General features: G+C 69.9%; 442 protein-coding genes, 2 tRNA genes and 2 pseudogenes (1 of these 446 only partly in view). 248 read left to right on the top strand and 198 right to left on the bottom strand.

Annotated elements, in window-relative coordinates:
* From ASE14_RS16665 to ASE14_RS16655, 3 genes are all read left to right on the top strand, one after another.
* Nucleotides 1-1,589, top strand: the 3' portion of a protein-coding gene (locus tag ASE14_RS16665) for a PucR family transcriptional regulator (RefSeq protein WP_235511451.1). 82 nt of this gene lie to the left of the window's left edge; only the last 1,589 of its 1,671 coding nucleotides appear in the window; its start codon lies beyond the left edge, outside the window; it ends in the stop codon at nucleotides 1,587-1,589.
* Between the two features lie 183 nt (nucleotides 1,590-1,772).
* Nucleotides 1,773-2,234, top strand: coding sequence for a VOC family protein (locus ASE14_RS16660; protein WP_056657816.1), 462 nt, complete (start codon nucleotides 1,773-1,775; stop codon nucleotides 2,232-2,234).
* A gap of 10 nt (nucleotides 2,235-2,244) precedes the next feature.
* Nucleotides 2,245-2,955, top strand: a complete 711-nt coding sequence (locus ASE14_RS16655; protein WP_056657546.1) for a helix-turn-helix domain-containing protein — start codon at nucleotides 2,245-2,247, stop codon at nucleotides 2,953-2,955.
* Between the two features lie 2 nt (nucleotides 2,956-2,957).
* Here ASE14_RS16655 and ASE14_RS16650 read toward each other — a convergent pair whose 3' ends face one another.
* Entirely contained in the window at nucleotides 2,958-5,450 is a 2,493-nt protein-coding gene (locus tag ASE14_RS16650; protein ID WP_056657543.1) for a glycoside hydrolase family 3 C-terminal domain-containing protein, read from the bottom strand.
* A complete protein-coding gene (locus ASE14_RS16645; RefSeq protein WP_157373062.1) occupies nucleotides 5,450-6,817 on the bottom strand; it encodes an MFS transporter in 1,368 nt (455 codons plus the stop codon). Before ASE14_RS16645 ends, ASE14_RS16650 begins: the two co-directional genes overlap by 1 nt.
* Nucleotides 6,818-6,914: 97 nt before the next feature.
* Here ASE14_RS16645 and ASE14_RS16640 point away from each other — a divergent pair, with 97 nt between their 5' ends.
* Entirely contained in the window at nucleotides 6,915-7,526 is a 612-nt protein-coding gene (locus tag ASE14_RS16640) for a TetR/AcrR family transcriptional regulator (protein WP_056657536.1), read from the top strand.
* 137 nt (nucleotides 7,527-7,663) lie between these two features.
* Here the strand turns inward: ASE14_RS16640 and ASE14_RS16635 are convergent, their stop codons facing one another.
* The 6 genes from ASE14_RS16635 to ASE14_RS16610 all read right to left on the bottom strand — a co-directional run bounded on the left by ASE14_RS16635 (nucleotide 7,664) and on the right by ASE14_RS16610 (nucleotide 13,550).
* Complete coding sequence (locus tag ASE14_RS16635; RefSeq protein ID WP_056657534.1) at nucleotides 7,664-9,040, bottom strand: NAD-dependent succinate-semialdehyde dehydrogenase; 1,377 nt, start codon at nucleotides 9,038-9,040, stop codon at nucleotides 7,664-7,666.
* A 24-nt stretch (nucleotides 9,041-9,064) separates the two neighbouring features.
* A complete protein-coding gene (locus tag ASE14_RS16630) occupies nucleotides 9,065-9,424 on the bottom strand; it encodes a cupin domain-containing protein (RefSeq protein ID WP_056657530.1) in 360 nt (119 codons plus the stop codon).
* Complete coding sequence (locus tag ASE14_RS16625) at nucleotides 9,421-10,869, bottom strand: FAD-binding oxidoreductase (RefSeq protein ID WP_056657813.1); 1,449 nt, start codon at nucleotides 10,867-10,869, stop codon at nucleotides 9,421-9,423. The genes ASE14_RS16630 and ASE14_RS16625 overlap by 4 nt, the downstream gene beginning before the upstream one ends.
* Before the next feature lie 246 nt (nucleotides 10,870-11,115).
* Complete coding sequence (locus ASE14_RS16620) at nucleotides 11,116-11,439, bottom strand: hypothetical protein (protein WP_056657527.1); 324 nt, start codon at nucleotides 11,437-11,439, stop codon at nucleotides 11,116-11,118.
* Between the two features lie 176 nt (nucleotides 11,440-11,615).
* Nucleotides 11,616-11,912: a hypothetical protein gene (locus ASE14_RS16615; RefSeq protein ID WP_157373061.1), complete on the bottom strand. Its 297-nt coding sequence runs from the start codon at nucleotides 11,910-11,912 to the stop codon at nucleotides 11,616-11,618.
* A 135-nt stretch (nucleotides 11,913-12,047) separates the two neighbouring features.
* Nucleotides 12,048-13,550 (bottom strand): helix-turn-helix transcriptional regulator, encoded by a 1,503-nt coding sequence (locus ASE14_RS16610; protein ID WP_056657522.1) that lies wholly within the window; start codon nucleotides 13,548-13,550, stop codon nucleotides 12,048-12,050.
* A 258-nt stretch (nucleotides 13,551-13,808) separates the two neighbouring features.
* Between ASE14_RS16610 and ASE14_RS16605 the strand changes: the two genes are divergently transcribed.
* The 3 genes from ASE14_RS16605 to ASE14_RS16595 all read left to right on the top strand — a co-directional run bounded on the left by ASE14_RS16605 (nucleotide 13,809) and on the right by ASE14_RS16595 (nucleotide 16,137).
* A complete protein-coding gene (locus tag ASE14_RS16605) occupies nucleotides 13,809-14,081 on the top strand; it encodes a hypothetical protein (protein ID WP_157373060.1) in 273 nt (90 codons plus the stop codon).
* Entirely contained in the window at nucleotides 14,078-15,640 is a 1,563-nt protein-coding gene (locus tag ASE14_RS16600; protein ID WP_056657517.1) for a hypothetical protein, read from the top strand. The genes ASE14_RS16605 and ASE14_RS16600 overlap by 4 nt, the downstream gene beginning before the upstream one ends.
* Nucleotides 15,641-15,768: 128 nt before the next feature.
* The gene (locus ASE14_RS16595; RefSeq protein ID WP_157373059.1) at nucleotides 15,769-16,137 is read left to right on the top strand and encodes a hypothetical protein; all 369 of its coding nucleotides are present in this window, start codon (nucleotides 15,769-15,771) and stop codon (nucleotides 16,135-16,137) included.
* Between the two features lie 111 nt (nucleotides 16,138-16,248).
* Here the strand turns inward: ASE14_RS16595 and ASE14_RS16590 are convergent, their stop codons facing one another.
* Together ASE14_RS16590 and ASE14_RS16585 are read right to left on the bottom strand one after the other, a co-directional pair.
* Complete coding sequence (locus ASE14_RS16590) at nucleotides 16,249-16,797, bottom strand: cysteine hydrolase family protein (RefSeq protein WP_056657511.1); 549 nt, start codon at nucleotides 16,795-16,797, stop codon at nucleotides 16,249-16,251.
* Nucleotides 16,798-16,801: 4 nt separating this feature from the next.
* The gene (locus tag ASE14_RS16585) at nucleotides 16,802-17,194 is read right to left on the bottom strand and encodes a helix-turn-helix domain-containing protein (RefSeq protein ID WP_056657810.1); all 393 of its coding nucleotides are present in this window, start codon (nucleotides 17,192-17,194) and stop codon (nucleotides 16,802-16,804) included.
* A gap of 68 nt (nucleotides 17,195-17,262) precedes the next feature.
* On the opposite strand from ASE14_RS16585, the gene ASE14_RS16580 reads away from it, so the two are divergent.
* Together ASE14_RS16580 and ASE14_RS16575 are read left to right on the top strand one after the other, a co-directional pair.
* Complete coding sequence (locus ASE14_RS16580; protein WP_056657508.1) at nucleotides 17,263-18,123, top strand: NAD-dependent epimerase/dehydratase family protein; 861 nt, start codon at nucleotides 17,263-17,265, stop codon at nucleotides 18,121-18,123.
* 112 nt (nucleotides 18,124-18,235) lie between these two features.
* Nucleotides 18,236-18,709: a hypothetical protein gene (locus ASE14_RS16575; protein WP_056657505.1), complete on the top strand. Its 474-nt coding sequence runs from the start codon at nucleotides 18,236-18,238 to the stop codon at nucleotides 18,707-18,709.
* An 81-nt stretch (nucleotides 18,710-18,790) separates the two neighbouring features.
* Here the strand turns inward: ASE14_RS16575 and ASE14_RS16570 are convergent, their stop codons facing one another.
* From ASE14_RS16570 to ASE14_RS16535, 8 genes are all read right to left on the bottom strand, one after another.
* Nucleotides 18,791-19,666, bottom strand: a complete 876-nt coding sequence (locus ASE14_RS16570) for an ABC transporter permease (RefSeq protein ID WP_056657502.1) — start codon at nucleotides 19,664-19,666, stop codon at nucleotides 18,791-18,793.
* Nucleotides 19,663-20,589 (bottom strand): ABC transporter permease, encoded by a 927-nt coding sequence (locus ASE14_RS16565; protein WP_056657499.1) that lies wholly within the window; start codon nucleotides 20,587-20,589, stop codon nucleotides 19,663-19,665. The genes ASE14_RS16570 and ASE14_RS16565 overlap by 4 nt, the downstream gene beginning before the upstream one ends.
* Nucleotides 20,582-21,757, bottom strand: a complete 1,176-nt coding sequence (locus ASE14_RS16560) for a spermidine/putrescine ABC transporter substrate-binding protein (RefSeq protein ID WP_056657496.1) — start codon at nucleotides 21,755-21,757, stop codon at nucleotides 20,582-20,584. The genes ASE14_RS16565 and ASE14_RS16560 overlap by 8 nt, the downstream gene beginning before the upstream one ends.
* A 17-nt stretch (nucleotides 21,758-21,774) precedes the next feature.
* Nucleotides 21,775-22,947 (bottom strand): ABC transporter ATP-binding protein, encoded by a 1,173-nt coding sequence (locus tag ASE14_RS16555; protein ID WP_056657493.1) that lies wholly within the window; start codon nucleotides 22,945-22,947, stop codon nucleotides 21,775-21,777.
* A 155-nt stretch (nucleotides 22,948-23,102) separates the two neighbouring features.
* Complete coding sequence (locus ASE14_RS16550; RefSeq protein WP_056657489.1) at nucleotides 23,103-24,290, bottom strand: ABC transporter permease; 1,188 nt, start codon at nucleotides 24,288-24,290, stop codon at nucleotides 23,103-23,105.
* Nucleotides 24,287-25,000, bottom strand: a complete 714-nt coding sequence (locus ASE14_RS16545) for an ABC transporter ATP-binding protein (protein ID WP_056657486.1) — start codon at nucleotides 24,998-25,000, stop codon at nucleotides 24,287-24,289. The genes ASE14_RS16550 and ASE14_RS16545 overlap by 4 nt, the downstream gene beginning before the upstream one ends.
* Before the next feature lie 17 nt (nucleotides 25,001-25,017).
* Complete coding sequence (locus tag ASE14_RS16540) at nucleotides 25,018-26,130, bottom strand: efflux RND transporter periplasmic adaptor subunit (RefSeq protein WP_056657483.1); 1,113 nt, start codon at nucleotides 26,128-26,130, stop codon at nucleotides 25,018-25,020.
* Entirely contained in the window at nucleotides 26,127-26,666 is a 540-nt protein-coding gene (locus tag ASE14_RS16535) for a hypothetical protein (RefSeq protein WP_056657480.1), read from the bottom strand. The genes ASE14_RS16540 and ASE14_RS16535 overlap by 4 nt, the downstream gene beginning before the upstream one ends.
* Before the next feature lie 152 nt (nucleotides 26,667-26,818).
* Between ASE14_RS16535 and ASE14_RS16530 the strand changes: the two genes are divergently transcribed.
* From ASE14_RS16530 to ASE14_RS16510, 5 genes are all read left to right on the top strand, one after another.
* Nucleotides 26,819-27,487: a response regulator transcription factor gene (locus ASE14_RS16530; RefSeq protein ID WP_056657478.1), complete on the top strand. Its 669-nt coding sequence runs from the start codon at nucleotides 26,819-26,821 to the stop codon at nucleotides 27,485-27,487.
* A complete protein-coding gene (locus tag ASE14_RS16525) occupies nucleotides 27,480-28,748 on the top strand; it encodes a HAMP domain-containing sensor histidine kinase (protein WP_056657476.1) in 1,269 nt (422 codons plus the stop codon). Before ASE14_RS16530 ends, ASE14_RS16525 begins: the two co-directional genes overlap by 8 nt.
* Nucleotides 28,749-29,207: 459 nt before the next feature.
* Nucleotides 29,208-30,530, top strand: a complete 1,323-nt coding sequence (gene aceA / locus ASE14_RS16520) for an isocitrate lyase (RefSeq protein ID WP_056657473.1) — start codon at nucleotides 29,208-29,210, stop codon at nucleotides 30,528-30,530.
* Nucleotides 30,531-30,568: 38 nt separating this feature from the next.
* Nucleotides 30,569-32,263, top strand: coding sequence for a malate synthase A (aceB, locus tag ASE14_RS16515; protein ID WP_235511450.1), 1,695 nt, complete (start codon nucleotides 30,569-30,571; stop codon nucleotides 32,261-32,263).
* Nucleotides 32,264-32,386: 123 nt separating this feature from the next.
* Nucleotides 32,387-32,983: an N-acetyltransferase gene (locus tag ASE14_RS16510; RefSeq protein ID WP_235511449.1), complete on the top strand. Its 597-nt coding sequence runs from the start codon at nucleotides 32,387-32,389 to the stop codon at nucleotides 32,981-32,983.
* Between the two features lie 48 nt (nucleotides 32,984-33,031).
* On the opposite strand, the gene ASE14_RS16505 is transcribed toward ASE14_RS16510, so the two are convergent.
* A complete protein-coding gene (locus tag ASE14_RS16505; protein WP_235511448.1) occupies nucleotides 33,032-34,426 on the bottom strand; it encodes an MFS transporter in 1,395 nt (464 codons plus the stop codon).
* A 56-nt stretch (nucleotides 34,427-34,482) separates the two neighbouring features.
* Here ASE14_RS16505 and ASE14_RS16500 point away from each other — a divergent pair, with 56 nt between their 5' ends.
* Complete coding sequence (locus ASE14_RS16500; protein WP_056657469.1) at nucleotides 34,483-35,442, top strand: DUF5937 family protein; 960 nt, start codon at nucleotides 34,483-34,485, stop codon at nucleotides 35,440-35,442.
* A 45-nt stretch (nucleotides 35,443-35,487) separates the two neighbouring features.
* Here the strand turns inward: ASE14_RS16500 and ASE14_RS16495 are convergent, their stop codons facing one another.
* The gene (locus ASE14_RS16495; RefSeq protein WP_056657799.1) at nucleotides 35,488-36,450 is read right to left on the bottom strand and encodes an NADP-dependent oxidoreductase; all 963 of its coding nucleotides are present in this window, start codon (nucleotides 36,448-36,450) and stop codon (nucleotides 35,488-35,490) included.
* Between the two features lie 101 nt (nucleotides 36,451-36,551).
* Here ASE14_RS16495 and ASE14_RS16490 point away from each other — a divergent pair, with 101 nt between their 5' ends.
* A complete protein-coding gene (locus ASE14_RS16490; RefSeq protein ID WP_056657466.1) occupies nucleotides 36,552-37,238 on the top strand; it encodes a Pr6Pr family membrane protein in 687 nt (228 codons plus the stop codon).
* Between the two features lie 28 nt (nucleotides 37,239-37,266).
* On the opposite strand, the gene ASE14_RS16485 is transcribed toward ASE14_RS16490, so the two are convergent.
* The 3 genes from ASE14_RS16485 to ASE14_RS16475 all read right to left on the bottom strand — a co-directional run bounded on the left by ASE14_RS16485 (nucleotide 37,267) and on the right by ASE14_RS16475 (nucleotide 40,043).
* Nucleotides 37,267-38,067: an alpha/beta fold hydrolase gene (locus ASE14_RS16485; RefSeq protein WP_056657463.1), complete on the bottom strand. Its 801-nt coding sequence runs from the start codon at nucleotides 38,065-38,067 to the stop codon at nucleotides 37,267-37,269.
* A 73-nt stretch (nucleotides 38,068-38,140) separates the two neighbouring features.
* On the bottom strand, nucleotides 38,141-38,695 hold the full coding sequence (locus ASE14_RS16480) for a YqaJ viral recombinase family protein (protein ID WP_056657794.1): 555 nt from the start codon (nucleotides 38,693-38,695) through the stop codon (nucleotides 38,141-38,143).
* 160 nt (nucleotides 38,696-38,855) lie between these two features.
* Complete coding sequence (locus ASE14_RS16475; protein ID WP_157373057.1) at nucleotides 38,856-40,043, bottom strand: ROK family transcriptional regulator; 1,188 nt, start codon at nucleotides 40,041-40,043, stop codon at nucleotides 38,856-38,858.
* Between the two features lie 107 nt (nucleotides 40,044-40,150).
* Here ASE14_RS16475 and ASE14_RS16470 point away from each other — a divergent pair, with 107 nt between their 5' ends.
* From ASE14_RS16470 to ASE14_RS16435, 8 genes are all read left to right on the top strand, one after another.
* Nucleotides 40,151-41,266: a Gfo/Idh/MocA family protein gene (locus ASE14_RS16470; RefSeq protein ID WP_235511447.1), complete on the top strand. Its 1,116-nt coding sequence runs from the start codon at nucleotides 40,151-40,153 to the stop codon at nucleotides 41,264-41,266.
* On the top strand, nucleotides 41,263-42,897 hold the full coding sequence (locus ASE14_RS16465; protein WP_082600979.1) for a sugar ABC transporter ATP-binding protein: 1,635 nt from the start codon (nucleotides 41,263-41,265) through the stop codon (nucleotides 42,895-42,897). The genes ASE14_RS16470 and ASE14_RS16465 overlap by 4 nt, the downstream gene beginning before the upstream one ends.
* Complete coding sequence (locus ASE14_RS16460; protein WP_056657460.1) at nucleotides 42,894-43,976, top strand: ABC transporter permease; 1,083 nt, start codon at nucleotides 42,894-42,896, stop codon at nucleotides 43,974-43,976. The genes ASE14_RS16465 and ASE14_RS16460 overlap by 4 nt, the downstream gene beginning before the upstream one ends.
* Nucleotides 43,973-45,139 (top strand): ABC transporter permease, encoded by a 1,167-nt coding sequence (locus ASE14_RS16455; protein WP_082600978.1) that lies wholly within the window; start codon nucleotides 43,973-43,975, stop codon nucleotides 45,137-45,139. Before ASE14_RS16460 ends, ASE14_RS16455 begins: the two co-directional genes overlap by 4 nt.
* Nucleotides 45,139-46,344, top strand: a complete 1,206-nt coding sequence (locus ASE14_RS16450) for a substrate-binding domain-containing protein (protein WP_056657457.1) — start codon at nucleotides 45,139-45,141, stop codon at nucleotides 46,342-46,344. Before ASE14_RS16455 ends, ASE14_RS16450 begins: the two co-directional genes overlap by 1 nt.
* Before the next feature lie 95 nt (nucleotides 46,345-46,439).
* Entirely contained in the window at nucleotides 46,440-47,309 is an 870-nt protein-coding gene (locus ASE14_RS16445) for a sugar phosphate isomerase/epimerase (protein ID WP_056657455.1), read from the top strand.
* Complete coding sequence (locus tag ASE14_RS16440) at nucleotides 47,306-48,379, top strand: sugar phosphate isomerase/epimerase (RefSeq protein WP_082600977.1); 1,074 nt, start codon at nucleotides 47,306-47,308, stop codon at nucleotides 48,377-48,379. The genes ASE14_RS16445 and ASE14_RS16440 overlap by 4 nt, the downstream gene beginning before the upstream one ends.
* 22 nt (nucleotides 48,380-48,401) lie before the next feature.
* The gene (locus ASE14_RS16435; protein ID WP_200953369.1) at nucleotides 48,402-48,845 is read left to right on the top strand and encodes a DUF1294 domain-containing protein; all 444 of its coding nucleotides are present in this window, start codon (nucleotides 48,402-48,404) and stop codon (nucleotides 48,843-48,845) included.
* On the opposite strand, the gene ASE14_RS16430 is transcribed toward ASE14_RS16435, so the two are convergent.
* Nucleotides 48,824-49,546 (bottom strand): amidase domain-containing protein, encoded by a 723-nt coding sequence (locus ASE14_RS16430; RefSeq protein WP_056657453.1) that lies wholly within the window; start codon nucleotides 49,544-49,546, stop codon nucleotides 48,824-48,826. The two genes, ASE14_RS16435 and ASE14_RS16430, sit on opposite strands and share 22 nt — an antisense overlap.
* Before the next feature lie 47 nt (nucleotides 49,547-49,593).
* The gene (locus tag ASE14_RS16425) at nucleotides 49,594-50,292 is read right to left on the bottom strand and encodes an amidase domain-containing protein (RefSeq protein WP_056657451.1); all 699 of its coding nucleotides are present in this window, start codon (nucleotides 50,290-50,292) and stop codon (nucleotides 49,594-49,596) included.
* Between the two features lie 103 nt (nucleotides 50,293-50,395).
* On the opposite strand from ASE14_RS16425, the gene ASE14_RS16420 reads away from it, so the two are divergent.
* Together ASE14_RS16420 and ASE14_RS16415 are read left to right on the top strand one after the other, a co-directional pair.
* Entirely contained in the window at nucleotides 50,396-51,145 is a 750-nt protein-coding gene (locus tag ASE14_RS16420) for a response regulator transcription factor (protein ID WP_056657448.1), read from the top strand.
* On the top strand, nucleotides 51,142-52,770 hold the full coding sequence (locus tag ASE14_RS16415) for a cell wall metabolism sensor histidine kinase WalK (protein ID WP_082600976.1): 1,629 nt from the start codon (nucleotides 51,142-51,144) through the stop codon (nucleotides 52,768-52,770). The genes ASE14_RS16420 and ASE14_RS16415 overlap by 4 nt, the downstream gene beginning before the upstream one ends.
* Nucleotides 52,771-52,873: 103 nt before the next feature.
* Here the strand turns inward: ASE14_RS16415 and ASE14_RS16410 are convergent, their stop codons facing one another.
* The 3 genes from ASE14_RS16410 to ASE14_RS16400 form a co-directional block, all read right to left on the bottom strand.
* Nucleotides 52,874-53,317: a MarR family winged helix-turn-helix transcriptional regulator gene (locus tag ASE14_RS16410; RefSeq protein ID WP_162257760.1), complete on the bottom strand. Its 444-nt coding sequence runs from the start codon at nucleotides 53,315-53,317 to the stop codon at nucleotides 52,874-52,876.
* Between the two features lie 10 nt (nucleotides 53,318-53,327).
* Nucleotides 53,328-54,995, bottom strand: a complete 1,668-nt coding sequence (locus ASE14_RS16405; RefSeq protein WP_056657777.1) for an MDR family MFS transporter — start codon at nucleotides 54,993-54,995, stop codon at nucleotides 53,328-53,330.
* 172 nt (nucleotides 54,996-55,167) lie between these two features.
* Nucleotides 55,168-55,557 carry a RidA family protein gene (locus tag ASE14_RS16400; protein ID WP_056657443.1) on the bottom strand — a complete coding sequence of 130 codons (390 nt, stop codon included), beginning with the start codon at nucleotides 55,555-55,557 and terminating at the stop codon, nucleotides 55,168-55,170.
* 312 nt (nucleotides 55,558-55,869) lie between these two features.
* Between ASE14_RS16400 and rplJ the strand changes: the two genes are divergently transcribed.
* Nucleotides 55,870-56,355 (top strand): 50S ribosomal protein L10, encoded by a 486-nt coding sequence (gene rplJ, locus ASE14_RS16395; protein WP_056657440.1) that lies wholly within the window; start codon nucleotides 55,870-55,872, stop codon nucleotides 56,353-56,355.
* Nucleotides 56,356-56,404: 49 nt separating this feature from the next.
* Entirely contained in the window at nucleotides 56,405-56,782 is a 378-nt protein-coding gene (rplL, locus tag ASE14_RS16390) for a 50S ribosomal protein L7/L12 (RefSeq protein WP_056657438.1), read from the top strand.
* A gap of 125 nt (nucleotides 56,783-56,907) precedes the next feature.
* On the opposite strand, the gene ASE14_RS16385 is transcribed toward rplL, so the two are convergent.
* Nucleotides 56,908-57,354: a DUF805 domain-containing protein gene (locus tag ASE14_RS16385; protein ID WP_056657435.1), complete on the bottom strand. Its 447-nt coding sequence runs from the start codon at nucleotides 57,352-57,354 to the stop codon at nucleotides 56,908-56,910.
* Nucleotides 57,355-57,541: 187 nt separating this feature from the next.
* Between ASE14_RS16385 and ASE14_RS16380 the strand changes: the two genes are divergently transcribed.
* Both ASE14_RS16380 and ASE14_RS16375 read left to right on the top strand, forming a co-directional pair.
* The gene (locus tag ASE14_RS16380) at nucleotides 57,542-58,000 is read left to right on the top strand and encodes a MarR family winged helix-turn-helix transcriptional regulator (protein ID WP_056657432.1); all 459 of its coding nucleotides are present in this window, start codon (nucleotides 57,542-57,544) and stop codon (nucleotides 57,998-58,000) included.
* Nucleotides 57,997-59,244 carry an MFS transporter gene (locus tag ASE14_RS16375; protein ID WP_056657429.1) on the top strand — a complete coding sequence of 416 codons (1,248 nt, stop codon included), beginning with the start codon at nucleotides 57,997-57,999 and terminating at the stop codon, nucleotides 59,242-59,244. Before ASE14_RS16380 ends, ASE14_RS16375 begins: the two co-directional genes overlap by 4 nt.
* 34 nt (nucleotides 59,245-59,278) lie before the next feature.
* On the opposite strand, the gene ASE14_RS16370 is transcribed toward ASE14_RS16375, so the two are convergent.
* Nucleotides 59,279-60,304, bottom strand: coding sequence for a LacI family DNA-binding transcriptional regulator (locus ASE14_RS16370; protein WP_056657426.1), 1,026 nt, complete (start codon nucleotides 60,302-60,304; stop codon nucleotides 59,279-59,281).
* Between the two features lie 268 nt (nucleotides 60,305-60,572).
* Between ASE14_RS16370 and ASE14_RS16365 the strand changes: the two genes are divergently transcribed.
* The 3 genes from ASE14_RS16365 (at nucleotide 60,573) to ASE14_RS16355 (ending at nucleotide 64,017) form a co-directional block, all read left to right on the top strand.
* A complete protein-coding gene (locus ASE14_RS16365) occupies nucleotides 60,573-61,931 on the top strand; it encodes an ABC transporter substrate-binding protein (RefSeq protein WP_056657424.1) in 1,359 nt (452 codons plus the stop codon).
* Nucleotides 61,932-62,056: 125 nt separating this feature from the next.
* Nucleotides 62,057-63,025 carry a carbohydrate ABC transporter permease gene (locus ASE14_RS16360; RefSeq protein ID WP_056657422.1) on the top strand — a complete coding sequence of 323 codons (969 nt, stop codon included), beginning with the start codon at nucleotides 62,057-62,059 and terminating at the stop codon, nucleotides 63,023-63,025.
* The gene (locus tag ASE14_RS16355) at nucleotides 63,022-64,017 is read left to right on the top strand and encodes a carbohydrate ABC transporter permease (RefSeq protein ID WP_056657419.1); all 996 of its coding nucleotides are present in this window, start codon (nucleotides 63,022-63,024) and stop codon (nucleotides 64,015-64,017) included. The genes ASE14_RS16360 and ASE14_RS16355 overlap by 4 nt, the downstream gene beginning before the upstream one ends.
* Before the next feature lie 87 nt (nucleotides 64,018-64,104).
* Here ASE14_RS16355 and ASE14_RS16350 read toward each other — a convergent pair whose 3' ends face one another.
* Nucleotides 64,105-65,832: a hypothetical protein gene (locus ASE14_RS16350; RefSeq protein ID WP_157373053.1), complete on the bottom strand. Its 1,728-nt coding sequence runs from the start codon at nucleotides 65,830-65,832 to the stop codon at nucleotides 64,105-64,107.
* A 205-nt stretch (nucleotides 65,833-66,037) separates the two neighbouring features.
* On the opposite strand from ASE14_RS16350, the gene ASE14_RS16345 reads away from it, so the two are divergent.
* From ASE14_RS16345 to ASE14_RS16335, 3 genes are all read left to right on the top strand, one after another.
* The gene (locus ASE14_RS16345; protein ID WP_082601001.1) at nucleotides 66,038-67,981 is read left to right on the top strand and encodes an ABC transporter ATP-binding protein; all 1,944 of its coding nucleotides are present in this window, start codon (nucleotides 66,038-66,040) and stop codon (nucleotides 67,979-67,981) included.
* A gap of 112 nt (nucleotides 67,982-68,093) precedes the next feature.
* Complete coding sequence (locus ASE14_RS16340; protein WP_082600974.1) at nucleotides 68,094-70,334, top strand: adenylate/guanylate cyclase domain-containing protein; 2,241 nt, start codon at nucleotides 68,094-68,096, stop codon at nucleotides 70,332-70,334.
* 3 nt (nucleotides 70,335-70,337) lie between these two features.
* A complete protein-coding gene (locus ASE14_RS16335) occupies nucleotides 70,338-71,765 on the top strand; it encodes a mechanosensitive ion channel domain-containing protein (protein ID WP_056657410.1) in 1,428 nt (475 codons plus the stop codon).
* A gap of 42 nt (nucleotides 71,766-71,807) precedes the next feature.
* Here the strand turns inward: ASE14_RS16335 and ASE14_RS16330 are convergent, their stop codons facing one another.
* Entirely contained in the window at nucleotides 71,808-72,533 is a 726-nt protein-coding gene (locus tag ASE14_RS16330) for a DUF305 domain-containing protein (RefSeq protein WP_056657407.1), read from the bottom strand.
* Complete coding sequence (locus ASE14_RS16325; RefSeq protein ID WP_157373052.1) at nucleotides 72,530-73,213, bottom strand: DUF3105 domain-containing protein; 684 nt, start codon at nucleotides 73,211-73,213, stop codon at nucleotides 72,530-72,532. The genes ASE14_RS16330 and ASE14_RS16325 overlap by 4 nt, the downstream gene beginning before the upstream one ends.
* A gap of 241 nt (nucleotides 73,214-73,454) precedes the next feature.
* Between ASE14_RS16325 and ASE14_RS16320 the strand changes: the two genes are divergently transcribed.
* From ASE14_RS16320 to ASE14_RS16310, 3 genes are all read left to right on the top strand, one after another.
* On the top strand, nucleotides 73,455-74,822 hold the full coding sequence (locus tag ASE14_RS16320) for a cystathionine beta-synthase (RefSeq protein WP_056657772.1): 1,368 nt from the start codon (nucleotides 73,455-73,457) through the stop codon (nucleotides 74,820-74,822).
* 48 nt (nucleotides 74,823-74,870) lie between these two features.
* Nucleotides 74,871-76,055 carry a cystathionine gamma-synthase gene (locus tag ASE14_RS16315; protein ID WP_056657401.1) on the top strand — a complete coding sequence of 395 codons (1,185 nt, stop codon included), beginning with the start codon at nucleotides 74,871-74,873 and terminating at the stop codon, nucleotides 76,053-76,055.
* Nucleotides 76,056-76,179: 124 nt separating this feature from the next.
* Nucleotides 76,180-76,971 (top strand): slipin family protein, encoded by a 792-nt coding sequence (locus tag ASE14_RS16310; protein WP_056657398.1) that lies wholly within the window; start codon nucleotides 76,180-76,182, stop codon nucleotides 76,969-76,971.
* A gap of 7 nt (nucleotides 76,972-76,978) precedes the next feature.
* Here the strand turns inward: ASE14_RS16310 and ASE14_RS16305 are convergent, their stop codons facing one another.
* From ASE14_RS16305 to ASE14_RS16295, 3 genes are read right to left on the bottom strand one after another with little or no spacing between them, the layout of a single operon-like run.
* The gene (locus tag ASE14_RS16305; RefSeq protein ID WP_056657395.1) at nucleotides 76,979-77,629 is read right to left on the bottom strand and encodes a response regulator transcription factor; all 651 of its coding nucleotides are present in this window, start codon (nucleotides 77,627-77,629) and stop codon (nucleotides 76,979-76,981) included.
* Nucleotides 77,626-78,798: a sensor histidine kinase gene (locus tag ASE14_RS16300; RefSeq protein ID WP_056657392.1), complete on the bottom strand. Its 1,173-nt coding sequence runs from the start codon at nucleotides 78,796-78,798 to the stop codon at nucleotides 77,626-77,628. The genes ASE14_RS16305 and ASE14_RS16300 overlap by 4 nt, the downstream gene beginning before the upstream one ends.
* 15 nt (nucleotides 78,799-78,813) lie before the next feature.
* On the bottom strand, nucleotides 78,814-79,758 hold the full coding sequence (locus ASE14_RS16295) for a hypothetical protein (protein WP_157373050.1): 945 nt from the start codon (nucleotides 79,756-79,758) through the stop codon (nucleotides 78,814-78,816).
* A 149-nt stretch (nucleotides 79,759-79,907) separates the two neighbouring features.
* On the opposite strand from ASE14_RS16295, the gene ASE14_RS16290 reads away from it, so the two are divergent.
* The 8 genes from ASE14_RS16290 to ASE14_RS16255 all read left to right on the top strand — a co-directional run bounded on the left by ASE14_RS16290 (nucleotide 79,908) and on the right by ASE14_RS16255 (nucleotide 90,172).
* Complete coding sequence (locus ASE14_RS16290; RefSeq protein ID WP_056657769.1) at nucleotides 79,908-81,299, top strand: APC family permease; 1,392 nt, start codon at nucleotides 79,908-79,910, stop codon at nucleotides 81,297-81,299.
* Entirely contained in the window at nucleotides 81,296-82,222 is a 927-nt protein-coding gene (locus ASE14_RS16285; RefSeq protein ID WP_056657387.1) for a cyclase family protein, read from the top strand. Before ASE14_RS16290 ends, ASE14_RS16285 begins: the two co-directional genes overlap by 4 nt.
* 60 nt (nucleotides 82,223-82,282) lie before the next feature.
* Nucleotides 82,283-83,113, top strand: coding sequence for an aldo/keto reductase (locus ASE14_RS16280; protein ID WP_056657385.1), 831 nt, complete (start codon nucleotides 82,283-82,285; stop codon nucleotides 83,111-83,113).
* 161 nt (nucleotides 83,114-83,274) lie between these two features.
* A complete protein-coding gene (locus ASE14_RS16275; RefSeq protein WP_235511446.1) occupies nucleotides 83,275-84,738 on the top strand; it encodes an MFS transporter in 1,464 nt (487 codons plus the stop codon).
* Nucleotides 84,739-84,867: 129 nt separating this feature from the next.
* Nucleotides 84,868-85,923 (top strand): LacI family DNA-binding transcriptional regulator, encoded by a 1,056-nt coding sequence (locus tag ASE14_RS16270; RefSeq protein WP_157373049.1) that lies wholly within the window; start codon nucleotides 84,868-84,870, stop codon nucleotides 85,921-85,923.
* Nucleotides 85,924-86,079: 156 nt separating this feature from the next.
* Nucleotides 86,080-87,621, top strand: coding sequence for a multiple monosaccharide ABC transporter ATP-binding protein (gene mmsA, locus ASE14_RS16265; protein WP_056657379.1), 1,542 nt, complete (start codon nucleotides 86,080-86,082; stop codon nucleotides 87,619-87,621).
* Complete coding sequence (mmsB, locus tag ASE14_RS16260) at nucleotides 87,618-88,973, top strand: multiple monosaccharide ABC transporter permease (RefSeq protein WP_056657376.1); 1,356 nt, start codon at nucleotides 87,618-87,620, stop codon at nucleotides 88,971-88,973. Before mmsA ends, mmsB begins: the two co-directional genes overlap by 4 nt.
* 86 nt (nucleotides 88,974-89,059) lie before the next feature.
* Nucleotides 89,060-90,172, top strand: coding sequence for a sugar-binding protein (locus ASE14_RS16255; protein ID WP_056657373.1), 1,113 nt, complete (start codon nucleotides 89,060-89,062; stop codon nucleotides 90,170-90,172).
* A 102-nt stretch (nucleotides 90,173-90,274) separates the two neighbouring features.
* Here ASE14_RS16255 and ASE14_RS16250 read toward each other — a convergent pair whose 3' ends face one another.
* Nucleotides 90,275-90,658, bottom strand: a complete 384-nt coding sequence (locus tag ASE14_RS16250) for a glyoxalase superfamily protein (protein WP_056657370.1) — start codon at nucleotides 90,656-90,658, stop codon at nucleotides 90,275-90,277.
* Between the two features lie 136 nt (nucleotides 90,659-90,794).
* On the opposite strand from ASE14_RS16250, the gene ASE14_RS16245 reads away from it, so the two are divergent.
* Nucleotides 90,795-91,379, top strand: a complete 585-nt coding sequence (locus tag ASE14_RS16245; RefSeq protein ID WP_056657366.1) for an HhH-GPD-type base excision DNA repair protein — start codon at nucleotides 90,795-90,797, stop codon at nucleotides 91,377-91,379.
* Between the two features lie 116 nt (nucleotides 91,380-91,495).
* Here the strand turns inward: ASE14_RS16245 and ASE14_RS16240 are convergent, their stop codons facing one another.
* A complete protein-coding gene (locus ASE14_RS16240) occupies nucleotides 91,496-92,296 on the bottom strand; it encodes an alpha/beta fold hydrolase (RefSeq protein ID WP_056657362.1) in 801 nt (266 codons plus the stop codon).
* A 408-nt stretch (nucleotides 92,297-92,704) separates the two neighbouring features.
* Between ASE14_RS16240 and nrdH the strand changes: the two genes are divergently transcribed.
* From nrdH to ASE14_RS16210, 8 genes are all read left to right on the top strand, one after another.
* Entirely contained in the window at nucleotides 92,705-92,938 is a 234-nt protein-coding gene (gene nrdH, locus ASE14_RS16235; protein WP_026481845.1) for a glutaredoxin-like protein NrdH, read from the top strand.
* Nucleotides 92,939-92,998: 60 nt separating this feature from the next.
* A complete protein-coding gene (gene nrdI / locus ASE14_RS16230) occupies nucleotides 92,999-93,415 on the top strand; it encodes a class Ib ribonucleoside-diphosphate reductase assembly flavoprotein NrdI (RefSeq protein ID WP_056657358.1) in 417 nt (138 codons plus the stop codon).
* Between the two features lie 32 nt (nucleotides 93,416-93,447).
* Nucleotides 93,448-95,553, top strand: a complete 2,106-nt coding sequence (gene nrdE, locus ASE14_RS16225; protein WP_056657355.1) for a class 1b ribonucleoside-diphosphate reductase subunit alpha — start codon at nucleotides 93,448-93,450, stop codon at nucleotides 95,551-95,553.
* Between the two features lie 91 nt (nucleotides 95,554-95,644).
* Entirely contained in the window at nucleotides 95,645-96,667 is a 1,023-nt protein-coding gene (gene nrdF / locus ASE14_RS16220) for a class 1b ribonucleoside-diphosphate reductase subunit beta (protein ID WP_056657353.1), read from the top strand.
* 449 nt (nucleotides 96,668-97,116) lie between these two features.
* A complete protein-coding gene (locus ASE14_RS20830; protein ID WP_162257748.1) occupies nucleotides 97,117-97,275 on the top strand; it encodes a hypothetical protein in 159 nt (52 codons plus the stop codon).
* Nucleotides 97,276-97,317: 42 nt separating this feature from the next.
* A complete protein-coding gene (locus tag ASE14_RS20695) occupies nucleotides 97,318-97,491 on the top strand; it encodes a hypothetical protein (RefSeq protein ID WP_157373048.1) in 174 nt (57 codons plus the stop codon).
* A 324-nt stretch (nucleotides 97,492-97,815) separates the two neighbouring features.
* Complete coding sequence (locus ASE14_RS16215; protein ID WP_235511445.1) at nucleotides 97,816-98,919, top strand: hypothetical protein; 1,104 nt, start codon at nucleotides 97,816-97,818, stop codon at nucleotides 98,917-98,919.
* Between the two features lie 62 nt (nucleotides 98,920-98,981).
* Nucleotides 98,982-100,214, top strand: coding sequence for a glycosyltransferase (locus ASE14_RS16210; protein ID WP_056657347.1), 1,233 nt, complete (start codon nucleotides 98,982-98,984; stop codon nucleotides 100,212-100,214).
* A 27-nt stretch (nucleotides 100,215-100,241) separates the two neighbouring features.
* Here the strand turns inward: ASE14_RS16210 and ASE14_RS16205 are convergent, their stop codons facing one another.
* Complete coding sequence (locus ASE14_RS16205; protein ID WP_056657344.1) at nucleotides 100,242-100,607, bottom strand: hypothetical protein; 366 nt, start codon at nucleotides 100,605-100,607, stop codon at nucleotides 100,242-100,244.
* A 70-nt stretch (nucleotides 100,608-100,677) separates the two neighbouring features.
* Nucleotides 100,678-101,085 carry a VOC family protein gene (locus tag ASE14_RS16200; protein ID WP_056657342.1) on the bottom strand — a complete coding sequence of 136 codons (408 nt, stop codon included), beginning with the start codon at nucleotides 101,083-101,085 and terminating at the stop codon, nucleotides 100,678-100,680.
* A gap of 160 nt (nucleotides 101,086-101,245) precedes the next feature.
* Here ASE14_RS16200 and ASE14_RS16195 point away from each other — a divergent pair, with 160 nt between their 5' ends.
* Entirely contained in the window at nucleotides 101,246-102,376 is a 1,131-nt protein-coding gene (locus ASE14_RS16195; protein ID WP_235511444.1) for a peptidoglycan-binding protein, read from the top strand.
* On the opposite strand, the gene ASE14_RS16190 is transcribed toward ASE14_RS16195, so the two are convergent.
* The gene (locus ASE14_RS16190; protein ID WP_200953368.1) at nucleotides 102,324-102,686 is read right to left on the bottom strand and encodes a hypothetical protein; all 363 of its coding nucleotides are present in this window, start codon (nucleotides 102,684-102,686) and stop codon (nucleotides 102,324-102,326) included. The genes ASE14_RS16195 and ASE14_RS16190 overlap by 53 nt on opposite strands.
* A 101-nt stretch (nucleotides 102,687-102,787) precedes the next feature.
* On the opposite strand from ASE14_RS16190, the gene ASE14_RS16185 reads away from it, so the two are divergent.
* The 3 genes from ASE14_RS16185 (at nucleotide 102,788) to ASE14_RS16175 (ending at nucleotide 104,437) form a co-directional block, all read left to right on the top strand.
* Nucleotides 102,788-102,991 carry a hypothetical protein gene (locus ASE14_RS16185; RefSeq protein ID WP_056657334.1) on the top strand — a complete coding sequence of 68 codons (204 nt, stop codon included), beginning with the start codon at nucleotides 102,788-102,790 and terminating at the stop codon, nucleotides 102,989-102,991.
* Nucleotides 102,992-103,081: 90 nt separating this feature from the next.
* Nucleotides 103,082-103,825 (top strand): SUMF1/EgtB/PvdO family nonheme iron enzyme, encoded by a 744-nt coding sequence (locus ASE14_RS16180; protein ID WP_200953367.1) that lies wholly within the window; start codon nucleotides 103,082-103,084, stop codon nucleotides 103,823-103,825.
* A 129-nt stretch (nucleotides 103,826-103,954) separates the two neighbouring features.
* Nucleotides 103,955-104,437 (top strand): hypothetical protein, encoded by a 483-nt coding sequence (locus tag ASE14_RS16175; RefSeq protein ID WP_056657332.1) that lies wholly within the window; start codon nucleotides 103,955-103,957, stop codon nucleotides 104,435-104,437.
* A 32-nt stretch (nucleotides 104,438-104,469) separates the two neighbouring features.
* Here the strand turns inward: ASE14_RS16175 and ASE14_RS16170 are convergent, their stop codons facing one another.
* From ASE14_RS16170 to ASE14_RS16150, 5 genes are all read right to left on the bottom strand, one after another.
* Nucleotides 104,470-104,811, bottom strand: a complete 342-nt coding sequence (locus ASE14_RS16170) for a RidA family protein (protein WP_056657329.1) — start codon at nucleotides 104,809-104,811, stop codon at nucleotides 104,470-104,472.
* Nucleotides 104,812-104,845: 34 nt separating this feature from the next.
* Nucleotides 104,846-105,250 carry a pyridoxamine 5'-phosphate oxidase family protein gene (locus ASE14_RS16165; protein ID WP_082600998.1) on the bottom strand — a complete coding sequence of 135 codons (405 nt, stop codon included), beginning with the start codon at nucleotides 105,248-105,250 and terminating at the stop codon, nucleotides 104,846-104,848.
* Between the two features lie 8 nt (nucleotides 105,251-105,258).
* Entirely contained in the window at nucleotides 105,259-106,455 is a 1,197-nt protein-coding gene (locus tag ASE14_RS16160; RefSeq protein ID WP_157373047.1) for a hypothetical protein, read from the bottom strand.
* 99 nt (nucleotides 106,456-106,554) lie between these two features.
* Nucleotides 106,555-108,315: an L-aspartate oxidase gene (locus ASE14_RS16155; RefSeq protein ID WP_056657322.1), complete on the bottom strand. Its 1,761-nt coding sequence runs from the start codon at nucleotides 108,313-108,315 to the stop codon at nucleotides 106,555-106,557.
* A gap of 79 nt (nucleotides 108,316-108,394) precedes the next feature.
* A complete protein-coding gene (locus ASE14_RS16150; protein WP_082600972.1) occupies nucleotides 108,395-108,841 on the bottom strand; it encodes a helix-turn-helix domain-containing protein in 447 nt (148 codons plus the stop codon).
* Between the two features lie 161 nt (nucleotides 108,842-109,002).
* Between ASE14_RS16150 and ASE14_RS16145 the strand changes: the two genes are divergently transcribed.
* From ASE14_RS16145 to ASE14_RS16115, 7 genes are all read left to right on the top strand, one after another.
* Nucleotides 109,003-109,974, top strand: a complete 972-nt coding sequence (locus tag ASE14_RS16145) for a LysR family transcriptional regulator (RefSeq protein WP_056657320.1) — start codon at nucleotides 109,003-109,005, stop codon at nucleotides 109,972-109,974.
* A gap of 26 nt (nucleotides 109,975-110,000) precedes the next feature.
* Nucleotides 110,001-110,258: a hypothetical protein gene (locus ASE14_RS16140; RefSeq protein WP_056657317.1), complete on the top strand. Its 258-nt coding sequence runs from the start codon at nucleotides 110,001-110,003 to the stop codon at nucleotides 110,256-110,258.
* The gene (locus tag ASE14_RS16135; RefSeq protein WP_056657314.1) at nucleotides 110,258-111,493 is read left to right on the top strand and encodes a cupin domain-containing protein; all 1,236 of its coding nucleotides are present in this window, start codon (nucleotides 110,258-110,260) and stop codon (nucleotides 111,491-111,493) included. Before ASE14_RS16140 ends, ASE14_RS16135 begins: the two co-directional genes overlap by 1 nt.
* On the top strand, nucleotides 111,490-112,389 hold the full coding sequence (locus tag ASE14_RS16130; protein WP_235511443.1) for a sucrase ferredoxin: 900 nt from the start codon (nucleotides 111,490-111,492) through the stop codon (nucleotides 112,387-112,389). Before ASE14_RS16135 ends, ASE14_RS16130 begins: the two co-directional genes overlap by 4 nt.
* A 124-nt stretch (nucleotides 112,390-112,513) precedes the next feature.
* On the top strand, nucleotides 112,514-113,140 hold the full coding sequence (locus ASE14_RS16125) for a hypothetical protein (protein WP_157373046.1): 627 nt from the start codon (nucleotides 112,514-112,516) through the stop codon (nucleotides 113,138-113,140).
* On the top strand, nucleotides 113,137-113,913 hold the full coding sequence (locus ASE14_RS16120) for a PspA/IM30 family protein (RefSeq protein ID WP_056657308.1): 777 nt from the start codon (nucleotides 113,137-113,139) through the stop codon (nucleotides 113,911-113,913). The genes ASE14_RS16125 and ASE14_RS16120 overlap by 4 nt, the downstream gene beginning before the upstream one ends.
* 169 nt (nucleotides 113,914-114,082) lie before the next feature.
* A complete protein-coding gene (locus tag ASE14_RS16115; protein WP_056657305.1) occupies nucleotides 114,083-114,976 on the top strand; it encodes a lytic transglycosylase domain-containing protein in 894 nt (297 codons plus the stop codon).
* Between the two features lie 85 nt (nucleotides 114,977-115,061).
* On the opposite strand, the gene ASE14_RS16110 is transcribed toward ASE14_RS16115, so the two are convergent.
* On the bottom strand, nucleotides 115,062-116,855 hold the full coding sequence (locus tag ASE14_RS16110) for an acyl-CoA dehydrogenase (RefSeq protein ID WP_056657303.1): 1,794 nt from the start codon (nucleotides 116,853-116,855) through the stop codon (nucleotides 115,062-115,064).
* A gap of 168 nt (nucleotides 116,856-117,023) precedes the next feature.
* Between ASE14_RS16110 and ASE14_RS16105 the strand changes: the two genes are divergently transcribed.
* The 4 genes from ASE14_RS16105 to ASE14_RS16090 are packed head-to-tail and all read left to right on the top strand — an operon-like array spanning nucleotide 117,024 to nucleotide 120,976.
* Nucleotides 117,024-117,800 carry an electron transfer flavoprotein subunit beta/FixA family protein gene (locus ASE14_RS16105; RefSeq protein WP_056657300.1) on the top strand — a complete coding sequence of 259 codons (777 nt, stop codon included), beginning with the start codon at nucleotides 117,024-117,026 and terminating at the stop codon, nucleotides 117,798-117,800.
* A gap of 10 nt (nucleotides 117,801-117,810) precedes the next feature.
* Complete coding sequence (locus tag ASE14_RS16100) at nucleotides 117,811-118,797, top strand: electron transfer flavoprotein subunit alpha/FixB family protein (protein WP_056657296.1); 987 nt, start codon at nucleotides 117,811-117,813, stop codon at nucleotides 118,795-118,797.
* A 6-nt stretch (nucleotides 118,798-118,803) separates the two neighbouring features.
* Complete coding sequence (locus ASE14_RS16095; RefSeq protein ID WP_056657295.1) at nucleotides 118,804-120,390, top strand: cytochrome b/b6 domain-containing protein; 1,587 nt, start codon at nucleotides 118,804-118,806, stop codon at nucleotides 120,388-120,390.
* A gap of 1 nt (nucleotide 120,391) precedes the next feature.
* A complete protein-coding gene (locus ASE14_RS16090) occupies nucleotides 120,392-120,976 on the top strand; it encodes a TetR/AcrR family transcriptional regulator (RefSeq protein WP_056657294.1) in 585 nt (194 codons plus the stop codon).
* Between the two features lie 39 nt (nucleotides 120,977-121,015).
* On the opposite strand, the gene ASE14_RS16085 is transcribed toward ASE14_RS16090, so the two are convergent.
* Nucleotides 121,016-122,161 (bottom strand): acyl-CoA dehydrogenase family protein, encoded by a 1,146-nt coding sequence (locus ASE14_RS16085; RefSeq protein WP_056657293.1) that lies wholly within the window; start codon nucleotides 122,159-122,161, stop codon nucleotides 121,016-121,018.
* 165 nt (nucleotides 122,162-122,326) lie between these two features.
* Between ASE14_RS16085 and ASE14_RS16080 the strand changes: the two genes are divergently transcribed.
* Nucleotides 122,327-122,830 carry a bifunctional nuclease family protein gene (locus tag ASE14_RS16080; RefSeq protein ID WP_056657290.1) on the top strand — a complete coding sequence of 168 codons (504 nt, stop codon included), beginning with the start codon at nucleotides 122,327-122,329 and terminating at the stop codon, nucleotides 122,828-122,830.
* 42 nt (nucleotides 122,831-122,872) lie between these two features.
* Nucleotides 122,873-123,742, top strand: coding sequence for an SRPBCC family protein (locus tag ASE14_RS16075; RefSeq protein ID WP_056657284.1), 870 nt, complete (start codon nucleotides 122,873-122,875; stop codon nucleotides 123,740-123,742).
* Nucleotides 123,743-123,784: 42 nt separating this feature from the next.
* On the opposite strand, the gene ASE14_RS16070 is transcribed toward ASE14_RS16075, so the two are convergent.
* Genes ASE14_RS16070 through ASE14_RS16060 form a run of 3 tightly spaced genes read right to left on the bottom strand, consistent with a single transcriptional unit; the run spans nucleotide 123,785 to nucleotide 126,355 of the window.
* On the bottom strand, nucleotides 123,785-124,501 hold the full coding sequence (locus ASE14_RS16070; protein WP_056657755.1) for a response regulator transcription factor: 717 nt from the start codon (nucleotides 124,499-124,501) through the stop codon (nucleotides 123,785-123,787).
* Nucleotides 124,498-125,640 (bottom strand): sensor histidine kinase, encoded by a 1,143-nt coding sequence (locus ASE14_RS16065; RefSeq protein ID WP_056657752.1) that lies wholly within the window; start codon nucleotides 125,638-125,640, stop codon nucleotides 124,498-124,500. The genes ASE14_RS16070 and ASE14_RS16065 overlap by 4 nt, the downstream gene beginning before the upstream one ends.
* 4 nt (nucleotides 125,641-125,644) lie before the next feature.
* On the bottom strand, nucleotides 125,645-126,355 hold the full coding sequence (locus tag ASE14_RS16060) for a DUF2306 domain-containing protein (RefSeq protein WP_056657279.1): 711 nt from the start codon (nucleotides 126,353-126,355) through the stop codon (nucleotides 125,645-125,647).
* Nucleotides 126,356-126,546: 191 nt separating this feature from the next.
* Here ASE14_RS16060 and ASE14_RS16055 point away from each other — a divergent pair.
* From ASE14_RS16055 to ASE14_RS16035, 5 genes and pseudogenes are all read left to right on the top strand, one after another.
* Nucleotides 126,547-128,250 (top strand): annotated as a pseudogene (locus ASE14_RS16055) (amidase); the annotation flags it as partial.
* 374 nt (nucleotides 128,251-128,624) lie between these two features.
* Nucleotides 128,625-129,227 (top strand): TetR/AcrR family transcriptional regulator, encoded by a 603-nt coding sequence (locus ASE14_RS16050; RefSeq protein WP_056657746.1) that lies wholly within the window; start codon nucleotides 128,625-128,627, stop codon nucleotides 129,225-129,227.
* 87 nt (nucleotides 129,228-129,314) lie between these two features.
* Complete coding sequence (locus ASE14_RS16045; RefSeq protein WP_056657276.1) at nucleotides 129,315-130,331, top strand: agmatine/peptidylarginine deiminase; 1,017 nt, start codon at nucleotides 129,315-129,317, stop codon at nucleotides 130,329-130,331.
* Complete coding sequence (locus ASE14_RS16040; protein WP_056657275.1) at nucleotides 130,295-131,539, top strand: CdaR family transcriptional regulator; 1,245 nt, start codon at nucleotides 130,295-130,297, stop codon at nucleotides 131,537-131,539. The genes ASE14_RS16045 and ASE14_RS16040 overlap by 37 nt, the downstream gene beginning before the upstream one ends.
* Before the next feature lie 75 nt (nucleotides 131,540-131,614).
* Nucleotides 131,615-132,415 carry an alpha/beta fold hydrolase gene (locus tag ASE14_RS16035; RefSeq protein ID WP_056657272.1) on the top strand — a complete coding sequence of 267 codons (801 nt, stop codon included), beginning with the start codon at nucleotides 131,615-131,617 and terminating at the stop codon, nucleotides 132,413-132,415.
* A 9-nt stretch (nucleotides 132,416-132,424) separates the two neighbouring features.
* Here ASE14_RS16035 and ASE14_RS16030 read toward each other — a convergent pair whose 3' ends face one another.
* Nucleotides 132,425-133,105, bottom strand: coding sequence for a YdeI family protein (locus ASE14_RS16030; protein WP_056657269.1), 681 nt, complete (start codon nucleotides 133,103-133,105; stop codon nucleotides 132,425-132,427).
* An 88-nt stretch (nucleotides 133,106-133,193) separates the two neighbouring features.
* On the opposite strand from ASE14_RS16030, the gene ASE14_RS16025 reads away from it, so the two are divergent.
* Both ASE14_RS16025 and ASE14_RS16020 read left to right on the top strand, forming a co-directional pair.
* Nucleotides 133,194-134,573: an FAD-binding oxidoreductase gene (locus ASE14_RS16025; RefSeq protein ID WP_056657266.1), complete on the top strand. Its 1,380-nt coding sequence runs from the start codon at nucleotides 133,194-133,196 to the stop codon at nucleotides 134,571-134,573.
* The gene (locus tag ASE14_RS16020; RefSeq protein WP_082600969.1) at nucleotides 134,570-135,907 is read left to right on the top strand and encodes a class I SAM-dependent methyltransferase; all 1,338 of its coding nucleotides are present in this window, start codon (nucleotides 134,570-134,572) and stop codon (nucleotides 135,905-135,907) included. The genes ASE14_RS16025 and ASE14_RS16020 overlap by 4 nt, the downstream gene beginning before the upstream one ends.
* Nucleotides 135,908-135,926: 19 nt before the next feature.
* Here the strand turns inward: ASE14_RS16020 and ASE14_RS16015 are convergent, their stop codons facing one another.
* The 3 genes from ASE14_RS16015 to ASE14_RS16005 are packed head-to-tail and all read right to left on the bottom strand — an operon-like array spanning nucleotide 135,927 to nucleotide 137,902.
* The gene (locus ASE14_RS16015) at nucleotides 135,927-136,538 is read right to left on the bottom strand and encodes a GyrI-like domain-containing protein (protein ID WP_056657742.1); all 612 of its coding nucleotides are present in this window, start codon (nucleotides 136,536-136,538) and stop codon (nucleotides 135,927-135,929) included.
* An 11-nt stretch (nucleotides 136,539-136,549) separates the two neighbouring features.
* Nucleotides 136,550-137,068, bottom strand: coding sequence for a PadR family transcriptional regulator (locus ASE14_RS16010; protein WP_056657263.1), 519 nt, complete (start codon nucleotides 137,066-137,068; stop codon nucleotides 136,550-136,552).
* Nucleotides 137,069-137,122: 54 nt separating this feature from the next.
* The gene (locus ASE14_RS16005; protein ID WP_056657260.1) at nucleotides 137,123-137,902 is read right to left on the bottom strand and encodes an SDR family oxidoreductase; all 780 of its coding nucleotides are present in this window, start codon (nucleotides 137,900-137,902) and stop codon (nucleotides 137,123-137,125) included.
* Between the two features lie 78 nt (nucleotides 137,903-137,980).
* Here ASE14_RS16005 and ASE14_RS16000 point away from each other — a divergent pair, with 78 nt between their 5' ends.
* The gene (locus ASE14_RS16000; RefSeq protein ID WP_056657257.1) at nucleotides 137,981-138,862 is read left to right on the top strand and encodes a sigma-70 family RNA polymerase sigma factor; all 882 of its coding nucleotides are present in this window, start codon (nucleotides 137,981-137,983) and stop codon (nucleotides 138,860-138,862) included.
* A gap of 9 nt (nucleotides 138,863-138,871) precedes the next feature.
* Here ASE14_RS16000 and ASE14_RS15995 read toward each other — a convergent pair whose 3' ends face one another.
* The 7 genes from ASE14_RS15995 to ASE14_RS15965 are packed head-to-tail and all read right to left on the bottom strand — an operon-like array spanning nucleotide 138,872 to nucleotide 144,655.
* Entirely contained in the window at nucleotides 138,872-139,789 is a 918-nt protein-coding gene (locus ASE14_RS15995) for a sugar kinase (RefSeq protein WP_056657255.1), read from the bottom strand.
* Nucleotides 139,786-140,445 carry a bifunctional 4-hydroxy-2-oxoglutarate aldolase/2-dehydro-3-deoxy-phosphogluconate aldolase gene (locus ASE14_RS15990; RefSeq protein ID WP_082600968.1) on the bottom strand — a complete coding sequence of 220 codons (660 nt, stop codon included), beginning with the start codon at nucleotides 140,443-140,445 and terminating at the stop codon, nucleotides 139,786-139,788. The genes ASE14_RS15995 and ASE14_RS15990 overlap by 4 nt, the downstream gene beginning before the upstream one ends.
* Nucleotides 140,432-141,184, bottom strand: a complete 753-nt coding sequence (locus ASE14_RS15985; RefSeq protein WP_056657253.1) for an SDR family NAD(P)-dependent oxidoreductase — start codon at nucleotides 141,182-141,184, stop codon at nucleotides 140,432-140,434. The genes ASE14_RS15990 and ASE14_RS15985 overlap by 14 nt, the downstream gene beginning before the upstream one ends.
* 13 nt (nucleotides 141,185-141,197) lie before the next feature.
* Nucleotides 141,198-142,055 carry a fumarylacetoacetate hydrolase family protein gene (locus ASE14_RS15980; protein ID WP_056657250.1) on the bottom strand — a complete coding sequence of 286 codons (858 nt, stop codon included), beginning with the start codon at nucleotides 142,053-142,055 and terminating at the stop codon, nucleotides 141,198-141,200.
* Nucleotides 142,056-142,063: 8 nt separating this feature from the next.
* The gene (locus ASE14_RS15975; RefSeq protein WP_056657249.1) at nucleotides 142,064-143,014 is read right to left on the bottom strand and encodes a DUF4432 family protein; all 951 of its coding nucleotides are present in this window, start codon (nucleotides 143,012-143,014) and stop codon (nucleotides 142,064-142,066) included.
* Between the two features lies 1 nt (nucleotide 143,015).
* Nucleotides 143,016-143,879, bottom strand: coding sequence for an SMP-30/gluconolactonase/LRE family protein (locus ASE14_RS15970; protein WP_056657248.1), 864 nt, complete (start codon nucleotides 143,877-143,879; stop codon nucleotides 143,016-143,018).
* Nucleotides 143,880-143,887: 8 nt separating this feature from the next.
* Nucleotides 143,888-144,655: a GntR family transcriptional regulator gene (locus tag ASE14_RS15965; RefSeq protein ID WP_056657245.1), complete on the bottom strand. Its 768-nt coding sequence runs from the start codon at nucleotides 144,653-144,655 to the stop codon at nucleotides 143,888-143,890.
* Nucleotides 144,656-144,743: 88 nt separating this feature from the next.
* On the opposite strand from ASE14_RS15965, the gene ASE14_RS15960 reads away from it, so the two are divergent.
* From ASE14_RS15960 to ASE14_RS15925, 8 genes are all read left to right on the top strand, one after another.
* Nucleotides 144,744-145,742, top strand: a complete 999-nt coding sequence (locus tag ASE14_RS15960; RefSeq protein ID WP_082600966.1) for a substrate-binding domain-containing protein — start codon at nucleotides 144,744-144,746, stop codon at nucleotides 145,740-145,742.
* Nucleotides 145,743-145,829: 87 nt separating this feature from the next.
* Nucleotides 145,830-147,335, top strand: a complete 1,506-nt coding sequence (locus tag ASE14_RS15955; protein WP_162257759.1) for a sugar ABC transporter ATP-binding protein — start codon at nucleotides 145,830-145,832, stop codon at nucleotides 147,333-147,335.
* Nucleotides 147,328-148,323 (top strand): ABC transporter permease, encoded by a 996-nt coding sequence (locus ASE14_RS15950; protein ID WP_056657239.1) that lies wholly within the window; start codon nucleotides 147,328-147,330, stop codon nucleotides 148,321-148,323. Before ASE14_RS15955 ends, ASE14_RS15950 begins: the two co-directional genes overlap by 8 nt.
* Nucleotides 148,324-148,342: 19 nt before the next feature.
* On the top strand, nucleotides 148,343-149,008 hold the full coding sequence (locus ASE14_RS15945) for an RraA family protein (protein WP_056657236.1): 666 nt from the start codon (nucleotides 148,343-148,345) through the stop codon (nucleotides 149,006-149,008).
* On the top strand, nucleotides 149,008-149,832 hold the full coding sequence (locus ASE14_RS15940; RefSeq protein WP_056657234.1) for an SDR family NAD(P)-dependent oxidoreductase: 825 nt from the start codon (nucleotides 149,008-149,010) through the stop codon (nucleotides 149,830-149,832). The genes ASE14_RS15945 and ASE14_RS15940 overlap by 1 nt, the downstream gene beginning before the upstream one ends.
* 29 nt (nucleotides 149,833-149,861) lie before the next feature.
* A complete protein-coding gene (locus ASE14_RS15935; protein WP_056657232.1) occupies nucleotides 149,862-150,917 on the top strand; it encodes a mannonate dehydratase in 1,056 nt (351 codons plus the stop codon).
* 10 nt (nucleotides 150,918-150,927) lie between these two features.
* Nucleotides 150,928-151,956 carry a phosphotransferase family protein gene (locus ASE14_RS15930; protein ID WP_056657230.1) on the top strand — a complete coding sequence of 343 codons (1,029 nt, stop codon included), beginning with the start codon at nucleotides 150,928-150,930 and terminating at the stop codon, nucleotides 151,954-151,956.
* Entirely contained in the window at nucleotides 151,949-153,229 is a 1,281-nt protein-coding gene (locus ASE14_RS15925) for an enolase C-terminal domain-like protein (RefSeq protein WP_056657226.1), read from the top strand. Before ASE14_RS15930 ends, ASE14_RS15925 begins: the two co-directional genes overlap by 8 nt.
* Before the next feature lie 132 nt (nucleotides 153,230-153,361).
* Here ASE14_RS15925 and sufU read toward each other — a convergent pair whose 3' ends face one another.
* Nucleotides 153,362-153,829 carry a Fe-S cluster assembly sulfur transfer protein SufU gene (gene sufU / locus ASE14_RS15920; protein ID WP_056657223.1) on the bottom strand — a complete coding sequence of 156 codons (468 nt, stop codon included), beginning with the start codon at nucleotides 153,827-153,829 and terminating at the stop codon, nucleotides 153,362-153,364.
* The gene (locus ASE14_RS15915; protein WP_056657221.1) at nucleotides 153,826-155,121 is read right to left on the bottom strand and encodes a SufS family cysteine desulfurase; all 1,296 of its coding nucleotides are present in this window, start codon (nucleotides 155,119-155,121) and stop codon (nucleotides 153,826-153,828) included. Before ASE14_RS15915 ends, sufU begins: the two co-directional genes overlap by 4 nt.
* A 157-nt stretch (nucleotides 155,122-155,278) precedes the next feature.
* Between ASE14_RS15915 and ASE14_RS15910 the strand changes: the two genes are divergently transcribed.
* The 4 genes from ASE14_RS15910 to ASE14_RS15895 all read left to right on the top strand — a co-directional run bounded on the left by ASE14_RS15910 (nucleotide 155,279) and on the right by ASE14_RS15895 (nucleotide 159,206).
* Nucleotides 155,279-155,782: a MarR family winged helix-turn-helix transcriptional regulator gene (locus ASE14_RS15910; RefSeq protein ID WP_235511442.1), complete on the top strand. Its 504-nt coding sequence runs from the start codon at nucleotides 155,279-155,281 to the stop codon at nucleotides 155,780-155,782.
* Between the two features lie 56 nt (nucleotides 155,783-155,838).
* A complete protein-coding gene (locus ASE14_RS15905) occupies nucleotides 155,839-156,327 on the top strand; it encodes a GNAT family N-acetyltransferase (protein WP_056657214.1) in 489 nt (162 codons plus the stop codon).
* 111 nt (nucleotides 156,328-156,438) lie between these two features.
* Nucleotides 156,439-158,124, top strand: coding sequence for a 3-ketosteroid-delta-1-dehydrogenase (locus tag ASE14_RS15900; protein ID WP_082600963.1), 1,686 nt, complete (start codon nucleotides 156,439-156,441; stop codon nucleotides 158,122-158,124).
* A 53-nt stretch (nucleotides 158,125-158,177) separates the two neighbouring features.
* Nucleotides 158,178-159,206 carry a CPBP family intramembrane glutamic endopeptidase gene (locus ASE14_RS15895; protein ID WP_235511441.1) on the top strand — a complete coding sequence of 343 codons (1,029 nt, stop codon included), beginning with the start codon at nucleotides 158,178-158,180 and terminating at the stop codon, nucleotides 159,204-159,206.
* Between the two features lie 3 nt (nucleotides 159,207-159,209).
* Here ASE14_RS15895 and ASE14_RS15890 read toward each other — a convergent pair whose 3' ends face one another.
* Genes ASE14_RS15890 through ASE14_RS15880 form a run of 3 tightly spaced genes read right to left on the bottom strand, consistent with a single transcriptional unit; the run spans nucleotide 159,210 to nucleotide 162,155 of the window.
* Complete coding sequence (locus ASE14_RS15890; protein ID WP_056657210.1) at nucleotides 159,210-160,136, bottom strand: hypothetical protein; 927 nt, start codon at nucleotides 160,134-160,136, stop codon at nucleotides 159,210-159,212.
* Between the two features lie 56 nt (nucleotides 160,137-160,192).
* Nucleotides 160,193-161,551, bottom strand: coding sequence for an FAD-binding oxidoreductase (locus tag ASE14_RS15885; RefSeq protein WP_056657209.1), 1,359 nt, complete (start codon nucleotides 161,549-161,551; stop codon nucleotides 160,193-160,195).
* Nucleotides 161,552-161,597: 46 nt separating this feature from the next.
* Nucleotides 161,598-162,155, bottom strand: a complete 558-nt coding sequence (locus ASE14_RS15880) for a TetR/AcrR family transcriptional regulator (RefSeq protein WP_056657207.1) — start codon at nucleotides 162,153-162,155, stop codon at nucleotides 161,598-161,600.
* 155 nt (nucleotides 162,156-162,310) lie between these two features.
* On the opposite strand from ASE14_RS15880, the gene ASE14_RS15875 reads away from it, so the two are divergent.
* Nucleotides 162,311-164,941, top strand: coding sequence for an MMPL family transporter (locus ASE14_RS15875; protein WP_056657204.1), 2,631 nt, complete (start codon nucleotides 162,311-162,313; stop codon nucleotides 164,939-164,941).
* Here the strand turns inward: ASE14_RS15875 and ASE14_RS15870 are convergent.
* From ASE14_RS15870 to ASE14_RS21275, 3 genes are read right to left on the bottom strand one after another with little or no spacing between them, the layout of a single operon-like run.
* On the bottom strand, nucleotides 164,919-165,494 hold the full coding sequence (locus ASE14_RS15870) for a GNAT family N-acetyltransferase (RefSeq protein ID WP_056657201.1): 576 nt from the start codon (nucleotides 165,492-165,494) through the stop codon (nucleotides 164,919-164,921). The two genes, ASE14_RS15875 and ASE14_RS15870, sit on opposite strands and share 23 nt — an antisense overlap.
* Nucleotides 165,495-165,544: 50 nt before the next feature.
* The gene (locus ASE14_RS21280; protein WP_369816506.1) at nucleotides 165,545-165,820 is read right to left on the bottom strand and encodes a helix-turn-helix domain-containing protein; all 276 of its coding nucleotides are present in this window, start codon (nucleotides 165,818-165,820) and stop codon (nucleotides 165,545-165,547) included.
* On the bottom strand, nucleotides 165,810-166,487 hold the full coding sequence (locus ASE14_RS21275) for a hypothetical protein (RefSeq protein ID WP_056657195.1): 678 nt from the start codon (nucleotides 166,485-166,487) through the stop codon (nucleotides 165,810-165,812). Before ASE14_RS21275 ends, ASE14_RS21280 begins: the two co-directional genes overlap by 11 nt.
* A gap of 173 nt (nucleotides 166,488-166,660) precedes the next feature.
* Between ASE14_RS21275 and ASE14_RS15855 the strand changes: the two genes are divergently transcribed.
* From ASE14_RS15855 to ASE14_RS15845, 3 genes are read left to right on the top strand one after another with little or no spacing between them, the layout of a single operon-like run.
* Nucleotides 166,661-167,011, top strand: a complete 351-nt coding sequence (locus ASE14_RS15855) for a helix-turn-helix transcriptional regulator (RefSeq protein ID WP_056657192.1) — start codon at nucleotides 166,661-166,663, stop codon at nucleotides 167,009-167,011.
* A complete protein-coding gene (locus tag ASE14_RS15850; RefSeq protein ID WP_056657189.1) occupies nucleotides 167,008-167,442 on the top strand; it encodes an SRPBCC domain-containing protein in 435 nt (144 codons plus the stop codon). Before ASE14_RS15855 ends, ASE14_RS15850 begins: the two co-directional genes overlap by 4 nt.
* Nucleotides 167,439-168,236 (top strand): SDR family NAD(P)-dependent oxidoreductase, encoded by a 798-nt coding sequence (locus ASE14_RS15845; RefSeq protein ID WP_235511440.1) that lies wholly within the window; start codon nucleotides 167,439-167,441, stop codon nucleotides 168,234-168,236. Before ASE14_RS15850 ends, ASE14_RS15845 begins: the two co-directional genes overlap by 4 nt.
* A gap of 14 nt (nucleotides 168,237-168,250) precedes the next feature.
* On the opposite strand, the gene ASE14_RS15840 is transcribed toward ASE14_RS15845, so the two are convergent.
* Together ASE14_RS15840 and ASE14_RS15835 are read right to left on the bottom strand one after the other, a co-directional pair.
* Nucleotides 168,251-169,108: a CPBP family intramembrane glutamic endopeptidase gene (locus ASE14_RS15840; RefSeq protein WP_056657186.1), complete on the bottom strand. Its 858-nt coding sequence runs from the start codon at nucleotides 169,106-169,108 to the stop codon at nucleotides 168,251-168,253.
* Nucleotides 169,109-169,139: 31 nt separating this feature from the next.
* Nucleotides 169,140-169,964, bottom strand: a complete 825-nt coding sequence (locus ASE14_RS15835) for an NmrA family NAD(P)-binding protein (protein WP_056657183.1) — start codon at nucleotides 169,962-169,964, stop codon at nucleotides 169,140-169,142.
* Nucleotides 169,965-170,101: 137 nt separating this feature from the next.
* On the opposite strand from ASE14_RS15835, the gene ASE14_RS15830 reads away from it, so the two are divergent.
* Nucleotides 170,102-171,133 carry an AraC family transcriptional regulator gene (locus tag ASE14_RS15830; protein WP_056657181.1) on the top strand — a complete coding sequence of 344 codons (1,032 nt, stop codon included), beginning with the start codon at nucleotides 170,102-170,104 and terminating at the stop codon, nucleotides 171,131-171,133.
* A 12-nt stretch (nucleotides 171,134-171,145) separates the two neighbouring features.
* Here ASE14_RS15830 and ASE14_RS15825 read toward each other — a convergent pair whose 3' ends face one another.
* On the bottom strand, nucleotides 171,146-171,847 hold the full coding sequence (locus ASE14_RS15825; protein ID WP_056657177.1) for a TetR/AcrR family transcriptional regulator: 702 nt from the start codon (nucleotides 171,845-171,847) through the stop codon (nucleotides 171,146-171,148).
* A 261-nt stretch (nucleotides 171,848-172,108) separates the two neighbouring features.
* Here ASE14_RS15825 and ASE14_RS15820 point away from each other — a divergent pair, with 261 nt between their 5' ends.
* From ASE14_RS15820 to ASE14_RS15795, 6 genes are read left to right on the top strand one after another with little or no spacing between them, the layout of a single operon-like run.
* The gene (locus ASE14_RS15820) at nucleotides 172,109-173,695 is read left to right on the top strand and encodes an amidohydrolase (RefSeq protein WP_369816505.1); all 1,587 of its coding nucleotides are present in this window, start codon (nucleotides 172,109-172,111) and stop codon (nucleotides 173,693-173,695) included.
* Nucleotides 173,696-173,710: 15 nt separating this feature from the next.
* Nucleotides 173,711-175,369 carry an ABC transporter substrate-binding protein gene (locus ASE14_RS15815; RefSeq protein WP_056657164.1) on the top strand — a complete coding sequence of 553 codons (1,659 nt, stop codon included), beginning with the start codon at nucleotides 173,711-173,713 and terminating at the stop codon, nucleotides 175,367-175,369.
* Between the two features lie 48 nt (nucleotides 175,370-175,417).
* Nucleotides 175,418-176,374, top strand: coding sequence for an ABC transporter permease (locus ASE14_RS15810; RefSeq protein ID WP_056657161.1), 957 nt, complete (start codon nucleotides 175,418-175,420; stop codon nucleotides 176,372-176,374).
* A complete protein-coding gene (locus ASE14_RS15805) occupies nucleotides 176,371-177,231 on the top strand; it encodes an ABC transporter permease (RefSeq protein ID WP_056657157.1) in 861 nt (286 codons plus the stop codon). Before ASE14_RS15810 ends, ASE14_RS15805 begins: the two co-directional genes overlap by 4 nt.
* Nucleotides 177,228-178,940: an ABC transporter ATP-binding protein gene (locus ASE14_RS15800; protein WP_056657154.1), complete on the top strand. Its 1,713-nt coding sequence runs from the start codon at nucleotides 177,228-177,230 to the stop codon at nucleotides 178,938-178,940. Before ASE14_RS15805 ends, ASE14_RS15800 begins: the two co-directional genes overlap by 4 nt.
* A 43-nt stretch (nucleotides 178,941-178,983) precedes the next feature.
* Nucleotides 178,984-180,249 (top strand): flavin-dependent oxidoreductase, encoded by a 1,266-nt coding sequence (locus tag ASE14_RS15795; protein WP_056657151.1) that lies wholly within the window; start codon nucleotides 178,984-178,986, stop codon nucleotides 180,247-180,249.
* 66 nt (nucleotides 180,250-180,315) lie between these two features.
* Here the strand turns inward: ASE14_RS15795 and ASE14_RS15790 are convergent, their stop codons facing one another.
* From ASE14_RS15790 to uxaC, 6 genes are all read right to left on the bottom strand, one after another.
* Nucleotides 180,316-180,957, bottom strand: coding sequence for a GntR family transcriptional regulator (locus ASE14_RS15790; protein ID WP_056657149.1), 642 nt, complete (start codon nucleotides 180,955-180,957; stop codon nucleotides 180,316-180,318).
* A 65-nt stretch (nucleotides 180,958-181,022) separates the two neighbouring features.
* Nucleotides 181,023-181,901, bottom strand: coding sequence for a cytochrome c biogenesis CcdA family protein (locus ASE14_RS15785; protein WP_369816504.1), 879 nt, complete (start codon nucleotides 181,899-181,901; stop codon nucleotides 181,023-181,025).
* Nucleotides 181,898-182,665, bottom strand: coding sequence for a thioredoxin domain-containing protein (locus ASE14_RS15780; protein WP_056657146.1), 768 nt, complete (start codon nucleotides 182,663-182,665; stop codon nucleotides 181,898-181,900). The genes ASE14_RS15785 and ASE14_RS15780 overlap by 4 nt, the downstream gene beginning before the upstream one ends.
* A 40-nt stretch (nucleotides 182,666-182,705) precedes the next feature.
* Complete coding sequence (manD, locus tag ASE14_RS15775) at nucleotides 182,706-183,953, bottom strand: D-mannonate dehydratase ManD (protein WP_056657143.1); 1,248 nt, start codon at nucleotides 183,951-183,953, stop codon at nucleotides 182,706-182,708.
* Nucleotides 183,950-185,152, bottom strand: a complete 1,203-nt coding sequence (locus tag ASE14_RS15770; RefSeq protein ID WP_162257758.1) for a mannitol dehydrogenase family protein — start codon at nucleotides 185,150-185,152, stop codon at nucleotides 183,950-183,952. The genes manD and ASE14_RS15770 overlap by 4 nt, the downstream gene beginning before the upstream one ends.
* Before the next feature lie 38 nt (nucleotides 185,153-185,190).
* Nucleotides 185,191-186,603 (bottom strand): glucuronate isomerase, encoded by a 1,413-nt coding sequence (gene uxaC, locus ASE14_RS15765; protein WP_235511439.1) that lies wholly within the window; start codon nucleotides 186,601-186,603, stop codon nucleotides 185,191-185,193.
* Nucleotides 186,604-186,730: 127 nt separating this feature from the next.
* On the opposite strand from uxaC, the gene ASE14_RS15760 reads away from it, so the two are divergent.
* The 14 genes from ASE14_RS15760 (at nucleotide 186,731) to ASE14_RS15695 (ending at nucleotide 204,446) form a co-directional block, all read left to right on the top strand.
* Nucleotides 186,731-187,726, top strand: coding sequence for a LacI family DNA-binding transcriptional regulator (locus ASE14_RS15760; protein WP_056657137.1), 996 nt, complete (start codon nucleotides 186,731-186,733; stop codon nucleotides 187,724-187,726).
* Between the two features lie 84 nt (nucleotides 187,727-187,810).
* On the top strand, nucleotides 187,811-189,034 hold the full coding sequence (locus ASE14_RS15755; protein ID WP_056657134.1) for an enolase C-terminal domain-like protein: 1,224 nt from the start codon (nucleotides 187,811-187,813) through the stop codon (nucleotides 189,032-189,034).
* On the top strand, nucleotides 189,034-190,125 hold the full coding sequence (locus tag ASE14_RS15750; RefSeq protein ID WP_056657131.1) for a hypothetical protein: 1,092 nt from the start codon (nucleotides 189,034-189,036) through the stop codon (nucleotides 190,123-190,125). The genes ASE14_RS15755 and ASE14_RS15750 overlap by 1 nt, the downstream gene beginning before the upstream one ends.
* Entirely contained in the window at nucleotides 190,122-191,087 is a 966-nt protein-coding gene (locus ASE14_RS15745; RefSeq protein ID WP_235511438.1) for a 5-dehydro-4-deoxyglucarate dehydratase, read from the top strand. Before ASE14_RS15750 ends, ASE14_RS15745 begins: the two co-directional genes overlap by 4 nt.
* Nucleotides 191,084-192,523 (top strand): aldehyde dehydrogenase (NADP(+)), encoded by a 1,440-nt coding sequence (locus ASE14_RS15740; protein ID WP_056657128.1) that lies wholly within the window; start codon nucleotides 191,084-191,086, stop codon nucleotides 192,521-192,523. Before ASE14_RS15745 ends, ASE14_RS15740 begins: the two co-directional genes overlap by 4 nt.
* A gap of 34 nt (nucleotides 192,524-192,557) precedes the next feature.
* Entirely contained in the window at nucleotides 192,558-193,403 is an 846-nt protein-coding gene (locus ASE14_RS15735; RefSeq protein WP_056657125.1) for an NAD(P)-dependent oxidoreductase, read from the top strand.
* Nucleotides 193,404-193,511: 108 nt separating this feature from the next.
* Nucleotides 193,512-194,771 (top strand): ABC transporter substrate-binding protein, encoded by a 1,260-nt coding sequence (locus ASE14_RS15730; protein ID WP_056657122.1) that lies wholly within the window; start codon nucleotides 193,512-193,514, stop codon nucleotides 194,769-194,771.
* An 86-nt stretch (nucleotides 194,772-194,857) separates the two neighbouring features.
* Complete coding sequence (locus ASE14_RS15725) at nucleotides 194,858-195,757, top strand: carbohydrate ABC transporter permease (protein ID WP_056657119.1); 900 nt, start codon at nucleotides 194,858-194,860, stop codon at nucleotides 195,755-195,757.
* Entirely contained in the window at nucleotides 195,757-196,716 is a 960-nt protein-coding gene (locus tag ASE14_RS15720; RefSeq protein ID WP_235511437.1) for a carbohydrate ABC transporter permease, read from the top strand. The genes ASE14_RS15725 and ASE14_RS15720 overlap by 1 nt, the downstream gene beginning before the upstream one ends.
* A 3-nt stretch (nucleotides 196,717-196,719) precedes the next feature.
* A complete protein-coding gene (locus tag ASE14_RS15715; RefSeq protein ID WP_056657116.1) occupies nucleotides 196,720-198,663 on the top strand; it encodes a hypothetical protein in 1,944 nt (647 codons plus the stop codon).
* Nucleotides 198,656-199,444, top strand: coding sequence for a dimethylmenaquinone methyltransferase (locus ASE14_RS15710; RefSeq protein WP_056657113.1), 789 nt, complete (start codon nucleotides 198,656-198,658; stop codon nucleotides 199,442-199,444). Before ASE14_RS15715 ends, ASE14_RS15710 begins: the two co-directional genes overlap by 8 nt.
* Nucleotides 199,414-200,349, top strand: coding sequence for an aldo/keto reductase (locus ASE14_RS15705; protein ID WP_056657110.1), 936 nt, complete (start codon nucleotides 199,414-199,416; stop codon nucleotides 200,347-200,349). Before ASE14_RS15710 ends, ASE14_RS15705 begins: the two co-directional genes overlap by 31 nt.
* Nucleotides 200,346-201,221 carry an amidohydrolase gene (locus ASE14_RS15700; protein WP_056657107.1) on the top strand — a complete coding sequence of 292 codons (876 nt, stop codon included), beginning with the start codon at nucleotides 200,346-200,348 and terminating at the stop codon, nucleotides 201,219-201,221. Before ASE14_RS15705 ends, ASE14_RS15700 begins: the two co-directional genes overlap by 4 nt.
* Before the next feature lie 69 nt (nucleotides 201,222-201,290).
* Nucleotides 201,291-204,446: a right-handed parallel beta-helix repeat-containing protein gene (locus ASE14_RS15695; protein ID WP_082600960.1), complete on the top strand. Its 3,156-nt coding sequence runs from the start codon at nucleotides 201,291-201,293 to the stop codon at nucleotides 204,444-204,446.
* A 78-nt stretch (nucleotides 204,447-204,524) separates the two neighbouring features.
* Here the strand turns inward: ASE14_RS15695 and ASE14_RS15690 are convergent, their stop codons facing one another.
* Nucleotides 204,525-205,217: a GntR family transcriptional regulator gene (locus ASE14_RS15690; RefSeq protein WP_082600993.1), complete on the bottom strand. Its 693-nt coding sequence runs from the start codon at nucleotides 205,215-205,217 to the stop codon at nucleotides 204,525-204,527.
* Between the two features lie 200 nt (nucleotides 205,218-205,417).
* Here ASE14_RS15690 and ASE14_RS15685 point away from each other — a divergent pair, with 200 nt between their 5' ends.
* Complete coding sequence (locus ASE14_RS15685; RefSeq protein WP_157373045.1) at nucleotides 205,418-206,368, top strand: aldose epimerase; 951 nt, start codon at nucleotides 205,418-205,420, stop codon at nucleotides 206,366-206,368.
* Here the strand turns inward: ASE14_RS15685 and ASE14_RS15680 are convergent.
* Nucleotides 206,347-207,264, bottom strand: a complete 918-nt coding sequence (locus tag ASE14_RS15680; RefSeq protein WP_235511436.1) for an AraC family transcriptional regulator — start codon at nucleotides 207,262-207,264, stop codon at nucleotides 206,347-206,349. The two genes, ASE14_RS15685 and ASE14_RS15680, sit on opposite strands and share 22 nt — an antisense overlap.
* A gap of 35 nt (nucleotides 207,265-207,299) precedes the next feature.
* Here ASE14_RS15680 and ASE14_RS15675 point away from each other — a divergent pair, with 35 nt between their 5' ends.
* Entirely contained in the window at nucleotides 207,300-210,389 is a 3,090-nt protein-coding gene (locus ASE14_RS15675; RefSeq protein WP_162257757.1) for a DUF5107 domain-containing protein, read from the top strand.
* A 19-nt stretch (nucleotides 210,390-210,408) separates the two neighbouring features.
* Here the strand turns inward: ASE14_RS15675 and ASE14_RS15670 are convergent, their stop codons facing one another.
* Complete coding sequence (locus ASE14_RS15670; protein WP_056657095.1) at nucleotides 210,409-211,302, bottom strand: LysR family transcriptional regulator; 894 nt, start codon at nucleotides 211,300-211,302, stop codon at nucleotides 210,409-210,411.
* 95 nt (nucleotides 211,303-211,397) lie between these two features.
* Here ASE14_RS15670 and ASE14_RS15665 point away from each other — a divergent pair, with 95 nt between their 5' ends.
* The gene (locus tag ASE14_RS15665; RefSeq protein ID WP_056657092.1) at nucleotides 211,398-212,735 is read left to right on the top strand and encodes an MFS transporter; all 1,338 of its coding nucleotides are present in this window, start codon (nucleotides 211,398-211,400) and stop codon (nucleotides 212,733-212,735) included.
* A gap of 30 nt (nucleotides 212,736-212,765) precedes the next feature.
* Nucleotides 212,766-214,355, top strand: coding sequence for an amidohydrolase (locus tag ASE14_RS15660; RefSeq protein WP_162257756.1), 1,590 nt, complete (start codon nucleotides 212,766-212,768; stop codon nucleotides 214,353-214,355).
* A gap of 58 nt (nucleotides 214,356-214,413) precedes the next feature.
* Here ASE14_RS15660 and ectB read toward each other — a convergent pair whose 3' ends face one another.
* Entirely contained in the window at nucleotides 214,414-215,688 is a 1,275-nt protein-coding gene (gene ectB, locus ASE14_RS15655) for a diaminobutyrate--2-oxoglutarate transaminase (protein WP_056657086.1), read from the bottom strand.
* 534 nt (nucleotides 215,689-216,222) lie between these two features.
* Nucleotides 216,223-216,732 (bottom strand): hypothetical protein, encoded by a 510-nt coding sequence (locus ASE14_RS15650; protein ID WP_056657083.1) that lies wholly within the window; start codon nucleotides 216,730-216,732, stop codon nucleotides 216,223-216,225.
* 108 nt (nucleotides 216,733-216,840) lie between these two features.
* Between ASE14_RS15650 and ASE14_RS15645 the strand changes: the two genes are divergently transcribed.
* Nucleotides 216,841-217,290 carry a nitroreductase family deazaflavin-dependent oxidoreductase gene (locus ASE14_RS15645; protein WP_082600959.1) on the top strand — a complete coding sequence of 150 codons (450 nt, stop codon included), beginning with the start codon at nucleotides 216,841-216,843 and terminating at the stop codon, nucleotides 217,288-217,290.
* Nucleotides 217,291-217,314: 24 nt separating this feature from the next.
* Here the strand turns inward: ASE14_RS15645 and ASE14_RS15640 are convergent, their stop codons facing one another.
* The 5 genes from ASE14_RS15640 to ASE14_RS15620 all read right to left on the bottom strand — a co-directional run bounded on the left by ASE14_RS15640 (nucleotide 217,315) and on the right by ASE14_RS15620 (nucleotide 221,532).
* Nucleotides 217,315-217,782, bottom strand: coding sequence for a VOC family protein (locus tag ASE14_RS15640; RefSeq protein ID WP_056657077.1), 468 nt, complete (start codon nucleotides 217,780-217,782; stop codon nucleotides 217,315-217,317).
* 95 nt (nucleotides 217,783-217,877) lie between these two features.
* The gene (locus tag ASE14_RS15635) at nucleotides 217,878-218,135 is read right to left on the bottom strand and encodes a hypothetical protein (RefSeq protein WP_056657074.1); all 258 of its coding nucleotides are present in this window, start codon (nucleotides 218,133-218,135) and stop codon (nucleotides 217,878-217,880) included.
* Between the two features lie 38 nt (nucleotides 218,136-218,173).
* Nucleotides 218,174-218,872 (bottom strand): response regulator transcription factor, encoded by a 699-nt coding sequence (locus ASE14_RS15630; RefSeq protein ID WP_056657071.1) that lies wholly within the window; start codon nucleotides 218,870-218,872, stop codon nucleotides 218,174-218,176.
* Nucleotides 218,860-220,980, bottom strand: a complete 2,121-nt coding sequence (locus tag ASE14_RS15625; protein ID WP_157373044.1) for a sensor histidine kinase — start codon at nucleotides 220,978-220,980, stop codon at nucleotides 218,860-218,862. Before ASE14_RS15625 ends, ASE14_RS15630 begins: the two co-directional genes overlap by 13 nt.
* Before the next feature lie 99 nt (nucleotides 220,981-221,079).
* Nucleotides 221,080-221,532: an Lrp/AsnC family transcriptional regulator gene (locus ASE14_RS15620; RefSeq protein WP_056657065.1), complete on the bottom strand. Its 453-nt coding sequence runs from the start codon at nucleotides 221,530-221,532 to the stop codon at nucleotides 221,080-221,082.
* A 101-nt stretch (nucleotides 221,533-221,633) separates the two neighbouring features.
* Here ASE14_RS15620 and ASE14_RS15615 point away from each other — a divergent pair, with 101 nt between their 5' ends.
* Nucleotides 221,634-222,299: a LysE family translocator gene (locus ASE14_RS15615; protein WP_235511435.1), complete on the top strand. Its 666-nt coding sequence runs from the start codon at nucleotides 221,634-221,636 to the stop codon at nucleotides 222,297-222,299.
* 33 nt (nucleotides 222,300-222,332) lie between these two features.
* Here ASE14_RS15615 and ASE14_RS15610 read toward each other — a convergent pair whose 3' ends face one another.
* Entirely contained in the window at nucleotides 222,333-223,367 is a 1,035-nt protein-coding gene (locus tag ASE14_RS15610; protein ID WP_056657062.1) for an NADPH:quinone reductase, read from the bottom strand.
* A 143-nt stretch (nucleotides 223,368-223,510) separates the two neighbouring features.
* On the opposite strand from ASE14_RS15610, the gene ASE14_RS15605 reads away from it, so the two are divergent.
* The 3 genes from ASE14_RS15605 (at nucleotide 223,511) to ASE14_RS15595 (ending at nucleotide 226,761) form a co-directional block, all read left to right on the top strand.
* Nucleotides 223,511-224,104: a carboxymuconolactone decarboxylase family protein gene (locus ASE14_RS15605; protein ID WP_056657058.1), complete on the top strand. Its 594-nt coding sequence runs from the start codon at nucleotides 223,511-223,513 to the stop codon at nucleotides 224,102-224,104.
* Nucleotides 224,101-225,027 carry an RNA polymerase sigma-70 factor gene (locus tag ASE14_RS15600; protein ID WP_056657054.1) on the top strand — a complete coding sequence of 309 codons (927 nt, stop codon included), beginning with the start codon at nucleotides 224,101-224,103 and terminating at the stop codon, nucleotides 225,025-225,027. Before ASE14_RS15605 ends, ASE14_RS15600 begins: the two co-directional genes overlap by 4 nt.
* Before the next feature lie 141 nt (nucleotides 225,028-225,168).
* The gene (locus ASE14_RS15595; RefSeq protein ID WP_056657051.1) at nucleotides 225,169-226,761 is read left to right on the top strand and encodes an ABC-F family ATP-binding cassette domain-containing protein; all 1,593 of its coding nucleotides are present in this window, start codon (nucleotides 225,169-225,171) and stop codon (nucleotides 226,759-226,761) included.
* Between the two features lie 21 nt (nucleotides 226,762-226,782).
* Here ASE14_RS15595 and ASE14_RS15590 read toward each other — a convergent pair whose 3' ends face one another.
* Nucleotides 226,783-227,472 carry a TetR/AcrR family transcriptional regulator gene (locus ASE14_RS15590; RefSeq protein ID WP_056657048.1) on the bottom strand — a complete coding sequence of 230 codons (690 nt, stop codon included), beginning with the start codon at nucleotides 227,470-227,472 and terminating at the stop codon, nucleotides 226,783-226,785.
* A gap of 102 nt (nucleotides 227,473-227,574) precedes the next feature.
* On the opposite strand from ASE14_RS15590, the gene ASE14_RS15585 reads away from it, so the two are divergent.
* On the top strand, nucleotides 227,575-228,606 hold the full coding sequence (locus ASE14_RS15585; protein WP_056657046.1) for an NAD(P)-dependent alcohol dehydrogenase: 1,032 nt from the start codon (nucleotides 227,575-227,577) through the stop codon (nucleotides 228,604-228,606).
* 44 nt (nucleotides 228,607-228,650) lie between these two features.
* On the opposite strand, the gene ASE14_RS15580 is transcribed toward ASE14_RS15585, so the two are convergent.
* The 3 genes from ASE14_RS15580 to ASE14_RS15570 are packed head-to-tail and all read right to left on the bottom strand — an operon-like array spanning nucleotide 228,651 to nucleotide 233,580.
* Nucleotides 228,651-231,518 carry an FAD-binding and (Fe-S)-binding domain-containing protein gene (locus ASE14_RS15580; RefSeq protein WP_056657043.1) on the bottom strand — a complete coding sequence of 956 codons (2,868 nt, stop codon included), beginning with the start codon at nucleotides 231,516-231,518 and terminating at the stop codon, nucleotides 228,651-228,653.
* Nucleotides 231,515-232,678 carry an MFS transporter gene (locus ASE14_RS15575; RefSeq protein ID WP_056657040.1) on the bottom strand — a complete coding sequence of 388 codons (1,164 nt, stop codon included), beginning with the start codon at nucleotides 232,676-232,678 and terminating at the stop codon, nucleotides 231,515-231,517. The genes ASE14_RS15580 and ASE14_RS15575 overlap by 4 nt, the downstream gene beginning before the upstream one ends.
* The gene (locus ASE14_RS15570) at nucleotides 232,675-233,580 is read right to left on the bottom strand and encodes a MurR/RpiR family transcriptional regulator (protein ID WP_056657037.1); all 906 of its coding nucleotides are present in this window, start codon (nucleotides 233,578-233,580) and stop codon (nucleotides 232,675-232,677) included. Before ASE14_RS15570 ends, ASE14_RS15575 begins: the two co-directional genes overlap by 4 nt.
* Nucleotides 233,581-233,770: 190 nt before the next feature.
* Here ASE14_RS15570 and ASE14_RS15565 point away from each other — a divergent pair, with 190 nt between their 5' ends.
* The 8 genes from ASE14_RS15565 to ASE14_RS15530 all read left to right on the top strand — a co-directional run bounded on the left by ASE14_RS15565 (nucleotide 233,771) and on the right by ASE14_RS15530 (nucleotide 242,597).
* Nucleotides 233,771-235,321 carry an ABC transporter substrate-binding protein gene (locus ASE14_RS15565; protein ID WP_056657034.1) on the top strand — a complete coding sequence of 517 codons (1,551 nt, stop codon included), beginning with the start codon at nucleotides 233,771-233,773 and terminating at the stop codon, nucleotides 235,319-235,321.
* Between the two features lie 64 nt (nucleotides 235,322-235,385).
* Entirely contained in the window at nucleotides 235,386-236,357 is a 972-nt protein-coding gene (locus ASE14_RS15560) for an ABC transporter permease (RefSeq protein WP_056657714.1), read from the top strand.
* On the top strand, nucleotides 236,354-237,241 hold the full coding sequence (locus ASE14_RS15555) for an ABC transporter permease (RefSeq protein ID WP_082600957.1): 888 nt from the start codon (nucleotides 236,354-236,356) through the stop codon (nucleotides 237,239-237,241). Before ASE14_RS15560 ends, ASE14_RS15555 begins: the two co-directional genes overlap by 4 nt.
* Nucleotides 237,238-238,149 (top strand): N-acetylmuramic acid 6-phosphate etherase, encoded by a 912-nt coding sequence (murQ, locus tag ASE14_RS15550; protein ID WP_056657030.1) that lies wholly within the window; start codon nucleotides 237,238-237,240, stop codon nucleotides 238,147-238,149. Before ASE14_RS15555 ends, murQ begins: the two co-directional genes overlap by 4 nt.
* Nucleotides 238,146-239,315, top strand: coding sequence for an anhydro-N-acetylmuramic acid kinase (locus tag ASE14_RS15545; RefSeq protein ID WP_235511434.1), 1,170 nt, complete (start codon nucleotides 238,146-238,148; stop codon nucleotides 239,313-239,315). The genes murQ and ASE14_RS15545 overlap by 4 nt, the downstream gene beginning before the upstream one ends.
* A 9-nt stretch (nucleotides 239,316-239,324) precedes the next feature.
* The gene (locus ASE14_RS15540) at nucleotides 239,325-239,822 is read left to right on the top strand and encodes a GNAT family N-acetyltransferase (RefSeq protein ID WP_162257754.1); all 498 of its coding nucleotides are present in this window, start codon (nucleotides 239,325-239,327) and stop codon (nucleotides 239,820-239,822) included.
* A 37-nt stretch (nucleotides 239,823-239,859) separates the two neighbouring features.
* The gene (locus tag ASE14_RS15535; RefSeq protein ID WP_056657025.1) at nucleotides 239,860-240,957 is read left to right on the top strand and encodes a serine hydrolase; all 1,098 of its coding nucleotides are present in this window, start codon (nucleotides 239,860-239,862) and stop codon (nucleotides 240,955-240,957) included.
* 8 nt (nucleotides 240,958-240,965) lie between these two features.
* The gene (locus tag ASE14_RS15530; protein ID WP_056657706.1) at nucleotides 240,966-242,597 is read left to right on the top strand and encodes an ABC transporter ATP-binding protein; all 1,632 of its coding nucleotides are present in this window, start codon (nucleotides 240,966-240,968) and stop codon (nucleotides 242,595-242,597) included.
* A 36-nt stretch (nucleotides 242,598-242,633) separates the two neighbouring features.
* Here ASE14_RS15530 and ASE14_RS21025 read toward each other — a convergent pair whose 3' ends face one another.
* Entirely contained in the window at nucleotides 242,634-242,894 is a 261-nt protein-coding gene (locus ASE14_RS21025; RefSeq protein WP_200953366.1) for an HNH endonuclease signature motif containing protein, read from the bottom strand.
* Nucleotides 242,827-243,990 carry a DUF222 domain-containing protein gene (locus ASE14_RS21020; RefSeq protein WP_056657019.1) on the bottom strand — a complete coding sequence of 388 codons (1,164 nt, stop codon included), beginning with the start codon at nucleotides 243,988-243,990 and terminating at the stop codon, nucleotides 242,827-242,829. Before ASE14_RS21020 ends, ASE14_RS21025 begins: the two co-directional genes overlap by 68 nt.
* A gap of 273 nt (nucleotides 243,991-244,263) precedes the next feature.
* Here ASE14_RS21020 and ASE14_RS20685 point away from each other — a divergent pair, with 273 nt between their 5' ends.
* Nucleotides 244,264-244,758, top strand: a complete 495-nt coding sequence (locus ASE14_RS20685; RefSeq protein ID WP_157373043.1) for a DUF1877 family protein — start codon at nucleotides 244,264-244,266, stop codon at nucleotides 244,756-244,758.
* Nucleotides 244,759-244,849: 91 nt separating this feature from the next.
* Here the strand turns inward: ASE14_RS20685 and ASE14_RS15510 are convergent, their stop codons facing one another.
* Complete coding sequence (locus ASE14_RS15510) at nucleotides 244,850-245,461, bottom strand: hypothetical protein (protein WP_056657013.1); 612 nt, start codon at nucleotides 245,459-245,461, stop codon at nucleotides 244,850-244,852.
* A 103-nt stretch (nucleotides 245,462-245,564) separates the two neighbouring features.
* Here ASE14_RS15510 and ASE14_RS15505 point away from each other — a divergent pair, with 103 nt between their 5' ends.
* Both ASE14_RS15505 and ASE14_RS20170 read left to right on the top strand, forming a co-directional pair.
* Nucleotides 245,565-246,935, top strand: coding sequence for an FAD-binding oxidoreductase (locus ASE14_RS15505; RefSeq protein WP_056657010.1), 1,371 nt, complete (start codon nucleotides 245,565-245,567; stop codon nucleotides 246,933-246,935).
* A gap of 1 nt (nucleotide 246,936) precedes the next feature.
* Entirely contained in the window at nucleotides 246,937-247,071 is a 135-nt protein-coding gene (locus ASE14_RS20170) for a cupin domain-containing protein (RefSeq protein ID WP_082600954.1), read from the top strand.
* On the opposite strand, the gene ASE14_RS15500 is transcribed toward ASE14_RS20170, so the two are convergent.
* The 4 genes from ASE14_RS15500 to ASE14_RS15485 form a co-directional block, all read right to left on the bottom strand.
* Nucleotides 247,047-248,381, bottom strand: a complete 1,335-nt coding sequence (locus ASE14_RS15500) for a glycosyltransferase (RefSeq protein WP_082600953.1) — start codon at nucleotides 248,379-248,381, stop codon at nucleotides 247,047-247,049. The genes ASE14_RS20170 and ASE14_RS15500 overlap by 25 nt on opposite strands.
* 159 nt (nucleotides 248,382-248,540) lie before the next feature.
* A complete protein-coding gene (locus ASE14_RS15495; protein ID WP_157373042.1) occupies nucleotides 248,541-249,047 on the bottom strand; it encodes a hypothetical protein in 507 nt (168 codons plus the stop codon).
* A 121-nt stretch (nucleotides 249,048-249,168) separates the two neighbouring features.
* Entirely contained in the window at nucleotides 249,169-250,704 is a 1,536-nt protein-coding gene (locus ASE14_RS15490; protein ID WP_056657004.1) for a multicopper oxidase family protein, read from the bottom strand.
* Entirely contained in the window at nucleotides 250,688-251,179 is a 492-nt protein-coding gene (locus tag ASE14_RS15485; RefSeq protein ID WP_056657001.1) for a hypothetical protein, read from the bottom strand. Before ASE14_RS15485 ends, ASE14_RS15490 begins: the two co-directional genes overlap by 17 nt.
* Nucleotides 251,180-251,378: 199 nt before the next feature.
* Between ASE14_RS15485 and ASE14_RS15480 the strand changes: the two genes are divergently transcribed.
* From ASE14_RS15480 to ASE14_RS15460, 5 genes are all read left to right on the top strand, one after another.
* Nucleotides 251,379-253,475, top strand: a complete 2,097-nt coding sequence (locus ASE14_RS15480; RefSeq protein ID WP_162257753.1) for a sensor histidine kinase — start codon at nucleotides 251,379-251,381, stop codon at nucleotides 253,473-253,475.
* Nucleotides 253,468-254,160: a response regulator transcription factor gene (locus ASE14_RS15475; protein ID WP_235511433.1), complete on the top strand. Its 693-nt coding sequence runs from the start codon at nucleotides 253,468-253,470 to the stop codon at nucleotides 254,158-254,160. Before ASE14_RS15480 ends, ASE14_RS15475 begins: the two co-directional genes overlap by 8 nt.
* Nucleotides 254,157-254,615: a nitroreductase/quinone reductase family protein gene (locus tag ASE14_RS15470; RefSeq protein WP_082600951.1), complete on the top strand. Its 459-nt coding sequence runs from the start codon at nucleotides 254,157-254,159 to the stop codon at nucleotides 254,613-254,615. The genes ASE14_RS15475 and ASE14_RS15470 overlap by 4 nt, the downstream gene beginning before the upstream one ends.
* Nucleotides 254,616-254,702: 87 nt before the next feature.
* Nucleotides 254,703-255,185, top strand: a complete 483-nt coding sequence (locus ASE14_RS15465; protein WP_056656989.1) for a hypothetical protein — start codon at nucleotides 254,703-254,705, stop codon at nucleotides 255,183-255,185.
* Nucleotides 255,186-255,424: 239 nt separating this feature from the next.
* On the top strand, nucleotides 255,425-255,862 hold the full coding sequence (locus tag ASE14_RS15460; protein WP_056656986.1) for a hypothetical protein: 438 nt from the start codon (nucleotides 255,425-255,427) through the stop codon (nucleotides 255,860-255,862).
* A 124-nt stretch (nucleotides 255,863-255,986) separates the two neighbouring features.
* Here ASE14_RS15460 and ASE14_RS15455 read toward each other — a convergent pair whose 3' ends face one another.
* Nucleotides 255,987-256,754 (bottom strand): helix-turn-helix domain-containing protein, encoded by a 768-nt coding sequence (locus ASE14_RS15455; protein ID WP_056656983.1) that lies wholly within the window; start codon nucleotides 256,752-256,754, stop codon nucleotides 255,987-255,989.
* A gap of 240 nt (nucleotides 256,755-256,994) precedes the next feature.
* Between ASE14_RS15455 and ASE14_RS15450 the strand changes: the two genes are divergently transcribed.
* On the top strand, nucleotides 256,995-257,666 hold the full coding sequence (locus ASE14_RS15450; RefSeq protein ID WP_235511432.1) for a DUF4097 family beta strand repeat-containing protein: 672 nt from the start codon (nucleotides 256,995-256,997) through the stop codon (nucleotides 257,664-257,666).
* A 90-nt stretch (nucleotides 257,667-257,756) separates the two neighbouring features.
* Here the strand turns inward: ASE14_RS15450 and ASE14_RS15445 are convergent, their stop codons facing one another.
* Both ASE14_RS15445 and ASE14_RS15440 read right to left on the bottom strand, forming a co-directional pair.
* The gene (locus ASE14_RS15445) at nucleotides 257,757-258,389 is read right to left on the bottom strand and encodes a TetR/AcrR family transcriptional regulator (protein WP_056656981.1); all 633 of its coding nucleotides are present in this window, start codon (nucleotides 258,387-258,389) and stop codon (nucleotides 257,757-257,759) included.
* The gene (locus ASE14_RS15440) at nucleotides 258,386-260,164 is read right to left on the bottom strand and encodes a glycoside hydrolase family 3 protein (RefSeq protein ID WP_056656978.1); all 1,779 of its coding nucleotides are present in this window, start codon (nucleotides 260,162-260,164) and stop codon (nucleotides 258,386-258,388) included. The genes ASE14_RS15445 and ASE14_RS15440 overlap by 4 nt, the downstream gene beginning before the upstream one ends.
* A gap of 187 nt (nucleotides 260,165-260,351) precedes the next feature.
* On the opposite strand from ASE14_RS15440, the gene ASE14_RS15435 reads away from it, so the two are divergent.
* Nucleotides 260,352-261,671, top strand: coding sequence for an MFS transporter (locus ASE14_RS15435; protein WP_082600949.1), 1,320 nt, complete (start codon nucleotides 260,352-260,354; stop codon nucleotides 261,669-261,671).
* Entirely contained in the window at nucleotides 261,668-262,408 is a 741-nt protein-coding gene (locus ASE14_RS15430) for a tyrosine-protein phosphatase (protein ID WP_056656972.1), read from the top strand. The genes ASE14_RS15435 and ASE14_RS15430 overlap by 4 nt, the downstream gene beginning before the upstream one ends.
* Before the next feature lie 26 nt (nucleotides 262,409-262,434).
* Here ASE14_RS15430 and ASE14_RS15425 read toward each other — a convergent pair whose 3' ends face one another.
* On the bottom strand, nucleotides 262,435-262,857 hold the full coding sequence (locus ASE14_RS15425; RefSeq protein WP_056656969.1) for a thioesterase family protein: 423 nt from the start codon (nucleotides 262,855-262,857) through the stop codon (nucleotides 262,435-262,437).
* A 65-nt stretch (nucleotides 262,858-262,922) separates the two neighbouring features.
* On the opposite strand from ASE14_RS15425, the gene ASE14_RS15420 reads away from it, so the two are divergent.
* The 4 genes from ASE14_RS15420 to ASE14_RS15405 all read left to right on the top strand — a co-directional run bounded on the left by ASE14_RS15420 (nucleotide 262,923) and on the right by ASE14_RS15405 (nucleotide 267,346).
* A complete protein-coding gene (locus tag ASE14_RS15420) occupies nucleotides 262,923-264,035 on the top strand; it encodes a winged helix DNA-binding domain-containing protein (RefSeq protein WP_157373041.1) in 1,113 nt (370 codons plus the stop codon).
* A 223-nt stretch (nucleotides 264,036-264,258) separates the two neighbouring features.
* Nucleotides 264,259-265,404: a Cmx/CmrA family chloramphenicol efflux MFS transporter gene (locus ASE14_RS15415; RefSeq protein WP_056656964.1), complete on the top strand. Its 1,146-nt coding sequence runs from the start codon at nucleotides 264,259-264,261 to the stop codon at nucleotides 265,402-265,404.
* Between the two features lie 46 nt (nucleotides 265,405-265,450).
* Nucleotides 265,451-265,984, top strand: a complete 534-nt coding sequence (locus ASE14_RS15410) for a dihydrofolate reductase family protein (RefSeq protein ID WP_082600948.1) — start codon at nucleotides 265,451-265,453, stop codon at nucleotides 265,982-265,984.
* 165 nt (nucleotides 265,985-266,149) lie between these two features.
* Nucleotides 266,150-267,346, top strand: a complete 1,197-nt coding sequence (locus tag ASE14_RS15405; protein ID WP_082600947.1) for an ROK family transcriptional regulator — start codon at nucleotides 266,150-266,152, stop codon at nucleotides 267,344-267,346.
* Nucleotides 267,347-267,373: 27 nt separating this feature from the next.
* Here the strand turns inward: ASE14_RS15405 and ASE14_RS21355 are convergent, their stop codons facing one another.
* Nucleotides 267,374-267,505, bottom strand: coding sequence for a hypothetical protein (locus ASE14_RS21355; RefSeq protein ID WP_255356102.1), 132 nt, complete (start codon nucleotides 267,503-267,505; stop codon nucleotides 267,374-267,376).
* 54 nt (nucleotides 267,506-267,559) lie between these two features.
* Between ASE14_RS21355 and ASE14_RS15400 the strand changes: the two genes are divergently transcribed.
* Nucleotides 267,560-267,910: a metallopeptidase family protein gene (locus ASE14_RS15400; RefSeq protein ID WP_056656958.1), complete on the top strand. Its 351-nt coding sequence runs from the start codon at nucleotides 267,560-267,562 to the stop codon at nucleotides 267,908-267,910.
* 16 nt (nucleotides 267,911-267,926) lie between these two features.
* On the opposite strand, the gene ASE14_RS15395 is transcribed toward ASE14_RS15400, so the two are convergent.
* Nucleotides 267,927-268,499 (bottom strand): dienelactone hydrolase family protein, encoded by a 573-nt coding sequence (locus ASE14_RS15395; protein WP_056656955.1) that lies wholly within the window; start codon nucleotides 268,497-268,499, stop codon nucleotides 267,927-267,929.
* Between the two features lie 168 nt (nucleotides 268,500-268,667).
* On the opposite strand from ASE14_RS15395, the gene ASE14_RS15390 reads away from it, so the two are divergent.
* A complete protein-coding gene (locus tag ASE14_RS15390; RefSeq protein WP_056656952.1) occupies nucleotides 268,668-270,179 on the top strand; it encodes a cytochrome b N-terminal domain-containing protein in 1,512 nt (503 codons plus the stop codon).
* Nucleotides 270,180-270,239: 60 nt separating this feature from the next.
* Nucleotides 270,240-271,400: a N(5)-(carboxyethyl)ornithine synthase gene (locus ASE14_RS15385; protein WP_056657693.1), complete on the top strand. Its 1,161-nt coding sequence runs from the start codon at nucleotides 270,240-270,242 to the stop codon at nucleotides 271,398-271,400.
* A 35-nt stretch (nucleotides 271,401-271,435) separates the two neighbouring features.
* Here ASE14_RS15385 and ASE14_RS15380 read toward each other — a convergent pair whose 3' ends face one another.
* Nucleotides 271,436-271,831, bottom strand: a complete 396-nt coding sequence (locus ASE14_RS15380; protein ID WP_056656949.1) for a hypothetical protein — start codon at nucleotides 271,829-271,831, stop codon at nucleotides 271,436-271,438.
* A 410-nt stretch (nucleotides 271,832-272,241) separates the two neighbouring features.
* Between ASE14_RS15380 and ASE14_RS15375 the strand changes: the two genes are divergently transcribed.
* From ASE14_RS15375 to ASE14_RS15365, 3 genes are all read left to right on the top strand, one after another.
* Nucleotides 272,242-273,036 (top strand): DUF4239 domain-containing protein, encoded by a 795-nt coding sequence (locus tag ASE14_RS15375; protein ID WP_056656946.1) that lies wholly within the window; start codon nucleotides 272,242-272,244, stop codon nucleotides 273,034-273,036.
* 158 nt (nucleotides 273,037-273,194) lie between these two features.
* Nucleotides 273,195-274,487, top strand: coding sequence for a triacylglycerol lipase (locus ASE14_RS15370; RefSeq protein ID WP_162257752.1), 1,293 nt, complete (start codon nucleotides 273,195-273,197; stop codon nucleotides 274,485-274,487).
* Nucleotides 274,488-274,541: 54 nt separating this feature from the next.
* Nucleotides 274,542-275,354: a GDSL-type esterase/lipase family protein gene (locus ASE14_RS15365; protein WP_056656941.1), complete on the top strand. Its 813-nt coding sequence runs from the start codon at nucleotides 274,542-274,544 to the stop codon at nucleotides 275,352-275,354.
* A gap of 22 nt (nucleotides 275,355-275,376) precedes the next feature.
* Here the strand turns inward: ASE14_RS15365 and ASE14_RS15360 are convergent, their stop codons facing one another.
* Nucleotides 275,377-275,967 (bottom strand): hypothetical protein, encoded by a 591-nt coding sequence (locus tag ASE14_RS15360; RefSeq protein ID WP_056656938.1) that lies wholly within the window; start codon nucleotides 275,965-275,967, stop codon nucleotides 275,377-275,379.
* 279 nt (nucleotides 275,968-276,246) lie between these two features.
* Here ASE14_RS15360 and ASE14_RS20680 point away from each other — a divergent pair, with 279 nt between their 5' ends.
* Nucleotides 276,247-276,903, top strand: a complete 657-nt coding sequence (locus ASE14_RS20680; RefSeq protein ID WP_157373039.1) for a hypothetical protein — start codon at nucleotides 276,247-276,249, stop codon at nucleotides 276,901-276,903.
* Nucleotides 276,904-277,003: 100 nt separating this feature from the next.
* On the opposite strand, the gene ASE14_RS20675 is transcribed toward ASE14_RS20680, so the two are convergent.
* The 4 genes from ASE14_RS20675 to ASE14_RS15335 all read right to left on the bottom strand — a co-directional run bounded on the left by ASE14_RS20675 (nucleotide 277,004) and on the right by ASE14_RS15335 (nucleotide 280,897).
* Nucleotides 277,004-277,465, bottom strand: a complete 462-nt coding sequence (locus ASE14_RS20675; protein ID WP_157373038.1) for a hypothetical protein — start codon at nucleotides 277,463-277,465, stop codon at nucleotides 277,004-277,006.
* 14 nt (nucleotides 277,466-277,479) lie between these two features.
* Nucleotides 277,480-278,256 (bottom strand): Ltp family lipoprotein, encoded by a 777-nt coding sequence (locus ASE14_RS15345; RefSeq protein ID WP_056656929.1) that lies wholly within the window; start codon nucleotides 278,254-278,256, stop codon nucleotides 277,480-277,482.
* A 225-nt stretch (nucleotides 278,257-278,481) separates the two neighbouring features.
* Entirely contained in the window at nucleotides 278,482-279,687 is a 1,206-nt protein-coding gene (locus tag ASE14_RS15340) for a serine hydrolase (protein ID WP_056656926.1), read from the bottom strand.
* 13 nt (nucleotides 279,688-279,700) lie between these two features.
* Nucleotides 279,701-280,897 carry a serine hydrolase gene (locus ASE14_RS15335; protein ID WP_056656924.1) on the bottom strand — a complete coding sequence of 399 codons (1,197 nt, stop codon included), beginning with the start codon at nucleotides 280,895-280,897 and terminating at the stop codon, nucleotides 279,701-279,703.
* 305 nt (nucleotides 280,898-281,202) lie between these two features.
* Here ASE14_RS15335 and ASE14_RS15330 point away from each other — a divergent pair, with 305 nt between their 5' ends.
* The 7 genes from ASE14_RS15330 (at nucleotide 281,203) to ASE14_RS15300 (ending at nucleotide 285,599) form a co-directional block, all read left to right on the top strand.
* Nucleotides 281,203-281,472, top strand: a complete 270-nt coding sequence (locus tag ASE14_RS15330; RefSeq protein ID WP_235511431.1) for a hypothetical protein — start codon at nucleotides 281,203-281,205, stop codon at nucleotides 281,470-281,472.
* Nucleotides 281,472-283,061, top strand: a complete 1,590-nt coding sequence (locus tag ASE14_RS15325; protein ID WP_056656918.1) for a putative T7SS-secreted protein — start codon at nucleotides 281,472-281,474, stop codon at nucleotides 283,059-283,061. The genes ASE14_RS15330 and ASE14_RS15325 overlap by 1 nt, the downstream gene beginning before the upstream one ends.
* A gap of 13 nt (nucleotides 283,062-283,074) precedes the next feature.
* Nucleotides 283,075-283,527 carry a hypothetical protein gene (locus tag ASE14_RS15320; protein WP_235511430.1) on the top strand — a complete coding sequence of 151 codons (453 nt, stop codon included), beginning with the start codon at nucleotides 283,075-283,077 and terminating at the stop codon, nucleotides 283,525-283,527.
* On the top strand, nucleotides 283,524-284,174 hold the full coding sequence (locus tag ASE14_RS15315; RefSeq protein ID WP_082600946.1) for a hypothetical protein: 651 nt from the start codon (nucleotides 283,524-283,526) through the stop codon (nucleotides 284,172-284,174). Before ASE14_RS15320 ends, ASE14_RS15315 begins: the two co-directional genes overlap by 4 nt.
* Before the next feature lie 53 nt (nucleotides 284,175-284,227).
* The gene (locus tag ASE14_RS15310) at nucleotides 284,228-284,680 is read left to right on the top strand and encodes a hypothetical protein (protein ID WP_056656912.1); all 453 of its coding nucleotides are present in this window, start codon (nucleotides 284,228-284,230) and stop codon (nucleotides 284,678-284,680) included.
* A gap of 140 nt (nucleotides 284,681-284,820) precedes the next feature.
* A complete protein-coding gene (locus tag ASE14_RS15305) occupies nucleotides 284,821-285,270 on the top strand; it encodes a hypothetical protein (RefSeq protein WP_157373037.1) in 450 nt (149 codons plus the stop codon).
* 38 nt (nucleotides 285,271-285,308) lie between these two features.
* Nucleotides 285,309-285,599 (top strand): hypothetical protein, encoded by a 291-nt coding sequence (locus ASE14_RS15300; RefSeq protein WP_157373036.1) that lies wholly within the window; start codon nucleotides 285,309-285,311, stop codon nucleotides 285,597-285,599.
* Between the two features lie 68 nt (nucleotides 285,600-285,667).
* Here ASE14_RS15300 and ASE14_RS21270 read toward each other — a convergent pair whose 3' ends face one another.
* Nucleotides 285,668-286,168 (bottom strand): hypothetical protein, encoded by a 501-nt coding sequence (locus ASE14_RS21270; RefSeq protein WP_235511429.1) that lies wholly within the window; start codon nucleotides 286,166-286,168, stop codon nucleotides 285,668-285,670.
* A gap of 126 nt (nucleotides 286,169-286,294) precedes the next feature.
* Nucleotides 286,295-286,483, bottom strand: a pseudogene (locus tag ASE14_RS21455) (MerR family DNA-binding transcriptional regulator); the annotation flags it as partial.
* A gap of 182 nt (nucleotides 286,484-286,665) precedes the next feature.
* Here ASE14_RS21455 and ASE14_RS15290 point away from each other — a divergent pair.
* The 5 genes from ASE14_RS15290 to ASE14_RS15270 all read left to right on the top strand — a co-directional run bounded on the left by ASE14_RS15290 (nucleotide 286,666) and on the right by ASE14_RS15270 (nucleotide 290,006).
* Nucleotides 286,666-287,277, top strand: coding sequence for a carboxymuconolactone decarboxylase family protein (locus ASE14_RS15290; protein WP_056657687.1), 612 nt, complete (start codon nucleotides 286,666-286,668; stop codon nucleotides 287,275-287,277).
* Nucleotides 287,267-288,142 (top strand): RNA polymerase sigma-70 factor, encoded by an 876-nt coding sequence (locus ASE14_RS15285; RefSeq protein ID WP_056656901.1) that lies wholly within the window; start codon nucleotides 287,267-287,269, stop codon nucleotides 288,140-288,142. Before ASE14_RS15290 ends, ASE14_RS15285 begins: the two co-directional genes overlap by 11 nt.
* Nucleotides 288,143-288,359: 217 nt before the next feature.
* Nucleotides 288,360-288,704, top strand: coding sequence for a hypothetical protein (locus ASE14_RS15280; protein ID WP_056656898.1), 345 nt, complete (start codon nucleotides 288,360-288,362; stop codon nucleotides 288,702-288,704).
* Nucleotides 288,705-289,095: 391 nt separating this feature from the next.
* Complete coding sequence (locus ASE14_RS15275) at nucleotides 289,096-289,437, top strand: hypothetical protein (RefSeq protein WP_157373035.1); 342 nt, start codon at nucleotides 289,096-289,098, stop codon at nucleotides 289,435-289,437.
* Complete coding sequence (locus ASE14_RS15270; protein WP_056656892.1) at nucleotides 289,434-290,006, top strand: DUF6036 family nucleotidyltransferase; 573 nt, start codon at nucleotides 289,434-289,436, stop codon at nucleotides 290,004-290,006. Before ASE14_RS15275 ends, ASE14_RS15270 begins: the two co-directional genes overlap by 4 nt.
* 49 nt (nucleotides 290,007-290,055) lie before the next feature.
* On the opposite strand, the gene ASE14_RS20670 is transcribed toward ASE14_RS15270, so the two are convergent.
* The gene (locus ASE14_RS20670; protein WP_157373034.1) at nucleotides 290,056-290,310 is read right to left on the bottom strand and encodes a hypothetical protein; all 255 of its coding nucleotides are present in this window, start codon (nucleotides 290,308-290,310) and stop codon (nucleotides 290,056-290,058) included.
* A 139-nt stretch (nucleotides 290,311-290,449) separates the two neighbouring features.
* Between ASE14_RS20670 and ASE14_RS15260 the strand changes: the two genes are divergently transcribed.
* Nucleotides 290,450-291,037: a VOC family protein gene (locus ASE14_RS15260; protein ID WP_162257751.1), complete on the top strand. Its 588-nt coding sequence runs from the start codon at nucleotides 290,450-290,452 to the stop codon at nucleotides 291,035-291,037.
* A 76-nt stretch (nucleotides 291,038-291,113) separates the two neighbouring features.
* On the opposite strand, the gene ASE14_RS15255 is transcribed toward ASE14_RS15260, so the two are convergent.
* The 3 genes from ASE14_RS15255 to ASE14_RS20665 form a co-directional block, all read right to left on the bottom strand.
* Nucleotides 291,114-291,476: a cupin domain-containing protein gene (locus ASE14_RS15255; RefSeq protein ID WP_056656884.1), complete on the bottom strand. Its 363-nt coding sequence runs from the start codon at nucleotides 291,474-291,476 to the stop codon at nucleotides 291,114-291,116.
* Nucleotides 291,477-291,690: 214 nt separating this feature from the next.
* Complete coding sequence (locus ASE14_RS15250) at nucleotides 291,691-292,035, bottom strand: type II toxin-antitoxin system HicB family antitoxin (RefSeq protein ID WP_056656881.1); 345 nt, start codon at nucleotides 292,033-292,035, stop codon at nucleotides 291,691-291,693.
* Nucleotides 292,032-292,184, bottom strand: coding sequence for a hypothetical protein (locus ASE14_RS20665; protein ID WP_157373033.1), 153 nt, complete (start codon nucleotides 292,182-292,184; stop codon nucleotides 292,032-292,034). Before ASE14_RS20665 ends, ASE14_RS15250 begins: the two co-directional genes overlap by 4 nt.
* Nucleotides 292,185-292,317: 133 nt before the next feature.
* Between ASE14_RS20665 and ASE14_RS15245 the strand changes: the two genes are divergently transcribed.
* Nucleotides 292,318-292,608, top strand: a complete 291-nt coding sequence (locus tag ASE14_RS15245) for a hypothetical protein (protein WP_157373032.1) — start codon at nucleotides 292,318-292,320, stop codon at nucleotides 292,606-292,608.
* A 43-nt stretch (nucleotides 292,609-292,651) separates the two neighbouring features.
* Here the strand turns inward: ASE14_RS15245 and ASE14_RS15240 are convergent, their stop codons facing one another.
* Complete coding sequence (locus ASE14_RS15240) at nucleotides 292,652-293,038, bottom strand: DUF4440 domain-containing protein (RefSeq protein WP_056656875.1); 387 nt, start codon at nucleotides 293,036-293,038, stop codon at nucleotides 292,652-292,654.
* A 60-nt stretch (nucleotides 293,039-293,098) separates the two neighbouring features.
* Nucleotides 293,099-293,497, bottom strand: coding sequence for a DUF4190 domain-containing protein (locus tag ASE14_RS15235; RefSeq protein ID WP_056656872.1), 399 nt, complete (start codon nucleotides 293,495-293,497; stop codon nucleotides 293,099-293,101).
* Nucleotides 293,498-293,769: 272 nt separating this feature from the next.
* On the opposite strand from ASE14_RS15235, the gene ASE14_RS15230 reads away from it, so the two are divergent.
* Complete coding sequence (locus ASE14_RS15230; RefSeq protein ID WP_056656869.1) at nucleotides 293,770-294,528, top strand: HAD-IIB family hydrolase; 759 nt, start codon at nucleotides 293,770-293,772, stop codon at nucleotides 294,526-294,528.
* Between the two features lie 80 nt (nucleotides 294,529-294,608).
* Here the strand turns inward: ASE14_RS15230 and ASE14_RS20160 are convergent.
* The 5 genes from ASE14_RS20160 to ASE14_RS15205 form a co-directional block, all read right to left on the bottom strand.
* Nucleotides 294,609-295,524, bottom strand: a protein-coding gene (locus tag ASE14_RS20160; RefSeq protein ID WP_200953365.1) for an IS5 family transposase whose coding sequence is annotated in 2 segments (ribosomal slippage) — nucleotides 294,609-295,172 and nucleotides 295,174-295,524 — 915 coding nt in all. Because the reading frame shifts where the segments join, the coding sequence is not laid out codon by codon here.
* A 92-nt stretch (nucleotides 295,525-295,616) separates the two neighbouring features.
* Nucleotides 295,617-296,513 (bottom strand): SDR family oxidoreductase, encoded by an 897-nt coding sequence (locus ASE14_RS15215; RefSeq protein WP_056656860.1) that lies wholly within the window; start codon nucleotides 296,511-296,513, stop codon nucleotides 295,617-295,619.
* A 9-nt stretch (nucleotides 296,514-296,522) separates the two neighbouring features.
* Nucleotides 296,523-296,783: a hypothetical protein gene (locus ASE14_RS20660; RefSeq protein ID WP_157373031.1), complete on the bottom strand. Its 261-nt coding sequence runs from the start codon at nucleotides 296,781-296,783 to the stop codon at nucleotides 296,523-296,525.
* A 105-nt stretch (nucleotides 296,784-296,888) separates the two neighbouring features.
* The gene (locus ASE14_RS15210) at nucleotides 296,889-297,134 is read right to left on the bottom strand and encodes a hypothetical protein (protein ID WP_157373030.1); all 246 of its coding nucleotides are present in this window, start codon (nucleotides 297,132-297,134) and stop codon (nucleotides 296,889-296,891) included.
* A 112-nt stretch (nucleotides 297,135-297,246) separates the two neighbouring features.
* On the bottom strand, nucleotides 297,247-297,708 hold the full coding sequence (locus ASE14_RS15205) for an SDR family oxidoreductase (protein WP_235511428.1): 462 nt from the start codon (nucleotides 297,706-297,708) through the stop codon (nucleotides 297,247-297,249).
* A gap of 119 nt (nucleotides 297,709-297,827) precedes the next feature.
* Here ASE14_RS15205 and ASE14_RS15200 point away from each other — a divergent pair, with 119 nt between their 5' ends.
* The 3 genes from ASE14_RS15200 to ASE14_RS15180 all read left to right on the top strand — a co-directional run bounded on the left by ASE14_RS15200 (nucleotide 297,828) and on the right by ASE14_RS15180 (nucleotide 304,801).
* Nucleotides 297,828-299,015 (top strand): hypothetical protein, encoded by a 1,188-nt coding sequence (locus ASE14_RS15200; RefSeq protein ID WP_157373029.1) that lies wholly within the window; start codon nucleotides 297,828-297,830, stop codon nucleotides 299,013-299,015.
* Nucleotides 299,016-299,320: 305 nt separating this feature from the next.
* On the top strand, nucleotides 299,321-302,068 hold the full coding sequence (locus ASE14_RS20655) for a TrlF family AAA-like ATPase (protein WP_157373028.1): 2,748 nt from the start codon (nucleotides 299,321-299,323) through the stop codon (nucleotides 302,066-302,068).
* Nucleotides 302,069-302,194: 126 nt separating this feature from the next.
* Nucleotides 302,195-304,801 (top strand): ATP-dependent Clp protease ATP-binding subunit, encoded by a 2,607-nt coding sequence (locus tag ASE14_RS15180; protein ID WP_056657686.1) that lies wholly within the window; start codon nucleotides 302,195-302,197, stop codon nucleotides 304,799-304,801.
* Between the two features lie 113 nt (nucleotides 304,802-304,914).
* On the opposite strand, the gene ASE14_RS15175 is transcribed toward ASE14_RS15180, so the two are convergent.
* The 3 genes from ASE14_RS15175 to ASE14_RS15165 are packed head-to-tail and all read right to left on the bottom strand — an operon-like array spanning nucleotide 304,915 to nucleotide 307,234.
* Nucleotides 304,915-305,517: a TetR/AcrR family transcriptional regulator gene (locus ASE14_RS15175; protein ID WP_056656843.1), complete on the bottom strand. Its 603-nt coding sequence runs from the start codon at nucleotides 305,515-305,517 to the stop codon at nucleotides 304,915-304,917.
* A gap of 30 nt (nucleotides 305,518-305,547) precedes the next feature.
* Complete coding sequence (locus tag ASE14_RS15170; RefSeq protein WP_056656840.1) at nucleotides 305,548-306,336, bottom strand: hypothetical protein; 789 nt, start codon at nucleotides 306,334-306,336, stop codon at nucleotides 305,548-305,550.
* 31 nt (nucleotides 306,337-306,367) lie between these two features.
* Nucleotides 306,368-307,234, bottom strand: a complete 867-nt coding sequence (locus ASE14_RS15165) for an alpha/beta fold hydrolase (RefSeq protein ID WP_056656837.1) — start codon at nucleotides 307,232-307,234, stop codon at nucleotides 306,368-306,370.
* 127 nt (nucleotides 307,235-307,361) lie between these two features.
* On the opposite strand from ASE14_RS15165, the gene ASE14_RS15160 reads away from it, so the two are divergent.
* Nucleotides 307,362-308,699, top strand: a complete 1,338-nt coding sequence (locus ASE14_RS15160) for a hypothetical protein (protein WP_056656834.1) — start codon at nucleotides 307,362-307,364, stop codon at nucleotides 308,697-308,699.
* A gap of 22 nt (nucleotides 308,700-308,721) precedes the next feature.
* Here the strand turns inward: ASE14_RS15160 and ASE14_RS15155 are convergent, their stop codons facing one another.
* Nucleotides 308,722-309,246, bottom strand: coding sequence for a hypothetical protein (locus tag ASE14_RS15155; RefSeq protein ID WP_056656831.1), 525 nt, complete (start codon nucleotides 309,244-309,246; stop codon nucleotides 308,722-308,724).
* 227 nt (nucleotides 309,247-309,473) lie between these two features.
* Between ASE14_RS15155 and ASE14_RS15150 the strand changes: the two genes are divergently transcribed.
* Complete coding sequence (locus ASE14_RS15150) at nucleotides 309,474-310,145, top strand: hypothetical protein (protein WP_235511427.1); 672 nt, start codon at nucleotides 309,474-309,476, stop codon at nucleotides 310,143-310,145.
* A 4-nt stretch (nucleotides 310,146-310,149) separates the two neighbouring features.
* On the opposite strand, the gene ASE14_RS15145 is transcribed toward ASE14_RS15150, so the two are convergent.
* On the bottom strand, nucleotides 310,150-310,545 hold the full coding sequence (locus ASE14_RS15145) for a DUF4440 domain-containing protein (protein ID WP_056656828.1): 396 nt from the start codon (nucleotides 310,543-310,545) through the stop codon (nucleotides 310,150-310,152).
* 153 nt (nucleotides 310,546-310,698) lie between these two features.
* Here ASE14_RS15145 and ASE14_RS15140 point away from each other — a divergent pair, with 153 nt between their 5' ends.
* The 3 genes from ASE14_RS15140 to ASE14_RS15130 all read left to right on the top strand — a co-directional run bounded on the left by ASE14_RS15140 (nucleotide 310,699) and on the right by ASE14_RS15130 (nucleotide 314,029).
* On the top strand, nucleotides 310,699-311,331 hold the full coding sequence (locus tag ASE14_RS15140) for a VOC family protein (RefSeq protein ID WP_056656825.1): 633 nt from the start codon (nucleotides 310,699-310,701) through the stop codon (nucleotides 311,329-311,331).
* An 86-nt stretch (nucleotides 311,332-311,417) separates the two neighbouring features.
* Nucleotides 311,418-312,989, top strand: a complete 1,572-nt coding sequence (locus ASE14_RS15135; protein WP_056656822.1) for an FGGY-family carbohydrate kinase — start codon at nucleotides 311,418-311,420, stop codon at nucleotides 312,987-312,989.
* A 29-nt stretch (nucleotides 312,990-313,018) separates the two neighbouring features.
* On the top strand, nucleotides 313,019-314,029 hold the full coding sequence (locus ASE14_RS15130) for an NAD(P)-dependent oxidoreductase (protein ID WP_056656819.1): 1,011 nt from the start codon (nucleotides 313,019-313,021) through the stop codon (nucleotides 314,027-314,029).
* 50 nt (nucleotides 314,030-314,079) lie between these two features.
* Here ASE14_RS15130 and ASE14_RS15125 read toward each other — a convergent pair whose 3' ends face one another.
* On the bottom strand, nucleotides 314,080-314,991 hold the full coding sequence (locus ASE14_RS15125; protein WP_056656816.1) for a sugar-binding transcriptional regulator: 912 nt from the start codon (nucleotides 314,989-314,991) through the stop codon (nucleotides 314,080-314,082).
* Nucleotides 314,992-315,140: 149 nt separating this feature from the next.
* Between ASE14_RS15125 and ASE14_RS15120 the strand changes: the two genes are divergently transcribed.
* The 3 genes from ASE14_RS15120 to ASE14_RS15110 all read left to right on the top strand — a co-directional run bounded on the left by ASE14_RS15120 (nucleotide 315,141) and on the right by ASE14_RS15110 (nucleotide 317,758).
* Entirely contained in the window at nucleotides 315,141-316,439 is a 1,299-nt protein-coding gene (locus tag ASE14_RS15120; protein ID WP_056656813.1) for an MFS transporter, read from the top strand.
* Nucleotides 316,440-316,459: 20 nt separating this feature from the next.
* Nucleotides 316,460-317,092, top strand: coding sequence for a class II aldolase/adducin family protein (locus tag ASE14_RS15115; RefSeq protein ID WP_056657680.1), 633 nt, complete (start codon nucleotides 316,460-316,462; stop codon nucleotides 317,090-317,092).
* Nucleotides 317,093-317,176: 84 nt separating this feature from the next.
* Nucleotides 317,177-317,758, top strand: a complete 582-nt coding sequence (locus tag ASE14_RS15110; protein WP_056657677.1) for a zeta toxin family protein — start codon at nucleotides 317,177-317,179, stop codon at nucleotides 317,756-317,758.
* Between the two features lie 33 nt (nucleotides 317,759-317,791).
* Here the strand turns inward: ASE14_RS15110 and ASE14_RS15105 are convergent, their stop codons facing one another.
* Nucleotides 317,792-318,412, bottom strand: coding sequence for a TetR/AcrR family transcriptional regulator (locus tag ASE14_RS15105; RefSeq protein WP_056656810.1), 621 nt, complete (start codon nucleotides 318,410-318,412; stop codon nucleotides 317,792-317,794).
* A 53-nt stretch (nucleotides 318,413-318,465) separates the two neighbouring features.
* Between ASE14_RS15105 and ASE14_RS15100 the strand changes: the two genes are divergently transcribed.
* Both ASE14_RS15100 and ASE14_RS15095 read left to right on the top strand, forming a co-directional pair.
* Complete coding sequence (locus tag ASE14_RS15100) at nucleotides 318,466-319,860, top strand: amidase (protein WP_056656807.1); 1,395 nt, start codon at nucleotides 318,466-318,468, stop codon at nucleotides 319,858-319,860.
* 79 nt (nucleotides 319,861-319,939) lie between these two features.
* A complete protein-coding gene (locus ASE14_RS15095) occupies nucleotides 319,940-321,397 on the top strand; it encodes an APC family permease (RefSeq protein ID WP_056656804.1) in 1,458 nt (485 codons plus the stop codon).
* A gap of 33 nt (nucleotides 321,398-321,430) precedes the next feature.
* On the opposite strand, the gene ASE14_RS15090 is transcribed toward ASE14_RS15095, so the two are convergent.
* Complete coding sequence (locus tag ASE14_RS15090; protein ID WP_056656801.1) at nucleotides 321,431-321,847, bottom strand: hypothetical protein; 417 nt, start codon at nucleotides 321,845-321,847, stop codon at nucleotides 321,431-321,433.
* Nucleotides 321,848-321,949: 102 nt separating this feature from the next.
* Here ASE14_RS15090 and ASE14_RS15085 point away from each other — a divergent pair, with 102 nt between their 5' ends.
* A complete protein-coding gene (locus ASE14_RS15085; RefSeq protein ID WP_235511426.1) occupies nucleotides 321,950-322,672 on the top strand; it encodes a CoA pyrophosphatase in 723 nt (240 codons plus the stop codon).
* Between the two features lie 12 nt (nucleotides 322,673-322,684).
* On the opposite strand, the gene ASE14_RS15080 is transcribed toward ASE14_RS15085, so the two are convergent.
* Both ASE14_RS15080 and ASE14_RS15075 read right to left on the bottom strand, forming a co-directional pair.
* The gene (locus ASE14_RS15080; RefSeq protein ID WP_056657673.1) at nucleotides 322,685-322,975 is read right to left on the bottom strand and encodes a DUF4287 domain-containing protein; all 291 of its coding nucleotides are present in this window, start codon (nucleotides 322,973-322,975) and stop codon (nucleotides 322,685-322,687) included.
* Between the two features lie 97 nt (nucleotides 322,976-323,072).
* Nucleotides 323,073-323,432 (bottom strand): hypothetical protein, encoded by a 360-nt coding sequence (locus ASE14_RS15075; protein WP_157373027.1) that lies wholly within the window; start codon nucleotides 323,430-323,432, stop codon nucleotides 323,073-323,075.
* Nucleotides 323,433-323,509: 77 nt separating this feature from the next.
* Between ASE14_RS15075 and ASE14_RS15070 the strand changes: the two genes are divergently transcribed.
* On the top strand, nucleotides 323,510-324,385 hold the full coding sequence (locus ASE14_RS15070) for an LLM class flavin-dependent oxidoreductase (RefSeq protein WP_056656795.1): 876 nt from the start codon (nucleotides 323,510-323,512) through the stop codon (nucleotides 324,383-324,385).
* 64 nt (nucleotides 324,386-324,449) lie between these two features.
* A complete protein-coding gene (locus ASE14_RS15065; protein WP_056656792.1) occupies nucleotides 324,450-324,830 on the top strand; it encodes a PLD nuclease N-terminal domain-containing protein in 381 nt (126 codons plus the stop codon).
* A gap of 36 nt (nucleotides 324,831-324,866) precedes the next feature.
* Here the strand turns inward: ASE14_RS15065 and ASE14_RS15060 are convergent, their stop codons facing one another.
* Entirely contained in the window at nucleotides 324,867-325,667 is an 801-nt protein-coding gene (locus ASE14_RS15060; RefSeq protein WP_056656789.1) for an alpha/beta fold hydrolase, read from the bottom strand.
* A 100-nt stretch (nucleotides 325,668-325,767) separates the two neighbouring features.
* Here ASE14_RS15060 and ASE14_RS15055 point away from each other — a divergent pair, with 100 nt between their 5' ends.
* From ASE14_RS15055 to ASE14_RS15045, 3 genes are all read left to right on the top strand, one after another.
* Nucleotides 325,768-326,406 carry a TetR/AcrR family transcriptional regulator gene (locus ASE14_RS15055; RefSeq protein WP_056656786.1) on the top strand — a complete coding sequence of 213 codons (639 nt, stop codon included), beginning with the start codon at nucleotides 325,768-325,770 and terminating at the stop codon, nucleotides 326,404-326,406.
* Nucleotides 326,407-326,472: 66 nt separating this feature from the next.
* Nucleotides 326,473-327,996 (top strand): ATP-dependent DNA ligase, encoded by a 1,524-nt coding sequence (locus tag ASE14_RS15050; protein WP_056656783.1) that lies wholly within the window; start codon nucleotides 326,473-326,475, stop codon nucleotides 327,994-327,996.
* Between the two features lie 46 nt (nucleotides 327,997-328,042).
* Nucleotides 328,043-328,456 carry a hypothetical protein gene (locus tag ASE14_RS15045; protein ID WP_157373026.1) on the top strand — a complete coding sequence of 138 codons (414 nt, stop codon included), beginning with the start codon at nucleotides 328,043-328,045 and terminating at the stop codon, nucleotides 328,454-328,456.
* On the opposite strand, the gene ASE14_RS15040 is transcribed toward ASE14_RS15045, so the two are convergent.
* From ASE14_RS15040 to ASE14_RS15030, 3 genes are all read right to left on the bottom strand, one after another.
* On the bottom strand, nucleotides 328,437-328,766 hold the full coding sequence (locus ASE14_RS15040) for a hypothetical protein (RefSeq protein ID WP_056656777.1): 330 nt from the start codon (nucleotides 328,764-328,766) through the stop codon (nucleotides 328,437-328,439). The two genes, ASE14_RS15045 and ASE14_RS15040, sit on opposite strands and share 20 nt — an antisense overlap.
* Complete coding sequence (locus ASE14_RS15035) at nucleotides 328,763-329,386, bottom strand: dihydrofolate reductase family protein (protein WP_056656775.1); 624 nt, start codon at nucleotides 329,384-329,386, stop codon at nucleotides 328,763-328,765. Before ASE14_RS15035 ends, ASE14_RS15040 begins: the two co-directional genes overlap by 4 nt.
* A 67-nt stretch (nucleotides 329,387-329,453) precedes the next feature.
* On the bottom strand, nucleotides 329,454-330,404 hold the full coding sequence (locus tag ASE14_RS15030) for an NAD(P)/FAD-dependent oxidoreductase (protein ID WP_056656772.1): 951 nt from the start codon (nucleotides 330,402-330,404) through the stop codon (nucleotides 329,454-329,456).
* A gap of 65 nt (nucleotides 330,405-330,469) precedes the next feature.
* Here ASE14_RS15030 and ASE14_RS15025 point away from each other — a divergent pair, with 65 nt between their 5' ends.
* Both ASE14_RS15025 and ASE14_RS15020 read left to right on the top strand, forming a co-directional pair.
* Complete coding sequence (locus ASE14_RS15025; protein ID WP_056656768.1) at nucleotides 330,470-331,045, top strand: helix-turn-helix domain-containing protein; 576 nt, start codon at nucleotides 330,470-330,472, stop codon at nucleotides 331,043-331,045.
* Between the two features lie 90 nt (nucleotides 331,046-331,135).
* On the top strand, nucleotides 331,136-332,008 hold the full coding sequence (locus ASE14_RS15020; RefSeq protein WP_056656765.1) for an intradiol ring-cleavage dioxygenase: 873 nt from the start codon (nucleotides 331,136-331,138) through the stop codon (nucleotides 332,006-332,008).
* On the opposite strand, the gene ASE14_RS15015 is transcribed toward ASE14_RS15020, so the two are convergent.
* A complete protein-coding gene (locus ASE14_RS15015) occupies nucleotides 331,992-332,510 on the bottom strand; it encodes a gluconokinase (protein ID WP_056656762.1) in 519 nt (172 codons plus the stop codon). The two genes, ASE14_RS15020 and ASE14_RS15015, sit on opposite strands and share 17 nt — an antisense overlap.
* 462 nt (nucleotides 332,511-332,972) lie before the next feature.
* Between ASE14_RS15015 and ASE14_RS20650 the strand changes: the two genes are divergently transcribed.
* The 8 genes from ASE14_RS20650 to ASE14_RS14985 all read left to right on the top strand — a co-directional run bounded on the left by ASE14_RS20650 (nucleotide 332,973) and on the right by ASE14_RS14985 (nucleotide 344,593).
* A complete protein-coding gene (locus ASE14_RS20650) occupies nucleotides 332,973-333,254 on the top strand; it encodes a hypothetical protein (protein ID WP_157373025.1) in 282 nt (93 codons plus the stop codon).
* A 633-nt stretch (nucleotides 333,255-333,887) separates the two neighbouring features.
* The gene (locus tag ASE14_RS20155; RefSeq protein WP_162257750.1) at nucleotides 333,888-336,821 is read left to right on the top strand and encodes a LamG-like jellyroll fold domain-containing protein; all 2,934 of its coding nucleotides are present in this window, start codon (nucleotides 333,888-333,890) and stop codon (nucleotides 336,819-336,821) included.
* A 556-nt stretch (nucleotides 336,822-337,377) separates the two neighbouring features.
* Nucleotides 337,378-337,719 (top strand): Lsr2 family protein, encoded by a 342-nt coding sequence (locus ASE14_RS20150; protein WP_235511425.1) that lies wholly within the window; start codon nucleotides 337,378-337,380, stop codon nucleotides 337,717-337,719.
* A gap of 393 nt (nucleotides 337,720-338,112) precedes the next feature.
* Nucleotides 338,113-339,246: an ROK family protein gene (locus tag ASE14_RS15005; RefSeq protein WP_056656756.1), complete on the top strand. Its 1,134-nt coding sequence runs from the start codon at nucleotides 338,113-338,115 to the stop codon at nucleotides 339,244-339,246.
* A gap of 198 nt (nucleotides 339,247-339,444) precedes the next feature.
* Nucleotides 339,445-340,758 (top strand): ABC transporter substrate-binding protein, encoded by a 1,314-nt coding sequence (locus tag ASE14_RS15000; protein ID WP_056656754.1) that lies wholly within the window; start codon nucleotides 339,445-339,447, stop codon nucleotides 340,756-340,758.
* Between the two features lie 3 nt (nucleotides 340,759-340,761).
* Nucleotides 340,762-341,643 (top strand): carbohydrate ABC transporter permease, encoded by an 882-nt coding sequence (locus ASE14_RS14995; protein WP_056656751.1) that lies wholly within the window; start codon nucleotides 340,762-340,764, stop codon nucleotides 341,641-341,643.
* Complete coding sequence (locus ASE14_RS14990; RefSeq protein ID WP_056656748.1) at nucleotides 341,640-342,464, top strand: carbohydrate ABC transporter permease; 825 nt, start codon at nucleotides 341,640-341,642, stop codon at nucleotides 342,462-342,464. Before ASE14_RS14995 ends, ASE14_RS14990 begins: the two co-directional genes overlap by 4 nt.
* 47 nt (nucleotides 342,465-342,511) lie before the next feature.
* Complete coding sequence (locus tag ASE14_RS14985) at nucleotides 342,512-344,593, top strand: DUF5054 domain-containing protein (protein ID WP_056656745.1); 2,082 nt, start codon at nucleotides 342,512-342,514, stop codon at nucleotides 344,591-344,593.
* A gap of 119 nt (nucleotides 344,594-344,712) precedes the next feature.
* Here the strand turns inward: ASE14_RS14985 and ASE14_RS14980 are convergent, their stop codons facing one another.
* The 7 genes from ASE14_RS14980 to ASE14_RS14950 all read right to left on the bottom strand — a co-directional run bounded on the left by ASE14_RS14980 (nucleotide 344,713) and on the right by ASE14_RS14950 (nucleotide 352,268).
* Nucleotides 344,713-344,952, bottom strand: a complete 240-nt coding sequence (locus ASE14_RS14980) for a hypothetical protein (RefSeq protein WP_056656742.1) — start codon at nucleotides 344,950-344,952, stop codon at nucleotides 344,713-344,715.
* Between the two features lie 35 nt (nucleotides 344,953-344,987).
* Nucleotides 344,988-345,854, bottom strand: a complete 867-nt coding sequence (locus ASE14_RS14975; RefSeq protein ID WP_056656739.1) for a class I SAM-dependent methyltransferase — start codon at nucleotides 345,852-345,854, stop codon at nucleotides 344,988-344,990.
* A gap of 129 nt (nucleotides 345,855-345,983) precedes the next feature.
* Nucleotides 345,984-347,063, bottom strand: coding sequence for an ABC transporter ATP-binding protein (locus tag ASE14_RS14970; protein WP_056656736.1), 1,080 nt, complete (start codon nucleotides 347,061-347,063; stop codon nucleotides 345,984-345,986).
* Nucleotides 347,060-347,878 (bottom strand): ABC transporter permease, encoded by an 819-nt coding sequence (locus ASE14_RS14965; protein WP_056657670.1) that lies wholly within the window; start codon nucleotides 347,876-347,878, stop codon nucleotides 347,060-347,062. The genes ASE14_RS14970 and ASE14_RS14965 overlap by 4 nt, the downstream gene beginning before the upstream one ends.
* A complete protein-coding gene (locus ASE14_RS14960; protein WP_056657668.1) occupies nucleotides 347,875-348,795 on the bottom strand; it encodes an ABC transporter permease subunit in 921 nt (306 codons plus the stop codon). Before ASE14_RS14960 ends, ASE14_RS14965 begins: the two co-directional genes overlap by 4 nt.
* Complete coding sequence (locus ASE14_RS14955) at nucleotides 348,795-349,919, bottom strand: ABC transporter substrate-binding protein (RefSeq protein ID WP_082600937.1); 1,125 nt, start codon at nucleotides 349,917-349,919, stop codon at nucleotides 348,795-348,797. Before ASE14_RS14955 ends, ASE14_RS14960 begins: the two co-directional genes overlap by 1 nt.
* Nucleotides 349,920-350,132: 213 nt before the next feature.
* A complete protein-coding gene (locus ASE14_RS14950) occupies nucleotides 350,133-352,268 on the bottom strand; it encodes a discoidin domain-containing protein (RefSeq protein WP_200953364.1) in 2,136 nt (711 codons plus the stop codon).
* Between the two features lie 228 nt (nucleotides 352,269-352,496).
* On the opposite strand from ASE14_RS14950, the gene ASE14_RS14945 reads away from it, so the two are divergent.
* Nucleotides 352,497-353,693 carry a hypothetical protein gene (locus ASE14_RS14945; protein WP_056656733.1) on the top strand — a complete coding sequence of 399 codons (1,197 nt, stop codon included), beginning with the start codon at nucleotides 352,497-352,499 and terminating at the stop codon, nucleotides 353,691-353,693.
* A 28-nt stretch (nucleotides 353,694-353,721) separates the two neighbouring features.
* On the opposite strand, the gene ASE14_RS14940 is transcribed toward ASE14_RS14945, so the two are convergent.
* The gene (locus ASE14_RS14940) at nucleotides 353,722-354,681 is read right to left on the bottom strand and encodes a YafY family protein (RefSeq protein WP_056657659.1); all 960 of its coding nucleotides are present in this window, start codon (nucleotides 354,679-354,681) and stop codon (nucleotides 353,722-353,724) included.
* A 62-nt stretch (nucleotides 354,682-354,743) separates the two neighbouring features.
* On the opposite strand from ASE14_RS14940, the gene ASE14_RS14935 reads away from it, so the two are divergent.
* Nucleotides 354,744-355,892 carry an epoxide hydrolase family protein gene (locus ASE14_RS14935; protein WP_056657656.1) on the top strand — a complete coding sequence of 383 codons (1,149 nt, stop codon included), beginning with the start codon at nucleotides 354,744-354,746 and terminating at the stop codon, nucleotides 355,890-355,892.
* A 72-nt stretch (nucleotides 355,893-355,964) separates the two neighbouring features.
* Here ASE14_RS14935 and yiaA read toward each other — a convergent pair whose 3' ends face one another.
* Complete coding sequence (gene yiaA, locus ASE14_RS14930) at nucleotides 355,965-356,444, bottom strand: inner membrane protein YiaA (protein ID WP_056656730.1); 480 nt, start codon at nucleotides 356,442-356,444, stop codon at nucleotides 355,965-355,967.
* A gap of 162 nt (nucleotides 356,445-356,606) precedes the next feature.
* Nucleotides 356,607-357,377 (bottom strand): EI24 domain-containing protein, encoded by a 771-nt coding sequence (locus tag ASE14_RS14925; protein WP_056656727.1) that lies wholly within the window; start codon nucleotides 357,375-357,377, stop codon nucleotides 356,607-356,609.
* A gap of 95 nt (nucleotides 357,378-357,472) precedes the next feature.
* On the opposite strand from ASE14_RS14925, the gene ASE14_RS14920 reads away from it, so the two are divergent.
* Complete coding sequence (locus ASE14_RS14920; RefSeq protein WP_056656724.1) at nucleotides 357,473-358,075, top strand: class I SAM-dependent methyltransferase; 603 nt, start codon at nucleotides 357,473-357,475, stop codon at nucleotides 358,073-358,075.
* 60 nt (nucleotides 358,076-358,135) lie between these two features.
* A complete protein-coding gene (locus ASE14_RS14915; RefSeq protein WP_056656721.1) occupies nucleotides 358,136-358,321 on the top strand; it encodes a hypothetical protein in 186 nt (61 codons plus the stop codon).
* A gap of 15 nt (nucleotides 358,322-358,336) precedes the next feature.
* Here the strand turns inward: ASE14_RS14915 and ASE14_RS14910 are convergent, their stop codons facing one another.
* On the bottom strand, nucleotides 358,337-359,167 hold the full coding sequence (locus ASE14_RS14910; protein ID WP_056656718.1) for an alpha/beta hydrolase: 831 nt from the start codon (nucleotides 359,165-359,167) through the stop codon (nucleotides 358,337-358,339).
* Nucleotides 359,168-359,293: 126 nt separating this feature from the next.
* Here ASE14_RS14910 and ASE14_RS14905 point away from each other — a divergent pair, with 126 nt between their 5' ends.
* Together ASE14_RS14905 and ASE14_RS14900 are read left to right on the top strand one after the other, a co-directional pair.
* A complete protein-coding gene (locus ASE14_RS14905) occupies nucleotides 359,294-359,875 on the top strand; it encodes a TetR/AcrR family transcriptional regulator (RefSeq protein ID WP_056656715.1) in 582 nt (193 codons plus the stop codon).
* 7 nt (nucleotides 359,876-359,882) lie between these two features.
* A complete protein-coding gene (locus ASE14_RS14900; RefSeq protein WP_056656712.1) occupies nucleotides 359,883-360,716 on the top strand; it encodes an alpha/beta fold hydrolase in 834 nt (277 codons plus the stop codon).
* Nucleotides 360,717-360,747: 31 nt separating this feature from the next.
* Here ASE14_RS14900 and ASE14_RS14895 read toward each other — a convergent pair whose 3' ends face one another.
* The 4 genes from ASE14_RS14895 to ASE14_RS14880 all read right to left on the bottom strand — a co-directional run bounded on the left by ASE14_RS14895 (nucleotide 360,748) and on the right by ASE14_RS14880 (nucleotide 364,439).
* Nucleotides 360,748-361,650, bottom strand: coding sequence for a hypothetical protein (locus ASE14_RS14895; RefSeq protein ID WP_056656709.1), 903 nt, complete (start codon nucleotides 361,648-361,650; stop codon nucleotides 360,748-360,750).
* A gap of 3 nt (nucleotides 361,651-361,653) precedes the next feature.
* Nucleotides 361,654-362,151 carry an Lrp/AsnC family transcriptional regulator gene (locus ASE14_RS14890; protein WP_056656706.1) on the bottom strand — a complete coding sequence of 166 codons (498 nt, stop codon included), beginning with the start codon at nucleotides 362,149-362,151 and terminating at the stop codon, nucleotides 361,654-361,656.
* 78 nt (nucleotides 362,152-362,229) lie between these two features.
* Nucleotides 362,230-363,666, bottom strand: a complete 1,437-nt coding sequence (locus ASE14_RS14885; protein WP_056656703.1) for an NAD(P)/FAD-dependent oxidoreductase — start codon at nucleotides 363,664-363,666, stop codon at nucleotides 362,230-362,232.
* A 284-nt stretch (nucleotides 363,667-363,950) separates the two neighbouring features.
* The gene (locus ASE14_RS14880; RefSeq protein ID WP_056656700.1) at nucleotides 363,951-364,439 is read right to left on the bottom strand and encodes an NUDIX domain-containing protein; all 489 of its coding nucleotides are present in this window, start codon (nucleotides 364,437-364,439) and stop codon (nucleotides 363,951-363,953) included.
* 74 nt (nucleotides 364,440-364,513) lie between these two features.
* On the opposite strand from ASE14_RS14880, the gene ASE14_RS14875 reads away from it, so the two are divergent.
* On the top strand, nucleotides 364,514-365,152 hold the full coding sequence (locus tag ASE14_RS14875; protein WP_056656697.1) for an NAD(P)H-binding protein: 639 nt from the start codon (nucleotides 364,514-364,516) through the stop codon (nucleotides 365,150-365,152).
* Between the two features lie 38 nt (nucleotides 365,153-365,190).
* On the opposite strand, the gene ASE14_RS14870 is transcribed toward ASE14_RS14875, so the two are convergent.
* Complete coding sequence (locus ASE14_RS14870) at nucleotides 365,191-365,376, bottom strand: hypothetical protein (protein ID WP_056656694.1); 186 nt, start codon at nucleotides 365,374-365,376, stop codon at nucleotides 365,191-365,193.
* Between the two features lie 74 nt (nucleotides 365,377-365,450).
* On the opposite strand from ASE14_RS14870, the gene ASE14_RS14865 reads away from it, so the two are divergent.
* Nucleotides 365,451-365,993 carry a helix-turn-helix domain-containing protein gene (locus ASE14_RS14865; RefSeq protein ID WP_056656691.1) on the top strand — a complete coding sequence of 181 codons (543 nt, stop codon included), beginning with the start codon at nucleotides 365,451-365,453 and terminating at the stop codon, nucleotides 365,991-365,993.
* On the opposite strand, the gene ASE14_RS14860 is transcribed toward ASE14_RS14865, so the two are convergent.
* The 3 genes from ASE14_RS14860 to ASE14_RS14850 form a co-directional block, all read right to left on the bottom strand.
* Nucleotides 365,975-366,604, bottom strand: a complete 630-nt coding sequence (locus ASE14_RS14860; protein WP_056656689.1) for a ClpP family protease — start codon at nucleotides 366,602-366,604, stop codon at nucleotides 365,975-365,977. The genes ASE14_RS14865 and ASE14_RS14860 overlap by 19 nt on opposite strands.
* Nucleotides 366,601-367,242, bottom strand: a complete 642-nt coding sequence (locus tag ASE14_RS14855; protein ID WP_056656686.1) for a ClpP family protease — start codon at nucleotides 367,240-367,242, stop codon at nucleotides 366,601-366,603. The genes ASE14_RS14860 and ASE14_RS14855 overlap by 4 nt, the downstream gene beginning before the upstream one ends.
* 73 nt (nucleotides 367,243-367,315) lie before the next feature.
* Nucleotides 367,316-367,972, bottom strand: coding sequence for a hypothetical protein (locus ASE14_RS14850; RefSeq protein ID WP_082600935.1), 657 nt, complete (start codon nucleotides 367,970-367,972; stop codon nucleotides 367,316-367,318).
* A 114-nt stretch (nucleotides 367,973-368,086) separates the two neighbouring features.
* Here ASE14_RS14850 and ASE14_RS14845 point away from each other — a divergent pair, with 114 nt between their 5' ends.
* Complete coding sequence (locus tag ASE14_RS14845; RefSeq protein ID WP_056657652.1) at nucleotides 368,087-369,031, top strand: cytochrome b/b6 domain-containing protein; 945 nt, start codon at nucleotides 368,087-368,089, stop codon at nucleotides 369,029-369,031.
* 156 nt (nucleotides 369,032-369,187) lie between these two features.
* Nucleotides 369,188-369,490 (top strand): DUF1540 domain-containing protein, encoded by a 303-nt coding sequence (locus tag ASE14_RS14840; protein WP_056656681.1) that lies wholly within the window; start codon nucleotides 369,188-369,190, stop codon nucleotides 369,488-369,490.
* A gap of 13 nt (nucleotides 369,491-369,503) precedes the next feature.
* On the opposite strand, the gene ASE14_RS14835 is transcribed toward ASE14_RS14840, so the two are convergent.
* Nucleotides 369,504-370,025: a MarR family winged helix-turn-helix transcriptional regulator gene (locus tag ASE14_RS14835; protein WP_056656678.1), complete on the bottom strand. Its 522-nt coding sequence runs from the start codon at nucleotides 370,023-370,025 to the stop codon at nucleotides 369,504-369,506.
* Between the two features lie 101 nt (nucleotides 370,026-370,126).
* Here ASE14_RS14835 and ASE14_RS14830 point away from each other — a divergent pair, with 101 nt between their 5' ends.
* Nucleotides 370,127-370,699 (top strand): NADPH-dependent F420 reductase, encoded by a 573-nt coding sequence (locus ASE14_RS14830; RefSeq protein ID WP_056656675.1) that lies wholly within the window; start codon nucleotides 370,127-370,129, stop codon nucleotides 370,697-370,699.
* Between the two features lie 69 nt (nucleotides 370,700-370,768).
* On the opposite strand, the gene ASE14_RS14825 is transcribed toward ASE14_RS14830, so the two are convergent.
* On the bottom strand, nucleotides 370,769-371,620 hold the full coding sequence (locus ASE14_RS14825) for an MBL fold metallo-hydrolase (RefSeq protein WP_056656672.1): 852 nt from the start codon (nucleotides 371,618-371,620) through the stop codon (nucleotides 370,769-370,771).
* Between the two features lie 57 nt (nucleotides 371,621-371,677).
* Here ASE14_RS14825 and ASE14_RS14820 point away from each other — a divergent pair, with 57 nt between their 5' ends.
* The 3 genes from ASE14_RS14820 (at nucleotide 371,678) to ASE14_RS14810 (ending at nucleotide 375,418) form a co-directional block, all read left to right on the top strand.
* Nucleotides 371,678-372,418: an NUDIX domain-containing protein gene (locus ASE14_RS14820; protein ID WP_056656669.1), complete on the top strand. Its 741-nt coding sequence runs from the start codon at nucleotides 371,678-371,680 to the stop codon at nucleotides 372,416-372,418.
* A gap of 4 nt (nucleotides 372,419-372,422) precedes the next feature.
* Nucleotides 372,423-373,859 (top strand): NAD(P)/FAD-dependent oxidoreductase, encoded by a 1,437-nt coding sequence (locus ASE14_RS14815; RefSeq protein ID WP_056656666.1) that lies wholly within the window; start codon nucleotides 372,423-372,425, stop codon nucleotides 373,857-373,859.
* A gap of 119 nt (nucleotides 373,860-373,978) precedes the next feature.
* Entirely contained in the window at nucleotides 373,979-375,418 is a 1,440-nt protein-coding gene (locus ASE14_RS14810) for a lipase maturation factor family protein (protein ID WP_056656663.1), read from the top strand.
* 27 nt (nucleotides 375,419-375,445) lie between these two features.
* Here ASE14_RS14810 and ASE14_RS14805 read toward each other — a convergent pair whose 3' ends face one another.
* Nucleotides 375,446-376,924, bottom strand: a complete 1,479-nt coding sequence (locus ASE14_RS14805) for an MDR family MFS transporter (protein ID WP_056656660.1) — start codon at nucleotides 376,922-376,924, stop codon at nucleotides 375,446-375,448.
* Nucleotides 376,925-377,031: 107 nt separating this feature from the next.
* Here ASE14_RS14805 and ASE14_RS14800 point away from each other — a divergent pair, with 107 nt between their 5' ends.
* Nucleotides 377,032-378,162, top strand: a complete 1,131-nt coding sequence (locus ASE14_RS14800; protein WP_200953363.1) for an AI-2E family transporter — start codon at nucleotides 377,032-377,034, stop codon at nucleotides 378,160-378,162.
* 50 nt (nucleotides 378,163-378,212) lie between these two features.
* Nucleotides 378,213-378,620 (top strand): RidA family protein, encoded by a 408-nt coding sequence (locus tag ASE14_RS14795; protein WP_056656657.1) that lies wholly within the window; start codon nucleotides 378,213-378,215, stop codon nucleotides 378,618-378,620.
* A 39-nt stretch (nucleotides 378,621-378,659) separates the two neighbouring features.
* Here ASE14_RS14795 and ASE14_RS14790 read toward each other — a convergent pair whose 3' ends face one another.
* A complete protein-coding gene (locus ASE14_RS14790) occupies nucleotides 378,660-379,991 on the bottom strand; it encodes a GNAT family N-acetyltransferase (RefSeq protein WP_056656654.1) in 1,332 nt (443 codons plus the stop codon).
* 142 nt (nucleotides 379,992-380,133) lie between these two features.
* On the opposite strand from ASE14_RS14790, the gene ASE14_RS14785 reads away from it, so the two are divergent.
* Nucleotides 380,134-380,841: a ThuA domain-containing protein gene (locus tag ASE14_RS14785; RefSeq protein ID WP_056656651.1), complete on the top strand. Its 708-nt coding sequence runs from the start codon at nucleotides 380,134-380,136 to the stop codon at nucleotides 380,839-380,841.
* On the top strand, nucleotides 380,838-381,953 hold the full coding sequence (locus ASE14_RS14780; protein WP_056657648.1) for a glycerate kinase: 1,116 nt from the start codon (nucleotides 380,838-380,840) through the stop codon (nucleotides 381,951-381,953). Before ASE14_RS14785 ends, ASE14_RS14780 begins: the two co-directional genes overlap by 4 nt.
* A gap of 17 nt (nucleotides 381,954-381,970) precedes the next feature.
* Here ASE14_RS14780 and ASE14_RS14775 read toward each other — a convergent pair whose 3' ends face one another.
* From ASE14_RS14775 to ASE14_RS14760, 4 genes are all read right to left on the bottom strand, one after another.
* Nucleotides 381,971-382,270 carry a hypothetical protein gene (locus tag ASE14_RS14775; RefSeq protein ID WP_200953362.1) on the bottom strand — a complete coding sequence of 100 codons (300 nt, stop codon included), beginning with the start codon at nucleotides 382,268-382,270 and terminating at the stop codon, nucleotides 381,971-381,973.
* 112 nt (nucleotides 382,271-382,382) lie between these two features.
* Nucleotides 382,383-382,673: a WXG100 family type VII secretion target gene (locus ASE14_RS14770; protein WP_056656648.1), complete on the bottom strand. Its 291-nt coding sequence runs from the start codon at nucleotides 382,671-382,673 to the stop codon at nucleotides 382,383-382,385.
* Nucleotides 382,674-382,815: 142 nt separating this feature from the next.
* Entirely contained in the window at nucleotides 382,816-384,645 is a 1,830-nt protein-coding gene (locus ASE14_RS14765; protein ID WP_056656645.1) for a HAMP domain-containing sensor histidine kinase, read from the bottom strand.
* Between the two features lie 31 nt (nucleotides 384,646-384,676).
* Entirely contained in the window at nucleotides 384,677-385,369 is a 693-nt protein-coding gene (locus ASE14_RS14760) for a response regulator transcription factor (RefSeq protein ID WP_022894322.1), read from the bottom strand.
* Nucleotides 385,370-385,489: 120 nt separating this feature from the next.
* Here ASE14_RS14760 and folP point away from each other — a divergent pair, with 120 nt between their 5' ends.
* Nucleotides 385,490-386,362: a dihydropteroate synthase gene (gene folP, locus ASE14_RS14755; RefSeq protein ID WP_056656642.1), complete on the top strand. Its 873-nt coding sequence runs from the start codon at nucleotides 385,490-385,492 to the stop codon at nucleotides 386,360-386,362.
* Entirely contained in the window at nucleotides 386,359-387,078 is a 720-nt protein-coding gene (locus ASE14_RS14750) for a pyrimidine reductase family protein (protein ID WP_056656639.1), read from the top strand. Before folP ends, ASE14_RS14750 begins: the two co-directional genes overlap by 4 nt.
* Before the next feature lie 110 nt (nucleotides 387,079-387,188).
* Here ASE14_RS14750 and ASE14_RS14745 read toward each other — a convergent pair whose 3' ends face one another.
* From ASE14_RS14745 to ASE14_RS14735, 3 genes are all read right to left on the bottom strand, one after another.
* The gene (locus ASE14_RS14745) at nucleotides 387,189-388,832 is read right to left on the bottom strand and encodes a DNA repair helicase XPB (RefSeq protein WP_056657644.1); all 1,644 of its coding nucleotides are present in this window, start codon (nucleotides 388,830-388,832) and stop codon (nucleotides 387,189-387,191) included.
* A gap of 143 nt (nucleotides 388,833-388,975) precedes the next feature.
* On the bottom strand, nucleotides 388,976-390,838 hold the full coding sequence (locus ASE14_RS14740) for a helicase-associated domain-containing protein (RefSeq protein ID WP_056656636.1): 1,863 nt from the start codon (nucleotides 390,836-390,838) through the stop codon (nucleotides 388,976-388,978).
* 9 nt (nucleotides 390,839-390,847) lie between these two features.
* The gene (locus tag ASE14_RS14735; protein ID WP_056656633.1) at nucleotides 390,848-391,120 is read right to left on the bottom strand and encodes a hypothetical protein; all 273 of its coding nucleotides are present in this window, start codon (nucleotides 391,118-391,120) and stop codon (nucleotides 390,848-390,850) included.
* A 109-nt stretch (nucleotides 391,121-391,229) separates the two neighbouring features.
* Here ASE14_RS14735 and ASE14_RS14730 point away from each other — a divergent pair, with 109 nt between their 5' ends.
* Together ASE14_RS14730 and ASE14_RS14725 are read left to right on the top strand one after the other, a co-directional pair.
* On the top strand, nucleotides 391,230-391,610 hold the full coding sequence (locus tag ASE14_RS14730; RefSeq protein WP_056656630.1) for a cold-shock protein: 381 nt from the start codon (nucleotides 391,230-391,232) through the stop codon (nucleotides 391,608-391,610).
* On the top strand, nucleotides 391,603-392,259 hold the full coding sequence (locus tag ASE14_RS14725; RefSeq protein WP_056656627.1) for a DUF3027 domain-containing protein: 657 nt from the start codon (nucleotides 391,603-391,605) through the stop codon (nucleotides 392,257-392,259). Before ASE14_RS14730 ends, ASE14_RS14725 begins: the two co-directional genes overlap by 8 nt.
* Here the strand turns inward: ASE14_RS14725 and ASE14_RS14720 are convergent.
* Nucleotides 392,232-392,498 carry a DUF2530 domain-containing protein gene (locus ASE14_RS14720; protein ID WP_056656623.1) on the bottom strand — a complete coding sequence of 89 codons (267 nt, stop codon included), beginning with the start codon at nucleotides 392,496-392,498 and terminating at the stop codon, nucleotides 392,232-392,234. The two genes, ASE14_RS14725 and ASE14_RS14720, sit on opposite strands and share 28 nt — an antisense overlap.
* 5 nt (nucleotides 392,499-392,503) lie before the next feature.
* Nucleotides 392,504-393,619 (bottom strand): phosphoserine transaminase, encoded by a 1,116-nt coding sequence (gene serC, locus ASE14_RS14715; protein WP_056656620.1) that lies wholly within the window; start codon nucleotides 393,617-393,619, stop codon nucleotides 392,504-392,506.
* A gap of 70 nt (nucleotides 393,620-393,689) precedes the next feature.
* On the opposite strand from serC, the gene ASE14_RS14710 reads away from it, so the two are divergent.
* From ASE14_RS14710 to ASE14_RS14685, 6 genes are all read left to right on the top strand, one after another.
* Nucleotides 393,690-394,382, top strand: a complete 693-nt coding sequence (locus ASE14_RS14710) for a metal-dependent transcriptional regulator (protein WP_056656617.1) — start codon at nucleotides 393,690-393,692, stop codon at nucleotides 394,380-394,382.
* Nucleotides 394,383-394,603: 221 nt separating this feature from the next.
* Nucleotides 394,604-395,452: a C40 family peptidase gene (locus ASE14_RS14705; RefSeq protein ID WP_235511424.1), complete on the top strand. Its 849-nt coding sequence runs from the start codon at nucleotides 394,604-394,606 to the stop codon at nucleotides 395,450-395,452.
* Between the two features lie 363 nt (nucleotides 395,453-395,815).
* Nucleotides 395,816-396,313 (top strand): HNH endonuclease, encoded by a 498-nt coding sequence (locus tag ASE14_RS14700; RefSeq protein ID WP_056656611.1) that lies wholly within the window; start codon nucleotides 395,816-395,818, stop codon nucleotides 396,311-396,313.
* The gene (locus ASE14_RS14695; protein WP_056656608.1) at nucleotides 396,310-396,720 is read left to right on the top strand and encodes a hypothetical protein; all 411 of its coding nucleotides are present in this window, start codon (nucleotides 396,310-396,312) and stop codon (nucleotides 396,718-396,720) included. The genes ASE14_RS14700 and ASE14_RS14695 overlap by 4 nt, the downstream gene beginning before the upstream one ends.
* A gap of 135 nt (nucleotides 396,721-396,855) precedes the next feature.
* A complete protein-coding gene (locus ASE14_RS14690; RefSeq protein ID WP_200953361.1) occupies nucleotides 396,856-397,995 on the top strand; it encodes a hypothetical protein in 1,140 nt (379 codons plus the stop codon).
* A 100-nt stretch (nucleotides 397,996-398,095) separates the two neighbouring features.
* Nucleotides 398,096-399,046 (top strand): CHAP domain-containing protein, encoded by a 951-nt coding sequence (locus tag ASE14_RS14685; protein WP_056656605.1) that lies wholly within the window; start codon nucleotides 398,096-398,098, stop codon nucleotides 399,044-399,046.
* A gap of 42 nt (nucleotides 399,047-399,088) precedes the next feature.
* Here the strand turns inward: ASE14_RS14685 and ASE14_RS20645 are convergent, their stop codons facing one another.
* Nucleotides 399,089-400,129, bottom strand: coding sequence for a beta-propeller fold lactonase family protein (locus ASE14_RS20645; protein WP_056656602.1), 1,041 nt, complete (start codon nucleotides 400,127-400,129; stop codon nucleotides 399,089-399,091).
* 129 nt (nucleotides 400,130-400,258) lie between these two features.
* On the opposite strand from ASE14_RS20645, the gene ASE14_RS20640 reads away from it, so the two are divergent.
* Nucleotides 400,259-400,855, top strand: a complete 597-nt coding sequence (locus tag ASE14_RS20640) for a helix-turn-helix domain-containing protein (protein WP_056656599.1) — start codon at nucleotides 400,259-400,261, stop codon at nucleotides 400,853-400,855.
* Nucleotides 400,856-400,867: 12 nt separating this feature from the next.
* Nucleotides 400,868-400,942 (top strand) — tRNA-Arg (locus ASE14_RS14670).
* A gap of 32 nt (nucleotides 400,943-400,974) precedes the next feature.
* Here ASE14_RS14670 and ASE14_RS14665 read toward each other — a convergent pair.
* From ASE14_RS14665 to ASE14_RS14650, 4 genes are all read right to left on the bottom strand, one after another.
* Nucleotides 400,975-404,412 (bottom strand): DEAD/DEAH box helicase, encoded by a 3,438-nt coding sequence (locus ASE14_RS14665; RefSeq protein ID WP_056656596.1) that lies wholly within the window; start codon nucleotides 404,410-404,412, stop codon nucleotides 400,975-400,977.
* A gap of 79 nt (nucleotides 404,413-404,491) precedes the next feature.
* Nucleotides 404,492-405,187, bottom strand: coding sequence for a TMEM175 family protein (locus ASE14_RS14660; protein ID WP_056656594.1), 696 nt, complete (start codon nucleotides 405,185-405,187; stop codon nucleotides 404,492-404,494).
* 20 nt (nucleotides 405,188-405,207) lie between these two features.
* Nucleotides 405,208-406,254 (bottom strand): ATP-dependent DNA ligase, encoded by a 1,047-nt coding sequence (locus tag ASE14_RS14655; protein ID WP_056656591.1) that lies wholly within the window; start codon nucleotides 406,252-406,254, stop codon nucleotides 405,208-405,210.
* 50 nt (nucleotides 406,255-406,304) lie between these two features.
* The gene (locus tag ASE14_RS14650) at nucleotides 406,305-406,820 is read right to left on the bottom strand and encodes an Lrp/AsnC family transcriptional regulator (protein ID WP_056656588.1); all 516 of its coding nucleotides are present in this window, start codon (nucleotides 406,818-406,820) and stop codon (nucleotides 406,305-406,307) included.
* 145 nt (nucleotides 406,821-406,965) lie between these two features.
* On the opposite strand from ASE14_RS14650, the gene ald reads away from it, so the two are divergent.
* Nucleotides 406,966-408,063 (top strand): alanine dehydrogenase, encoded by a 1,098-nt coding sequence (ald, locus tag ASE14_RS14645; protein ID WP_056656585.1) that lies wholly within the window; start codon nucleotides 406,966-406,968, stop codon nucleotides 408,061-408,063.
* A 41-nt stretch (nucleotides 408,064-408,104) separates the two neighbouring features.
* Here ald and ASE14_RS14640 read toward each other — a convergent pair whose 3' ends face one another.
* Genes ASE14_RS14640 through ASE14_RS14630 form a run of 3 tightly spaced genes read right to left on the bottom strand, consistent with a single transcriptional unit; the run spans nucleotide 408,105 to nucleotide 410,466 of the window.
* Nucleotides 408,105-408,398 (bottom strand): metal-sensitive transcriptional regulator, encoded by a 294-nt coding sequence (locus ASE14_RS14640; RefSeq protein ID WP_056656582.1) that lies wholly within the window; start codon nucleotides 408,396-408,398, stop codon nucleotides 408,105-408,107.
* Complete coding sequence (locus ASE14_RS14635; protein WP_056656579.1) at nucleotides 408,395-408,703, bottom strand: rhodanese-like domain-containing protein; 309 nt, start codon at nucleotides 408,701-408,703, stop codon at nucleotides 408,395-408,397. Before ASE14_RS14635 ends, ASE14_RS14640 begins: the two co-directional genes overlap by 4 nt.
* Nucleotides 408,704-408,753: 50 nt before the next feature.
* The gene (locus ASE14_RS14630) at nucleotides 408,754-410,466 is read right to left on the bottom strand and encodes an FAD-dependent oxidoreductase (RefSeq protein WP_255356095.1); all 1,713 of its coding nucleotides are present in this window, start codon (nucleotides 410,464-410,466) and stop codon (nucleotides 408,754-408,756) included.
* Between the two features lie 96 nt (nucleotides 410,467-410,562).
* Here ASE14_RS14630 and ASE14_RS14625 point away from each other — a divergent pair, with 96 nt between their 5' ends.
* Together ASE14_RS14625 and ASE14_RS14620 are read left to right on the top strand one after the other, a co-directional pair.
* Nucleotides 410,563-414,336, top strand: a complete 3,774-nt coding sequence (locus ASE14_RS14625; RefSeq protein ID WP_056656576.1) for an ATP-binding protein — start codon at nucleotides 410,563-410,565, stop codon at nucleotides 414,334-414,336.
* On the top strand, nucleotides 414,333-414,545 hold the full coding sequence (locus ASE14_RS14620) for a hypothetical protein (RefSeq protein ID WP_056656573.1): 213 nt from the start codon (nucleotides 414,333-414,335) through the stop codon (nucleotides 414,543-414,545). The genes ASE14_RS14625 and ASE14_RS14620 overlap by 4 nt, the downstream gene beginning before the upstream one ends.
* Here ASE14_RS14620 and mscL read toward each other — a convergent pair whose 3' ends face one another.
* From mscL to ASE14_RS14605, 3 genes are all read right to left on the bottom strand, one after another.
* Complete coding sequence (mscL, locus tag ASE14_RS14615; protein WP_056656570.1) at nucleotides 414,546-414,962, bottom strand: large conductance mechanosensitive channel protein MscL; 417 nt, start codon at nucleotides 414,960-414,962, stop codon at nucleotides 414,546-414,548. It abuts the gene before it with no gap.
* A gap of 68 nt (nucleotides 414,963-415,030) precedes the next feature.
* Complete coding sequence (locus tag ASE14_RS14610; protein ID WP_056656567.1) at nucleotides 415,031-415,366, bottom strand: FmdB family zinc ribbon protein; 336 nt, start codon at nucleotides 415,364-415,366, stop codon at nucleotides 415,031-415,033.
* 43 nt (nucleotides 415,367-415,409) lie between these two features.
* Nucleotides 415,410-415,988 carry a 5-formyltetrahydrofolate cyclo-ligase gene (locus ASE14_RS14605; RefSeq protein ID WP_056656565.1) on the bottom strand — a complete coding sequence of 193 codons (579 nt, stop codon included), beginning with the start codon at nucleotides 415,986-415,988 and terminating at the stop codon, nucleotides 415,410-415,412.
* Nucleotides 415,989-416,051: 63 nt separating this feature from the next.
* Between ASE14_RS14605 and galU the strand changes: the two genes are divergently transcribed.
* The 6 genes from galU (at nucleotide 416,052) to ASE14_RS14575 (ending at nucleotide 421,679) form a co-directional block, all read left to right on the top strand.
* Nucleotides 416,052-416,951, top strand: a complete 900-nt coding sequence (gene galU / locus ASE14_RS14600) for a UTP--glucose-1-phosphate uridylyltransferase GalU (RefSeq protein ID WP_056656562.1) — start codon at nucleotides 416,052-416,054, stop codon at nucleotides 416,949-416,951.
* 2 nt (nucleotides 416,952-416,953) lie between these two features.
* Nucleotides 416,954-417,616 (top strand): GNAT family N-acetyltransferase, encoded by a 663-nt coding sequence (locus tag ASE14_RS14595; RefSeq protein WP_056656559.1) that lies wholly within the window; start codon nucleotides 416,954-416,956, stop codon nucleotides 417,614-417,616.
* 52 nt (nucleotides 417,617-417,668) lie between these two features.
* Entirely contained in the window at nucleotides 417,669-418,718 is a 1,050-nt protein-coding gene (locus tag ASE14_RS14590; RefSeq protein ID WP_056656556.1) for a hypothetical protein, read from the top strand.
* A gap of 54 nt (nucleotides 418,719-418,772) precedes the next feature.
* Nucleotides 418,773-418,845: transfer RNA gene (locus ASE14_RS14585), tRNA-Ala, on the top strand.
* Between the two features lie 163 nt (nucleotides 418,846-419,008).
* The gene (locus tag ASE14_RS14580) at nucleotides 419,009-420,160 is read left to right on the top strand and encodes a hypothetical protein (protein ID WP_157373023.1); all 1,152 of its coding nucleotides are present in this window, start codon (nucleotides 419,009-419,011) and stop codon (nucleotides 420,158-420,160) included.
* Nucleotides 420,161-420,185: 25 nt separating this feature from the next.
* Nucleotides 420,186-421,679, top strand: coding sequence for an MFS transporter (locus ASE14_RS14575; RefSeq protein WP_082600929.1), 1,494 nt, complete (start codon nucleotides 420,186-420,188; stop codon nucleotides 421,677-421,679).
* A gap of 32 nt (nucleotides 421,680-421,711) precedes the next feature.
* On the opposite strand, the gene ASE14_RS14570 is transcribed toward ASE14_RS14575, so the two are convergent.
* Genes ASE14_RS14570 through ASE14_RS14555 form a run of 4 tightly spaced genes read right to left on the bottom strand, consistent with a single transcriptional unit; the run spans nucleotide 421,712 to nucleotide 425,987 of the window.
* Complete coding sequence (locus ASE14_RS14570) at nucleotides 421,712-422,407, bottom strand: DNA alkylation repair protein (protein WP_056656550.1); 696 nt, start codon at nucleotides 422,405-422,407, stop codon at nucleotides 421,712-421,714.
* Between the two features lie 21 nt (nucleotides 422,408-422,428).
* Nucleotides 422,429-423,874, bottom strand: coding sequence for an MFS transporter (locus tag ASE14_RS14565; protein WP_056656547.1), 1,446 nt, complete (start codon nucleotides 423,872-423,874; stop codon nucleotides 422,429-422,431).
* 51 nt (nucleotides 423,875-423,925) lie between these two features.
* A complete protein-coding gene (locus ASE14_RS14560; protein WP_056656544.1) occupies nucleotides 423,926-425,266 on the bottom strand; it encodes a M20/M25/M40 family metallo-hydrolase in 1,341 nt (446 codons plus the stop codon).
* 40 nt (nucleotides 425,267-425,306) lie between these two features.
* Complete coding sequence (locus ASE14_RS14555; RefSeq protein WP_056656541.1) at nucleotides 425,307-425,987, bottom strand: NADPH-dependent F420 reductase; 681 nt, start codon at nucleotides 425,985-425,987, stop codon at nucleotides 425,307-425,309.
* Nucleotides 425,988-426,137: 150 nt separating this feature from the next.
* Between ASE14_RS14555 and ASE14_RS14550 the strand changes: the two genes are divergently transcribed.
* Nucleotides 426,138-427,268, top strand: a complete 1,131-nt coding sequence (locus ASE14_RS14550; protein ID WP_082600928.1) for an LLM class flavin-dependent oxidoreductase — start codon at nucleotides 426,138-426,140, stop codon at nucleotides 427,266-427,268.
* A 15-nt stretch (nucleotides 427,269-427,283) separates the two neighbouring features.
* Here the strand turns inward: ASE14_RS14550 and ASE14_RS14545 are convergent, their stop codons facing one another.
* The 8 genes from ASE14_RS14545 to ASE14_RS14515 form a co-directional block, all read right to left on the bottom strand.
* Nucleotides 427,284-428,489, bottom strand: coding sequence for a cation:proton antiporter (locus ASE14_RS14545; protein WP_056656537.1), 1,206 nt, complete (start codon nucleotides 428,487-428,489; stop codon nucleotides 427,284-427,286).
* Nucleotides 428,490-428,496: 7 nt separating this feature from the next.
* On the bottom strand, nucleotides 428,497-428,991 hold the full coding sequence (locus ASE14_RS14540; protein WP_056656534.1) for a cation:proton antiporter regulatory subunit: 495 nt from the start codon (nucleotides 428,989-428,991) through the stop codon (nucleotides 428,497-428,499).
* A gap of 45 nt (nucleotides 428,992-429,036) precedes the next feature.
* A complete protein-coding gene (locus ASE14_RS14535) occupies nucleotides 429,037-429,915 on the bottom strand; it encodes a hypothetical protein (protein ID WP_056656531.1) in 879 nt (292 codons plus the stop codon).
* A gap of 8 nt (nucleotides 429,916-429,923) precedes the next feature.
* Nucleotides 429,924-430,100 carry a hypothetical protein gene (locus ASE14_RS20635; protein WP_157373022.1) on the bottom strand — a complete coding sequence of 59 codons (177 nt, stop codon included), beginning with the start codon at nucleotides 430,098-430,100 and terminating at the stop codon, nucleotides 429,924-429,926.
* A gap of 74 nt (nucleotides 430,101-430,174) precedes the next feature.
* Entirely contained in the window at nucleotides 430,175-431,335 is a 1,161-nt protein-coding gene (locus tag ASE14_RS14530; protein ID WP_056656528.1) for an acyl-CoA dehydrogenase family protein, read from the bottom strand.
* Nucleotides 431,336-431,344: 9 nt separating this feature from the next.
* On the bottom strand, nucleotides 431,345-432,304 hold the full coding sequence (locus ASE14_RS14525; RefSeq protein WP_082600926.1) for a DUF4349 domain-containing protein: 960 nt from the start codon (nucleotides 432,302-432,304) through the stop codon (nucleotides 431,345-431,347).
* Nucleotides 432,305-432,390: 86 nt separating this feature from the next.
* Nucleotides 432,391-432,813: an aldo/keto reductase gene (locus ASE14_RS14520; RefSeq protein ID WP_369816501.1), complete on the bottom strand. Its 423-nt coding sequence runs from the start codon at nucleotides 432,811-432,813 to the stop codon at nucleotides 432,391-432,393.
* Between the two features lie 116 nt (nucleotides 432,814-432,929).
* The gene (locus tag ASE14_RS14515) at nucleotides 432,930-434,138 is read right to left on the bottom strand and encodes an MFS transporter (protein ID WP_056656522.1); all 1,209 of its coding nucleotides are present in this window, start codon (nucleotides 434,136-434,138) and stop codon (nucleotides 432,930-432,932) included.
* A 137-nt stretch (nucleotides 434,139-434,275) separates the two neighbouring features.
* On the opposite strand from ASE14_RS14515, the gene ASE14_RS14510 reads away from it, so the two are divergent.
* Genes ASE14_RS14510 through ASE14_RS14500 form a run of 3 tightly spaced genes read left to right on the top strand, consistent with a single transcriptional unit; the run spans nucleotide 434,276 to nucleotide 436,952 of the window.
* Nucleotides 434,276-435,169: an ABC transporter substrate-binding protein gene (locus ASE14_RS14510; protein WP_056656519.1), complete on the top strand. Its 894-nt coding sequence runs from the start codon at nucleotides 434,276-434,278 to the stop codon at nucleotides 435,167-435,169.
* 41 nt (nucleotides 435,170-435,210) lie between these two features.
* A complete protein-coding gene (locus ASE14_RS14505; RefSeq protein WP_235511423.1) occupies nucleotides 435,211-436,140 on the top strand; it encodes an amino acid ABC transporter permease in 930 nt (309 codons plus the stop codon).
* A 59-nt stretch (nucleotides 436,141-436,199) separates the two neighbouring features.
* Nucleotides 436,200-436,952 carry an amino acid ABC transporter ATP-binding protein gene (locus ASE14_RS14500; RefSeq protein ID WP_157373066.1) on the top strand — a complete coding sequence of 251 codons (753 nt, stop codon included), beginning with the start codon at nucleotides 436,200-436,202 and terminating at the stop codon, nucleotides 436,950-436,952.
* Nucleotides 436,953-436,973: 21 nt separating this feature from the next.
* Here the strand turns inward: ASE14_RS14500 and hrpA are convergent, their stop codons facing one another.
* A complete protein-coding gene (hrpA, locus tag ASE14_RS14495; RefSeq protein ID WP_056656509.1) occupies nucleotides 436,974-440,957 on the bottom strand; it encodes an ATP-dependent RNA helicase HrpA in 3,984 nt (1,327 codons plus the stop codon).
* Between the two features lie 48 nt (nucleotides 440,958-441,005).
* Here hrpA and ASE14_RS14490 point away from each other — a divergent pair, with 48 nt between their 5' ends.
* The 3 genes from ASE14_RS14490 to ASE14_RS14480 are packed head-to-tail and all read left to right on the top strand — an operon-like array spanning nucleotide 441,006 to nucleotide 443,526.
* Entirely contained in the window at nucleotides 441,006-441,818 is an 813-nt protein-coding gene (locus ASE14_RS14490; protein ID WP_056656506.1) for a CPBP family intramembrane glutamic endopeptidase, read from the top strand.
* Between the two features lie 46 nt (nucleotides 441,819-441,864).
* The gene (locus ASE14_RS14485; protein WP_056656503.1) at nucleotides 441,865-442,641 is read left to right on the top strand and encodes a DUF1684 domain-containing protein; all 777 of its coding nucleotides are present in this window, start codon (nucleotides 441,865-441,867) and stop codon (nucleotides 442,639-442,641) included.
* A 54-nt stretch (nucleotides 442,642-442,695) separates the two neighbouring features.
* Nucleotides 442,696-443,526: an aldo/keto reductase gene (locus ASE14_RS14480; RefSeq protein ID WP_056656500.1), complete on the top strand. Its 831-nt coding sequence runs from the start codon at nucleotides 442,696-442,698 to the stop codon at nucleotides 443,524-443,526.
* An 89-nt stretch (nucleotides 443,527-443,615) separates the two neighbouring features.
* On the opposite strand, the gene ASE14_RS14475 is transcribed toward ASE14_RS14480, so the two are convergent.
* Nucleotides 443,616-443,840 carry a hypothetical protein gene (locus ASE14_RS14475; protein WP_056656495.1) on the bottom strand — a complete coding sequence of 75 codons (225 nt, stop codon included), beginning with the start codon at nucleotides 443,838-443,840 and terminating at the stop codon, nucleotides 443,616-443,618.
* Nucleotides 443,841-444,012 lie beyond the last annotated feature (172 nt).

Raw genomic sequence — 444,012 nt, 5'->3', positions numbered from 1 at the left:
GCGAGATCCTCGCGATCCCCGCGGTCGCGCACGGCATCCCCGAGGTGCTCTCCGGCGGTGATGCGCTCGATGCGCACGTGCGCTGGGCCCACGTCTCCGACAGCGCCGGCGTCGCCCGGCTGCTGAACGGCGGCGAGCTGCTGCTGTCGACCGGTTCCGGGTGGCCGACCGAGCCCGCCGAGCTCGCGGCGTTCATCGGCGGACTCGTCGACGTGGGCATCGCCGGCCTCGTGCTCGAGCTCGGCGTGCACTACCGCTACGTGCCAGCCGTCGTCGAGTCGGCGGCGCGCGAGCGCGGGCTCGCGCTCGTGGCCCTGCACCGCGAGGTGAAGTTCGTGGCGCTCACCGAAGCGGTGCACAGTCGCATCATCTCGGAGCAGACGGCGGCGCTGCGCGCCCGCGACGAGGTGCGCGAGCGCTTCACCGCGCTCGCGCTGCGCGGGTCGCCGCCCGACTTCATCGTGCAGCAGCTCGCCCAGACGCTCGGCGCGGCGGTCGTGCTCGAGAACCTCGCCCACGAGGTCGTGGCCGCGGACGTGCCGCTCGCGGCCGAGGTGGACCTCTTCACCCGGTGGGAGACGCGGTCGCGGCTGGCGCACCGACGCCACGACGAGCAGCGCGCCCAGGGCAACGGCGCTTCCTCCGACGACTGGCTCATCGTGCCGGTCGAGGCGCGAGGCATCCGCTGGGGCCACCTCATCGCCCTGCCGGGTCCGGCGCATCCGGCCGGCAGCACGAGCGTGCTCGAGCAGGGCGCGATCGCGCTCGCGCTCGGCCGCCTCGCCGACGGCGCCGCCGACGAGTGGGTGCGCATCGGTCGTCAGCGCCTCGTGGACGGCCTGCTGGACGGCCGGTTCGCCGGCCTGCCCGCGGCGTCGGCGCGCATCGAGGCCGCCGGCCTGCCGCTCGAGGGCGCGCGACTCTTCGGCGTCGTGGTGACCGGCGGCGCGGTCACGGCGGCGGCAGCGGATGCCGCGGCTCGCGAGCTCGGCGGACGGGCGCTGGCCGGGGTGGCGCCCGAGAGCGCCGCCGCAGCCACGGCCACGATCGTCCTGCTCTCGCTGCCGGCCACGCGCGCCCTCGACGACGCATCGGCCAGGGCCTTCGCGATCGCGCTCGCCGCAGGCGACGCGGTGATGCTCGACCGGCTCGTGCTGTCCATCGGCTCCGAGGCGAGCGATCTCGACGCCCTGCTCGGTTCGGTGCAGGAGGCGATCGACCTGGCTCGCGGCCCGGCGCCGCGTTCGGCTCGCGGCCCGGTGCTGCGACGATCCGACGACCGTCCGCTCATGCGACTCGTGACGGCGCTCCGCGACGACCACCGGCTGCTCGAGCACGGGGAACGCATGCTCGAGCCGCTCATCGACTACGACCTCGCGCGCAAGGGCGACCTGCTCGACGTGCTCGGCGCGGTGCTCGCGCATCCGGGCAACCGCACGGCCGCGGCATCCGCTTCGCACCTGTCCCGTTCGGTGTTCTACCAGCGGCTCGCACTCATCGGCGACCTGCTCGGGGTCGACCTCGACGACGGCGAGACGCTGACGGCGCTGCATCTCGCGCTGCTCGTGCGGCGCAGCGTCGTGCGCTGAGCGCCGAGCGCTGAGCGCTGAGCGCTGAGCGCCGAGCGTTGAGCGCTGAGCGCCGAGCGTTGAGCGCCGTGCCCCTGATCCGAGCAGCGGATTCTGTTCTACTTGCTATTGACAAGTGCACTTGCAAAGAGCAAGCTGGATGTGAATCATCCGGTAGACACTGACGATCCCATGGAGGCGATCATGACCACGACCAGCATTTTCGTGAACCTGCCCACGACCGACCTCGAACGCTCCAAGAGCTTCTACGAGGCGCTCGGGTTCCGCATCAACCCCCTCTTCACCGATGACAACGCCGCGTGCGTCGTGCTCGACGAGAACATCTACTTCATGGTGCTCACGCGCGACTACCTCGCCACCTTCACCGACAAGCAGATCATCGACCCCAAGACGCATGCGCAGACGAGCATCTCGTTCACCCGCGACTCGCGCGACGAGGTCGACGCGGTGCTCGTCAAGGGGCTCGCCGCCGGCGGCAGCGAGCCGCGCGAGGCGCAGGACTACGGCTTCATGTACTCGCGCGACCTCGAAGACCCCGACGGCAACATCCTGGGGTTCCTCTTCATGGAGCCGGCCGCTGCAGAGCAGGGTCCCGACGCCTACATGGCCGGGCAGGGCGCTGCTGCGCCGTCGGCCACGGCCTGACGCACACAACATGGCGACACGCGGGGCGCGCGGCTTCGGCCAGTACGGGGGAGTGGCCCGCGCTCTCGAGCGGGTCGGGGATCGATGGGCGCTGCTCATCGTCCGCGACCTGCTCGTCGGGCCGCGCCGGTACGGCGACCTGAAGACCGGGCTGCCGCGCATCCCGACCAACATCCTGAGCGATCGGCTCAAGGAGCTGCAGGAGTCCGGCGTCGTGCGCCGCGTCCCGACGGTGCGCGGCGGGTACGAGCTGACCGCCCTCGGCCATGGGCTCGAACCCGTCGTCATCGCCCTCGAGCGGTGGGGGTGGTCGGTGCTCGGCGATCAGGCCGAGGGCGAGGCGGTCACGCACGACGCGCTCGCCGTCGCGCTCCGCGCCGCATTCCGAGCGGATGCCGCGGCGTCCCTGCCGCCGACCGAGTACGTGCTGCACGTGGCCGGGACCTCGGTCTCCGCGATCGTCGTCGGCGGCACGCTCGATGTCGCACCGGTCGGCGCCGGGGCGCTTCCGCAGCCGCGCCGGCGCTCGGCGTTCGAGCCGGTGCCGTCGGCCGTGCTCGAACTGGAGCTCGAACCGGCGGCACTCCATGGGGTGCTGGCGGGCGACGCGTCGGGCGCGGTCGTGCTGGCCGGTGATGCCGAGCTGCTCGCGCGATTCGGGCTCACCTTCCGCATCGAGCCGGTCGGACCGTCGACCGATGTCATCTCCGCGGCGGCGTAGCGTCAGCGCTGCTCCGCCACCACCTCGACCGGGTCGAGGTCGGCGCTCGAGAACCCGATGCGGAGACCTCGCGGCGGCACCGGGCTGAGCACTCGCTCCACGGCGCGACGCGACACCGCGACGCTCGCATCGACCGTCTCGCCCGCGGCGGCCTGCACACGGGCCGCTCCGAGGAAGCGGAGTCCGGAGTCCGCAGCGGAGACCGGGTCGACCTCGGCGTAGAGCTGCACGAGCTGCGCGCCGGCGCGCGCACCGGTGTTCGCGACCTGCAGCCGCACTTCGAGGGCGTCGTCGCGCCAGACGCCCGATGCAGGCCTGCGCCGCCACTCGGTGAATCCCAGCCCGTGCCCGAACGGGTACGCCACCGCGTCGGGTGCGGTGCGAGCCCGATATCCGAAGGCCGCCCCCTCGTCGTACCGGAGGACGCCGTCGACGGGCTGCGTGCTCGGGAAGCCCGCATCGTCGTGTGCGAACCAGGTGGCGGGAAGGCGCCCGCCCGGTTCGGCGGTGCCGCTCAGCACCCGGGCCAGGGCGGTGCCCGCCTCCTGCCCGGGGAAGTGCGCGACGAGGATCGCGCCGACACGGTCTCGCCACGGCATCGTGATCGAGGCGCCGGCATTGACGACCACCGTGGTGCGGGGGTTCGCCTGCGCGACGGCCTCGACGAGGGCGTCCTGGCCGAGCGACACCGCGAGCGTCGTGCGATCGAAGCCCTCCGACTCGTCGGTCTCGGTCGTGACGACGGTCACGACCGCGGCGTCGGCCCATTCGGCGAGGGCCCTCGCCTCATCCAGCAATGCCTCGGGGGTCCTGGCCTCGTGGTCGAGGCCCAGGCGGAACGCCACGATGCTCGCGGCCTCCGGCTCGAAGGAGAGCTCGATCAGCACCGGGCGGTCGGGCAGTTCGAGCGTCTCGACGTGCTGCGGCGGAGCGCTGAGTGCGGTGATCGGGTCGGGGTCCTCGAGGCCGAGCGTGCGGCTCGAGACCACCCTGCCGTCGACCTCGAGCGTGAACCGCCCGACACCCGCGTACCCGATCCTGCGCACGCCGGGCTCGCGCACGCGGGCGCTCGCGACGATCGTCGCGACGGATGCCTCGTCCACACCGTCGGGGAAGCCGAGGCCGTAGACGAGAGCTCCGGTCAGGCGCTGCTCGGTCGCGATCGTGGCGCCGTCACGGTCGAGGAACGCGACCTCGATGCCGGGACGGCCATCGCTCGTCGTGCTCTCGGTGCCGATCGCGGTGAGCAGCTCGAATGGATCGCACCCGGTGGCGAAGCGCACCTCGCTGCCCGGGTACTCGGCGCGCACGCCGTCGAGGAACGAGACCACGTGCGGGGGCACGACGGTCGCGCTCCCGCCGCCGCCGATGCGGACCCGCCGGGCGGCGGCGCCGATCACGGCGATCCTCGGCGTGGTCGACCGCGGCATCGGGAGCGTCGCATCGCGGTTCTCCAGCAGCACCATGCTCTGTACCGACAGGGCGGTGAGCGCCTCGCGGAGCTCCGGATCGTCGGGGGCCGGTGCCGGCGGTGCTGCCGGGGCCGCGGGTGCTGCCGGTGTCGTGCTCGCCCTTGCGGCGGGGTCCGGGCCTGCGGCGGGGAGATCGTCGAGCGCGCCGACCCGGGCTGCGAGCCGCAGCAGGCGCGCCGCCCTGCGGTCGAGGTCGGCCACGTCGACGTCGCCCGCTCGGACCGCGGCGGCGAGGCCCTCCGCCCACTGGGTCGCGGGGCCCGGCATGGCGAGGTCGGTGCCCGCCTTCGCGCTGGAGACCACCGAACGCACCGCGTCCCAGTCCGAGATCACCACGCCGTCGAATCCCCAGTCGTGTCGGAGGAGTTCGTCGAGCAGCGGGGACTCGGTGCCGGTCGTGCCGTTGATGCCGTTGTAGCTGCTCATGACGGCCCAGGCGCCCGCCTCGACCGCCGCGGCGAACGGGGCGGCATAGACCCGCTCGAGGGTGTCGCGGTCGATGACGACGTCGGCGGTCATCCGCTCGGTCTCGGAGTCGTTGCCGACGAAGTGCTTCGCCGTCGCGGCGACGCCGGCGGACTGGATGCCGCGCACCACGCCCGCCGCGATCGCACCGCTGAGGGCCGGGTCCTCGCCGAACGACTCGAAGTTGCGCCCCGCGAGCGGTGAACGGTGGAGGTTCATGGTCGGGCCGAGCACGATGCGCACGCCCTTGCGGCGGGCCTCCCCGCCGATGATGCGGCCGGCCGTCTCCGCGGCGTCGGCGTCGAACGTCGCGGCGATCGCGGTGGCATTCGGCAGTGAAGCGGATGGGTCGTGTTCGGTCCAGCGTTCGCCGCGGACGCCGCTCGGCCCGTCGGACATCACCATCTCGCGCAACCCGATCTCGGGGATCGCGGCCGTCGACCAGAAGGTCGCGCCGGAGACCAGCGCGACCTTCTGCTCGAGGGAGAGACGGGCGATGCGGCCGGCGATGTCCGCGTCGAGGTCGATCGCGTGCATCGGATCGGTCGCAGCCGCCATCAGCGAACCCGGCGGATGGGCATGACGAGCAGCGCGCCGACGGCGGAGAAGAGCGCGGCGAACAGGAAGAGCGCCGCGAAGTTCATGCCCGGCTGCTGGCCGAGCCACGTGAGCCCGAGGAAGAACGGCGCGATGAACGGGGCCACGAACTGGGGTGCCGCCGAGGCGATGTTGAAGACGCCGAGGTCCTTCGCGGCATCCGCATCCTTGTCGGGCAGCACATCGGTTGCGAGCGCGAGGTCGACACCGAAGTACACGCCCTGCGCGAGTCCGCCGATGAACAGGCCGACGAGCGCCATCGGCAGGCCCGAGTGATCGGGTGCGGCGAACACGAGGAACAGCAGGCTGACCGCGTAGATCAGCGCCGAGGTGACGACGAAGACCTTGCGGCGCCGGAACACGTCGGAGAGCTTGCCGGAGGCGTATCCGGTGATGACCGAGCCGATGACCATCACGAGCGTGCCCCAGAGCACGACGGCGTCGAGCTCCGGGCCCTCGAATCCGAGGTGCAGCTGCGAGTAGGGCGTCTGATAGACGAGCAGGTACGCGATGCCGAGCATGAAGAAGAACCGGCTGATCCAGGCCCAGGCGAAGTCGGGGCTCTTGCGGGGGTCGAACACGAAGGAGCCGAAGAAGTCGCGGAGCGAGTAGGGGGTCACCTCCGACTTGGCGAGGTGCCGGTCGTACGGCGTCAGCGCGAAGAACAGCGCTGCAGCAGTGAGGAGTGCGACGACGAGTGGCGCCAGGAACCGCCACGGGCTGCCGGGCTCGCCGCCGATGACCGCTCCGGCGTCGTCGAAGGTCACAGTGCCGGCGGCGAAGAGGCCGACGAGCCAGACCGCGGGGAGGGCGGCGACGTTCATCGCCACGCCGAGCCATGCCGCGACGGTGCCCCGGTGCCGCTCGGGCACCTGATCGGGGAGCACTGCCGTGTACACGGCGAGCAGGCCGTTGCAGCCGATCTGGCTCACGGTCCAGCCGATCGCGATGGTCGTGAGTTCGGCCGGGCCGAAGGTCACGATGAGCAGGCCGAGGGCGAACACGAGTGCGCTCACCACGATCCACGGACGGCGCATGCCGAAGCGCGACGTCGTGCGGTCGCTCAGGCGGCCGATGAACGGGTTCGCGAGTGCTGCGGCGATGGCGCCGGCCGCGGACACGATCGCGAGCGCGCCGACGGAGGTGACGCCTTCGCCGGCCGGCGGGAAGAGCTCGGTGAGCCGGGTGTAGAGGGCGAGGATGCCGGGGCCCATGATCCCCACGTACGCGCCGAGGTAGGCGAGCACGTAGATCGTGAAGAACCCGCCGCCGGGCCGCGGTCGCGGGGGAGCGGATTCGGCAGTGGTGGAGAGCGGTAGCTGTGACATCGTCGACTCCTTCGTCGTGAGGGAGTTCACACCCTACCAACCAGATGGTAGGTAATACCAGACGATACGATGAGTTCCGGATCAGGGGAGGCGGCAGATGAACGCAACGACCGCGCGTGCGCCGCACCTCGTCAGGGGGGATCAGGCCCGCACGAGGATCCTCGAGGCGGCCTCGGAGGCCTTCGCCCGCGAGGGCTTCAACGGCTCGTCGCTCGACCGCATCGCGAAGGCCGCGGGCCTGACCAAGGCGGGCCTCATCCACCACTTCCCGACGAAGCTCGATCTGCTGCGCGCGGTGCTCGACGCCCGTGAAGACGAAGCGCTCGTGCAGGCGGGTCGCGACACCGCCACCCTGCACGTGCTCGACACCCTACTGATGGTCGCCCGACGCGACGTCGCCGACGAGACCCGCACGCGCGGGTTCGCCGTGCTGCTCGGCGAGGCGGTCGCCCTCGACAGCCCTGTCGCCGACTGGTTCCAGGGTCACTACGGGCAGCTCACCGACGAGATCGCGAGCGCGATCGCCTCGGCGGCTCGCTCCGGAACCGCGCGGACCGACCTCGACGCCGACGCGATCGCGGCCGAGGCGGTCGCGGTCATGGACGGACTGCAGATCCAGTGGCTGCTGGGCGGCAGCGCCGAGGCGTACCTCGAGCGGCTCGAGCAGTACCTCGAGCGGCTCCGGTCACACCTGACCGCCGTCGGCTGATCGGTCGCGAGCCGCATCATCGGAGATCCGCGCAACTTCGGAGCATCCGGAGTCATCCCGTCCGAGCAGGTGCAGATGTCCGCGCCGTGGTACGGCGAACGCGGCGGGTGACGCTGCACCCGCCGCGTTCGTGCCGACTACTTCGCGACGAAGGAGAGACGCCGGTTGGCGAACTCGCCGATGCCGACCGGGCCCATCTCGCGGCCGAACCCGGAGCGCTTCACGCCGCCGAAGGGCAGCTCGGCAGCCTCGGCCGCGATGATGTTCACGTGCGTCATGCCGACCTCGAGTCGCGAGGCGACTCGGGCGGCGCGGGCCTCGTCGGTCGAGAACACCGAGCCACCGAGGCCGAGGTCGCAGTCGTTGGCGAGCTCGATCGCCTCCTCGTCGCTGTGCACCCGGTAGACGGTCGCCACCGGGCCGAAGATCTCTTCGCGGTACGACTCGGAGTCGCGGGGCACACCTGTCAGCACGGCGGGCGAGAAGTACGCACCGGGGCCGTCCGACAGCACGCCACCGGCCTCGAGCGTGGCACCCGCGGCGACGGCCTTCTGCACCTGGGCGTTCACGGTCTCGGCGGCGGTGCGGGACGACAGCGGCACATACTGTCCCTCGCCGAAGTTCAGCTGGTCGCCCGGCTCGAGCCCGTCCGCGAGACGGCGCAGCTCGGCGACGAACTCGTCGTAGATGTCGTCCATCACGATCAGCCGCTTGTTGGAGTTGCACACCTGGCCGCCGTTGTAGACGCGGAAGTCCCAGGCCGCCTTCGCGACACTCGCCACGTCGTCGGAGTCGAGCACGACCATCGGGTCGATGCCGCCGAGCTCGAGCACGCACTTCTTGAGGTGCTGTCCGGCCTGCGCGCCGATGATGGCGCCTGCCCGCTCGGAGCCCGTGAGCGAGACGCCCTGCACCCTGGGGTCGGCGATCATCGTCGCGATCTGGTCGTGCGAGGCGAAGACGTTCTGGTAGCCCCCGACCGGGATGCCGGCCTCCTCCATGATCGCCTGCACCGCGAGAGCCGAGCGCGCGCAGATGTCGGCGTGCTTCAGGATGATCGTGTTGCCGAGCACGAGGTTCGGCGCCGCGAAACGGGCCACCTGGTAGTACGGGAAGTTCCACGGCATAACGCCGAGCAGCGCACCGACCGGCAGCTGTTCGATGATCGCCTTGCCGGGGATCGTGCTCGGGATCTCGTGGTCGGTGATCAGGCTCGGCCCGTAGACGGCGTAGTAGTCGATGATCGAGGCCGCGAATTCGACCTCGTCGACCGACTCGGCCAGCGACTTGCCCATCTCGAGGGCGATGAGCCGTGCGAGTTCGTCCTTGCGCTCCACGAACAGCTCCGCCACGCGCTTGACCGCCGCGGCACGCTCCTGAACGCTGCGGCCGCGCCAGTCGCGGTACGCGGCATCGGCCGCCGCGAGGGTCTGCTCGATCTCCGCGTCGGTCGCGACGTCGAACGTCTCGACGATCTCGCCGGTCGCGGGGTTCTGTACTCGGTACTTCGCCATTCTGTGATCCTCCTTCGTCGCGCCTCAGCGCGAGATGAATACCTTGCGGAGCGTCTCGCGCACCGTCCAGATCGTCTTCATGCCCGCCTCGAGGCGCACGACGGCGCCGGGGGCGAGGATGATCGGGTCGGCGATCGGGTGCTCGAACTCGACCGTCGCGGCGCCCGCGAGCACGACGAAGACTTCGTCGACCTCGACATCGCGCATCGCGCCGGGCGTCATCTCCCACACGCCGATCTCGCCGGCGTCCGACGAGTCGAGTGCCTGGTAGCCGGTCGCGGGCGAACCCGCAACGACCTGGTCGGCCGGCACCGGCTCGTGCTCGAGCACGAGGCCCGGGGCATCCGTCACCGCACCGGCGAGGAGGCGAAGGTCGTCGCTCATGAGTCGAACCCCAATCCGAGGGCGTCGAGGGTCTTCAGCAGCACGTTGCGCTTGCCCTGGTTGTGGTCGGCGCGGTTCAGCGACCAGCGGGTCGCGTTGATGCCCATCGACGCGGCCGGCTCGGGAGGGAACGGCAGCGGGCGCTTGCGCACCATCTCGAGCTGCGTGCGCTCGTTGTCGCGGCCCTCGAGCAGGTCGAGCATGACCTCGGCCGCGAACCGGGTCGAGCCGACGCCGAGTCCGGTGAAGCCGGCGGCGTAGGCGACGCGGTTGTCGCGCGCGGTGCCGAAGAACGCCGTGAACTGGGTGCTCGTGTCGATCGCGCCCGCCCACTGGTGGCTGAACTGCAGCCCCTCGAGCTGCGGGAACGTCGTGAAGAAGTGGCTCGCGAGCTTCTGCCAGCTCTCGGGCCGGTTCTCGTACTCCGAGCGCACCTTGCGGCCGTAGTTGTAGATCGCGTCGTACCCGCCGAACAGGATGCGGTTGTCCTTCGAGAGGCGGTAGTAGTGGAACTGGTTGGCCATGTCGCCGATGCCCTGGCGGTCCTTCCACCCGATGTCGGCGAGCTGCCCCTCCGACAGGGGCTCGGTCATGAGCACGTAGTCGTAGACCGGCACGGTCATCAGGCGGTTGCGCTTCAGCAGCGACGGGAACACGTTGGTGGCGAGCACCGCGTGCGCGGCGTCGACGCGGCCGCCGTCGGTGATCACCGAGACCGCACCGGTCGATCCCGGCGTGTCGATGCGCTTGACGGGCGAGTGCTCGAAGATCTCGACGCCGAGCTCCTCGGCGACGCGGGCGAGCTCGGAAGCCAGGCGCGCGGGGTGCACCATGGCGTTCGTGCGCTGCTCCCAGACGCCGGCGAGGTAGGTCGGCGATGCGACCGACGCCTGCACCGCCTCCTGGTCGAGGAAGACGACGCCCTCTTCGCCCTTCTTCACGGACTCGGCGTGCCACTCGCGCAGCCACTCGACCTGGTGCTCCTCGATCGCCGGCGCGAGCATGCCCGTGCGCTCGAAGTGGAAGTCCATGCCGTACTCGGCCTCTGCAGCCTCGATCGCGTCGAGGTTCTGCATGCCGAGGCGGTGGAGCGTCGGCATCTCCTTCGGCCAGCGGGCCTCGCCGTTCTCGTCACCGTGCGTGAGGCTCGCCTCGCAGAAGCCGCCGTTGCGACCGGATGCCGCCCAGCCGACGCTCTTCGCCTCGACGAGGATGACGCGGGCGTCGGGGGTGCGGCGCTTGGCGAGCACCGCCGACCAGAGGCCCGTGTAGCCGCCGCCGACGATGACGAGGTCGGCGACGTGGTCGCCGGTGAGCTTCGGGCGACCGCCCACGGCCCCCTCGGGCAGGTCGTCGAGCCAGAACACCGAGCGTGCGGTGTTCTCGAGCGAATGGGCGATGACGGATGCCGGCGGCTGGTGTCGTTCGAAGACGGTGGTTCCCACGGGGATCACTCCGATGCGGTTGTGGTGCTTCCATCCTTTCGTGCGACCCTGCACGTTCGCCAGCTCGTCCTGTCTCGACATCCGCTCGCCGTCGGACACGGTGGCTGGATCGCCGTAACACTCTGAGACCTCCTTGGGCAGACTTCGCGCAGATCACCGCCACCATCGCCGGCGAGCAGAACAATCTGCTTCGGGTGGCGCAGCGTTCAAGGCTCCGACCTCCCCACCTCGATCAGATCTTGGTGCTCAATTCTCGAAGGTCCCCGTACCAGCGGGTGTGATCGCGGTGTAGATTTCGACGGCGGTGGTCAGTTCCTCATGCGCCCGCATGAGTTTGTCTGTGCCGCACAGCACTTGTAGCCATTGCGCTTCCCGCGTGCTCCCGAGTGCAAGTACGACAGCATCGCTGTGAGCAACCAGGTTTGCGATAACTCTCTCCGACTCGGCTTCGCTCAGCTCGCTCGCGCGAGTCGTGTGGGGTCCGGCGGGCCAGAACGGTACGGTCGGCGCATCCGTGTCCAGCGCCTCTGCATCGACGATTTCACCATCGAGCCAGAGCCCCGTGACCACAACGAGTCCATCGGCTGCAGGGTGCAATCCTGCTCTGAATCGAACGGATACGTCACCCCCCGTCAGCCGCTTTCGGGAACTCGGACTCCATGAGGGACTTACCCACAGGATCCCCTCATCCATGCCGACTAGCTCGAGTGTGCCGCTGGCCCGCACTAGGCCGCCTTCGATCGGAATCAAGCGGTACTCCACAGCACATCCATGGACCACTTGGGTTCGCCAGAGTTCTTGTGACACGCGTAGTTGAGCATCCCTTGCACCGTGTCAAGCATCGTCTCACCCCTCGATTTGCAGGTGAACTCATTGCTGAAGTGGTTCTGGTAGTAGTTGTACTGCCAGACATTCAAGATTCCGACATTGGCCGCGCGTTCCGCTGGCGCCGCGACGGCCGGTGTTGTTTCGGCGATCGCTACACCAGCTGACAACACGATCAGACTCAGCGCCATGATGACGCGATTGGTTTTCTGTACCATCGAGCTCCCCCTCGTCGTTCCCCACGGACGCCGCCATTCGATCAGCTAGAGGTGCTGCAGGTCAAGCGATCGAGCACGTCACCGTCCCGAGTCACTGACCAGGTAGCGACCCGCTGCTGTACCCGGATGGCCCGTTCAGCGCGGCGAGTGGGACTCGAGGAACTGGTAGACCTCGGTCTGGTCGACACCGGGGAACGTGCCCGTCGGCAGGGCGGCGAGCAGGCTCGTCGGGGTGCGGGCGGCCGGCCACGAGGCATCCGCCCACCGATCGGCGAGCCCGGTCGGCGCCTGGCAGCAGGCGGGGTCGGGGCACCGTGAAACCGCACGATGCGGTGTCTCGCGGCCGCGGAACCACTTGACGTGCTCGAACGGCACGCCGACCGACACCGAGTACTCGCCCTCCTTCGCCTTCTCGATGCGCGAGGTGCACCAGAACGTGCCCGACGGGGTGTCGGTGTACTGGTACCAGGGGCTGAACCGGTCTTCGACGTCGAACACCGTGCGGGCCGTCCAGTTGCGGCACATCGTCGTGCCCTCGATCGCGCCGAGGGCATCGCTCGGGAAACGCACGCGGTCGTTCTCGTAGGCCTTGATGATCGTGCCCGACTCGTGCACCTTCGTGAAGTGCACCGGAATGCCGAGCCGCGCCGTCGCGAGGTTCGTGAACCGGTGCGCCGCCGTCTCGTACGAGACGGCGAATGCGTCGCGCAGCTCCTCCATCGAGATGCGGCGCAGGTTCTTCGCCTCGGTGAGGAAGCGCACGGCCGCCTGCTCGGGCAGCAGGATCGCGGCCGTCAGGTAGTTGGTCTCGATGCGCTGGCGCAGGAAGTCGGCGTAGCCGCGAGGCTCCTCGTGGTCGAGCAGGTGGCTCGCGAGCGCCTGCAGGATCGGCGAGCGGGAGTCGCGCGAGGGCGACTGCTGCGTCGGCAGGTAGACACGCCCGTTGCGCTTGTCGGTCACCGAACGGGTCGAGTGCGGCAGATCGCCCACGTAGTGCAGCGAGTAGCCGAGGTGGCTCGCCATGTCGGCGACCAGCTGGTGCGACACCGGGCCGCCGGTGTGGCCGACGGCCTCGAGCAGCTCGGAGGCCTTCGCTTCGAGCTCGGGGTAGAAGTTGTCGCGGGCGCGCATCTCTGCCCGCAACTGCGCGTTGGCCCGCCGCGCCTCCTCGGGTGTCGCCGCGCGCTCGCGATGGAGCCGGTCGATCTCGTTGTGCAGGCTCAGGATCGTCTGCAGGGTCTGGTCGTTCATGCCCTTCGCCACGCGGAACGACGGCAGGCCGAGGGCCGCGAAGACGGGCCCCCGCTGGGCGCGCTCGACGGCGATCTCGAGGGCGGCGCGCTCCGACGGGGCATCCGCTCGCAGCAGCTCGTCGACGGTCGTGCCGAGCGCGAGGGCGATGGTGCGCAGCATCGAGAGTCGCGGCTCGCGCTTGCCGTTCTCGATCGCGGAGACCTGGCTCGGCGCTCGGTCGATCGCCGCGGCGAGTTCTCCGAGGGTCATGCTGCGAGCCGTGCGGCGATCGCGGATGCGGCGGCCGAGCGTGAGCGCGTCGACCTCGTCGGCCTCACCGGCCTCACCGGCTCTCGGCTCGGCGAGGTCGGGGGAGGGGGGCGCACTGCGATCTGCGGTGATCATGCCTTCGATCGTGACACGCGGCGCCTGATGTCACAAACGGAAGAAGTGCAGAAGTTCTGCGATCTCGCCGTGCTTGGGCGAGTTCGACGAATGAATCGGATGCCTCGGCGTCGAAGAACCTCGGAAGTACTCGTCGCCCGCAATGCCGCGGCGCGCACCGTCACGTCGACGCGGCTGCCGCCGGATCGGGGAGATCTCCCCATCGACCGGACTTGCGACGAATGACGAGAACGGGGGAGCGGCATGACCGACGTCAGGATGGACCTCGCGCGGCTCGAATCGACCGCTCACACGGCGAAGGGGCTCGCGACGACCTTCGACGATGCAGAGGCCTTCGCGGACGACCTCGGCGGGCTCACCGGTCACGGAGGGCTCAGCGACAAGATCGACGACTTCGGCGGCAAATGGGATATCGCGCGGGAGCAACTGCGCGAGAATCTGCGGTCGCAGGCCGATTTCATGCAGGCCATCGTCGACACGTTCAGGGACCTGGACACGACGATGGCTCAGGACGAGGGGACTAGGCCATGAGCGTCCTCCCGGGAAGGCCGGCCGAGCTGGCCTGGCGCGCGGCGACCCTCGTCACCTCGGCCGAGGTCATCCTCGAGGTGATCAACGAGCTGCGCGGCATCGTCGACGACGACGAGGGGAAGGCCGTCCGCGCGCTGTATGAGCAGAACGAGCAGATCTCGTCGGAGTTGGAGCGCATCCATCCCCGGTACAAGGGCACGGCCGATGCGATCACCGAGTACGCGGTCGCGCTCACCGACGCGCACGCCCGCGCCGAGAGCGCCCAAGACGACCTCGACGACGCGCTGCTCGTGCAGGTCAGCGCCGACAGGGCGCTCGAAGACCTCAACGACAGGGTGGATGCCGCTGACGACCCGTCACCTTCGTTGACCGACCAGCTCCCCGGCGCACAGCGTGCCGCCGACGACGCCGTGGCGTCGGTGAGCGACGCCAGGGCGAGCATCGAGGCGGCGCGCGAGGCGATGAACGATGCCGCTGAGGCAGCGATCCGCAAGATCGACGCGGCGATCGACTCGACGAACGAGGGGTTCTGGGACGGAGTCGGCGACTTCTTCTCGGATATCGGCGACTTCCTGGCGGGCATCGGTGAGTGGATCGGCGACTTCCTGCAAGGGGTCGTCGATCTGCTCAAGAAGATCGCCGACACGATCGTCGCGATCCTGGGCGCTCTGGTCGTCCTCCTCCTGATCCACGCGGTGGGAGCGCTGTTCGGCACGGTCGGGCTCATCGTGGCGGCGGTGGTGGTCGGCGTGCTCGCGGCTTTCCTCATCGCCAGCATCGTGTCCGACGTGCGCAAGGGCACGCCGAAGGTGAGTGAGACCGACCCGTATGCGGGTGCGTTGCCGGCGGACATGCCGAAGGATCCGACTCTGGCGAACGTGCTCGACGGCACCGGCGAGGTAGACGAACTCGGCAAGAATGCCGACACGGTCGTCAAGATCACCAAGGTGCTCGGCCCCGACGGCTGGTACTACACGGTCACTCTCCCGAGCACGCAGGAGTGGCTGTCACGGTTCGGCGACCAGGGCGCCGTCAACGACCTCGACAGCAACCTCGCACTGATCCTGACCCCTGCGCTGCAGACGCAGTACGAGCGAGCCGTGCTCGAGGCCATGGATCAGGCCGGAATCGGTGAGAACGATCCGGTCATGCTCGTCGGCTTCAGTCAGGGCGGCATCATGGCCGGCCACCTCGCGGCCTACAACTCGGATTACAACTGGCAGGCGGTCGTCGTCTCGGGAGCGCCGATCGACCACATGCCGATCCCGGACTCCGTGGACGTGGTCTCTGTGCAGCACAACGGCGACCCGGTGCCCAACCTCGACCTCGTCGCGGGTGATCTCGGCACGGAGCACGGATCGAACTGGACGACGATCAACGTCGATCCGCCGGACCCAGATGCGGTGCTGGGCGTGGATGTCGGTGCCCATAACGCCCTGAAGTACTCGCGAACCTATCAGGATCATCTCGCCGAGGTGCAGGCGAGCCACCCCGACCTCGCGAACTTCTTCAACGAGGATGGGTACGTGGACGTCTCGTACCACCACTGGAAAGAATGAGCATCATGCGACAGGGAACGGGAAGGCGCCGACTGCTCACGGTCGTGCTGGCAGGATCGCTCCTGAGCGGTGCGCTGGCGGGCTGCAGCATTGTGCTGCCAGGGCCGGAACATTCAGAGGAGATGACAGTGGACTTCGGAGACGTGTCGGATGCCGTGACGGCGGCAGCGCCCAGGGTCGTGGAGGTCGAGGACCTCAGCCGGTGGCGCAACGGCTTCGGCTACGGGTTCGAGTTGTCGATCGTGACTGATTCGGCCGAGCCCTTCACCTCCGAAGAGCTGGATGCCGTGGTCCAGGCGATCTGGCGGTCGCTGCCTTGGGAGCCGAATGGCATCACGCTGACGGCGGGTGCGGAGACTCCGGAGGGCGAGGAGATCGTCGACCTCAGGGCTGCTGCTACGGGGCTCGAGCCACTGAGTGCCACGAACGCGGGTCAGGCGGGCGTCAGCCTGACGGGCATGGATGCCCGCTACGGCAAGTGGACGACGCCTGAGTGAGCGGCCCTGATCTGCGCTTCCGGTTGCCGGGGCGCTGGTTCTCGCCACCCTCGACCGAATGAACACACGACACGGGTCTTGACACCGAAGGGTTCGCGCTGCGAGCCGCGGCTACCGGGCTGTGAGCAGCTCGTCGGTCGTGACGACCCTGGCGTAGTTTCCGTCGAGCGCCGCCATGAACGAGCCGTGCACCTGCGCCGCCGGGATCACGACGCCGTCGAACTCGAGGTCGGGCGCCGCGCACGCGTCGTGCGCCACGGTGACCCCGAAGCCGAGGTCGGATGCCGCGCGCACCGTGGCGTCGACGCACATGCTCGACATCATGCCGGCGACGACGAGCTCGTCGGCGCCGGCGGCCGCGAGGCGCTCGCCGAGGTCGGTGCCGAGGAACGAGTTCGGCGCCGCCTTCGTGACGACCGGCTCGCCGGGCAGCGGCACGACCGCCGGGTGGATCTCGACCCCCGGCGTGCCCGGGCGGAAGAACGCCGCGTCGGGGGCGTCCCAGACATGCTGCACGTGCACGACGGGGTCGCCGGCGCTGCGGAAGGCGGCGAGCAGCCGGGCGGCCGACGCCGCAGCCGCGTCGGGACCGACGAGCGGGTGGGCGCCCCCGTCGAAGTAGTCGCGTTGGATATCGACGATGATGAGCGCGGTGGTCACACGGTCACGATAGCGCCCGATCGCGCGACTCGAGCACCTCGGGCACGTGGGCCTCGGCCCACGCCCGCATCGCCGCGATCGGCTCGAGCAGCGACCTGCCGAGCGGGGTGAGCGCGTACTCGACCCGGGGCGGCGATTCGACGAAGGCCCGCCGTGACACGAGGCCGTCGCCCTCGAGCGCTCGGAGCGTCTCGGTGAGCACCTTCGGCGTGATCACCCCGACACGGGCCTTCAGCGCGGTGAAACGCATCGGTCCGGGTTCGAGCGCGAGGATGACGAACATCGTCCACCGCTCGCCGATGCGGCCGAACACGATCCGGCTCGGGCAATCGGGGCTCAGCACGTCCTTCGCGGACGCGTCCGTCCCGTCGTTCTCCTCCAGCAGCGACGTCGGCATGAGCACCTCGGTTCCCTCGAGATCGGTTCCGTTGAAGTAACCAGTATCCGATGCATACCGTGGTCCCCATGCGAATTCTCCTGACCGGTGCAACCGGCTACATCGGATCCTCCGTGCTCGACACGCTCGTCACCTCCGGGCACGACGTCGTCGCCGTCGTCCGCACTCCCGCGGCCGCCGCGCGCGTCGCCGCGCGCGGTGCGGCGGCCGTCGAAGGCGAGGTGACGGATGCCTCGTGGTTCGGCTCCGTGCTCGAGGACGTCGACGCCGCCGTGCACACCGCCGCCCCCGACGCGGGCGCAGAGGCGTTCAACACGACGGTCATCGACACCGTCATCGACCGCTTCGGCGGCACCGCGAAGCGGTTCGTGCTGACGAGCGGCATCTGGGCCTACGGCTCGGGCGAGGCGATCCACGAGGACGGCCCGCTCGACGCGCCCGAGCTCGTCGCCTGGCGGGTGCCGCTCGAGGAGCGGCTTCTCGCGTCATCCGTCGATGCCGCGATCGTCGTGCCCGGCGTCGTGTACGGGCGCGGCCGGGGACTCGCCGGCCTCATCACCGACGCCCCGCGCAGCGAGGGCGGCGAGCTCCGGCTCATCGGCGACGGCACGCAGCACTGGACCTGGGTGCACGTCGACGACCTCGCGCGGCTCTACGAGCTCGCGCTCACCCACGACGGCCCGCTCGGCCGCATCGTCGGCAGCGACGGCAACCCCACGACCGTGCTGGCGCTCGCCGACGCCGTGGCCGGCCGAGCCGGCGTCGCCCCCGAGCCCGTCGAGCTCACCCGCGCTCGGCTCGGTGCGGCATTCGCCGACGCACTCCTGCTCGACCAGCGCGCCACCGGCGGCAAGGCGCGCGCGCTCGGCTGGGTGCCGGAGCACTCGAGCGTGATCGAGGCGGTGAGGAACGAGGCATCCGCAGCCTGAGTTGGCTCGGCGGAGCGTGTCGATGGGGAGTGCTCCCCATGTCGCGAGGTTGCGGTGACTGGTTGGATGGCCGGGGGGTCGGATCGGCCCCGATCCGAAGGGGAAATCACACATGACTGCAACACGCCCGATCGCCGCGGCTTCGCTCGCCCTGTTCGCCCTGCTGCTCACCGGTTGCGCCGGTGCATCCAACGCCGGTGACTCGGCCGAGGCGAAGCCCGAGGCCAAGGCCGAGGTCGCCGCGGACCAGACGCCTCAGGAGGCATGCGACCTCATGAAGGGCAGCCTCGAGGAGCTCGTCGAGCTCTCGAGCGCCGAGAACGTCGCCACGCTCACGAGCGACCCGACCACGGCCGTCGCCGCGCTGAAGACGACCGAGGCGAGCATGCGCGAGGCCGCCGCGAAGGTGACCAACGCCGACGTCGTGGACGCCGCGAACGGCGCCTCCGGCGCGATGACCGAGTACACCGCGTTCCTCGACGTGGTCGTCTCCGACCCGGCGAACGCCGACCTGTCGAAGCTCAGCGAGCAGGTCACCGCGCTGCAGACGGGCATCGCCGAACTCGGTGAGGTCTGCTCGCTCTGACCGGCGGCGCCTCGAGCGCACCGCTGAACGAGAACAGGGGCGGGAGCTGATGCTCCCGCCCCTGTTCTCGTGTTCGAACGGTCAGCCGCCGCCCATCGTGCGGGCGATGTCGGCCGCCGAGTCTCCCGAGCGTTTCAGCACGAGCGCGACGAGACCGAGCGCGATGAGCGTGAGCACGAGCATGATCGTCGAGACCGCTGCGATCTCGGGCTTCAGGCCGCTGCGCAGCGCGCTCAGCACGTAGACCGGCCACGGCGTCGACCCCGAGACCGAGACGAATGCCGCGATGACCGTGTTATCGAGGCTGAAGGTGAACGACAGCATGAATCCGGCGAAGACCGCCGGCATGGCGAGCGGCAGGGTGACCTTGCGGAACGTGCGGGTCGGCGTCGCGTACAGGTCGGCCGAGGCCTCCTCGAGCTGCGCCTCCTGGCCCACGAGCCTCGCGCGCACGAGGTACGAGACGACCGTGATCGAGAACAGCGAGTGGCCGATCACGAGGCGCACGATGCCGTCGTTGAAGATCGACATGCCGAGGTCCTGGCCGAGGAAGACGGTCCACGGCAGCAGCGCGACGGCGTCGACGATCTCGGGTGTCACCGAGACGAGCAGCAGCAGTCCCATGAACCACCACACCCACTTGCCCGGATGCCGCGCCATCGCGATGCCCGCGAGGGTGCCGAGCGCCGTGGCGACGAGGGCGGCGATGAAGCCCGTCTGCACCGAGATCCAGACCGCGTCGCGGATCGCCGGCTTCGCGAGCAGGGCGAGGAACGAGTCGAATCCGAAGTGGTCCCACGAGACCAGCAGTCGCCCGACATTGAACGAGGAGACGATGATGACCGCGATGGGGGCGAACAGGAAGACCATCACCAGGATGCCCCACACGTTGAACGCGACATCCGACCACGCCTTGCGCGGCCGCCGCACCGGTCGCTGCGCTGCTGGAGCACTCATGCCGCGACCTCCTCTCGAATCGAAACGGATGCCGGAGCGGTGTCAGGAGCACCGATCACGAGCCGGTGACTCGCCCGGATCGGCAGGGTGACGAGCCACACGATCCCCGCACCGATGGCGACGGTGAGGAGGATGACGATGATCAGCACGACCGCCATCGCGGAGCCGAGGGCCCAGTTCTGCGCGGTCTGGAACTGGCTCGCGACGAGCTGGCCGACCATGTTGCCCTTCGCCCCGCCGAGCACGGTCGCGGTGATGTAGTCGCCCATGAGCGGGATGAAGACGAGCAGCACGCCCGCGATGATGCCGGGCTGGGCGAGCGGCAGGGTGATGCGGAAGAACGTCGTCCACTTGCCCGCGCCGAGGTCCTTCGAGGCCTCGCGGAGCGGCCCGTTGACGCGGTCGAACGCGACGAACAGCGGCAGGATCATGAGCGGCAGGTAGTTGTAGACGACGCCGAGGAGCACCGCGCCCCGCGTGTTCAGGATCGCGAGCGGCTCGAAGCCGACCGTCTGCAGCGCCGTCGAGATCCAGCCCTCAGGCGAGAGGATGACCTGCCAGCCGATCGTGCGCACGAGGAAGTTCGTCCAGAACGGCACCATCACGAGGGCGACGAGCAGGCCCCGCCGCGACGGCGGAGCCTTCACCGCCATCCAGTAGGCGACGGGCAGTCCGATCAGGAAGCACAGCACGGTGCCGGCGACGCCGACCCAGAGCGTGTTCTGGAACGTCGCGAAGAACGTCGGGCTGAGCACCTCCGCATAGCGGTCGAACGACAGCTTGTCGGTGGCCTGCGTGGCGAAGATGCTCGGCTTGTAGCCGAAGCTGAACCACACGACCATTCCGACCGGGGCGACGAAGAAGATCGCGAGCCACGCCCACGCGGGCGCCGCGAGGAGGAATCCGGGGAGTCGTCTACGCACCAGCCGCCGCCTTCGTCGCGTTCCAGATCTGCACGATGCGCTCCTGCGCCTCGGTCAACTCGCCTTCCTGCATGGTCGCGAGCTGTTCGGGAGTGAAGAACACCAGGTCGAGCATCGGCAGTCCGGCATCGGCCGCCGCCTGCTCGATGTCCTTCGCACCGGTGTGGTAGCCGATGTAGTCGAGCTCCGACAGGGCGTTCTCGGGTGAGAGCACGTAGTCGATGAACGCGTGCGCGGCCTCGGGGTTCGGAGCACCCGCGGCGATCGCCCAGTTGTCCATCCAGATCTCGGTCGCCGGTGAGCCGAGCACGAACTTCCAGCGATCGGGGTCGGGGCTCTCGAGCATGCCGAGTCGGGCGTCGCCGTTGTACGACTGCATGAGCATCTGCGTCGCCTGGGGGATGGCGCTACCGCCGGGGTAGGAGTCGAACGCCGAGATGTGCGGCGCGAGGTCGACGAGGAACTCCTCAGCGGCGTCGAGGTGCTCGGGATCGGTCGTGGTCCACGGGATGCCGTTCGCCCAGAAGTAGAGCCCGGTGAGCTCGGACGGGTCGTCGAGGAGCGACGTCTTGCCGCTCGCCTCGTGCTTCGCCGCGTCGATGAAGTCGTTCCAGTCCTTCAGCTCGCGGTCGATCAGGGTGACGTCGTAGACGAAGCCGGTCGTGCCCCATGCCTTGCAGATCGAGTACTCGTTGTCGGGGTCCCAGGTGCGGCCGAGGAATGCCGGATCGACGTGCTTGAGGTTCGGGATCAGATCGTGGTTCAGCTTGGCCAGCAGCCCGTGCTCGGCCATCTGGGCGACGAAGGTGCCGGTCGGCACGACGATGTCGTAGCCGCTCGTGCCGCGCGCCCCGACGAGCTTGGCCACCATCTCCTCATTGGAGTTGAAGGCGCTCAGCGAGATCTTCGGGCCGAGGTCGGCCGTGAAGGCGTCGAGCACGTCGGGGGCGTCGTAGTCGCCCCAGGTGTAGATCGACAGCTTGCTCTCGAGCGGTCCGCCGGAGGCGAGCGCAGTGGTGGCCGACGATGACGGGGCGCACCCGGCGAGCAGACCGGCTGAGCCCGCGGCGGCGGCGAAGCTCAGGAAACGGCGCCGCGAGAGCTCACGGCGGATGGTCTTCGCCGCGCCGACGGGCGCGAGGATGCGGATCTCGGGTTCGGAAGACATCGTGACTCCTCGGGCGTTCAGACGGTCGGCGGAGCGACGTAGCCGCTCGCGCTCGCCGCATCGTCGGCTGGGAAGAGGAGCACGCTCTCGGCGCGCCACGAGCACACGACCGCATCGCCGATGGCCAGTTGCGGAGCCTCCGGTGAGGGGCGGCGTGCGATGAGGCTCTGGTCGTCGCCGAGCTGCACGAGGTACTGCATGGTCTCGCCGAGGTGGGAGACGCCGATCAGCGTGCCCCGTGCTGTGTTCGATGCATCGGATGCCCCGGCTGCGACATCAGCGTCGATGCTGACGAACTCGGGCCGCACGGCTGCGAGGCCCGTGCTGCCCACAGGCAGCTCGGCGGACATGTTGTACACGAGGGAATGTGCCGAGTCGACGGCGCCACCCTCGACGACCGTGCCCCGGAAGAAGTTCTGCTGCCCCACGAAGGCCGCGACGTAGGCCGAGGCAGGCCGGGCGTAGACCGTGTCGGCGTCGGCGAGCTGCTCGATGCGGCCGCTGCGCATGATCGCGATGCGATCGCTCATCGAGAGCGCCTCGCCCTGGTCGTGCGTGACGAAGACGAAGGTGATGCCGAGGCGCGACTGCAGGAGCTTCAGCTCGAGCTGCATCTCTTCGCGCAGCTGCCGGTCGAGGGCGCCGAGCGGCTCGTCGAGGAGCAGCACGGAGGGGCGGTTCACAAGGGCGCGGGCGAGCGCGACGCGCTGCTGCTGGCCGCCGGAGAGCTGGGTGGGCTTGCGGTCGGCGAAGCCGCGCATCTGGGCGAGGTCGAGGGCGTCGACGACCCGCTCGCGGATCTCGGACTTCGGGGTGCGCTTCTGCTGCAGCCCGTAGGCGACGTTCTCGGCCACCGACATGTGCGGGAAGAGGGCGTAGGCCTGGAACACCGTGTTGACGTCGCGCCGGTAGGGCGCTACGCCGAGCAGCGAACGGCCCGAGACGCGGATGTCTCCGGCGTCGGGCTCCTCGAAGCCCGCGATCATGCGGAGGGTCGTGGTCTTGCCGCAGCCCGAGGGCCCGAGCAGCGAGATGAATTCGCCGGCCTCGATGGTGAGCGAGAGCCGGTCGACGGCGGTCGAATCGCCGTACCGCTTGGTGACGGCGTCGATGACGACCGTTCCGGGAGCCTCTGCGCCGGGCGATGCGGTGGTGGTCGCCTCCGCCTCGGTCGTCGTTGCCGTGGTCACTTGCCAGCACCTCCAGTTCACCCGCACGCCATCGCGCAGGAGGCCCATTCAATCCGGGCGACCCGGTGCGCGCAATGCGAGCCACGGCGAACGGGACAAACCATCGGGCGGGCGGCGCCCGCCCGACAGTCCGTCTGGAGTTTCGGGTCGCCGCGTCAGGCGTTCAGCGCGGCCGTCGGCGAGGTGCGCGCGGCGCGCGCAGCCGGGAGCGCACCGGCCACCGCGCCGACCACGACCGTCGCCAGCACGCCGGCGGCGAGCACTGCGGGCGGCACGGTGACGAGCCATCCGTTCGCCCCCGCGACGATCGCCGTGATCACCCAGCCGATGGCCGTGCCCGCGATGCCGCCGCAGAGGGCGAGCAGGATCGCCTCGACGAGGAACTGCGAGCGGATGTGCCCGCGCGTCGCGCCGAGCGAGCGGCGCAGGCCGATCTCCTGACGGCGTTCGAGCACCGAGATCACCATCGTGTTCGCGACACCGATGCCGCCGACGAGGAGGGCGATGGACCCCACGCCGACGAGGAGGCCCGTGAACGCCTGGTCGATCGTGTTCTTCGCCGCGAGCGCGTCGGATGGCCGGCTGATCTTCACCTGCGTCGGCGACTCGGGGTTGATCGTGGCGGGCAGCAGGTCGCGCACCTGCTCGACGAGGTCATCGGCCGAGCGCTCGTAGATCACCGTCGGCGAACCGCCGAATCCGAAGAGCTCGGCGGCGATCGGCCCGCCGACCATCGCGACGGAGTCGAGCTCGGGAGCGAGCGGCGACCGCTCGAGGATTCCGGCGACCGTGAACTGCTTCCCGCCGATCTCGACGGCGCTGCCGATGGTGACGATGCCGAGCCGCTCCGCGGTCGTGGCGCCGAGCACGACGACCGGGAACTGCTGGGTGGCGCCGTTGAGCCACACGCCCGAGTCGAGCTCGGTGCCCGTCGCATTCAGCAGATCGAGGTCGGCGGCGACCACCGTGAGACCGCCCGTGGCACCCGGATCGATGAGGGCGTTGCGGTAGACGTGCACGTCGGCGAGCGTGGCACTCCAGCTCGCCTGCTCGACGCCGTCGATGCGCCGGACGCGATCGATCGCATCGGCGGGCAGCTCGGCGTCCTGGCCGAAGAAGTCCGACCCGGCCGTGGCGGTGAGGAGGTTCGTGCCGAGTGCGGCGAGCCGCTGCTTGACGAGCGCCTCGCTCGATGTCGAGATGCCGACGACGGCGATCATCGCGGCGATGCCGATCGCGATGCCGAGCGCCGAGAGCACCGCGCGCATCGGTCTCGCACGGAGGCCGTGCAGGCCGAGCCCGAGGAGATCCGCGGTGCGGAGGCGGGAGCGAAGGCCGTTCACGAGCGGGCTCCCGCAGGGACGCCGGCAGGGACGCCTGCGCGGACGCCCGTCCGAGCGCCGCTGTCGGCCGACAGCACCCCGTCGCGGATGCCGACGCGCCGGGGCATCCGCTCGGCCACCTGCGGGTCGTGGGTGATCACGACGACGGTCGTTCCCGCCGCGTTGAGCTCGGCGAGGATCGAGACGATCGCCTCGCCCGAGCGGGTGTCGAGCGCACCCGTCGGCTCGTCGGCGAGGAGCAGCGCCGGTTCGCCGACGACGGCCCGCGCGATCGCGACGCGCTGGCGCTCGCCGCCCGACAGCTCGTTCGGGCGGTGGTGGGAGCGCGCGGCGAGACCCACGCGCTCGAGCGCGACGGCGGCACGCGCACGTCGCTCAGCCTTCGGCACCCCGGCGTAGAGGAGTCCGGTGGCGACGTTGTCGAGCGCGCTCACCCCCTCGGCGAGGTGGTACTGCTGGAACACGAACCCGATGGTGTGCGCGCGGAGCCCCGAGAGCTCGGCGTCGTCCATCGCACCGGTGTCGTACCCGTCGATGTGGATCTCGCCCGAGCTCGGCCGGTCGAGGGTGCCCATGAGGTTCAGCAGCGTCGACTTGCCCGAGCCGCTCGGACCGACGATCGCGACCATCTCGCCGCGCTCGATGTCGAGGTCGGCGTGCGAGAGCGCGACCGTGGGCGGCGAGCCGTAGGTGCGCGTCACCGAGCGCATCCGGATCAATGGCGCGCTCACTCCGGCACCACGACCTCGTCGCCGGCCTCGAGCTTGCCGCCGGTGACTTCGACGAGGCCGTCGGCGAACAGGCCGAGCTCGATCGACACCGTCTTCACGGTGCCCTTCTCCACGACCTCGACGGCGAATCCGCCGCCGGTGCGGGCGAGCAGCGCGGTGACCGGCACGAGGAGGGCGTCCTCGCGTCGGACCGCCGTGAGGACGCCGTTGACGCCGACATCGTCGAGTCCGTCGGCGGCGGCCGGGTCGTCGAGCGTGATCGTGAGGGGCAGCTTGAGCTTCTTCTCGCCCTTGTCATCGGCCTGCTCGACGGGCGCGCCGACCGCGCTCACCGTGCCCTGCACGGTCGCGCCGCCCGGCAGCGTGAGCTGCACCGGCGTGCCGACCGGGGCGATCGCCTCGAGGTTCGGGGCGATGAAGGCGCTCACGCGTTTCACCGTGTCGGAGACCGCGATGACGGATGCCCCTGCGCCCGCGCCGATCTGCGCCTTGCGCTCCGCGACGCGCACCCCTGCGGGCGCGAACACGACACGCCCCTGCTCGATCGTGCCGGTCCGCTCGAGGCCGAGCGACTTCTGCCAGCGCTCGATCGCCGCAGCGGTCGAGCCGGCGAACTCCTGGTCGGGTTCGCGCTCGAAGAAGCCGAGCGCGGCGAGGTTCTGCTCGAGCTGCAGCACGTCGGGGCCGTCGTCCATGCCCTCGGCGAACTGGCGCCACATCGGCAGCGCCCCGAGCAGGAGCACGACGGGGTCGTCGTCGACGCGGAACAGTGTGGCACCGCGGTCGAGCACGGCGCCCGCGTCGGGCAGCCAGGTGATCGTGCCGCCGAGGCTCGTGCCGAGCTCCTGCGAAGCGCCGTAGCCGAGACGGCCGCTGAGGCGGACGCGTTCGGTCAGGTCGCCGCGGGTGACGGGGGTCGTCGCGACATCGGCGTCGGCGTTCGCCGCGTCGCCGTCATCCGACGACGAGGCCGACCAGGTCACTGCGAGCATGGTGCCGGCGATGCCGAGCACCGCGATGCAGGCGCCCGCGATGAGCCACGGGGCGCGGCGACGCCGGCCGGGCTGCGGGGCGGCCGGGGCATCCGTCGCCTGCTGGTCGCCGGTCACTCCTCGCCCACCGTCGGGAAGTCGGCCTCCTTGTTGCACGCCTCGGCGTCGGCGGGGTCGATCTCGTCGGCCGACATCGCCTCGGTCATGCCGACCGAGCCGTCGGACGAGATCTTGGGGTCGTCGAAGTCGTAGCCGCGTTCGCGCAGGCACGCTGAGAAGCGCAGCGAGGCCTCGTTCAGCTCGTCGGCGTCGGGCATGCCGGGGATCGGCGGCGGATCGCCGACCTTGTCGAAGCAGGTGCGCTCGGCCGCCGCCATCGCGTCGAGGTCGACCTCGTCGGGGTCGACGGCCTCGGTCGAATCGCTCGAGGTGCTGCTGCCGTCGGCGGACGTGGCCATCTGGATGTCGATGCCCTCGTCCTTCATGCAGGAGGCGAAGTCGGCCGACCACTCCTCGTAGGCGGCATCCGAGTCGCCCGACTTGAGGTCGGCGGAATCCGATGCGTTCGGGGCGCACGCGCTGAGTGCGAGGAGCAGGGCGAGGCCGGTGAACGCGAGCCCTGCGCGGGCTCCGCGGGAGGAACGTGTGGTCATGGGGGAGTCCTTTCGATCGCGCCGAGACTGGCGCAGGACTCAGCACACACTCAGAGCGGTTGTAGTGGAGTAAAGGTCGGCATTGACGTTCTCCTTACGCCCGACGGGGTGTACTGGAGTCTCCGGATGCCGCAGATCGAAGGGAATGGCACGTGCGCGTGTTGATCGTGGAGGACGAGCCGTACCTCGCCGAGGCCGTGCGCGCCGGGCTCGCGCTCGAGGCGATCGCAGCGGATGTCGCCGCCGACGGCGAAGCCGCCCTCTTCAGCATCGACGTCAACGACTATGACGTGGTGCTGCTCGACCGCGACCTGCCGGGCATGCACGGCGACGACGTGTGCCGCACCCTCGTCGCCCGCGAGGAACGCCCGGCGATCCTCATGCTGACGGCCGCCCGCCGACTCGGCGACAAGGTCGGCGGCTTCGAACTCGGCGCCGACGACTACCTGGCGAAGCCGTTCGAGTTCCCCGAGCTCGTGGCGCGGGTGCGGGCGCTCGGCCGCCGCCGGTTCACCGCGCTGCCGCCGCGCCTCGAGGCCGCGGGCGTCGTGCTCGACCCGTTCCGGCGCGAGGTCTTCCGCGACGGCCGGTTCGTGCGACTCTCGCGCAAGGAGTTCTCGGTGCTCGAGGTGCTCATGCGCGCCGGCGGCGGAGTGGTCAGTGCGGAGACGCTGCTCGAGAAGGCGTGGGACGAGAACGCGAACCCTTTCACGAACTCGGTGAAGGTGACGATCTCGACGCTGCGCCGAAAGCTCGGCGAGCCGTGGATGATCCGCACCGACCCCGGCGCCGGCTACGCGATCGATTCGGCCCATGGCTGAGCGCGCGGCATCCGTGCCCCGCACCTACCGCCTGACCGTGCGGGCGCGGCTGGCGCTGACCTACGCGCTGCTGCTGACGACAGCGGGCGCCGTGCTGCTCGTGATCGTCGCCTTCGTCGTCGGTCTGGTGCCGAGCTACGAGTTCGCGGCGACTGCTGCGCCGGCCTCCACGCTCGAGGATGCGACCGTGGCCACGCCGGCGGAGTCCACCACCGCAACCGAGCTGCCGGCGACCCCCGCCCCGGCCGAGCCGTACGCCGACCCGGGTGCGGTCGCCTACGACCCGGGAATCCTCTCCCTGTCGACGACCGAGGCGGCCGTCGTGGTGAGCTCGCGCGCCGACATCCTGCAACTGCTGCTCTGGGTGTCGGTGGGGGCCCTCGCGCTCCTCGCGGCGGGCGGCGCCTGGGCCGGCTGGTTCGTCGCCGGCCGCATGCTCAGGCCGTTGCAGGAGGTGAACGTCGCCGCGCATCGCGCCTCGCGCGGCCACCTCGACCACCGCATCGCGCTCACCGGGCCGCGCGACGAGATCACCGACCTCGCGGACACCTTCGACGGAATGCTCGATGCGCTCGAGCGCTCGGCGAACGCGGATCGCCGGTTCGCCGCGAACGCGTCGCACGAGTTGCGCACGCCACTCGCGACGACCCGCACGATGCTCGACGTGGCGCTGAGCTCACGGGCCGCGGGCGACGCGCAGCTGCTCGAGCGTCTGCGGGAGATGAACGAGCGGAGCATCGCGACCGTCGAGGCGCTGCTCGACCTCTCCGAGCTCGAGTCGACGGAGTCCGGCGCCGTCGGGCCGGTGGACCTCGCCGCCGTGGCGACATCCGTCGTCGACGAGGCGCGCGCCGAGGCGGACGAAGCGGGGGTGCGGCTGACGCTGTCGGCCGGGGCCGGGGCCGGGGCGTCCCTCGTCGAGGGTGACGAGGTGCTCCTGCGCCAGCTCGTCGTCAACCTCGCGCAGAACGCGATCCGCCACAACGAGCCCGGCGGGTTCGTGACGGTGACGACGGATGCCTCGGGCCCCGTGCCGACCCTCGCGGTCGAGAACAGCGGGGCGGAACTCGACGCAGCGACCGTCGCGACCCTGACGGCCCCCTTCGCTCGGGGCGGCGGGCGCACGCGCGACGCATCCGACCGGGGACGCGGGCTCGGACTCTCGATCGTGGCCGCGATCGTCGCCCGGCACGACGCCGAACTCGACCTGGCGCCGCGGGCGGGCGGCGGCCTGCGCGCCGTGGTGCGCTTCCCGCGCTGACGCGCCCCAGCACCCCTCACCCATCCACTTCAGCCACCCCACCACCCACTCGACGCGCGCGTCGAGATGACATGTCTCCCGAATAACCAAGGGGACGCCCCGAGCCGAGCTCATCGCTCGCACCGCTCGCGCCCTCGCGGAACGGGGGTGGACCGGCACCCTCGTCGCGTCGAGGTGACACGTCTTGTCGATCGCACCCATGTTGAGCCGACGAGAAGTGTCATCTCGGCGCTGGGTGTGGGTGTGGGTGTGGGTGTGGGTGTCGGGCGGGTGCAGGAGTGCGCGCGAGAGCGGGAACTTCTGGCGCGCAGAAGAACGCCGAAAGTTCACCCCCCGAATCGTCGGGTCGGCCCCTCCGAGCGAGCGCAGAGTGGATGCACAGCCACCCCGACGGCGCCGAAGCAGACGCCGAACGGAGCACCACGAAGCATCCGCCCGCTGCACCGAAGGAGCACCACCATGAGCACGAACCGCCCCGGCGACCAGACCCAGACCGCAGCCGAGCTGCAGCTCGAGTGGGACGCGAACCCGCGGTGGAGCGACGTGAGCCGCGACTACACCGCCGAAGACGTCATCGCGCTCCGCGGCCCGGTCCGCGAGGAGCGCACGCTCGCCAAGCGCGGCGCCGAGAAGCTCTGGCAGGACATCCAGCAGAACACGGGTACGGCGTTCGCCCCGCAGGAGGACCCGCAGTGGTCGGCCGCGCTCGGTGCCCTCACCGGCAACCAGGCCGTGCAGCAGGTGCGCGCCGGCCTGAAGGCGATCTACCTCAGCGGCTGGCAGGTCGCGGCCGACGCGAACCTCTCGGGCCAGACCTACCCCGACCAGTCGCTCTACCCCGCGAACTCCGTGCCGGCCGTCGTGCGCCGCATCAACAACGCGCTGCTCCGCGCCGGCCAGATCGAGCAGGGCAACGACGACCGCGACTGGATGGCCCCCATCGTCGCCGACGCCGAGGCCGGATTCGGCGGCCCGCTGAACGCCTACGAGCTCATGCACCAGATGATCGAGGCCGGTGCGGCCGGCGTGCACTGGGAGGACCAGCTCGCGAGTGAGAAGAAGTGCGGCCACATGGGCGGCAAGGTGCTCGTGCCCACGTCGCAGCACATCCGCACGATCAACGCGGCACGCCTGGCATCGGATGTCGCCGGCGTGCCGTCGATCATCATCGCCCGCACCGACGCCCTCGCCGCGACGCTGCTCACGAGCGACCACGACGAGCGCGACAAGCAGTTCGTCACGGGCGAGCGCACGGCCGAGGGCTTCTACGAGGTGCAGAACGGCATCGAGCCGGTCATCGCCCGCGGCCTCGCCTACGCGGAGTACGCCGACCTGCTCTGGGTCGAGTCGGCCGAGCCCGACCTCGACCTCGCGCGTCGCTTCGCCGAGGCCGTGCACGCGAAGTTCCCGGGCAAGCGCCTGAGCTACAACTGCTCGCCCTCGTTCAACTGGAAGCGCCACCTCGACGACGACCAGATCGCGAAGTTCCAGCGCGAGCTCGCGTCGATGGGCTACGCATTCCAGTTCATCACCCTCGCGGGCTTCCACTCGCTCAACCACGGCATGTTCACGCTCGCGAAGGACTACAGCGAGCGCCACATGTCGGCCTACGTCGAACTCCAGGAGGCGGAATTCGCCTCGGAGGCATCCGGATACACCGCCACGCGCCACCAGCGCGAGGTGGGCACCGGCTACTTCGACCAGATCGCCACCGCGCTGAACCCCAACAGCGCAACCCTCGCCCTCGTCGGATCGACCGAGGAAGAACAGTTCAACCACTGACCCGCTCACGGGCACACGAACTCAGAGGAGCAACGACCATGAACACCACACCCAGCATGACGCTCGAACGAGAGCGAACGGATGCCGCATCCGCTCGCCTCCCCGAACCGAAGCGCGCCGCCGGCAGCTTCCAGACCGTCGAACCGCGCATCGAGATCACCGCGCCGCTCGGCGAGCGGTACGACGAGATCCTGACGCCCGACGCCCTCGCCTTCCTGGCGGAGCTGCACGACCGCTTCGCCGGCACCCGGCACGAGCTGCTCGCCGTGCGGCTGCAGACCCGCGTCGACGCGGCGAACGGCCGCGACCCGAAGTTCCTGCCGGAGACCGAGTCGATCAGGAACAACGCCGACTGGCGCGTCGCCGGGCCCGGCCCCGGCCTCGAGGACCGCCGCGTGGAGATCACCGGCCCGACCGATCGCAAGATGGCGATCAACGCGCTGAACTCGGGCGCGAAGGTCTGGCTCGCCGACCAGGAGGACGCCACGAGCCCCACCTGGGCGAACGTCATCGAGGGCCAGCTGAGCCTCTTCGACGCGCTGCGCGACCGTCTCGAGTACACGAGTCCTGAGGGCAAGCAGTACCGCGTCACGGCCGAGGAGACGCCGACGATCGTGATGCGCCCGCGTGGCTGGCACCTCGTCGAGAAGCACTTGAAGTTCCACGACCGGGCGGGGCGCGCGATGCACGCCTCGGGTTCGCTCGTCGACTTCGGGCTGTACTTCTTCCACAACGCGCAGGCGCTCATCGCCGCCGGCCGCGGGCCGTACTTCTACCTGCCGAAGCTCGAGTCTCACCGCGAGGCGAAGCTCTGGAACGACATCTTCGTCTACGCGCAGAACCGGCTCGGCATCCCACAGGGCACGGTGCGCGCGACGGTGCTCATCGAGACGATCCAGGCCGCGTTCCAGATGGACGAGATCCTCTACGAGCTCCGCGACCACTGCGCGGGCCTGAACGCCGGGCGCTGGGACTACATCTTCTCGATCGTGAAGACGTTCCGTTCGCGCGGTCGTCGCTGGGTCATGCCCGACCGCAAGGCGATCACGATGACGGTGCCGTTCATGCGCGCCTACACCGAGCTGCTGGTGTCGACCTGCCACAAGCGCGGGGCGCATGCCATCGGCGGCATGAGCGCGTTCATCCCGAACCGGCGCGACCCCGAGGTCACCGAGCGCGCGCTCGCCGCGGTCTCGGCCGACAAGCGCCGCGAGGCCGGCGACGGCTTCGACGGCACGTGGGTCGCGCACCCCGACCTGATCGCAACGGCCCGCGCCGAGTTCGACGCGGTGCTCGGCGACCGGCCGAACCAGGTCGACCGCCTCCGCGACGACGTGCACGTGACGGCGGCCGAGCTGCTCGACATCCCGTCGATCGGCGGCGAGGTCACCGAGGGCGGTGTGCGCGACAACGTCTCGATCGCGATCCGCTACATCGAGTCGTGGCTGCGCGGTACAGGTGCTGCGGCGATCGACAACCTCATGGAGGACGCAGCGACGGCCGAGATCTCGCGTTCGCAGATCTGGCAGTGGCTGAACGAGAACACGGTCACGGCCGAGGGCACGCGCATCGACCAGACTTCGATCGTGCGCCTCATGGCCGAGGCCGTCGCCGCCCTGCCGCGCTTCGAGGGCGACCGGTTCGACGACGCGATCTCGGTGTTCCGCAGCGTGGCGCTCGAGCCCGAGTTCCCGACCTTCCTCACCGTCGGCGCCTACGCGCGCTTCCTCTGAGGGAGAACTTCCTCTGAGACCAGGCCTGAAGGGGCCGTCCCGACCGCATCCGGCGATCCCGGAGGTGCCGCGGTCGTGGCGGCCCCTTCGTCGTGCCCGGCGCGTCTGCCAGAATCGGTGCTCGTGACCCAGCCGACCGACACCGCCGTCCGCATCCGACCTGCCGCGATGACGGATGCCGCCGCGCTCGCGTCGCTCGCCGCCGAGACGTTCCCGCTGGCCTGCCCGCCGCACACGACCGCCGAGGCGATCGCCGACTTCATCGCCCGCAACTTCGGCGTGGAGCAATTCGTGGGCTACCTCGCCGACCCCGAGCGCATCCTGCTCGTCGCCGAGCCTCCGCAGGCCGACGACGCCGGTGCGGCCGGTGCGGCCGACGCGCCGCGCCTCCTCGGCTACACGATGCTCGTCGCGGGCGAACCCGGCGACCCCGACGCCGCTCGCGCGGTCACGGCCCGACCGGCGATCGAGTTCAGCAAGGTCTACGTGCTCGCCGGCTCGCACGGCACGGGCACCGGTGCGGCGCTCATGCGCGCCTCGCTCGAGGCGGCCCGGGCGTCGGGGGCGGCCACCGCATGGCTCGGCGTGAACGAGGAGAACGCCCGGGCGATCGCGTTCTACGAGCGGCACGGGTTCGCGAAGGTCGGCGACAAGCACTTCGTGGTGGGCGGCCGGGTCGAGGACGACTGGGTGATGGAGCATCCGCTCGTCGCGCAGTAGCTCGCCGCGCAGTCGGCGGCATGACGCGGTCGGCGCGTCGGCGCGTCGCTACGACGCAGCGGATGCCGCGGTGCCGACTGCTGCGTCGGCGGCTCGCGCCGCGCGCCGGGCGAGCCACCAGGTGCCGAGGCCCGAGGTCAGGAAGATCACCGCGAGCACGACCCACCCAGAGAACCCGTGCGAGATCGCCGTGGCGTTGACGAGGAGGGGCGCCGCGAGGGCGCCGACCGTGTAGCCCATGCCGAACACGCCCTGGTAGCTGCCGGCCTGCACGGGGTCGGCCAGCTCGAAGCTGAGGCCCCAGCCGCCCGCCTGCGAGAGCACCTCGGCGAAGGCGTGGATGATCGCGGCGAAGACGAGCACGGTGATCGCGAAGCCGATCGGGAGCCCCGCTGCGGAGGCGTAGACGAGGCACGCCGCAGCCATGAGCCACGCTGCGATGCCCGAGACGCGGGCGGCGACGCGCAGGTCGTGCGTGCCCCGCGACAGCGGCACCTGGAAGATCACGACGATGATCGTGTTGAGGATGAGGAGTGCTGCGACGACGGCCTCGGGGGCCGTGGTCTCGCGGGCGATCCAGAGCGGCACGCCGAGCTCCGCGACGCCGAACTGCATGCCGAAGATCGCGCTGAGTGCGGTCAGCACGAGGTAGCGCGGGTCCCGCCAGGGCGAGTGCCGTCGCCACGCGCGGCGCTCGGCGGCGGCGGCCTCGGCGCTGGCGCTCGCGTCGAACGAGCCGGTCGCGGTCGTCACGGGCGCGACGGGCTGGCGAGCGGGGGCGTCGACCCGCGACGGCAGGCGAACGAGCTGGATGAGCCCCAGCAGGTAGAGCACGCCCGCGCCGGCGATGAGGAAACGGTACGCCTCGGCGGTGCCGATCGCGAGGGCGAGCGCGCCGAGTCCCGAGCCGACGGCGATGGCGAGGTTCGTGACGGTGCGGAGCACGGCGCGGGCGTGCACCCGGCTCTCGCCGGTGAAGGCGCGCGCGATGATCGCCGAGCGCGTCGAGTTCGCACCCTGCTCGAAGAGGCCGCAGACGACGGCGATCACGAGCGCCGTGATGAAGTCGCCGGCGAAGACGTAGGCGATGAGCGCGACGCCCTCGATGGCGGTGAAGACGATGAGGAGGCGCTTGGCGCTGTACCGGTCGGCGAGCCAGCCGCCGCCGAGCGAGGCGATCACGCCGGCCGCGCTCGCCGCGGCGAGCACGATCGCGACCTCGTGCGGCGCGAGGCCGACGATGAAGGTGAAGTAGAGCACCGTCACGGTCAGGAAGATGCCGCGGCCGACGCGCGAGATCAGGGTCGCGCCGACGAGGATGCGCAGCACCGGATCCGAGACGGATGCCGCGATGCGGGTGATGAGCGAGGCCGTGCCGGGGGTCTCGGGGCCGATGGTCGGCACCGTTCCGGTGTCGGGGGTCGTGGGGGAGGTAGGGCTCACTCGTACAGTTCTGGCAGACCCGCCGGGCGCGAGAAATTGATGTAGCGTTTCGCTACATGTTGCGATACGTGCTCAACGAGGGCGACGTCGCCGCCGTGCGCTTCGGCATCTCGCCGCTCTGCGAACTCGGCCTGTCGTTGCGCGCCATCGGCGACCCGTCGCGCTTCCCCCTGCAGCTGCCGTGGCTGCGTCGCACCGAGGCGGCACGCGCCGACCTCGATGCCGAGGCGCTGCGCTGGCTCATCGACGACCGCCTGTGGACGCCCGACTTCCTGAACCCGCGCCCCGAGTCGCCGCTCACGCGGCTCGACGACGAGTTCGAGCAACTGCTGGCGACTCCGTCCGAGACGTTCATCGGCGACCTCGTCGCGGTGCACGGGTACGTGCCGCCGGTGTTCGAGGGCTCGCCGCGCGTCGCCATCCGGCGCATCGTGCGGGCCCTGCGGGAGCTCTGGGATGCCTCGTTCGCACCGTACTGGCCGCGCATGCGGGCGGTGCTCGAGGCCGACGTCGTGCACCGGGGTCGCCAGATCGCGCAGAGCGGTCTCTCGACGATGCTGAACGACATCTCCTCGACGGTCGACTACGAGGGCGGCGTCGTGTCGGTACGGCTGAAGGACCCGGCGGACCGCGTGCAGCCGATCGACGGTCTCGGCCTCACACTCGTGCCGACGATGTTCACGCGCCGTGGCTCCGCGCCGATCGGCGACGGGCCGCCGATGATCATGTATCCGGCGCGCGGTCAGGGCGCGCTCTGGGAGAACGAGCGCGTCGCCAACCCCGCCGCCATCGCCGCGATCCTCGGCGAGACACGGGCGAGCCTGCTCTCCGCCCTCGGCGACCCCGCCTCGTCGACCGAGCTCGGTGTGCGCTTCGGCGTCACCCCGTCGGCCGTGAACCAGCACCTGCGTGCGCTCCGCGACGCCGGGCTGCTCGTCTCGACGCGGTACGGGCACAGCGTGCTCTACCTCAGGAGCGAGCTCGGCAGCGCCCTGCTCGACGCACGCGCGGGCTGAGCGGCCCGAGCCGAGCGCGAGCGCGCTCCGCTCGCCCCGCCCGGCTCAGGCCGGGTCGGGGATGACCCGCAGCACGACCTTGCCGCGGACGTGCCCGGCCTCGAGCAGTCGATGCGCCTCCGCACCGTCCTCGAGCGGGAACTCGCGGTCGACGTGCACGCGCACGGCGCCGTCGTCGATGAGGCGCGTGATCACCGAGAGGGTGCGGGCATCGGGCGCGACCGAGTAGCCGGTGGCACGGATGCCCCGGGCCGCAGCCTCCTCGGCCATGGTCGGCCAGGAGCCGGTGGGCACCGTCACGATCAGCCCGGCCGGCCGCAGCACGTCGAGCGAGCGTGAGCCCGTGGCATCCGTGACGTTGCCGATCAGGTCGATGACCACGTCCTGGTCGCTCACGATCTCGTCGAATCGCTCCGCCGCGTAGTCGATGACGTGGCGTGCGCCGAGCTCGCGCAGGAAGTCGGCGTTGCGGGCAGAGGCCGTGGCCGTGACGACCGCGCCGAAGTACGCGGCGAACTGCACCGCGAAGTGACCCACTCCGCCGGCGCCAGCGTGGACGAGCACCCGTTGCCCGTCGTGCACCCGGGCCGTGTCGACGACCGCGCCCCATGCGGTGAGCGCCGCGATCGGCACTGCCGCGGCCTCGGCGAACGAGAGGGTGGACGGCATGCGGGTCACGCTCATCGAGCCGACCGAGATGAGTTCGGCGTAGCTGCCGCCGACGCGCGGCACTCGCCCCATGCCGTACACCCGGTCGCCGGGCTGCAGCGGATGCGCCGCGTAGGGCACCGACTCCACGACGCCGGCGAAGTCGCCGCCGAGCACCGCCGGGTAGGCGGAGATGGCGCGGGAGACCCCGCGTCCCGACCTGGTCTTCGCGTCGATCGGGTTCACGCCCGCCGCGACGACCCGCACGACCACCTCGTCGCTGATGCGGATCGGGTCGGGCACCTCGGCGATGTGGAGCTCCTCGGGTCCGCCCGTCCGATCGATCACCAATGCCCGCATCGACACACCCTCTCGAGATTGCTCATCGCACCGTATCCGTCCTCGCTATGATCGCACCGACCGCCGGGTGACCGGGGGCACCACCGAGCAGGGGAGAGCGAATGCGCACCGTCTGGGGCATCATCAGGGTCGCGGCGGCGGCGGGCATCATCGTCGCGATCGTCGGCCAGTTCGCCAAGAGCCTCTCGATGGTGCCGGATCCGGTGTTCTTCGTCATCAACTTCCTGAGCTTCTTCACGATCCTCTCCAACGCCCTGTCGGCGATCGTGCTCTTGATCGGCGCCTGGTACGCGTTCCGCGGCTCGAGCGACCCCGGCTGGTACAACCTCGCCCGGGCCTCGATCGTGACCTACATGGCGACGACGTTCGTCGTCTTCAACCTGCTGCTGCGCGACCTCGCGCTTGATCAGGCGGCCACCGTGCCGTGGTCGAACGAGATCCTGCACGTCTGGGCCCCGCTCTATGTCGTACTCGACTGGGTGCTCGCTCCGGGGCGCCGGCCGATCGCGTGGAAGCGCATCTGGACGATCGCGATCGTCCCGATCGTCTGGGTGGTCTACACGATGATCCGCGGCGCGATCGTCGGCTGGTACCCGTACCCGTTCCTGAACCCCGCCATCGAGCCGGGCGTCGGCTACGACGGCGTCACGGTCTACGTCATCGCGATCGCCGCGTTCATCCTGCTCGTCGGAAGCGGCATCCTCGGCATCAGCCGGGCGGCGTGGCCCTACCGTTCCGCGCCCGAGGAGCAGGCTGCGATGGCGGAGGCGTCGCCGGTCGCTCGCTGACCTCGCGGACTCGCGCGGTCGTGCCGCCTCAGGCGCGGGTGTGCTGCAACCAGCGGGCGATGCCCTCGCGTACCAGGGCCGTCTGCGCCTGGAGTCCATCGTCACGGGCCGGCAGCTCGACGAGCGGCGCGCCGAGGCCGGCCGCCCAGCGTTCGGCGAGCGCGTAGGGGTGCACGGGGTCTCGCGGCGCCCCGATGACGAGCGAGCGGATGCCGCGGGGTTCGAGCCCCGCGAGCTCCGAGTCGTCGCGGAACGCGCGGTTGCGCGGGATCTCGACGAGGCGCATCGCCCGCCGCGCGGCATCCGGCGCCGTGAACTGGGCCAGCAGCCCGCGCGCGCCGGCCGGCGACACCGCGGCGACATGCTGGAAGACCGCCCGCTCGCGGAACTCGTCGATGCCTGCAGGGCCGGCATCGGCGAGGATCTGGCCGATCACCGGGAAGGGCCGCAGGTTCTCGGGCAGCGACAGGTCGCTGAACGAGGGGCGCACGAACACCGCGCGTTCGATCGGCAGCAGCTCGTCGAGCGCCAGTCGGAGGGCGAGTGCCGCGCCGAGCGAGATGCCGATGACCGTGAGCGGGGCCGATGCCTCGGGCGACGGCTGGCCGGCATCGTCGATCGCCTCGCGCACCGACGCCGCGACCTCCGCGGCGAGCCGGTCGAGACGGAAGTCGTCGGGCTCGCCGACGGTGAGGAACCCGCCGTGAGCACGGATGTCGGGCGCGACGATGAGTTCGTCGGGGCCGACCGCGGCGTGCACGGCGGGGGTGAACAGTTCGAGCGGTTGGCGTCGATCGGCGCCGAGGCCGTGCAGAAGAACGGTCGTCATCGGGGGGAACCTCCCGGCAGTGGGGAACGCAAGGTCCATGCGCGGTGGAGCGACGGGCGAACGATCGCGCGTCTCACGTGCGCCGCCCGCCGAGCTCTGCGATGAGTTCGTCGGCCAGTCGCACGAGGATCGCGATCTGATCATCGTCACGATCGACCCAACGGTACTCCGGCTCGTCGCGAATGGGAACGAAGTCGTCGTGCTGTTCCCAGACGACGAGGGTGCGATCGGCGCCGAGCACGTACTGCTGCCACCAGACCTGGCGGAGGTAGCTGCGGGGGATGCCGCGCCAGGCGCGCGACGTGGTCTTGATCTCGCAGAGTTCGAGCGCGCCGGTGGGCGTCACCCGCAGTCCGTCGGGCGTCGCGAGGTGACGGCGCTCGAACTCGGCGTGGAAGAGCAGGCTCGACGGCTCGATGTCGTGCGTGCGTCGCACCCACTCGGCGATGACGGGCTCGCGCTCCTTGCCGTGGTCGGTGAAGCGGCTGCCGCCGAACGAACTGCCGTTGCGTTTCTCCCACGCCGCGGAGCGCACCGATGCGAAGGAGGCGAGCTTGGCGGCATCCGTCGCAGTGATGCCGCGCGAGCGGGCCCGGAGCCACGCGACCCGGTCGCTCGAATCGGCCACGACACGCGAATGACACGGATGCCGCGGGCGCTCGTCGACCGCGACCGCCGTCGTCTCGCCCTCGAGATCGAAGAGGGCGAAGGGGGTGTCTGGCACCTGTCGAGCGTACCGCTCCCGCCTGTCAGCGAGCCGACCTCGCGCGCGTGTGCTCGTGCTCGGTTCAGCGTGCCGCGAGGGCGTCGATGCCCTCGGGCGAGAGCGCATGGTGGATCGCGAGCATGCTCGCCCCGAGCACGGCCGCGTTCTCGGCGGCGGCCGACGCCACGATGACGAGGTGTTCGGTCGCAAGGGGCATCGAGCGCGTGTAGACGACCTCGCGCACGCCGGCGATGAGGTGCTCGCCGGCCCGCGCCATCGAACCGCCGATCGCGACGACCGAGGGGTTCACGAGGCTCACGCAGGCGGTCAGCACCTCGCCGATGTCGCGGCCCGCCTGTCGCACGGCCTGGATCGCGTCGATGTCGCCGCGCTTGACGAGCTCGACGACGTCGTTGCCCGAGTTCGCCTCGATGCCCTGTTCGCGGAGCGCCCTGGCGATGGCGGGGCCGGAGGCGAGGGCCTCGAGGCATCCGCGGTTGCCGCAGTGGCAGGGCACGTCGCTGCCGCGCGCGACGCGCACGTGACCGATGTCGCCGGCGATGCCCTGCGCCCCGCGCTGCAGGAGGCCGCCCGAGATGATGCCGGAGCCGATGCCCGTCGCGACCTTCACGAACATGAGGTGCTCGACCTGCGGCCAGGCGAGTGCGCGCTCGCCGAGGGCCATGATGTTCACGTCGTTGTCGACGAGCACGGGCACCTCGAGGTGCTGCTGCACCCAGCCCGGCACGTCGAAGCGGTCCCAGCCGGGCATGATCGGCGGATTGACCGGTCGCCCGGTGGAGTGCTCGACGGGGCCCGGCACGCCGACGCCGATGGCGGCGAGCTCGTGCCGGTCGCGGCCGAGTCCGTCGATGAGTGCGAGCCCTGCGTCGACCATCCAGCCGAGCACGGCCTCCGGCCCCTGCGCGATGTCGATGGGCTCGCCGTGCTCGGCGAGCACGGTTCCTGCGAGATCGGTGACGGCGATCGTGGCGTGCGAGGCGCCGAGGTCGGCGGCGAGCACGATGCGCGCGCCCGGGTTCAGAGCGAACTGCGATGGCGGCCGACCGCCGGTCGATGCGGCGTCGGCCACGGGGGAGACGAGCCCGAGCCCCATGAGCTCGTCGACGCGCGCCGCGATGGTCGAGCGGGCGAGGCCCGTGCTGGCCGCGAGCGAGGCGCGCGTGCGCGGCGCTCCGTCGCGGAGCAGCTGGAAGAGTTCACTCGCCCCCGAGGTCCCGAGTGCCGAGCCCCGGCTGATGTCGACCATGCACTGAGTAAAGCACACCAGCTTGTCGTCTCGGGAAATCTCGAAGGTGTAACGACTCCGGCAACTTTTGACGGGGGGCTAGCAAAAGGTGCGGGGAGTGTGTCAGCATGGCGACCATGACAACGGATGTCACCGCCCCAGCCCGCACGATGCGTGCCGGCTTCGTCGGCGGCGGTTTCATGGCCGCCGTGCACTCCCGGGCCGCTCGCGCCGCCCGGGCCGAGCTCATCGGCGGTGCGTCCTCCTCTGCCGATCGTGCTCGCGACGCCGCCGAACGACTCGGCCTCGATTCGGCCTTCGACTCGGTCGACGAACTGCTCGCCGATCCCGACATCGACGTCGTGCACGTCTGCACGCCGAACGCGACGCACGCGGCGATCGCCCGGGCCGCCCTCGAGGCCGGCAAGCACGTGATCTGCGAGAAGCCGCTCGCGACCTCGGCGACGGATGCCGCGGAGCTGACCGCGCTCGCCGAGGAGCGCGGACTCGTGGCCGCCGTGCCCTTCGTCTATCGCTTCCACCCGATGGCCCGCGAGGCGCGGGCCCGAGTCGCCCGCGGTGAGACGGGTCGTCTCCTCAGCGTGCAGGGCGCCTACCTGCAGGACTGGCTGGCCGCGCCCCACGACGACGACTGGCGGGTCGACGCCGCACTCGGCGGCCCCTCGCGGGCGTTCGCCGACATCGGCTCGCATCTCGTCGACCTGCTCGAGTTCGTCTCGGGCGAGCGCATCGAGCGGCTGAGCGCCTCGACCCGCACCGTCTACGAGGCCAGGGCCATGCACGACGACATCGCGACCGAAGACCTCGTCGCGGTCGTCGTCGAGCTCGCCTCCGGCGCCGTCGGCACGCTGCTCGTGTCGCAGGTCGCGCCGGGTCGCAAGAACGCCCTCTCGATCGAGCTCTCGGGCACCGACGCGAGCGTGCGCTTCGAGCAGGAGCGCCCCGACACCCTGTGGCTCGGGCGCACCGACGCGTCGAGCATCATCGAACGCGACCCAGCGCGGCTCGCCGGGGACGCGGCGCGGCTGTCGCTCGTGCCCGCGGGGCATCCGATGGGCTATCAGGACGCCTTCAACGCGTTCGTCGCCGACGCGTACGCCGCGATCGGCGGGCAGGCACCCGAGGGGCTGCCCCGATTCGACGACGGGCTGCGCGCCGTGCGTGTGACCGAGGCGGTGCTCGCCTCGGCGGCGAGCGGCAACTGGGTGGAGGTGGCGGCATGACCGCGGAGCAGCCGCAGGCCGGGGCCGGCCGCAGCGCCGTGCTCGACGGCGAGCCCGTGCTCGTGGCCACGGGCCTCGAGAAGTCGTTCTTCGGCGTCACCGTGCTGCGTGGGGTCGGGCTCACGCTCCACCCGGGCGAAGTGCACGGCCTCGTCGGCGAGAACGGCGCCGGCAAGTCGACGTTCATGAAGATCCTCGCGGGCGTCTACGAGCGCGACGCCGGCAGCGTCGCCCTCGGCGGCGACGAGGTGGCGTTCAGCCACCCGGTCGAGGCCGCACGCGCGGGGCTCGCCACCGTCTTCCAGGAGTTCAATCTCCTGCCGGAGCGCACCGTCGCGCAGAACGTCTTCCTCGGCCGCGAGCCGCGGCGTCACGGCCTCGTCGACCGGAAGGCGATGCTCGCGGAGACCCGGGCACTGCTCGCCGACCTCGGCATCGACTCGATCGAAGCGGATGCCCCGGTGCGCACGCTCACCGTCGCCGAGCAGCAGATCGTCGAGATCGTCAAGGCGCTCTCGGTCGACGCCCGGGTGATCCAGATGGACGAGCCGACGGCCGCGCTCGCCGACCACGAGGTCGAACTGCTCTACACGATCGTGCGCCGGCTCTCCGAACGGGGTGTCGCCATCCTCTACGTCTCGCACCGGCTGAAGGAGATCTTCGACCTCTGCGACACGATCACCGTGCTGAAGGACGGCGCGCTCGTCTCGAGCGGCCCGGCCGCCGAACTCGACACCGACGAGCTCGTGCGCCGCATGGTCGGCCGACCGATCTCCGCCTACTTCCCCGCGGCCGAGGAGGGCACGGCTGTGGGGGAGCCGCGGCTCGAACTGCGCGGCGCGGGCAACGCCTACGTCGACGACATCGACCTCGAACTCCGGGCGGGCGAGATCGTGGGCGTCGCGGGCCTGCAGGGCTCCGGCCGCACCGAGCTCGTCGAAGCGCTCTTCGGCATCGACCAGTTCACGCGCGGCGAGCTGCGGCTCGACGGCCGCCCGGTGCGGATGACCTCGGCGCGGCAGGCCGTGAAGGCGGGCGTCGCCCTCATCACCGAGGACCGCAAGGCCCAGGGCCTCGCGCTGAACCAGTCGGTCGGCGACAACGCGCTGCTCGTCATCCGCTCGGTCTTCGCGCGGCGCACGACGGCGGCCCGACGCGAGCTGCCGGGCGTGCTCTCCTCGCTCGAGGTCTCCTCGCGCGGCGTCGACCAGGAGGTGCAGTACCTCTCGGGCGGCAACCAGCAGAAGGTCGTGCTCGCGAAGTGGCTCGCCACGAAGCCGCGCGTCGTGCTGCTCGACGAGCCGACCCGTGGCATCGACGTCGGCGCGAAGGTCGCCGTCTACACGCTCATGCGACGGCTCGCGAAGGAAGGGGTCGCCATCCTCATGATCTCCTCGGAACTGCCCGAGGTCATCGGCATGTCCGACCGCATCGTGGTCATGCACGACGGCCGGGCCTCGGCCGAACTGCCCGCGCGCAGCGACGAGGCCACGATCCTCTCGGCCGCCACCGGCACCCTCAAGGTCGGCGGCGCGAAGGTCGTCGGCACGGCGGATGACGCTGACGATGCGAGCAGTCCGGCCAGTGGCAGCGCCGCGGCGGATGACGCTGAACAGGAGCCCGGCCGATGAGCGCCGCGACCGCGACATCCGCTCGCCGGGGCCGCCGTCGTCGCCTCGACGCGAGCCTCATCGTGGGCATCGCCCTCGTGGGCGTGATCATCATCGGCGCGATCCTCGTCGCGAGCGTCGGCCGCAACTTCTTCAGCGCCGGCAACATCCGCGACATCCTCACCGGCATGAGCGTGCTCGGCTTCGTCGCGATCGGCCAGACGCTCGTGATCCTCTGCGCCTCGCTCGACCTCTCCGTGCCCTACGTCGTGAGCCTGTCGAGCCTCATCGCCGCCGACATGATGGCCGGCGATCCGGCGAACATCCCGGTCGCGGTGCTCGCCGTGCTCGTGGTCGCCGCCCTCATCGGCCTCGCCAACGGCCTCATCGTGACGAAGCTCAAGGTCAACGGCTTCATCGCGACCCTCGGCACGGGGCTCATCATCAAGGGCTACCTCGACACGAACTACAAGGGCACGAGCGGCGAGGTGCCGTGGGAGTTCCAGCTCATCGGCGCGACCGGCATCGGTCCGGTGCCCGTGTCGACGCTCATCATGCTCGCGGTCGCACTCGCCGGGGCGTTCTTCCTCGCCCGCACCAGAACCGGCAACCACATGTTCGCCGTCGGCGGCGACGAGCAGGTCGCGCGGCTCTCGGGCATCCGCACCGCTCGACCGGTCATCGTCGCGCACATGCTGTGCTCGATCACGGCCGCGTTCGCCGGCCTGCTGCTCGCGAGTCGGCTCGGCGTCGGCAGCCCGACCGTCGGCACCCAGGGCGGGTACGACCTGCTCTCGATCGCCGCGGTCGTGCTCGGCGGCACCCTGCTCATGGGCGGCCGCGGCTCGATCTGGGGCACCATCGGCGGCGTCGCGATCTTCGCCGTGGTCGACAACGTGATGAGCGTCATGCAGGTCAACCCGTTCCTGAAGGACGTCGTGCGCGGCATCGTCATCGTCGCGGCCGTCGCCGTGTACACGAGCCGTTCGCTCGACCGGCGGCGCCCGCGATTCGGATCAGGGGCCGCCGAACCCGAGCGGCCGGGTGATCAAGACGCGGCCCCGCCGGCCGTCGCGCACGAGAAGGAGGCATCGGCATGAGCGCCGCGACCACCGGGCAGCCCACCGCCGGCCAGCGCCTCGCGGGCTTCGGCCGCATGCTCGTCAGCCCCCGGGGTGCGGTGTTCCTGCTGCTGATCGTGCTGCTCGTCGCGATCGCCCTGCTGAATCCGTCGTTCGCGGAGCCGTCGCAGTTCATCCGCTTCGTGCAGCGCGTGGCGCCCGTCGCGATCGTCGCGATCGGCCAGTACTTCGTGATCGTCGGCGGCGAGTTCGACCTCTCGATGGGTTCGGTCGTCACCGCCCAGGTCGTGATCGCCGGCAACCTCATCGGGCAGGACGAGGCGAAGTCGCTGCCCGTGCTCGCCTTCATGCTCGTGTTCGGGGCGTTCATCGGCCTCATCAACGGCCTCATCGTCACGCTGCTCAAGGTGCCGAGCTTCATCGCGACCCTCGGCATGATGCTCGCCCTGCTCGGCGCGACCCTCTACTGGACCGGCGGCGCGGCCACCGGCAACCCGGCCGACGGCTTCCGCGAGATCGGCCGCGGCGGCATCAGGGGCCTGCCCGTCATCGAGATCCTGCCCTGGTCGGTCGTGGTGCTGGCGGTGGTGCTCCTCGTCGCGATCTGGTTCGCGCGCCGTCCGTTCGGCCGCACCATCATCGCCCTCGGCGACAATCCGACGACCGCCAGGTACTCGGGCACCCGCAACTGGTGGGTGAAGACGTCGACCTTCATCATCTCCTCGCTCTCGGCGACCGTCGCGGGCGTGCTGCTCGTCGGTTACGCCGGGGTGCACCCGAGCGTCGGCCGCGGCTACGAGTTCACCGCGATCACCGCGGTCGTGCTCGGCGGCGTGGTGCTCGGCGGCGGTCGCGGCTGGGTCGTCGCAGCGGCGGCCGGCGCCTTCGCGCTCGAGGCGCTCTTCACGCTGCTGAACTTCGCCGGGGTGCCCTCGACCTATCGCGACGCGGTGCAGGGCGCGATCATCATCATCGCCGTCGCGTACGCCGCGACCACCGTTCGCGCCCGTCGCAAGGGCCGCGCCCTCGAGGCGCCCACGATCCCGCCGACTCCGTCACCGGAGCCCGCGCCCCAGACTTCGCCGGCACCGGCGGAGGAGCAGGATGCCGCGGCATCCGCTCGCCCTGCACCCATTCCCTCGACGCAGAGGGCTGACAACGAAACCAAGGGAGGTTCGTGATGCGACGCAGGTATGCAGTGGCATCCGCCATGGTCGGCGCTCTCGCGCTGATCGCGCTGGCCGGATGTACCACCGATCCCAACGTGGCCGCGCCGTCTGATGACGCCGGAACCACGGAGGAAGCGGTCGAGTGGTTCGACCAGGAGCTCTACGACAAGCAGTACGCCGAACGGTCCGTCGTGCCCGAAGGGCCAGAGGGGCAGCCGTGGCTGCAGTACATCAACGCCGAGATGACCGACACGTCGGCGTACGCGGGAACCGGCGCGAAGAAGGCATGCTTCGCGAACGCCTCGATCTCCAACCCGTGGCGCCAGACGGGCTGGATCACCATGAACCAGCAGCTGCAGGTGCTGCAGGAAGCGGGGGTCATCTCCGAGATGGAGACCCGCGACGCGCAGGACTCGGATGACACGCAGATCGCCGACATCGACTACTTCATCAACGAGGGCAACTGCGACATCTTCATCATCTCGCCGAACTCCACGGCGGCCATGACCCCGGCCGTCGAGCGTGCGTGCGACACGGGCAAGCCCGTCGTGGTCTTCGACCGCGGCGTGCAGACCGACTGCCCCGTCACGTTCATCCACCCCATCGGCGGATTCGCGTGGGGCATCGACACCGCCGAGTTCCTGATCGAGGAGCTCGAACCGGGTTCGAAGGTCGTCGCGCTCCGGATCCTCCCGGGCGTCGACGTGCTCGAGCAGCGCTGGGCGGCGGCCGAGAAGCTCTTCTCGGAGAACGACATCGAGGCGGTCGACTACTTCACGGGAGCCGACCCCGCCGAGATCAAGAAGATCATCTCCGACGAGCTCGCCAAGGGCGACGTCGACGGCGTGTGGATGGACGCCGGTGACGGCGCCGTCGCCGCCATCGAGGCATTCGAGGACGCCGGCGTCGACTACCCCGTCATGACGGGCGAGGACGAGATGAGCTTCCTGCGCAAGTGGAAGGAGACGGGGCTCACGGGTCTGGCACCGGTGTACTCCAACTTCCAGTGGCGCACGCCGCTGCTCGCTGCGCAGAAGATCTTCGCGGGCGAGGAGATCCCGAAGGAGTGGGTGCTGCCGCAGTCGCCGATCACCGCAGAAGAGGTCGACCAGTACCTCGAGGCGAACGACGGCATGCCCGACGGGCACTACGCGAAGTTCGGCGGCGAAGACCTGCCGGGCTACCCGCAGGTCTGGCAGGACCGCGTGATCCCGTGAGGATGAGCGCGTGACCGCCTAATCTGGTCGGGCGGCGGTGGGTCACCCTCCGCCGCCCGATCGCCTATTCGATCGCACGCTCGCAAGGAGGCAGCATGCGCCGCATCATCGGCGTCAACACCTGGGTCTGGACCTCGCCCCTCGACGACGACTCGCTCGTCGAGCTCGCCGCGAAGGCTGCGGGCATGGGCTTCGGCGCGATCGAGCTGCCGGTCGAGACGCCGGGCGACTGGTCGCCCGATACCGCGGCCGACGTGCTCCGCGACCACCGGCTCGCGCCCGTGGTGATCGGGGCGATGGGCCCCGGGCGGAACCTCATCGCGGCGCCCGGCTCCGAGGTCGTCGCCACCCAGAACTACCTCGTGCACTGCGTCGGCGTCGCCGAGCGGCTCGGCGCCCGAGTGGTCGCCGGCCCGTTCACGGCCGCGACCGGCCGCACCTGGCGCATGGACGACGAGGAGCGCGCGGCCCGCTACCGCGAGTTGCAGGGCAGCCTCGGTCCCGTCGTGCGGGCGGCGGAGCGGAGCGGCATCCGGCTCGCGATCGAACCGCTCAACCGCTACGAGACGAGCCTCGTCAACACCGTCGAGCAGGCGCTCGAGGCGCTCGGGCCGCTTCTCGGCCCCGGACTGGGGCTCGCGCTCGACAGCTACCACCTGAACATCGAGGAGAAGCACGTGGGCGACGCGATCCGCCTCGCCGGGGAGCACCTCGCCTACGTGCAGGTCTGCGGCAACGACCGCGGTGCCGTCGGCGACGACCACACCGACTGGCCGGCCTTCCTCGACGCCCTCGACGACGTGGGCTATTCCGGCCCGCTCGGCCTCGAGAGCTTCACGGCCGACAACGACACGATCGCGGTCGCCGCATCGGTGTGGCGACCGCTCGCCGCATCGCAGGACGAACTGGCGGAACGGAGCATCCGCTACCTGACCGCACTCCAAGACGAACGGGAGCAACGATGACCCCTCGAGAACCTCAGGACGGCGCCGAGCAGCAGCGTTCAGCAGCGACGGATGCCGCGGCATCCGCGACCCGCCCCGTCACCCTCTTCACGGGGCAGTGGGCCGACCTGCCGTTCGCGGAGGTCGCGCGGCTCGCGGCGGAGTGGGGCTACGACGGGCTCGAGATCGCCTGCTCGGGCGACCACCTCGACCTGAAGCGCGCCGAGGAGGAGCCCGGCTACCTCGACGAGCGGCGGGAGATCCTCGAGCGCCACGGCCTCGAGGTGTTCGCGATCTCGAACCACCTCACCGGCCAGGCCGTCTGCGACGCGCCCATCGACTTCCGCCACGAGGCCATCGTGCGGCCCTACACCTGGGGCGACGGCGACGCCGAGGGGGTCAGGCAGCGTGCCGCCGAGGACATGAAGCGCTCGGCGCGCGTCGCCCGGGCGCTCGGGGTCGACACCGTCGTCGGGTTCACCGGCTCGTCGATCTGGCCGTATGTGGCGATGTTCCCGCCGGTGCCCGCCTCGGTGATCGACGCCGGCTTCGAGGACTTCGCGGCGCGTTGGAACCCGATCCTCGACGTCTTCGACGCCGAGGGCGTGCGGTTCGCGCACGAAGTGCATCCCTCCGAGATCGCGTACGACTACTGGAGCTCGGTGCGCGCCCTCGAGGCGATCGGGCACCGCGCGGCGTTCGGGTTCAACTGGGACCCGTCGCACATGATGTGGCAGAACATCGACCCGGTGGGCTTCATCTGGGACTTCAAGGACCGCATCTACCACGTCGACTGCAAGGACACGCGGATGCGCCCGGCCAACGGCCGCGCCGGCGTGCTCGGCTCGCACCTGCCGTGGGGCGACCCGCGCCGGGGCTGGGACTTCGTCTCGACCGGGCACGGCGACGTGCCGTGGGAGGACTCGTTCCGCGCGCTCGACGCGATCGGCTACGCCGGCCCGATCTCGGTCGAGTGGGAGGACGCCGGGATGGATCGTCTGCACGGGGCGGCGGAGGCGGTCGGATTCATCCGCTCGCTGCTCTGGCCGAAGCCGACGGCGTCGTTCGACGCGGCCTTCTCGAACCAGTAGCGGCGGCCGTACGATCGGGTCTGTGCGTCTCGCCCCGAACCCGTCTCGCCCCGACCGCGATCTCTCGAGGCCGCTGCCGTCGTCGCTCAGCTGGACGGTGCTGGCGGTGTTCGCCGCGGCGCTCGCGATCACGGTCGCGGTCGGCGCTCTGCCTTGGTGGATCGCGGGGTGGTACGCCGTCGCGAGTCTCGTGGCCCTCGCGGCCTACGGCCTCGACAAGCGCGCGGCGAAGCGCGGCGGGCCGCGCACCTCCGAGTCGGCGCTGCTCATGATGGGCTTCGCCGGCGGCTGGCCCGGGGCGCTCGTCGCCCAGCAGCTCTTCCGTCACAAGACGCGCAAGCGCAGCTTCCGCCGGGCGTTCTGGCTCACCGTCGGGGTCAACGTGCTCGTGCTGGGGGCGTTCGCCGCCCTCGTGCAGGCGGGCCTCCGGTTGCCCGAGCTCGACTACTCGGGAATGCTCCAGTAGTACGCGACACCGCCGGGGTGCAGCTCGGTGATCGCCCAGTCGACTGAACGGTCCCACGTCGGGTCGGTGTGACCCGCATAGAGGATCGTGACGGAGCCGTCGGCGTTCGTCTCGACCGAGGTGACGACGCCGGTGTGGTCGCGGTCGCCCGAGTCGTCCCAGTCGAACTGCACGACGTCGCCGACCTCGACCGAGGAGCGCTCGTCGTCGGTGAGCGCGGTCGCGCGCTCGGGGTGCTCCTCGAGGTAGTCGTGCATGGCCGTCGAGCTGATCCAGGCGTCGGCGTGGCTGTACGGGTCGCCCGACTCGTCGAACCACCACTCGTCGTCCTCGGCCCAGCCCCTGGCGAGCAGGGTCTGGCTCGTGAAGTTCACGCAGTCGTTCTCGTCGACGTAGCCGTAGGTGTCGCTCTCGGAGTCGGTCCAGTGCTCTGCGGCGTAGGTGAGCTGGGCGGCGACACCGTCGGAGTAGGCCGAGAAGTCGGCGGCCTCGATGTCCGCCTGCGATACATCGCGGCCGGCGCCGCCGCCCGGCCCGCTCATCGTGACGGCGGCGCCGTCCGCCGCGGCCTCGTCGGCTCCCGCCTGCACGGTCGCCCACGCGATGGCCGCCCCGCCTGCGGCGAGGACGGCGGCGGCGATCCCGGCGAATACCAGGACGCGACGGTTGCGGATTTCACGGGTGTTGGGGGAGGGGGACATCGATGCCAGCGTATGGACCTCGCCTGTACATCACCCGAATTGTCGGTTCAGTCCGCGACGCTCCAGTAGTACACCTTCGTCTCGGGGTGCTTCGGATGGTCGTCGACCGATCGATCCCATGTGGCGTCCGTGTGCCCCCCGTAGTACACCTCGATCTCGCCGTCGTCGCCCTCGCGAACCGCGGTGACGATGGCGGTGTGGTCGCGGTCGCCGGAGTCGTCCCAGTCGAACTGCACGATGTCACCGGGCTTCACCTGCTCGCGCTGGCCGTCGGACAGTGCCGTCGCCCGTTCGGGGTGGGCGGCGAGGTAGTCGCGGAAGAGCGTCGACGAGCGCCAGGCGGGGGAGTGGGCGTAGGCGTCCCCGTCCTCCGAGTACCACCATTCCTCGTCGACCTCCCAGCCGCGTTCGATGAGGGATTGCGAGGTGAAGTTCACGCAGTCGTCGACACCGAGCACGCCGTAGCGCTCGCTCGAGTCGGCGTCCCATCGGTCGCGCACGTACTGGAGCTGGCGCAGCACGGGCGTCGGCAGTTCGGCATCGAGTTCGAGTGCCGCCTCGTTCGGGTGGCTGCCGTCGCCCCCTTGCGTTCCCGGCCCGGTCGGGGCCGCGGCGGCGATGACCGCCGTGACGATCGCGATGACGAGCCAGACGAGGAGCGCGACGGCGACGAGGGCCGCACCGCCCGCGACGAGCCGCCGCCGCAGGTAGATCTCGCGGGCGGGGCGTTCGGGTGGCGTGCTCATTTCATCCACCGTAGGCGTCGATGGGTGCGGGCGGACGACGGCCACGCAGCATCCGCTCGACGAAGTCATAGGAAACGCATAGCCGGGCGCGGATACTGGAGTCATGAGCACGAACGCCGCAGCGACCCCGCACCGCGCCCCCGCCATCGCGAAGGGCGACGGCTCGATGGTGCGCGTGCTCGTGGTCGACGACGAGCACTCGCTCACCGAGCTGCTCAAGATGGCGCTGAAGTACGAGGGATGGGACGTGCGCACCGCGGGCGACGGCCAGACGGCGGTGAGGATCGCCCGTGAGTTCCGCCCCGACGCGATCGTGCTCGACATCATGCTGCCCGACATCGACGGCCTCGAGGTGCTGCAGCGCGTGCGGGCCGACGGCACCGAGACGCCCGTGCTCTTCCTCACCGCGAAGGACTCGCTCGACGACCGCATCGCCGGGCTCACGGCCGGCGGCGACGACTACGTCACGAAGCCGTTCAGCCTCGAAGAGGTCGTTGCACGTCTGCGCGGACTCATCCGGCGTTCGACACTCATGCTCGCCCAGGCGAAGGATCCGGTGCTCGTCGTCGGCGACCTGACCCTCGACGAGGACTCCTACGAGGTCAGCCGCGGCGGCACGCCGATCGAGCTGACCGCCACCGAGTTCGAGCTGCTGCGCTTCCTCATGCGCAACCCGCGGCGTGTGCTCTCGAAGGCGCAGATCCTCGACCGCGTCTGGAGCTACGACTTCGGCGGCAAGGAGTCGGTCGTCGAGCTCTACATCTCGTACCTGCGCAAGAAGATCGACGCGGGCCGCGAGCCGATGATCCACACCGTGCGCGGCGCCGGCTACATGCTGAAGGCCACCGGATGACGCGGCCGGGCGATCCCGGCTACGCGGCGTCGGCTCGGGCGACCGCGACGGGGACGACCCCGGTGGTCGACGACGGCCCTGAGCTCGACGACATCCTCGACGCCGACGACATCACCGACACCGACGCCGACACCGATGACGTCGTGGATGGGGAGGGCACGAGTCCGCAGAGGGGCCGTCATCCGTGGACGCTGCATCGGCGACTCCTCGTCGTCGTGGCGGCACTGCTCGTCGCGGTGAGTGCCGCCATCGGCATCGTGACCGTCTTCGTCTTCCATTCGTCGTCGGTCGAGCGCCTCGACGCGAGTCTTCGCGCGACGGCGTCGAGGGCGACCGAGGTTGCCGGTCCGGGGGTCACTGGGGATCCGGAGGCGAGCGTCGACGAGTTCCTGCGAGTCCCGGGTCAGCCCGAGGGCACGCTCGGCGCGATCGTCCTTCCCGACGGCAGGGTCTTCGCGAAGTACATCTCGACCCTCGGACAGCTGCCCGATCCGGGGGCGGGCGCGACGGTCCCGTTGGCCGAGGTGCTCGCCGACGGGCAGCCGCACACGATCACGGCCGGCGCCCTCGGCGACTATCGCGCACTCGCGGTGCAGGTGCAGCCCGAGTTCCGGGTCGTGCTCGCCCTCCCGCTCGCCGACCTGAACGCCCAGACCGTCCAACTGGCCTGGACGATCGCGCTCGTCGCGCTCGCCGGGCTCGCCATCGCGCTCGGCTTCGGCTCGATCATCGTGCGTCGAGCCCTCAGCCCGCTCGCAGAGGTCACCGCGACCGCCCAGCACGTCTCCGAACTGCCCCTCGACCGCGGCGACGTGGCACTCGCCGAACGTGTGCCCGTCGACGACGAGCGCACCGAGGTCGGCCGCCTCGGCAGCGCCTTCAACCGCATGCTCGGCCACGTGGCATCCGCTCTCTCCGCACGCGAGGAGAGCGAGCAGAAGGTGCGTCGTTTCGTCGCCGATGCCAGCCACGAGCTGCGCACGCCGCTCGCGTCGATCCGCGGCTACGCCGAGCTCACCCGCCTGCACGGCGGCGAGCTTCCGCCCGACGTGCTGCACGCGATCGGACGCATCGAGTCGGAGTCGGTGCGCATGACCGAGCTCGTCGAAGACCTGCTGCTCCTCGCCCGTCTCGATGAGGGGCGCGAGCTCGCGGCCCAGCCGGTCGACCTCGGACGGGTGCTCGTCGAGGCGGTCGGCGATGCGCAGGCCGCCGGACCCGGGCACGACTGGGAGGTCCGGCTTCCGGATGTCCCGGCGATCGTCGTCGGCGATGAGCCGCGACTGCGGCAGGTCGTGACGAACCTGCTCGCGAACGCGCGCGTGCACACGCCCGACGGCACCGCGATCGTGGCCTCGCTCGGCCGCGATGGCGACGACGTGGTGCTCACGGTGGACGACGACGGCCCCGGCATCCCGCCTGCGCTGCAGGACTCGCTCTTCGAGCGCTTCGCGCGGGGCGACTCGTCGCGATCGCGCATCGCCGGCAGCACGGGCCTCGGGCTGGCGATCGTGCGCGGGGTGACCCTCGCCCACGGCGGCACGGTCGACGTCGTGAGCGAACCGGGTCGAACCCGCTTCACGGTGCGGCTGCCCGCCGTCGATGCGGCGACACCGTCGGAGTGAGCGGCTCGCCTCGGAGGCACTGAATCCGTTGCCTCCGACGTGACACGTTCACTCCGACGGCGGCAGCCGGTGACGGGGCGTGCGCTGCCGGCGGTGCCCGACGTCAGTCGCTGAGGCGCCCGAGCAGTTCGGCGAACGTCGCGATCTCCTGCGGCTCCCAGGTGCCGAGCCGCTGACGCAGCTCGGCCTGGCTGCCGGAGCGGATCTCGGCGACCCGCGCCGCCGCCTCGGGCGTCGCGGCGAGCACCCGCACGCGGGCGTCGTGCTCGTCGACCCGCGACTCGATGAGCCCGAGCTCCTCGAGCATGCGGATCTGGCGGCTCAGCACGCTCTTGTCGGTGTGCAGCTCCTCGGCGAGGGCGCCCGCGTGTGCGGGCCCCCTCGCGGCGAGGCTCGAGACCACCTTGTAGCCGAGCGGCGGCAGGTCGGGGTGGAGCATGGAGGCGTAGAGCTTCCAGTTGGCGCGCACCCGGTGGAAGAGCCGGCCGAACTGCTGCTCGACGGCGGCGATGGCGCGCTCGGCGTCGATCTCGGGTTCGGCGGTCATGCCGGTCATTTTAGGCTCGGCCGCCCTTCGTGCCCGCATCGGCGTCGACGGCCGTGAACGACCCGGTCACGGGAACCGCGACCGATCCCTCGCTCACCTCGAACATCTCCTCGCCCGCCTGCTCGAGTTCGCGCTCGAGGGGTGTGCCCGATCGCTGCTCGGCCTTCGCACGCTGGATGGCGCTCTGGGTGCCGAGGTCGGCGTTGGGGAGGAAGATCACGGCGATGAGCGTGATGATCGCGAGCGGCACGGCGGCGACGAAGACGCTGCCGATGCCCGTGCCGTAGGCCGACTCCACGATGACCCGCAGGAAGTCGGGCAGCTGGCTGATCTGCGGGATCGCCCCGGACCCGAGCGTCTGAGCCGCTTCGGCCTGCTGCTCGGGCGGGAGTCCGCCGATGCCGGTCTTGATGTTCTCGGCGACGACGGTGCCGAGGATCGACCCCATCACCGAGACGCCGATCGTGCCGCCGAGGCTGCGGAAGAAGGTGACGGCGCTCGTGGCGACGCCCATGTTCTTCACGGCCGTGGTGTTCTGCACGACGAGCACGAGGTTCTGCATGACCATGCCGACGCCCGCGCCGAGCACGAACATCGAGATGCCGACGTACCAGAAGTCCGTGTCGTACTGCAGCTGGGTGAGCAGCAGCACGCCGACGATCATGAGCGCGCTGCCCACGACCATGAACGCCTTCCACTTGCCGCGGCGGCTGACGAGCGCGCCGATGACGGTGGAGGAGATGAGCACGCCCGCCATCATCGGGATGGTGAGGAGGCCCGACTCCGTCGGCGTGGCGCCGCGAGCCAGCTGCATGTACTGGCTGAGGAAGACAGAGGTGCCGAACATCGCGACGCCGACCGAGATCGAAGCTATGACCGAGAGCGTGAAGGTGCGGTTCTTGAAGAGGCTGAGCGGGATCACCGGTTCGGTGACCTTCAGCTCGACGACGATCGCGATGATGAGCAGGAGTGCCGCGCCGCCGACCATGAGCAGGCTCGGCACGGAGATCCACTCGAAGTCGTTGCCGGCGAAGGTGACCCACAGCAGGAGCAGCGAGACGCCCGCCGAGATGAGCACGATGCCGAGATAGTCGATGGAGACCTTGGTCTTCGGGCGCTTCGGCAGGTGCAGCGTGCGCTGCAGCAGGATGAGCGCGGCGACGGCGATGGGCAGCCCGACGAAGAAGTTCCAGCGCCAGCCGAGCGTGTCGGTGATGACGCCGCCGAGCAGCGGTCCGCCGACCGTCGCGACGGCCATGACGGCGCCGAAGAGGCCTGCGTACTTGCCGCGCTCGCGCGGGCTGATGATGTCGGCCATGACGATCTGGCTGAGGGCGGCGAGGCCGCCGGCGCCGAGGCCCTGGAAGACGCGCATCGTGATGAGCGTGCCGGCGTCCTGGGAGAAGCCGGCGAGTGCGGAGGCGACGACGAAGATCACGAGGGCGAGCTGCAGCAGCAGCTTGCGGTTGAAGAGGTCGGCGAGCTTGCCCCAGATGGGCGTCGAGACCGTGGTGGCGAGCAGGGTCGCCGTGACGACCCAGGTGAACGCCGACTGGTCGCCGCCGAGGTCGGAGATGATGACGGGCAGCGAACTGCCGACGACCGTCGAGGCGATCATCGAGACGAACATGCCGAGCAGCAGGCCGGAGAGGGCGGTGAGCACCTCTCGGTGGGTCATGCCGCTCTCGGTGAGTTCGACGGATGCCGCGGCATCCGGACTCTTCCGTGGTGCGGGCTTCTTGGGCGCGCGATTGCGCGAGGCGAGTGCCATGTGACTCCTGAAATTGATTGACTATCGTCAACTATAAAAAGATAGTAGACCTATGTCAACTAATGACGGAGCACCGGGGTCACTCGATGACGGCGGTCGCCTCCAGCTCGACGAGGGCGTCGGGGCGGCCGAGCGCCGCCACGATCAGCACCGTCAGCGCGGTCGGATACGGCCCCCACACGCGCGCCGACGCGGCGTACCCCTCGTCGACCGACTGCCCGGCGGCGAGGTAGACCGCGAGGCGCACGACGTTGCTCTGGTCGGCGCCGGCCTCGGCGAGCACGGTGAGCACGTTTCTGATCGCCTGCTCGGTCTGCGGGCCGAGTCCGCCGGGGACGATCGCCCCTGAGGGATCGGTGCCGTTCTGGCCGCCCACGTGCAGCGTGCGGTGCGCGCCTGTCACGAGCACCCCCTGGCTGAAGGCCGGGTTCGAGTGCAGGGTCTCTGGATTCAGGTGTGTGATCTCCATGCTCGCGAGTCTGCTCCCGTCCGCCGACATCGGCGAGGGGATCGGCCTGATCGCCCGCGATTTGCGAGTGGCCGGGGCATCCGTTAGCCTGTACGGAGCCGAAGACCGCTGGTCGTCGTGCGCACAGCAATGTGTTCACGATCGAAGTCTTGTGAAAGCAAGGGCCCGCGCAGGTGTGACGAAGACATTCCGGGTGATCCGGGCCGAGCTCCGCGCAACTGCGCTGGAGCTTTTTTCTTTTCCCACGAACGTTCCAGCGCTCCAGGCCGTGCACCGCCACCGCGATGCATGTTGAGTACACAAGGAGTGGCCATGGCGAACAAGGAAGCCTCGGTTGCCGAACTCACGAACCTGTTCGAGAGCTCGACCGCCGTTCTGCTGACCGAATACCGCGGCCTGACGGTTGCCCAGCTCAAGCAGCTGCGCGGCAACATCCGTCAGGACGCGAGCTACGCCGTGGTGAAGAACACGCTGACCAAGATCGCCGCGAACAACGCGGGGATCACGACGCTGGACGACGACCTCACCGGTCCGTCCGCCGTCGCCTTCGTGCACGGCGACTTCGTCGCCACTGCCAAGGCCGTTCGTGACTTCGCCAAGGCAAACCCGAGTCTTGTGATCAAGGGCGGCGTCTTCGAGGGCAAGACCCTCAACGCCGACGAGGTCAACAAGTACGCCTCGCTCGAGAGCCGTGAGGTTCTGCTTGCGAAGGCAGCGGGAATGATGAAGGCGACGATGGGCAAGGCTGCCGCCACCATCGACGCGCTTCGCGAAAAGCTGGAGACCGCGGCCGCGTAAGCGCCCGACGATCTCGTTCTACAAACCCCAAATATCTAGGAGATACATCATGGCGAAGCTCACCACTGAAGAGCTGCTCGAGCAGTTTTCCGGCCTGACGCTTGTCGAGCTCAGCGAGTTCGTGAAGGCGTTCGAGGAGAAGTTCGAGGTCACCGCGGCCGCTCCCGTCGCCGCTGCCGGTGGCGCTGGCGCTGCTGCTGAAGAGGTCGAGGAGAAGGACTCCTTCGACGTCGTCCTCGAGGCTGCCGGCGACAAGAAGATCCAGGTCATCAAGACCGTCCGCGAGCTCACCTCGCTCGGCCTCGGCGAGGCCAAGGCCGTCGTCGACGGTGCTCCCAAGGCCGTGCTCGAGGGCGCGAACAAGGAGACCGCCGAGAAGGCGAAGGCTGCCCTCGAGGAAGCCGGCGCAACCGTCACCCTCAAGTAATCCGCGCCCTCGCGAGAGGGTCGCAGCTTGAGGTGACCTGCGTCACCTGAACACACGGATGCCCCGTGGCTCAAATGAGCCACGGGGCATCCGTCGTCTCTTCAGGCCGTCAGGCCCACGGCGTGTCAGCGGTCGAAGCGCTCGCCCGCCGGGTCGGAGTCCATGATGAAGAAGACGAGCAGGATGATGCCGCCGACGAGCGGGATGAAGCCGATGAAGTACCAGCCGCCCGAACGGTTCGTGTCGTGCAGGCGTCGCCATGCCAGGGCGAGCCACGGCACGAAGGTGGCGAGCAGCCAGAGCACGGACGGAATCAGGGCGACCGCGAACCCCGGGCCGGGCTGGGTTCCGCCGGTCTCGGAGATCGTGGCGCCGCTGAAGCCGCCGATCGCCGCGATCACGTAGAGCACGACGGCGATGATCGTGTTGAAGAGGTACCACCACCAGAACTCGCTGCGGCTCGCACGGCCGGAGAAGGTCGCGTACTTCTTGAAGAAGCGGCTGATCGCCTGGCCGAACGACGCTCCGTAGAGGGGCGCGGACAGGGGAGTGGCTGCGGTGCTGGTGGTCATGTGGTTCCTTCGATCGAACAGTGCAGGGATGGTGCGTGCAGGGGGCGTGGCGAAGCGGTTCGCAGCGCCGCGCATGACATCCTGACCGTGATCCCGGCGACTGTCGCGGCGGCGCGCCGGAGGTGGGCCTCCGTTTCGCCGCGGTTTGCGCGCAGTTTGCATAGCTCGGCTATGTATAATCGATGCCATGACGCAACCCGACCTCCCCACGGTCATCGGCGACCTCGTCTCCGTGAACCACCGACTCACCAGGCTCGCAGCGACCGTCACCGGCAACACCGAGTCGCCCGCCGTCTGGCGCACGCTCAGCGTGCTGCGCGACCTCGGGCCGATGCGGCTCGGCGAACTCGCGCGGGTCAGTCGCGTCACCCAGCCGACCATGACGAAGCTCGTGCACGCGCTCGACGAGCGCGGCTGGATCCGCCGCATCGTCGATGCGAACGACGCGAGGGCCATGCTCATCTCCGTCGACCCGCGCGGGCTCGCCGAGCTCGACGCCTGGCGCAGCGAACTGGCTCACGCGCTCGCCCCGACGTTCGCCGACCTCGACGCCGCCGAGCTCGACACGCTCGCCGCGGCCGTCGAGATCGTGCGCACGCGCCTCGAGCGGGTTCGCGACGCCGTGAGCACCGGAGACGTCGCGTGAGCGCCGGCCACGGTGCATCCGCCTCGATCCTGAAGCAGCCGAAGGCCGTCTGGGCGGTCGCGTTCGCGAGCGTCATCGCGTTCATGGGCATCGGACTCGTCGACCCGATCCTGCCCGCGATCGCCCGGAGCCTCGAGGCCACGCCCACCGAGACCGAGATGCTCTTCACGAGCTACCTGCTCGTCACCGGTCTCGCGATGCTCGGCACGAGCTGGGTCTCGAGTCGCATCGGTGCGAAGAAGACCCTGCTCATCGGCCTCGGCATCATCGTCGTGTTCGCCGGGGCCGCCGGTCTCTCGCAGAACGTCGAGTCGATCATCGGCTTCCGCGCAGGGTGGGGGCTCGGCAACGCCCTCTTCATCTCCACGGCGCTCGCGACCATCGTCGGCGCGGCGTCGGGCGGCACCGCCTCGGCGATCATCCTCTACGAGGCGGCGCTCGGCCTCGGCATCGCGATCGGCCCGCTCCTCGGCGGGCTCCTCGGCCACCTCAGCTGGCGCGGTCCGTTCTTCGGCACGGCGACCCTCATGGCGATCGGCTTCATCGCGGTCGTGGTCTTCCTGAAGGACGACACGGATGACCCGGGCGCACAGCGGCCCGAACCGACGCGACTCTCGGCGCCGTTGCGGGCCCTGCGCCAGCCGGCGCTCGCGGTGCTCGCCGGCGCAGCGCTCTTCTACAACATCGGCTTCTTCGTGCTGCTCGCGTACTCGCCGTTCCCGCTCGGCTTCGACGCGCTCGGGCTCGGCTTCACCTTCTTCGGGTGGGGCGTCGCGCTCGCGATCACCTCGGTCTTCCTTGCGCCGGTGCTGACGGCGCGGATGCCGCGCACGACCGTGCTGTGGATCGCGCTGCCGACCCTCGCCGTCGTGCTCGCGGCCGCCGGCTTCGTGATCGACGAGCCCGGCCTGCTCGTCGTGTGCATCGTGGTCGGCGGCCTCGTGCTCGGCGTGCTGAACACCGTGCTCACCGAGTGCGTGATGGAGGCGACCGACCTGCAGCGCTCGGTCGCGTCGAGCGCCTACTCGGCGGTGCGCTTCCTCGGCGGTGCGATCGCACCGCCCGCTGCCGCCGAGCTCGCGCATCTCATCTCGCCCGGGGCGCCGTACTTCGCCGCGGCCGGATCGGTGCTCGTGGCCCTGTTCATCGTGCTGTTCGGGCATCGGGCGCTGCGCCGGGTGAACGGCGCGCCCGAGCCCCGGGCCGTGGAGGCTGAGGCGATCTCGGTCGGCGACGCCGCCTGAGGCATCCGCTCAGCCATTCGCGCCCGCTGGCGGCTCAGCGCGGAGCCGCCGTCGAGCTCGACCGCACCACGAGGCGGGTCGGCATCGGCGCGCCCGAGTCGGGCAGCGGGTCGGCGACGGATTCGTCGCCGAGGAGTCGCAGCACGACGTCGACGGCCGACCGGCCCTGTTCGCCGGGGTACTGCTCGACGGTCGTGAGGTCGAACATCTCGGCGTACTCGTGCCCGTCGACGCCCACGATCGAGAGGTCGCGGGGCACCGTGATGCCGAGCCGCTCGGCGGCGCGCATGGCGCCGAAGGCCACTTCGTCGGATGCCGCGAACAGCGCCGTCGGTCGAGGGCCGGGGTGCCCGAGCAGCTGCAGCGCTGCGCGGTAGCCGCCCGGCATGGTCATGTCGGTCTCGACGATGTCGGCCGGCGAGGGCGAGTGGCCCGCCGCGGCCATGGCATCGAGGTAGCCGTGTCGTCGCCGGCCGTGCACGGTGTCGAGTTGGCCGCCCGCTCCGATGCCCGCGAGGTGGGCGATGCGCGAGTGCCCGAGGTGGAGCAGGTGCTCCGTCGCGAGCTGACCGACGGCGCGATCGTCGATGGAGAGACGGGCGGCCGCGCCGCCGCTGCCCCCGAGACAGACGAGCGCCTTCTCGCGGCGTTCGAGCGCGGCGACCTCGCTCTCGTCGAGGTCGACGCCCACCGCGATGACCGCGTCCACGCGCTTGCGGGCGAGGAAGAACTCGAACACCCGCGTGCGCTCGGGGCGGCCGCGCTCCGAGAGGTTGTAGAGCGTGAGGTCGTAGCCGGCCGCGAGGAGCGCACGCTCGATGCCCTCGAGCACCTCGCCGAAGAACCAGCGATTGACGAACGGGATGACCACACCGACGTTCTTGGTGCGCCCGGTGACGAGGCTCGCCGCGTCGGGTGAGGCGATGTACCCGATGTCGGCTGCGGCCGACTCGACGCGCCGACGCGTCTCGTCGGCGACGTAGCCGTTGCCGGAGAGGGCCCGGGAGGCCGTGGCCTTCGAGACGCCGGCCAGGCGTGCGACATCGCCGATGGCGACCATGCTCGCCTCCCTTCGTCGGGCTGCTTCGAGCCAGAGTGTACTGTCGCCCGGGCGATTATGGAACCGTTTCCTGAACGGCGCCAGATGATCGGCATCTCGCAGCGACGAGCGGGTGGGAGCGCTCTCTGCCCGTCGGTGCGGCGCCACGGGGGAGTGGCCGAACCGTGACCTCCCATCCCTTGTGAGGAGGGCGGCGGGTGTTCTAGCGTGGAGGCTGGAACCGGTTCCCGGCTTCGCCTGCACCACATTCACTCGACGAGGAGATGACATGAGAATCAGACGGCATCGCCGTTGGATGGCCCCCGTGGTGGCGGCCGCGGCGGTTGGACTCGCACTCACAGGCTGCACCGGAGACGCCGCGAATGACGACGCGGCCGAGGTCGATTGCGCCGACTACGAGCAATACGGCACGTTCGACGGCGCCGAGGTCACCGCCGCCAGCACGATCGTCGACATCGAGGCAGATCGACTCAACGAGTCGTGGGCCGACTTCGAGACCTGCACCGGCATCGACGTCGAGTACCAGGGATCGAAGGAGTTCGAGGCCCAGATCGCGGTGCTCGCCGAGGGCGGCAACGCGCCCGATGTCGGTTTCGTGCCGCAGCCCGGCCTGCTCGCGCGACTCGCCCAGGGTGGCTGGTTGATCCCGGCCTCCGAGCCGGTCGAGGCGAACGTCGACGAATGGTGGGCTGAGGACTGGAAGCCGTACGGCAGCTATGAAGACACCCTCTACGCCGCCCCGCTCATGGCGAGCGTCAAGGGCTACGTCTGGTACTCGCCGACGGAGTTCGAGGAGAAGGGGTACGAGATTCCGAAGACGCTCGACGAACTCAAGGAACTGTCCGACACCATCGCGGCAGAGGGTGAACACAAGCCGTGGTGCGTCGGCCTCGAGTCCGGTGACGCGACCGGGTGGCCGGCCACCGACTGGATCGAGGACTACATGCTGCGCATGCATGGCCCCGACGTGTACGACCAGTGGGTGACCCATGAGATCCCGTTCAACGACCCACGGGTGGTCGAGGCGTTCGATGCCGTCGGCGAGTACCTGAAGAGCGACGACATGGTGAACGGCGGCATCGGCGACGTGTCGACGCAGCTGACCGAGGCCTTCGGAACCGGCGGTCTGCCGATCCTCGATGGCGAGTGCTCGCTGCACCACCAGGCATCGTTCTACGAGACCTTCTGGAACCCCGAGGGCGGGGACGAGGTCTCGGTGGCGTCCGATGGCGACGTGTTCGGCTTCCTGACCCCGCCGGCGAACGCCGACGACCCCCAGGCGGTGACGGGCGGCGGTGAGTTCGTCGTCGCGTTCCGCGAGGCCGAAGAGGTCGAGGCGTTCCGCGCGTTCCTCTCGAGCGACACCTGGGCGAACATCCGCGTGAGCATCGGCGGTACCGTCAGTGCGAACAAGGGTGTCGATCCCGAGAACGCGTCGAGCGAGCTGCTCGTGCAGACGATCCAGATCCTCCAAGATCCCGAGACGACGTTCCGGTTCGATGGATCCGACCTGATGCCCGGTGCCGTCGGCGCCGACTCCTTCTGGAAGGGCATCGTCGCGTGGATCGGAGGCGAGAGCACCACACAGGTCGTCGACGCCATCGAGGCGAGCTGGCCGGCGAGCTAGCCCGCGCATCACGCCCGCGCGAGCGACGGGCGCGGCATGATCGAGGGGCGGGGCACGTAACCCCGCCCCTCGTCACCCCGGTTCCACCAACGGCCCAGTTTCAATGAAGAACATCGGGAGGCACGATGACCACGGCCGATCTCCTCGGCAAGATCCTGCAGGTGGTGATGGGCCTCGCCGTGTTCGCTGCGGTCGTGGGCCTGCTGATCTTCTTCATCGACAAGGCGCCCAAGAAGGGTCGCGATTACTGGCAGCTCGCCCTGTTCCTGCTGCCCGCGATGCTGTTCGTCGTGATCGGCCTGGTCTATCCGGCCATCCGCACGAGCCTCCTCGCGTTCCAGAACAACAGCGGTGAGTGGACGTTCGACAACTTCATCTGGATGTTCACCCAGCCCGCCGCCATCCGCACGCTCATCAACACGTTCATCTGGGTGGCGCTCGCACCGATCATCTCGACGGCGATCGGCCTCGCCTACGCCGTGTTCATCGACAAGTCGCGCGGTGAGAAGTACTACAAGGTGATCCTCTTCATGCCGATCGCGATCTCGTTCGTCGGAGCCAGCGTCATCTGGAAGTTCGTCTACGAGTACCGCTCGGGCGATCGCGAGCAGATCGGCCTGCTGAACGCGATCGTGGTCGCGTTCGGCGGCGAACCGGTGCAGTGGATGCAGACCGACCCGATCAATACGATCCTGCTCATCGTCATCATGATCTGGATCCAGACCGGCTTCGCGATGGTGCTGCTCAGCGCCGCCATCAAGGGCGTCCCCTCCGAACAGGTCGAGGCAGCACAACTCGACGGCACGAATGCCTGGCAGCGGTTCAGGAACGTGACCGTCCCGGGCATTCGAGGTTCCCTCGTCGTGGTGTTCACGACCATCTCGATCGCGACGCTGAAGGTCTTCGACATCGTGCGAACGATGACAGCAGGCAACTTCGACACCAGCGTCGTCGCGAACGAGATGTACACGCAGGCCTTCCGAGCAAGCGAGGTCGGCCGCGGCTCAGCGCTCGCGCTGATCCTGTTCGTCTTCGTCCTCCCGATCATCATCTACAACGTCAATGTGCTTCGCAAGCAGAGGGAGATCCGATGAGCAGCGTCGCCCCCGCCGAGCTCCCGATCGGCAAGGCCCTCGCAGACGGCGAGGCCGCCGAGCTCGCCGAGACCCAGCCCGGTAGCAAGGCGGCGCGCGTCAAGAAGCGCCTGACCTCGCGCACGGCGACGATCGTCTCCCTCGTCATCGCGGTGCTCTGGACCATCCCGACGTTCGGGCTGCTGGTCTCGTCGTTCCGGCCTGCGGAGCTCATCAACACGACGGGGTGGTGGACGATCTTCCAGAACCCCGGCTTCACCCTCGACAACTACGCTGACGTGCTCTTCTCGTCGTCGTCGTCGTCACCGCAACTCGGGGCCTACATCGTCAACTCGATCGCGATCACGGTGGTCGCCACGCTGATCACATTGGTCTTCGCGGCGATGGCGGCATACGCGTTCGCCTGGATCAAGTTCAAGTGGGTGAACTGGCTGTTCATCTTCGTGTTCGCCCTGCAGATCATCCCCCTGCAGATGTCGCTCGTGCCGTTGCTGCAGATCTTCTCGAACTGGCTTCGACCGATGCAGGCGTGGTTGCACGACATCGTGCCGATCATTCCCGAGCAGAACTACCTCCCGCTCTGGCTCGCCCACGCGATGTTCGGCCTGCCGCTCGCCATCTTCCTGCTGCACAACTTCATCTCCGACATCCCCGCCGACATCATCGAAGCGGCGAAGGTCGACGGCGCGACGCACGGTCAGATCTTCTTCCGCATCGTGCTGCCGCTCGCGACTCCGGCGCTCGCCTCATTCGCGATCTTCCAATTCATCTGGGTCTGGAACGACCTGCTCGTCGCGCTCATCTTCTCCGGGGGCACGCAAGACGTCGCGCCGATCACCCAACGTCTGGCCGAGATGGCCGGCACCCGGGGACAGGACTGGGAGCGCCTGACGGCGGCGGCCTTCGTCTCGATCGTCATTCCGCTCATCGTGTTCTTCAGCCTGCAGCGCTACTTCGTGCGCGGCCTCCTCGCGGGTGCCACGAAGGGATAGGCGAGACGGGCGAGCGTGCTCGGCGCCACGGTGACGTGGGAAGCGGCGGGCACCCATCGGGTACCCGCCGCTCTTCCTGCGTCGTGATCAGCTCACGTCACCGATTCCCATCGCTCGACGACGCGCTGCGAACAGCGCCGCGCTGCCGAGGGCGAGCAGGAGCATCGATCCGGCGAGCAGGCCGCCCACGCCTTCACTGCCGGTGGTGGCCAGCCCTGCCGGCGTGACCGGCGCCGCCGGGCACGGGTGCAGGCTGAAGTCGACGCTCGCGGAGAGCATCACCGACTCGAGCGGTGTGAACCCGCCACCGCCGATGAACGGCGGTTCCTCCCAGGTGGCCTCGAAGACGCCGTTGATCCACGCGGTGTACGCGTGATCCGCCGGCAGCGATGAGATCAGCAGCTGGGCGTTGCCCGAAGCGTCACCCATGACGACGTGCACGCCGCCGTAGGGAGTGCCGTCAGGCGTGCCGCGGTCGGTGACCTTCACCTCGTACTCCACTCCCTGGACCAGGCCGGAGAGCGTGAGCTGTGCCGAGCCGGTACCGCCGGGTGCCGGGCACTCCGTCACGGTCACGGTGATCATCGGTTGGCAGGGTTCGATCGCGAAGCCGACCCAGTCGAAGACCGGATCTCCGTCGCCGTCCCATTCGATGGCGGCGATGAAGTTGCCGGGCGGCAGATCCTCGACCATGACGACCTCGGTGTCAGCGGTCGCCTCGAACGTGTCGGAGGCTGCGTAGCCTTCGCCCGTCACCTCCCACGAGTAGGACTCGCCGACGATGAGCCCCGTGAACGTCACGGTGGCCGTGCCTTCATCGCCGATCACGCAGTCGCCCGGGGTGACCATCACGTCGAGCTCGGGGCAGGCGCCGATGGTGAAGAACTGCTCGTCGAGGATCTCCCATTCGCCCTCGATGATCGATTGCGAGAGCGTGACCGAGTAGTCACCGGGCGGGAGGGCGAATGAGCCTTCGACGTCTCCGGTCTCATCGGAGAAGCTCGCGTCGGCGACGAGGTCGCCGTCGCTGTTCCACACCTCAACCAGGTAGTCGACGTTCTCCTGCAGCGGCCCGAGGGTGAATTCGAGCTGTCCGGTGCCGTTGTGGAGCACGCAGCCGACGGGGTTGATGATCAGCGCCGGTACCGGCGTCGGAATGACGCAGTCGTTCTCATAGATCGCCTGGCCCTCTTCATCCCAGTTCAGGCCGGGGAAGTAGGCGGGTACCTCGCCTCCGTCGTCGTAGAAGAACGGCGGGATGATGTCGCCCCATTCGGTGTGCTTCGGGATCTCCACGTAGAAGATCGGGCCGACGTGATCGGCGTGGCCCGAGACGTCTCCGTCGGCGGCTGGCTCGTTCACCACATACGGGTTCTTGTACGAGGCGGTCGCGTGGCAGATCTCGACCTTGTCGACGACCTCGTCGCCCGGGGGCACCAGCAGCGCCGCCGCGAACGCGGCTGCGGCCGGTTCCTCGGCGGTCGCCGTGTCGCCGGGTGGCGCAGCATCCTGCTCAGGGGGTGCGGCCGAATCCGAAGGTGGAACCGCGGCGGCGTCTTCAGTCGGCGCGGGCGGGGCGGGGTCGGGGGCGGGTGGCTGCGCCTGGTCGGCGGCATCACCGGGGTCGGCGACTTCGGGCGGCGGGTCGGCGGGCGGGGTCGATTCGGCGGCGGCCGCCGACTCCCCGGCGGCAGCCGGGGCCGCGAATGCGGTCACGCCGATCGTGGCGAGTCCGGCGATGGTGATCACCGCGAGGACTGACCGGAACGGTGCACGATCGGCTGTCAGGCGGGTCGTGGGTCGGAAAATGGACATGGAGCACTCCCTTCGGGTGGGAACTGCGATGCTCGCTCAAGGGTGTAGTCGAGCATTTCTCACGCTATTCCTGTCGGGCCACGCGAATTGACCCCAGTTCGGGGTCAATTCCGACTGCCGAGGGCGGCGAACAGTGCGTCGCAGCTCCGCCCGAGCAGCGGCGAAGACGCCGTCGCACGTGCCGCTTAGGCTTGGCCGCATGAGCATGCACGGGGGAGGGCCTCGAGGCGGCGGCGGCGGCGGCGGCGGAGCTGGAGGCGGCCGCGGCGCCGGCGGAGGCGGGGGCGGGCCCCGCCGGGGGTTCGCCGTCGACGTGGAGGCGCAGCGGGCCGCGAACGCCGAGGCGCCGAAGATCCCGAACCTGCTCGGGCGCATCGCCGAACTCTTCGCCGGGCACACGGCCGCGCTCGTCACGACGGTCGTGCTCGTGCTCATCGGCGCGGCGCTCGCCATCATCCCGCCCCTGCTGACCCAGCGCGCGTTCGACGACGGACTCTTCCCGGTCGATGCGAGCGGAGAGGTGTCTGGCCCGAACCTGCCGGTGCTCGTGTGGATCGTCATCGCGATGATCGCCGTGTTCGTCGTCTCGGCCCTGCTCGGGGTCTGGCAGACCTGGCTCACCGCGACCATCGGCAACAGCGTCATGGGCACGCTGCGCGTGCGACTCTTCACGCACCTCCAGGCCATGGAGCTGAGCTTCTTCACCCGCACGAAGACGGGCGTCATCCAGTCGCGCCTGCAGAACGACGTCGGCGGCGTCGCGGGCGTGCTGACGAACACGGTGTCGAGCGTGCTCGGCAACACCGTGACCGTGATCTCGGCGTTCATCGCGATGCTGATCCTCAACTGGCAGCTCACGATCATCGCGCTCGTGCTCATGCCGTTCATGGTCATCGCGCAGCGCCGCGTCGGCCAGGTGCGGGCGCGCATCGCCGGCAAGACGCAGGAGTCGCTCTCGGAGATGACGGCGATCACGCAGGAGACGCTGTCGGTCTCCGGCATCCTGCTGTCGAAGAGCTTCACCCGGCAGAAGAGCGAGATCGAGCGGTACGCCGACGAGAACGCCAACCAGATCCAGCTGCAGGTCAAGCAGCAGATGACGGGGCAGTGGTTCTTCGCGATGGTCAACATCTTCATGTCGTCGATCCCCGCGATCGTCTACCTGGTCGCCGGCTGGCTCATCGCCGGCGGTGCAGCGGATGTCACGGCGGGCACGATCGTCGCATTCACGACCGTGCAGGCGCGCCTGCTGTTCCCGCTCATGGGCCTCATGCGGGTCGCCCTCGACCTGCAGACCTCGAGCGCCCTCTTCGCGCGTATCTTCGAGTACCTCGACCTGAAGCCGGCGATCACCGATGCGCCCGACGCCCGCGAGGTTCCGCTGGGCCCGGCGCTCGGTCGCGTCGAGTTCGACGAGGTCTCGTTCCGATACCCCGACGCCGACGACGACTCGCGGCCGACGCTCGACGCGGTGAGCTTCACGATCGAGCCCGGGCAGTTCGCCGCGTTCGTCGGGCCGTCGGGCGCCGGCAAGACGACGGTCTCCTACCTCGTGCCGCGCCTGTACGAGGCGTCGGGCGGGGCCGTGCGCTTCGCGGGCGTCGACGTGCGCGAGCTCGACCAGGAGTCGCTCGTCTCGCACATCGGCATCGTCAGCCAGGAGACCTACCTCTTCCACGCCTCGATCGGCGAGAACCTCCGATACGCACGGCCCGACGCGAGCGACGCCGAGCTCGAGGCCGCGGCGCGGGCCGCGAACATCCACGAGACGATCGCCTCGTTCCCCGAGGGCTACGACACCGTGGTCGGCGAGCGCGGCTACCGGCTTTCGGGGGGCGAGAAGCAGCGCATCGCGATCGCACGCGTGCTGCTGAAGGACCCGGCCGTGCTCGTGCTCGACGAGGCGACGAGCGCCCTCGACACGATCTCCGAGCGCGTCGTGCAGGAGGCGCTCGACGACGCGGCACGAGGCCGCACGACCATCGCGATCGCCCACCGGCTCTCGACCGTCGTGTCGGCCGACGTCATCTTCGTGGTCGTCGCGGGGCGCATCGTCGAGCAGGGAACGCACGCCGAGCTCGTGGGCGCCGAGGGCGTCTACGCCTCGCTCTACCGTCAGCAGGAGGAGCGGCCGGTGCTCGAGGCCTGAGCGCCCTCACCGGCGATTTCGGGGGACACGACTTCGCTCGAACCCCTTGCGATCGGTGCACCCTCCGCCAGTAGAGTGTGGAGCATCTTGCCGGGGGGCCGAGAGGGGCGACGTGTCGACGACCGAACGAGGCGCGCCGCCCGAGGCATCCGCTGCCGACGACGTGACGACGCCACCGCCGGCCGTGCCGCCGGCCGCACCGCGCGCGTCGAGAGAGCCGAAACCGCGTGCGTCGAAGCCGCGCCGGGTCGGACTCAGCATCCAGTCGAAGCTGCTCATCATGCTGCTCGGGGTGAGCCTCGTCTCGTCGGTCATCGTCGGCGTCATCGGCTTCGTCAGCGGCCGCGAGTCGCTGCGGGCAGCGGCGGTCGACCAGCTGACCACGATCCGCGAGCTGCGCACGGGCGAGCTCGAGCGCGTCTTCACGGGGATGCAGACCGGCGTCACCCTCGACTCGCGCAACCTCAGCGCGCAGAACGCCTCGATCGCGCTGAACGCGGCGTTCGAGGAGGCCCAGTCGCGCCCGCTCACGGAGGAGCAGCGGGCGGAGCTCGAGACGTACTACGTCGACGAGTTCAACCAGGCACTGTCGGAGCGGGCCGGTGGCACCTACGCGGCGGGTGCGTTCATCCCCGAGTCGACGGCCGGTCAGTACCTGCAATACGAGTACACCTCGAAGGTCTACCGGTTCCCCGGCGGTGAACTCGACTTCGACGCCGCCATCAACGCCGGCGATGCCGGCGACGGCAGCCAGTGGTCGGCAGCACGCGAGCGGTACCACGACTACTTCCAGCGGATCATCGACGCTTCGGGGTACGACGACGTGCTCATGCTCGACACCGAGGGCAACGTCGTCTACGCCGCCTACTCCGGCCCCGACCTCGGCATGAACGTCATGACGGGGCCGCTCAAGGACTCGCAGCTCGCGGAGGCCTACCGCGAGGTGATGGCCACGAACTCGGTGAACGCGCTCGCGACGACGGATTACGAGCGGTACATCCCGTCGCTCAACGTGCCCGCGATCTGGGTGGTCTCACCGATCGGCAACTCCGAGCGGGTGACGGGCGCCATGGCGGCGCAGATCCCGATCAACGTGCTCAATGACGTGCTCACGGGTGACGAGCGCTGGAAGGAGCAGGGGCTCGGCGACACCGGCGAGGTCTACGTCGTCGGCAGCGACGACCTGATGCGCAGCACCTCGCGCCTGCTCATCGAGGACCCCGAGGCGTACGCGAAGCTCGCGGTGGCGAACGGCACGCCATCCGATCTCGTCGAACGCGAGATCGAGGTCGGCGGCACCGTGCTGTTGCAGCCGGTCACCACGGACTCGGTCCGGTTGGCCCAACAGGGCAAGTCCGGCACGTCGATCTCGAGGGGCTACCTCGGCCGCGACAACATCACCGCGTACACTCCGGTCGACATCGACGGGCTCAACTGGGTCGCCGTGGCCCGCATCGACACGGAGGAGGCCTTCGCCCCCGTCACGGACTTCACGCGCACCCTCGTGATCTCCACACTCGCGATCCTGCTCGCGGTGAGCGTGCTCTCGATGCTGCTCGCCCAGGTCTTCACGAGGCCGGTGCGGCGGCTGTCGGACGCCGTGCGGCGCGTCGCCGGCGGCGACCTCACCGTGCAGGTGCCGGCCGGTTCGCGCGACGAGTTCGGCGACCTCGGCAACGCCTTCAACGACATGAGCTCGAGCCTGCGCATCAAGCAGGAGCTCATCGAGGAGCAACGCGTCGAGAACGAACGCCTGCTGCACACGCTCATGCCCGAGGCCGTCGCGAAGCGCTATCAGGACGGCGAGGAGACCATCGCCGAGGTGCATCAGGACGTCTCCGTCATCTTCGCCGAACTCATCGGCTTCGATGACTTCACCGCGTCGCTGTCGAGTGACGACGAGATCGCGCAACTCAACGCGCTCATGCGCGGCTTCGACGAGGCGGCCGAGCGCACCGGCGTCGAGAAGGTGCGCACGCTCCACGGCGGGTATCTCGCCAGCTCCGGTCTCATCGTGCCGCGGGTCGACAACGTGCGGCGCGCGGTCGAGTTCGCGACCGAGCTGCGCTCCGTCGTCGAACGGTTCAACGCGTCGAACGAGGCATCCGTCGAACTGCGCGCCGGCATCGCGACCGGCACCGTGACGAGCGGGCTCGTCGGGCGCACGAGTCTCGCCTACGACCTCTGGGGCGACGCCGTGAACCTCGCCTACCGGGTGCGCAGCGTCGACGGCCGGCCCGGCATCTACGTGAGCCAGGCGGTGAAGGACCGACTGCAGGACGGCGTGCGCATCGTCTCGGCCGGCAGGATCGAGACCGCCGAGGGCGCCGAGACCGTGTGGCGGGTGGAGTAGCTCGTGGACGAGCTCTTCGGCGAGGGATGGCTGTTCTGGGGCGTCGTGCTCGCCATCGGCGTGCCGGTGCTGCTCGTCGTGCTCACCGAGGTGCTCGGCTGGTTGACCCGCCGTGGCAGCGCCGCCGCCAAGCCCGTTCGGCTGCTCCGCAACTGGGTCGTGCCGGTCGGGGCGCTGTTCGGCCTGCTGATCTTCGCGCTCCAGTCGCCCGCAGAGCAGGTGTGGGCTCGCGTCGTCGCCACGGTGCTCGGCTTCCTCGTCATCCTCCTGGTGCTGAGCGCCCTCAACGTCGCCCTCTTCGCCAATGCGAAGCCCGGCAGCTGGCGCGAGCGGATCCCGTCGATCTTCGTCGACCTCGGCCGCCTGGTGCTCATCGTCGTCGGCCTCGCGATCCTCTTCTCCTGGGTGTGGGGCGCGGATGTCGGCGGGCTCATCGCCGCGCTCGGCGTCACCTCGATCGTCATCGGCCTCGCCCTGCAGAACGCCGTCGGCGGCATCATCTCGGGCCTGCTGCTGCTCTTCGAGCAGCCGTTCAAGCTCGGCGACTGGCTCGACACCGGGAGTGTCCGGGGCCGGGTCATCGAGGTGAACTGGCGCGCCGTGCACATCGACACCGGCGCCGGCGTGCAGATCGTGCCGAACGCCTCGCTCGCGAACGCGTCGTTCACCAACCTGAGCCTCCCGACCGAGCTGCACCGCGCGATGGCGACCGTGACCTTCTCGACCGACGATCCGCCGCACGAGGTCATCGACCTCGTCGTCGACGTCGCGCGCGGGCTGCCGATGGCCGCCCGCGGCGAGCAGCCCGCAGCACGGTACCTGGGAGCCGCGAAGTACGAGGTCGAGGTGCCGGTCTCCGGCCCAGCGGCAGCGGATGACGCGGTGTCGCTCCTGCTCGCATGGCTCTGGTACGCGGCGCGCCGGCGGGGCCTCTCGCTCGACGGCGACTCGACCGACCCCGTCGCCGAGCCCGCGCAGCTCGACGCCGCATTCGAGCTGATCGCGCCCGCGTTCCGGCTGAGCGCCGAGGATCGGGCGCGGCTCGCACCCGCGTGCCACCTCGAGCGGTACGGCACCGGGGAGGTCGTGCAGCAGCCCGACCGGGTGCCCGACATGCTGCGGGTCGTCGTCGACGGCCGGCTCGCCCTCTCGATCGTGACCGATCGCGGGGCGATCGACTCGGGGTGGGCCGAGGTCGGCGAATCCGTCGGCCAGACGGTGCTCACTCGCGAGCCGTCGTTCGTCCGCGCCGTCGCGGCCGAGGTCACGACGCTCCTCGTGATGCCGCTCGCCGTGATCGACGAGATCGTGCGCTCGAATCCGGCCGTCGCGCGTGACATCGGGCAGGCGATCGAGAACCGGCGGCGCGCGGCATCCGATGCCCTCGCCGCCGCCGGCATCGTGCGCGGGGCGCTCGGCGGGCGCGGCTAGCTGCACAGCTCGCGGGTCGGGCCGCGCCGACGCGGATCGTGCCTATGCTGCGGGCGTGCGCTCCGCGAGCATCTCGGTCATCAGCTCGATCTCCGAGGTCTGGCTGTCGACGATCGAGCGCGCGAGCGCGACCACGACCTCGTTCGATGAGCGCGCCAGCACGGCATCGGCCATCTCGACCGCGCCCTGATGGTGGGCGATCATGAGGTCGAGGAAGCGGCGCTCGGCTTCGACTCCGGTGAGGCCGCGGAGCTCCTCGACCTGCGCGGGTGTGGCGAGCCCCGGCATCGGTGCGCCGGGCGTGTGCGCGCCGCCCTCGGCGTCGGTGTGCGCGTCGTGACCGGCGGCGCCGTCGACGGCGGGGCGGGTCATCCAGGTCATCGACGGTTCGGAGCCCGCTTGCGAAAGGCCCCACTCGGCGAGCCATCCGTACATCTGACCGGCCTGCTGCGCCTGCGTCGTCGCGATGTCGTACCCGAGCAGACGCACCTCCTCGTCGTCGGTGGCGTCGCGCACGATCATCGCGAGCTCGACGCCCTGCAGGTGGTGCACCTGCATGTCGCGGGCGAACCCGGCCTCGGCGCTCGTACTGGTGGGCGTGGGCTCGGCGAGCGTCGAGAGCCGCCCGATCGAGAACGCCACGATCGCCACGACGACGAGGGCGACGGATGCCACGGCGATGACGGCGGCTCGCCCGCCCCGGCGCCGTTCGCGCGCGGCGTCGTCGGCGATGCCGGCGGGGATCACCGGATCGGCGAGCTCCGTCACGACACCTTGCCCGGAGCGTCGAACGCACCGGTGCAGAGGGCGCCGGGCTCCGGCACGTTCTGGCTCTTCCAGTACTCCTCGAAGAACGCGGGGATGCGCTCGTCGTCGGCGTTGTCGAGCGCGAGCTGCGAGTTCCAGCCGCTCAGCACGATCGGCGAGGGGAGCCCGTCGAACGGCGAGAGCACGACGTAGCTCGACGGCAGGTGCGTCTTCAGCGCCTCGAGCTCGGCAGCGGGCAGTTCGGGGTCGTAGGTGATCCAGATCGCCCCGTGCTCGAGCGAGTGCACCGCGTTCTCGTTCGGCACCGGCTGCTCGTAGACGCCGCAGTTCAGCCACACCTGGTTGTGCTCGCCGCCCGTGGGCGGGGTCTGGGCGTAGTCGACGACGCCCTCGACGTGGCCGGCGCCGTTGTCGAACGTCTCGACGCCCTCGATCTCGGCACCGTCGCTCCCGGCGCCGTAGGAGACGGGCTGCGGGGTGAGCACGATGGCGGTGATGACGAGTCCGACCACGGCGACACCGCCGACGACCGCCGACCAGATCCCGATTCGCCGATTGCGCTTGGCCTTGGCCTCGCGCTTCTTGAACTCGGCGAGCTTGCGCTCGCGTTCAGCGGCGCGCTGCTGCTTGATGGAGTTCTGCTGCTTCACCTTGGGGGGAACGGGCGGGGTCGCGCTCACACGTTGGCCTCTCTCGCATGGTTGTCGCTTCAATCATATGAACGCGCAGGCTGGGAGAACACCGGGTCGCGACATCCGCCCGCCCGCTTCGGCTCGACGGCGCGAGCGGATAGAGTGGCCTCGTGATCCTCGCGCTGTGTTGTCGCTGACGACGACGTCGACCGACCCCGCACGCACGCACGATCGTTCGCCGCTCACGTCCGCAGACCGAGCGGAACGAGCCGACAGCAAGGACACCACCATGAAGTACGCAGACACCATCATCGATCTCGTCGGCGACACCCCGCTCGTCAAGCTGCACCACGTCACCGAGGGGGTGACGGATGCGACGGTGCTGGTGAAGCTCGAGTACCTGAACCCCGGCGGCTCGTCGAAGGACCGCATCGCCGGCCGCATCATCGATGCCGCCGAACGCGAGGGCAAGCTGAAACCGGGCGGCACGATCGTGGAGCCGACCTCGGGCAACACGGGGGTAGGGCTCGCGCTCGTCGCGCAGCAGCGCGGCTACAAGTGCATCTTCGTGTGCCCCGACAAGGTCGGCGAGGACAAGCGCAACGTGCTCACCGCCTACGGCGCCGAGGTCGTCGTGACGCCGACCGCCGTCGCGCCCGACAGCCCCGAGTCGTACTACGGCGTCTCCGACCGGCTCGCCCGCGAGATCCCCGGTGCGTTCAAGCCCGACCAGTACTCCAACCCGAACGGGCCGCGCTCGCACTACGAGACCACCGGCCCCGAGATCTGGCGCGACACCGACGGCACGGTCACGCACTTCGTCGCCGGCGTCGGCACGGGCGGCACGATCACCGGCACCGGCCGGTATCTGCGTGAGGTGTCCGAAGATCGCGTGCGCATCATCGGCGCCGACCCCGAGGGATCCGTCTATTCGGGCGGCACCGGCCGTCCCTACCTCGTCGAGGGCGTCGGCGAGGACTTCTGGCCGGCCGCCTACGACCCCGCCGTGCCGCACGAGATCATCGCCGTCTCCGACGCCGAGTCGTTCGACATGACCCGCCGGCTCGCCCGTGAAGAGGGCATCCTGGTCGGCGGTTCGAGCGGCATGGCCGTGGTGGCTGCGCTCAAGGCCGCGGCATCCGCCGGCCCCGACGACGTGTTCGTGGTGCTGCTGCCCGACGGCGGCCGCGGCTACCTCGGCAAGATCTTCAACGACAAGTGGATGCGCGCCTACGGCTTCTCGAACGCCCCGGCCGGCCACACGATCGCCGAGCTGCTCGCGGCGAAGGCCGACCGCACGGCGCCGCTCGTCTACGTGCACCCGAACGACACGGTGCGCGAGGCGATCGACCGCATGACCGAGACCGGCGTCTCGCAGCTGCTCGTGCTGACCGCGGAGCCGCCCGTCGTGCTCGGCGAGGTGCTCGGGGCGCTGCACGAGGAGACCCTGCTCGACCAGGTCTTCTCGGGGCAGGTCAAGCTCATCGACAAGGTCTCGAGCGTCGTGGGGGAGCCGCTGCCGCTCATCGGGGTCAACGAGCCAGTGGCATCCGCTCGCTCGTCGTTCTCGGCGACCCCCGCGATGCTCGTGACCGACGGCGGCAAGGCCCTCGGCGTGATCACCCGCACCGACCTGCTCTCCTACCTCTCCGCCTGACCGGCGGCCTCGAACACACCGTCACCACGCACTTCAGGAGATTCCGACATGCACGACCAGGCACGCTTCGACACCCTCGCCATCCACGCAGGGCAGGAGTTCGACCCCACCACCGGCGCGGTCATCCCGCCGATCTACCAGACCTCGACCTACGTGCAGGACGGCATCGGCGGGCTCCGCGGCGGCTACGAGTACTCGCGCGGCGGCAACCCCACGCGCACCGCGCTCGAGACCCAGCTCGCGGCGCTCGAGGGCGGCGAGCTCGGCCTGTCGTTCGCCTCGGGCCTCGCCGCCGAAGACGCGCTGCTGCGCACGGTGCTCGCACCGGGCGACCACGTCGTCATCGGCAACGACGTCTACGGCGGCACGCACCGGCTGATCCGCCGGGTGCACGGCGCCTGGGGCGTGCGGCACACGACCGTCGACACGAGCGACCTCGACGCGGTTCGGGCCGCGATCGAACCGTCGACGAAGGTGCTCTGGATCGAGACGCCGTCGAACCCCCTCATGAAGATCTCGGATGTCGCGGCGCTCGCCGAACTCGGCCGCGCCGCGGGCGTGCTCGTGGTCGTCGACAACACCTTCGCCTCGCCCGCGCTGCAGCAGCCCCTCGCGCTCGGCGCCGACGTCGTCGTGCACTCGACGACGAAGTACCTCGGCGGGCACTCCGACGTCGTCGGCGGCGCGCTCGTGTTCGGCGCCGGCCTCGGCGACGGCACCGGCCGCCCCGAGCTCGCCGACCTCGCCGAGCGCGTGACGTTCACCCAGTTCGCGGCGGGAGCCGTGTCGGGGCCGTTCGACGCGTTCCTCACCTCGCGCGGCATCAAGACACTCGGCGTGCGCATGGATCGGCACAGCAGCAACGCCATGGCGATCGCCCGGCGACTCGACGAGCACGCCGGCATCGAGCGCGTGTACTACCCGGGGCTCGAGTCGCACCCGGGGCACGAGCTCGCCGCCCGGCAGATGTCGGGCTTCGGCGGCATGCTCTCGATCTCCCTCGCGGGCGGCGGCGAGGCGGCGCGCCGGTTCGCTGAATCGACCGAGCTGTTCCAGCTCGCCGAATCGCTCGGCGGCGTGGAGTCGCTCGTCAACTACCCGTCGGAGATGACGCACGCCTCGGTGAAGGGCACGGATGCCGAGGTGCCCGAGTCGATCGTGCGTCTGTCGGTCGGCATCGAGGACGTCGCCGACCTGCTCGCCGACATCGACGGAGCGCTCGCCCGCCTGTAGCGGCGACCGCTTCCCGCGCCATCCGCTCGCGCGCCATCCGCTCGGCGGGCGAGCGCGGTCGGAGGAGTGGGAGAATGGGAGCAGGCGCTCGGCACGTCACCGGCGCCGCAGGAGATGAACTCCCATGGTCTGGTTCTGGGTCACCGTGATCATCGTCGGAATCCTCGCGATCGTCCTCCTCTTCATGTCGGTGAAGATCGTGAAGCAGTACGAGCGCGGCGTGGTGCTGCGATTCGGCCGGTTGCAGAGCGTGCGCGAGCCGGGCATCCGGTTCATCATCCCGATCGTCGACGTGATGATCAAGGTGTCGCTGCGCATCGTGACGCTGCCGATCCAGTCGCAGGGCATCATCACGAAGGACAACGTCACCGTCGGGGTGTCGGCCGTGGCCTACTACCGGGTGGCGGACGCGGTGAAGTCCGTGATCGCGATCGAGAACGTGAAGTCGGCGATCGAGCAGATCGCGCAGACCACGCTGCGACGCGTCGTCGGCCAGCACCATCTCGACGAGGCGCTCGCCGACACGGCGGCGCTCAACGCCAACATCCGCGAGATCCTGGATGTCACGACGCTCGACTGGGGCGTCGAGGTCACGCTCGTCGAGCTGAAGGACATCCTCCTGCCCGACTCGATGAAGCGCGCCATGGCGAAGCAGGCGGAGGCCGAGCGCGAGAAGCGGGCGAAGATCATCGCCGCCGAGGGCGAGTCGCTCGCGGCCGTGCAGCTCGGCGTCGCGAGCGACACGATGATGTCGCATCCGCTCGCCCTGCAGCTGCGCACCCTGCAGACGCTGGTCGAGGTCGGGGTCGACAAGAACACGCTCGTCCTGTTCCCGGCACCGCTCATGGCCTCGATCGGCGAGCTCACGAACTTCATCGATCGAGAGGCGGCGGTCTCCCAGGTTCGCGGACACTAGGGCACAGCTAGACGGGCGCGATTCCGTTCCGGTAGGCCCAGATGACGATCTGCACGCGGTCGCGGAGCGAGAGCTTGGTGAGCACCCGACCGATGTGCGTCTTCACCGTCGCCTCGGCGAGGTAGACGGTTCGGGCGATCTCGGCATTGCCGAGGCCCTGCGCCACGAGCCGTACGATCTCGAGTTCGCGCTCGGTCAAGCTCGCCTCGGCGGCCGCGCGCCGACCGGGATCGGGCATCCCGGGAAGCAGGAGCTCGACGAACCGGCTCGTCGTCGATGGGGCGAGCACTGCATCGCCGCGGTGCACCGCTCGGATCGCAGCGGCCAGCTCGTCGACCGAGGCGTCCTTCAACAGGAACCCGGATGCCCCGGCGCGCAGTGCCCCGAAGACGTACTCGTCGGCATCGAACGTCGTGAGCACGAGCACCCGTGTGTCAGCGTGGTGTTCGAGGATCTCGCGGGTCGCGTCGACGCCGTCGAGCTGCGGCATCCTGATGTCCATCAGCACGACATCCGGGGAGAGGCGCGCCGTCGCACGCACGGACTCGGCGCCCGTCGCGGCCTCGCCGACGACCTCGAGGTCGGTCTGGGCATCGACGCTCGCGACGATGCCGGCTCGCACGAGATCCTGGTCGTCGACGACGAGTACGCGGATCATGCGGCGGGCTCCGCCTGCGTCGGCACCGTGGCGGTCAGCGTGAAGCAGCCGTCGCCCGCGTCGACGGTCGTGAGGCTTCCGCCGACCGCACGCAGTCGTTCGTCCATGCCCAGCAGCCCCAGTCCGGGCTCGAGCGTCCGGGCGCGGCCGGGCATGCGCACCCGGTCGTTCGAGATGATCACGGACAGCCGGTCGGCGTCCCACCTCATTGCGAGGTCGACGATCGCGCCGGGGTGCGCGTGCTTGGCGACGTTGGTGAGCGCCTCCTGCACGACGCGGTAGATCGCAACTTGCGCGGCCGCCCCGATCGGAGTCGCCGTGCCCTCCGTCGAATGCGCGATGACGCAACCGAGCGAACGCGCCCGCTCGATCAGCTCGGGGAGCTCGGCGAGGGTCGGCTGCGGGAGCGGCCGCGCATCGGGCGGAGCTTCGTCATCGCGGATGCCTCGGAGCAGCACCCTGACCTCGTGCAGCGAATCGCGTGCGGTGTCTTCGATCACGGTGAGCGCCGAGGTCGCTCGCGCCTCGTCGAACCTGGCGACCCGTGATTGGCTGACGATCACCGCGAGGGAGTGGGCGAGCACATCGTGCATGTCGCGCGAGATGCGGGCGCGCTCCTCATGGGCCGCGAGCGCCTCGCGCTGTGTGCGCTCGCGGCGTTCGCTCTCGGCCCGCTGTTCGGCGAGCTCTGTCGCCAGCAGCTGGGACCGTCGAAGGAGACCCATCGTCCACGCGCAGAGCACGACCGCGGTGAAGAGCACGAAGAGCAGCCACGGCGACGGCCCGAATCCGGAGTCGACGACGATCGGGTCCGCGGCATAGCGGCACGCCGCGGCGACGGACCCGACGAGCCCGGTCACGAGCGGCATCCAGCGTGTTCCGTACGCTGTCGCGGCGTAGACCGCGATGACGAACACGAGCGACGATGGCAGGACGAAGAACAGGCCCGTGACGACGGCCTCGCCGCCGACGCACGCCGCGATCACGAGCAGGGCAGCCGACGGGTGCGAGCGCCGCCACAGCAGTGCGGCATGCCCGACCACCGCGAGCGCGACCACGACCCAGGCGCCCGGGGTCGGAATCGACGTGAGCGCGACCAGCACCGTCGGCGGCAGCAGCACCATCGCGGCAACGGCGGCGATGAGCGCGTCGTGGCGCGCCGGTGTCATGGTCACGCCTCCAACCTATGCGGCGATGCTCGCATGGGCGCGAGCATTCTCGGCATCGCGAGTCGAACCGCGAGCATCGATGAATCCGAGTGTCGCGGTGAGCATCACCACTCCGAGCGCGAGCCACGTGCCGTAGACGCACAGCACCATCAGGGTCGCCCCATCGCTTGCGAACACGACGGAACCCGCCGCGACTCCGGTCGCCTGCGCCAGCAGACCGAACACCATGAGGAACCCCATGCTGAGCAGTGCCATCGACGCGCACCAGCCGCCGGCGACGAGCAGCCATGCCGGTAGGGGCACGCGCCGCGATGAGGTCAGGAGCAGCACGAGCACGAGGGCCGAGCCGAATGACAGGAGTTCCATCACCGGGAAGCCGGCGGTGACGTCGACCGGAGGGTTCGAGTCATCCTGTACCCACCACACCAGTTTCAGCAGCGGATAGGGAACGGCGAAGGCAACGGCGCACCACGCCACCGCGATCCGTGTGCGAGCGGATGCCGCGGCACCGGCGGCGGCCCCCGCAGGATCGGTGCGGAGTTGCCATGCCCAGGCGACGGTGACGAGTGCGGCGAGGAGGCTCGCGGCCCGGGCGGTCGCGCCAGGCCAGTCGACGGTCGCGAAATCGCCGGAGGGGATGCCCGTGGCCCAGAAGAACGCGCGGAACCCGTCGAGGACGGCCCCTCCCGATGCGCCGAAGAAGAACACCGCCGCGGCCCAGCCGAGCACGCCCGCCGCGCGCGTCCCGCGCTTCGAGCTCGTCATCCGCGCAACGAGCAGCGACACCAGCACCAGGGTCACGGCGAGGAAGGAGAGCCAACGAGGCGGGAAGATCCGCGCGTAATCGTCGGTGGGGCCGATCGCGAGGGATGCGGCGGCGGTGAGGGCGGCGACGGCTGCCGTGCCGATCGTGGCGGTGATGAGGATCGGGCCCGCTGTTCGAGTGCGTTTCGTGATCATGCGCCCAGCCCAGTCGATGCCGACCCGGCGCACATCCACCGTGGGTCGCGGCGACGTGCGACTTCGGTAGCTGGGTGCTGGCAGTATTTCGATGAACTGTGTCATTCCTGCCAGCGACGCGTGTCGGCGGGATGCTCCAGAATGAGCGGGTGACTTCGAACGAGACCGCCGTGGCCCCCGGCGCAGCACCGGCCGTCAACGCGGCATCCGACGCCTCGGCGCCCGCCGATTCCCAGCCGCACCGCGGCAGCCTCGGCCTCGTGCAGGGCACCGCCCTGTACATCGCGAGCGTGCTCGGCACGGGCATCCTCGTGCTGCCCGGGCTCGCCGCCGCGGCTGCCGGCCCGGCCTCGATCGTCGCGGTGGCCGTCGTGCTCGTGCTGTCGATCCCGCTCGCCGGCACCTTCGCCGCGCTGGCCTCGCGCTACCCTGATGCGGGCGGCGTCGCGAGCTACGTGCGCCGCGCGCTCGGCGACACCGCCGCCCGCATGGCCGGGTACTGGTTCTACTTCGGCGTCTGCATCGGCGCACCGGTGCTCGCCGTGCTCGGCGGCGAGTACGTCGTCGCGGTGCTCGGCATCGACCGCTCGGCCGTGCCGATCATCGGCTTCGCGGTCTTCGTGCCCCCGTTCATCGTCAACTGGTTCGGCGTGCGCGTCGCCGGGTGGGTGCAGTTCGTGCTCACCGGGCTCCTCATCTCCGTGGTCGTCGGCGTGGTCGCGGTCACGTTCCCCGCCGTCGAGGCATCCAACTTCGAGCCGTTCCTGCCGAACGGCTGGGGCGGGGTCGGCGTCGCGATCAGCCTCTTCGTCTGGGCCTTCGCCGGCTGGGAGGTCGGCACCCACATCGCGGGCGAGTTCAAGAACCCGCGCAAGATCATCCCGCTCGCCACCGGCATCGCGGTCGTCGTGGTCGGCGCCGGCTACCTCGCCCTGCAGTTCGTCACGGTCGCGGTGCTCGGCGACCGGGCGGGCGACGGTCAGGTGCCGCTGCTCGACCTCGTCGAGACGACCGCACCCGGCATCGGCCCGGTGCTCGTCGCCATCGTCGCGGCGATCGTCACGCTCGGCGTGATGAACGCCTACCTGCCGGCCTTCGGCAAGCTCGGCGCAGCACTCGGGCGCGACGGCGACCTGCCCAAGTTCTTCGCGAAGGGCGCCGCCGACGGCGAGGTGCCGCGCCGCGCGCTCGCCCTCACGGGCGTGCTCATCATCGGCTACTTCGGCCTCATGCTGCTGAACGACCTCGACCTCACGGGGTTCATCCTCATCCACACGAGCAATATGGTGGCCATCTACGCCGCGGGCATGCTCGCGGCCACCCTGCTGCTGAAGCGCTGGTCGTTCGGCTGGTGGCTCGCGGTCGTCGCGACGGTGATGACCGCCGGGCTCCTCGTGCTCGCCTGGGCGAACCTCCTCGTGCCGCTCGTGCTCGCCGCCGCCGCGGTGCTCGTGACGGTCGTGCGCCGCGTGCGCGCCCGCCGGCGGGGCGCACCCATGATCGCTCACCCGGCCCAGCCCGTCGCACAGGAGACCGAATGACCGAGTACCGCGCCCACTTCGACGCCGACATCGCCTTCGTCAACGGGGGAGGACTGCACGCCGAGGCCTTCCGGCTCGACCTGCCGTCGCAGCACCTCACCCAGGCGCAGATCGGCGAGCTGCTCGTGCGCCACCTCGGGCTCGCGCTCGTCGGCAGCGTCGAGCTCTCGAACCTCGAAGTCGTCGAGGAGGCGCACAAGGGATCGCGGGGCGTCGGCGCCGAGGCATCCGCTTCGCCCGGCGAAACGCAGCGCGGTCGCCTCGTCGACCTCAGCCACACGATCAGCGCGGGACTCGTGACCTACCCGGGGCTGCCGGTGCCGGTGATCACGCCGCACCTCACACGAGAGGCCTCGCGCGAGCACTACGCGCCGGGCACCGAGTTCGAGATCGACGTCATCGCGATGGCCGGCAACACGGGCACCTACCTCGACAGTCCGTTCCACCGCTACGCCGATGGCGGCGACCTCGCGAGCCTGTCGCTCGAGACGCTCGTCGGCATCCCGGCCGAGGTGTTCAGACTGACGGATGCCGCGGAGCGCGGCATCCCCGCCGAGGTCTTCCTCGACCGCGATCTCGCGGGCACGGCGGTGCTGCTGCACACCGGCTGGAGCCGTCATTTCGGCACGCCCGACTATGGGAACGGCGCACCGTTCCTCACCGAGGCGGGCGCGCAGCACCTCGCGGACGCGGGCGTCGCGATCGTCGGCATCGACTCGCTCAACATCGACGACGCCGAGTCGGCCGGCGAGCGGCCGGCGCACTCGATCCTGCTGGCGGCGGGCATCCACGTGGTGGAGCACCTGACCGCGCTCGCCGAGGTGCCCGTGCGCGGAGCACGCTTCACGGCGGTGCCGCCGCGGGTCGCCGGGTTCGGCACCTTCCCGGTGCGCGCCTTCGCCGAGATTCCCGCCGCCGACTGACTTCGGCGAGTCGCCGCGCCGCGTCTGGCATCCGGCGTCCGCGTGCGTGAGGATGGACAGATGATCGCACCCGCGTATTCCCTCCGCGACGGCAACTCGATTCCGGCGATGGGACTCGGCACCGTCGGGCTCGACGACCAGGCGGGAATCGACGCGATCACCGCGGGCATCGACGAGGGCTACCGACTCATCGACACCGCGTTCAACTACGGCAACGAAGAGGCCGTCGGCGAGGCGATCCGCCGTACCGACGTCGATCGCAGCGACCTGGTGATCACGACGAAGCTGCCGGGCAAGCACCACGGCTTCGACGAGACGATCGCGAGCTTCGAGCAGTCGCGCTCGCGTCTCGACCTCGACTGGGTCGACCTGTACCTCATCCACTGGCCGTTGCCGCGGCTCGGCAAGTACCTCGACAGCTGGCGCGCGATGATCTCGCTGCGCGAGAAGGGGCTCGTACGGGCGATCGGCGTCTCGAACTTCACGCCAGAGATGCTCACACGCCTCATCGACAGCACGGGCATCGTGCCGGTCGTGAACCAGGTCGAGCTGCACCCGTACTTCCCGCAGGCGGAGCTGCGCGCCTTCCACGACGAGCACGACATCCGCACCGTGAGCTGGAGCCCGCTCGCGAAGCGCACCGAGCTGCTGCAGGAGCCGGTCATCGCCGAGATCGCCGCGGCGCACGGCGTCACGCCGGCGCAGGCGGTGCTGCGTTGGCACGTCGAGCTCGAGGCGGTGCCCATTCCGAAGTCGTCGGATGCCGCGCGCCGGCGCGAGAACCTCGACGTCTTCGGGTTCGCGCTCACGACCGAGGAGGTCGATGCCATCTCCGCGTTGTCGCGCGGGCGCATCTGGGGTGCCGACCCCGACACGCACGAGGAGTTCTGAGCACCCGTGGGTTGAGGAGGCGCGCCAGCGCCGTCTCGAAACCCCGTGTTCGGGCAGCCAGGTTTCGAGACACTCGCTGCGCTCGCTCCTCAACCCGCGGGGTGCGCCGCCCGGGGCATCCGCTTGAATTCAAGTCCCCTTGAAGTCGTAGGCTCGACAGGGTGACCGATCCCACCGCTGAGACACCCGCGCCGCCCTCGACCGACCACGAGTCGACGGGCGCCTCGATCGCGGCGAGCGCCGAGACATCCGCTGCGCCGGTCGCGCCGGTGCCTGCGTCGGGGCCGCTGTCGAAGCCCTACCGCTGGCTCTCGATCGGCATGTTCTCGCTCATCTTCCTCGCGGCGTTCGAGGCGATGGCCGTCACGACGATCATGCCGCTTGTGGCCGAGCAGCTCGACGGCGAGTCCCTCTTCGCGCTCGCGTTCGCCGTGCCGCTCGCCGCGGGCATCGTCGGCATGGTCATCGCGGGCAACTGGACCGACCGTTCGGGGCCGCTCCCGTCGCTGCTCGTCTCGGCGGCGCTGTTCGTCGTCGGCCTCGTGATCGCGGGCACCGCGGTGAACATGGAGGTGTTCATCGTCGGCCGCTTCGTGCACGGGCTCTCGGGCGCGGCGGTCATCGTGCCGCTCTACGTGATCGTCGGCCGCGTCTACCCCGAGGCGATCCGGGCCCGGGTCTTCGCGGGTTTCGCCGCGGCCTGGGTGATCCCGTCGATCATCGGTCCGGCGCTCGCCGGCGTCGTGGCGGAGACGTTCAGCTGGCACTGGGTGTTCCTCGGCGTCATCGTGCTCGTCGTGCCGGCCGCGGCGATGATGCTGCCGCCGGTGCTGCGCGTGCGCGACCAGGTGCAGGGGGATTCGTCGGTGCAGTGGAGCGTCAGCCGCATGGGCTGGGCCGTGCTCACCGCCGCCGCCGCGCTCGGGGTGTCGCTCTCGAAGGAGTTCGGCGACCCGTGGCGCTGGGTCGTCGCGGCCGCGGCGATCGCGCTCGCGGCGTGGGCGGCGCGGCCGCTGCTGCCGCCGGGAACCCTGCGCGCGGCGCGCGGCATGCCCGCGACCGTGCTGCTGAAGCTCATCGTCGCCGGTGCCTTCTTCGGCAGCGAGATCTACCTGCCGTACCTCTTCATCGAACGTTACGAGTTCTCGCCGAGCCTCGCGGGCGCGGTGCTCACCGGCGCCGGCATCTCGTGGGCGGTTGCGTCGTGGCTGCAGGGGCGGCTCACCGATCGCGTGTCGAACACCCAGGCCGTGGTGCTCGGCACGATCGGCCTCGCGATCTCCCTCGCCGTGGTGCTCGTGGTCGCCCTCTTCACGCTGGCGCCGGCAATCGCGTTCGCCGCGTGGACCCTCGCGGGCGGTGCGATGGGCTTCATGTACCCGCGGTTCTCGGTCGCGGTGCTCGCGCTCTCACCCGTCTCGGCGCAGGGGTTCAACAGCGCCGCCCTCACGATCTCCGAGTCGCTCGGCGCGGCCATCGCGCTCGCGATCACGGCGCTCATCTCGAGCGCGCTCGGCTCGGGAATGTTCGCCGCGGACTTCGCAGTGACGCTGGCGATCGCGTTGGTCGCCGTGCTCCTCGCCGGTCGGGTGCGACCGCTCGGCGCATCGTCGGCCACGAGCTGAGCCCCGGGGCGCTGCGCCGACGCCCGCCATGTGACTGTCACACGTCTCGATGGCGCGCGAAACGACGTCCGCGTGCATAATGGAAGCGCCGCTGATGTGAACGTGCACATCGGGGTGAATGGGTTGGCAGTGAATCCTGAGACTCCCAGAGGGCGGGCGCCCAGCATCCGTGATGTCGCGCGCCTGGCCGAGGTGTCGCACCAGACCGTCTCGCGGGTGCTGAACGACCATCCGAGCATCCGGCCCGAGACGAAGGAGCGCGTGCTCCTCGCCATGGAGACGCTGCAGTACCGGCCGAACCGGGCGGCGCGCGCCCTCGTCACGAGCCGCTCGCACACCATCGGCGTGCTGGCGGCGCGCAGCTCCGAGTACGGCCCGGCGACGAGCATCGCCGCGATCGAGGACGCCGCGCGAGAGCACGGCTACTACGTCAACACCGCGAACCTCGCCGACGTCACGCCCGAGGGGATCACCGACGCGCTCGAGCACCTCATGCTGCAGGCGATCGAGGGTCTCGTCGTCATCGCTCCGCAGGTGCGGGTCTTCGACGTGCTCGCCGCCGCGCCCATCGGCGTGCCGTTCGTGAGCCTGCAGTCCACCGGGCGGAGCGACCACCTCGCCCTCTCGGTCGACCAGGTCACCGGTGCGCGCCGCGCCACACAGCACCTCGTGAGCCTCGGGCACCGCGAGATCGTGCACCTGGCGGGCCCGCAGGACTGGATCGAGGCCGAGGCGCGTATGCGCGGATTCCTTGATGCGATCGACGACGCCGACCTCTCGCTGCACCCGCCGATCCTCGGCGACTGGAGCGCCGACTTCGGGTACTTCGCGGGCCGCGAGCTCAGTCGCGCCCGCGACTTCACCGCCGTGTTCGCGGCGAACGACCAGATGGCGATCGGCCTCATGCACGCGTTCCGCGACGCCGGCCTCGATGTGCCGGGCGACATCAGCGTGGTCGGATTCGACGACATCCCGGTGGCCCAGCACGTGTGGCCGCCGCTCACGACGGTGCACCAGGACTTCCGCGAGGTCGGGCGCCGTGCGGTGGCCCTGCTCCTGAACCAGGTGCACGGGCGCGAGGTGCTCGAGGTCGAGGAGATCGTGCCGCGACTCGTCGTGCGCGGCTCGTCGGCCGAGGCATCCGGCCGCCGCCCCCGTTATGCAAGCGTGACTGACTCGGCTTGACAGCGCCGCATCTCGGATGCACCATTGGTCTCGATGTGAACGGTCACACGGATCGCACACAGGAACCGCCCCCGAACGAATGACATCGAGGTCGCACGTGAACCAGTCGCCGACGACACCCCCTGCGGGTCACCGCAGGTCGGGAGGCACCCGATGATGCCGCAGCCGATTCTCGAGATGCGCTCCATCACCAAGGAGTTCCCCGGCGTCAAGGCGCTGTCGGATGTCTCGCTCACGGTGATGCCCGCCGAGATCCACGCGATCTGCGGCGAGAACGGCGCCGGCAAGTCGACCCTCATGAAGGTGCTCTCCGGGGTCTACCCGCACGGCACCTACACGGGGCAGATCATCTTCCGCGGCGAGGAGGTGCAGTTCCGCGACATCCGACAGAGCGAGAACGCCGGCATCGCGATCATCCACCAGGAGCTCGCGCTCATCCCCGAGCTGTCGATCACCGAGAACATCTTCCTCGGCAACGAGATCAACCACGGCGGTCGCATCGACTGGCGCGCGGCGAAGGTGCGGGCCATCGACCTGCTCGCACGAGTCGGACTCGACGAAGACCCCGACACGCAGATCAAGCACCTCGGCGTCGGCAAGCAGCAGCTCGTCGAGATCGCGAAGGCGCTCGTCAAAGAGGTGAAGCTCCTCATCCTCGACGAGCCGACGGCGGCGCTCAACGAAGACGACTCGCAGCACCTGCTCGACCTGATCCGCGGCCTGAAGGGCAAGGGCATCGCGTCGATCATGATCTCGCACAAGCTCAACGAGATCGAGGCGGTCGCCGACGAGATCACGATCATCCGCGACGGCCACACGATCGAGACCCTCGACGTGCATGCCGGCGGCGTCGACGAGGACCGCATCATCCGTGGCATGGTCGGCCGCTCGCTCGAGAGCCGCTTCCCCGACCGCACCCCGCACATCGGCGACGTCTTCTTCGAAGTGAAGGACTGGACGATCCAGCACCCGCAGGTGCCCGAGCGCCTCGTGGTCAAGGGCTCGAGCCTCAACGTGCGGCGCGGCGAGATCGTCGGCCTCGCGGGGCTCATGGGCGCCGGGCGCACCGAGCTCGCGATGAGCCTCTTCGGGCGCTCCTACGGCAACTACCTCTCGGGCACGATCGTGAAGGACGGCCAGGAGATCGTGCTGAAAGACGTCGAGTCGGCGATCGAGCACGGCCTCGCCTACGTCAGCGAAGACCGCAAGCAGCTCGGGCTGAACCTGCTCGACACGATCAAGCGATCGATCGTCTCGGCGAAGCTCTCGAAGATCGCCAAGCGCGGTGTCGTCGACGACTCGCGGGAGTTCGGCATCGCCGACGACTACCGCAAGCAGCTTCGCATCAAGACGCCGAGCGTCGACGCGGGCGTCTCCAAGCTCTCGGGCGGCAACCAGCAGAAGGTCGTGCTGGCGAAGTGGATGTTCACCGACCCCGACCTGCTCATCCTCGACGAGCCCACCCGCGGCATCGACGTCGGGGCCAAGTACGAGATCTACACGATCATCCAGTCGCTCGCTGCGCAGGGCAAGGGCGTGATCCTCATCTCGAGCGAGCTGCCGGAACTGCTCGGCATCGCCGACCGCATCTACACGGTGTTCGAAGGCCAGATCACCGACAACATCCCCGCATCCGAAGCGAACCCGGAGGCGCTCATGCGCAGCATGACCTCCGCCAAGAAGAAGGCGAACGCATGAGCACGACGGCGAAGGACCCTGCCGCCCAGAAGAAGGGCGGGCTCTCCGACATCCGCAAGATCTTCGGAGGCGGCCAGTCCAGCCTCCGACAGTTCGGCATCCTCGGCAGCCTCATCGTCATCATCGTGATCTTCCAGATCTGGACGAACGGGCTGACGCTCTCGCCGACGAACCTGATCAACGTCGTCAACCAGTACTCCTACATCCTGATCCTCGCGATCGGCATGGTGATGGTCATCATCATGGGCCACATCGACCTGTCGGTCGGATCGGTCGCGGCGTTCACCGGCATCATCGTGGCGAAGTCGATGGCGGAGTGGAACTTCCCGTGGCCGCTCGCGATCCTGCTCGGCATCGCGGTCGGCGTGGCGATCGGCGCCTGGCAGGGCTTCTGGGTCGCGGTCATCGGGGTGCCGGCATTCATCGTGACCCTGGCCGGCATGCTCATCTTCCGCGGCGGCAACCAGTTCATCGGCCAGTCGACGACCACGCCGGTGCCGCAGGAGTTCGGCATCATCGGCGCCGGGTACCTGCCCGAGCTCGCGCTGCCGTTCAACTTCAACGTGCTGACGATGCTCCTCGGCGTGGTCGGTGCGGGCTGGATCGTCTGGAACGAGATCCACCTGCGTCGCCAGCAGAAGAAGATGGGTTCCGACTCGGCGCCCCTCTGGGTGAGCGTCGTCAAGGTCGTCGTGCTCGCGGGTGTCATCCTCTGGGCGGCCTGGCTCTTCGCCACCGGTCGACCGGGCACGAGCTTCCCGATCTCGGGCATCATCCTCGTGGTGCTCGTCATCCTCTACTCGTTCATCACGCGCAACACGATCTTCGGCCGTCACATCTACGCGGTCGGCGGCAACCGCCTCGCCGCAACGCTCTCAGGCGTCAAGGACCGCCGGGTCGACTTCTTCGTGATGATGAACATGTCGGTGCTCGCCTCCGTCGCCGGCATGATCTACGTCGCCCGTGCAACGGCCTCCGGCCCGCAGGACGGCAACGGTTGGGAGCTCGACGCCATCGCGGCCGTCTTCATCGGCGGCGCGGCGGTCTCGGGCGGCATCGGCACCGTCATCGGCTCGATCGTCGGTGGTCTCGTGATGGCCTTCCTCAACAACGGCCTGCAGCTCATCGGCGCCGGCGCCGACGTGGTGCAGATCATCAAGGGCCTCGTGCTCCTCCTCGCCGTCGGCGTCGACGTCTGGAGCAAGCGCCAGGGCCGCCCGTCGATCATCGGGCTCTGGTCGGGTCGCCGCAAGGCGCGCCTCGAGACCCAGGCCCCCGAAGAGGCTCCGACGGTCGCCCCCACGGGCCAGGCCAACGTGTCCTCGCTGCCAGAGGACCTCACCCGGCGCTGAGTCGCCAGCAGCGGCATCCGCTCGAATCGTCACCATCGTCACCATCCGAGAAGTCCTGCAATTCCCATCGAGAAAGTGAAAGATCAATGAAGAAAATCACTCTTGCGGCCACAGCGGTCGCGGCAGTGGCGGCACTCGCGCTCGCCGGCTGCTCGTCCGACCGCGGTGGAGAATCCGGCGGTGAGACCGGTGCGGCCGGCTTCGCAGCCGACTCGACGATCGGCATCGCCCTGCCCGACAAGACGTCGGAGAACTGGGTCCTGGCCGGCGGCCTCTTCGAGGACGGCCTCGCCGACGCCGGGTTCGAGGCTGACGTGCAGTACGCACCCGCGTCGAACACCGTCGCCGAGCAGCAGAACCAGATCTCGGCCATGGTCACCAACGGTGCGAAGGTCATCGTCATCGGTGCGAAGGACGGCAAGCAGCTCGGCACGCAGCTGCAGCAGGCCGCGGACGCCGGCGTCAAGATCATCGCCTACGACCGCCTGATCGAGAACACGCCGAACGTCGACTACTACGTCGCGTTCGACAACTTCAAGGTCGGCGAGCTCCAGGGCCAGGCCCTGCTCGACGGTCTCGCCGAGCGTTCGGGTCACGAGGCACCGTGGAACATCGAGCTCTTCTCGGGCTCGCCCGACGACGCCAACTCGGCCGTGTTCTTCAATGGCGCCATGGAGGTCCTCCAGCCGAAGATCGATGACGGCACGCTCGTCGTCGTCTCGGGCCAGACCGACATCGCCCAGACCGCGACCCAGGGCTGGGAGGCCGAGAACGCCCAGAGCCGCATGGACTCGCTGCTCGCCGCGAACTACGGCGACAAGAACATCGACGGTGTGCTCTCGCCGAACGACAACCTCGCTCGTGCGATCATCACCTCGACCAAGCAGGCCGGCAAGGACATCGCGACGGTGACCGTCACCGGTCAGGACTCCGAGGTCGAGTCGGTCAAGTCGATCATGGCGGGCGAGCAGTACTCGACCATCAACAAGGACACCAACCTCCTCGTGGAGCAGACGATCAAGATGATCGGTCAGCTCCAGAAGGGCGAAGAGGTCGACGTCAACGACACCGAGCAGTACAACAACGGCGAGAAGGTCGTTCCCTCGTACCTGCTGGACCCGGTCATCGTGACGAAGGAGAACGCGGCTGAGGCGTACGCCAACAACCCGAACCTCCTCGACATCGTGAACGCGGGCTAGTTCTCGCCACTCACAGCACGACGGCCCTCGCTCCTTCGGGAGCGGGGGCCGTCGTCGTGTGCACGGCGAGCGGATGCCGCGGCATCCGCTCGCTCGAAGCAGCTACGACTGCTGGCTGTAGTCGGGCAGTTCCTGCAGGGTCCAGCGGTTGCCGTCGGGGTCGGCCACGCTGACGAAGCGGCCCCAGTCCTGCTCGTCGACGCCCTCGGCCTCGACGCCCTTGGCGCGGAGGTCGGCGAGCACGGCGTCGGCGTCGGGGATGACGACCTGGATGACGTCGAGCGATCCCGGCTCGAGCGTGCCGCCGAGCCCCGTGCCGATCGCGATCGAGCATGCGGAGCCGGGTGGCGTGAGCTGCACGAACCGCACCTCGTCACTGACCTGGTAGTCGTGGTCGGCGTTGAATCCGAGCTTGTCGACATAGAACGCCTTCGCGCGGTCGACGTCGGTGACGGGCACGTGGATGAGTTCGATCTTCCAGTCCATGGTGACTCCTCGTAGGGGTGCGGTGCGATCCGTCCCATCGAATCGCCTGCGTCGACGGTAGACAACGATGCGGTCGGTTTCTGTCCGCATTCGAAGCGCAGCGGATGCCGCGGCCCTCGAGTGGAAGGATGGACGCATGGCATTGCACATCACGGGGGAGCAGGCCGCCGACGAGCTGCTCAGCGACGACGCGTTCGCGCTGCTCACGGGAATGCTCCTCGACCAGCAGGTGACCATGGAGTCGGCGTTCGCCGGGCCCGAGAAGATCCGCACGCGGATCGGCTCGATCGACCCCGAGACGATCGCGGGCTACGATCCAGAGGCCTTCGTCGGGGTGTTCAAGCAGACCCCGGCGGTGCACCGCTTCCCCGGCTCGATGGCCGGTCGCGTGCAGGCGCTCGCGACGGCGATCGTGCAGGACTGGGGCGGCGAGGCATCCGCGATCTGGACGCAGGGCGAGCCGAGCGGTGCCGAGGTGTTCAAGCGGCTCAAGGCCCTGCCGGGCTTCGGCGACCAGAAGGCGAAGATCTTCCTCGCGCTGCTGGGCAAGCAGTGCGGGCTCGAGGCGCCGGGCTGGCGCGAGGCCGCCGGGTCGTACGGCGACGAGGGGGCGTTCCGCTCGGTCGCCGACATCGTCGACCGCGAGTCGCTCGCCAAGGTGCGGGCGACGAAGCAGGCCGCCAAGGCCGCCGCGAAGGTCGCCGCGAAGACCACGACGTAGCAGCGCTGCTCGGTGCCGCGCGGCATGGGCGAAGTAGTGCGGCGGCGACGATCTCTCGTCTCGCGAACTCGGTACCGAAGTACCGAAGTACCGGGCCTCGCTGAGAGACGACCGCCTCAGCCGTCGACGAGGAAGCGCGCGATCGCGAGCGCCATCGACTTCGGCTCCCACGCGTGATCGGCGGCGGGCACGGTGCTACGGAAGGCATGCGGCAGGCTCGCGACGAGGGAGTCGGCCGCGGGCGTCATGAGGTCGAGGGTCTGCTCGCCGACGAGCACGAGGGTCGGCTGGGAGACGCCCGCCCAGAGCGCCGGCCGCGCCGCGCTCTGCGTCCAGGCGAGCGCTTCGGAATCGGGTTCGAGGCTCGGGCCCAGTGCCGTCATGATCGGCCAGCCGGGGCCGGCCTTCGCCGCCTCGAGCCACTCGGGCGGCATGTCCTTCATGAAGTACTCGATCGTGGCGTCGCCGTCGCCGGCCGTGATGCGCTCGCGCAGCCCGGCGAGGAACTCGACGCCATCGGTGCCGAGCTCGGCACCGAGCGGCACCTCCCACAGCACGAGCTTCGAGACCGGCAGTCCGGATGCCGCGGCCGCGAGTGCGATCGCCCCGCCCGACGAGCTGCCGAAGAGGGCGACCGCGTCGTCGGCGCCCTCGGTGGCCTCGTCGATGAGCGCGCGGAGGTCGTCGAGCGTCTGCTCGAGCGTGATCGGCGGTGACGCCGGGCTCTCACCGCGCCCGCGCCGGTCGTAGTGCACGACCGAGAAGCCGTGGCCGGCGAGTTCCTTCGCCATCTCGACGGTCACCGGGTCGAACGCGCGGAATTGCATCGCCCCGTCGACGAGGATCACGGGCGGGCCGGAGCCCTGCCGGTCGTAGGCGATGCGCGTGCCGTCGGCGGAGGTCGCGAACTCGGTCATCGGATGCCCTTTCGTCTCGCTCGAGGTCAGGCTACGCCGCCTCCGCGCGTCGCACCACGGTGATGTCGGTGGGTGGTGGCAGTGTTGGGGTCACAACACCACATGTAGGGGTCGGTGGGGTGAAGCACCCCCAAGGGTTCCGATTCGCGACACGCCCGGCATCCGTCCACAGGGCAAGAGATTTCGAACTCGGCGGGTGTGGATAACCCCGGTCGAAGTCGCGGAAATCCGCCGGTCACCGAGGCATCCGCTGTTCATAACCCGTGGATAACCCGGTGGATAACTACACGAATGTAACTACAGCATGTTGTGGCAGTCGAGTTCCACGAACACTAGATGTAGTATTGAAGTACGAAAAGCAACACCGGGGGACAGGCTCCTCCAGAGCCTGAGAACGAGGGGAAAACAATGACGGTCACGGTCTACACCAAGCCTTCTTGCGTCCAGTGCAACGCGACGTATCGCGCCCTCGACAGTAAAGGCATCGAGTACGAAGTGCTCGACCTCTCTGTCGACGAGAACGCCCTCGCACAGGTCAAAGAGCTGGGCTACCTGCAGGCTCCGGTCGTCATCACCGACGAAGGCCACTGGTCGGGATTCCGTCCCGACAAGATCGACGAACTCGCCTCACGCCTCGCATAGCGAGCACCGGTGAACTCGGGGGAGTGAACCGGTGGGGAACGCAGTCGCGAAGGACGCACCATGACGAATCTGGTCTACTTCTCGAGCGTCTCGGGCAACACGAAGCGCTTCATCGAGAAGCTCGGCCGCCCTGCGGCCCGCATCCCGCTGTATGCGCGTGAAGCAGCGCTGCACGTCGACGAGCCCTACGTGCTCGTCGTGCCGACCTATGGCGGCGGCGACGGCAAAGGCGCCGTGCCGAAGCAGGTCATCCGCTTCTTGAACGACCCCGGCAACCGCTCGTACATCCGCGGCGTGATCAGCGCGGGCAACACCAACTTCGGTACGGCCTTCGGTCTGGCCGGCGACGTCATCGCCGCCAAGACCGGGGTGCCGCACCTCTACCGCTTCGAAGTATTCGGAACACCAGACGACGTTCGCGCCGTCAATGATGGATTGGACGCATTTTGGCAAACGCAGCAGCAACTGACGGCGTAGCGCTCATCGACGCACCGCGATCGGCGAGCGGCATGGATTACCACTCGCTGAACGCCATGCTGAACCTCTACGGTCCGAACGGGGAGATCCAGTTCGACAAAGACCGTGAGGCGGCGCGCGAGTACTTCCTGCAGCACGTCAACCAGAACACCGTCTTCTTCCACTCGCTGAAGGAGCGCCTCGACTACCTCGTCGAGAAGGAGTACTACGAGCAGGCCGTGCTCGACCAGTACTCGTTCGAGTTCATCACCAAGCTCAACGAGCTGGCCTACTCGAAGAAGTTCCGCTTCGAGACCTTCCTCGGCGCGTTCAAGTACTACACGAGCTACACGCTGAAGACGTTCGACGGCAAGCGCTACCTCGAGCGCTTCGAGGACCGCGTCGTCATGACCGCGCTCGGCCTCGCACAGGGCGACGAGAAGCTCGCCGTCAACCTCGTCGAGGAGATCATCGGCGGCCGCTTCCAGCCCGCAACCCCGACCTTCCTCAACACGGGCAAGGCCCAGCGCGGCGAGCTCGTCTCCTGCTTCCTGCTCCGCATCGAAGACAACATGGAGTCGATCTCGCGCGGCATCAACTCCGCCCTGCAGCTCTCCAAGCGCGGCGGCGGCGTGGCGCTCTCGCTCTCCAACATCCGCGAGGCCGGCGCCCCGATCAAGCAGATCGAGAACCAGTCGAGCGGCATCATCCCCGTGATGAAGCTCCTCGAGGACTCCTTCAGCTATGCCAACCAGCTCGGTGCCCGCCAGGGCGCCGGCGCGGTGTACCTGAACGCGCACCACCCCGACATCATGCGGTTCCTCGACACCAAGCGCGAGAACGCCGACGAGAAGATCCGCATCAAGACACTGTCGCTCGGCGTCGTCGTGCCCGACATCACGTTCGAGCTCGCCAAGAACGGCGAAGACATGTACCTCTTCTCGCCGTACGACGTCGAGAAGGTCTACGGCAAGCCGTTCGGTGACATCTCGGTCACCGAGAAGTACCGCGAGATGGTCGACAACCCGCGCATCAAGAAGACCAAGATCAACGCGCGCGAGTTCTTCCAGACGATCGCCGAGATCCAGTTCGAGAGCGGCTACCCCTACATCGTGTTCGAGGACACGGTGAACAAGGCGAACCCCATCAAGGGCCGCATCAACATGTCGAACCTGTGCTCCGAGATCCTGCAGGTCAACACGCCGACGACGTACAACGAAGACCTGAGCTACAACGAGATCGGCAAGGACATCTCGTGCAACCTCGGCTCGCTGAACATCGCGCTCACGATGGACTCGCCCGACTTCGGCAAGACGGTCGACACCGCCATCCGCGGTCTCACCGCCGTGTCGAACATGAGCCACATCACCTCGGTGCGTTCGATCGAAGACGGCAACGACAAGTCGCACGCCATCGGCCTCGGCCAGATGAACCTGCACGGCTACCTCGCCCGTGAGCGCATCTTCTACGGCAGCGAAGAGGGCATCGACTTCACGAACATCTACTTCTACACGGTGCTGTTCCACGCGCTGCGCGCGTCGAACGCCATCGCCGAGGAGCGCGGCGAGACGTTCGTCGGCTTCGAGGACTCGAAGTACGCCTCGGGCGAGTTCTTCGACAAGTACACGGATGCCGCGTGGGTGCCCGCGACCGCGAAGGTCACGCAGCTCTTCGCCGACTCGAACGTGCACATCCCGACGCAGGAGGACTGGAAGGCGCTGAAGGCCTCCATCCAGGAGCACGGCATCTACAACCAGAACCTGCAGGCCGTGCCGCCGACCGGTTCGATCTCGTACATCAACAACTCGACGGCCTCGATCCACCCGATCGCGTCGAAGATCGAGATCCGTAAAGAGGGCAAGCTCGGTCGCGTCTACTACCCGGCTGCGTTCATGACGAACGACAACCTGGAGTACTACCAGGACGCGTACGAGATCGGCTACGAGAAGGTCATCGACACCTACGCCGCGGCGACGCAGCACGTCGACCAGGGCCTCTCGCTCACCCTGTTCTTCAAGGACACGGCGACGACGCGCGACATCAACAAGGCGCAGATCTACGCATGGAAGAAGGGGATCAAGACGATCTACTACATCCGCCTGCGTCAGCTCGCGCTCGAGGGCACGGACATGACCGAGTGCGTCAGCTGCATGTTGTAGTCGTGGGTTGAGGAGGGCGCCCAGCGCCCGTCTCGAAACCCCCAGCACTTCAAGACAGCAGCCACGAGACATCCGCTCAGAAGGAACAGACATGACTCTCACAGACCCGGTGAACTCCGCCAGCAACGACCCCGCCCACACGGGCGGCAAGCTGAAGCTGGTCAGCCACGTCAATGCGATCAACTGGAACCGCATCCAGGATGACAAGGACCTCGAGGTCTGGAACCGTCTGGTCAACAACTTCTGGCTGCCCGAGAAGATCCCGCTGTCGAACGACATCCAGTCGTGGAACACGTTGACCCGCGACGAGCAGGTGCTGACGATGCGCGTGTTCACAGGGCTCACGCTGCTCGACACGATCCAGGGCACGGTCGGCGCGGTCTCGCTCATCCCCGACGCGATCACGCCGCATGAAGAGGCCGTCTACACGAACATCGCGTTCATGGAGTCGGTGCACGCGAAGAGCTACTCCTCGATCTTCTCGACGCTGTGCTCGACGAAGGACATCGACGACGCCTTCCGCTGGTCGGTCGAGAACGAGAACCTTCAGAAGAAGGCCGCGATCGTCATGGAGTACTACCAGGGCGACTCCCCGCTGAAGCGCAAGGTCGCCTCGACGCTGCTCGAGTCGTTCCTGTTCTACTCGGGCTTCTACCTGCCGATGTACTGGTCGAGCCGGGCGAAGCTCACCAACACGGCCGACCTCATCCGCCTCATCATCCGCGACGAGGCCGTGCACGGGTACTACATCGGCTACAAGTTCCAGAAGGGGCTCGAGAAGCTCTCGCAGGAGGAGCGCGACGACCTGAAGGACTACACGTTCTCGCTGCTCTACGAGCTCTACGACAACGAGGTGCAGTACACGCAGGACCTCTACGACGGCGTCGGCCTGACCGAAGACGTCAAGAAGTTCCTGCACTACAACGCCAACAAGGCCCTCATGAACCTCGGCTACGAGCCGATGTTCCCGAAGACCGTCACCGACGTGAACCCGGCGATCCTCTCGGCGCTCTCGCCGAACGCCGACGAGAACCACGACTTCTTCTCGGGAAGTGGCTCGTCGTACGTGATCGGCAAGGCCGTGGTCACCGAGGATGAGGACTGGGACTTCTAGTCTGAAACTCATGCCTCTTTGAGTAAACTCATGCCTCTTTGAGTAAGAGTGCGTTCTATGGTCGGCACAGCTCGTGATCGTCCAGTTGATCTCGTCTTACCGTGGCCCAACGGCGAGTCGAGTGATCCGGCGGCAGCCGTTGCACGGCAACTCGTTACGAGACCTCAGCGTTGCTGTGGGGGACAGGAGCATCCGGGAATCGGCCGCTGCCTGTGGGGTGAATCGAAACGTGGCGTGGCATCCTTGTTGGCCGCGTACGGCCTGTCTGCACAACAGCGCGACTGGAGGATGGGCTGGGCGTTCGTCTCTGGCCAAACGATTTGAAGCCGTGACTCTGATCTCACGGACCACGGTGTATCGCGAGCTGCAGCGCCGAGCCGCCGTCGTTTCTGAACACTGCCGTTGCCGGTGCCCTTCGGAGTGAAGGAGCGTAACCTGAGGGTATGTGGATGGTGGTCGTCATCTTGCTAGTGATTTGGGCGGTGTTGTCGATCGTTGGGTTCGTTTTCGAAGGCCTGCTCTGGCTGGGTGTGATCGGGATCGTTCTCTTCATCGGCACTCTCGTTTTCGGAATCGTCCGGCAGCGTGCCGTCGACGCCCGACGCTAGCGCGCCGTCCTGGCTGGGCGACGTATTGGAGAGAAGGTCGCGATGACCGCAGGAGAGAGCATCAAGAAGGCCGCTCAGGGCACGAAGAACGTGACAGAGCGAGTGGTTGATGCGGTGGAAGACAAGATCGACGACGTCACCGATGCCGTCCAGGATGCCGTGCAGAAAGCCGGGGACAAGATCCACGAGGCAACGGGCGGCGACGCCAGGAAGTAGGTCCGCACTGGACGGCTCCGCGAAGGTGCGCCCGACCGCCCAGAGCTCAGGCACGGTCCGCGTGGTTCTCTGCCGTCAGCCTTCAAATGGGTAACCGTCAGTAAACCTCCATACTGACAGCGCTCACAAACCGGCGTTTGTGAAAATTGATGCTCGGCGTGCACGGTTGCGGACGGCGCGCTGCAGCGCCCACGTTCTCCCAACTGATGGAGGCCGGTCGCCCGGCCTTGTCGGCCGGACGGCCGAGGCCTAGCCTCGGAGCGGGGGAGTTCCACCGGTTCCACGTGGCCCGGTGTCGAATTCTGAAGCCGAGCATCGGAAGCGATGATGGCCGAGAACATGCGGAGACTGCGGGGACTGCATCTACTGATCTTGATCGGCGCGACGACAGCGCTGATCGCGGGATGCACCGCACCGGGCGATACCGAACAGGGCGACGACGGGGCGAGCAGCGCGAGCGCATCCGCTGAACCGGAGTGCGACGCTGAGGAGACGATCAGTTACGTCTGCGGGCTGCAGAACGCCGAGGACCTCGTGCGTGTGGGCACGACCCCATGGCTGCTTGCATCGAACCTGGTGGCCGGCGGGACTCCCGGTGCGGGCAAGATCTCCCTGATCGACTCCGAGGAGAAGGTCGCCGAGGAGTTCTTCCCCGGCGAGACCCCCGCCCTGAGCAATGACGCGACGATGTTCCCGAACTGCCCGTCGATCGACCTCGAACACCTCGAGGTGCACGGGCTCTCCATCCGCGAGACCGCGCCGGGGATGTTCCGTCTCTATGCGACCACGCACGGCGCCGTCGAGGCGATCCAAGCCTGGGAGATCGACGCGACGGGCGACAAGCCGCAGCCCACCTGGGTCGGCTGCGTGCCCTTGCCGTCGGACGTGTACGCCAACTCCGTGGCCATGCTCTCTGACGGCGGCTTCGTGACCACGAAGTTCCTCGACCCGACCAACGCAGACCGCTTCGGGGCGATCGATCGCGGCGAGGTCAACGGCGGGGTCTACGAGTGGCATCCGGGCGGATCAGTGACTGCGGTGCCGGGTACCGAACTGTCGGGCGCGAACGGCATCGAGGTGTCCGCTGACGAGCGCTACATCTTCGTGACGGCCTACGGAACCGACGAGATCGTTCAGTTCGACCGCAGCGCGAGTCCCGCTGCCAAGGTGAGCACTCCCGTCGACATCGCGCCGGACAACCTGCGCTGGACCGAGGACGGAACCCTGCTCGTTGCCGGCGTGAACTCGTCGCCGGGCACCGGGTGGAGCGTGTTCGAGATCACTCCGTCCGATCTCACCGCGACGAAGGTCGCCGGCTACCCGGTGGATGTCTGGTTGCAGAAGGCGTCCACCGCACTCGCCGTCGACGACGAAGTCTGGATCGGCACGTGGAGCGGTGACCGGGTCGGGTACTACCCCGCTCCGTAGCATCCGCCAGTCGTGCGGGTGTCGGCCGATCGACGGTTCGGGCGCCACGCTAACGTCTTTGCATGGCCACGGTTCTGTTCTGCCCGGTGACGTTCAACCTCGCCGAGACGACGCGCATGATCCAGGTGGCGCAGGCCCTCGACCCGGCGCATCGCGTGGTGTTCATGGGGTACGAGACGGACTTCGTCGACCTCATCCGCGACGCGGGGTTCGACTACCACGCGTGCGAGCCGTCGTGGACCCGGGCGCAGCGCGACCAAGCGATCGCGTTCGATCAGGGGCGCTCGTTCCGCAGCCCCTTCACGTCGGAGCTGGTCGGGGCGCGAGTCGAACTCGAGCGCCGGATGATCCGCGAGCTCGGCGCGGCCGCCGTCGTCACGGGATCGAACCTCACCTCGTTCATCTCGGCCCGCGCCGAGGGCGTTCCGCTGTTCTACCCGGTGCCGTTCCCGCTCACGCGTCCGCAGGTCGCGCAGTCCAAGCACCTCGGACTCATCGGCGGAAGCGGATGGCTCGCGCGCGCCGCCGACCGGGTGGCGACCTCGTTCTTCCGGTGGATCTACAACTCGGCGCCACTCGCGCCGCGCGCCTTCAAGACCGTCGCGAAGGCGAACGGCGTCCCTCCGCTGCGCACCGTCTCCGACTTGCTCCTCGCCGACCGGAACCTCATCACCGAGATGCCGTGGGAGATGGAGGGGTTCGAACTCCCCGACGGATTCGAACTCGTCGGGCCGATCTTCGCCCGCCTCGAGTCGCCGATGCCCGAAATCGTCGTCGAGCTCGCCGCAGCGCCCGAGCCGCTCGTCTATCTCGGGCTCGGGTCATCCGCCGACCGTCGGCTGGCGCTCGATGCCGCTCGCGCTCTCGGAACGCTGCCGATCAACGTCGTCGCGCCGATCCGGCACTACCTCGAACCCGGCGACGAGGTGCCGGCGAACGTGCACGTCACCGAGCTGCTGCCGGCGCACCACCTGGGCGGGCTGGTCGACGCCGCGGTACTGCACGGCGGGCAGGGCACCGTGCAGACCGCGTGCGCCACGGGCGTGCCGTTCGTCGGCATGGGCCTCCAGCCCGAGCAGACCTGGCACGTGCACAGTTGCGAGCGGCGCGGCAACGCGATCGCCGTGTCTCCGAAGCACGTGGGCCGGCCCGAGTTCCTCGACGCGGTGCGCCGTGTGCTCGACGACCCGGGGATCCGGGCAGCCGCCGACGAGGTCTGCGAGGCGTATCGCGGCGCGGACGGTGCTGCGGCCTCGGCCCGGCTGATCGAACGAGCAGTCGACGGCACCGAGTGACGTCGGGTCCGGTCGGTATCGCGCCGGCTAGCGGTTCTGCTTGGTTGCGGTGTCGACGATCTGCCCGAGGGTGCCGGCATCCTGGAATGCCCGGCTGATCACGGAGGCCGTGGTGTCCGCCTCGTCGAGGGTGTCGATGATGAGGTAGCACTGGTCGAACTCGGCTTCGTACATGATCTCGTCGGGCTCGCCGGCAAGGCCCGCGTGTTCTCGCGCAGCGATGACGAGGCTGCGCATCGCGTGACCGTCGGTGGGGTATCCGAGCGCGACGAGCGGCGGGTACGCGGCCTCGCCGAAGGCCACGAAGACCTGCCCGCCCTCGGCTCGAGCGTCGTGCAGGACACAGGGCGGGTAGCTGGTGGAGTCGTTTCCGGACTCATCGAACACTGCCATGGGGCTTCCTTCCGTTGCGGTGGTTGTGGGTGAGCGCGCCCGCCGAGGGCGAGCTCAGTCGCTGGTGAGTTCAGTCGGCGACGGGTTCTTTGGGCGGGTTGTGCATGAACTCGAGGCGGATGCCGTTGTCTTCTTCGACGAAGGCCGCGTAGTAGCGCTCGTTGAACCGCGGATACGGCTTGGGCTCGCGCACGGCGGTCCACCCGGCGCCGATCGCGATGTCGTGCAGGCGATCGACCTCCGCGCGTGAATCGACGGGGAAGGCGAGGTGCTGGAAGCCGACCCGCCCGTGCCGGTGCGGTCCGCTGCCCGCTTCGCGGGCGGGGAAGAGGATCAGCTCCTCCTCGCCCTTGTACCAGGAGACGCCGTTGTCGGCATCCTGCCGAGTGCATCCGAGCGCCTGCATCACCGGGTCGAACTGTTCGATCGAGCGGGGCAGATCATCGACGGAGATTCCCAGATGGTCGAAGAGAGACATTCGAACATCCTCCAACCCCGGCGCGTTCGTGCGCAACCTCGACCCGCCGCGGATGCGGTTCGCCGGCCGTGATCGCAAAGACAACTCTGAATGTCACGCGCCGCGACCCGCCCCGGTGCCATGATGTGAGCAAGTTTCACCACATGATCGGGGGATATGCGTGAACACAGATCGCGCGAGGATGTCGGGACTCCTCGCAACTGCCATGGTCTCGATCCTCGCCGTGATGGGACTCGCGGGATGCGCCGAGGGTGCCGACAGTGTCGACCGGGCCAAGGCGCAGGTCACCGCGAAGGAGAAGGCGGTGGCGAGCGCTCAGACCGAGTTCGACGCGGCATCCGAGGAGTTCTGCGGCGCGAGTCGTGACTACATCGACGCGCTCGATCAGTACGGCGACGTGCTGAACGACACCGCGCCCACCGTCGGCGACGTCCAGACGGCGGGCGCCGATCTCGCCGATCCCCGCGATGACGCGTTCGACGGTGCCGAAGCCGCGGTCGACGCGCAGCAGGCGCTCGTGGCGGCCCAACAGGAGCTCGTCGAGGCGCAGGCGGCGCTGGCCACGGCCGAGGCGGGGCCATCCGGCACACCCTCGGTCGTTCCGACCGCGGCCCCGAGCAGCACGCCGCTGGCCCCGGCAGCCTCCGTCGACCGGGTGAAGCAGGCCGAAGCCGACTTCGATGACGTGCAAGCAGGCGTCACCGAGCAGACGCCCCTGGCCGACGCATCCGAGCAGTTCAACAGCGCAGTGGTCGCGCTCGAGATGGCGTGGCTCAGGCTCTTCGCCGATGCCGGATGCCTCACCGACGATCAGCAGGTGCAGGCTGTGGCAGCGGTCAGTGCGTACACGTTCGCCCTGCAGCAGGACCTCGCCACGGCCGGGTACTACACCGGCGCCGTCGACGGCGTCTCGGGGCCGCTGACCGTGCAGGCGATCGAAGACCTCCAGGAGGCCAACGGCCTGCCGGTCACGGGCACGGTCGATAAGGCGACGGCCGCGGCGCTCCAGGCCGAACTCGTGGCGCTCGGCGGCGCTGCCGCTCAGGATTCGCTGGCGTCGACGGCCGCCGTGCAGCAGACGCTGAAGCTCGTCGGCTTCTGGGACGGCCCGGTCGACGGGGTGTGGACGGACGAACTCACCGCAGCGCTGCAGGCGTTCCAGACCGAGCTCGGCGTCGAACCGACGGGCGCGGTCGATGCCGCGACGATCGCCGCCTTCGAGCGCGCGATCGCCGAGCTCACGGCACCGGATGCCGCGCCGAGTCCGTCGGCGACGCCGCCGGCGGGCTGAGACGCGGCGGCTCCTGGCGCGTCACTTCGTTCGGGTTCTCGCCGGCGAGGCGAAGTAGCGCTGCCGTTCGGATCTGCAGTCCAGGTTCGACTGGCTCTTCTGCTGCCTCGACCATGACCTCATAGGTGCGGCCGCGTGCCCCGCTGGCGGCCCACTGAAGTACCTCATCCACGCCCGAAGCATCGACGAGCACGAAGGCGTCAAGATTGAACGCGAATCCCGGCGCGGGCCGTTCCCAGAAGTTGACCCTGTAGATCGGCGAAGCGAGGTATTCACCCGGCTCCGCATGACCGGTTTCGTAGGCCTTCATGGCCTGAACTGTAGCGTGCGCATCGCCCGCGCGATCTCGCGCTGGAGCGAACCGTCCGAACCGCCGGAGTGAGGCGTACAGTGGGTAATTGGGGAGAGATCATGCCTGACAAATCACCGCACGATCATCACGTCAAGAAGCCGGCCACCAAGACGCTCAAGGAGAAGCGCGCTGAGAAGCACGCCAAGGAGCACGAACACGACATGAGCGCCGCATCCGATGCGGTGCAAGAGGCGCACAAGGCAGACCAGGCGCACAAGGCGGGCGCCTGGCACCAGGGGGATGCCGCGCACAAGAAGCACTAGACCCCTGCTCGCCAATCCACATCTTCTGGATCGGGGACGACCTCCGCGCGTGAATCGACGGCGAAGGCAAGGTGCTGCGAGACTGCCTCGGTGGCGGACATCGAGATGGCGAGCATCGACGGCGGCATCGTCGCCCTGCATGACGCGCGCAACAAGGTGCGCTGGAGCGTCGACCTCGAGCCGTTCGAGATCGGGGTGTACCCGGTGACGCAGGAGCAGCTCGCCGAGATGCTCGGCGAGACGGCGAGGCATCCGCGACGCCCGGCGACCGACGTGAGCTGGCTGCGGGCCATTCGCTTCTGCAACGCGGCATCCGAGTGGGAGGGGCTCGAACCCGCCTACACGTACGACGGCGAAGACGTCACCTGGCACGTCGATGCCGACGGCTTCCGCCTGCCGACCGAGGCCGAGTGGGAGTTCGCCTGTCGCGCGGGGTCGACGCGCCCGCACTACGGCCCGCTCGACGAGGTCGCCTGGACGAGCGCCGACGGCGTGACCGCGCCGCAGGACGTCGGCGGGAAGCTTCCGAACCTCAACGGGCTCTTCGACACGCTCGGCAACGTCTGGGAGTGGTGCTGGGACCTGCTCGACCCGGCTCGCTACGACGCGTATCGCGTGTTCCGGGGCGGCGGATTCGCCGACGATGCATGGAGCGTGCGGGCGTCCGTTCGCCGGGGCGGTGCGCCGCGCATGCACCACGAGGACGTCGGGTTCCGCGTCGCCCGCGGCGGCTTCGATTCGACGGATGCCGCGCAGGGCTGGTCAGCGGCGGCGGACCTGGAGCGGGCGGCGATCGACGGGCCGCTGCCGTCGGGGTGGACGCCTCGGGCCTGACGTCGGGTTCGGGACCGGACGGAGTTCGCCCCGCGCTCGCCAGGAGACACCGTTGCGTGGGAATCTGAGTGCATGGGCGAAGACCCTGCGCATTCTCGTCGTACCGCTGCGGAGGCGGTAGCACGCCCCGTGAGGTTCGTGCTCGACGCCTACAACACCGAGCACGCCGTCTACGGGTTGGTGCTCGTCACGGCACTCATCGCCGTCGGATGGAAGTTCGACACCGATCTCGAAGTGCTGCTCTTCATCGTCGGTACGGTCGGCGTGTTCTGGCTGACCCATGTCTACGCCGTCGTCGTCGCGGGCCGGCGCAGCGCGGAGGGGCGTGCCGTTCCGATCGGCCGGGCCGTCGCTCGCGCGGCCTTGCGATCGGTCGGGATGCTGCTGGCCATGCTGCTGCCGGCCCTGGCACTCGGACTTGCAACGCTGGGGTGGGTCGACGAGTATGTCGCCTATTACGTCGCGCTCTGGATCGGGATCGCCAGTCTCGCCGTCATCGGCTGGGTCAATTCCTCGCGCAACCGCGGCGCCTGGTACCTCCGGCTGCTCAGCGCGGCGACCACGATGGTTCTGGGACTCGCGGTCATCTGGTTGAGCTCGCTCGTGCATTGAGCGAGGGCTCCAGCCGGGCCGCGCGGATCAGCTCAGATCGCGGCGATGACCGAGAACTCGACGAAGAAGTCGGGGGTGGCGAGCTTCGCCTCGACCGTCGCTCGGGCGGGCGGGTTGCCGCCGTCGACCCAGGCATCCCACACCGAGTTCATCTCGGCGAAGGTCGCGATGTCGGCGAGGTAGATGGTGACGCTGAGCAGCTTGGACTTGTCGCTGCCGACGCTCGCGAGCAGGTCGTCGACGCGCTGCAGGGCGGCTCGGCTCTGCTCGGCGATCGAGGTTCCCTCGGCGACCTGTCCGGCGAGGTACACCGTCGTGCCGTGGACGACGGCCTGGCTCATGCGGGGGCCGGGCTCGATGCGCTGAATACTCACGGGATCTCCTTCGATAACGGGGTGAACGAACAGGCTATCGAGTCGCGCGAACGTCGCCGTCGCCCGTGCGCATCCCAACTGAGCCCAGCACTCGTTCGACGGTGAGTTCGAGCACGACCCGCTGCGGATTCGGGCGCGGCTGCCGGTAGCGCGCGGCGTAGAGCGCGACCGCGAAGGCGACCGACTCGGGGTCGGTGCTGATGCTGGCCGGACCTTCGAAGCTGATCCACCGCCCGCCGTCGACGGTGTTGACGCTAGCGCGGCCGCTGCGCTCGGCGTTGACGAACTTCTGCGAGCCGCTGCCGCCGATGATGCGCACGACCCCGTCGAGGTAGGTGATGCCGACCGGCACCGAGTGGATGCGCCTCTGCCGATCGAGGGTCGAGAGCGTGGCGAGGTGGTACTCCGAGAGGAACTCCCGGGCGGTGTCGGTCAGCACTTCGCGCTTCACCTTCCGTCGACGATGGACATGAACCCTGCGAACGCGAAGAGGCCCGGCACGACGTAGAGGAACGTGAGCAGCGCGTACCAGCCGACGGCGCCGAGGATGGACCAGAGGCCGGTGCGCCGGTCGCGGATCTCGAGCCGCCGGCCGTCGGGGCCGATGATCGCTCGCGGCTCGGTCCACCGCGCCTTCGGGTTCTTGCGCGCGGCCGCGATCTTCGCGAGCAGTGGCGGCGTCTCCTGCCCGGGCACGCGTTCGTCGAGATAGCGTCGCGACTTCGCGATGATGCGCGGAGCCACCTTCGTGAGGATCGCGTATGCCGCCTCCCACGGTTCGGCGTCGGAGAAGTCGGCGGCGCGGGGGATGAAGAAGACCAGGGTGTCGTCGATGATCTCGACGTTGTAGCCGGCCGCCTCGTCGATGAGCGACGCCATCACGTCGGGGGTGAGCACGTAGAGCGCCTCCTTCCCGTACGTGTGCGGGGAGTACACGTGGAACCACCGGTCGAAGTCGCCCTCCAGCGACATCCGCTGCTCGCGTTCGAATCCGACGGGCAGGTCGCCGCTGAGGCGACCGCTGGATGTCGCGTCCAGGATGAGGTGCGGCAGCGGTGCCGGCAGGTCGACGGCGAGGTAGTGCCACTCGCCGGAGCGGCCGGAGCTACGGTAGCTGAGGTTGCCGAGCTCGACGCCCGGTGCGACGAATCGGGGGTACTCACGAACGGCGGTGCGCTCCACGCTGATGAGGGAGGAGAACGTCGCCACCGGACTCGGCTTCGGCTCGAACCCGTTGGCGAGCGCGGTCAGGGTCTGCCGCCACTCCTTCATCCGTGCGCGCGGTGACGGCGGCCGGGATGCCCAGCGCCGCAGCAGGTAGGCGCCGAAGAGCCAGACGGCGAGGATGGCGATCGCCAGGAGGAGGTCGCCGATGTCTTCGGCGCTGGCCCGGCGGACTTCGTAGAGGTGGACGCGCATCGCGATGGTCGTGAACGCGATGAAGAGGTACCAGAGGATCAGACAGTCGTTGACGTGTACGAGCACCTGCCGCTTCGTCGGAACCCACTTCGGCCGCGACTCGCGGCGCACGGTCGCCATCGCGGCCGCCACCTCGGACTCCGACGCCTGCAGCCAGCGCAGGTCGAGGGTCGTCGTCGCAACCGCCCCGACGAGATCGTCAGCGGGCGTGGGCGGGTGACTCATGTGCATTCCTGAAGTTGTGCGGCGCGAGGCGGAAGCTCCAGTAGAACATGCCGACCGGCGCTCGAGCTTCAGGACGGAAGGCTCACCACGAGTGCGCCGTCACTCCACGAGCTTGCCGGCCACCGAGACCTCGTCGCGCATGAGGGCCGCGATCTCCGCCGGGATGGGCGGGATCGCCTCGCGCGTCACGCCGGTCGACGGCGACCACACGAGGTTCACCTGCAGTGCGGCATCCGTCTCGGGGTAGTCGCTGCGGTTGTGGCAGCCGCGGGTCTCGCGGCGCTCGAGCGCCGCTGTCAGCGTCGCGCGAGCGGCCAGCGCGGCCGACTTGAGGTCGAAGGCATGGGCGAGGTCCTGGTAGCCGGCGATGTCGGGGTGCACGCCGATGTCGCCCATGCGGGCCTCGATCGCGTCGAGCTCGGCGAGCCCGGCGAGCAGGCCGGCCTCGTCGCGCACGACGCCGGCGTGCTCGGTCATGGTGTTGCGGATGGCGCGCTGCAGGGCGCGCACGTTCTCGGTTCCATCCGAGGCGAGCAGGGCGGCGATCTCGTCGCGCGCGGTCTGCACCGCGGTCGCCGAGCGCTGCTGCGCCGCGAGCGATGCCGAGTACGAAGCGGCCGCCTGCCCCACGATGCGCCCGAAGACGAGCAGCTCGATGAGCGAGTTGCCGCCCAGCCGGTTGGCGCCATGAAGACCACTGGATGCCTCGCCGATGGCGTAGAGCCCGGGGACATCCGTGCCGTGGTCGTCGGGGCGCACCCACACGCCGCCCATCGAGTAGTGCGCGGTGGGCGCGATCTCGATCGGCTCCTTCGTGATGTCGAGCATCTGCAGCTCGAGCATGGTCTGGTAGACGCGGGGGAGGCGCGTCATGATCGTCTCGCGCGGCAGGTGCGAGACATCCAGCCAGACGCCGCCGTTCGGGGTGCCGCGCCCCTCCTTGATCTCGGTGTAGCAGGCGAGCGCCACGCGGTCGCGCGTCGAGAGCTCGAGCCGCTCGGGGTCGTACTTGTGCATGAAGCGCTCGCCGAGGCCGTTCGTGAGGATGCCGCCTTCGCCGCGTGCCGCCTCGCTGATGAGGGTGCCGGCCGCGTTCTCTGGCTCGATGATGCCCGAGGGGTGGAACTGCACGAGCTCGGGGTCGCGGAGGCGCCCGCCCGCCTCGACGGCGAGGCGGAACGAGTCGCCCGTGTTCTCGTCGCGGCGCGACGAGGTGCGCCGCCAGATGCGGTTGTGGCCGCCGGCGGCGAGGATGACCGCGTCGGCGTGGATGAGGTAGCGCGTGCCGTCTTCGAGGTCGAAGCCGTAGGCGCCGAACACCGCGCCGTCGTCGTTCACGAGGATGCGCGTGACGTAGACCGTGTCGAGGATCGGCACGTTCAGCTGGGCGGCCCGGTTGATGAGCGTGCGCTGGATCTCGAGACCGGTGTAGTCGCCCGCGAACGCCGTGCGGCGGTAGGTGTGCGCGCCGAAGAAGCGCTGCGAGATGCGGCCGTCGTCTTCGCGGGCGAAGGGCATGCCGTAGCGCTCGAGGTCTTCGATGCCGCGGGCCGCGCCCGAGGTCACGATCTCGACCGTGTGGGGGTTGGCGAGGAGGTAACTCTCCTTGAGGGTGTCTGCGGCGTGCTGCTGCCAGCTGTCGTCGGCATCCATCGTGGCGAGGGCCGCGTTGATGCCGCCGGCGGCGAGCGAGGTGTGGGCGTCGGACTTGGGGCGCTTGCCGAGGGCGAGCACGTCGACTCCGGCCTCGGCGAGTTCGATGGCGGCGCGCAAGCCCGATCCGCCGGTGCCGATCACGAGGACGGTCGTGGAGATCCGACGTTCTGAACCGGTGCTGCCTGTGGTGCTCGGGGTGCTCATGGCTCAACGCTAGGTTCGTGCATCGGATTACTCCAATGCATAAATATCGTCGTGACGATACGTCTCGGCTATCGAAAAGCTATCGGATGTCGCGGGCCTCGAGCTCATCGTCGAACGCCTCACGGGCGTCGAGGATGTCGGTGTGGTGGGCGGCGGCCCAGCGCGCGAGTTCGATCACGGGCTCGGAGAGGGAACGGCCGAGCGCCGTCGCCGCGTACTCGACCCGGGGCGGGATCTCGGGGTAGCTCGTGCGCGTGACCAGTCCGTCGCGCTCGAGGCTTCGCAGGGTCTGGGTGAGCATGCGGTGGGAGATGCCGTCGATCTTGCGCTGCAGTTCGGTGAATCGCAGCGGGCCGTCGTGCAGCACCCCGATGACGAGCATGCTCCACTTGTCGCCCACGCGGGAGAGGAGTTCGCGGATGACGCGGCTCGCGGGGTTGTCGACGCTGCACACCTCACTGCCCTCGTGCCCGAGCGGGGCATCGATCGGCAGTGTCGAGAGCACGCGGATGGGGTCGGTCGCCATGCGGGCCTCCAATTGCCGGGATCTTCACGGACGTTATCAGCCCGTGCGTTACGTACCCTGAGTAACCGGCACGGCTCCGAGTGTCGGCGGCCTCCGGCGCCAGACCCGGGTATCCGCGCAGTGCATGGATGTCGCGGCGACGATGCGCGTACGTTATCGATATGAACCTCGAGCAACTGCGCAGCTTCGTCGAGGTGGCCCGCTTCGGCAACTTCACCCGAGCCGCTGAGGAGCTGTACCTCGCCCAGCCCTCGCTGAGCCGCCAGATCGCCGCGCTCGAACACGACCTCGGCGCCGAGCTGTTCCACCGCGCCCGCGGCGGCAGCACCCTGACGACGGCGGGGGAGTCGCTGCTGCCGCTCGCACGGCGCATGCTCGCCGACGCCGAATCGGTCCGCCGCGAACTCGCCGAACTCGCGGGCCTCGAGCGAGGCCGGGTGCGGCTCGGCGCCACCCCCACCCTGTGCATCAGCCTCGTCGCCGAGGTGCTCAGTGCGTTCCACGCGGAGCATCCGGCCATCGAACTGCACCTCTCTGAGCAGGGCTCGCGCAGGCTTCTCGACGAACTCGCGGGCGGCGAGCTCGACCTCGCGCTCATCACCACCTCGGATGCCGCGACGGCCGAGCGGTTCACCGTGACGCCGCTCCTCGTCGAAGAGCTCGTGGTGATCTCGTCGGCCGGCGCGCCGGCGGTCACCGCGCGCGACAGGATCGAACTCGCGGATGTCGCGGCGTTGCCGCAGATCGTCTTCAGCTCGAGCTACGACCTGCGCAGTGCCACCGACGCGGCGTTCCGCGGGGCGGATCTCACGCCCGAAGTGGTGCTCGAGGGTGCCGAGATGGATGCCGTGCTGCGGTTCGTCGAGCGCGGTCTCGGCGTCGCGATCGTGCCCGCGATGGTGCTCATCGACCGGCCAGGGCTGCGGTCGGTGCGGCTCGGTGCGCCGACGCTCACGCGCACGATCAGTGTCGCCCGCCCGGCGGATGTCGCACCGACCGCGGCGGTCGAGGTCATGCGGCACACGATCACCGCGGGTGCCACGGCGTTCGCAGCCAGGGCGGGGGAGACGATGCGCCTCGCGGCGTCGGCGCCGTCGACCCATTCCGTCGACGGGCCGCCCTCGATACGCTGAGCGAGCAGGCGAAGAGAGGAACTCTCATGACGATCAACGATGACGACATCACCCTCGAGCCGGGCGCCGAGGGCGAAGGCACTGCCGATGGCGGCGCCAACCCGAAGGGCCACGATGGCGGCGCCGACGGATCAGCCGCCGAGGGCGAGGGCGTTGCCGACGGCGGCGCGAACCCCGGTGGTCACGATGGCGGCGCCGACGGATCCGCTGCCGCAGGGGAGGGCGTTGCCGACGGCGGCGCGAACCCCGGTGGTCACGACGGCGGCGCCGACGGCTCGGCGTAGTGACCGGCCCCGAGCGCGGGTCGATCCATCGGCCCGCGCTTGCACGCTGCATCCGGGTACCGACTGACGAGTTCGCCGAACGGCACTGGGGTCGCGAGCCGCTGCTCTCCACGGCCGACGACCTCGACGATGGCTTCGACGACCTGTTCTCGCCCGCCGCCGTCGATGAACTCGTCACCCGGCGGGGAGTGCGCACCCCGTTCATCCGCATGGCGGACGAGGGCTCGGTGCTCGCGGCATCCGCGTACACCGCCTCGGGCGGGTTCGGTGCCGAGATCGCCGACCAAGTCTCGAGCGACAAGGTGCTCGCCGAGTTCGCGGGCGGCGCGACCATCGTGCTGCAGGGGCTGCACCGGCTGTGGCCGCCGATCATCGACTTCACGCGGGAGCTCATCGACGACGTCGGGCACCCGGCGCAGGTGAACGCCTACGTCACCCCGCCCTCGTCACGCGGGTTCGACCCGCACTACGACACGCACGACGTCTTCGTGCTGCAGATCTCGGGCGAGAAGCACTGGCGCATCCACGCACCGGTGCACGTCGATCCACTGCGGACCCAGCCGTGGGAACAGCACCGCGCCGCCGTCGCCAGGGCGGCCACGGGCGAACCCGTGATCGATGCGGTGCTGCGACCCGGCGATGCGCTGTACCTGCCGCGCGGGTGGATCCACTCGGCGACCGCGCTCGGCGCGACATCCGTGCACCTGACCATCGGAATGGCGCCCTATACGCGCGCTGACCTCGTCGACGCGCTGCTGCGTCAGGTCGGAGACGACGCGGCCCTGCGCGGCTCGTTGCCGCTCGGCGTCGATCTGCGCAACCCCGAGGCGCTTGCGCCGATCGTCGCGCAGACGGTGCAGTCGCTCGTCGAGACGCTGCAGCAGACGGATGCCTCGCGGCCGACGGCCGTTCTCAATGCGCGGTTCGACGTCGACACCCGCGCTGAGCCGGTCGCACCGCTGGCGACCCTCGAGGCGCTCGCGACCCTGGACGCATCGACCCCGGTGCGGTGGCGGGGATCGCTGCCGGTGCGCGTCACGACGATCGACGACCGGGTGCGCATCGTCGGGCGAATGACGACGCTGTCGCTCCCGGTCGAGGCGGAGCGGGCCGTGCGCCGGCTCGTGACGGGCGACCTCGTCACAGCCGGCGAACTGCCAGGCCTCGACGCGGAGAGCGCGGTCGTCGTGGTTCGACGCCTCGTGCGCGAGGGATTCGTGGTGGCACCCGCGTGACTCTGGCCGTCGAGCACTGGGCGCCGTGCAGCGATCACGCTCGCGAGCGGAACGATCCGCTCGTCGGCACCGGTCCGCGCGGGCTGCGCTGGTTCCTCATCGAGGTGGCGGGCAGCTGGGGGCAGAATGCCCTGCTCGACGAACCGTTCGACCGGGGGCTCGGCCGTGCCTTGGTTCGCCGCATCGAAGGAGCGGGCATGCGACCGCTCGCGATCCGTCGTACTGGTCGACGCACTGTTCCGACGACGCAGCGGTGGGCGATCGTCGATTCGCGGCCGGGTCGTGAGAGCATCGCGTGGGGCGAAGTGGCAGATGCCACGGCCCTCCTCGACGTGCCGCTCGACGGGTCGACCGGCGCCCTCTCGTCGCAACCCGTCTACTGCGTCTGCACCCATGCCCGGCACGACCGATGCTGCGCGGTGCGAGGTCGCCGGGTCGTCGCGGCGCTCGCCGAAGCGCGCCCGGACGAGACCTGGGAGTGCTCGCACCTCGGCGGCGACCGGTTCGCGGGAACCATGGTGGTTCTTCCGCACGGGCTCTACTACGGATACGCCGACGACGGCGACCCGGTGCGGATCGCCGAGGCCTTCGACGACGATCGCATCGTGCCCGAGCGGTATCGGGGGCGAAGTTCGCTGCCGCATGCGGTGCAGGCGGCCCAGCACTTCGCCCGCGAGGCGTTCGGCGACGAGCGGATCGACGCGTACGCGCCGCTCGCCGAGGAAGCCGCAGACACCGGCTGGCGCGTTCGGCTCGTCGGGTCCGGCGGCTCGGGCGGCGACCTCGTCGTCGATTTGGAGGAGACCCGCTCCGAACCGATGCTGTCGACCTGCGCCGCGACCAGATTCGTGCGCGTGCGCCAGTATGCGCTGCGGTCGATCGCGGTGAGCGACTAGTCATCTGCATGCTGCCTGCGAATCGAGGGCCGACACTCACGGATCCGGCGTTTCGGGGGTATCTTTACGACACGCGTTATATCGCGTTGTCGGCAGGGTCGTCGAACTGAGCGAGGTGGTGCACGTGACCGGCATCGAAGCGATCTTGATCGGGCTCGGAGCGATCGTGCTGCTCTCGATCGGCATCATGGTGACGTTCGTGCTCATCGTGCGAGCGCTCGTGCGCCGCGTTCGCAGCAGTCGTGCGGTCGGCTCCACGGCGCTGCGCGCCCGGGCCCGCATGAGTCACGGGCCGCAACGCATGGTGCTCGCCCTGCGGGTGCGGCTCGACGACGCCCTGCACAGCGGCAGTGCCGCGATCGCGCTCGCCGTCGACTCCGGCGGATCCCGCGGCGAACTGCCGCGACTCTTCCGACGCATCAGCGAAGAGGGCGGAGTGCTCGACCTGCAGTTGCGCCTGATGGAGTCCGAGACGAACTCGGGCGTGCTGGCCGACGAGATTCCCGCGGCTCGCCGCCGCGTCGAGCAGGTCGAGGTACTCGTTCGACGGGTGCGCGATGCCGTGGCATCCGGTCTCTCTGGCACGACCGACGACGCGCTGTCCGCGCTCGGCTCCGACGTCGACCGCGAGGTCGCGGCGCTGCAGTCGGGCATCGAGGAACTGCAGGCGCTCAACCGACGCGACGGTCGCGTCGGGGTGACGCCACCACCCACGACTTCCACCGTTCGAGATGAGGGGAACCGACCATGAGCAACGCCAACAGCAATTCCGCGCGGATGCGGACGATCTTCCGGAGCAAGACGTCGAAGGCGCTCAACCGCATGGAAGATCCGCGCGAGACCCTCGACGACAGTTACGACCAGCAGGTGAAACTGCTCCAGCAGGTGCGCCTCGCGGTCGCAGAGGTCGCCACCGCGAAGAAGCGCATCGAGCTGCAGGGCGAGGAGATGGGCGCGCGCTATCAGCGCCTGGGCTCGCAGGCCGCGGAGGCGCTCGCGCAGGGGCGCGAGGACCTGGCGCGAGCCGCGCTCGAGCGTCGCGCCATGCTCGAGGGGCAGGTCGCCCAGCTGCAGCAGCAGTTCACCGCGCTCGACCGCCAGACGGCGCAGCTGCAAGACAGGGAGCGCCGGCTCACCGACCAGGTCGCCGCGTTCCGCATCGAGAAGGAGACGATCAAGGCGACGTACACCGCGTCCGAGGCGCAGGTGCGAGCCAACGAGGCCGTGTCGGGCATCAGCAACACGATCACGGATGTCGGTTCGAGCCTCGACCGTGCGCGCGATCGCGTCGCGCAGATGCAGGCCCGCGCGGCCGCGACCGATGAACTGCTCGCCAGTGGCGCGCTCACCGACCTGACGGCGGCACCCGACGCGGACATCGAGCGCCAGCTCGCCGCGGTCTCGGCGCAGGCCGAGATCGAACGTCAACTGGAGGCGCTGAAGGGCGGCTCCGGGCATGCCGGCGGCAGTGCGACGGAGCGGCCGGGGCCCGATGGCTGGCTGAGCATCGGACGAGCGGGGTAGCGTCGCAGGGCCGAACGCGGCACGGTCGGCGCCCTGTGGATGGCTGATGCGGTCGTCGCGGCACGCGGGTACCCTGAACGAACGGGTCGTCAACGCCGAGCCCGAATGAGTCGGCGGCGATCGACCGTGTGGGAACCCTGCACCCGCGACTGAACGAAGCGAGCCACCGATGTCCTGGGATGACGATTCCGACGCCGACGAGTACGGCGGGCGTCACCCGGGCCGAGCCCCGGTGTCGAAGTGGCGACTCGCGCGCCGCGCCGCAGCGACCGTCGGCCTCGTGGCCGGAGTCGTCGCACTGGTGATCGGTGCCGTCGTCGCGGTCAACCTCGTCGGCACGGCGACCAATCCCGGCGGATTCGCCGCGCCGAACGCCTACGGGCCGCGGGCGGTACTGCCGCCGGTGACCACACCGCCCGAGCCGGAGCCCGATGCGCCGGCCGGCGACGCCGCCGACCCGCTCGAGGAGCCGTCGGGCCTCTCGGGTGCTGAGCTGGCGCCGATGCCGTCCGTCGATCCCGAATGGCTCGAACGCGTCAACGAGGCCACGGGGATTCCCGAGCGGGCGCTGTCGGCCTATGCGCTCGCGCACGTCGTGATCGCCGAGGAGGACGCCGAGTGCGGACTCGACTGGGCCACGATCGCCGCCATCGGAGCGGTCGAGTCGAAGCACGGCAGCCACGGCGCCTCGAAGCTCGATTCCAACGGCAACGCGCAGCCGCCGATCATCGGTCCGGCGCTCGACGGCGAAGGCGTGGCCACGATCACGGACACCGACGACGGCGAGCTCGACGGCGACACCACGTGGGACCGCGCGGTCGGACCGATGCAGTTCATCCCGTCGACCTGGGCCAAGTGGGGCACCGATGCGAACGCCGACGGTGTCGCCGACCCGAATCAGATCGACGACGCCGCACTGACCACGGCGCGGTACCTCTGCGAGTCGGGGCCGATGACCAGCCCCGAGGGGTGGCGTGCAGCCGTCTTCTCGTACAACCACGACAACGACTACGTCGACCAGATCGCGACGGTCGCACGCGAGTTCGCGGAGTCGGTCGGGTAGTCCCGCGGATGCCGCGGCATCCCCGCTACGACGATGCGCCCGCCCTCGAAAGGGCGGGCGCATCGGTCGTGATGAGCGGGTCGGCTCAGACGCGCACTCCGCGAGCAGCCACGTTGCCGAGCGCGTCGGCGCCGAGGGCGAACAGGTCGCGCGATCCCGCGGTGGCTGCGCTGACGAGGCCCGAGGCCTGCGGCAGCAGCTGCTCGGCGTAGAACCGGGCCAGCGGCAGCTGGGTCTCGGCGGTGCCGTCGTCGTCGAGTCCGCGTGCTGCCAGCGCCGACTTCGCCATGAGCCATCCGCCGACCACGAGGCCCCAGATGCGCTGGTAGGGGGTCGAGCCCGAGAGCACGGCGTTCGGGTCGGTCGCGCCGGTGCGGAGCATCCAGACCGTCGTCTGCTCGAGCGCGTCGAGCTGGGCGTTCAGCTGCGTGCGGATCGACGCGAACTCGTCGCCGGCCGCGGCGAGTTCGCCGTCGAGTTCGCGCATCGAGGCGATGAACTCGAGAGCGGATGCCCCGTCGCGAACGGGGAGCTTGCGGCCGACGAGGTCGGCGGCCTGGACGCCGTTCGTGCCCTCGTAGATCGCGGCGATGCGCACGTCGCGGTAGTGCTGGGCGGCGCCGGTCTCCTCGATGAAGCCCATGCCGCCGTGGATCTGCAGCGCGAGCGAGGTGAGCTCGTTGCCGAGGTCGGTGCCGAACGACTTGTTGATCGGAGTGAGCAGGCCGACGATCTCGTTCGCCCGGGCGCGCACGGCGGGGTCGGGGTGGTGCGTCGACACGTCGGTGTACGTCGCGGTCAACAGCATCATGCGGCGCATCGCGGCGATGTATGCCTTCTGCGTCATGAGCATGCGGCGCACGTCGGGGAAGTCGATGATGGGCGAGTCCTGGGTGGCGCCGATCGCGCGGCCCTGGATGCGCTCCCGCGCGTAGTCGAGCGACTGCTGGTAGGCGCGCTCCGACACGGCGAGGCCCTGCATGCCGACCGAGAGGCGGGCGCTGTTCATCATGACGAACATGATCCGCATGCCGATGTTCTCTTCGCCGACGAGGTAGCCGGTCGCGTCTTCGTACGAGAGCACGCAGGTGGGCGAACCGTGGATGCCCATCTTGTGCTCGACGCCGACGGTGTGCACGCCGTTGCGCTCGCCGATCGAGCCGTCGTCGTTCATGAGGAACTTCGGCACGATGAAGATCGAGATGCCCTTCGTGCCGGCGGGGGCATCGGGCGTGCGGGCGAGCACGAGGTGCACGATCTGCTCGCTGAGGTCGTGGTCGCCGAAGGTGATGAAGATCTTCTGGCCCGAGATGGCGTAGGTGCCGTCTTCGCGCTTGACGGCCTTCGTGGTGAGCGCTCCGACATCCGTGCCCGCATGCGGCTCGGTGAGGTTCATGGTGCCGGCCCATTCGCCGGTGACCATCTTCGGCAGCCACTGCTGCTTCTGCTCGTCGCTGCCGTAGTGCAGCAGCGCCTCGATCGCGCCCTGCGTGAGCAGCGGCGCGAGGGCGAAGGCCATGTTCGCGGTCGCCATGAGCTCTTGGAGCGCGAGGCCGATCGTGCGCGGGAACCCGCCGCCGCCGAACGCCTCGGGCAGCGGAACCGAGCCCCAGCCGGCGTCGACGTATGCCGAGTAGGCCTCCTTGAAGCCGGTGGCCGTGGTAACGGAGCCGTCGGCGTTCAGCTTCGAGCCCTCGAGGTCGCCTGCTCGGTTGGTCGGGGCGACGACTTCGGCCATGAAGTTGCCGGCCTCGTCGAGGATCTCGGTGACGGTCTCGAGGTCGGCGTGCTCGAAGCCGGGCAGCTGCGCGACGGCGTCGTAGTCCACGACATGCTCGAGGGCGAAGGCGATATCTGCAACAGGGGGGTCGGAATCCACTCATGCCCGCAGCGTAACCCGGCGCCCTTGGAAGGGGCACGAACTGTGCGGGTTCCACGACTCCGCCCGGTGTCGTCGCGGCCGTGTTTGGCGGCATCCCACAAAACAGGCCCCTTTTCGGGCAAGCAAGTGCTTGGTTAGGATGAAGCAACTCGTCGAAGGAGCGGAATGAAGATCGTCGTCCTGGTCAAGGAAGTCCCCGACACGTACGGGGATCGCAAGCTCGACCTGCAGACCGGCCTCGCCGACCGTGCAGCGAGCGAGACGGTGCTCGACGAGATCAGCGAGCGCGCGCTCGAGGTGGCGCTCGCCTACGCCGACTCCCACGCCGACACCGAGGTCGTCGTGCTGTCGATGTCGCCCGAGTCGGCAGCAGCGACCGTGCGCAAGGGCCTCGCCATGGGCGCAGCGGCCGCCGTGCAGGTCGTCGACGAGGCGCTCCTCGGCGCCGACCTCGGGCTCACCGCCGAGGTGCTCGCCGCCGCGCTGCGGCGCATCGGCTTCGACCTCGTGATCGCCGGCAACCAGTCGACCGACGGATCGGGCGGAGTGCTGCCGGCCATGATCGCCGAGCACCTCGACGTGCCGAACGCGACGAGCCTGAACTCGGTCGAGATCGCCGATGCCGAGGTGCGCGGCGAGCGGGCGACCGACCACGGCACCATGCAGGTCACCGCGTCGATGCCGGCGGTGATCTCGATCACCGAGGCCCTGCCCGATGCCCGGTTCCCGAACTTCAAGGGCATCATGGCCGCCAAGAAGAAGCCGTTCGAGACGCTCTCGCTCGCCGATCTCGACATCGACGCCGAGACCACCGAGGCATCGCGCTCGATCGTGATCTCGCTCGGCGAGAAGCCGCCGCGCACGGCGGGCACCAAGATCGTTGACGAGGGTGATGCCGGCGAGCGCCTCGCCGAGTACCTCGTCCAGAACCGGCTCGCGTAAAGGGACCACGATGACTGACTACTCCGCAGACTCGATCCTCGTGCTCCTCGACGTCACGCCGTCGGGTGCGCTCTCCAAGAGCGCCGCCGGCCTGCTCGGCGCAGCCGCCGAGGTGGGCACCCCGGTCGCCCTCATCGTCGCCGCCGCGGGCGAAGGCGAGCAGCAGGCCCAGGACGCCGCCGCGCTGGGCGCGACCCACGTGATCGTCGCCGAGCACGCCGCCGCCGGCACCGAGCTCACGGTGCCGGGCGCCGACGCGCTCGCCGCGGCCGCCGAACTCGTGCGACCCGACGCGATCCTCGTCTCGAACTCGATCGAAGGGCGCGAGATCGCCGCCCGCTACGCCGCCCGTTCGCGCTCGGGTCTCGCCGTCGACGCGGTCGGGGTCGCCCGTGACGCCGAGGGCGTCGTGGCCAGGCACTCCGTGTACGGCGGCGCCTACAACGTCGACTCCGCCGTCACTTGGGGTGCGCCCGTGATCACCGTGCGCGAGGGCTCGATCGACGCCCGCGCCGAGGCGAAGCCCGCCTCGATCGAGCGGCTCGAGGTCGCGGCATCCGGTCGGAAGGCCGCCGTGACGGGCGCGCTCGAGGAAGAGGTCGTTGCGTCGTCGCGTCCCGATCTGCGCGGCGCGGCGAAGGTCGTCTCTGGCGGTCGCGGGCTGGGCTCGGAAGACAAGTTCGTGCTCGTCGACCAGCTCGCCGACGTGCTCGGCGCCGCGGTCGGCGCATCGCGTGCCGCGGTCGACGCTGGCTACGTGCCGCAGTCGCACCAGGTCGGCCAGACCGGCGTCTCAGTATCGCCGCAGCTCTACATCGCGCTCGGAATCTCGGGCGCGATCCAGCACCGGGCCGGCATGCAGACCGCGAAGACGATCGTCGCGATCAACAAGGACGGGGACGCCCCGATCTTCGAGATCGCCGACTTCGGCATCGTCGGCGACCTGTTCACCGTCGTGCCGCAGCTGATCGCCGCGCTCGAGGCGCGGAAGGCGTAGCGCGCGATGGCGACGTACGGGCGCACGACGCGGCAGGGGCTGCCCCGCGTCGCCGGTGGCGAACCCTGGCCCCCGGCATTCGAGCTCGCCGAGGCCATCGCGGCTCCGGCTGCGACCTCGGTTGCGGTCGATGCTGCTCCAGCGCCGGCTGCGGCCGACGCGCCCGCCGTCGCGGCGGCGGCGTCCGCCGGCACTGCCACCGCCGTGGCTGCCGCCGCGGTCGTCTCGACGGCTCGCACCGTGCGCCGTGGGCTGCCCCGCGTGCCCGGCGGCGAGCCGTGGCCGCCCGCGTCCGCCGCGCCGGCGCCGGTGGCTGCGAGCGTTGCCGTTGCGGAGTCCGCGACCGCGACCCCGGCAACGGATGCCGCGGCTGCGGCCGTGCCCGTCACGTCACGGGCCGTGGCGGCTGGCGGAGGCGTGGCGCTTCGCCGCGGACTGCCCCGCATTCCCGACGGCGAGCCCTGGCCGCCGGCCGGTTCGGCGCCCGCTCGACCCGAGCGCGTTGCTGCGGCCCCCGTGGTCGCCGCCCCTGAGATATCGGCCGCTCCGGCGACTCCGGCGACTCCGGCCGCTCCGGCCGCACCGGCGGCTCCCGCGCCGGCGCCCCAGCGGGCCCCGATGGCACAGCCCCGTCGTGCCGCGACGGTTGCCGCGGCATCCGCTCGCCCTGCTGCCGAGCCCTGGCCCAAGCTGTACGGGCCGTACTCGCGTGCGGAGTGGGCGGGCGCGCTGTTCATCGGCGGCTTCGGTCTGCTGCTCGCCGCGACGGCCGTCGTCGTCGGGGTGAACTGGCTGCTCGGACTCGCGCCGATGCAGGACTTCATCGCGAGCTACCCGGGCGAGTACGAGCTGCCCGAGACGGCACCGCTGGGAATCCCGGCCTGGATCGGCTGGCAGCACTTCTTCAACGTGTTCCTGATCGTGCTCATCATGCGTTCGGGCCTGCAGGTGCGCACACAGAAGCGGCCGACCGCGTTCTGGTCGCCGCGCTGGAACCCGCAGCGCAAGATCAGCCTCCCCCTGTGGTTCCACCAGTCGCTCGACATCCTGTGGCTCGTCAACGGCCTGATCTTCGTCGTGCTGCTCTTCATGACGGGGCAGTGGATGCGGATCGTGCCGACCAGCTGGGAGGTCTTCCCGAACGCGATCTCGGCGCTGCTGCAGTACCTCTCACTCGACTGGCCGACCGAGAACGGCTGGGTGAACTACAACAGCCTGCAGCAGATCACCTACTTCCTCACCGTCTTCATCGCGGCACCGCTTGCGGCGATCACGGGTGTGCGCATGTCGGGCCTCTGGCCGAAGAACGCGAAGACGCTGAACCGCATCTACCCGGTGGAGTGGGCGCGCGCCGTGCACTTCCCGGTGATGCTCTACTTCGTGCTGTTCATCATCGTGCACGTCGGGCTCGTCCTCGCGACCGGTGCGCTGCGCAACCTCAACCACATGTACGCGAGCCAGGACGTCGTGAACTGGACCGGATTCTGGATCTTCGTCGCCTCGCTCGTCGTGATCGCCGCAGCGTGGTTCGCCGCGCGCCCGCTCGTGCTGGCGCCGATCGCCCGGTTGTTCGGCAAGGTCAGCGGGCGCTGACGTGGGAGACGGGTCCGAACGGCGCGACCAGATCATCGTCATCGCGACGCGCCTCATCGCGTCGCGCGGCTACTCGGCCACGACGGTGCGCGACATCGCCGACGAAGCCGGCATCCTGTCGGGCAGCCTGTACCACCACTTCGCCTCGAAGGAGGCGGTGCTCCAGGAGATCCTGCACACCTTCCAGCACGACACGCTCTCGGCGTTCGAGCGCATCGCCGCGAGCGGCGGCAGCGCCCGCGAGCACCTCGACCAGCTCATCGAACATGCGTTCCTCACGATCGAGCAGCGCCCCGACGAGGTGCGCATCTATCAGAACGAGACCGGGTTCCTCATGACCCTGCCGGGGTTCGAGTTCCTCGCCGACGGGGCGGCGCGCATCGAGGAGATCTGGCTCGACCAGATCATGGAGGGTCAGCGCACCGGGGTCTTCCGCGACACCATCGATCCGCGGCTCGCGTTCCGCTTCATCCGCGACGCGGTGTGGTCGACGGTGTTCTGGTTCCGGCCCGGCGGCAGCCACACGGCGGCGAGCGTCAGCGAGAACTACCTCGACCTGCTGCACCACGGGATGCTCGCGGACTGAGGCGGGCGGCCGGCTGCAGCGACCGCTGGCGGCGTCGGGTCAGCGACCACCGGCGAGGAGACGGCGGCCGATGATCACGCGCATGATCTCGTTCGTGCCCTCGAGGATCTGGTGGACGCGCAGGTCGCGGACCACCCGCTCGATGCCGTATTCCGAGAGGTAGCCGTAGCCGCCGTGCAGCTGCAGCGCGTTGTTCGCGGCGGTGAACGAGACATCGGTCGCGAAACGCTTCGCCATGGCGCACCTCGCGGTCGCGTCGGGGCGCCCGGTATCGATCGCCTCGGCGGCGTCGTGCACGAGCAGCCGTGCCGCGTGGAGGTCGGTCGCCATGTCGGCGAGGGTGAAGACGACGGACTGGTGCTCGCGCAGAGGGTGGCCGAACGCCTCCCGCTCCTGCACGTACCGCAGCGTCTGGTCGAGCGCCCATTGCGCGCCGCCGAGAGAGCAGGCGGCGATGTTCACCCGACCGCCGTCGAGCCCCGACATCGCGATCGCGAAGCCGTCGCCCTCCGCGCCGAGGCGGTTGCCGACGGGCACCCGCACCTCCTCGAGCACGACCTGGCGGGTCGGCTGCGCGTTCCAGCCCATCTTCTTCTCGTCCGGTCCGAACGAGAGACCGGATGCCCCGGCCGGCACGACGATCGCGCTGATACCGCGAGACCCGGGCTCGCCGGTGCGGGCGAACACGAGGTAGACCGCAGAGGACCCAGCGCCCGAGATGAACTGCTTCACGCCGTTCAGCACGTACTCATCGCCCTCGCGCCGTGCGGACGTCGTGATCGCCGCAGCATCCGACCCTGCCGACGGCTCGGTGAGGCAGTAACTGCCGCGGTCGGTCAACGCCACGAGCCCCGGCAGCCAGCGCGAGCGCTGCTCGTCGTCACCGTACCGGTCGATCATCCACGCGACCATGTTGTGGATCGACACGTAGGCCGCGATCGCGGTGTCGCCCTTGGCGAGCTCCTCGAAGATGAGCGCGGCGGTGAATCGGCCGAGCTCGGATCCGCCGACGTCCTCACGCACGTAGATGCCGCCGAGGCCGAGCCGGCCTGCGTGCTCGAGCGCCTCGACCGGGAAGTGCTTCGTCTGGTCGCGCTCGTTGGCGAACGGGGCGAGCTCTGCCGCCGTGAATTCGCGGACCGCGGCCACGATCGCGAGCTGATCTTCGGTGAGTGCGTTCGCCATGCTCCCATCGGCCCTTCCTCGCTGCCGCCGAGGCCGAGCCTAGTCGGGTACGCCGCGATTCGGGCGGACGGCCCGCTCCGTGTTGCGGGCACGGTCGCCGGGGCGGCTGAGCGGCGCCCGACGTACGATGGCAGGGTCACGCCCGATCATCGGACGGGAGGCGCCGTGGTCCAGGTCCGAGTCCTCGGAATCGCGCTCGATTCCCTGCAACGCAATCTTGTGCTGCTGAAGCCCTTGCACGAGGAGACCGGCATCGGGCTCGTACTGCCCGTCTGGATCGGCTCGCAGGAGGCCACGTCGATCCTCATCGCCCTCGAGGGGCGGCAGGCGCCCCGGCCGCTGTCGCACGACCTCATCGGCACACTGTTCGCCGCCGTCGGGGCCGAGCTCCAGCGGGTGGACCTGACCCGCATCGACGAGGGCACGTTCTTCGCCGAGATCTCGCTCACCACCCCCTCTGGGCCGCAGACCATCGATTCGCGTCCGTCCGACGCGATCGCGCTCGCGTTGCGAGCCGATGCACCCATCTGGGTCGCCGAGGATGTGCTCGAGGCTGCCGGCATCCCTGCCGAGATGGTCGATTTCGCCGCCGAAGCCGATGACGAGGAGCGGCTCGACGAATTCAAGCGGTTCCTCGACGATGTGGATCCGGAGGACTTCCAGGGCTGAGAGCGCGGCCGCTCCTGCCCGCTCGCATGTGACGATGTGTGCATGGGATATCGCTCGTTCACGAACAGCCGGAGCATCGAGACGACGCCCGATCGACTCTGGGCGATGCTCCTCGACCCTCGATCGATGTCGGTGTTCGCCGATCATCCGGTGTCCGTCGCACCGAGCGGTCCGCTGCAGGGTGTGGTCGGCGAAGCGTGGACGGAGACGCACGGGCCCGAGTGCGACGACGACCGGGTGCGCTGCGTGCTCGTCGCCGTCGAACGATCACGACGGCTCCGTCTGCGCACAAAGCAGCGCGGTGTCGAGCAGACCGTCGAATACACGCTGACGCCGGTCGACGGGGCACGCACCGAACTTCGAGAACGGATCGTGTTCGCGCCGACGTTCGCAGGCAAGCCCGGGCAGCACATCATCTCCTGGCTGCTGCTCCTGACCGGACTGCTCGCGAAGCTCGGAAACGATGAGGGCAAGTCCCTCGAAGCACTCGCCCGCGCAGTGCCCCGAGCGGACGCGAAGGAGGCGATGGTCGCGCAGGCCGCCCAGTTCGTCCTCGACGCCGATCCCGAAGCGCGCGCCGGCCTGGACTACTCGCGCTCATCACTCCGCACCGTCGACGACATGCTCGGCGAACTCCACCGGCGCCGCGACCCGCTCTCCGAGGATCGTCTGCTGCTCGCGTCCGCCTACGTCTTCGAGGCGCTGCGGCGAGCGTTCGGCGGCGAGTACCGCGGCGGGGATGACGAGAATCCGTGGATCCTCGTCATCGGCGAGCCCGACTTCCAGATCGACGTGCTGGTGATGGGAAAGATCGCCGGACGAGTGGAGAACGGCGAAGAGGACGACCTCGTGTTCTTCTGCGACGGCATACCCGCGCTCATTGAGGCCCGCCGATCGGCCACGCTGATCTAAGGGGTGTCAGTCCCTGGACGGAGCACTCGGACCCGGAGGGCATCAGTCGCGACGGCGGCGCCCCTCGCCGAGCGCCCAGATCGCGAGTTCGACCCGGTTGCGTGCGCCGAGCTTCGTCATGAGGCTCGCGATGTGCGTCTTCACGGTGCTGAGCGAGATGTGCAGTTCGCCGGCGATCTCGGTGTTGCCGAGACCCCGGGTGACGGCGGCGAGCACGTCGCGCTCGCGAGCGGTGAGCGGTTCGACGGGTCGCGGTACCCCCGCGCCGGCCATCCCGGGTCGGACCGACGACGCGGCCGATGCCGCCGAACCCGTACCTCCCGCGGGCTCCGCCCCGGCGAAGGCCTCGAGCAGCCGCACCGTCACGTTCGGCGCGATGAGGGCGTCGCCGCGCGCGGCGGCGTGCACGGCCTCGGCGAGCATCGCCGGGCCGGCGTCCTTCAGGAGGAAGCCGCGAGCGCCGGCCCGCAGCGCCGCGTAGACGTACTCGTCGAGGTCGAACGTCGTGATCACGACGACCGGGATCGGCTCCGCGACATCCGGGCCCGCGAGCGCCCTGGTGGCCTCGAGGCCGTCGGTGCCCGGCATGCGGATGTCGAGGAGGCACACGTCGGGCCGGAGTCGCTGCGCGAGTGCGATCGCCTCGGCGCCGTCGGCGGCCTCGGCGATCACCTCGATGTCGGGCTGGGCGTCGAGGAGCACCCGGAGCCCCGCCCGCACGAGTTCCTGGTCGTCGGCGATCAGCACGCGCACGGTCATGTCGACCACCCGCTGCGGGGGAGTGCCGCGGTCACGGTCCATCCGCCCTCTGGCGCGGCGCCCGCAGTGCAGGTGCCGCCGAGCAGCGTCGCGCGTTCGACCATGCCGACGATGCCGAAGCCGGGCGCAGCGGATGCCCCGGCGGCACCGTCGTCGTGCACGTCGAGCCGGATGCCGGCGGCATCGACCTGCACGAGCACCTCGACGCGGGTGGCCCCGCGCGCGTGGCGCCGTGCGTTCGTCACCGACTCCTGGGCCATCCGGTAGACGGCGGCGCCGATCGTGGGCGGCACGGATTCGGCGTCGCCGGTGAGCCGCACCTCGACGAGCGGCGCGTCGGTGTCGATGGCGGCGTCGGCCGTCGCGAGCCCCCGGAGATCGCCGAGGCCCGGCCCCGGCGCGAGCTCGGCGGCATCCGCTCGGCGCAGCACTCGCACGATCGAGCGCATCTCGGCGAGCGTGCGCGAGGCCTCGCCCTCGATGGTGCGTAGCGCCGCGACGGCGGCATCGGGGTCGGTGGCCGCCAGCACAGTGCCGGCCTGTGCCTGGATCGCGATCGCCGAGACATGGTGCGCGACGGTGTCGTGCAGGTCGCGCGCGAGCTGTTCGCGCTCGTCGTCCTTCACTCGATCGAGTTCGCGGGCGCGCGACCCCGCCCGCCAGCGGAACGCCGCGCCGAGCGAAATGGTGGCGACGAGCACGGCGGTGCCGCCGACGAGGTCGGTGAGCGTCGTCGGGCCGAAGACGAGCGAGAGCGTCGTCGAGGCGATGAGGAGGGCTGCGCCGACGATGCGCGCCCGGCCGTCGCCCCAGCGGAACGCGGCGTAGACGAGCACGAGCATGTAGGCGGTCGCGGCGAGCTGCGGGTCGCCGCCCGTCGCCACGGCGACCACCGCGCCGGTGCCGAACGCGATGACGAGCATGGGCAACGGCCGGGTGCGCCGCCAGAGCAGGGTCGGCACGAGCGCGATCAGCACGACGGCCCAGAGCCAGCGCCACGGCACGTCGGTGCGCAGCGACGCCTCGAGCAGCACGAGCGGCGGGATGGCCGCGACCAGCACCCAGTCGCGCCAGACGCGGCGGGGCGGCGGCGGCGACGCGGCCGGCGCATCCCACAGCGAGCGGACGAGGCTCGTCATGCCCTCATCGTAGGGCTGCTGCGACACGGGCGGATCGGCCGGAAGGACGGAACATGCCGCGGGCGTCGCGGCGCCGGATGACGACCTCGGCGACGGCGAGGTTGATCACCCAGCCGGCGGCCATGAGCGCGGCGCGCACGTTCACGTCGGGCACGCCGAACAGCAGGAACCACGGGAGCATCGTGAAGACCTGCGTGCCCGCGGCCAGGCCGATCGCGTAGCCGCGCGTCATCCATGCGCTGTGCCTGCGGATGTCGCCGCGCCGGATCGCGACGAAGGCGACGACGATGCTCGCGGCCATCGCCGTGCCGAACACGAGGCGGATGACGAGCAGCGCCTGCCCGTCGGAGGCGGGAAGGTCGGAGAAGACCGTCAGCCAGAGGCCCGACAGGGCGGCGAGGAGGCCCGCGGGCGCCGCGATGCGCCCCGATATTCGGTGCCAGCGATGACGACGCAGCGACGGCGCGAACTGCAGAGCGCCGAGCAGCGCGAAGACGGTCGCGCCGACGATGTGCACCACGACCGGCGCAGGGAAGACGACGAACCGCGCGTTGTCGGCCGTCACGACCGGGTCGTTCGCGAGTTCGGTGAGCCGCATGCTGCCGGCGACGACCGGCACGAGGCTGAGGAGGATGAGGCCGGCTGGTGCGAGCCATTCCCGGCGGCTGGTCGCGGTCGTGCGCGATGTGGTGGGGCGAGCGGATGCTTCGGTCATGACCCGATGCTCGCGGGCACCCGCGGGCGCGACATCGGGCGATCGGCCCGACCTGCCTCGTCCCTTCGGCCGAGGCGCGATGCAGGCGTCGGTGCGCGAGGTGTCGCCGAAGGTGCCGCGCGGCGGACAGGGTGTTCGGGATGCCCCGTCAGCGCGCTCCCGAAGGTTCGCCGTTGCCCGAAGCTCGTGACATGGGCATCGAAGTACAGCACCCCGGTCGCAGCGTCACGGAAGAGCCGGTGGAGGAGACGACATCGCCGACCATCGTGGAGGCGACCATCGCCGAACTCCGTGACGCGCTCGACGACCGGACGACGAGCAGCGTCGACCTCGTCGCGGCGTATCTCACCCGCATCGGCTTCTACGACCGCCACGGAGTGCGGCTGAACGCCGTCCCCGTGCTGAACCCCGAGGTCTTCGCGGAGGCCGAGGCGGCCGACGCCCGCCGGGCCGAGGGACGACTCCTCGGACCGCTCGACGGGATCCCGTTCACCGTCAAGAACAGCTACAGCGTCAAGGGGCTGCCGGTCGCGGCGGGCTCCCCGGCGTTCATGGACCTCATCGCAACGGAGGACGCCTTCGCGGTGGAACGGCTCCGGACGGCGGGGGCGGTGCTCGTCGGGCTCACCAACATGCCGCCGATGGCGGATGGAGGCATGCAGCGCGGTGCATACGGCCGGGCCGAGAGCCCGTACAACGGCGCCTACCTCACCGCAGCGTACGGCTCGGGGTCCTCCAACGGATCGGGCACTGCGACGGCGGCGAGCTTCGCGGCATTCGGGCTCGGCGAGGAGACCTGGTCGTCGGGCCGGGCTCCTGCATCCAACAACGGCCTCGTGGCGTACACGCCGTCGCGCGGGCTCATCTCCATGCGCGGCAACTGGCCGCTGTTCCCGACGATGGACGTCGTCGTGCCGCACACCCGCACCGTGGCCGACATGCTCGAGGTGCTGAACGCGCTCGTCGGCGAAGACGGGAACCCCGCGGGCGACTTCTGGCGAGAGCAGCCCTACGTGGAGCTGCCGCCGGTCGACGCGGTGCGCCCCGACGACTACCGCGACCTCGCCGGGACCGCGAGCCTCCGCGGCATCCGACTCGGCGTGCCGGCCATGTTCGTCAATGGCGAGAGCGACCTCGCCGAACCGATCGAGACCCGCGGGTCGATCATCGACCTGTGGCGCGCTGCCGTGCGCGATCTCGAAGCGCAGGGCGCCGAGATCGTCGAGACCGCCTTCCCCGCCTACACGAACTACGAGCAGCAGCCGCACCCCTCGATGTACGAGCGGGAGCTCGTGCCGCTCGAGTTCAAGGATGCGGAGGAGCGCCTGCTCACGGCCTACGGCTGGGACCGCTTCCTCAGGCTCAATGGCGACCCGCACCTCTCGTCGCTGTCGGTCGTCGACGGCGACAAGATCTACCCGGTGCCGCCGGGGTCGATCCCCGACCCCTTCGAGGACTACGACATCGGGTCGTACGTGCACCTCGCCCTGGGCGGCGAGCCGAGCATGAGCGCGATCCCGGCCATCGCGCCCGGGCTGCGGGGCCTCGAGGAGACCCGGCGCATCGACTTCGAGGAGTGGCTGGACGCCAACGGACTCGACGGGCTGGTCTTCCCCGCCAACGCCGATGTGGCGCCGTTCGACGCGGACGTCAATCCGGCCTCGTACGAGATCGCCTGGCGCAACGGCATCGCCTACTCCAACGGCAACGCCGTGATCCGCCACCTCGGGATCCCGACGGTGACCGTGACGATGGGGGTGATGGCCGACACGGCGATGCCCGTCGGCCTCACCTTCGCAGGCAGGGCGTACGAGGACTCGAAGCTGCTCGGCTACGCGTCTGCGTTCGAGGCATCCGGTCGGCGTCGCATGGCGCCGCCGCGCACCCCGGTCCTGCCGACCGATGCGCTCGACCGCCCGAACCGCGGGGCGGCCGGGAGCGCGACCGCGATCGAAGTCGAGCTGCACGCGACGAAGGGGCCGGTCGGCGCAGACGGCCTGACGGAGATCGCCGTCGAGGGACTCGTGAGCGGCTATGCCGACGGGTTCACCGTCGATCTCTCGGTCGACGGTGTCGCCGTGGCGGCCGAGCCGACGGACAGTGGCTTCCGCGCCGTGGTCGTGATCGCGGCCGACCGCCACTACCGACTCCACAGTCATTGGCGCGGGCCGTACGGATCGCTGGTCGTCGTGACGGTTCGCGACCGCTCCGGGAGCGTGGCGGGGCGATGGACCGTGGTGGGCGGAGTCGCCTAGTGTCGAACGGGATCATGTCGGTACCCATCGCCCGTCGGGAGGCTCGCATCGAGAAGCGCGAGGAGATCCTCCGTGCCACCGCGCGGCTCATCAGCCGACGCGGCATCCGCGGCCTGCGCACGGCGGATGTCGCCACCGAGGCGGGGGTTTCTCCGGGGCTGCTCTTCTACCACTTCAGCGATCGCGACGGGCTCCTCGACGCCACGCTCGAATACCTCGACAACGCGGCGCGGCGCTTCCGGTCGGTGCTGCACACCGACGACGCCTCGCTGCGCGAGTCGCTGATCCGCCACGTCGTCGACGAGATCCAGGATGTCCCGGAACTCGTCCAGGTCTCGCTCGTCTGGAGCGAGTTCCGGTCCGCCGCCGTGTACGAGCCCACGCTGCGGCCCGGCATCCAACGTGCCACGCGCGGCTGGACCACGATGCTCAGCGATGCCATCTCCGAGGGCCAGGGGCGCGGCGATATCGGCGCCGGGGACCCCGACGTCATCGCACAGCTGCTCACGACGCTGGTGGAGGGCTTCGACGGGCGCTGGGCGACCGGCGAGATGGACACCGGCGAGGCGCGGCGGCTGTTGCAGCTCGCCGCCGAACGGCTCATTCCCGCGCCGTAGCGCGACGCCTCGCTTGACTTGGCGAGGCGCACGAACAACAATCCCAGACAGAACTGACTGAGTACTCAGTCAAGAAGGAGCACGAACATGTGGCAGATGCCCTCGGAGACCGCGACGCACGCACGCACCTGGCTCGCCTTCCCCGTGCCAGGAAACCACGAGACGACGGCCGAGCTCGATGCGGCGCGCGTGGCGTGGGCGGCCGTCGCGAATGCGGCGATCGACTTCGAGCCGGTCACCGTGGTGGTCGACCCCGAGCAGCTCGAGATCGCGCGGCCGATGCTCTCGGCGGGAATCGAGCTCATGCCGATCGCGCTCGACGACGCCTGGATCCGCGACATGGGCCCGACCTTCGTGCTCGATAAGGCCGGCGAGCTCGCCCTCGTCGACTGGATCTTCAACGGCTGGGGCCAGCAGCCCGAACTCGTGTGGGACGAGGACAGCCGGGTCGCGGCACGCATCGCCGAGACGCTCGGCGTCGAGAGGATCGCCTCGCCCATGGTGAACGAGGGCGGCGGCATCCACGTCGACGGCGAGGGCACGGTGCTCATCACCCGCACCGTGCAGCTCGACCCCTTCCGCAACCCGGGCTGGACCGAGGCGGAGGTCGAAGCGGAGCTCCTCCGCACGCTCGGCGCCGGCAACGTGATCTGGTTCGACCGGGGTCTCACGCGCGACTACGCGCGATTCGGCACGCGCGGCCACGTCGACATGTTCGCGACGATTCCGTCGCCGGGAGTGATGCTCATGCACTGCCAGGGAAACCCCGATCACCCCGACTTCGAGGTCGGCCGCGGCCACCGCGCGACCATCGAGGCGAGTTCGACCCCCGGTGGTGCCCCGTGGGAGATCGTGGAGCTGCCCGCGCCGCGAACGCTGCGCGACGACACCGACTTCGTGGACTGGAACTACGCGAACCACCTCGTCGTCAACGGGGGAGTGATCGCGTGCCGGTTCGACGACCCGGCCGACGAGGAAGCCGTCGAGATCCTCAGCGCGGCGTACCCCGGCCGCTCGGTCGTGACCGTCGACGCGCGACCGATCTTCAACCAGGGCGGGGGAATCCATTGCATCACGCAACAGCAGCCCGCGCCGCGCGGCTGACGCCGGCCGCCGAGCCCGAGCCCGAGGGCGAGCTGCAGGAGCTCGAGCTGACCCGCGGCCTCACGGCGATGAACCTCCGCGGGGCGCCGATCGAGGCGATCGTGCAGTTCCTCGCGGAGGCGACCGGTCGCTGCATCGTCGTCGAGAACCTCTCGCGCGAACTGCTCGCCGTGCACGGCGCCGAGCACGCATCGATCGACCCGGTCGTGCACTGGCAGTTCCGCGCGAGCCGGCGGGATCGATCGGCCGTCGCAGCCGATCGTCGCGCGGGCTCCGAATCGTGGGTGGCGGCCCCGATCGAAGCACGGGGCCTGCGATGGGGGACCGTGATCGCCCTGCCCGGCACCGGCGGCGCGCCGGACTTCGTCCGCTCGGCCGTCGAGTCGGGCGCCGCCGCGCTCGCGATCGACCGGATGACCCAGGGCTCGACCCGTGGCTGGGAACGCAGCTCGGCCAAGCAACTCGTCGACACGATGCTGCGCGGCGCGTTCTCCTCCTCCGAGCGCGCCGCGCAGCGCCTCGAGGCATCCGGATTCCCCGTGTTCGGCCGGAACCTCTCCGGCCTCGCAATCGTCGCCGACCGACCCGACGACCTCGGTGACGCGCTCGGGGACTCCGCCGAGGCGGTCGGGATGCGTGCCATGGCGACCGTCGTCGACCGATTCGCGGTGGCGTTCATCTCGCTCGACCGGGCCGAACAGCTCGGCGACGAGCGCATCGCTCAACTCGTCTCCGAGCTGGGGCGCCGTGGAGGCCGGCCGATCTCCCGCGTGACCGCGTGCCTGGGCACCCCCGCGCACACCTTCGAGGAGCTGGTCGCCTCGACGAAGGAGGCACTGGACCTGGCGCGGACGCTCCCTCGACCAACACAGTTCGAGGTTCGCCGCGTGCACGATTCGCCGCTCACCGCCTTCGTCGCCGCGATGCGCGACGACCCGAGACTGATGGAGCACTCCGAGCGGATGCTGGCGCCGCTCATCGAGTACGACCGCACGCGCGACGGCGACCTGATGACGGTGCTCCGGGCCGCCATCGAGCACCCGGGCAATCGCACCGCGGCCGCTGCGGCATGCCATCTCTCACGGTCGGTGTTCTACCAGCGACTCTCGGTGATCTCCGAACTGCTCGGCAGGCGCATCGAAGACGGTGAGATGATCGCCGCACTCCAGCTCGCGATGACGGCGGCGCCCCGCGCCGGGCGGTTCTGACGACCGAGCGCTGTCACGCCGCCGCTGCGGCACGTCGGGTCCGTCGAGGCCGCCGACACGACCAGAATGGCTGACATGGATGCCGCACTCCCAGCCCTCACCGAGATGCCCTCGCCCCAGTACGTGATGTCGGGCGACGGCATCCGAATCGCCACCTATCTCTGGGGGGAGGAGGACGCGCCGACGGTGCTCTGCGTGCACGGCTTCGCGTCGAGCTGCCGCGACAACTGGGTGAGCACGGGGTGGGTGCGCGACCTCACCCGCGCGGGATACCGGGTGCTCGGCATCGACCAGCGCGGCCACGGTGCGAGCGACAAGCCGCACGAGGCATCCGCCTACGGCATGGACGCCTTCGTCGACGACATCACGACCGTGCTCGACACCTACCTGCTCGACACCGTGCTGTACGCCGGCTACTCGCTCGGTGCGCGCGTCGGCTGGCAGGTCGCCGTGCAGGTGCCCCACCACGTCGAGCGCGCCGTGCTGGGCGGCATCCCCGACGGGCGGCCGCTCGCGCGCCTGCAGATCGCGGAGGCACGGGCGTTCGCGGAGCACGGCACCCCGGTCGAGGACCAGGTGACCCGCAACTACGTGACGCTCGCCGAGCGGGTGGCCGGCAACGACCTGCGCGCGCTCGTCGCGCTCGCCGAGGGCATGCGGCTCGGCGACGCCGATCCCGACGTCGCGCACCCGCCGCTGCAGCCGATCCTCTTCGCCACGGGCAGCGACGACGCGATCCTCGCGCAGTCGAAGCTGCTGGCGCATGCCACGCCGAACGGCACCTTCGTCGAACTGCCGGCGCGGCATCACTTCAATGCGCCGGGCTCCCGCGTGTTCCGGGAGAGTGCGCTCGGCTTCTTCGCCGATCGGGGCTGATCGGCGCGGTCAGTCGGCCGATGCAGCGGATGCCGCGGCTCGCGCCGCCTCGGCCGCCCGCTCCGTCCATTTCGGGGTCTCGCCGTAGCGCTGGAACGGGACCAGCAGGCCGGCCGCGCTGTCGTCGATGAGCTGGGCGAGCCGCCGCTCGCGGGTGGCCTCCTGCTTCGCGGTGAGCACCCAGTGCGTGACCTGGCGACGGTAGGTCGCCGTCGCGGCCTGCCAGAACGCGGACGCGGCAGGGCTGGCGGCCAGCCGGGCCGCGGCCTCGGGCGGCAGCTCCTGGTCGGGGTTCTCGTGGGAGTAGATGCCCGATCGATCTTCGCGCCGTCGCTCGAACGCGGCGAGGCCGGCCTCGTGCATGCGACCCGCGGCCGTGAGCTGCTCGACGAGGGCGATGTTGACGCTCGACCAGGTGCTCGCGGCCTTGCGGGGCGTCCACCGCTGGCGCCGTGCATCGTCGTCGATGCGCTGGGAGACCGAGTCGATCCAGCCGAAGCACAGGGCTTCGGGCACCGCCTCCTCCCAGGTGAGCCCGCGATCGGGCACGTGCTTCTTGTACAGGCCCATCCAGAGCTCGGTGGCCGTGTCGTGGTTGGCCTCGAGCCATGCACGGAACTCCGCCGGCGTGGCGAAGAAGCGTGCCGGGCGCTCTGGTGTGCCGCCGGGGGTGCCGATCTCCGTCGTCATGCCCCGAGTCTGCCAGCACCCGCCGACGGGCACGATCCGATGCGCACGGGCTGATGCGCACGACCGCACCGCGGACTAGTTTGGAGGCGTGTCCGCACTCGCGACCGACGCACGGACCGCTCACGCCGACGGCGTGGAGCGCCTGCTCGCGAGCTACCGGGCCGTGCCGCAGGGCTCGCCGGTACGGCTCGCGAAGCGCACGTCGAACCTCTTCAGGTCGAGGGCGGCGACGGATGCCCCTGGCCTCGACACCTCCGGCCTGACGCACGTGATCTCGATCGACGTCGAGGCGCGCACCGCCGACGTCGCCGGCATGTGCACCTACGAGGACCTCGTGGCCGCGACGCTGCCGTTCGGACTCGCGCCGCTCGTCGTGCCGCAGCTGAAGACCATCACCCTCGGCGGGGCGGTCACCGGCCTCGGCATCGAGTCGACGTCGTTCCGGAACGGACTGCCGCACGAGTCGGTGCTCGAGATGGACATCCTCACCGGTGCGGGGGAGCTGCTCACTGCATCGCCGAGCGAGCACGCCGAGCTGTTCCGCGCCTTCCCGAACTCCTACGGCACGCTCGGCTACGCGGTGCGCCTGCGCATCGAACTCGAGCCCGTGCTGCCCTTCGTCGCACTCACGCACCTGCGCTTCCACGCCATCACCGACCTCGTCGCCGCGATGGCGGGCATCGCCCGGACGGGCCGGCTCGACGGGGTCGCCGTCGACTCCCTCGACGGCGTCGTGTTCAGCGCCGAGGAGGCCTACCTGTGCGTCGGTCGTCGGACCGCGGCATCCGGCCCCGTCAGCGACTACACCCGGCAGCGGATCTTCTACCGCTCCATCCAGCACGACGGCAAGGCGACGCACGACCGACTCACGACCCGCGACTACCTCTGGCGCTGGGACACCGACTGGTTCTGGTGCTCTGAGGCGTTCGGCGCGCAGCATCCGCTCATTCGCCGGCTCTGGCCGCGACGGCTCAGGCGCAGCAGGTCGTACGCGACGCTGATGCGCCTCGAACGGCGCTACGACCTCGGCAACCGCCTCGAAGGGCTCAAGGGCCTCCCGCCGCGCGAACGCGTCATCCAAGACGTCGAGGTGCCGATCGAGCGGTGCGCCGAGTTCCTCGACTGGTTCCTCGAGAATGTGCCGATCGAGCCGATCTGGCTGTGCCCGCTGCGACTCCGGGGCGACGACGCCTGGCCGCTCTACCCGCTCGAACCGCACCGCAGCTACGTCAACGTGGGCTTCTGGTCGACGGTGCCGGTCGGTGCGACGGAGGGCGAGACGAACCGCAGCATCGAGCGCGAGGTCAGCGCGCTCGACGGCCACAAGTCGCTCTACTCCGACGCCTTCTACGGGCGCGCCGAGTTCGACGCGCTCTACGGGGGCGACGCGTACCGGGCCGCGAAGCAGCGCTACGACCCAGGCTCCCGACTCCTCGACCTCTACGCGAAGGCGGTGCAACGACGATGACCACGACCAAGGGCACGGCGGCGGAGACTTCCGAGCACCATGAGTCACCGGATGCCTCGGGCAAGCTCACCCTCGCGGAGATCCTCGAGATCTTCGCGGGCGGGCGGCTGCCGCTCCGGTTCACCGCCTACGACGGCAGCTCGGCCGGGCCGCCCGACACGGCGCTCGGGATCGAGCTGAAGAGCCCGCGGGGAACCACCTACCTCGCCACCGGGCGCGGCGACCTCGGGCTCGCCCGCGCCTACATCGCGGGCGACATCGCCATCCACGGCGTGCACCCCGGCGACCCGTACGAATTGTTGAAGGCGCTCGCCGACGAGCTCGTCTTCAAGCTGCCGCCGCCGCGCACGATGGCCCACGTCATCCGGTCGATCGGCCTCGAGCACCTGCGCCCGATCGCGCCGCCCCCGCAGGAGGCGCCGCCGCGCTGGCGCCGCGTCGCCGAGGGGCTGCGGCACAGCAAGAGCCGCGATGCCGAGGCGATCCACCACCACTACGACGTCTCGAACACCTTCTACGAGTGGGTGCTCGGGCCGTCGATGACCTACACCTGCGCGTGCTATCCCGACGCCGAGGCCTCACTCGACGAGGCGCAGGAGAACAAGTACCGGCTCGTCTTCGAGAAGCTCCGGCTCGAGCCCGGCGACCGGCTGCTCGACGTCGGCTGCGGGTGGGGCGGCATGGTGCGCTACGCCGCCCGCCGCGGGGTCAGGGCGCTCGGCGTGACGCTGTCGGCCGAGCAGACGGCGTGGGCGCAGCAGGCGATCGTCGACGAGGGGCTGACCGAGCTCGCCGAGGTGCGGTACGGCGACTACCGCGACATCACCGAGGCCGGCTTCGACGCCATCTCGTCGATCGGCCTGCTCGAGCACATCGGCGTTCGCAACTACGCCTCGTACTTCACCTTCCTCCAGTCGCGACTTCGCACGGGCGGGCTGTTGCTGAACCACTGCATCACGCGCCCCGACAACCGCTCGGAACCCGCGGCGAAGGGGTTCATCGACCGCTACGTCTTCCCCGACGGGGAGCTCACCGGTTCGGGACGCATCATCACCGAGGCGCAGGACGTCGGACTCGAGGTGATGCATGAGGAGAACCTGCGCCTGCACTACGCGATGACGCTGCGCGACTGGTGCGCGAACCTCGTCGCGCATTGGGACGAAGCGGTCGCCGAGGTCGGGCTGCCGACCGCGAAGGTGTGGGGTCTGTACATGGCGGGTTCGCGGCTCGCGTTCGAGACGGGCGGCATCCAGCTGCACCAGGTGCTCGCCGTACGGCCCGACGAGCGCGGCGGCACGGGCGGCCTGCCGCTGCGGCCGTGGTGGACGCCGTAGGTCACTCCCTCTCGGCGGCTCAGACCGGGCGCACCGGCTGTCGGAGCACGGTGCGGAGCTTGTCGGGTGCCGTGCGACGGGCGTCGGTGAGGTAGATCTCGTGGTGGTCGCCGTTGAAGGCGAGCCCGTGGTCGGGAATGAACTCGTCATGGAGCCGGGCGAGTGTGGGGGCCTCGTCGTCGTACGGCCCCCGGTGGAGGATCTGGACGCTCCGGCCCTCGGCGTATCGCAACGGCTTCACGAGCCCGAGCGAGGGCAGTGACTTCTTGGCGCCGACGGTGGCGATGGCCGCTTCGACCTCCGCCGGGGTGACCCAGTCGGGCTGCGCGAGCATCAGGGTCCACGACCATTCCTCCTTGCGGCGGCTGGTGAACGCGGTTTCGTCGTCGGCGCGCCACAGGCCCTCGAGGGGCCCGACGACGAAGTCGCGGCCGGCGCCCTTGCTCGCGAACTTGATCGTGTAGGCCACGGCGTAGAGCGCCTCGAGCGCGGCGGCGTACTCGGGTGCGGTGTTGGGATCGCCGTGCCCGTCGACCGCGAGATACAGGATCTCGGGCACGTCGACGAAGACGAACTCGGTCGGCGGGGCGTACAGCTCGCGATGTGCGCGTTTGGCGTCGAACTTCTCCATGAGGTCTCCCATCAGTCGGTGAGCAATCGCTCGGTCCAGTCGAGCTCTGCGGCGAGCATGGTTTCGCCGTAGTCGAAGATCGCGCGTGCCTGCGGCGGAAGCGGCTCCTGCGCAGCGCGGCGCGTCTGCATCACGTCGCGCGTGGCGCGGAGGCCTGCCGCGCGCGCCCGGAGCCGTGCCTGTGCGAGGTCGGAGCGGAGGTCGGCGGTGTTGGCGACGCCGATCAGCACGCGCGGATGCGGCGGCGTCCGCGCTTCGAGTGCGTCGAGCGTGCGTTCGGCCACGAGGCGGGCGCCGGACTCCGTGAGTTCGTACACGGTACGTCGTCCGTGCGGTTCGCCCGGCACCGGGCGGATGAGTCCGCGCCGATCGAGTTTCGTGAGCAGGTAGTAGATCGACGAGAAGCCGAGCGATGCCCACGCTCGCATGCCGCGTTCGTCGATGACGCGATCGAGTTCGTAGCCATGGCGGGGCTGCTCGGCGAGGAGGCCGAGCACGAGGAGCTCGCCGTCGGTGGTCTCATCGTTCATGGCGTTACTCTAGCACTAGAGTAACGGCGGGAACGCCGGCTGGGGCGTCGAGAGTCAGGCGCTCACGGCTCGGTTCTCACGCTCCATCAGGAAGCTCCGCCACGTGCGCGTGCCGCGGTCGGCTCCCTCTCCTGCGAGGTTGTCACCGGCACGGTAGGCGCGTCCGACGGCGCCGGGCAGGCGGATCGGGACGCCGCGCCGCTGCCGAGCGCCCGTCGCCTCGGTGAAGGTCGCGACGAGCTGCGCGACGTCGAGCACCTCCGGTCCGGCCAGGTCGGCGACCAGTCCGGCCGGTGCGCCGAGCGCGAGTTCGGCCAGCCGGGCGGCGACCTCGCCGCCGTCGACCGGCTCGAAGCGCAGCCCGCCCGGGAGCGGGGTCAGCGGCATCCGCGCCATGCCCCGCGCGACCGGCAGCACGAAGTCGTGCAGCTGCGCGGCTCGCAGCACCGTCCACGGCACGCCGGAGCCGGCGATCGCGCGCTCGGCCTCCGCCTTCGCCCTGAAGTACCCGATGGGCATGCGGTCGGCGCCGACGACCGAGATGAGCAGGAGGTGCCGCACGCCGGCCTCGCGAGCCGCAGCCGCGAGGTTCCGGGCGGCGATGTCGTCGCCTTTCGCCCCGCCGGCGAGGTGCAGCACGACGTCGACGCCATCGAGTGCGGCGGCGAGTCCGGAGCCGGCGACGGTGTCGCCTGCGACATGCTGGATCCCGGGCTCGGTCGCGCGCGGATGGCGGGACAGGATGCGGATGTCGCGACCTGCCCCGCGCAGCAGTGGCACGACCCGGCTGCCGATGTTGCCGGTACCGCCGGTCACGAGCAGAGGTGCATTCATTGGTCGAGTTCCCTTCATGTCACATCCGAGGGCGTTCCCTCGTCGATATCCCGACGATCGAACACGAGGAGATGTGACATGACCGATCGAAGAATGCTCGCCCGGCGATTCGAGACCGAGCGGCCGCGGCTGCGGGCGATCGCCACGCAGCTGCTCGGTTCGGCCGCCGATGCGGACGACGCCGTGCAGGAGACCTGGCTCCGGCTCGAGCGGGTGGATGCCGCGGGCATCGACAACCTCGAGGCGTGGCTGACGACTGTGGTCTCGCGGGTCAGCCTCGATCTGCTGCGTGCACCACGGCGGAAGCGGGAGCATTCGTGGCAGGTCGAGCCATGGAGGGACGAGCCCGTCGCGGTCGACGCGGACCCTGCGGAGCTCACCGCGCAGAGCGACCGCATCAGCACCGCCCTGCTCGTCGTGCTCGAGACCCTCAGTCCGGCGGAGCGGATCGCGCTCGTGCTGCACGACGTCTTCGGCCAGTCGTTCGATGAGATCGCGGTCGCCCTCGAACGCTCGCCCGAGGCGGCCCGGCAGCTGGCGTCCCGGGCGCGGCGACGCGTGCGCGGGGCGGAGGAGCCGGCGCGACCCGATCGGGAACGCGGCCGGCGGATCGTGGATGCCTGGCTCGCCGCCGCGCAGCACGGCGACATCGGGGCGCTGCTCGACCTCCTCGACGACGGCGCGGTGCTCCGCGCGGACTACGGCACTTCGGTGCAGCTCGTCGAGGGGGCGCGGAGGATCGCCGAGCAGGCGGTGCTCTCGGGTCGCCTCGCCGCGCACTCGACGCCGATCCTGATCGACGGGCGACCGGGTGTCGCCGCGGTGATGCACGGACGCGTCGTCTCGATCATGTCCTTCGAGCTCGACGGCGACCGGATCGTCGGACTCGACGTGCTCGCGGATCCGAGCCGGCTCGAGGCGACCGGCGTCGCCGGCGTCGTCGACGGAATCGCCGACTGAGCATCGCACTCACGGAGCGTGGGGGAGCACCTCCCGGTCGACGATGGCACCCCGCCGAGTGATCACCACGCCGGCAACTCGCTGCCCTTCACGCACCGCGTCGGAGACGGACGATCCGTGGCTGCGTGCGTGCAGGTAGCCGGCATTGAACGAGTCGCCGGCACCGGTCGTGTCGACGGGCCGGGCGATCGGCGCACCCGGAACGGTCAGCTGCCGTCCGTCGGCCCAGGCGAGGACAGGCCCGGCACCGTCCTTCACGACGACCTCGGTCGCGCCCGCGGACCGATATCGGTCGATGACGTCTGCAGCAGAGCCGCCGTGGAGCGCGCGCTCGTCGGTCAGAGAGGGGAGAGCGACATCCGTGACCTGCATCGCCTCGTGCATCGCTGCACGTGCCGTATCCGCGGAAGACCATCCGCGCGCACGGTAGTTGCTGTCGAATGCGATCCGCCCTCCGCGCTCCCGCGCTGCGCGGAGCACCTCGAAGAGTGCACGCCTGGCCCTGTCCGTGATCATCTGCAGCGTCACACCCGAGAAGTAGACGAGGTCGGCTTCCGCGATGGTCGCGGTGAGGCGCTCGTCGGCCGGGCCGTCGAACAACTGCCGCACCGGCGACGCATCACGGTAGTAGGTGAACGTCCGCTCCCCGTTCGCATCGGTCGAGACGAGGTAGAGCGCGGGGGATGCTCCGGGCACCACGTGAGCGTCCACCTCGAGGCCCTCGGAGCGCATGGAGGCGAGCTGATCGCCGCTCAGTTCGTCGTCGCCGGTCGCGGTGACGAACCGCACCTCGACGCCGCTGCCGCCGAGGCGCTTGAGGTACACCGCAGTGTTGAATGTGTCGCCGGCGAACCCGAGTCGGACCGACCCGGCGTCCTGCCTCGTGAGCTCGACCATGCATTCGCCGATCGCGACCGCGCGAATCACCGGCGCCTCCCCTCGGCGACCTGCTTCGCGAGTTCGGCGACCGCCGAATCGAGGTCCGGCGCGTTCGACAGGTCGCTGCCGACTCCCACGGCGACCGCGCCGGCGCGGAGCCAGTCCGAGACCTCGGTGACGGCGATGCCTCCGGTCGGCATGATGCGCGCACCAGGCAGGATCGCGGTGAGCGTCTTCAGATAGGCCACTCCACCGAGATGCGCCGGGAAGAGCTTGCACAGCCCGCTCCCGCTGGAGGCCGAGATCTCGGCCGGAGTGAATCCGCCCCCGACGAAGAGCGTTCCGGCGGCGCTCGAGGCAACCCGAGCGGACTCGGCCGGAAACGGGCTCACGAGGAAACGCGCCCCGCCCTCGCATGCCGTCGCGACGTCGTCGGGCGTTGTGATCGTGCCGACGCCGATGGTCGCGGCCGGGAACTGCGTGGTGAGCGTACGGAGCAGTTCGGGCCATTCCGGAGTGGTGGCCGTCAGCTCGATCACGGTCAGCCCGGCTTCGATCAATCGTTCGGCGCGCGCGTGGACACGGTCGGCATCGGAGTCGCGGAGCACGGGCACGGCACCCTGACGAACGATCGCCGCGTCCGCGAGGGCGGGCTCGCCGACGTTCAGTCCGCCACCGGCGGTCGCCGCCTCAGCGCTGGACATGGAGCGACTGGATGCCGGCGTCGACTGAGAGCACGACGCCGTTCGTGGACTGGGCGAGCGGGTTCGCCAGGTACGTGATCGCGTCGGCCACCTCGGCGGCTGCGACCAGGCGTCTGTGCGGCTGGCGGCCTTCGAGGCGAGCGCGCTCACCGGCGGAATCCGGTGCCGCATCGAGGAGCCGCCCGATCCACGGTGTCTCGGTCGTGCCAGGACACACCGAATTGAACCGCACCCCGTCGTCGAGGTGATCCGACGCGAGGGCACGGGTGAGCGAGACGATCGCGCCCTTCGTCGCCGTATAGAGCGCCCGATTCGGGAACCCCGTCAGCGCGACCGCCGACGCCACGTTGACGACGCTCGACGGTCTGGAGGCGATCAGGTGCGGCAGCGCCGATCGGATCACTCGAACAGTGCCCATCACGTTGATGTCGAACACCCGCTGCCATTCCGCATCGTCGTTCTCGACGATCGTTCCCGAGGCGCCGACGCCGGCGCAGTTGATGAGGACGTCGAGGCGCCCCCACCGCTCGACGACCGCGTCGATCGCCTCGGCCACCGCCGGAGTATCGGTGATGTCGACGCGGAGGCTCACGCACTCGGCCGTGTCGGCGGCCGCCGGGTCTCGGTCGAGGATCGCAACGCGGGCGCCTTCGCTGAGCAGCCGCTGCACCGTGGCCCATCCGATGCCGGATGCCCCGCCGGTGACGATGGCCACTTTGCCTTCGAATGTCTTCGGCATGTCGTCTCCTCGCTCAGGCGACCGTCGCGGCTGCGGCGACGACGTGCTGGCGCTGCCGGCCGAGGTGCTCGATGGCGATCTCGACCGTGTCGCCGGCCTGCAGGTACGGGAATCGACCGGAGACGGCCACGCCCTCTGGTGTTCCCGTGAGGATGACATCGCCGGGTTCGAGCACGGTGTGGGTGCTGAGGTTCGCCACGATGGTGTCGACGTCGAAGATCATGTCCGACGTGCGCGAGTCCTGTCGGGCGTCGCCGTTGACGAAGCTCTGGATGTGCAGGTCGCTCGGGTCGACGCTGTCGGCGGTGACGAGCCACGGACCGAGCGGACAGAACCCGGGTGCTCCCTTGCCCTTCGACCACTGGCCGCCGGAGCGCTGCAGCTGCCAGGTGCGTTCGGAGAGGTCGTTCGCGACCGCGAATCCGGCGATGTGCTCGCGAGCCGCCCCGGCGTCCGGCAACTGCCATGCGCGCTTTCCGATGACGATCGCGAGTTCCGCCTCCCAGTCGACCGTCGAGGTCTGCGGGGGGAGCGAGATCGCATCGTCGGGGCCGACGATCGTGTGGGCGGGCTTGAGGAAGACGATGATATCCTCGGGCGGCTCAGCGCCGCCCTCGCGGGCGTGCGCCGCATAGTTCATGCCGATGCAGTACACCGTGCCCGGTCGCGCGATCGGGGCGCCGACCCGCAGCGCGCCGGCGCCGTCGAGTTCGGTCAGGCGTTCCAAGCCCGCCGTGACGGAGCCGACGGGGTCGTTCGCGAGGAACGCGGCGTCGATGTCGGGGGTGATCGGGCGAAGGTCGAGGAGGTGCCCGTCGATCGATGCCACGGGGATCTCCTTCCCGGGTTGTCCAAGTCGTGCGAATCGCATGGTTCTCCTCAATTCAGTGCCGGCAGCGCCAGGCGGGTGAGTGTGGTGCTGGTCGTGATGTGCTCGCCGGGGAGGATCTCCACGCCCGATGTGCCGCGGAGGCGGCCGTCGACGGCACCCGCTCCGGGCAGGACGTTCGCAGGCTCGACGGCGATGGCGTAGAGCCGGCGGAACCATGGCCAGCCCGACCCTGCGTTCGCCTCCATCCAGAGCCAGGCGTGCGGGAAGACCCGAGCGTCCCAGGCGACGCGGATGCCGAATCCACGGTTCGGGCTGTAGAAGGTCGCCTCGGGTGACTCGAAGTCGGTGAGTGCGGCGAACAGGCTCGCGCCCGACCCCGGCGCGGGAAGACGGATGCTTCGTGGCATCGGTCCGGCTGCGATGAGCGAGTCGGGCGGACCGGAGGCGTCCGCCGGTGCGAGCGTGCCAGGGGCGTCGGCGTCGGTCAGGAGCGTGTGGGCCGAGGCGACCAGGAAGCTGTCGCCGTCGAGGAACGGTGAGCCGAACGCCGGGTGCTGCACGAGGCGCGTGCTCGTGGGATCGGGAGAGAGGTTGGTGATGGTGTCGACGACCGACAGCTCGGCGCCGTCGAGGGCGACCTTCCGGTGAAGGTGCAACGGCGCGGTGAGCAGGCTCGTCTCGAGCTCGCATGACGCGGCGTCGCGCTCGAGCACCGTCCACCGCGCCAGGGCGGCTTCGCCGTGGAAGCCCTGCCGCACACCGTCGTGCTCCCGCTCCGGGCCCGCGTTCGGGGCGAGCAGCTGCCAACCGCCGGGGTAACCGTTCAGCCAGTTGGCCATCGAATCGCCGGTGAACGGGCCGGTCGATGTCACTCGGCCGGTCGGGGACTCGGCGAGCACGGGGGTGCCGGTCGTGCGGTCGATGAGCTGCACGATGTCGGCGCCGCGCTCGGGCGCGACCCGGACCTCCAACGCGTCGTTGGTCAGCGTGATCGCCATGTCAGCCTCGGAACCGTTCGGACGCCATGCCGGCGGTGCCGAGCCCGCTCACCTGGAAGACCGATCCGGCCGCCGGATCGGCGACCGGATCGGTCTGGAACGCCGCGGAGGTCACCCAGAGTTCGTCGAGGGCCGATCCGACGAACGCGCACGAGGTGGGCTGGGTGGTGGGAATCGCCACCGAGCGCAGGCGTCGGCCGTCGGGGGAGAACTCGTGCACGGCCGACCCGGCGAACTCCGCGACCCAGAGGTTGCCCGCGGCGTCGACGGTGAGGCCATCGGGATACCCGGTGAACTCAACGGCGTCGACCAGCACCGTCGACGATGGGCCGAGTGCGCCGGTGTCGGCATCGAATGGGAAGCTCAGGATCTGCTTCGCCTGGGTCTCGACGAGGTAGAAGACGTCGCCGGCCGGGCTCCACCCCATGCCGTTCGGCTGGGTGAGGTTCGGCAGCACGAGCGTTGCACGCCACTCCTCGTCGAGCCGCCAGAGCCCGCCGAATCCGGGTGCGAAGTCCGTCGCGCAGCTGCCGGCCCAGAAGCGACCACGGGGGTCGGTCTTCGCGTCGTTCATCCGGATGCCGGGCGGCAGGATGTCGACGCGATGCGAGACCTGCCCGTCGGACTCGATCGCGACGAAGCCGCTCGCGACGGCGGCGACCCAACCGCCTTGCGTACGGGGGGCCGCAGCACCCACCGTCGCCGGATACGTCATCGCAACGGTGGTGCCCCGCTCGAGGTCGGTCGTGAGGATCTCGCCGGCGAGGATATCGACCCAGTGGACCGCGTTCGCCGCGGCATCCCACACCGGGCCCTCGCCGCATTCGGCTCGACGGCTCACTGCAATGGTGATGTGCTCGGTCATGGTGCCCCTCAGGACTCGAAGTAGTCGGGGAACTCGTCGCGGAGCTTCTCGGTGTCGACGAGGATGCGGCTCGAGTGCTGGTGAATCACCTGCACGCCGACGGCCTCGTCGCGCCGGGCCAGCGCGTCGACGATCTGCTGGTGCTCGTGGACGATCTCCTCGTTCGCGATCGCGGCTTCGAGATTCATGCGGCGGAGCCGGTCGAGCTGCAGCTTCGTGCCGCGAATGAACTGCCAGAGATGCGGCACGCCGGCGAGCGTGAACACCTGGTGGTGGAGTTGCTCGTCGGTCTCGAAGAACGCCTCGATGTCGTTGCGTGCGGCGGCCTCGCGATTCTCGTCGACGAGCTGCTGAATCCGGGTGGTGTCGAGGTCGGCAGTGCCGATCGCCTGCTGGAATGCGCTCGTCTCCAGCGCGTTGCGGATGAACACGGCGTCGCCGACTTCTCGCATCGAGATGGGTGCGACCTGGCTCCCGACCTGGGGCACGACGCTGACGAGTCCGTGCTCGACGAGGCGGGCGAACGCCTCCCGCACGGGGGCGCGGCTGACGTTCAGCCAGGCGGCTACCGCAGGTTCGGACAGTGCTGCACCCGGCTCCAGTCGGAGGTAGCGGATCGCCTCGCAGAGCTCGTCGTAGACGTAGTCGGAGATGCGGCCGCGCGAGGCCCCTGGTCGTCGCAACTGCCTCGGGGCGTCCAGGCCCGCGAGGCCCGGCACACGGGAATTGCTTCGGGCGCCGAGCTCGGTGGTCGGATTCTCTCGTGCGGCGTTCATCGTGCCCCAATCTTCTTCGATCGCTTGCAGACTAGTATACAAGTGTCTATAGTTGCCGCAACCGCCACCGATCAAAGGAGATGGACGAATGCGGAAAACCAAGATGTTCGCAGCAGCAGCGGGCGCGATCGCCCTCGCGCTCACACTCGCAGCATGCTCGGGAGGCTCCGAGGGCTCCGAGGGCAGCGAGTCGGACTCGGGAGCTGACGCGCTCAAGGTCGGCCTGATCATGCTGCAGGGCGACACCTACTACCAGGGCATCCAGTCAGGGCTCGAAGCTGCCGTCGCAGCCGACGGCGGCAGCGTCACGACCGGCCTCTCGAACAACGACCCCGCGACCGAGAGCCAGGTCGCCCAGAACATGATCCAGGCCGATGTCGACGCGATCCTCATGCAGCCGACGGCGGACGAGGCATCTATCGCGACCATGCAGGCCATCAAGGACGCGGGCATCGCGCTGATCTGCTACGGCAACTGCGTGGGCCCCACCACCGACGAAGCGCTCGTGGACGGCGTCATCCAGTCCGACAACACGGCGCTCGGCACCGGCACCGGTGAAGTCGCCGCGAAGTACATCAACGACGAGCTCGGCGGCACCGTCAACCTCGCGATCCTCAACTGCGACATCGCCTCGGCGTGCAAGCTGCGCAAGGCCGGCTTCCTCGAGGCCCTCGAAGCGGCGGGCGTCACCGTGAACACCGTCACCGACCAGGAGGCGTACCTCGTCGACAAGGCGACGCCCGTGACGACGGACATCCTGACGGCGCACTCCGACGTGGACCTCATCTGGGCCTCGAACGAGGGCGGCACTGCAGGAGCCACCATCGCGGTGCAGCAGTCCGGCAAGGCGATCCCGGTGTTCGGTACCGACATCTCCGCGCAGCTCGCCGAGTTCGTCACCTCGGCCGACGGGGTCTTGCAGGCCACGACCGGACAGGACCCGGTCGGCACCGCGGAGGGCGCGTACGAGATGGCGAAGAAGGTCATCGACGGAGGCAGGAACGACCCGCACAGCGTTGAACTGCCCGGCATCGTCTACGACCGCGCCAACCCGGCGACGACTGAGGAGTTCATCGCGGCCCAGTAGCAGCATCGGCCCGCGAGCGGGCGAGGCGAGGGGCTCAGACCTCCGCCTCGCCCACCACGACCACCACCATCGATGAGGATGACAGGAATGAACGACGAGACGATCCTTGCTTGTCGCGGGATGACGAAACGGTTCGGCGCGGTGACGGCGCTCGAGGGCGTCGACTTCGAGCTGAAGCGCGGAGAGGTCAGGGCCCTGCTCGGCAAGAACGGCGCCGGCAAGTCCACCCTGGTGAACCTGATCTCCGGATCGCTCCAGCCCGACCACGGTGAGATCACGCTGCTCGGCGAGACCGTGCACTGGGCGAACCCGAAGGCCGCGCAGGCCGGCGGCATCGCCGTGGTGCACCAGGAGTTCAGCCTGGTGCCCGGCCTCACCGTCGCCGAGAACATCACCATGGGACGGTGGCCTCGACGACGCGGATTCGTGAACGGCGCAGCACTGCGCGAACACGCGGCGCGAGCCCTCGCCTTGCTGGGAGCGGATATCCCGCTCACCGCCGAAGTCGGCAAACTCGCACTGGCGGAACAGCAGATCGTCGAGATCGCGAAGGCGCTGGTCGACGAGCCGAAGGTGCTCATCCTCGACGAGCCCACGAGCGCGCTCAACCAGACCGAGGTCGAGGCGCTCCTCGGGCTCGTCCGTCGGCTCGCGCACGGCGGTGTCGCGGTCATCTACGTGTCCCACCGGATGAAGGAGATCCCGCTCGTCGCCGACACGCTCACCGTCCTTCGAGACGGTCGCGAGGTCGCGACCCACGACGTCGCCAGTGTGTCATCGGCGCAGGTCGCCGAGCTGATCAGCGGGAGCATCGACGTCGGCACCGAACTCGAGCATCGTGATCGCCGCGAGGCGCCGGTCGTGCTCCGGGTCGAGGATCTCAAGGTCCCGCATCGGCTGCACGGCGTGTCCCTCTCGCTGCACGAAGGCGAGGTGCTGGGCATCGCGGGGCTCCTCGGGTCCGGGCGAACCGAACTGCTCGAGTCCGTGTTCGGGCTGCGGCACGACGCCACCGGGCGCATCGAGCTCGGCGGTCGGCACGTCGTCGGCCGGCATCCTCGGCGGATGCTCGACCTCGGGGTCGCGTACACCTCGGAGGACCGGAAGGCCGCCGGCATCGTCTCGATGCTCGGTGTCGGCGAGAACCTCCTTCTCACCGCGCGCGGACGGGTGCTGCCGAAGTTCTGGCTCCGCCCGATCAAGGAATCCCGTCTCGTCAAGGATTCGATGGCGGCGCTCTCCATCAGGGCGTCGTCGCCCGACCAGGAGATCGGAACGCTCTCCGGCGGCAACCAGCAGAAGGGCGTGATCGGCAGAGCCCTGACCGCGAAGATGCGGGTGCTGCTGCTCGACGAACCCACTCGTGGCGTGGACCTCCACGCCAAGGCCCAGATCTACCGACTCATCCGCGAGCTGGCCGACGGCGGCGTGTCGTCGATCTTCGTCTCCTCGGAACTCGAGGAGATCGCCGAAGTGTGCGACCGGGTCCTCATCCTCAGAGACGGCCGCGTCCACGAAGAGCTCATCGGTCGCGAGGCGACCGCAGAGCGGATCCTCGCCCTTGCAATGCGACAGGAACATGAACATGACTGAAACCACCGCTCCCACCACGACACCGAGTTCGGGGGTGCGACTGTTCCAGCGAGTCCGGAGCTGGGACGGCCTCGGGCTCCTGGTCGTCTTCATCGCGCTCTACGTGACGCTCTCGATCATGACGCCGAGCTTCCTCACGGCGTCCAACCAGCTCAGCATCCTCCAGAACGCCGCATTCTTCGGCATCGTGGCATTCGTGATGACGCTCGTGATCGTCTCGGGCGAGATCGACATCTCAGTGGGCTCCATGGCGGCGCTCGCGTCCTCGCTCCTCGGCGTCTTCGTGATGAAACAGGGCGTTCCGATGGTCTTGGCGATCGTCCTCGTCCTCGGTATCGCGGCAGGGATCGGGGCGTTCGCCGGTGCGATGCGCTCCTACTTCAACGTGCCGACCTTCATCTCGACGCTGGCGCTCTTCCTCGCCCTCCGCGGGCTCGCCCAGCTCGTCACGAACAACTTCCCCATCCCGATCCCGTCGAGCGATTTCTTCTACTGGGGCGACGGACGAGTCCTCGGGATCCCCGTCCCGGCGATCTACCTCGTCGCCGTCGGCGTGCTCGTCGCGGTCATCGCCCGTCGTACCGTCTTCGGCCGATCGGTCTACGCGGTCGGCGGCAACTCGAAGGCCGCCTCGCTGTCCGGCATCCCCGTCCGCCGCATCAAGATCCTCGTGATGGCGATGTCCAGCACCGCGGCCGCCGTGACCGGCCTGCTGCTGAGCGCGCAGCTCTCGTCGGCCAACAGCACGATCGCCGTCGGGCTCGAGTTCGATGCGATCTCCGCGACGATCATCGGTGGCGCGGCCCTCACCGGCGGCAAGGGCACCGTCGTCGGCACGGCGATCGGCGTGCTGTTCATCGCGGCGCTCCTGAACGGGATGGTCCTGCTGGGCGTGAACCCCTACGCGCAGCAGGTCGTCCGGGGCGCGGTCGTCCTGATCGCCGTCCTCGTCAACGTGTGGCGCACGCGCCGCCATTCCATCGGCTGAACGCGGAGGACCTGCGCACATGAGAACCGACACCAACGACGCCGAGCTCTTCGAGCTCGTCAACACCAGGCTGTACACCGCGGTTGTGGGGGACATCCTCGATCGACTCGGCCGGACGAACCAGTTCCTCCCGCCCGAGATCCGCCCACTCCTGCCGACGATGCGCCTCGCCGGCCGCGCCATGCCGTCGCTCGTCGCCGACGTCTACGGCCCGCAGGCCAAGCCGTTCGGCCGGCTCACGGAGGCGCTCGACCAGCTCGAGGCCGGCGAGGTGTACATCGCACCCCGCACGAGCGCGCCCGTCGCGATGTGGGGCGAGATCCTCACCGCGACCGCGCAGTCGCGTGGAGCCGTCGGCGCGGTCGTCGACGGATACCACCGCGACACCGAGAAGGTGCTCGGGCAGGGCTTCCCGGTGTTCAGCCACGGCAATTACGCCCAGGACTCGAGTGTCCGCACGATCGTGCACGACTACCGGACGACGATCTTCGTCGGCGGTGTGCGGATCGATCCGGGCGACCTCGTCATCGGCGACATCGACGGGGTGCTCGTCGTGCCGAAGGCCGTCGAAGACGAAGTGATCGAGGCGGCACTCGAGAAGGCCTCGGCCGAAAACGTCGTCCGCAAGGCGATCGAGGACGGCATGAGCGCCACCGAGGCGTTCGCCACGTACGGGGTGCTGTGATGGTGGCGACGAACCAGACCTCGAACCCGCACGACGGGCGGGTCGTGCTCGTGACCGGTGGCTCCCAGGGCATCGGACGCGGCATCGCCGAGACCTTCGCACGCGAGGGCGCCTCCGTCGTCGTCCACGGACTCACCGCGGACTACGTCGACGAGACCGTCGAACTCATCCGAGCCGCCGGCGGGACCGCGGTCGGGACGTTCGGCCCGATCGACGAGGAGCAGACGTCGGCGACGGCGGTCGCACTGGCGCTCGAGACGTTCGGCCGCCTCGACCACCTCGTGACCGCCGCCGGGATCCAACGATACGGCGACATCGTGTCCACGTCGGTCGCCACCTGGGACGAGGTGTTCGCCGTCAATGTGCGGGGCGTCTTCCTCGCCGCCCACGCCACGCTCCCGGAGATCCGCAGGAACGCGGGAACCGTGACGATCATCTCCTCGGTCCAGGCGACCGCGACACAGGCCTCGGTCGCCGCGTACACGGCCAGCAAGGGGGCGCTCAACGCGCTCTGTCGCGCGATGGCGGTCGACGAGGCGGAGTACGGCGTGCGGGTCAACTCGATCGCGCCGGGATCGGTCGACACGCCGATGCTCCGCCACTCCGCGGCGATGTGGTCCGACGGCACGCCTGCAGGCGTCGAGCAGACCATCGCGGACTGGGGCACCTCTCATGCGCTCGGACGAGTCGCCCAGCCGAGCGAGATCGGCACAGCCGCCTCATTCCTCGCGAGCGATGCCGCCAGCTTCGTCACGGGAGCGGAACTCCGCGTCGATGGCGGACTCCTCGCCCGCATCGCGACGACGCTGCCGACGAAGCACTGAACCCACACACACGATTGGACCGACCAGACATGATCAAGCTCAGCGAGTTCCTCCCGCCGCGACCGGAGGAGACGTCCTGGCGCCTCATCCGCCAAGCCGGCGTCGACAACGTCGTCGGCGTGCTGAACGGCGCCGAACAGGACCAGCGGATGTTCGCCTCGGTCGGCGCGGGCGGATGGACGGCCGACGACCGGGCCGAGGTCCCGTGGGGCGAGCAGGCGCTGAAGCACAACATCGAGGTCTACGACCGGTACGGCTTCACGCTCGTCGCCACCGAGGACACTGCGCCGATCGACAAGGCCCGCCTCGGCCTCGACGGTCGTGACGAGCAGATCGACCAGGTCATCGAACAGGTGCGGGCGATGGGCCGGCTCGGGATTCCGACGCTGGCGTACAACTGGATGGCGCTGTCGAGCTGGGGCCGCACCGACATCGCGATCCGCGACCGGGGCGGTGCGCTCGTCACCGGATACCAGCGCTCGATCGGGCAGGCCGGGAAGCCGCTCGTGCAGCCCGGCGAAGTGACCCGCGAGCAGATGTGGGACGCGCTCGAGTACTTCCTGAAGGCGGTCGTGCCCGAGGCCGAGGCCGCAGGCGTGCGATTGGCTATGCACCCCGACGATCCGCCCCAGCAGTGGGACCGCAACCTTCCCCGCATCATGAGTTCGGTCGAGGCGTTCCGCCGGATGGTCGAACTCGTGCCGTCGTCGCACAACGCGATCACCTTCTGCCAGGGCAATTTCGCGCTCATGCCCGAGATCCTCGACGGGACGACCTCGATCCCCGACCTCATCCGCGAGTTCGGAACGGACCGGATCGACTTCGTGCACTTCCGCGACGTCAAGGGCACCCCCGAGGCGTTCCAGGAGACGTTCCACGACGCCGGGCAGACCGACATGCCGGCCGCCATGGAGGCCTATCGGCAGATCGGGTTCAGCGGCCCCATGCGCCCCGACCACGTGCCCACGCTCGAGGGCGAGTCGAACGATCGACCGGGTTACGAGACCCTCGGCCGGCTGTTCGCGATCGGCTACATCCGAGGGCTCGAGCAGTCCGCCTACGGGCACCCGTCCACTCGTCGGTGACGAGCCGCTCATGAACGAACCGTACGAGCCCACGACGGATGCCCCGACCGGCGGGGACCCGGGCGGCGCGCTCGATCTCCTCGACCGCATGCGGCTGCGGCTGCCGGGAGAGCAGGTGCAGATCGAGGCGCTGTCGGGCGGGGTCTCTTCGGACATCTGGCTGATCCGGTCGGGGTCGACGTCCTTCGTCGTCAAGCGGCCGCTCGAGCAGCTCAAGGTCGCGGCCGACTGGCGCGCCCCCATCGATCGCGGCGCATCGGAGGTGGCGTGGCTCGCGTACGTCGACTCGGTCGTCCCCGGAGCCTGTCCGAAGGTGCTCGCGTACGACCGGGGGACGTTCGCGATCGCCCTCGAGTACCTCGACCCGGCCACGCACCTGAACTGGAAGTCGCAGCTGATGGCCGGCGACGTCGATGCCGGATTCGCCGGTGCCGTCGGCCGGGACCTCGGCCGCATCCACGGGGCATCCGCTCGAACGCCCGAACTGCAGGCGCGATTCGATCATCAGGACCTGCTCGAATCGCTCCGGATCGAGCCGTACTTCCTGCGCACCGCTGAGGCCGTGCCCGAGGTCCGCGACGAGCTGCATGCGATCGTCGACGGGATTCGCGGCACGCGGATCGCCCTCGTGCACGGCGACGTGAGTCCGAAGAACATCCTCGTGGGCGAGCGTCCGGTGTTCCTTGACGCCGAGTGCGCGACCTGGAGCGACCCGGCGTTCGACGCCGCGTTCTGCCTCACGCACCTCAAGCTGAAGGAGATCCACCGGCCGGCCGACGCCGAGGCGTTCGCGAACGCCGCTCGCGCGTTCGAGTCGGCGTACCTCGCCGAAGCGGACTGGGAGGCCCCGGAGCAGCTCCGAGACCGGATCGCCCGGATCATCCCGGCGCTCATGCTCGCTCGCGTAGCGGGAGCCTCGCCCGTCGAATACCTCGACGACGCCGCGAGACGCACCGTCGGCCGGCTCGCGCGAAGCGCACTCCGGTCGGGCCGCTCGATCGACGAAACACTGCAAGAGGAAGGTGCCGCCCATGGCTGACCTGATCGAATCGACCGTCGCCCGCCGAGTCTGGGACTCGCGCGGAATCCCCACGGTGGAGGTCGAGATCACGACGACGGGAGGTGCGCGCGGTCGCGGGATCGCCCCCGCGGGAGCCTCGACGGGGCGACGCGAGGCCGTCGAGCTGCGCGACGGCGGCCCGACCCTGTCGGGCAAGGACGTCCGTCGCGCCGTCGGACTCGTCCAGACGCATGTCGCGCCGGCACTCGTGGGTCGCGAGGTCGCCGACCTGGCGGGCATCGACCGGGTGCTCGGCGCACTCGACTCGCTCGATCCCGAGCCCGATCGGCCGCGCCTCGGCGGCAACACCACCACTGCAACCTCCTTGGCTGCCCTGCACGCGGCTGCCGCGAGCCGGGGCATCCCGGCCTGGAAGCTGCTCGACCCCGAACCGCTCCGGCTGCCCCGCCCGCAGATCCAGATCATCGGCGGCGGCGCGCACGCGGCCCACCGCACCACCGTGCAGGACTTCATGGTCGTGCCCGTCTCGGCGACCTCGATCGAGGAGGCGCTCGTGCACGTCGCCGAGATCTACCGCGCGGTCGGCGACGTGCTCGCCGCGCGCGGTCCCCGACGTGGCGTCGCCGACGAGGGCGGGCACTGGCCGGAGGTCTCGGGCACCGAGGACGCGCTCGACGTGCTCATGGCCGGCATCGAGCGAACCGGATTGGTGCCGGGCGTCGACATCGGCATCTCACTCGACATCGCAGCGACCCAGTTCTATCAGCACGGACTCTACGTCCCCGACGACGGCGTCGCCATATCGACCTCCCAGTGGATCGCGCAACTCGTCCGCATCTGTCGCGACTATCCGGTGATCACGCTCGAAGACCCGGCTGGTGAGGACGACACGATCGGGATGCGACTCGCCGTCGCGGGGACCGATCCGGGCACGCTCGTCGTCGGCGACGACTACCTCGTGACCGACGCGGAGCGCATCGCTCGCGCCGCCGAGGACGAGGCCGTTGACGCGGCCCTCATCAAGGTGAACCAGATCGGCACCGTCACCGCCGCCGCGAACGCGGTGCGTTCGGCGCGCGAGCACGGGCTCGCGGTCATCGTGTCGGCGCGGTCCGGCGAGACGGAGGATGTCTCGGTCGCACACCTCGCCACCGGATGGGGGGCGGACTTCGTCAAGGTCGGCTCGATCACGCGCGGTGAGCGAACGGCCAAGTGGAACGAACTCATCAGGATCGACGCGGAACTCGGGGGCATGCCGCTGGCGCCGGTTCCGCGTCGTCGCCCGCGGTGAGCGAAAGCGTGCACCGCACGCCGGCCGCCTCGTCCTGAGTCGGCCCTTCCGTTCCGCGCCGTCGGCGCCGGGCTCCGCGTTCGGCTCGGAGTCCAGCGCCGCTTCGCCTCGTCCCGGTCGTTTCGTCGGGCGTTACGGCTGCGACGGCCGCGGTGCGCCGGCGCTCGCCGCGGCGATGCACGCCTCGAGCGCGACCCACGCGAGCATCGCGCACTTGACCCGCATGACGTACTTCGAGACGCCGTGGAAGGCGATCGCGTCGCCGAGCAGATCCTCGTCGGCCTCGCCGGCGCCCTGCGAGCGCATCATCGTGCGGAACCCGTCGATGAGCTCGCGCACGCGGTCGAGGTCGGCGCCCGCCGCGAGCTCGGTCAGCGCCGAGGCCGAGGCCATCGAGATGCTGCAGCCGTCGCCGGTCCAGCCGATCGCCTCGATCGCGGTGCCGGATGCATCGAGGCGGATGCCCATCGTGATCTCATCCCCGCACGTGGGGTTCAGCTCGTGGTGCGTCGCGTGCGGGTCGTCGAGTTCGCCGTCTCCGAGCCGTCGGCGCGAGTGGTCGAGGATGAGCTCCTGGTAGAGACCGGAGAGGTCGCTCATGCGCCGACCCCGAAGAAGCCGCGGACCTCGGCCAGCGCTGCGGCGAAGCGGCGCACCTCGTCGGCGGTCGTGTAGACGTAGGCGCTCGCCCGCGTCGTCGCGCGCAGCCCGAGCCGCCGGTGCAGGGGCTGGGCGCAGTGGTGCCCGACGCGCACGGCGATGCCCTGCGCGTCGAGGAACTGGCCGACGTCGTGGGCGTGAACGCCGGGCACGTCGACGCTCGCGAGGGCGGCGCGCGGGCTGCCGGGCGGCGGGCCGACGAGACGCACGCCGGCGATCCGGGAGGTCTCCTCGACGAGGAGTTCGGCGAGGGCCGTCTCGTGGGCGTGCACGTTCTGCATGCCGAGCGCGTCCAGGTAGCGCACGGCCTCTGCGAGGGCCACGGCCTGGGAGACCGGCTGCGTGCCGGCCTCGAAGCGCTGCGGGGAGGGGAGGAACGACGCCGACTCCATGGTGACGGTCGTGATCGTCGAACCGCCGGTGCGTGCGGGCGGCAGCGCGTCGAGCAGGTGCGCGCGGCCGTAGAGCACGCCGATGCCGGTCGGCCCGAGCATCTTGTGGGCCGAGAAGGCGGCGAAGTCGACGCCGAGTTCGGCGAAGTCGGTGGGGCGGTGCGGCACAGACTGGCAGGCGTCGAGCATGACGAGGGCGCCGTGGCGGTGGGCGAGCTCGACGACCTCGGTGACGGGCGCGAGGTATCCGGTGACGTTCGAGACGTGCCCGAAGGCGACGAACCGCGTGCGCGGCCCGATGACGGATGCCGCGTCGTCGATCGACCAGGTGCCGTCGTCGTTCACGGGGATCCAGCGGAGCGTCGCGCCGGTCTTCGCCGCGAGTCGCTGCCACGGGATGAGGTCGGCGTGGTGCTCGGCCTCGGTGACGACGATTTCGTCGCCCGGCCCGAGCCGGAAGATCTCGGCCTCCGCGCCGCCGAGGCCGGCTGCGGCATCCGCCATGCCGAGCGCGACCATGTTGATCGCATCGGTTGCGTTCGAGGCCCAGACGATCTCGCGGGGGCGGGCGCCGACGAAGCGGGCGACCGTCTCGCGAGCCTCCTCGAACGCGGTGGTCGAGGTGCCGACGAGCGTCGACGCGCCGCGGTGCACGGCGGCGTTCGCGTGCTCGAGGTAGGCGCGCTCGGCGTCGAGCACGGCGACGGGTCTCTGCGCGGTCGCGCCGGAGTCGAGATAGGCGAGCGGATGCCCGTTCAGCTCCTGATCGAGGTACGGGAAGTCGCGCCGGAGCTCCGCCGGCAGCAGGCCGTCGACGACGGTGGTTCGATCGAGGGTCACTGTTCCTCCCAGCAGGCCGGTGCGGGGGCGCGCCGGTACCCTTCCAGTCTGACGCAGTTTCGATCGGTGATCGCCGTGAGCGGGTCATCCGTCATCTCCCGAGGCCGAACTGTGCTCGGCGGGTCGCATCGGGATACCGTTTGGTATGCCCCGGAGCGTGAGTGAGCGCGGTGAACGCGACGACGAGGTCGACCTGCTGATCGACGCGTGGTCGCATCGCCTGCCCGGCGTCGACCTGACGCCGCTCGACGTCATGTCGAGGCTCCGGCGGGTGGCGAATCGACTCGGCCGGCTACGGGCGAGCGCATTCAGCGGCGCCGGGCTCGCGGTCTGGGAGTTCGACGTGCTGGCCGCGCTCCGCCGGGCGGAGCCGCCCCATGAGTTCAGCCCGGCGCAGCTCATCGAGGCGACCATGATCGGCAGCGCCGCCATGACCAATCGGCTCGACAACCTCTCGCGCCGCGGCCTCGTCGAGCGCCGGCCGAATCCGCGCGACGGGCGCAGCGTGCTCGTGCGGATCACCGACGAGGGCGCGACGCGTGTCGACGAGGCGATGCGCATGCTCGCCGAGCGCGAGGCCGAGGAGCTCCGAGGCCTCAGCCGTGAGGAGCAGGCGACCCTCGCGGCCCTCCTGCGGCGGCTCGGGCAGGACGCGGAGTGACGGCTCGAGCGGATGCCGCGGCATCCGCCTGCCCGTCGCCGTGAGAGGTTGGGGGGATGCAGTTCGCGACGCTTGAAGCCGGCGGTTCCACCTTCACACTGCGGCGCGCGCAGCGCGGCGACCTCGCGGCGCTCGTCGCGATCATCGCCGCGGACTCGCTTCGCGCCGCCGAGGAGACCGCCTCGGCCGATGAGCTCGGGCCCTACGAGCGGGCGTTCGACGCGATCGACGGCGACTCCGCGCAGCTGCTGGTCGTGCTCGAGACCGCCGATGCCCGCGTCGTGGGCACGATGCAGCTCACGGTCATCCCCGGGCTCGCCAGGCGCGGGGCGACCCGCATGCAGATCGAGGCCGTGCGCGTCGCGGAGGAGCTGCGGGGCCTGGGGCTCGGCTCGGCGATGATCGAGTGGGCGGTCGGCCATGCGCGCGAGCACGGGGCGGCGCTCGTGCAGTTGACGTCGGATGCGCGCCGGGCCGATGCGCATCGCTTCTACGAGCGGCTCGGCTTCGAGGCATCCCACGTGGGGTTCAAGCTCTTCCTCTGACCGCGTGCCCTGACGGGCGTTCGGTGAGTGGCACGACGTGCCTATTGTGCACGACGTGCACGTGAGGCAGGATGGCTTCACTGTCCGCCGATGAATCGGAGCTCGTCGAAGATGACCGAGAACATGACGATCGACCTGCTCGTGGTCGGATCGGGAACCGGGCTCGCCGCGGCCCTCTCCGCGCACGAGCAGGGCGCAGAGGTGCTCGTGATCGAGAAGACCGACTTCGTCGGCGGCTCGACCGCGCGATCCGGCGGCGCGTTCTGGATTCCCGCGAACCCCGTGCTCGACGAACTCGGCGCGAACGACTCGCCCGAGAAGGCCCGCATGTACCTGAGCGCGGTCGTCGACGGAACGAGCCCCGAACCCCGCTGGGAGAGCTTCCTCGAGCACGGCTCCGACACGGTGCGCATGCTCGAACGCACGACGCGGATGCAGTTCACGTGGGCCGAGGGCTACTCCGACTACCACCCCGAGCTGCCCGGCGGCTCGGCTGCCGGTCGCAGCTGCGAGTGCCGTCCGTTCGACGTCGCCCGGCTCGGTACGGAGCGGGCCCGGCTCCGGCCGGCCGTCATGGAGGCGCCGCTGCCGATGCCCGTGACCGGCGCCGACTACAAGTGGCTGAACCTCATGGCCAAGTCGCCGGTGCGCGGCTTCGGCGTCGCGATCAAGCGTGCGTTCCAGGGCATCGGCGGCAAGCTCATCGGCCGCGAGTACGCGGCCGGCGGTCGCGCACTCGCGGCGGGCCTCTTCGACGGCGTCGTGCGCGCCGGCATCCCGGTGTGGACGGGGGCGAGCCTCGAACGGCTCGTCACCGATGACGACGGCGCCGTCGTCGGCGCGGTCGTCACCCGGGAGGGCCGGGAGATCACGATCACCGCGCGTCGCGGCGTGGTGCTCGCCGCAGGCGGGTTCGACCACGACCTCGCACTCCGGCGCAGCCTGCAGTCGGAGTCGCTCGAGGACTGGAGTCTCGGCAGCGACGGCAACACCGGCGACGCGATCCGCGCAGCGCAGGAGCTCGGCGCGGGCGTCGCCCTGATGGACCAGGCCTGGTGGTTCCCCGCGATCGCGCCGCTGCCGGGCGAGCGGCCCACGGTGATGCTCGCCGAGCGCTCGCTGCCCGGCTCGTTCATCGTCGACGCCTCGGGCAACCGGTTCCTCAACGAGGCCGAGGACTACATGTCGTTCGGCCACGACGTGCTCGAGCGGGAGCGCGAGGGTCGACCGGTCGGCTCCATGTGGCTCGTCTTCGACCAGGAGTACCGCAACAGCTACCTGCTCGGCGGCGCGGTGTTCCCGCGCATGGCCCTCCCGAAGGCCTGGTACGAGCACGGCATCGCCGTGCGCGGCTCGTCGTGGGCCGAGCTCGCGGAGCGGATGGGCGTCTCGGCCGATGCGCTGGGGGAGACCGCAGGCCGGTTCAACGAGCTCGCCAAGGCGGGAGCCGACGACGACTTCGGCCGAGGCGACAGCGCGTACGACCGCTACTACGGCGACCCGACTATTACCCCGAACCCGAACCTCCGCCAGCTGAACCCGGCGGGGCTGTACGCGGTGCGCGTCGTCCTGTCCGACCTCGGCACCTGCGGCGGCGTCACCGCCGACGCCGACGGTCGCGCGCTCGCCGAAGACGGCACTCCCATCCGCGGCCTCTACGTGATCGGCAACGCGGCGGCCAATGTGTTCGGCGAGAGCTACCCGGGCGCCGGTGCCACGATCGGCCAGGGACTCGTCTACGGGCACATCGTCGCGAGTCACGCGATGGCCGCGCGGGCGGTCGACGCGGAGCACTGAACTCCGTCGCATGGGGGATCCGTGCGCACGCGCCCGTCGCTAGCGTGGACCGCGTGAGCAATGAACGTGCGGACCCGACCGTCTCGACGACACCCGACCGCGCGGCGCCCGTAGCGGCGCCCGACGGAGTGTCCGTCGACGCGCCCGTCGAGGCGCGACGGGTGCCATGGGCGGCCGTGGCAGTGTTCGCGGTCGTCTCGTGCGGTCTCGCGTGGCTCGTCGCCGCACCGCTCTGGGCGCGCGGCATGGGCATGGCCGACCCGCTCCTGCCCGTGATCGCGGCCGCCATGATGTTCACCCCGGCGATCGCGACGGTCGCCGCCCTGCTCGTGCAGCGGCGGCAGCGCGGACGGCGCGGCGCACGCGGCATCCTGCGCGACCTCGGCATGTGGCCCCTCCGGCCGGTCGGCCGAACCCTCGGAATGTCGGCCGCCGCGATCGTCGTGCTGCCGTTGCTCATCGCGGCGGGGCTCCTCGTCGTCGGCATCCTCGGCCTCGCCCGCTTCGACCTGGTCGGCTTCTCGGGGTTCGCCGAGCAGCTCGACGCGCTGCTCCCTGCCGGCACGCCGGCCCCGCCGATCGTGCTGCTGGTCACCATGCAGTTCCTGATGATCCCGGTCGGTGCGATCATCAACGCGCCGTTCGCGTTCGGCGAGGAGATCGGATGGCGCGGCTGGCTGCTGCCCGCGCTCCGCCCGCTCGGCGTCTGGCCGGCCCTGCTCGTCTCCGGCGCGTTCTGGGGCTTCTGGCACTCGCCGCTGATCCTCCTCGGCTACAACTTCGGGCTCACCGACGTCACCGGGGTGCTGCTCATGATCCTCGCGTGCATGCTGCTCGGCGTGCTGCTCGGCTGGACCCGGCTCCGCACCGGGTCGGTGTGGCCGGCGGTGTTCGGGCACGGCGCGTTCAACGCCGCGGCCGGGCTCGGCGGCATCGTCATCGCAGCCGGGTCTCCGGTGCCGACGGCGTGGATCGCGGGGCCGCTCGGTCTCGTCATGTGTGCGGTCTTCGCCGCGGTCGTCGCAGTGCTCGTGGCGGTCGGCCAGTTCCGCCGCGACCGGCTCGACGCCCGCCTCGGCTGACGCCTACCGCTGCTCGAACCAGCGCAGCACCCGCAGGGCGCGCAGCGTGTTCCACCGGCTCGACTCGCCCTCGGGTGCGTCGACGGCGAAGTGCACCTCGCCGCGCCACGGGGTTCCCGCGAGCCAACGGCCGTCGTCGCCGCGCTGCGAGACCACGAGCTCGACCGCGTCGGCGACGCGTGGGTCGGGCCGCTCGTGGGCCGTGCGGAAGTAGTCGAGCGAGCGCAGCACGTCGTAGGTCCAATAGGGCGGGAACTTGAGGTTCGCGTAGCGGGGGAGCACGATCTCGCCCGTCGAACGGCGGCGGAACAGGCCGCGCTCGAGCAGGTACTCCTCGCCGACACGGCGGGATGCCGCGATCTCGAGCGGTGCGTCGGGCACGGTCCGCTCGTAGGCCAGCAGACCCTCGAGCACGCACAGCGTCGAGTCGAACGAGGATCGGTCCGACTCCTCGCGGGGCTCGCAGTTCCAGCCGCCGTCGGGGAGCTGCTCCTGCAGCAGGCGCTCGATGATGCGGTCGCTGCCGGCGCCGAGCTCGCCGAAGTACGAGGCGAGTGCGAGCACTCCGCCGTTCACGCACTCCTCGACCTCGCCGTGGAAGTAGGGCAGGTCGCCCCACTCCCGCCAGACCACCCCGTCGCGGACCCGGGCGATCGCCGATCGGGTCTGCGGGGCATGCGTATCGATGCCGAGGCGCCGCAGCAGGTGGAGCGTCCACGTGACGCTCCGGCGGTCGCCGTCGATGCCGTACTCGTCACCGCCCCAGTACCCGTCGTCGGGTTGCAGGGCGAGCAGTCTCGCGCCCCACCCCTCGGTGGCGATGCGAGTGCGCTCGCGGTCGGTCTCGTCGGGCGGTGCGTCGAGCAGGTCTCGCATGACCTGCCAGCGGATCGCCGGATCGGAGTCGAGCAGCCACTCGGTGACATCCATGCGCCCATGTTCGCGGACTTCGACGGCGATGGCCAGAGGGCTGAGCGTTCAGGGCGTCAGCCGAGCGGGCGGTTGCTGCGGATGACGCCGCCAGGGTCGACGCGCTGCTTGACGGCCGCGAGCCGGTCGAGCACCTCGCGATCGTAGGCGTCCGCCAGCGTCGCCCCCGAACTGAGGAAGGTGGGCAGCACCGTGCCGCCCGGGTACTTCGCCGCGAGGTCGCGCATCGGCTCGAAGGCGGCGTCGGCATCGAGCGACGGGTCGAAGAGCAGCACGCTGCAGCTCATCAACGCGTCGGCCTGCGTCGCCCCGACCGCGGCGAACTCGGCGCCGAGCTCGTCGGCGATCGCGCCGCCCATGGCACGGATGCTGGCGCGCATGAGACCCCGCTCGGCACCGCGCAGGAACGCGTCGACGAAGTCGTGCGCGAAGGCGGCGGCGTCGAGTCCGTCGAGTGCCGCACCGAAGTCGGACGAGGGCATCGGGTCGACCGGCTCCGCCGCGACGGCGGCGAGCGAGCCGATCGTGAAGCTCGTGAGCGTGTCGGCGATGGGTTCGGCGACCGCGACGATGCGGTCGGCGAAGGCCCGACCCGTCGCCTCGTCGCCGACGTGCACGAGCCCGATCGTCGCCACCGTTCGGCCGCGCAGGTGCGGCGGCGCCTGCGGTGCGTCGGGGAAGTGCATCATGCCGATGTCGAGCCCGAGTTCGAGCTCGTCGCGCGCGAGCTCGAGGGCGGCGACGACGACGGCCTCGGCCGCCTCGGCCGGGAACATCAGGCTGCCGCCGAAGATCGCCTCGCCGGGGTAGAGCACGAGCTCGACCTCGGTGACGATGCCGAACAGGCCGCCGCCGCCGCGCAGCGCCCACATGAGTTCGGCGTCGTCTGCGTCGGTCACGCGGTGCAGCGTGCCGGCCGCGTCGACGAACTCGACAGAGATGATCGACCGGGCGGTGATGCCGTAGCGGCGGCTGAACATGGAGTGGCCGCCGGCGATGGCGAGGGCCACGACGTTGACCTCGGGGTTCGACCCCGCGAGGGCGACGAGCCCGGTGCCGTCGAGCTGCTCGAGCGCGCGGCCCCAGTTGACGCCGGCTCCGGCGCGCAGCACTCGCGCCTGCTCGTCGACGATGAGGGTGTCGAATCGCGTGGGACGCACGAGCACGACGTCGTTCAGGTCGCCGGAGGCGCCGTGGCCGTTGGGCTGCACCGTCACCCCGAGGCCGGCGGCCGCCGCCGTGCGGAGGATCGCCTGCACGTCCGCGACATCCGCCGGCTCGGCGATGGCTGCCGGCCGTTGGTCGACGCTGAGGTTCCACGGCATGCGCGCGGCCTCGTAGCCGGCGTCGCCGGGAAGCACGAGCGAACCGCCGAGTTCGGAGCGAAGAGCGAGGAGTTCGGATGCGGAGGTCATCGCATTCCTTTCGTCGGGGTCAACCTAGCGGAGACGACCGACGGCGTCACGCCCAGGATCCGCCGGGGCCGAGCAGTGCGCGCCAGACCCACTCCGCCCCGACCTCGACCGACGGCCGGGGATCGCGCATGAGCCAGGCTTCGACGACCCCGAGGGCGGAGCCCGTGATGCCGGCCGCGATGACGTCGAGTGGGACTCCCTCGTAGGCCGGGGTCGGCGAGGAGACGAGCCCCTCCCGCACGATCGCCTCGATGCGGGCACGCAGGCGGGCGAGCACTGCGGTTGAACCCGTCCCCCCGAAGACCGACCGGTAGAGCTCTGCGTGCTCGTCGATGTGCTGGAGGAACTGGACCAGGGCCTGCGGCGGCCCGCTCGGCGGCTCGTAGTGACCGGGCAGGGTGGCGGCGGCCGCCTCGGCCGCCGCGTCGAGGGCGTCGGCGAGCAGCGTCTCCTTCTCGGAGTAGTGCTGGTAGAAACTGCTGCGGTTGACCCCGGCGCGGGCGGCGATCTCGGCCACCGTCACCTCGTCGAGCGGGCGTTCGCGGGCGAGGTCGAGCAGGGCGTCCTGCAGGCTCCTCCGCGTTCGCTCCACTCTGACGTCCATAGGGCGATTCTGCCAGTTCGGGATGCCGCGTCCGATGCCGTTCGCTCGATGGGACTGTTGGCACCTTCTGGCGAGATCTCCGACAGATGTCGGTTATCCTCGAGTGGGCTCGATGACGCGCCGACCTGTCACCTCACGAAGGGCGCCTCGGCACCATGGCTGAACTCCTGTATCGAATCGGTCGATTCTCCGTGCGCCGCGCGTGGTTCGTGCTCGGCGGCTGGCTCGCGGTGCTCGCGCTCGCCGGAGGCGCCTTCCTCGCGTTCGGCGGCACCCTCACGCAGAGCATGAGCATCCCCGGCACCGAGACCGAGCGGGTCACCGAACAGCTCGACGCGCGCCTCGACGGGCTCGGCGGCGCCACCGGCACCGTCGTCTTCCAGACCGACGACGGGGAGGCGCTCAGCGACGCGCAGCGAGAGGACATCTCGACGCTCCTCGCCGACATCTCGGAGATCGACGGCGTCGCCGACGTCGTCGACCCGTTCGCCGCGGCATCCGAACGCGCCGACCAGGCGGCGCAGCTCGCCGACGGCGCCGCGCAGATCGAGGCCGGCCGCGCCGAACTCGAGGCGGGTCAGGTCCAGCTCGATGCCGCCCGGGCCCAGCTCGACGCAGGGCAGGCGCAGCTCGACGCCGCCGTCGAACAGGCGAAGGCCGCCGGGGCGTACGAGCAGGCGGCCCCCCAGTTCGACGCGCAGCAGGCCCAGCTCGACGCGGGCGCCGCGGAGCTCGACGCGCAGCAGGCCCAGCTCGACGCCGGTGCCGACAAGCTCGACGCCTCGGCCGCCGAGCTCGAGGACGGCACCCGGCTCATGGACGCCGCCGCCGAGATCCGCACGGTCTCCACCGATGAGAGCACCGCGATCGGCGTCATCATGTTCGAGGACGACCTCTTCTCGCTGTCGAGCGCGCTCAAGGCCGAGGTCGCGGCCGAACTCGACGACGCCGACATCGATGGCGTCTCGGTCGACTACTCGTCCGAGATCGCCGCGTCGGTCGAGGGGCTCATCGGCATCGGCGAGATCGTCGGCGTGCTCATCGCCGCCCTCGTCCTCATCATCGTGTTCCGCGCGCTGCTGCCCGCGACCCTGCCGATCATCTCCTCGTTCATCGGCGTCGGCATCGGCGTCGCCGGGTCGCTGGCGTTCTCGGGCGTCGTCGACATGTCGTCGGTCACACCCGTGCTCGGCGTCATGCTCGGCCTCGCGGTCGGCATCGACTACGCGCTCTTCATCATCAACCGGCATCGACGGCAGGTGCTCGCCGGCATGGAGCTGCGCGAGTCGATCCAGCTCGCCAACGGCACCGCGGGCAACGCCGTCGTGTTCGCCGGGTCGACCGTGCTCGTCGCGCTGCTCGCGCTGAACGTCACCGGCATCCCGTTCCTCGGCATCATGGGCACGGTCGGTGCGGTCTGCGTGCTCATCGCCGTGCTCGTCGCGGTGACGCTCACGCCCGCGCTGCTCGGCCTCATCGGACGGCGCGTGCTCTCCAAGCGCGCCCGGGCCGAGATCGGCCACGAGTCGCACGCCGCGCCGAAGCTCGTCGCCATGCCGACGTGGCGGGCGATCGTGACCGCGGTGGTCTCGATCGTCGTGCTGCTCATCGTCGCCATCCCGGCGCTCTCGATGCGGCTCGGGCTGCCCGACGGGGCATCCGAATCGCCGGATGCCACGCCCTACCGGGCCTACACGGCCGTCGCGGAGGCCTTCGGCCCCGGCCAGAACGGACCCCTGCTCGTGACCGCGACGCTGCCCGACGGGGTCGCCGAAGACGAGCTCGTCGCCACCCAGGCCGATCTCGCCGAGTGGCTCACGGACGTCGACGACGTCGTCGCCGTGGCGCCCGCGGGTGTCTCCGACGAGCGCGACTTCTTCGCCTTCCAGGTCGTGCCGAGCGACGGGCCGTCGAGCGAGACGACCGAGGCGCTCGTGCACGAGCTGCGAGGCCTCTCGCCGCTCGCCGGCGATGAGACATCCGCTGAGGGGCTCGACGGCGTCGAACTCGGCGTCGCTGGCGGTGCGAGCGGCAACATCGACATCTCGGCGAAGCTCGCCGGCGTGCTGCCGCTCTACCTCGGGGTCGTGGTCGGGCTCTCGCTCATCATCCTGATCCTCGTGTTCCGCTCGATCCTCGTGCCGCTCATCGCGACCGCCGGCTTCGTGCTCTCGCTGTTCGCGGCGTTCGGCGCGACGGTCGCGATCTTCCAGTGGGGATGGTTCGGCGAGGTCTTCGGCGTGCACAACCCCGGGCCCGTGCTGAACTTCGCGCCGATCATCGTGATGGGTGTGCTCTTCGGCCTCGCGATGGACTACCAGCTGTTCCTCGTCTCGGGCATGCGGGAGGCCTACGTGCACGGCACACCGGCACGGCTCGCGGTCGTCGCGGGCCTCCGCGGCGGTCGTGCGGTGGTCACTGCGGCGGCCATCATCATGGCGGCGGTGTTCGGCGGCTTCGTCTTCTCGCACCTGACGATGGTGCGGCCGCTCGGCTTCGGCCTCGCGATCGGCGTGCTGTTCGACGCGTTCATCGTGCGCATGCTGCTGACGCCCGCGATCATGCATCTGCTCGGCCCGGCAGCGTGGTGGCTGCCGAAGTGGCTCGACCGGCTGCTGCCCGATGTCGACGTCGAGGGGGCCGCGCTCGAGCGGAGCCACCCGGTGCACGGGGCGACGCAGGGCGATCAGGCGGATGCATCGGCCGCAGCTGCCGCGCCGGCCGAGGTGGCCGGGGAGGCCGAGGCGTCGGAGGAGGCGCGGCTCAGCGCAGATCGAGGCGCATGAGCACGCGCGGGAACCCGCTCACCACCGATTCGGTGTCGGCCGCCTTCGTGAAGCCGGCCCGCTCGAACAGTGCGCGGGTGCCGACGTAGGCCATGGTCAGGTCGACCTTCTCGCCGCGGTTGTCGACGGGGTAGCCCTCGATCGCCGGCGCGCCGTGTTCCCGTGCGAACTCGACCGCGCCGGCGATCAGGTGGTGCGCGATGCCGGCCTTGCGGTGCCCGGGACGCACACGGAAGCACCAGACCGACCACACGTCGAGGTCGTCGACGTGCGGGATCCTGCGGTTCTTCGCGAAGCTCGTGTCGGCGCGCGGATGCACCGCCGCCCAACCGACCACCTCGTCGCCCTCGTAGGCGAGCACGCCGGGCGGCGGGTCGAGCTCGCAGAGCACTCGCACGCGCTCGGCGCGCTCGGGCCCGCGCAGCGCCAGGTTCTCTTTCGACGTGAGCAGCCGGTAGCTCAGGCAGAAGCACACGTTCGATGTGGGCTTCTTCGGCCCGATGACCGCTGCGACGTCGTCGAACTCCGTCGCCGGGCGTACTTCGATCGCCATGCCGTCAGCCTGCCACCCCCGACCGACATCCGAACCGTCTGCGGTGTCGCTCAGCCGTCGCGGGGCTCGTAGCTGAAGAGTTCGGCGGGCGTCGTGTCGAGGGCCTCGCAGATCGCGGTGAGGGTCGTGAAGCGAACGGCACGGGCCTTGCCGGTCTTCAGGATCGACAGGTTGGCGAGCGTGACGCCGATGCGTTCGGAGAGCTCGGTGAGGGTCATGCCGCGCCGCTCGAGCACCTCGGCGAGGTGCACGACGATGCGATGGTCGCCGTCTTCGGAGTTCCGCGGCGCGCCGTGCTCGATCCGGTCGCCGCGATCAGACGACACCCTCGACCTCCGCCTCCAAGCGCGAGCCCTCGCGGAATGCGGCGGCGACGGCCGCAGCGATGATCCCGAGCACGAAGAAGATCCAGGGCCAGTCCGGGAAGTTCGTGCCAAGCGCCTGGTAGTCGCCGCCGAGCGCCCACGGGCCGTCGGGGTGGCCATCCGGGTTGGTACGGGCGAGCGAGGACGCGACGCCGACGGCGACCGTGTCGAGAACGCCCTGGATGCCGCCGCCGATGATGAGCACGATGCCGAGCAGAGCCCACGCGCGAACGCCGGTTCTCGTGAACGGGCGGCCGGCTTCGATGACCCGGATGGCGCGGGTCACGAGGATCGTCGAGACCAGCAGCACGAGGAGATGCATGAACGTGGGGAGCGCGCAGAGGAGGCGGACCCAGATGGAGAGGTCGGTGAGATCGGCGGGCGGTGCACCCTCGCGGAGCTCAGCCTGGATGAACTGCGGAAGCGCGGTGAGCGACTGATGCGTCTCGACATCGCCCTGCAGCGCGTTCACGAAGAACAGTCCCGTCGTCATCGAGAACAGCCCTAGCGCGTCGAAGAGCATGGCGAAGGTCGCGATGACCCAGATCAGACCGATGCCGATCGAGGTGCCGCGCGGCGTGCGCGTGCGTGCGTTCGGTCGGGCAGCGGATGCCTCGGTGACGGTCACGGCGAGCTCCTTATCGTTTTTCGATCTTATCGAAGAACAATAAACACTCGGTTGACATGGGTCAAGGCATCGCGGTTCTGCGGCCTCGCGAGACGCCGGCGGGCGCGCACCGGAATCGGTTCACGGTCGTCGAACCCTTGACGCGGGTTCGACTCGGGCATATATTCACCCACATGGGTGAATATCAACTCGACTCCGTGCTCAGCGCTGTCGCCGACCCCACGCGACGCGCGATCCTCGATCGCCTCCTCGTGTCCGACGCGCGGGTCACCGAACTCGCGCGCGAGTTCCCGATCTCGCTGAACTCCACGAGCAAACACATCAAGGTGCTCGAACGCGCCCGACTCGTGGAGCGGCACGTGCGCGGCCGCGACCACGTGCTGTCGCTGCGCGCTGAAGCGCTCGGAGATGCGGTCGCCTGGATGACGCAGTACCGCGACTTCTGGGAGCAGCGGCTCGCAGCCCTCGAAGCGTTCGTGCTCAGCGACGCTGATGAGGTCACCGCCGACGGAGCACCCCGATGACCGCCGCCGTCACAGTCAGCCGGCGCATCGCGGCATCCGCCGACCGCCTCTTCGATGCCTGGCTCGACCCGGTGAGCCTCGCCGTGTGGATGCGGCGCGACGGCAGCGAGCCGTCGAACGTCGTGGCCGACCCACGTGTGGGCGGGGCCTTCACGATCACGATGAACGACCCCGGCGGGTCCTTCGTGCACGCGGGCAGCTACACCGTGATCGATCGGCCGCACACGCTCGAGTTCACCTGGCGCTCGATCGCCACGCACCACACCGACTCGGTGGTGCGGGTGACGTTCCGGCCCGACGGCGACGCCACCGTGGTCGAAGTGCGCCACGAGCAGCTGCCCGACGCCGAGGCCGTGCAGCAGCACACCGAGGGCTGGACCGAGATCATCGACCGATTCGCCCGAACACTCGCAGAGAACGGAGACGCATGATGCTGCTCGACGACAAGGTGGCCGTGATCCACGGCGGCGGGGGATCGATCGGCGGCGCCGCGGCCCGCGTGTTCGCCCGCGAAGGTGCACGACTGTTCCTGGCCGGCCGCAGCCTGCCACGGCTCGAGGCCGCGGCCTCCGCGGCACGCGAGCTCGGGGCATCCGTCGACATCGCCGTCGTCGACGCGATGGACCAGGCGGCCGTCGACCGCCACGTCGACGAGGTGACGGATGCCGCGGGGCGCATCGACATCGCCCTGAACGCCGTGGGGTTCGACCACGTGCAGGGCCTGCCGATCGCCGAGACCTCGCTCGCCGACTACCTGCACCCCGTCACGGGCTACCTGCAGACCAACTTCGTCACGGCCAAGGCCGTCTCACGGCCGATGATCGCGCAGGGCGGCGGCGTGATCCTCACGATCTCGACGCCGGGGGCGCGGCTCACCGGCCGCGGGCTCATCGGCAACGCCGCGCAGAGCGCCGGCCTCGAGGGTTTCTCGCGGGCGCTCGCCGGCGAGCTCGGGCCCGATGGCGTGCGAGTGGTCTGCGTGCGGCCGCACGCGATGGCCGATGCCTACGACACCTCGTACACGGGCGAGATGTTCGGCCGCATCGCGGCTGCGGGCGGCATCGGCCGCGACGAATGGCTCGCCGGGCTCGCGGGCACGACGCTGCTCGGCCGGCTGCCGTCGCTCGCCGAGGTCGCGGAGTACCTCGCATTCGCGGCATCCGACCGAGCGCGGTCGATGACCGGCGTGGTCTCGAACCTCACGGCCGGGGCGCTCGTCGACTGAGCCGACGCGGTGCGTCAGACGCGCGGCGCGGTCTCCAGGCCGGGCACGTCGGCGGTCGCGCGGCCGCGGATGAAGATGAGCGCGATGAGGGCGAAGACCGTCATCAGGAGCGTCGCCGGGGTCACGAAGGCGAGGAGCGGGCTCTGCGCGGCGGTCGCGGCGACGTCGATGCCGCCCGTGGCGAGGAAGGCTGTGGGGTCGGTGATCGCGTGCAGCAGGATCGGCCAGATCAGGTTGCCGGTGACGCGCAGCGTGAGGTACATCATGATGCCGAACACGAAGGTGTAGCCCATCGTCGCCAGCACTGTGAGGATCGGCTGGCCCGAGAGCAGGTTGCTCGAGTGCAGCAGCGCGAAGATGAGCGACGAGAGCACGGCGACGGCCCACTCGTTGTAGCCGTGCTTGCGCAGCAGGTTCACGGCGAGACCGCGCGTGAGGAGCTCCTCGGAGATGCCGACGAAGATGCCGACGAGGAAGGTGACGGCGATGACGCCGCCGGTGTACCGGCTGTAGTCGGTGCCGAAGAGACGGAGCAGCACGGGGATGAGCACGATGGCCGGCGCGACCCACATCCACCAGCTGCCGCGCACCGGCTGCCGGGTGAAGAGCGGCTTCGGGATCCAGCCGAGCGACCACGAGAACGCGAGCAGGACGGCGGAGCCGACGACGACGGGCAGCCCGACGGCGAGGAAGACGCTGAGGGCGTCGCCGAAGAGGTCGTCGAAGTCGATCACGTCGCGCCCGAGGGTGTCGACGACCCACCCGGTGCCGAGGTAGAGCGCCAGGTACACGACTGCGACGCCGAGGGCCTTCCACCAGCCGCCACGGTTCCAGAACGCCTGCCAGCGGGATTCGGATGCGTGGTCGGTCATGGCTGCTCTTCTCGTCGCCCTGAGTCGGCCGCTACGCGGGCCGACCGGCCGGTGTCGCGGCGGCGGCATCCGTCAGCACCGATCGCAGCCTGCGCGCCGGCCGGCCGAGCACGCGGGCCACCCCGTCGGTCGGGGCCGCATTGCGGCCGTCGAAGACCTCGCGGCAGAGCTCGGTGAGGAGCGTCGCGACGGCCTCTCCCTCCTCCGAGGCGACTGCGGCATGGAACTCCTCGAACCCCATGGGCACGTAGACCACCTCGCGACCGGCGACCTCCGAGAGGATGGCGGCGACCTCGGCGAACGTCAGGGACTCCGGGCCGGTCACTTCGTGGACGAGGCCCGCATGGCCGTCGCTGGTGAGCGCCTCGACGGCGACCGCGGCGAGGTCGTCGACATCGATGAACGGCTCGCGCACGTCGCCCGCCGGAAGCGCGAGCACGCCCGTGGATGCGGCGTCGCTCAGCATGCCCTCGGTGAAGTTCTGCGCGAACCAGCTCGCCCGCACGACCGTCGTCGGCACGTTCGATGCCGACAGGATGTCCTCGCAGCGACGCGCCCCGTCTTCGCCGCGGCCGGAGAGCAGCACGATGCGCTGCACGCCGGCCTCGTCGGCGAGTTGTGCGAGGCGGGTGATCGCGACATCCGCGCCGGGGGCCGCGAGGTCGGGGACGTAGGTCACGTACAGGCGGTCGATGCCGTGCAGTGCCGGCACCCATCCCTCCGGATGCTCCCAGTCGAAGGACGGGCTCGTGCCGCGGGCCAGGCGGCGCACGGCGTGGCCCTCCGCCTCGAGGCGTTCTGCGACGCGACGGCCGGTCTTGCCTGTGGCGCCGATGACGGCGAAGTTCGTGGACATGATGTGTTCCTCTCGTCTGGACTGTGCGTTCAGCCTCGCTGCACCTGAACGGACGCACAATCGCCGGACGGCCGTTGCACTGTGCCGTTCGTCCGAAATTCGGGATCGCCGGCGAACCGGCATGCCACGCTGGACGCATGGTCAATCCGCGCACGCCCGTCACGGGCGATCAGCTGGGCGACGGGCTGCAACTGCTCAGGTTCACCGGGGCGCTCTACTGCCGCGCCGAGCTCACGGCGCCGTGGGGTGTGGAGTTCCCTGAGCTCGAGGGATTCATGATGCTGCCGGTGGTGCTCGCCGGACGATGCGTGCTCGAGATCGAGGGCGAGCGGCATACGCTCGAGGCCGGCAGCGTCGCCCTCATCACCCGTGGGGCCCCGCACCGGCTGCTGAGTGCTGCGGATGTCTCGAGCACGCCACTGTTCGACATCCCCGTCGACCAGGTGAGCGACACGTACGAGCACATGCGCTTCGGCGGCGGCGGCGATCGCACCCGGATCGCCTACGCGGCGCTCCAGGTCGACGGTCCGCTCTCCGACCGCCTGGTCGCCGAGCTCCCCGGGCTCATCCGGCTCGATTCCTGGGACGACGGCGAAGCGGGAGCCTTCCAGGCGGTGCTGCGCCTGCTCGCCCGCGAGGCGGAGGACGTCCAGCCCGGCGGCGAGGCGGTCATGACGAGCCTCGCCGACGTGCTCGTCATCCAGGTGCTCCGCTCCTGGCTGCGCACCTCGGATCCCGAGGCGACCGGATGGCTCGCCGCCCTTCGGGACCCGCATGTCGGGCGTGCGCTCGGGCGCATGCATGCGCGACCCGGTGAGGACTGGAGTCTCGTCGAGCTCGCACGGCAGGCGAACCTGTCGCGCTCGGCGTTCGCGGAGCGCTTCGCGACCCTGGTGGGGGAGTCGCCGATGCGCTACCTCGCGGGCTGGCGGATGCAGCAGGCGCGAGCAGAGCTCATCGGAACCACCGATCCCGTCTCATCGATCTCGGGTCGGGTCGGCTACGCCTCGGAGGCCGCGTTCAGCCGCGCGTTCAAGCGGCACTACGGCTCGACGCCGGGGGCGGTGCGGCGTGCCGGAGCCGTCGCGCAGGGGGCGCTGCCGGGTGCTGCGGCGCTGCGCCCGTCCCCGGACGCCGCCACGTCCACGGGCGTTTCGACCGGGGGGTGAGGCGGCGGAGCGCTACTCCGCGTTGCGCGCCACTGTCAGCTCGGCCGACTGGATGACGGCTTCGACCCCGAGCAGGAAGAGGTCGACGTCCTTGAGGTCGGCGAGTTCGCTGTTGAAGGCCGTGATCAGGGGGAACCTGCGGGGGTCGGCGAGGATCGGGCCGTCGAACCACGGGCCGGGCTCCGGGCCGTCGCCGCGCTCGGCGCGGCCCCTGGCGATGCCCGCGGCGCTCGAGAGCACGTGCGAGGCGAGCAGTGCATAGTGCCGCACGACGTCGTCGCCCGTCAGACCGGCCTCCGCGAACGACTCGAGCATGATCTCGATGGCCTCGAGCTCGCCCGGCCCGTGGGTCGTGAGCACGATCGCCTCGGCGCCGATGGCGGGGTGGGCCGAGTAGTTCGTCAGCGTGGCGCTCGAGAGCTGGCGCAGCCGCTCGCGCCACTCGGACTTCTCGGCGGTGACCTCGGCGATGGCGCGCAGCGTCAGCTCGTCGAGGAGGGCCTCCATGAGCTGCTCCTTGCTGCGGAAATGGCGGTAGATCGCCGTCGGGTCCGCGCCGAGCTGGGTGCCGAGTTCGCGCACCGAGATCGTCGATGTCGCCGAAGTCGCAGCCAACTCGAGGCCCGCGGCCACGATCGAGTCGCGGTCGAGGCGCGCCCGCCCGTTCGACGCGCGCGCCTCACCGCCACGGTTGGAGCCTGTCGCTGTCGTCATCGCCCTCTTCCTCGAAGTTCGAAGTCCATCGTGTCACGCTCCTGGGGGTCCGTTGGGACGTGAGCCGCGCTCGATAACGTCAGCATAACGAATGCGCGCGCAATGTTGTCAACACAGTTGACAGCAGTGCTGGGGCATCGCTAACGTCACCTTCACCAACCCGTTCGACGAGGAAGCGAGGGCGACGTGTCAGCTGCCGATGTGCTGTTCACCGGAGGGGCCGTGTTCACTGGAACCGGCCAACCGATTCAGGGCCACGTCGTGGCTGTCACTGGCGATCGCATCACAGCGGTCGTTCCCGAGTCCGAGGCGGATGCGCTCATCGGTGAGGGAACGCAGGTCGTTCAGCTCGATGGTGCACTCCTCAGCCCCGGCTTCCAGGACGCGCACGTGCACCCGGTCGGCGGCGGTGTGGAGCTCCTGCAGTGCAACCTCACCGAGGCCGAAGACGCCGATGATGCGATCGCGACGATCGCCGCGTACGCGGCCGAGAACCCCGATGAGCCCTGGATCCTCGGCGGCGGCTGGTCGATGGACCACTTCCCCGGAGGCGCGCCCGTGCGCGGCCTGCTCGACGCCGTCGTCCCCGACCGGCCCGTGCTGCTCATGAGCCGCGACCACCACAGCTCCTGGGCGAACAGCACCGCGATCCGCCTCGCCGGCATCGACGCGACGACCCCCGACCCCGTCGACGGCCGCATCGAGCGCGAAGCCGACGGCAGCCCGGCCGGCACCTTCCACGAGGGCGCGAGCGGGCTCTTCGAGCACGTGCGCCCGAAGGAGGACGAGGAATTCGTCTACCGGGGGCTGCTCAAGGCGCAGGAGGAGCTCATCGCCCTCGGCATCACCGGCTGGCAGGACGCGATGGTCGGTGGCCAGTCATCCGGGGTCAGCGACCCGATGGGCGCCTACCGACGCGCGCTCGCCGAGGGCACGCTCCTGGTGCACGTCGTCGGCGCCCAGTGGTGGGAACGCTCCGACGGCCTCGAGCAGCTCGACCGCATGATCGCCGCCCGGGCCGAGATCGCCGGCCTCGGGCGCGAGGACAAGCTCTCGCTCGGCACCGTGAAGATCATGGTCGACGGCGTCGCCGAGAACCAGACCGCGGCGATGCTCACCCCCTACCGCGACGGACACGGCCACGACACCGAGAACAGCGGGCTGTCGTTCGTCGACCCGAAGCTGCTGCAGGAGGCGGTCACCGCGATCGACGGCGCCGGCATGCAGGTGCACATGCACGCACTCGGCGACCGTGCGGTTCGCGAGGGGCTCGACGCCGTCGAGGCGGCGCGCGCCGCCAACGGGGCATCCGACGGCCGGCACCATCTCGCGCACCTGCAGATCGTCGCAGAGGCCGAGACGGCGCGCTTCGCGGTCCTCGATGCCGTCGCGAACCTGCAGGCGCTCTGGGCCACCCACGAAGACCAGATCGACCACCTCACCCTGCCGTTCCTGCAAGACGGGCAGGAGGCCCGCCAGTACCCGTTCGGCGACCTCGTCCGCCACGGTGCCCGCCTCGCTGCGGGCAGCGACTGGCCGGTGTCGAGCGCCGACCCGATGGACGCGATCCACATCGCCGTCACCCGCATCGCCCCGGGCCTCGACGCCGGGCCGCTCGGCGGCGAACACCAGCGTCTCGATCTCGAGACGGCGATGGCGGCCTACACCTCCGGCTCCGCCTACGTGAACCACCGCGACCACGACACCGGGTACATCCGCGAGGGGTACCTCGCGAACCTCGTCGTGCTCGAACCGAACCCCTTCAGCCTCCCCATGGAAGAGATCCACCGCTCGACGGTGACCTCCACCTGGATCGAGGGCACGTCCGCCTTCACCCGCACTGCCTGACCACGAGGAGCCATCATGTCCCCATCACCTGTCACGCCCTCCCGGCGCGTCGGTCGTCGCGTCACGTCGATCGTCGCCGCCGGGCTCGGAGCAGCTCTGGCCCTGACCGGCTGCAGCTCCGCCGAACCCGAGAAAGCCCAGCCCGCCGAGTGGGAGCTCACCGCGCAGACCGATGCCCCCTCGGGTGACCTCGACTCGTTCACGTGGGCGAACTACGCCGAGCCCTACTCGCTGGACTACGCCTACGCCTTCGACTACGCCGACAACATGGTGCTCGCCAACGTCTGCGAGTCCCTGCTGCGACTGAACCCCGACTGGACGCTGTCGCCCAGCCTCGCCGAGTCCTTCGCGCACCCGACGCCCGAGACCTGGGTCTACGAGATCCGCGACGGCGTCACCTTCCACGACGGCACCCCGCTCACCGCCGCCGATGTCGTGGCGTCGATGAGCCGCCACCTCGACCCGGCCGTCGGATCGTCGTGGTACACGAACTACCAGAACGTCGCCTCGATCGAGCAGACGGGCGACCGCCAGGTCACCGTCACGATGACCGGTCCCGACTCGCAGTTCAACCTCGGCATGGGCGGCTCCGCCGGTGTCATCGAGTCCGCTGCCACGCTCGCCGAGAAGGGCGCCGACTACGGCAACTCGACGGGCGGCGTGAACTGCACGGGTCCGTTCAGCTTCGGCGAATGGCAGTCGGGCGAGTCCCTCACGCTCGAGCGTTACGACGGCTACTGGGACCCCGAACTCACCGCTCGCTCGGCCGAGGTGAAGTTCATCTTCATGAACGACGCCAATGCCCGCACGAACGCGCTGAAGTCGGGCGAGGTCGACGGCGGCTGGATGATTCCCGCCGACGCCGTGCCGCAGCTCCTCGACTCCGACCAGGGCGACATGCTCTTCGGCCTGAACACCGCGGTCAACAACATCATCATCTCCGACCTCGAGGGCCCGCTCGGCGACGTGCGCGTGCGTCAGGCGCTGCTCATGGCGCTCGACCGGCAGGGCATCGTCGATGCGGCGGTCAAGGGCTACGGCACCACGACCGACGCGCTCACGACCGAGTCGGTCTGGGACGGAGCGAGCGACGCCGCGATCACGGCGGCATTCGGCGACATCGAGCAGTACCCGTACGACGTCGAAGCGGCCAAGAAGCTCGTCGAGGAAGCCGGCGCGACCGGTGAGGAGCTCACCTACGTGACCGCCCCGATCAGCAGCGACTTCAACGTCTACGCGCAGGCCACTGCCGCAGCGGCTGAGTCGATCGGCCTCAAGGTCAACATCGAGACCGTCACGCCGAACGCCTACACGGCGCTGTTCTCCGACCCGAGTGCTCGCGAGGGCGTCGACCTGTTCTACACCTCGTGGTACCTCTCGAGCCCCGACCCGCTCGAGATGTACAGCGTGCTGCGCACCGGCGAGTTCAGCAACTACGGCAACTGGTCGAACCCCGAGTTCGATTCCGTCGTCAACGAGGCCCTCACGATCGACGACCCCGCCGCGCGCTCGGAGAAGACCGCCGAAGCACAGCAGATCGCGAACGAAGAGCTGCCGTGGCTGCCGATGTTCGAGGCTCCTGTGACCCTGTTCATGGGCGAGCGCATCACCGGTGTCGCACCGTCGGTCGCCTTCCTGTACTACCCCTGGGCAGCAACCATTGGCGCACGCTAGCACTGACGGGCCCGGCCTGGTCCACCTCGGCGGAGCGGCGGTCATCCGATGACCACGCTCCGCCGGGTGGCGGGCAAACTCGGCGCCCTGCTCCTCACGCTCTTCCTCGCATCACTGCTCGTCTTCTTCTCCCGGTTCCTCGTGCCCGGCGACCCCGTCAGCTTCCTGCTTCGCGGTCGCAAGCCGAGCCCCGAGGCCGTGGCACAGGTCACCGCCCAGTACGGGCTCGACCTGCCGCCGTGGCAGCAGTACCTCAACTGGCTGACCGGGGTGCTGCAGGGCGACTTCGGTCGCTCGCTGCAGTACCGGCAGGATGTCTCCGAGGTGATCGGCGATCGACTGCCCGTCACCCTCCTGCTCGTCGTCATGGCCGGCACGATGATCGCCATCGTCGGCCTGACGGCCGGGATCGTCGCGTCGCTGAACCGCGGCAAGGTGCTCGACCGGTCGGTGCTCATCGGCCTCACCGTGCTCGGCGCGATCCCGTCGTTCGTCGGCTCGATCGTGCTCATCGCGGTCTTCGCGGTGCAGCTCGGCTGGTTCCCGTCGTTCGGCTCCGGCGAGGGCTTCCTCGACACGATCTACCACCTCGTGCTGCCGTCGATCGCGCTCGCGATCGTCTTCGTCGTGCTCGTCGGCAAGGTCACGCGCTCCTCCATGGTCGAGCAGCTCGGCCGTGAGCACGTCGAGGTCGCCACGAGCCGCGGCCTCAAGCGCGGCACCGTGATCCGGCGCCACGTCTTCCGCAACTCGATCGGTCCGATCCTCACCGTCAGCGGCGTGCTCGTCGCGGGCCTGCTCGTCGCGAGCTCGATCGTCGAAGCGGCGTTCGGCCTCGCCGGCATCGGCACGCTCCTCGTCCAGTCGGTCGACCGCCTCGACTTCCCGGTCGTGCAGGCGATCGTGCTGCTCATCGTCACGGCGTTCGTCGTGGTGAACGCCATCATCGATGTGCTCGAACCCTGGATCGATCCCCGAGCCGCTGCAGGAGCTGGTGCCCGATGACGACCCCAACCATGGCCATGAAGGTGCTGCGTGCGCCGCGCGTGCGTCGTTCGAGCACGACCTTCCTCGTCAGCGCCGTGTTCCTCGGCGTGGTGACGCTCGCCGCGATCTTCGCGCCGCTCGTCGCCCCGTACCCGCCGAACCAGGTCGACCTGCTGAACGTGCAGGCCGGGCCGAGCCCGGCCCACTGGCTCGGCACCGACGCGCTCGGCCGCGACACCCTGAGCCGCATGATCTTCGGCGGTCGCACCGCGCTGCTGGCGCCGCTGCTCGTCGTCGTCTTCTCGACGACGGTCGGCATCCTGCTCGGCCTCCTCGCCGGTTGGCGCGGCGGCTGGATCGACTCGGTGCTCGGCCGCATCTTCGACGTGATCTTCGCCTTCCCGGCGCTGCTCCTCGCGATCATGGCGGTCGCGCTGTTCGGCAAGGGCCTCGTCGCCCCGATCGTCGCGATGAGCATCGCGTACGCCCCGTTCGTCGCACGCCTCACCCGCTCGCTGATCGCGTCCGAACGCTCTCGTCCGTACGTCGCGGCGTATCGGGTGCAGGGCTTCGGCGGCGCGTTCATCGCGCTGCGCCGCGTGCTGCCCAACGTGATGCCGATCGTCGGGGCGCAGTCGACCCTGAACTTCGGCTACGTGCTCGCCGAGCTCGCCGCGCTCTCGTTCCTCGGCCTCGGCGTCCAGGCGCCCACGGCCGACTGGGGTGCGATGGTCAACGAGGCCCAGGCCGGCTTGATCGGCGGCTACTTCCTTCCCGCGCTCGTCCCCGCGATCGGGATCGTGCTCGTCGTCGTCGCGGTCAACGTGATCGGCGAAGAACTCTCGGATCGAATCGGAGGCGAGATCCCCGCATGACACTCCTCGACATCTCCGAGCTCACGCTCGACCTGCCGAACGGCAAGCGACTGCTCGACGGCATCAGCCTCACGGTCGCCGAAGGGGAGACGGTCGGTCTCGTGGGCGAGTCCGGCTCGGGCAAGTCCCTCACAGCCCGCTCGGTGCTCGGCCTCCTGCCCAGCCGCGCGACCATGGGCGGTTCGGTGCAGCTGCTCGACCAGTCCGTGCTCGACGCGAGCCGCAGCGAGCTGCTGAGCCTTCGCCGCACCCGTGCGTCGATGATCTTCCAGGACCCGCGCGCCGGCATCAACCCGATGCGCACGGTCGGCGACCACCTCACCGAGACGATGCGACTCTGCGAGGGCCGTTCGGCGGCCGACGCGAAGGCCGTCGCCATCTCGCTCATGGAGGCGGTGCGCCTGCCGCGCCCCGAAGAGCACCTGAAGCAGTACCCGCACGAGCTGTCGGGCGGCATGCTGCAGCGTGTCATGATCGCCGGCGCGCTCACGAGCTCGCCGCGCCTGCTCATCTGCGATGAGCCGACGACCGCGCTCGACGTCACGACGCAGGCCGAGATCATCGGCGTGCTCGCCGAACAGCGCGAGAGCCGCGGCATGGGCATGCTCTTCATCACCCACGACCTGAACCTCGCCGCCGCGATCTGCGATCGCGTCTACGTGATGAGCGCGGGCCGGGTCGAGGAACAGGGCGACGCCCGTCAGGTGTTCCGCAACCCGCAGGCGGCGTACACGAAGCGACTCGTCGCGGCCACGCCCACGATCGTCGTCGCTCGCGACACGGCGTCGGCAGCCGATGCGGGCACGGATGCCGCAGGCACGAGTACCTCGACGGCGACCGCTTCTGCGGCGATCGACGGCGCGGCGCCGGCCTCGACCGAGCCGATGCTGTCGGCGACGGGCATCTCGAAGACGTATCGTCGCGGCAAGGAGCCGGTGCGCGCCGTCATCGACGCCACCATCGAGATCCCGCGGGGCGGCGCCCTCGGCGTCGTCGGCGAATCGGGCTCGGGCAAGTCGACCCTCGCCCGCATGATCGTCGGCCTCGAGCAGGCCGATGCCGGCGACATCCGCATCGCCGGTCGCGAACGCACCTCGGTGCCGAGTTCGCGCGTCGAGCGGCTCGAGCACGCACGCTCGGTGCAGATGGTCTTCCAGGACCCGTACCTGTCGCTCGACCCACGCATCACTGCCGGCAAGGCGATCGAGGACGCGCTGCGCCTGCACCGCCGTCTCAGCACGACGGATGCACGGTCGCGAGTCATCGAGCTGCTCGAGCAGGTCGGACTCGGCGACGTGCACGCGCAGGCACGGCCGCGCACGCTCTCGGGCGGGCAGCGGCAGCGCGTCGCGATCGCCCGGGCGCTCGCGATCGAGCCCGACGTGCTCGTCATGGACGAGGCCACGAGCGCGCTCGACGTGTCGGTACAGGCGCAGGTGCTCGGCGTCGTCGAGGAGATCCGCCGCGAGCGGGGCCTCACGGTGCTGTTCATCAGTCACGACCTCGCCGTCGTGCGCCGCCTCTGCGACGAGACGGTCGTCATGAAGACCGGCGAGATCGTCGAGCGCGGCCGCACGATCGAACTGCTGGGCAACCCGCAGCACGCCTACACGCGACTGCTCATCGACTCCGTGCCACGACCCGACTGGGACCTCGAGGCCGTGGCCGCCGAGGCGAGCGAACTCGAGGACCCGGTCGCGCAGAACTGAGGCGCCGGAGCCGTACCGAACCACCGAACTGGAGATCCACACCATGAACGTCCTCATCGCGGGCGCCGGCATCGGCGGCCTGACGACGGCGCTCTCGCTGCATGCGGCGGGCATCGACGACGTGACGCTGTACGAGTCGACGCCAGAGATCCGGCCCCTCGGCGTCGGCATCAACCTGCTGCCGCACGCCGTGCGCGAGCTCACCGAGCTCGGCCTCGGCGACGAACTCGCCGAGCTCGGCGTGGCCACGAGCACCCTCTCGTACTTCAACCGCCACGGCCAGCAGATCTGGACGGAGCCGCGCGGGCGCGCGGCCGGCTACAACTGGTCGCAGTACTCCGTGCACCGGGGTCGGCTGCAGCTCATGCTGCGCGACGCCGTGCTCGAGCGCCTCGGCGCCGACGCGATCCGCCTGGGCAGCCCGGTCGGCGACGCCCGCACCGAGGGCGCGCGCACGAGCGTCGCCATCGTCGGCGGCCCGGACGCCGGCACGCGAATGACGGCCGACGTCGTGATCGGTGCCGACGGCATCCACAGCGCGCTGCGCCGCCAGCACTATCCCGACGAGGGCGCTCCGGTGTGGAACGGGCTGATCCTCTGGCGCGGCACCGCGCGGGTGGCGCCGTACCTCGACGGGCTCACGATGATCATGGCCGGCGATGCGCTGCAGAAGTTCGTCGCCTACCCGCTGTCGGCCGTCGGCGACGACGGACTGCAGACCGTGAACTTCATCGCCGAGTACCGCTCGGAGGATGCGGAACCGGGCGCGAGCGACTGGAACCGCGGCGCCGACCCGAGCGCCGTGCTCGGCCGGTTCACCGACTGGGACTTCGGCTGGCTCGACGTTCCGGCCGTGATCAGGGCCGCCGACGAGATCCTCGAGTACCCGATGGTCGACCGCGACCCGATCCCGCGCTGGACCCACGGCACGCAGACCCTGCTCGGCGACTCGGCGCACGCGATGTACCCGATCGGTTCGAACGGTGCGTCGCAGGCGATCATCGACGCCCGAACGCTCGCGTTCCAGCTCGGCACCGTCGACTCAGCCGAGGAGGCGCTCGTCGCCTACGAGGCCGAGCGCCGGCCCCGCACCACGGCGATCACGCTCAGCAACCGCTCGATGGGACCTGAGCAGGTCATGCAGCTCGCCTACGAGCGCGCGCCCGGAGGCTTCGGCGACATCGAGCTCGTGGTGCCGTACGCGGAGCGTGCCGAGATCGCGAACCGCTACAAGGAGGCGGCGGGCTTCGTGCCCGAGCTGCTGAACGAGCGGGCGAGCCTCTCGGTGCCGGCGCCGCGCGACGTCTGACGCGACACCGTCAGATCGGGCCGAGTCGTTCGATGCTCGTGCCGTGCGATGTCTGACGCGACACCGTCAGATCGGGCCGAGTTCGGGACCGTGCGTCTCCATCAGGTGGGTGCGCAGAGCCTCGGCGAAGCCCGCGGGGTCGTCGGCGCGCAGCCGCTCGATGAGGGCGCGATGCTCGTTCACGACCTCGTCGGCCCGCTCGAAGAGCGAATCGCGGTGAGCGCTCAGCAGCAGTCGCTGCCGGTCGGCGAGCCGATCGCCGACGTCGAGCAGCGTGGCGTTGCCGCCGGCTTCGACGAATGAGCGGTGGAACGCGATCGTCAGCGTCACGAACGCGTCGAGGTTGCGGGACTCGAGGGCGGCGCGCTGCTCGGCGAGCCCCGGCTCCAGTCGATCTGCGAGCGCCAGCCGGGCCGCGGAGGTCGCCCGCTGCACGCCCATCGCCTCGAGGATCAGCCGGGCGTCGGCCAGGTCGGCGGTCTCGCGGTCGCTGAGCCCGCGCACGAGGGCGCCGCGCTTCGGGTAGATCGTGATCCACCCTTCGTCCTGCAGCCGTGAGAGCGCGGCGCGCACGGGGGTGCGGCTCATGCCGAGCTGCACGGCGAGCTCGTTCTCGCTGAGCATCGTGTCGGGCCGGTGGGTGCCGTCGAGGATGGCGGCGCGGATGGCCGCGCGGGCCCGCTCTGCGGCGCTGTCGACGGTCGGCATTCCACCATCATGGCGGTGCAGCGGCGCCGGTGCATCCGCTGCCCGGATCGAGTTCGCGGCAGCGGTCACGCGGCGTCATGGCCGTCGGCTATGGCGGACGCCTCGGGGGAGTCGTCGGCCGAGGCATCCGCTCGCCGTGACACCGCCCTGCGCCACCGGTGGATGCCCCAGGCGCCCGCGAGTGCCGCGATGGCGATGGCGGCGAAGACGAGGTCGGAAACGCCTGCGGTGCGCTCGAGCACCCAGCTCTCGACCGCGAACTGCTGCGAGGCGCCGAGCACACCGCCGAGCGAGGCGGTGCCCTCCGTGACGATGAGGAGCACGCCGATGCCGATGCCGAGGAGGCCGCCGACGATCTGCGTCCAGGTGTTGGTCCAGCGGCCGATGCGCACCGTGCGGGGGCGCAGCATGCCGCGGAGCCGCGGCGACCGCGACCACGCGAAGGCGAGCACGAAGAGCGGCACCGTCATGCCGAGGGCGAAGACCGCGAGCACGATGCCGCCGTAGAGCGGCTGTCCGCCGAGTGCGGCGAGGGCCAGCACCGAGCCGAGCAGCGGACCCGCGCAGACCCCCGCGAGACCGTAGACGGTGCCGAGCAGGTAGACGGATGCCGCGCCGGTGCCCTCTGCCGCTCCGCTGCGGGTGAATGCGGGCAACGGGATGCCGACGAGCTGCACCGCGCCGAGCACGATGATGACGATCGCGGCCACCGTCACGAGGGCCGTGCGGTTGGCGCTGACGAACGCACCGACCGTGCCGGCGAGCACGCCGATCGGCACGAGCGTCGTGATGAGGCCGAGGTAGAACACCCCGGTGCGGGCGATGAGCCGGCTCGGGCTCGTGAATGCGTAGGCGAAGAACGCCGGCAGCAGCATCACCGAGCAGGGGCTCAGCAGGGTGAGGATGCCGCCGACGAGCGCGCCGGCGAGCCCGAGGGAGATCACTCGCCCGCCGCGGCCAGCTGTTCGTCGAGGAGGGCGCGGAAGTTCTCGATGGGCTGGGCCCCGGAGAGCGCCTGGTCGCCCGCGACGAAGAACGGCACGCTCGTGACACCGAGCTTCTGGGCCTCTTCCGTGCTCGCGAGCACGGCGTCGCGGAGGTCGGCGCGGTCGAGGTCCTGTTCGAACTTCGCGAGGTCGGGCACGCCGGCCGCAGTGGCGAAGCCGATGAGCTTCTCGCGGGGCATGTCGGGGTGGCCCTTCTCGGGCGCGGCCGCGAAGACGGCCTCGAGGTACTCGGGGAACTTGCCCTGCTCGCCTGCGGCACGGGCCGCGACGGCGGCGTCGATCGACTCCTCGCCGAAGAACGCGACATCGCGGAACTCGTAGCGCACGAGGCCCTTCTCGACGTACTCATCGAAGATGGTCGGCAGCGTCTGGTTCGTCACGACGGCGCAGTAGGGGCAGCGGAAATCGGCCCACTCGACGAGCACCACCGGGGCGTCGACGTCGCCGATCGCGAGCGGGTCGTCGGGGTCGCGCGTGGCGAGCTCGGAGCCGGCCCCGGCGGCCGCACCGGCATCGTCTGCGGCGGGCGTCTTCGCGGCATCGGCGGCGGCCGTCTGCCCGGCGCCCGGCACCGACAGTGCGATCACGACGATGAGCAGGAACGCGGCGACCGCGCCGAGCACGACGTTCAGGATGCGGGCGACGCGGAGCTTGCGCGCGAGCGGGTGGACGGGCTTCGGGGAGGGCGTTTTCGTGGACATCGCGGCCTAGGATACATGTTGAATCCTAGAGCGAGCCGAGTCACCAGTCGTGCATCGATCCGTCGAGCAGACGGTTGACCGGGAGGTACGCCGCCTCGTACGGATGCGCCGCGGCGACCACGTCGTCGTACTCCACGCCGAGCCCCGGGCTCGTGCCCGGCGCGAGCATCCCGCCGGCGAATCGGATCTCGCTTCGGAACACGTCGCCGGTGGCCGCACTGTGCCGCATGTACTCCTGGATGCCGAAGTTCGGGATCGCGACGCCGAGGTGGATCGCGGCGGCGAGCCCGACGGGCGACACATCCGTCGGACCGTGCACCCCCGACTTGATCTGGTAGACCGACGCGTAGTCGAGGATGCGGCGGAGACCCGTGATGCCGCCGGCGTGCGTGATGGGGGAGCGAACGTAGTCGATCAGCTGCTCCTCGAAGAGCTCGCGGTAGTCCCAGATCGTGTTGAACACCTCGCCGATCGCCAGCGGCGTCGTGGTGTGCTCCCGCACCCGGCGCAGCACGGCCTGATTCTCGGCGGGCGTCACGTCTTCGAGCCAGAACAGGTCGTACGGTTCGAGCGACTTTCCGAGCTTGGCCGCCTGGATCGGCGTCAGCCGATGATGCGCGTCGTGCAGGAGCGGCAGCTCCGGGCCGAACTCGTTGCGCACCGCCTCGAACACCCCGGGGATGTGGCGCAGGTACGCGCGGGTGTCCCACGCCTCCTCCGACGGCAGCGGCCCGCGCTTGGCGGGTTCGTAGTCGTAGCGGATGCCTCCGGCCCCCGCCCCGCCGGCCGATGCCGCGCCGCCCGCGACACCGTAGACCGCGCCGAGGCCCGGAACTCCGGTCTGGATGCGGATGGCACGATAGCCCTGCTCGAGGTGCTCGGCGATCGAGTCGAAGAGTTCGGGGAGCCCGGCCCCGCTCGCGTGCCCGTAGACGAGGCATCCCTCGCGGCTCCGGCCGCCCAGCAGCTGGTAGAGGGGGAGGCCGGCCGACTTGGCCTTCAGGTCCCACAGCGCGGTGTCCACGGCGGCGATCGCCGTCATCGTGACCGGACCGCGTCTCCAGTAGGCGCCGCGGTACAGGTACTGCCAGGTGTCCTCGATCGCGTGGGCATCGCGTCCGATCAGGAGCGGGACGACGTGCTCGGACAGGTAGGCGGCGACCGCGAGTTCACGCCCGTTCAGCGTGGCATCGCCGAGCCCGGTCGTGCCGTCCTCCACGGTGATGCGCAGCGTGACGAAGTTGCGGCCAGGGCTCGAGACGAGCACCTCGGCTCCCGTGATCTTCATGATGGTGTGGTCCTTTCGTTCTGCGCGGCATCGGCCGATGATCGGGGGATCGGTTCATCGAGGGCTGCGGCGTCGGCGATGGTGCGGTCTGCCGCGAGAAGCTCGCGCCCTTCGGCGCGTTCGGCCTCGAGCACGGGCGTGATCCTGAGGCGGATCTTCAGCGGGGCATCCTGCTGGATCTGTCGGAGGCGGTGCTCGATGCGCGCGTTGGCGAACCGTTCGCGGAGCCGCTCGAGATAGCGGTCGAGATCGAGCCGGGCGGGGAGGTGACGGACGGCGGCGGCCCAGAAGGCCTCGACGTCGGCTGCGACCACCGGGTCGGCCATCGCTGCGGCGACCGTCTCGTGTCCGCGGCGGAGGCCTCGCGCCGCGAGGATCGTGTGCGCACCGTTCAGGAGCCACAGCTTGCGTCTCGTGTACGGGCCGACATCGTCGGCGAACGTCGCTCCGGCAGACTCCCAATCCGGCCGACCCGCCGGGAATCGGCCAGCGAGCACCCAGTCGGCGAACGGCTCGGCCACGACCGGTGACCGGTCGTCTGCCCCGGTGAGGCGGCGGACCGCCTCGAGGTCGTGCACCGTCGTGCGCGGCGTGATGCGATCGACCGAGGTGGTGACGAACGACACCTCCCGTTCCAGCGTGGCCCGGAAACCGGGGTCGACGCGGTCGGCGATCATGCCGAGGATGGAGGCGACGAGTGCGCCGTTCTCGGGCAGGTTGTCGCAGGGCACGACGGCGATCGGGCCGGCGCCGACGCCATGGCGGTGGCGCAGTCCGTCGTACAGGCGTCCCATGGCCGTCACCGGATCGGCACCGGCGATCAGCCGAGCGATGTCATCAACGTGGTACTCCTCGACGGAGGCGGCGTCGGGGCCGACGCCGTAGCCGCGTTCCGTCACCGTGATGGTGATGACCGCGACGGCCGGTTCGCCGAGCAACTCGCGGAACCGGTGCATCGCGCTGCCGTCGTGCGCCTCGACGAGGTTCGACAGCACCGAGGCCCGATCTCCATCGGGCCCGCGCTCGACGAGCGTGAAGAGGCCGCCCTGCTCCTCGAGCGGGCGTGCCGCCGCTGGGCTGCGGACGGTGAACGCCGCGATGCCCCACTCGGCGGCGTCGGATGCATTCGCCGTGAACCAGACCTGGTGGGAACGGTGGAAGGCGCCGAGTCCGAGGTGGACGATGCGGGCAGGGGGCACGGCAGCACCGGGTGCACGGTGGAGGCGGGGGAACGCGCTCACAGCTTGAACACCCGTCGCGGGGCATCGTCGGTGAGGGTGCGGATCGCGCGACGGGCGGCGGGCAAGGACAGGCGTTCCTCGGCGACGAGGCCGGCCAGGAAACCCGCATCGACGCGACGGGCGACGTCGTGGCGCGCGGGGATCGAGCACAGTGCGCGAGTGTCGTCGACGAACCCCGCCGTGCGCGAGAACCCCGCGGTCTCGATCGTCGCCCGACGGAAGCGCAGCATCGCGTCGGGAGCGTCGAGGAACCACCACGGCGAGCCGAGGTAGACGCTCGGGTAGAAGCCCGCGAGGGGTGCGAGCTCGCGTGAGTAGGTCGTCTCGTCGATCGTGTAGAGCACGAGGTGGAAGCCTGCTGCCGTGCCGAAGTCCTCGAGCAGCGGTTGCAACGCACCCGTGAAGTCGAGCGCGAACGGGATGTCGTGGCCGGTGTCCGGGCCGAAGGCGCGTCGCGTCGGCGGATGGTGGTCACGATGGACGCCCGGGTGCACGGTCATGACGAGGCCGTCGTCGACGCTCATCCGGGCCGACTCGTAGAGCATGTGGGCTTCGAAGGCCGCCCGATCGGACTCCGCAGCGTCGACGCGGCGGACCCGGTCGAAGAGCCGCGCCGCCTCGTCGGCCTCGAGGCGCAGCGTCTGCGCCGTTCGGACGCCATGGTCGGCGGACACCGCGCCATGCCGGATGAAGCGTGCGCGCTGGGTGCGCAGGGCGCCGAGGTACCCGGCGTGGTCGGCGCTGGTGCCGGATGCCGCGGTCAGCCGATCGACGCGGTCGGCGAAGCCGGGGGCCGCCGACACGTAGGCATCGGGTCGGAACGTCGGGACGACCCTCGTCGGCACGTCGGACAGCGCGGCGAGTGCCGCGTGGGCGGAGAGGTCGTCGAGCGGGTCATCGGTCGTGGCCAGCACCTCGATGTCGAAGTCGCGGAGCAGCGCGCGGGGTCGGAATCCGGGTTCGGCGAGCCGGACGGCGATGACGTCGTACAGTTCGTCGGCGTTCGCGGCCGACGGTTCGACGGCGACGCCGAACAGTTCGACGAGCTCATCGCGCAGCCAGAGTCCGCTCGCCGTGCCGTCGAAGAGCGGCCAGCGTGCGCAGAAGCTGCGCCACACCGCGCGCGGGTCCGCGGGGGAGTCGCCGCGTCCGAGTTCGCTGAGGCTCACACCGTCGGCGTGCAGCACGCGGGTGACGTAGTGGTCGGGGGTGATGAGGAGCGTCGCGGGGTCGGCGAAGGCGCGATCGGCCTCGATGAGGCCGGCCGGCACGTGGCCGTGCGGCGAGAGGATCGGCAGCGCAGCGACCTCCTGGAGCAGTTCGAGGGCGATGCCGCGGGTTCGCGGATCGGCGGGCAGCACTCGCGTGTCGGGGTTGGCGAGCTGCTCGGCGGCGATGGTGTCCGTCACGGTGGTCCTCTCGGTTCCCGCCGACGATAGGTCGCCGTCGTCGGCGACGACAAACGGTTGCCATAAATTGCCATGCGCGCGTAGGCTCGCCGGGTCGTGCCGTCGAACGGTGCAGGAGGGCAGCAGCATGGTGAACCGCAGAGCGGTGACGATCCGCGATGTCGCCGAGCGCGCCGGCGTGGCGACGTCGACCGTCTCGCGCGCGCTGAGCCGGCCCGGGCGGGTGAGCGAGACCACTCGCGAGCTCGTCGAGCGCGTCGCAGCGGAGCTCGACTATCGCCCGAGCGTGCACGCCAGGGCGCTCGGGTCGAGGCGCACCGGGTCGATCGCCCTCGTCGTCGCCGACATCGCGAACGGGTACTACGTCGACGTCATCCGCGGCACCCAGCTCGAGCTGGGGGCGGCCGGCCATCGCCTGTTCCTCGTCGACACCGAGGAGTCCGCGGACGCCGAGCGGGCAGCGATCGCCGCCTTGCGCGGTGCCACCGACGGCATCATCCTCGCCGCATCCCGCCTGAGCGACGCCGAGCTGCGCAGCATCGCCGCGCTGCATCCGCTCGTCGCGATCAACCGCAGTGCCGAGGGCGTCGCGACCGTGGTCGTCGACACCGCCGCGGCCGTGGTCCGCGCCCTCGAGCACCTCGCCTCACTGGGGCATCGCCGCGTGGCGTTCGTCGGCGGGCCGGTGGGCTCGTGGTCGAGTGCGCGGCGGCGGCACACGACATCGTCCGCCGGTCGGCGTCTCGGGATCGACGTGGTCGATGTGGGGCACTTCACGCCCACCCGTGCTTCGGGAGCCGCCGCGGCCGACGCGGTGCTGCTGACCGGGGCCACCGCGTGTCTCGCGTTCAACGACGCCATCGCCATCGGCATGCTCGGCCGGTTGCAGGAGCGCGGCGTGCGGGTGCCGGAGGACCTCGGCATCGTGGGCTGCGACGACGTGTTCGGAGCAGACTTCTGCAGCCCGCCGCTCACGACGATCCGGGTGCCGGGGGAGCGGGCCGGTCGAGCGGCAGCGGCGACGATGCTCGTGCACCTTCGAGACCCGCAGCCGGAGGCCGGCGCGCCGCTCGTGCTCGGTGCCGAACTCATCGTGCGCCGGTCGACCGGCCCGGTGGCCTGACGGCGCGAGACGACGCCGGCGCACGCCGTGCGGCTCGAGCGCGATCTGTTACGCTGGCAGATAATCGATAATCGACAGGTGGATATGTCTCGCATCTCGGCTGTAGAAGTCATCCCGCTCGCGTTCCGCGATCCCGCCCTCCTCAACACGGTGGGGGTGCACGAGCCGCTCGCACTCCGCACGCTCGTGAAGCTGCGGCTCGACGACGGCACGATCGGGCTCGGCGAGACCATCGGCGAGCTCTCCGTGATCGAGGATCTCCGCAGGATCGCTCCGCGGATCATCGGCATGCGGGTCGACGATCGCTCCTCACTGACCGACGCGATCGTGGCCGAGCTGGGGGATCCTGCATCGCACCGCACGATGCGCGCGTGCTCGCCGATCAACGTCGCGGCGTACGACGCCCACGGCCGACTCGAAGGGGTCCCGGTCGCCGAGCTCCTCGGCGGGCGGGTGCGAGACGAGGTGGACTTCGCCGCGTACCTGTTCTACAAGTGGGCCGGTCACCCTGGGGAGCCGGCCGACCGATGGGGAGCCGCGCTCGACCCCGTCGGGGTCGTCGCGCAGGCGCGCATGCTCATCGACGAGTACGGCTTTCGCTCGATCAAGCTCAAGGGGGGCGTCTTCGAACCCGGGCAGGAGGTCGCGGCCGTACAGGCGCTCGCGCAGGCCTTCCCCGGCGTGCCGCTGCGGCTCGACCCGAATGCCGGGTGGTCGGTGCCGACCTCCATCGAGGTCGCCGTCGCGCTCGACGGAGTGCTCGAATACCTGGAGGATCCGGCACCCGGCGTCCATGCGATGGCCCAGGTCCGCGCACAGGCGCCCATGCCGCTCGCCACCAACATGATCGGCACCACCTGGCCCGAGTTCGACGAGATGGTCGAGCTCGGCGGCGTCGACATCGTGCTCGCCGACCACCATATGTGGGGCGGGCTCGACGCGACGCGCGAGCTCGCCGCCCGATGCGGAGCGGCCGGCCTCGGTGTCTCGATGCACTCGAACTCGCACCTCGGCGTCTCGCTCGCCGCGATGGTGCACGTGGCGGCGGCGACGCCCGAGCTCGACCACGCCTGCGACACGCACTACCCCTGGAACTCCGATGACGAGATCGTCGATCTCGGCGACATCGCATTCTCCGGCGGTGCCGTGCGAGTGCCGGATGCCCCGGGGCTCGGCGTCGAGCTGCGCGACGACGTCGTCGATCGCCTGCACCGGCAGTACCTCGAGTCCGGCCGCACGGTGCGTGACGACACGGGGTACATGCGCACCTTCGATCCCGCGTTCGATCCCTCGCCCGCGCGGTTCTGATGACCGCGGTCTTCCGGTTGTTCCCCTGGGACGTCGAGGGGGATCCCGATGCCGCGGCGTCGCTCGCACGGCGCGGCGTCGAACGGGTCGCGCTCGCAGCCACGTATCACGCGGCCCGGGTCGCGACCCCGAGGCATCCGCTGCATCGCGTGGTCGAGCTGCGCACATCGGCGAGCTATCTCGGCCGACTCGGCCCGCTCCCAGAAGGACCCTGGTCGTTCGATCCGGCACGCGACGCGCTCCAGCGCGCCGGCATCGCCGTCGATGCGTGGATCGTGCTCGGGCACCTCGACGGTGTCCGGCCCGACCTGCCACGCGTGGTCAATGCGTTCGGCGACGAGCTGTCGCATGCGCTGTGCCTCAGCTCGCCGGCGAGCCGCCGCTTCGTGATCGAGCTGGCCGGCGCCGCATTCCCGACCGCGGCGGGCGGCACGGCCTGGCTGGAAGCCCTCGGGTGGCTCGCGCTGCCGCACGGGTCGCTGCACGAGAAGACGGCGGGGGCCGACTTCGATGCCCGCCAGATCGGACTGCTGGGACGTTGCATGTGCGACGAGTGCCTCGACGGGCTGATGCCGGCCCCGGATCGAGACGGATTCCGGGCCGGTGTGCGCGCCGCTGTCGACGGCGCGATGGATCCGCCCGGGATGGACGGGCTCCTGGCGAATCGGGAGCGCGTGGTCGACACGCTCCACGAGGAGGTCGCCGCACTCGCCGCACAGCACGACGTCGAGCTGCGAATCGCGGCCGAAGACACCGGAGCGGGCCGCCGCTCGCAGGTCTACGTCGGATGCTGGGGCGACGTCGAGCAGGGCCGCGCCGCGCTCGCTCGAGCGGCCCGCCACGATCGACGAGTCGCGTACGTGACGATCCTCGACGGCGATCCGCAGGGATTCGCCGCCCACTGGGCGGCCCTCGCCGAATCGGGCGCCGATGAACTGCACGTCTATCACGCCGGCCTCGCGTCGGATCGTCGCCTCGAGGCCGCGATCAGGGCCGTCGAGGTCTTCGACGAGGCGAGGCGCGCGCGGCGACCCTCGGCAGTGATCGAACCACCGGACACCGCCGCCCCACATGATTCGAGGCCATCGTGACAGCACCAGCACCAGCACCAGCACCAGCACCAGCACCCGCACTGGGTGATGGCGCGCTCTTCTTCCCGGTCACGCCGTTCGCGCGATCGGGCGCGGTCGACCGCGAGATGCTCGCCGAGCACGTCGCGTCGCGGCTGCCCTACGCACCGGGCGGAGTGTTCCCCGCCTGCGGTACCGGGGAGTTCCACGCCCTCGGTCACGACGAGGTCCTCGACGTCGTGCGCACCACGGTCGCGACCGTGGCCGGCCGCGTGCCGGTGATCGCCGGCGCAGGCGGGCCCCTCGGTCACGCCGTCGGGCTCGCGCGCGGCGCCGCCGAGGCTGGCGCCGACGGACTGCTGCTGTTGCCGCCGTACCTCGTGTCGGGCACCACCGAGGGGCTCGTCGCCTGGGTCGAGGCGATCGCGGAGGCGAGCGAGCTCCCGGTGATCGTCTACCACAGGGGCTCCGCCCGGTACACGGATGTCGCGATCCGGCGCCTCGCCGAGAATCCGAGGATCGTCGGGTTCAAGGACGGAATCGGGGATCTCGGGCTCGCGCAGGCGATCGTGCTCGCAGCCGAAGACGCCGGTCGCGATTTCCAGTTCTTCAACGGGCTCCTCACCGCCGAGCTCATGCAGGGCGCCTACCGCGGCATCGGCGTTCCGCGTTACTCCTCTGCGGCCTTCGCGATGATCCCCGAGGTGGCGAGCCTGCACTACCGCGTATACACGGACGGCGACGAGGCGGCACGGATGACGCTGCTCCGCGAGTTCTACGCACCTCTCGTGCGGCTCCGTGACGAGACGCCCGGTTTCGGCGTCTCCCTCATCAAGGCGGGGCTGCGACTGCGGGGACTCGAGGTCGGCTCGGTGCGCCCGCCGCTCGTCGACCCGACGCCCGAGCAGGAGGCGCGACTGGCGGAGCTGCTCGAGACCGGCCTCGAGCTCGCCGATCGCCTCGAGACGACGGTCGCCCCGTGACCGGCCCATCGCTCGCCCAGGTCGCCGACGACGCCCGCAGGGCGTTCGCGAGCACCGTCGACTCGAGCGCCGCCGACCGGGCCCGATGGCTCATCGCCGTCGCGGACGAACTCGACGCGGACGCATCCGAGCTCATCGCGCTCGCTGCAGAGGAATCGCACCTCGGCAGCTCTCGCCTCACCGGCGAACTCGCTCGTACGACGGGGCAGCTGCGCCTCTTCGCCCACGCGATCGTCGAGGGCTCCTACCTCGAAGCGACCATCGACCACCCCGAACCGGCGTCGACGCCGCCGCGACCCGACCTGCGGCGGATGCTGCGGCCGCTCGGACCGGTCGCGGTGTTCAGCGCCTCGAACTTCCCGTTCGCCTTCTCGGTGGCCGGGGGCGACACCGCCTCGGCGCTCGCGGCGGGGTGCCCGGTCGTCGTGAAGGGGCACTCGGCCCACCCTCGGCTGTCGCTGCGCACCGCAGCACTCGTCGTGCGCGCGCTCGATGCATGCGGCGCGCCTGACGGTGTCTTCGGCCATGTCGCCGGACGTGCGACGGGGGTCGCGCTCGTCCGGCATCCGGCGATCAGGGCGGTCGGGTTCACCGGTTCGCTGCACGGCGGTCGTGCCCTCTTCGACCTCGCCGCAGGGCGGCCCGATCCCATCCCGTTCTACGGGGAGCTCAGCGCCGTGAACCCGGTACTGATCACACGCGCGGCGCTGGATGCACGCGCGGGGGAGCTCGCGGCCGGCCTCGCGGCCTCGGTGACGCTCGGCAACGGCCAGTTCTGCACGAACCCGGGGGTCGTGTTCGCGCCCGCGGGCTCCGGCTTCGCCCAGCTGGTCGCGGCTGCCGTGGGGACTCCGGACCCGATGCCCATGCTGTCCGAAGGCATCGCAGCGGCCTACGCCGACCGGCTCGCCGAGCTGGCCGGGCATGACGGCGTGTCGATCGTGGCCGGCGAGGTCGTGCAGCAGCCGGGCGCCGCGGCACCCGTCGTGGCCTCGACGACCACCTCCACCGTCCTCGCCGACCCGTCCGCCCTGCTCGCCGAGTGCTTCGGGCCCGCGGTCCTCGTCGTCGAGTACACCTCGGTCGGTGAGGCGCTCGACGCGATCCGCGCCATCGGCGGGAGCCTCACGGCCACCGTGCATGCGGAGCCGGGGGAGGAGCTGCGCGACATCGTCGCCGTGCTCGGCGAGGTCGCCGGGCGCGTGCTCTTCGCCGGGTGGCCGACCGGTGTCGCCGTGAGCTGGGCGCAGCAGCACGGCGGGCCGTGGCCGTCCACGACGTCGATCCACACCTCGGTGGGCGTGACGGCGATACGCCGGTTCCTGCGTCCCGTCGCGTACCAGGACGCGCCGGAGGCGGTGCTGCCGCCGGAGCTCCGCGAGTCGAATCCGCTCGGAATCCCGCGCCGCATCGACGGCGTGCTCACCCTCCCATGACGAAGCGGCCGAGCCGCAGACGAGGAGCCCCCTGATGAACGCCGATCACGAGATCGTCGTCGTGACCGGTGCGGCCGGTCGAGTCGGCCGCGCGGTCGTGCCGTTGCTCCGACGCGAGCGCCGCGTCCTCCGGCTGCTCGACATCGCCGTCCCGGACCCACGCGATCGGGACCATCGCGACGAGTGGATCGAGGCGTCGATCACCGATCGGGAGGCGCTGGCATCCGCGTTCGCCGGCGCCACGGCGGTCATCCATCTCGGCGGGCACGCTGCCGAACGGACGTGGGCCGACATCCTGTCGGTCAACATCGACGGCAGTCAGGCGGTGCTCGACAGCGCAAGGGTCGCCGGCGTGCGCCGGGTCCTGCTCGCGAGCACGTATCACGTGGTGGGTTTCGAGACCCCCGATCGGCTGGGCGCCGCCGGCATGATCCCGCCGAGGCCGGACACGTACTACGCGGTGAGCAAGGCGGCCATGGAGGCGCTCGGCAGCGTGTTCGCCGACCGGTTCGGTATGACGATCGTGTCGGCCCGCATCGGCTCCTTCGGGCGGCGACCGGCGGGTCCCCGCGGGCTCGCGCAATGGTGCTCGCCCGGCGACGCCGCCAGACTGATGGAGGCCGTGATCGCCAGGGAGGAGCCCGGCCACACGATCGTCTGGGCGGTGAGCGACAACTCCCCGGGGTGGTTCCCCCTCGACGCCGGGCGGTCGATCGGATTCGAGCCCCGAGACGACGCGGCCCGCGAACTCGTCGCCATGCATCGCGCTGGCCGGACCGTCGAGATACCCGAACGCATCGACGACCTCGATCTCGACTCGATCCTGGGATACGGGTTCGTCACGCCGGCGCTGCCGCTGGGGCATCCGCTGCTCGACTGACCGTTCGGCGCTCCCACCTCGACACAGTTTGCAAGCGATTATCGATTATCGTAGACTTCCGACGTCGGAGTGGATGTCCCTCCCTACCCCACCACGAGAGGATCAAAGATGATCACAGGACGCATGGCCACAGCCGCGGCAGGCCTGACCGCAGTCGCGCTGGCACTCACCGGATGCGCGGCGGGCGCCGAAGGCGGTGAAACCGGCGAGAAGGTCACGGTCACCATGCTCGTCAACATCACACCGAACCTGACCGAGGCGTTCTGGAACGACCTCGTCGCGCCCTTCGAAGAAGCCAATCCCGATATCGACGTGAAGATCCAGGCCCCGGCGGCCGAGGGCGTCGCGAAGACGCTCCCGCAACTCCTCGCCTCGGGCGAGGTCCCCGACATCGTCGAGACGGTGCCGCCGACGGAGGAGCTCGCGCCCGAACTCGTCGACCTCTCGCAGTACGACTGGGCGAAGAACGGACCGCTCGCCGACCAGTACTCGCTCGACGGCAAGTACTACATGGCGGGCATCGGCTACCAGCTGCAGAGCATCTACTTCTACAACAAGCAGGCGTTCAGCGAGGCCGGCATCGAGGCGCCGCCCACCACGGTCGACGAGCTCGAGGCCGACCTGCAGAAGCTGCAGGACGCCGGATGGACTCCGATCCAGTCGGGTGGCGAGTGGATCACGCAGATCCCCGTGCAGACGACGGGTCTTCCGAGCATCATCGCCGAGAACGCCGACTGGTTCGCCGAGATGTCCGACGGCGACGTCACGTTCAGCGAGACGTACAGCGACGCGATGGAGCGCTACGCATCGTGGGTGGCGGCCGGATACATCCCCGCCGATTCCGTCGGCGTGAAGTACGCCGACGCCGAGCAGCAGTTCCTGTCGGGCAAGTCGGCCATCTACCCGATGGGCAGCTGGTTCGCCGCGTCCGAGGCGAAGGCCGCCGAGAAGCCCGAGATCGGCGTGTTCCGTGCACCTGCCGAGAAGGGCATCGACAACCCGGCCATGGGCGCGAACGTCGCGAACCCCTACGTGATCATGATGGCCTCCGAGCACCAGGACGCCGCGGCCAAGGTCGTGGAGTTCCTCGTCACCGACGAGGAGGCCGTGACCAAGCAGCTCGCGGCGGACGGGAACTTCCGCGACGGCTACGAGTACGAGATGGACGCGCTCGGCCAGGAGCTCCTGGCCATCGTCGCCGACACCCCGGAGTCCGACTTCACGCCGACCGGTGACGGCTACGGTGAGCGGGTGCTGCCGCGTGGCTACCAGACCGAGCTCAACGTGCAGGCCCAGGCCATGCTGACCGGCGTCTCGGCCGCCGACGCCATCGCGGCCATGGACGCCTGGATCGAATCGAACCGCTGACCGGCGCTCGCTGAACCAACAGGTCCGGGTGCGGCCAGCCCGCCGCGCCCGGACCGCCGTCGAACGACCGAAAGCTGGTGACCCTCATGGCCGACACGTCTCGCACGATGATCGTCTGGAAACGGCGTCTCCCGGGCCTGATCATGACGATGCCCGCGGTGATCGTGTTCACCGCGATGTTCCTCGTGCCCACCGTCCTCGGATTCGTGCTCAGCCTCACGAACTGGAACGGCTTCAGCCTGAACCTGACCTTCATCGGATTCGAGAACTACCTCAGGGCGTTCGAGAATCCCCGCTCGGTGGATGCGGCCATCTTCACCACGGTGTTCGCCGTGGTCACCACCGTCGTCTGCAACCTGGTCGGTCTCGCCCTCGCCGTGCTGATCGCCGGCCCGGGACGGGCGAACACGGTCGTCCGCGCCGTCTTCTTCTACCCCTACATCATCAGCGCCCTCATCATCGGATTCCTCTGGTCGGCGATGCTCGCGCCGCAGGGCGTGTTCAACAGCATCCTGGCCAATCTCGGACTCCCGTCGATCCCGTTCCTCACGGACCCGGCATTCGCGCAGACGAGTGTCATCGTCACCGGCATCTGGGCGCACTACGGCTTCTCGATGATCCTGTACATCGCGGGCCTGAAGTCGATCCCCGCCGAGTACTACGAGGCCGCAACGGTCGATGGCGCCGGCCCCTGGGCCCGGTTCAAGAACATCACCGTGCCGCTGCTCGCTCCCATCGTCACGGTCAACATCGTGCTCGGCCTCGTCACCGCCCTCAGGGTCTACGACGTCGTCCTGGCGCTCACAGCGGGCGGCCCGGCGGGCTCGACCGAGACCGTGGTCTTCCAGATCCTCAAGAACTCCTTCGACAACGGCAAGCTCGGCTACGGAGCCGCCCAGGGCGTGATCCTCCTGATCGTGACCGCGGTGCTCGGAATCGGCGTCACGCTGGCGCGTCGCAATGCGGAGAAGAAGGTGGCCGACTGATGCCCACGACCGAAACCATCTCGACCGCGCTGGTCGAAGGCCCGGAAGAGCTCACGCTGAACACGACCGCGATGCGTGCGGTGCAGCGAGAGCGGCGGCGGGCCCGCCGATCGACGCCGACGTCGAACTCGGTCGGCGGACTGATCCTCAAGTGGACGATCCTGTGCCTCGTCGCCGTCGTCATGCTGACCCCGCTCTACATCCTCGTCATCAGCGCGTTCAAGCCGCAGGCCGACATCATCGAGAACCCGCTCGGCTTCTCTCCCGGATCGTTCACCTTCGACTACCTGTGGGCCTCGATCACGAGTGAGAAGTTCAACGTGATCCAGGCGTACGGCATCACGCTGCTGTTCGTGCTGCTCGTCAACGTCTTCAGCATCGGCCTCGCGGCGCCCGCCGCATACGTCATCGCGCGGGGCCAGTCGAAGTGGCACCTCGCGCTGCTGCTCGTGTTCGTCTCCGGCCTGTTCATCCCGGGCCAGGTGACGCTCATCCCGGTCGTCTTCGTGCTCCGAATGCTCGGACTCATCGGCACGATCCCGGGATTCGTGCTCTTCGAGACCGCGGGCACCCTGCCGGTCACGATCTTCCTGTTCGTCGCGTATCTCCGCACGGTGCCCCGGGACATCGACGAAGCCGCGGCCCTCGACGGCGCAGGCAAGATCCGGGCCTTCTGGCTGTGCATCTTCCCGATCATGAAGCCCGCCGTCGCGACGGTCATCGTGCTGCACTCGATCGGCGTCTGGAACGACTTCGTCAATCCGCAGGTGATCCTCGGGCCGAGCTCGGGCATCTACACGGTCACGACGGGCGTCTACGCGGCCATCGGCCAGTTCTCGACCGACTACACCACGGTGTTCCCGACCCTGCTCCTGACGATCGCGCCCGCGATCATCTTCTTCCTCGTGATGCAGCGGTACATCATCGGCGGCCTCGCGGCCGGAGCGACGAAGGGCTGAGCGATGACTCGCATTCCGACTGCGCCGATGCGCGAGTTCCCCGCATGGGCGGTGCTGCAACGCCGATTGTTCGACGAGATCGAGCACGCCTGGCGCCTCTTCGCCGACCGGTACTGCGAGCCCGACGGGCGCATCCGCTTCTCGCAGCAGCTCACGACTCGCGACGGCGTCGACGACTTCTACGAGCCGTTCTTCAACTGGCCCGCCTTCTACGCGATGGGCGGCAGCGACGACATCCTCGAGGCGGCCAAGCACCACTGGCGGGGGGTGACCGCGCAGATGACGGAGCAGGGCATGCTCACCGACGAGTTCGAGAACGGCTACGACTGGTTCCACCAGGGGGAGTCGCTCATCTTCTTCTACGCATTGTGCGCCGCCGACCCGGCCGATGACGAGTTCCGCGAGCGCGCCCGACGGTTCGCCGCGCTGTACCTCGATCCCACGAACGGTAACTACGACCCGTCGACGAACACCATCCGGGCCGCGCACAACGGCGCGCTCGGCGCGCTCGAGGGCGTCGACTGGGCGAACTATCCCGCGTCGCAGCTCAACATGAAGCCGTACGGCCTGCCGCTCGAGCACCTGCCGGGCATCGAGTCGTGGGACGATCTCGCCGATCCATCGAACGCGGCGGCGATGGGCGCGGCGATGCAGCGCAACGCGCAGGGCGATGCCGCGGTCAACCTCGCGGCCACGAGCCTCGTCGTGAACCACTGGCTGTACGACGGCGATCCCGAGGCATCGGCCTGGGTGCTGCGCTATGTCGACGGATGGCGGAGCCGGGCCCTGGCCAACGACGGGCTGCTGCCCGACAACGTGGGGCCCGACGGCACGGTCGGCGGCATGCACGACGGGCGCTGGTACGGCGGGCACTACGGCTGGACGTGGCCGCACGGCCTGCCGTCGGTCGGCATGGGGGCCGTGATCGGCGCGATCAACGCCGCCCTCGTGAGCGGCGACGACTCCTACCTCGACCTCGCACGCGCGCCGCTGGACGTGACGATGGAGCGTGCTGTCACCGGGTCGGTCGAGGCGACGCCGATGAGCCTGCGCGACAACTGGCTGAGCCGTCTCGGCGGTGACGCCGGCACCGAGGGGCGGCTCGTACCGCACCGGTACGGGCGCGACGGCTGGTTCGACTTCGGCCCGATGCCGCTCGACCTGCCGACGTGGCTCTGGTGGTTCTCGCGGGACGCGCGGGACTGGGCGCGCCTTCGCACGCTCATGTCGTGGCATCCCGAGTCGCCGACCGAGGTGAAGCCGTTCCGAGACAAGGCCGAAGCCGGGCATGAAGTGCCGTGGCTCAGCTACCTCGCGGGTGAGAACCACGACTACCCCGAGCGGGCGCTGTCGATGGCACTCGGGCAGGTCGCCCGACGGGTCGCACTCATCGAGGGGGAGGAGCCCGACCCCGACACCGTGCACATCCACTTCTGGCAGCGGGTCAATCCCGTCGTCACCGAGGTGCTCGGCCAGCTCATCACCGGTGCGCCGCAGGTGCTCTACAACGGCGGGCTTCCGCTCGCCGCGGTGAGCTACGACGACGCGGACCGCAACAGGCCGGGGCTGCCACCGGATGTCGCGGCGCTCGTCTCGTCGATCGACGGCGAGCGCATCACGCTCGAACTCGTGAACCTGTCGATGACCGCATCGCGCCGGGTCATCGTGCGACCCGGGCGGTTCGGAGAGCGCGACATCGCGAACGTCTGGGCGCGCGGCGAAGCGGGTGGTGTGTACCCCGGCAGCTCCGTGGTGACCACGTCGACCCCCGGCGCGCCGATCACGACCACGATTCGCGTCGACGCCCCCGAACTGCTCGTCGAGCTTCCCCCCGCGCATCGAGCGCTCCTCGTCATCGAGGTGACTCCAGAGATCAGGCCGGCACGCCATCACCGTCGCGCCTCGGAACCCAACACCGAACAGAGAAGGAAGCACCACCATGTCTGAAACGACCACGTCGACGGCGCCACGCATCGAGCTGCCGATCCGCGGCGGCGAGTGGCAGCGGCCCGACGCGGCCGAGCTCGAGGCCATGCAGGTCGTCGGTTCGGCGACCGCCTGCTCGAAGCTCCACGGTCTCGGCATCCGCCGGTCCTTCGTCGAAGGCCCCCGGCCGCTCGTACCCGGCCAGAAGGTCGTCGGCTCCGCGCTCACCCTGCAGTTCATGCCGCAGCGTGAAGACCTCGCGTCGGGTCTGGCCCAGGAGTACGTCGAACGCCACACCGCACTCTGGGCGGTCATGGAGACCGTGCAGCCCGGTGATGTGCTCGTGATCCAGGCGTACGGCAGCGCATTCTCCGGATGCATCGGCGACATCCTCGCCCGGTACTTCAAGCGCAAGGGGGGCGCCGGCATCGTGGTCGACGGCCGGATCAGGGACGCGGGCAGGATCCGTGAGCTCGGCATCCCCGTCTGGTCGACCGGTGCCACCCCGCACTACGCCTCGCAGAGCGAGCTGTTCCCCTGGGCGTACGACGTGCCGGTCGCCGTGGGCGGCGTGCTCTGCATGCCCGGCGACTTCGTCGTCGCCGACGACGACGGCCCCGTCGTGGTGCCGCAGGCGCTCGCCGGCGAGGTGCGCGAATCGGCCAGCGACCACCAGGAGTGGGAGGTGTTCAGCCGCCAGCGGCTCGACGAAGGCGCGCGCCTCAGCGACTACTACCCGCTGAACGAGGGCACCCGCGCGGAGTACGAGGCATGGCGCGCCGCCGCGGCATCGCGGCGGTGAGCTCCTCGGGCTGGCCGCTCGACGGTGTCGGCCTCGGTTGCGCGCCCATCGGAGACCTGTTCTCGAGCGTGACCGAGGCCGACGCCCAGGCGACGGTACAGGCGGCGCTCGATTCGGGCATCCGCTTCTTCGACACGGCGCCGCACTACGGCGCTGGACTCAGCGAGGCGCGGCTCGGCCGGGCCCTGCGGGGTGTGCCGCGCGCCGAGTACAGCGTGGCGACCAAGGTCGGCCGCCGGGTCGTCGACGAAGACGGGCGAGATGTCGCCCGAGGCGACGTCGGGGTCAGGACGGTGTCCGACCTGAGCGCCGACGCGGTGCTCCGCAGCCTCGATCAGACGCTCGCCAGAACCGGCCTCGACCGGGTCGACGTGCTGTACCTGCACGACCCCGAGGACGTCGATGCGGCGCTCGCCGGGGCGTTGCCCGCCATGGCCGCGCTCCGCGCCGAAGGCGTCGTCCGTGCGATCGGCGTCGGCATGAACGTGTCGGCCCCGCTTGCGCGGTTCGCTGCCGAGGCGGGGATCGACGTCGTGATGGAGGCGGGCCGGTACACGCTGCTCGACCCCTCCGCAGCACACGAGCTGTTCCCGGTCACCATCGAGCACGAGGTGGCCGTGATCGCAGCCGGCGTCTTCAACACCGGGATCCTGGCCGATCCGGTCGACGGCGCACCCTACGACTATCGGCCGGCTCCGCCCGAGGTCCTGCGCCGAGCGCGTGAGCTGCAGTCGCGGTGCGCGGCCCACGGGGTGCCGCTGTCGGCCGCCGCCGTGCAGTTCCCGCTCCGTCATGCCGCCGTCAGCGGTGTCGTCGTCGGCGCGCGCACGGCCGCCGAGGTGCGGTCGTTCGTCGCGGACATGGAGACCACGGTTCCCGACGAGCTGTGGTCGGAGATCGAGTGAACGACGACCCGCCCGCCGGCGCGTCGCCTGCGATCGTCGACGCCCACCTGCACCTCTGGGACACGGCGGCGTTCGAACTGCCGTGGCTGGCGAGCGTGCCGGAGCTCTCCGAGCGCTACACGGTGAGCGACTACCTCGCCGCCGTCGGTGAGGCACCGGTCGGTGCGGCCGTCGTCGTGCAGGCCGGCGACACCGCGGTCGAGGCGCGCTGGCTCTTCGACGTATTGAGCGGCGCCGACGCGCATCGGCTCGAGGCGGCGGCGGTCGTGCAGTTCGCCGCTGAGCGCGATGCGTGGCTCGGCAGGGTGCAGTCCGCGGTCGACGAGCGCGGCGTCCTTCCGCGCGGGGTGCGGCTTCCCGTGCACCGGCGCGGTGCCGAGTGGACCGCTCTCGAGGGCCTGCCGGCGCTGCTCGGGGCGGCCGAACAGCGGGGTCTCGTCGTGGAGGTGCTCTGCCGCCCCGATCAGGTGGCTGCGGTCGACGGGCTCGCCGCGCGTCATCCGGGCCTCGTCTTCGTGCTCGACCATCTCGGCATCGGGACATCCGACCCGGACTCGGCGTGGCGTTCGGCCCTTCGGACGCTCAGCGCCCGAGCCAACGTCGTCGCGAAGGTCTCGGGACTCTTCGCGGCCGGTGACGACGTCGTCGCCGGCGCGGAACGCGCCCGATCCGTGGTGCAGTCCGCACTGCAGGCGCTCGGGCCCGAGCGCATCATGTTCGGCAGCGACTGGCCGATGTCGTCGCGCATCGGACCGTACGTGGCCGTGCTCGAACGGACGCATGCAGCGCTCGGGTCGATGACGGCGCGTGACGCCGAGGCGGTCTGGTCGAGCACGGCGCGCGCGACGTACTCGTTGCATCAGTATCGATAACCGCTAATCTATTCTCGATCAGTATCGCTGGTCAGCACCACTTCGCCGACGACGTCGAAAGGATCACGCATGATCCCCGGATCTCGAGGATTCCGAAGAACACTTCCGATCGGGCTCGCAGCCGCAGTGACCGCGGCCCTGCTCACCCCGCTCTCCGCTGCCTCGGCAGCCGAGGCCACGACGCCATCCGCGCTCGAGATATTCGTGTCGCCGACCGGCTCCGATGACGGGGCGGGGACCGAAGCCTCGCCGTACGCGACGCTCGAGAAGGCCCAGGCGGTCATCCGCGAGACGAAGGCCGGAAGCGGGCTGCCCGATGGCGGCATCACCGTCACCCTCCGTGAGGGGGACTACGAACGCAGCGCCTCGTTCGAGCTGGGCGCCGACGATTCCGGCGAGGAGGGCTCGCCGATCGTCTATCGCGCCTACCCGGGCGAAGACGTGGCCCTGCACGGAGGCCGAGTGCTGAACGGCGACGACTTCGTGCCGGCCGGCACCGACGGCGCGGGGGCTCGTCTCGACGAGAGCGTCCGCTCCTCGGTGATGCAGTTCGACCTCGGCGCCGCGGGCATCGACGACCTCGGCGACATCCTGCAGACCGGCATGGGCCTGCCGCCCGGCGCGGAGCCGGCGGAGATCTTCTTCGACGGCGAGCCGATGACGATCGCCCGCTTCCCGAACGACGGAGCCTACGTCAAGGTCGGCACGGTGAGCGACCCGGGCGGGAACCCTCGGCAGGTGCTCGGCGGCAGTGCCACGAGCCGCCCGCTGCCCCCGATCTACGACGAGGGCGCGACGTTCGGCTATGCCGACGAGCGCCCCGAGAGCTGGGCGAGCACCGAAGGCGCCTGGATGTACGGGTACTGGTACTGGGATTGGGCGGACGGCAACGTCGAGATCGAGTCGGTCGATGCGGCCACCAACCAGATCACCACCAAGAACGCGTCCCATTACAGCGTGCGGGCCAACCAGCGGTACTACTACTACAACATCCCCGAAGAGCTCGACGTGCCCGGCGAGTACTACCTCGACCGTGCCGAGAACGTGCTCTACTTCCTCCCGCCGGCACCGATCGCGGGCACCACGGTCGCGCTCTCGCTGCTCACCGATCCGATCGTCCAGATCGACGGCGCGTCGCACGTCACCTTCAGCGGCATCCGCTTCGAGCACACCCGGGGCGACGGCATCCGCATCGCCTCCGGTGACCACAACCGGATCGTCGACTCCGTGATCGCGAACCTCGGCGGGTGGGGCGCCCGCATCGAGGCGGGCGTCGACAACGTCGTCCACCGCACCGAGATCGCCCGCACCGGACACGGCGGCGTCTTCGTCGGCGGCGGCGACCGGCCCACGCTGACCCGCGCCGACAACGCGGTCACCGAGAGCACCATCCACGACTTCAGCCGGCTCGCGCTCACCTACAACCCGGGCGTCATGCTGAGCGGCGTGGGCAACACCGCGGCCGACAACCACATCTTCAACGCACCGCATCAGGCGATCGCCTTCGAGGGCAACGATCACATGATCGAGTACAACGAGGTCCACGACGTGGTGCAGGACTCGGCCGACTCCGGCGCGATCTACTCCGTGCGCGACTGGAGCTGGACCGGCACGGTGATCCGGTACAACTACCTCCACGACATCGGCGGTGCCGGTGCACCGGGCAACGACCAGGACGGCATCTACCTCGACGACCTCACGTCGGGCATCACGGTCGTCGGCAACGTGCTCGTGAACGTGCCCCGCGCCTTCCTCATCGGCGGCGGCCGCTCGAACATCATCGAGAACAACCTCGTCGTCAACAGCGTGCACGGGCTGCAGCTCGACTCACGCGGCACCGGCTGGGCGTCGTACCACTGCGCACCCGGCGGCGGGATGCAGAAGTCGCTCGAGAAGATGCCGTACCAGCAGGAGCCCTGGGCGAGTCGCTATCCCTGGCTCGTCGGCCTCCTCGGCGACGAACCGTGCATCCCCAAGGACAACTCGGTGCAGCGCAACGTGTTCAAGGACAGCGCTGAGCTGAACATCGCCGGGGAGGCGGCGTCGAACGGTACGGTCGCCGACAACTGGGTCACGACCGATGACCTCCGCTTCGTCAACCAGGCCGACGGCGACCTCACGCTCTCGCCCGACTCGCCCGTCTTCGCACAGGTGCCCGGCTTCGAAGCGCTGCCGTTCGAGCGGATGCGGAAGTCCACCCAGGAGCCGCTCGACATCGGGCTCACCGGCTGGTCGGGCACCGGGCATCCGAGCACCGCGCAGGTGCACAGCGGCACCGCCAGTCACGCGGTGGTCGCGGATCGCGAGATCCTGACGCACCACACCGAGCCGAAGTCGGCCGGCACGGTCGCCGCGTGGTTCTGGGACGATGCCGCCGACACCTCGATGCAGGTCGCTGCGAACGCCGCGGCCGGCGACAACGGGTTCCGTGCGCTCGGCGTCGCGACCGCGGTCTCGACGACGAACTACGTGTACCGAACCGGTGCGAACTTCGTCGCGACGCCGGTGCCGCGTTCGACCGGCTGGCACCGGTTCGAGTGGGTGTACGCCGCCGACGACGCCCTCGAGCTGAAGATCGACGGCACGACGGTGGCGACGGATGCCTCGAGCCCTGCGTTCGACCGGATTCAGCTGGGCGACTGGTGGGCCGACAACCGCACCGGGGCGGTGTACTTCGACGACGTGAGCATCACGGTCGACGAGCAGGCGCCCGCGGTGACCGTGGCGGCCGATCCCGCCGAGCCGAACGGCGCGAACGGCTGGTACACCGGCCCCGTGACCGTGAACGTCGCCGCGACCGACGACCTCGATCCGGCGCCGGTCATCGAGGCCAACATCGACGGTGCAGGCTGGACGACCGCCACCGGCCCGCTCTCCATCGAGGCGGACGGCACGCACGAGGTGCTGGTCAGGGCCGCGGATGCGAGCGGCAACGTGTCGGACGAGGTGTCGCTCGCGATCAAGATCGACGCAGCTGCGCCGGCGGTCGCGGCAGAGCTCGTGCGGCGTCCGACCCGTCTGGCGATCTCCGCGACCGATGACGTCGCGGGGGTCTCCGGCATCGAGTACCGGTACGTCCTGCAACTCGGCGATCGGACGATCGCCGGCGACTGGCGGGCGTACGACGAGCCGATCATCGCCGGAGCCGGACTCCTCGTGAAGGTCGAGTACCGGGCGACGGATGCCGCGGGCAATGTGAGCGCCGCGCAGGTGTATCGCGACTGATCGCATCCCGAGGACGCGAACGGGCCCCCGCGAGGCGGGGGCCCGTTCGTTCTGCGGTGGCCGGGAGGAGCCGTCGACTCACTCAGCGCGTGCTGCGGCGATCGCCCGGTTCATCGCGGGGCCGATCGGGTGTTCCGGGTGCGTCGCGAGGCCCATGGCGTGGGCGACGAAGAGGTCGGACGCCTCGTCGGGATCGCCGCCGTCGAGGGAGGCGATGAGTCCCCGATGGGTCTCGGCGACGACGCGCCAGTCGCCGTCGTACCCGGGGTCGGAGAGGACGTGCATGGAACGGAGGCTCGGCTCGAGGATGTCCCACATGCGCGGGAGGTAGACGTTGCCGCTGGCCTCGATGACGGCACGGTGGAACTCGAAGTCGGTCTCGCGGAACGCCGCGATGTCGTGCCGCTCGGCGGCGTCGTGCATCGAGTCCACGATGGCAGTCAGGCGAGCGCGGGTGGTGTCGTCGATGCGGCCGTGCGCGACCCGCGCGGCCATGCCCTCGAGGGCCATGCGCCCGATGCGCGCGTCGTCGGCTTCGCGCTTGGAGAACTCCGTCACGAAGCTGCCGTGATGGCGGATGTGCGTGACGAGCCCGTCGTGGGTGAGGCGCTTCAACGCTTCGCGCACCGGTGCCTGGCTCACGCTCAGACGGCGGGCGAGTTGGGACTCGACGACCTGTTCGCCCGGTTTCAGCGTCGAGTCCTTGATCATCGCGCGTACGAGGTCGTAGATGCGGTCGGAGAGCAGACCTCGATCGAAGTCGATTGGCATCTCGGATGATTCTGGCACATCCATAGCTTATCGCTCATCGAGAATCGGTAGGCGAGGCTGGACGACGACCTCGAAAACCGGGCCGCGGTCTCGGATGGCACACAGTAACGCGAGATCGTCCAGCCCGGCCAGCGGTATCGACATGTCGTGCGGGCGCGGTGCTCGATACGCTCGTGCCCGACTCGGCGAGGGAGGCGGAGATGACCGTGCATGGTTCGGACCGGCGGCGACCCGATGGGGTGGCGATCGAGCTCGCCTCCGACGACGGTCGGGTCGCCGCGGTCGTCTCGAAGCTGGCCGGATCGCTCCGGTCGCTCGTCGTCGACGGCGTCGCGATCGTCGAACCCACGGTCGAGGCATCAGCGCCGCCCGGAGCCGCCGGTGCGCTCCTCGCGCCCTGGCCCAACCGCGTCGACCGGGCGACCTGGCAGCACGAGGGGGAGCTGCAGCACCTCGAGGCGACCGAGCCCGAGCTCGGCCACGCCCTCCACGGGCTGCTCCTGGCGCGCGAACTCGAGGTCGTCGCCGCGACCAACTCGTGGGTCGAGCTGCGTGCGCGACTCGGAGGAGAGCAGGGTTACCCCTTCGCGATCGAGGTGACGGTGCGGTACTCGCTCCGCGCCGACGGCCTCGACGTGGAGATCACCGCGCTCAACCGGGGGAGCGTCAGGGCGCCGTTCGCCGCCGGCTCCCACCCGTACCTGCGCGTCGGGGAGGTGCCCGTCGACGAGCTCTCGGTGCAGGTCGACGCCGACACCGAGCTGCTGCTCGACGAGCGGTACATCCCGATCGACCGCCGGGCCGTCGCGGGGACCGCCTCCGACCTGCGGGCGGGTACGCCGGTGCCCGTCGCTCCTCGTCATGCGGCGTTCGCCATGACGGGCGTGCCCCGCCCGCTCGTGCACGCACTCGAGGCGCCCGACGGCACGCGCGTCGAACTGCACGCCGATCCCGCCTTCCGGTTCACCTGGATCTACCTCGCCGAGGCGCTCGAGACCGACGAGGGCCCGCGGCGCGCGCTCGCGATCGAGCCCATGTCGGCACCCGCGAACGCGCTGCGCACCGGCGAGGGCCTCGCGTGGATCGAACCGGGAGCGGAGTGGTCCGCCGCGTTCTCGATCCGGCTCGTTCAGGCGTCGCGGGACCGGTAGGCGCTCGGGCTCATGCCATGGTGCCTGCGGAAGTGCCGGGAGAAGTAGAACGCGTCGTCGTAGCCGACCTCGCGGGCGATCTCCCCGACGAGGGCGTCGGTGCCGTCGAGCAGCTGCCGGGCACGCGCCATCCGCAACGCCGTGTGGTGGGCGAGCACGCCACCGCCCGTCGCCCTGCGGAACAGCGCGCTGAGATGCGACGGCGACACCCCGACGAGCCCGGCCAGCTCGGGCACCCTGACCGCGGAGTCGAGCCGCTCGGCGAGGAAGGCCATCGCCCGCTGCAGCGGGTCGCCCGTGGTCGGCAGCACCCGATCGACGCCGATCTGGGTGAGCAGCTTCCACGCTGCGCCCGAGGCGGCCACGAGCCGCGCGGGGGACTGGTCGCGTTCGAGCCCCGACATGATCTCGTCGAGGAGCGCGACGGCCCGCTCGATCGAGCGCACCGGCACGATCGGCCGGTCGACGGAGACCTCCATGAAGTCGACGAGTTCAGCGGCATCCGTCCCGGTGAGGTGGCACCACCAGATCGTCCATGGGTGCGCGGCATCGGTGCCGTAGGAATGCGGCGCGCCCGCCGGGATCACGAGCGCGTTGCGTGCCGTCACCCGGTGCACGGCGCCGCCGATGCGCACCCACCCCGTGCCAGCGGTGCAGAGGATGACGACGGTCTCGGGCGTGCCGCGAGGCCGATTGATGCCGTGATCTCGGGCCTCGGGATAGTAGCCGACGTCGGTGACGAGCAATCTTCGCGTCACCGGACGCGTGAGCGCCTCGTGCGCGGCGGGCCTCGGCACGATGAACAGTCGCTGGTTCGAGAAGCCCTCTGGGATCGGCACGCGACCAGTCTGGTGCAGAACCATCGAATCGTCCATGCCGGGCGGTGCTTCGGGCATTTCGCGACGCTCGATGCGCGGCTTGGATGGAGTGCGTGAGCGATGACCGACTGATCCTTCCCGACCCGCCAGCCTCACTCCGGGCGCGCCTCGCCGACGGCGACGCCGTGGCGTGGCGCGAACCCGTGACCATGCGCACCTACGAACCGGGGGAGCCCGACCGCTACCCGATGTTCCTCGATCGCCGGGTCTACCAGGGCTCGAGCGGGCGCGTCTACCCGATCCCGTTCATCGACAGCGTCAGCACCGAGGGCGCCGCACGCAGCTGGGACGCCATCCACCTCGAGAACCGGTGGATCCGGCTGATGATCCTGCCCGAACTCGGCGGGCGCATCCACGTCGGCTACGACAAGGTCGCGGGCTACGACTTCTTCTACCGCAACAACGTGATCAAGCCCGCCCTCGTCGGGCTCGCCGGCCCGTGGATCTCGGGCGGCGTGGAGTTCAACTGGCCGCAGCACCACCGCCCGGCCACGTTCCTGCCGGTCGAGACCGCCATCGAGACCGACGACGCCGGCACCGTCACGGTGTGGTGCTCCGACCACGACCCGTTCACGCGCATGAAGGGTATGCACGGCGTGCGCCTGCGTCCCGACTCCACGGTCATCGAACTCGTGGGGCGCGTGCACAACCGCACCGACGAGCCGCACACCTTCCACTGGTGGGCGAACGTCGCCGCCCGCGTGCACGACGACTACCAGGCGTTCTTCCCGACCGACGTGAACTACGTCGCCGACCACGCCCGCCGTGCGATCACGGCGTTCCCGGCGGCCGACCGGCCCTACTACGGCGTCGACTACCCGTCGCGCTCGGCGACCGGCGGCGACCGGCTCGACTTCTTCCGCAACATCCACGTGCCGACCTCGTACATGGTCACCGACACCGACGACGACTTCTTCGGCGGCTACGACCATCGCGCGGGCGCCGGGTTCGTGCACGTGGCCGACCGCCACGTCGCGCCGGGCAAGAAGCTCTGGACCTGGGGCGACGCCGAGTTCGGGCGGGCCTGGGACCGGCAGCTCACCGACGACGACGGGCCCTACATCGAGCTCATGGCCGGCGTCTACACCGACAACCAGCCCGACTTCGCGTGGCTCGAGCCCGGCGAGACGAAGACCTTCACGCAGTACTGGTACCCGATCCAGGGCACCGGCACCGTGCAGCAGGCGACGACGGATGCCGCGGTGCACCTCGAGGTGGCCGGCGGTGTCGCCGAGCTCGCGGTCGGCGTCACGGGCGTGCGGCCGAAGACGCGGGTCACGGTCGCGGTGGACGACCGGCTCGTGTTCGACGAGGTCGCCGACCTGGCGCCGGGCGCGCCATTCACCGCGAGCGTGCCCACTGGGGCCGCCGCGCCCCACGACGTCGAGGTGCGCGTGGAGCAGGGCGGCGCGGTGCTCGTGAGCTGGCGGCCGCGGCCGGAGACGACGGGGGCGCTGCCGTGGACGGCCGCCGAGCCGCTTCGGCCCGAGCAGATCGACAGCGTCGACGAGCTGTACTTCACGGGCGTGCACCTCGAGCAGTTCCGGCATCCGACCCGCTCGCCGCTGCCGTACTGGCGGGAGGCGCTGCGCCGCGACCCCGGCGACTCGCGCTGCAACCTGGCGCTCGCCCGCGACGCCTACGGCCGCGGCGAGTACGCCGCCGCCGAAACGCACGCACGCCGGGCGCTCGAGCGCATCACCGTGCGCAACGCGAACCCGCGCGACGGTGAGACGTCGTACCTGCTGGGCCTCGTGCTGGCGCGCACGGGCCGCCCGATCGAAGCGTACGACGCGTTCGCGAAGGCGGCGTGGGATGCCCGCTGGTCGGCCGCCGCATCGGTGCAGCTCGGCCGCATCGACGCGCAGGCGGGCCGTTGGCGACCGGCACTCGAGCGAGCGGATGCCTCGCTGTCGGCGCGTCCCGATGACTCTCGGGCCCGCTCGCTGCAGGTGGTCGCGCTGCGTGCGCTCGATCGTCACGACGAGGGGGAGTCGGCGCTCGCGGCGTGGCTCGCCGACGACCCGCTCGACCAGATCGCGCTCACGCTCGCGGGTCGCCCCGGCGCGACCGACCCGCGCACGGCGCTCGACGTCGCCCTCGAGCTCGGCGCGGCCGGCGACCGTGTCGGTGCGCTCGCCGCGCTCGATCGCGCCGCCGACGCCCCCGCCACGGCGGCAGGCAACGTCGGGCCGCTCGCCCACTACCACCGGGCAGTGCTGCTCGCCGAGCTCGGCCGCGAGCCGGACGCGCGCTCGGCGCGCGAGGCCGCGCGCACGGTGGATGCCACCCGGTGCTTCCCGTCGGGGCTCGACGACCACGACGCGCTGCGCGCTGCACTCGCCGCAGACCCGGGCGACACTCGCGCGGCCGCGCTGCTCGCGCTGCTCCTCGTCGACCGGGCCCGCGAAGCCGAGGCGCTGGAGCTCTGGACGGCCGCGATCGCCGCAGGCCTGCAGGACGCGGTCGCGTTCCGCACCGCGGCGATCACGACGTTCAACCTCACGGGCGACGCCGAGCAGGCGCTCGACTGGTACGACCGAGCGCTCGCGCTCGACCCGAGCGCACGGCTGCTGTACGAGCGCGACCAGTTGCTCGCGCGCATGGATGCCGCACCCGATGTGCGCCTCGCGGCCCTCGACGGCCGGCGCGAACAGGTGCTGCGGCGAGACGACCTCACGGTGAGCTGGTGCCGACTGCTCGCCCGCTCCGGCCGGGCGCTCGAGGCGCTCGAGATCATGTCCACCCGGCCGTTCGCGCCGTGGGAGGGCGGCGAAGGGCAGACGATCGCCGCATGGGAGGAGCTCGCGCTCGCGCTGAGCGATGCCGCACGCGAGGGCGGCGACCTCGACGCGGCCGCGTCCTTCGCGCGCCGGGCCATCGAGCTGCCGTCCTCGCTCGGCGAGGTGCGGCATCCGCTCACCGACACCCGCGCGCTGCACGAGCGGCTCGCCGCGCTCCTCGACGAACTCGGCCGTCGTGACGAGGCGGCCGAGGTGCGGGCGAGCGCCGTGGTGAGCGAGGTGGCGCCGGTCGCGGCATCCCTCGACGACGACGAGGTCGACTACTTCGCGACCTCGCTGCCCGACCTGCTGCTGTTCGCCCGTGCGCCGAGGGCCGACGGCGGCGGCACCGCCGGGTGAGGCTCCGGGCGCCGTCGGGTCAGTCGCGGACTCGCGCGCCCGACCACGCCGTCAACGCCCGGGCGAGCGACCGCAGCTGCTCCGCGGCGAAGTGGTCGGCCTCCCAGGCGGCGTAGATCGGCATCCTCACGCGATTCCCCTCCGAGGTGAAGGGGCGCCCGACGAGTCCGAACTGCGCTCCGACGACATCGATGCAGACACCCGCTCCGGTCGCGGCCAGCGCCATCGCGAGATCGGAGGACGACGGCTCGGCGACGATCGTGATCCGGTCCCGCACCGGCCACAGCGCGCGATCGACGACTTGCCTGAGGCCCGAGCCTGAGGCGAGCACGATGATCGATTCGCCGGCCAGGTCGCTCGCGTCGACCGAGTCCGACGCGGCGAGCGGATGCCCCGGCGTCACGTGGATCTGGACGGGTGCCGAGTCGATCAGCTCGGATTCGAGGCCGAGTGGCGGCGGCAGCGTGTTCACCGCCAGGTCGGCGCTGCGGCTGACGACGTGGTCGTAGACGCGCACCGCGAGGTCGATCTCGGTGCCCGAGATCGGGCCGGCGGTCTCGGCGACGAACGGGGAGATCACTCCTCGCACCGTGGCCTCCGGGCAGGCCACGCGGAACGTCAGCGGCGCGTCGGTCGCGACCTGCTCGACCGCACGCTGCACGCCTTCGGCGCGATCGATGAGCGCCTGCACGAGCGGCAGCAGCGTGAGGCCGGCGGAGCTCAGTCGTACGCCGGTCGTGGTGCGATCGAACAGCCGTGTGTCGAGGCTTCGCTCGAGCTGCTGCATCTGGCGCGAGAGGGCCGGTTGCGTGAGGCGCAGCCTCTCGGCGGCTCGGGTCACCGATCCGGCTTCGACGACGGCGAGGAAATGCGCCAACAGGCGGAGGTCGGGGAGGGTATGCGCGTTCAACATGGATATCCAAAGAAAGTGTCATTCGACAGCATAGGCCGCGACTGATGTGATTGGTGGCACCCGGGCCGCAGGTGCCCCATTCCCAGGGAGACACCATGTCATCGTCGACACGGTCGACTGAGATCAAGACCGCCGCCGCCACCTTCGTCGGAACGGCGATCGAGTGGTACGACTTCTTTCTGTTCGGCACGGCGGCAGCGCTCGTCTTCGGGCCAGTCTTCTTCCCCGAGGCGTCCCCGACCGTCGGTCTCCTCGCCGCATTCGCCACGTTCTGGGTCGGCTTCATCGCCCGGCCGATCGGCGGGCTCATCTTCGGTCACCTCGGCGACCGCTTCGGTCGCCGAGGCACCCTCGTCGCGACGCTGCTGCTCACGGGAATCGCCACGACGCTGATCGGCGTGCTGCCCGGCTACGCGACCATCGGCGTCTGGGCGCCGGTGCTGCTCGTCGTACTGCGGGCGCTGCAGGGCCTCGGCCTCGGCGGGGAATGGGGCGGCGCGGTGACCCTCGCGACCGAGAACGCCCCCGAACGACGACGCGGCCTCGCCGGCATGTGGGTGCAGCAGGGCTCGCCCGCCGGATCGATCCTCGCCACGCTCGCCTTCCTCCTCGTCAGCGGCCTGCCCGACGAGGAGTTCATGGCGTGGGGATGGCGCGTGCCCTTCCTCTTCTCGGCCGTGCTCGTGCTCGTCGCACTCGTCGTGCGGTTGAGCCTCGAGGAGACCGCCGCGTTCACCGAGCTCAAGAAGTCCGCCGCCGTGGTGAAGGCGCCGATCGTCGAGGTCTTCAAGATCGCTCCGGCGTCGATCTTCCTCGGCATGGGCGCGAGCGCCATCGGCATCGCGATCGCGTACTTCAACAACACCTTCACGCTGTCGTGGACGACCGGCGTCCTCGAGGTGCCGCGACCGACTGTGCTCAACATCCTGCTCGTGATCGCGATCCTGCAGTTCATCGTGCAGCCGCTGGCGGCGCTCGTCGCGCATCGCATCGGCATCAGCCGGCTCATGCTCATCACCCTGACCGGCAGCCTCGTGGTGACGATTCCGACCTACCTGCTGATCAGCACCGGCGACCCCGGAGCGATCACGTTCGGCCTCGCACTGACCACCGTGATGACCGCCTCGTACTTCGCCGTGCTCGCGGGCTTCCTCGCCGGGGCGTTCCCCTCGAAGGTTCGGTACACCGGCCTGTCGATCTCCTACCAGCTCTGCGCCACCATCGTCGGCGGTGCGACACCGCTCGTCGCCCAGACGCTGCTCACGGCCTTCGGCAACGAGATCTGGGGCGTCGCCGCCTACCAGATCGTGCTCATCGCCATCAGCATCGTCTGCACCGCCGCACTGGCCAAGCGCCTGCGCAGGAAGCCCCAGACAGCTGCGCCGTCCGCACCGGATGACGCGGTCGAGCCCGTCGTCGCAGCGTCGGTGTGAACGACGGGAAGTGAATCGATGGAGGTCGACATGAGGCAGAGCCCGGTGCTGTACCGAGCCGGAACGATCATCAGCCAGGACGGCACCCGGCCCGAGGCGCTCGCCGTGGCCGGGGACCGGATCAGCGCGAGCGGCACCTTCGCTGAACTGAGCGATCGGTACCCGGACGCCGAGGTCGTCGATCTCGGGGATGCGGTCGTCGTGCCGGGGTTCAACGACGCGCACGCGCACCTCGCCGACACCGTCCAGTCCCGTCTCGACCTGGACGTCTCGCCCGCGAGCGTCGTCGGCGCCGAAGGGCTGCTCGATGCGGTCCGCGACCGCGCGGCGTCGCGCCGGGGATGGGTGCTCGCCGGCAACTACGACGACTCGGTGACCGGTCGGATCGATCGGGCCATGCTCGATACCGCGGCGCCGGCGACGCCCGTGATCGTGCGGCACGTATCGGCCCACTGGGCCGTGCTCAACAGCCGCGCGCTCGAGGAACTCGGCGTCGCCGAGGACGAGCCTGACATCGCGGGCGGAAGCTACGGGCGCGACGCGCACGGGCGACTCGACGGTCGCGTCTACGAGCGCGCGCTCCTCGGTCGGTACGTCAGCCGGCCGGGCGACGCGCTCGCGCCGTTGCCGGCGCCGGAGCCCGCCGACGTCATGGCCGAGTATGCGCGGGTCACGGCCGAATGGAACGCCGTCGGCATCACCTCGACGTGCGACGCGTTCGTCGGGCCTCAGCAGCTCGAGATCCACTCGATGGCCAGGGCGCAGGGCGGCCGCGGCATCCGCGTGGCCATGCTCCTCGCTGCGGAGCGGTACGAAGAGTACCGGGCGCTCGGGCTCGGGACCGACTTCGGCGACGAATGGCTGCGCGTCGCGGGAGTCAAGGCGTTCGTCGACGGTGCGATCGGCGGGCGGACGTGCCGCGTCTCCGAGCCGTTCGTCGGCACGCACGACCACGGCATGCTGATCAGCACGCAGGAGGAGCTCGACGCACTGGTCGGGCGCGTGCACGGCGACGGCAACCGGCTCGCGATCCACGCAAACGGCGATGTCGCGATCCGGATGCTGCTGCAGGCATACGAGACCGCAGCGCGCACCGTGCAGACCGGCGTGCGCCACCGCATCGAGCACTGCAGCATCGTCGACGACGAGATCATCGCGCGGATCGCCGGGCTCGGGCTGACGGTCGTGCCGTTCTCGGCGTACGCGCGCTTCTACGGCGGACGGTTGGAGGAGTGGTACGGCGCGGACCGGGTCGAGCGGCTGTTCGCGCACCGGGCGTTCCTCGATGCCGGGGTGCCCGTCGCCGCATCGACCGACCACCCGGCGAGCCCGATCCAGCCGCTCGGCGCGATCCAGTCGATGGTGACGCGAAGGGGGGTCGACGGTGCGCGGGTCGGGGGATCCCAGGCGATCACCGTCGAGGAGGCGATCGGCGTCTACACGACCGGTTCAGCGACGGCGACGGGCGAAGAGGCGCGCAAGGGGCGCCTGGCACCCGGATTCCTCGCGGACTTCGTGGCGCTCGGCGCCGACCCACGTCGGGCGGACCCCGAGGGGATCTCCGAGATCCCGGTGCGGGCGACGTTCACCGGCGGGAAGCTCGTGCACGGCGGGGCGTGACACGGGCACTGCTCCGGGGCGGGGCGTCGGGGACGCGCCCGCTCCGGAGCATCCGCGATCAGGCCGAACGCACCGCGTCGAGGCTCTCGCGCACGATCGCGAGACCGGCACGCAGCTCGTCTTCGCTGATCGTGAGCGCGGGGAGGAACTTCAGTACCTCGTCGAAGGCGCCGGAGGTCTCGATGACGAGACCGCGCGTGAACGCCTCCTTCGAGATGCGGCCGGCGAGCGTGCGATCGGCATCGCAGGCGAGGCCGTACATCAGGCCGCGGCCGCGCACGACGAAGCCGAGCTCTGCGTGCTCGGCGGCGATGGCCTCGAGCTCCGCCCGCAGCAGTGCCGACTTGGCGGCCACAGCGTCGGTGAACGCGGTGTCGGCCCAGTAGGTCTCGAGTGCCACGCGCGCCGACACGAAGGCGAGGTTGTTGCCGCGGAACGTGCCGGTGTGGGCGCCCGGCTTCCACACGTCGACCTCGGGGCGCAGCAGTACGAGCGACATCGGCAGGCCCGAGCCCGAGATCGACTTCGACACGGTGATGATGTCTGGCACGATGCCGGCGGCCTCGAACGCGAAGAACGAACCGGTGCGGCCGACGCCCGACTGGATCTCGTCGAGGATGAGCAGGATGCCGCGCTCTGCGGTCAGCGCACGCAGGCGCTGCAGCCACGCCACGCTCGCGACGTTGATGCCGCCCTCGCCCTGCACCGCCTCGACGATGACGGCGGCGGGCAGGTCGAGGCCCGAGCCCGGGTCGGCGAGCATCTTCTCGAACAGGTCGAGCGTGTCGACGTCGGCGCCGATGTAGCCGTCGTAGGGCAGGCGGGTGACGTTGCCGAGCGGCATGCCCGCGGCCTCGCGGTAGGTGCTGTTGCCGGTCGCGGCGAGGGCGCCGACGCTGAGGCCGTGGAATGCGTTCGTGAACGCGACGACGTTGGAACGGCCGGTGGCCTGGCGGGCGACCTTGAGCGCCGCCTCGACGGCGTTCGCGCCGGTCGGGCCGGTGAACTGCAGCTTGTGGTCGAGACCGCGCGGCGCGAGCACGTACTGCTCGAACGCCTCGATGAACGCGCGCTTGGCCGAGGTCGCCATGTCGAGGCCGTGGATGATGCCGTCGCGCTCGAGGTACTCGATGAGCGCACGAGTGAAGACGGGGTTGTTGTGCCCGTAGTTCAGCACGCCGGCGCCGGCGAAGAAGTCGAGGTACTCGCGGCCGTCGGCGTCGACGAGGGTCGAGCCGCTCGCTCGGTCGAAGACGGTGGGGAAGGCGCGGACGTATCCGCGCACCTCCGACTCGCGGCGGTCGAAGACGTCAAGGTTCGCGGCGTCGCTCATTGCGGGCAGGCTCCTCTGCAGATCGGGGTGGCGGTGTTTCGAGCCTACGGCCTCCCGGGCGAGAGCCCGATGTGTGCGGGTGCCCTGTGCACGCCTTCGGATCTCAGCGACGCCGATGCCGGGCGAACCGGCGGACGCTCACTCGAGCGGAGCGGGGTCGTCGGTGTCGTAGTACCTGGGAACGTAGTCGTAGTACTCGGGATCCCAGGGGTCGCCCGGTTCGCAGTTGCTGCCACCGTCGAGGAAGGACCCTTCGCATCGAAGAGGGCGATGAGGTCGGATTCCGCTTCTTCGGGTGTCGACTGGGGTGCTCCTGTTCCACAGCCGGTGAGGGCGACGAGCAGTGCGGCGGCAGCGACGAGGCGGATGAGGTTCACAGGATGCCTTCGGACAGGAGCGTGTCATCGATCGACAGATCCGCCATGCGTCCTCCTCGTTGTCTCCGGCCGATTGAGCGTACCCGGCGCCGTACGGAAACGGAGCGTTGGTTCCGCTTCGCGGCGCATCGCCGATGCGTACTGACGACGTCCGGGGTCAGCCCTGCTGCATCGGCGAGATGTCGACGTCGATGGTGCCGAAGGTGAACGGAATGGGGAAGAACTCCCCGCCGTCCCACTGGTCGAGGGGGATCAACCAGAACGAGACCTGGGTGATCACGAGCCAGGTCGCCGTGACGGCGACGAGCATGATCGCCGCACGATCGAGGGTGCGCAGGGCGGCGGCCTCGCTGGCGGCCGTGCGCAGCACCCGACTGATCGCGACGAGCACGATGACCGCGATCGCGAGGTAGACGATGGTGCTCGGCTGCAGGGTCACGGTGATGCAGTTGGGCGCGACATCCGTCGCCTGACCGTCGGCGTCGAGGAACCCGCCGTCGCCCGTGGCTCCGCCGGGGCATCCGCCCTTCGATGCGACGCTGAGCATGCTGTACACGAAGCCGGTGCCGAGCGCGCAGACGAGCAGGCTGCGGGTGCGGCGGAGGATCGACGCGCCTGGCAGGGTGGACAGTGCCGCTCCGGGCGGCCGGTCGAGCGTCTCGGGCATCTGGCTCCGGTCATCGGGTGCCTGCCATGCTCGCAGTGACGGTGATTCCGGCGCAAGGGTGCCGGGATCCTCGGTGCGGAATCCGCCGACAGCGCGCATGCTGGAGCCATGAGCGATTCCGGCCGCTCCACAGGTCCGCCCAGCTGGGCCGTGAAGGCGAGTGCCCCCGTCGCGCGAGCGTTGGCCGGGCGTCGCTGGGTGCCCCTCTGGGCGATGATCCACCACCACGGCCGGCGGAGCGGCACCGCCTATGCGACGCCGATCGCTCTCGTGCCGACGCTGTCGAGCGACGTCTTCCTCATCGGCCTGCCGTGGGGGACGAAGACGAACTGGGCGCGCAACGTGCTCGCTGCAGGCGGGGCCACCATCACGTGGAGGGGTCGCGACCATCGGGCGACCGCGCCCCGATTCGTCGAGCCGGCGGAGGCCGCTGCGCTGTCGAGACCCGCGTTCCGCGGCGTCGTCGGACGGTTCCCCGCGGCGATCGTGCTGAAGCGCTCCGACGATGTCGCCGGGCCGCCGACGGGAGGCCCGGCCGGCGTCACGCCCGGCGAGTGACGGCGAGCCGTGGCATCCGTCGTTTCAGGCGTTCTCGAGCTCGGCGATCACGATCTTCTTCTGGCGCATCATCACCTGGATCTGCTCCGGCCGCCGGGTCAGCTCGCCCATGTTCGCGGGGATGACCTGCCAGCTGACGCCGAACCGGTCCTTGCACCAGCCGCACTGCTCCGACTCGGGCACGTGCGAGAGCTTCGACCAGTAGTAGTCGATCTCGGCCTGGTCGGCGCAGGAGACGATGAACGAGACCGACTCGTTGAATACGAAGAGCGGCCCGCCGTCGAGGCAGACGAACTCGACCCCGTTGAGCGTGAACGCGCCGTTCAGCACCTTGCCGGTCATGCCCGCGAAGTGCTCGTCGAGCGACTCGTCGGGGTACTCGTCGATGCGGGTGATGCGGGAGTTCGGGAAGACGTCGACGTAGTAGTTCATCGCCTCACGCGCCTGGTCGTCGAACCACAGGCACGGCTGGATGGGTGAGAGCTCGGCCATCGGGAACCTCCTCATTCGGGGCTGTCGCTTCGACGGCCACGGTACGCCGACCCGCCGACGGCGTCGAGAGCGCCGCAGGGCCGGCGACCCGCCGCTCAGCCCGTGACGACCGGCGCAGGCTGCGGCCGTCGCGCGTACCGGAACTTCACGATGTAGTGCTGCGCGGCCATCCAGATGCCGCTGAGCGCGAGCGCGATCAGCAGCACCAGTGCCACGGCGACCACCGCGTCGGTGATCGGTCCGGTGGGCGTGAGCTGCAGGATGGCGACCGCGGCGACGACGACGAACGTCATCGAGATCCAGCGGTGCACGATGCGGAGCCATGCGGTGAACGAACGCTTGCGACGGGGCATGTCGGCCTCCCGGTACGGGTCGGCGCGGATGCGCCGAGCTACTGCCGACGGTACGAGCCGGCGTCGGGGTCGGGCATCGGCGTGAACACCGATTCCGACCCGCCGAGCATCCAGGCGAGGGCGGCCTGCACGCGGCGGTTGGCTTCGCCGGTCTGCTCGAGGCCGAGCTTGATGAAGATGGAGCGGAGGTGTGCGTCGACCGTCCGCTCCGAGATGAACAGCTCACGGGCGATCGCGGCATTGCTGGACCCGCGGGCGAGTGCGGCGAGCACCTCGCGTTCGCGGTCGCTGAGCCCCGCCAGTGCGCCCCGGCGCCGGGCGAGACCTGCGGCCACGACGACCTCGTCGAGCACGGTGCCGCCGTTCGCCACGACGCCGACCGCATCGATGAACGACGGCACATCCATCACGCGGTCCTTCAGCAGGTAGCCGAACCCGGCCGGGCGCTCGGCGGCGAGCATGAGCGCGAGCAGAGGATCGACGGTGTGCGAGAGCACGAGCACCCCGACCTCGGGGAACCGTTCGCGCATGAGCCGGGCCGCGCGGGCTCCCTCGTCGGTGAACGAGGGCGGCATCCGCACGTCGGCGATCGCGATGTCGGGACGTTCGCGCGAGACCGCATCGAGCAGCGCTCCGGCGTCTCCGACCTCGGCGATCACCTCGACACCGTGTGCGGTCAGGGCCCGCGACAATCCGTCGCGCAGCAGCACCATGTCCTCCGCGATCACGGCGCGCACGGCAGCACCGCCTCGAGCAGGGTGCCGCGCGGTTCGCGTTCGCTGACCACCATGCGGCCGCCGACGGCGCCCACGCGTTCGCTGAGGCCGCGCAGGCCGGAGCCGAGGCGCACGTCGGCACCCCCGGTGCCGTCGTCGGCGACGCTGACGGTGACGGTCGACCCGCGTTGCCGCACTGCGATCGTGATGCGCTGGGGTGCCGCGTGCTTGAGCGCGTTGGCGACGGCCTCGGCGATGACGAAGTAGGCGGCCGTCTCGACGGCGCCCGCGAGGTCGACGTCGTCGACGGATGCCTCGATCGCCACGGGAACGCCCGAGACGAGGTCGGCGACCGCTGCGGCGAGTCCGCGTTCCGCGAGGTTCGCCGACACAGTGCCGCCGGCGAGTTCGCGCAGTTCGGCGACCGCGTTCTGCAGCCCGGCGACCGTCTCGTCGAGGAGCATCCGCGAAGCCGGGTCGTTCACGTCGTCCTTCGCGAGGCTGAGGCTCAGGCCGAGCGAGACGAGCCGGCTCTGCACGCCGTCGTGCAGGTCGCGTTCGATCCGGCGGCGGGCATCGTGCGCCGCGGCATCCGCTCGGCGTCGCTCTGCGGCGAGACGCTCAGCGTGGTCGCGCACCTCCGCCTCGAGCGCGGCGCGTTCGATGAGCGGGGCGACGACCATGAGGAGCGGTGCGAGGTCGACGAAGCGCGTCACGGTGACGATGCGACCGACCTCGCGCCCTTCGTGGTCGCGCACCGGATGCACGACGGATGCCGCGGTGCCGGCGCCGGTCTCTTCGTGACCGCCTGCGGTGGTCGAGGTGTCGAGGCCGGCGCTCAGCCACCCGCCGCCCGGGCGCGCGATCTGCACGCGGAGCGCCGGCTCGGCGAGCGCCTCGCGGAGCGCTCGCTCGGCGAGTTCGCCGGTCGGCACACCGCGGTCGCTCGACGCGCCGATCACGGCGGAGGCGAGGCCGCGCCGCGGGTCCACGCGCTCGACGCACCAGCGCACGAACAGCGCCCACGGCACGGCGGTCGCGGCGAAGAGCCCGGCCGTCGCGACGACGGCACCGGTGGCGCTCGCCCGGGCGGCCGCGACGACGGGGCCGACGAGCTGCACGATCGCCAGGACGTAGCCGATCCAGAGCAGCGGCGGGGTGAGCCGGCTGAGCGCGGTCATGGAGCGTCCCGAGCTCGTGCGCGCGTCGCGAAGCACGGCGCTGAGCCACCACGCGACGAGCGGCGCGGCCACGCAGAATCCGATCGCGAGCGCGGAGATCTCGAGCGGCGTGTTCCCGCCGCCGACACCGCCGGCTCCGATGAGCAGGGCGAGCAGGCCGCAGAGCAGCACGACGAGCCCAGGGAGTACGGCGCCGACGGCGATGCGCGCGAGTGCGGCACGACGAGCGCCCTGGCTGCGGGCCGCCTGCACCCAGAACACGGTGGGCGCGACGAAGAGACTCAGCATCCACGCGAACGCGAGCGTCGACATCCCCGTCTGCACGGCGGGGGCGACGACGAAGTCGCGGGGAAGCACGAGCGGCGGCTGCGGCGAGATCTCGAGCATGAACCCTGCGGGCACCACGAAGCTCAGCAGCGTCATGCCCGCCGTGGAGGCGATCAGGAATCTCATGACACCTCGCCCGGTGCGGTCGGCGAGTGCGCGGCCGGCAGTCGCTGCGGCCGTGGCCTGGGCGGTGGCGAGCACGACCATCCATCCGCTCATCGTGAGTGCGGCGATCACGGCGAAGGCCCAGGTGCCGGTCGCGTTCGAGGCGTCGAGCCAGGCGGCGAGCTCCGACCACAGGCCGTAGGCGACGATGGTGACGGCGAATCCGCCGAGCCATCGCGCGAGCACGGGGTCGCCGCGCAGGCGGTTCCAGCAGGCGATCGCGAAGACGAGGGCGACCGCGATCGGCGCGGCGACCAGCCACGCCGTGCTCGCTGTGAAGGCGTCGAGGTCGGAGCGGCCGCCTGCCGCGTCGCGGGCGATCGCCGCGGCGACGAGGAAGCCTCCGAGCACGACCCCGAGCGCCACCCAGCGGATGACGCGCAGTGCTGCCGTGCGCCGGCCCTTCACGCTCTCATGGTGGCCCTCTTCGAGCCGGGGGACAACCTCCGTTTCCACGCCAGTACCGCCTCCGTTCCGCGGGCACGCGGGAACGGTGCCCGGAACCGAGCTTCGCGTCGTGCGGGCAGGGCCCGAATCGGTGGCAGCACCGATTCGTCAGATCGGCAGCGGCCGATCGTCCACGATCGTCTTCATGACGAGGGTCGACTCGACGCGGCGTACGCCGGGCAGTGCCGAGAGCCGCTCGTCCCACAGTCGCTGGTACGCGGGCAGGTCGGGCACCGCGACGCGCAGCAGGTAGTCGGGGTCGCCGAAGAGGCGGAGCGCCTGGATCACCTCGGGGATCTCCGCCACGGCGGCGTCGAAGGCGGGGATCGTCGCCCGATTCGCCTGGTCCATCGTGACGAAGACGAGGGCGCCGAAGCCGAGCCCGACGACCTCGGGATCGATGACCGCGCGGTAGCCCGAGATGGCTCCGGATGCCTCGAGAGCATGGAGCCGGCGGTGGGTCGGCGACATGCTCAGCTGCACACGCGCGGCGAGGTCGGTGAGACTCAACCGCCCGTCCAGCTGCAGTTCGGCAAGGATTCTCCGATCGATGGCATCCATGGGGTGGATTCTTCCATGAACGGCGGTGATCGGGGGTGAATACGGCAGCGGCTTCTCGCGGTTCTCGCCTACCTTCGTCGTATCCGCCGAGGGGAGGCACCGTGAACACCCAACTGCTGCTCGCCTGCTGGGCGATGATGACGTTCATGGTGCTGGTGCCCGGCCCCGACTGGGCGTACATCATCGCCTCGGGCCTGCGCGACCGCAGCATCCTGCCGGCGCTCGCCGGAATCCTCATCGGCTACCTCGCAGCGGTCGTCGCGGTCGCGGTCGGCGTCGGCGCCGCTGTGGCGGCGATGCCGTGGGTGCTCATCGGACTCACCTTCGCGGCGGCGGCCTACCTGCTCTACCTCGGCCTTCGGGTGCTCATCGATCCGCCCGGGCTGGTCGCGGACGGCACCGGGAGCGCCGCCGGGGGCGCCGCCGGGAGTGTCGCCGGGGGCGCCGAGACGCCACCGTGGCTGCGCCTCGTGCAGGGCGCCGGCGTCAGCGGCCTGAACCCGAAGGGCCTGCTCGTGCTCGTCGTGCTGCTGCCGCAGTTCACGGATGCCGCGGGCGCCTGGCCGATCCCGGTGCAGCTCGCCGTGCTCGGCCTCATCTTCGTCGGCAGCTGCGCGCTCGTCTACTTCGCCGTCGGCATGGGCGCGAGAACCGTGCTGCGCGCCCGGCCGTCGGCCATGCGCCTCGTCTCCCGCATCTCGGGCGCCGCGATGGTCGTGCTCGCCGTGGTGCTCGTCGTCGAGCAGTTGTCGCACCTGCTCGCTTGAGCGCCGCTCGCCCGGGGAAGCTCCGGCCTGGGGTCAGGCGATTCCGGGGTCGACGTCGATGAGCACCTTGCCGACGGTGCCCGCCTCGACGGCGTCGTGCGCCTCGGCTGTGCGCTCGAGCGGGAAGCGGGTGATCGGCAGGCCGGCGTCCTCCCCGACGGGCAGCGCGCCGTCGACGAGTGCACGGCCGATGTCCTCGGCGGCAGCCGAGAGGGCGTCCTGGCCGACGGTGTAGAGCAGCAGGAACTGGTAGCGCACGTTGAGCGCGAAGTGCCGGCGCACGTCGAGGGTCACCTCGGCGCCGCCGTCGGTCGCGTACACGGCGATCGACCCGTGGTTCGCGATGACGCTCGCGTTGAGCCCGGCATTGCGGGCGGGCGAGACCTCGACGACCTGGTCGACGCCGTGCGGGGCGATGGCGCGGATCGCGGCCACGGCGTCGTCGGTGCGGTAGTTCACGACGTGGTGGGCTCCGGCCGCGGCAGCGAGAGCGGCCTTCTCGGGCGAGCTCACGGTCGTGATGACCGTCGCTCCCGACCAGCGGGCGAGCTGGATTGCCGCGTGCCCGACGGCGCCGGCACCACCGGCGACGAGCACCGTGCGGCCGTCGAGCGCGCCGGGGCCGAGTCGCGACGGGCCCGCCTCGGCGACGGTGAGCGCGCGGTGCGCGGTCATGGCGGGCACACCGAGCGAGGCACCGAGGTCGAAGCTCGCGGCATCCGGCAGGGATACCACGTGCTCGGCCGAGAGCACCGCGAACTGCTGCGCGGTGCCGGACGGTCGTTCGTGCGCGGCGAGGTAGACCCAGACCCGGTCGCCGACCACGAACCCGGCCACGCCGGGGCCGACGGCGTCGACGATGCCGGCGCCATCCTGGTTCGGCACGACCTCCGCGAACGGCGTCGCCTCGCCCGGCCGTGAACCGGCCCTCGCCTTCCAGTCGGTCGGGTTGACGCCCGACACGGCGATGCGCACGCGCACCTCTCCGGTGCCGGGTTCGGTCGTCTCCCGCTCGACGAGGTGCAGCACGGACGAGTCCCCGGTCTTGGCGTACGCGATCGCTCTCATGCAGTGGCCAACGCGGAGGGCGCCGAGAACCTTCCGATCCCGTCGCGCGACCCGCGATTCGGGTGGGATGTCACATCCGGGGCGCGGGCGGTGTCTTCATGTCGAGGGCGTGAGATCCGAGAGCCCGAGACTGGAGGAAACAGATGTCCGACACCCGCGTTCCCGTGATCGAGGTCACCGGCCTGTACGGCAGCATCGTGAAGCTCATGTGCACGAAGATGTTCGGCAAGGTGCCCGACTCGATCGGCGTGCTCTGGCACCATCGCCCCGTCTTCAAGGACATGATGGGCTTCGGCCAGAAGACCGAGAAGTGGCATGAGCTCGACCCGAACCTGGCATCGCTCGCGTGCATGTCGGCGGCCGCGACCGTCGGCTGCAGCTTCTGCCTCGACCTGCACTACTTCCTGGCGCACAACCACGGGCTCGACGAGGCGAAGGCTCGAGAGGTGCCGATCTGGCGCGAGTCGACCCGCTTCACGACCCTCGAGCAGCAGGTCATGGAGTACGCCGAGGCGATGAGCCAGACTCCGCCCGTGGTCAGCGACGAGCTCTCAGCCGCGCTCCTCGAAGCGATCGGCGCCCCCGCCCTGCTCGAGCTCGCCGCGAAGGTCGGGTACATGAACGCGACGGCGCGCATGAACATCGCGCTCGGCATCCACTCCGACGGGTTCTCGGACTCGTGCGGGCTGCCGGCGCTCGCGACCGGCACCCCGGCTGCCGTAGCCTCGCAGTCATGAGCACCCCTGCCGGCTCGGACCGGAACGGCGCCCACCTCGACCGTGCCGACGATCACGACCCGTTCCTCGCGCATCGCAACCTGCTCTTCACGGTCGCCTACGAGATGCTCGGTTCGGCGGCCGATGCCGAAGACGTGCTGCAGGAGTCGTGGCTGCGCTGGGCCGAGGTCGATCGGTCGACGGTGCGCGACCCGCGCGCCTACCTCGTGCGCATCGTCACCCGGCAGTCGCTGAACCAGATGCGCACCATGTCTCGCCGGCGCGAGGAGTACGTGGGGCAGTGGCTGCCCGAGCCGCTGCTCACGGCCCCCGACGTCGCCGACGACGTGGTGCTCGCCGAGAGCCTCTCGCTCGCCGTGCTCACCGTGCTCGAGACGCTGACGCCGACCGAGCGAGCGGTGTTCGTGCTGCGCGAGGTGTTCGACGTGCCCTACGACGAGATCGCCGACGCCGTCGACAAGGAACCCGCTGCGGTGCGGCAGATCGCGCACCGCGCAAAGGGGCACGTGTCGGCACGACGGCCGCGCATCGAGGTGGATGCCTCGGAGCAGGACCGCGTCGTCGAACAGTTCCTCTCGGCGCTCAACACGGGCGACCTGCAGGGCCTCATGGACGTGCTCGCTCCCGATGTCGTCGCGATCACCGACAGCGGCGGCCTGGTGCCCGGCGCCGCCCGTCGCCCGCTCGAGGGCTCCGAGCGCCTCGTCGCCTTCCTGCTCGGCAGCATCGCGAAGCTGAAGGTCGCGTTCGCTGCGAAGCCGATGCGGGTCAACGGCGGACCGGGCGTGCGGATCGAAGTCGGCGGCGAGCTGGTCTCGGCGGTGAGCCTCACGATCGAGCACAGCCGCATCACGCGCATCTTCTCGATGGCGAACCCGACCAAGCTCGGCCGCATCGGCGAGGAGGCGCCGCTCGGGCGGTGACGGCCGTGACGCAGAGCCGAGGGTCCGGCCTCACCCGGACCGACGGCGGCCGGGTTGGTGCGCAGGCGGGGTCGGTAGAGTGGGCGCGCGGCTCGAGGCATCCGTCTCGCCGCGTCTCCCACCCTGAATCCGAGGACACCCGTGAGCCTGATCCGCCTGAACGACGTCAGCATCGAGTTCGACGGGCGTCCGGTGCTGAAGGAGGCGTTCCTCAAGCTCAAGCAGGGTGACCGGGTCGGGCTCATCGGCAAGAACGGCACCGGCAAGACGAGCCTGCTCGAGGTCGTGCTCGGGCGGCGCGAGCCGAGCGGCGGCACCCGGGACGTCACGCTCGGCACCACGATCGGCTACTTCTCGCAGTTCTCCGAGCTCGACGGCGAGCAGAGCATCCAGGAGATCCTGAGCGGGCACTTCGCGCAGGTGCACGAGACCCAGGCCCGGCTCGACGAGATCGGGATGGCGCTCGCCGAGCCGATGTCGGATGACGCGATGACGCGACTGCTGACCGAGCAGGGCGAGCTCTTCGAGCGCATGGACCACATCGGCGGCTGGACCTACGAGACCACGATCGACACGGTGCTCACCCGGCTCGGCTTCGACGAGGAGCGCAGAGGCCTCGCGGTCGGACGGCTGTCGGGCGGATGGCGCAACCGCGCCGCCCTCGCACAGATCCTCGTGCAGTCGCCCGACGTGCTGCTGCTCGACGAGCCGACGAACTTCCTCGACCTCGACGGCGTGAAGTGGATCGAGAACTGGCTCTCGGGCTTCGCGGGCGCCGTGCTCGTGGTCTCGCACGACCGGCAGTTCCTCGACGGGGTGGTCACCCGCATCATCGAGCTCGAGAACTACCGCCTGCAGGAGTACGAGGGCGACTACTCGGCGTACGTGCACGCGAAGCAGTCGCGGCTGAAGATGCTCGAGAAGCAGTTCGCGCACGAGGAGGAGCTGCTCGCGTACGAGCAGGCCGCATCGGCCGCGCGCCGCGAGGCCGCCCGCAACCCGTCGAACGCGGTCGCCCGACGACTCGCGGACATCAAGAAACGGCAGGCGCCGCGCCCGATCGACCAGATCATCACGGGCATCTACGAGGGGTTGCGGGTCAGCAACGACCTGCTCACGGTGGCCGGGCTGACGAAGGGCTTCGGCGGTGCGCCGCTCTTCGAGGGCCTCTCGTTCGACCTGCGTCGGGGCGACCGCGTCGCGGTGCTCGGCTCGAACGGCTCGGGCAAGTCGACGCTGCTCGACGTGCTGACCGGCGAGACCGAGGCGGACTTCGGCACCGTTCGCTGGGCCAAGGGCGCCAGGTACGTCTCGTACAACCGGGTCTACGCCGAGCTCGACCTCGAGGACACCGTGGGGCACGCGGTGAACGCCTACCCCGACTCGCTCGCGTTCACCGCGACGAAGAAGAGCGTGAACCGCTTCCTCGCGATGCTGCAGTTCTCGGAGGCCGACCTGAAGCAGAAGATCGGTACGCTCTCGGGCGGTCAGCGCGCCCGCGTCGCGATCGCCCAGTGCCTGCTCTCGGGGGCGGCAGTGATCGTGCTCGACGAGCCGACGAACCACCTCGACATCACCTCGACGCAGGTCATGGAGCGGGCCCTGACCCACTTCCCGGGCGCCGTGATCGTGGTGAGCCACGACCGGTTCTTCGTCGACAAGCTCGCCGACCGGCTGCTCGTCTTCGACGGTTCGCCGCGGGTCACCGAGACGGCGGCCACCGGGGCGCTCTGAGCCCTGGCGCTCTGAGCCCGCTCAGGCGGGCTGCGCCGCCTGGCGCCGCTCGAGCCCCTCGAGCAGCAGGTCGAGGCCGAACTCGAACTCGGTCTGGTCGTCGCACCAGCCGAGCGTCGACTCGGGGTCGTCGTGCACGACCTCGGTCAGCATCGCGGCGAGGTGCGGTGCGAGCGCGGCGAGCTGTTCGAGTTCGCGCGGCGCCGGGGCGGCCCCGTCGTCGCTGAGCTCCTGCACGTAGCCGTACATTCGGCTGCCCATCGCGTGCAACGAGTGGTGGATGAGGTCGTGCGACATGCCGCCGGCTCGCATGATGCCGACGACGCCGTCGACGTGGCGCATCGCGGTGGGCCCGGACGCCCCGCGCGCGTTCATGACGTTCGGCAGCCACGGATGCCGCAGCAGCACGCGCCTCGCACCGAGGATGCGTTCGCGGAGTGCGGGGGCCCAGTTCGAGGCATCCGTCGCCGGGGGAGGCGCGAACCCGCCGACCTCCTGCTCGATCTCGGCGAAGACCACCTCGACGAGGCCGTCGAGGATCGCGTCCTTGTTCGGCAGGTGGTAGTAGATCGACATCGCCTCGACGCCGAGCTGCTCGGCGAGCGCCCGCATCGTGAGCGCCTCGATGCCGTCGCGATCGGCGAGGAGCAGCGCGGCCTGCAGCACACTCCCGCGAGTGAGCTGGGGTCGCACGACGGACCGTTGCGGCATGCCTTCACCTTACAACGTCAGGCAATTGTCCTCCGGGAGTGGACACGGCGCCGTCGGCGACGTATCTTACGGCGTAAGTCTTACAATGTAAGGGAGCTGCTCATGTCCACCGAATCACGCCAGCCGGTGGCGTCCGCCACTCGAACCACGATGCGCGCCGCCTCGGTGGAGCGCTTCGGCGGGCCCGAGGTCGTGCACGTCGCCGAGGTGCCGAGGCCCGAGGCCGGGCCCGGCGAACTCCTCGTGCGGGTGCGCGCATCGACGGTGAGCATCGCCGACCACCGGCTGCGAAGCCGCAGCGTGCCGCGCGGCCTCGGGCTGCTCGTCGCGCCGGTCATCGGGGTGTTCCGTCCCAGGATGCCGGTGCTCGGCATGGAGGCGTCGGGCGTCGTCGAATCCGCCGGGCCCGGCGTCACGCGATTCGCTCCCGGCGACGAGGTCATCGTGATGCGCGGTGCGCGCGTGGGCTGCCATGCCGAGTTCGTCATCGTCGACGCCGACGGCGATGTCGCGCCGAAGCCCGCGAACCTCTCGTTCGAGGAGGCCGCGGCGATCGTGTTCGGCGGCCACACCGCCATGCGCTACCTCGACGGGGTGACGATCCGGCCCGGCAGCCGCGTGCTCGTGAACGGCGCCTCGGGTGCGGTGGGATCGGCTGCCGTGCAGCTCGCGGCGGCCAGGGGCGCACACGTGACCGCCGTGACGAGCGGGCGGAACGCCGAACTCGTGCGCTCCCTCGGCGCGAGCGAGGTCGTCGACTACACGCGCGAGGACTTCGCGGCGGGCGGCCGTTCCGACGACACCCGCTACGACGTGATCGTCGAGTGCGTCGGCAACGCGCCGTTCGGCCGCGTCGCCCACCTGCTCAGGCCGGGCGGTGCGCTGCTGCTCGTCATCGCCGACCTGCCCGGCATGCTGGCCGCCGGCATGCAGGCCCGCCGGAGCGGCTTCGTGGTCGACCACCGCGGTGGCCCGATGGGCCACGAGGGCATGGCACGCCTCGCGGCGCACGCCGAGTCAGGGGTGCTGCGACCGGTCATCGATCGCACGTTCGACCTCGACGAGATCGTCGAGGCGCACCGCTACGTCGACACCGGCCGAAAGCGGGGGAGCGTGGTGCTCCGCATCGGGTGAGGTTGCGGGTGAGGCCCGGCGCTCAGCGGTTCAGAGCCCGGCGCTCAGCGGGTCGCGCGCTCGAGCAGCTCGAGGATGTGCACGTAGGGCTCGCCCGTCGCGCGCGTCATGCCGATCTCGCACGTGCGGTTGCACGAGGCGTGCGCGTCGAAGTCGCGTTCGGCGAGCTCCGCCGCCTCGGCCGCCGTCGCCGAGGCCGTCAGCTCGGGGTGGAGCATGCCGCGGTCGCCGGCGAATGCGCAGCAGCCCCAGGCATCCGGCACCACCGCGTCGACGGCCACCGCGTTCGCGAGCTGCCGCAGGTGGTCGTTCGAACCGAGCCGGGTGCTCGAACAGGTCGGATGCAGCGCGAGCGAGTCGAGCCGCTCGCCGATGTCGAGGGCCGGCAGCAGCCGCTCGGCCGCGAAGTCGACCGCGTCGACGATGCGGAGCGAGACGGGGGCGCCGTCGAGCTCGCCCACGTTCTCGAGCGCGTGCACGAGTCCCTCGGTGCATGAGGAGTTGTCGCAGACGATCGGCAGGCGCCCGCCGTCGGAGGCGGCGAGCAGCGCGCGCACCGTCTTCTCGATCGCGGTGGCGTAGCCGGCGGCGAGCCCCTTCGACTTCCACGGGGTGCCGCAGCACAGGCCGTCGATGCCGTCGGGCGTGACGAGTTCGACGCCGGCGCGCTCGCAGAGCAGGCGGAAGGCGGATGCCGCGCCGATGCCGTCGTCGGCCGGGCCGAACATCGAGCCGACGCAGGCCGAGAAGAAGACCACGTCGCCGGTGGCGGCCGAGGCGTGGGCGCGCTTGGCCCCGCCGCGCGGCAGGTCGCCGGTCCACTGCGGCACGACGTCGGTGCCGAGCACCGCGCGGCCGGCGGCGCTCGCGGCCGAGGCGATCGGCGGCACGGCCTTCGCCGCGGTGAGGGCGAGTGAGGCGCCCCGCGTCACCGGGCCCCAAGTCTTCGCGAGGCCCGCGGCGATCGCGCGGGTCGGGGCGTTCGCCTCCTGCTCGCGCAGGCGCCGCACGAGGTCGCCCGTGTTGATCATCACGGGGCACGCCGTCTGGCACATGCCGTCGGCAGCGCAGGTCTCGACCGAGGCGTACTCCTCCGCCGTGGCGAGGCGTGCGTCGAGTGCGGTGTCGCCCGCGTCCCTCGCAGCGGCGCGCGCCCGGCGCACGGCGATGCGCTGGCGCGGCGTGATCGTGACGTCCTTGCTCGGGCAGACGGGCTCGCAGTAGCCGCACTCGACGCAGCGGTCGACCTCCGACTCGACCTCGGGCGTGAGCTTCAGGTGCTCGAGGTGCGCGGTCGGCGAGTCGGTGAGCAGCACGCCGGGGTTCAGCACGCCGGCGGGGTCGCAGAGCGCCTTGACCTCGCGCATGACGGCGTAGAGCTCGGCGCCGAACTGGCGCTCGACGAACGGCGCCATGATGCGGCCCGTGCCGTGTTCGGCCTTGAGGGTCCCGCCGGCGCCGAGCACGAGGTCGACGAGCTCCTCGGTGAAGCGCTCCTGTCGCGGGATCGCATCGGCGACGGTGAAGTCCTCGGTGAGGAGGAAGTGGATGTTGCCGTCCTTCGCGTGCCCGAAGATCACCGCGTCGGCGTAGCCGTGGCGGTCGAAGAGCATCTGCAGCGCCGCGCACGTCGCGGCGAGCTGCTCCACGGGCACGGCGATGTCCTCGAGCAGCGCGGTCGTGCCGGGGCGCCGGGCGCCGGCGATCGCCGCGTAGAGACCCTTGCGGAAGTGCCAGAGGCGGGCGCGCTCCTTCGCGTCGCGGGTGACCTCGAGCGCGGGTGCGCCGGCGGCCGAGAGGGCTGCGGCGGCACGGGCGAGCTGCTCGGCGAGGTCGTCGTCGTCGCGGCCGTGGTACTCCACGAGCAGCGCGGCGTGGCCGTCGATCGAGACGCCGTCGATGATGCCGGATGCCGCGGGGTCGGCCTGGATCACGCGGAGCGATGCGGCGTCCATCAGCTCGAGGGTGGCGGCGCCGGTCTCGACGAGCACCGGCAGGATGCCGGTCGCCGCGTCGAGCGTGGGGAACACGACGAGCGCCGTGGCGATGCTCGAGGCGATCGGCACGGTGTCGAAGACCGCCTCGGCGACGAAGCCGAGCGTGCCCTCGCTGCCGACCATGAGGTGCGCGAGGATCTCGACCGGCTCGCTGAAGTCGAGGAAGGAGTTGAGGCCGTAGCCCATCGTGTTCTTGCCGCGGTACTGGCGCTCGATCTCGGCCCGCAGGTCTGCGCGGCCGCGCACGAGGTCGCGGAGCCGCGCGAGTCCCGCGTGCAGCTCGGGCTCGGCCTCGGCGAGCCGCTCGTCGGCATCGGGCGCCGAGGTGTCCACGACCGTGCCGCTCGGCAGCGCGAAGGTCAGCGAGGCGAGCGTGCGGTAGCTGTTGTGGTGCGTGCCGCAGGCCATGCCGCTCGAGTTGTTGGCGATCACGCCGCCGATGGTCGCGGCGATCTCGCTGGCCGGGTCGGGGCCGAGCTTGCGGCCGTGGCGGAGCAGGCGGGCGTTGACCTGCCGCACCGTCGCCCCCGGCTGCACGCGCACCCGAGCGCCGGCCACCTCGGGCTGGATGCGGCGGAACGCCGTGCGGGTGTCGAGCAGGATGCCCTCGGTCGAGGCCTGGCCCGAGAGGCTCGTGCCGCCCGAGCGCACCGTGACCCCGATTCCGGTCTCAGCCGCGAAGCGGAGCACGGCCGCGACCTGCTCGAGGCTCCGCGGCGTGACCACGGCGGCGGGCGTCAGCAGCACGTGGGAGGCGTCGACGCCGGCGACGATGCGGTCGAACTCGGCGACCGAGACATCCGTGCCGGTCGAAGCGGTCGAAGCGGTCGTTCCGAGCGCTCGAGCGAGCTCGGCGGCGAGGCGGGCGTCGCCGGGGTCGACGGCGGAGCGGCGGGCGGTGGCTGGCACGGTCATGCGGTGCGGCTTCCTGTGACTGCTGGGGTGGCGGTGCGAACGCGGATCGCCGACAGAGCGGCGACGACGAGGCAGATGACGGCGGTCGCGACGAAGGTCGCGGGTGCGGTGGGGTCGTCGGTGAAGAACAGGATCGCGGCGGGCACGAAACTGCCGCCGGCGGCGCCGCAGGCGACGAGTACCCCGGTCGCCTGCGCGGCTTCGTCGTCGTCGAGGCGATCGAGCGCGAGGCCCACCGTGAGGGCGTAGGTCGGGGCGAGGGCGACGACGGCGATCGCGATCGCGACGAGGCCGAACACCGGTGCCGTCGGCGTGACGACGGCGGCGACGCCGAGCACCACGGCGGCGGTGAGCGTGCCGATGAGCAGGGCGCGACGCGTCGTGACGCCGCTCCGCAGCATCGCCGAGGAGGCGAATCGGCCGACGGCCATGAGGCCCCAGAAGATCGAGGTGCCGATCGCCGCGGCAGCGGGGTCGACCCGCAGGAGCTCGGCCGGGATCACGGCCGACCAGCCGGCGAACACGGTCTCGACGCCCACGTAAAGAGGGAGTGCGATCGCGAGCGGCAGCAGTGCGGCGACGCTCGCACGACGAAGGCCGCGCTGACGCTCGCCGCGGGTCGGTGCGGCGGTGCCGCGGGCGGCGGTGGACAGTGCAACCGCTGCGGCGAGTTGCGCGGCCGCGACGATGAGGAGCACGAGCTGCGGCCGCTCGGTGCCGGCGGCCAGGGCGACGAGGAGCGGGGTGAGCGCCGCGGTGACGGCGACCGTCGCCGTGAGCGCGGTGAGGATGGTGGCCGTCGAGGACGATGACGCGGCCTTCGAGGCGACGCTCGCGGATGCCTCGGTGAGCCCGAACCCGAGGCCGGCGAGTGCGGCGAAGGCGATGAACGCCGGTGCGGTGCCCGCGAGGGCGGCGCCGCCGAGCGCGACCGCCTGCACGAGGCATCCGATCGCCGCCAGGTGCAGGGCCCGCATGTGACGCAGCACGAGGCTCGAGGCGAGCACACCGATGAGCAGGCCGCCGAAGAGGGCGGGGATCGCGGAGACGACGGATGCCCCGACGCTCTGCTCGACCGCCGGGAGCGCGGCGGGAATCGCCGCCGCGGTCGCACCGAGCCCGGCGAACGCGGCGGAGAGCCCTCGGATCGCCGGAGTCACCGGTGAAGCGCGCGGAGGTGGTGCACCGCGGCGTAGGTGTTGCGGATCGCCTCCATCGACTGGTCGTAGCTGGCCTGGGCGACGCCGATGAAGACGCAGTCGACGACCATGAGCTGCGCGATCCGGCTGCCGAGCGCCCCCGAGCGGAACCCGGTCTCGCGGGCGGCGGTGGTCAGCACGATGTCGGCCTGCTCGGCGAGCGGGGAGTGATCGTGATTGGTGATCGCGATCGTCGTGGCGCCCGAAGCGCGTGCGATCGCGAGGAACTCGATCGTGTCGACGGTGCCGCCGCTGTGCGAGACGGCGATCGCCACGGTGCCGGGGCGGAGCGTCGCCGCCGAGGTCCATGCGGCGTGCGGGTCGGACCAGTTGAGCGCGGTGCGGCCGATGCGGGTGAGCTTCTGCTGCAGGTCGAGGCCGACGAACGAGCTCGCGCCGACGCCGAAGATGTCGACACGCGGGGTCGCCCCGACCGCGTCGACGGCAGACTGCAGCGCGTCGATGTCGAGCACCTTCGCGGTGTCGGCGATCGAGAGCGTCTCGGCCATCGAGACCTTCGCCACGATGTCGTCGAGGGTGTCGTCGCGGTCGATGTCGCCCGAGATCTCGGGCAGCCCGGCGGTCTCGAACGTCTCACGGGCGACGTCGCGCAGCACGTCCATGCGGAGGTCTTTGAAGTGCTCGTAGCCCATGCGCTTGCAGAAGCGAACGACCGAGGTGGTCGAGGTGTCGCAGCGGGCGGCGAGCTCGGCGATCGAGAGCTCGGCGATCAACGCGGGCTCGGAGACGAACAGCGAGGCGATGCGCTGCTCGCTCGGACGCAGTTCGGGCAGGATCGCGCGGATGCGCACGAGCACGGGGCGCTGGCCGGGCTCGTCGACCCTGGGCTCGTGAGTGGGCATCAGCTCTCCTCGTCGACAACACTCGATGCCCCGTCGGGGCGGTGACACCACCCTAGAAGAAATTTTGTTACATGCCTAGCCGATGTGATGTACTTTTGTGACCCACTGAGATCATCGATGCTCTTCGACCCGGCGCACACAGCGCAGTACCACCCGGACGAGGCAGCACCTAGCCCTGAGGAGTTCCCCCATGAACGGAGGCAACCGCGGTGCACGCGGCGCCCTCGCAGCGGTCGGCCTGGCAGCGGCCGTCGCACTGACGATCACCGGCTGCAGCTCGGCGAAGCCCGCGGCCACCGACGAAGCGGCCGCAGGCGGCGCGCTCGTCGTCGGCGTCACGAGCGATCCCGACACGCTGTTCCCCTGGAAGGCCACGCAGTTCCAGGCCGTCAACGTGCTGCAGAACCTGTACGGCACGCTGACCGAGTTCGACGCCGACCTCAACGTCGTGCCCGGGCTCGCCGAGTCGTGGGAGGCGTCGGAGGACGGCCTCACCGTGACCTTCAAGCTGCGCGAGGGCGTCACCTTCGCGGACGGCTCGACCTTCGGCTCCGAAGACGTGAAGTTCTCGCTCGAGGCCATCCAGGCCGAGGACACCGCAGCCGTCTCGCGCACCTCGCTCGCATCGGTCGCGGGCATCGAGGCGCCCGACGAGCAGACCGTCGTGCTGACGCTCAGCGCGCCCGACGCCGCCCTGCCGGCGAACCTCGCCGTCATCAACATGGCGATGCTCTCGTCCGATGACACCGAGGCCGAGCTCAACACCACGCCGAACGGCACCGGGCCGTTCGTGCTCGAGGACCGCAAGGCCAGCCAATCGCTGACGCTCGCCAAGAACGACGCGTACTGGGGCGACACCGCGAAGCTCGACACCGTCGAGTTCCGCGTCATCCCCGACGAGTCCTCGATCGTCTCGGCCATGCAGTCGGGCAACGTGCAGCTCGCGGTGTTCGACGACCCGCTCGTCGCACAGACCGCCGAGAGCGGCACGGTCACCGTCGAGAAGACCCCGCAGCTGAGCTACCACGCATTGCAGCTGAACGCCCGCCGCGGCGACCTCGCCGATGTGAACGTGCGTCTCGCGATCCAGTGCGCCGTCGACCGTCAGGAGGTGCTCGACACCGCCGCACTCGGCGAGGGCGAGGTGACCGGCCCGATCACGTCGCCGGCATACCGCTCCGACGCCGACGCCCGCCCCTGCCCCGAGCGCGACCTCGACAAGGCCGCGAAGTACCTCGACAAGGCCGGCAAGTCCGACGGCGTCACGATCAAGACGATCGTCTCGCAGGGCGAGTACGCGACGAGCGTCAACGAGGCGCAGAACCTCAAGGCCCAGCTGGCCGAGGCGAACATCACCCTCGAACTCGAGGTGCTCGAGTCGGGTGCCTTCGTCGACCGTTGGATCGCCGCCGACTTCGACGCGGCCGTCGCCCTGAACGGCGGACGCCCCGACCCCGACGGCATGTACGGCCGCTACTTCACGAGCACCGGCAACCTGAACCAGGTCGCCGGCTACAGCTCGCCCGAGCTCGACGCGCTGTTCGCCGAGGGCAAGCAGAGCTCCGACCCCGATGAGCGCAAGGACATCTACGCGCAGATCTCGGAGAACCTCGAAGACAACGCCGCGTGGATCTGGTTCTTCACGAGCTACTCCTACACCGCTGCCGCGTCCGAGGTGCAGGGCTTCACGCCCATGGCCAACGGTTCGCTGCAGTACCTCCGCACCACGACGGTCAACTAAGACCCCGAACGGCGCGGCGCCCCCACACATGCGCCGCGCCGTTCGGCACAACCCACGGAAGACCATGCTTCGACGACTCTTCAGGAACCCGGTGCTCCGGCGCATCCTCGCCGCAGTGGCGACGCTGCTCGGCGTGGCGGTGTTCGTCTTCATCATGTTGCGGGCGATCCCCGGCAACCAGATCACGGCCGGCCTCGGCACCGAGGCCGCCGCCCTCACGCCCGCTCAGCAACAGCAGCTCGAGGCGTACTACGGACTCGACCAGCCGCTCATCGTGCAGTTCTTCAGCTGGCTCGGCAACATCTTCACCGGCAACCTCGGCTTCTCGGCCCGCGCGCAGCAGAGCGTGCTCGAGCTGACGGCGCAGTCGCTGCCCGTCACCATCGAGCTGGCGCTCTTCTCGATCGTGCTCGCACTCGCCATCGGCGTGCCGCTCGGCATGCTCTCGGCGTCGAGGCCCGACTCTCCCCGTGACGCCTTCGGGCAGGTCGTCGGCCTCGCCGGTCTCTCGATCCCCGCGTTCCTCCTCGCGACGACGCTTCTCGCGGTGCTCGCCTCGAGCTTCGGGTTCAACCCCAACGGCGAGGGTTACGCGTACTTCCTCGACAACCCGTGGCTGAACCTGCAGCAGATGCTGCTGCCCTCGCTCGTGCTCGGCTTCGGCATCGCGGCCCCCATCATGCGCACGACGCGCACCGCCGTGCTCGAGATCCGCTCGAACGACTTCATCCGCACGGCGAAGGCCAAGGGCGTTCCGCCCCGCCGGCTCCAGGCCAAGCACGTGCTCGGCAACGCACTCGTGCCGATCGTCACGATGACGGGCCTGCAGTTCGGCTACCTGCTCGGCGGTGCCGTCGTGGTCGAGCAGATCTTCTCGCTGCCGGGCATCGGCCGACAGGTGCTGCTCGGCATCCAGCAGAAGGAGTACGCGCTCGTGCAGAGCACCGTGCTGATCATCGCGCTCTCGTTCGTGATCGTGAACCTGCTGACCGATGTGCTCTACCGCATGATCGACCCGAGGGTGCGTGCCGCATGACCGACATCACTCAGACCGCGACCCTCGCTCCCGGCGGCGGACGGACCATGGAGCGCGTCCGCCTCCTCCTCCGCAGCCGGAGCGGCCTCGTCGGCCTCATCATCGTCATCGTGCTGGGCGTGCTCAGCCTGCTCTCGGCGTTCGGCCTGCTGCCCTACGACCCGATCGCGCAGGACCCGCCGGCCCGACTGCAGCCGCCGTCGGCCGAGCACTGGTTCGGCACCGACCAGTTCGGCCGCGACGTCTTCTCGCGCGTCGCAGCGGGCGTCGCCAACTCGGCACTCATCTCGCTCGTCGCCGTGGCGTTCGCCACCCTCGTCGGCACGTTCTGCGGCCTCGTCGCCGGGTTCTACCGTGGTGTGTCGGACGGCGTGATCTCGGGCGTGACGAACGTGCTGTTCGCCTTCCCGCCGCTGCTCCTCGCGCTGTCGCTCGCCTCGGTCTTCGACCGCAACTGGTTCACGATCGCCGTGGCCATCGCGATCGTGTACGTGCCGATCTTCATCCGCGTGACCCGCGGGCCGGTGCTCTCGCTCCGCGAGATCGAATACGTGAAGGCCGCGACGAGCACGGGGCAGAGCCGCTCGATGGTGATGTTCCGCCACGTGCTGCCGAACATCACCTCGATCATCATCGTCCAGGTCACGCTGTCGCTCTCCTGGGCGGTGCTGACCGAGGCATCCCTGAGCTTCCTCGGCCTCGGCACCCCGCCGCCGGCCCCGTCGCTCGGCTCCATGATCTTCGAGGCGCGCACCCTGATCGGCATCGCGCCGTGGACCATGATCGCCCCCGGCGCGGTCGTCGTCCTCCTCGTCGTCGGACTGAACCTCCTCGGAGACGGTCTGCGCGACGCACTCGACCCCAGAAACAGAGGAAAGAAATGAGCACGCTCGACGACGACCTGGCGAACCTCGCCACCGAGGCGAGCAACCCGCGCTACGCGGAGCTCGACCGGATGAGCGTCGCGGAGATCGCCGCGGCCATGAACGAGGCCGACGCCACGGTGCCCGTCGCCGTCCATCGCGCGCTGCCGCAGATCGTTCCGGCGATCGAGGCCGCGAGCGAGCGGATGTCGCGTGGCGGGCGCCTCGTCTACGTCGGCGCCGGCACGCCGGGCCGCATCGCCGTGGTCGACGCGTCGGAGTGCCCGCCGACGTTCAGCACGCCGCCCGAGCTGGTCTTCGCGATCATGGCCGGTGGCGCATCCGCCATCGTCACCCCCACCGAGGGCGCTGAAGACGACGCCGAAGCCGGCTCCTCGGCGATCGACGCGGCGGAGATCGGCCCGCTCGACACGGTCGTCGGCATCGCCTCGAGCGGCCGCACCCCGTACGTGATCGCGGCCATCGAGCGCGCCCGCGCGCTCGGCGCCCTCACGGTCGGCCTCTCGTGCAACGTCGACACGGCGCTGAGCGCGGCCGCCGAGTTCCCGATCGAGGTGGCCGTCGGGCCCGAGGTGCTGACCGGCTCGACTCGGCTGAAGGCCGGCACGGCGCAGAAGCTCGTGCTCAACATGTTCTCGACGATCGTGATGGTGCAGCAGGGCAAGACCTACGGCAGCTTCATGGTCGACCTGAAACCCACGAACCACAAGCTCCGCGACCGCGCCGTGCGCATGGTGGCCGAGATCGCCGGGGTGCCGCGCCAGCAGGCGGAGTCGACGCTCGAGGGCAACGACTACGACGTGAAGACCGCGGTGCTCGTGCTCGCCCGCGGCCTCTCGCAGGCCGAGGCGGCGGCCCGGCTGGCCGTCGCCGGCGGCAGGCTCCGTCCCGCGATGGAAGGGGCATGATGCGTGTCCTCGGCATGATCTCCGGCACCTCGCACGACGGCATCGACGTCGCCGTGGTCGAGTTCGCCGAACGCGACGGCGTGCTCTCGGGGCGCGTGCTCCATGACGCCACCACCTCCTATACGCCGGCCCTGCGCGAGCGGCTGATCGCCGCCCTGCCTCCCGCGCCGACGACGCTCGCCGAGATCTGCGAGCTCGACACGCTCATCGGCCAGGCGTTCGCCGACGCCGCTCTCGCCGCCCGCGACGCGGTCGGCGGGGTCGACGCGGTCACCTCGCACGGCCAGACGGTGTACCACTGGGTCGACGGCGCGCACGCGCTCGGCACGCTCCAGATCGGCCAGCCCGCGTGGATCGCCGAGCTCCTCGGCGTGCCGGTGGTCTCGGACGTGCGCATCCGCGACATCGTCGCCGGCGGCCACGGCGCCCCGCTCGTCTCCTTCCTCGACGAGCTGCTGCTCCGGGATCGCTCGGGCGTCTCGGCCGCGCTGAACCTCGGCGGCATCTCGAACATGACGGTCGTCGGCGAGGGCTCGCTCGTGGCCTACGACATCGGTCCGTCGAACGCGCTCGTCGATGCCGTCGTGGTCGACGAGGCGCTGAACGACCTCGGCTACGACGACGACGCCCGCATCGCGTCGGGCGGTACCGTCGACGAGGAGCTCCTCGCGCTGCTCCTCGCCGACCCGTACTACGCGCTGACGGCGCCGAAGAGCACGGGCAAGGAGCACTTCCACCTCGCCTACGTGCGCGACGCAGAGGCCCGCCTCGGCCGCTCGCTCGAGGTCGCCGACCTGGTGCGTACGCTCACCGAACTCACGGTGCAGACGGTCGCCCGCGACGTGCAGGCGGCCGGCATCGGCTTCCTCGCGGTCTCGGGCGGCGGATGCCGCAATCCGCTGATCCTCGACGGGCTCCGCGCGGCACTGCCCGAGGTCGACGTCGTGCTCGCCGACGAACTCGGCGCTCCGGCCGACAGCAAGGAGGCCATCGCCTTCGCGCTCATCGGCTGGTGCACCCTGCACGGCATCCCGGCGACCGTTCCCGGCGGCACCGGGGCTCGCGCTCCGCGCATCCTCGGCACCATCACGCCCGGCGACGGCCCGCTCGTGCTGCCGCAGCCGGTCGACCGCCTGCGCTCGCTCGTGCTCGAGGCGGGTCGCTGAACCATGTCCGTGACGCTTCGCCCTGCGACGAGCGACGACCGCGACGCGATCGTCGCCGTCTTCCTCGCCTGCTGGCGTGAGAGCTACGTCGGCGTGCTGCCGGCCGCAGCGATCGAGGCGATGACGGACGACCGTGCGCAGGCGCTCTGGAGTCGGGTGCTCGCCTCGACGGATGGCGCGGTGCTGGTCGCCGAGCACGACGGCCTCGTGCAGGGCGTCACCCGCTTCGCGCCAGAGCAGGAGGGTGACGGCGGTGCGGTGCATTCGCTCTACGTCTCGCCCGACGCCCGCGGCCTCGGCCTCGGCACGCGCCTGCTCGACACCGCGTACGAGTCGCTGAGCGCGGGCGGCGCGGAGTCGGTCGCGCTCTGGGTCTTCGCGGCGAATGCGCCGTCGATCGCGTTCTACCGGGGCCGGGGCTGGCAGCCCGACGGGGGAGCGCGCACGCAGGCCGAGTTCGGCGAGCCGGAGCTGCGCCTCCGCCGTGGTGGACGGGGGCAGGCATGACCCGGCTCGCCGGACTCAGGACGTACGAGGTGTTCGCATGAGCGTGCACGCAGCCCTCCTCGACGCCGCCGAGGCAGTCGTCGCGTCGGGCAGCGCTGCACCTGCCGGCTGCGTGATCGGCATCGACCTCGACGGTGAGCGGCAGGTCGCCGCCGCCGGTCTCGCCGCGCCGGAGCATCCCGCCCCCGTGACGATGCGCCGCAGCACGGTGCACGACCTCGCCTCGGTGAGCAAGGTCGTCGGCACGACCACGGCGCTGCACCGCCTCGCCTCGATGGGCGAGCTCGGCTTCGACGACCTCGCCACGAGGTTCCTGCCGAGCTTCGGCGGTGACGGCGCGACGAGCATCCGCGACCTCCTGCAGCACCGAGCCGGGCTCTGGGAGTGGCAGCCGCTCTACCTCGCGCCCGGCCACGATCCCTCCTCGACGATCGATGCGCTCCCACTCCGGTACGCCCCGCGCAGCGAGCGCCACTACTCCGACCTCGGGTTCATGCACCTCGGCCGGATCGTCGAGGCCGCAGCCGGCCTGCCGCTCGACGCCGCCGTACGCGAGCTCGTCGTGCGACCGCTCGGCCTCCGCTCGCTCGGCTACGGGCCCGTCCAGGGCGAGGCGGCGACGAGTTCGCACGGCGACGAGGCCGAACGCCGCATGGTCGCCACGGGGCATCCGTACCCCGTCTCGTGGGCCGATGACGGCTTCGCCTGGCGCACCGGGCCCGTGAACGGCGAGGCCAACGACGGCAACTGCTTCCACGCGTTCGGCGGCGTCGCCGGGCACGCGGGGCTCTTCGGCTCCATCGACGACGTGCTCGACATCGCGGCAGCGCTCAGCCGTGCCGACGAACGGCCCGAGCTCTGGGACCCCGAGGTCACGGCCGACGTCGTCGCCGCCGGGCCCGACCCCGAGCAGGCGCTCGGCTGGCGACGCCGAGAACTCATCGTGCAGGGCGAGCGGATGCCGCTGCTCTGGCACCCCGGATTCACCGGCTGCGCCGTGGGCTTCGTGCCCGGGCGCGGCATCGCCGTGGCCTTCGCGAGCAACCGCCTGCTCGCGGCCGAGCCGGCGCCCACCGACTTCCACTGGCAGCGCGTGCTCGATGCGCTCGCCTCGATCCTCAGCACACAGGAGTGAACGCGACCATGACCACGAACGAACCGGTGCTCCGCATCAGCGGCCTCTCGATCGCCTTCCGCTCGGGCGGGGAGCTCACCACTGCCGTCAACGACGTCTCGATCGACGTCGCAGCGGGCGAGACCGTCGCGATCGTGGGCGAGTCGGGTTCGGGCAAGTCGACCACGGCCGCTGCGATCAACCGGCTGCTGCCGGAGAACGGCGTCATCACCGCGGGCAGCATCCGATTCGAGGGCCGGGAGATCACCGAGCTCGGCGAGAACGAACTCGTGAAGCTCCGCGGTGCGGGCATCGGCCTCGTGCCGCAGGACCCGATGTCGAACCTCAACCCGCTCATGCGGGTCGGCGAGCAGATCGGCGAGGCGCTCGAGGTGCACGGCTACGGCACCGGCGACACCGTGCGTGCGCGGGTGATCGAGCTGCTCGAGCTCGTCGGCATCCCCGACCCCGAGCAGCGCTCGCGGCAGTACCCGCACGAGTTCTCGGGCGGCATGCGCCAGCGCGCCCTCATCGCCATGGGGCTCGCGTGCCAGCCGCGACTGCTCATCGCCGACGAGCCGACCTCCGCCCTCGACGTCACGGTGCAGCGCCGCATTCTCGACCAGCTCGACCAGTTGACCGGCGAGATGGGCACCGCGGTGTTCCTCATCACGCACGACTTGGCGCTGGCAGCGGAGCGCGCTGACCGCATCGTCGTGATGTTCCGCGGCAGCATCGTCGAGACCGGCACCTCGCAGGAGGTGCTCGAGAACCCGCAGCACGAGTACACGAAGCAGCTCCTCGCCGCAGCACCGAGCCTCGCCTCGCGTCGCGAACCGCTGCCGATCCGCGGCGGCGATATCGACGCGCGTCCGCTCGTCGAGGTGACCGACCTGCGCAAGGAGTTCCACCTGCGCTCGCCGAAGGCTGGGGAGCCCACGACGTTCACCGCCGTCGACGGCGTGAGCTTCACGATCCCGCGCGGCAAGACCGTCTCGATCGTGGGGGAGTCGGGGTCGGGCAAGTCCACGACCGCGAACCTCGTGCTCGGGCTCGAGCAGATCACCTCGGGTCGCATCTCCTTCGACGGCACCGACCTGACCAAGCTGAAGCGCCGCGAGCTCTTCGCCTTCCGCCGTCGGGTGCAGCCCGTCTTCCAGAACCCGTACGCCTCGCTCGACCCCCGGTACACGGTCGAGGAGTCGATCGCCGAGCCGCTGAAGGTGCACCGCATCGGCAACGCCGCGAGTCGCCGCAAGCGCATCGCCGAGCTGCTCGAGCAGGTCGCCCTGCCGGTGGCGATGGCCTCGCGCCTGCCCCACGAGCTCTCGGGCGGCCAGCGCCAGCGCGTCGCGATCGCCCGTGCCCTCGCGCTCGAGCCCGAACTCGTCGTCCTCGACGAGGCCGTGTCGGCGCTCGACGTGCTCGTGCAGGCGCAGATCCTCGAACTGCTCGCGGGCCTCCAGGCCCGCCTCGGCCTCAGCTACCTCTTCATCAGCCACGACCTCGCGGTCGTGCGCATGATCTCCGACGAGGTGCACGTGATGCAGCGCGGCCGCATCGTCGAGAGCGGCACGCCCGAGCAGATCTTCGACGACCCGCAGGACCCGTACACGCGGGAACTGCTGGCGGCGATCCCGGGGGCGGCGCTCACGGCGTGACCCGCCGCGTGCGTGCGCGAGCGCACGACGGTGCCGTCACGCGACCGCGGCGGGTCTTCGTTCGAGCTGGTCGGTCAGCCTCGTCGGCGACTTCGTGGAGTGGCGCCATCGGCCGCCCGGGTCGAGCCAGACGGGCGGACGGATCTGCGGTGCGCCCCTGATCATGCGGATGCCCCACCCCGAGGTCTCGAGGGTGCGGTGATGGAACCAGCAGAGCAGCACTCCGTTGTCAGGGTGGGTGGGGCCGCCGTCGGCGTCGGGGATGACGTGGTGGATCTCGCACCACGATGCGGGCACACTGCACCCCGGGATGAGGCATCCACCATCTCGGAGCGTGATCGCCCGGCTGGTGCGGTGTGAAGCAGCGCTCGGGTGAGCCGAGCCGGACGATGCGGCCGCCGTCGAAGGTGACCTGCTGCGTGCCGCCGGTGCACATCAGCTGCCTCGCCGCGCGAATCGACACCGGGATCTCGACACCGTCGGCGTGGGCCACACCGTGCCCGGTCTCGAGGTCGGCAGCTCGAACGCTCCCCGAGCGGGCGGCGGTCGCGATGATCGCCGCCATGACATCGTGACGCTGCTGGTCGGCCGTTCGCTGCTCACCGTTGCGTTCGACGTCGGCGCGCTCTTCGGCGGTCATGAAGCCGCCGCCTGATCGTGGCGCGAGATGCGCGTCGAACAGCCGTCGCAGCCCCGCTGCGACCTCGGGCAGGAGTTCGCCGGTCACCGGGATGAGACCGTCGCGCGCCCGGCCGAGTCGAAAGCCTCGCCGCCGCATCGCGCGTTCGTCGTCGGGCTCGGGCCCGTCTTGGTCGAGGAACGCGGCCCAGATCTGCGCCTGGACCCGGAGTTCGTCTGCGGTGCAGCGCACCGGTGCGGCATCGCCTGAGGCAACGGCCGCCGCGACGAGTTCGCGCTCGGCCGCGCGAAGGTCGGCGGGGTCGGCGACCCGCCGGGTGCGTTCGAGCTCTCGCACGATCGTGCCCGCGGCATCCGCCCCGAGCTCACCATCGGCCAGCGCCGCCGAGACCGCGGGAAAGCGCGCCGGCAGCGGGTCACCGGTCAGGCCCCGGCGCGGTCGGGTGGCGGTGCCGAGCGCGATGCGCCGCCGAGACTCGGCGCCCGACACCTGCGTGACCCGCTCGAGCAACTCGGCGGCGGAGCGGCAACCCCGGCGGACCGACAACCGCTCGCCGCCCAGCTCGACCCGCGACCGTTCGCCGACCTCGCCGGCGCACGCAACGCGGTGGGCGTCGATCACCCGACCGACCGCCTCGATCGCGGCGGTCGCGGCGAGCAGTTCATCGTCGGACCAGCCGGCGGGCTCCTCGACGCGCACCACGTCGAGGAGCGAGGATCGCACCTCGTCGAGCGCATCGACGATTCCGTTCATGACTCAATCCTGCCGCCACCCACCGACATTCACGCGTGGCACGAAACCGCAGATCAGCCTGTGAATAACTTCACCAGCCCGTCGCCTGTGGAGGGGGAGTCGCCTCCAGCGCCACCGGCATCTCGATGCCGCAGGTTCGTCGTGCCGCAGCATGGATTGCGCGCGACCGGCGTCGCTGACGTCGACTCACCCGGCGCCCGATGCGGATCGTCGATGCAGTCACTCGTCCTCCACATGTGAGCGAGAGAGGGTCATGGCCTCCGGCCCGATCCGATGCGGGAGTTCGTGCCTGCCCGGTGCGACGCTACGGGCATGGGAATCCGCTATTACGCCTATCCGGTCGCGTCGGGCGACATCGACGACGCGAAACGCGACCCAGACCTCTATCTGGGTACCGATCCGCTCATGGACGCTTGGGGTGCGTCCGAGCGACGGCCCCGGATGCTCTATCTGGACAAGTGCTGGGGCTGCCTTCAAGGGGAGTTCGGCGTCGATTCTCCGCTCGAACGACCCGCCGCCGAGTTGGTACGAGGTGAGGTGACCTTCGTCGATCTCGGATGGATCGGATTCCGGCGCGTCCTCGATCCCGACCAGGTCGCCGAGATCGCTGCCGACCTCGATGCCGTGCTCGCAGACGCCGAGTGGACTTCGATCGATTGCCGCTTCGACGGGGCGACGGATTACGTGCGGTCATACATGGCAGATGCTCGAGACTTCACGCGATCCCTCGCAGAGCGAGGTGAAGGTCTCGTGTATCTCATCGGCTGAGTCGCGCCCGACGATCGAGGCGCTCGGCGAAGACGGCTTCCGAAAGTGGGGCGCGTGCGCCAGAGGATCTCGATACGCTCGCTGACGCTCGCTACCCGATCGGCTTCGTGTCGAACACGAGCGTGCGCAGCAGCACCTCGAGCGAGGCCTGCACGCGCGCATCCGTCCACGCGGCCGGATCCTCGACGGCCTTGACGTCGTAGCCGCGGCAGTAGAGGTAGAGGATGTCGGCGATGTGCGCGGCCGTGTCGAGATCGACGGATGCCCCGTCGCGCTCGACGTGCTCGGCGCCGGCGAGGAACTTGTCGTAGGTGGCATCCGTCACCCGGCGCACGACCTGGTAGGCGCGCTCGTTCGCGCCGCGCACGTCGGCGATGACCTCGATCCAGAGGCTGCGCAGCACGTTCTCCTCGGGGGAGGAGGTGCACATCCACCGGGCGAGCGCCGCGAGGCGTTCGACGCCGACGAGGTCGCCGAGGTGTTCGAGGCGCTCGACGTCCCAGTTGGTGCGGGCATGGTCGAGGGCGTTCGCCATGAGGTGGGCGCGCGAGGGCACGAAGTTCGTGATGTATGCGGTCGATCGGCCGAGGCGAAGAGCGACGGCGCGCAGCGTCACGGCACGGGTGCCGCGCTCACGGGCGACGTCGACGGTCGCGCGTGCGATGTCGGCGAGGCGTTCGTCGGTGTCGACGTCGATCGGCACGGTGCCCTCCCTCTCTCGGTTGACAGCCTGCCAGCTTCGCCGCTACGTTTCAAAACGTTGTTGTAAAACACGCCGATATCTCAGTCACCGGAGAGGAACACGCATGACCGCGAACGGCGGAGTCTCGTTCTGGCTGCAGCAGCTCGGGCTGCCGACGCAACGCCCTGCCCTGCCCGGCGATCTCGACGTCGACGTCGCGATCGTCGGTGCCGGCTACACCGGACTCTGGGCGGCGTACTACCTGAAGCGCGACCAGCCTGACCTGCGGGTCGTCGTGCTCGAGCGGCGATTCGCCGGCTACGGCGCCTCGGGCCGGAACGGCGGATGGCTCACCAACTCGGTCACCGGCGGTCGCGAGCAGTACGTGAAGACGCATGGCCGCGACGCGGCGATCGCGCAGCAGCTGGCGCTCAACGCGACAGTCGACGAGGTCATCGCCGTCGCGGCCGCCGAGGGCATCGACGCCGACCTGCACAAGGGCGGCGAACTCGAGGTCGCCTACACGCCGGCGCAGCTCGCCCGGCTGAAGTCCTACGCCGCCGCCGAGCAGTCGTGGCCGGCGACCGACGTCGAACTCCTCGACGCGAAGCAGGCGGCCGCCCGGGTGAACGTCGCGGGCCTCCTCGGCGCCGCCTGGCATCCGCACTGCGCACGGGTGCACCCCGCGAAGCTCGCCCTCGGCCTCGCCGACGCGGTCGAGCGACTCGGCGTGACGATCTACGAGGGCACCACGGTCACCGAGATCCGCCCAGGCGAAGCACGCACCGAGCACGGCACCGTGCGGGCCGCCCACGTGCTGCGCGCCACCGAGGGCTTCACGCCCGACCTGCGCGGCGAGCACCGGACGTGGCTGCCGATGAACTCGTCGCTCATCGTGACCGAGCCGCTCGCGGCATCCGTGTGGGACGAGATCGGCTGGAACGGCCGTGAGGTGCTCGGCGACCTGGCGCATGTCTACATGTACGCGCAGCGCACCGCCGACGACCGCATCGCGTTCGGCGGCCGCGGCGTGCCCTATCGCTACGGTTCTCGCGTCGACCAGGACGGCCGCACCCAGCAGGCCACCATCGACAGCCTCGGCGCGCTGCTCGCGCGCTTCTTCCCTGCAGCAGCGGATGCCGCGATCGATCACGCCTGGTCGGGAGTGCTCGGCGTGCCGCGCGACTGGGCGGCGACCGTCGGCGTCGATCGCGCGACCGGACTCGGCTGGGCCGGCGGCTACGTCGGCACCGGCGTGACCGCGACGAACCTCGCGGGACGCACCCTGCGCGACCTCGTGCTCGAACGCGACACCGAGCTCACCCGGCTGCCGTGGGTCGGCCACCGAGCTCGAAAGTGGGAGATCGAGCCGCTGCGCTGGCTCGCGGTGCAGGCCATCTACGGGGCCTACCACGCCGCCGACCGGGCCGAACTGCGCGGACGCGCGACCACGTCGCCGATCGCCCACGTCGCCGACCTCGTGGCCGGGCGCTGACATGACCGGGGGAACCATGGACCAGCCCGTCTCGCTCGGCGCCGGCGACACCCTCGTCATGCCGAGCGGATGGCGCGGGGCCTGGGTCGTGCACGAGACGGTGCGCAAGCTCTACGTGATCGTCGACGACGCCTGATCCCACGCCGGGCCCTCGAGCTCGTCGACCAGCGCCGTGCCCGCGGCATCCCGCGCCACCGCTTCGCCGAGCTTCGCCGCGGCCTGGCGGTAGCGGTCATCGCCGAGCACCTCGGCGACGGCCGCGGCGATCCGGCGCGACGGCGCGCGTCGCGGCACCGCGATGCCCGCGCCCCGTGCCGTGACCCGTACGGCGTTGTCGGCCTGATCCCGGCCGTGGTGCAGGATCACGAGCGGCAGGCCGGCGGCGAGCGCCTTGATAACGGTGCCGTGGCCGCCGTGCGTGACGACGACGCTCGCCTCCTGCATCACGAGGCGATGCGGGGCGGATGCCACCACGCTCACGTTCGCCGGCGCCCGGATCGCGTCGGGCCGCAGGGCCGGCCCCGTGGTGACGACCCCGCGCACGGGCAGTTCGCCGAGCGCGTCCGTGATGCGTTGCAGGCACTCGACGTGGTTCTGGAACGTCGACGACATGGCCACGAGCACGAGCGGGCCGTCACCGTCGTGCGGCGTCCAGGTCTCGTCGGCGGCCCACGACGGATCATCGAGCACGGGCCCGACGTAGCGGGCGTTGGCGGGCAGCTCCGCCGGGAAGTCGAACGCCGACGAGGTGAGCACGAGCTGCCGGCTCGCGTGCTGCATCTGGTTCCACGTCGTCGCGATCGGCGCGAGGCCGTGCGCGGCGCGGACCGCGTTGATCGGCGCCAGCGTGTACCGGTCGAACAACCGCACGCCCGCGGCGCCGAACGCCCGATCGCGCACGCGGCCGAGCGGGCCGCGCGCGGGGGCGAGGCCGGCGCCGAACGGCGGCATGCCCTTCGCAGGCAGGGCGTAGACGTTGGGCATCAGCACGTCGAACGGCACTCCGCGGGCCTCGGCGGCGATCATGGCTCCGACGGCGAAGGCCGAGGTGAGTACGAGACCCGGGCGGAACTCGTCGATCGCCGCGACGGTGTCGACCGCCTGCTCCGGCGCAGGGCCCGCGATCATGGCCTCGGCCAATCCGCGCGCAAGGCTCGTCGGGGTGCGCATCTCCCAATCCCGTAGCGTCTCGGTCTGGCTCGACGTCCACGGGCGAACCCGGGCGCCCGTGCGGCGGGCCTGGTCGGTCATCGACTCGTCGACGAGCAGCGTGACGCGGTGCCCGCGCTCGACGAGCCGACGGGCGACACCGAGCTCGGGCGGCACCGTGCCGCCGCCGTCGGTGAGTGCGAACAGGTACGTGTTCGGGGTCGGGCGATCGGAGCGCTCCTGGCGGTGGGCGCGCTCTGCGGTAGCGCTCGCCGGGGGCGCCTCGTCGTCGCTCATGCGCGGAACCCTACGCCGCCGTTCCGGCGGCGGCATCCGTGCTGGCGCTGAACGCCGGATCGGGAGGCCTACTCCGCAGTGGCGTCCATCGCCTGGTCCATGACGTAGATCGTCGCCCCGCCCGGGTCGCGAGAGGTGGCCATGAAGCCGCCCGCGGTGTCAGCCGTTCGTCATCGGTGCGATGTCGGTCGTGACGGCGCCGAACGGGAACGGGTACAGGAACGTGCCGGTGCCCCATTCGTCGATCGGGATCAGCGAGAACCAGACCAGGCTGATCACGATCGAGGCCGGGGCGATGATGCCGATGAAGACCGCAGCGCGGTCGAGGATGCGCAGCGCATCGCTCTCGCTCGCCGCGCGCTTGAGCACTCGGGAGATCGCGATGAGCACCGCGAGCACGATCGCCGCGTAGACGAACCAGCTGGGTTCGAGGGTCAGCGTGATGCACCGCGGTGCGACGTCCGTCGATTTCCCCTCGGCATCGAGGAACCCGCCGTCGCCCGTGAACCCGCCGGCGCAGTAGCTCTTGCCGGCGTGCGTGAAGAAACCGTAGAACAGCGAAGCCGCGAATCCGAGCACGAGCAGTCGGCGCACCCGGAGCAGGAGTGCGGCGCCGGGCAGGGTCGAGAGGCTCGCACTCGGCGGATGTTCGATGGTCTCGGGCATGCGGTGGCCTCCGGATTCGAGTCGTGCTGTCATCGTGGCAGCCACGATGTCGTCGGGCAAGCGCGCCGGTGCGATGCGCCGTGACGCTCTTCGAAGGGCCGGGCCGGTGGTCGTCGCCCCGTCACTCCGGACGATTGCCCGCGTCGCCGTTGATCGTGAACGGCGTCGTGACGCCCTCGTACATGACGTGGGCGACGAGGCCGTCGACGGCGTGGGGGAGGGTGTGGCAGTGGTCGCTCCAGATGCCAGGATTGTCGGCGACGAACGCGATGTCGTAGGACTCGCCGGGGTGGACGTCGAGCGAGTCCACCACCCATGGGCTGCCGGATGCCGCGACGCCGTCGCGTGCGAGCACCACGACGTGGTGACCGTGCAGGTGCATGGGGTGCACGTCGCCCGAGTCGTTGCGGAGGTGCATCACCACGACGTCGCCCTCGGCCACGTCGAACATGGGCACGTCGGGGAACATGCGGCCGTTGATGGTCCAGAAGTTGCCGGGCCGGCCGTCGATGATGCCGAAGCGGCGTGCGATCACGTAGTCGTAGGAGCGGTCGGGCGCCGAGGCGTCGAACGGCAGCGGCGTCGGTGTGCCGTACGCGAGCAGGTCGAGGGTCTGCTTCGGCTGCCGCACGGGCGGGGCGGATGCCTCCGGCGCCGAGTCGTCGCCGATGAGCATGCTCCGGGCGCCGCCCACGTGCAGGCGCACGGCCTCGCCCGCCGCAGGCGCCTGCACCGCGACATCCGCTCGCCCGCCGGCGGGGATGAGCACCCGCTGCTCCTCGACGTCCGTCGGTCGGTTCACCTCCTGCCCGTCGATCGCGACGACGCGGAACGGCTCGCCCGACCACACCGAGGCGGTGCCCTGGTCGGTGTTGATGACGCGCACGCGCACCGTCTCGCCGGGCTCGGCATCGACGCGCTCGTCGGCCACGCGGCCGTTGAGGGTGTGCTGGCCGCCGTAGACGTGCAGCAGCGCGGTGACGTCGCGCGCCGCCGCATCGCTCGACGATCCGGATGCCGCAGCCGGCTCGATCACGATCGCGCCGAGCAGGCCGCGTTCGACCTGCACATGCGAGACCTGGTGCGAGTGGTACCAGTACGTGCCGGCATCCGTCGCCTCGAACCGGTAGACGTGACGGCCGCCGACCGGCACGGCGTCCTGCGTGATGCCGGCGACGCCGTCGGCGGCGTTCGGCACGTCGATGCCGTGCCAGTGCAGGGTGGCGCCGTCGGCCACCGACTCGTTGACGAACTCGACCTCGACGAGGTCGCCCTGCCGGGCGCGGATCTCGGGCCCCGGCGAGGTGCTGTTCACCGTGTATCCCTCGATCGACCGCCCGCCCGGCACCTCGACCGTGCCCTCGCGGGCGACGAGTTCGACCCGCACGTCGGCGGGGCGATCGGGGTCGGCGATGAGCGACGTCACGCTCACTGCGGCGGCGGCTCCGGCGGCTCCGGATGCCTCGGCCGCGCCATTCCCGCCGGCCGCGTGCCCGCCGTGTCCGGACGCGCCGGTGTCACCGTGCCCGCCGCCCATCGTCATGACCGAGTATTCGCCGAGCAGCGTGGAGCTCCAGGCCAGCGCGCCGGCGCCGAGCGCGATCGTGACCGCGACGCCGACGACCCCGCACCGGAAGAGCTCACGCCGAGACGGCATTCGAGGTCGCCTCCTCGGTGTCGGTGCGGGTGCCTGCTTCGGCGGGTGGCGTCGGCGTCCGCCGCACCCGCATCGCCGCGATGACGGCGGCTGCGACCACGGCGAGCGCGTTCGCGCCGTGGATCAGCCCGAGGTAGGGCAGGTCCGTGAGCGAGAATCCGAGTACGACCTGCAGCACGATGAGCGCGAGGGTGAGCGTCGCCCAGAGGCGCGCGCCCTTCGCCCGCACGAAGAAGGAGATGACGAGCAGCACGGCCGCGAGGAGCGGCAGCATCGCTGCGCCGCCGATCGCGTGGATCCAGAAGCCGAGTTCGCCGGTGCCGCCGGCCCCGCCGCTCTCGAGCAGCGCCTTGTCGATGACGTCGCCCTCCGACACGCGGTTGAGCACGCCGCCGAACGCGAACGCGATGGCGGCCGCCTGCACGACGACGCCTGCGGCGATCGCCCAGGCCAGTCCCGAGTAGAACCTGCGCATGATGTGCCTCCCTGTTCGTGCGGGCCGTCGGACGCGGCATCCGCTCGCCTCCCACCGTCGCGGGGCAGCGGCGTCGCCGGAACGCGGGTGACCGGACACCGCATGGCGGCCAGCGGGCATGGCGGATGGGGGCCAGCTGCTAAGGGACGTCGGGGCAGGCCCTCTCCCGCGAAGCGCCCGACAGGAGGACGATGGAATCGTGGTCCGCAGGTGGGTGTGCCTTGCGACGCTCGGCCCGATCGGGGTCGCGGCGCTGGTGTACCTCGTCGTCGTTCGGGGCTTCATCGAGGGCGACGCCGATCACGGACTCGCCTGGCCGCTGCTCGGCGCGCTGCCGCTGTTCGTGCTCGGCATGTGGCTGCTCACCGTGTCGTCGTCGCGCACCGCCGTGCTCGTCGCCCTCGCCTCCACGGCGATGCTCGTCGGGTCGGCGTACGAGACGTTCGTGGCGCGCAACATCGAGATCATGGTCGAGCCGTGGTTCCCGCTCTTCAACGTGATCGGCCTCACCGCCGATGCCGCCGCGACCTCGGCGCTGCTGGTCGTGTTCGCGACGTTCCCGACCGGGGTGGTCGAGCACCGGTGGCAGCGCGTTGCCGTCGCGTTCCTCTGGACTCCGCTGCTCGTCGGGCCGCTCACGCTCCTCACGACGCCGCACGTCGTGATGTCGCAGTACATCGGCATCAGCGGCGATGCGATCACCAACCCGTTCGCGGTGCCGTGGCTCGAGTGGGCGGCGCCGGTGGTGGAGCTGCTCGTGGTGCAGGCGTGGGTGGCCGCCGCGCTCGGGGTGGCGGTGCTCGGCTCCCGTGCGATCTTCGGCACCCCCGAGGTGCGGGCCCGCACGCGGGTGATGGGCCTGACGGTCGCGTTGGCCCTGGTGGCCTTCGTGCTGTGGACGTTCCTGCCCGGAAACTGGCTCATCGAGGTGTTCGTCTACGGGTCGCTCCTCGCGCTGCCGGTCGCGGCCGTGCACGGCATCTTCCGGTCCGGGGCGTTCGACATCGCGCCCGACGATCGGGGACGCATGGTGGCGCGTTCGTCGAACCTGCTCATCACGGTCGTGTACGCGGCGGGTGTCGCGATGCCGGCGGTGCTGCTCTCCGACCGGCTCCGCGTCGTTCCCGCGATCCTCATCACGACGATGGCCGCCGTGGCACTGCTGCCGGTGCGCACGTGGATGCAGCGTTGGATCCACCGCGCCGTGTTCGGCGACCGAGAACGCCAGCTGACCATGCTCAGCGAACTCGGCGCGCAGCTCGAGCGCGCAGGCGAGCCGCGGGAACTGCTCAACCGACTCGCCGAGGCGGTGCGCGAGGGGCTCGACGCCTCGTGGGTGCGCATCCGCATCGCGTCGCGTGATGGAGCGCTCGCTGCGGTGCCCATGGGAGTCGCAGGCGCTGCGGCCGACGTGTCCGGCGTCGACGGCGACGAGCCCGAACCCGTCGAGTCGTGCGATCTGCTGCACGGCGACGAGACGCTCGGGCGCATCGAGCTCGGGCACCGGCATCGCGGCGAGTACACCGACGCCGAGCGCACGATGCTGCGCACAGTGGCGGGCCAGGCCGCGGCATCCGTCGCAAACGTGCTGCTGACGGCGCAGCTGGCCGAGCAGCTCGACGAGCTGACCGCCTCGCGCGAGCGGCTCGTCGCCGTGCAGGACGACGAGCGCCGGCGCCTCGAGCGCGACCTGCACGACGGGATTCAGCAGGACGTCGTGGCCCAGATCGCGGGGCTCCGTCTCGCCCGCAACCGGCTGCAGCGCGGCGAGCTCACTGCGGCGGAGCTCGAGGAGCTGCAGGACCAGGCCCGAGAGACGCTCACCGACCTGCGCGAGCTCGCCCGGGGTATCCACCCGCCCGTGCTGAGCGACAACGGGCTCGTGGCCGCCGTCGAATCGGGCGTCGCGCGGTTCCCCATTCCGCTCACGGTCGAGGCGAACGACCGGGTGCGGGCCGAGCGGTTCCCCGACGACGTCGAGACGACCGCCTACTACGTGGTGCGCGAGGCGCTCGCGAACACCGCGAAGCACGCGAACGCGACGCACGCATCGGTCGGGCTCGTGCGCAGCGACGGGCACCTGCGCATCGCGATCAGCGACGACGGATGCGGCATCGGCCCGGCCGCCTCGGGCTCGCACGGCGGCCTCGCGAACATCCGCGACCGGGTCGCCGCGCTGCGGGGCACGGTGCACGTCTCGCCGAACGAGCCGTCGGGCACGGTCGTGCTCGTCGAGCTGCCGCTCGACGGCGTGGGCCCCGCGGCATCCGCTCGGGAGGAGGCGCCAGTTGGATGACCCTGGCGTGCTGCGCGTCGTGATCGCCGAGGACAACTACCTCGTACGCGAGGGTGTGCGGCGCCTGCTCGAGGACTCGGGCGAGGTCGACGTGGTCGCCGCGGTCGGCAACGGCACCGAACTGCTCGACGCGGTGCGCCGGCTCGCGCCGCACGCGGTGCTCACCGACATCCGCATGCCGCCGGGTCACCACATGGAGGGCATCGAGGCGGCGCACGCGATTCGCGCCTCGTCGCCGTCGACCGGGGTGGTCGTGCTCTCGCAGCATGCCGACGAAAGCTACGCCCTCGCGCTGTTCGCCGACGGCTCGGCGGGCCTCGGCTACCTGCTGAAGGACCGCATCGGCGACCTCGAGGACCTCGTGCACGCCCTGCACGAGGTACGGGTCGGCGGTTCGGTGATCGACCCGCAGATCGTCGACACGCTCGTGCGCCGTCGGAGCGCCGCCGGGGCGTCGAGTCCGCTCGCCACGCTGTCGCCGCGCGAGCTCGACGTGCTGCGCGAGATGGCGGCGGGCAAGACGAACGCGGGCATCGAGCAGGCGCTCTTCCTGTCGACCTCGACGGTCGAGAAGCACGTGAACGCGATCTTCACGAAACTGCGACTGCCTGAGACGGGCGTGCACCGGCGGGTCGCCGCGGTGCTCGCGTTCCTGCAGAGCGACGGCACGGAGGCGTCGACATGAGCTTCGATACGCGGAACGGCACGAGAGGGGCCCGCCAGCCGGGACGCAGCCGGCTCGAGCGGTGGGGCAATCAGCGCATGGTGGAGAGCATCCGCCGGAAGGGCGCCCGGCGCGGCGACAAGCTCGTGCTGGTCACGATCGGCAAGCGGACCGGCATCGAGCGGATGACTCCCGTGCGCTGCTTCCTCGCGGATGACGGCACTCGGCTGATCGTGGCGTCGGCGGATGGCGCCCCCCGGAACCCCTCCTGGTACTACAACCTCGCCGCCCACCCCGACCGGGTGCGCATCGAGTTCGCGGGGCAGCGCATCGACGTCACGCCCGAGCAGCTGCACGGCGCCGAGCGCGAAGCCGCGTGGCGGTGGATCACCGCGCAGGCGCGGGGGTTCGCCAGGTACGAGCGCATCACGGACCGGCAGATCCCGGTCATCCGCCTCACGCCGACCGGCCGCTGAGGCTGCGGGGCAGCTGCAGGGCTCGGCGACGTGCGCCCAGCGCCGATCACCGCGAGAATGGGAGTCGAGGCAAAAGGGGTGCGGCATATGGGTGCGCAGAGATCAGATTCGACGACGGATGCATCGCCGGCGACGTCGGCGCCGGATGCCGCGCCTGCGCCGCACGGCCCCGGGCACCACGCCCTCGGCTGCCCCGAGTGCTTCGAGGAGCTGCAGCGCAACCACGACTGGTGGAAGGCGCGCCCCGAGGGTGCACGCCTCGTCGGGCTCGTCGTCGCGCGCGACGACATGCCCTCGGTCGTGGAGCAGCGGAACGACCTCGCCGACTTCGGCGTCGCGATCCTCGACTTCAAGCACCCGGCCGCCGAGGCGCCCGAGACCTGGGAGCAGCGGCTCGGCCGCCTGTTCGGCACCCTGCGGGCCGGCGACGTGCTCGTGGTGGCCAACGAGCGCGCACTCGGCCAGGACCGCGACGAGGTCACGCGCACGATCCGAACGCTCGCCCGGCACAACCTCGTGGTGAAGGTGCTGAGCCACGGGGCGCCGCACCTCGAGAACGCCCGCGGCTGAGTCGAGGCGAGAAGCGGTACCGAAGTACGACATCGATCACGGCTTGGTCCTCCTGTCGGCGTGCGGACGTGGCTCGTCCGACAGACAGGTGCACCGACCGAGCCCGTCCGCGACCGCAGACGGCGACCCCATCGGGACGGGGCGATGCGACGGTGGTCGGGCATGGCCGTGACGTACAATCGCGGCGACGACGAAGCGCCAGGCCGAGATTCCGGCATCGGTGAGATGGAGGGGTCAGGATGTTCGGTTTCGGTTCGAAGAAGAAGACGAAGAAGCTCAAGCTCGAGGATCTGATGGAGCAGATCAGGCCCGACCTGAGTCGGGAATCGCTCGGCGTCGGGCCCGACTTCCCGGGCGTCCACCCTGCAGGCAGGAGCAATGCGGAACTGCGCACGGGGGCGCTTGCGCTCGGTGTACTCGTCGACTGGCGAGAGCTCAACAGCAACCCCCGCTTGATCATGATGTTCGACGTGGAGACCGCCGACGGCATCACGTTCCGCGGAATCGCAGACGAAACCCTCACGATCACCGAGCTCACCCGACTCGCCCCAGGACAGACGATGCCCGTGCGCTACCGGCCGGCCGTCATGGACCACTACGTCGCCCTTGCCCGGGACGCGGACCCCGCCCATGTGCAGCAGCTCTCCGACGAGATCGCGAGACGCAAGCGGACCTGACCCGAAACCATTGGCCGGGTATACCGAGGTGCGGACCCGCCCGCGGAAGAACGGCAGCGGGGCGCCCGGTAGACGAGCGCCGGGGCATCGTGCGGTTCGAGCGCGAACCACGGCGTGTGCAGCGTCAGCTCGATGCGCCGGGTGACTCGGCGCCGCCGCGCGCGGTCGGCTCCTGCGAGGGGGCGGGCATCGTCGAGAGGATGTCCCTGGCCTGTTCCGCCGCGCGGGCGATGCTCTCGGCGACGAAGTCCACGAAGCGGGCCATGTTCTGGAGCCGGTTGCCGGCCGGGGTGTCGCGTCCGAACACGTTGACGCCGCGCCGGGCGGTCTCGGCGAGCTCGGCGTTGGAGCGCGCTGCCGCGAGCATCGACTGGTACCAGGCGTCGTTGTCGGCGGAGTAGCGCTCCCGGCGGCCCGCCTCGACGACCCGGCGAACGAGGCCAACGTTCTCGAGCAGCGCGACCGCCTTGGAGACCGAGGCCGGGCTGACCTGGAGCCGCTGCACGAGCTCCGCCGCGTTCAGGCTGCCGGCGTCGGAGGTGTAGAGGCAGGTCAGCACCGAGGCCGCCATACGGGGGAGCCCCGACTGCATGAGGATCGTGATGAACGCCTCCTCGTACTCGTGCACGGCCTCCGCATTGCGGCCGTGGGCCTGCGGGGGCGCCTGCTGGCCGCGCGGTGCCGTCGGCTTGCGCTGGTGGGTGCGACGCTCCGTCGCCCGCTGTGCGAGATCCGCACGGTAGGCGGCCGGGCCGCCGTTGCGCATCACCTCGCGGGTGATCGTCGAGGTCGGGCGGTCGAGGCGCCTGGCGATCTCCGCGTACGCGAGGTCGTCGGCCAGGCCGAGCGAGATCTGCTGGCGTTCGTGCTGGGTGAGTCTGCCTCCCGGCATATCGGCCTTCCTTCGTCGACGGGTTTGCTCCAGTATGGCGTTCGTTCCCTATCCATTGCAACGATACGGGCGATGAACATTGCATTAGATTCTGCACCGTTGCAACGATTTACCGTATCTCAACAGGGATTTCATCGAGCAATTGCAATTCCAGTGTTGTGCAATTCGTGAACGCAACGTAGCGTTACCAACATCAGAAACACCGACTGAAGCAACACCGACTGAAAAGGAATCATCATCATGATGCAGAAGTTCGACACCCCCGCCCCGATCGCCGCCGTGCTCGACATCTCGGCCGGCCGCGTGCAGGTCATCGCCGCCGACCGGGCCGACACCGCGGTCGAGATCCGCCCCGCCAACGCCTCGAAGAGCCGCGACGTGAAGATGGCCGAGGAGACCACGGTCGACTACCGCGACGGCGTGCTGCGCATCGCGACCCCCTCGGGCAACCAGATCCTCGGCCCGTCGGGATCCGTCGAGGTCACGGTGCAGCTGCCCGCCGGCTCCCGCGTGGAGGCGAAGGCGGCCGCCGCCGAGTTCCGCGGAGTCGGTCGCCTCGGCGACGTCGCGTTCGAGGGCGCCAACGGCACGATCAAGATCGACGAGGCGGCGAGCGTTCGACTCTCCGCCCTCGCCGGCGACGTCGTGGTCGGCCGCCTCAACGGTCCGGCCGACATCAGCACCCAGAAGGGCGACATCCGCATCGCCGAGGCCGTGCGCGGCTCGGTCGTGCTGAGCGCGCAGGCCGGCAACCTGTCGGTCGGCGCCGTGCGCGGGGCATCCGCCACCCTCGACGCAGGCACCACCTACGGCCGCGTGCAGAACTCGCTCAACAACACCAAGGGCGCCGACGCCGAGCTCGCCATCACGGCGACCACCGCGTACGGCGACATCGAGGCGCGGAGCCTCTGAGCCCGTTCTCCGCTGGTCACGACGAGCCGCCGGCGCCCCTCAGCGGGGTGCCGGCGGCTTCGTCGTTCCTGGCGGATCTCTCCGCCGTCGTCAGGCGACGAGCGGATGCCCCGACACGCGCTCGTACAACCCGGCTGCCGCTGCGGAGAAGACGGCGACGTAGTCGATGCGATCGGGCAGCGTCACCCACTGGTTGCGGATGCCCTCGTTGAGGGCGAGGAGTTCGAGCACAACCTGTTGGGCGTCGACACCCGCGCGGAGCTCGCCGCCGTCGATGCCGCGCTGCACGATCGGCACGAGCCGGCCGAGCGCGTGCTCGAGGTTCGCGGAGAGGCGATCGGCGATCGGATGGCCCTCGAGCAGGCCCGACCCCGTCAGCATGGCGCGGAAGCGCACGTAGTCGGGCTCGGACGCCGCGAGGCGCACGCCCTCGATGTGCCAGCGGAACAGCTCCTGCACCGACGCGACCTCGCCGAGATCGTGCTGCATGTACGCCGCTTCGCGCCGCTCGACGATCTCGAGGAAGAGGCTGAGCTTGGTCGGGAAGTGGTGGATGAGGCCGGCATCGGTCACGCCCGCGTCCTTCGCGATGTCGGCGATGCGGGTGCCGTCGTATCCGCGTCGGGCGAAGCGGCGCACGGCGGCCGCGATGATGCGCTCACGGCGTTCGTCACCGCGGCGCTGGCGGCCGTCGACGGGCGCCGCGACATCCGCTTCGCTCATCGAGTGCCTCCTTCGCGTGGCGTCCAGCCGAGTCCGTGCCCGAATCGGAACAGCGGGTCCACGGTATCGAACGGCACGTCCTCGCGGGACGTCTCGACCGCGGCCATCGACCGCGGCAGGTCGACGGGCAGCCGGCCTGGTGCGGCGACGCGGCCGGTCGCGGCATCCATCAGCACCTCGTCGGAGACGCCGAACGTCGCGAGCAGTGCGGCAGTGCGCTCGGGGAGGCCCGTGAGCACGGCCGGCCGGTCGAGGAAGACGTCGACGACGGTCGGCACCCGGTCGCAGATCGCGAAGATGCGCTCGCGCTCGGCAGAGGGGAACTCGAGCGATCCGGAATGGAAGGCGGCCTCGAACGGGTCGTCGCTCGCGTCGAAGGGGGCTTCGAGCCGCAGCACCGCCAGCTCGGCGTCGGCCGGGGAGGCGACCGGGATGCCGTACCGGCTCACGACATCGAGGTCGATGCCCTCGCTGTAGATGCGGGAGCCGGGGGAGACCGTCACGGGCGAACCCGAGAGCGCCACGACCGAGGCGGCCTGCACGCGCACGGCGACGGCGAGGTGCTCGCGGGTGGCGACGTGCCCCGATGCGCGCTCGGCGCGGGTGCCGCGCTCGCCGTCGCCGTCGGCGTCATCGTTCGCGGACTCGAACAACCCGAGCCGCTCCTTCTCGCGCAGCACGCGCAGCACCGACTCGTCGAGGCGTGCCTCGGTCACGAGCCCGGCCTCGACGGCGCGCAGGATCAGGCCGGGATCGTCCTCTCCGCCGAGCTGGTCGACTCCCGCGTCGAAGAGGCGCCCGACGCGCTCGACCGGCGGCACGTCGAGCAGGCCCCATGCCCGAACGGGCAGCTCGATGCCGAGGCGCGGCAGTCGCATGCCGGTGACGATGTTGAAGTCGGTGATCACGACGCCGTCGAAGCCGAGGCGCTCGCGCAGGATGCCGGTGATGAGCTCGCGCTGGAACGCGAAGCCGACGGGCGGCAGTTCGCGGGCAGCCCCGATCGGTGCCGCATACCCGGGCATGACCCGCGCGACGCCGAGTTCGACCGCCGCGGCGAAGGGGGCGAGGTGGTCGTCGAACCGGCCGCCGGGGTAGACGGTGTTGGCGCCGCGTTCGAAGTGGGCGTCGACTCCGCGCCGCTGCGGCCCGCCGCCCGGGAAGTGCTTGACAGTGCAGGCGACGCCGCCGTCGGGGCCCTGCATGCCGCGGATGTATCGTGCGAGCGTCTCGGTCGCATGGGCCGCGTCCTCGCCGAAGGTGCCCGCGACGCGGGCCCAGCGCGGTTCGGTCGCGAGGTCGGCCATGGGGTGCAGGGCGACGTCGATGCCGACGGCGTGCAGCTCGCGGGCCATCATCGCTGCGGCCTCCTCGACGAGCTCGGGGTCGAACATCGCAGCGAGGCCGATCGGCTCGGGCATGGGCGAGAAGCCGTCGCCGCTCTGCGAGGTCGAGGCGTTGTGCACCCGGCCGTGTCGCGGGTCGCTGAGCACGCTGACCGGCACGCCGAGGCAGTGCTCGGCGGCGCGCGCGTCGATGGCGTCACGCCAGCTCGCGAGGGCGGCGACGCCCGGCGCGTTCATGATCGTCAGGTGCGAGATGGAGCGGTCGAGCAGCAGTTCGCTCGTCGGCGCGAAGCCGAACGGCGACTCGGCGTCGGTGCCCTCCCACAGGGTGCCGCCCTCGCCGACGACCGCCCTGGCGACGCAGAGCGCGCCGGCCTTCTCTTCGATCGTCATCTGCGCGAGCAGGGTCTCGGGGGTGGCGAAAGGCACGGGGCTCCGTCTCGTCGGTGGCGGTCGGCGCGCTCGCCGAAGGCGCATCGGCGGCTGTTCCTCACCGTACGGGTGAGGCGGTACCATCATCTCGTAGTTAACCTAGTCGTCACTAGGTTTTAGTCTTCACGTTGATCTGATCTGTTCGGATAGCGCTCAACGACGAGTCCAACCGGAAGGAACCACGATGGCTGTCGAAGCCACCACGCGCAGCATCCCCACTGTGCCCATGCGCAAGATCTACCTGCTCGCCCTCATCGAACTCGCGGCCATCGGCGCGCTCGTGACGCCCCTGGTCGTCGCGCTCTCGCTCAAGGTGCTGCAGATCGTGCCCGAGGGCGAGAAGGAGGCTGCGCTCGGCCTGATCACCGCGGTCGGCGCCGTCTGCGCGATGCTCTCGAACCCGCTGTTCGGCCACCTCTCCGACCGGACGACGAGCCGCTTCGGCCGCCGTCGTCCGTGGATCGTCGCCGGCACCCTCGGCGGCCTCGCCGGCGCACTCGTCATGGTCGTGGCATCCGACGTGCCCGTGCTGCTGCTCGGCTGGGCGCTCTCGCAGATCGCATACAACGCGACCCTCGCGGCCCTCTCGGCGTTGCTCGCCGACCAGGTTCCCGAGGCGCAGCGTGCGAAGGCGTCGGGCATCTTCGGCGCCTTCGGCTTCCTCGGCATGGTGCCCGCGATGATCGTCGCCGCCCTCTTCGCCTCGCAGCTCACGGTCGTGCTGCTCGCCATGCCGGTGCTGGCCGTCGTCGTTGTCACGGTCATCTGCCGCTTCGTGGCCGACCCGCCCATCGACCGCAGCGCGGTGCGGCCGGTCTCGATCGGCAGCGTGCTCACCTCGTTCTTCTTCAACCCGGCGCAGGTGCCGATGTTCACCCTCGTGTGGCTGCAGCGCTTCTCGATGCAATTCGGGTACACGATCATCTCGACCTTCGGCCTCTTCTACCTCATGCTGCGGCTCGACATGGGGCAGACGGATGCCGCCGCGCTCACCTCGATCGCGATGCTCGGCGGTGCCGCGGTCAACGTCGCCGCCGCGTTCCTCAGCGGCTACCTCGCCTCGCGGCGCGGCAACTACGGCCCGTTCATCGCGGGCGCCGCCATCCTCATGGCGATCTCGCTCCTGATGAAGGCGTTCACCGGCGACCTCGTCGTGTTCTGGGTGAGCACGGTCATGGCCGGCTTCGCCCTCGGCGCGTACTACGCGGTCGACCTGGCGCTCGCGATGCGCACGCTGCCCGTCGGGCAGGAGGGCAGGTTCCTCGGCGTCTTCAACATGGCCAAGACCCTGCCGCAGTCGATCGCCCCGGCGCTCGCGCCCTTCGTCATCCTGATCGGCGGCACCGACCCCGTCGCGGGCGGCGACAAGAACTACGTCGCCCTCTACCTCGTGGCGGCGGGCGCAGTGCTCGTCTCCCTCCTCACCCTGCCGGCGCTGCGCCCCGTGCTGCGCCGTGCACCCGAATCAGCGGATGCCCCGGCACCCGCGGAGGTCCCTGCATGACGCTCACCACCCTCACCAACCTCGACGGCCTCGTGAACTTCCGCGACGTCGGCGGCATGCCGGCCGGCGCGGGGACCATCGCCACTGGGGTGCTCTACCGCTCGGACGGGCTCGCCTCGCTCAGCGACGAAGGCCGCCGAGAGCTCGCGGACTGCACGATCGGCACCGTCGTCGACTTCCGCAGCGAGAGCGAGGTCGCCCACTCGCCCGGCCTCGCCCCGGACTCGGTGCGCCCGGCGCTCGTCAGCATGCCGCTGCTCGACGGCGCCGTGCCCCTCGACGGCGGGCGCCTGCCCACCCTCGACGGCATCTACCTCGAACTCGTGCAGCGCGCGGGCGACCGGTTCGCTCGGCTCGCCTCGATCATCGCGACGAGCGACGATGCGGTGCTCGTGCACTGCACCGCCGGCAAGGACCGCACCGGGGTGGGGGTCGCCCTCGTGCTGCTCGCCGTCGGCGCCGATCGCGATGCGGTGACCGCCGACTACCTCGCCACGTCGGCGAACCTCACCGGCGCGTGGAGCGAGCGGATGTTCGTCCTGGCGCGCGAGATGGGCGTCGAGATCACGCCCGAGCTCGAGGCGCTCGTGAACGGCACCTCGGCCGAGGCGCTCGGCGCGGCACTCGACTGGGTGGAGCAGGAGCACGGGAGCGTCGACGCGTACCTGCTCGCGCACGGACTCGGCGAGGACGAGCTGGTTCGGCTCCGCGAGCGGCTGACGGTGGCCGCCGTCTGACGGGCGCCGCCGGCTGCCCGGCAGCGTCAGTCGCCTGCTTCGAAGAAGAGCGACTGGAGCTCGTCGGGCCAGTCGGTGGCGCGACGTGTTCGTGCGTCGACGTGGGCCACGACCATGAGGCACGTCGAGACCGTCGTGCCCGCGGCATCCGTCATCGTGCACTCGATGGTCGCGTCGGGGCCCTGGAATTCGCGCACGAACGAGGTGATCGAGACATCCTGGTCCGCGCTCACGGGCCTGATGAAGTCGATCTCCATGCGCCGCACCCACATCATGAAGCCGAGCGTGCCGAGTGCGGGCAGGTCCCAGCCGGCGTATGTCGCGAGCCCCTCCATGCGGTGGTCGGTGAAGTACCTGGCGTAGTTGCCGGTGCTCATGTGCTGGAACGGATCGAGCTCCGAGAAGGCGATGCGGTGCGTGGTCTCGTAGACGACCGGTGTTCTCCTCATCGGGCCTCCTCGTCGCGCGGGCGCGTCGCGGCACAGGCTACGCCGATGCGGCGGAGGCGGCCAGCATGTCTGCGCCGGCCGCCCTGCGCAGCGGCGGATACGCTGCACAGGTGATCACCGATCGAGACATCGCCCGCTGGCGGTTGCACTCGCAGCTGCTCGCCGCCCCGGCGGCGGCCGCAGACGACGCGGTGCGCACGTTGACGGCCGTGCAGGCCGAGAATGCGGCGCAGTCGGCGTGGGCGGTCGCGACGCGCACCGTGTCGCCGAGGCAGGGCGACCTTGCTGAGGCGCTCGCCGATGGCCGGGTGCTGCGCATCCACGTGCTGCGCTCGACCTGGCACTACGTGCACGCCGACGACGCACTCTGGTTGCAGGAGCTCACCGGGCCACGCGTCATGCCGGTCTTCGAGCAGCAGCTGCGGCCGATCGCGAGCCGGCTGGACGCACTGGGCGACGCGATCGAGGCGATGCTCGCCGAGTCGCCCGACCGCACGCGCGGCGAGCTCGCCGACGGGCTGGCCGAACGGGGCGAGCAGCTCACCGGTCAGCAGCTCATGCTGCTGCTCGGGCGGCTCGAGGTGCTGAGCCTCGTCTGCAGCGGCGTGCCCCGCGACGGCGAGCACACCTACGCCCGCTTCGTCGACCGCGTGCCGAACCCGCGACGCCTCGGCCGCGACGAGGCGCTCGCCGAGCTCGCCCTTCGCTACTTCACCTCGCACGGGCCGGCCACCGAGCGCGATCTCGCGTACTGGGCGACCCTCACCGTGACCGATGTGCGTCGGGGCATCGCCGCGGCCGGCGACGGGCTCGACTCGTTCGAGCACGACGGCCGCACGTTCTGGCACGCGCCCGGTGAGGCCCCGGCATCCGCTGCGCCTGCCGGCCACCTGCTGCAGGTGCTCGACGAGATGTACCGCGGTTATCAGGACTCGCGCTGGGTGCTCGACGCCGACGGCGTGGTGCCGAGAGCGCGCGAGACGGCGATCGGCATGGCGCTCGTCGACGCCGGGCTCGTCGCCGGGATGAAGCGCACGGTCACGGCGAAGGCGGTCACGTTCGCGGTGCATCCGCATCGCACGCTCTCGAAGCACGAGGTCGCGGCCATCGGCGATGCCGCAGCGCGGTACGGCGAGTTCCTCGGACTCGAGGCGCGGGTGCAGCTCGACGGCGACTGACAGAGCCGTCCGGGCCGTGACCTGCGGTACGCACTGGATACAGTGGCTGGGTGAGTTCTCCCGAAGCATCCACGTTCGAGCTGCCGGCGCGCCGGTAGCTCGAAACCAGTCCGCGTCCTCTGAGTGACGCGATCCTCGGTGAGCCGTTCCGCGGCTCTGCAGGTGTTCGAGCACCGCGTGTGCCGGTCGTTCCTCGACCGTCACCTCTCATCGGAGCTCATCAATGCCACCCATCATCGTCTTGCTCGCCGTCGCCGTGTTCGCACAGGGGACATCCGAATTCATGCTCGCCGGCCTGCTGCCCGGCATCGCGGCCGATCTCGACATCACCGTGCCGCAGGCGGGTCTGCTGACCTCGGCCTTCGCCGTCGGCATGATCGTCGGCGCCCCGCTCATGGCCGCCGTCGCTCGTCACTGGTCGCCGCGACTCGCGCTCTCGGGGTTCCTGTTCGCCTTCATCGCCATGCACGTGGTCGGGGCGCTCACCGACAGCTTCGCGCTGCTGCTCGCGACGCGGTTCCTCGCAGCGATCGCGAATGCCGGATTCCTCGCGGTGGCGCTGTCGACCGTCACCGCCCTCGTGCCGGCCGACCGAACGACCCGTGCGGTGTCGGTCATCCTCGGGGGCACGACGCTCGCCCTCATCGCCGGGGTGCCGCTCGGCGCCGTCGTCGGGTCGCTCCTCGACTGGAGGGCGGCGCTCTGGGGCGTCGCCCTCATCACGGTGCCCGCGTTGGTCGCCGTGGCCGTCTGGGCGCCCGCGCGGGCCGAAGGCGGGCGGGCGCGGATCGTGCCGCTTCGGCAGGAGCTCCACGTGCTGCGGCGCCGGTCTCTGCTGGTGCCGCTGACCCTCGCCGCCCTGGTGAACGGCGCGACGTTCTGCGCGTTCACCTACCTCGCACCGGTCGTGACCGTGAACGCCGACCTCGCTGAGGGAGCCGTTCCACTCCTCCTCGCCGTGTTCGGCCTCGGCGCCTTCGTCGGGGTGTGGGTGGCGGGCCGGTTCGGAGATCGTCATGCCGCAGGCATCCTGAAGTTCGGTCACGGAGGCCTCATCGTCGGGTGGGCGGCGTTCGCCTGGCTGTCGGCCTCGCCGGCGGCGATCGTGACGCTGACCTCGGCGATGGGCGGCTTGTCGTTCGCCGTCGGAAGCACGCTCATCGCGCTGTCGATGCGAACCGCCGCGACCGAGGCACCGACGATGTCGGGGTCGTTCGCGACGGCCGCACTGAACATCGGCGCCGCGGCGGGGCCGATCCTCGGCGGGGTCGCCTACGCGTCGTCGCTCGGCGCGACCGGGCCGCTCATCGTCAGCGTCGCGCTCGCGGGTCTGGCCGCCGTCGTCGGGCTGGGGCGACCGAGGTCGTGATGTCCGGGCCGTGACATCCTGCGCAGAAAGGCGCACGCTGGAATGCATGGGAACAGTGACGATCTCTTTCGAAATGACACTCGACGGGGCGTTCGACCAGATGGAGCACTGGTTCGACGAGAACGATCCCGACCTGGTGCGACACTCCGACGAACTCGTCTTCGCTGCCGATGCGGTGCTGCTCGGCCGGGAGAGCTACGAGTTCTTCCGCGAGTACTGGCCCGCGCAGACCGATGAGCGCGGCTTCGCGGCGCACTACAACGCGCTGCCGAAGTTCGTCGCCTCGACGACGCTGACCGGCCCGCTCGACTGGAACTCGACGCTCATCGAGGGCGACGTGGCCGAGGCGGTTCGTGGCCTGCGCGACCGGTACGACTCGCTCGTCTCGCACGGCTACGGCCAGTTGGCGGCCACGCTCATGGACGCCGGGCTCGTCGACGAGGTGCACGCGGGCATCCATCCCTTCATCGTCGGCAACGCCGAGGACCGGTTGCGGACTCCGCACCCGGTCGGCCTGCGACTGCTCGACGTGCAGGGCTCAGCGTCGGGCACCATCTTCGCGAGGTACGCGCCGGCGTAACGAACGCGACGTCATCGCGAACACCGGGGGAACGGGGCATCCGCTCGCACCCGCCCATTTCGCATGAGCGGGTGGACTTCTCCATCGGATGCCGCGGAGGAGCGCGCCGGCCTCGGCTGAGCGACCCCTCGGCAGTTACTTTGTTGACTTGCTAAACTCAGCGCGATGATCGTGAGCACCGTGAGCCAGCAGCGCAAGTCCGACCTCCTGCGGCGGTTCGCGCGTACCGGCCAGTTCGACGGTCAGACGACGATCCGGCGCGAGAACCTGCTCCGGTCGCTCAGCCTGATCGCTCGCGAGCCCGCTCCGGTCACGCGGGCGGTCATCGCGCGGAACACGGGCCTCACCTCGGCGACGGCCTCGTCACTGGTGGCAGAACTCATCGAGCTGGGCCTCGTCACTGAGACCGGCCCGGCCGAGAGCACCGGCGGCAAACGCGCGACGCGCCTCGAGATCGAGCGCGGCGCCTATCTCATGCTCGTGGCGGTCGTGCGCACGCGCGCCGTCGACACCGCACTCGTCGACCTCGCGGGGCGCATCGTCACGAGCCGGCGGCTGGATGTCTCGGGCAGCATGGAGATCGCGACGGTCGTCGATGCGGTGCGCGAGCTCGCGCAGGAGTACGAATCCCGAGTGCTCGCCGCGTGCGTGCAGGTGCCCGGCGTCACGGCCGGGGGCGTCGTCGTCGACAGCGTGCAGCTGGGCTGGCACGACGTTCCGCTCGCCGGCCTGCTCGAAGCCGAGATCGGCGTGCCGATCTCGGTCGTCAACGACGTCGACGCGGAAGCGCTCACCGAGGCCGTCGACGCCGGCGACGGAGTCATCCGCCTGGTCGTGCACCTCGGCGAGGGCGTCGGCGCCGCCGTCACGAACGGCGGCACGCTCATGTCGGGCGCCACCGGCCGAGCCGGCGAGATCGGGCACGTCCGCGTGATCTTCGAAGGCGCCCGCACGACGTGCCGGTGCGGCCTCTCGGGATGCCTCGAGTCGGCCACCTCCATGAGCGCGATGCTCGGCGACTCCTACACCGACGAGCTCGACGAGCACGACACGAGCCTGCTCGCGACGACCCCCGAGGCCCGGGATCGCATGGGCTTCGGCGCCCGAGCGCTCTCCCGCGCCCTGCGCATCATCTCGGCGCTCCTCGACCCGCAGGAGATCGTCATCGCCGGCGCGGCTCCTGCGCTCGGCCCCCACTTCCTCGGTTCGCTGCGCGACGAGTACGAGATGTACCCCGCCAAGGGAACGGCACTGGTGCCGATCCGGTACGGCCGCCCCGAACGCAGCCGGTACCTCGGGCCGGCGAGGTTCGCGCTCGCGCCGATCTTCGGCGACGCGCTCCCGCTCGCCGAGGTGCGCTGACCCCGGGACGCCGCGCTCACCGCCCGCCTACTCGCCCGACTGCTCCTCGTCGAGCAGTTCGCGCAGCCGGGTGGCGGTCCGCCAGCTTCGCACCGTCATCTGTTGGAAGACGGGCATGGCCATCAGGCGCGACACTCGCACGGTTCGCTGGTGGCGCATCGGCGAAATGCGTCGGGACGCCCAGCCGCCCGGCGAGCGGAGCACAATGGGCAGATGGTCGAGATCTCCGATGACGACTTCGACCGTATGGTCGGCGAGGTCTTCGACGCGCTCCCAGCCGACATGGTGCGCGGTGTCGAGAACGTCGCGATCCTGATCGAGAACCAGCCGCCGGGCCAGCGCCCGCGCCTGTTCGGGCTGTACAGCGGGCATCCGCTGAAGACGCGAGGGGTTTACGGCTTCGGGGAGCTGCCCGACCGCATCACGCTGTTCAAGAACAACATGCAGGAGCACAGCGCCGACCTCGATGCCCTGCGCACACGGGTGCGCATCACGCTCGTGCACGAGATCGGTCACTACTTCGGGCTCGACGATGCCAAGCTCCGGGAGCTCGGCTGGGCGTAGGCGGCGCCCGACGTCGTCAGACCCGCGCGAGGAACTCGAGCACGCGCTGCATGAGCAGCTTCGCCGCTGCTTCGTCGTAGCTCGGCAGGCTGGAGTCGGCGAAGTAGTGCTGGTCGCCGGGATAGAGGTAGAGCGCCGCGTCATCCGCTGAGGCGACGAGCTCTCCGGCGGCCTCGACGTCGCCCTCGTCCATGAAGATCGGGTCGGCGTCGGCGCCGTGGATCTGCGCAGGCACGCCGGCCGGCCACCCGCCGAACTCCGCGACGGGCAGGCACGAGTAGAAGAACAGCGCGCCACGCGCACCCGAGCGGGTCTGGGCGAGCTGCTGCGCCGGCACGACGCCGAGCGAGAATCCCGCGTAGACGAGCTCGTTCGGCAGCGCTTCCGCCGCACGCTCGCCGCGCGCCATGATCTCGCCCCAGCCGACCTCGCGTGCGTAGGCGACGCCCTCCTCGATCGAGCCGAAGGTGCGCCCCTCGAACAGATCGGGCGTGTGCACGGTGTGGCCGGCCTGACGCAACTCGTCCGCGAAGGCGTGCAGCCCCTCGGTCGGGCCGAGTGCGTGGTGGAAGAGCAGTACCTCTGACATCGTGACTCCCCGTTCGTCGAGCGATCTTGCGATTCCGAACGAGAAGCTACTCGCTCGAGCAGGCGATGTCGACCGGTCGGTGTCGGCGTCAGTGTCAGCGGAGCCGTACCTGTCACAAATCGGGACGCTGCCGTGTCGTATGTGTAGAAGGCCCGAGAGGAGACGAACGTGTCGATTGGGCGGAAACCACGCACGGACTTCACGGGGCGGCTGTCCGGTCGCCTGGCGCAGACGGGCATCGGCAGGCGCGGCGCCGCCGCGATGCAGGAGCTGCGTCGTCGCGTCGTGCCCGTGCACTGGTCGAACATGTTCGGGGCGGTGGCGCTCGCGTGCCTCGCGGTCATCACCGTGACCGGCGTGATCCTGATGTTTCACTACACGCCGTCGGGCGCGTCCGTCGCGTACGAGGGGCGGTATCCGACGTTGCACGGCGCGCAGGTGTCCGAGGCGTTCGCGTCGACCATGCACATCTCGTTCGAGGTCCCCGGCGGCCTGGCCCTCCGGCAGGCCCATCACTGGGCCGCACTCCTGCTCCCGGCCGCGGTGCTCGCGCAGCTCCTCGTCACCTTCTTCACCGGGGCGTTCCGTCGGCCGCGGCGTGCGGGCTGGGTCCTCCTGTTCCTGATCCTGATCGCGGCGCTCGCGGGCGGATGGAGCGGCTACGCGCTGCCCGACGACATGCTCTCGGGCACGGGGCTGCGCATCGTCGAAGGAATCACGCTCGGCATCCCCGTCGTCGGCACGTGGATGAAGGACCTGCTGTTCGGCGGCCAGTTCCCGGGCGAGATCATCGAGCGCCTCTACCCGCTGCACCTCGCCGTCGTACCGCTGATGCTCGCGCTCATCGTGGTTCGTGTCGCGCTCCTGTCCCGGCACCAGCCGGCGCAGTTCGCCGGGCCGCGGCGAACCGGCGCCAACGTCGTCGGCATGCCGCTGTTTCCGAATGCCGCAGCCCGATCGGGCGGACTCTTCCTGATCGTCTCGGGGATGCTGATGCTGATCTCCGCGACGGTCACGATCAACCCGATCTGGCTATACGGACCGGCCTCACCCGGTGACGCCGGCGCGGGCAGCCAGCCGGACTGGTACACCGGCTTCCTCGACGGTGCGCTCCGGCTCGTGCCGCCGGGCTGGGAGATCGTCGCGTTCGATCGCACCTGGACGCTCGCCGTGCTCGCCCCGCTCGCGGTGATCTCGGTCTTCCTCCTCACCGTGGCCGTGTACCCGTTCATCGAGGAGCGGATCACCGGCGACCACGGCGAACACCACCTCCTCGACCGCCCGCGGAACACGCCGACGAGGACCGGCACCGGCGTCGCCGGCGTCGTGTTCTCCGCCACGCTCTGGGCCGCCGGCAGCGCGGACGTCATGGCGGACGCCTTCAGCCTCACGGTCGAGGGCGTCGTGCTCGCCCTGCAGATCGTGCTCGTCATCGGGCCCCTCATCGGCTTCGCCCTCGCTCGACGGGTGTGCCTCGGCCTGCAGCACAAGGACCGCGACCTCCTGCTCCACGGGTTCGAGACCGGCCGCATCGTGCGCCTCCCTGGCGGCGAGTACGTCGAGGTGCACGAGCAACTGAACCCCGACGAACGCTCGAGAGTCTCACTCGCCGGGGTAGCCTCAGTGCAGGACGCCGGTTCGACAGACGGCGGCTCACCAGTCGGTTCGCATCTGCCATGACGGATGCCGGTGAGCGAGCTCAGAGCCGACACCGGCCAGCCCGCACAACTGGAGGCCACGATGAGCACGCCCGCCCCTTCACTCCTCAGACTCGGTGTGATGGTCACGTCGCGCAAGGCCGACGAGAGGCGACTGCCGATACATCCCGCCCATTTCGAGCGGATCGACGCCGACCTGCGGTCGAACATGATGCTCGAGCGCGGCTACGGCGAGAGCTTCGGCATCTCCGACGAGCAGCTCGCTCCGCTGGTCGGCGCGATCGCATCACGCGAGGCGATCATCGCGGAGGCCGACGTCGTCGTACTGCCGAAACCCCTCGCGTCCGACCTCGCCCGATTCCGTGACGGGCAGGTGCTGTGGGGCTGGCCGCACTGCGTGCAGGACCGGGACATGACGCAGTACGCCATCGACAAGGGCCTCACGCTCATCGCATGGGAGGCCATGAACCACTGGAAGGCCGACGGGGGATTCGGGCTGCACGTCTTCCACAAGAACAACGAGATGGCGGGCTACTGCTCGGTGCTCCATGCGCTGCAACTGTGCGGCTCCACGGGCGACTACGGGCGGCGGCTCAACGCGGTGGTGATCGGGTTCGGCGCGACGGCGCGCGGGGCCGTCACCGCGTTGAACGCCCACGGCATCCACGATGTGCACGTGCTGACCAACCGCGACACCGCCGCGGTCGGGTCGCCGATCCCGTCGATCGACATCATCCAGTTCGAACACGACCCCGACGCTCCCTATGCGAGCACGGTCAACCTCGAAGACGGGCCGATCGCGCTCGCCCCGTTCCTCGCGGCACACGACATCGTCGTCAACTGCACCCTGCAGGATCCGAACGCGCCGCTCACGTACCTCCGCACCGAAGACGTCGGGGCCTTCCGGCCCGGCAGCCTCATCATCGACGTCTCGATCGACGCCGGCATGGGATTCGAGTGGGCGCGGCCGACGTCGTTCGCCGACCCGATGTTCACGGTCGGCGAATCGACCAATTACTACGCCGTCGACCACAGCCCGTCGTTCCTGTGGAACTCCGCCACCTGGGAGATCAGCGAAGCGCTGATGCCGTTCCTCCGCACCGTGATGGAGGGCCCGAGGGCGTGGGCGTCGTCGGACACCATCAGCCGCGCGATCGAGATCGAGGGCGGGCGCATCCGCAACGAGGCGATCCTGCAGTTCCAGGGACGCTCGGCCGAGTACCCGTACCCGCCGCTCGCCTGACCGTCGCGAGACTCGGGGAGCAGCGGACCGGGTCGCTACATCATCGACTGCAGCAGCTTCGTGGCCCGCTGGTTGTCGTCGGTTGCGAGCACGACGCGGTTCCTGGCGGCCACGTAGACGAGCGAGATGTTGATCCCGGCGTCGGCCAGCGCGCGCGCCATCCCACCGAAGACGCCCGGCGTGTCGATGTCGGGGTCGGGCATTGCCGGACTGACGATGACGTCGGTCTCGGCGACGACCCTGATGCCGATCCCTTCGAGCGCCGACGTTGCGCCCGCGACGTCCTCGACGAGGATGTGGACGGCGCCCCGACCGCCCTCCATGATCGCGCAGAGGCCCTCGATGTTGACGCCCGCGCGACCGAGCGCCTCACCGAGTCGAGCCCCCTCGCCGGGCTGGTCCTCGAGGATGACCAGAAGATCCTTCGCCATGACGGCACCTCCTTCTCGGATGCCTCAGGTCTACGCCCGCGCCCGCGGCGCGTCAACGCCGAGTCAGGGAGTGGCCGCGAGAGCGCGCACGGTCTGTCACGACATCGGCGCGGTCACCGGCATGCAGTTCGCCTACGCGCATCCCGACCAGGTCGAGGCGTTCGTCATGCTCTCGGTGCCTCCGATCGCTTCGACTTCGCCTTCGTCGACAGGGCGGCCCACTTCATCACCGATGACGCTCCCGAGGCGGTCACCGAACTCGTGCTCGACCACTTCGTCACGGCCGAGGCAGCCGCCTGACCTGGTGCCGCGGCGCGGATTGGGGATGGTGCGCGGCCGCGCGCTCTCCGTAGGCTGTACGGCATCGACGGGCGAAGCCGCCCGGTCTCCACCGGGGCGGGGGAGCGAGCATGGTGGACTGGTTCTACGACACGAGCATCCTGATCACGCTGCCGGTGTTCGTGGGCGGGTTCGTGCTGCTCTCGTGCCTGATCGTGGTGGCGCTCCGTCCGGTCGTGAACCGGCTCGTCACCGACTCCAAGGAATGGGACCGCGCCCTCGCCCACGTCATCGGCACGTTCGGCGTCTTCTTCGGAATCCTGCTCGCACTCGTCGCCGTCTCGGTCTACGAGAACTTCGCCTACACGCGCCAGGCCACGATCGAGGAGGCGGGTCGAGTCGGCGCGCTCTATCGCGCGACCACCGGCCTGCCCGACGAGCTCGGCGACCAGATGCGGCAGGTGCTCGACGAGTACATGCACGCGGTCATCGAGGTCGACTTCCCCGACCAGGCGTCGGGCGTCCTCCCCGAAGCCAGCGACACCCAGGTCGACGAGTTCGAGCGGCTCCTGCACGCCGTCGATGCCGAAACCCGTGGCGATCAGGCGGAGTTCGAGCAGGCGCTCGCCACCTTCGACGACTTCATCGAGTCACGGCGCGCGCGGATCGACGCCACCGCCCTCGCCCTGCCGCCACTCTTCTGGCTGGTGATCTGGGTCGGTGCCGCCGTCAATGCGGTGCTGATCGCGTTCATCCATGTGACGAATCGGCGTCTGCACCTGCTCATGGCGGGCCTGCTCGCGGTGTTCATCGGACTGGTGATCTTCGTCACTGCAGATACGGATCACCCCTTCGCCGGGGCGATCTCGATCGGCCCGGGGGCATACGAACGGGTGCTCGAACAGATCATCGACGCGCGCAAGTAACGCCCGCATGCGCGCGTACGCCCCGACGACGCTGACGCTGGCGGGAGCGCATGCAGGCGAGTACAGTCCGGAACGGAACCGCCGCGTCGGATGACTCGCGCCGTTCGGTTGGAGCACGCCGATGCGTTGAGGCGGTCGTCGCTAGGTGGTGGGGCATCATGGCAGCTCTTGGCCGAGAGTTCGGCTATCTCCAAGTTCATCCTGTCGACCCCGCGCAACGGCGCGCCGACCGGGCGGTCGTTCTCCTGCTGCATGGGCTCGGCGGCAACATCTTCGACTGGCGGTATCCGCAATGGCGTGGCCTGCACTACGAGAGACGCACGCCCAGGGACCGGCATGATGACAACAACCTGACGCCCCCTGCCTCATTGCCCTTCCTCGATCTGTCGACCGCTGACATGCGCGGCGACATCCGGTGCTGGGCCGGCATCCTGCGCGGTCTCGGTCATACGGTCATCAACTACAGCCAGGAAGGCAATCAGTCCTTCGTCGAGGTGCCGCTCAAACAGCTCGTCGACACGATCGTGCCGCACATCCGCCAGAACGTGCTGACGGGCAGCCTCGCGAACAAGCGCGTCGTCGTCATCGGCCACAGTCGTGGCGGGATTCTGATTCGCCGCTACATCGCCGACCATCTCGCCGATGCCGTGGACTGGATCGACTCTGTGATCACCATCGCGTCGCCGCATGGCGCGACGAACGCGCCGCTCGCCAAGAGCAAGCTCGGCGACTTCATCAACAGCATCGTGCTGCCCGATCTGCCGCTCGGCATTCCGAGCCCTGCCTCGCTCATCCAGATGGTCACTGACCGCATCTTCGGCTGGTACGAGGTGACAGACGGGGCCGAGCAACTCCTGCCAGGCGACAACGTGTTCGCGACACTCGCGATGCCGGCCGACGTGCCCACGATTCCGTTCCACACATTCGGGGGCTCGTCGGTGCGATTCTCCGGGCTCTATTACTGGCGGTACGACCTGGCGAGCTACGTGCCCGGAGGCATCCTCGATCCACGCTTCGACTGGACCGAGTACGCGACGGAGATCCCGTTCGTGTCACCGTTGCTCGACTCGGTGCCCGACGGTCTGCTCTTCGAAGAGCAGGTCGAAGGCAGAGGCGACGCGTGCGTCACCGTGACGAGTGCGCAGCTTGCCGGCGCTGTGAACGAGACGCTCCACTTCAACCATGCCGAGGCACTCTGGGATGAGAAGCTCTTCGCCCGGGTGGGCGCGATTCTGGGTACACCGCTCGGGGCAACGATCGCAGAGGGGTGCGGCGCAGGCATCATCGCGAATGCGAGTACAAAGCAGTTCCACGACCCGCTGTTCGAGAACGGCAACTGTCAGTTGCGCGAAATCCTGCAGGTCGAGTTCTTCGACAACGCCGCGGATGCGAAGGCAGCGGGGTACGACGGTTGCTTCTGGTGCAATCAGGGCAACGGTCCCCGGGGTTGACCACCCCCGTACTGGAGACTGACAGAAACTCACTTTCAGGTCTATGGTGTGCCCATGACGGCAGATCTCGCTCGGAAGAGCCGCGTTCGTGCGACCATCGTCGCGGCACTCATCGCCCTCGTGGCCATCCCCGCCGGGATCGCCGGTCCGGTCGCCGCGGCACCGGGCTCCTCCTCTCCCGTCGACAAGTACGTGGCGCTCGGCGATTCCGTCGCCGCAGGGCAGGGCGGTGGCGGGTACCTCGACGCCTGCCTCCGCAGTCCGGCAGGATACCCGGCCCTGCTCGACGCCCAGCCCAAGACGAACCTGTTGCGCAACGCGGCATGCACCGGGGCCACGATCACGGATGTCACGGCGAACCAGCTCGCACAGGTCAACCGCGGCACGACACTCGTCACCGTGACGGTCGGCGCGAACGGCGTGGACCTGCAACGGCTCTACGCGTCATGCGCAAGCGGCCAGACGCCGGTTGAGTGCGCTGCGGCACTGAACGACGCTGCGACCTATCTCAACTCGGGCCAGGTTCCGGCCCAGCTCGGCGCACTCATCACCGACATCGAGGGGCGGTCGCCGAACGCGACGATCGTCGTCACGGGATATCCGGTGCCGTTCGCGCCGGGTATTTCGGCGGTCGCCGACAACGTGAACCAGCTCGTCGAACTGCTGAACACGCAACTGGGCCTGACCGCCCTCACGTCGGGACCCTCCGTCTTGTGGGCCTCGGTCGAGTTCGGAGAGCATCGCATCGGCGGGGCGCTGCCACCGGCGTACCTCGGCACCAATCCCAGTGACCCGGTCACGTTCCTCCACCCCACCCCGGATGGGTACGTCGTGTACCGCGACGCCGTGATCGCAGCCTTGGGCTGACTAGGGCGCCCTCAGACCGCACTCAGGCTGGATCGATCCGCAGCACCGGCGCAGATTCCCCGACGGTGAGGTCGTCGACGACGCGGAGGCCGCGCGCGAGCTCGTCGACGGCTCCGATGACGGTGCCGAAGCGCTCGCGATCGCTGCAGACGGCCGTCACGCTCACGAAGTGCGAGCCGAGATCCCAGGTGTATGTCGCGAATGGCGGGCGACCGCCCTCCGGCAGCGGCATGGCGAGCTTCTCACCCACGCCGAGGTAGTTGCCGCGGAACTCCTCGGTGTCGTCGTACTCGATCGGCATCGAGGCCCGCGCCATCCGCAGCTGCGGTGTCGCCGCCTGCACCTGCGCCATCACGACGATCAGTTCCGGCTCGGCCTTCCAGACCCACACGAGCACGCGGCCCGCGGCCTTGCGCATCAGGAACGGAACGGCCTGGCTCATCGCCCAAACGCTGAAGCCGCTGCCGGCGCCGGACTGCCCTGCGCCCGGTCCCTTGGCCTGCGACAGCAGCATCCCGATCGCCGCCTTGCGGTGGCGGCGGCCGCGGAATCCGAGGGAGTCCGTGATGGGCACCCACTTGGAGAGGTCGGGCTCTGCGTGAAGTCGGGGCACGCACCCAGCCTACGAGTTGTCGCTGACGGGCCGAGGTCGGCAGCACCGGGAGCAGCGCCTTGACGAGACAGCGTCGGAGCCTGCGTCGGTGATGCCCCAGGGAACAGGCGGTGGGCGCTCGGATCCGGTGATGGCCGGCGATGGACCCCAGTACGGGGGAGGGAGGATCGATTTTCCCGCTTCGTGAGGCGGTGCGGCGGTACCTTTGGTGCCTGCTGAGCGCGTAGTCGCCGTTGGTCGCATCGATGCAGCTGGGCGGAGTGGATCGAGGAGGTTGTCGTGTCTGATGAGCGCAATGCAGGTCTTCCTGAGGCGGGCAGGCAAGCGCCCGAGTCGGCACCGGCCGATGACCAGGCAGTGGAAGGCGAGCGAGTCGAGGAGAGCGCCGAAGGTGCCCATGGCTCTGTACCGGCACCCGAAAGCGACCTCGGCAGCGCGCCAACCGCCGCGCTTGCGGTCCCGCTCGTGCGTAGGGCGTGGTTTCTTCCGACTGTTGTCGGCGCGGGCGCGCTCGTGCTCGGGCTGATCCTCGGAGGGGTCATCGGGTCGTCGATTTCTGGCGCCGTTCACGTGGCGGAAGCAGCTGCAGCGGCGAAGTCCGAGAAGACCGCCGCAGAGAAGGCGGAGGCGGATCGTCTGGCGGTCTTCGGAGATGCCGTCAAACGGTGTGGATTGCACGGCAAGGTCGAGATCGCTGACAACGGTGGCACGTTGATCGTGGATGGTGCAGGTGAGGACCTCGGATCGGGCGAGGTCGACTTCGGGGAGCTCGACTGCATCATCGATGCCGTCGATACGCCGACGTCGGTCAGTTCGAAAATGTACGAGACCCGTTCGCTCGACGGTCGACAAGAGGGCGAGTGGGATGGGGTCAAAGCCAGCTGGAGTTACCACCCCGACGACGGTCTCGACATCATTTTCGAACTCGTCGATTGAGCTGCCGGAGACATCCTTCGATCCGATCCGAGCCGTGTCGGGCATATCCATGGAGCCCGTCGACCGCGGCGAACGGCGCGACGGGTGTCTCAGGTCGTGGTCAGTCGATCGTGTAGCTGATCGACGTACAGAACTCCATGATCGGGAGGACCGCAGCTTTGAATCCACTGTTGTCTAGTGACAGTTCCCCACCTCCGGCCACGACGACGGCGTCGATCTGGCTGAAAGGGGAGACGTAGGCCTCGACGTTCGCGGTCTGCTCAATCGGCGCCAGATCTCGGAGCGTTTCGACATGCGTCCCCTGAGCGGCGTGATGAGAGGCGACGAAACTCCCATTGCTTGTCTCAAGGATGTAGTCCGCGTACGCCTGCATGCCTGGGACGAATTCGTCGCAGAACTCCCAACCTGCCGGGTGGGCGGGGTCCGTGGAGTCAGACGGCGTCGGTTCCGCGGTTGCCGTCGTGTCCGCCTCGTTCAGTGAATTGGAATCTGGCGAGCTCGCGCATCCGGCGAGAAGGAGCGCGGTACAGCTGAGCAGAAGCAACGTGTGACGGAGTTTCATTACGATGCTTTCGATCAGTACCCGACCGCGGCGAGGCCGGCTTCGATCTGCCCGGCCTCGAAACCTTCGTACGCCAACTGCTCGTAGAGCCCGTCGCGAGAGAACGACGTCAACTCGAGGTACGACTTCGCCTTCTCTGCGGCCTCCGCATTCCAGTCAGGCGCAATGTAGTCCGCCGCGAACGTTGCGTCCTCGGTTGAGAAGCCCTCGTACTCGAGCTGGCCGATCAGGCTGGTGCGTGAGAAGCCCGTCATGGCGAGGTACGACTGACCCTTCCCAACTGCGTTCTGCTGCGACAGCGTCAACTTCGGCTTGACCTCGACGGTCAGAATGACAGTGCTGCCCTCAGCGGCGATCCCGCCCTTCGCTGGGCTCGTGGCGGTGACGGTCGCGGCCATGTCGTCCACTGCGGAAACCTCGAAGCCGGCGGCGGCGAGCGTCGCCATGGCGTTAGCAGCTGACATCCCGGTCACGTCAGGGACGGTCACCTGCGCAGGCTCCTCCACTTCCTCGGTGGGCGCCTGGGCTGACTCTTTGGGGGTAGCTGTCGCGGCGGCCGGCCGGGGGGTGCTGGCGCTGGGGCGGTTCAACGACCCGATGATGATGATCAGCAGGAGCAGTCCACCGACTGAGCCAAGCGTGATCCAGAGGGCCTTCTTCGACTTCTTCGCTGGGGTTGGAGCCTCGAATGGGAGCCACGCCAGGCTGCCGTCCGGCTGCGCGGAAAGTTTGTGCCCGTTGACGATGTCGCCCACTTTGTAGTCAGCGGGCGTGTCGGGGTCGGTGCTCATGGTTCGGGTCCTTCGGTAAGGGTTCCAAATCGAGCAACGTTGATGCGGTAGCAGGGGAGTCGATCGCGGTCTACGCTCTCGGCTACCCGGGGGATCTAGAGTCGGGCAGCTTCTGCGAAGCTACGTCGGGGCAGCAACCGGTACAAGTCCCGAGATCAGGTGGCACTCGTTCGCGGGTCTCAGCACTGGGGGCGCCAACGACGACGCCTGAGAAGCCCCTGCGCCCTACTCGAGGCAAGCGTCGCTCGATGTCGCGGCCACCGACGCCGGCAGCACCGTGAGCAGCGCCTTGACGACCTTGAAGAACTCTTCGCCCGTGCCGCCGTCGCCGTTGCCGATGAGGGCGAACACCGCGCCGGAGCCCTCGAAGTACTGCACGTGCGCCCCATAGCCCGGCTCGGCGCCGCTGTGATTGAGGTCGAGCAGGCATCCTGTCGCCGGGTCGATGTGGACGCTCACGTTGAGCCCGTACCCGTATCCCGCGTCGGTGGTGCCAGGCGCGCGGTCGTCGATGCGGGCGGCTCGCATCTCGGGGGTGAGTCCGTACCCCTCGCCGAGCGCGAGCCCCCACGTGTGCAGGTCGTCGATGGTCGAGAGCATGGCGCCCGCCGCCCAGCCTTCGTGGTTGGTCCAGTCGGTGGTGTCGGTGGGCTGCGGCATCTCGGGGCAGAACTCGGAGTAGCCGTGGTTGAACGGCTCCGCGAGCACGGCATCGGGAGCGAAGCGGCTGCGCGTCATCTCGAGCGGCACCATCAGGCGCTCGTCGATCAGCGCGCCGAGATCGGTGCCGGTCGAGTGCTCGAGGATGCGTCCCAGAATGAAGGTGTTGTATCCCGAGTAGGTGTTGCCCTCGCCCGGTGCGTAGGCTTCGCGCGGCGTGGCTGCGCCGATGGCGATCATCTCGTCGGGCGTGATCGTCGAGTGCGGATCGGCGCAGATCCGATCGAGTTGCGCCTGCCCCGGGGGGCCGATGCCGCTCGACATGTTCATGAGCATGCGCACGGTGATCTCGTTGGCGAGCGGGAAGTCGGGGTACCACTGATCGATCGTGTCGTCGAGGGTGAGCCCGGCCTCACCGTCGCCGATGACCTGCAGGGCGACAGTGCCGACGACGGTCTTGGTGATGCTCCCGATCTTGGACTGGTTCGCGCGGTCCATCGGCACGCTCGCGTCGAGATCCGAGACGCCTCGGGCGGCGACCCATTCCTCTTGGCCGGGAACCCACAGCCCGACGACCACGCCGGGCATTCCGGATGCCTCGAAGCCCTCGTCGAGCGCCGCCTCGAGTTGCTCGCGCAGTTCAGGGTCGAGGGGCGGGGCGGCCGCGGTCGGCGGAACCGAGGCGTCGTTCGGCGTCAGGGCGATGCATCCGCTCAGCATGGAGATGGCAACCGCCGCAACCGCGACGACCGCCCACTTGGAGTTCCGCATGATCAGGCCCCTCTCATCCCCACGGAGCGGCGCACGGCTCGGTCGACGACCCGAGGAGCACGGGGCCGAGCAGCGGCCCCAGCGTCTTCAAGACCTCCTGCACCGCGTCGCCCGTTCCGCCGTCGCCGTTGCCGAGCACCGCGAAGACCGCGCCGGTCACCGGGTAGTACGCGACGTTCGTGCCGTACCCGGGCTCGGCGCCGGCGTGCGAGACGCTGGTGACGCAGCCGGTCTCGACGTCGATCTCGAGACCCGTGCCGAGGCCGTACGCGGCTCCGGCCTGGCCCGGGATGGGCGCGACATCCGCGTACCGCGCGGCCTGCAGCTCGGGGGTCACGCCCGCACCCTCGCCGAGGGCCTCGCCCCACGCGTAGAGATCGTCGAGGGTCGACACCATGCCGCCACCTGCCCAGCTCTCGCCGTTCGACCAGTCGACGGTGTCGGCCGGCTCCCCGAGCTCGGGGCAGAAGCTGGAGTAGCCGTGGGTCAGCGGGGCCGTGACCTTTCCGTCGGGGGCGAACCTGCTGCGTTCCATGCCGAACGGCTCGGTGATGCGGTCGTGGATGAGGGTCGCGAGCTCCTCGCCCGTGACCTGCTTGAGGATGCCGCCGAGCAGGAAGTAGTTCGTGTTGGCGTACTCGAATCCCTCACCCGGAGCGAAATCGGCGCGGGGTGTCGCCGCGCCGACCGCGATGAGTTCGTCGGGCGTCGGCACGGCGTACGGGTCGCTGCAGATGCGGTCGACCTGAGCCCGGCCGGCCTCGCCGGTGCCGCTCGAATGGTTCAGCAGCATGCGCACCGTGATCTTCGACGCCTCGGGGAACTCGGGATACCACCGGTCGAGGGTGTCGTCGAGACGCACGTCGAACTCGGGCTCGCCGATCACCTGCAGCATGACCGTGCTGACGATCGTCTTGGTGATGCTGCCGATCTTCTGCTGGTTGTCGCGCGCCATCGGCTCGTCGGTCTCGACATCGGCCACGCCCCGGGCGGCGACCCATTCCTTCTCGCCGGGAAACCACACGCCGACGATCACCCCCGGCATCCCGGATGCCGCGAATCCCTCGTCGAGGGCCGCTTCGAGTTGTTCGCGCAGCGCTGGGTCAAGAGAAGCGGTGAGCGGGGGGTCGTCGATCTCCGGGGCGCAGCCGCTCAGCATGAGCGAGGTGACGGCCGCGATTGCTGCGACCGCCAACTTGGAGTTCCGCATGGCCAGCCCCCTGGCGTCGCGCAAGACGCAGTTCGAGAGCGGATGCCCCCACCCGCGACCTTACGCCGCAGGCGGTCGTCGACACGGGTGGGCTCTGCCCCACTTCAGGGGTGGATGGAACGCGGCTCGACGCCAAGCTGGGCGAGCTCGGCTGGGCGTAGCATCCGGATCCCGATGGGCACCGGTGCCCATCGCGCGCTCGCCAGCGGGGTGGTGTGATGTGTTCAGGCGACCGATCGGCGGCGGCGCTCGAAGCACGTGCGTCGACTCGCGGATAGAGTCTGCTGGAGCGGAATGGAGTGATGATGACCGATGTCGACCTCGACCTCTCTGTGCTTCGCACTGCGAGTACGCGGGTCGGTGCGGCCGTGCAGACGTTCGCGTCGGCCGGACGCGTCGGTGAGGACATCGCCGACCTGACGGGCGAGGCGCGGTTGGCGAACCGGGTGCGCGACTTCGCCGGCAACTGGGATCACAACCGGGCCAAGCTCGAAGAGCAGCTCGAGACCGTGAACGACTGGCTCGACGCGATCATCGAGACGTTCACCGAGCTCGACGAGAAGATGGAGGGCTGATGAGTTCCGGACTCGCCGTCGAGTACGACGACGTCTTCGCGGGGCGACCCGCCGAGCTCGAGACCCGCGCGAGTCGGCTGCAGTCGACGGCCGAAGCCATCGAGCGAGCCGCAGAGGCGCTGCGCGACCTCGTCGACGACCAAGTCAGCAAGTCGACCGACAAGGTGCGCGACAGCGCCGAAGAGGCGGCGAAGGGGCTGCGGCGCGCGAATCGCCGGTACAGCGGCACCGCGTCGGCGCTGACGACGTTCGCGGTCGAGCTCGGGTCGGTGCAGGAGCGGGCCCGTGCGGCCGTCGACGACGCCGACTTCCATCAAGACCGGATCTACCGCCTGCAGGGCGACCTCGGCGACTTGAACAACGAGATGGTGCAGGCCGAGGCCGCAGGGCGGTCGACCGACGGGCTCCGCGACGAGCTGTGGAGCGCCAACAGCGACATCGCCGCCTCCAACCGGCACCTCGAAGACGCGCGTGCAGTGCTGCGCGAGGCGCGCGAGCAGATCTGGGATGCCGCCGACCGAGCCATCCGCGAGATCGAGACCGCGATCGAACACGGCGCCGATTCGTTCGGCGACAACTGGGATCAGTTCTGGGGCGGTGTCGGCGACGTGCTCTCCGCGGTCGGGGAATGGCTCTCCGCGGTGCTGACACCGGTCGTCGAATGGCTCATGCAGGCGCTCAGCGCGCTCATCTCGACGCTCGTCGTGCTGCTCATGATGGTCATCGCCGCCGCGCTGGTGGGTCTCGTGTTCACGACGTTCGGGCCGCTCGGGCTCCTGGTGCTGGGGCTCGCGCTCGCCGCAGGCATCATCGCGCTGGCGGTCTCGGAGCAGGCGGGCGCGCCGCAGTTGCGCAACTCGAAGACCGAGACGACGCCTGATGGCAAGGAAGCACGCGACTATCAGGGCCTGATGGCGCAGCTCGCCCGCCAAGACGATCGCGGCAAGGACGCCCTCACCGAGATCCGCGTCGTCGCGGTGCACGACGAACACGGCAACATCGTGTCGTGGCGCGTGCAGACGCCCAGCACGCAGAACTGGGGGCCGTTCAACACCGACGGGGCGATGAACGACCTCCGCACCGACCTGATGCTGTCGCTGTTCCCCGAGATGCGCACCCAGTACGAAGACGCGGTGTGGCAGGCGATGACCGACGCTGGCGTCTTCGAGAGCGACGCGCCGATCATGTTCACCGGATGGTCGCTCGGCGGCATGATGGCGGGCGAGCTGGCGACCGACCCGCGAGTCGTCGAGCGTGTGGAGTCGGTGTTCGTCGCGGGCTCGGCGATCGACAAGCACTACAGCGACATGCCCGACGGTGTACGGGTCACGCAGATCAAGAACGGCATCGATCCGGTGCACACGCTCGAATTCGCCGGACTCGACCCGATCGATCGGGCCGCGGCCCTCGACTCCGACTGGCAGGAGTACCGGCCGCTCGTGTGGCCGATGCACGACGCCATCATGTACGGTTCCGAGGCTGAGCACTACCTGCCCGAGCCCCGGCCGGGCGACGAGATCTTCTTCGCCGGATCCGGCGAGAGCGGCTATGAGGAGGTATACGTTGCGAAGTACACGCGTGGGTCGTAGGCGGAGCGGGCGGTTGCGCGTCACAGTGTTCGTCGCCCTGTTCGCGTTCGGTTCGGTTGCCCTCGTCGGGTGCGCCGCGAACCCGGATGTCTCGGGCCTGGAGTCCGAGCTGTCGACGGTCGACGGCGTGAACGACGCGATCGCAGGGGTGACGCATTCCGGGGCACCCTGGAACACGCAGCTCGTCGTGACGCTCTACCTCGAAGACCCGAGCGATGCCGGCGTCGTCGAAGCGGTACGCGGTGCGGCTCCGGTGTTCGTCGCCGACGACGCGACCTCGCGTCACGATGTGAGCCTGTACTTCATCGGCGGGCAGCGCAGCGACTACGAGAGCGACTTCGATGCTGAATCGTACGAGCTCACGGTGACCCCCGACATCTGCGCGGCGCTCGGCGTGCCCGACAGCGGACCGTACTCGCTGCGGCTCTCGCCCGCCCAGATGCGCGAGATCGCGGACGGCGAGTGAGCGATGAGCAGGTGCGGTCGGCCCCGCCTCGGCTGACGTTCCAGCTGCCGGGGCGCTGGCTCACGGTCGACCCGCGCGATGAGCAGCACGCTCGCGAGCAGGTCGAGGTGATCGTTCGCGAGTTGGCGGGCGTCGCCGACGACGCGGCGCTCGCACGCCGGCGACTGCGGCAGAGCTTCAACCGGGCTATCGTCGCGGCGCGTGACGCCGAAGCGCACGCGCTGTTCCTCTGCATCGAGGCCGCACCGGGCGTCGCCCTGCCGGCGTCCCTCACCGTGCACGCGCCCGAGCGCCTGCGCATGACGCCCGCGGTCGGCACGTCGGCCGACGCGGTGCTGGGCGTGCTGGGCCAGGGGCTCGCCTCGTCGACATCCGCGGGAGCCGACACGGCTCGGCGGCTCGACGGGCCGCGCGCGAGCGTGCTGCGCACCGAGCGCCAGTTCGAGGAGCTCGTCGAGGAGGATGGCATCTCGGTCACCGCAGTTCGCCTCGAGGCGGACTACTGGTTCGCGGTGCCGGGGTCGAAGCAGGTGGTGCTCGCGAGCTTCGCGACGCCGCTTGGCGAGATCCGCAACGCGATGCTCAATCTGTTCGACTCGATCGCCCTCGCGGCGTCGTTCGACGCGGTCACGGTCGACGCGCGCTGATGAGGAGGTCTCCGTTGCCCAGTACTCCCGTGGGTCGTAGGCGGATCGGGCGGTTGCGCGTCACGGCGTTCGTCGCCCTGTTCGCGCTCGGTTCGGTCGCGCTCGTCGGGTGCGCCGCGAATCCGGATGTCTCGGGCCTGGCGTCCGAGCTGTCGACGGTCGACGGTGTGAACGATGCGACTGTCAGGGTGGCGCATTCCGGGGCGCCGTGGAACACGCAGCTCGTCGTGAGGCTCTACCTCGAAGACCCGAGCGATGCGGGCATCGTCGAAGCGGTGCGCGGCGCGGCTCCGGTGTTCGTCGCCGACGACGAGGGCTCGCGTCACGAGGTGAGTCTGTTGTTCATCGGCGGGCAGCGCAGCGACTACGAGAGCGACTTCGATGCCGAATCGTACAAGCTCACGGTGACCCCCGATATCTGCGCGGCGCTCGGCGTGCCCGATAGTGGGCCGTACTTGCTGCGGCTCTCGCCCGCCCAGATGCGCGAGATCGCGGACGGCGAGTGAGCGATGAGCAGGTGCGGTCGGCCCCGCCTCGGCTGACATTCCAGCTGCCGGGCGTCGTTCGATGCGGTCACGGTCGCCGCGCGCTGATGAGGAGGCCTACGTTGCCCAGTACACCCGTGGCTCGTCAGCGGAGCGGCCGCATGAGGCTTCTGTCGGTGGTCACGATGCTCACGCTGGGCGCCGCGCTCGTCGGCTGCACCGCGAATGCTGACGTGAGCGAGCTCGAATCGCAGCTGGCAGGCATCGACAACGTGAACGGCGCGACCGGGTCGGTGACGCACCCCGGTGCGCCGTGGAACACGCAGGTGGTCGTCTCGCTGTATCTCGACGACGCGTCCGACGAGGGCGTCGTCGAAGCGGTGCGCGCGGCGGCGCCGGTGCTGTCGACCGACCCGGTGGCGTCGCGCCACGACGTCGTGCTGAGCTTCGTCGACGGGCAGCGCAGCGACTACGAGACCGACTTCGACGCGCAGCGCGACGAGATCGGCGTGAACCCCGAGGTGTACGCGACGCTCGGCATCCTCGACCGCGGCGCATGGTTCCTCCAGCTCTCGCCCGCCCAGGTTCGCGACATCGCGGGCGGCCGGTGAGCGGCGAGAAGGCCCCGACTAGGATCGCTAGGGTGCAAATGGTCGGTGCGCTGTTGTTGATCGTGCCCGCATTCGTGGCATGGATTCCGTACCTGCGTCGGCTCTACGCGTCTGGCACGCTTGATGAACAAGTCCGTCAGGCCGGGCGGCAGGCGTCGCTCCTGCCGCTGATGATCACCGTCATGGTCGGGATCGTGGCGTGCATCGTGGCCTTCCTGCTTCCGGTGGGCGCTTGGACGCCCTGGCTCATCGCGATCCCCGTCATGGCGTGTGCGACCTGGGTGACCGCGCGGATGAGCATGGCAGCGAAGCGAGTCGGCTTGGACTGACCGCTGGGGCGTGGGCATGTGAGTTGAGAATCACACCAGGATGAGCCCAGCGGCTGTCGCCGTCGTCGTCATCGTGTCTCCACCGAGACGGAGACCTCGACGGCGTAGTCTTCCTCGCTCTGGCCGAGCACGGTCTGGCGCACCTCCATGTCGCGCAGGTCGATCTCCCGTCCGGCAATCGCGTCGAAGAGCGCGACCACGGCCGGGTGCGTGGCGCCGTCAGGGAGCGTCTCGCCACGAGTCGGTCGCCAGGTCGCGACCAACTCGGTGCGGGCCGGAAGAACTCCGGCGAATGCCTGCGGACCGCACCACTCATCGTCGACCTCGACGGGCGTGGGCCAGCAGCAGACGACCTCGACGGTTCCCCGCTCGCCTGCCCGGAGCGTCGTCCAGAACTGCCCGCTCGGGCCGAGAGCGGATGCATGCAACCGCTCGAACAGCTCCCCGAACACCGCATTGGCGTCCTCATCGGACAGCGACTCAGGGGCATCCAAGCTCACGGAGATCGCCTGTCCCACGAATGGTTGCACGGCCATCTCGCGCTCGACGACCGAAACCGGAACCTCCATCGCACGAAGCACATCCTCCGCGGCCACGAACGCTTGGTCTTCGATCGAGCGAGCCTCGAGAACCCGCTGACGGTGCTCCGTCAGAGCATCGCGCGCCCCGCGGCCGGCAACCGCCGCCGCAACCGCCGGAAGCGGAACGCCGGCGTCACGAAGCGCCCGGGCGACGACACCATCACGGACCTGACCCTCGCCGTACCTTCGATACCCTGACACGTCGTCGACCTCGGCCGGGACCAGCACAGCCTTCTCGTCATAATGGCGAAGCGCCTTCACGCTCAGCCCTGTCAGACCTGCGAACTCACCGATTTGCAACATGTGTCCAGCATCGCGGCTCCCCCTACCGGAGGGTCAAACCCCAGGCCGGCGAGGCATCCGTCGCGCCCTGCGTGCGCGCCCGCGTCATGCGGATGTCACAACCGCGCGACATCCGGTGTCTTCATGTCGACGGATCATCCGGGAACCGAACCCCTGGCCGCCGACGATCGCAGGAGGACATGATGACCACCCAGACCCGCATCCCGCCGACCGAGCTCACCGGAGTCTTCGGAGCGGTCGTGAAGGTCGCCGCCCGACGGATGATCGGCAGGGTGCCGGACTCGATGGGCGTGCTCGCGCACCACCCCGCCCTGATGCGGGCTTCGATGGGCATCGGCCGCAAGATCGAGGCGCTCGACGAGCTCGACAAGAATCTCGCGAGCTACGCGGTGATGGCGACGGCGGCGTACATCGGCTGCAGCTGGTGCCTCGACTTCAACTACTACAAGTCGCACAACGAGGGCCTCGACGAGGAGAAGGCGCGGCAGGTGCCGAACTGGCGCGAGGCATCCGTCTTCACTCCCGTCGAACGGCTGGTCTGCGAGTATGCGGAGGCGATGAGCCAGACCCCGCCCGCCGTCACCGACGAACTGTCGGCCGCGCTGCTCGACGCACTCGGCCCGGCCGCGCTCATCGAGCTCACCGCCAAGGTCGCGTTCATGAACATGAGCTCGCGCATGAACGTGGCGCTCGGCATCCATTCCGAGGGCTACGCGGATGCATGCGAGCTGCCGCCGCTCGCCACCCGGGCGGATGTCGCGGCCGACATCGTAGGCTCGGCAAATGACCGATGATCCGTTCGTCACCCACCGTGGCCTGCTCTTCACGGTCGCGTACGAGATGCTCGGCTCCGCGGCCGATGCGGAGGACGTGCTGCAGGAGTCCTGGCTGCGGTGGGATCAAGTCGACCGCAGCGAGGTGCGCGATGAGCGCGCGTACCTCGTGCGGATCGTGACCCGGCAGGCCCTGAACCAATTGCGCACGATGTCGCGGCGGCGTGAGTCGTACGTGGGGGAGTGGCTGCCCGAGCCGCTGCTCACGAGTCCGGATGTCGCGGACGACGTCGAGCTGGCCGAGGATGTCTCGATCGCGATGCTGACCGTGCTGGAGACGCTCGGCCCGACCGAGCGCGCGGTGTTCGTGCTGCGGGAGGTGTTCGACGTGCCGTACGACGAGATCGCGGCAGCCGTCGACAAGTCGCCGGCGGCCGTGCGGCAGATCGCCCACCGGGCGAAGGATCACGTCGCCGCCCGGCGCCCGCGTGTCACGGTCGACCGCGCCGAGCAGGAGGCGGTCGTCGCGAGGTTTCTCGCGGCGGTCAACTCGGGCGACCTGCAAGGACTGATGGACGTGCTCGCACCCGATGTGGTGTCCGTCGCCGACGGCGGCGGACTCGTGCGCGGTGCCGCGCTCCGGCCGATCCATGGCGCCGACAAGATCGCCCGCTACCTGCTCGGCGGTCTCGCGAAGCTCGCGCTGCCGTTCGAGGCGAGGCCGACGTGGGTGAACGGGCATCCGGCGATCCGCGGCGAGGTCGACGGTGAGCTCGCCGGTGCGATCTGCTTCGAGATCGAGGGCGCACGGATCACGCGGATCTTCTCGATCGCCAACCCGAACAAGCTCGGGCGGCTCGACGAGGCGACGCAGCTGGTACGGTAGCGCCGCGGCGGGGCTTCCTCGCACCCGGCCATGGGTACGGGGACCACAGCGAAACCGGAGAGCGCGCGAGCCGATGACCGATTCCCACCGCACCGGCTTTCAGGTGTTCGTCGTCGCCGCGGTCATCGGGGCAGCCCTCGCGGGCTGCAGCGCCGCACCGACTGAGTAGGAGGCCACCACGACCTCGGATGCCGCGGAGCAGGCGCTGATCGAACTCATGACCTCCACCCGCGAGGTCATGGGGCTCGACGACGAAGGTTGGGATCCCGAGTTTCCGCTCGCGCCCGACCCCTGCACGCTGTCGAACGACGAGCAGGGCATCAACGTCGTCGACGTCCGCACGTGGACCGGCGATGCCGACGCCGATGCGGTGATCTCTGAAGTACAGCAGCACTGGGAGGAGAAAGGGCTGACGACCTCGATCCGCGATCGGTCGAACGGCGGTGACACGCTCGTGCGTCTGAGCGGACGCGATGGGCCGGTCGCGAACATCCGAGTCACGATCGTTCCGGGGCAGGTGTCGCTCGACGGCGAGAGCGTCTGCGTCGTCGGCGAGCTGTAGACCGCATTCATGGCGCTGCCCGAGCGGGCAACGTTCGCGATAGGACCTTGTCCGCAAAGTCGGTATGCCAGTTTCGCCTCATCGGAGCTGCTGGGACGCAACGCTGTAAGTCCTGTATGATTACGAATACCGAATCAAGGAGGAGGAGCGTGCCGTGGCTGACATTGCAACGCTCGTGCGTTCGGCTCGCCGCAGCCGGGGACTGACACAGCGTGAACTCTCCGCACGTTCCCGCTTGGGGCAGACGCGTATCGCGCTCACCGAGAAGCGTCATGAAGACCCTCGGTTCAGCACGGCGATTCGGCTTCTCGCTGGGGCGGGTCATCGGCTCTATGCCGCACCCACGACGCGAGACGATGTCGCGACGGTCGCTGCCGACATCCGGTACGCGGTGCAGGCGGACGACGCGCAGCTCGCGCTTCGGCACCTCATTCAGATGAACGACAACCTGGTCGCCGAGCATGGCCTTCTGCGAGGCATCCTCGCCGTCACCGAACCCGAGTCGACCGGCTCGAAGACCTGGGATGCCGCCATCGCCGCATTGGTCGCCTACCGCCTCAATCAAGATGGGGTCCCGCTTCCCGGGTGGGCGAACGACGAGTCTCGAGTGCTGAAGCGTGCGCGACCGCTGCCTGTCGACCCTGCCGATGCGGTGCCGTCGCCGGCGGATGTCCCGCAGGAGTTTCTTGATCGGGGCGTCTTGCTGTGGCGCGACACCTTGGAGAGCGTATGACGCTCTTCGCTCGCGAAGACCTCATCGGAGGGTTGCGCGATCTCGTCCAGGAGCTTCGGCGCGCGGGTCAGCCGACCGGTCTGCGCATCATCGGTGGGGGTGCGCTCGCACTTCGGCACTACGACCGCCGAACAACGGCGGACATCGACGCGCTGCACGTGAATCCAGGTGACGATGCCTCCGTGACTCGAATCGTCGAGCGCATCGCTGCAGACCGAGGTTGGCAGAACGATTGGTTCAACTTCGAACCCGCTAATCTCGCGCCTGAGTACGGAAGGCCTGTGCGCTGGGAGTCCATCTACGACGATGGACTCGTCACGATCGAGGTGGCGCCGGCCGACGCGCTGCTCGCGATGAAACTGCGGGCGAACCGTCCCGCGCGCGACACCGATGACATCCGCAAGCTTCTCGCGATCTGCGGCATCGAGACGGTCGAAGCAGCTGACGAACTCTTCGGCGAGTTTTATCCTGGCGATTCACTCAGCGAACGCGCATGGAGGATGGTCGAGCGGATCCTTGCCGCAGGGATGCTCGAGCGGCCTGCCTCGCCCGGGCCGATCGACATCTGACCACGTCCGACGAATCCGGTGCCGCCATTGATCGCGGTGCGCACGTTTCTCATACGGCGTCGACGTCCGCCTGCGTCGCGGCCGTCGCTGAGCTTCGAGCCTCTGCTCGCCGCCGAGCTTGGAGATGGACCCTGATGAACTGGATCTCGATAAGCACGCCGACAGCGGCGGTCAGGAACCCCATCGGATGCTGGGTGAAGCCGATGACGAGGCCGCCGATTATCAGCACCGGGCAGAAGATCATGTTGATCAGGGAGCCGGTGGTGCCATAGGGGCTGAATCGGGCGTCGGGGTCGATGTTCACGGGACTGAGTATGTCGCCTGCATGCCCGTAGTGGAACTCGGGCGGCTCGACGAGGCGACGCAGCTGGATCGATGACGCGGCAACGCGGGCGCCGCCGTGCGCGCCCAGTCGTAAGATGGCGGCTGAGAGGGGGATGGCGATGGCCGATCCGGTGGGCGACATCATCGGAGATTATCGGGCGTTCACCGCGCAGCAGCGCGACCGCCTGCTCGCTCGAGGCATCGACATCGCGCCGTACGAGCTGAGTCACCTCGCCGTCCGCGTGCCGGAGTGGGACCAGTATGTCCACCTGCGGACCCTGCTCGAACGCCATGCCATCGCCAATGTGGAGGGCGTCTGGAACGGGCGGCCGATGTCCATGATCCTCCTCGCCGAGCCGCTCCGCGTCCTCGACGGCCAGGTGATTCCGCTCATCGAGCTCATCCCGCCCGTCCACCAGCGCGTCTACAAGATGGGTATGGAGCACTTCGGCGTGGTCGTCGGCGAGGAGGTCGACGATTTCTCGCGCCGGCATCGGACGGCGTTGACGGGTCAGCAGTTCCAGAACCAGTGGAACGAGCCGTACTACGTCCTCTTCGAGGACTTCACTCACGTGAAGTTCCACCGCCGCTCGCTGCGCGCGGTGATCGAGCTGCAGGGTGGGACATTCGACGGCATCCACCATGTCGACGGCTGGGTCCCGCAACGGCTGGTCACGGCGACTGGCCCGGACCCTCTGCCGCGCTGAGCAGAGCTCGAGCTCACTGGCGTCCTCGACCCGAGACCTGCGGTGCTCGGCGCCGACTGGAAGCTATCCGCGCTGCCTAGCGCTTGGCGTAGTCGTTCATTCCCTGCCAGTCGATGACGACGCACGCCTCGTCTCCCACCGTCCACGCGTCGTGGCCCGGCGGGACAACCATGAGGTCCCCGGGGCCGAACTCGTTCTCGTCGCCGTCGTCCATGACGATCTTCATCCGCCCGGACAAGACGTAACCCATGTGGGCGAACTGGCAGCTTTCGGTATTCGCGATCGGCTTGACGTGCTTCGACCACTGCCAGCCGGGTTCGAAGGTGGCCCTTCCGACGGCGCCTGCCTCGACGTCGACGAGCTCGAGTCGTCCCATCCCGTCCTCGAACGGGCGCGTCTCTTCGGGTTCGTTCAGACTCTTTCGGATCATGGCGGACATGACGGACTCCCTTGTACCAATGTTGAGATGTCCTCACTATGACAGCAGCCCCCGCGCCCGTCAATGAATCTGCTCGGCCGTGAAAAGCGGCGGGGGAGCAGGTCGTCGGGCACGGATGCCGTGGGCGGAGCGGCATCCGTCACGCCCTCGGCGAGCATGCGCACCTGGGCCTTCGCGACGTGCGGCACCTGACGCTCGACCCGTTCGGAGAGATCTACTGGTCGAGCAAGCGAGCGGCGTACGTGTTCAGGCTGGTGCCATGCCGCAGCGCCTCAGTCGCCAGTTTTCGGTGAACCGCTGGATCAACCCGGAGGTTCACACGCCCGGAGTAGGAACGATCTGCAAGGGGCTCGGGGACTTCTTCGCCTGACTCCAACAGGTCATCGATGACGGACGTGACGACCGCTTCGAGCCCGCGCAGTGCGTCGATCTGAGTGGCGGCCAACCATGACAGCGATGGGAACTCGGCGATGGTGGCGACGAACTCACCGTCCGACGTGCTCCATTCAACGGAGTAGCGGTAGTGCTCGACTGCCGGTCGTTCGATGGTGCTGTTCATGAGGTCTGCTCCTCCTTCTTCTTGTCGTGGCTGCCCGAGCCCTGCCTCGGCGGCCCGAAGTGGGCTTCGGCAAGGTCGCATGCTTCGGCGAAGGTGAGCGACTTCGGCGACCGTCGTGCCTTCTGCTCGATCTTCTCCACTGAAGCCACACGAAGACGGTGCCAGATTTGGCACCAAGCCTCAAGAGCGGCTGACCCGCAATCCCTCCGCTCGAACCCCGCCCGCTCGGGAGTGCTCTCGCGGATCTGCGAGGTTGCGCCGACTAGGATCGCTTGGATGCAAATGGTCGGTGCGCTGTTGTTGATCGTGCCCGCATTCGTGGCGTGGGTTCCGTACCTGCGTCGGCTCTACGCGTCGGGCACGCTTGATGAACAGGTCCGTCAGGCCGGGCGGCAGGCGTCGCTGTTGCCGCTGATGATCACCGTCGTGGTCGGGTTCGCGGCGTGCATCGTGGCCTTCCTGCTTCCCGTGGGCGCCTGGACGCCCTGGCTCGTCGCGGTCCCCGTCATGGCGTGTGCGACCTGGGTGACGGCGCGGATGAGCCTGGCTGCGAAGCGGGTCGGCCTGGACTGACCGTCGGGTCGCGCCTACCGGCGCGGGAGGGGTCGCCGGCGGCTCAGCCGCGAGCAGTGGTCGGTGTCGCCTGATGGAATCGAACGCGAGGGGTCTCCTCGGTGAGGTCCCAGAGCGAAGAGCGAAGTGCGTCTCCGCGCTCATCTCTGGAACGGTAGGTGAGGAGTACCAGCCCGTCGCCCACGATCTCGGCGACGTAGTCGGATGCCTCGGCCACTTGTCCGCCATCGGCTGGGTCATTCGCAAGCGCGGCGATCATCTCGTCGCGCGTCCATTCGCGCCCTGATCGCCCGAACTCGCGGAAGCGTGGGTGCAGCAATGCCTCGACGGCGGCGGCATCCGATCGCACCGATGACTGCAGGAGCGCGAGCTCAGCCGCGAGCGCGCGGGCTTCAAGAGATTGGGCGGCCGTGTCCGAGCCGGTTGACATGGATCGATGCTATCGACGCCGGAAACAGGGCCACGCGCCCAGTAACGGGGTTCGCCGAGCTCAACGAAAGACGCCGCTGCTGACTGCAGACCAGAACCCATAGGAGAGCACGATCACACCCATGGTGGCCCACCCGAGGATCGTGCCCGTGAGCGCCGCCCTCTTGCCGAGTCCATCGAGGTCTCTCGCACAACGGCGACCGGTGTGCCCGGTGACGACTGCGGTCAGAGCAAAGGGGAACCCCAGCGCGGCCGCAGCGATCCCGAGAAACGGGATCCAGGCCCAGAACACCATCGCGACGCCGATGATCCCGAACACGAGTGAGGCGGTGGCGAAACCGTTCGGTGGAACCTTCAAATCCTGCTGGATGACGAGCTGCTGCTGCGGATGCACCGGTGCGTTGCGCACCGACGGTGACGTCGGATGCGTTCCGTCGGGGGCGTTCGGGTCGGAGCTCATGGGTGTTCCTCTCGGCTCCCGCCAAGGTTATGCCGCGCTGCCGGTCCAGGCACAGCTAGAGCATGTCTGACAATCGGTTTGAGGCCGGAGACCGGAGAGAGCAGAGCCTCCGTTCGAAGCACCGGAGAAGGCGTCGAGATTGTGGACGGTGTACCGGAAGCACGGCTCGTTGCCGAAGACGCCCACGAGTGGCTTGAGACGATGCTCCGGCACGCGCTTGCTGCGCTAGGAGCTTGATCGATTGGAGGTTCGCACAGGTAGGGTCGTTGCTGATGAATCTGAGCAGCCCCACTGTCCGTGATGTGGTGTTCGACATCGACGGTACTCTGTGCTTCAACGGAGCGACCATTGACGACAGGATCGTTGATGCGATTCGTGAGTTGCGGAATTCGCACCGGGTGGTCTTCGCTTCGGCACGTCCCATTCGTGATCTGCTGCCTGTACTGCCCACCGACCTGCATGATGCGCCATTGATCGGCGGCAACGGGGCCTTCGTTCGCGACCAAGCCGGGTCGGTGGTGATTGGGTTCGATGCTGACACGAGGGCACGTCTCGACGCCCTGATCAGCGAATACTCACTGACGTACCTTATCGACGGCGACTGGGACTATAGCTTTACCGGCGATCCATCACACCCCATCTTTGCCCAGCTGGACGTTGGCAACTTGGCCACCAACACCGCAAGAGATGCGATTCGGACATACTCGAAGGCCGTGCTGTTTACCGACGACCCGTATGTCATCGCACGGATCAGAGCATTGACGCTGAGCATGAACGTACATCCCGACGAGAAGATCATCGACCTGGCTCCGGATGGCGTTACCAAATATCACGCACTCCAACGCATCGGGCTGCGTCCCGGGTCGTACGCGGCCTTCGGCAACGATCACAACGATGTGGAGATGCTTCGTCACGCGGCGTGGAGCGTGCGGGTTGGCAGAAACGATGCTCTCGGGTTCGCATCATTCACCGCACGACGAGAGGATGTTGCAGAAGCCATCCGGTCGCTTGGCCAAACGGCGTTCCGGTAAGGCGCTGCTCCGCGTCCGATCCTGGATGCCGAGGCATGAGTCTCGACCCTAGGGTGCGAGCTTGCCACACCACCGCCCCATCAAACGTGGTTCCCGCCGGACCTCAAGGGGGCAAGGTCCTTGGTCCATACAAAGACCATGTGCACGGCCACGGCCGCGCGGTAGGTGATCGCAAGTTTGTCGTAACGAGTCGCCAATCCACGCCACTGCTCAAGGTCGCAGAAGCTCCGCTCGACCACGTTCCGGCCGCGATAGTCGTCCCGGTCAAAGGCCGGTGGCCGGCCACCGCGGGTCCCGCGACGTTTACGATGACCAGCCTGGTCCCGAGGTTCAGCGATCACGGCCCCGATCCCACGCTCACGAAGATGGGCGCGGATCGCCCGGGAGGAGTACGCCTTGTCCGCGCGGACCCGATCCGGTCGAGTCCGCGGACGACCTCGCCCCGGCGAGTTGATTCGTAATTGCCCCATCAATGGTAGGAACATTGGTGAGTCACCGGCCTGTCCTGGTGTGAGCAGTACTACCAGTGGTCGACCGTGGCCGTCGACGAGCTGGTGCACCTTCGTGGACAGGCCGCCGCGGGAGCGTCCGATGGCGTGGTCAGGCGGCTCGAGGCACGGATTCGTGTAATTCGAACCAGCCCCCTGTGCGCCGGCTCACGTTCGTCGCGTGCTGATGCGCCCAGGCGATCGTGGAGTCCACCGACACCACCCAGTCCACCAACCCGGCCGCTTCCGCAGCCCCCAACAGGATGCCGAGCACGGTGTCCCAGATGCCTTCGCCGGCGAGGCGCCGATGCCAGGTCCACACTGTCTGCCACGGCCCGAACACCGGCGGCAGATCCCGCCAAGCGATCCCGCACCGATACCGATAGATGATGCCCTCGACCATCAGACGGGCATCAGCGAACGGACGCCCCGCCCGACCCGACCTCGCCGGCAGCAGTTCCTCCATCAACGCCCACTGAGAATCCGACAACATCCGAAACCGCGACACCCCTCGACCCTGCCACGCCCACCAAGAATCTGCACGCCCACCAAGAATCCGATTGTCAGACATGCCCTAGGGGCTTGGACGTTGTCGCAGACTCAGCGACTGACCCGCAGGTCCTGCCACCCGAACCCACCAGCCTCGGGCAGGCTCGCGCGGATCTGCTCAGCCGTGAACATGCGCCGCGGTCGCAGATCGTCGGGTACGGATGCCGCGGGCGGCGCGGCATCCGTCACACCCTCGGCGAGCATGCGCACCTGGGCCTTCGCGACGAGCGGTACCTTCATGGTCCATTCGGTCACCTGCGCGAGCGCGAACTGCGCCCACACCGGCCACGGCACCACGACCACTCGGCGTCCGACGACGGATGCCACGCGCCGCACGGCCTTCGACAGCATGAGCTGCTCGGCACCGACGACGGCGACGGTCTCACGCGGCATCCGCCCGTCGATCGCGGCGACGAGGATGTCGGTGAGGTCGTCGACCGGGATGGGCCGGATGGGCTTCTCGCGGAAGCCGACGGTCGCGAACACCGGCAGGGTCTGCACGGTGTGGCTGAGGTGGTCGATGAGGTGGTCGCCGCGGCCGTAGATCATGCCCGCCTTGAGGATCGTGTAGTCGAGGCCAGAGTCGCGGATCAGCTCTTCGGCCGCCCACTTCGACTCGTGATACGGCGAACCGCAGTCGGGCCGCGCCCGCAGGAAGCTCAGCATGATGACCTTGTGCACCCCGGCGCGCTTGGCCGCCTCGATCACGTTCGCGGTGCCCTCGATGTGCACGCGCTGGTAGGTCTGGTCGCCGATCTCGCGGTTGATGCCCGCGCAGTGCGCGACGACCTCGCATCCCTCGAACGCTCGCGTCAGCGCGTCGACGTCACTGGTGTCGACGCCGGTGCGGCGAGAGATGACGACGGATGCCTCGGGCCCGAGCCGTTCGGCCAGGTGGCGTCCGACGAATCCGGTGCCGCCGGTGATCGCGGTGCGAGGGTGGGTCACGTGGCGAGTCTAGGGTGTGGGCGGCTCAGCGGATCGGGGCGGTTCCTTGTCGGGCTTGGTGACCCACCTTGCCAACAAGCCGAGCGCTACAAGCACGATGGCGGGCACTGCCATCCAGAAACTGAACCAGCCGTTGGATGCTTGCCAAATACTCAATCCGACAAATGGGAGTGCGGCCACGTAGAAGCCGAACTCGATCTCGGTTCGGTTCTTCGACGACCACGCCACCAGGTCGTCCTCAGTCTTCGGAACACGTGGGTCGTCGGTCATGGACCAAGTATGAATGTGCCTCGCGCCGTCCAACGTTCGAACGTCGCCCGATTGCTCACGAACGCGTGCTGCGCCCACGACCAGGTGGCGTCCGAGAACGCGGGCTCACGCGAGGATTCGTGCGATCGCGCTCCACGCGACGAACGGGATGAACACGACGAACAGCACGCCGGTGTAGCGCATCCGGCGAGCGGAGAACAGCTTCGCGGCAAGTCGCGGCCCGTACAGTGTCCCGCCGCCGATTTGGAAGAATCGCGACAGCCGCCGCGGCGCGACGATGGCGAACACTCCCAGCGCAAGGAATCCCGAGCACATGACGATGGCGATCGTCAACTCAGCGGGGGTAGACACGACTCCGATCCTGCCATGCGTCGAGCACCCCTGAACCTGGCCGTGACCGTCTGAGCGAAGGGACCCTGGTAGCGCCGTGGCCGTGGCCGTGGCACCCGCACCGGGCTCATCATCATCGTCGGCAAGTCGCTGCAGACGGTCTAACAGAACGTGTTCGTCCTGTTCCAGAACACGAGCATCTTCGGAGGATCGTGTAGTCGAGGCCCGAGTCGCGGATCAGCTCTTCGGCCGCCCATTTCGACTCGTGGTACGGCGACCCGCAGTCGGGTCGCGCCCGCAGGAAGCTCAGCATGATGACCTTGCGCACCCCGGCCCGCTTGGCCGCCTCGATCACGTTCGCGGTGCCCTCGATGTGCACCCGCTGGTAGGTCTGGTCGCCGATCTCGCGGTTGATGCCCGCGCAGTGCGCGACGACCTCGCACCCCTCGAACGCCCGCGTCAGCGCCTCGACGTCACCGGTGTCGACGCCGGTGCGGCGAGAGATGACGACGGATGCCTCGGGCCCGAGCCGTTCGGCCAGGTGGCGTCCGACAAATCCGGTGCCGCCGGTGATCGCGGTGCGGGGGTGGGTCACGTGCGAGTTTCGGGTCGCCCCCTTCGCCCCGCCGAGTCGGTGCGGCCCGTCACTTGCGAGACGCCCTGCCCACGTCATGCCAGACCCCACGGGATGAGCCGGTCGTCCATGATGAGTGCATGGCTCCCCATTCCAGCGTGTTCGACGAGTTCGAGCGCCGAGATCCCTCACCTGCCTCGCATGCGGAGACCTCGGCTGCGTTCCTCAATCGCATCGCGGGGTCGTATTGGGACCAAGTTCGCGAACTCGTTGACGATTGGGCTACCCAACTCCCTGGTGATGCGCGGCGTGACGTCGTCGCTCGCTTACGTTCCTCTTTCGACCGGCAATCTGCCGCAGCGTTTTGGGAACTGTATCTGCACAAGACGTTCGTGGAGGCAGGTTTCACCGTCGAGATCCACCCGTCAGTACCGACTGGCACACGACCGCCGGATTTTCGGGTTACGCGAGGCTCAGAACGCTTCTATGTGGAGGCGACGTGCATCTTCGGGAGCGACATAAACGCTGGCGCTACTGCGCGTCGACAGCAGGTCTACGACGCAATCAACCGCATAGAAAGCCCCAACTTCTTCCTCGCGATCGACGTGAAGGAGATCGGCGCGCAGGCGCTTCCAACCACCCGTCTCCGGCGGGAGCTGGAAGGATGGCTGTCGGCGTTGGACCCGGACGCGGTCGAGCTCGCACTCGGGGACAACCCGAGGGGCGAGCGTTTCGACTGGAAGGAACGCGGCTGGAAGTTGGCCTTCCGCCCGATACCGGTCCGCGCAGATTCGCGCGGCCAAGCGAATCATCGCGTCCTCGGGGTCTTTGGCCCCGGCGAGGCGCAGTGGCTCGACGATGTGTCGGTCCTTCGTGGCACGATTCGCTCAAAGGGCAGCGCCTACGGTGCGTTGGATTTGCCATTGGTTGTCGCTGTAAACGTCGCTACCGCGTTCCACGACGAAGAAGACACGCTGGGCGCCCTCTTCGGGACATGGAAGATCCAGTTTGAGGTGGGCGATCCAGATTCCGCCCGCTCAGTTCGCGCTCGGGATGGGTACTGGGGTTCCCCGGGCGAATGGAAGCATCGGCATTTGGCTGGATTACTGCTGGCGCACAACGTGGCGCCCTGGCGCGTCACGCAGGAGATACCGACGCTATGGTTGCATCCTGATCCGATTGACCCGGTGAAGGCACTCGGAGTGTGGCGGACCTCCCGCCTCGATGGGACACACATCGAGAGGCTTGAGCCGTACGCAGAGCTCGGCGATCATTTCGGGCTGCCCGAGCAATGGCCCGACGGTGAGCCGTTCCCGCGCAACGAATGACTATGGGCGCGTATCTGTTACCGATATCGATCGATCCTCGTCAACGCGCTTCAGGTGTTCGAGCGTCTGTTCAAAGCTCTCACTGGGGCAAACAGCCAGCCGCCAAACCGTACTTGAAGCGCATGACGAGACTCGTGAGGCGAACCCGCCGGCGGCGGCGGCGATCGATGAGGTTTCTCGAGCTTGTTGGCGAACGAAACATCAAGCTCCATTACGGCACTGATGGTGTCATAACGAAGCTCTGGTAGTAATCATCAACGTGCGATGGTGCCACGCCCGACTACCTTCGCCGATATCGTGAACGCGTGACCAATCGACCGTTGCCCGGAGCTCGTTGGTGGAAGGTAGACTTCCACGCTCACACGCCGCATTCCTTCGACTTTGGAGGGTTGGATGGGTCAGACACCGTTCCTCCTAGCAGCGTTTCACTCGAAGACTGGGTCCTCGCATACATGCGCGCCAGCGTTGATGCTGTCATGGTCGCTGATCACAACAGTCACTCGGCGATCGAGCCTCTTCGGGTCGTGGTAGAGCGGCTCCATGCCGAGGCCCACCCTGGGTATCGTGACCTGGTCCTTTTTCCCGCGGTTGAGTTGACCACCGATGGAGGATTCCATCTTCTCGGCATCTTTGATCCCGGTGAATCGGCCGAGACCGTGAACGGTGTCCTTCATAACTTGGATTACACCGGGGTGAGGGGATCCAGTAGCGCGACGGCGAGAGACTCGCTGTTCCGTGCATGTGAGGTCATCGTCAGTGCCAAGGGCCTCGCGGTTCCTGCTCACGCGGACAGTGCGCGAGGCATCTTTGGAACGGACGGGCGGAGCCTAAAGGAACTCGTCGATGCGTCGCTCATTGAGGCCGTCGAACTAGTGGGTGACACGAAAACCGCCGAGGCCGTTGGATACGGGTGGGCGCCAGTTCTGGGATCCGACTCGCACCATCTCGATGGCTCTAATGCACCGGAAGGAGTTGCAGCTAAGTATCCGGGGAGCCATTTCACGTGGGTGAAGATGGAGCGCCCAACATTGCTCGGGCTCCGCCTTGCATTTGCCGATCCTGATCAATCTGTCGTCCGCTCGGTCGTGAGTGAGACAGATCCGAATCTCGTTAGTCATAACAGACTGATCTCGGTCGAACTCACGCAGGCCGGTGAACATGTTGAGCTTCAACTCAGCCCGTGGCTGAATTCTCTAATCGGTGGGCGTGGCGTCGGGAAGTCGACCATGCTCGAAGTGTTGCGGCTGGTGTTGCAGCGGTTCGAGGAGTTGCCTAGCGACCTGAAGAGCGAGCTTTCGTGGTTCTCGCCGGTGGCACCCAACTCCAGTGCGCAGAGATTTTGGGACTCCTCAACCACTGTCGAAGTCACATACGCAAAAGGCGACCGACTGTTTCGTCTAACTTGGCAGGGCTCGAAGCCCGAAGAGACATCGATTCTCAGGCGTGATGGCGACGAATGGTACCCGGACACAGGCTCTGTGAGTAGCCGATTCCCCGTTCTCATCTACAGCCAGAAGCAGATTTACGAGACTGCCAAAGACGTGCAGAGCCTGCTTTCCGTGATCGACACGCAACCGCACGTTCAATTCTCGCAATGGGAAGCGGATAGAGACCTTCTCAATTCAAACTATGCGGCGGCCGTCCAGAAGATCTCGGCCAATGATGTTGTGCTCGCAACGGAGGCGCGCGTACTCGGCGAGTTGGCTGATGCTGATGCCCGTTTGGATGAGCTGAGACTGCTTCGTGACTCCGGATTGGGGGACGAACTTCAGGCGTTGATGGACGCAGACGCAGCTCATCGTGAAGCCGAACAAGAGATCTCGGCCCTCGAACGACGCCTTGACGATGCTGGAGCCGGCGTAGCAGAGGTCCTAACGCGGTCCGCTGAAGCTGGGAATCAGACCGCCGCGGAGGCTCGAAGAGCGACAGCGGCATTGACTGTAATAGCCGAGCTCGAACGCCTTGCTGGTCTGCTTTCAGACACGCGAATCGAAGAGGTGCAGCAGACCGATCGCGAGGCGCGGATCTCCGAGGTACGGGCTGGGCTGAGTCGCCCTTCATCAGATGGTGAGAATGACAACGTAGACGTCGAGGGTGAGTTCACAACACTCAGCGAGCGTCGAATGGGTCTGCAGAAGCTCATTGATGAAGTTGAAGCCGCGAAACTCGCGCGGACCACGCTTCAAGAGTCAGCTGAAGCGATCTTGACGCAGGTCCACGAGCATCGCGCGACACTCACCAAACGGCGGAAGGAATACATCGCGAGTCTTGACCTCAACGCGACGTCTTTGCGTCTGGATCTTTTTGGCCAGGGTGATGTTTCAGCCATTGAAGCGGATCTGCGGGGAATTACGCAGATCAGTTCGTCCTTCGACCGATTCTTCACGGGGGAGGACGGGATTCGAGCCGTTCTCAACAGTCCTCCACAGAACCCTGCCTACATCACCGAACTTGCAAAGCTGAAGCGGATCTTGAAGTCGCTGCGGCAGCACGGGCAGAGTTCGCCGGAGCTCGAGGGTGCTGGAATCGTGGTGGAAGCACGCATGTTTACTCGCCTTGAAAGCCTGGACCCCGCCGCCTTCGATGCAGCGATTGACCTCTGGTTCCCCGAGGACATGCTTCGAGTTCGCTATCGAGCGGACGGCGAGGCCAACTTCCGCGCCCTGGAACAAGGCAGCCCGGGCCAGAAGACTGCGACGCTTCTTGCGCTCATCTTGCGCATGAGCACGGACCCGCTCATTCTCGATCAGCCCGAAGACGATCTTGACAATGAACTGATCACAGATCTTGTGGTTACTACGTTGAAGAACATGAAACGCAGGCGACAAGTCATCGTCGTTACGCACAACGCCAACGTAGTTGTGAACGCGGACTCAGAAAACGTGGTTGTCGTCCGGCATGGAATTGTCCCGGTGGTGGGGCATCAAGGTTCAATCCAAGACTCTGATGTACGCGAGGCCGTGTGCAAGATCATGGAGGGCGGTGAGCGGGCGTTCCGGGAGCGCTATCTGCGTCTTGTCGGAGAGGGTGGGGCGGTCAAGATCTCCAGTTGAGTCGCGCGATCAGCGTGAGTACACGCACATCTGCGTGGATCACATGGTGACGATACGCTGCGGGAATACCCACGCCCGCTCCGCGTTGAACTTGAGCGTACCCCGCTCAACTCTCCAGGAGGATTGGTGCCCGAAGACTTCAACCCCGAAGCCGGCGCGAGCTCGTTCGACGAGTTTCTCGCCCGCTATCTCGCGGGTGAGCAGGCGCGTCAGGCTCGGTCGATCGACCTCAGCCGGTTCCTGACCGCCCGTACTCAAGGCATCCTGCGTCAAGCAGGACGCTTCGCGCTCGAGCGCGGCCAGACCGAGCTCGACGCCTTGCACATCCTGCGCGTGATCGTCGAAGACGAGAGCGTCAAGCAGGCGATCGCCCGCATCGGCGTCGCCCCCGAGCGGCTCATCACCGCGACCGAGGCGCGCCTGCCCGCTGCCGGCGACACCGCCGACATCAACGCGGCCACGATCACCCCGAGCGCCTCCCGCGCGCTGTTCCACAGCTACCAGGTGGCGCGCTCGGCCGGCTCGACCTACATCGACCCCGAGCACCTCTTCTTCGCGCTCGTGTTGGGGCAGGATGCCCCTGCCGGCCAGGTGCTCGCGCGCGCCGGCGTCACCGCCGAGGCCCTCACGCAGGGCATGCGCGAGACGGTCGAAGCCGGCATGCCGGGTGCCGATGGCGACACGGATGCCTCGGGCATGCCGGGCGCCGGGGCATCCGACACCCCCATGCTCGACAAGTTCGGCACCGACCTCACCGAGCTGGCTGCGAACGGCGGGCTCGACCCCGTGATCGGCCGTGCCGACGAGATCGAGCAGACCATCGAGATCCTCAGCCGTCGCACCAAGAACAACCCGGTGCTGATCGGCGAGGCCGGCGTCGGCAAGACGGCGATCGTCGAGGGCCTCGCCCGCGCGATCGTCGAGGAGTCGGTGCCCGAGGCCCTGCTCGACAAGCGCGTGATCTCGCTCGACTTGCCCGGCATGCTCGCGGGCACCCGCTACCGCGGCGACTTCGAGGAGCGCCTCACCAAGACCATGGAGGAGATCGCCGCAAACAAGGGCGAACGCATCATCTTCATCGATGAGATCCACACCGTGGTCGGCGCGGGCGGCTCGGGCGACGGCGGCACCGACGCGGGCAACATCCTGAAGCCGCGCCTCGCGCGCGGCGAGCTGCACCTCGTGGGTGCCACGACGCTCAAGGAGTACCGCACCATCGAGAAGGACCCTGCTCTCGAGCGCCGGTTCCAGCCGGTGCGCGTGGGGGAGCCCTCGATCGAAGACGCCGTGCTCATCCTCCACGGGCTGAAGCCCGCCTACGAGGAGCACCACGGCGTGCAATACACGGATGCCGCGCTCCGCGCCTCCGTCGAGCTGAGCGCCCGCTACCTCACCGACCGCGTGCTGCCCGACAAGGCCATCGACCTCATCGACCAGGCCGGGGCACGGCTGCGCCTGAAGCTCGGCATGAAGACGGATGTCTCCGCGCTCATCGCGCGACTCGCCGACCTCGAGGCCGACAAGAACGCCGCCGTGAGCGCCGAGCACTACGAGGAGGCCTCGCGCATCCGCGACGAGATCTCGAAGGTGCAGGCGAAGCTCGACGAGGCGACCGAGAAGGGGCGCGCCGCGGCATCCGCCGGGCTGGGCTCTGACGGTGCCGAACGCTCGACCGTGATCGACGAGAGCGAGATCGCGGCGGTGATCTCGCGGGCCACCGGCATTCCGGTGAACCGCCTCACCGAGAGCGAGCGCGAGCGTCTCGGCGACCTCGAGGGCGAGCTGCACGCGCGCGTCATCGGTCAGGACGACGCGGTCACCGCGGTCGCGAAGGCCGTGCGCCGCAGCCGCACCGGCATGGGCGACGCCAAGCGCCCGGTCGGATCCTTCCTGTTCCTCGGGCCGACGGGTGTCGGCAAGACCGAGCTGGCGCGTGCGCTGGCGTCGTCGCTCTTCGACGACGAGCAGGCGATCGTGCGCTTCGACATGAGCGAGTTCGGCGAGCGGCACACGGTGTCGCGGCTCGTCGGCGCCCCTCCCGGCTATGTCGGTTACGACGAGGCGGGGCAGCTCACCGAGCGCGTGCGGCGCAACCCGTACTCGATCGTGCTGTTCGACGAGATCGAGAAGGCGCACCCCGACGTGTTCAACCTGCTGCTGCAGGTGCTCGACGACGGGCGCCTGACCGACGGCCAGGGTCGCACGGTCGACTTCCGCAACACGGTGATCGTGATGACCTCGAACCTCGGTTCGGAGTTCCTCGCGTCGCGCTCGGGTGCCCTCGGCTTCGTCGCCTCGACGGATGGCTCGGGCTTCAGCTCCTCCGATGACGTGCGCAACCGCGTCATGGGCAAGGTGCGCGAGGCCATGCGCCCCGAGTTCCTGAACCGCATCGACGAGATCGTGCTGTTCCAGAAGCTCGACGAGCCGCAGCTCGCGCAGATCGTGCGCCTCATGCTCGGCGCGACCGCGTCGCGGCTCGCCGCGCGCGAGGTCGCCTTCGAGGTGACGGATGCCGCGGTGGCGCTGCTGGCCGAACGCGGCTACGAGCCCGAGTACGGCGCCCGGCCCCTGCGCCGGGTCATCCAGCGCGAGATCGACGACCGCATCAGCGACCTGTTCGTGAGCGGTGCGCTCGGCGACGGCGAGGGCGTGCAGGTGGATGCCTCGGGCGGCGAGTTCGTCGTGGCATCCGTGCCCCGTGCCACCGTGGCGCTGCCGCTGGCGGCGTAACCGCTTCGCCGCGTCGCGCGTAACCGCGTGAAGCAGCGGCGGTAACCGGTCGAACCACGAACGCCCGGTCCTCCTCGTGAGGGCCGGGCGTTCTGCGTGTTTGTGGCGGGCGATCAGCTCTGGAGCAGAACGCCGACCTGGTCACTGATCTCCTGCACGAGCTCGTCGACGGTGCGGGTGATGTTCACCGTCGCCGCCATGGTGACGAACATGATCGCCGAGACGATGCGCGCGAGGGTGGCGGCGTCGCGCTCGCCGACGCGGTCGTCGCGACGCAGCACGGCGGCGACGGCCTCTTCGGTCTGCAGGGTCAGCGTGAGCGCGTCGCGGTGGTGCGGCTCTTCGGGGTCGCCGAAGACGAGTTCGCGCAGGTAGGTGCGCCCGTTGTCGATCTGGATGCGGTTGCAGTGCACGACCGGGCGCACGATCGCCATCACTGCGTCGAGCGCATCGGGCAGGCTCGCTGCGGCCGCGCGTCCCTCTTCGAGGGCGTCGGCGTAGGCGGAGTTCTGCACGAGCAGGAGCAGCTCGCCCTTGGTCTTGGCGTAGAGGAACAGGGTGCCGGCGCCGATGTCGGCCTTCTCGGCGATCTGCTGTGTGGTGACGTCGTCGACGCCGTGCTCGGCGAAGAGTTCTCGCGCGGCGGCGGTGATGCGTTCGAGCTTGACCTGCTTGTTCCGCTCGCGCCGCCCGACCGGTGCCGTGACCGAGGCCATTCCGTCCTCCAGGATTCGATCTGACTGTGCTCAGTTCTGAGCATAATGCGGCAGGACGCGGCCCTCTCGTACATACGTCAACGCCTCGGACACGTTGTAGGCGTGGATCGCCGATGCGAACATCGACAGCTCGTCCGACATGGTCGAGATCTCGTCGCCGTCGAAGAACGCCGCGCGCGCGGCGGCATCGGCGAAGCCGAGCACGAGCGAGGCGTGGAACCGCTGATCGACGGGATTGTCGTGGGCGACGTCGGGCGTGTTCCAGAGCCGCTCGTTCCAGGGCATGAACACCTGGGTGCGCAGCTCGGTCAACTTCGCGGTCTTCGCGAGCGCGGGCACGAGGGCGTCGGTGAGGTGCCTCCGGAACGCTCGGGTGCCGACGCCTCCTCGTCGCCTGACGGAGATGAGGGCACGTGACCCCGTGTCGCCGGTTCGCTCGTACCAGCGAGTGGAGTTGGGCGGCCCGGCGTACATCAGGGTGCGCCGGAACACGTTCACCTCGTCTTGGAATGCGAGTTTGGTCTGCGCGCGGCCCTGCAACGGCGCGAGCGCGGAGGCGAAGGTGACCTCGGCGACCCCGTCGACCTTGCGATCTGCGGGAATGGCCGTCTCGACACCGTGCGTGGCGGGCCACAGCCCGGCGTTTGCGGCGTCGAGGTGGAGCTGCCGGTATTCGTCGAGCCCCGGACTCGCCGCGATGATCTTCGAGTGCGGGCCTTTCCAGTGCTCCATGCCCTGTTGGCAGGGCTGATCGGTGCGCATCCACAGCAGGATGGATGACGCGAGCGCCTTCTTCATGAACGGGATCGTGTTCGTCATGGCGTGCCTCCTTGGTCGAATCGGATGCCGGTCAGCGCGAGAGGAACTCGACGGCGACGGGGGCGAAGCGGTCATGGAACTGGAAGATGCCGCCGTGGCCGGAGTCGGGGTAGATGATCAGCTCCGACCCCGCGATGCGGCGGTGGAGGTTGTCGGAGAGCACCGAGGGCACCATGCGGTCGTGGTCGCCGTTCGCGATCAGGGTGGGCTGAGTGAGCTTCGAGAGGTCTGCGGGCGCCGAGCGACCCCACTTCTTGATCGCCTTCAGCTGCGTCTGGAACGCCTTCGTCGTGATCGGGGCGTCGCGGTCGACGGTGCGCTCGTGGAGTCGCGTGACGAATGCCTTCGCGGCGGGCTTGCCGGTGGCGTTGCGGTTGAAGAAGAGGAACTCCTTCGGGTCGGAGCGGGTCAGGGTCGCGCGCAGGATGTCGAAGTAGGTGACGCCGACGACCTTGTCGATGCCGGTGCCGCCGGCGGGCCCGGTGCCGGTGAGGACGAGCTTGCGCACGAGCTCGGGGTGCTCGACGACGAGGGCTTGGGCGACCATGCCGCCGAGCGAGAACGAGAAGATGTCGATCTTGTCGAAGCCGAGCGCGCGGATGAAGGTGTAGGCATCAGCGGCCATCGCCTCGACCGAGTCGGGCACCTGACCGGTGGTCGTGCCGACGCCACGGTTGTCGAAGGTGATGACGTGGCGGCCTTCGGCGATGGGGTCGATGATGCGCGGGTCCCAGTTGTCGAGCGTCGCCGCGAGGTGCACGAAGAAGACGACGGGCACGCCGCCCTTCGGGCCCAGCTCGCGGTAGGCGTAGGTGACGCCGCCGGCGGTGATCGTGCGGGTGGGGGCCTTCGCGTACGACGTGACGGGCCCGCTCGCGGTATCGGGGGTGGTGTTCATGGGAGTTCTCCTTGTTCGTGAGTTGACTCAATTATGAGTCGACTCAGGAAAATTGTCAAGGTGAGTCGGGCGGCGACCACTCAAGTACGCTGAGCCGAGCCGACCCGCCCCGACCCCGAGGAACCTGGTGCGCCCGAACGATCAAACCCAGCACACCCGAGCCGCAGACCTGCCGCGATTCGTCGACGTGGGCGGCGGCGGATCCCGGTACGCGCGGGCGGCGCTCGACGTGGTGATCGGGTTCGCCGTGGGCATGGGCGTCGTCGCCGGTGTCGCGCTCATCACCGGCATCGTCGGCGAGGAGGCGTTCGGTCGGCTGAACGACGCGATCGAGTACGACCTGTTCGTTCGAGCCGGCTTCGGCGCCGCGAGCATCGTCGCCGCAGCCGTCGGCGTCGCGCTGCCCGTGCTGTACGCGGTGGACCGCGCCCTGTTCTTCCGCAGACTCGAAGCGGTCGTGCGACGAGACCGCGCGGCCGTGCCGAGTGCGCGCGCCCGAGCGCGTGTGGCCACGGCCCCGGCGCGCACGCTGAGCAGGCTCGTGCGTGCCTGGGGCGTCATCGCGCTGGTCGTCGCCGCGATGCTGGTCGCGATGCTGGCCACCGTGGAAGACGTTCGCGGCAACCCGGAGCCGTGGATCGGTCTGGTCGTCTGCGCCGTGGTCATCGTCGCCTGGGTGGTGCTCGGCCCCCTGCTCGGCGTTGCGGCCGACCGTTGGCAGAGTCGGGCGCAGCCGCTCGTCGCCGACTGGGCGGCCCGCCACGCGTTCGTCGCGCAGTCCGAGCAGCGCCGCCGCATGGCATCCGTCAAAGACGACGGCCCCGCGATCCTCGCTCCACGCGTCACCTGGCCGTTGACGTGGGCCACCGGCGCGACCGGCGCGGCGCTCGGCCTCGCGGTCGTGGTGTGGTTCGGGTCGGTCGCGATGCGCCAACCGTGCCGCTCGTGCGACAAACGGTACTACGACGAGCCGGGCGAGCGGTTCATCGACTGGCTCAGCGCTACCTCGGGTGTCGTCATGGCGGTGCTCGCCGGGCTGCTAGTGGCGCTGCTCGTCGTCAACCTCGTCGTGCTGCGCGTGCGCGAGGTCGCGGCCGCACGCTGGATCGCCGACGGACAGCCGCGTCGCACGCGCGGTGACCGCATCGAGCGGTTCCTCATCGGCCCCCGCGCCGCCCGGCTGCTCGCACAGGGGCTCGTCGCAGCGGTCGCCCCGGTCGCCGTCGTGGTCGCGTTCGCCGACGTCTGGTTCGACGTGTACTGGGCGGATGCCGCGATCGCCCTGCCGATCGCGGCGGCAGCGTTCGTCGTCGCGATGCTCATCGCCGCCTCCGACGACGGTGCCGCCGAGCGCGAGTGCACTGCGCTCAGGGCTGTGCTGTCGCCGGGGGACCCGACGCCCAAGACTGTCGCCGCACGGGTGACGGCTCAGCGCACCGCGCGGAAGGCGTCGACGCGCGCGTAGGCGGCGGCTCGCCGGGTGCTCGTCATTCCTGTGTCGGTCGTTCGCGCGGCACGAACTTCTGCCCGCTGTCAGGCTGAACGGCGTACCAGCCGAACGACTCATCAGAGGACCACCCCTCAGCGGCCCGCTGCGCCAGCTCGGCGCGTTCGGCCCTCGCCTCGTCAGCCCAAGCCGTGAAGATCGCGGCGGCCTCGGGATTCGTCGGCGGCTCCGATGAGCGATAGCTCGTCTTGCGGGGCCCGAACCAGACGCCGCGCGGCACGTCGAACTCGACCTCGAAGGCCGAGCCGAGCTCGTCGCCGAGGCGATGCGCGAGCCCCTGCCGCTGCTCGTCGGCCATGGCGGGCAGTTCAGGCGAACGCCACTGCTGCTCATGGTCGAGCCCCGTATCGTGCAGCCGCCCCCACGCCTGTAGGTCGGCGACCAGCGTCGGGCTCAGCCCGCTCTCCTCGTAGGGAACGGGATACGGAAACCAGACCACTGTTGAGGCGTGGTCGTAGAAGAGCCGCACGACCTCGGTGTCGTATCGATACTCCTGCGCTCCCATGGCCCGATCCTACGAGCGGATGTCGGTGTTCGCGGGGCGGTACCGAAGTACCGAAGTACCGAAGTACCGAAGGTTCGAGTGAAGAAGGATGGCGCGGCGCGCGCTCGCGCCACGGCGGATCGGCCGGCCGGAGCCCCGGTCTGCGGACCGAGACGGCGGTGGCGCGGATGCGCATGGCTATGCCATGGTGAGCAGCAATCCGTGTCGGGTGGGCTGAAGGGGGCACCATGAGCGAGGCATCGACGGAGAGGGAGCCCTCCGCGCTGGCCGCCACCAAGCCTGCACCGGTCTCCAGGTGGCGGCACCGGCCCTTCATCGAGATCGTCGCGGTGGCGATGCTCTCGGTGACCGCCATCCTCACCGCCTGGTGCGGTTTCCAGTCCGCCAAGTGGAGCGGCGAACGGGCGATCGCGTTCGCCGAGGCATCCGCTGCCCGCGTCGAGGCGAGCGATGCCGACAGCCAGGCGCGTGAGGCCCGGGTGGTCGACCTCATCATCTACGCGGAGTGGGTGACCGCCACCGCGGAGGGCGACACGGCGCTCGCCGATCAGATCGAGGCACGTTTCACGCCGCACTTCAGGATCGCCTTCGACGCCTGGCAGACCGACGGGGAGGTCGAGCCGGGGCCGTTCGCGATGGCGGAGTACGTGCCGCCGGGCACCGAGGAGAGCGCGGAGCGCACCGCCGTCGCCGATGAGCGATTCGCTCAGGCGCTCGAGGACACCGAGCGAGGAGACAACTACTCGCTGCTGACCGTGCTGTTCGCCCTCGTGCTGTTCCTGACCGCGATGGCGCAGCGCGACATCCACCACGTCGCGGCATGGATGATGCTCGGGCTGGCCGGCGTCATCGCCGTGAGCGGGTTCGTCGTGCTGCTCACCTTCCCGATGCGCTTCTGACCCGCTACCCGACCTTGTCGGCGTGCCGGTGCACGATCCGCCAGCCGCTCGGCTCGCGCCGGTACACCTGGGTGGCGCGCAACGTGAAGGTGCGGGGCTGCCCGTCGACCGAGGTCGAGACCCGCTCGTATCCCACGGTGTACGCCATCTCGCCGAGCACGTTGAACGCGATCAGGTCGTACGCGTAGTCGGCGCAGTCCGAGAAGCTCGTCGCGAGCTCCTCGAACGCCTCGACGAGCTCGGCCCGATTCGAGGCGTTTCGCCACGCACCGAGCACGCTGACCGGTTCGTCCTCCGACCAGATCGCGCGGCGCGGGCCATCGTCGCCGTTGAACATGGCGCGTTCGGCCCGCACGAACTCGCTCTGGAGCCAGATCAGGAAGTCCTCGCGATCGCTCATGGTCTCAGGATGCTCCGGTCGGCGGTCGTGCACAATCACCGATGTCCCGCGGCCGCCCTCGGTTGAGGCGGTGCCGAAGGGCCGAAGAGGCGAACACCGAAGCGAGCAGAATCGGAGAAGCATCCGCCGAACGACGTGATTAGCGTCGGCGGTATGAACACGGAAACGATCAAACTCACCTCCATCGACTCGATCACCCTCGACGCGACCGACCCCGACGCAGCAGCCCGCTTCTACGCCGACGCCTTCGGCCTCGGCCCGCAGGTCCGCACCAGGGCAGCGGATGCCCCGACCACCGGCTTCCGCGGATTCACCATGTCGGTCATCGTGTCGCAGCCGGCCGACGTCACCTCGCTCTTCGACTCGGCGGTCGCCGCCGGGGCGACGGTGCTGAAGCCCGCCGAGAAGTCCATGTGGGGCTTCGGCGGCGTCGTGCAGGCGCCCGACGGGGCGATCTGGCAGGTCGCCACCTCGTCGAAGAAGGACACCGGGCCTGCGACCCGCACGATCGACAACCTCGTGCTGCTGATCGGCGCCGAAGACGTGGGCGCGAGCAAGCGGTTCTACACCGACCGCGGCCTCACGATCGCGAAGAGCTTCGGCAGCTACGTCGACTTCGCGACGCCGGCGAGCCCGATCGGCCTGGGCCTCTACAAGCGTCGCGCGCTCGCCAAGACCGTCGGCGTCGCCGCCGAGGGCACGGGGTCGCGTCGCATCCTGATCAACGGAGATGCCGGTTCGTTCACCGACCCCGACGGCTTCGAGTGGGGCGCAGCGGGGGAGTAGCTCGTCGCGGCGAAGTGGCTCATTCCGGCTCTGCACGCTAGGCTGAACATCTGATCGCATTGTTGCACTAATGTTCGGAGGCTTTCGTGCAGAGTCGCTCCCGCCTCATCTTGGGCATCGACGCCGGAACGACGTCGGTCAAGACCGTGGCATTCACGCTCGACGGCCAGATCGTGAGCGTCGCCCGCTCCTCGCTGCACACCGAGCGCCGACACGACGGTGCCGCCGAGGCGGATATGGATCGCCTCTGGGAGGCGACCGTCTCGACGATCATCGACGTCGTCGCGGCGATCGGCGACGCGGACGTCGCGGCGATCGGCATCACCGGGCAGGGAGACGGTGCCTGGTTGGTCGGTGAGAACGGTCTGCCGCTTCGTCCGGCCGCCCTCTGGCTCGACGGGCGCGCACATGAGCGCCTGGAGCGCTGGCAGGCCGACGGGCGCGCTGCGGCCGTGCACGAGGCGACGGGATCACCGCTCTTCGCGGGTGCCCTCCCGGTGCTCGTCGAGGAGCTCGCCGCCGCGGATCCGCAACTGCTCGTCGCGCTCGGCACCCAGCTCAACTGCAAGGACTGGCTGCGGTACCAGCTCACCGGCGTCATCGCGACCGACCCGAGCGAGGCGTCGCGCACCTACCTCGACACCGGAACGGGGCGGTACTCCGAGGCGCTCTTCGCCGCGCTCGGACACGAGCGCATGCGCGACCACTTGCCTGAAGTGCGATCGCCCGAAGCTGTCGGTGGCGTGCTGGACGCGCAGGTCGCGGGTGCGCTCGGCCTGCCGGCCGGTATTCCAGTTGCCGTCGGCATGGTCGACACCGCCGCGGCCGGTGTCGGCCTCGGCGCGATCGGCGACGGGCAGGGGTACGCGATCCTCGGCACGACGGGATTCGTCGGCGTCAACCACGCTGCACGCGACGCCGTCCGCACCGACATCAGCATCGTGCTCTCGACCGGTCGTGGCACCCAGGTGCTCGAATCGCTCGCACCCATGACCGGTACGCCGAACCTCGACTGGGTGCGCGACGGCCTCGGGCTCTCCGAGCGCCCGTGGTCGGAGATCGAGGCCCTCGCGGCGGCTGTGCCTCCAGGGAGCGGCGGCGTGATCTACCTTCCCTACGGCTCGCCGAGCGGCGAGCGTGCGCCGTTCATGGCGCCGGATGCCTCGGCGTCCTGGCTCGGCATGAGTGTCACGACCGAGCCCGGGCAGCTGCTGCGCAGCGTCTACGAAGGGCTCGCCTACGCGCTGACCGAATGCCTCGACGAGCTCGGCCTCACCGGCAACCTGCTGATCTGCGGCGGCGGCTCCGACTCCGACCTGCTCTGCGAGATCCTCGCCGACGTGAGCGGCTACGAGATCGTGCGCCAGAACGAACCCGAGGTCGGCGCGCGCGGCGTCGCCACCCTCGCCCTCGTCGCGGCCGGCATCGCACCCGACCTCGCGACGGCCGTGGCCGGCATGGCCCCGCCGTCGAGCGTCTTCACTCCGAATCCCGGACGTCACGCACTGTACCGGTCGGGCTATCGCACGTTCATCGCCGCCCGCGATGCGCTGCGGCCGCACTGGACGGAGCTCCGCCGCCTGCGGCGCGACGCCGAGACGGCTGCCGAGACGGCTGCCGATACGGCTGCCGAGACGACGACCGTGCACGACGCGTGAGCGTCCGATCCCAACGCAAAGGAAACCGCATGACCGACCAGCGACCCACCATTCTGATCACCGCACCGTTCGACGACGTCGCGGCTGCGGCGCTCGGCGAGTACGCCGAGGTCATCCGCATCGAGCCGACCCTCGCCGGTGACTCGCTCGCAGCACGCGGGCTCGAAGCCGAACTGGGCCGGGCGAACGTGATCGTCGCCGAGCTCGACGTCGTCGACGGGGCTGCGCTCGACCTCGCACCGAACCTTCAACTCGTCGTCTCGTGCCGTGCCAAGCCCGTGAACGTCGACCTCGAGGCGTGCTCGGTCCGCGGCATCCCGGTCGCGACCACCCCCGGCCGAAACGCGGAGGTGACCGCCGACCTCAGCTTCGCCCTGCTCATGGCGACGGTGCGCCACGTCAGCGCTTCCGAGCGTTGGCTCCGGGAAGGCAACTGGACCGCCGACGACGTCTTCGAACCGTATGAGCGATTCCGCGGCATCGGCCTCGGCGGCCGTACACTCGGCATCCTCGGTGGTGGCGCAGTCGGCCGCCGGGTGTTGCGACGGGCCCGCGGCTTCGGCATGAACGTGCTCGTCTACGACCCCTTCCTACCCGCGGACGCGTTCGGCGACGAGGCATCCGTCGTGCCGCTCGACGAGGTCATGGCCGGTGCCGACATCGTCTCGGTGCACGTGCCGCTCATGCCGGAGACCGAGGGGCTCCTCGGCGCGCGCGAGCTGGCCCTCATGAAGCCCGACGCCTACCTCATCAACGCCGGCCGCGCCGCGATCATCGACGAGGACGCACTCATGGAGGTGCTGCGAGAGCATCGCATCGCCGGCGCCGGATTCGACGTGTTCTACCGGGAGCCGATCGGCCGGGACGAGGAGATCCTCGCCCTCGACAACGTCACGCTAACGCCCCACATCGCCGGCGCCTCCGACGACGTGGTCGCCGAGCACTCTCGGCTCGCGGCGGCCGCGATTGCGGCCTGGCGTGCCGAAGACTCGATCCCGTCGGTCGCCAACCGCGCTGCGCTGGAGACGGCCGCGGCCTAGTCGATCGCCCTACCCGTGCCGGCTCGCGTCGGCGCGGGCCGGCGGCGACCTCAGCGCAGCAGTGCCTCCGCCGTCGCCGAGTCGGTGACGATCATGTTCACGAGCCCCTTGGTGAGCGCGACCCGCAGCGCGTCGACCTTCGATGCTCCTCGTGCGATCACGAGTCGGTTCGGCACGGCCGTCATCTCGGCGAGTGAGAGTCCGATGATGCGCTCGTCGAGCGGGCCCTCGACCGCAGTGCCATCCGTATCGAAGAAACGACCCGCGAGGTCGCCGACGGCGCCGCGGGCGACGAGGTCGGCGCGTTCCGCCTCGTCGAGCGATCGCAGCAGGATGCCCTCGCCCGCGGTCATGCCGCCGATGCCGGCGACGAGGAGCTGAGCGCGGCGCGCGAGCCCGAGCACTTCGGCCGTGCCGGGCTCGGTCGTGGCAGCTCGTGCCGCCGCCGCGTTGGCGGCGAGCAGCGGCGCCGGGAGGTGGAACGCGCGGCCACCGGTGCGCGCTGCGAGGGTGAGTGCGATCTCGTGCGGGTTCGCTCCCGTCGCAAGGCCGCCGCTGCTGCCGGTCAGTGGCACGAAGCTCGCACCGAGCGGCCGCGCGGTGAAGGCGTTGAGCGCGAGCGAGACCGCCGTCGAGAGGCCGATGCCGACGACCTCGTCCTTGCCGATCATCGCGCCGAGCGCCTCGGCGCCCACCGCCCCGAACGAGCGCTCCGACTTGACCTCGTCGGGCACGGCGGGGGAGATCCAGGCCTGCCGGAGCCCGAAGCGATCGAGCAGGGCGCGTTCCTCGTCGGCGAAGGCCGACTCGTCGGCGTGGATCACGATCTCGACGAGCCCGCTTTCACGGGCCTCGGCGAGGAGCCTCGTCACGCGCACCCGAGAGAGCCCGAGCGCGTTGGCGATCTCCTGGTGGGTGAGTCCGTGTTCGTAGTACATGCGCGCGACGCGTCCAAGCAGCATGGGCACATCCTTCCATGTCGGTACCGGTCGGGGGCGGGCGCGAACTTGACATGCGCGTCGAGTCGGCGCAGGATGATGCAATCATCTGTTCAACCCTATGAACATATGTTCACACACTCACTCTCGATACTCAACGAGGAGTCATCCCAATGACCAGTGACATCGCCGGCGCGCGTGAGGGCCGCTTCGCCCGCATCCTCCGCACCCAGGGCATCGCCAAGCCGATCGCATGGGGCTTCGTGGCGCTCACGATCTTCATGATCGGCGACGGCATCGAGGCGGGCTTCCTCTCGCCCTACCTCGACTCGCTCGGCTTCGACGCCGCCAACGTCGCCACGCTCTGGGCCACCTACGGCATCGTCGTCGCCGTCGCGGCCTGGCTGTCGGGAGCCCTCGCCGAAGCGTGGGGGCCGAAGCGCGTGATGATGCTCGGCTTCGCGATCTGGGTCGTCTTCGAACTGGTCTTCCTCATCGGCGGTGTGATGCAGCAGAACTTCACGGTCATGCTCATCGCCTTCGGCATCCGGGGCCTCGGCTACCCGATGTTCGCCTACGGGTTCCTCGTCTGGATCACCCTCGACACTCCCGAGCAGGTCATGGGCCGCGCGGTCGGCTGGTACTGGTTCTTCTCCACACTCGGCCTCGGCGTCATCAGTTCGTACTTCGCCGCCGCCGTCATCCCCGTGATCGGCGAGCTCGCGACCCTCTGGATGTCGCTCGCCTTCGTGACCGTCGGCGGCCTCATGGTGCTCCTGCTCCTGCGCAACCCCAGCCGGAAGCCGATCACACTCGCCGACAGCATCAAGGGCGTCGCCAGCAGCGTCAGCATCGTCGCCACGCACCCCAAGGTGGGCATCGGCGGCATCGTGCGCATCATCAACACGCTCTCGTTCTACGCCTTCGTCGTGTTCCTCACGACCTACATGGTGCGCGACATCGGCTTCTCGCTCGCGGAATGGCAGACCATCTGGGGCACGATGCTCGCGGCGAACGTGGCCGCCAACCTGCTCTCGGGCTACCTCTCCGACTGGCTCGGCAGGGTCAATGTGGTCGCCTGGGCCGGTGGCATCGGATGCTTCGTCACCGTGCTCGCCCTCTACTACGTGCCCACCCTGCTCGGCCCGAGCTTCGGCATCACGATCGCGATCGCGATCGTCTACGGGCTCGCCCTCGGCATGTTCGTGCCGCTCTCGGCGATCGTCCCGCTGCTCGCCCCGAAGCACAAGGCCGCCGCGGTCGCGATCCTGAACCTCGGCGCCGGCCTCAGCCAGTTCGTCGGACCGGTGATCGCGGCGCTCGTCTCGCCGATCGGCATCGAGGCGACGGTCTGGATCATCGCGGCGATCTACCTCGTCGGATTCGCGCTCACGTTCATGTTGAAGCCCTCCGCGAAGGAGGCCGCGGAACAGGCGAGCCTCGACCTCGAGACCGCGCCCGTTGCCGCATGACCACCGAGACGAGGAGCAGCATGACCAGCACCGGAACCCTCGCCCAGGCGATCGCAGAACTGAGCTCGGTGGGGCGCACCGCCGTCGCGGCCGGACTCGCGCTCGCCAGCGGCGGCAACCTCTCGGCGCGGCTGAGTGATCGCACCTTCGTCGTGACCGGCTCGGGCACCTGGCTCGACCGGCTCACGGCGGCGGACTTCACGATCATGGATCTCGACGGGACGGTGCTCGACGGCAACCCCAGGCCCTCGAGCGAGTGGAAGCTCCACCAGCGGAGCTATCTCGCCCGCCCCGACGTGAACGCCGTCGTGCACGTGCATCCGCAGCACGCGGTGCTGCTGAATGCGCTCGGGCACGAGGTGCGCCTGCTGACCCTCGACCACGCGTACTACGTGCGCTCGGTGGGCACGACGCCCTACTACCCGAACGGCTCCGATGAACTCGCCGACTCGGCCGCGGCCGAGGCCGAGCAGCACGACTGCATCATCATGGGCAACCACGGATGCACCGCCCTCGGCGACACCGTCGAGATGGCATTCCGCCGGGCGCTGAACCTCGAGGAGGCGGCCACCGCGACCTACCGTGCCCTGCTGCTCGGCGACACGACGACGACCTTCCCGGCCGACGCCTACGCGACGCTGCATCACGCGTGAGGCGACATGGTCCCCGACAGCTTCGAGTGGGGTGCAGCGGGGGAGGAGCGGGAGCCGCGGCATCCGTTCGATAGCCTGATGGTCATGACTGCACCGGCTGACCCTGCGAACGATGCCCGGCCGACCGCGATCCTCGTCGTCGGCGCCCCCGCATCGGGAAAGTCGACGGTGGGCCGCCTGCTCGCCGAACGCTTGCGACCCGGTGCGTTCATCGAGGGCGACACGCTCTGGCAGATGGTCGTCGGCGGGCGCGAGGACATGGGCGATCCGCCGACCGAGGCCGCGCTCGCGCAGCTCGAACTGCGCTACCGGCACGGCGCGATGCTCAGCCGCTCGTTCGTCGAGGCGGGCATCAGCGCCGTGCACGTCGACAACATCTTCGGTGACGGGGTCACCGCCCAGCTCGACCGCATGCAGGGCCGGCGCGCACTCGTCGTGCTGCGGCCGAGCGTCGAGGCGATCGTCCGCCGCGAGACCGAGCGCGGCACCGGGGCCTACGAGGCATGGATCGGCGACGGCACGCTCGCCGACGCCGTGCGCACGTTCGACGGATGGCTCGGCGAGGCGCCGCCCGTCGGCCTCTGGGTGGACTCCACCGGGCAGAGCCCGGAGGAGACGGTCGACTGGATCATGGATCGCTGGGACGCGGCGCTCATCGGCGACTGACCAGGAGCGCGAGCGCGGGCAGGGCGTCGCGCCTCAGGGGCGGATGCCGCGCACGAGCGTCGCATCGAGGCCGGCGAGCAGTGCGTCGAGCCCCTGGTCGAACATGGCGAGGTCGCGGAGGCCGGTGATGCCGTCCTCCGCCGGTGACGGCTCGCCTGCCTCGCGGAAACCCTGGCTTCGGGCCCACACGACGAGGAACCCCGACGCGTAGGCATCCGCGATGCCGAGGATCTGCTGCGCCTGCTCTGCGGTGAGGCCGGCGGCCTCGAGGCTCGCCACGAACCTGGCCAGGTGCGGCGCGACGGGTGACGTGTCGTACGGCGCGAGGGCGAGCAGCTCGAACGACTTCGGCACCCGCACGGCCAGATCGCGGTACGCCCGGAACGTCTGGCACACGATCTCCTGCCAGCTCTCGCCGCTCGGCTCGTGCAGGTCGAGCAGCTCGATCAGTTGGTCGACGATCGCGTCGATCAGGTCGTCGCGATTGCGCACGTGCGTGTAGAGGCTCATCGGCGCGCAGTCGAGCTCGGCGGCGAGTCGCCGCATCGTCAACGCGCCGAGCCCGTCGCGTTCGATCAGCGTGATCGCGGCCGAGGTGAGGTCGCGTCGAGTCAGATTCTGCCGAATCTCCTCAACCTCTTGACGTGGCGCCATGCGTGCAACAGTATCGTCCGTACATTGTACGGACGCGCGAAAGGCACCACTTCATGGATCTGTATCGGCTCACGGCCACCGAAGCATCCGAGCTGTTCCGAAGCCGGGAGCTCTCCCCGGTCGAACTGCTCGAATCGGTGATCGCACGCACCGAGGCGACCGAGCCCACGATCAACGCCGTCACCGAGCAGTGGCTCGACGAGGCGCGGGCCGCAGCCGTCGTCTCCGAGGCGCGATTCGCGGCCGGCGACCAGGTGCGCGCGCTCGAGGGCATCCCGTTGATGCTGAAGGACGAGCAGCCCGTCGAAGGCCGGCTGCTCGAAGACGGCTGCCTGCTCGAGCAGGGCAACATCGCCGATGTCACGCACCCGATCGTGGAGCGCATCCAGGACGCCGGCGCCGTCATCCACGGCCGCACCAAGACCCCCGAGTACTGCTGCTCGCCCGTCACCCACTCGAAGCTGTGGGGCATCACCCGCAACCCGTGGAACCCCGACTACACGCCGGGCGGTTCGTCGGGCGGCTCGGGCGCGGTGCTCGCCGCCGGCTCGACGGTGCTCGCCACCGGTTCCGACATCGGCGGGTCGATCCGCATTCCGGCGTCGTTCTGCGGCGTCGTCGGCTTCAAGCCGCCGTTCGGCCGGGTGCCGGGCATGGCTCCCTTCAACTCCGACACGTACTGCGCCGACGGCCCGATGGGACGCAGCGTCGCCGACGTCGCCATGCTGCAGAACGTGATCGCCGGCCCGTGGGTCGGCGACGCAGCATCGCTGCGCGACATCGCGGCGGTCTCGGGCGCGGTCGGCTCGCTCCGCGGCATCCGGGTCGCCCTGTGCCTGCAGCTCGGCGCGTACGAGGTCGATCCCGCGGTCGAGGCGAACACCCGTGCCGTCGCCGCGGCGCTGACCTTCGCCGGCGCGACCGTCGTCGAGGTCACCCTGCCGTGGACGCCCGAGCAGGTGCAGGAGACGGCCTGGCCGCACTTCGGCGCCGTCATGGGGCCGTTCATCGAGAGCATCGTCGAGGGCGACCCCGAGCGGGCCGCGCAGCTCATGCCGTACACGCGAGCCTTCGCGGCGAAGGCCGCCCGGGGCGGCGACTACGTCGAGGGCCTCGTCGCCGAGTCCGCCTTCTACCGTCCGTTCGCCGAGATCATGCTCGACTACGACGTGATGATCTGCCCGACGGTCGCGAGCACCGGCCTCGCCGCCGACGAGCCGGCCACCGACAGCGACACGGTGTTCTCGCAGCTCATGACCCTGCCGTTCAACGTCATCGGCCGCGTGCCGGTGCTCTCGGTGCCGTCGGGCATCGCGCCGAACGGCGTGCCGACCGGCGTGCAGATCGTGGGCCGCACCTACGACGACACCACCGTCTTCCGCGTGGGCGCCGCCCTCGAGCAGGAGCTCGCCCTGTGGACCGACCCGGCCTGGTGGCCGGCGCTCTGAGCCGAAACGCACTCCCGCATCACCGCACCACCATGCACCACCGCTGTCACCCCCGTTTCTGACATCCAGGAGGAGCACCATGACCACGACCACGACTGACGAGCAACAGGGACTGGCCCGCGGCAAGCTGGGCACGTTCGACATCTTCTTCTTCGTGGTCGCGGCGGCGGCACCCCTCGCCGTCATGGCAGGGGCGGCGCCGCTGGCGTTCCGACTCGGCGGCATCGGCGCGGCCGGTGCCTACGTCTTCAGCGGCATCGTGTACATCCTGTGCGCGGCGGGACTGACCGCCTTCGCGCTGTACGTGCGCAATGCGGGGGCGTTCTACGCCTTCATCGGCCGGGGGCTCGGGCGCCCGGCCGGTGTCGGCGCGGCGTTCGTCGCCCTGCTGTCGTACGCCCTCATCTGCGGAGGGTTCTACGGCTTCTTCGGGTTCTACGCCCAGACGACGTTCTCCGACGCGTTCGGGCTCGAGCTGCACTGGTCGGTGTACGCGCTGATCGCCGTCGCGATCGTCGCATTCCTCGGGTACCGGCAGATCGACATCGGCGCCCGTGTGCTCGCAGTGCTGATGACGCTCGAGGTGGCGATCCTCGTGGTGCTCGCGGTCGCCGTGCTGGTGACCGAGGGTACGACGAACTTCTCGCTCGAGCCCTTCGCCCCCGTCAACGTCTTCAACGCGGGCAGCGGCGGCATGTTCGTACTCGCCCTCGGCGCGTTCATCGGCTTCGAGGGCACGGCGATCTACGCCGAGGAGGCCCGTGACCCGAAGCGCACCGTGCCGCGGGCGACGTACTTCGCGGTGGGGTTCCTCGCCCTCTTCTACGGGTTCATCGCCTGGGTCGCCGTCGCGGCGATGGGCGTCGACGGACTCACCGAGTTCACCCTCTCCGACGTCTTCCAGGGGCTCTACTTCATGCTCGCCGAGTCCTACCTCGGCAGCTGGGCGGTGCTCGTGATGGGGCTGCTGATCGTCACGAGCATCCTCGCCGCGACGATCGCCTTCCACAACGCGACATCCCGCTACCTGTTCGCGCTCGGCCGCGAGCGCATCCTGCCGGCGAAGCTCGGCCGGACCCACCCGCGCTACCGTTCACCCGCGCTCGCCAGCATGGTCACCACCATCTCCTCGCTGGTGCTGATCGTCGTCGCCCTCGTGTTCAACGGGGACCCGTACCTGCACCTGCTGCTCTGGACGAACGGCGTCGGCATCATCGGCGTCGTCGCCCTGCAGGCGCTCTGCATGGTCAGCGTGATCGCCTTCTTCCGCCGTGATCGGCGCGGGCACGGCGTGTTCCGCGTGATCATCGCGCCGGCGCTCGGTGTCGTCGGGCTCATCATCGGCCTGTATCTGATGCTGACGAACCTCGACCTGCTCACCGGCCGCACCGACTGGGTGAACTGGGCGCTCATGGGCTCCCTCGTCGTCGTCGCCGTGGCCGGCGTGGTCTGGGCGATCCGCAACCCGGCGAAGCACGTGGATGCCTCCGGGGAGGGCCAGTCCTCCGTCGAGTCTCAGGCGTCGGTCGAGGACTGATGAGCGGGTCGTCGGTTCGACGATCGCGGCTCGTCAGCCGGCGCCCCGGGGCAGCATGAACGTGGTGCGCGCCTCCGGGGCGTCGAGCTCCTCGGCGGTGTAACACTGCCGCAGGGCGCCGGCGCGGTGGTCGAGCAGGTCGGGCCGTCGCGCGATCATCGCGTCGAAGGTCTCGCCGGGCTCGGCCCGCAGCGTGCGCTCCTCGTTCAGCAGCACGAGGTAGGCCCAGGTGATGGTCTCGTGGTACTTGCCGATCGCACCGACGGCCTGCACGTAGCGCTGCAGATGCTCGCAGAACGTCGCGGCACCGGCGGGGAAGCCGTCGCGCTGCAGGTAGTGCCATCCGAGGGCCAGGTGCACGCGATGCGAGAGCTGCGCCGGCGGCAGCGTGCCGTTCTCGAACTCGAGCGCCACCGACTCGATGGCCTCCGTCGGCTCCGGTGCGTTCATCGAGCGGTCTCCTGGTCGGTCGTCGGCGCTGGTTCATCGCGGCGGAGTTGCCGCGCGCCCCGACGAGTGTAGGCGTTCCGATCCCCGTGCTCCCTGACCGAGGTGGCAGGATGGCACTCGTGCGACGTCACCCCCCCGGGAGGACTCCTGAACGCCATCGCCGATGCACGTGCCGAGCTCATCGCGTTGTGCGAGCGCGGGCTCGAGTGGCGCAGCGACTGGCCGAACCGGCGAGCGGATGCCACGGCGCTCCGCCCGGCCGCGGTGCTCGTGCTCTTCGGGGTGCTCGACGCGGTGCCGGCGCGCACCGGCGGAGCGGTGCCCGGCGACCTCGACGTGCTGCTGCTGCGCCGGGCCGCGACCCTCGGCAGCCATGCCGGGCAGATCGCGTTCCCGGGCGGGCGGCTCGAGGCATCCGACTCCGGGCCGATCGCCGGCGCTCTCCGTGAGGCGTACGAGGAGACCGGTGTCGAGGTCGACGGCATCGAGCCGCTCGGCACGCTGCCGCCCATGCCGGTGCCGGTGAGCAGGCATCTCGTCACGCCCGTGCCGGCGTGGTGGACGCGCCCGTCGGAGGTGGCGGCCGTCGATCACGACGAGTCCGTCGACGTCTTCCGCGTGCCCGTCGCCGAGATGCTCGACCCCGCCAACCGGGCGATCACGCAGCTCACCTTCAGCGGGCGTACCTACCGTTCGCCCGCGTTCACCGTCGGCGGCCGCCTCGTCTGGGGCGTCACCGCGCTCGTGCTCGCCCGCATGTTCGACGAGCTCGGCTGGGCGGAGCCGTGGAACCACGAGCGCATCGTCGAACCCGACGACCTGTAGGGCCCTCGGCGACTACCCGTTGGGATTCGTGGCCGCCCCGTCGAGCCAGAGCGTGTCGGTGGCGTCGCGGTGCACGCCGTCGGTGCCGACATGCTTGGTGCTGATCTGCGGGCCCTTGGTGATGACGTGCACGAGTGCCATCGCGTGCCCCTGCCCGAGGCCGTAGTCCTCCTTCAACCACGCCACGATGGGCGTCGCCTTCGTGCCCTCGCCGAAGCCCTTCGCCGTCGCGAGTTCGACGAACTGCCGCGGCGTGAGCCCGGTCTTCTTCTCGATGTTGTCGAGATAGGCCTGGAATGACATCGATGTTCCCTCCATCCGTTGATGCCGCACGGCACCCCCTCGAACAGACTGGGGTGGCGGGGCATCCGAACGCAAGTGTTCCGACAAGGTCGAGCGGTCAGACGGCGGAGTAGAACGCGGCCTGGCCGAACCCGATGAGTGCGCTCAGGATCTCGGCGCCGCCGAGCGCGGCACCCGCGGCCGCGAATCCCTTCGGAGCACCGCGGCGCAGGAGCACGGCGAGCCCGAGCACGAGGGCCACGATGCCGAGGATGAGCGAGAGCGCGTTGGCGAGGATCCCCATGCCGCTGATGAGCGAGTACGCCCACGGCAGCCCGGTGCTGACCATCAGCGGCGCGATCAGGCCGAGCAGCCGGGTCATCAGCACTGCGGCGGCGCCGATCACGAAGGAGATCACCCCGATGAGTCGGAAATTCGTGGTCGAGCCCTGGACGGCGGTCGGTGCGGATTCGCTCATGCGCCCCATCATGCCCGAACGCGGCATCCGCTCGTGGTGTCGGCGCCCGCGTCTGTGGATGGTGCCAGAGTGAGGGCATGCGTCGAATCGGAGCGATCTTCCAGCCCGCGTTCCCACCGGAGCGGCTGCGCGCCGCCGTCGAGGCCGCCGACGCCGGGGGAGTGCCGGAGCTGTGGCTCTGGGAGGACTGCTTCCAGGAGTCGGCGTTCGCCACGGCCGGCGCGGCACTCGCCTGGACCGAACGGCTGCGGGTGGGCATCGGCGTCGCCCCCATGCCGCTGCGCAACGTCGCCGTCACGGCCATGGAGATCGCGACGCTCGCGCGCCTGTTCCCCGGCCGCGTGCTGCCCGGCGTCGGGCACGGCGTGCAGCGGTGGATGGCGCAGACCGGCAGTCGGGTGGCCTCGCCGCTCACGCTCATGCGCGAGTACGTGCCCGCGCTCCGGCAGCTCCTCGCCGGCGACGAGGTCACGGCCGACGGCCGCTACGTGAAGCTCGACCGGGTGAAGCTCGACTGGCCGCCCGCCGAGGTGCCGCTCGTCTACGCCGCCGGCGAAGGACCGAAGACCCTGCACCTCACCGGCGAGGTGGCCGACGGCACGGTGCTGACCGGCGGCACCACCGTCGAGCGGGCGGCGGAGGCCGTCGCGGCGATCGCGGCGGGCCGCAGCGCTGCCGGGCGCGAGGGGCGCAGCGAGTCGGTCGTCTACGTGATGGCCGCGTTCGGCGGTGCCGACGCCCGCGCACGGGTCGACCACGAACTCACACAGTGGAACATGCCGGATGACCAGCGCCTCGCCGCCGTCGGCGACGTCGCGACCGCCGCCGCGGTCGCCGAGCGGTTCTTCGCCGTCGGCGTCGACGCCGTGGTGCTGCAGCCGACCTCCGACGAGCCCGACCTCGAGGGCTTCATGCGGCACGTCGGCGAGGTGGCGGGGCTCGTCGCGCGGTAGCCGCGTGCGCATGGGGACGGGTCCCCCTCGCGCACCTGCGCCGCTGCCCCCTATGCTGACGGCCATGGCCGCCGTCTTCCCCGTGATCCTGCTCGCCGCGATGGTGATCGCGCTGATCGACATCATCATGCGCGACGAGTGGCAGGTTCGGCATCTGCCGAAGTTCGGCTGGATCCTCCTCGTCATCTTCCTGCCGCTCGTCGGGTCGCTGCTGTGGTTCCTGCTCGGCCGGGAGTACGGCGCCGCTTCGGCGTCCGAGGGCATCGGCTCGCTCATGGCGAACCGCGGGCAGCAGAACCGGCCGGCGCCGACGCCGACGCCGACGCCGACGCCGTCGACGACCGAGCAGCAGCTCGCCGAGCTCGACCGCGAGATCGAGTACTACCAGCGCAAAGCAGAGCTCGAGCGGTTGAAGCGCGAGGCCGACGGCGACTCCGCTCGCTAGCTGAGCCGGCTGCCCGGCAGTGCGCTGAGGCCTCCGCTACTCCAGATCGGCGGCCCGATCGTGGGCGGCGTGCACGAAGGCGGCGAGTTCGGCGGCCATCGACTCGGGCTCCCAGCCGTGCTCGCTCCCCGGCATCGCCTTCCACGTCGCACCGGGGATCGCCGCGGCGATGGACTCGGCGGCCGGGGTCATGATGTCGTACGTCTGCTCGCCGACCATCGCCAGCACCGGCACCCGGATACCGCCGAAGAGTTCGGCGTGCGGCGCGGACTCGGCCCAGGCGAGCGATTCGCCGTCGGGCCGCAGGCTCGGCGCCTGGTCGATCATGGCGGGGATGCTGCGCACGATCTCGAGGATCTCGGGCGGCATGTCCCGCATGTACGCGTCGAGGGCGCCGCCGTTGTCACCGGCGTCGATCAGCCGGTTCACCGCGTCGGCCCATTCGCGCCCGCCGCTGTCGGGCGGCGCGAGCGGGGCCTCCCAGAGGGCGAGGCCGTCGACGGCGAGGCCGGCGACCGCGGCGCGCAGCGAGATCGAGCAGCCGGAGGAATGGCCGCAGAGCACAGCGCCGCCGCCGGCGATGTCGATCAGCGCCTCGATGGCCGCGAGCTCCCGGTCGAGGGTGATCGTGCCGGCGGCGGCGCTCTCGCCCCGGCCGACACGGTCGTACACGATCGCCGTGACGCCCCGGGCGGCGAGGAGTTCTGCGGTGCCGGTGGTCTCGGGATCGATCTCCCGCCACGGCCCGGCGCCCGCGACGAAGACGAGTGCCGGCCCGGTGCCGTGACGGTCGAAGGCGATGCGATCGCCGGCGGTGGAGACGATGAACTCGGACATGGTGGTTCCTCTCATCCCAGAAACAGTGTGCGAACTGGACTGACCAGTATGATTCGATCAAACTAGACTGTCCAGTACTGCGCGTCAAGAGGAGGAAGCCATGGCCACCACGAACGAGCTGTCGCGTTCGGAGCGGAAGCGCCGCGCCATCCTCGCCGCCGCTGAGGCCCTCTTCCTTCGGAACGGGTACCTCGGCACGAGCATGGACGAGCTCGCCGAGCTGTCGGAGGTCTCGAAGCAGACCGTCTACGCGCACTTCGGCAGCAAGGAGTCCCTGTTCGTCGAGCTCGTCTCGTCGATGACCGCCGCCGCGGGCGACGGTCTGCACGATCGCGACGAGCGGGCGGCACTCGACGGCGATGTCGCCGGCCACCTCGCCCGCTACGCCGCCGACGAGCTCGCCGTCGTGATGACCCCGCGCGTGCTCAAGCTGCGCCGGCTCGTCATCGGCGAGGTCGAGCGCTTCCCCGACCTCGCGCGCGCGCTCTACGAGAACGGGCCGGAGCGCGCCATCCGCTCGCTCGCCGTCACGATGGCCGAGTTCACCGATCGCGGCTTGCTCGCCGCCGACGACCCGGTCGAGGCGGCGACGACCTTCAACTGGCTCGTCATGGGCGCGCCGATGAACGAGGCGATGCTGCTCGGCGACGAGGCGATCCCCGATGTCGCGGCGCTGCAGCGCCACGCGGCGCATGCTGCACGCGTCTTCGTCGCGGCATACGGCGTCGGCGTGCGCTGAGCGCGCTCACCCGCGTCCGCGGCGGCAGTCGGCGCGCATGTCGGATGCCGGTGGGAGACTGGCCCCGTGCTGCTCGACGAACTCGCGCTGACCGCCGACACCGTCGCCTCGACCCGATCGCGACTCGCGAAGGTCGACGCGCTGGCCGAACTGCTGCGCCGGCTCGAGCCCGACGAGATCGCGCCGGCCGTCGGGATCCTCATCGGCAAGCCCCGGCAGGGGCGCATCGGCGTCGGATGGCGCGGGGTGGCCGCCGCGACCGGGGAGCCCGCCGCCGAGCCCTCGCTCACGGTCGGCGAGCTCGACGCCGAGCTCGATCGCCTGGCCGCGACATCCGGTTCGGGCTCATCGGGGGAGCGGGCGCAGCGACTGCACGAGCTCATCGGCCGCGCGACCGCCCGCGAGCAGTCGTTCATCGGCCGGGTGCTGCTCGGCGAGGTGCGCACCGGTGCGCTCGAGGGCGTCGTGACCGACGCCGTCGCCCGCGCCGCCGAGCGCCCGGTCGACGTGGTGCGTCGCGCGGCGATGCTCTCGGGCGATCTCGGCGAGACCGCACGGCTCGCGCTCACGGGCAGCGAGGCCGAGCTCGCGGCGGTCGGCCTCGTCGTCGGCCGGCCGGTGCTGCCGATGCTCGCCGCCACCGCATCGAGTGCCGCAGCGGCGCTCGAGACCACCGGTGAGGCGTCCGTCGAGTACAAGCTCGACGGCGCGCGCATCCAGGTGCATCGCGCGGGCGACGACGTGCAGGTCTTCACCCGCAACCTCGCCGACGTGACCCGGCGGCTGCCTGAGGTCGTCGAGGTCGTGCGCGCGCTGCCGGTGCGAGACGTCATCCTCGACGGTGAGACGCTCTCGCTCGACGAAGACGGGGCACCGCGGCCCTTCCAGGACACGATGTCGAGCTTCGGCGCCGATGCCGCTCGCGAGACGGTGCTGCATCCGTGGTTCTTCGACGTGCTGCACGTCGACGGTCGCGACCTGCTCGACGAGCCGCTCGCCACGCGGCTCGCCGAGCTCGAGCGCATCGCACCCGGGCATCGCATCCCGGGCGAGGTGACCGCCGACCCCGAGGTGGCCGAGCAGGTGTCCCGCGACGCCCTCGCGGCGGGACAGGAGGGCGTGCTGGTCAAAGCGATCGGCTCGCCCTATGCGGCGGGCCGGCGCGGGTCGAGCTGGATCAAGGTCAAGCCCGTGCTCACCTACGACCTCGTGGTGCTCGCCTGCGAGTGGGGCTCGGGCCGGCGCACGGGCTGGCTCTCGAACCTGCACCTCGGCGCGCTCGACTCCATCGGCGAGTTCGGCGAGCCCGGCGGCTTCGTGATGGTCGGCAAGACGTTCAAGGGGCTCACCGACGATCTCCTGCGCTGGCAGACCGAGCGCTTCCCCCAGATCGAGACGCGGCGCACCGAGCACACCGTGTGGGTCGAGCCGAGCATCGTCGTCGAGATCGCGATCGACGGCGTGCAGCGGTCGAGCCGGTACCCCGGCGGCATCGCGCTGCGGTTCGCGCGGGTCAAGAAGTACCGCGACGACAAGACGGCGGCCGAGACCGACACGATCCAGACGCTCCGAGCGCTGCTTCGCGGCTGAGCAACGATCGTTGACATCTGGTTGCAGCTGTGAATGGATGGCTGGCGTGAGCGAAGCGACGAGCACAGGCGGTCCCGACGACGTCGACCGACCGGGGCGCCTCGTCTGGTACTACATCGCGATCGGGTTGATCGGCGCAGCGGCAGTGATCGGTTTCGCGGTGCTGCCGCAACCGATCGCCGGCCTCGTGCTCACCGGGGCGGCACTCCTTTCCGCGCTGGTCGACTTCCTTGCTCGCCGGTTCTCTTCCGCATCGTTCAACACGCGCATGGACGGGAGCGTCATCGCCTATCTCGCGGTCGTCGGAGTCGTCGTCGTCGGTTCGCTGATCCTGGTGTGGACGGTGGTTCGGAACGGGGACGCGCCCTGGCTGGTCTGGGTCCTCGCTGGAGCGGTCTTCGTGGTCATACTCATCGGAGCCTGGATCGTCGACGGACGTCTCACTCCCCAGGAGGCGTGATCGAGTCGACGAAGGCATGAGCTTCGCCCGCGATCTCGCGCCAGCGGTCGACGCCGTCGTCGAACGGCACGACCGCCCACTCGCGCATCGGGCGGCCGTGCATGACCATGTTGTCGAGCTCGAGTGCGTCGATGCGTGCCTCGGGCAGCTTCACCACGAGGCTGCCGCTGTTCGCGACGAACGCGAAGAGCTTGCCGCGCACCGAGATGCCGTCGGATCCGAACATCCGGCCGATCGCGACGTCACGGCGCGCCAGCAGTGCCGGGGCGATCTCGTCGAGCCGTGCCCGGCCCGTCTCCCGTTCGGTCATGCCCCGGCCTCATCCACGGTGCTCATGTCGATGCCGGTGACGGGCTCGCCCGCCCGCTCGTAGACCAGTTGGATCGACCCCTTGGGGAAGGCGAGCGGAGGCTCGACGAGCGAGAACGCGGCGGGGGCCGTGCCCTCGGCGAAGAGTCGCTTGCCGGTGCCGAGCGCCACCGGGTAGAGCCAGAGGTTGATGCGGTCGACGAGGTCCTCCCGCAGCAGCGTGCGCACGAGGTCGCCGCTGCCGAAGACATGGGTCTCGTCAAAGCGGTCGCGGATGCCCCGCACCTCCGCCGCGACATCCGTCACGACCGTCGTGCCGGCCCACGACGGGTCGGTCAGCGAGTGCGAGGCGACGAACTTCGGCACGGCGTTGAACCTGGCTCCGATGTCGTCCGATTGGAACGGCCAGTACCTCGCCCAGATGTCGTAGGTCTTGCGGCCGAGCAGCAGCGCGTCGACGCGCTCGATGTTGGCGCCGATCGCCGCGCCCGACTCGGCGTCGACGTACGCGCCCTGCCAGCCGCCGAACGGGAACCCTCCCTCGGTGTCCTCATCGCGGCTGCCCGGTGACTGGTACACCCCGTCGAGCGTGACGAACTGGTCGACGACGATGACTCCCATGGTGAGCTCCTTCCCCTCCGCTCCCCATTGTTCGCCGCGAAGCCCATGTGGGAAACCCCCATTCCGATCAGCCGGCGAGTGCCGCTCGGATCTCCTCCTCGATGAGGTCGGCGTTGATCGCGGCACCGGCGAGGTTGCCGGCGCCCGCTGAGAGCGGCACGGTCGCCGCCGGGTTGACGACGTTGCCTGCAGCCCAGACACCGGGCACGCTCGTGCGACCGGTCGCGTCGACGTCGACCCAGGCGTCGTCGACGAACCCGGGCGCGGTGGAGGCACCGAGTCCCGTCAGCAGGGCATCGTTCGGCACGGGTCGGGGGCCGAGGAAGATCGCATCGAGGGCGATCACCGCGTCGTCGGCGAGGCGGATGCCGCTGAGTCGGCCGGTCTCGTCGGCGGTCACGCTCGCCCAGGCCCGCCGTTCGACCGCGATGCCGCGCGCGAGCAGGCCGGCCGAGTCGTCGCCGTCGAGCTCAGCCCCGTTCGTGAAGAAGGTGACCGACGGCGACCACTGCCGGAGCAGCTGCACCTGGTGGAGGCTGCGCGGGCCGGTCGCGAGCACGCCGATGCGGCGATCGCGGACCTCCCAGCCGTCGCAGTAGGGGCACACGACCGCGCCCGTTCCCCACTGCTCCGCGAGGCCGGGGAGTTCGGGCAACTCGTCGCGCAGGCCGGTCGCCACGAGCAGCCGGCGTGCGGCGTGGCGCTCGCCCGAGGCGAGGGTCACGGTGAAGCCGGGACCGCCGTTCGAGTCGGCGGTGTACGCCTCGGCGGTCGCGACCTCCGCGGTGCGCACGACCCCGCCGTAGCGTGCGACCTCCTCACGCCCGCGCTCGAGCAGCTCGAGCGGCGACCAGCCGTCGCGACCCAGCACGCCGTGCATGTGCGCGGCGACGCCGTTGCGCGGCGCACCGCCGTCGAGCACGAGCACGCGCCGTCTGGCGCGCACGAGCATGAGCGCGGCGCTGAGTCCGGCGCTGCCGCCGCCGACGATGATGACATCCCACGATTCCCGTTGCATGGCTCCAGCCTCGCGGTAGCCTGAGCGAGTGGCAACGCCTGTTGCCGAAACGGCAAGGAGTGCAGATGGCCCACGACCTCGACACGATGCTGAGCGCCGTCGCGCCGAGGCTGCGCGAGCTGCGCCTCCGCCGCGGGTACACCCTCGCCGAACTCGCCGCAGAGACCGGCATCTCGACGAGCACCCTCTCACGGCTCGAATCAGGGCTGCGGCGGCCGACGCTCGAACTGCTCATCCGCATCGCGGCCGCCTACCGGGCGAACCTCGACGACCTGGTCGGCGCGCCGCAGATCGCCGACCCCCGCGTGCACCCGAAGCCGTTCTACCGGAACGGCAAGGCCGTCATCCCGCTCACCCGGCAGAACCCCGACCTGCACGCCTTCAAGATGGTGCTGCCGGGGCATCCACCCGACCAGCCCGTCGAACAGCGGGCGCACGACGGATACGACTGGATCTACGTGCTCAGCGGCCGGGTTCGGCTCGCGCTCGGCGATGACGAGATCATCCTCGAGCCCGGCGAGGCCGCCGAGTTCGACACCCGGGTGCCGCACGGCCACGCGAGCGCGTCGTCCGAACCCGCCGAGATCCTCAACCTGCTGAGCGTGCAGGGCGAACGGGTGCACCTGCGCACCGGAGCGTGAGCGCGGCACAGGCGGCTCATCGGCGACGCACAGCACGGCCATTGCGCGGCGCTCCATGCTGATGCTCTGATGAGAGCGGAGGTGCAGCCCATGACGACCGACCCGCGCTGGCTCGACGAGCACGGCAACGAGATCGACGAAGACCACCGCGGCCTCGTCTACGACATCCGCACCCTCGTCGATCGGCGCCGCATGCTCGGAATCTTCGGCGGCATCGGGCTCACCACGCTCCTCGCGGCCTGCTCCGGCAGCGACCCGGCGCCGAGCGCGAGCGCCGCCTCGACCGGCACGGCGAGCGCGACGCCCGGCCCCTCGGCATCGGCCGCGGCATCCGGCACCCTCGACGAGGTGCCCGACGAGACCGGCGGGCCGTACCCCGCCGACGGCTCCAACGGGGTGAACGTGCTCGACGACTCGGGCATCGTGCGCAGCGACATCCGCTCGTCGTTCGGCTCGTCGACGACGGTCGCGCAGGGCGTGCCGCTCACGATCGAACTGACAGTGCGGGATGCCGCGTCCGGCAGCGCCGTCGTCGGCGCCGGGGTGTACCTCTGGCACTGCGACCGCGACGGTGACTACTCGCTCTACTCGCGCGGCGTCGAGAACGAGAACTACCTGCGCGGCGTGCAGGAGACCGACGCGATGGGCACGGTGCGCTTCACCTCGATCTACCCCGCGTGCTACTCGGGCCGGTGGCCCCACATCCACTTCGAGGTGTACTCCGACGTGGCGAACGCCGTCGCGTCGGGCCCGGTCGTGAAGACCTCGCAGATCGCCCTGCCCGAGGAGGTCAACGGGCTCGTCTACGCGACGAGCGGCTACGAGCAGAGCGTGCGGAACGTCTCGGAGGTCAGCCTCTCGAGCGACAACGTGTTCCGCGACGACGGCGGGATCCACCAGATCGCGAGCATGTCGGGCTCGGTCGCCGGCGGATACACGGCGGCGCTCACGATCGGGGTGTGACCGGCTCGACGAACGGGCGGAGGCCGATGACGGCGCGCGCGACGATCTCGGCGGGTGCGTCGGCGACGTCGACCGTGATGCCGGCCTCGTCGGTCGCGAGCGGCTCGAGCGCGGCGAGCTGGGAGTCGAGCAGGCTCGCGGGCATGAAGTGATCGGCGCGTGCCGCCGCCCGCGCGGCGAGCAGCTCGCGGGAACCGTGCAGGTGCAGGAACACCGTGGCCGGCGCGGCCTCGCGGAGTCGATCGCGATATGCGCGCTTCAGCGCCGAGCACGCCATCACGACTCCTGTGGTCGACGCCTCGAGTTCGGCGCCCACGAGGTCGAGCCATGGGTCGCGGTCGACGTCGTCGAGCGCGACGCCCGATGCCATCTTCGCCACGTTCGACGCCGGGTGCAGATCGTCGGCGTCGCGGAACGGCACACCGAAGCGCTCGGCCAGCGACCGGCCGACGGTCGACTTGCCGACCGCCGAGACGCCCATGATGACGAGACGAATGCCCATGCCGCAGTTCTACCAGGTGCGCATCGGTCGTCGCCGAGGCTCCTCATCGAGGCTCGTCACGGCGCGGCCGCACCGAGGCGCACGACTCAACCACCTGGCATGGACCAATCACCCGGCAGAAAGGAGACACGCCCCGGGAACTCTCCTCCGCAAGGCCACCAACGCCGGGATCGAGAGCGGTTCTGTCGGCGGCGCGGTCGACCAGCCGCAACACTCCTTCTCAGCTCCTTCGCCGTTTCGCTACTCCGTTTCAGATTCATCGTGCGGCGACGATTGCAACGATTCTCAAACACTACTTGACGATTAGGCAGGCGGCAGCTATGTTCGGACCGCGATAATGAATCGGCGTTTCATAAATCGGATTCACTATTTCCCTCAGTATCGAGAGAGAACGACAATGAAGTCTCGGAAACTACCGGCGCCAGCAATCGCCGGGGCCATCCAGCTCAGCGCGCTCAGCGCGTGCGCGCCTGGTGGGGCCTCTTCGGCGACGACGAGTGGAACCCCGTCGAAGAGTCTCGGCTCGGAGAAGGTGTCGCTGACCTTGTCACGACCCCCGAGTCGGGAGCTCCTCTCGACAAGATCATCGCCGCGTTCGAGAAGAAACAGCCGAGCGTCACGGTGAAGAACATGAAGACCACGTTCGACGACTCCAACACGCAGCTGCCGTTGCAGCTGGTACCAAGCTCTACGGGTGGGAGAGGTCTTCTCGCCTGGCGAGCTGCGCTTGTGCGAAGAACCTGATTCAGCGGTACCGCGTGGCCGTCTCTCATCCTGCCTTCTGCGGTCTTTCCGTCCAGCGCTGGGTCGGCTGGTTCCAAGGGTTCTCCACGTTCTCTACCAAGCGATTCCGCTCGTGGACTCTGCAATCGACAATTCACTTCAATCCAAAATAGTCAGGGAGGCGTAAATATGCCGAAAATGAAACGGGTAAGAATAGCGCTGAGTGTTATGGCCAGTGCATGGATCTTGTCTAGCGCACTCGTATATCAAACAAGCGATGCAAGGGCCGCAAGCGAAGTAAGTGACGCAAGCGAAGTAAATGACGCAAGCGAAGTAAATGACGCAAGCGAAGTAGGTGACGCGAGCGAAGTGGGTGACGCGAGCGAAGTAGATGATGCAAGCGAGGTAAGTGCCGCAAGCGAAGTGAGTGGCGCAAGCCAAGTAAGCGACGCAAGCGAGGTAAGTGCCGCAAGCGAAGCAAGTGGCGCAAGCCAACTTGTCACATACTCCGACCCGCCTGCCGGCACACCAAGTGTTTCCAATTTCACAACACACGTACGGACTCCTGGCGGAGAATTCTCCGACCTATTCACTTATGCTGCTCGTGTCATGAGGAGCGGAGTCTCTGACGCGACGACACCAGTCGGGTTCGTCATGTTCGACTCTTCGGGTCCTGTGGAAGTGCAGGTCACATACAACGGCGGGGACGTCGACTCGGCAAAGATCTGGCCGCAGGCTTACGGCATCGAGCCTTCAATTGACGGTAACGTGATCACGATTCCGCTTGCCGAGCCGAAGAACATTGTGCTGGAAATCAACGGCGATATGTACGACGCATTGCAGATCTTCGCCAATCCTATTGAGACCGACGTCCCTTCCCCGACCGATCCGAATGTGATGTTCTTCGAACCAGGACTTCATGCCTATGGCAGTGATCCAAGAATCACCAGGGAGACCGTACCCACTCACTACGGCGGCCGCACGACCACACAGGATGTGATTTATGTACCGAGCGGAACGACTGTCTATATCCAAGGCGGTGCCGTCGTACAGGCTCAGATCAAAACCAACCCATTCTTCAACCAGGCGGGCTGGCAAAATGCACCACGGACGAATGATATTACAATCCGCGGACGGGGCGTGATTGATGTTTCACGGTGGTGTGGCGACTTTACCGACGCAGCTCGCTCGCGGAACCCGGAGATGCCGGCTATTGCGATCTTCAATTCGGATCATGTGACCGTTGAAGGTGTCGTCGTGGTCAATCCTGAAAGGCAGCAAATTCACATTCACACCTCAACGGATGTGACAGTGGACAACTTTAAGGGCTTTACTGCAATGCTAGAAGGTGATGGCATTGTCAGTACCGGCGGTAACAGCCACGTGACCGTCAAGAACTCCTATCTCAGAACGTCTGATGATGCTTTGGTAAGCGATTCCTCGAACAATCACATTTCATTTGACAATATCGTAGTCTTCGGCCAGAAGGCCCATAGCATTATGGCCGGAGTTGGCAACCCCTATGGAACGCCGCTTGACAATTACTCCGCCACGAACATCTATATTGTCAATCACTACGAGGCAGAAGTCGTACAAAATGGCGTGATTGGAATTGCTGCAGGCCAGGGTGGCCTCGTAACAAACATGGTCTTCAAGAATATTGTCGTGGAACGCAATTCCATGGGTAGCTTGTTCAAGATCACACCATTTGCGCCATGGAATTCCACGAGCGGCAACATTAGGAACATTTCGTTCCAAGATATCTACTACACGACTGGGCCGAATGAAGCCGCTTCGTCTATCACCGGCATTGATTCCACCCATACCGTTGATGGTGTACAGATCAACAATCTGGTCATCGATGGACGTACCGCCGCAAATGTTCAAGATGCGAATCTGAAGGTCGGAAAATATGCTGTCGGTGTTCGTCTGTACGCGGGCGACTTCCAGCCCACGGCGAGCCTTATCGGCATCAATCCGTCGGCGGACACGGGAGCTCCCATCGGAGCTGCGAAGACAGCAGCTGCGCTTGACCTGCCCACCAAGGTATCGGTTGCAACCTCTTCAGGAGATGTGGATGCCTATGCGAATTGGGATCTCAGTGGTGTGATTTACGACCCGACGGCTACGACGCCGCAGACATTCGCGGTACCGGGAACCGTTACGCTCCCCATTGGAATCGACAACCCGGATGGTGTCGCATTGGCAACAAGCATTCGCGTAACTACGAAGTCTGCCGAACTCGTAGCTCAATGGAAGTTCGATGAAGGCTCCGGTACAACCGCTGGCGATTCATCCGGCAAGGACAACACGGGAACACTCATTGGCAACCCTACGTGGACCGATTCGGGCAAGGTCGGCGGAGCGCTTGCTTTCAACGGCGGCTCAAGGGTTGAGGTCAGCCCTTCGGCAACTTTGAATGCAACAGGCGACGAGACCGTGTCGTTGTGGTTCAAGACCTCCCAGGCGTCGAATGGCTATTACGGCGTTGTTCGTCAAGATCAGCGTTTCACGCCGCTGCAGTTGATTGGCGGAGGGAAAGCTCAGGTGGCCTATTGGCCCAATGGTTCGTCTAGTGCCAAAACGCTGGTGTTCCCATGGACCTATAACGATGACAGTTGGCATCACTATGCGGCTTCATACGATCACACATTGGGGCTGAAGGTCTATGTCGACGGTCACGTCGTGGCAAGCGACGCAACGAATCTCGGGCCGCTTCCGGACGCAACGCGCAATATGATGATCGGAGCCGCTCCATGGGGAGAGGCCTACAGTGGACTGCTGGATGACGTTTGCATATTCGACCGTGCGATGAGTCAGGCGGACGTAACGCGATTGATTCAGACCGGCTGCCAGCAAAAGGTAGACCCGAAGCTGGCGCTGGGTGCGCCGTCCGTCGAAGCCGGAGCGTCGGTGGACGCAGCGCTGAGCGGATTCGCTCCGGATTCGACCGTGTCGATCTGGCTGGATGATCAGAAGTTGGCCGAGGCGGCCTTCACCGCTGAGGGCACACTGGACACGCAACTGCTCATTCCCGCAGGCACCACTGCTGGGACGCATCAGGTGGTCGTGAAGAATGCCAACTCCGAGACCCAGGTGAGCGCGCAGCTCGACGTCACGGAGGCTCCCGGGGGCAGTACCCCGGAGATCGCTCCGTCGATCGGCAGTGTGCAGGCCGGTGCGAGCGTGAACGTGCAGCTTCAGGGCTTCGCGCCGAATCAGCTCGTCGAGCTCTGGCTGCACTCAACCCCGGTCAAGGTGGGCGAGGTCACGACGTCGGGCGAGGGCTCGGCCGTGGTGCCGATCACCGTTCCCGCCGACACTGTTGCCGGCGAGCACGCCCTTGTCGCCACCGACACCGACGGCGCCGAGTTGGCACGCACCTCCCTCACCGTGACCGCGATTCCCACTGATGGTGGTACCGGCGGAGGCAACGGCGGTGCCGGCGGAAGCAACGGCTCCGGTCCCGGCAGCGACCTTGCCATGACCGGCATGGATGCCGCAGCGTGGTCGCTCGCGGCCGCGATCGGCCTTGCTCTGATGTCGATCGGCGCAGTGCTGTTGAGGCGACGTCGTCGGATGAACTGATATGTAGCGGTATCTGTCAAGCGAGCAGGGTGAAGCGTCCGTCGGGCTGGCCGGTCCGCCGGACGCTTCGTCGTTCGATCGGAGGGTGGCGGGGATGCGGCGTGTCTGGGGACGCGGGGGCAGTCTGATCCACGCGGGTTGGTTACCGCATGACCCTGTTTCGGTGAGAGCGTGCGAGCTTGTCCGCTACCGCGGGCGGAAGTCGGCGGGTGCCAGGTGCGGGGACTCGACAAGTCCCGCAGCACGCACAACCAGCCTGGTGAGTGTCCGGAATCCGGGGTCTACCGCAGTTCCGGGCTTCTCCTTCTTCAGCCGGCAGGTCAACGTACCGAATGGAAATGCGGACCCGGTGGCAGTCCTACATAAGAGGTGGCAGTCCTACATAAGAATGGAACGGTTCTGCGAGGGGGAAGAAATACACTCACGTCAGGCACCCGCTACTAGCGGGACGGCGCTCATTCAGTAGTGGCGAGCGAGTGCATTCATGTCGATCTCCGTTAGTCTGCCGCTTAGTATGAGCGAACCCGCTCGAATTGCAGTGGGAGGAAGACCCGTCGTGGCCAAGCAGACGAAGACCATTACTACGTTCACCGATGACCTGGATGGTGCTGTTATCGAAGACGGCACCGGAGCCACCGTGCGGTTTGGCCTGGACGGGCGAGAGTGGGAAATCGACCTCTCAGACGGTAACCGTGAGGCGCTCGAAAAGGCACTGAAGCCTTATATCGAGGCTGGTCGTTCCACGTCCTCGCGTCGTTCTTCTGGTGGCACTCGGTCAACCGCCAACAAGGAGGAATTGGCTGCGCTTCGCTCATGGGCTAAGGAGAACGGCTACGAGGTTTCCGACCGTGGCCGTGTTTCCGCGAAGATCAGGGATGCTTACGCGGCAGCACACTGATCCCCAACTTCAGGGAGGCCTTACCCGAGATCTGCAAGCCCTCGCTTCTATTCCCACTCTTTGATCGAATCTGACAGCTTGCTTCGGGACCGGATGACAGCCTGATTCAGGACTATCTCTCTGGATATCAGTGTGATGCTGGACCCGTTGAAGCCAGTCATCGGCGCGATGCTGACGCAGGATCTGGGCGGCTGCTGGGGAGTTGCGCCTGGCCGTACTCACTGCACCTGTCCCGTCGACGATGAGCGTGGGCGGGGGCCGCCGCCTGGAGCTCGCGGACGTTGGGGCTGGCTGCGCACAGTGCGCCGGTTCCTTACGTGGCGGTCGATGAGTGGCCTCCGGCGGTAGGCATTGACTATTCTCAAATGACGATCAAAATTTGGGAGGCATTCGATGCGCAAGCAGCTCCAGATCGGCCCTGTGACGGACCCGTTCTCGGTCGCCACGCTCGCCGCCCTGCGTGGACGTGCGTCACAGACGCTCTCCGAGATCGCGGGGTTGACCAGGTTGTCGCGGCCGACGGTGCTCGCGGCGGCGACCGATCTGGAGCGCCACGGCCTCGTCGAGAGGCTGAGCCCGGCCGTTCCCGTCGGGGCAGGGCGGCCGGCGATGCGTTTCGGCTTCGTCGCGGACGCCGCCGTGATCGCCGGCGTCGACATCGGCGTGCACAAGATCGTCGTGCTCGTGCAGGACCTCAACGGGAAGACGGTCGGCGAGCACCGGGTCGAGACGTCGGAGAGCCTGACCGGTTCGCTGAGGGTCAGGGCCGTCGTCGACGCGATTTCCGACGCTGTCGACGCGCATGGTCATCATGCGAAGCTGATCGCCGTCGGCCTCGGCGCTCCGGGCATCAGCGACGCCACCGGGCGGATCACCTTCTCGCCGGCGCTGCGCGAGTGGGAGGGAATCGACCTCGGGCCGCAGGTCAGCCGAATGCTCGGCGCTGCGGTCTTCGTCGAGAGCGACACGCTCGCAGCCACCTTCGGCGAGTTCCGCTACGGCGCTGGCCGGGGAACGAGCAATTTCGTCTACCTGCTCGCGGGCTTCCGCACGGCGGCAGGGTCGGTAGTCGGAGGTCGCATCCACCGCGGGGCATCCGGCGCCGCCGGCGCTGTCGGTGAGATGCGGGTCCTTCAGTGGGCCGATTCATTCGCGCGCTTGATCTCCGACTACGCCACTGCGACCGGACGTCGGGATGTCACGGCGCTCGAGGTATTCGATGCCGCGCACGAGGGGCATTCCGCAGCAGTTGAGGCGGTCGAGCGCTACGTGGACGCGGTCGCGGTGGGCCTCGCCGCGTTGTCTCTCGCGATCGACCCCGAACTCATCGTCGTCGGCGGCGGCATCTCCAAGGCCGGTCCGTCCCTGGCGGCCGCCATCAGGGACCGTCTCGCCGTGCATGCGGCCGTGCTCCACCCCCGCGTCGAGATCTCGGAGCTCGGCGATCGCGCGGTCGCAGTCGGTGCCGCGCGCCTCGCGTTGGACCATGTCGAGTCCCACGTGCTCGGCCTCGTCGCCGATCTCTGAACCCGCTGAAGCGGAGGCGCTCTCCCAGTTGCGGGATTGTGTCAGAAATATTGGAATCCCAATTCATATTTGTGTATGGTGATCTCCGTGAACCGCTCTCCGGCCGCATCAGCGACGGACGCGGCGCATCCCGGTATCAGGCTCCGCGCCGCGATGTGACAACGACGAAGTTGCTCCAAGATCACGAAGGGATCTCCCATGAAGACACAGCACACAGCGGCCATCGCGGGCGCACTCGCGCTTGCGATCGGACTCGCCCTCGGCGGCTGCGCACCTGGCTCTGGTGGCCAGAGCGCGGGTGCGGCGCAACCGGTCTCGACCGACGTCGGCTCCGAGAAGGTCACGATCAAGATCGTCTCGACGCCCGAGTCCGGTGCACCGCTGCCCGAGATCATCGAAGCGTTCAACGAGAAGTACCCGAACATCACGGTCGAGCACCAGGAGACGACGTTCGACGAGTACAACAAGCAGCTTCCGCTGCAGCTCGCCTCGAACAGCTCGCCCGATATCGCGCTCGTCAACATCACCGGGAACCTGGCGAAGGACGGGCTCATCCTCAACTTGAACGAATACGTCGATGCGTACGGCTGGGATGACGTGTACTCGGCGGGCCAGCTCGGCGACTATGCGGTCGGTGACGATCTCGTGAGCGCCGGCGGGACCAACCAGATCGCCTTGCCGACCGGGTTCTTCCACGTCGGGGTCTACTACAACAAGGAACTGCTCGAGAAGGCCGGAGTGACCGAACTTCCGCAGTCGCTCGACGAGTTCGAAGCCGCCCTCGCGAAGGCGAAGGCCGCCGGCATCCTGCCCGTCCAGTTCGGCAACGCTCAGGGCCACGCCGGGTTCACGATTCAGGAGATCGGCCAGTCCGTCGGCGGCGCTGCCGAGTGGCGCGACTGGGTATGGGGGAAGTCGGGCAACACCTTCGACACCTCCGCCAACCGCACGGCCGTCGACAAGCTCGTGGAGTGGAACGAGAGCGGCTACTTCCCCCCTGCCACCGAGGTGAACGGCACCGACCTCGGTGAGGCCGTCGGCAAGTTCACCGCCGGCGACGGGATGTTCTTCATCGACGGGAACTGGGACTCCGCCGCGATCGAGGAGGCGATGGGAGAGAACGCCGGCTTCTTCGGCTTCCCGGGTGCCAAGCCCACCGGCGCGGGTGGCAGCATCGCCTACGCGATCTCCGAGAAGAGCCAGCACAAGAACGCCGCCGCGGCATTCCTGGACTTCTTCCACTCGCCCGAGGCCTCCGCGGCGATCTTCGCCTCCGGGTTCCTCCCGCAGGACACGAGCGAGCTCACCCCGGAGTCGGGCGTCAGCGAGGACATCGTGAACGGCTTCGCAGCGACGAGTGCGGCGGATGGCTCCGTCACGGCGTTCGCCGGGGCGACGGTGAGCATGAACGACACGTTCATCCGGGAGACGCAGGATCTCATCGCCGGTCGCAGCACCGCGGGCGAACTGATCGAGGCAGTCCAAGAGGACTGGGACTCGGTGCACGGCTAAACCATGTCCTCGCCCCGATCCGGGCGGCGGAGGCGAGGTGGAGTCGCATGGCTCTACCTCGCCCCTGCGGCCGCCTTCTACCTCGCGTTCGTCATCTACCCCTACGTCAACAGCCTCTGGTACTCGTTCTTCGAATGGAACGGCGTCGGCCTCGCGACCTGGGTCGGCCTCGACAACTACGTCAGGGTCTTCACGGAGCCCGAGCAGTTCGCAGCCCTCTTCAACGCCGTGCTCCTCATCTTCTTCTTCACGGTGCTGCCGATCACCTTCGGCCTGGTCCTCGCGGCGGTGTTCGCACGACGCCGCCACAGCTGGGGTGCAGTCAGGGCGATCGTGTTCCTCCCGCAGATCGTCCCGCTCGTGGCGGTCGGCGTGGCATGGCGCTGGATCTACTCCGAGGACGGGCTGGTGAATCAGGCCCTCGAAACGGTCGGACTCGGCGAATTCGCCCGGGCCTGGCTGGGTGACTACAACTGGGCGTTCCCGGCCGTCGGCCTCGTCGGCACATGGGTCAGCACCGGGCTCTGCCTCGTGCTGCTGCTCTCGGGAATCCAGAAGATCGATCCGGGCCTGTATGAAGCGGTACGGCTCGACGGTGGCGGCGCCATCAGGGAGTTCTTCACGGTGACGCTGCCGCAGCTCCGCGGCGAGATCGCGGTCGCCGCGACGCTCACGGTGATCTCGGCCCTCGCGAGCTTCGACGTCGTCTACATCATGACCCGAGGAGGCCCGGGAACGCAGACCATGGTTCCCGGCGTCGAGATCTACAACCAGGCGTTCACGAACGGCCGCGTCGGGCAGGCCTCCGCCCTCGCCATCGTGCTGAGCCTGATGGTGTACCTCGTCGTCATCCTCATCAACGGCCTCGCACGGGAGAAGAAATGATCCGCTCACGGCTCGAGGTCGTCATCGCGCCGGCCTTCCTGATCGCCGTCGCCGCCACCATCATGGTGCCGTTCGTCGCGATCTTCTCGGCGGCGCTGCAACCTGCCGGATCCATCGTCCGAGGAGTGAGTTGGCCCGCGCAACCGGCCTGGGAGAACTTCGCGAGGGCCTGGACCGACGGCGGCTTCCTCAGCCTCTTCATGTCGAGCGCCATCGTCGCCGTCGCCGTGGTGATCATCGGCGTGCTCATCGCGAGCCTCGCGGGGTACGCCATGGGAACCATGACGTTCCGGGGTCGGGCGGTGGTGCTCGCCGTGTTCCTCGCCGGGCTCACGCTCCCGTACGAGGTCGTGGTCGTGCCGCTGTTCTACATGTTCCGGCCGCTGGGGATCCTCGACACCTACTTCGCCCTGATCCTTCCGCTGCTCGGACTCTTCATGCCCTTCGGCGTCTTCTGGATGCGCACGCACTTCGACACCGTGCCGAAGTCCCTCATGGAGGCCGGGGAGATCGACGGTGCGAACCACTGGCAGGTGTTCTGGCGCATCCTGATGCCGACCGCGCGCCCGGCCATCGGCACCCTCGCGCTGCTCTTCTTCCTGTGGAGCTGGAATCAGTACCTGCTCGCCCTGATCCTCATCCAGGATGCGAGTCATCGCACCGCACCCGCCGGACTCGGGCAGTTCATCACACAGCACGGCAAGGACGTGCCGCTCCTGGCGGCCGGAACGATCATCGTCATGATCCCGGTCCTCATCGTGTTCCTCATCTTCCAGCGCCAGCTGATCCGCGGGTTCCTGCAGGGAGCGGTCAAGGAATGAGCACCGCTGCCCCCGATCGCACCACGACACAACGGAAAGGATCGCCAGTGGCATCCCCCCGCACCATCCACGTCCTTCAGAAGACCCACCTCGACGTCGGGTACACCGACTATGCGCAGAACGTGATCGCACGATACGTCGACGAGTACATCCCGGCCGCGATCGCCCTGGCCGACCGCCTCGCCGAGCGCGGCGGTCCGGAGCAGTTCATCTGGACGACCGGCTCGTGGCTCGTCAGTCACGCGCTGCGCAACGGGACCGAGCAGCAGCGCGGCAACGTCGATCGGGCGATTCGCGAAGGCAAGATCGCGTGGCACGCGATGCCGATGACGATCCAGAGCGAACTCGCCGATCGCAGCCTCTTCGAGTTCGGTCTCGGCATCTCGCAGGATCTCGACCGGACGTACGGGCGCTCGACCGTGGCCGCGAAGATGACCGACGTGCCGGGCCACACCGTCGGCGTCGTTCCGCTGCTCCGCGCGGGCGGCGTGGAGCTGCTGCACCTCGGAGTCAACCCGGTCAGCGCACTGCCCGAGGTGCCGCACGCGTTCCGCTGGCGGGCGCCCGACGGCTCGGAGATCGTCGTCGTCTACGACAGCGACTACGGAGCTTCGCGGGTCGACCCCGAGCAGCTCACGATGGTCGGCGACCAGGCGCTGTACATCGCCTTCACGAACGACAACCACGGCCCGCCGACCGAGTCGACGGTCATGGGCCTCTTCGACGAGCTTCGAACCAGTTACCCGGACGCCGAGATCGTCAGTTCGACGCTCGATCGGTTCGCGGCGGCCATCACCGAGTTCCGCGATGAGCTGCCGTGCATCGAGAGCGAGATCGGCGACACCTGGATCCACGGCGTCGCGAGCGACCCGTGGGTGCTGTCGCGATACCGCCGCTTGTCGCGTGCTCGCGAGGCATGGTCGCGCGGTCATTCACCGCTCACCGAGGACCAGCTGGCGGATGTCTCCGAGGGGCTGCTCCTCGTCGCCGAGCACACGTGGGGAGAGTCCGGGCAGGTCTTCCTGCCCGACTTCGTGAACTACGAGAAGTCGGCCTTCGAGGCCGCGAGGCGGCGCGATGAGATCGACATCTCGGCGAACCCCGAGCGGTACGCCCCGCAACTCGAGGCCGCGCTGAGCATTCGACCGCGGCAGGGCTGGTCGTACTCCGCGTACGAGCAGTCATGGCAGGGCAAACGAGACTTCCTCGAGCACGCGATCGATCGTCTGCCCGAATCGGTGCGATCCGTCGTTCGGGGCATGATCGCCTCGCCCGCCAAGTCGGATGCGCCCGTGGACCGCGTGCCCGTTCTCGGCGTCACGAAGCTCGGCGCGTTCGAGGTCGCGATCGCGGGCGACGGCGCGTTGAGCCTGCTCCGGGACCGAACGGGCCGCGACTGGGCGGCACAGCACCCGATCGGACAGTATCGCTACGAGAGCTTCGCGCCCGAGGACTACGGGGTGTGGTTCGACAACTACTGCCGCGGCCTCGACCTGCATGCCGGTTGGGCGATCGCCGACTTCGGGAAGCCGGGCTTCGAGTCCAGCACGCCGGCACCGCGCCGGGAGGTGTTCCGGCCGGTCGTCCTCGAGGCGGAGACCTGGCGCGAGGGGACGACGGACGTCCTGCGGGTGACCGCGGCGATGTCTCCGGATGCCTCGGAACGCCTCGGCGCTCCTCGCGTCGTCGAGATCGACTACCGGGCGTCAGACGACGGCGCCGCACTCTCGATCGAACTGCGGGTCTGCCAGAAGGATGCGAATCGGCTCCCCGAGGCGAGTTGGTTCTCGCTGGCGCCGCGGGTCGCCGAGCCTGAGGGGTGGCGTCTGCGCAAGCTCGGGGCGCTCGTCGACCCCGTCGACGTGGTGCGGAACGGCAACCGCCGGATGCACGCCGTGGAGGCGCTGGAGCACGCGGTGGACGACGTGACGATCACCAGCATCGATGCAGCGGTCGTCGCGATCGGCGAACAGAATCTGCTGCACTACGGCAACTCGTACGGCGACCTGCGCGAGGGGTTCCACTTCCTGCTCCACAACAACGTGTGGGGAACGAACTACCGGATGTGGTTCGAGGAGGACCAGACCTACGAGTTCCGACTGGAGTTCGGAGACGCCGCGGCTGGTTGAGGAGGCGACCGCCTCGACACTCCGGTCGGCCATCGGGCGATGCACGGTGGCCGGCCGGATGAAGCGGGGATGCCTGCGGCGGCGCTGACGATCGGGTGCGGGTGGCGCGCCTGATCGGGTCACGAAGCGGCGGGGGTCGGCCCTCCGCCATGGCCCGCCCCGAACACGGCGTTGCCCGGCAGCGCCAGGCGGCGGCGCCAGCGCACGAGGAAGGGCGGACGCGAGACATCCGTCACCTGCGCTTCCGCGTCCTCTGCGGCGCGTTCGGCGATGAGCCGGCGCCGCTCGAGCTCACGGTTCAGGCGCTCCTCGCCGCGGTGGTGCAGTTCGAACACGAAATAGTCTTCGCTGAGATGCATGATTCGACTCCTTCGGGGGGATGACCTGACCGTGGTCAGGTTCGGCGGGCGGTGACCAGCAGGTACTCCCACTGCAGGGCATCGCCGGTGGTTCGGAGACCGTGGGATCGCGCGAGTTCGACGAGCGCGTCGTCGAGGGTGCGAACCTGGTCGGGATCGTCGGCGATACGGTGGTACACCGCGATCGTCGGTCCGTAGTTCAGCTTGAAGTAGTCGCGGAACGCCTCGGGCGAGGCGAAGTGATCGACGGTGACGCGCTGTCGCCGCGCTTCGAAGTCGTCGACGCCGTCGCCGAGCAGGTCGCGGACGTGCTGTACGTCGCCCCAGAGCGGGGCGGGCTCCGCGCCGTCGGGCAGCGGCGCGGCGAACGGCTTCATGGTCTTGAACATCTGGCCGATGAAGCCCTCGGGTGTCCAGCTCAGCACGCCGATGCGTCCGCCTGGGCGGGTCACGCGGAGCAGTTCGCCGGCAGCGCGCCGGTGGTGCGGTGCGAACATGACGCCGACGCACGAGACGGTCGCGTCGAACGCGGCGTCGTCGAACGGCAGCGCCTCGGCGTCGGCCTCGCGCCACTCGAGCTCGGCACCGGCCGCCTGTGCGCGGCGTCGGCCGGCGTCGAAGAGCTCGGGGGCGAGGTCGCTCGCGACGACGGCGCCGCCGCGGAGTGCCGCGGGGATCGCCGCATTGCCGGAGCCCGCCGCGACATCGAGCACCCGGTCGCCCGGGTGCACGCCGACCGCGTCGACGAGCACGGGGCCGAGGCTCCAGATGAGGTCGGCGGCGAGCGTCGGGTAGTCGCCCGACGCCCACATCGCACGGTGCTTCGTCTTGAGCACGCGGTCGGCCGTCGTCGGATCGATCGTGGGGGCTGGTGTGGCCTGCTGGGCCGATGAATCAGTCATGGGGGAAAGCGTGCGCGCGGTCGGCCGCGGCCGCATCCGTGCTAGACATTGAGATTTCCTCAGTGCTGGTGCTGGGCGGATCTCAGGGTGGTGCAGCTGAGGCGCTCGCGATGAGTGCGGGCCGACGGCTCAGCCCGCCGGCCGCACCGCCACCTCCACGGCATCGAGGTCGACCGTCACGCGCTCGCCGAACTGCAGCTGCTCGCGAGTCGGATGCTGCATGCGCAGGAGCTCACCGCTCTCGGTGCGCAGCAGGGTGCGGCGCATGCTGCCCAGGAAGGTGCTCTCCTGCACGATCGCGGCGATCGGGCCGCCGAGTCGCACGTTCTCGGGCCGGACGAACACTTCGGCCGGGCCGTCCGCCATCTCACCGAGCACCGGCAGCGTGACGCCGAGTACGACGGCGGCACCGCCCGTGACGAACGCCGGCAGCACGCTCGACAGCCCGACGAACTCTGCGACGTGCGCCGTCGCGGGTCGCAGGTAGAGCTCCTCGGGGGTGCCGAACTGGTCGATGCGGCCGCCGTCCATGACCGCGATGCGGTCGGAGACGGCGAGCGCCTCCTCCTGGTCGTGGGTCACGAACACCGTGGTGATGCCGAGCCGCAGCTGGATGCGCCGGATCTCGTCGCGAAGCTGCACGCGCACCTTGGCGTCGAGCGCCGAGAGCGGCTCGTCGAGGAGCAGCACCCGCGGTTCGGTGACGAGCGCGCGGGCCAGCGCGACACGCTGCTGCTGGCCGCCCGAGAGCTCGTGCGGGTAGCGCCCGGCGAGATGGCCGAGCCCCACGAGGGCGAGCGCGTCGCGCACGCGAGCGGATGCCTCCGGCTTCGCCACCTTGCGCATCCGCAGGCCGAACGCCGTGTTCGCGGCGACGTCGAGGTGCGGGAACAGCGAGTACGCCTGGAACACCATGCCGAGGTCGCGGCGATTCGTCGGCACGCCCGAGACATCCGCGCCGCCGATGCGCACGCTGCCGCCGTCGGCACGCTCGAGGCCCGCGAGTACCCGGAGCGCGGTGGTCTTGCCGCAGCCCGATGGGCCGAGGAGCGACACGAACTCTCCGGGGCGGATGGCGAGGTCGACGCCGTGCAGCACGCGGTTCGCGCCGTAGTCCTTCACGACGCCGTCGAACTCGACGGCGGTGCCCTCGCCGCGGGCGGCGAGGATCGAGTTGTCGGCGGTGGCGACGGTGGCGGAATCGGTCATGGGCGGACTTCCTTCATGGGGCGGCGGGCGGCGCGCATGGGGCGGCGGGCGGCGCGCCCGATCACGAGCAGCAGCACGAATGCGAAGACGAGAGCGAGCAGCGAGAGGATCACCGAGGCGTACGGATCCTGCTTGCCGACGACGACGAGCGCGGTCTGCAGGTTCTGCCGGTTCAGGAGCGAGGCGATCGTGTACTCGCCGAGCACGACGGCGACCGAGATGAGCGAGGCGGCGATGAGCCCGGGCCGGAGGTTCGGGGCGAGCACGCGGAGCAGCACGGTCGGCCAGGGCGCGCCGAGCGATCGGGCCGCCTCGGCGAGCGTCGTGACGTCGGTCGCCTCCATCGACGACTGGATCGCCCGGTAGGCGAACGGCAGCACGGTGATGCCGTAGGCGAATGCGAGCGTCCACACGCCGGTGCCGAAGGTACGGCCGATCGCGAGGTAGATCGGGGCGAGCCCGACGACGAGCACGATCGCGGGGATGGTGATGGGCAGCAGCACGAGGAACTCGAATGATCGCCGCAACCCGGGGAATCGGAGCGCAACGAGCACCATCGTCGGCGCGAGCAGGAACAGCACGATCCCCACAGAGACGACGGCGAGCACGACCGAGTTGCCGAGGCCGATCCAGATCGGCCGGTACTTCGCCGCGTTCGCGGGATCGAAGAGGGACGCCCAGTGCACGAGCGAGTGCCCGTCGACGTCGCGGAGCGTGTACTCGGCCATCGAGACGATCGGGATCGCGAAGAGGCCGACGATGGCGATGCCGATCACCCAGCGCGTCGCGGGGTGCGGTGCCAGGCCCCGGGTCATCGCTGCCACCGTGCGGCGCGGCGCTGCACGAGCGAGTACGCCCACATCGTGACCGTCATCACGAGGATCATGCCGAGCGCCAGGGCGCCCGCGAGGTTCTCACGGCCGAGCATCGTCTCGCTCGTGAGGGCGGTGCGGATCTGCAGCGGCACGATCTGCGAACCCTGGCTCGCGAGGGCGGCGGCGGTCGCGTACGACGAGAAGGCGTTGGCGAAGAGCAGCAGCAGGCTCGCGAAGAAGGACGGCGCGAGCACGGGGATGCCGACGTGCAGCCAGAACCCGGCGCGGGTGCCGCCCAGCGTGAGGTTCGCCTCGGCCCACTGCGGCTTCAGCGCACCCATCGCGGGCATGAAGGTGATGATCATGAGGGGCACCTGGAAGTAGATGTAGGGGAGTACGAGACCCGGCAGGCCGTAGATCCACGCGCCCTCGGCGAAGATGTCGATGCCGAAGGTGTCGCGGAGCCACACCGTCACGAGCCCCTGGATGCCGATCGTGGCGATGAAGGCGAAGGCGAGCATGACGCCGCCGAACTGGGCGAGCACTCCGCTGGCCGCGTCGACGAGGCTGCGAGCCCGGCCGTGTTCGATGCCCACGAGCGCGTAGCAGGCGAGGGCGCCGATCAGGGCGCCGACCACGGCGGTCAGGGCCGAGAGCCAGGCCGAGTTCACGAAGGTCGCGACGATGACGGGATCGCCGAGCGCGGCGACGTTGTCGAGGGTGAAGGCGCCGTCGCCGTCGAAGAACCCGCTCGCGACCGCGAGCACGGTGGGCAGGGCGAGGAACAGCAGTACGTAGGCGGCGAACGGCACTAGGCCGAGCGCCGGAGGAAGTCCCGGGCGGGCATGCCGCCGTGGCGGAACCGGGGAGACCGGATCCGCCACGGCAACGGGCGCCGCGGGTGCGGCGACGGTCATCAACCGACCGCCGCGGCCCACTTCTCGCCGAGCAGGGTGCCGGCGTTCGTGGACTGCTCTTCGGTGGGAACCACCGTCTCCTCGGGTGCTGCGGGCAGCTTCGAGAAGAGCTCCTCGTCGATCGTGCCGGCCTCGGCCATCGCGTCGGCGCGCACCGGGCGGGCGCCGCCCTCGAGCCACAGGTTCTGGGCCTCGTCGCTGTAGAGGAACTCCTGCCACAGGCGAGCGGCGGCCGGGTGCGGGGCATCCACGTTGACGGCCTGGTTGTAGTAGCCGGCGTAGCCGGTGCCCGGCAGGATCACGACCTCCCAGTTCGGGTTCGCCTCGCGGTGCGAGGCGTTCAGGTAGTCCCAGTCGAAGACGACGGGCGTCTCGCCAGAGGTGACCGTCGCGGTCGTGACGTCGACCTTCAGCATGTTGCCGGCCGCGTTCAGCTCGGAGAAGAAGTCGATGCCCGGCTGGAAGTCGTCGAGCGTGCCGTCGGACTGCACGGTGGCGAGGCCGACCGCGGCGAAGGCCGCCCCGGCCTGCGTCGGGTCGCCGTTGATCGCGACCGATCCCTTGTACTCGGCGCCGAGCAGGTCGTCGAGCGACTCGGGTGCCTTGAACTTCGACGAGTCGTAGCCGATCGACATGAATCCGCCGTAGTCGCCGACGAACAAGCCGCTCGGCTCCTTCAGCTCGGCGGGGATGTCGTCCCACGTGGCGACCTGGTACGGCGCGAACTGCTCGGTGTTCTGCAGGGCGACCGTCAGGCCGATGTCGAAGACGTCGGGTGCCGTGTCGAGGCCGGCGTTCGTCTCAGCGGCCTGGATCTCCTCGGCGCTCGAAGCGTCGGGCGAGGCCTCGTTGATCGTGATCTCGGGGTACTTCGCAGCGAACGCGTCGAGCACCGCGCCGTAGTTCGCCCAGTCGCGCGGCAGCGCGATGACGTTCAACTGCCCCTCGGCCTTCGCCGCCTCCTCGAGCGCGGCGAGGTCGCCGAAGTCGGCGAGGCTCGTCGCGGTCGCGGCATCCGTACCGCCTTCGCCGGCGTCGGCCGGTCCTCCCGCGCAGCCGGTGAGGCCGAGCGCCACTGCGGTCGAGAGCCCGAGCGCCGCGAGGGTGAGTTGCTTCTTCAACACGTGTCCTCCGTTTGGTCCACCGGCCGCCCGTGCTGTGGGACGGGCGTGCAGAACCGGTGAAGCCGAGGCCACGTTAGGGACGGTGCCCGTCGGGCATGCTCCGGGCGGGTGAATCGCACGTGAATGCCGGGCGTCGATTCGGCGACGCGCGCCACGGCAGACGAAGAGCGGATGCCGCGGCTCGCGCCGCGGCATCCGCCCCGTGTCGGTGGATCAGTTCGAGAAGACGCCGAGCTCCTTGATGGAGTACCCGTAGTTCGTCGTGCGCACCGTGCAGAGCACGCGCACGTAGCGGGCGCTCGTCGCTGCGAACGACGCGGTGTCGAGCCCGCCGTTGCCGACGGTGGTGGACGAGACGGTGCGCCAGTTCTGCGCGTCGTCCGACACCTGGACCTCGTAGGACTTCGCCGCGGCGGCCTCCCAGTCGATGACGACCCGGCTGATCGGCTCGGACGCGCCGAGGTCGACGCTCAGCCACTGCGGGTTGACCCCCCAGTTGCCGCTCGCCCAGCGGGTGTTGGTGCGTCCGTCGACGGCGCGGCCGGGGGCGTAGCTCGTGAACGGGTTGGACTCGCTCGAGCTCGCCGAAGCCGGCTTCCCGGTCGCGAGGTTCGCCGCGCTCGAGTAGTCGCGCGTCGCCTCCCACGTCTGCAGGTACGACTCGGCGCCGCGCATCAGGTCGGAGACGATGGCGTCGCCGCCGCCCGACTGGCGCAGCAGCTCGAGGTAGTCGGGCGCCAGACCCGAGTGCACGAACCCGTCGACGTTGATGTCGAAGGTGCGCTGGCCGCTGACCTGCCGGTCGATGGTCGTGCCGCCGTCGGCGCTCGTGAACGGGTACGTGATGTCGACCGGTGCGCTGTCGGCTGCAGGGTGGCTGCCGACGCCGTTGAAGTCGAGTCCGAACCCGTAGCCCTTGTCGTACTGGGCGCGGAGCGCGCTGCCCTCCTGCCATTCGCCGATGAAGCCGGCAGCGTCGTGCGGGTAGCCCGTCTTGAAGCCGCCGAGACGGTAGAGCCGCTCGGTCCAGCCGGAGTCCATCCAGCTGTGGCTCGAGAGCACACCAGGGTAGCCCTGCGCCTCGAGCAGGTCGAGGGTGCGTTCGGCCGCCTTCACGCTCATGTGGTCGAGCTCGACCATCATGTTTCGGGCCATCATCGCCTTGAGCGCGTAGGCGCCGAGCGAGGTGAGGCCGCGCGTGTTGCAGTTGTTGCCCGCCGAGTACTCGGGCACCTCGACGCCCGGGGGAAGCTGGACCTCGACCTCGGGCACGGTGGCGTTGCCGATCGGATTGTCGTGACGAGCCCCGGGGCAGGTCTCGGTCTGCCAGAAGGTGCCGGTGGAGTAGAACTGGCCGACGTTGATGATCGTGCCCTGCGTGCCGGTGTCGAAGCGCACGCCGCAGAGGGCGTTGTCGAACTTGTGGCAGAGGAACATGCTCGAGATGCCGAGTTGCTCGAACTCGTCGAGCCCGCGGTCGATGTCGGCCGTCGAGCACTGCGCGACGTCGAGGATCATCTTGCAGCCGAACGGCTCGGACATCTCGACGCCGAGCACGACGGCGAGCTTGCCCTGCTCGATCACCGCTCGCGCGTCGGCCGGTGTCGTGACGATGCGGAAGAAGCCCTTGCCGGGGCCGCCGTAGATGTCGTCGATGTAGGCCTCCATCTCGCGGGCCTTCTGCGCCTCGAGTCGGATCGCCGTCATCTCGTCGCACGAGCGGTCCTTTGGCATGATCGGCAGCGAGCAGATCACGCCGTTCGTGACCAGGTCGTTGACGAGGATGCGCTGGCCGCCGCGCCATGAGCGCTCGACCCAGGCGTAATACGAGGCCTGGTGGCTCATCGACGTCGTCTTCGGCCAATCGGTGAAGGTCGGCCAGCCGACGGGGTCGTGCTTGCCGTCGGCGTCGCCGCTGACGAGGTTCTCGAAGAGGGCGGCGCTGCCGTCGGGGTAGTGGTCGGGGCAGTCCTTCAGTGCGTCGGCGACGCCCGCGGGGGAGAACGGCGAGCCGCAGATCATGCGTCCGCCGAAGCCCTCGTTGGAGTTCAGATGGGTGTGCGAGTCGATGAAGCCCTGCACCTCGCCGTTCTCGGTCGTGCCAGTGAAGGGCTCGCCGGTGACGTTCAGCTCGACGTCTTCGGCGGGGCGGTTCGGCGCCTCCCACCAGTCGCCGTCTGCGGCCTCGGCCGGGGTGGCGTCCAGTGCTGCGGGCATCGCCGCGAGGGCCGATGTCGCGAGCGCGGCTGCCAGGGCGAGGCCCAGTGTCCTGGATCGCCACCTGCGCTTTCGTTGCTCGGTGGTGCGTTCGGAACGGACACGGTCTGGGCGTGCATGATCGATCGCCATCTGAGCCTCCTTGCTCGGTTGGAGGCAGCGTATTGTGGGTCATTCGTCTCAGTCAAGCGTCCAACTCAACTCGACGCCCGGGTCGCAGCAGTGGGCCGGCCGCGAGCAGGTCGAATGGCGACAGTGAGCTCGCCGAGAGCAGGCTGAATGTCGGCTCGGCGCCGGCTCGATGATGTGCGGGGACATTGCGGATTGCCTGATTCGCAGTGGAGCGACGATACTTCACGGGTGACCCTCGAATCCGCCCCGAACGCGATGCTCGATCCCGCCGGCCCTGCACCGGTCGGGTCCGATGTTCCTCCGGCGCAGCGCTCGCGCGCGACGATCGCCTGGACGGTGCTCGGCGTTGCGCTCTTCCTGCTGCTCTCTGCGGCGATCCTCGCGGCCAACGCGATCGCGAACCTCCGCTTCGACGCGGCGATCGCCGCGCACCGCGTGGCAGTGGCCGACGCGGCCTCCGCCGGTGAGTCAACGGCCACCGTCGAAGCGGATGCCGGTGTCACCGCGGAGATCGCGGCGTCGATGCTCGCAGCGCCCGACGCCCTCGTCGACCCGGCGGCCAAGGCGACGTTCTCGACCGCAGCCGGCGCGCTCGGCTCGGTGATCGAGGCGGCACCCGCCACGGACTTCGCCGCACCGACGCGGCCGATGTCGCGGCCGATCTGGTTCGCCGACCTCGACCGTGCCTCGAGCGTCCTCGCCGCGGAGAGCGAGCGTCTCGACGCGGAGGCCGCCGCCGCTGAGGCGCACGCGGTCGAGCTCGCCGCCGCCGATCAGGCGACCGCCGACTCCGGCATGGCGTTCCTCGAGGCGGTCGCGCCCGTCGCCGCCTCGGTCGAGGCCGCCAACGGCTCGGCACGCAACATCGAGCGCATCGAGTACCGCAACTCCGTCGAGCTGCTCTCGAGCGGCGTCACCTGGGGGTTCGACGCATCCGCTCGCCTCGACGAGTACGTGGCGGCGGCCGCAGCCCTGCAGTCGACGCACGCCGCCGAAGAGGCGGAGAAGGCCGGCCCGCTCTACGATCGCCGCATCGCCGTCGAGGCCTATGCGCGCTCGATCGCAGGCGGCGTGCTGCTCGAGTTCGACTGGGCCCCGATGGTCATCGGCTATGGAGACAACGGCTCGGCCGGGGGCACCGCCACCTGGGACACCTGGGAGGGCGGTCTCTCGACGATCACGCTCTCGAACAGCATCGCCGAGCAGTGGGGCGACCCGATCATGGCCGCGCTCGTCACGCACGAGGTCGGCCACGCGATCACCTCGAAGTGCTACGACCTCGTCGGCGAGTACGCGAACGACAACGAACCGTGGGCCGTCGCCTGGGCGATCGGCCAGGGGTACACGGACCCCAACGGCAACGGCGAGTGGCTCTACGGACACCCCCCGGACGAGCTCATCGAGCGCTCGAAGGGGTGCCGCTGAGCGGGCGTCGAGCCCGCTGCGGTCCGGCTCATCCGGGCTCGCGGGCGGCTCTCGCGTAGCGTTCGCTGTAGGTCAGCAGGAGCGCGCGAAGCTCGTCGGGCGACTCGACCGTGAAGTCCATGCCCAGCATGCCGATGTAGGCGGCGATGGTGTCGAGGGAATCGGCGCCGGTGACGAGCACCGACTCGGTCTCGGAGACGGCCTCGACGACGCCCACCGCGTGGTGGATCCGGTCGAGCACGGCGTCGGCCGGCGCCGCGATGCGCAGGCGCGCGTGCACCTTCCAGCCGCTCTCGGCGATCGAGCGCATCGCGAAGGCGGTGTAGTCGCCGCCGGGCAACGCCACCGGCTGGAAGCGGCGCCGCGTCGGCATGCGCGGCTCGATCCAGTCCGCGCGGAACGTGCCCCACTCGTCGCTCGACGGGTCGCGGCCCACGAGGTACCAGCGACGCGCCCAGCTCAGCAGTCGGTACGGCTCGATGAGGCGGGCGGCGCCCTGGTAGTCGAACCGGATCCATTCGACCCCCCGGATGGCGCTCGCCACCGCAGTGAGCACGGTGGCGTCGACCTCGGGGTCGGGGGCGTCGGTGTCGTTGTTCTCCGGCGCGTGCTCGATCACCGTCGCGAGCGCCTCGACCGTCGGGCGGAGCCGCGACGGCAGCACCTGCTCGAGCTTCGAGAGGGCGCGCGAGCTCGACTCCTCGACGCCGGCGATACCCGTGGCGGCACGCAGGCCGATGGCCACCGCGACCGCCTCCTCGTCGTCGAGGAGCAGCGGCGGCAGCTTCGCGCCCGCGCCGAGCCGGTAGCCGCCCGCCGCTCCGCGGGTCGCGTCGACCGGGTAGTCGAGTTCGCGCAGACGGTCGATGTCGTTGCGGATGGTGCGCGGGGTCACGCCGAGCCGGGAGCCGAGCTCGGTGCTCGTCCAGTCGGGGCGCGTCTGCAGCAGGGCGAGGAGGGCCAGCAGTCTGGCGGCGGTGTCGGACATCGTCGAACTCGTCTCGATCATTAGGAACTAGATGTTCCTATATGCACCGTACCGTCGAAGACATGAACACCACCACCGAATCCAGCACCGAAATCCGCCCCTTCCGCATCGACGTCGCCCAGGCCGACCTCGACGACCTCATGGAGCGCCTCGCACGCACCCGGCTGCCGCAGCCGGCCCCGACCGACGATTGGGACGCGGGCACGCCGAACTCCTACCTCCGCGAGGCCGTCGAGGCCTGGCGCGCCTTCGACTGGCGCGTCGCCGAGGCCCGCATCAACGCCGCGCCGCACTTCACGACCGAGATCGACGGCCAGCCGATCCACTTCATCCACGTGCGCTCGGCCCACCCCGACGCCACGCCGCTGCTGCTGGCGCACACCTACCCCGGGTCATCCGTCGACTACCTCGACCTCATCGACCTGCTCGTCGACCCCGTCGCGCACGGCGGCCGCGCCGAGGACGCCTTCGACGTCGTGATCCCGGATGCCCCGGGCTACGGCTTCTCGAACCCCGTCACCGAGCCGGGCTGGACCACCGCTCGCGTCGCGCGCGCCTACGACCAGCTCATGCGTCGACTCGGGTATACCGAGTACGGCATCCACGGTTCCGACAACGGCGCGCTCGTCGCACGCGACCTCGGACTCGCCAGCCCCGAGGGCTTCCTCGGCCTGCACGTGCTGCAGCTCTTCTCGTTCCCGAGCGGCGACCCGGCCGAGTTCGAACGACTCGAGCCCCAGGATTACGCGGGACTCGAGCACATGCAGTGGTTCCAGTCGGTCGGCGGCTACAACACGATGAACGCGAGCCGTCCGCAGACCGTGGCGGTCGGCCTCAGCGACTCGCCGATCGCGCTGCTCGCCTACAGCGAGCTCTTCAACTCCTTCGGCAACGGCACCTCGCTCGTCACCCTCGAGCAGATCATCACCGAGGTGAGCGTCACCTGGTTCGCGAATGCCGCTGCGGGCATGAGTCGGAGCTATCTCGACAACGCACGCGCCGAGGCCGAGCCGCAGGTGAACGCGGCACCCACCGGGGTGGCCGTCTTCAAGGACGACTTCCAGACCATCAAGGTCTTCGCCGAGCGCGACAACTCGAACATCGTGCACTGGAGCCGCTTCGAGCAGGGCGGCCACTACGCGGCGCTCGAGGTGCCCGAGCTCGTGGCCGGCGACATCCGCGCCTTCTTCGCCTCGCTGCGAGGCGCATGACGGCCTCATCGCACAGAGCGGATGCCGCAGGCCCGAGCCTGCGGCATCCGCTCTGCTGTTCGGTGTCGGCCCTCAGTCACGAGCCCCGTCGTTGGACTGCGAACTGGTCAGGAGATGAGGCTGAGGAGACGCCTGCGCTTCGTCCGGATCCTCCGAGGTCGCGAGATCGCGGACGTTCTTCTGGATCGCGACCACGGCGTAGAGCGACATCGCGAAGCAGACGCCGTAGACCAGCTTCTCGCTGATGGAGATGCTGCGGGCGTTGATGAGCCCGACGATGAGCAGCGTAAGGGCGGCGGCGAGCATCAGCCAGGCGATGCCGTAGTAGATGTTCGTGACAGGGATCCGCTCGGCGCGGTCGCGCACCGACTTCTGCACGGAGATCGCAGCGAACAGGCCCAACAGGAGCAGCGAGAGGTAGTACCCTTTCTCGTTCAGCTGCATGTCGGCGTTCAGGAGCGAGATGAGAAAGGTGCCCATGCCGATGGCGAGAGCCGCCCAGGACGCCCCGATGAACGCGGGCGAGGGCTTGATGGTGCGGTTCTGAGTCATGAGGACGGTTCCTTCTGGTCGGGTCGCGGACTGCCTGGCTGGAGCTCGGAGTTCTCAGCGCACGCCGTCCAGCTACAGGCACCCTACCGGCGCGCATCGCGATCGTTCGCGAGGAATGAGTGCAGACGTGCGTGGGCTCAAGGGTGTCCCCGCCCCTGATGCTCAGTCCGACGGCGGCGTCGGACTCGAGCCGCCCGGGCGCTCCGATGCGTCGAGCGCGCCGCGCGCGAGCATCGTCGAACCGGCGACGGCCGCCGGCATCGCGACCACGGCGCCGAGCGGCACCATGAAGCAGAGCTGGGTCGCGACGCCGAACCCGAGCATCCGCGACCGCTGTCCACGAAGTAATGCCGTGCGGTCGGTCGACGAGATGCCACGGGCCTCGAAGGCGCGTGCGGTGAGTTCGCGTGCCAGCAGCCATCCCGACAGCACGACGCCCAGCACCGGTGCGACGACCGCGCCGACCACCGGAACGAACCCGATCAGGCCGACGACGAGTGCCGCGACGATGCCGAGCCCGATGAGCGCGGCGGCGTCGGCGGCCGCGCGCCAGAACCCGGCGCCGCGATCGGGCACGTCTCCGCCGAGCTCGACCTCGACGGCGCGCCAGATGCGCTCGTAGAACGGGTCGCCGACGGCGAGCGTCAACGCGGTGAACGTGACCGCCGCGAGCAGTACGGCTCCGGCGAAGGTCACCGCGGCGATGGCGATGCGCAGCGACGCGGTCCAGAACGCGTCCCATCGCTCGGCGAACGGCGTGGCCCACTCGACGATCGCCGGCAGCTGGATGCCGAGTGCGACGAGCGCGGCGAGCACGATCGCGAAGACGATCGCCGCCGGGATCAGGCCGAGCAGCATGAGGTCGGGCCGGCGCCCCCAGAACCCGAAGCCGCGCACCAGCAGGCCGGCGCCGGAGAGGAATCGCCTGAGCATCGAACCAGCCTATGGCGCGGGCTGCCTCGGTCGATCTGCAACCGGTGACGCGCGTCAGGTTGACGCAGGGCCGCCGACGTGCTCGCATGGCGGGCATGGAGCAAGCGAGGGCCGCGGCGTCCGACCTCATCGACGACGACCGCCTCGACGACCTCGAGCGGGAGTTCGTCGGACGGGTGCGCGGGCGGGTGCTCGAGATCGGCGCCGGCGAGGGCGAGAACTTCGGAGCCCTGCACGTCGATGTCGACTGGATCGGGCTCGAGCCCGACGCCGAGCGCCGCGTCGAGCTCGCGACACGCGCCCGCGAGTGGGGGCATCACGCGGAGCCGCTCGATGCCATGGCCGAGTCGATCCCGCTGCCCGACCGCTCGGTCGACGCGGTCGTCGCCACCTACGTACTCTGCTCCGTCGCCGACCTCGCGGTCGCACTGGCCGAGGTGCGCCGGGTGCTCGTGCCCGGCGGTCGGGTCGTGTTCATCGACCACGTCGTGGCGCCGCCGCGCACCGTGAAGCGGGCGGTGCAGGGCATCGCGACGCCGTTCACGGCGCGGTTCTGCCACGGCTGCCACTGGGATCGCGACACCGCCACGGCGCTCGCCGACGCCGGGTTCATCGGCGACGACGTGCGTCCGCTCCGCGTGCGATCGATGCCGTTCGGCCCCGTGCCGACGCTGCTCTTCGATGGCCACGCGCCCTGACCCTGCGACCGGGGGCGCCGCGGAGCCGAGGCATCCGCGCCCTTCGGCTAGCCTCGGATCATGAGCCGCACCGTCTGGACCGTCATCGGCGTGATCGTCGCCGTCGTGATCGCGTGGTTCCTCGTCGACGTGCTGTTCAGCCTGCTCTGGTTCGTCGGCAAGCTCGTGATCGTCGCGGTGGTCGCGGTCGTCGTCTACTTCGTGCTGCGCAGCGTGTTCGGCGGGCGGGACTCCGCCGAGCGTTGACAAAGGGCGCCTCTGTCATGCCGTGTGCGCGGCCGCCTCGGCGTGCTCGGTCGCCCAGGTGAGTGCGTACTCGGCGACCTCCTCCCAGCCGTCCTGGCTGACGATGCGGTGGGTGCGGCCGGCGAACTCGCGGTACTCGACGACGGCGGGGCTGCCGGTCGAGTGGTACTTCGCAACGATCGCCCGGCCGATCGCCGGCGGCACGACGTGGTCGATCTCGCCGGTGATGACGAGGAGCGGCGCGCGGTCGGCACGGCCGAAGTCGACGTGGCTCACGCCGCCCTGCTCGTTGAACGCCCCGGCGACGCCCTCGAAGAACACCCGGTTGTAGGAGTTCACCGCGAACTCCTCCCAGAGGCGATCGGATGCCTCGCGGTCGAGGTCGTTGCCGAAGGTGAAGTGGAAGTGCCCCTTCGAGAGCGGCTTCGCGCCGTTCCTGGCGAACGGGTTCGCGAGGATCGGCGTGCCCGTCCAGAGCGTCGACGGCGGCAGGGTCGTGATGCCCGCGGGCTGGCCGGGGGTGACGCCGACGTAGGCGGCGCCGAGACCGCGGTCGGCGAGCATCTGGGTGAGAAGGCCGCCGAAGGAGTGGCCCATGATGATCGGCTTCTCGGGGAGAGCCCGGATGATGCGCTCGTAGTGGTCGGCGATCTGCTCGAGGCCGATGCCCTTCAGCGCCTCGGGGTTCGAGCGGATGTCGGCGACCTCGCGGTCGTCGATGCCGGGCCAGCCCGGGACGATGACCTCGTGGCCGCGGGCCCGGAAGTACTCGGCCCAGGTGTTCCAGCTCTTCGGGGTCATCCAGAGTCCGTGGATGAGGACGATGGGGGTCTTGGTGGTGGTCATGATCCTGCTCCTTCTTCCGTGTCCTACCGCTCTGGTAGAACGATCGTTCTGTCTATGTCTGGGAAGTTACTCCGGGTCGAACCCGATGTCAAGCAAAAAGAGAAAGATCGTTCTATCATTTTGGGTATGGCATCACGAAGCACTCCAACGGGCACCTCCGAAGCGCGCGAGCGGCTGCTGCGCACGGCCTCCGAGCTCTTCTACCGCGAAGGCATCCACTCGGTCGGCGTCGACCGCATCATCGGCGAGGCCGGGGTCACCCGGGCGACCTTCTACCGGCACTTCCCGGGCAAGGAGGACCTCGTCGAGGCCTACCTCGGCGTCGAGGACGCGAACATCCGCGGGGCGTTCGCGGCTGCCGAGGCATCCGGAGCAGAACCGAAGCAGCTCGTGGGCCTCGTGATCGACGGCCTCGCCGACGACGTCGCCCGCCATCACACCCGCGGCTGCCCGTTCATCAACGCCGCCGCCGAGTATCCCGACGCCGAGAGCGGCGTGCGGCGCGCCGTCGCCGAGCACCGCGAGTGGTTCCGCTCCGAGCTCGAGTCCGTGCTGACGGCGGCCGAGGTGGAGGATGCCGCCGGTGCGGCCGCCCAGCTCGTGCTGCTGCGCGACGCCGCCATGGTCGGCGGCTACCTCGACGGATGGGAGCGGGTGCGGCCCGCGTTCACCGAGGCCGCCGTTCGAGCCGCCGGCGTGCAGGGCTGAGCCCGCCATGACGGTCACCGAGTTCGATGTGCCCCTCCGCGGCGGCGGCATCCTGCACGCCTCCGACACCGGCGCGGATGCCGCGTCGCCGCTGACCCTCGTGTGGCACCACGGCTCCCCGCAGACTGGGGCGCCGATCGCGCCCCTGCTCGAGGCGGCCTCGGCCCGGGGCATCCGGCTCGTCTCGTATGCGCGCCCGTCGTACGGGGGCTCGACGCAGCGGCCCGGGCGCGACGTCGCCTCCGCTGCAGCCGATGTCGCGGCGGTCGCCGATGCCCTCGGCGTCGAGCGCTTCGCCGTGATGGGGGCGTCGGGCGGCGGCCCGCATGCGCTCGCCTGCGCGGCGCTGCTGCCGGGGCGCGTCGTCGGCGCGGTGACGCTCGCGGGCATCGCCCCGCGCACCGACACCTACGACTGGTTCGCCGGCATGGCCTCGCCGGGCGGACTGCGCGCCGCCGTCGAGGGGCGCGCCGCGCGCGCGGCCTTCGCCGAGACGGAGGAGTTCGACCCGTCGCAGTTCCTCCCCGTCGACTGGGCGGCGCTCGACGAGCGATGGGCGTCGCTCGGCGCCGACTCCGTGCTGGCGGGGGAGGCCGGACCCGACGGCCTCATCGACGACGACGTCGCCTTCGCCTCCCGGTGGGGCTTCGACCTCGGCGGCATCGACGTGCCGGTGCTCATCGTGCAGGGCGAGGGCGACCGCGTGGTGCCCGCCACCCACGCCTCGTGGCTGCTCGCGCACATCCCTCGCGCCTCGCTCTGGATGCGGCTCGACGACGGGCACGTCTCGGTGCTCGACGTCGTGCCCGACGCGATGGACTGGCTGCTCGAGCGCTGCTGAGCGGTCGGGCCGGCGGTCGGCAACCCGTCGACTACTCGAGGCCGTCCAGCGCCTCGCGCGTCTCGTCGACGTCGACCTCGGCCGCCTCGACGGCTCGTGCCGCGCGCTCCTGCTCCCTCGTCACTGCGCGCAGCGTGCGGTCGGCCTCGGCGATCTCCGCCTCGACGCGGCGCAGCTGTTCCTCGAGTTCGTCGCGTCGAGCGGTGCGCTCGTCGTGGCGGCGGCCGGCGTCGGCCAGTCGGGCATCGATCGCCTCGAGCGCAGCGGATGCCTCGGCCGACCGTCGCTCGGCGGACTCGACCGCGCGCTCGGCGTGTTCCCTGGCGGCCCGAGCGCGACGGCCGGCGGCCGCGGACGCGGCCGGTGCGGTGTCGGGGGCGGCCGCGTCATCCGCTCGTTCGGTGCGCGGCGGCGGCCCGCCCGCGACGGCGTCGCTCAGGTCGACCTCGACGCCGACGGCCTCGAGCGCGCGAACGAGTCGCCCCGAACGCACGGCATCGGCGGCCGCGGCATCCGACATCGCGGCCTGCAGCGTCTGGGCGACCTCGTCGAGCACTGGGGCGCGCACGGGGGCGCCGAGTTCCTCGGCGAGCTCGCCCCCGTCGCGGGCGAGTGCCGAGACGAGTCGGCGGCGCTGTCGGCCGAGCTCCGCGAGTTCGACCGCGTCGAAGCTGCCCTGTGCCTCTCGCGCCTCGGCGCCGAGTTCGAGGACCGCCTCCACTTCGCTCGGCCGGTGCCGCACCAGCTGGTTCACGAGCCAGGCGGCGGGGGAGGGGCGCCGCAGCTCCTGGATGCGCGCGCCGAGTTCGCGGTCGTCGGCCTTGGCGGCCTGCGCCCGTGCGTTGCGGGCGGCGGTGAACTCGTCGGGGCGCAGCGCGTAGAGCGCCGTCGCCGCGTCGTGGAGCGCGTTGTCGCGCGAGTCAGCCGGCGGCATGCGTCACGTTCCGCCCGGCTCCTCGATCGCGGGGCGCACACTGCCGACGCCCCAGCCGTACGAGAGCTTGTGCGCCTCGAGCACGAAGAATGACTCCGTCGAGACGACCCCGGTGATCGCCGCGATGCGTCCGTTCAGCATCTCGATGAAGTGCGGAACGTCTTCGCAGATCACCTCGGCCATCACGTCGAAGCGGCCCGTGGTGTGGATGACGTAGCTCGTCTCGGGGAGTTCGGCGAGGGCGGCGCAGACCGCGCGCGCCGTGCCGGGCGCCACGCGGATGCCGATCATCGCGAGCCGGTCGAAGCCGATGGCGAGCGGGTTCGCGATGCCGACGATCTGCAGGATCCCGGCGTCCTCGAGCCGTTTCGTGCGATATCGCACCGAGGAGGCGGGCACTCCGAGGTCGTCGGCGAGACGCTGGAACGACCGGCGCCCGTCGACCTGGAGGGCGGCGATGATGCGACGGTCGATGTCGTCCATCTCGAATGGTGCGGCCATGGAACGAACCTAGCGCCAGCGCGGTGCCGGGTGGAGGCTGCGCGCCCACCCGGCACCGCCCACCCGGCACCGAGTGCGCTACTTCGCGAGCGCCTCCAGCACCTGGCCGGCGGCGGCGACACCCGAGTTGCGGGAGCTGTGCACCGTGCTCGTCGTCATGCCGGCCCAGAACAGCACGTCCTCGATCGGCCCGTTCAGACCCGACCGTCGCGAGAACGGGCCGGGGTAGGCGCCGCGGGCGAACTCGTCCTTCGACCAGTCGTAGGTCGAGGCGTTCACGAACTCGAGCCCGGGGTCGCCCGCCGCGGCGCGCACCGTCTCGAGCCCGGCGAGGTGCCGTTCGTGCTCGGGCAGGTCGAGGAGTTCCTGCGCCTTGCCGCCCGTCATCCACGTGACGATGAGCTGGCCGGCGTAGCCGGGGGTGCCGACCGACGCGTTCCAGAGCGTCGGCGGGTTCTGCGAGTACGTCTCGAGCAGGTCCCAGGCCGGCGCCACCATGGGGTCCGCGGCGAGCACCGGCGCCGCGAACTCGAGGATGCCCTTGAAGACCGGCAGGTACTCGATCTCCTGGATCGCGTCGCGTCGCTCGGCGGGCAGCGGCGGGCTGAACGTGATGTCGCCGTGCTTCAGCACGCCGCCGGGCAGCGCGATCACCGTCGTGCGGGCTTTGAAGCGCTGGCTCCCCACGTGGATCGAGACGTGGTTCTTGCGGTACTCGACCGTGTGCACCCGGCTGTTCAGTCGCAGCGGGATGCCGGCCGCGAGCGGCTGCAGCACCTGGTTGTATCCGCCGATGACGCGGTAGTCGCCGTACTCCTCGGGTGGGATCTGACCGGATTCGGACTGGAGTTCGAGCGCCTCCTCGACGTCGCCGACGATGTACTCGGCCGGCAGCACGTCGAACTGCTCGGTGTCGACCTCAATGACGAGCAGCGACAGCGGGTAGTTGTCGCGCGGCACGCCGATGCGCAGCAGCCACGCCTCGGCGGTCTCGCCGTCGAGCGGGGCGGGCAGGCCGTCCGGGAAGGAGGGGGCGCCCTGCGGGAAGTGGTAGAACTCGAAGTCGCCCTGGCTCACCCACGACGAGGTCTCGGGGCTCCACTTCGAGTACTCGTTCTCCCACTTGTGGGTCTGCAGGCCGAGCTGGTCGATAAGCCCCCACGTCGAGACGGTCGTGCCGTGCACGAGTTCGGCGCCGCGCTCGAACGGGATGCCCATCGACGTCGTGTCGGTCCAGAGCCGGCCGCCGATGCGATCGCGCGCCTCGAGCACGAGCACCTTCTTGCCGGCATCCGCGAGCACGCGCGCGGCACCGAGACCGGATGCCCCGGCGCCGATCACGATCGTGTCCCACATCTGCTGCGCGGGGTTGCCGGCCATGGGCCGCGCTCCGGCGGTCAGCAGCACGCCGGCCGCGCTGGCGGCGCCGAATCCGATGAGCGATCGGCGGGTGAGGCCGCCCGTTCCGGCGCTGCCGGTCGGCCGGTCGTCCTGCCGCGATGCCGAGCTGATCATGGGTCTCCTCCAACGGTTCCGTGCGAACTCGCGCCGTCGATCCGGGGCGGTGCGCCGGAGCCCGCGAGGTGTGCGCGGCTCGGCAGTCCCGCGGACGGCGCAGTGCGCGGGATGGTTTGGAGTATGTCGTGCGAACGTTGCCGAAATCAAGAGCGATCCGTCGAAATGCTGCGAAATCAGCAAGTCGGGAATCCCAACTTCGCGATTTCGAGAACTCCGCCGCGTGAGGACTGCGCGGTGCGCATCGGTCGACTACGTCGCGTCAGTCGGCCCCGTCGCGTCGGTCAGTCGGCCGCGTCGCTTCGCCCGAGTGAGCCGTCGAGGGCGCCCAGGAGCGCATCGAGGGCGGGCCGCTGGCCGGCCGTGAGCAGTTCCCGGGCCTCGAACACCGGCGTCCACCGCGCCTCGTCGACCTCGGGGAAGGCCTGGCGTCGCCCCGAGCGCGGCGGCCACTCGATCTCGAACGTGTTCGAGCGCACTTCGTCGACCTCGAACTCGGGGGCACGGGCTGCGAACACCCGCACCGTCTTGCCCGAGGAGTACCGGAACGCACCGAGGTCGATCACGTCCGTATCGGGCGCCGGCACGCCGATCTCCTCGGCGAACTCGCGCCGCGCCGCGGCGAGCGGCTCCTCGTCGGTGAACTCGCCCTTCGGGATCGACCATGCGCCGGCCTGCTTGCGTGCCCAGAACGGCCCGCCCATGTGCGCGATGAAGACCTCGAGTCCGCTGAGCTCGCGGAAGAGCAGCAGGCCCGCGCTCGTCACCGCCACGGCGCACCCCCGGGATCGGACGGGTCGGCAGCAGCCCGGAGTAGCGTGGGGCGCGCCACCCGAAGGAGGAACCCATGGCACGCATCGTGATCATCGGAGGCCACGGCAGGATCGCCCTGCGGCTGGCCGGTCTGCTCGCCGAGCGGGGAGACGAGGTCGACGCGATCATCCGCAATCCCGAGCATGCCGGCGACGTCACGGCAGCAGGGGCGCGCCCGGTCGTCGCCGACATCGAGCGACTCGACGTCCACGACCTCGCCGAGATCCTGCACGGCCACGACGCGGTGGTCTGGTCGGCGGGAGCCGGCGGCGGCGATCCGGCACGCACCTACGCCGTGGACCGCGATGCGGCGATCCGGTCGATGTACGCGGCCGAGAGTGCGGGGGTCACGCGGTACGTCATGGTGTCGTACTTCGGCTCTCCAGACCACAGCGTGCCCGAGGGCAACTCCTTCCGCGCCTACGCCTCGGCGAAGGCGGCGGCCGACGAGCACCTCGTCGGCACGACGCTCGAGTGGACCATCCTCGGCCCGAGCACCCTGACCGACGGCGAGGGCACCGGACTGGTCGATGTCGACGCGCCGAGCAGCGGCACCGTTGATCGAGCGGATGTCGCGGCCGTCGCCGCCGAAGCGGTGCACCGCGATTCGACGGCGCGCCGAACCATCCGCTTCAACAGCGGCGGCACGCCGATCGCCGAAGCGCTCGACTGACCGACGCCGCTCGAGCGCGCGCACGACCGTCGGACCGGTCAGTGCTCGCGCGGTCGTCGGATCAGCGACCAGAGCGCGGCCAGGCCCAACAGGCCTCCGACCACGATGAATGCTCCGAGAATCGACCAGATCACGGTTTCCGTCGACATCGCCCACCTCCACGTCGTGGGTTCATTCTGCATCTGGGCGACCGTCGCCGCCAGTGATCGGCCGACATCGAGCACGAGGCGATCGCCCGCGGTTCTGCTCTGAGCGGATCGAGCTGTCGGCGCACGGATGCCGCGGCTAGCCTCTCGGCATGGGCAACGTCGTCGAGTTCACCCGGGTCGCCGCTCCGCACACCTCGAAGCAGCGCGCACAGCGCCGAGACGCCGCGAAGCCGCTCTGGCGGCACGCGCTCGGCGAGGTGCTGCGGGCTGAGCGACTCGAGCAGGAGCGGATCCTCACCGAGGTCGCGGCCACGGCCGGCGTCTCACCGCAGTACCTCTCCGAGATCGAACGCGGCCGCAAGGAGCCCTCGTCGGAGCTGCTCGGCTCGGTCGCCGAAGCCCTCGGACTCGACCTCGTCGACGTCGTGCAACGCGTCGGCGGGCTGCTCGGCGAACGCCGGGAGGCCGAGCGACGCGCAGCCGAGCGGCGTGAGATCCTGCGGGTCGAGACCTCGTTCGCCTTCCGGGCCGACGCAGCCGAGGCGATCGATGCCGGCGAGGAGTTCGGCCTGGTCGACGTGACCGACCTGCACGGCGCGGTCGACGTCGCGCCGGGGCATCCGCTCGCCGTCGTTGGGCCCGGCAGGCAGCACGCGCCCGCCGAGCCGACGGCCTACCTGCTCGCGGCGTAGGCGGCGGCCGAGCCCGCCACCTCGACCTGCGCCGTCAGCACGTGGTCGGCGATGCCGTACTCGACGGCCGCCGCCGCAGGCAGGATGAGGTCGCGATCGGTGTCGTGGCGCAAGGTCATCGCGTCGCGGCCGGTGGCGGCGGCGAGCGCGGCCTCGAGCTCGGCCCGCACCCGCAGGACCTCGTCGGCGTGCAGGATCAGGTCGGGGATCGTGCCGCGGCCCTGCGTCGACGGCTGGTGCAGCACGACGCGGCCGTGCGGGAGGATGGCCCGCATGCCCTTGGCGCCGCCCGCCAGGAGCACGGCGGCCGGTCCGCCCGCCTGGCCGACGCACGTCGTCGCGATGTCGGGCCGGATGTGCTGCATCGTGTCGTAGACCGCGAGGGCCGCCCAGGGCGAGCCGCCGGGGGAGTTCACGTACAGGCTGATCGGCGTCTCGCTCGACTCCGAGGCGAGGTGCAGGAACTGGGCGATGAGCACGTTGGCCACGCCGTCGTCGATCTCGGTGCCGAGGTAGACGATGCGCTCCGAGAGCAGCCGGCTGTAGACGTCGAGCGAGCGCTCGCTGTTGCCGCGCTTCTCGATGACGTAGGGGATCGTGTAGCTGCTCATGATGGAGCTCCTGTTCCGGTGCTGGCCTGCAGTCCCACCTGGGGCCGATCGCCGCCGGGGAACATCTCGCCGAAGCCGTCGGCGATGCGGTCGATGAAGCCGTAGTCGACGGCCTCGGTCGCGGAGTACCAGCGGTCGCGCAGCGAGTCCTCGGCGATGCGCTCGATCGGCTGGCCCGTGTTCTCGGCGGTGATGCCGAGCACCGTGTCGCGCGTGGAGCGCAGGTCATCGGCCTGCAGTTCGATGTCGACGGCGGTGCCGCCGATGCCGGCAGAGCCCTGGTGCATCAGGATGCGAGAGTGCGGCAGCGCGAACCGCTTTCCCCTCGTGCCCGCCGAGAGCAGGAACTGGCCCGCGCTCGCCGCGATGCCGACGGCGATCGTGGACACGTCGTTCGGGATCGAGCGCATGACGTCGGCGATCGCGAGCATCGCCGAGACAGAGCCTCCGGGCGAATTGATCCAGAAGCGGATGTCGCGGCGCGGGTCGTCGGCCGCGAGGGTGACGAGCTGCGCGCAGAGCCGGTTGCCGCCCTGCTGGTCGAGTTCGTCGCCGAGCACGATGATGCGCTCGTGGAAGAGGCGCCTCGTGAGCTCGGCGTCGATCGGATGGATCGGTGGGGAGTCGTGTTCGCTCATGTCCCCAGCGTGCGCGCGGCAGGCGTCGCGTGGGGCGGATGCCGCCGAGAGCAGTGCTGCTGTGAGCGGAGCGCTACACGAGTCGATGCATCCGTCGCCAGATCGGCTCGTCGGCCGGCGCGTCCGGTCGGCCGTGCGTCAGGTCGAAGTGCGGCTGCATCACGGCGTGCCAGTCGGTGGGCGTGCGTTGTCCGGCCCTCGCGGGCGCGTCGACGTTGGCGGCGGTTGCCGGCGACTCGCTGTAGGAGAACAACAGCGTGCCGAGCGAGCCGATCATGTACGTCCTGTTGAAGCTCTCCGGCAGCTCCTCCTGTCGCTGGAAGTGGTGGAAGACGTAGCTCGCGAACATCTCGGGCTTGAGGAACGTGAGGCTGCCGACGCGATCGGCGACCTCGCGGTCACCACGCCACGATTCGGCATCGATCGGTACGCCGTCGTGGAACACGTCGAGCATCGGCACCGCACAGCGCAGGTCGGCGGAGTCGGGCGACGGCCAGCGCTCGAACAGCTCCGCGATCTCCGCGGGCCAGTCCCAGGCCCGCGCGGCCCCGCCGGCCGTCTCCGCATAGAGGCAGACGTGCGTGTCGAGCGTGTACACCGCAACGTCGTGCATGCCGTGATCGCCCCAGTACGAGGCGGCGGATGCTCCGGCCGACCACGTTTCGAGGGCATCGGACAGCCCGACGTCGCGGAACTTCGAGTAGTACATGACGCGATCGACGGTCGGCATCGCTCGATTCTCGGGTGGCATGTCTCCAGCATGCTGCACGCCGTCCGCGGCATCCGTGACATTGCGGGTCATCGCCCCCGGCGAGCGCTCGGGCGGTCATGCCAAAATGTGTCGGTGACCCGCCTCACCGACCCGACCGCGCATCACGCGACTCGTCGACGCATCAGGTGGCTGCCGGTCGCGCTGGCCGTGCTCGCCGGGGTCGCACTGCTCGGCGGGGTCGTGCTGGCCGCGATGTGGTTGCGCGCCCAGCCCGCGGTGCAGGAGTTCATCGCCCGCTATCCCGGGACGACGCCGTTGCCCGATGAGGCGCCGGTCGGCATTCCGGCCTGGCTCGGCTGGCAGCACTTCCTGAACGCCTTCTTCCTCGTGCTGCTCGTGCGCTCGGGGCTGCTGCTGCGCAAGGGCGGTCGTCCGCCGGCGCGGTGGGTGCGACGCAACGACGGGCTCATCCGCACGAAGAACCCGCCGTGGAAGGTGAGCATCCACCTCTGGCTGCACTACACGGTCGACGCGCTCTGGGTGGTGAACGGCATCGTCTTCATCGTGCTGCTGTTCGTCACCGGACAGTGGATGCGCATCGTGCCGACGAGTGGTGACATCTGGCCGAACGCGGTCTCCGCGGCGTTGCAGTACGCCTCGCTCGACTGGCCGGTCGAGCATGCCTGGGTGAACTACAACAGCCTGCAGGTGCTCAGCTACTTCGCGATCGTGTTCATGGTCGCCCCGCTCGCCGTGCTGACGGGTCTGCGGCTCTCGTCGGTCTGGCCGCAGCGGGCCGAGCGGCTGAATCGCGTCTACCCGGCGAAGCTCGCCAAGGCGGTGCACTACCCGGTGATGCTCGTGTTCGTGGCCTTCGTCATCGTGCACGTCACCCTCGTGTTCGCGACGGGTGCGCTGCGCAACCTCGACGCGATGTTCGCGAGCCGCGACGGCGCGTCGTGGCTCGGCTTCGCGATCTTCGCGGTGTCGCTCGCGGTCATGATCGGCGCCTGGTTCGCCGTGCGTCCGGCGGTGCTGAAGCCGATCGCGAGCCGCATGGGCACCGTCACCCGCTGAAGCGGAGCACGCCGTCCGGCGCTCGGTGAGGTAAGGCTGGCCTCAGAAGAAAGTGGCGATGATCTGCGGAAACCCGTCCCGTCGGTGCTGCGCGTTCGGCGCAGGTGGGCGTAGCATCACCGGGAACGAAGGTCCGTCACCGCACTGGAGGTCACCATGAGCATGACGCTCGACGAACTGCCCGCCGTCGCCGAATGCTCGGTGGCCGGATGCTCCTACAACGATCATTCGCATTGCCATGCCGCCGCGGTCACGATCGGCGGTTCGGTCGGCGATGCGGAGTGCGCAACCTTCATCCCGCTCGGCAAGAAGGGCGGGCTCGACAAGGTGATCACGCACGTCGGGGCGTGTCAGCGGGCCGAGTGCGTGCACAACGAGTCGCTCGAGTGCACGGCGGCCTCGGTGCGCATCGGCGCCGGTGCCGACGACGCCGACTGCCTCACCTACGACCCGCGCTGAGGCGCGAAGGTCGTCAGGCGACGACGTGGTCGACCGGGCCTTCGCTGAACTGGCATGACGTCGCCGAGAGGCGCGCGTCGGGATCGAGGCGGGCGAGCACCGCGCCCGCGATCACGTAGAGCTGTTCGAGCTGCTCGGGTGCGAGGGCGTCGAGCACGTTGGCGCGCACCGTCTCGACGTGGCCGGGCGCCGCTTCGGAGATGAGGGCGAGCCCGGCTCGGGTGATGGTGGCGTTCGTCGCGCGCCGGTCTTCGGGGCACGGGAACCGCTCGATGAGCCCGCGTTCCTCGAGGCGCTTGGCGACGTGCGAGAGGCGGGGGAGCGTCGCGTTCGTGCGTGAGGCCAGCTCGGTCATGCGCATCGTGCGCGACGGGGCCGCAGCGATCGCCATGAGCGCGCCGTACTCGAAATGCGTGAGTCCGGCGTCGCGCAGGAGCTGCGCGTCGAGGGCGCCGGGCAACAGCTCGGCGAGCGCGACGAGACGCACCCATGCGGCCGACTCCTCGGGGGCGAGCCACCTCGTGTCATCCGTCATGCCTGAGAGTCTACCGCATTGGTTGACGCAACAACTGATTGCGCGTAGGGTGTTGGTTGTCGGAACAAGTAATCGCGTCGAACGGCGCGGGGAGGAATGACATGACGACCGTCAGCATCATCGGAAACGGCAACATGGGCACCGCCATCGGCGGCATCGTCGCCGCCGGCGGCAACACCGTCGAGTTCATCGGGCGCGATGGCGCTCAGCAGATCACGGGCGACATCGTCGTGCTCGCCGTGCCGCACTTCGCGATCGACGAGATCGTCGCCGCGCGCAGCACTGAGCTCGCCGGCAAGGTCGTGGTCGACATCACGAACCCGCTCGACTTCTCGACGTTCGACAGCCTCGTCGTGCCGGCCGACGGCTCGCGTGCGAGCGAGCTCGCCGCCGCCCTGCCCGACTCGAAGGTGCTGAAGGCCTTCAACACGAACTTCGCCGCCACGCTCGCCGCGAAGACGGTCGGCGCGAACCCCACCACCGTGCTCATCGCCGGCGACGACGACGAGGCCAAGCTCGCCCTCGCCGAGATCGTGCGCGCCGGCGGCGTTGCCGCGGTCGACGCCGGCCGCCTCTCGCGCGCCCGTGAGCTCGAGGCCGTCGGCTTCCTGCAGCTCACCCTCGCCGTGCAGGAGAAGGTCGGCTGGGACGCGGGCATCGCGCTCGTCGCCTGATCGCGAGGCGCATCGGAGGACGTGGCCCGCGTCGGAGGCAACGGATTCGTGCACTCCCACGCGACACGTTCACTCCGGTGAGATCGTCGCGCGCCGCAGGTAGGCCAATTGCGCTCGAACGGATGCCTCGGCTGCGCTGCGCACCGAGGCATCTGTGTCGGCGTAGACGAGGTCGGTGACGGCAGCCGCCCCGGCGTCGGCGCCGAGTTCGCGCAGCGCCCCGCGCACCTGGTCGAGTCGCTCGGCGCGGTGCGCGAGGTAGGCCCCGCAGATCACCGCGAGGTCGGGCAGCACCGGGCCGTGGCCGGGCAGCATGCCCACGGGCCCCGGGGTGCCGAGGGTGCGCAGCGCCTCGAGCGAGTCGAGGTACGGGCCGAGCGCGCCGTCGGGGTCGGCGATGATCGTCGTGCCGCGCCCGAGGATCGTGTCGCCCGTGAGCACGGTGCCGCGGGCGCCGGCCGTCTCTCGCGAGTCGGCGCCGGTGCCGGTGCCGGCGAGACGGTCGGCCGACAAGGAGAAGCACACCGAGTCCGCCGTGTGGCCCGGCGTCGCGATCACGTCGATCTCGAGCCCTGCGGCGAGTATGCGCTCGCCGCCGGCCAGTGGCGCCCCGGCCAGGCAGTACGCCGGGTCGATCGCGCGCACCGGGGCATCCGTCATCGCATGGAATTCGCCGAGCGACTCCGTGTGATCGGGATGGTGATGGGTGACGAGCACGAGTTCGACGCGGCCCGCGCCGGCGAGGGCCGCCAGGTGCGCCGCATCGGACGGCCCCGGGTCGACCACGACGACGCCGTCGGAACCGGGCGCCTGCAGCAGGTAGGAGTTCGTACCGTCGAGCGTCATCGGTCCGGCGTTCGGAGCGAGCACGAGACGCGCGAAGGTCGACACTCGTTCACCGGCGACGGCGGGCTCATCCATGCCGGAAGTGTATCGGCGACCGGTGCGCGACGGCCCGCCGGGTCCTAGTCTGAGGGGATGGACAGCGAGCTCGAGTCATTGACGAATCCGGCCGCGACCGGTGCCGCGGCGACCGTGGTGCTCCTGCGAGACGGCGAACGCGGCGTCGAGGTCCTGCTGGCCGAACGCCCCCGCGATCGCGGCTCGTTCGCCGGCGCCTGGGTCTTCCCGGGCGGTGCGGTCGACGAAGCGGATGCCGCGGGCGACCCGCTCGACGGCATCGAAGCGGCCCGCCGCGCTGCCGTGCGCGAGACCCGCGAAGAGGTCGGGCTCGCGCTCGACGCCGACGAGCTCGTGCCGTTCTCGCACTGGACGCCGCCCGAGAACGCCCCGAAGCGGCTCACCACGACCTTCTTCGCCGTGCGCGTGCCCGACGGCGAGCTGCGCCTCGCACCCGACGAGGTGGCCGACGCCGTGTGGCTGCGCCCCGTCGACGCGATCGACCGGCACACCGCCGGGGCGATGACGCTGTGGCCGCCCACGTGGGTCACGCTGCACGGACTGACGCGCGCTGCCTCCGTGGACGCGGCGCTCGAGGAGCTTCGCAACGGCGAGGTGAAGCCGTTCGTCGCGAAGGTCGCCGACGGCGGCTCGACGATCCTCTGGCAGGAGGACGACGAGTACGTCTCCGAGCACAAGCGCGAGTCCCGCGACCCCTCGGTGCCCGATGACGGGCCCGACGCCGACGGCAATCGCCACCGGCTCATGATGGACCGACTGCCGTGGATCTACATCAACACCCTCGGCGCCGGATTCTGAGCGCGTGACCGACGTCACGGTCGTCGGGAGCGGGCCCAACGGGCTCGTCGCCGCGGTGCTCGCCGCCCGCGCCGGGCTCTCGGTACGGGTGCTCGAGGCGGCCCCGACGATCGGCGGCGGCCTGCGCACCGCCGAGCTGACCCTCCCGGGCTTCCTGCACGACGTCTGCTCGACAGTGCATCCCGCAGGCCTCGCCTCGCCGGTGTTCCGCAAGCTCGGCCTGCTCGACCGCGTCGACTGGGTGGTGCCCGAGGTGTCGTACGCGCACCCGCTCGACGGCGGCCGCGCCGGGGTTGCGTGGCGCGATCTCGAGCGCACCGCCGACGGCCTCGGGCGCGACGGCGCGGCCTGGCGCAGCCTCATCGCCCCGCTCCTCGCCCGCAGCCGCGGAGTCGTCGACTTCACGGGGTCGCAGTTGCTGCGGGTGCCGCGCGACCCCGTCGCCGCGCTGCGGTTCGGCGTGCGAGCGCTCGAGCAGGGCACGGGCGCATGGAACTCGCGCTTCAGCGGAGACGTCGCACCCGCGCTCTTCACGGGCGTCGTCGCCCACGCGGCGGGCGGCATGCCCTCGCTCGCCTCCGCCGGGGCGGGGCTCCTCATCGCGATGCACGGGCACGGCGCCGGGTGGGGCCTGCCGGTCGGCGGCTCGCAGGCGATCGCCGATGCGCTCGCCGACGAGCTCCGTGCGCGCGGCGGCGAGATCGTGACGGATGCCCCGGTGGCCTCGCTCGCCGAGGTCTCGGGTTCGCGCGCCGTGCTGCTCGACACCTCGCCCGAGCTGCTGTTCACCGCCGAACTTCCCGGCCGCTACGCGCGGGCACTGCGCCGGTACCGGTACGGCTCGGGCGTGGCGAAGGTCGACTTCGCGCTCAGCGGGCCCGTGCCGTGGACGAACCCCGAGGTGCGCCTCGCGCCCACCGTGCACCTCGGCGGCAGCCGGGCCGAGATCGCGGCGGCCGAGAACGCCGTGGCCCGCGGCTACCAGCCCGGGGTCGCGGGCGGCGGGGGAGCGGAGCATCCGTACGTGCTGGTGACGCAGCCGACGATCGCCGACCCGAGCCGGGCGCCCGCCGGCAAGCACGTGCTGTGGGCCTACACGCACGTGCCGGCGGGTTCGACGCTCGACGCGACCGAGCTCGTCACCGCCGAGGTCGAGCGCTTCGCACCGGGCTTCCGCGACGTCGTGCTGGCCTCGGCGGCGAGCTCGGCGGCCGAGCTCGGGCGGTACAACGCGAACTACGTCGGCGGCGACATCTACTCGGGCGCGCTCACGATGGCCCAGCTGCTGAAACGGCCGGTCGTGTCGCCGAAGCCCTGGCGCACGCCGGTCGACGGCGTCTACCTCTGCTCGAGCGCGACGCCACCGGGCCCCGCCGTGCACGGCATGAACGGCTGGTTCGCCGCCAAACTCGCCCTGCGGGAGCGCTTCGGCCTGCGCTGATCCTGTTCGTGGGTTGAGGAGCGAGCGAAGCGAGCGTCTCGAAACCCGCCCGCTCGGGCGTGGGGGTTTCGAGACGGCCGCGGGCGGCCTCCTCAACCTGCGAGGCGTAGCGTGGGCACGTGGACTGGACCGCCTGGTTCGACGCGCACGACTACGAGATCGCACGGCAGATCCTGCAGCGCGGGGTCGGCGCGCTCGCGTTCGTGGCCTTCCTCTCGACGCTGAACCAGTTCCGCCCGCTCCTCGGCGAGCGCGGCATGCTGCCGGTGCCCGAGCTGCTGCGCCGCGCGCGGCGCCTCCGCGGCCCGAGCATCTTCCGCTGGGGGTACACCGACCGGCGGCTCGTCGCCGTCGCGGTCGTCGGGCTCGTGCTCTCGGCATCCGTCCTCGCCGGCCTGCCGCAGCTCGGTCCGCCGTGGCTGCCGCTCGGCGTCTTCCTCGCGCTCTGGATCCTGTACCTCTCGATCGTGAACGTCGGCCAGACCTTCTACGGCTTCGGCTGGGAGATGCTCCTCTGCGAGGCGCTCTTCACGATGGCGTTCCTCGGCTCCGACCAGACGCCCCCGCCGCTGACGATCGTCATCGCCGTGTGGTGGCTCGTGTTCCGGCTCGAGTTCGGGGCGGGCATGATCAAGATCCGCGGCGGGCGCGAATGGCGCGACCTCACCGCGCTCACCTACCACCACGAGACCCAGCCCATGCCGGGCCCGCTCAGCCGTCAGGCGCACCTGCTGCCCCAGTGGTTCCACCGCGGCGAGGTGCTCGGCAACCACTTCGCACAGCTCGTCGTTCCGTTCCTGCTGTTCGTGCCGGGCCCGGTCGGCTCGTCGGCCGCGGCGATCGTGATCCTCACGCAGCTCTGGCTCATCGTGACCGGCAACTTCGCGTGGCTCAACTGGATCACGGTGGTGCTCGCGGCATCCGCCGTCACCGACTCCGCCTGGCACTGGCTGATCCCCGCGATCCCGACCGACCTGGGCACGGATGCCGCGGCGACGCCGGTCTGGTGGGCGGGCACGGTGCTCGCGGCATCCGCTCTGCTCGTCGTGCTGAGCTTCTGGCCGATCAGGAACCTGCTCTCACGGCGCCAGCTCATGAACGCGTCGTTCAACCGCTGGATGCTCGTGAACGCCTACGGCGCCTTCGGCACGGTGACGAAGCGGCGCATCGAGATCGTCGTCGAGGGCACGCTCGCCGAGCTGCCCGACGACGAGGCCGAGTGGCGCGAGTACGCCTTCAAGGGCAAGCCCGGCGCGCTCCGGCGCATCCCGCGGCAGTTCGCTCCGTACCACCTGCGGCTCGACTGGCTCATGTGGTTCCTGCCGCTCGGGCGAATGTGGGAACCCTGGTTCGAAGTCTTCCTGCTGCGACTGCTCCAAGCGGATGCCCCGACGCTCGCCCTGCTCGACACCGACCCGTTCGACGGGGCCGCCCCGCGCTGGGTGCGCGCCCGCGCCTACCACTACCGGTTCACGACGCACGCGCAGTTCCGGGAGACGGGCGACCGCTGGGTGCGCACGCTGCAGGGCGACGTCGTGCCGCCGTCGGGGCTGGGGTGAGGGGCGGCGCGGCTGCTCGCGCCCGGCTCAGGCGCCGGCGGGCTCGCCCACCCGGTGCTCGACGTCGTCGACATGCGCGCTCGGCATCGCGAGGCCGCCCGCGATCGTGACGACCGCCGCGATGAGCACCGCGACGAACACGGCCGTCGATGCCCCGTGGATCGCGACGGGGGAGTGCTCGCCGAGACCCGACCGCGCGATCACGCCGTTGGCCACCGCCCCGAAGATCGCGACGCCGACCGCGCTGCCCATCGAGCGGAGGAACATATTGGCCCCGGTGACGACGCCGCGCTCCGACCACGGCACCGACGACTGGGCGGCGATGAGCGTGGGAGAGGCCACGAGGCCGAGGCCGAGGCCCACGATGAAGCACGCGATCGCGGTGGTCCAGACGTTCGGCGTGAGCGAGGCCGCCACGAGCGCCGTCGAACCGAGCACGGCGATCGCCAGGCCGATGAGCGCGGTGCGGCGGAATCCGATGCGGAGGAAGAGCCGCCCCGCCTGGCTCGCCGCGATCGGCCAGCCGAGCGTCAGCGCGGCGACCGCGAGTCCCGACACGAGCGGGGAGGCGCCGGCCGTCGCCTCGAGGAAGGTCGGCACGTACGAGGTGAGCCCGATCAGCACCGCGCCCACGCCGAGCGAGATGAGCGAGGTCGTGACGATGAGCCGACGCGAGAAGACCCACAGCGGCAGCACCGGTTCGGCGGCCCGGCGTTCGATGAACACGAATGCGACGAGCAGCACCGCGCCGATCGAGAACGCGCCGATCGACTGCCACGAGAGCCACTCCCACGCCTGGCCGCCCTCGAGCACCGCGAGGATCAGCAGGGTCGAGGCGATCGTGAGCACGGTCGCGCCGGCGAAGTCGATGCGGTGCTTCTCACGGTGAACCGACTCGTGGTACGAGCGGACGAGCATCCACGCGGCGATGAGGCAGAGCGGGATGTTCACGAAGAAGATCCAGCGCCACGAGGCGAACTCGGCGAACAGGCCGCCGAGCGTGGGGCCCACGACCGAGGAGACCGCCCAGACGCTCGCGATGTAGCCCTGCACGCGGGCGCGCTCGCGCACGGTGTAGATGTCTCCGGTGATCGTGATGGAGACGGGCAGCACAGCGCCGGCGCCGAGGCCCTGGATCGCGCGGAAGACGATGAGCGAGGTCATGTCCCAGGCGAAGCCGCAGAGCACAGAGCCGACGAGGAAGATGCCGATGCCGATGAGCATGATCGGCTTCCGGCCGACGGTGTCGGCGAGCTTCGAGTAGATCGGCACCGAGACGGCCTGGGCGAGGAGGTAGATCGAGAACAGCCACGGGAACTGGGTGAACCCGCCGAGGTCGGCGACGATCGACGGCACCGCGGTCGCGAGGATCGTCGAGTCGATCGCGATGAGGCCCGTGGCCAGCATCACGGAGATGAGCACCGGCCCGCGCTCCGAACGGAATCCCACAGCAGTCGTCTCGGTCACATTCCCCCTCGGTCTGCGGGCGCGCTGGAACCGGCCCATGTACAAGCAACGCGGTCGCACCGGATTCATTCCGCATCGCGCCATCTGATCGAACTCGCCGGGCCGTGCGCGCATCCCGGGCGTCGACGACCACTACCGTCGGAGCCATGAGGATCCGTACGAAGCGGGCGCTGCCCGCGCCCCCTCCCGCCGTGGCGGAGGTCACGAGCGATGGCGACTCCAAGGCGCCCGAGGTGAAGATCAACGCGTTCCGCATCGGCTTCGTCGGAGCACTCGGCGTGCTGCTCGCCGTGCTCATCGGCGGCATCGTCGGCGAGCTCGGCACCGTGATCCTCTACGTCGCCCTCGCCCTCTTCCTCGCGCTCGGCCTCGACCCGATCGTCAGCTGGCTGCAACGCCGCGGCATGGCGCGCTGGGTCGCGATCCTCATCGTGTTCGCCGGCGTCATCGGGATCTTCGTCGGCCTCATCGCCACCATCGTGCCGATCATCATCGAGCAGACGACGAACATCGTCGAGAGCTGGGACGAGATCGTCGCGAACGTGCAGAACAGCAACTTCGTGGCGTGGTTGAACACCCTCGGCGGCAGCGAGCACGCGATCCAGGACGCCATCGAGTCGGCAGGCCAGTGGCTCGCCGACCCCGCGAACCTCGGCTCGCTCGGCGGCGGCATCCTCGCCGTGGGCGCCGGCATCGCCGGTGGCTTCACGGGCGCCACGATCGTGCTGATCCTCACCCTCTACTTCCTCGCCTCGCTCGACTCGATGAAGCGCTACGCGGCCCGTTTCGTTCCGGCGAGCTCGCGCCCCGCCTACCGCGACGTGTCCGAGGAGATCACCGGTTCCGTCGGCCGCTACGTCATCGGCCAGTTCAGCCTCGGCGCCATCAACGGCGTGCTGAGCCTCATCTACCTGTCGATCATCGGGGCGCCGGCGCCGATCCTCCTCGCGTTCATCGCCTTCCTCTTCTCGCTCGTGCCCCTTGTCGGAACCCTGACGGGCGCGATCATCATCACGCTCGTCTCCTTCGCGGCGTCGCCGGAGACCGCGCTCGCCGCGGCCATCTACTACCTGATCTACATGCAGGTCGAGGCCTACGTGCTGAGCCCGCGCATCATGAGCCGCGCGGTCGCCGTGCCCGGCGCGCTCGTGGTCATCGCGGCCGTCGCGGGCGGCACCCTCGGCGGCGTGCTCGGCGCGCTCGTCGCGATCCCCGTCGCGGCGTCGCTCATCATCATCGTGGAGAAGGTCATCTTCCCCCGCCAGGACACGATCTAGCCGACGCCGACGCCGACGCCGTCGGCCGTGCGCTCTGCCATGATCATCGGATGCCCAGTTCCGTGCAGTTGATCAGAGCGTCGACGCTCTCCGACGTCGCCGAGTACGCCTACGCGGCGACCGCCCCGAAAGAGGCGCGACTCGTGTTCCTCGCCGGTGCCTGCCCTCTCGACGACGACGGTTCGACCGTCGCGGTCGGCGACTACGTCGGTCAGGCCGCCGCCTGCATCGAGACCATGACGCGTGCACTGGCCGCAGCCGGCGCCTCGATCGACGACGTCATCAGCACCCGCGTGCTCGTGGCCTCCTCGCAGCGCGAAGACCTCGGAGCGGTCTGGCAGGTCGTGCGCGACGCGTTCGGAGCCCACGACGTGCCGAGCACGCTGCTCGGCGTCACCGTGCTCGGCTGGGAGCACCAGCTCGTCGAGATCGAAGCGATCGCGGCCGTCGTCGACTGACGATGCGGCGGTCGACGCCGCCGAGCGCCGCGGCGCCGTTCAGAACCAGATGCTGAGGTGCGGCGTGCGCTGCGAGGCGAACATGGCGTCGGCGAGTTCGACCGAGCGCGGCGAGGTCTCCTCGATGCGGCCGGCGCGTGCGAGCACCGAGGGGTGCACGCCGCCGAGGTAGATCGCGCCGAGCTCGCGCACCCCGAGCCGGATGCCGCGCACACCGGTCGCGGATGCCGCGGCATCCGCTCGATCGATCGCCGCGACCTCCGCGCGACCGCGCTCGTCGACGACGAGCTCGAACCGGCCGCCTGCGATGCCGACGGTGTCGTCGACCTCGATCACGAGCCGGCCCGGCGTGCTGTAGCTCCGGGCGGAGAGCGCCGCGACGGGGTCGATGACGCGCACCCACAGGTGGTCGACGACGTTGGAGACCGTGACGGCGCGGGGGTCCTCGAGCAGCCACGGGAGGGGTTCGTCGACCGAGCGGAGCAATCCGCGCGTGCCCGACACGAAGTCCTGCTCGACGAGGAAGCGCCACAGGGCCCGCTCGGCATCGTCGGTCGCAGCCGCGAGGAAGTCGAACTCCGCGACGCCCGGCTCATTGGGCTCGCGGGTGACGCGGAAGACGGCGAATCCCTGCGGGTTGCCGCGCTCGTCGTCGTAGCGCACGACCCGGCGCGCGCGCGACCTCTCGCTCTCGGGGTCGTGGAGGCCGAGCACGTGGTCGAGCAGCGCCGGCCATCGATCGATCTCGCCGGGCGTGCGTGCCACCGCGCGGCGGGCGAGCGCCGGAGCGATCTCGCGGATCGACGCCGCATCGACGAACTGCACGCGGCCCGGGGCATCCGGCCCGACCCAGTGCGCGCGCCGCCGATCGACGAACACCGTCGCCGCGCGAGCGGCCGGTGCGTAGCCGTAGCGGCCGTAGATCGTGGCCTCGGTGGCGGTGAGCATGGCGAGCGCTGCGCCCGCGGCACGCGCGTTCTGCAACTCGGCGAGCATGAGCGCCCTGGCGATGCCGCGGCGGCGATGCGTCGGAGAGACGGTGACCGAGCTCACGGCCCAGGCGTCGACGCTGCGCCCGCCGGGGACGCTGAGGCCGGTCGGCCAGCTGGAGACCGTGGCGACCGGAACCGATGGATCGGCCATGGTCGGGTCGTACACGCCGTGCACGCGCCGTTCGGCCAGCATGCCGAGATCGAAGTCGAGGTCGATCTGGCGCGGACGCGAGTGGTGGAACCCGCGGTGATCGGCCTCCACCCACGCCGAGGTGGCCGCGACGTCGGTCGTGTCGACCAGGCGGTAGTCGAGTCCTCTCGCGGCCAGCGCGGCGAGCGCCTCGGAATCGGCGGGGAACCCCTGCAGGTCGAACGACATCAATCCATCGTAGTCGGGGCGCGCCCCATCTCCTCGAGATGACACATGTCGTCGGTCGCGTCCCGGTGGATCCGACGACAGATGTCACCTCGAGCCGCGGTGGAGGGAGCGCGATACGATTGGCGCGATGCGAGGAGGCGCCATGCGTGCCGTCATTCTGAGCGGCTCGGGCCGCTACGCCGACCCGTGGCATGCGCACTCGGAGACGAGTGAGCGACTCGGTGAGCTCGTCGCTGCGGCGGGGTTCGATGTCGAGATCGACGGCGCCGACATCGATCGCACGCTCGCACGGCTCTCCGACGATGTCGGCCTCATCGTCGTGAACGCGGGCGATCCGCACGCCCCGGCGGCGGAGGGCGAGACCGCCGCCGCGGTCGAGGCATCCGTGCTCGACGCCGCGAACGCCGCACTCGACGCGGCGATCGATCGCGGCGTCGGCATCCTCGCAGTGCACGCCGCGGCGGCGAGCCTGCGCGACTACCCGGCCTACGAGCGGGCGCTCGGGGCGCGCTGGATTCGCGACCGGTCGTGGCATCCGCCCATCGGCGAGGCCGCCGTGCACATCGTCGGCAACCACGCGATCGCCGGGGGGCTCGCCGACTTCACCGTGTTCGACGAGCGCTACACCGACTTCCGGCTCGATGACGTGATCGAGCCGATCGCCGAGCACGAGCACGACGGCATCCGGCACCCGCTCGTGTGGGCGCGGGAGTTCGGACGCTCCAGACTCGTCTACGACGCGCTCGGCCACGATGCCCGCTCCTACGCCTCCGAGGGGCATCGCGAGCTGCTCGCCCGCTCGCTCGCGTGGCTCGCCCGCGTGCCGGCCCTCACGGCGAACGCGCGGTGACCCGGGTCGTCATCGCCCCCGATTCGTTCAAGGGCACGGCGAGCGCAGCGGATGTCGCGGCGGCGATCGCGCGCGGATGGCACTCGGTTCGCGCTGACGACGAACTGATCGAGCGTCCGATGGCCGACGGCGGCGAGGGCACCCTCGACGCGTTCGAGGTCGCAGTGCCCGGGGCCCGGCGCATGCCGCTCACCGTGCGCGCGCCGATCGCGTCGCCGGGGTCCGCCCCGGTCGCGACGCACTGGCTGCTGCTGCCCGACGGCACGGGCGTCGTCGAGCTCGCGGCGACGTCGGGCATCACCCTGCTCGACCGTCTCGCGCCGCTCGACGCGCACACCGCGGGGTACGGCGAGGCGCTCGGCGCGGCGCTCGACGCCGGCGTTCGGCGGCTGCTGCTCGCAGTGGGCGGCAGCGCCTCCACCGACGGCGGCGCCGGCGCACTCGCGGCGCTCGGCGCACGATTCTTCGACGACGACGGGCGCGTGGTGCCCCTCGGGGGCGGCGGGCTCGCCCGACTCGCGCGTGTGGACCTCGCGGGGCTCCGCCCGCTCCCGGCCGGGGGAGCCGTGATCCTCGGCGACGTCACGAATCCGCTGCTCGGCGCGCAGGGCGCCGCGGCCGTCTTCGGCCCGCAGAAGGGAGCGGATGCATCGACCGTCGCGGTGCTCGACGGCAACCTCGCGCGGCTCGCCGCCCTCGTTCCCGGTGTCGCGGCCGAGACGCCGGGTGCCGGGGCGGCGGGCGGCACCGGCTTCGGGCTCCTCGCGTGGGGAGCTGAGATGGGCGGCGGCGCGGCACTCGTGGCTCGTGCAGTCGGGCTCGACCGCGATCTCGCCGGCGCGGGCCTCGTGGTCACCGGCGAGGGCAGGTTCGACGGTCAGTCCGAGGCCGGCAAGGCGCCGAGCGAGGTCGCCCGCCTGGCGGTGTCGGCCGGGGTGCCGGTCGCGCTCATCGCAGGGTCGATCACCGCCGAACCGCGTGGGTTCGCGACATCCGTCGCCCTGACCGGGCTCGCCGGCGGCGCGGATGCCGCCATGACGAATCCGCTGCGGTGGCTCGAGGCCGCCGGCGCCGAGCTCGCCCGTGAACGGTGGAGCGACGCCCGGAGCTGACGCGCTGCGCGCGCCCGTCAGATGTGATGCATTCCGGGATGCGGCTTCGGCGGCTCCGACCGGACGAACTTGCCGTGCCGCTCGTCGGCGTCGTGAGCGTCGGGGTGCTTGTCGGTCGACGTGTAGTCGCCGACGCTGGTCTCCTCGTCGGGAGCGCCGTCGGTGTGCGTGTACTCGCCCGCGACCGTGCGCTCATGCGGCGCCTCGCCGTCGACCTCGGTGTAGCTGCCCTCGAGGTCGTCTCTGGGATCTGCCGTGTCGGGCACGCCCGTCTCGTCGGAGGACTGCGGCTCAGCGGGTCGGTTCGATTCGGACATCATCGCTCCCTCACTCGTGGGTCGGGGCGCCGTCATGGGGCGACGTCTCGCCCCCATGCTATGTCTCCAAGCCGTGAAGGGAAGGGGTGCAGCGACCGCGCACGGAAAACCGTCAGCGCAGGAACAACCGCGCATTCGCCTGCTCGGCATCGGAATACTGCACGGCGGCGACCCCGAGAGCCCGGTTGAGGCCGGCGAGGCTCTCTTCGACCTGCAGCTGCGTGGCGCGCCAATCGGCGACCGCGCCCTGGAACGCCGCCGAGGCCTGACCCGACCACGACGACTGCAGCCCCGTGAGCTGGCCGAGGAGGGACGCGACCTCGGACTGGATGCGGCCGATCGTGCCCTGCACGGTCTGCGTCGCGGCGGACACCTGTTCGGCATCGACTTGGTAGACGGCCATCTCGGCCCCTTTCGTTCGGTGTGCGCGCCACGCTACGCGTCGGCCAAGGCGCCGCCGGCGGCACGCGGCCGCCTGTGCACGACCGTCGATGCTGCCGCCTGGGGAGGCGGAGTCGCGTGATGCCGGTCGCGCGTCGCGCGGCTCAGTCGGCGCTGACCGGCTGCGGTGCAGCGGCCGAACCCGCGAGCGGCAGCGAGACGCGGAAGGTCGCTCCGCCGCCCGGCGTCTCGACGACGTCGACCGTGCCGTTGTGCGCCGCGATGATCGACGACACGATGGCGAGGCCGAGGCCGGAGCCGCCCGTCTCCCGGGTGCGCGAGGTGTCGGCACGCCAGAAGCGCTGGAAGATCTTCTCCCGGATCTGCGGAGGGATGCCCTCGCCGTGATCGACGACCTCGATCATCGCCCGTTCGGTGGCGTCGTCGACCGAGATGCGGATCTCGATCGGGCTCTCGGGCGCGGTGAAGCGGATCGCATTGCCCATCAGGTTCGTGATGACCTGACGGATCTTGTTCTCCTCGGCGAGCACGACGGTGCGGCGGACCGGCATCTGCGCGCCCTGAGCACCGGGAACCGCCTGACCGCCGCCCGCAGCGTTCGATGCACCGATCGCCCCGGCGGCGGCGGCCGCTGCAGCCGAGGCGGCCGCCGATGCGCGGGCGGCGCGCTTCGACGCGGCCGAGGAACCGCTGCCCCTGCCCGTCGCCCGGCGGCTGCCGGTCGTCGTCGCGGCCTCGCCGCGGGTGCGACGGCCGCGCAGGCGTGCGAGGGTCGCCCCGGCGAAGGAGATCGGCCCGGTGAGGGTGGTGGCGCGGTCGCCCGCGGGGTCGAGCTCGACCTCGAGGTCGGGGGCGGGCTCGCCCGCGGCATCCGATGCGCCCAGGTCTTCGGGCGCGATCACCGTGACGGTGCGCGCCGGGTGCGCGGCCATGGTGTCGAGGGCGGCGTCGCGCGCGAGCGGCACGAGGTCGACCTCGGCGAGTTCGAGCGGCTTCGCCTCGTCGAGGCGGGCGAGGGCGAGCAGGTCCTCGACGAGGAGGCCCATGCGGATGGCCTCCTTCTCGATGCGCTCCATCGCCTGGCCGACCTCTTCGGGCGACTGCAGTGCGCCCATGCGGTAGAGCTCGGCGTACCCGCGCACCGACACGAGCGGGGTGCGCAGCTCGTGGGAGGCGTCGCCGACGAAGCGGCGCATCTGGTCGATCGTGCGTGCGCGGTCGCGGAATGCCCGGTCGATACGGTTCAGCATCGTGTTGAGCGAGCGGTTCAGCCGTCCGACCTCGGTGTTCGGCGTCGCGCCGCCGAGTCGTTGGCTGAAGTCGCCGTCGGCGATCGCCGACGCCGTGCGCTCGACCTCGCGGAGCGGCATGAACGTGGTCGTGACGAGCATGCGGGTGAGGAGGGCGCCGACGAGCACGACCCCGAACCCGAAGCCCAGGAAGATCGTGAGGTACATCGCGAGCAACTGCTCGGAGTCTTTCGATGAGATCGCGATGATGACCGGGGAAAGGGTGCCGTGCCCGTCGGCGACCGTGAACGCCGCGACGCCTCGGAAGCTCGGCGAGCCCTGTGCATCATCGAGCGGGAAGATCTGGTACTTCGATTCGTTGAGCTTGTTCACCGTGGCCTGGGTGAGCTTCTCGGGGATCTCCGGGAGTTCGTCCTCGTGGCGGTTCGCCCAGTTGTTGCCGCGCTGCTCGCCCGTCGCGGCGTCGTAGACCGCCACGAAGACCTCGTCGGAGAGCGTGAACTCGCGGTCCTCGAGGTTGACCTCGCTCGTGATGTACTTCTCCAGATCCCCGGAGGCGATCGACTCGAGCTTCGACGTCATCTGCGATTCGACGTACGAGCGCAGCATCGCCGCGGTGCCGATACCGGAGACCAGCAGCCCGAGCGTCAGCATGAGCACGGTGACACCCGTGATCTTGGTGCGCAGCGAGATGCGGTTCCACCGCTCGGAGATCTGATTCATGGCGGGCCGAGTCTAGGTCGCCGTTCCTGAGTCAGGGCTTGGAGGACTTCAGCATGTAGCCGAATCCGCGCTTGGTCTGGATCAGCGGCTCCGCGGAGTGCTGGTCGAGCTTGCGGCGGAGGTAGGAGATGTAGCTCTCCACGATGCCGGCGTCGCCGTTGAAGTCGTACTCCCACACGTGGTCGAGGATCTGCGCCTTCGACAGCACCCGGTTGGGGTTCAGCATGAGGTAGCGCAGCAGCTTGAACTCGGTGGGGGAGAGCTCGACGGGCACGTCGCCGACGAGCACCTCGTGCGTGTCCTGGTCCATCGTGAGCTCGCCGGTGCGGATCACCGCGTCCTCTTCGGCGTGCATCGTGCGACGCAGGATCGCCTTGATGCGCGCGACGATCTCGTCGAGGCTGAAGGGCTTCGTGACGTAGTCGTCGCCGCCGACGGTGAGGCCGGTGATCTTGTCCTCGGTGTCGTCCTTCGCGGTGAGGAAGAGGATCGGGGCCGTGTAGCCCGCCGAGCGCAGGCGCTTCGTGACGCCGAACCCGTTCATGTCGGGCAGCATGACGTCGAGGATGATGAGGTCGGGCTCCTCCTCGAGTACTGCCGAGATGGTCTGCGCTCCGTTGCCGACTGCACGCACCGCGAACCCGGCGAACCGAAGGCTCGTCGTGAGGAGATCGCGGATGTTGGGCTCGTCGTCGACGATGAGAATTCGTGGTCCGTCGCTCATGTGACGATTCTCTGCGCATCAGCTGGAACTTTCCTGAACATTCTTCGAGGGTTGCCGAACTGGTGTGTCGGATGTCGCGTGCGTTGGCTGCCCCGCAACGGGCGTGGAAGACTCGGCAGCATGGCGATTCGAACCCAGATGATCCGGCGGATCGGCCCGCGCGAGTTCGATTTCTCACGTCAGGTCGCAGTCATGGCGATCGTCAACCGCACCCCCGACTCCTTCTACGATCGGGGCCGCACGGAGGCGCTCGATGCCGCGGTCGCCGCGGCGGAGGCCGCGATCGAGCAGGGCGCCGACTGGATCGACATCGGCGGGGCGAAATTCGCCCCGGGGCCCGCGATCCCGCCGGAGGAAGAGGCCGAGCGGGTCGTGCCCGTCGTCGCCGCGCTCGCCGGCTCCGGCGCCGTCATCTCGGTCGACACCTTCCACCCCGAGGTGGCCCGCGCCGCGATCGCGGCGGGGGCGCACGTCGTCAACGACACGACGGGCATCCACGACCCGGCCATGGCCGACGTCGTCGCCGAGACCGGGGCGACGATCGTCGTCACGCACAGCCTCGCGAAACCCCGTACGCCGTACCCCTCGCCGCAGTACGGCGACGTCGTCGCCGAGGTGTCGGCGTTCCTCACGGAGCGCGTCGCGTTCGCGGAGTCGCGAGGCGTGGCATCCGATCGCATCGTCATCGACCCCGGCCACGACCTCAACAAGCACACGCTCCACTCGCTCGAGTTGACTCGACGGCTCGGCGAGATCACGAGACTCGGCTACCCGACCCTCGTGGCGCTCTCGAACAAGGACTTCGTCGGCGAGAGCCTCGGCCGGCCGCGCGAGCAGCGCATCGAGGGCTCGATCGCGGCCGCCGTCTACTGCGTCATGCAGGGCGCGCGCATCGTGCGCGTGCACAACGTGCGCGAGACCGTCGACGCGATGCGCATGATCGAGGCGATCGAGGGATGGCGCGAGCCCGTCTTCCTGGAGCACAACCGGTGAACGCCGCCGCGACACCTGACCGCGAGGAGCTCCTCGCCGCGTACGCGCTGCCCGATCGCACGACCCGGCGCGTGCGCATGAACTTCGTCGCGAGTCTCGACGGCGCCGCCACGCTCGAGGGCCGGAGCGGCGGTCTGGGTGACCCGGTCGATCGACTCGCGATGCAGGTGCTGCGCACGCTCGCCGACGTCGTGCTGGTCGGTGCGGGCACGGTGCGGGTCGAGGGCTACGGCGGTCTCGCCGTCGGCGAAGCGGATGCCGCGTGGCGCGTCGCCCGCGGACTGTCCGAGCAGCCCCGACTGGCCGTGGTCTCCTCGTCGCTCGACCTCGACCCCGAGTCCGCCTTCTTCGCGGCCGCGGTGACGCGTCCGATCGTCGTGACGCACGCGGCGGCGCCCGAGGCGCGTCGCTCCGCGCTCGAGCGGGTCGCCGACGTCGTCGTGGTGGGCGAGCGCGCGGTCGACGTGGCGGGCGTGCTCGACGTGTTCGCCGACCGAGGACTGCGCCAGGTGCTCTGCGAGGGCGGGCCGCACCTCTTCGGCTCGCTCCTCGAGGCCGACCTCGTCGACGAGCTCTGCCTCTCGCTCGGCCCGATGCTCGTCGCGGGCGAGGCCGGGCGCATCGTGCGCGGCGTTCCGGAGCTGCAGCGGCGCATGCACCTCGTGCATGCGTTCCCCGCCGGGGACCTCGTGCTGCTCCGGTATCAGCGTGGTTGAGGGCAAGCGTCACGTTCTCGAGTCTGCCGCGCACGCTTGAAGCGACTTCGTCCCTTCAAGCTCCTGCTCCGCCTTTCGTGACCTGCCGCGTCGCTTCGCGCCGCGCCGGGTCACGCGGCTTCGAGCGAGTGCGCGTCGAGGATCGTGTAGCTGTAGCCCTGCTCGGCGAGGAACCGCTGCCGGTTCTGCGCGAAGTCCTGGTCGACCGTGTCGCGCGCGACGAGCGTGTAGAAGTTCGCGCTGAGTCCCGATTCCTTCGGCCGCAGCAGGCGGCCGAGCCGCTGCGCCTCCTCCTGGCGCGAGCCGAACGAGCCCGACACCTGGATGGCGACGGTCGCCTCGGGCAGGTCGACCGAGAAGTTCGCGACCTTCGAGACGACGAGCACCGGCGTGCGCCCGTCGCGGAACTCCTGGAAGAGCCGCTCGCGCTCGTCGACGGGCGTCGACCCGGTCAGTTGCGGGGCGCCGAGCGCCGCTGCGAGCTCGTCGATCTGGTCGAGGTACTGGCCGATCACGAGGATGCGCTCGCCGGCGTGCTTGGCCACGAGCTCTCGCACGACGCCGAGTTTCGCCGGCGCGGTCGCCGCGAGCCGGTAGCGCTCGTCGTCGGCGGATGCCGCGTACGTCAGCCGCTCGGACTGCGGCAGGTCGATGCGCACCTCGTAGCACGCGGCGGGGGAGATGAAGCCCTGGGCCTCGATCTCCTTCCAGGGGGCGTCGAAGCGCTTGGGGCCGATGAGGCTGAACACGTCGCCCTCGCGGCCGTCCTCGCGCACGAGGGTGGCGGTGAGGCCGAGACGGCGCCGCGCCTGCAGCTCGGCGGTGAGCTTGAAGACCGGCGCCGGCAGCAGGTGCACCTCGTCGTAGACCACCAGGCCCCAGTCGAGCGCGTCGAGGAGGGCGAGGTGCGCGTACTCGCCCTTCCGCTTCGCGGTGAGGATCTGGTAGGTCGCGATCGTGACGGGCTTGACCTCCTTCACCTGCCCCGAGTACTCGCCGATCTCGTCGGCGGTCAGCGTGGTGCGGCGCAGCAGCTCGTCGCGCCACTGGCGGGCGGAGACGGTGTTCGTCACGAGGATCAGCGTCGTGGTCTTGGCCGCCGCCATCGCGCCGGCGCCGACGAGGGTCTTGCCCGCGCCGCAGGGGAGCACGACGACACCCGAACCGCCGTCGAAGAAATTGTCGATCGCCTGCTGCTGGTAGCCGCGGAGGTGCCAGCCGGTCTCCTCGAGGTCGATCCGGTGCGGCGTGCCCGGCGTGTACCCGGCGAGGTCCTCTGCGGGCCAGCCGAGCTTCACGAGCTCCTGCTTGAGCGCGCCGCGCGCCCACGCCGCGACGAGGAAGCTGCGGTCGTCGAGGCGTTCGGCGAGCAGCGGCGCGATGCGCTTGGCCGAGGCCACCTCGGTGAGCACGGCGATGTCGTCGCTGTGCAGGCGCAGCGCGCCGTCGTCGGTGCGGTCGACGACGAGCCGCCCGTACCGGCCGACGGTCTCGCGCATGTCGACCGCGACGGTCTGCGGCACCGGGAACTTGGCGTACCGTTCGAGCGTCGCGAGCATGTCGGCGGCGTCGTGGCCGGCCGCCCTGGCGTTCCACAGCCCCAGTCGCGTGATGCGGTACGTGTGCATGTGCTCGGGCGCCCGCTCGAGCTCTGCGAACACGGCGAGGTCGTGGCGCGCGTCTTCGGCGAGCGGGTGCGCGACCTCGAGGAGGACGGTTCGGTCGCTCTGCACGATGAGTGGGCCGTCTGACATAGCGGTCGAGTCTACGCCCGGTTCATGGACGATCGGCAGTTGCGCCATCTTCCCGCGGTGCAGCGGGTCGGAGATCTGCACGCGATCGGATGACTCGAGCCGCCCCTCTCCGATCGAGTGCCGATCTCCGACCGTACGCCGGATCAGGCGCCGGCGGGTGCCGGCGACACGGCGGCGATCGCCGAGAGGGGGAGCGTGCGCTCGATGTCGGCCTTGCGGTCGCGGGCACGGAGCCGGCCGTTCGCCACGCTCGCCGGGGCGAGCAGATAGTCGGCGGTGTCCCCGCCCGGCATGCGCACGGTGACGGTGAGCGTCTCCTTCGACCGGGCGGCGGCCTCGAGCTGGCGTGCCAGCCACGCCTGCTCGGTCGCGCCGTCTTCGCCCTCGGCGAAGACGATGTCGAGCAGCGACTCGACGGGGTCGGCCTTGGGCGCCGGTTCGGGTGCGGTCGCCAGGTGGTGGCGGCTCAGACGGATGATGTTGCCGGCCGCGTCTTCGGCGGCGGCGGGATACCGGGCGTCGGAGAGCGCCCAGAACACGACCTCGGGCGGGAAGCGCGAGACCAGCCGGTGCGGCCCGGCCTGGCGGAGCCCGATCGAGACGAGCGACTGGTCGACGGCGAGGGTGCGCACGAGCTGCTCGTCGTCGGAGCGCACGGTCGCGCGCGCCGGGGCATCCGCTTCGTCGGCGAGGGAGACCCGCAGCGACCCGAACCTCGCGGCGGCCTCGCCGACGAGGTAGGAGAGCGGTTGGGGGATGCCCGTGAGCGAGATGCCGCCGAGGAACTCGAGGATCGATTCGGCCGTCTCGCCGACGGCGAATCCGCGATTGACGGATGCCGCGCTGACGCGGTACGTGGAGGCGAGGTCGCGGCCCTCGACATCGGCGAAGCCGCGGAGGCGAGCGTCGAGCGATGGTTCGAGCGGCCCCGGCGAGACGATCGAGAGGTCGTGCTGCAGGTAGACCTTCTCGACCTGGGCCGGAAAGTGCGCCGCCAACCGGGCGGAGGCCTGCTCGAGGTCGCCCGCGAGCACGAGCAGGGCGGTCGGAGCCGGTTCCCCGGCCACCGCGAGTCCGAGCGCCTCGGCCTCGTCGATGAGGCGCTCGAGGCCCTCGTCGAGCCAGCGCCCGCCGGCCGGGTAGAACCAGCGCACGTCGTCGCCGAGGGTGCTCGCGGTGAGGGACTCGCTCCTGCGGGCCACGAGTTCGCGCAGCAGCACGGGGATGCGGTCGCGCCAGCACTGGGCCAGTCGCCGCCAGCGACCCTCGGCGGACTCGAGCGACCAGGCCGCGCCGACCTCCGACTCGAGCCAGAACGCGCCCTCGCGCACGACGAGTCCTGCCTCGTCGGCGCGGTGGAAGAGCCGGGGCAGGGCGTCGAGGGCCGTGCCGCTCGCCTCGGCCAGCCGCTTGGAGTCGGGCAGCGCCAGGCCGCCCTTGGCGAGCTCGCGGGCCGGCTGCAGCCCGAGCGCAGCGAGCACCTCGGCGGTCGCCGCCACCGTCGCGTACGCGACCTCGGCTGCACGCCGGTCGATGAGCGTTCGGTCGACGTCGTCGCCCGAGACGAGCACCGGCGGTGCGGGCGTCGCGAGCTCGGCCACGGTGGGCAGGTCGTCGCCGAGCCGCGGGGCCACACGGGCGATGACCGCGGCGGGCACGTGGATGCGCTCGTCGACCCGCACCACGAGCAGCAGCCCGCCCAGTTCGTCGAGCAGTCCGTCGGTGGCATCCGACAGCTCGGCGGATGCCGCGTGCCGCACGAGCTCGTCGTGCACATCGGCGACCGTGGTGCCGCCGCCGGCCGCGAGTTCGACCGCCGCGGCGAGCACCGCGAGTCGTCGACGATCGAGACGACCGACCGCGTGGTCGATCGAGTCGGGCGTCAGCACCGCTTCGGCGAGGTCGAAGAGGTCACGCACCCCAGCCGGCTCGAACTCGCGCGAGTGCAGTGCTGCTGCGAGGGAGTCTCGCGACAGCCCGCGGAGTCGTGCGGCGAGCTCGAGCATCGTCCCCGATCAGCTCGATCCGGCTCGCGCTGCCCGGCCTCGCCGGACGCCGTTGACGATGAGCAGGGCGATGAGGATGAGGAAGGCGATGGGCAGCCCGAACCACGGCAGCATGGTGACGACGGCCCAGATGCCCGAGCCCATGTCTTCGCGGGTCACGCCGGAGAACGTGCCGATCATCACGGCGAAGAAACAGACGATGGAAAGACCGACGACGGCCGCGAACATGTATGCCAGGACGCGCTCGGCGCGATTGTCGGTGATGGGGCCGGAATCGCTCACCCCTCCAGAATAGGCCAGACGACCCACTCGCGGGTGTCCCGGCAATAGACTGGGCGGTGGACGGCGCTGTGGTTTCAGCGCGCCTGCAGACATGAGCGAGGTTCATACGATGCCCACCGGCAAGGTCAAGTTCTACGACGAGGAAAAGGGATTCGGCTTCATCAGCTCCGATGACGGCCAGGAGGTCTTCCTCCACGCATCCGCACTTCCCGCCGGCGCGACCGTGAAGGCGGGCAGTCGACTCGAGTTCGGCGTCGCCGAGGGCAAGCGCGGCGCGCAGGCGCTGTCGGTGCGCGTGCTCGACACCCCCGTGAGCCTCACGAAGATCAACCGCAAGCCCGCCGACGACATGGCGATCATCGTCGAAGACGTCGTGAAGGTGCTCGACGGCATCGGCGCCGACCTCCGTCGCGGTCGCTACCCCGAGAAGTCGAAGGCACGCACCGTCGCCGCGGTGCTGCGCAAGGTGGCAGACGATCTGGATGCCTGAGCAGACGGAATCCGAGAACACCCCCGTCGTCGTGGCCGACGAGGTGCTCCTGTCGTCGGTGGACCTCGCTCGACGTGCACTGCTCGAGGTCACCGCGCCCGAGACGGTCGGATCGGTCGTCGGGCACCTCGTCGAGGGCGAGCACGTGCTGACGCTGCTCTTCGCGTCCGACCTGAGCGGGTACCCGGGCTGGCACTGGAGCGTGACGCTCTCCCGCGTCGACGCCGAGGCGGAGCCGACCGTGCTCGAGACCGAGCTCATGCCCGGTGAGGCCGCGCTGCTCGCGCCCGACTGGGTGCCGTGGTCGGAGCGACTCGCCGACTACCGCGCCGCGCAGGAGGCCGTGGCCGCTGCTGCGGCGGAGTCCGCCGACGACGACGAGCACGACGAGGACGACCTCGACGACGACGACGACGACGATCTCGACGACGACGACGATCTCGACGACGACGACGACGAAGAAGACGACGAAGACGAAGACGAAGACGACGTCGAAGACGATGTCGACGAGGAGTTCGACGGCATCGACATCGACGCGCTCGATCAGTCGGGCGAGGTCGAGCCGGATGACGCCGAGTCGGATGACGTCGACGATGCGGACGTCGAGGAATCCGACGACGATCAGTCGGTCGAGCGCTCCGCCGACTGATCCGCCCGCCGTCGGATCACCTGCACGACCACGAGGCCGATGAGGCCGAGGGCGATGCCGGTGATCGCGGCGACGGCGAACCATCCGAGGCCCGCCGACTCGAGCGGCTCCCGGAACACGAGGCAGGCGACGAGCACCACGGCCCAGCCGATCGTGCCCGCCACCACGGCCTTGCGGCCGTCGGCCCGTGCCGGAGCGGGGTCGGGGCGCCGTTCGTCATCGCTGAGCCAGAGCCGCATCGGGATCAGCCGATCTGCGAGAGCACGTAGTCGATCGAGGCGGTGAGCGCCCGCACGTCGTCGGGTTCGATCGCGGCGAACGTCGCGACGCGCAGCTGGTTGCGGCCGAGCTTGCGGTACGGCTCGGTGTCGACGATGCCGTTCGCGCGGAGCACCGAGGCGAGCGCCGCGGCATCCGTCGACTCGTCGAAGTCGATCGTGACGACCACCTGCGAGCGGTGCGCGGGGTCGGCGACGAACGGGGTCGCGATCGACGTGCGCTCGGCCCAGTCGTAGAGCACCGCGGAGGATTCGCGCGTGCGGGCGTCGGCCCAGGCGAGGCCGCCGGAGGCGTTCATCCACTCGAGCTGGTTCTCGAGCAGTAGGAGGGTCGCCAGGGCCGGCGTGTTGAGCGTCTGGTTCAGGCGCGAGTTGTCGACCGCGTTCTTCAGCGACAGGAACTCGGGGATGTACCGCCCGCTCGCAGCGACGCGCTCCACGCGCTCGATCGCGGCGGGGGAGAGGATCGCGAACCAGATGCCGCCGTCGGAGGCGAAGTTCTTCTGCGGTGCGAAGTAGTAGACGTCGAACTGGCGCGGATCGACCAGGATGCCGCCGGCCGCACTCGTGGCATCGATGACCGTGAGGGCGCCGGCGTCGCCTGCGACGCGGGTGACGGGGGCCATCACGCCCGTCGAGGTCTCGTTCTGCGGCCAGGCGTAGACGTCGACGCCCGCGAGGGCGGCGGGCTCGGCGCGGGATCCGGCATCGGCCTTGCGCACGTCGGGCGCCTGGAGCCACGGGGCGGCCGCCGCGACGGCGAACTTCGCACCGAACTCGCCGAACGCGGCGAGCTGTGCGCGCTCCTCGATGAGGCCGAAGGCTGCTGCATCCCAGAACGCGGTCGAACCGCCGTTGCCGAGCACGACCTCGTAACCGTCGGGCAGGTCGAAGAGGTCGGCGAGACCGGTGCGCACCCGGCCGACGAGCTGCTTGACCGGTGCCTGCCGGTGCGAGGTGCCGAGGATCGAGGGGCCGAGCGCGGCGAGGTGGGCGAGCTGCTCGGGGCGGACCTTGGACGGTCCGCAGCCGAAGCGTCCGTCGGCGGGCAGCAGGTCACTGGGAATCACGATGCTCGGCATGCGACGAGTCTAGCGAGCGGGCGCCGCCCGGTAGGCTGGACGACGGGCTGTGACAACGGGAGGATGGCGCGTGACCGACCTGATCGACACGACGGAGATGTATCTCCGCACGATCCTCGATCTCGAGGAGGAGAACATCGTGCCGCTGCGCGCACGCATCTCCGAACGCCTCGGGCATTCCGGTCCCACCGTCTCGCAGACGGTCGCCCGAATGGAACGGGACGGCCTCGTCGTCGTCTCCGGCGACCGCCACCTCGAGCTGACCCCCGAGGGGCGCTCGAAGGCCGTGCACGTCATGCGCAAGCACCGACTCGCCGAACGGCTGCTCTCCGACGTCATCGGGCTCGAATGGGAGTTCGTGCACGACGAGGCATGCCGCTGGGAGCACGTGATGAGCGAGCAGGTCGAGCGCCGACTGATCGAGATCCTCGGCAGCCCGCGCGAATCGCCCTACGGCAACCCGATCCCCGGGCTCGAAGAGCTCGGCCTGCCCGCGTCGGACCCATTCATGTCGGGGGTCGTCAACCTCGTCGAAGCGGTCGACGCGAGCGAGACGCCGGTTCGCGGCATCGTGCGCCGCCTCGGCGAGCCGGTGCAGTTCGACCCCGAACTCCTCGCGCAGATGCGCCAGGCCGGAGTCATGCCGGGCGCCATGGCGACGTTCAGCCGCTCCGGCGGGTACGTGCTCGTCGAGGTCGACGGCGTCGAGGGCGGCCTCGAATTGCCGAACGAAGTCGCCGGTCACCTCTTCATCGCCGACTGACCTGACCGCCGAATGGCCTGATCAGGGGCGCGCCGTGACCGGAATGTGACATCCGGTCACTCCTCGCGTAGTCTCATTCGAGTCCGCCGGCGAGAAGCCAGTCGGAGGACCAGGGTCGAGACGCCTCCCAAGCCCACCGCTCGATCAAGTACCCGTAAGCGCCCTCGTGCGCATCCGGTGGGGTGACATTCAGATGTCGTGGGGCGACGGAGGTACACATTTTGGCTCGAATCTCACGGCGTCGTCTCACCAGAAACCCCGCCCGCGGAGCTGCGACGAAGGCGATCATCGCCGCGAAAGCGCCCGTTTCCCCCGGTTCCACCCAGCCTGACGCGGCCGCTCGCGTCGCCGCGTCCCCGCTGCCGTCGACGCGTCGACTGCGCCGCGGGCCGCTGGCCAACGTGCTCGTGATGTCGGTCGCGGCCGGCATCGTCGGCACGCTCGCCATCCCCGCGTACGCGTTCGCGCCCGGCTCCACCGGCCCGCAGTTCGGCGAGACCGACGCGACGAAGCTCACCAAGGCGCAGGCGCAGTCGGTCGAGGTGACCGACGACGTCATCGCCGCTCCGGTCACGAAAGACGGCTACGACGCCGTCACCGGCGCCGACATCAAGGCCGCGGCCGACGCCGAGGCTGCGCGAGTCGCCGCCGAGTCGGCGATGAGCTCGTACGCGGCGTCGTACTCCGGACCGTCGGTCGGCGACTTCCTCGCCAACCCGCCGTATCCCGGCTACGACCTCGCGAGCGTCTACAACGTCGCGACGCAGTACATCGGCGTCCCCTACGTCTACGGCGGCGCCACGCCGGCCGGCTTCGACTGCTCGGGCTTCGTGATGTACGTGTACGCCCAGTTCGGCATCAGCATGCCCCACTCCTCGGCCGGACAGGGCGCCATGGGCACCCGCATCTCCGAGGCCGACGCGCAGCCGGGCGACCTCGTCATCATGCCCGGGCACGACGGGTTCTACGCGGGCAACGGCATGATCCTGCACGCTCCCTACGAGGGCGCATCCGTCCGGGTGCAGCCCATCTGGACGAGCGACTACTACATCGTGCGCATCGGCATCTGATCGATGAACATCGCGTGACTCAACGCGTGGATGGCGCGCCGGACATTCCCGGCGCGCCATTCGTGTTCTAACCTGAGACTCTGACGATCCGAGAAACCGGGCAGGGGAAGCCGATGGTGAAGTCGTGCAGCATCCATTCCACGGATGCGCGCGCGCTCTTCGACCAACGGCGCAGCAGTCGAACGAGCACGAACCGGGCCGAGGCCTCGACGGGCACTGTCATCACGACGGTGCCCGTTCTCTGTTTTCAGGGGCCATCGAGTCACGGCGCACCGGCGCTGCCCGCCACCGCCCGACGTCCTCTCGGAACGTCGAACCGTTCACGCGGCTGGAAGCCATCCAGCACCGATCGAAAGGCACTCCATGCGCACACTCGTGCTCAACGCGGGCTATGAGCCGCTCGCCGTCGTCTCCTTCAAGCGGGCGCTGCTCCTCGTCATGAACCACAAGGCCACCGTCATCCAGCACGAAGCGGACAATCCGGTGTGCGCCGCGAGCGGGTCGTGGCAGAGACCGAGTGTCATCCTGCTCACGCGATACGTCCGCACTCCACGACTGAACCAGGCTCCGGTGAGCCGGCGAGGCGTGCTGCGCCGCGACGACCACCGGTGCGCGTACTGCGGCCGCGCGGCAGCCACGATCGACCACGTGCTGCCCCGCTCGCGTGGCGGGCGCGACACGTGGGAGAACCTGGTCGCCTGCTGCCTGCGCTGCAACAACACCAAGAGCGACCGCACTCCGGCCGAGATGGGGTGGGAACTGCGCTTCACGCCGGGCCGCCCGCACGGGCGCAACTGGGTGGTGCGCGGGTTCGAACGGCCGCTTCCGCAGTGGGACGAGTACCTCGCGACGGCCGCGTGAGCGCGCGCATCGGCTGGGGTGTCGTCGTCACGGTCGGCACGGTCGTGATGCTCGCAGCGTGCGCCCCGGGCTCGGGGTTCGCGGTGCTGGATCGATCGGCCGGCCCCGACGACGAGCTCCCGTTCGAGCTGCCCGACTCCGCAGCCGAGAACGTGGACCTCGACAGCATCCGCTTCTCGACCGAGTACGAGGGCGAGCGGCTCTACCTGGCCAAGGGAGTCACCGCCGATGCCGTCTGCCTCCTCGTCGTGCCCGAGGATCACGACGACTGGTCCATCGGCTGCGGGAGCACGGACGGCACGATCGCCGTCGAGACCGCGGCCGGTCCGTACTCGATCCGCCCCGATGGCGCTCCGATTCCGGAGGGCGACACCGAACTCACGCCGAACCTCTCGGTGGTCGGCTGACGGGTTCGCGGCCACGGCCCGACCGAACTCCGTCCGCGCCATCCGAGGGTCCTTCCCTTCGGGGCGCGCCAGGTCTACGCTGCGGATCGGGAGCACATTTCGGCTCCGCTGGTGCGGCAGTGCAGGAGGACCGGAATGTCTGATTCGTCAACCCTCACGCGGGTGCTCCGGCACCCCGTCCGGAGCGAGGAGGCCAAGGAGTCCTCGGCACTCCTGATCGGGGCCGCGGCCCTCGTCATCGGCACGGTCATCGGCCTCTTGGTCTTCTGGGATCGCGACGTGCCGATCTCCGGTCGAGGCTCGGTCGGCATCTACGCGGCCGTCGGCGGCGCCCTCGCCGCGATCGTGGCGTTCGTGACCGGGTGCATGGTGCGGCGTTCGCGGGCCCGCGCCGTTCCGGGGTACCGGCAGCGCCTGCACTGGTTCGACGTCGCCGCCCTCGCCCTGGCACTCGGCGTGATCGCGCTCCTCGGCTGGACGGGCCTCGCCTCGCTGCTGGGCGAGAGCTTCGTCGGCGCACTCGTCTACGGCGTCCCGGCCGCGATCCTCGGCGGGGTGGCGATGGCGATCTCCGCGTACATGTCGTACCTCACCGCGGTGAACCTCACGCCGATGCTGCTCTCACTGGTGCTGGCGATGTTCCTCGCCGTCGGTGCGCTCGCGAGCATGCTGAGCGCGACCGATCCGCTCTGGTGGCAGAAGAACCTCAGCACGCTGGGCATCAGCGACGACATCTCCGCCCTCGCCTTCAACGTGACGCTCATCATCGCCGGAGTGATGGTGACGACGATCGCGCACTACGCGACGGCGTTCCTCCCGGCCGACAGCGCCGGCGAGCGGCGTGGCCGCAACCTCGTGCGATTCGGGCTCATCGTGATCGGGATCCTGCTCGCCTGCGTCGGCATCTTCCCGGTCGACGAGTACCTCGGTGCGCACAACCTCTCGGCGACCGGCATGGCGATCGTGTACGTCGCGATGGTGCTGAGCCTGCCCGCGCTGCTTCCGACCATGCCGAAGGTGTTCGTCATGCTCGGATACGTCTACGTCGGCGTCATCGTGGTCCTCGCCGCGTTCTTCATCAGCGGGTACTACAACCTCACCGCGGTCGAACTGGTCGTCGCGGTGCTGGTGTTCAGCTGGGTCATCGTGTTCCTGCGCAACACCGGTGCGGTCGAGGCCGGCCCCGACGACACGCACAACGACACGCACGACGACACGCACGACGACACGCACGACGATGCGCAGGTCGTGACAAGAACGGGAACTGTGCCCTAAGGTGAAACGAGTCCGGCGGCCCTGAGGTCGCCGACACCCGAGAAGCCACTCCGTTCCCGGGCTGCACCGCGGCCTCGGACGGTGCCCGGAGGTCCCACTGTTGAACGCCGACGAGACGAACGACGCATCGAAGCGCCCGCGCTCCGCACGTCGATCGGCCGACCGAGGTCGAGCACCTCGAAGCACCCCAGCAGAACGGCGACGTTCGAAACAGCCGAAGGGCCGAGCGGATGCCGCGGCATCCGTCACCGCCGCACCGGAGTCCGCTGCCCGGGGCGATCTCGCGACGACCGCGGCCCGCGCCCCCCGCACGGGCGCGACTCGCAGCCGTCCGGCCCGCGTCTTCGCGACGGTGCTCGTGGTTCCGGCGATCGTCGGCACGATGGCGCTGCCCGCCTACGCGTTCATGCCGGGCGGCGAGTCTTTCGGGGCATCCGGCACCTTCAGCCTCTCGAAGGCGGAGGCGCAGGACGTCGAGGTCTCGTCACTCGTGAATGGCGCACCGCTGTCGAGTGAGGCCTACGCGGTCGAGACGAAGGCCGATATGGAAGCCGCCCGACTCGACCAGGAGGCGAAGGACAAGGCGGCATGGGCCGCGAACCTGGCGTCTCGCGGCTCGGGCAGCTACGCCATCTACACCGTCAAGGCCGAAGGCGACGACTACCCCTGGTGGGACCAGACCCCCGACGACTTCGGCGGAGGCCTGTCGCCGCTGCGGTACTACTACCGCGAGTGCGTCGACTTCGTCGCCTGGCGACTCAACCGCGACGCGGGCGTCACGAGCGCCCCGTGGAAGTGGGACTGGTCGAACCTCGCCTCGGGCAGCGCCCACGCGTGGGCCGATGCCTGGGAGAGCAAGGGCTGGCCGACCTCGAGCGAGCCGGTCATCGGCGCGGTCGCGTGGTTCCCCTACAACCACGTGGCGTACGTGCAGTCGATCAACAGCGACGGCAGCGTGAACATCGAGGAGTACAACCAGAACTCCGACCACTCCTACCACCGGCGCACCATTCCTGCCAGCGGGGCGCTGTACCTCTACCCGCCGGGCTGAGTCGCTTCGCGGTCGAGGCGGCCCGCCGGGGCGTCTCGCGACCTAGAGGCGCGCCAGGCAGGCGGGCGCCGGGGTCTCGACGACCCCGACGACCGAGGCCGGTGCACCGTCGGCGTCGAGCGCGATGACGGCGATCGAGTCCGAGCCCTGATCCGCCACGAGCGCGAACCGCTCGTCGTGCGTCAGTTCGAGATCGCGCGGATGCCGCCCGCCGGTCGCGACCGTCGCCACGAGTTCGAGCGTGCGCGCCTCCGGATCGAAGCGCAGGCCGCGGAGCGCGTCGGCGTCGCGGTCGCCGATGAGCACGATGCCGCCGCGCGTCAGGCGGATCGCCGAGCAGCCGAGGCCGCGGGGCTCGACGTCGTCGCCGATCGAGCACCACGCCACTTCGCGCCGCTCGGCGAGATCGATGATGCTCGCGGTGCGGTCGAGCTCGTTCGCGGTGATCGCGAGGTCGCCGGCGATGACGAGGTGGCGGGGGCCCGCTCCGGCGTGCAGCTCGATGTCACGGGCGTCGTCGTGGTCGAGGCGCGCCGGCAGTTCGTCGAACGAGAGCCCCCGCACCCGGTCGGCGCCGAGATCGGGCACGAGCAGCTCGTTGCGTGCGGTGTCGACGACCGCCTGGTGGGGGTGCGACGACTCCTGCCGCTCGGCGTTCGGGCCGGTGCCGGTGAAGTCGGCGGCGAGCACGACGTCAGCCGGGGCATCCGGTGCCGCGTGATGCACCGAGAGCCGTGCGCCCGAGTAGTTCGCCGCGAAGACCAGCTCGCCCGCCTCGTCGAAGGCGAGGTGGCAGGGGTCGGCTGCGCCGGTGGCGCCCGGCCGGCCGAACGGCACGACGAGGTCGCCCTCGATCGTCCACGTCGAGACGAGACCCTCGGCGAGCTCGTGCACGATGCCGAGCACGCCGGTGGCGGGGGAGACCGCGAGGAACATGGGGTTGGGCCCGACGTCGACGGGATCGCCGAGCGTCGTCGCGCCGTCTGCCGCGACATCCAGCGGCCGGATGCCCCGCGCCGCTGTGCCGAGCACGCCGAGCGTCGACGCGCCCACCCAGAACCTCGTGCCCGTCGACTCGCCCATGCCGCCCCGTTCTGCGGCCCGGCCGCGGTTCGCTGACGCGCGCGCGCCGCAGAACACGCTACCGCGAGCCGGCCAGGATGCGAGCACGACGGCGGGCTGCCTGACGGTGGTCGAGGTTAGCTTCGACGCATGGAACGCGACGCCCTCGCTGCCCTCTGCGAAGACGGGCTCACTCAGCGCGCGATCGCCGACCGGCTCGAGGTCTCGCACACGACCGTGCGGTACTGGCTGACACAGCACGGCCTCCGTACCAACGGCCGTGCGCCGGCGAAGCCGTGGGATCCCGAGCGGTTCGTCATCGCGTGTGCCGAATCGTCCACGGTCGCTGAGGTGCTCGACCGCATCGGCGCCTCCAAGTACAGCGGGAACTACCGTCGGGCGGCGCTCACCGCAGAGCGGCTCGGGGTGACGCTGCCGGTTGCGAAGAAGGGCGAGTGGCGGGCCCGAGTCGTTGCTCCGCGCCTCGACGACGATCAGGTGCGAGCACGTTTCCGGCGCACTGACGTGCCTCAGGACAGCAAATCGCTGAAACGGTGGATGACGACTCGGCTCGGAATCGAGAACGCGTGCATCTCGTGCGGACTCGGCCCGGAGTGGAATGGGCGGCCACTGACCCTCGAACTCGACCACGTCGACGGCGACCGGCTCAACAACGAACTCTCGAACCTTCGCCTGCTCTGCCCGAACTGCCATGCGCAGGCGGAGACCAGCAATCGCAGGAAGTAGACTCTTACGGCCGCCCCCGTAACTCAGGGGATAGAGTGCCGACCTCCTAAGTCGGAAGCGCAGGTTCGAATCCTGCCGGGGGCACCATCGCGACATCCGTCGACACCGCACAGCGGCGCTCAGCCGCCGAGCAGGCCCCGGATGTCGTCGGCCGTCAGGGTCTCGCTGAAGAGCTCGCCGTCGTCCATGAGCGAGGAGACGAGCTTCGCCTTGCGGGCCTTGAGCGCCATCACCTTCTCCTCGATCGTGCCCTCGGCGACCATGCGGTAGACGTTGACCGGCTTCGACTGGCCGATGCGGTGGGCGCGGTCGACGGCCTGCGCCTCGCTCGCGGGGTTCCACCACGGGTCGAGGAGGAAGACGTAGTCGGCCTCGGTGAGGTTCAGGCCGAACCCGCCCGCCTTCAGGCTGATCAGGAACACCGGTGCGTCGCCGTCGCGGAACTTGGCGATGACGTCGGCCCGCTTGGTCGTCGCCCCGTCGAGGTAGGCGTACGGCACGCCGGCCGCCTCGAGCCGGGCGGCGGCGATCTGCAGGAACGAGGTGAACTGGCTGAAGACGAGCGCACGGTGCCCCTCGGCGACGACCTCGTCGAGCTGGTCGAACAGGGCGTCGAGCTTCGCGGAGGGCACGTCGGCGTACTGTTCGGAGTCGATGAGACCCGCATGCAGGCTCAGCATGCGGAGCAGGGTGAGCGAGCGGAACACCGTGAACCGGTTGCGGTCGAGGTCGTCGATGAGGCCGAGCAGCTTCTGCCGCTCGAGCTGCAGGAACGCGTCGTACACCCGCTGGTGCTCCGGGTCGAGCTGCACGGTCAGCACCTGCTCCTGCTTCGGCGGCAGCTCGGGAGCGACGACGTCCTTCGTGCGGCGCAGCATGAACGGGCGGATGCGCCGGCGCAGCGTCGCCAGTCGTTCGGCGTTGTGGTCGTTCTCGATCGGCCGGGCGAACCGTTCGGCGAAGCCGCGGGCCGAGGGGAAGAGTCCGGGCGCGACGATCTTCAGCAGCGCCCAGAGCTCCAGCAGGTTGTTCTCGACGGGCGTGCCGGTGACGGCGAGGCGGAACGGCGCACGGATGTCACGGGCCGCGGCGTTCGCCTTCGACGAGTGGTTCTTCACGAACTGCGCCTCGTCGAGCACGAGCCCCGACCACTCGAGCCCGGCGAACTCGGGAGCGTCGAGCCGGAGGATCGCGTAGCTCGTCACGACGATGTCGGCGCGCGCCGCGACATCCGCGAGCCGCGTCCGACTGGCCGCCCGGGTGGCCGTCACCGTCTCGACGCGCAGGCCCGGCACGAACCGCGCGGCCTCGGCCGCCCAGTTCGAGACGACGGAGGTCGGTGCCACGACGAGGAACGGGAGCCGCTCGCCCGCTGGCGCGGTCTCGTATGTGTGCGCGATGAGCGCGAGGGTCTGCGCGGTCTTGCCAAGGCCCATGTCGTCGGCGAGGATACCGCCGAGCCCGTGCCGGTGGAGGAACGCGAGCCAGCGGAATCCGGCCAGCTGGTAGGGGCGCAGCTCCATCGCGAGGCCGGCGGGCGGGGCGATCTCGTCGACGCCGTCGGCCGCGCGGAGCCCGGCGACGGTCTCGCGCCAGGCCACGGCCGTCTCGGACTGGTCGGCCAGATCCTCGAACTCCGCCCAGAGGCTCGTCTGGTAGCGACTGATGCGCAGCCCCGCCTCCCACTCGCGGAGCGAACCGGCCTCTTCGATGAGTTCGCGCAGCGGGTCGAACACGGGCTGCTTCAGCGACAGGTAGCTGCCGTCGACGAGCATGAGCTTCGCCCGTCCCTTCGCGAGCGCGCTGAACAGCGGCCCGAACGGCACGCGCTTGCCCTCGACGGTGACGACCACGCCGAGGTCGAACCAGTCGGTCCGCTCGCTCTCGACGGTCGTGACGGTGAGCGTGGGCGCCTCGACGAGTTCGCGGTAGGCGGGCGGGTCGCCGACGACGTCGACGCGCAGTCGCTCGAGCTCCTGCAACCGCGGCAGCAGTCGAGCCGCGAACTCGGCGCTCGCGAGTCCGCGCAGCGTCGCCTCGGGGCGGAGCCTCGGCTCTGGTCCGGTGGTCACCGCAGGCAGGCCGGCGGGATCGTCGGCGAGCAGGGCGGCAGCGGATGTCGCGACGAGCCGCTCACGTTCGGGGTCGTGGAACTCGGCATCTGGCGCGTCGAGTGCGAAGCGGCGCCCGCCGTCGGCCTCCCATCGCCACTCCAGTCGCACGACGTGGTTCGGCTCGTGGTGCATCGTGACGACGAGGGTCGCGGGCGGCAGCTCGGGCAGCTCGAAGCTGCCGTCACCGCTCGCGAGCCGCAGCGACCGCGCGAGCGGGGCGTACTGCTCCTCGACGAAGGCCGTGACCTCGCCCGCCGGCACGACGATCGGTGCGCGTCGCCGTACCGCGGCGCGGCCAGCAGCGGTGAGCGGCGCCGCGAGCGGGGCGACGGTGATCGTGCCCAGGGCGAAGTCGTAGGCGTAGACGCCGTGATCGCCGATGAGGCGCACCTGCTCGCTCGGGTAGCTGCGTCCGCCGACGGCGACCGAGGGCGTGAGCACGAGGTCGGCATCGGTCTCAGGTGCATCGGCGTCGGGATCGCCGCCGCCGCCGACGACGGCGTCGTCGTCGTCCGGTTCGGCAGCCTGCGCCGCGTCGTCGCTCGACTCCGGCGCTGCGCGTCGTGCGTCGAGTCCGATCACGGCGGGGCCGGCGACGTCGATCACCGTGCGCGCCGTGCTGCCGACGAGCGCGATGCCGAGGCGCGGCGCCGACTCCAGCAGCGCCCACAGCGTGCGGCTCTCGTACTCGTCGAGCGAGATCCACGCAGAGCCGTACTCGGCGAAGGCCGAGTGCCGGGTGCCCTTCAACAGCGAGAACTCTGCGAACCATCGCGCCTGCGCCGGGTCGAACCCGCCCGCCCGCCCCTGGAAGCCGACGTTCTGCCAGGTGAGACTGCCCTTGATCCAGCCGCCGCGCGTGCCCCGCGTGACGGGGCGCACTGCGAGTCGGTCGACGGATGCCGCCGACGACGCGGGTTCGTCGCGCGCCGTCTGTCTGGCGCTGCTCTTGCGCGAGACCCGCTCGCGCAGCTCGAACTGGAGCGCCAGCGGCAGGCGGGTCGCCGAGGCATCCGAGTGCCCGTCGGAGCCCTCGGTCGTGCCCGCGAGCACTGCCAGCTCACCGCGCCATCCGGCGGCTGCCGCGCTCGCGGAGTCGCGAAGGTCGGTGTCGGCGGCCTCGGCCTGCTCCCGCTTGTGCCGTTCAGCCGCCGCGATCAGGGTCGCGGCGACGTGCTTGCAGTTGCGGCCGACGGGGCAGGTGCACGCGCCGGCGAGGATCGTGGCGCGCCCGGGCATTCCCAGGTCGAGCTTCACGCTCGAACGGTACGGCTCGGGTGCCGTGCCGCGCACGTCGGCGCTCAGCCGGAAGTGCGCCGGGTCCCAGTTCAGCGAGATGACCGCCCCCGCCCGTTCGGCGGTGCGGCCGCGGCTCAGGTTCAGCGGACCGACGAATCTCGCGATCGCGAGTTCCTCCACGAACGGGTACGTGTCGACGGGCATCCTTCAATCGTCGCACCTCGCGAGGCGCGGAATGCACACGCGAACTCGGGGGCGCTGCTCCCTCGGTTCGCCCGACTGGTCAGCCGGCCTCTCGGCCCGCGGGATGCGGTGCCGCCGATGCCCGGATCCGGGCGATGCGCCGGTCGGCCCACCGCCCACTGAGCGGGCCGATGACGATGAGGAGTGCCCAGGTGTACCGCGCCCAGTCGGTGCCGGCCAGGTAGGCCACCGGGATCGAGGCGAGGAACACGATCGGCGTCATGAGGGTGTCGATGAACTTCACCGTGTCGGCGCGTCTGGGGAGCGGATCGCGCAGCACCCGGTCGCGGCGGGCGACGAAGAAGACCGCGGACTGGGCGAGCACGGCGATGCTGATGTTCAGCGCGTAGACCACGACCGTGAGCGGTTCGTCGGCGAGCTCGACGTCGCTGACGCCCTGGGTCGAGAAGGGGATGAGCACGACGAACGCGATCGCCACGAGGTTGGCGGTGATGGTCGCGGGCGTGATCGCGCTGAACCCCGCGACGATGCGGTGGTTGGCGCGCCAGAACACGGCGATCACCGCGAAGCTGATGCCGAACCCGAGCAGCTGCCAGCCGAGTCCGCTGTCGAGCAGCGTCGACAGGCTCCGCCACGCGGATGCCTCGGGCGGGTCGATGTTCACCACGAGCAGCGTGAGGGCGATCGCGTACACGGCGTCGAGGAACGCGAAGGTGCGCGCGAACTCGACGCTCTCGCGTTCGTACCGGTGCGGCGTGTTCGTCGCCGTGGTCACGATCCGATCCGCCGATCGCCTCAGCCGAGCACGTCGTCGAGGTCGTAGGCGACCGGCCGCTCGATCTGCTCGAACGTGCACGAGCGGGGCTCCCGGTCGGGCCGCCACCGCTCGAACTGCGCGGTGTGGCGGAACCGGTCGCCCTCGAGCTGGTCGTAGCGCACCTCCGCCACGAGCTCGGGCCGCAGCTGCACGAACGACACGTCGCGGCCCGACGAGAACCGGCTGCGTTCCGTCTCGCCGGTGACCGCCGCGCCGTCGTCGCCGCGCTCGACGTACGGGGCGAGCTCGTCGATGAGTTCGAGCCGGCGCGCGTTGCTGAACGCCGACATGCCGCCGACGTTCCGGAGCCGGCCCTCGTCGTCGTAGAGGCCGAGCAGGATGGAGCCGACGCCAGTGCCAGAGGCGTGGATGCGGTAGCCGAGCGCGACCACGTCGGCGGTGCGATGGTGCTTCGCCTTCAGCATGACCCGCTTGCCGGGGGAGTAGGGGGCCGCGAGCGGCTTGGCGACGACGCCGTCGAGCCCGGCGCCCTCGAACTCCTCGAGCCAGCGGCGAGCGAGCGAGACATCCGTCGTGATGCGGGTCAGCCGGATCGGGTCGCCGATCCCGCCGACGAGGCGCTCGAGCGCTGCGCGGCGCTCGGAGAACGGCTGGTCGAGCAGCGAGACGCCGTCGGCCTCGATCAGGTCGAACGCCACGAACATCGCCGGCGTCTCACGGGCGAGCAGCTCGACCCGGCTCGCAGCGGGGTGGATGCGCTGGGACAACGCCTCCCAGTCGAGCCGCGCCTGCCCGGTGCGCGCCGTCGAGATCACGATCTCGCCGTCGAGCACGCACGGCACGGGCAGCAGGCGCGTGAACGCCTCGACGAGCTCGGGGAAGTAGCGGGTGAGCGGTTTCGCCCCGCGGCTGCCGATCTCGACGTCTTCGCCGTCGAACGAGACGATGCCTCGGAACCCGTCCCATTTGGGCTCGTAGGCGAGGCCGCCTTCGACCGAGTCGGGGTCGGGCACGCCGGGCACGGCCTTGGCGAGCATGGGGGCGACGATCTCGTTGGGCGCCATGGCCTCAACGATAGGACCGGATGCCCCCGCTGGCGAGAGCGGGCGGCCCCTCAGATCACGGCACGAAGGCCGGCGGACAGTGCGGTGTGGTGCTCGAACACGAGGTTCGTCTCGGTCAGGGCGACCGCCGGGTTCGCCGACAGGTTCTTCAGCACGAACTGGCGCACGTGGTCGCTGTCGCGCACGCGCACATGGATGAGGAAGTCCTCGGATCCGCCGAGGAAGAAGAGCTGGGCGACCTCGGGCTGGGTGCGGAGTTCATCGGAGATCTGCTCCATGAGGTGCCGGGCGCCCGGCCGGATGCGCACGCTCACGAGCGCCTGCAGGTGGTAGCCGAGCGCGGCCGGATCGATCTCGGCGGTGTAGCGCACGATGACGCCGCGTTCGCGGAGCGAGCGCACCCGGGCGAGGCAGGTCGACGGCGAGATGCCGACGGTGCGCGCGAGATCGACGTTGGGGATGCGCGCGTTCTCGTGCAGCCGGGCGATGATCTGGCGATCGATCGCGTCGAGCACGACGGGCGTGGGTTCGGCGCCGGGTGCGCTGATCTGCGGTTCGTCGGGCATCGAGACATCCTTGATTCGAATGAGTGAAGCGGATATCGCGATCCTACCGAATTCTGTGCGGGCGATCTGTCGGAACGGCGAACAAGCGGCGAGAATGATGCCAGTCGTCACTACGACATTCGGACCACAGCTAACGGAGCAACCCATGCGCATCGGCGTGCCTGCAGAGATCAAGAACAACGAGTTCCGCGTCGCGATGACGCCCGCGGGCGTCGACGCGCTCGTCGGCCGCGGCCACGACGTCGCCATCCAGGCCGGCGCGGGCACCGGAGCCGGCTACCTCGACACCGAGTACGCCGAGGCCGGCGCGACGATCGTCGCCACCGCCGCCGAGGCGTGGTCGGCCGACCTCGTGCTGAAGGTCAAGGAGCCGATCGCCGCCGAGTACGGCTTCCTCCGCACCGACCTCACGCTCTTCACCTACCTCCACCTCGCGGCCGACCTGCCGCTGACGCGCGCGATCCTCGACTCGGGCGTCACGGCGATCGCCTACGAGACCGTGCAGCTCGCCGACCGCTCGCTGCCGCTCCTCACCCCGATGAGCGAGGTCGCCGGCCGGCTCGCCCCGCAGGTCGGCGCTGCCGAACTGCTCGCCTCGAAGGGCGGCCGCGGCATGCTGCTCGCGGGCGTGCCCGGCACCTCGCCCGCCAAGGTCGTCGTCATCGGCGGCGGTGTGGCCGGCGAGCAGGCCGCGGCCACTGCCCTCGGCCTCGGCGCCGACGTCACCGTCTTCGACATCTCGCTGCCGAAGCTGCGCGAGATCGACGCGCGCTACGACCACCGCATCCACACCCTGGCCTCCTCACCGTACGAGATCGCGCGTCAGCTGAAGGACGCCGACCTCGTCGTCGGCGCCGTGCTCGTTCCGGGTGCCGCGGCGCCGAAGGTCGTCAGCGACGCGATGGTCGCCACCATGAAGCCGGGCTCGGTGCTCGTCGACATCGCGATCGACCAGGGCGGATGCTTCGAGGGCTCGCGCCCGACGACGCACGCAGAGCCGACGTTCCGCGTGCACGACGCGATCTACTACTGCGTCGCCAACATGCCCGGTGCCGTGCCCGCGACCTCGACGCCCGCGCTCACGAACGCGACGCTGCCGTACACGCTGAAGATCGCCGACCTCGGCTGGGAGGCCGCGCTCGCCGCAGACCCCGCGCTCGCGAAGGGCCTGAACGCCACGGCCGGCAAGCTCACGAACGAGGGCGTCGCCGCAGCGCACGGCCTCGAGCTCGCATCGATCTGATCAGGCCGATCTGATCGGAGTCCGCCTCGGCGGCGCCCGGCTCAGGAGAGCGAGAGGAAGAGCTTCTCGATCTCGTCGACGCTGAGGCGCCCCGAGGCATCCGTCGTCTGCGGCGCGTCGGGCTCGGCCAAGCACTCCCGCATCGCCGTCGAGATGACCGCGAAGCCGGCCTTGTCGAGCGCGCTCGAGACGGCGGAGAGTTGGGTGACGACCGTGCGGCAGTCGGCGCCCGACTCCACGGCGTCGATGACCGCGTTGAGCTGGCCGCGTGCGCGCTTCAGGCGATTGGCGATGCGCCGCTGCGCGTCGGCCTTGGCGTCCACCGCGGTCGTCATGACGCGCCGCCGAGCGTGACGGGCAGTCCGGCCTGGTGCCACGCCACGATGCCGCCGTCGATGTTGATCGCGTCGATGCCGCGGCTCTCGAGGTACTGCGCGGCCTGGGCGCTCCGGCCCCCCGCATGGCAGAGCACGTAGACGGTGGTGTCGCTCGGCACCTCTGCCACGCGTTCGACGAGTTCGCCGAGCGGGATGTCGAGCGTGCCCTCGATGCGGGCCTGGGCGAGTTCGCCCGGCTCGCGCACGTCGAGGATGACGGCGTCGGCGATCGCGTGGACGTCGTTCGGGGTGGTGGATCGCATCGGTGCTCCTGTGTCGAATGGGTCGGGTGTCGGGCGGGGGACGGGGGCCGCTACGCGGCCAGTGGCAGTTCGGCGAGCGACCTGGCGCGCTGCCCGTCGCGCCAGGTGAGGTAGCCGCCGTCGAGGTTCACGACGTCGTGGCCGAGCTCGGCGAGCAGGCGAGCCGCGGTGTGCGCGCCCTGCCCGACTCGGCAGTGCACGACGACGCGACGGCCTGCGAACTCGGCGTGCCGTTCGCGCAGCGATTCGACGGGAACCCACAGCGCGCCGGGGATCAGCCCTTCGGCGAGCTGCGCCGCTGCGCGCACGTCGAGGAGCACCGCGCCGGCGGCGATCTCGTGCTCGAGCTCGTGCCACTGGATGACGCGGTCCTCACCGCTCGCGAGATTGCGGGCGACGTAGCCGAGCATGTTGATCGGGTCCTTCGCCGATCCGTACTGCGGGGCGTAGGCGAGCTCGAGGTCGGCGAGAGCGGATGCCGCGAGGCCGGCGCTCATCGCCGTGGCGATGACGTCGATGCGCTTGTCGACGCCGTCGGTGCCGACGGCCTGGGCGCCGAGGATCCGGTCGTCGACGGCGTCGATCACGAGCTTCATCGAGAGCGGGGCGGCGCCGGGGTAGTAGGCGGCGTGCGAGGCGGGGTGGGTGTGGACGACCCGCACGTCGCGGCCGCGCTCCCGTGCCACCCGTTCAGTCCAGCCGACGCTCGCGGCGGTGAGGCCGGCCGCGTCGACGATGGCGGTGCCGAGGGCCGGTCGTGACGGTGCGGCATCGCCGGCGATCGTGTCGGCGACCGCTCGACCGTGGCGGTTCGCGAGGCCGGCCAGGGTGACGAGGCGACCGGAGTCGTCGATCGCGTCGCGCTTCTCGGCCGCGTCGCCGATCGCGAAGATCGCGGGATCGCTCGTGCGGTGGAAGTCGTCGACGGCGATGCCGCCTCCCGTGCCGATCGTGAGGCCGGCTGCGGCCGCGAGGGAGGTCTCGGGGGTCACGCCGATCGCCGCGACGACGAGGTCGGTGGCGATGCGGCTGCCGTCGTCGAGCACGACGTGGTCGGTGCCGATCGAGGTCGTGACCTGCCCGAGTCTCACGTCGATGCCGAGACCGGCGAGGTGGTCGGCGATCGGGGCGGCCATCTCCTCGTCGAGCGTGGCGAGCAGGTGCGCGCCGCGCTGCACGAGTGTGACGTCGAGGCCGCGCCGGTGCAGGTTGTCGGCCATCTCCACGCCGATGAAGCCGCCGCCGATGACGACGACCGCGCCGTCGGCGGGCACGTGGTCGAGCTCCGCCATGAGCCGGTCGAGGTCGTCGAGGGTACGGAGCGCGTGCACCGGGGCATCCGTCGCGATGCCCGCCGGCCGTCGCGGTGCTGCGCCGGGGGAGAGCACGAGCTCGTCGTAGGCGATCTCGGTCGTCGAGTCGTCGTCGAGTCGATGCACCGTGACGGTCTTCGCGGCCCGGTCGATCGCGACGGCCTCGTGCCGGACCCGCGCGTCGATGCGGAACCGCGCGGCGAGCCGTTCGGGGCTCTGCAGCGACAGGGCGTCGCGATCGGCGATCGCGCCCGACACGTGGTACGGCAGTCCGCAGTTCGCGAAGGAGACCTCGCTGCTGCGCTCGAGCACGATGATCTCGCGCTGCTCGTCGAGTCGGCGGAGTCTCGTCGCGGCCGACATGCCGCCGGCGACGCCGCCGATGACGACGGTCGTGCGGGCGCCGTCGCGCTCGGGTGCGGAGGTGGATTCGATTCGTGCTGGACTCACCCGATGGACGCTAGCACAATACCCTGGGGGTATCGAAAGAGCCTCTGGCGCGGCGATGCTCCGAGAAATCCGCGTGATTGCACGTATGGTGTCGGTGTGCGGCGGCTCGATCGGAACAGCGACGAGGAGGACATCCTCGACCCCGAGATCGACGCTGCCGCCGAGAACCTGACTCCGGATCACATGCGACACGACATCACGAGCCCAGACGCCCTGAGCCTCGGCGACCCCGACCTCGTCGCGGGCAACGTCGCCGAGCCCGCCTGGCGTCGCTGGAACGCCGAACTGGCCGCCGTCGGCGGTCGCTCACCGCTCGCGCGCTTCGTCGACACCCCGCGCACCCGCATCGAGCTCTCGACGACCCACCCCGGGGGCCTCCCGCAGTTCATCACGGGCAAGTCCACGCTGCTCTCGAGCCTCATCCGCGACGAGCTCGCGCTGCGCAACGCCCGGCTGGCAGCGGCGGAGATCACCCAGAAGGGCATCGAACTGCGCTCCGTGCGCGGCATCGAGTCGGTGCACCTGGCCATCGGCCTCGCGTCGTGGCGCAACGCGGGCGAGGAGTACCTGGCTCCCGTGCTGCTGCGCCCGCTCGCGATCCGTCGCTACGGCCGCGACTTCGAGGTGAAGCTCAAGGGCCAGCCGTTCCTGAACCCGGCGCTCGCGCGCGAGCTCCGCGAGCAGTTCCAGATCACCCTCGACGCCGAGGCCTTCGTCGCGCTCGCCATCACGAACGGCGTGTTCAAGCCGCAGCCCGTGATCGACCGCCTCCGCGGCCTCACGAGCCACCTGCCGTGGTTCCACGTCGCGCCGCGCCTCGTCGTCTCGTCGTTCGCCGAGGTCGGCCCCGAGATGGCAGCGGATGCCGCGAAGCTCGACCACCCCGTCATCGACGCCATCGCCGGCAACCCGTCCGCCCGCGCGGCCGTCGTCGCGGCGACCGGCGAGCGTGTGCGTGCGGTGTCGCAGGATGCGCGTCCGCCGTCGACGGACACGCTGCTGCTCGACGCCGACCCCGAGCAGGAGCAGGCGGTCGCCGAGATCGAGGCCGGCACCTCGGTCGTCGTGAAGACCCTGCCCGGCACGGGCGGCACGCAGACCATCGTCAACGCGATCGGCGCGCTCGTCGCGAAGGACAAGCGCGTGCTCGTCGTCGGCGCCCGCCGCGCGAGCCTCGACGGCATCGCCCACCGCCTCGGCCAGGTCGGGCTCGGCGGCGCCGCCGTGACCACGGCGGGGCTGCGACGTGAACTCATCCAGTCGATCTCGCGCAACGAGAAGGCCGAGCGGCCGCGGGTCGCCGACGTCGACGACGCGCTCGTCCGCCTCCGGAAGGTGCTGCTCGACTACCGATCGGCGCTCACCCGCAAGGACCCGGAGCTGCACGTGTCCGTGCTCGACGCGCTCGGCGAGCTCGCGAGCCTCGCGCTCGTCTCGAGCCCGCCGTCGACGACGGCGCGGCTCGACCAGGCCGCGCTCGTGGCGCTCGCCGACGGCCGTGACGAGGTCGCTCGAGCCCTCGCCCGGGCCGCGGAGCTCGGCGAGTTCCGCTACGGGCCCGGCGACTCGCCCTGGTACGGTGCGTCGTTCACCTCGTCCGACGAGGCGACGAGTGCGCACGAACTCGCGAAGCGCCTCTCCCGCAGCGACCTGCCGCGCCTGCTCGATCGGGGCCGCGCGCTCATCGCGCAGACCCGACTGCGCGAGTTCGAGTCCGTCGCCGAGCTCGGCGTGTTCCTGCGGCTCCTGCTCGACGTGCGCGAGACGCTCGACCGCTTCCAGCCGTCGGTCTACGACCGCCCGCTCGGAGAGCTCATCGCCGCCACCTCGTCGCGCCGCGATTCGCCCGGGATGTCGGGAGCCAACCGTCGTCGTCTGCGCCGGCACGCGCTCGAATTCGTCCGCCCCGGCGTGCATGTCAACGACCTGAACTCGGCGCTCCGCGGCATCCAGCAGCAGCGCACCCTCTGGCAGCGGTACTCGGATGCCGGCGCGATCCCCGGTGTCCCGGTGGGCATCGACGACGTGCACGTCGCCTACCAGCACGTCGTCGGCGATCTCGGGGCCCTCGATGCGCCGCTCGGCGTCGTCGGCACCTCGCGGCAGCTCGCCGCCCGGCCGGTGCGCGAACTCACCTCGACCCTCGCCGGCCTCGCCGCCGAGTCCGAGGTGCTGACGAACCTGCAGGAGCGCACTGCGGTGCTCGGCCGGCTGCGCGACCTCGGCCTCGACCCGCTGCTGCTCGACCTCGCCGAGCGCCACGTGCCCGAGCGGGCCGTCGCCGCAGAGCTCGAACTCGCCTGGTGGCAGTCGGTGCTCGAGTCGATGCTCGCCACCGAGAAGGCGCTCCTCGGCGCGAACACCACCGTGCTCGACCGACTCGAGGGCGACTTCCGACTCGTCGACGAGGCGCACGCCTCCGCTGCGGGCCCGCAGCTCGCCTGGCGACTCGCCGAGAACTGGAAGGTCGCGCTCGTCGACCACGCCGACGAGGCCGGTCGCCTGAAGCGGATGCTGCGCGGCGACCGGGTGCGCCCGCAGGAGCTGCAGTCGGAGACGCCGCACCTGTTCCGCGCCCTCGCCCCGGTCTGGCTCGCCTCGCCGTACGACGTCGCGGGCATCGACGACGCGATCGGCTTCGACACCGTGATCCTCGTCGACGCCGGTGCAACGAGCATCGCCGAGAACCTCGGCGCCATCCGCCGGGCGAAGCAGGTCGTCGCGTTCGGCGACCCCGTCACGCAGACCCCCACGCTCTTCGAGACCGGGATCGACGACGTCGAGCAGCCGCGGGTGTCCTCGACCGAGCACGGCGTCGACGCGCTGCACGCGGACTCCGCGCTCGCGCGACTCGGCGAGCTGCTGCCGACGCTGACGCTGACCCGCAGCTACCGCGCGGGCGGTGAAGACCTCGCCGAGCTCGTGAACAACCGTTTCTACGCCGGGCGCATCGCGTCGCTGCCCTGGGCCGGCAGCTTCCTCGGCCACGGCAGCCTCGGCCTGCACTACGTCGCCGGCAACGGCCTGCCCGACTCCGTCACCGGCACCGTCGAATCCATCGACTCCGAGGTGGCGAAGGTCGTCGAGCTCGTCATGGAGCACGCCGTCAAGCGCCCGCGCGAATCGCTCATGGTGATCACCGCGAGCACCAAGCACGCCGGTCGGGTGCACCAGTCGGTGCTCGCCGCGTTCGCCAAGCGCACCGATCTCTCCGACTTCATCCTCAAGGACCGAGCCGAGCCGTTCACGGTGCTGACCCTCGAGCAGGCCGTCGCGCAGAGCCGCGACCGGGTGATCTTCTCGGTCGGGTACGGCCGCACCCCGCACGGCCGGTTGCTCTCCAACTTCGGATCGCTCGGCGAGCCCGGCGGAGACCGACTGCTCGCGGTCGGCATGACCCGCGCCCGCCGCTCGATGGACCTCGTCTCGGCGTTCCGTCCCGATGACATCGACGAGGAGCGCCAGAGCCACGGCGTCCTCGCCCTCGCGAACGTGCTCTCCCAGACCGAGGAGCGCGCAGCGAGCCCGAGCGCGACGGGCGAGGCGCCGTCGATGGTGCACGATCTCGCCGCGAGGCTCGAGCGCCGCGGCATCCGCGTGAGCGTCGGTCATCGTGGCCGGCTCGCACTCGCCGCCGCGAACGCGGGCAAGGCCGTCGTCGTCGAGACCGATGACGCGCTCGCCGGCCTCAGCCTGCGCGAGTCCCTGCGGCTGCGGCCCGATGTGCTCCGCCGACTCGGCTGGCACTACCTGCGGGTGCACAGCTTCGAGCTCTTCGGCAACCCCGAGGCGGTCGCCTCACGCGTCGCGTCGCTGCTCGGACGGCCCGAGGCCGAGCGATCGTCGGATGCCGCGGCCGAACGCCGATGACCGAGGAACCACGCCAGCGCGTCGAACGCGCCGCCGGGCGGGCGCGCCGTGCCAGGCTCACGCCCGCGCCGGGCTCCGATCCGTCGCCCGAGACGCCCGTCGAACAGGCTCCCGAGCCGGCGCCGCGGCAGACGGGGAAGGCCCGCGCAGCGTCATCCGACGACGACCGCCTGACGCGGGACCGGCCTCCGCACTGGAAGCAGACCTGATCACTCGCGGTGCGCGCCGGTGCCGTCCCGCTGCTCGGCGAGCAGATCGCGGATCTGGGCGAGCACGGTGAGCTCGGTCTCGGGTTCTTCGGGGTCGGGCCGGCCGGCCTTGCGCTTGGCCTCCGCCCGCTCCTTGAAGTGGTTCATCGGCATGACGAACACGAAGTAGACGACGGCGGCGACCGCGAGGAACGAGATGACCGCGCCGATGATCGAACCGTAGGCGAAGGTCGCACTGCCGAGCTGGAAGGTCAGCTCATCCAGGCTGTCGGCCTTGAACAGCAGGCTGATCAGCGGATTGATGAGTCCTTCGACGATCGCGTTCACGACCGCGGTGAACGCGGCGCCGATGACCACCGCGACGGCGAGGTCGATGACGTTGCCGCGCATGATGAATTCCTTGAAGCCCTTGATCACGGCCTCTCCCTCCGTCGGTCGTCGGATCCGGGTCTCGTGGATGCGACGCGCACCACGCTAGCCGAAGCTCAGCTCGAGGCTGAGGAGCCGCCGCCGCTGCTTCCGCTCCCCGATGACGAGGACGACGAACCCGACTTGGACGAGCCGCCCGAGCTCGATGACGAGGAGCTCGAGGACCCGGAGCTCGAGGACCCGGAACTCGAGGACCCGGAACCGCCGGAGCCCCCGTTGCGGGAATCGGTGCGGTAGAAGCCCGAGCCGTTGAAGGTCACGCCGATCGTGTTGAAGAGCTTGCGCAGCTTGCCGCCGCAGACCTCGCAGACCGTCAGCGTGTCGTCGGTGAACGCCTGGTGGATGTCGAAGGCGTTGTCGCACTCGGTGCAACGGTAGGAGTAGGTGGGCATGGTGCTTCTTCCGATCTCGGGTGACGCGCCGGCGTGCAGCCGGTCAGAACGCGATGATGCGCGTGGGCGTCACGACGCCGTTGACGGCTTGGTCGTGCACCTCACGCGGCACGGCCTCGACGAATTCGCTGTCGAAGACCACGGCGTACACCGGAGGACATTTTCCCATCGATCCGAGGGTCTTGTCGAAATAGCCCCTGCCCCAGCCGAGGCGCATGCCCGTCGCGTCGATCGCGGCCGCCGGCACGATGATGAGATCGACGTCGTTGATCGCCATCGGACCGAGCAGTTCGCCGACCGCTTCCGGAGTGCCGTGCAGGCCCAGCGTCTCGGTCTCCTCCTCGCCGACGGTCCAGTCGAGCAGGCCGTCTTCGCGCGTCACCGGGAAGAGCACGCGGATGCCGCGGGCCTCCGCCCAGTTGACGAACGGCCTGGTGTTCGGTTCGGTCGGCATCGACAGGTAGCAGGAGATCGACTCCGCCTCGGTGGAGCCGATCAGTTCCTCGAGGCGGGCCGTGAAGCCCTCGGTCGCGAGTTCGCGTTCATGGGCCGGCATGTTCCGGCGTCGCTCGCGCAGTTCGGCGCGAAGGATGCGCTTGTCTACATCCGGATCGTCGGGCATGGCACACATCCTAGGACGAAGCGGCCGGTTCCCCGTCCAGGGGCTGGCGGTACGCTGAACCGCATGACTCATCGGATCACGAAGGCCGTCATCCCCGCTGCTGGGCTGGGCACGCGCTTCCTGCCTGCGACGAAGGCGATGCCCAAGGAGATGCTCCCCGTCGTCGACAAGCCGGCCATCCAGTACGTCGTCGAGGAGGCCGTCGACGCAGGCCTGACCGACGTGCTGATGGTGACGGGGCGCAACAAGAACGCCCTCGAGAACCACTTCGACCGCGTCGCCGAGCTCGAGGCGACCCTGGAGGCGAAGGGCGACACCGCGAAGCTCGCGAAGGTCAACGAGTCGACCGACCTCGCCGACATGCACTACGTGCGCCAGGGCGACCCGCTCGGGCTCGGGCACGCGGTGCTGCGTGCCCGCATGCACGTCGGCAACGAGCCGTTCGCCGTGCTGCTCGGCGACGACATCATCGACGCCCGCGACACCCTGCTGACGCGGATGCTCGAGGAGCAGGGCGCGAGGAATGCCTCGATCGTCGCACTGCTCGAGGTCGACCCCGACTCCATCCACCTCTACGGTGCCGCAGCGGTCGAGGCGACCGACGATCCCGACGTCGTGCGGGTCACCGGCCTCGTCGAGAAGCCGGCGAAGGAGGTCGCCCCGTCGAACTACGCGGTGATCGGCCGCTACGTGCTGAAGCCCGAGGTCTTCGGCATCCTCGAGCACACCCCGCCCGGCAAGGGCGGCGAGATCCAGCTGACCGACGCGCTCATGACGATGGCAGGAGATGTCGAGGGCACCGGCGGCGTGTACGGCGTCGTCTTCCGCGGCCGTCGCTACGACACCGGCGACAAGCTCGACTACATCAAGGCCGTCATCCAGCTCGCCGCGGATCGCGACGACATCGGACCGGATCTTCGCCCGTGGCTCGTGGAGTACGCGGCAGGACTCGATACAGTCTGAGCATGCCCGCAGTCGCCGTGCCCACTCTGCGAGACGGCGACGTCACGCTGCGACCCATCCGCGTCCGCGACGCGAAGCCGCTCGAGCGGGTGCTGGTCGCGAACCGCGGGTGGCTGCGGCAGTGGGAGGCGACCTATCCGGGCGGCGGATCGATCATCGACACGCGGTCGAGCATCCGCAATCTGCTGGCCCATGCGCGCAGCGGCCATGCACTGCCGTTCGTCATCGAGGTCGACGGTGCGCTGGTCGGCCAGCTGAACGTCTCGTCGATCACGTACGGCTCGCTCTCCTCGGCGACGATCGGCTACTGGGTCGCCCAGGATGTCGCGGGGCGCGGCATCACCCCGACGGCGGTCGCGCTCGCGACCGACTTCTGCTTCGGCACCCTGCGGCTGCACCGCATGGAGATCTGCATCCGCCCGGAGAACGGGCCGTCGCTCCGGGTCGTGGAGAAGCTCGGCTTCCGGTACGAGGGGTTCCGTCGACGGTTCATCCACATCAACGGCGTCTGGAGCGACCACTTCGCGTTCGGCCTCGTGGCCGAGGAGGTGCCGCACGGCGTGCTCCGGCGCTGGCGCGACGGGCGTGTGCCGGAGGGGGTCGCCCGGGTGAACGCCGAGGACCGGGCGGCATCCGCGCACCCGCTGCAGCTCCCTGATCGGTGAACACGCGGGCGTCGAGTACGGCTGAAGGCATGTAGTGACCTAGCGTTGTCCCATGGACGTGATCGGTGGGGGACTGCTCGTGGCTGTGGCAGCCGCGCTGTGGATCGCGTACCTCCTGCCGAACTGGCTGCGTCGTCGTCAGTACCTGGCGACGGAACGCAACGCGGTGCGTCTCCAGCAGACGCTCCGCATCCTCGCCGAGACCGCAGAGACGCCCGAGCCCGTCCGGGTCGAGGCGACCGCTCGCGAGGTCGCTGCACAGCAGCGCATCCTGCAGCAGCGCGAGGCGACGGCCAGACTCACCGCGGAGGCCGAGGAGCGCGAGGCGCTCGCCGAGCGCTGGGCCGCCGAAGGCGCAGTGGATGCCGCGCGGCTCCGTGTGGGCATCGTGCTCGCCGCTGCCGCAGCGGCGACCGAGCCGATCACCATCGTCGCGCCCGCCGAGGGGCCGGAGGCCGCCCCGGCGCCCGCCCGACCCTCGATGAGCGCCGTCGCCCGCAAACGGCTTCGCCGAGGACGCGCCGTGTGCTCGCTCGTGCTGCTCGTCTCCGTGCTCATCGTCATCGCCGGCGGCATCGCGACCGCGTTCGGCGCCTCGCTCGTCGTTCCCGTGATCGGAGCGGTGGGCATCGCGCTCGCCTTCGCCGGTCTCGTCCGCCTCGCTCGAGTGCGGCCCGCTGCTCCCGTCGTGGCACGGCCCGCGGCCGCCGTCGAGGCGCAGCCCTTCGAGCCCATCGACCTCGTCGAGCCCGAGTCGACCGCCGACGACGGCTGGGTGCCGCAGCCGCTGCCGCGACCGCTCCACCTCTCGCGCGGCACGATCGCCGCGATGGCGATGGCCTCCATCGACGCTGCGGCTGAGCTGAAGCGCGCGGAGGTCGGCGACGACATCGCGCGTCGGGCGGCCGAACTGGAGCCCGAGCTGCCCGTCATCACGCCGGCCGCCCCGGCGGCCACGGCGCCGCGTTCACGGCCGACGACCGCGGTGGTGCACGACGATGCCCCCGCGAGCCCGTATGCGCGCATGGGCATCATCGACGACGCCCGGCCTGGTTTCGAGGATCTCGACGCGGTACTGCGCCGCCGCAGGCAGGCGGGCTGAGCGAAGGCGGTGGTCCGAACCATCGCCCTCGAGATGATAGGCTCTTTCTCGCTCGGGCCCATGGCGCAGTTGGTAGCGCGTCTCGTTCGCAATGAGAAGGTCGGGGGTTCGAATCCCCCTGGGTCCACCGAGTCGAAGGGCTCCCGCGATGCGGGAGCCCTTCGTGCGTCCGGCCCGCACACGGTTCGGCGACATCACGAAACCGGTGATCCTCTCCGATCCGATCACGCCGCCTGGACAGTACCCTCGAACGGACCTGCATTCGAGCGTGCGAACCGGAGGAGTACGACATGAGGGCGACCTCGAGACCTCGCACGGGCGCCGCCGGGGTGCCGGCCATCGATCTGCGGCGTTGGGCGAAGCACAGGCCGGCCTTGCGCGACACGTACCATGTGCTCGTCGAACTCGACGCGATCCAGCGCGACGCGACTCCCGGAACGGAGGCCGAACGCGATCGTCGTGCCGCACTCGAGGTGCTCGTGCGCCGCGGCGTGCTCACCGAGGCGGTGGCCGCCGACGCGGCAGCAGCGCCGATCGGCGGCGCCGCCACGACGGTGCCGCGTCCGAAGCGTCGCGCGCCGAAGGCTCTTCCCACTCGGATCGTCGAAGACCGTCCTGCCGATCCCGGCGCCGTGGGCGCCGTCGGTCTCATCGTGCTCGCGCTGGTCTCGGTCGCGGTTCCGGCGTTCACCGGACTCGATCTCGTGGTGGCGTATTGGGTGTCGACCGGGCTGCTACTCGCAGGCGAACTGGTGCTCGCGACGACGGCGGGTCGCGGTGCCAGTGCACCGCGCCGCATCGGTCGACTCAGCCCGGTCGCGTTGCGCTGGGTCGCCGCGCTCGCAGCTCTCGTCCCCGCCCTCGTGCTCGTGACTGCGCTCGCCGATCCCGTCGGCGCGACTCGCTACGTCGGGGCGTTCCTCGGTGCGCAGGCCATGATGGTGTTCGGCATCGTCGCGTTCTCGGAGATCGCCCGGAAGCAGGACTGGAATGCCCGTGGTGGACGCTCTGCCGATCCGCGGGTCGAACGCGGCGAACCGTTGCGCATCGACGTCGGGGCGTTCGTCGGCATCGCACTCGTCGCGGTCGCGCCGCTCGCAGTGGTGGCGAGCCTCGTCGCCGGGGTCCGCCCCGTGTCCGCGGGGTGGGTCGCGACCGGTCTGCTCGTCGCCGCCGCATTCGTGCTCGGGCTCACCGGCGGCCGCGCCGACCAACTGGCACCTGCGCGCCGGGGCCGACTGAGCTCCGTGGCGCTGCGATGGGTGGTGGCACTCGCGATCGTGACCCCGGTCACCCAGGTCGCGATGATGTTCACAGAGCTCGATGCGCTCTGGAAGGCGATGGCGGGGGGCCTCACGGTCCAGTCGCTCGCGGTCATCGGGCTCATCGCGCTGCCGTCGATCGCCCGCGGCCAGGAGCGCGGCGGTCCGCTGCGAGCCTGAGGCGCCGGGGCTTAGGGTTGAACGGATGTCGCAAGCGCCTGAGACCCGGTCGATCACCCTCCCCGAAGGCCATCGCTGGCGCGCCTACTGGGTGTGCGTCGCCGTGGCCGCCCTCACGATCCTCGACCTGTCGAAGGTCAACGTCGGACTCCCGGCGATCGAGGACGCCTTCGGCGCCGGTTCGACGGAGCTCCAGCTCATCGTCGCGGGCTACGTGCTCACCTTCGGCCTGACGCTCGTGCCGGCCGGTCGCATCGGCGACCAGCGCTCGCGCAAGACCCTCTTCATCGTGGGCCTCAGCCTCTTCACGCTCACGAGCCTCGCCGCCGCGCTCGCGCCCACCGTCGAGGTGCTGCTGATCGCCCGCCTCCTGCAGGGCGTCGCCGCGGGCATCCAGATGCCGCAGGTGCTCGGCATCATCCAGGAGCTCTTCACCGGCAAGGAGCGCGGCAAGGCGTTCGGCCTCTTCGGGGCGACGATCGGTCTCGCGACCGCGTTCGGGCCGACGCTCGGCGGGCTGATGATCGCGATCGGCGGGCCCGAAGACGGCTGGCGCGGCATCTTCTGGATGAACGTGCCGCTGGCGCTCGCCGCGATCGCGCTCGCGATCTGGCTGCTGCCGGTGACGCGGCATCCCTCGTCGAAGCCGTTGTCACTCGACCCGGTCGGCCTCGTGCTCTTCGCCGTCACCGTGATCTCCCTCATGTGGCCGTTCCTCTTCACGACGGGCTCGCCGAGCGACAACCCGGCCCGCTGGTGGGTGCTCGTGCTGTTCGTCTTCGCGATCACCGCGTTCGTCGCGTGGGAGCGCCACTACGCGGCATCCGGCAAGCACCCGCTCGTGCCGCTCGCCCTCTTCGGTGTGAGCTCGTTCCGCAACGGCACGGCGCTCGCGAGCGTGTACTTCGCGGCGATGCCGTCGATGTTCCTGCTCACGACGCTCTACCTGCAGCACGGGCTCGGGCTCGAGGCCGTCTTCGCCGGCATGGTCGGCATCGGCTTCGCCCTGATGAGCGCGATCGGGTCCTGGGTCGGCGGCACGCTCGTGAACCGCCTCGGCCGGCCGCTCGTCGTCTGGGGGCTCGCGCTCCTCTTCGTCGGCATCGGGCTGCTCGTGCTCTTCGCGCTCACGACACCGCCCGCGGTGACACCCTGGGCGATGGCGGGCGCGATGGTGATCGGCGGCGCCGGGGGCGGCCTCGTCGTCTCGCCGAACCAGACCCTCACGCTCATGGAGATCCCGGTCAAGCAGGGCGGTCTGGCCGGCTCGGTCGGCCAGCTCGGCCAGCGCATCGGCACAGCGATCGGCACGGCCGTCACGCTCTCGCTCTTCTACTCGACGATCTTCCGCGAGTCCGACGGCGAACCCGACCTCACCGTGTACCACCACGCCTACGGCATCGGCATGCTCGCCGTCGCGATCTTCGTCGCGATCGCCTTCGCGATCGGCGTGGCCGATCTCGGGGCGCGTCGGCGCCAGCGCAGCGCACTCGGCGCGACGGAGTCGGCTGCCGCCTGACGTGGGCGCATCGGGCGGCCTGCATTCCCGCGTCAGCGGATCGCGAGGAACCGGGCGCGTTCGGGCTGGTCGTAGTGCTCGATCGCCGCGCGCAAGGCGACCCGCGGCATCGTCGCGGCGTGCCGCTCGACGAACGCCGTGAGCCGCTCCCGATCGTGGTCGCCGGCGGCACGGAGCACCCAGCCGAGGGCCTTCTGCACGAGCGGCTCGGGGTCGTCGGCGAGGGTCTCGGAGAGTTCGAAGGCATCGTCGAGCTCGCCGCGGCGGAGGAAGGCGAACGTCGCCACGAGCGCGGTGCGGCGTTCGGGCCAGAACCCGGATGCCGCGAGCCGGGCGAGCGGCGCACGGTCGCGGTCGAGCAGGTGGCCGCCGACGACGTCGCGCGCGGCGAGGTCGACGAGATCCCACTGGTCGATGCGGTCGTGCCGGCGGAGGTAGAGCTCGTACAGCTCGTCGCGGCGCGCCTCTGAGGTCTTCGGCCGCGCGGCGGACTTGCCCATGATGCTGCAGGCGAGGGCGCGCACCTCGTGCGTCGGCTGCTCGAGCAGCGTCTCGAGCTCGCCTGCCGGCAGGTCGAGCGCCGTCTTCGCGAGTTCGAACACGGCGCCCATGCGCACCCCGATGAACGGGGCATCCGGGTCGGGTGGGAAGTAGCGCGTGTACTTCTCGCGCTCCTCGTCGCTCGCGAGGTCTTCGAGCGTGGCGACGAGCGCCGCGGCATCCGTCATGGCGCCCTCCCGTCGTCGGGATCAGCGTACGGCGGCGGCGCCCTCCGCGACAGGGGCGTCCGAGAAGGCGAGCTTCGGAACGAAGGCGAGCAGCACGGCCGCCACGGCGGCCGTGAGTCCGCAGACGAGCCAGACGGTGACGTACCCGCCGAAGGCGCCGGCGGTGCCCGTGGCGGCCTCACCGGCGGCGCCGAGCAGCGCGATGCCGAAGACGCACGAGGCGATGGCGCCGCCGACGGTCTTCACGGAGTTCGTGAGGCCCGTCGCGACGCCGGTCTGATGGGCGGGGGCCGCTGCCGCGGCGGCGGCCGGGAGTGCGGCGACGAGGGCGCCGGAGCCGATGCCCGCGATGATCATGTTCGCGAGCACCTGCGCGTAGCCGTCATGGAACGGCAGGAACAGCAGGTAGCCGATCGCGACGAGCGAGCTCGCCCCGATGAGCGCCACCCGCGGGGTGACCCAGCGGGTCGCGAGCGGGAACAGCATCGCGCCGACCACGAGTGAGAGCACGTAGGCGCCGACGAGGATCGACGTCTGCCCGGTCGTCGCGCTGAGGCCGAAGCCGTACACGGACGCATCCGTGCGGGCGAAGGTCGAGAGGGGCGCCTGCGCGCCGAGCACGCTGACGCCGAAGAGCCCCGCCGTGAGGAAGATCGGCCAGAGCGTGGGCTCGCGGAACATGCGCACGTCGATGAGCGGATCGGGGTGCTTCAGCTCGTACCGCGCGAACGGGATCACGAGCAGGGCGCCGAGCGCCACGAGCGCCCACGAGAGCAGGTCGGCCGGGCCGTTCAGGCGCATGAAGCTGAGCCCGCCCGTGAGCGAGAGCAGGGCGAGCGAGATGAGGATGAGCCCGCCGGTGTCGAGCGTGCCGCCCGTGAGGTCGGGCGACTCCTTCACCCCGAAGAGCACGACGAAGAAGCACGCGATCACGGCGACGGCCGGCACGAGGAGCAGCACCTGCATGGGCAGCAGCTCCGCGAGGGCGCCCGCCGAGAGCGCGCCGGCGATCGCGCCGAGCTCGAGTGCCGCGACGAGCAGGCCCGCCGCCTTGCGGGTCATCGCCGCCGGGCGGTCGGCCGAACGGCTGCGCGACCAGATGAGCGCGATCTCGAGGGGCAGCCAGACGACGTAGAACCCCTGCAGCGCCCAGGCGACGAGGAACACCCAGAACTGGTCGGTGAAGGCGAGCGCGATCGAGGCGACGGCCGTCACCGCCGTCGACCACACGAGCATGCGCTTGTGGCCGACCATGTCGCCGAGCTTCGCGAACGCGGGCACGACGAGGGCGGAGAGCATGAGCTGCGTGCCCTCGAGCCAGTTCACGTCGGCGTCGTGGATGCCGAGGTGGCGCGCGATGTCGGTCAGCAGGGGCGTGTAGTAGCCCTGCAGGATGCCGCTCGTGAACTCGACGAAGGCGAGGAATCCGACGATCGCGGCGACGGGACCGAGTCTGGCAGCACGCATCGTCGAGGCTCCTTCGGGTTCGGGTGGAATCACCCTAATGGGTCAGGCGTCTCACTCGGGAATCGCGGTGATGAGGGCGCGGTGGAATCGCTCGCCGCGCTCGAGGCTGTCGATCGTGACCCACTCGTCGACCCCGTGGATCGATGCGCGTTGCGCGGCGGTCATGGCGATCGGCGCGAAGCGGTAGACGGCGGGGGAGAACCGGTGGAAGTACCGTGAATCGGTCGCCGCCATCATGAGGTACGGCGCGGTCGTCGCCTCGGGATACGAGGCCGCAACGGCCTGCGTGATCGCCGCGAACTGCGCCGAGTCGGTCGGCGACTCGGGCGACGGGTCGCTGCCCTCCACCACGGTCACCTCCACCTCGGAGTCGCGGATGACGCGGCGCAGGTGCGCGACGACCGACTCGACGGTCTCGCCGACGGCGATGCGCAGGTTCAGCGTGGCCGTCGCCTGCGAGGGCAGCACGTTGTCGGCGGTGCCGGCCTCGAGCATCGTGGCGGCGACGGTGGTGTGCACGAGGGCGGCCGGCTCGCCGCCCAGGCGGGAGAAGACGCGGGCGGTGACCCAGGGCAGGGCGACGAGGAGACGGAGTAGCAGCCGCGACGTGCCGCGCGTGTGCGGCACGAAGCTCGAGAGCATCGCCCGCATCGATCGCGGCATGCGCTTCGGGAACGGGTTCGGCGCGAGCCGGTCGACGGCGCGGGCGATGCGCGCGGTCGGCGTCGTCTTCGGCGGAGCGGAGGCGTGTCCGCCGTCGCCGCGCGCCGTCAGTCGCACGGTGAGCACGCCCTTCTCGCCGACGCCGACCATCGCGGCCGGCACCTGCACGAAGGGGAGCGGGGCGTCGACGACCGCGCCGCCCTCGTCGAGCACGAGCCACGGCGTGATGTCGCGCTCGCGGAAGAGGGCGGAGATGGCCACGGCCGCTGCCCCGTGGCTCTCCTCGTTGCCGCCGAAGGAGAGGTACACGTCGCGCGCAGGCGCGAAGCCGTCGGCCAGGAGGTTCTCGACGGCTTCGAGCACGACGAGCAGCGGGCCCTTGTCGTCGAGGGTGCCGCGACCCCACACCGAGCCGTCGGCGATGCGTCCCTCGAACGGCGGGAAGCGCCATCCGTCGCGCTCGTCGACCGGGACGACGTCGAAGTGCGCCATCAGCACGACCGGGTCGCCGTCGCCGCGCCCGCGCCAGCGGAACAGCAGCCCGAGCTCGGTGACCTGCTCGAAGGCGAGGTGCTCGTGCACGAGCGGGTAGAGCTCGGCGATGAGCGCTCGGAAGCGGTCGAAGTCGGCGAGGCCGCGTTCGGCGAGTTCGGCCGACACGGTCGGCAGCGCCACCATGCGGGAGAGGCGCTCGGCTGAGCCGTCGCGAACGGTCACGGGATCGGGCATCCACCCACCCTAGGCGAGCGGATGCGGCGGCTCGCGCGGCTCAGGCGGCCAGATGCACGGCGGGCGTCAGGAGCGCCGCGAGCTCGGCGGCGGAGAGTTCGCGGCCGAAGGCGGGGTGCCCCGGCTCGAGTGCCACGCCGTGCCGGAGCTCGCCGCCGTCCACCGGGTCGAAACCGAGTTCGTCGATGATCTCGGCGATCACGGCACGGGCGTCCGCGTCGTCGCCGACGACGGCGAGGGCTCGGCGCAGCGGGGAGCCCGCAGCCATGCTGTCGTCCTCCATCTCGTGGTAGCCGAGGTGGTTCAGCGATTTCACGACGCGGGCGCGCGGATTGCGGGCGGCGTTGATCTCGCTCGTGGTGCGCGGGTCGTCGTCGATCTCGGCGATGTTGCCGTCGACCGGTGGCCAGTAGTTCATGGCGTCCACGACGATGCGGCCGTCGAACAGCGGCCACGGCACGGTGCCGGCCTTGCTGAACGGCACGGCGATGATGATGACGTCGGCGGTGGTGGCGAGGGTCTCGGGGGAGGTCACCTCGGCGCCGGGGGCGACGACGCCGACGAGCAGGTCGAGGGCGGTCTGACGCGGCGAACCGGAGATGAGCACGCGGTGGCCGGAGGCGACGAGCAGCCGGGCGAGGGCGGTGCCCACCTTGCCCGCGCCGTAGATTCCGATGACCGGCCGTTCCGTCACGTTTCGATTCTCCCATCCTCGACGCATCCGGTTCGATGCATGCTCATGGAAGTGAACGTGCCGGCCTCGGTCGGCATTCCCCGCGGGCGTGCGCCGCGCGGTGCCGGGGAATAGTCTCGTCCCGACGGTGGTTCCACCCTATGCATGCAGATGCATGGAAGTACGGAGGGGATCAGGATGTCTGGGCGCTACGAATTCGGACTCGACACGTTCGGCGACGTGACGATCGGTCAGGGCGGCGAGCGGCTGCCGCACGCGCAGGTCCTGCGGAACATCGTCGAGGAGGCCGTGCTCGCCGACCGTCTCGGTCTCGACTTCTTCGGCATCGGCGAACACCACCGCGAGGACTTCGCCGTCTCCGCGCCCGAGGTCGTGCTCGGCGCGATCGCCGGACGCACCGAGCGCATCCACCTCGGTTCGGCTGTCACCGTGCTGAGCTCCGACGACCCGGTGCGCGTCTTCGAGCGCTTCGCGACCCTCGACGGGCTCTCGAACGGCCGCGCCGAGGTCATCCTCGGTCGAGGCTCCTTCATCGAGTCGTTCCCGCTGTTCGGGTTCGAGCTGAACCAGTACCAGGAGCTCTTCGAGGAGAAGCTCGGCCTCTTCTCCGCACTGCTCCCGCAGGAGCCGGTCACGTGGAGCGGCCAGCTCCGCTCGTCGCTCACCGACCAGCTCGTCTTCCCGCCCGTGGAGCACGGCCGGTTGAAGACCTGGGTCGGCGTCGGCGGCAGCCCCGAGTCCGTCGTGCGCGCCGCCCACTACGGCCTGCCCCTCGTACTCGCGATCATCGGCGGCAGCCCCGCCCGGTTCGCCCCGCTCGCCGACCTCTACCGTCGTGCGCTCGACCAGTTCGGCAACCCGGCGCAGCCGATCGCCATCCACTCGCCCGGCTTCATCGCCGACACCGACGCCGAGGCGCTCGACACCCTGTGGCCGCACTACAAGATCAGCATCGACCGCATCGGACGAGAACGTGGCTGGGGTCCGGTCGACCGTGCACAATTCGAAGACGAGGCCGGCCCGAACGGCGCGCTCTACGCGGGCGCGCCCGAACGGATCGCCGTGAAGATCGCCGATGCCATGCGCGCCATCGGGGCGACCCGCTTCGACATGAAGTATTCCAACGGCGGGCTGCCGCACGAGGCCATGATGAAGAGCATCGAGCTCTACGCCACCGAGGTGGTGCCGCGGGTGAGGGAACTGCTCGCGGCCGCCGACGCCGACGACGCGGAACTCGCCGCCGTCGCCGATCTCGGCGCCGCGGATCGAGCGGATGCCGCGGCATCCGCCGATCGCCCGATCGACTGACTCGGGCCGACGCGCTCAGACGGCGGGCGGAACCGGGCTCGCCCCGGTGTTCGCCCGCCGTCGTCGCACGGCCGCGCGGAACCAGAGGGCGTCGGGCACGCGAGCGAGGAACGTGCCGGCGACGATCGTGATGAGCACGTAGCCCGTGGCGAGCGGTGCCAGTTCGGGGGCGACGACCCCCGACCCCACCGCGAGCCCCGCGATGACGATCGAGAACTCGCCGCGCGGCGCGAGCGAGAGCCCGGCGCGCCATTGGCCGAGTGTGCCGACCCCGGCACGTCTGGCGGCGTAGGCGCCGGTGATGAGCTTCGTGATGATCGTCACGAGGGCGAGGGCGAGCGCCGCGGGGAGCATCGACAGGAGCGCCGACGAGTCGGTCGTGAGCCCGAAGAAGACGAAGAAGATCGCCGCGAACAGGTCGCGGAGCGGAGTGAGCACCTGGCTCGCGTTCGCGGCGACGCGGCCCGACAACGCGATGCCGACGAGGAACGCGCCGACCGCGGCCGACACGCTGACCTCGGCCGCGAGACCGGCGACGAGCATCGTGAGGCCGAGCACGCCGAGGAGCAGCGGCTCGAAGTGGTCGGCCGGGAAGAGGCGTGAGACGACGTGCCCGTGCCGCAGCGCGACGTAGAGGATCACGGCCACCACGCTCACTGCGATCGCGACGGAGATGGCGCCCTGCAGGAGGCTCATCCCGACCACGAGGGCCGAGAGCACGGGCAGGTAGAACGCCATCGCGAGGTCCTCGATGACGAGCACCGCGAGGATCGCCGGCGTCTCGCGGTTCGAGAGCCGGCCGAGGTCGCGCAGGAGCTTGGCGATGACGCCCGACGACGACACCCACGTCACGCCGGCCATGGCGACCGCGGCGACCGGACCCCAGCCGAGGAGGAGCGCGAGCGCGGCCCCGGGCAGGGCGTTGAGTGCGGCATCGAAGAGGCCGGCGGTGCGCGCCGACTTGAGGCTGCCGAAGAGCTCCGACGCCGTGTACTCGAGGCCGAGGAGCGCCAGCAGCAGGATCACGCCGATCTCGGCACCGGTCTGGAAGAACTCCTCGCTGGCATCGAGCGCGATGAACCCGCCCTCGCCGAACGCGAGGCCGAGCACGAGGTAGAACGGGATCGGCGAGATGCCGAACACGAGCGCGAGGCGCCCGAGCAGACTCATGCCGAGAAGCAGCGCGCCGACTTCGATGAGGAGCAGCGTGGTCTCGTGCATGGCGGCCTCAGTCGGGGCCGTTGGCGAGCAGCCGGGCTACTCCGTCGAGTCCTTCACGTGTTCCGACGCCGACGATGACGTCTCCAGCACGCAGCGTCTCCGCCGGCGTGGGTGAGGGGATGATCGCGCCATCGCGGACGATGGCCACGATCGAGGCGTGGGTGCGCGTGCGGGCCTTCGTCGCCCCGAGCGTGCGGTTCAGGTACGGCGAGTCCGTCGGCAGGGCGATCTGCTCGGTGAAGAGGCCGGCCGTCTCATCGCTGAGGCTCGTGAGCCGGCTGAGCATGACGGAGGCGCCGAGCACGTCGGCGAGGGCTGCTGCCTCGTCGTCGTTCAGCGGGATGGAGTCGCGGCAGGCGTCGGGATCGTCCTGATCGAAGACGCCGAGGTCGCGCTCGCCGTCACGATGCGACACCACGCTGATGCGCCGGCCGCTCTCGGTGACGAGGTCGTGACGAATGCCGATCCCAGGGAGGTCGACCTTCTCGATGCGAATACCCACAGTCGTAATCGTAACCCCGCGCGGAGGTGTCGCGGCCGGTCGTGCTCAGCGCGCCGGCGCTGCGTGGGTGCGCATCGTCAGCACGGGGGTGCCGGCGTCGTCGCCCGCCTCGAACTCGACCCGCACGTCGCCGAGTTCGGCGAGCGAACCGGCGTGGGTGCCGCCGCAGGCGATGCGCGCGGTGCCGCCGGGAAGCTCCGCCACCCAGTACCGGCGATCGGTGAGTCCGTCACCGTCGCGGTCGATGCGCACCGTCGCCCCTGCGGCCGCCCACTCGGCGATCGTCGCGGTGACGGATGCCGCGAGCCCGCCGAGCTCGTCGGCGGCGACCGCGGCCGTGTCGAAACCGGCGCGGCGCAGCGACTTGTTCAGGCGGTACACGTCGACGGAGCCGTCGGGAAGGATGCGGCTCGACGCGATGGCGATGCCGTCGAAGTCGGGCGCTCCGAGGGCGTCCTCGCGCGCGGGCTTCGACCAGTGGCCGGCGAGCGCGCCGTTCAGCGCGAGCGCCGCCGCGTGGCAGGCCGTGTGGCCGATCGAGAGGGCGCGGCGCGCCGAGGCATCCGCTCGCACCGTCACCGCATCGCCCTCGGCGATCGCAGCATCGTCGCGCACGAGGTGGGCGACGAGGAACGTCCAGCCCTCGGTGCCCTTGCGCACGGGGATGTCGGCGCCGAGGTGGAGACCCGTGCCGTCGGTCGCCGCGACCACGGCATCGACGACCGGCACCTCGGTTCCGTCGACGACGAGGGAACCCGTGTCGGCGGGCTGGTCGGGCCAGGCCGCGTCGACCGGGTGGAAGCTCGTGGTCTCGGTGACGACCGCGACGAGGCCGTCACCGGCCGGGGCGACGTGCAGCACGGCGCTCTCGGCCTCGAGTGCGCCGTCGGGGTACGTGACGAGGGTGTCGCGCGAGGGAAGCAACTCGGTGCTCAGACGCCGTCGCTGCGACCGAGCAGGTGGAACGGGATCGCGAGGGAGAGCGCCACGCTGATGATGCCGCCGAAGAACACGGGCGCCTGGAACTCGGTCATCACGGGCGCGGTGCCCATGAGCCACATGCCGAAGACGAAGAGTCCCATCGAGATGAGGAAAGTAACGACGTTCACAACGACCTCCAGAATTCCGATGGCGGTCCGCGCCGCCCGGCCAAGTCTACCGGTCGGGGCGCTCCGAGCCGGGTTCAGGAGTCGAGTGGGCCGAGCCAGGCGTTCGCGACTGTCGAGTGGGCGGACTCGTCGTCGGAGGGATGGAAGATTCCGGCGAGCACGTCGCGGTAGAGCCGGCCGAGTTCGGAGCCCGCGAAGTACGTCGACCCGCCAGACACGCGCACCGCCTGGTCGACGACGTGCTTGGCCGTCTCGGTGGCGCGCACCTTGATGCCGACGAGCTTGGCGAACCAGAAGGCGCCGTGGTCGACGAGGCCGTCGAGGTCGTGGGCGATCGCGAGGAGCTGCGGCGCGATGGCCTCCTGCGCGAGCGCCGCATCGGCGATGCGCCAGCGGATGTCGGGATCCTGCGAGAGCGGAGCGCCCCCGTTCTTCATCGAGGTGCGCCGGTGCGCCGCGGCAACGGCCAACTCGAGCGCGCGGTCGCCGATGCCGGCGTAGACCGAGGCGAGCAGCAGCTCGAAGTTCGCGAAGATGCCGAAGATCAGGGGGTCGGCGTTCGGTCCGGGGTCGAGGCGGCGCACGATGCGGTCGTCGGCCGCGAACGCACCGTCGAGCACGGTCGTGCGGCTCTGGCTCGCCCGCATGCCCATCGTGTCCCAGTCGTCGAGGATGCGGACGTCGGGGTCTTCGCGGTCGATGAAGCCGTAGACGAGCTTCGGCGCATCGGCCGACACCGTGTCGAGGCCCATCGTGCCGAGCCGGGTCCATGCCGGGGAGAGCGAGGTGAAGATCTTGCGGCCCGTGTAGCGGTAGCCGCCCTCGGGCTGGGGCTCGGCGATCGTGCGCGAGCCGAAGAGCATGAGGTCGTTGCCGGCCTCGCTGATGCCGAAGCCGAAGATCTCGCCCGCGCCCGCCTCGCGCAGCACGAAGTCGAGCGAGTCGTCGTCGCGGTCTCGCAGCACCTTGGCGACGCCCGTCCAGACGAGGTGCATGTTGACCGCGAGTGCCGTCGCCGGTGCCGCGCTCGCGAGGCGCATCTGGCCGCGCACGGCGTCGGCGAAGCTCCAGCCCAGTCCGCCCAGCTCGACCGGCACGAGCGCCGTCAGGTAGCCGGCCTCCCGGAGTTCGACGAGATCCTCATCGAAGAAGGCGTTGTCGCGGTCGTAGCGGGCGGCGCGTTCGCGGATGCGTTCGAGCAGCTCGTCGTTCAGCAGAGTCTCAGGCGTCGTCACGTCGCCAGACTACGCCTCGGGCGACCCGCCGTGCCCGGGAGATGCGGGCGGCGCCGGGTCCGACGGCGGTGCAGGCGGCGGGGCGACGGATGCCGCGGCATCCGCTCGGCCGCTGCGTCGCCCGCGTACCGACAGCACGACGATCACGACCACGATCGACGCGACGACGAGGGCGGCGAGGAGCCATGGCAGCAGCACTCCGATCGCGACGCCGAGCCAGCCGGCGAACGCGACGAGGGCGCCCCACCCGGCGGCGAGGCCGCTCCAGAAGTCGTCGGGCGCGGCATCCGGCGCGACGGCCTCGGTGACGAGGTCGAGGCTGATCGTCGAGAAGTCGACCTGGTCGACGAGCAGGTCGCGCTGCTGCGTGAGGCTGTCGAGTTCGGCCTGCCGGGTCGTGAGCTCGGATTCGATCGCGATGAGGTCGGTGATCGACGTGGCGGTGGTGAGGAGCTCGCGCAGGCGGTCGACCGACGCGGTGAGCGCCGCGATGCGGGCGTCGAGGTCCTGGCGCTGCTGCGTGACATCGGAGGCGGTCATCGACACGGAGTTCACGGTGCCGAGGTCGCGGAGCTCGGCGACGACGGCGTCGAGCTCGTCGGCCGGCACGCGGATCGTGAGCGACGCGCTCGGCGGCTCGGTGCCGGTGCCGGGGGTCTCGTTGCGGCTGTCGACGCGCCCGCCCGACTGCTCGGCGATGTCGGCCGCCTCCTGCGCCGTCGCGATCGGGTCGTCGACCGTGATCGAGATCCACCCGGTGGTGATGACGCTGCGGTCCGTCTCGGACTCGACCGCGGTGTCGTCGGCGGCATCGCCTTCGACGAACTGCTGCGAATCGGGCGCAGGGGCTTCGCCCGGCATCATGCCGGGATCGCCCGAGGAGGTGGCCTGGCCGGCCGTGCACCCGGCGAGGAGGAGGGCGGTGAGCGCGGCGGCCGCCACCGCGGCCGGAGCCTGTCGTCGTCTCATGCGCTCACAGTATTCCCGGCGCGGGAGCGGATGTCTGGAACCTCGCTGGGAGTCGGATCACGATCGGGTGTCGCTCGGGGCGGGGGTCAGTCGTCGTCGGGGTCCCGCCCGGTGCGTTCGCCGGTCTCGAGCGTCGCGATGGCGGCGAGGTCGTCGGCGGTCAGCTCGAAGTCGAACACGTCGAGGTTCTCGCGGATGCGGGCGGGGGAGGACGCCTTCGGGATCACGACGTTGCCGATCTGCACGTGCCAGCGCAGCACGATCTGCGCGGGGGTGCGCCCATGCGCGGCGGCGAGCTCGTCGAGGAGGGGCGTGCCGAGCACCCGGCCGCGGGCGAGCGGCGACCAGGCCTCGGTCCGGATGCCGCGTGCCGCATCGAACTCGCGCAGCGCGGTCTGCGGCAGCCACGGGTGCAGTTCGACCTGGTTCACGACCGGCGCCTCGCCCGTCTCGTCGACGAGCCGCTCGATGTGGTGAGCGTGGAAGTTCGAGACGCCGATGGAACGCACCCGGCCCTCGTCGCGCAGCCGCCGACCTCGCGCTCGTTGCCGTAGACGCGGCGGTGTCGAGGTGCCGGTAGCCCGCGTCGATCGCGTCGAGGCAGAGCCCGGAGGGGTCGGGGCCGTCAGCTGGGCTGCATCGGCACCGGCTCGGTGTCGGGGATCGGGCTGGCGTCGCGGCCCCGAAGATCGGGGTGCCAGCGCCGGCCGAGCAGTGGCACGAGGAAGCCGAGGAAGGCCAGCGCGGTGGCCGCCCAGAACGCCCCCTGCGCGCCGTTGCCGTCGATGAGGAAGCCCGCGAGCGCCGAGCCGAGCGCAGCACCGATCAGCTGTCCGGTGCCGACCCAGCCGTAGGCCTCGGCGGTGTCCGAGAACTTCACGCTCGCCGACACGATCGCGAACAGCACGGCGAGTGCCGGGGCGATGCCGATGCCGGCGATGAAGAGGGTGATCGAGAGCCACCAGAAGTCCATGAGGCCCGCCGCGAGCGCGGTGCCCGCGAACACGATGAACATGCGGCGGGCCGTCGACCAGGGGCCGATCGGCACATGGCCGAGGAAGAGGCCGCCGGCCAGTGAGCCGACCGAGAAGATCGCGAGCACGATGCCGGCCTCGGCGCCGTCATGGCCGAACGCGGCGACGACGCCGGCTTCGATCGCCGCGCACGCGCCGATCAGCAGGAAGCCCACGACGGTCGCGAGCAGCACCGGCGGCCGCCCGAGCACGGTGCCGAAGCGCCGCTTCGACCGGGGGATGCGCACTCGCCCGAGCTCGGGCGAGGTGATGAACCAGATGCCGCCGATGATCATGAGCACGGCGGCGAGGAGGATGGCCCAGACGGTGCCGATCTGCGTCGCGACGAACGTCGTGACCACGGGTCCGACGACCCAGATGATCTCCTGCGCCGAGGCGTCGAGCGAGAAGAGCGGCGTGAGCTGGCGGGAGTTCACCATCTTCGGGTAGATCGTCCGCACCGCGGGTTGCACGGGCGGGTTGGCGAGTCCGGCGAGGAGCCCGACCGCCATGTAGAGCGGCACCGTGAGCGGCAGCAGCGCGATCGCGACGATCGCCGTGACGCAGACGACGAGGGTCGCGATGAGCACGGGCCGCATGCCGAGCCGCCCCATGAGCCGGCTCGTGAGCGGCCCCGCGATGGCCTGGCCGATGGACGTCGCCGCCAGCACGAGGCCGGCAGAGCCGTACGAGCCCGTCTGCTGTTCGACGTGCAGCAGGAACGCGAGCGAGAGCATGCCCGACGGAAAGCGTGCCGTCAGCTGGGCGGCGATGATGCGAGCGACGCCCGAGGTTCTGAGGAGATCGGAGTAGCTTCCCACGGTCCCACAACTCTATCGAGCGTCGGATCGTGATGTGCCGGCGACGCCGCGCGTCGGGAGGTGGTTTATGCTCACTACGGCGACGGGGCCGAGGTCTTCGTCGTCGCTGCTCACCAACGCAATGACAGAGGTTCCAAATGCACCCCCGACGCCTGATCATCCCCGCCGCCGCTGCCGCAGCGGTCCTCCTCCTCTCCGGTTGTGTCGACAACACCACCGGAGGCGGCGAACCGACGACCGATTCGTCGACGCCCACGATCGCCGTCGACGAGGCGGCGGCCGCCCTGCTGCCCGCCGAGATCGCCGACTCCGGCAAGCTCGTGGTCGGCACCGACGCCGCCTACCCGCCCAACGAATACAAGGACGCCGACGGCAACCCGATCGGGTGGGACGTCGACCTCGTCGAGGCCCTCGGCGCGAAGCTCGGCCTCGAGGTCGAGTACGAGATCGCGAGCTTCGACAAGATCATCCCGTCGATCACCGGCGGCACCATGGACCTGGGCATGTCGAGCTTCACCGACAACGCCGAGCGCCAGCAGCAGGTCGACTTCGTCGACTACTACAACGCCGGCATCCTGTGGGCTGCACCCGCAGGCGAGAGCGTCGACCCCGACGACGCCTGCGGCCTGAAGGTCGCCGTGCAGGCGACGACCTACGAGCACACCGACGAGCTGCCTGCCAAGAACCAGGCCTGCCTCGACGCGGGCAAGCCGGCGATCGAGATCACCCCCTTCGACACGCAGGAGGCCGCCGCCAACGCCGTCGTGCTCGGCCAGGCCGACGCCATGAGTGCCGACTCGCCGGTCACCGGCTACGCGATCGCGCAGACCGACGGCAAGCTCGAGGCTGCGGGCGAGGTCTTCGACTCGGCTCCCTACGGCTTCCCGGTCGAGAAGGGCTCGAAGCTCGCCGACGCCGTGCAGGCGGCCATGCAGTCGCTCATCGACGACGGCACCTACGCTGACATCCTCGCCGAGTGGGGCGTCGAGGCCGGCGGCGTCGACACCATCGAGATCAACGCGGGCACCTGATCATGAGCGACTCGCCAACGGAGGCGACGAAGCAACCGCCGATGAAGGTCGTCAAGCTGCGGCATCCGTGGCGCATCGTCTTCGCCGTCGTCCTGCTCGCCGCCGTCGCGGTCTTCGTGATCGACGCCGCGCAGCGCGAGGCGTTCGACTGGCCGTCGGTCGGCAAGTACGTCTTCGACCAGCGAGTCTCGATGGCGGCGGGCTACACCCTGCTGCTCACCGTGCTCGCGATGGTCATCGGTGTCGTGCTCGGCATCATCCTCGCGGTCATGCGGCAGTCGCCGAACCCCGTGCTCAAGTCGATCGCATGGGTGTACCTCTGGATCTTCCGTGGGACTCCGGTCTACGTGCAGCTCGTGTTCTGGGGCCTGCTGTCGACGATCTACACCACGGTCGACCTCGGCGTGCCGTTCATGGAGGCCTGGATCTCGTTCCCGACCGAGGTGCTGTTCAACGCCTTCTGGCTCGCCGTCATCGGTCTCGCGCTGAACGAGTCGGCCTACATGGCCGAGATCGTGCGCGCCGGCCTGCTCTCGGTCGACTCCGGACAGCACGAGGCGGCGACGGCGCTCGGCATGGGCTGGGGCAAGACGATGCGCCGCGTCGTGCTGCCCCAGGCGATGCGGGTGATCATCCCGCCGACCGGCAACGAGGTCATCTCGATGCTGAAGACGACCTCGCTCGTCTCGGCCATCCCGTTCACGCTCGAGCTCTACATGCGAACGCGCGACATCTCGGTCGAGATCTTCAACCCCATCCCGCTGCTCATCGTCGCCTCGATCTGGTACCTCGCGATCACCTCGGTGCTCATGGTGGGCCAGTACTTCCTCGAGAAGCGCTTCGCCCGTGGTGTCGGGGTCCGCCCCGACGCCGGAGCCGGGCCGGTGACCGCCTCGATGTCGGCGGTCGAGCTGGAACAGACGGACGCCGAAGCCGCCATCGGCGCCAAGCACGGAGGAGACGCCCGATGAGCGAGCAGACGACCGGCGCGGTCGGCGAGGGCACCGCGACGACGGATGCCACGACGCCGATGGTGCTCGCCGAGCACGTGTCGAAGAGCTTCGGCTCGAACGAGGTCCTGAAGGACATCTCGCTCGAGGTGAAGCGTGGCGAGGTGCTGTGCCTGGTCGGGCCCTCCGGCTCGGGCAAGTCCACCTTCCTCCGCTGCATCAACCACCTCGAGCAGGTGTCGTCCGGCCGACTGTCGGTCGACGGCGCGCTCGTCGGGTACCGCGAGGCTGGCGGACGGCTGTACGAGATGCACCCGAAGGACATCTCGAAGCAGCGCCGCGACATCGGCATGGTGTTCCAGCGGTTCAACCTGTTCCCGCACATGACGGCCCTCGAGAACGTCATGGAGGCCCCGACCCAGGTCAAGGGGGTCTCGAAGGCGAAGGCCAAGGCGCGTGCCCTCGAGCTGCTCGCGCGCGTCGGGCTCGCCGAGCGCGCGGACTATTACCCGGCGCACCTCTCGGGAGGGCAGCAGCAGCGCGTCGCGATCGCACGTGCGCTCGCGATGGATCCGAAGCTCATGCTCTTCGACGAGCCCACCTCGGCGCTCGACCCCGAACTCGTCGGCGAGGTGCTCGACGTCATGAAGGGGCTCGCGAAGACCGGCATGACCATGATCGTCGTCACGCACGAGATGGGGTTCGCCCGCGAGGTGGCCGACACGCTGGTGTTCATGGACGGCGGCGTCGTCGTCGAAACGGGCGACCCGCGCGAGGTGCTCTCGAACCCGCAGCACGCGCGCACGCAGGCTTTCCTCTCGAAGGTGCTGTAGCCGTCGCGGAGGTGCTGCAGCTCAGCCCTGCAGCACCTTCGTGATGCGCTGGAGCGACACGCTCTCGGCTGCGCGCAGCTCCTGTGCGAAGAGGCTGATGCGCAGCTCCTCGATGAGCCAGCGCCCACGCACGACGTTCGCCGGAGCATCCGGTGCCAGCGGAATCGTGCCGCCCGCGTCGGCGAAGCGGGCGAGCGCGGTCTGCACCTCGTTCATCCACACCCGGTCGCGGCCGGGATTGTCGACGAGCTTGCCGACGCGCATCGTGACGCCCTCGAGGTAGCGCGGCACGTGCCGGAGGCGTTCGAGACCCGTCCGCGAGACGAAGCCGGGGAAGACGAGGCCCGCGAGCTGTTCCTTGGCATCGCTCAGCGCCGGGAGCAGCGCCATGCTCGTCGCCGACTTGACGGTCTTCTCCGCGGTGCGGAGCGCCGTGAGCGTGCGCGCGACGAGGCCGACGGTCTCGAACATCGTGTCCATGACGACGCCGGAGACCCGGTCGCGAACGGTGTCGAACTCGACCTTCGTGAAGAGCATGCCGTCGTCCTTCACGCGGTAGAGCACGTCGTTGATGCAGGCCACGAGGCAGTCGGCGAAGAGCGCCGTCGTGCTCGCGTAGGGGCTCGTCGCGAGGATGAGCTTCTCGTTGCCGGTGAGGTGCTGCTGCACGTAGTTGACCGGTGAGGGCGTCGCGAGCATGAGCAGGCGACGGATGCCGCCGGGCATCGCCCGCGCCTGCTCCTCGGGCGTCGCGAGCAGCCTGATGTCCACCGCCGAGCCGGCGTCGATGAGCGCGGGGTAGGCCCGCACGCGGTTGCCGCCGACCGTCGTGTCGACGAACCTGGGCAGCTCGGCGAAGTCCCAGCTCGTGAGGCCGCTGCGCTCGATGCCGGCGCCGGGCGCCTCAGCGGCTGCGGCGATCGAGCCGGGGGTCACCGGGCCGTCGACCTGGCGCGGTCCTCGGGGCCCGCGCTCGCCGCGGGCGGGCTTCGCGAAGGTGTCGGCGACGGCGTCGCGGGCGCGGTCGGCGAGCTGGGCCTGCAGCGCCCGCAGGTCCTTGCCGACGGCGAGCTGCTTGCCGCGGCCGTCCACGACCCGGAACGACATCAGGAGGTGCGGCGGGATGCGGTCCATCGCGAAGTCGGCGCCGGTCACCGGGGTGTGCGTGAGGCGCTTGATGACGGCCGCGACCTGGTCGGCGAACGACATTCCCGCCGGGGCATCCGCTTCGCCCAGCTCGGCGACGATCTTCGCGGCCCAATCGGTCGCGGGGACGACGTTGCGGCGGATCACCTTCGGCAGCGCCTTGATCATCGCGGTGACGAGTTCGGTGCGGAGGCCGGGCACCTGCCGGTCGAAGCCCTCGGAGTGGAGCCGAGCGAGCAGCACGAGCGGTACCTGCACGGTGACGCCGTCGTCGGTCGCGCCCGGCTCGAAGCGGTAGCGCAAGGCGAGCGTCTGGTCGTCCTGCTGCCAGTTCGGCGGGAAGGCGTCCTCGTCGATCGCGGGGGCGTCGTCGGGGGCGAGCGCCTCGGCCGTCATCGTGAGCAGCTCGGGGGAGTCCTGCTTCGCCGTGCGCCACCAGGTCTCGAAGAGCCGGGTCGAGGTGACGTCGGCCGGGATGCGCGAGTCGTAGAACTCGAAGACCGCCTCGTCGTCGAAGAGGATGTCGCGGCGACGGCTGCGCTCCTCGACGGCCTCGAGCTCGGCGCGGAGCTTGCGGTTCCGGCGATCGAAGTCGAAGAGCCGGTCGCGGCGGATGTCGTTCGGCCAGTCGCCCTCGACGAGCGCGTGACGGATGAAGAGCTCCCTCGCGTACGGCTGGTCGATGCGGGCGAGCTGGATGCGCCGACGGGCGATGATCGGCACGCCGTAGAGGGTGACCTTCTCGTACGCGACGGCGGCGCCCTGGCGCTTCTCCCAGTGCGGTTCGCTGTGGCTGCGCTTGAGCAGCGATCCCGCGAGCGGCTCGGCCCACGCCGGGTCGATCGCCGCGTTCATGCGTGCGAAGAGCCGGCTCGTCTCGACGAGTTCGGCGCTCATGATCGCGTCGGGCTGCTTCTTCGCGAGCGCGGAGCCCGGGAAGATCAGGAAGCGCGACTGCCGGGCGCCGAGGTACTCGCCCTTGGGCTTCCGCCCGCCGGATGCCGCGGCGCCGCGAGTGCCCGACTGGGTCGTGCTCGCGGGGGAGTCCTTCAGGCCGATGTGGCTGAGGAGGCCGGCGAGCAGCGACTTGTGGATGAGATCGGCGTCGGGCGCCGCGCCGCCGCCGGGCGTCTTGTCGTCGATCTCGAGTCCGAGCGGCCGACTCATCTGGCGGAGCTGGCGGTAGACGTCGTTCCACTCGCGCACGCGCAGGTAGTTCAGGAACTCGTTCCTGCACATGCGCCGGAAGGCGCTCGAACCGAGCTCGCGCTGCTGCGTCTCGAGGTGGTTCCAGAGGTTCAGGAGCGTGATGAAGTCGCTCGTCGGGTCGGCGAAGCGGGCGTGCTGCTCGTCGGCCTGCTGACGGCGCTCGAGCGGGCGTTCGCGCGGGTCCTGAATGGTGAGTCCCGCGACGATCGCGAGCACCTCGCGACTCACGCCGTGCTGCTTCGACTCGACGACCATTCGGCCGAATCGCGGCTCGATCGGGAGTTTCGCGAGGTCGCGGCCGACCTTCGTCAGTCGGGGACCGGCCCCTGACGTCGCAGAGGGGTCGACGGCGCCGAGCTCGCGCAGCAGCTCGACACCGTCCTTCACACCGCGCGCGTCGGGCGGGGTCAGGAACGGGAACGCCTCGATGTCGCCGAGCCCGAGCGAGATCATCTGCAGGATGACCGCGGCGAGGTTCGTGCGCAGCACCTCGGGCTCCGTGAACTCCGGACGCCGTGCGAAGTCCTCCTCGGAGTACAGCCGGATCGCGATGCCGTCGCTCGTGCGGCCCGATCGACCCGAGCGCTGGTTCGCCGAGGCCTGCGAGATCGCCTCGATCGGCAGGCGCTGCACCTTCGAGCGCACCGAGTAGCGGCTGATGCGCGCCGTGCCGGCGTCGATCACGTATTTGATGCCCGGCACGGTGAGGCTCGTCTCGGCGACGTTCGTCGCGAGCACCACCCTGCGCCGGACACCGGCGACCTTCGACGGCTGGAACACGCGGTGCTGGTCGGCCGCCGAGAGGCGCCCGTAGAGGGGGAGCACCTCGGTGACGGATGACCCGCGACCGGAGTAGTGGCCGCGAACGGCCTCCTCGGCGTCGCGGATCTCGTTCTCGCCGGAGAGGAAGACCAGCACGTCGCCGCGCGACTCCCGGTCGAGCTCGTCGAGCGCCTCGATGATGCCCTGCAGATAGTCCTTGTCGTCGGCGGGGGCGCGTCCGCCGGTCGTCGGCACCTCGTCGGGGTCGTCGCTCGCCGCATCCTCAGCCACGAGCGGGCGGTAGCGGATCTCGACCGGGAAGGTGCGACCGGAGACCTCGACGATCGGGGCCGGGCTGCCCGAAGCATCCGCGAAATGCCTGGCGAAGCTCTCGGGGTCGATCGTCGCGCTCGTGACGATGACCTTCAGGTCGGGGCGCTTCGGCAGCAACTGCTTGAGGTAGCCGAGCAGGAAGTCGATGTTGAGGCTGCGCTCGTGGGCCTCGTCGATGATGATCGTGTCGTACCGGCGCAGCATCCGGTCGTGGTGCATCTCGTTCAGCAGGATGCCGTCGGTCATCAGCTTGATGCGGGTCGAGGCGGTGGCCTTGTCGGTGAATCGCACCTGGTAGCCGACGATCCCGCCGACCTCCTCGCCGAGCTCCTCGGCGATGCGCTCGGCGATCGTGCGGGCGGCGAGCCGCCTCGGCTGGGTGTGGCCGATCGACTCGCGGCCGAGTTCGAGGCAGATCTTCGGCAGCTGCGTGGTCTTGCCCGAGCCGGTCGCGCCGGCGATGATGACGACCTGGTTCTCGCGGATGGCGCGCGCGATCTCCTCACGCTGCCGGGAGACGGGCAGCTCGGCGGGGTAGGTGATCGCGGCAAGCACAGCCCTCCATCGTATGCGGCGCGAACGGGGTCGTGGTAGAACTCCCTCATGTCGACCGAGGTCGAGGTGCAGGCGGGGCCGACCTCGTCGCGCATTCCGGGCACCGCGGCGCTCGTGGGGCTGCCGCTGCTGAGGGTCGCGCTCGTCGGCCTCGCGGCGCTCGCCACCTGGATCGCGCTCGCGGTGGCGGCCGAGCCCGGGCCGTTCCCGCCCGGCATGCTGTTCGCCGCGGCGACGATGCTGCCGGTGAACGTCGCCTCGATCGTGCTCGTGCGGCGGGCGCTGCACCGTTCGGGGCAACGCGCTCGCGACCTCATCGACTTCTCGTGGCGACGGCTCGGCCGCGACGTGCTCTGGGGGCTGCTCTGGCTCGCGGTGCTGTGGCTGCCGTTCATCCTCGCGGTCTTCGGCGTGATGTTCGCGCTCCACGGCGGCGCCGTGTTCGAGCGCTTCGAAACGGTCTTCTACGACGCGGATGCCGCCCCGACGCTGAATCGCGTCTGGCTCACGGTGCTCGCGGTCGTCTCGGTCGTGACGTTCGCCCCGCTGAACGCGCCGGCCGAGGAGCTCATCTATCGCGGGTACTCGCAGTGGGGACTCGAGCGGCGATGGCCGGTGTTCTGGGCGATCGTCGTGCCGTCGGCGATCTTCGCCCTGCAGCACGTCTTCTACGCCGCGACCGCCGATGCGGTGCTCGTCTACCTCGCGGCGTTCTTCGTGTGGGGGGTCGGCTCGGGTCTCATCGTGCATCGTCAGCGGCGGCTGATGCCGATCATCATCGCCCACCTGCTCGTCAACATCATGACGAGCGCGCCGGCGCTCGTGCTGCTCTTCCTGCCCGACTCGGCGCTCGCCTCCTGAATCGCCCGATTCGATCGGGCGCCGATGCGGCGGTTACGGTGTCGGCATGGGTGAGCACGAGTTCGAGACCGCGTGGCGTGAATGGCGGCAGTCGCGCTGGACGACGGTCTCAGCACCGTACGGCACAGCGGCGCTCCGTCACACCCACTGGCTCACGGCCGAGCCGGCCGGGTTCTCGGGTGCACCGGGTCGGTGGCATGCCGAGTCGGCCGCGGTGGTCGGCGAGTCGCTGCCGAGTGTCGCGACGGTGCGGCTCGCCCCGGGGGAGGGGGTCGACGTCGACGGCGTGCGCCTTCGCGCGTTCGAGCGCGACGGCGCGCTCGCCCTTCGCGTCATCGACCCGGATGCTCCGAGCCGCACCTCGCTCGCTGCGATCGAGACGTACCCGCCCGCCGCGGACCGCGTGATGACGGGCCGGTTCACGCACGCCGCCTCGGGAGCGACGCTCGACGTGACCTCCGTCGACGGCCACGAGTCCAGCGACCGACTCGGCGGAACGATCGACCTCGAGATCGACGGCGTCTCCGTCGCGCTCACCGTGACGCGCGACGACCACGGCCTCTCGGCGGTGTTCGCCGACGCGACGAGCGGCGGGGAGAGCTACCGCTTCCGGTTCCTGCGGGTGCCCGAGCCCGCCGACGACGGCATGGTCGTCGTCGACTTCAACCGCGCGTACCTGCCGCCGTGCGCGTTCTCCGACGAGTACGTGTGCCCGCTGCCGCCGTTCGGCAACCGATGGTCGGTCGCGCTCCGCGCGGGGGAACGGCTCGCCACGCGGCATCCGCTGCCCGAGACGGCCGGCACCGAGGCCGACGCGGCCTGATTCGCGGGCAGCGAACCTCCCTCTCTGCGGCTGCGGCCCGTGGTGGGATGAAGCATGACTTCCGTTCCGCGCATCCAGCTCAACGACGGCCACTCGATCCCGCAGCTCGGCTTCGGCGTCTTCAAGGTCGATCCCGATGAGACGGTGCGCATCGTCAGCGACGCGCTCGAGGTCGGCTACCGCCACATCGACACCGCCCGCATCTACGGCAACGAGGCGGGGGTCGGCACCGCGCTCGCCGAATCCGGCATCGCCCGCGACGAGCTCTTCATCACGACGAAGCTCTGGAACACCGACCACGGCACGCAGTCGGCGCTCGATGCGTTCGACGCGAGCCTCGAACGGCTGGGCCTCGAGTACGTCGACCTCTACCTGATCCACTGGCCGTCGCCGAAGGGCGATCGGTACGTCGAGGCGTGGAAGACGCTCGAGCAGCTGCGCGAGAGCGGACGTGCGCGCTCGATCGGCGTCTCGAACTTCCTCGTGCCGCACCTCGAGCGGCTGCTCGCGGAGACCGACGTGGTGCCGGCCGTGGACCAGATCGAACTGCACCCCGCCCACCAGCAGCCGGCCACCACGGCGTTCGCCGCCGAGCACGGCATCGCGATCGAGGCCTGGGGGCCGCTCGGCCAGGGCAAGTACCCCCTCTTCGAACTCCCCGAGATCGCGGATGCCGCGGAGGCGCACGGCAAGAGCTCCGCGCAGGTCGTCATCCGGTGGCACCTGCAGCGCGGCCGCATCGTCTTCCCGAAGTCGAACCGGCGAGAGCGGATGGTCGAGAACTTCGACGTCTTCGATTTCGAGCTGAGCGAGGCGGAGGTTCAGGCGATCACGGCGCTCGAACGCGAGGGTCGGGTGGGTTCCCATCCAGACGATGTCGACTGACGGATGACGCGAAACTGAGCATTTCGGTGCGACACGCCCGGGGTGCACGCCGGATTTGCCCGGGTGCCGGGATCCGCGTAAATTCTTACTCATCGCCACGGCGGTGCGGGAAGCGGCTGAGAGATCAGGGCTTCCCGGCCGAACGGCGAGATTCTTAGCCAAATAGCCTCGAAGTCGCATTGCGACTCGGTGATTTCAAGCCTAAGATGAAACCCCCACTTCAGAACGAGCATGATCTTCGGGTCGTGTTCTTGTTGTGTGAACAACTGCCGTATCGGCCCGGTGATCTTCAGATCCGAGTGGTCGAGTGACATCGAGTGATCGAGTCCGGCAAGAGAAGTGGTACGGTAGACAGGTTGCCCTGAGGGCAGGTCATGAGACTGAAACTCGGGTGCGTCCGTTCCTTGAGAACTCAACAGCGTGCACTATGTTCAATGCCAAATTATTGAACCCCGACCTCACCGTTTGGTGGGGGGAGGATTCCTT

This window comes from Agromyces sp. Root81 (assembly GCF_001429165.1).
Lineage (GTDB): Bacteria > Actinomycetota > Actinomycetes > Actinomycetales > Microbacteriaceae > Agromyces.
This window is presented reverse-complemented; position numbering and strand designations above follow the sequence as displayed.

Bases quoted from the DNA above. Each gene is read 5' to 3' on its own strand.
- ASE14_RS16615 (WP_157373061.1), bottom strand. From the start codon at position 11,912: ATGGTACAGAAAACCAATCGCGTCATCATGGCGCTGAGTCTGATCGTG.
- ASE14_RS14770 (WP_056656648.1), bottom strand. From the start codon at position 382,673: ATGGCCGTCTACCAAGTCGATGCCGAACAGGTGTCCGCCGCGACGCAG.
- ASE14_RS14840 (WP_056656681.1), top strand. From the start codon at position 369,188: ATGAGCATGACGCTCGACGAACTGCCCGCCGTCGCCGAATGCTCGGTG.
- ASE14_RS16445 (WP_056657455.1), top strand. From the start codon at position 46,440: ATGCGCCGCATCATCGGCGTCAACACCTGGGTCTGGACCTCGCCCCTC.
- ASE14_RS14800 (WP_200953363.1), top strand. From the start codon at position 377,032: ATGAGGATCCGTACGAAGCGGGCGCTGCCCGCGCCCCCTCCCGCCGTG.
- ASE14_RS15975 (WP_056657249.1), bottom strand. From the start codon at position 143,014: ATGGCGATCACGCTGACCAACGACGCGTTGGAGGTCCGGGTCGCGCCC.
- ASE14_RS16470 (WP_235511447.1), top strand. From the start codon at position 40,151: ATGGCGACCATGACAACGGATGTCACCGCCCCAGCCCGCACGATGCGT.
- ASE14_RS16315 (WP_056657401.1), top strand. From the start codon at position 74,871: ATGCACGACCAGGCACGCTTCGACACCCTCGCCATCCACGCAGGGCAG.
- ASE14_RS15410 (WP_082600948.1), top strand. From the start codon at position 265,451: ATGGGAACAGTGACGATCTCTTTCGAAATGACACTCGACGGGGCGTTC.
- ASE14_RS15150 (WP_235511427.1), top strand. From the start codon at position 309,474: ATGAGCGAGGCATCGACGGAGAGGGAGCCCTCCGCGCTGGCCGCCACC.
- ASE14_RS14895 (WP_056656709.1), bottom strand. From the start codon at position 361,650: ATGCCGCCGGCTGACTCGCGCGACAACGCGCTCCACGACGCGGCGACG.
- ASE14_RS15430 (WP_056656972.1), top strand. From the start codon at position 261,668: ATGACGCTCACCACCCTCACCAACCTCGACGGCCTCGTGAACTTCCGC.
- ASE14_RS15370 (WP_162257752.1), top strand. From the start codon at position 273,195: ATGGCAGCTCTTGGCCGAGAGTTCGGCTATCTCCAAGTTCATCCTGTC.
- ASE14_RS15290 (WP_056657687.1), top strand. From the start codon at position 286,666: ATGACCACCCAGACCCGCATCCCGCCGACCGAGCTCACCGGAGTCTTC.
- ASE14_RS15130 (WP_056656819.1), top strand. From the start codon at position 313,019: ATGACCGACCAGCGACCCACCATTCTGATCACCGCACCGTTCGACGAC.
- ASE14_RS15100 (WP_056656807.1), top strand. From the start codon at position 318,466: ATGGATCTGTATCGGCTCACGGCCACCGAAGCATCCGAGCTGTTCCGA.
- ASE14_RS16635 (WP_056657534.1), bottom strand. From the start codon at position 9,040: ATGGCGAAGTACCGAGTACAGAACCCCGCGACCGGCGAGATCGTCGAG.
- ASE14_RS16380 (WP_056657432.1), top strand. From the start codon at position 57,542: ATGACGCAACCCGACCTCCCCACGGTCATCGGCGACCTCGTCTCCGTG.
- ASE14_RS16610 (WP_056657522.1), bottom strand. From the start codon at position 13,550: ATGATCACCGCAGATCGCAGTGCGCCCCCCTCCCCCGACCTCGCCGAG.
- ASE14_RS15715 (WP_056657116.1), top strand. From the start codon at position 196,720: ATGACTCGCATTCCGACTGCGCCGATGCGCGAGTTCCCCGCATGGGCG.
- ASE14_RS14490 (WP_056656506.1), top strand. From the start codon at position 441,006: ATGTCGACCGAGGTCGAGGTGCAGGCGGGGCCGACCTCGTCGCGCATT.
- ASE14_RS15685 (WP_157373045.1), top strand. From the start codon at position 205,418: ATGACCGTGCATGGTTCGGACCGGCGGCGACCCGATGGGGTGGCGATC.
- nrdH (WP_026481845.1), top strand. From the start codon at position 92,705: ATGACGGTCACGGTCTACACCAAGCCTTCTTGCGTCCAGTGCAACGCG.
- ASE14_RS16010 (WP_056657263.1), bottom strand. From the start codon at position 137,068: ATGAACGATGAGACCACCGACGGCGAGCTCCTCGTGCTCGGCCTCCTC.
- ASE14_RS15485 (WP_056657001.1), bottom strand. From the start codon at position 251,179: ATGCGCAGGTTCTACTCGGGACTGGCCTGGGCGATCGCCGCAGGCGTC.
- ASE14_RS15020 (WP_056656765.1), top strand. From the start codon at position 331,136: ATGACGACCGACCCGCGCTGGCTCGACGAGCACGGCAACGAGATCGAC.
- ASE14_RS16160 (WP_157373047.1), bottom strand. From the start codon at position 106,455: ATGAGTCACCCGCCCACGCCCGCTGACGATCTCGTCGGGGCGGTTGCG.
- ASE14_RS20640 (WP_056656599.1), top strand. From the start codon at position 400,259: ATGGAACGCGACGCCCTCGCTGCCCTCTGCGAAGACGGGCTCACTCAG.
- ASE14_RS15175 (WP_056656843.1), bottom strand. From the start codon at position 305,517: ATGGCCTCGGTCACGGCACCGGTCGGGCGGCGCGAGCGGAACAAGCAG.
- ASE14_RS15875 (WP_056657204.1), top strand. From the start codon at position 162,311: ATGGCTGAACTCCTGTATCGAATCGGTCGATTCTCCGTGCGCCGCGCG.
- ASE14_RS15635 (WP_056657074.1), bottom strand. From the start codon at position 218,135: ATGCCCCGTCGCAAGCGTTCGTTCACCGCATGGCTCCGCATCGTGCAC.
- ASE14_RS21355 (WP_255356102.1), bottom strand. From the start codon at position 267,505: ATGCGCCACCAGCGAACCGTGCGAGTGTCGCGCCTGATGGCCATGCCC.
- ASE14_RS14940 (WP_056657659.1), bottom strand. From the start codon at position 354,681: ATGTCCGACACCGCCGCCAGACTGCTGGCCCTCCTCGCCCTGCTGCAG.
- ASE14_RS16050 (WP_056657746.1), top strand. From the start codon at position 128,625: ATGTCGGTACCCATCGCCCGTCGGGAGGCTCGCATCGAGAAGCGCGAG.
- ASE14_RS16490 (WP_056657466.1), top strand. From the start codon at position 36,552: ATGCGCACCGTCTGGGGCATCATCAGGGTCGCGGCGGCGGCGGGCATC.
- ASE14_RS14565 (WP_056656547.1), bottom strand. From the start codon at position 423,874: ATGCGTGCTGCCAGACTCGGTCCCGTCGCCGCGATCGTCGGATTCCTC.
- ASE14_RS16060 (WP_056657279.1), bottom strand. From the start codon at position 126,355: ATGACCGAAGCATCCGCTCGCCCCACCACATCGCGCACGACCGCGACC.
- ASE14_RS16580 (WP_056657508.1), top strand. From the start codon at position 17,263: ATGCGAATTCTCCTGACCGGTGCAACCGGCTACATCGGATCCTCCGTG.
- ASE14_RS16045 (WP_056657276.1), top strand. From the start codon at position 129,315: ATGTGGCAGATGCCCTCGGAGACCGCGACGCACGCACGCACCTGGCTC.
- ASE14_RS16280 (WP_056657385.1), top strand. From the start codon at position 82,283: ATGATCGCACCCGCGTATTCCCTCCGCGACGGCAACTCGATTCCGGCG.
- ASE14_RS14825 (WP_056656672.1), bottom strand. From the start codon at position 371,620: ATGGATGAGCCCGCCGTCGCCGGTGAACGAGTGTCGACCTTCGCGCGT.
- ASE14_RS16600 (WP_056657517.1), top strand. From the start codon at position 14,078: ATGAGCGTCCTCCCGGGAAGGCCGGCCGAGCTGGCCTGGCGCGCGGCG.
- ASE14_RS15110 (WP_056657677.1), top strand. From the start codon at position 317,177: ATGACTGCACCGGCTGACCCTGCGAACGATGCCCGGCCGACCGCGATC.
- ASE14_RS14480 (WP_056656500.1), top strand. From the start codon at position 442,696: ATGACTTCCGTTCCGCGCATCCAGCTCAACGACGGCCACTCGATCCCG.
- ASE14_RS15845 (WP_235511440.1), top strand. From the start codon at position 167,439: ATGATGCTGCTCGACGACAAGGTGGCCGTGATCCACGGCGGCGGGGGA.
- ASE14_RS15695 (WP_082600960.1), top strand. From the start codon at position 201,291: ATGATCCCCGGATCTCGAGGATTCCGAAGAACACTTCCGATCGGGCTC.
- manD (WP_056657143.1), bottom strand. From the start codon at position 183,953: ATGAAGATCACGGGAGCCGAGGTGCTCGTCTCGAGCCCTGGCCGCAAC.
- ASE14_RS16420 (WP_056657448.1), top strand. From the start codon at position 50,396: ATGAGCACGAACGCCGCAGCGACCCCGCACCGCGCCCCCGCCATCGCG.
- ASE14_RS16575 (WP_056657505.1), top strand. From the start codon at position 18,236: ATGACTGCAACACGCCCGATCGCCGCGGCTTCGCTCGCCCTGTTCGCC.
- ASE14_RS15640 (WP_056657077.1), bottom strand. From the start codon at position 217,782: ATGGCCGAGCTCTCACCCATCCAGCCGTGCCTGTGGTTCGACGACCAG.
- ASE14_RS15580 (WP_056657043.1), bottom strand. From the start codon at position 231,518: ATGACCGTGCCAGCCACCGCCCGCCGCTCCGCCGTCGACCCCGGCGAC.
- ASE14_RS14605 (WP_056656565.1), bottom strand. From the start codon at position 415,988: ATGCCCGACGATCCGGATGTAGACAAGCGCATCCTTCGCGCCGAACTG.
- ASE14_RS15375 (WP_056656946.1), top strand. From the start codon at position 272,242: ATGGTGGACTGGTTCTACGACACGAGCATCCTGATCACGCTGCCGGTG.
- ASE14_RS16535 (WP_056657480.1), bottom strand. From the start codon at position 26,666: ATGACCACACGTTCCTCCCGCGGAGCCCGCGCAGGGCTCGCGTTCACC.
- ASE14_RS14580 (WP_157373023.1), top strand. From the start codon at position 419,009: ATGAGGGCGACCTCGAGACCTCGCACGGGCGCCGCCGGGGTGCCGGCC.
- ASE14_RS14730 (WP_056656630.1), top strand. From the start codon at position 391,230: ATGCCCACCGGCAAGGTCAAGTTCTACGACGAGGAAAAGGGATTCGGC.
- ASE14_RS15340 (WP_056656926.1), bottom strand. From the start codon at position 279,687: ATGCGGAACTCCAAGTGGGCGGTCGTCGCGGTTGCGGCGGTTGCCATC.
- ASE14_RS15660 (WP_162257756.1), top strand. From the start codon at position 212,766: ATGAGGCAGAGCCCGGTGCTGTACCGAGCCGGAACGATCATCAGCCAG.
- ASE14_RS16310 (WP_056657398.1), top strand. From the start codon at position 76,180: ATGGTCTGGTTCTGGGTCACCGTGATCATCGTCGGAATCCTCGCGATC.
- ASE14_RS15365 (WP_056656941.1), top strand. From the start codon at position 274,542: ATGACGGCAGATCTCGCTCGGAAGAGCCGCGTTCGTGCGACCATCGTC.
- ASE14_RS14550 (WP_082600928.1), top strand. From the start codon at position 426,138: ATGTCTGGGCGCTACGAATTCGGACTCGACACGTTCGGCGACGTGACG.
- ASE14_RS16640 (WP_056657536.1), top strand. From the start codon at position 6,915: ATGAACGCAACGACCGCGCGTGCGCCGCACCTCGTCAGGGGGGATCAG.
- ASE14_RS14510 (WP_056656519.1), top strand. From the start codon at position 434,276: ATGCACCCCCGACGCCTGATCATCCCCGCCGCCGCTGCCGCAGCGGTC.
- ASE14_RS16415 (WP_082600976.1), top strand. From the start codon at position 51,142: ATGACGCGGCCGGGCGATCCCGGCTACGCGGCGTCGGCTCGGGCGACC.
- ASE14_RS15500 (WP_082600953.1), bottom strand. From the start codon at position 248,381: ATGAGCGACGACGAGGCGCCCCCGGCGAGCGCTACCGCAGAGCGCGCC.
- ASE14_RS16485 (WP_056657463.1), bottom strand. From the start codon at position 38,067: ATGACGACCGTTCTTCTGCACGGCCTCGGCGCCGATCGACGCCAACCG.
- galU (WP_056656562.1), top strand. From the start codon at position 416,052: ATGACTCATCGGATCACGAAGGCCGTCATCCCCGCTGCTGGGCTGGGC.
- ASE14_RS15970 (WP_056657248.1), bottom strand. From the start codon at position 143,879: ATGACCGAGCACATCACCATTGCAGTGAGCCGTCGAGCCGAATGCGGC.
- ASE14_RS16295 (WP_157373050.1), bottom strand. From the start codon at position 79,758: ATGATCACGAAACGCACTCGAACAGCGGGCCCGATCCTCATCACCGCC.
- ASE14_RS15600 (WP_056657054.1), top strand. From the start codon at position 224,101: ATGAGCACCCCTGCCGGCTCGGACCGGAACGGCGCCCACCTCGACCGT.
- ASE14_RS15950 (WP_056657239.1), top strand. From the start codon at position 147,328: ATGACTGAAACCACCGCTCCCACCACGACACCGAGTTCGGGGGTGCGA.
- ASE14_RS15650 (WP_056657083.1), bottom strand. From the start codon at position 216,732: ATGCCCGAGACGCTCGACCGGCCGCCCGGAGCGGCACTGTCCACCCTG.
- ASE14_RS16450 (WP_056657457.1), top strand. From the start codon at position 45,139: ATGCGACGCAGGTATGCAGTGGCATCCGCCATGGTCGGCGCTCTCGCG.
- ASE14_RS16105 (WP_056657300.1), top strand. From the start codon at position 117,024: ATGAAGATCGTCGTCCTGGTCAAGGAAGTCCCCGACACGTACGGGGAT.
- ASE14_RS16410 (WP_162257760.1), bottom strand. From the start codon at position 53,317: ATGACCGCCGAACCCGAGATCGACGCCGAGCGCGCCATCGCCGCCGTC.
- ASE14_RS15965 (WP_056657245.1), bottom strand. From the start codon at position 144,655: ATGAACGCCGCACGAGAGAATCCGACCACCGAGCTCGGCGCCCGAAGC.
- ASE14_RS15335 (WP_056656924.1), bottom strand. From the start codon at position 280,897: ATGCGGAACTCCAAGTTGGCGGTCGCAGCAATCGCGGCCGTCACCTCG.
- ASE14_RS15925 (WP_056657226.1), top strand. From the start codon at position 151,949: ATGGCTGACCTGATCGAATCGACCGTCGCCCGCCGAGTCTGGGACTCG.
- ASE14_RS15725 (WP_056657119.1), top strand. From the start codon at position 194,858: ATGGCCGACACGTCTCGCACGATGATCGTCTGGAAACGGCGTCTCCCG.
- ASE14_RS16150 (WP_082600972.1), bottom strand. From the start codon at position 108,841: ATGGCGACCGACCCCATCCGCGTGCTCTCGACACTGCCGATCGATGCC.
- ectB (WP_056657086.1), bottom strand. From the start codon at position 215,688: ATGAGCGACGCCGCGAACCTTGACGTCTTCGACCGCCGCGAGTCGGAG.
- ASE14_RS15570 (WP_056657037.1), bottom strand. From the start codon at position 233,580: ATGCCCACTCACGAGCCCAGGGTCGACGAGCCCGGCCAGCGCCCCGTG.
- ASE14_RS15420 (WP_157373041.1), top strand. From the start codon at position 262,923: ATGTCTGCGCCGGCCGCCCTGCGCAGCGGCGGATACGCTGCACAGGTG.
- ASE14_RS21270 (WP_235511429.1), bottom strand. From the start codon at position 286,168: ATGGAGGTTCCGGTTTCGGTCGTCGAGCGCGAGATGGCCGTGCAACCA.
- ASE14_RS16250 (WP_056657370.1), bottom strand. From the start codon at position 90,658: ATGGACTGGAAGATCGAACTCATCCACGTGCCCGTCACCGACGTCGAC.
- ASE14_RS15720 (WP_235511437.1), top strand. From the start codon at position 195,757: ATGCCCACGACCGAAACCATCTCGACCGCGCTGGTCGAAGGCCCGGAA.
- ASE14_RS16075 (WP_056657284.1), top strand. From the start codon at position 122,873: ATGGGATATCGCTCGTTCACGAACAGCCGGAGCATCGAGACGACGCCC.
- ASE14_RS15505 (WP_056657010.1), top strand. From the start codon at position 245,565: ATGACCGCGAACGGCGGAGTCTCGTTCTGGCTGCAGCAGCTCGGGCTG.
- ald (WP_056656585.1), top strand. From the start codon at position 406,966: ATGCGCATCGGCGTGCCTGCAGAGATCAAGAACAACGAGTTCCGCGTC.
- ASE14_RS15885 (WP_056657209.1), bottom strand. From the start codon at position 161,551: ATGACCTCCGCATCCGAACTCCTCGCTCTTCGCTCCGAACTCGGCGGT.
- ASE14_RS15940 (WP_056657234.1), top strand. From the start codon at position 149,008: ATGGTGGCGACGAACCAGACCTCGAACCCGCACGACGGGCGGGTCGTG.
- ASE14_RS15955 (WP_162257759.1), top strand. From the start codon at position 145,830: ATGAACGACGAGACGATCCTTGCTTGTCGCGGGATGACGAAACGGTTC.
- ASE14_RS15145 (WP_056656828.1), bottom strand. From the start codon at position 310,545: ATGAGCGATCGCGAGGACTTCCTGATCTGGCTCCAGAGCGAGTTCGTG.
- ASE14_RS16655 (WP_056657546.1), top strand. From the start codon at position 2,245: ATGGCGACACGCGGGGCGCGCGGCTTCGGCCAGTACGGGGGAGTGGCC.
- ASE14_RS14850 (WP_082600935.1), bottom strand. From the start codon at position 367,972: ATGCCGACCGTCGATCGCGTCATGTACTACTCGAAGTTCCGCGACGTC.
- ASE14_RS15815 (WP_056657164.1), top strand. From the start codon at position 173,711: ATGTCCCCATCACCTGTCACGCCCTCCCGGCGCGTCGGTCGTCGCGTC.
- ASE14_RS15780 (WP_056657146.1), bottom strand. From the start codon at position 182,665: ATGTCCACGAAAACGCCCTCCCCGAAGCCCGTCCACCCGCTCGCGCGC.
- ASE14_RS16305 (WP_056657395.1), bottom strand. From the start codon at position 77,629: ATGATCCGCGTACTCGTCGTCGACGACCAGGATCTCGTGCGAGCCGGC.
- ASE14_RS15790 (WP_056657149.1), bottom strand. From the start codon at position 180,957: ATGCCGACCGTCGACAGCGCCGCAGAGCGGGCCCGCGCGGCCATCCGC.
- ASE14_RS14640 (WP_056656582.1), bottom strand. From the start codon at position 408,398: ATGACGACCGCGGTGGACGCCAAGGCCGACGCGCAGCGGCGCATCGCC.
- ASE14_RS15680 (WP_235511436.1), bottom strand. From the start codon at position 207,264: ATGCCCGAAGCACCGCCCGGCATGGACGATTCGATGGTTCTGCACCAG.
- ASE14_RS14575 (WP_082600929.1), top strand. From the start codon at position 420,186: ATGTCGCAAGCGCCTGAGACCCGGTCGATCACCCTCCCCGAAGGCCAT.
- ASE14_RS15120 (WP_056656813.1), top strand. From the start codon at position 315,141: ATGACCAGTGACATCGCCGGCGCGCGTGAGGGCCGCTTCGCCCGCATC.
- ASE14_RS14595 (WP_056656559.1), top strand. From the start codon at position 416,954: ATGCCCGCAGTCGCCGTGCCCACTCTGCGAGACGGCGACGTCACGCTG.
- ASE14_RS15445 (WP_056656981.1), bottom strand. From the start codon at position 258,389: ATGAGCGAAGCGGATGTCGCGGCGCCCGTCGACGGCCGCCAGCGCCGC.
- ASE14_RS14885 (WP_056656703.1), bottom strand. From the start codon at position 363,666: ATGATCAGCTCGGCATCGCGGCAGGACGACCGGCCGACCGGCAGCGCC.
- ASE14_RS16560 (WP_056657496.1), bottom strand. From the start codon at position 21,757: ATGTCTTCCGAACCCGAGATCCGCATCCTCGCGCCCGTCGGCGCGGCG.
- ASE14_RS14620 (WP_056656573.1), top strand. From the start codon at position 414,333: ATGACCGAGGAACCACGCCAGCGCGTCGAACGCGCCGCCGGGCGGGCG.
- ASE14_RS16300 (WP_056657392.1), bottom strand. From the start codon at position 78,798: ATGACACCGGCGCGCCACGACGCGCTCATCGCCGCCGTTGCCGCGATG.
- ASE14_RS15590 (WP_056657048.1), bottom strand. From the start codon at position 227,472: ATGCCGCAACGGTCCGTCGTGCGACCCCAGCTCACTCGCGGGAGTGTG.
- ASE14_RS15665 (WP_056657092.1), top strand. From the start codon at position 211,398: ATGTCATCGTCGACACGGTCGACTGAGATCAAGACCGCCGCCGCCACC.
- ASE14_RS20685 (WP_157373043.1), top strand. From the start codon at position 244,264: ATGCGGGAGTTCGTGCCTGCCCGGTGCGACGCTACGGGCATGGGAATC.
- ASE14_RS14650 (WP_056656588.1), bottom strand. From the start codon at position 406,820: ATGCCCGACGAACCGCAGATCAGCGCACCCGGCGCCGAACCCACGCCC.
- ASE14_RS15870 (WP_056657201.1), bottom strand. From the start codon at position 165,494: ATGGCGATCGAAGTACGCCCGGCGACGGAGTTCGACGACGTCGCAGCG.
- ASE14_RS15495 (WP_157373042.1), bottom strand. From the start codon at position 249,047: ATGCCCGAGACCATCGAACATCCGCCGAGTGCGAGCCTCTCGACCCTG.
- ASE14_RS16545 (WP_056657486.1), bottom strand. From the start codon at position 25,000: ATGCGCTCGGTGACGCGCACCTACGGCTCGCCGCCCACGGTCGCGCTC.
- ASE14_RS16035 (WP_056657272.1), top strand. From the start codon at position 131,615: ATGGATGCCGCACTCCCAGCCCTCACCGAGATGCCCTCGCCCCAGTAC.
- ASE14_RS15280 (WP_056656898.1), top strand. From the start codon at position 288,360: ATGACCTCCACCCGCGAGGTCATGGGGCTCGACGACGAAGGTTGGGAT.
- ASE14_RS16100 (WP_056657296.1), top strand. From the start codon at position 117,811: ATGACTGACTACTCCGCAGACTCGATCCTCGTGCTCCTCGACGTCACG.
- ASE14_RS15890 (WP_056657210.1), bottom strand. From the start codon at position 160,136: ATGGATGTCACCGAGTGGCTGCTCGACTCCGATCCGGCGATCCGCTGG.
- ASE14_RS15065 (WP_056656792.1), top strand. From the start codon at position 324,450: ATGGCCGCCGTCTTCCCCGTGATCCTGCTCGCCGCGATGGTGATCGCG.
- ASE14_RS15380 (WP_056656949.1), bottom strand. From the start codon at position 271,831: ATGGCGAAGGATCTTCTGGTCATCCTCGAGGACCAGCCCGGCGAGGGG.
- ASE14_RS14665 (WP_056656596.1), bottom strand. From the start codon at position 404,412: ATGCCCGTCGACACGTACCCGTTCGTGGAGGAACTCGCGATCGCGAGA.
- serC (WP_056656620.1), bottom strand. From the start codon at position 393,619: ATGCCGAGCATCGTGATTCCCAGTGACCTGCTGCCCGCCGACGGACGC.
- ASE14_RS15400 (WP_056656958.1), top strand. From the start codon at position 267,560: ATGGTCGAGATCTCCGATGACGACTTCGACCGTATGGTCGGCGAGGTC.
- ASE14_RS16405 (WP_056657777.1), bottom strand. From the start codon at position 54,995: ATGACCCACCGAGAGGTGCTCACCGCCCTCTCCGGCCTGCTGCTCGGC.
- ASE14_RS16200 (WP_056657342.1), bottom strand. From the start codon at position 101,085: ATGTCTCTCTTCGACCATCTGGGAATCTCCGTCGATGATCTGCCCCGC.
- sufU (WP_056657223.1), bottom strand. From the start codon at position 153,829: ATGAGCGACCTCTCCGGTCTCTACCAGGAGCTCATCCTCGACCACTCG.
- ASE14_RS14935 (WP_056657656.1), top strand. From the start codon at position 354,744: ATGAACACCACCACCGAATCCAGCACCGAAATCCGCCCCTTCCGCATC.
- ASE14_RS15330 (WP_235511431.1), top strand. From the start codon at position 281,203: ATGACCGATGTCGACCTCGACCTCTCTGTGCTTCGCACTGCGAGTACG.
- mmsA (WP_056657379.1), top strand. From the start codon at position 86,080: ATGCCGCAGCCGATTCTCGAGATGCGCTCCATCACCAAGGAGTTCCCC.
- ASE14_RS15810 (WP_056657161.1), top strand. From the start codon at position 175,418: ATGACCACGCTCCGCCGGGTGGCGGGCAAACTCGGCGCCCTGCTCCTC.
- ASE14_RS16605 (WP_157373060.1), top strand. From the start codon at position 13,809: ATGGACCTCGCGCGGCTCGAATCGACCGCTCACACGGCGAAGGGGCTC.
- ASE14_RS16650 (WP_056657543.1), bottom strand. From the start codon at position 5,450: ATGGCGGCTGCGACCGATCCGATGCACGCGATCGACCTCGACGCGGAC.
- ASE14_RS14905 (WP_056656715.1), top strand. From the start codon at position 359,294: ATGGCATCACGAAGCACTCCAACGGGCACCTCCGAAGCGCGCGAGCGG.
- ASE14_RS15705 (WP_056657110.1), top strand. From the start codon at position 199,414: ATGGCGCGCCGCCGCGGCATCGCGGCGGTGAGCTCCTCGGGCTGGCCG.
- ASE14_RS16465 (WP_082600979.1), top strand. From the start codon at position 41,263: ATGACCGCGGAGCAGCCGCAGGCCGGGGCCGGCCGCAGCGCCGTGCTC.
- ASE14_RS15730 (WP_056657122.1), top strand. From the start codon at position 193,512: ATGATCACAGGACGCATGGCCACAGCCGCGGCAGGCCTGACCGCAGTC.
- ASE14_RS15200 (WP_157373029.1), top strand. From the start codon at position 297,828: ATGGCTCCCCATTCCAGCGTGTTCGACGAGTTCGAGCGCCGAGATCCC.
- ASE14_RS15115 (WP_056657680.1), top strand. From the start codon at position 316,460: ATGACCAGCACCGGAACCCTCGCCCAGGCGATCGCAGAACTGAGCTCG.
- ASE14_RS16030 (WP_056657269.1), bottom strand. From the start codon at position 133,105: ATGACGACGGAGATCGGCACCCCCGGCGGCACACCAGAGCGCCCGGCA.
- ASE14_RS15760 (WP_056657137.1), top strand. From the start codon at position 186,731: ATGGTGAACCGCAGAGCGGTGACGATCCGCGATGTCGCCGAGCGCGCC.
- ASE14_RS15125 (WP_056656816.1), bottom strand. From the start codon at position 314,991: ATGCTGCTTGGACGCGTCGCGCGCATGTACTACGAACACGGACTCACC.
- ASE14_RS15805 (WP_056657157.1), top strand. From the start codon at position 176,371: ATGACGACCCCAACCATGGCCATGAAGGTGCTGCGTGCGCCGCGCGTG.
- yiaA (WP_056656730.1), bottom strand. From the start codon at position 356,444: ATGACTCAGAACCGCACCATCAAGCCCTCGCCCGCGTTCATCGGGGCG.
- ASE14_RS16570 (WP_056657502.1), bottom strand. From the start codon at position 19,666: ATGAGTGCTCCAGCAGCGCAGCGACCGGTGCGGCGGCCGCGCAAGGCG.
- ASE14_RS15620 (WP_056657065.1), bottom strand. From the start codon at position 221,532: ATGGATGCCATCGATCGGAGAATCCTTGCCGAACTGCAGCTGGACGGG.
- ASE14_RS14975 (WP_056656739.1), bottom strand. From the start codon at position 345,854: ATGACTGATTCATCGGCCCAGCAGGCCACACCAGCCCCCACGATCGAT.
- ASE14_RS21020 (WP_056657019.1), bottom strand. From the start codon at position 243,990: ATGAACGGAATCGTCGATGCGCTCGACGAGGTGCGATCCTCGCTCCTC.
- ASE14_RS14765 (WP_056656645.1), bottom strand. From the start codon at position 384,645: ATGAATCAGATCTCCGAGCGGTGGAACCGCATCTCGCTGCGCACCAAG.
- ASE14_RS14760 (WP_022894322.1), bottom strand. From the start codon at position 385,369: ATGAGCGACGGACCACGAATTCTCATCGTCGACGACGAGCCCAACATC.
- ASE14_RS20830 (WP_162257748.1), top strand. From the start codon at position 97,117: ATGGTGGTCGTCATCTTGCTAGTGATTTGGGCGGTGTTGTCGATCGTT.
- ASE14_RS15395 (WP_056656955.1), bottom strand. From the start codon at position 268,499: ATGTCAGAGGTACTGCTCTTCCACCACGCACTCGGCCCGACCGAGGGG.
- ASE14_RS16385 (WP_056657435.1), bottom strand. From the start codon at position 57,354: ATGACCACCAGCACCGCAGCCACTCCCCTGTCCGCGCCCCTCTACGGA.
- ASE14_RS15750 (WP_056657131.1), top strand. From the start codon at position 189,034: ATGACCGCGGTCTTCCGGTTGTTCCCCTGGGACGTCGAGGGGGATCCC.
- ASE14_RS14990 (WP_056656748.1), top strand. From the start codon at position 341,640: ATGATCCGCTCACGGCTCGAGGTCGTCATCGCGCCGGCCTTCCTGATC.
- ASE14_RS14860 (WP_056656689.1), bottom strand. From the start codon at position 366,604: ATGAGCAGCTACACGATCCCCTACGTCATCGAGAAGCGCGGCAACAGC.
- ASE14_RS15235 (WP_056656872.1), bottom strand. From the start codon at position 293,497: ATGAGCTCCGACCCGAACGCCCCCGACGGAACGCATCCGACGTCACCG.
- ASE14_RS15250 (WP_056656881.1), bottom strand. From the start codon at position 292,035: ATGAACAGCACCATCGAACGACCGGCAGTCGAGCACTACCGCTACTCC.
- ASE14_RS16525 (WP_056657476.1), top strand. From the start codon at position 27,480: ATGGCTGAGCGCGCGGCATCCGTGCCCCGCACCTACCGCCTGACCGTG.
- ASE14_RS14805 (WP_056656660.1), bottom strand. From the start codon at position 376,924: ATGGGCCGGTTCCAGCGCGCCCGCAGACCGAGGGGGAATGTGACCGAG.
- ASE14_RS15305 (WP_157373037.1), top strand. From the start codon at position 284,821: ATGAGGCTTCTGTCGGTGGTCACGATGCTCACGCTGGGCGCCGCGCTC.
- ASE14_RS14890 (WP_056656706.1), bottom strand. From the start codon at position 362,151: ATGGCCGCACCATTCGAGATGGACGACATCGACCGTCGCATCATCGCC.
- ASE14_RS14965 (WP_056657670.1), bottom strand. From the start codon at position 347,878: ATGACCCGGGGCCTGGCACCGCACCCCGCGACGCGCTGGGTGATCGGC.
- ASE14_RS16500 (WP_056657469.1), top strand. From the start codon at position 34,483: ATGTTGCGATACGTGCTCAACGAGGGCGACGTCGCCGCCGTGCGCTTC.
- ASE14_RS15450 (WP_235511432.1), top strand. From the start codon at position 256,995: ATGATGCAGAAGTTCGACACCCCCGCCCCGATCGCCGCCGTGCTCGAC.
- ASE14_RS20675 (WP_157373038.1), bottom strand. From the start codon at position 277,465: ATGAAACTCCGTCACACGTTGCTTCTGCTCAGCTGTACCGCGCTCCTT.
- ASE14_RS15325 (WP_056656918.1), top strand. From the start codon at position 281,472: ATGAGTTCCGGACTCGCCGTCGAGTACGACGACGTCTTCGCGGGGCGA.
- ASE14_RS16020 (WP_082600969.1), top strand. From the start codon at position 134,570: ATGACCACGACCAAGGGCACGGCGGCGGAGACTTCCGAGCACCATGAG.
- nrdF (WP_056657353.1), top strand. From the start codon at position 95,645: ATGACTCTCACAGACCCGGTGAACTCCGCCAGCAACGACCCCGCCCAC.
- ASE14_RS14995 (WP_056656751.1), top strand. From the start codon at position 340,762: ATGTCCTCGCCCCGATCCGGGCGGCGGAGGCGAGGTGGAGTCGCATGG.
- ASE14_RS15565 (WP_056657034.1), top strand. From the start codon at position 233,771: ATGAACGGAGGCAACCGCGGTGCACGCGGCGCCCTCGCAGCGGTCGGC.
- ASE14_RS14950 (WP_200953364.1), bottom strand. From the start codon at position 352,268: ATGGCGATCGATCATGCACGCCCAGACCGTGTCCGTTCCGAACGCACC.
- ASE14_RS16365 (WP_056657424.1), top strand. From the start codon at position 60,573: ATGAGAATCAGACGGCATCGCCGTTGGATGGCCCCCGTGGTGGCGGCC.
- ASE14_RS15850 (WP_056657189.1), top strand. From the start codon at position 167,008: ATGACCGCCGCCGTCACAGTCAGCCGGCGCATCGCGGCATCCGCCGAC.
- ASE14_RS15530 (WP_056657706.1), top strand. From the start codon at position 240,966: ATGACCACGAACGAACCGGTGCTCCGCATCAGCGGCCTCTCGATCGCC.
- ASE14_RS15545 (WP_235511434.1), top strand. From the start codon at position 238,146: ATGATGCGTGTCCTCGGCATGATCTCCGGCACCTCGCACGACGGCATC.
- ASE14_RS20660 (WP_157373031.1), bottom strand. From the start codon at position 296,783: ATGACCGACGACCCACGTGTTCCGAAGACTGAGGACGACCTGGTGGCG.
- ASE14_RS15000 (WP_056656754.1), top strand. From the start codon at position 339,445: ATGAAGACACAGCACACAGCGGCCATCGCGGGCGCACTCGCGCTTGCG.
- ASE14_RS16085 (WP_056657293.1), bottom strand. From the start codon at position 122,161: ATGGCGAACGCACTCACCGAAGATCAGCTCGCGATCGTGGCCGCGGTC.
- ASE14_RS15985 (WP_056657253.1), bottom strand. From the start codon at position 141,184: ATGCCGAAGACATTCGAAGGCAAAGTGGCCATCGTCACCGGCGGGGCA.
- rplL (WP_056657438.1), top strand. From the start codon at position 56,405: ATGGCGAAGCTCACCACTGAAGAGCTGCTCGAGCAGTTTTCCGGCCTG.
- ASE14_RS14795 (WP_056656657.1), top strand. From the start codon at position 378,213: ATGCCCAGTTCCGTGCAGTTGATCAGAGCGTCGACGCTCTCCGACGTC.
- rplJ (WP_056657440.1), top strand. From the start codon at position 55,870: ATGGCGAACAAGGAAGCCTCGGTTGCCGAACTCACGAACCTGTTCGAG.
- ASE14_RS15170 (WP_056656840.1), bottom strand. From the start codon at position 306,336: ATGACGAACACGATCCCGTTCATGAAGAAGGCGCTCGCGTCATCCATC.
- ASE14_RS15060 (WP_056656789.1), bottom strand. From the start codon at position 325,667: ATGTCCGAGTTCATCGTCTCCACCGCCGGCGATCGCATCGCCTTCGAC.
- ASE14_RS14700 (WP_056656611.1), top strand. From the start codon at position 395,816: ATGCGCACACTCGTGCTCAACGCGGGCTATGAGCCGCTCGCCGTCGTC.
- ASE14_RS15075 (WP_157373027.1), bottom strand. From the start codon at position 323,432: ATGAGCGAATCCGCACCGACCGCCGTCCAGGGCTCGACCACGAATTTC.
- ASE14_RS20155 (WP_162257750.1), top strand. From the start codon at position 333,888: ATGTTCGACTCTTCGGGTCCTGTGGAAGTGCAGGTCACATACAACGGC.
- ASE14_RS14865 (WP_056656691.1), top strand. From the start codon at position 365,451: ATGGGCAACGTCGTCGAGTTCACCCGGGTCGCCGCTCCGCACACCTCG.
- ASE14_RS15535 (WP_056657025.1), top strand. From the start codon at position 239,860: ATGAGCGTGCACGCAGCCCTCCTCGACGCCGCCGAGGCAGTCGTCGCG.
- ASE14_RS15435 (WP_082600949.1), top strand. From the start codon at position 260,352: ATGGCTGTCGAAGCCACCACGCGCAGCATCCCCACTGTGCCCATGCGC.
- ASE14_RS16360 (WP_056657422.1), top strand. From the start codon at position 62,057: ATGACCACGGCCGATCTCCTCGGCAAGATCCTGCAGGTGGTGATGGGC.
- ASE14_RS16015 (WP_056657742.1), bottom strand. From the start codon at position 136,538: ATGGAGAAGTTCGACGCCAAACGCGCACATCGCGAGCTGTACGCCCCG.
- ASE14_RS15260 (WP_162257751.1), top strand. From the start codon at position 290,450: ATGGCCGATCCGGTGGGCGACATCATCGGAGATTATCGGGCGTTCACC.
- ASE14_RS16000 (WP_056657257.1), top strand. From the start codon at position 137,981: ATGACCGATCGAAGAATGCTCGCCCGGCGATTCGAGACCGAGCGGCCG.
- ASE14_RS15755 (WP_056657134.1), top strand. From the start codon at position 187,811: ATGTCTCGCATCTCGGCTGTAGAAGTCATCCCGCTCGCGTTCCGCGAT.
- ASE14_RS14920 (WP_056656724.1), top strand. From the start codon at position 357,473: ATGGAGCAAGCGAGGGCCGCGGCGTCCGACCTCATCGACGACGACCGC.
- ASE14_RS15945 (WP_056657236.1), top strand. From the start codon at position 148,343: ATGAGAACCGACACCAACGACGCCGAGCTCTTCGAGCTCGTCAACACC.
- ASE14_RS15460 (WP_056656986.1), top strand. From the start codon at position 255,425: ATGTTCGGTTTCGGTTCGAAGAAGAAGACGAAGAAGCTCAAGCTCGAG.
- ASE14_RS14525 (WP_082600926.1), bottom strand. From the start codon at position 432,304: ATGAGACGACGACAGGCTCCGGCCGCGGTGGCGGCCGCCGCGCTCACC.
- ASE14_RS15300 (WP_157373036.1), top strand. From the start codon at position 285,309: ATGGTCGGTGCGCTGTTGTTGATCGTGCCCGCATTCGTGGCATGGATT.
- ASE14_RS15165 (WP_056656837.1), bottom strand. From the start codon at position 307,234: ATGAACACCACCCCCGATACCGCGAGCGGGCCCGTCACGTCGTACGCG.
- ASE14_RS15270 (WP_056656892.1), top strand. From the start codon at position 289,434: ATGACGCTCTTCGCTCGCGAAGACCTCATCGGAGGGTTGCGCGATCTC.
- ASE14_RS14475 (WP_056656495.1), bottom strand. From the start codon at position 443,840: ATGTCACTCGACCACTCGGATCTGAAGATCACCGGGCCGATACGGCAG.
- ASE14_RS16185 (WP_056657334.1), top strand. From the start codon at position 102,788: ATGCCTGACAAATCACCGCACGATCATCACGTCAAGAAGCCGGCCACC.
- ASE14_RS15980 (WP_056657250.1), bottom strand. From the start codon at position 142,055: ATGCGATTCGCACGACTTGGACAACCCGGGAAGGAGATCCCCGTGGCA.
- ASE14_RS16065 (WP_056657752.1), bottom strand. From the start codon at position 125,640: ATGACGAGCCTCGTCCGCTCGCTGTGGGATGCGCCGGCCGCGTCGCCG.
- ASE14_RS15490 (WP_056657004.1), bottom strand. From the start codon at position 250,704: ATGCCGTCTCGGCGTGAGCTCTTCCGGTGCGGGGTCGTCGGCGTCGCG.
- ASE14_RS16585 (WP_056657810.1), bottom strand. From the start codon at position 17,194: ATGCCGACGTCGCTGCTGGAGGAGAACGACGGGACGGACGCGTCCGCG.
- ASE14_RS15830 (WP_056657181.1), top strand. From the start codon at position 170,102: ATGGTCAATCCGCGCACGCCCGTCACGGGCGATCAGCTGGGCGACGGG.
- ASE14_RS15155 (WP_056656831.1), bottom strand. From the start codon at position 309,246: ATGGGAGCGCAGGAGTATCGATACGACACCGAGGTCGTGCGGCTCTTC.
- ASE14_RS14740 (WP_056656636.1), bottom strand. From the start codon at position 390,838: ATGCTCGAGCTCGCCGCACGACTCCGCGGGCTGTCGCGAGACTCCCTC.
- ASE14_RS16630 (WP_056657530.1), bottom strand. From the start codon at position 9,424: ATGAGCGACGACCTTCGCCTCCTCGCCGGTGCGGTGACGGATGCCCCG.
- ASE14_RS15795 (WP_056657151.1), top strand. From the start codon at position 178,984: ATGAACGTCCTCATCGCGGGCGCCGGCATCGGCGGCCTGACGACGGCG.
- ASE14_RS16210 (WP_056657347.1), top strand. From the start codon at position 98,982: ATGGCCACGGTTCTGTTCTGCCCGGTGACGTTCAACCTCGCCGAGACG.
- ASE14_RS15960 (WP_082600966.1), top strand. From the start codon at position 144,744: ATGCGGAAAACCAAGATGTTCGCAGCAGCAGCGGGCGCGATCGCCCTC.
- ASE14_RS15905 (WP_056657214.1), top strand. From the start codon at position 155,839: ATGCAGTTCGCGACGCTTGAAGCCGGCGGTTCCACCTTCACACTGCGG.
- ASE14_RS15605 (WP_056657058.1), top strand. From the start codon at position 223,511: ATGTCCGACACCCGCGTTCCCGTGATCGAGGTCACCGGCCTGTACGGC.
- ASE14_RS15035 (WP_056656775.1), bottom strand. From the start codon at position 329,386: ATGGGAGTCATCGTCGTCGACCAGTTCGTCACGCTCGACGGGGTGTAC.
- ASE14_RS16370 (WP_056657426.1), bottom strand. From the start codon at position 60,304: ATGGTCGCCATCGGCGATGTCGCACGCCTGGCCGGCGTCTCGAAGGCC.
- ASE14_RS14635 (WP_056656579.1), bottom strand. From the start codon at position 408,703: ATGCGATCCACCACCCCGAACGACGTCCACGCGATCGCCGACGCCGTC.
- ASE14_RS15470 (WP_082600951.1), top strand. From the start codon at position 254,157: ATGAGCTTCGATACGCGGAACGGCACGAGAGGGGCCCGCCAGCCGGGA.
- ASE14_RS16425 (WP_056657451.1), bottom strand. From the start codon at position 50,292: ATGAGCACGCCACCCGAACGCCCCGCCCGCGAGATCTACCTGCGGCGG.
- ASE14_RS16095 (WP_056657295.1), top strand. From the start codon at position 118,804: ATGGCGACGTACGGGCGCACGACGCGGCAGGGGCTGCCCCGCGTCGCC.
- ASE14_RS15285 (WP_056656901.1), top strand. From the start codon at position 287,267: ATGACCGATGATCCGTTCGTCACCCACCGTGGCCTGCTCTTCACGGTC.
- ASE14_RS14835 (WP_056656678.1), bottom strand. From the start codon at position 370,025: ATGACGGATGACACGAGGTGGCTCGCCCCCGAGGAGTCGGCCGCATGG.
- ASE14_RS15405 (WP_082600947.1), top strand. From the start codon at position 266,150: ATGATCGTGAGCACCGTGAGCCAGCAGCGCAAGTCCGACCTCCTGCGG.
- ASE14_RS16145 (WP_056657320.1), top strand. From the start codon at position 109,003: ATGAACCTCGAGCAACTGCGCAGCTTCGTCGAGGTGGCCCGCTTCGGC.
- ASE14_RS16285 (WP_056657387.1), top strand. From the start codon at position 81,296: ATGACCGAGTACCGCGCCCACTTCGACGCCGACATCGCCTTCGTCAAC.
- ASE14_RS15560 (WP_056657714.1), top strand. From the start codon at position 235,386: ATGCTTCGACGACTCTTCAGGAACCCGGTGCTCCGGCGCATCCTCGCC.
- ASE14_RS15140 (WP_056656825.1), top strand. From the start codon at position 310,699: ATGAACACGGAAACGATCAAACTCACCTCCATCGACTCGATCACCCTC.
- ASE14_RS16255 (WP_056657373.1), top strand. From the start codon at position 89,060: ATGAAGAAAATCACTCTTGCGGCCACAGCGGTCGCGGCAGTGGCGGCA.
- ASE14_RS14570 (WP_056656550.1), bottom strand. From the start codon at position 422,407: ATGACGGATGCCGCGGCGCTCGTCGCCACGCTCGAAGACCTCGCGAGC.
- ASE14_RS16240 (WP_056657362.1), bottom strand. From the start codon at position 92,296: ATGACCGAGTTCGCGACCTCCGCCGACGGCACGCGCATCGCCTACGAC.
- ASE14_RS14900 (WP_056656712.1), top strand. From the start codon at position 359,883: ATGACGGTCACCGAGTTCGATGTGCCCCTCCGCGGCGGCGGCATCCTG.
- ASE14_RS15415 (WP_056656964.1), top strand. From the start codon at position 264,259: ATGCCACCCATCATCGTCTTGCTCGCCGTCGCCGTGTTCGCACAGGGG.
- ASE14_RS15005 (WP_056656756.1), top strand. From the start codon at position 338,113: ATGCGCAAGCAGCTCCAGATCGGCCCTGTGACGGACCCGTTCTCGGTC.
- ASE14_RS15880 (WP_056657207.1), bottom strand. From the start codon at position 162,155: ATGGACGTCAGAGTGGAGCGAACGCGGAGGAGCCTGCAGGACGCCCTG.
- ASE14_RS14500 (WP_157373066.1), top strand. From the start codon at position 436,200: ATGGTGCTCGCCGAGCACGTGTCGAAGAGCTTCGGCTCGAACGAGGTC.
- ASE14_RS16205 (WP_056657344.1), bottom strand. From the start codon at position 100,607: ATGGCAGTGTTCGATGAGTCCGGAAACGACTCCACCAGCTACCCGCCC.
- ASE14_RS16140 (WP_056657317.1), top strand. From the start codon at position 110,001: ATGACGATCAACGATGACGACATCACCCTCGAGCCGGGCGCCGAGGGC.
- ASE14_RS14590 (WP_056656556.1), top strand. From the start codon at position 417,669: ATGGACGTGATCGGTGGGGGACTGCTCGTGGCTGTGGCAGCCGCGCTG.
- ASE14_RS15090 (WP_056656801.1), bottom strand. From the start codon at position 321,847: ATGAACGCACCGGAGCCGACGGAGGCCATCGAGTCGGTGGCGCTCGAG.
- ASE14_RS15070 (WP_056656795.1), top strand. From the start codon at position 323,510: ATGCGTCGAATCGGAGCGATCTTCCAGCCCGCGTTCCCACCGGAGCGG.
- ASE14_RS16120 (WP_056657308.1), top strand. From the start codon at position 113,137: ATGAGCAACGCCAACAGCAATTCCGCGCGGATGCGGACGATCTTCCGG.
- ASE14_RS16475 (WP_157373057.1), bottom strand. From the start codon at position 40,043: ATGGTCGACATCAGCCGGGGCTCGGCACTCGGGACCTCGGGGGCGAGT.
- ASE14_RS20645 (WP_056656602.1), bottom strand. From the start codon at position 400,129: ATGGGCGAGTCGACGGGCACGAGGTTCTGGGTGGGCGCGTCGACGCTC.
- ASE14_RS15835 (WP_056657183.1), bottom strand. From the start codon at position 169,964: ATGTCCACGAACTTCGCCGTCATCGGCGCCACAGGCAAGACCGGCCGT.
- ASE14_RS15425 (WP_056656969.1), bottom strand. From the start codon at position 262,857: ATGAGGAGAACACCGGTCGTCTACGAGACCACGCACCGCATCGCCTTC.
- ASE14_RS16190 (WP_200953368.1), bottom strand. From the start codon at position 102,686: ATGAAGGCCTACGAAACCGGTCATGCGGAGCCGGGTGAATACCTCGCT.
- ASE14_RS14655 (WP_056656591.1), bottom strand. From the start codon at position 406,254: ATGGCGCCCAACGAGATCGTCGCCCCCATGCTCGCCAAGGCCGTGCCC.
- ASE14_RS14830 (WP_056656675.1), top strand. From the start codon at position 370,127: ATGACGACCGTCAGCATCATCGGAAACGGCAACATGGGCACCGCCATC.
- ASE14_RS20695 (WP_157373048.1), top strand. From the start codon at position 97,318: ATGACCGCAGGAGAGAGCATCAAGAAGGCCGCTCAGGGCACGAAGAAC.
- ASE14_RS16660 (WP_056657816.1), top strand. From the start codon at position 1,773: ATGACCACGACCAGCATTTTCGTGAACCTGCCCACGACCGACCTCGAA.
- ASE14_RS15900 (WP_082600963.1), top strand. From the start codon at position 156,439: ATGACCGAGAACATGACGATCGACCTGCTCGTGGTCGGATCGGGAACC.
- ASE14_RS15055 (WP_056656786.1), top strand. From the start codon at position 325,768: ATGGCCACCACGAACGAGCTGTCGCGTTCGGAGCGGAAGCGCCGCGCC.
- ASE14_RS14820 (WP_056656669.1), top strand. From the start codon at position 371,678: ATGGACAGCGAGCTCGAGTCATTGACGAATCCGGCCGCGACCGGTGCC.
- ASE14_RS16495 (WP_056657799.1), bottom strand. From the start codon at position 36,450: ATGCGGGCATTGGTGATCGATCGGACGGGCGGACCCGAGGAGCTCCAC.
- murQ (WP_056657030.1), top strand. From the start codon at position 237,238: ATGAGCACGCTCGACGACGACCTGGCGAACCTCGCCACCGAGGCGAGC.
- ASE14_RS15735 (WP_056657125.1), top strand. From the start codon at position 192,558: ATGAACGCCGATCACGAGATCGTCGTCGTGACCGGTGCGGCCGGTCGA.
- ASE14_RS15345 (WP_056656929.1), bottom strand. From the start codon at position 278,256: ATGAGCACCGACCCCGACACGCCCGCTGACTACAAAGTGGGCGACATC.
- ASE14_RS16320 (WP_056657772.1), top strand. From the start codon at position 73,455: ATGAAGTACGCAGACACCATCATCGATCTCGTCGGCGACACCCCGCTC.
- ASE14_RS16070 (WP_056657755.1), bottom strand. From the start codon at position 124,501: ATGACCGTGCGCGTGCTGATCGCCGACGACCAGGAACTCGTGCGGGCG.
- nrdE (WP_056657355.1), top strand. From the start codon at position 93,448: ATGGATTACCACTCGCTGAACGCCATGCTGAACCTCTACGGTCCGAAC.
- ASE14_RS15455 (WP_056656983.1), bottom strand. From the start codon at position 256,754: ATGCCGGGAGGCAGACTCACCCAGCACGAACGCCAGCAGATCTCGCTC.
- ASE14_RS16430 (WP_056657453.1), bottom strand. From the start codon at position 49,546: ATGTCCCCCTCCCCCAACACCCGTGAAATCCGCAACCGTCGCGTCCTG.
- ASE14_RS14775 (WP_200953362.1), bottom strand. From the start codon at position 382,270: ATGTCCGAATCGAACCGACCCGCTGAGCCGCAGTCCTCCGACGAGACG.
- mmsB (WP_056657376.1), top strand. From the start codon at position 87,618: ATGAGCACGACGGCGAAGGACCCTGCCGCCCAGAAGAAGGGCGGGCTC.
- ASE14_RS15095 (WP_056656804.1), top strand. From the start codon at position 319,940: ATGACCACGACCACGACTGACGAGCAACAGGGACTGGCCCGCGGCAAG.
- ASE14_RS15030 (WP_056656772.1), bottom strand. From the start codon at position 330,404: ATGCAACGGGAATCGTGGGATGTCATCATCGTCGGCGGCGGCAGCGCC.
- ASE14_RS15585 (WP_056657046.1), top strand. From the start codon at position 227,575: ATGTCCACCGAATCACGCCAGCCGGTGGCGTCCGCCACTCGAACCACG.
- ASE14_RS16460 (WP_056657460.1), top strand. From the start codon at position 42,894: ATGAGCGCCGCGACCGCGACATCCGCTCGCCGGGGCCGCCGTCGTCGC.
- ASE14_RS16400 (WP_056657443.1), bottom strand. From the start codon at position 55,557: ATGGAGATCACACACCTGAATCCAGAGACCCTGCACTCGAACCCGGCC.
- ASE14_RS15935 (WP_056657232.1), top strand. From the start codon at position 149,862: ATGATCAAGCTCAGCGAGTTCCTCCCGCCGCGACCGGAGGAGACGTCC.
- ASE14_RS15385 (WP_056657693.1), top strand. From the start codon at position 270,240: ATGAGCACGCCCGCCCCTTCACTCCTCAGACTCGGTGTGATGGTCACG.
- ASE14_RS14720 (WP_056656623.1), bottom strand. From the start codon at position 392,498: ATGCGGCTCTGGCTCAGCGATGACGAACGGCGCCCCGACCCCGCTCCG.
- ASE14_RS15255 (WP_056656884.1), bottom strand. From the start codon at position 291,476: ATGTCCGCCATGATCCGAAAGAGTCTGAACGAACCCGAAGAGACGCGC.
- ASE14_RS16345 (WP_082601001.1), top strand. From the start codon at position 66,038: ATGCACGGGGGAGGGCCTCGAGGCGGCGGCGGCGGCGGCGGCGGAGCT.
- ASE14_RS14745 (WP_056657644.1), bottom strand. From the start codon at position 388,832: ATGTCAGACGGCCCACTCATCGTGCAGAGCGACCGAACCGTCCTCCTC.
- ASE14_RS15610 (WP_056657062.1), bottom strand. From the start codon at position 223,367: ATGAGAGCGATCGCGTACGCCAAGACCGGGGACTCGTCCGTGCTGCAC.
- ASE14_RS16350 (WP_157373053.1), bottom strand. From the start codon at position 65,832: ATGTCCATTTTCCGACCCACGACCCGCCTGACAGCCGATCGTGCACCG.
- ASE14_RS14545 (WP_056656537.1), bottom strand. From the start codon at position 428,489: ATGCACGAGACCACGCTGCTCCTCATCGAAGTCGGCGCGCTGCTTCTC.
- folP (WP_056656642.1), top strand. From the start codon at position 385,490: ATGGCGATTCGAACCCAGATGATCCGGCGGATCGGCCCGCGCGAGTTC.
- ASE14_RS14485 (WP_056656503.1), top strand. From the start codon at position 441,865: ATGGGTGAGCACGAGTTCGAGACCGCGTGGCGTGAATGGCGGCAGTCG.
- ASE14_RS15670 (WP_056657095.1), bottom strand. From the start codon at position 211,302: ATGTTGAACGCGCATACCCTCCCCGACCTCCGCCTGTTGGCGCATTTC.
- ASE14_RS16645 (WP_157373062.1), bottom strand. From the start codon at position 6,817: ATGTCACAGCTACCGCTCTCCACCACTGCCGAATCCGCTCCCCCGCGA.
- ASE14_RS15855 (WP_056657192.1), top strand. From the start codon at position 166,661: ATGGGTGAATATCAACTCGACTCCGTGCTCAGCGCTGTCGCCGACCCC.
- ASE14_RS16215 (WP_235511445.1), top strand. From the start codon at position 97,816: ATGATGGCCGAGAACATGCGGAGACTGCGGGGACTGCATCTACTGATC.
- ASE14_RS15040 (WP_056656777.1), bottom strand. From the start codon at position 328,766: ATGACCGAACGGGAGACGGGCCGGGCACGGCTCGACGAGATCGCCCCG.
- ASE14_RS16455 (WP_082600978.1), top strand. From the start codon at position 43,973: ATGAGCGCCGCGACCACCGGGCAGCCCACCGCCGGCCAGCGCCTCGCG.
- ASE14_RS16115 (WP_056657305.1), top strand. From the start codon at position 114,083: ATGTCCTGGGATGACGATTCCGACGCCGACGAGTACGGCGGGCGTCAC.
- ASE14_RS15555 (WP_082600957.1), top strand. From the start codon at position 236,354: ATGACCGACATCACTCAGACCGCGACCCTCGCTCCCGGCGGCGGACGG.
- ASE14_RS14560 (WP_056656544.1), bottom strand. From the start codon at position 425,266: ATGCCCGATCCCGTGACCGTTCGCGACGGCTCAGCCGAGCGCCTCTCC.
- ASE14_RS15930 (WP_056657230.1), top strand. From the start codon at position 150,928: ATGAACGAACCGTACGAGCCCACGACGGATGCCCCGACCGGCGGGGAC.
- ASE14_RS15245 (WP_157373032.1), top strand. From the start codon at position 292,318: ATGGTCGGTGCGCTGTTGTTGATCGTGCCCGCATTCGTGGCGTGGGTT.
- ASE14_RS20170 (WP_082600954.1), top strand. From the start codon at position 246,937: ATGACCGGGGGAACCATGGACCAGCCCGTCTCGCTCGGCGCCGGCGAC.
- ASE14_RS15240 (WP_056656875.1), bottom strand. From the start codon at position 293,038: ATGTCAACCGGCTCGGACACGGCCGCCCAATCTCTTGAAGCCCGCGCG.
- ASE14_RS14690 (WP_200953361.1), top strand. From the start codon at position 396,856: ATGTCTGATTCGTCAACCCTCACGCGGGTGCTCCGGCACCCCGTCCGG.
- ASE14_RS15465 (WP_056656989.1), top strand. From the start codon at position 254,703: ATGGGTGCGCAGAGATCAGATTCGACGACGGATGCATCGCCGGCGACG.
- ASE14_RS16155 (WP_056657322.1), bottom strand. From the start codon at position 108,315: ATGAGCACCCCGAGCACCACAGGCAGCACCGGTTCAGAACGTCGGATC.
- ASE14_RS14980 (WP_056656742.1), bottom strand. From the start codon at position 344,952: ATGCATCTCAGCGAAGACTATTTCGTGTTCGAACTGCACCACCGCGGC.
- ASE14_RS15105 (WP_056656810.1), bottom strand. From the start codon at position 318,412: ATGGCGCCACGTCAAGAGGTTGAGGAGATTCGGCAGAATCTGACTCGA.
- ASE14_RS16355 (WP_056657419.1), top strand. From the start codon at position 63,022: ATGAGCAGCGTCGCCCCCGCCGAGCTCCCGATCGGCAAGGCCCTCGCA.
- ASE14_RS15015 (WP_056656762.1), bottom strand. From the start codon at position 332,510: ATGGGCATTCGTCTCGTCATCATGGGCGTCTCGGCGGTCGGCAAGTCG.
- ASE14_RS15645 (WP_082600959.1), top strand. From the start codon at position 216,841: ATGAGCGATTCCGGCCGCTCCACAGGTCCGCCCAGCTGGGCCGTGAAG.
- aceA (WP_056657473.1), top strand. From the start codon at position 29,208: ATGAGCACGAACCGCCCCGGCGACCAGACCCAGACCGCAGCCGAGCTG.
- ASE14_RS14915 (WP_056656721.1), top strand. From the start codon at position 358,136: ATGAGCCGCACCGTCTGGACCGTCATCGGCGTGATCGTCGCCGTCGTG.
- aceB (WP_235511450.1), top strand. From the start codon at position 30,569: ATGAACACCACACCCAGCATGACGCTCGAACGAGAGCGAACGGATGCC.
- ASE14_RS15710 (WP_056657113.1), top strand. From the start codon at position 198,656: ATGTCTGAAACGACCACGTCGACGGCGCCACGCATCGAGCTGCCGATC.
- ASE14_RS14925 (WP_056656727.1), bottom strand. From the start codon at position 357,377: ATGCTCAGGCGATTCCTCTCCGGCGCCGGCCTGCTGGTGCGCGGCTTC.
- ASE14_RS14785 (WP_056656651.1), top strand. From the start codon at position 380,134: ATGCGTGCCGTCATTCTGAGCGGCTCGGGCCGCTACGCCGACCCGTGG.
- ASE14_RS14505 (WP_235511423.1), top strand. From the start codon at position 435,211: ATGAAGGTCGTCAAGCTGCGGCATCCGTGGCGCATCGTCTTCGCCGTC.
- ASE14_RS16245 (WP_056657366.1), top strand. From the start codon at position 90,795: ATGGCATTGCACATCACGGGGGAGCAGGCCGCCGACGAGCTGCTCAGC.
- ASE14_RS15825 (WP_056657177.1), bottom strand. From the start codon at position 171,847: ATGACGACAGCGACAGGCTCCAACCGTGGCGGTGAGGCGCGCGCGTCG.
- ASE14_RS16005 (WP_056657260.1), bottom strand. From the start codon at position 137,902: ATGAATGCACCTCTGCTCGTGACCGGCGGTACCGGCAACATCGGCAGC.
- ASE14_RS15025 (WP_056656768.1), top strand. From the start codon at position 330,470: ATGGCCCACGACCTCGACACGATGCTGAGCGCCGTCGCGCCGAGGCTG.
- ASE14_RS14875 (WP_056656697.1), top strand. From the start codon at position 364,514: ATGGCACGCATCGTGATCATCGGAGGCCACGGCAGGATCGCCCTGCGG.
- ASE14_RS15990 (WP_082600968.1), bottom strand. From the start codon at position 140,445: ATGTCCAGCGCTGAGGCGGCGACCGCCGGTGGCGGACTGAACGTCGGC.
- ASE14_RS15080 (WP_056657673.1), bottom strand. From the start codon at position 322,975: ATGTCATTCCAGGCCTATCTCGACAACATCGAGAAGAAGACCGGGCTC.
- ASE14_RS14960 (WP_056657668.1), bottom strand. From the start codon at position 348,795: ATGACCGTCGCCGCACCCGCGGCGCCCGTTGCCGTGGCGGATCCGGTC.
- ASE14_RS14970 (WP_056656736.1), bottom strand. From the start codon at position 347,063: ATGACCGATTCCGCCACCGTCGCCACCGCCGACAACTCGATCCTCGCC.
- ASE14_RS14610 (WP_056656567.1), bottom strand. From the start codon at position 415,366: ATGCCCACCTACTCCTACCGTTGCACCGAGTGCGACAACGCCTTCGAC.
- ASE14_RS16440 (WP_082600977.1), top strand. From the start codon at position 47,306: ATGACCCCTCGAGAACCTCAGGACGGCGCCGAGCAGCAGCGTTCAGCA.
- ASE14_RS15800 (WP_056657154.1), top strand. From the start codon at position 177,228: ATGACACTCCTCGACATCTCCGAGCTCACGCTCGACCTGCCGAACGGC.
- ASE14_RS14725 (WP_056656627.1), top strand. From the start codon at position 391,603: ATGCCTGAGCAGACGGAATCCGAGAACACCCCCGTCGTCGTGGCCGAC.
- ASE14_RS14555 (WP_056656541.1), bottom strand. From the start codon at position 425,987: ATGCGTCGAGGATGGGAGAATCGAAACGTGACGGAACGGCCGGTCATC.
- ASE14_RS14855 (WP_056656686.1), bottom strand. From the start codon at position 367,242: ATGAGCGAACACGACTCCCCACCGATCCATCCGATCGACGCCGAGCTC.
- ASE14_RS15690 (WP_082600993.1), bottom strand. From the start codon at position 205,217: ATGCCAATCGACTTCGATCGAGGTCTGCTCTCCGACCGCATCTACGAC.
- nrdI (WP_056657358.1), top strand. From the start codon at position 92,999: ATGACGAATCTGGTCTACTTCTCGAGCGTCTCGGGCAACACGAAGCGC.
- ASE14_RS15840 (WP_056657186.1), bottom strand. From the start codon at position 169,108: ATGACCGACCACGCATCCGAATCCCGCTGGCAGGCGTTCTGGAACCGT.
- ASE14_RS15230 (WP_056656869.1), top strand. From the start codon at position 293,770: ATGAATCTGAGCAGCCCCACTGTCCGTGATGTGGTGTTCGACATCGAC.
- ASE14_RS14790 (WP_056656654.1), bottom strand. From the start codon at position 379,991: ATGTCGTTCGACCTGCAGGGGTTCCCCGCCGATTCCGAGGCGCTCGCC.
- ASE14_RS14910 (WP_056656718.1), bottom strand. From the start codon at position 359,167: ATGACCACCACCAAGACCCCCATCGTCCTCATCCACGGACTCTGGATG.